Annotated in this window: 421 protein-coding genes, 1 tRNA gene, 2 pseudogenes and 1 riboswitch (2 of these 425 running past the window's edge); of the genes and pseudogenes, 216 read left to right on the forward strand and 208 right to left on the reverse strand. The window is 69.8% G+C overall.

What is annotated here, in order from left to right; translation table 11 throughout:
• From BWI15_RS17600 to BWI15_RS17620, 8 genes are all read right to left on the reverse strand, one after another.
• Positions 1 to 27, reverse strand: partial view of a glycosyltransferase gene (locus tag BWI15_RS17600; protein WP_168197331.1) — the 5' portion only. Its footprint begins 1,077 nt before the window's first position; only the first 27 of its 1,104 coding nucleotides appear in the window; it begins with the start codon at positions 25 to 27; its stop codon lies off the left edge, out of view.
• 463 nt (positions 28 to 490) lie between these two features.
• A complete protein-coding gene (locus BWI15_RS40730; RefSeq protein ID WP_441327614.1) occupies positions 491 to 1,600 on the reverse strand; it encodes a DUF6895 family protein in 1,110 nt (369 codons plus the stop codon).
• Positions 1,591 to 2,397 carry a cupin-like domain-containing protein gene (locus BWI15_RS17605; protein ID WP_237771322.1) on the reverse strand — a complete coding sequence of 269 codons (807 nt, stop codon included), beginning with the start codon at positions 2,395 to 2,397 and terminating at the stop codon, positions 1,591 to 1,593. Before BWI15_RS17605 ends, BWI15_RS40730 begins: the two co-directional genes overlap by 10 nt.
• Positions 2,397 to 3,602 (reverse strand): asparagine synthase-related protein, encoded by a 1,206-nt coding sequence (locus BWI15_RS17610; protein ID WP_077015482.1) that lies wholly within the window; start codon positions 3,600 to 3,602, stop codon positions 2,397 to 2,399. Before BWI15_RS17610 ends, BWI15_RS17605 begins: the two co-directional genes overlap by 1 nt.
• A gap of 413 nt (positions 3,603 to 4,015) precedes the next feature.
• Positions 4,016 to 4,819, reverse strand: a complete 804-nt coding sequence (locus BWI15_RS38410) for a lasso peptide biosynthesis B2 protein (RefSeq protein WP_083750836.1) — start codon at positions 4,817 to 4,819, stop codon at positions 4,016 to 4,018.
• Between the two features lie 221 nt (positions 4,820 to 5,040).
• On the reverse strand, positions 5,041 to 5,229 hold the full coding sequence (locus BWI15_RS38860) for a PqqD family protein (protein WP_143465658.1): 189 nt from the start codon (positions 5,227 to 5,229) through the stop codon (positions 5,041 to 5,043).
• A 137-nt stretch (positions 5,230 to 5,366) separates the two neighbouring features.
• Entirely contained in the window at positions 5,367 to 5,537 is a 171-nt protein-coding gene (locus BWI15_RS39435; protein WP_168197332.1) for a hypothetical protein, read from the reverse strand.
• Between the two features lie 293 nt (positions 5,538 to 5,830).
• On the reverse strand, positions 5,831 to 7,480 hold the full coding sequence (locus BWI15_RS17620) for an ATP-binding cassette domain-containing protein (RefSeq protein WP_143465660.1): 1,650 nt from the start codon (positions 7,478 to 7,480) through the stop codon (positions 5,831 to 5,833).
• A gap of 742 nt (positions 7,481 to 8,222) precedes the next feature.
• On the opposite strand from BWI15_RS17620, the gene BWI15_RS17625 reads away from it, so the two are divergent.
• The 6 genes and pseudogenes from BWI15_RS17625 (at position 8,223) to BWI15_RS17645 (ending at position 14,477) form a co-directional block, all read left to right on the forward strand.
• Complete coding sequence (locus BWI15_RS17625; RefSeq protein WP_077015484.1) at positions 8,223 to 8,975, forward strand: hypothetical protein; 753 nt, start codon at positions 8,223 to 8,225, stop codon at positions 8,973 to 8,975.
• 186 nt (positions 8,976 to 9,161) lie between these two features.
• Positions 9,162 to 9,686, forward strand: a pseudogene (locus tag BWI15_RS40125) (MFS transporter); the annotation flags it as partial.
• Positions 9,687 to 9,913: 227 nt separating this feature from the next.
• On the forward strand, positions 9,914 to 10,594 hold the full coding sequence (locus tag BWI15_RS40130) for an MFS transporter (protein WP_237771323.1): 681 nt from the start codon (positions 9,914 to 9,916) through the stop codon (positions 10,592 to 10,594).
• 24 nt (positions 10,595 to 10,618) lie between these two features.
• On the forward strand, positions 10,619 to 11,533 hold the full coding sequence (locus BWI15_RS17635) for a CehA/McbA family metallohydrolase (protein ID WP_237771324.1): 915 nt from the start codon (positions 10,619 to 10,621) through the stop codon (positions 11,531 to 11,533).
• A gap of 43 nt (positions 11,534 to 11,576) precedes the next feature.
• On the forward strand, positions 11,577 to 12,143 hold the full coding sequence (locus BWI15_RS39720; protein ID WP_193432169.1) for a hypothetical protein: 567 nt from the start codon (positions 11,577 to 11,579) through the stop codon (positions 12,141 to 12,143).
• Between the two features lie 39 nt (positions 12,144 to 12,182).
• On the forward strand, positions 12,183 to 14,477 hold the full coding sequence (locus tag BWI15_RS17645) for a hypothetical protein (protein WP_143465662.1): 2,295 nt from the start codon (positions 12,183 to 12,185) through the stop codon (positions 14,475 to 14,477).
• 26 nt (positions 14,478 to 14,503) lie between these two features.
• On the opposite strand, the gene BWI15_RS17650 is transcribed toward BWI15_RS17645, so the two are convergent.
• Complete coding sequence (locus tag BWI15_RS17650; protein ID WP_077015486.1) at positions 14,504 to 15,109, reverse strand: vitamin K epoxide reductase family protein; 606 nt, start codon at positions 15,107 to 15,109, stop codon at positions 14,504 to 14,506.
• Positions 15,110 to 15,241: 132 nt separating this feature from the next.
• On the opposite strand from BWI15_RS17650, the gene pheS reads away from it, so the two are divergent.
• The 6 genes from pheS (at position 15,242) to BWI15_RS17680 (ending at position 29,800) form a co-directional block, all read left to right on the forward strand.
• Entirely contained in the window at positions 15,242 to 16,348 is a 1,107-nt protein-coding gene (gene pheS / locus BWI15_RS17655) for a phenylalanine--tRNA ligase subunit alpha (RefSeq protein ID WP_077015487.1), read from the forward strand.
• Positions 16,348 to 18,873 carry a phenylalanine--tRNA ligase subunit beta gene (gene pheT, locus BWI15_RS17660; protein ID WP_077015488.1) on the forward strand — a complete coding sequence of 842 codons (2,526 nt, stop codon included), beginning with the start codon at positions 16,348 to 16,350 and terminating at the stop codon, positions 18,871 to 18,873. Before pheS ends, pheT begins: the two co-directional genes overlap by 1 nt.
• A gap of 23 nt (positions 18,874 to 18,896) precedes the next feature.
• A complete protein-coding gene (locus BWI15_RS17665) occupies positions 18,897 to 20,417 on the forward strand; it encodes a gamma-glutamyltransferase (protein WP_237771325.1) in 1,521 nt (506 codons plus the stop codon).
• Between the two features lie 123 nt (positions 20,418 to 20,540).
• Complete coding sequence (locus tag BWI15_RS17670) at positions 20,541 to 21,527, forward strand: glycosyltransferase family 2 protein (RefSeq protein WP_237771326.1); 987 nt, start codon at positions 20,541 to 20,543, stop codon at positions 21,525 to 21,527.
• A 50-nt stretch (positions 21,528 to 21,577) separates the two neighbouring features.
• A complete protein-coding gene (locus BWI15_RS17675) occupies positions 21,578 to 23,839 on the forward strand; it encodes a hypothetical protein (protein WP_077015490.1) in 2,262 nt (753 codons plus the stop codon).
• 105 nt (positions 23,840 to 23,944) lie between these two features.
• On the forward strand, positions 23,945 to 29,800 hold the full coding sequence (locus BWI15_RS17680; RefSeq protein WP_237771327.1) for an Ig-like domain-containing protein: 5,856 nt from the start codon (positions 23,945 to 23,947) through the stop codon (positions 29,798 to 29,800).
• A gap of 45 nt (positions 29,801 to 29,845) precedes the next feature.
• Here BWI15_RS17680 and BWI15_RS17685 read toward each other — a convergent pair whose 3' ends face one another.
• On the reverse strand, positions 29,846 to 30,370 hold the full coding sequence (locus BWI15_RS17685) for a GNAT family N-acetyltransferase (RefSeq protein WP_077015491.1): 525 nt from the start codon (positions 30,368 to 30,370) through the stop codon (positions 29,846 to 29,848).
• A gap of 85 nt (positions 30,371 to 30,455) precedes the next feature.
• On the opposite strand from BWI15_RS17685, the gene BWI15_RS17690 reads away from it, so the two are divergent.
• Positions 30,456 to 31,331 carry an alpha/beta fold hydrolase gene (locus BWI15_RS17690; protein WP_077015492.1) on the forward strand — a complete coding sequence of 292 codons (876 nt, stop codon included), beginning with the start codon at positions 30,456 to 30,458 and terminating at the stop codon, positions 31,329 to 31,331.
• Here the strand turns inward: BWI15_RS17690 and BWI15_RS17695 are convergent.
• Positions 31,297 to 32,190, reverse strand: a complete 894-nt coding sequence (locus BWI15_RS17695) for an RNA polymerase sigma-70 factor (RefSeq protein ID WP_077015493.1) — start codon at positions 32,188 to 32,190, stop codon at positions 31,297 to 31,299. The genes BWI15_RS17690 and BWI15_RS17695 overlap by 35 nt on opposite strands.
• The gene (locus tag BWI15_RS17700; RefSeq protein ID WP_077015494.1) at positions 32,187 to 32,738 is read right to left on the reverse strand and encodes a carboxymuconolactone decarboxylase family protein; all 552 of its coding nucleotides are present in this window, start codon (positions 32,736 to 32,738) and stop codon (positions 32,187 to 32,189) included. The genes BWI15_RS17695 and BWI15_RS17700 overlap by 4 nt, the downstream gene beginning before the upstream one ends.
• A gap of 146 nt (positions 32,739 to 32,884) precedes the next feature.
• Between BWI15_RS17700 and argC the strand changes: the two genes are divergently transcribed.
• From argC to BWI15_RS17740, 8 genes are all read left to right on the forward strand, one after another.
• The gene (gene argC, locus BWI15_RS17705; protein WP_077015495.1) at positions 32,885 to 33,916 is read left to right on the forward strand and encodes an N-acetyl-gamma-glutamyl-phosphate reductase; all 1,032 of its coding nucleotides are present in this window, start codon (positions 32,885 to 32,887) and stop codon (positions 33,914 to 33,916) included.
• The gene (gene argJ / locus BWI15_RS17710) at positions 33,913 to 35,127 is read left to right on the forward strand and encodes a bifunctional glutamate N-acetyltransferase/amino-acid acetyltransferase ArgJ (protein ID WP_077015496.1); all 1,215 of its coding nucleotides are present in this window, start codon (positions 33,913 to 33,915) and stop codon (positions 35,125 to 35,127) included. The genes argC and argJ overlap by 4 nt, the downstream gene beginning before the upstream one ends.
• Complete coding sequence (argB, locus tag BWI15_RS17715) at positions 35,124 to 36,032, forward strand: acetylglutamate kinase (RefSeq protein ID WP_077015497.1); 909 nt, start codon at positions 35,124 to 35,126, stop codon at positions 36,030 to 36,032. Before argJ ends, argB begins: the two co-directional genes overlap by 4 nt.
• On the forward strand, positions 36,029 to 37,258 hold the full coding sequence (locus BWI15_RS17720; RefSeq protein WP_077015498.1) for an acetylornithine transaminase: 1,230 nt from the start codon (positions 36,029 to 36,031) through the stop codon (positions 37,256 to 37,258). The genes argB and BWI15_RS17720 overlap by 4 nt, the downstream gene beginning before the upstream one ends.
• Positions 37,255 to 38,187, forward strand: coding sequence for an ornithine carbamoyltransferase (gene argF, locus BWI15_RS17725; RefSeq protein ID WP_077015499.1), 933 nt, complete (start codon positions 37,255 to 37,257; stop codon positions 38,185 to 38,187). The genes BWI15_RS17720 and argF overlap by 4 nt, the downstream gene beginning before the upstream one ends.
• On the forward strand, positions 38,184 to 38,735 hold the full coding sequence (locus BWI15_RS17730; protein ID WP_077015500.1) for an arginine repressor: 552 nt from the start codon (positions 38,184 to 38,186) through the stop codon (positions 38,733 to 38,735). Before argF ends, BWI15_RS17730 begins: the two co-directional genes overlap by 4 nt.
• A gap of 76 nt (positions 38,736 to 38,811) precedes the next feature.
• Positions 38,812 to 40,227 carry an argininosuccinate lyase gene (gene argH / locus BWI15_RS17735; protein ID WP_077015501.1) on the forward strand — a complete coding sequence of 472 codons (1,416 nt, stop codon included), beginning with the start codon at positions 38,812 to 38,814 and terminating at the stop codon, positions 40,225 to 40,227.
• A 25-nt stretch (positions 40,228 to 40,252) separates the two neighbouring features.
• Positions 40,253 to 40,921, forward strand: a complete 669-nt coding sequence (locus tag BWI15_RS17740) for a DNA-3-methyladenine glycosylase (protein WP_077015502.1) — start codon at positions 40,253 to 40,255, stop codon at positions 40,919 to 40,921.
• Between the two features lie 54 nt (positions 40,922 to 40,975).
• On the opposite strand, the gene BWI15_RS17745 is transcribed toward BWI15_RS17740, so the two are convergent.
• The 8 genes from BWI15_RS17745 to BWI15_RS17780 form a co-directional block, all read right to left on the reverse strand.
• Entirely contained in the window at positions 40,976 to 41,755 is a 780-nt protein-coding gene (locus BWI15_RS17745) for a peptidylprolyl isomerase (RefSeq protein WP_077015503.1), read from the reverse strand.
• A 28-nt stretch (positions 41,756 to 41,783) separates the two neighbouring features.
• A complete protein-coding gene (locus BWI15_RS17750; RefSeq protein WP_237771328.1) occupies positions 41,784 to 45,164 on the reverse strand; it encodes a GH92 family glycosyl hydrolase in 3,381 nt (1,126 codons plus the stop codon).
• A 304-nt stretch (positions 45,165 to 45,468) separates the two neighbouring features.
• Positions 45,469 to 46,554 (reverse strand): GNAT family N-acetyltransferase, encoded by a 1,086-nt coding sequence (locus BWI15_RS17755; RefSeq protein ID WP_237771329.1) that lies wholly within the window; start codon positions 46,552 to 46,554, stop codon positions 45,469 to 45,471.
• Positions 46,555 to 46,650: 96 nt separating this feature from the next.
• Entirely contained in the window at positions 46,651 to 47,796 is a 1,146-nt protein-coding gene (locus BWI15_RS17760; RefSeq protein WP_077015504.1) for an Mrp/NBP35 family ATP-binding protein, read from the reverse strand.
• Between the two features lie 94 nt (positions 47,797 to 47,890).
• The gene (locus BWI15_RS17765) at positions 47,891 to 48,520 is read right to left on the reverse strand and encodes a DUF1003 domain-containing protein (RefSeq protein ID WP_083750839.1); all 630 of its coding nucleotides are present in this window, start codon (positions 48,518 to 48,520) and stop codon (positions 47,891 to 47,893) included.
• On the reverse strand, positions 48,510 to 49,772 hold the full coding sequence (locus BWI15_RS17770; protein ID WP_077015505.1) for a magnesium transporter MgtE N-terminal domain-containing protein: 1,263 nt from the start codon (positions 49,770 to 49,772) through the stop codon (positions 48,510 to 48,512). The genes BWI15_RS17765 and BWI15_RS17770 overlap by 11 nt, the downstream gene beginning before the upstream one ends.
• Before the next feature lie 125 nt (positions 49,773 to 49,897).
• Positions 49,898 to 50,812 carry a hypothetical protein gene (locus BWI15_RS17775; RefSeq protein ID WP_077015506.1) on the reverse strand — a complete coding sequence of 305 codons (915 nt, stop codon included), beginning with the start codon at positions 50,810 to 50,812 and terminating at the stop codon, positions 49,898 to 49,900.
• Positions 50,809 to 51,330 carry a SigE family RNA polymerase sigma factor gene (locus BWI15_RS17780; RefSeq protein WP_077015507.1) on the reverse strand — a complete coding sequence of 174 codons (522 nt, stop codon included), beginning with the start codon at positions 51,328 to 51,330 and terminating at the stop codon, positions 50,809 to 50,811. Before BWI15_RS17780 ends, BWI15_RS17775 begins: the two co-directional genes overlap by 4 nt.
• Positions 51,331 to 51,477: 147 nt before the next feature.
• Here BWI15_RS17780 and BWI15_RS17785 point away from each other — a divergent pair, with 147 nt between their 5' ends.
• Complete coding sequence (locus BWI15_RS17785; protein ID WP_077015508.1) at positions 51,478 to 52,446, forward strand: helix-turn-helix domain-containing protein; 969 nt, start codon at positions 51,478 to 51,480, stop codon at positions 52,444 to 52,446.
• A 57-nt stretch (positions 52,447 to 52,503) separates the two neighbouring features.
• Here the strand turns inward: BWI15_RS17785 and BWI15_RS17790 are convergent, their stop codons facing one another.
• The gene (locus BWI15_RS17790; protein ID WP_083750840.1) at positions 52,504 to 53,022 is read right to left on the reverse strand and encodes a hypothetical protein; all 519 of its coding nucleotides are present in this window, start codon (positions 53,020 to 53,022) and stop codon (positions 52,504 to 52,506) included.
• Positions 53,023 to 53,165: 143 nt separating this feature from the next.
• Here BWI15_RS17790 and BWI15_RS17795 point away from each other — a divergent pair, with 143 nt between their 5' ends.
• Positions 53,166 to 54,140: an HpcH/HpaI aldolase/citrate lyase family protein gene (locus BWI15_RS17795; RefSeq protein WP_077015509.1), complete on the forward strand. Its 975-nt coding sequence runs from the start codon at positions 53,166 to 53,168 to the stop codon at positions 54,138 to 54,140.
• A 65-nt stretch (positions 54,141 to 54,205) separates the two neighbouring features.
• Here BWI15_RS17795 and BWI15_RS17800 read toward each other — a convergent pair whose 3' ends face one another.
• On the reverse strand, positions 54,206 to 54,877 hold the full coding sequence (locus tag BWI15_RS17800) for a peptidylprolyl isomerase (protein ID WP_143465664.1): 672 nt from the start codon (positions 54,875 to 54,877) through the stop codon (positions 54,206 to 54,208).
• A 157-nt stretch (positions 54,878 to 55,034) separates the two neighbouring features.
• Between BWI15_RS17800 and BWI15_RS17805 the strand changes: the two genes are divergently transcribed.
• Complete coding sequence (locus BWI15_RS17805) at positions 55,035 to 56,552, forward strand: serine/threonine-protein kinase (protein WP_237771330.1); 1,518 nt, start codon at positions 55,035 to 55,037, stop codon at positions 56,550 to 56,552.
• Positions 56,553 to 56,723: 171 nt separating this feature from the next.
• Positions 56,724 to 57,914: an acyl-CoA dehydrogenase family protein gene (locus tag BWI15_RS17810; protein WP_077015511.1), complete on the forward strand. Its 1,191-nt coding sequence runs from the start codon at positions 56,724 to 56,726 to the stop codon at positions 57,912 to 57,914.
• Positions 57,915 to 57,943: 29 nt separating this feature from the next.
• Here BWI15_RS17810 and BWI15_RS17815 read toward each other — a convergent pair whose 3' ends face one another.
• Positions 57,944 to 58,927, reverse strand: coding sequence for an ArsR/SmtB family transcription factor (locus tag BWI15_RS17815; protein WP_077016059.1), 984 nt, complete (start codon positions 58,925 to 58,927; stop codon positions 57,944 to 57,946).
• A gap of 116 nt (positions 58,928 to 59,043) precedes the next feature.
• Entirely contained in the window at positions 59,044 to 60,048 is a 1,005-nt protein-coding gene (locus BWI15_RS17820) for an ArsR/SmtB family transcription factor (protein WP_077015512.1), read from the reverse strand.
• A 248-nt stretch (positions 60,049 to 60,296) separates the two neighbouring features.
• On the opposite strand from BWI15_RS17820, the gene BWI15_RS17825 reads away from it, so the two are divergent.
• The gene (locus BWI15_RS17825; RefSeq protein ID WP_143465666.1) at positions 60,297 to 60,746 is read left to right on the forward strand and encodes a GrpB family protein; all 450 of its coding nucleotides are present in this window, start codon (positions 60,297 to 60,299) and stop codon (positions 60,744 to 60,746) included.
• A gap of 4 nt (positions 60,747 to 60,750) precedes the next feature.
• On the opposite strand, the gene BWI15_RS17830 is transcribed toward BWI15_RS17825, so the two are convergent.
• Positions 60,751 to 61,863, reverse strand: coding sequence for a magnesium and cobalt transport protein CorA (locus tag BWI15_RS17830; protein ID WP_077015513.1), 1,113 nt, complete (start codon positions 61,861 to 61,863; stop codon positions 60,751 to 60,753).
• 98 nt (positions 61,864 to 61,961) lie between these two features.
• Between BWI15_RS17830 and BWI15_RS17835 the strand changes: the two genes are divergently transcribed.
• Positions 61,962 to 62,477: a general stress protein gene (locus BWI15_RS17835; RefSeq protein WP_077015514.1), complete on the forward strand. Its 516-nt coding sequence runs from the start codon at positions 61,962 to 61,964 to the stop codon at positions 62,475 to 62,477.
• On the opposite strand, the gene BWI15_RS17840 is transcribed toward BWI15_RS17835, so the two are convergent.
• Positions 62,446 to 65,421, reverse strand: coding sequence for an AfsR/SARP family transcriptional regulator (locus BWI15_RS17840; protein WP_077015515.1), 2,976 nt, complete (start codon positions 65,419 to 65,421; stop codon positions 62,446 to 62,448). The two genes, BWI15_RS17835 and BWI15_RS17840, sit on opposite strands and share 32 nt — an antisense overlap.
• Positions 65,378 to 66,418 (reverse strand): ArsR/SmtB family transcription factor, encoded by a 1,041-nt coding sequence (locus BWI15_RS17845; RefSeq protein ID WP_077015516.1) that lies wholly within the window; start codon positions 66,416 to 66,418, stop codon positions 65,378 to 65,380. The genes BWI15_RS17840 and BWI15_RS17845 overlap by 44 nt, the downstream gene beginning before the upstream one ends.
• Before the next feature lie 187 nt (positions 66,419 to 66,605).
• Here BWI15_RS17845 and BWI15_RS17850 point away from each other — a divergent pair, with 187 nt between their 5' ends.
• Positions 66,606 to 67,109, forward strand: a complete 504-nt coding sequence (locus tag BWI15_RS17850; RefSeq protein ID WP_077015517.1) for a MaoC family dehydratase — start codon at positions 66,606 to 66,608, stop codon at positions 67,107 to 67,109.
• 1 nt (position 67,110) lies between these two features.
• On the opposite strand, the gene BWI15_RS17855 is transcribed toward BWI15_RS17850, so the two are convergent.
• From BWI15_RS17855 to BWI15_RS17880, 6 genes are all read right to left on the reverse strand, one after another.
• Positions 67,111 to 68,925, reverse strand: coding sequence for a GH39 family glycosyl hydrolase (locus tag BWI15_RS17855; protein WP_077015518.1), 1,815 nt, complete (start codon positions 68,923 to 68,925; stop codon positions 67,111 to 67,113).
• Positions 68,926 to 68,953: 28 nt separating this feature from the next.
• Positions 68,954 to 70,480, reverse strand: a complete 1,527-nt coding sequence (locus tag BWI15_RS17860) for a glucoamylase family protein (protein ID WP_237771331.1) — start codon at positions 70,478 to 70,480, stop codon at positions 68,954 to 68,956.
• Between the two features lie 69 nt (positions 70,481 to 70,549).
• The gene (locus tag BWI15_RS17865; RefSeq protein ID WP_077015519.1) at positions 70,550 to 71,362 is read right to left on the reverse strand and encodes a carbohydrate ABC transporter permease; all 813 of its coding nucleotides are present in this window, start codon (positions 71,360 to 71,362) and stop codon (positions 70,550 to 70,552) included.
• The gene (locus tag BWI15_RS17870; protein WP_077015520.1) at positions 71,362 to 72,240 is read right to left on the reverse strand and encodes a carbohydrate ABC transporter permease; all 879 of its coding nucleotides are present in this window, start codon (positions 72,238 to 72,240) and stop codon (positions 71,362 to 71,364) included. Before BWI15_RS17870 ends, BWI15_RS17865 begins: the two co-directional genes overlap by 1 nt.
• Before the next feature lie 5 nt (positions 72,241 to 72,245).
• Positions 72,246 to 73,538, reverse strand: a complete 1,293-nt coding sequence (locus tag BWI15_RS17875) for a sugar ABC transporter substrate-binding protein (RefSeq protein WP_077015521.1) — start codon at positions 73,536 to 73,538, stop codon at positions 72,246 to 72,248.
• Positions 73,535 to 74,656 carry a LacI family DNA-binding transcriptional regulator gene (locus tag BWI15_RS17880; RefSeq protein WP_077015522.1) on the reverse strand — a complete coding sequence of 374 codons (1,122 nt, stop codon included), beginning with the start codon at positions 74,654 to 74,656 and terminating at the stop codon, positions 73,535 to 73,537. Before BWI15_RS17880 ends, BWI15_RS17875 begins: the two co-directional genes overlap by 4 nt.
• 115 nt (positions 74,657 to 74,771) lie before the next feature.
• Here BWI15_RS17880 and BWI15_RS17885 point away from each other — a divergent pair, with 115 nt between their 5' ends.
• Positions 74,772 to 75,359 (forward strand): histidine phosphatase family protein, encoded by a 588-nt coding sequence (locus BWI15_RS17885; RefSeq protein ID WP_083750841.1) that lies wholly within the window; start codon positions 74,772 to 74,774, stop codon positions 75,357 to 75,359.
• Here BWI15_RS17885 and BWI15_RS17890 read toward each other — a convergent pair.
• On the reverse strand, positions 75,289 to 76,104 hold the full coding sequence (locus BWI15_RS17890) for a GNAT family N-acetyltransferase (protein WP_083750842.1): 816 nt from the start codon (positions 76,102 to 76,104) through the stop codon (positions 75,289 to 75,291). The genes BWI15_RS17885 and BWI15_RS17890 overlap by 71 nt on opposite strands.
• A 95-nt stretch (positions 76,105 to 76,199) precedes the next feature.
• Here BWI15_RS17890 and BWI15_RS17895 point away from each other — a divergent pair, with 95 nt between their 5' ends.
• Genes BWI15_RS17895 through BWI15_RS17910 form a run of 4 tightly spaced genes read left to right on the forward strand, consistent with a single transcriptional unit; the run spans position 76,200 to position 80,814 of the window.
• Entirely contained in the window at positions 76,200 to 76,547 is a 348-nt protein-coding gene (locus BWI15_RS17895) for an STAS domain-containing protein (RefSeq protein WP_077015523.1), read from the forward strand.
• Positions 76,544 to 79,006 carry an ATP-binding SpoIIE family protein phosphatase gene (locus tag BWI15_RS17900; protein ID WP_077015524.1) on the forward strand — a complete coding sequence of 821 codons (2,463 nt, stop codon included), beginning with the start codon at positions 76,544 to 76,546 and terminating at the stop codon, positions 79,004 to 79,006. Before BWI15_RS17895 ends, BWI15_RS17900 begins: the two co-directional genes overlap by 4 nt.
• A 9-nt stretch (positions 79,007 to 79,015) precedes the next feature.
• Complete coding sequence (locus BWI15_RS17905) at positions 79,016 to 79,852, forward strand: MEDS domain-containing protein (RefSeq protein ID WP_077015525.1); 837 nt, start codon at positions 79,016 to 79,018, stop codon at positions 79,850 to 79,852.
• Positions 79,849 to 80,814 carry a sensor histidine kinase gene (locus BWI15_RS17910; protein ID WP_077015526.1) on the forward strand — a complete coding sequence of 322 codons (966 nt, stop codon included), beginning with the start codon at positions 79,849 to 79,851 and terminating at the stop codon, positions 80,812 to 80,814. Before BWI15_RS17905 ends, BWI15_RS17910 begins: the two co-directional genes overlap by 4 nt.
• Before the next feature lie 138 nt (positions 80,815 to 80,952).
• Here the strand turns inward: BWI15_RS17910 and BWI15_RS17915 are convergent, their stop codons facing one another.
• Complete coding sequence (locus BWI15_RS17915; RefSeq protein WP_077015527.1) at positions 80,953 to 81,357, reverse strand: NUDIX hydrolase; 405 nt, start codon at positions 81,355 to 81,357, stop codon at positions 80,953 to 80,955.
• Positions 81,358 to 81,438: 81 nt separating this feature from the next.
• Here BWI15_RS17915 and BWI15_RS17920 point away from each other — a divergent pair, with 81 nt between their 5' ends.
• The 6 genes from BWI15_RS17920 to BWI15_RS17945 all read left to right on the forward strand — a co-directional run bounded on the left by BWI15_RS17920 (position 81,439) and on the right by BWI15_RS17945 (position 86,633).
• Entirely contained in the window at positions 81,439 to 82,320 is an 882-nt protein-coding gene (locus BWI15_RS17920) for a PHP domain-containing protein (protein WP_077015528.1), read from the forward strand.
• A complete protein-coding gene (locus BWI15_RS17925) occupies positions 82,317 to 82,934 on the forward strand; it encodes a MarC family protein (RefSeq protein WP_077015529.1) in 618 nt (205 codons plus the stop codon). Before BWI15_RS17920 ends, BWI15_RS17925 begins: the two co-directional genes overlap by 4 nt.
• Before the next feature lie 97 nt (positions 82,935 to 83,031).
• A complete protein-coding gene (locus BWI15_RS17930; RefSeq protein ID WP_077016063.1) occupies positions 83,032 to 83,874 on the forward strand; it encodes an alpha/beta fold hydrolase in 843 nt (280 codons plus the stop codon).
• A gap of 193 nt (positions 83,875 to 84,067) precedes the next feature.
• Complete coding sequence (locus BWI15_RS17935) at positions 84,068 to 84,859, forward strand: ABC transporter permease (RefSeq protein WP_077015530.1); 792 nt, start codon at positions 84,068 to 84,070, stop codon at positions 84,857 to 84,859.
• Positions 84,852 to 85,679, forward strand: a complete 828-nt coding sequence (locus BWI15_RS17940) for an ABC transporter permease (protein ID WP_237771332.1) — start codon at positions 84,852 to 84,854, stop codon at positions 85,677 to 85,679. Before BWI15_RS17935 ends, BWI15_RS17940 begins: the two co-directional genes overlap by 8 nt.
• Positions 85,680 to 85,685: 6 nt before the next feature.
• Complete coding sequence (locus BWI15_RS17945; RefSeq protein WP_077015531.1) at positions 85,686 to 86,633, forward strand: ABC transporter ATP-binding protein; 948 nt, start codon at positions 85,686 to 85,688, stop codon at positions 86,631 to 86,633.
• 3 nt (positions 86,634 to 86,636) lie between these two features.
• On the opposite strand, the gene BWI15_RS17950 is transcribed toward BWI15_RS17945, so the two are convergent.
• Positions 86,637 to 86,954 carry a hypothetical protein gene (locus BWI15_RS17950; protein ID WP_077015532.1) on the reverse strand — a complete coding sequence of 106 codons (318 nt, stop codon included), beginning with the start codon at positions 86,952 to 86,954 and terminating at the stop codon, positions 86,637 to 86,639.
• Positions 86,951 to 87,397 carry a hypothetical protein gene (locus BWI15_RS17955; RefSeq protein WP_143465672.1) on the reverse strand — a complete coding sequence of 149 codons (447 nt, stop codon included), beginning with the start codon at positions 87,395 to 87,397 and terminating at the stop codon, positions 86,951 to 86,953. The genes BWI15_RS17950 and BWI15_RS17955 overlap by 4 nt, the downstream gene beginning before the upstream one ends.
• A 556-nt stretch (positions 87,398 to 87,953) precedes the next feature.
• On the opposite strand from BWI15_RS17955, the gene BWI15_RS17965 reads away from it, so the two are divergent.
• Entirely contained in the window at positions 87,954 to 88,469 is a 516-nt protein-coding gene (locus BWI15_RS17965; protein ID WP_237771333.1) for an RNA polymerase sigma factor, read from the forward strand.
• Positions 88,466 to 89,497 carry a hypothetical protein gene (locus BWI15_RS17970; protein ID WP_077015535.1) on the forward strand — a complete coding sequence of 344 codons (1,032 nt, stop codon included), beginning with the start codon at positions 88,466 to 88,468 and terminating at the stop codon, positions 89,495 to 89,497. Before BWI15_RS17965 ends, BWI15_RS17970 begins: the two co-directional genes overlap by 4 nt.
• Positions 89,498 to 89,542: 45 nt before the next feature.
• Here the strand turns inward: BWI15_RS17970 and BWI15_RS17975 are convergent, their stop codons facing one another.
• From BWI15_RS17975 to BWI15_RS17985, 3 genes are all read right to left on the reverse strand, one after another.
• Positions 89,543 to 90,508 carry an acetoacetate decarboxylase family protein gene (locus tag BWI15_RS17975; protein ID WP_083750844.1) on the reverse strand — a complete coding sequence of 322 codons (966 nt, stop codon included), beginning with the start codon at positions 90,506 to 90,508 and terminating at the stop codon, positions 89,543 to 89,545.
• A 102-nt stretch (positions 90,509 to 90,610) separates the two neighbouring features.
• The gene (locus BWI15_RS17980) at positions 90,611 to 91,468 is read right to left on the reverse strand and encodes an alpha/beta fold hydrolase (protein WP_077015536.1); all 858 of its coding nucleotides are present in this window, start codon (positions 91,466 to 91,468) and stop codon (positions 90,611 to 90,613) included.
• Positions 91,465 to 92,979, reverse strand: a complete 1,515-nt coding sequence (locus BWI15_RS17985; protein ID WP_077016067.1) for an MFS transporter — start codon at positions 92,977 to 92,979, stop codon at positions 91,465 to 91,467. Before BWI15_RS17985 ends, BWI15_RS17980 begins: the two co-directional genes overlap by 4 nt.
• An 86-nt stretch (positions 92,980 to 93,065) precedes the next feature.
• On the opposite strand from BWI15_RS17985, the gene BWI15_RS17990 reads away from it, so the two are divergent.
• Positions 93,066 to 93,815, forward strand: coding sequence for a ParA family protein (locus BWI15_RS17990; RefSeq protein WP_077015537.1), 750 nt, complete (start codon positions 93,066 to 93,068; stop codon positions 93,813 to 93,815).
• Positions 93,816 to 93,818: 3 nt separating this feature from the next.
• Here BWI15_RS17990 and BWI15_RS17995 read toward each other — a convergent pair whose 3' ends face one another.
• Positions 93,819 to 94,733 (reverse strand): DUF4349 domain-containing protein, encoded by a 915-nt coding sequence (locus tag BWI15_RS17995; protein ID WP_077015538.1) that lies wholly within the window; start codon positions 94,731 to 94,733, stop codon positions 93,819 to 93,821.
• 139 nt (positions 94,734 to 94,872) lie between these two features.
• A complete protein-coding gene (locus BWI15_RS18000; RefSeq protein ID WP_083750905.1) occupies positions 94,873 to 97,122 on the reverse strand; it encodes a DEAD/DEAH box helicase in 2,250 nt (749 codons plus the stop codon).
• 333 nt (positions 97,123 to 97,455) lie between these two features.
• Here BWI15_RS18000 and BWI15_RS18005 point away from each other — a divergent pair, with 333 nt between their 5' ends.
• On the forward strand, positions 97,456 to 98,139 hold the full coding sequence (locus BWI15_RS18005) for a ferritin-like fold-containing protein (protein WP_237771334.1): 684 nt from the start codon (positions 97,456 to 97,458) through the stop codon (positions 98,137 to 98,139).
• A gap of 130 nt (positions 98,140 to 98,269) precedes the next feature.
• On the opposite strand, the gene BWI15_RS18010 is transcribed toward BWI15_RS18005, so the two are convergent.
• The 5 genes from BWI15_RS18010 to ligD (BWI15_RS18030) form a co-directional block, all read right to left on the reverse strand.
• Positions 98,270 to 98,542 (reverse strand): hypothetical protein, encoded by a 273-nt coding sequence (locus tag BWI15_RS18010; protein WP_077015541.1) that lies wholly within the window; start codon positions 98,540 to 98,542, stop codon positions 98,270 to 98,272.
• Between the two features lie 145 nt (positions 98,543 to 98,687).
• Entirely contained in the window at positions 98,688 to 98,915 is a 228-nt protein-coding gene (locus BWI15_RS18015; protein WP_077015542.1) for a DUF3107 domain-containing protein, read from the reverse strand.
• A 179-nt stretch (positions 98,916 to 99,094) separates the two neighbouring features.
• Positions 99,095 to 99,724: a TetR/AcrR family transcriptional regulator gene (locus BWI15_RS18020; RefSeq protein WP_077015543.1), complete on the reverse strand. Its 630-nt coding sequence runs from the start codon at positions 99,722 to 99,724 to the stop codon at positions 99,095 to 99,097.
• 67 nt (positions 99,725 to 99,791) lie between these two features.
• Complete coding sequence (locus BWI15_RS18025; RefSeq protein WP_077015544.1) at positions 99,792 to 99,980, reverse strand: hypothetical protein; 189 nt, start codon at positions 99,978 to 99,980, stop codon at positions 99,792 to 99,794.
• A gap of 39 nt (positions 99,981 to 100,019) precedes the next feature.
• Positions 100,020 to 100,946, reverse strand: a complete 927-nt coding sequence (gene ligD / locus BWI15_RS18030; RefSeq protein ID WP_077015545.1) for a non-homologous end-joining DNA ligase — start codon at positions 100,944 to 100,946, stop codon at positions 100,020 to 100,022.
• Between the two features lie 42 nt (positions 100,947 to 100,988).
• On the opposite strand from ligD (BWI15_RS18030), the gene BWI15_RS18035 reads away from it, so the two are divergent.
• The 4 genes from BWI15_RS18035 to moeZ all read left to right on the forward strand — a co-directional run bounded on the left by BWI15_RS18035 (position 100,989) and on the right by moeZ (position 109,095).
• Positions 100,989 to 101,918, forward strand: a complete 930-nt coding sequence (locus tag BWI15_RS18035) for an alpha/beta fold hydrolase (RefSeq protein WP_077015546.1) — start codon at positions 100,989 to 100,991, stop codon at positions 101,916 to 101,918.
• An 89-nt stretch (positions 101,919 to 102,007) separates the two neighbouring features.
• A complete protein-coding gene (locus BWI15_RS18040; protein WP_077015547.1) occupies positions 102,008 to 104,770 on the forward strand; it encodes a hypothetical protein in 2,763 nt (920 codons plus the stop codon).
• Between the two features lie 157 nt (positions 104,771 to 104,927).
• Entirely contained in the window at positions 104,928 to 107,645 is a 2,718-nt protein-coding gene (locus BWI15_RS18045) for a Calx-beta domain-containing protein (RefSeq protein WP_077016068.1), read from the forward strand.
• A 259-nt stretch (positions 107,646 to 107,904) separates the two neighbouring features.
• Positions 107,905 to 109,095, forward strand: coding sequence for an adenylyltransferase/sulfurtransferase MoeZ (gene moeZ / locus BWI15_RS18050; protein WP_077015548.1), 1,191 nt, complete (start codon positions 107,905 to 107,907; stop codon positions 109,093 to 109,095).
• Positions 109,096 to 109,183: 88 nt separating this feature from the next.
• Here moeZ and BWI15_RS18055 read toward each other — a convergent pair whose 3' ends face one another.
• Entirely contained in the window at positions 109,184 to 109,984 is an 801-nt protein-coding gene (locus BWI15_RS18055) for a maleylpyruvate isomerase family mycothiol-dependent enzyme (RefSeq protein WP_077015549.1), read from the reverse strand.
• Between the two features lie 2 nt (positions 109,985 to 109,986).
• Positions 109,987 to 110,622, reverse strand: coding sequence for a TetR/AcrR family transcriptional regulator (locus BWI15_RS18060; protein ID WP_077015550.1), 636 nt, complete (start codon positions 110,620 to 110,622; stop codon positions 109,987 to 109,989).
• A gap of 85 nt (positions 110,623 to 110,707) precedes the next feature.
• Here BWI15_RS18060 and BWI15_RS18065 point away from each other — a divergent pair, with 85 nt between their 5' ends.
• A complete protein-coding gene (locus BWI15_RS18065; RefSeq protein ID WP_077015551.1) occupies positions 110,708 to 110,974 on the forward strand; it encodes a DUF2277 domain-containing protein in 267 nt (88 codons plus the stop codon).
• A gap of 5 nt (positions 110,975 to 110,979) precedes the next feature.
• On the opposite strand, the gene BWI15_RS18070 is transcribed toward BWI15_RS18065, so the two are convergent.
• Positions 110,980 to 111,654 (reverse strand): TetR/AcrR family transcriptional regulator, encoded by a 675-nt coding sequence (locus tag BWI15_RS18070; RefSeq protein WP_077015552.1) that lies wholly within the window; start codon positions 111,652 to 111,654, stop codon positions 110,980 to 110,982.
• Positions 111,655 to 111,729: 75 nt separating this feature from the next.
• Here BWI15_RS18070 and atpE point away from each other — a divergent pair, with 75 nt between their 5' ends.
• The 3 genes from atpE to BWI15_RS18085 all read left to right on the forward strand — a co-directional run bounded on the left by atpE (position 111,730) and on the right by BWI15_RS18085 (position 113,284).
• Positions 111,730 to 111,954, forward strand: coding sequence for an ATP synthase F0 subunit C (gene atpE, locus BWI15_RS18075; RefSeq protein ID WP_077015553.1), 225 nt, complete (start codon positions 111,730 to 111,732; stop codon positions 111,952 to 111,954).
• 72 nt (positions 111,955 to 112,026) lie between these two features.
• Entirely contained in the window at positions 112,027 to 112,866 is an 840-nt protein-coding gene (locus tag BWI15_RS18080) for a TIGR03560 family F420-dependent LLM class oxidoreductase (RefSeq protein ID WP_077015554.1), read from the forward strand.
• Positions 112,867 to 112,987: 121 nt separating this feature from the next.
• Positions 112,988 to 113,284, forward strand: a complete 297-nt coding sequence (locus BWI15_RS18085; RefSeq protein WP_077015555.1) for an MGMT family protein — start codon at positions 112,988 to 112,990, stop codon at positions 113,282 to 113,284.
• Between the two features lie 9 nt (positions 113,285 to 113,293).
• Here BWI15_RS18085 and BWI15_RS18090 read toward each other — a convergent pair whose 3' ends face one another.
• A complete protein-coding gene (locus BWI15_RS18090; RefSeq protein ID WP_077015556.1) occupies positions 113,294 to 113,815 on the reverse strand; it encodes an ester cyclase in 522 nt (173 codons plus the stop codon).
• A 56-nt stretch (positions 113,816 to 113,871) separates the two neighbouring features.
• Between BWI15_RS18090 and BWI15_RS18095 the strand changes: the two genes are divergently transcribed.
• The 3 genes from BWI15_RS18095 to BWI15_RS18105 all read left to right on the forward strand — a co-directional run bounded on the left by BWI15_RS18095 (position 113,872) and on the right by BWI15_RS18105 (position 121,330).
• Positions 113,872 to 114,510, forward strand: a complete 639-nt coding sequence (locus tag BWI15_RS18095) for a TetR/AcrR family transcriptional regulator (RefSeq protein ID WP_077015557.1) — start codon at positions 113,872 to 113,874, stop codon at positions 114,508 to 114,510.
• 138 nt (positions 114,511 to 114,648) lie between these two features.
• Positions 114,649 to 117,819: an ATP-dependent helicase gene (locus BWI15_RS18100; RefSeq protein ID WP_269087180.1), complete on the forward strand. Its 3,171-nt coding sequence runs from the start codon at positions 114,649 to 114,651 to the stop codon at positions 117,817 to 117,819.
• A gap of 271 nt (positions 117,820 to 118,090) precedes the next feature.
• Positions 118,091 to 121,330 carry an ATP-dependent DNA helicase gene (locus BWI15_RS18105; protein ID WP_077015558.1) on the forward strand — a complete coding sequence of 1,080 codons (3,240 nt, stop codon included), beginning with the start codon at positions 118,091 to 118,093 and terminating at the stop codon, positions 121,328 to 121,330.
• Here BWI15_RS18105 and BWI15_RS18110 read toward each other — a convergent pair.
• The 3 genes from BWI15_RS18110 to BWI15_RS18120 all read right to left on the reverse strand — a co-directional run bounded on the left by BWI15_RS18110 (position 121,320) and on the right by BWI15_RS18120 (position 123,210).
• Positions 121,320 to 121,877, reverse strand: a complete 558-nt coding sequence (locus tag BWI15_RS18110) for a Uma2 family endonuclease (RefSeq protein WP_077015559.1) — start codon at positions 121,875 to 121,877, stop codon at positions 121,320 to 121,322. The two genes, BWI15_RS18105 and BWI15_RS18110, sit on opposite strands and share 11 nt — an antisense overlap.
• A 96-nt stretch (positions 121,878 to 121,973) precedes the next feature.
• Positions 121,974 to 122,537, reverse strand: coding sequence for a Uma2 family endonuclease (locus BWI15_RS18115; RefSeq protein ID WP_077015560.1), 564 nt, complete (start codon positions 122,535 to 122,537; stop codon positions 121,974 to 121,976).
• Positions 122,538 to 122,646: 109 nt separating this feature from the next.
• Entirely contained in the window at positions 122,647 to 123,210 is a 564-nt protein-coding gene (locus tag BWI15_RS18120; protein ID WP_237771336.1) for a Uma2 family endonuclease, read from the reverse strand.
• Between the two features lie 56 nt (positions 123,211 to 123,266).
• Here BWI15_RS18120 and BWI15_RS18125 point away from each other — a divergent pair, with 56 nt between their 5' ends.
• Positions 123,267 to 123,950 carry a GOLPH3/VPS74 family protein gene (locus BWI15_RS18125; RefSeq protein WP_077015562.1) on the forward strand — a complete coding sequence of 228 codons (684 nt, stop codon included), beginning with the start codon at positions 123,267 to 123,269 and terminating at the stop codon, positions 123,948 to 123,950.
• Positions 123,951 to 123,994: 44 nt separating this feature from the next.
• Positions 123,995 to 124,543 (forward strand): hypothetical protein, encoded by a 549-nt coding sequence (locus BWI15_RS18130; RefSeq protein ID WP_237771337.1) that lies wholly within the window; start codon positions 123,995 to 123,997, stop codon positions 124,541 to 124,543.
• Here the strand turns inward: BWI15_RS18130 and BWI15_RS18135 are convergent, their stop codons facing one another.
• Positions 124,544 to 125,071, reverse strand: coding sequence for a hypothetical protein (locus BWI15_RS18135; protein WP_077015563.1), 528 nt, complete (start codon positions 125,069 to 125,071; stop codon positions 124,544 to 124,546).
• A 20-nt stretch (positions 125,072 to 125,091) separates the two neighbouring features.
• Positions 125,092 to 125,805, reverse strand: coding sequence for a purine-nucleoside phosphorylase (deoD, locus tag BWI15_RS18140; RefSeq protein ID WP_077015564.1), 714 nt, complete (start codon positions 125,803 to 125,805; stop codon positions 125,092 to 125,094).
• Between the two features lie 43 nt (positions 125,806 to 125,848).
• Between deoD and nudC the strand changes: the two genes are divergently transcribed.
• A complete protein-coding gene (gene nudC / locus BWI15_RS18145) occupies positions 125,849 to 126,772 on the forward strand; it encodes an NAD(+) diphosphatase (protein ID WP_077015565.1) in 924 nt (307 codons plus the stop codon).
• 164 nt (positions 126,773 to 126,936) lie between these two features.
• Here the strand turns inward: nudC and BWI15_RS18150 are convergent, their stop codons facing one another.
• On the reverse strand, positions 126,937 to 127,176 hold the full coding sequence (locus BWI15_RS18150) for a mycoredoxin (protein WP_077015566.1): 240 nt from the start codon (positions 127,174 to 127,176) through the stop codon (positions 126,937 to 126,939).
• Positions 127,177 to 127,278: 102 nt separating this feature from the next.
• Here BWI15_RS18150 and BWI15_RS18155 point away from each other — a divergent pair, with 102 nt between their 5' ends.
• The 3 genes from BWI15_RS18155 (at position 127,279) to BWI15_RS18170 (ending at position 130,613) form a co-directional block, all read left to right on the forward strand.
• Positions 127,279 to 129,399: an ATP-dependent DNA helicase UvrD2 gene (locus BWI15_RS18155; RefSeq protein ID WP_083750847.1), complete on the forward strand. Its 2,121-nt coding sequence runs from the start codon at positions 127,279 to 127,281 to the stop codon at positions 129,397 to 129,399.
• Positions 129,400 to 130,078: 679 nt separating this feature from the next.
• Entirely contained in the window at positions 130,079 to 130,366 is a 288-nt protein-coding gene (locus BWI15_RS18165) for a WhiB family transcriptional regulator (RefSeq protein WP_077015568.1), read from the forward strand.
• Positions 130,367 to 130,472: 106 nt separating this feature from the next.
• On the forward strand, positions 130,473 to 130,613 hold the full coding sequence (locus BWI15_RS18170) for a hypothetical protein (protein WP_237771338.1): 141 nt from the start codon (positions 130,473 to 130,475) through the stop codon (positions 130,611 to 130,613).
• 312 nt (positions 130,614 to 130,925) lie between these two features.
• Here the strand turns inward: BWI15_RS18170 and BWI15_RS18175 are convergent, their stop codons facing one another.
• The 3 genes from BWI15_RS18175 to BWI15_RS39440 all read right to left on the reverse strand — a co-directional run bounded on the left by BWI15_RS18175 (position 130,926) and on the right by BWI15_RS39440 (position 133,871).
• On the reverse strand, positions 130,926 to 131,453 hold the full coding sequence (locus BWI15_RS18175; protein ID WP_077015570.1) for an NUDIX hydrolase: 528 nt from the start codon (positions 131,451 to 131,453) through the stop codon (positions 130,926 to 130,928).
• Positions 131,454 to 132,119: 666 nt separating this feature from the next.
• On the reverse strand, positions 132,120 to 133,430 hold the full coding sequence (locus tag BWI15_RS18180) for an ABC1 kinase family protein (protein WP_077015571.1): 1,311 nt from the start codon (positions 133,428 to 133,430) through the stop codon (positions 132,120 to 132,122).
• Between the two features lie 282 nt (positions 133,431 to 133,712).
• Complete coding sequence (locus BWI15_RS39440) at positions 133,713 to 133,871, reverse strand: DUF5679 domain-containing protein (RefSeq protein WP_012922897.1); 159 nt, start codon at positions 133,869 to 133,871, stop codon at positions 133,713 to 133,715.
• Positions 133,872 to 134,382: 511 nt separating this feature from the next.
• Between BWI15_RS39440 and BWI15_RS18185 the strand changes: the two genes are divergently transcribed.
• Together BWI15_RS18185 and BWI15_RS18190 are read left to right on the forward strand one after the other, a co-directional pair.
• Positions 134,383 to 134,919, forward strand: coding sequence for a M48 family metallopeptidase (locus tag BWI15_RS18185; protein WP_077015572.1), 537 nt, complete (start codon positions 134,383 to 134,385; stop codon positions 134,917 to 134,919).
• Positions 134,920 to 135,133: 214 nt separating this feature from the next.
• On the forward strand, positions 135,134 to 137,353 hold the full coding sequence (locus BWI15_RS18190; RefSeq protein ID WP_077015573.1) for an MMPL family transporter: 2,220 nt from the start codon (positions 135,134 to 135,136) through the stop codon (positions 137,351 to 137,353).
• Between the two features lie 78 nt (positions 137,354 to 137,431).
• On the opposite strand, the gene BWI15_RS18195 is transcribed toward BWI15_RS18190, so the two are convergent.
• A complete protein-coding gene (locus BWI15_RS18195) occupies positions 137,432 to 137,950 on the reverse strand; it encodes a CGNR zinc finger domain-containing protein (RefSeq protein WP_237771339.1) in 519 nt (172 codons plus the stop codon).
• Between the two features lie 130 nt (positions 137,951 to 138,080).
• Between BWI15_RS18195 and BWI15_RS18200 the strand changes: the two genes are divergently transcribed.
• Positions 138,081 to 139,256 carry an MFS transporter gene (locus BWI15_RS18200; protein WP_077016072.1) on the forward strand — a complete coding sequence of 392 codons (1,176 nt, stop codon included), beginning with the start codon at positions 138,081 to 138,083 and terminating at the stop codon, positions 139,254 to 139,256.
• On the opposite strand, the gene BWI15_RS18205 is transcribed toward BWI15_RS18200, so the two are convergent.
• Positions 139,225 to 141,486, reverse strand: a complete 2,262-nt coding sequence (locus BWI15_RS18205) for an FdhF/YdeP family oxidoreductase (RefSeq protein ID WP_077015575.1) — start codon at positions 141,484 to 141,486, stop codon at positions 139,225 to 139,227. The two genes, BWI15_RS18200 and BWI15_RS18205, sit on opposite strands and share 32 nt — an antisense overlap.
• Positions 141,487 to 141,652: 166 nt before the next feature.
• Between BWI15_RS18205 and BWI15_RS18210 the strand changes: the two genes are divergently transcribed.
• From BWI15_RS18210 to BWI15_RS18235, 6 genes are all read left to right on the forward strand, one after another.
• The gene (locus tag BWI15_RS18210; RefSeq protein ID WP_077015576.1) at positions 141,653 to 143,917 is read left to right on the forward strand and encodes a rhamnogalacturonan lyase; all 2,265 of its coding nucleotides are present in this window, start codon (positions 141,653 to 141,655) and stop codon (positions 143,915 to 143,917) included.
• 33 nt (positions 143,918 to 143,950) lie between these two features.
• On the forward strand, positions 143,951 to 144,145 hold the full coding sequence (locus BWI15_RS18215) for a hypothetical protein (protein WP_077015577.1): 195 nt from the start codon (positions 143,951 to 143,953) through the stop codon (positions 144,143 to 144,145).
• Between the two features lie 80 nt (positions 144,146 to 144,225).
• On the forward strand, positions 144,226 to 144,963 hold the full coding sequence (locus BWI15_RS18220; RefSeq protein ID WP_077015578.1) for an SDR family NAD(P)-dependent oxidoreductase: 738 nt from the start codon (positions 144,226 to 144,228) through the stop codon (positions 144,961 to 144,963).
• Between the two features lie 10 nt (positions 144,964 to 144,973).
• The gene (locus BWI15_RS18225) at positions 144,974 to 146,278 is read left to right on the forward strand and encodes an MFS transporter (RefSeq protein ID WP_077015579.1); all 1,305 of its coding nucleotides are present in this window, start codon (positions 144,974 to 144,976) and stop codon (positions 146,276 to 146,278) included.
• Between the two features lie 13 nt (positions 146,279 to 146,291).
• Positions 146,292 to 147,968: a helix-turn-helix domain-containing protein gene (locus BWI15_RS18230; protein WP_083750849.1), complete on the forward strand. Its 1,677-nt coding sequence runs from the start codon at positions 146,292 to 146,294 to the stop codon at positions 147,966 to 147,968.
• A gap of 38 nt (positions 147,969 to 148,006) precedes the next feature.
• On the forward strand, positions 148,007 to 148,621 hold the full coding sequence (locus BWI15_RS18235) for a DUF2064 domain-containing protein (RefSeq protein ID WP_202817675.1): 615 nt from the start codon (positions 148,007 to 148,009) through the stop codon (positions 148,619 to 148,621).
• Between the two features lie 222 nt (positions 148,622 to 148,843).
• On the opposite strand, the gene BWI15_RS18240 is transcribed toward BWI15_RS18235, so the two are convergent.
• Together BWI15_RS18240 and BWI15_RS18245 are read right to left on the reverse strand one after the other, a co-directional pair.
• A complete protein-coding gene (locus BWI15_RS18240; RefSeq protein WP_077015580.1) occupies positions 148,844 to 149,374 on the reverse strand; it encodes an NUDIX hydrolase in 531 nt (176 codons plus the stop codon).
• Complete coding sequence (locus BWI15_RS18245; RefSeq protein ID WP_237771340.1) at positions 149,371 to 150,702, reverse strand: zinc-dependent metalloprotease; 1,332 nt, start codon at positions 150,700 to 150,702, stop codon at positions 149,371 to 149,373. The genes BWI15_RS18240 and BWI15_RS18245 overlap by 4 nt, the downstream gene beginning before the upstream one ends.
• Positions 150,703 to 150,847: 145 nt before the next feature.
• Between BWI15_RS18245 and BWI15_RS18250 the strand changes: the two genes are divergently transcribed.
• From BWI15_RS18250 to BWI15_RS18275, 6 genes are all read left to right on the forward strand, one after another.
• Entirely contained in the window at positions 150,848 to 151,273 is a 426-nt protein-coding gene (locus BWI15_RS18250) for a molybdenum cofactor biosynthesis protein MoaE (RefSeq protein ID WP_077015581.1), read from the forward strand.
• 37 nt (positions 151,274 to 151,310) lie between these two features.
• A complete protein-coding gene (locus tag BWI15_RS18255; protein ID WP_077015582.1) occupies positions 151,311 to 151,565 on the forward strand; it encodes a hypothetical protein in 255 nt (84 codons plus the stop codon).
• Entirely contained in the window at positions 151,562 to 152,599 is a 1,038-nt protein-coding gene (locus BWI15_RS18260) for a YlbL family protein (protein WP_077015583.1), read from the forward strand. Before BWI15_RS18255 ends, BWI15_RS18260 begins: the two co-directional genes overlap by 4 nt.
• On the forward strand, positions 152,587 to 153,261 hold the full coding sequence (locus BWI15_RS18265) for a PPA1309 family protein (protein ID WP_077015584.1): 675 nt from the start codon (positions 152,587 to 152,589) through the stop codon (positions 153,259 to 153,261). The genes BWI15_RS18260 and BWI15_RS18265 overlap by 13 nt, the downstream gene beginning before the upstream one ends.
• Positions 153,258 to 156,224, forward strand: a complete 2,967-nt coding sequence (locus BWI15_RS18270) for a UPF0182 family membrane protein (protein WP_077015585.1) — start codon at positions 153,258 to 153,260, stop codon at positions 156,222 to 156,224. Before BWI15_RS18265 ends, BWI15_RS18270 begins: the two co-directional genes overlap by 4 nt.
• 129 nt (positions 156,225 to 156,353) lie before the next feature.
• On the forward strand, positions 156,354 to 156,818 hold the full coding sequence (locus tag BWI15_RS18275; protein WP_077015586.1) for a hypothetical protein: 465 nt from the start codon (positions 156,354 to 156,356) through the stop codon (positions 156,816 to 156,818).
• On the opposite strand, the gene BWI15_RS18280 is transcribed toward BWI15_RS18275, so the two are convergent.
• A complete protein-coding gene (locus BWI15_RS18280) occupies positions 156,815 to 157,777 on the reverse strand; it encodes a GNAT family N-acetyltransferase (protein ID WP_168197335.1) in 963 nt (320 codons plus the stop codon). The two genes, BWI15_RS18275 and BWI15_RS18280, sit on opposite strands and share 4 nt — an antisense overlap.
• Before the next feature lie 104 nt (positions 157,778 to 157,881).
• Between BWI15_RS18280 and BWI15_RS18285 the strand changes: the two genes are divergently transcribed.
• Positions 157,882 to 157,955: transfer RNA gene (locus BWI15_RS18285), tRNA-Met, on the forward strand.
• A gap of 62 nt (positions 157,956 to 158,017) precedes the next feature.
• Positions 158,018 to 158,533: a DUF402 domain-containing protein gene (locus BWI15_RS18290; protein ID WP_077015587.1), complete on the forward strand. Its 516-nt coding sequence runs from the start codon at positions 158,018 to 158,020 to the stop codon at positions 158,531 to 158,533.
• Between the two features lie 18 nt (positions 158,534 to 158,551).
• Here BWI15_RS18290 and BWI15_RS18295 read toward each other — a convergent pair whose 3' ends face one another.
• Positions 158,552 to 159,340 (reverse strand): endonuclease/exonuclease/phosphatase family protein, encoded by a 789-nt coding sequence (locus BWI15_RS18295; RefSeq protein ID WP_237771341.1) that lies wholly within the window; start codon positions 159,338 to 159,340, stop codon positions 158,552 to 158,554.
• A 111-nt stretch (positions 159,341 to 159,451) separates the two neighbouring features.
• On the opposite strand from BWI15_RS18295, the gene BWI15_RS39445 reads away from it, so the two are divergent.
• From BWI15_RS39445 to BWI15_RS39450, 3 genes are all read left to right on the forward strand, one after another.
• Positions 159,452 to 159,625, forward strand: coding sequence for a hypothetical protein (locus BWI15_RS39445; protein ID WP_168197336.1), 174 nt, complete (start codon positions 159,452 to 159,454; stop codon positions 159,623 to 159,625).
• A gap of 322 nt (positions 159,626 to 159,947) precedes the next feature.
• Positions 159,948 to 160,148 (forward strand): NAD(P)-binding domain-containing protein, encoded by a 201-nt coding sequence (locus BWI15_RS40735; RefSeq protein WP_077015589.1) that lies wholly within the window; start codon positions 159,948 to 159,950, stop codon positions 160,146 to 160,148.
• An 11-nt stretch (positions 160,149 to 160,159) separates the two neighbouring features.
• The gene (locus BWI15_RS39450; RefSeq protein WP_168197337.1) at positions 160,160 to 160,303 is read left to right on the forward strand and encodes a hypothetical protein; all 144 of its coding nucleotides are present in this window, start codon (positions 160,160 to 160,162) and stop codon (positions 160,301 to 160,303) included.
• Here BWI15_RS39450 and BWI15_RS18305 read toward each other — a convergent pair.
• Entirely contained in the window at positions 160,272 to 160,760 is a 489-nt protein-coding gene (locus BWI15_RS18305; RefSeq protein WP_077015590.1) for an AAA family ATPase, read from the reverse strand. The genes BWI15_RS39450 and BWI15_RS18305 overlap by 32 nt on opposite strands.
• Before the next feature lie 69 nt (positions 160,761 to 160,829).
• Here BWI15_RS18305 and BWI15_RS18310 point away from each other — a divergent pair, with 69 nt between their 5' ends.
• Positions 160,830 to 161,243 (forward strand): SgcJ/EcaC family oxidoreductase, encoded by a 414-nt coding sequence (locus BWI15_RS18310; protein ID WP_077015591.1) that lies wholly within the window; start codon positions 160,830 to 160,832, stop codon positions 161,241 to 161,243.
• 149 nt (positions 161,244 to 161,392) lie between these two features.
• Entirely contained in the window at positions 161,393 to 161,851 is a 459-nt protein-coding gene (locus BWI15_RS40135) for an excalibur calcium-binding domain-containing protein (RefSeq protein ID WP_077015592.1), read from the forward strand.
• Between the two features lie 33 nt (positions 161,852 to 161,884).
• Here the strand turns inward: BWI15_RS40135 and BWI15_RS18320 are convergent, their stop codons facing one another.
• Positions 161,885 to 162,211, reverse strand: a complete 327-nt coding sequence (locus BWI15_RS18320) for a putative quinol monooxygenase (RefSeq protein ID WP_077015593.1) — start codon at positions 162,209 to 162,211, stop codon at positions 161,885 to 161,887.
• 23 nt (positions 162,212 to 162,234) lie between these two features.
• Positions 162,235 to 163,125 (reverse strand): MurR/RpiR family transcriptional regulator, encoded by an 891-nt coding sequence (locus BWI15_RS18325; protein WP_077015594.1) that lies wholly within the window; start codon positions 163,123 to 163,125, stop codon positions 162,235 to 162,237.
• A gap of 93 nt (positions 163,126 to 163,218) precedes the next feature.
• On the opposite strand from BWI15_RS18325, the gene BWI15_RS18330 reads away from it, so the two are divergent.
• From BWI15_RS18330 to BWI15_RS18360, 7 genes are read left to right on the forward strand one after another with little or no spacing between them, the layout of a single operon-like run.
• A complete protein-coding gene (locus tag BWI15_RS18330) occupies positions 163,219 to 164,340 on the forward strand; it encodes a C45 family autoproteolytic acyltransferase/hydolase (protein ID WP_077015595.1) in 1,122 nt (373 codons plus the stop codon).
• Positions 164,341 to 164,348: 8 nt separating this feature from the next.
• Positions 164,349 to 165,983, forward strand: a complete 1,635-nt coding sequence (locus BWI15_RS18335; RefSeq protein WP_083750850.1) for an ABC transporter substrate-binding protein — start codon at positions 164,349 to 164,351, stop codon at positions 165,981 to 165,983.
• A 3-nt stretch (positions 165,984 to 165,986) separates the two neighbouring features.
• Positions 165,987 to 166,931: an ABC transporter permease gene (locus tag BWI15_RS18340; RefSeq protein ID WP_077015596.1), complete on the forward strand. Its 945-nt coding sequence runs from the start codon at positions 165,987 to 165,989 to the stop codon at positions 166,929 to 166,931.
• The gene (locus tag BWI15_RS18345) at positions 166,928 to 167,782 is read left to right on the forward strand and encodes an ABC transporter permease (protein ID WP_077015597.1); all 855 of its coding nucleotides are present in this window, start codon (positions 166,928 to 166,930) and stop codon (positions 167,780 to 167,782) included. Before BWI15_RS18340 ends, BWI15_RS18345 begins: the two co-directional genes overlap by 4 nt.
• Positions 167,779 to 168,591 carry an ABC transporter ATP-binding protein gene (locus tag BWI15_RS18350; protein ID WP_202817676.1) on the forward strand — a complete coding sequence of 271 codons (813 nt, stop codon included), beginning with the start codon at positions 167,779 to 167,781 and terminating at the stop codon, positions 168,589 to 168,591. The genes BWI15_RS18345 and BWI15_RS18350 overlap by 4 nt, the downstream gene beginning before the upstream one ends.
• Positions 168,588 to 169,427: an ABC transporter ATP-binding protein gene (locus BWI15_RS18355; protein ID WP_077015599.1), complete on the forward strand. Its 840-nt coding sequence runs from the start codon at positions 168,588 to 168,590 to the stop codon at positions 169,425 to 169,427. The genes BWI15_RS18350 and BWI15_RS18355 overlap by 4 nt, the downstream gene beginning before the upstream one ends.
• On the forward strand, positions 169,424 to 170,260 hold the full coding sequence (locus BWI15_RS18360) for a hydrolase (RefSeq protein ID WP_077015600.1): 837 nt from the start codon (positions 169,424 to 169,426) through the stop codon (positions 170,258 to 170,260). The genes BWI15_RS18355 and BWI15_RS18360 overlap by 4 nt, the downstream gene beginning before the upstream one ends.
• Before the next feature lie 37 nt (positions 170,261 to 170,297).
• Here BWI15_RS18360 and BWI15_RS18365 read toward each other — a convergent pair whose 3' ends face one another.
• From BWI15_RS18365 to BWI15_RS18375, 3 genes are all read right to left on the reverse strand, one after another.
• Positions 170,298 to 170,492, reverse strand: coding sequence for a hypothetical protein (locus tag BWI15_RS18365; RefSeq protein ID WP_077015601.1), 195 nt, complete (start codon positions 170,490 to 170,492; stop codon positions 170,298 to 170,300).
• A 288-nt stretch (positions 170,493 to 170,780) separates the two neighbouring features.
• A complete protein-coding gene (locus tag BWI15_RS18370; protein WP_077015602.1) occupies positions 170,781 to 171,554 on the reverse strand; it encodes an ABC transporter permease in 774 nt (257 codons plus the stop codon).
• Positions 171,551 to 172,462, reverse strand: coding sequence for an ATP-binding cassette domain-containing protein (locus tag BWI15_RS18375; protein ID WP_077015603.1), 912 nt, complete (start codon positions 172,460 to 172,462; stop codon positions 171,551 to 171,553). The genes BWI15_RS18370 and BWI15_RS18375 overlap by 4 nt, the downstream gene beginning before the upstream one ends.
• Before the next feature lie 75 nt (positions 172,463 to 172,537).
• Between BWI15_RS18375 and BWI15_RS18380 the strand changes: the two genes are divergently transcribed.
• Positions 172,538 to 173,278: a TetR/AcrR family transcriptional regulator gene (locus BWI15_RS18380; RefSeq protein WP_237771342.1), complete on the forward strand. Its 741-nt coding sequence runs from the start codon at positions 172,538 to 172,540 to the stop codon at positions 173,276 to 173,278.
• Here BWI15_RS18380 and BWI15_RS18385 read toward each other — a convergent pair.
• The 9 genes from BWI15_RS18385 to BWI15_RS18420 all read right to left on the reverse strand — a co-directional run bounded on the left by BWI15_RS18385 (position 173,275) and on the right by BWI15_RS18420 (position 180,611).
• Positions 173,275 to 173,904 (reverse strand): nucleoside/nucleotide kinase family protein, encoded by a 630-nt coding sequence (locus BWI15_RS18385; RefSeq protein ID WP_077015605.1) that lies wholly within the window; start codon positions 173,902 to 173,904, stop codon positions 173,275 to 173,277. The two genes, BWI15_RS18380 and BWI15_RS18385, sit on opposite strands and share 4 nt — an antisense overlap.
• 26 nt (positions 173,905 to 173,930) lie before the next feature.
• The gene (locus BWI15_RS18390; protein ID WP_077015606.1) at positions 173,931 to 174,689 is read right to left on the reverse strand and encodes an urease accessory protein UreD; all 759 of its coding nucleotides are present in this window, start codon (positions 174,687 to 174,689) and stop codon (positions 173,931 to 173,933) included.
• Positions 174,673 to 175,470 carry an urease accessory protein UreG gene (gene ureG, locus BWI15_RS18395; protein WP_237771343.1) on the reverse strand — a complete coding sequence of 266 codons (798 nt, stop codon included), beginning with the start codon at positions 175,468 to 175,470 and terminating at the stop codon, positions 174,673 to 174,675. Before ureG ends, BWI15_RS18390 begins: the two co-directional genes overlap by 17 nt.
• The gene (locus BWI15_RS18400) at positions 175,463 to 176,137 is read right to left on the reverse strand and encodes an urease accessory protein UreF (RefSeq protein ID WP_077015607.1); all 675 of its coding nucleotides are present in this window, start codon (positions 176,135 to 176,137) and stop codon (positions 175,463 to 175,465) included. Before BWI15_RS18400 ends, ureG begins: the two co-directional genes overlap by 8 nt.
• Positions 176,137 to 177,843 carry an urease subunit alpha gene (locus BWI15_RS18405; RefSeq protein WP_077015608.1) on the reverse strand — a complete coding sequence of 569 codons (1,707 nt, stop codon included), beginning with the start codon at positions 177,841 to 177,843 and terminating at the stop codon, positions 176,137 to 176,139. The genes BWI15_RS18400 and BWI15_RS18405 overlap by 1 nt, the downstream gene beginning before the upstream one ends.
• A complete protein-coding gene (gene ureB / locus BWI15_RS39830) occupies positions 177,836 to 178,171 on the reverse strand; it encodes an urease subunit beta (protein ID WP_202817677.1) in 336 nt (111 codons plus the stop codon). The genes BWI15_RS18405 and ureB overlap by 8 nt, the downstream gene beginning before the upstream one ends.
• Positions 178,172 to 178,183: 12 nt before the next feature.
• Positions 178,184 to 178,486, reverse strand: coding sequence for an urease subunit gamma (locus tag BWI15_RS39835; protein ID WP_202817678.1), 303 nt, complete (start codon positions 178,484 to 178,486; stop codon positions 178,184 to 178,186).
• Complete coding sequence (locus BWI15_RS18415) at positions 178,483 to 180,132, reverse strand: purine-cytosine permease family protein (protein ID WP_077015609.1); 1,650 nt, start codon at positions 180,130 to 180,132, stop codon at positions 178,483 to 178,485. Before BWI15_RS18415 ends, BWI15_RS39835 begins: the two co-directional genes overlap by 4 nt.
• A 98-nt stretch (positions 180,133 to 180,230) precedes the next feature.
• Positions 180,231 to 180,611 carry a MarR family winged helix-turn-helix transcriptional regulator gene (locus tag BWI15_RS18420; protein ID WP_077015610.1) on the reverse strand — a complete coding sequence of 127 codons (381 nt, stop codon included), beginning with the start codon at positions 180,609 to 180,611 and terminating at the stop codon, positions 180,231 to 180,233.
• An 88-nt stretch (positions 180,612 to 180,699) separates the two neighbouring features.
• On the opposite strand from BWI15_RS18420, the gene BWI15_RS18425 reads away from it, so the two are divergent.
• Entirely contained in the window at positions 180,700 to 181,770 is a 1,071-nt protein-coding gene (locus tag BWI15_RS18425) for a substrate-binding domain-containing protein (protein WP_077015611.1), read from the forward strand.
• 179 nt (positions 181,771 to 181,949) lie between these two features.
• A complete protein-coding gene (locus tag BWI15_RS18430; RefSeq protein ID WP_237771344.1) occupies positions 181,950 to 183,053 on the forward strand; it encodes a lipid II:glycine glycyltransferase FemX in 1,104 nt (367 codons plus the stop codon).
• On the opposite strand, the pseudogene BWI15_RS18435 reads toward BWI15_RS18430, so the two are convergent.
• Positions 183,038 to 184,402: pseudogene (locus BWI15_RS18435) on the reverse strand (FAD-dependent monooxygenase); the annotation flags it as partial. The gene BWI15_RS18430 and the pseudogene BWI15_RS18435 overlap by 16 nt on opposite strands.
• Before the next feature lie 117 nt (positions 184,403 to 184,519).
• Here BWI15_RS18435 and BWI15_RS18440 point away from each other — a divergent pair.
• Positions 184,520 to 185,122, forward strand: coding sequence for a TetR/AcrR family transcriptional regulator (locus BWI15_RS18440; protein WP_077016076.1), 603 nt, complete (start codon positions 184,520 to 184,522; stop codon positions 185,120 to 185,122).
• Between the two features lie 67 nt (positions 185,123 to 185,189).
• Here the strand turns inward: BWI15_RS18440 and ligD (BWI15_RS18445) are convergent, their stop codons facing one another.
• From ligD (BWI15_RS18445) to BWI15_RS18455, 3 genes are read right to left on the reverse strand one after another with little or no spacing between them, the layout of a single operon-like run.
• On the reverse strand, positions 185,190 to 186,269 hold the full coding sequence (ligD, locus tag BWI15_RS18445; protein WP_237771345.1) for a non-homologous end-joining DNA ligase: 1,080 nt from the start codon (positions 186,267 to 186,269) through the stop codon (positions 185,190 to 185,192).
• A gap of 36 nt (positions 186,270 to 186,305) precedes the next feature.
• On the reverse strand, positions 186,306 to 187,415 hold the full coding sequence (locus tag BWI15_RS18450) for a branched-chain amino acid aminotransferase (protein ID WP_077015614.1): 1,110 nt from the start codon (positions 187,413 to 187,415) through the stop codon (positions 186,306 to 186,308).
• A 37-nt stretch (positions 187,416 to 187,452) separates the two neighbouring features.
• Positions 187,453 to 188,817 (reverse strand): helix-turn-helix domain-containing protein, encoded by a 1,365-nt coding sequence (locus BWI15_RS18455; RefSeq protein WP_077015615.1) that lies wholly within the window; start codon positions 188,815 to 188,817, stop codon positions 187,453 to 187,455.
• A 694-nt stretch (positions 188,818 to 189,511) separates the two neighbouring features.
• Here BWI15_RS18455 and BWI15_RS38420 point away from each other — a divergent pair.
• Together BWI15_RS38420 and BWI15_RS18470 are read left to right on the forward strand one after the other, a co-directional pair.
• Positions 189,512 to 191,584, forward strand: coding sequence for an MFS transporter (locus tag BWI15_RS38420; protein ID WP_143465679.1), 2,073 nt, complete (start codon positions 189,512 to 189,514; stop codon positions 191,582 to 191,584).
• 1 nt (position 191,585) lies between these two features.
• Positions 191,586 to 192,065, forward strand: coding sequence for a winged helix-turn-helix transcriptional regulator (locus BWI15_RS18470; RefSeq protein WP_077015617.1), 480 nt, complete (start codon positions 191,586 to 191,588; stop codon positions 192,063 to 192,065).
• Positions 192,066 to 192,120: 55 nt separating this feature from the next.
• On the opposite strand, the gene BWI15_RS18475 is transcribed toward BWI15_RS18470, so the two are convergent.
• Positions 192,121 to 195,132 (reverse strand): S8 family peptidase, encoded by a 3,012-nt coding sequence (locus tag BWI15_RS18475; protein ID WP_202817679.1) that lies wholly within the window; start codon positions 195,130 to 195,132, stop codon positions 192,121 to 192,123.
• 209 nt (positions 195,133 to 195,341) lie between these two features.
• On the opposite strand from BWI15_RS18475, the gene BWI15_RS18480 reads away from it, so the two are divergent.
• From BWI15_RS18480 to BWI15_RS18490, 3 genes are all read left to right on the forward strand, one after another.
• On the forward strand, positions 195,342 to 197,111 hold the full coding sequence (locus BWI15_RS18480) for a chitinase (RefSeq protein ID WP_077015618.1): 1,770 nt from the start codon (positions 195,342 to 195,344) through the stop codon (positions 197,109 to 197,111).
• Between the two features lie 68 nt (positions 197,112 to 197,179).
• Positions 197,180 to 198,841, forward strand: coding sequence for an FAD-dependent oxidoreductase (locus BWI15_RS18485; RefSeq protein WP_077015619.1), 1,662 nt, complete (start codon positions 197,180 to 197,182; stop codon positions 198,839 to 198,841).
• Positions 198,842 to 198,857: 16 nt separating this feature from the next.
• Positions 198,858 to 200,330: an ATP-binding protein gene (locus BWI15_RS18490; RefSeq protein ID WP_077015620.1), complete on the forward strand. Its 1,473-nt coding sequence runs from the start codon at positions 198,858 to 198,860 to the stop codon at positions 200,328 to 200,330.
• Between the two features lie 163 nt (positions 200,331 to 200,493).
• Here BWI15_RS18490 and BWI15_RS18495 read toward each other — a convergent pair whose 3' ends face one another.
• Positions 200,494 to 201,240, reverse strand: a complete 747-nt coding sequence (locus BWI15_RS18495; protein ID WP_077015621.1) for an SDR family NAD(P)-dependent oxidoreductase — start codon at positions 201,238 to 201,240, stop codon at positions 200,494 to 200,496.
• A 96-nt stretch (positions 201,241 to 201,336) separates the two neighbouring features.
• Between BWI15_RS18495 and BWI15_RS18500 the strand changes: the two genes are divergently transcribed.
• Entirely contained in the window at positions 201,337 to 201,954 is a 618-nt protein-coding gene (locus BWI15_RS18500) for a TetR/AcrR family transcriptional regulator (protein WP_202817680.1), read from the forward strand.
• A 76-nt stretch (positions 201,955 to 202,030) separates the two neighbouring features.
• Here the strand turns inward: BWI15_RS18500 and BWI15_RS18505 are convergent, their stop codons facing one another.
• Together BWI15_RS18505 and BWI15_RS18510 are read right to left on the reverse strand one after the other, a co-directional pair.
• Positions 202,031 to 202,993, reverse strand: coding sequence for a sugar kinase (locus tag BWI15_RS18505; protein ID WP_077015623.1), 963 nt, complete (start codon positions 202,991 to 202,993; stop codon positions 202,031 to 202,033).
• The gene (locus BWI15_RS18510; RefSeq protein ID WP_237771346.1) at positions 202,986 to 203,621 is read right to left on the reverse strand and encodes a bifunctional 4-hydroxy-2-oxoglutarate aldolase/2-dehydro-3-deoxy-phosphogluconate aldolase; all 636 of its coding nucleotides are present in this window, start codon (positions 203,619 to 203,621) and stop codon (positions 202,986 to 202,988) included. The genes BWI15_RS18505 and BWI15_RS18510 overlap by 8 nt, the downstream gene beginning before the upstream one ends.
• 121 nt (positions 203,622 to 203,742) lie before the next feature.
• Here BWI15_RS18510 and BWI15_RS18515 point away from each other — a divergent pair, with 121 nt between their 5' ends.
• Positions 203,743 to 205,635 carry a sialidase family protein gene (locus BWI15_RS18515; RefSeq protein WP_083750853.1) on the forward strand — a complete coding sequence of 631 codons (1,893 nt, stop codon included), beginning with the start codon at positions 203,743 to 203,745 and terminating at the stop codon, positions 205,633 to 205,635.
• A 2-nt stretch (positions 205,636 to 205,637) separates the two neighbouring features.
• On the opposite strand, the gene BWI15_RS18520 is transcribed toward BWI15_RS18515, so the two are convergent.
• From BWI15_RS18520 to BWI15_RS18535, 4 genes are all read right to left on the reverse strand, one after another.
• Positions 205,638 to 206,447 (reverse strand): hypothetical protein, encoded by an 810-nt coding sequence (locus tag BWI15_RS18520; protein WP_077015625.1) that lies wholly within the window; start codon positions 206,445 to 206,447, stop codon positions 205,638 to 205,640.
• Positions 206,441 to 207,586, reverse strand: a complete 1,146-nt coding sequence (gene dgoD / locus BWI15_RS18525) for a galactonate dehydratase (RefSeq protein ID WP_077015626.1) — start codon at positions 207,584 to 207,586, stop codon at positions 206,441 to 206,443. The genes BWI15_RS18520 and dgoD overlap by 7 nt, the downstream gene beginning before the upstream one ends.
• Complete coding sequence (locus tag BWI15_RS18530; protein ID WP_237771347.1) at positions 207,583 to 208,320, reverse strand: FadR/GntR family transcriptional regulator; 738 nt, start codon at positions 208,318 to 208,320, stop codon at positions 207,583 to 207,585. The genes dgoD and BWI15_RS18530 overlap by 4 nt, the downstream gene beginning before the upstream one ends.
• 106 nt (positions 208,321 to 208,426) lie before the next feature.
• A complete protein-coding gene (locus BWI15_RS18535) occupies positions 208,427 to 209,137 on the reverse strand; it encodes an SDR family NAD(P)-dependent oxidoreductase (protein ID WP_077015628.1) in 711 nt (236 codons plus the stop codon).
• Between the two features lie 162 nt (positions 209,138 to 209,299).
• Between BWI15_RS18535 and BWI15_RS18540 the strand changes: the two genes are divergently transcribed.
• The 9 genes from BWI15_RS18540 to BWI15_RS18580 all read left to right on the forward strand — a co-directional run bounded on the left by BWI15_RS18540 (position 209,300) and on the right by BWI15_RS18580 (position 219,537).
• Positions 209,300 to 210,577 (forward strand): ABC transporter substrate-binding protein, encoded by a 1,278-nt coding sequence (locus BWI15_RS18540; RefSeq protein ID WP_077015629.1) that lies wholly within the window; start codon positions 209,300 to 209,302, stop codon positions 210,575 to 210,577.
• Positions 210,574 to 211,491 carry a carbohydrate ABC transporter permease gene (locus BWI15_RS18545; RefSeq protein ID WP_077015630.1) on the forward strand — a complete coding sequence of 306 codons (918 nt, stop codon included), beginning with the start codon at positions 210,574 to 210,576 and terminating at the stop codon, positions 211,489 to 211,491. Before BWI15_RS18540 ends, BWI15_RS18545 begins: the two co-directional genes overlap by 4 nt.
• On the forward strand, positions 211,488 to 212,312 hold the full coding sequence (locus BWI15_RS18550; protein ID WP_077015631.1) for a carbohydrate ABC transporter permease: 825 nt from the start codon (positions 211,488 to 211,490) through the stop codon (positions 212,310 to 212,312). Before BWI15_RS18545 ends, BWI15_RS18550 begins: the two co-directional genes overlap by 4 nt.
• Positions 212,309 to 214,327 carry an alpha-galactosidase gene (locus BWI15_RS18555; RefSeq protein WP_077015632.1) on the forward strand — a complete coding sequence of 673 codons (2,019 nt, stop codon included), beginning with the start codon at positions 212,309 to 212,311 and terminating at the stop codon, positions 214,325 to 214,327. Before BWI15_RS18550 ends, BWI15_RS18555 begins: the two co-directional genes overlap by 4 nt.
• 36 nt (positions 214,328 to 214,363) lie before the next feature.
• A complete protein-coding gene (locus BWI15_RS18560) occupies positions 214,364 to 216,433 on the forward strand; it encodes an NPCBM/NEW2 domain-containing protein (protein WP_077015633.1) in 2,070 nt (689 codons plus the stop codon).
• Positions 216,434 to 216,697: 264 nt separating this feature from the next.
• Complete coding sequence (locus tag BWI15_RS18565; protein ID WP_143465683.1) at positions 216,698 to 216,952, forward strand: hypothetical protein; 255 nt, start codon at positions 216,698 to 216,700, stop codon at positions 216,950 to 216,952.
• A complete protein-coding gene (locus tag BWI15_RS18570; RefSeq protein ID WP_077015635.1) occupies positions 216,942 to 217,322 on the forward strand; it encodes a hypothetical protein in 381 nt (126 codons plus the stop codon). Before BWI15_RS18565 ends, BWI15_RS18570 begins: the two co-directional genes overlap by 11 nt.
• Positions 217,323 to 217,443: 121 nt before the next feature.
• Positions 217,444 to 219,201 (forward strand): bifunctional metallophosphatase/5'-nucleotidase, encoded by a 1,758-nt coding sequence (locus BWI15_RS18575; protein WP_077015636.1) that lies wholly within the window; start codon positions 217,444 to 217,446, stop codon positions 219,199 to 219,201.
• 42 nt (positions 219,202 to 219,243) lie between these two features.
• The gene (locus BWI15_RS18580; RefSeq protein ID WP_143465685.1) at positions 219,244 to 219,537 is read left to right on the forward strand and encodes a hypothetical protein; all 294 of its coding nucleotides are present in this window, start codon (positions 219,244 to 219,246) and stop codon (positions 219,535 to 219,537) included.
• Between the two features lie 269 nt (positions 219,538 to 219,806).
• Here BWI15_RS18580 and BWI15_RS18585 read toward each other — a convergent pair whose 3' ends face one another.
• From BWI15_RS18585 to BWI15_RS18615, 7 genes are all read right to left on the reverse strand, one after another.
• The gene (locus tag BWI15_RS18585) at positions 219,807 to 221,213 is read right to left on the reverse strand and encodes a GH1 family beta-glucosidase (RefSeq protein ID WP_077015638.1); all 1,407 of its coding nucleotides are present in this window, start codon (positions 221,211 to 221,213) and stop codon (positions 219,807 to 219,809) included.
• 75 nt (positions 221,214 to 221,288) lie between these two features.
• Complete coding sequence (locus tag BWI15_RS18590; protein ID WP_077015639.1) at positions 221,289 to 222,293, reverse strand: ABC transporter ATP-binding protein; 1,005 nt, start codon at positions 222,291 to 222,293, stop codon at positions 221,289 to 221,291.
• Complete coding sequence (locus BWI15_RS18595; RefSeq protein WP_083750854.1) at positions 222,290 to 223,333, reverse strand: ABC transporter permease; 1,044 nt, start codon at positions 223,331 to 223,333, stop codon at positions 222,290 to 222,292. Before BWI15_RS18595 ends, BWI15_RS18590 begins: the two co-directional genes overlap by 4 nt.
• Before the next feature lie 3 nt (positions 223,334 to 223,336).
• Complete coding sequence (locus BWI15_RS18600) at positions 223,337 to 224,317, reverse strand: ABC transporter permease (protein WP_077015640.1); 981 nt, start codon at positions 224,315 to 224,317, stop codon at positions 223,337 to 223,339.
• On the reverse strand, positions 224,314 to 225,378 hold the full coding sequence (locus BWI15_RS18605) for an ABC transporter ATP-binding protein (protein ID WP_077015641.1): 1,065 nt from the start codon (positions 225,376 to 225,378) through the stop codon (positions 224,314 to 224,316). Before BWI15_RS18605 ends, BWI15_RS18600 begins: the two co-directional genes overlap by 4 nt.
• Positions 225,379 to 225,456: 78 nt before the next feature.
• Complete coding sequence (locus BWI15_RS18610; RefSeq protein ID WP_077015642.1) at positions 225,457 to 227,133, reverse strand: ABC transporter substrate-binding protein; 1,677 nt, start codon at positions 227,131 to 227,133, stop codon at positions 225,457 to 225,459.
• Between the two features lie 183 nt (positions 227,134 to 227,316).
• Positions 227,317 to 228,327: a LacI family DNA-binding transcriptional regulator gene (locus tag BWI15_RS18615; RefSeq protein WP_077015643.1), complete on the reverse strand. Its 1,011-nt coding sequence runs from the start codon at positions 228,325 to 228,327 to the stop codon at positions 227,317 to 227,319.
• Positions 228,328 to 228,656: 329 nt separating this feature from the next.
• Between BWI15_RS18615 and BWI15_RS18620 the strand changes: the two genes are divergently transcribed.
• Complete coding sequence (locus BWI15_RS18620) at positions 228,657 to 229,838, forward strand: ROK family transcriptional regulator (protein WP_237771348.1); 1,182 nt, start codon at positions 228,657 to 228,659, stop codon at positions 229,836 to 229,838.
• 214 nt (positions 229,839 to 230,052) lie between these two features.
• A complete protein-coding gene (locus BWI15_RS18625) occupies positions 230,053 to 231,393 on the forward strand; it encodes a GH1 family beta-glucosidase (RefSeq protein WP_077015645.1) in 1,341 nt (446 codons plus the stop codon).
• Positions 231,394 to 231,660: 267 nt separating this feature from the next.
• Here BWI15_RS18625 and BWI15_RS18630 read toward each other — a convergent pair whose 3' ends face one another.
• Positions 231,661 to 232,953, reverse strand: coding sequence for a glycoside hydrolase family 16 protein (locus BWI15_RS18630; protein WP_083750855.1), 1,293 nt, complete (start codon positions 232,951 to 232,953; stop codon positions 231,661 to 231,663).
• 285 nt (positions 232,954 to 233,238) lie between these two features.
• Between BWI15_RS18630 and BWI15_RS18635 the strand changes: the two genes are divergently transcribed.
• From BWI15_RS18635 to BWI15_RS18645, 3 genes are all read left to right on the forward strand, one after another.
• Complete coding sequence (locus tag BWI15_RS18635) at positions 233,239 to 235,137, forward strand: ricin-type beta-trefoil lectin domain protein (protein WP_143465687.1); 1,899 nt, start codon at positions 233,239 to 233,241, stop codon at positions 235,135 to 235,137.
• Positions 235,138 to 235,259: 122 nt separating this feature from the next.
• Positions 235,260 to 236,078 (forward strand): MerR family transcriptional regulator, encoded by an 819-nt coding sequence (locus BWI15_RS18640; RefSeq protein WP_077015647.1) that lies wholly within the window; start codon positions 235,260 to 235,262, stop codon positions 236,076 to 236,078.
• Between the two features lie 3 nt (positions 236,079 to 236,081).
• Positions 236,082 to 236,435, forward strand: a complete 354-nt coding sequence (locus BWI15_RS18645; RefSeq protein WP_077015648.1) for a VOC family protein — start codon at positions 236,082 to 236,084, stop codon at positions 236,433 to 236,435.
• A gap of 33 nt (positions 236,436 to 236,468) precedes the next feature.
• Here BWI15_RS18645 and BWI15_RS18650 read toward each other — a convergent pair whose 3' ends face one another.
• The 3 genes from BWI15_RS18650 to BWI15_RS40610 all read right to left on the reverse strand — a co-directional run bounded on the left by BWI15_RS18650 (position 236,469) and on the right by BWI15_RS40610 (position 238,651).
• Entirely contained in the window at positions 236,469 to 236,774 is a 306-nt protein-coding gene (locus BWI15_RS18650) for an ArsR/SmtB family transcription factor (protein ID WP_077015649.1), read from the reverse strand.
• A gap of 314 nt (positions 236,775 to 237,088) precedes the next feature.
• The gene (locus BWI15_RS18655) at positions 237,089 to 238,021 is read right to left on the reverse strand and encodes a phosphotransferase family protein (protein WP_077015650.1); all 933 of its coding nucleotides are present in this window, start codon (positions 238,019 to 238,021) and stop codon (positions 237,089 to 237,091) included.
• 45 nt (positions 238,022 to 238,066) lie between these two features.
• On the reverse strand, positions 238,067 to 238,651 hold the full coding sequence (locus tag BWI15_RS40610) for a TetR/AcrR family transcriptional regulator (RefSeq protein ID WP_077015651.1): 585 nt from the start codon (positions 238,649 to 238,651) through the stop codon (positions 238,067 to 238,069).
• Positions 238,652 to 238,699: 48 nt separating this feature from the next.
• Here BWI15_RS40610 and BWI15_RS18665 point away from each other — a divergent pair, with 48 nt between their 5' ends.
• The gene (locus tag BWI15_RS18665) at positions 238,700 to 239,473 is read left to right on the forward strand and encodes an SDR family NAD(P)-dependent oxidoreductase (protein ID WP_077015652.1); all 774 of its coding nucleotides are present in this window, start codon (positions 238,700 to 238,702) and stop codon (positions 239,471 to 239,473) included.
• Here the strand turns inward: BWI15_RS18665 and BWI15_RS18670 are convergent.
• Positions 239,470 to 240,129 (reverse strand): response regulator, encoded by a 660-nt coding sequence (locus tag BWI15_RS18670; RefSeq protein WP_077015653.1) that lies wholly within the window; start codon positions 240,127 to 240,129, stop codon positions 239,470 to 239,472. The genes BWI15_RS18665 and BWI15_RS18670 overlap by 4 nt on opposite strands.
• Positions 240,120 to 241,349 (reverse strand): sensor histidine kinase, encoded by a 1,230-nt coding sequence (locus tag BWI15_RS18675; RefSeq protein ID WP_077015654.1) that lies wholly within the window; start codon positions 241,347 to 241,349, stop codon positions 240,120 to 240,122. Before BWI15_RS18675 ends, BWI15_RS18670 begins: the two co-directional genes overlap by 10 nt.
• 132 nt (positions 241,350 to 241,481) lie before the next feature.
• On the opposite strand from BWI15_RS18675, the gene BWI15_RS18680 reads away from it, so the two are divergent.
• Positions 241,482 to 242,159, forward strand: coding sequence for a DedA family protein (locus tag BWI15_RS18680; RefSeq protein WP_077015655.1), 678 nt, complete (start codon positions 241,482 to 241,484; stop codon positions 242,157 to 242,159).
• Between the two features lie 58 nt (positions 242,160 to 242,217).
• The gene (locus BWI15_RS18685; protein WP_077015656.1) at positions 242,218 to 242,832 is read left to right on the forward strand and encodes an NADPH-dependent FMN reductase; all 615 of its coding nucleotides are present in this window, start codon (positions 242,218 to 242,220) and stop codon (positions 242,830 to 242,832) included.
• A 27-nt stretch (positions 242,833 to 242,859) separates the two neighbouring features.
• On the opposite strand, the gene BWI15_RS18690 is transcribed toward BWI15_RS18685, so the two are convergent.
• From BWI15_RS18690 to BWI15_RS18745, 12 genes are all read right to left on the reverse strand, one after another.
• Positions 242,860 to 243,399 (reverse strand): VOC family protein, encoded by a 540-nt coding sequence (locus BWI15_RS18690; protein ID WP_077015657.1) that lies wholly within the window; start codon positions 243,397 to 243,399, stop codon positions 242,860 to 242,862.
• Positions 243,400 to 243,478: 79 nt separating this feature from the next.
• Positions 243,479 to 245,989, reverse strand: a complete 2,511-nt coding sequence (locus BWI15_RS18695) for an FtsX-like permease family protein (protein WP_077015658.1) — start codon at positions 245,987 to 245,989, stop codon at positions 243,479 to 243,481.
• Positions 245,986 to 246,774 carry an ABC transporter ATP-binding protein gene (locus BWI15_RS18700; RefSeq protein ID WP_077015659.1) on the reverse strand — a complete coding sequence of 263 codons (789 nt, stop codon included), beginning with the start codon at positions 246,772 to 246,774 and terminating at the stop codon, positions 245,986 to 245,988. Before BWI15_RS18700 ends, BWI15_RS18695 begins: the two co-directional genes overlap by 4 nt.
• Before the next feature lie 70 nt (positions 246,775 to 246,844).
• Positions 246,845 to 247,939 carry a condensation domain-containing protein gene (locus tag BWI15_RS18705; protein ID WP_077015660.1) on the reverse strand — a complete coding sequence of 365 codons (1,095 nt, stop codon included), beginning with the start codon at positions 247,937 to 247,939 and terminating at the stop codon, positions 246,845 to 246,847.
• On the reverse strand, positions 247,936 to 248,973 hold the full coding sequence (locus tag BWI15_RS18710; protein WP_077015661.1) for a hypothetical protein: 1,038 nt from the start codon (positions 248,971 to 248,973) through the stop codon (positions 247,936 to 247,938). The genes BWI15_RS18705 and BWI15_RS18710 overlap by 4 nt, the downstream gene beginning before the upstream one ends.
• Positions 248,970 to 249,875, reverse strand: a complete 906-nt coding sequence (locus BWI15_RS18715) for a phosphotransferase family protein (protein ID WP_143465689.1) — start codon at positions 249,873 to 249,875, stop codon at positions 248,970 to 248,972. The genes BWI15_RS18710 and BWI15_RS18715 overlap by 4 nt, the downstream gene beginning before the upstream one ends.
• Positions 249,872 to 250,834: a Gfo/Idh/MocA family protein gene (locus tag BWI15_RS18720; protein ID WP_077015662.1), complete on the reverse strand. Its 963-nt coding sequence runs from the start codon at positions 250,832 to 250,834 to the stop codon at positions 249,872 to 249,874. Before BWI15_RS18720 ends, BWI15_RS18715 begins: the two co-directional genes overlap by 4 nt.
• Positions 250,824 to 252,008, reverse strand: coding sequence for a hypothetical protein (locus tag BWI15_RS18725; RefSeq protein WP_077015663.1), 1,185 nt, complete (start codon positions 252,006 to 252,008; stop codon positions 250,824 to 250,826). Before BWI15_RS18725 ends, BWI15_RS18720 begins: the two co-directional genes overlap by 11 nt.
• Positions 252,005 to 252,268 carry an acyl carrier protein gene (locus BWI15_RS18730; RefSeq protein ID WP_077015664.1) on the reverse strand — a complete coding sequence of 88 codons (264 nt, stop codon included), beginning with the start codon at positions 252,266 to 252,268 and terminating at the stop codon, positions 252,005 to 252,007. Before BWI15_RS18730 ends, BWI15_RS18725 begins: the two co-directional genes overlap by 4 nt.
• Before the next feature lie 2 nt (positions 252,269 to 252,270).
• Positions 252,271 to 253,446, reverse strand: a complete 1,176-nt coding sequence (locus BWI15_RS18735) for a radical SAM protein (protein WP_077015665.1) — start codon at positions 253,444 to 253,446, stop codon at positions 252,271 to 252,273.
• Positions 253,446 to 254,660, reverse strand: a complete 1,215-nt coding sequence (locus BWI15_RS18740; RefSeq protein WP_077015666.1) for an MFS transporter — start codon at positions 254,658 to 254,660, stop codon at positions 253,446 to 253,448. Before BWI15_RS18740 ends, BWI15_RS18735 begins: the two co-directional genes overlap by 1 nt.
• A gap of 192 nt (positions 254,661 to 254,852) precedes the next feature.
• The gene (locus BWI15_RS18745; RefSeq protein ID WP_077015667.1) at positions 254,853 to 255,467 is read right to left on the reverse strand and encodes a TetR/AcrR family transcriptional regulator; all 615 of its coding nucleotides are present in this window, start codon (positions 255,465 to 255,467) and stop codon (positions 254,853 to 254,855) included.
• Positions 255,468 to 255,568: 101 nt separating this feature from the next.
• On the opposite strand from BWI15_RS18745, the gene BWI15_RS18750 reads away from it, so the two are divergent.
• From BWI15_RS18750 to BWI15_RS18765, 4 genes are all read left to right on the forward strand, one after another.
• Positions 255,569 to 256,576 (forward strand): hypothetical protein, encoded by a 1,008-nt coding sequence (locus tag BWI15_RS18750; protein ID WP_077015668.1) that lies wholly within the window; start codon positions 255,569 to 255,571, stop codon positions 256,574 to 256,576.
• 186 nt (positions 256,577 to 256,762) lie between these two features.
• Entirely contained in the window at positions 256,763 to 258,157 is a 1,395-nt protein-coding gene (locus BWI15_RS18755) for an extracellular solute-binding protein (RefSeq protein WP_077016083.1), read from the forward strand.
• 43 nt (positions 258,158 to 258,200) lie between these two features.
• Entirely contained in the window at positions 258,201 to 259,142 is a 942-nt protein-coding gene (locus BWI15_RS18760; RefSeq protein ID WP_193432170.1) for a carbohydrate ABC transporter permease, read from the forward strand.
• Positions 259,139 to 259,966, forward strand: coding sequence for a carbohydrate ABC transporter permease (locus tag BWI15_RS18765; RefSeq protein WP_077015669.1), 828 nt, complete (start codon positions 259,139 to 259,141; stop codon positions 259,964 to 259,966). The genes BWI15_RS18760 and BWI15_RS18765 overlap by 4 nt, the downstream gene beginning before the upstream one ends.
• Here BWI15_RS18765 and BWI15_RS18770 read toward each other — a convergent pair.
• Positions 259,956 to 260,927 carry an ArsR/SmtB family transcription factor gene (locus tag BWI15_RS18770; RefSeq protein WP_077015670.1) on the reverse strand — a complete coding sequence of 324 codons (972 nt, stop codon included), beginning with the start codon at positions 260,925 to 260,927 and terminating at the stop codon, positions 259,956 to 259,958. The genes BWI15_RS18765 and BWI15_RS18770 overlap by 11 nt on opposite strands.
• Before the next feature lie 71 nt (positions 260,928 to 260,998).
• On the opposite strand from BWI15_RS18770, the gene BWI15_RS18775 reads away from it, so the two are divergent.
• From BWI15_RS18775 to BWI15_RS18795, 5 genes are all read left to right on the forward strand, one after another.
• Positions 260,999 to 261,958 carry a superoxide dismutase gene (locus BWI15_RS18775; protein WP_077015671.1) on the forward strand — a complete coding sequence of 320 codons (960 nt, stop codon included), beginning with the start codon at positions 260,999 to 261,001 and terminating at the stop codon, positions 261,956 to 261,958.
• A 78-nt stretch (positions 261,959 to 262,036) separates the two neighbouring features.
• Positions 262,037 to 263,329, forward strand: coding sequence for a M16 family metallopeptidase (locus tag BWI15_RS18780; RefSeq protein WP_077015672.1), 1,293 nt, complete (start codon positions 262,037 to 262,039; stop codon positions 263,327 to 263,329).
• Positions 263,326 to 264,672 carry a M16 family metallopeptidase gene (locus BWI15_RS18785; RefSeq protein WP_077015673.1) on the forward strand — a complete coding sequence of 449 codons (1,347 nt, stop codon included), beginning with the start codon at positions 263,326 to 263,328 and terminating at the stop codon, positions 264,670 to 264,672. The genes BWI15_RS18780 and BWI15_RS18785 overlap by 4 nt, the downstream gene beginning before the upstream one ends.
• Before the next feature lie 52 nt (positions 264,673 to 264,724).
• Positions 264,725 to 265,126, forward strand: coding sequence for a hypothetical protein (locus BWI15_RS18790; RefSeq protein WP_077015674.1), 402 nt, complete (start codon positions 264,725 to 264,727; stop codon positions 265,124 to 265,126).
• 136 nt (positions 265,127 to 265,262) lie between these two features.
• The gene (locus BWI15_RS18795) at positions 265,263 to 266,954 is read left to right on the forward strand and encodes a S8 family peptidase (RefSeq protein ID WP_077015675.1); all 1,692 of its coding nucleotides are present in this window, start codon (positions 265,263 to 265,265) and stop codon (positions 266,952 to 266,954) included.
• Between the two features lie 66 nt (positions 266,955 to 267,020).
• On the opposite strand, the gene BWI15_RS18800 is transcribed toward BWI15_RS18795, so the two are convergent.
• Entirely contained in the window at positions 267,021 to 267,446 is a 426-nt protein-coding gene (locus BWI15_RS18800; RefSeq protein WP_077015676.1) for a CBS domain-containing protein, read from the reverse strand.
• Positions 267,447 to 267,591: 145 nt separating this feature from the next.
• On the opposite strand from BWI15_RS18800, the gene BWI15_RS18805 reads away from it, so the two are divergent.
• A complete protein-coding gene (locus BWI15_RS18805) occupies positions 267,592 to 268,812 on the forward strand; it encodes an MFS transporter (protein ID WP_077015677.1) in 1,221 nt (406 codons plus the stop codon).
• A 41-nt stretch (positions 268,813 to 268,853) separates the two neighbouring features.
• Here BWI15_RS18805 and BWI15_RS18810 read toward each other — a convergent pair whose 3' ends face one another.
• The 5 genes from BWI15_RS18810 to BWI15_RS18830 are packed head-to-tail and all read right to left on the reverse strand — an operon-like array spanning position 268,854 to position 274,474.
• The gene (locus tag BWI15_RS18810) at positions 268,854 to 269,966 is read right to left on the reverse strand and encodes a Gfo/Idh/MocA family protein (protein ID WP_077015678.1); all 1,113 of its coding nucleotides are present in this window, start codon (positions 269,964 to 269,966) and stop codon (positions 268,854 to 268,856) included.
• The gene (locus BWI15_RS18815; protein ID WP_077015679.1) at positions 269,963 to 271,015 is read right to left on the reverse strand and encodes a Gfo/Idh/MocA family protein; all 1,053 of its coding nucleotides are present in this window, start codon (positions 271,013 to 271,015) and stop codon (positions 269,963 to 269,965) included. Before BWI15_RS18815 ends, BWI15_RS18810 begins: the two co-directional genes overlap by 4 nt.
• A 16-nt stretch (positions 271,016 to 271,031) precedes the next feature.
• Positions 271,032 to 272,660 carry an extracellular solute-binding protein gene (locus BWI15_RS18820; RefSeq protein ID WP_077015680.1) on the reverse strand — a complete coding sequence of 543 codons (1,629 nt, stop codon included), beginning with the start codon at positions 272,658 to 272,660 and terminating at the stop codon, positions 271,032 to 271,034.
• Positions 272,661 to 272,678: 18 nt separating this feature from the next.
• Entirely contained in the window at positions 272,679 to 273,605 is a 927-nt protein-coding gene (locus tag BWI15_RS18825; protein WP_083750857.1) for a carbohydrate ABC transporter permease, read from the reverse strand.
• The gene (locus BWI15_RS18830; protein ID WP_237771349.1) at positions 273,602 to 274,474 is read right to left on the reverse strand and encodes an ABC transporter permease; all 873 of its coding nucleotides are present in this window, start codon (positions 274,472 to 274,474) and stop codon (positions 273,602 to 273,604) included. The genes BWI15_RS18825 and BWI15_RS18830 overlap by 4 nt, the downstream gene beginning before the upstream one ends.
• Before the next feature lie 424 nt (positions 274,475 to 274,898).
• Between BWI15_RS18830 and BWI15_RS18835 the strand changes: the two genes are divergently transcribed.
• On the forward strand, positions 274,899 to 275,873 hold the full coding sequence (locus BWI15_RS18835; RefSeq protein WP_202817695.1) for a LacI family DNA-binding transcriptional regulator: 975 nt from the start codon (positions 274,899 to 274,901) through the stop codon (positions 275,871 to 275,873).
• Positions 275,874 to 275,903: 30 nt separating this feature from the next.
• Here BWI15_RS18835 and hisN read toward each other — a convergent pair whose 3' ends face one another.
• The gene (gene hisN, locus BWI15_RS18840; RefSeq protein WP_077015683.1) at positions 275,904 to 276,683 is read right to left on the reverse strand and encodes a histidinol-phosphatase; all 780 of its coding nucleotides are present in this window, start codon (positions 276,681 to 276,683) and stop codon (positions 275,904 to 275,906) included.
• A gap of 24 nt (positions 276,684 to 276,707) precedes the next feature.
• A complete protein-coding gene (locus tag BWI15_RS18845; protein ID WP_077015684.1) occupies positions 276,708 to 277,922 on the reverse strand; it encodes an erythromycin esterase family protein in 1,215 nt (404 codons plus the stop codon).
• 647 nt (positions 277,923 to 278,569) lie between these two features.
• Between BWI15_RS18845 and BWI15_RS18850 the strand changes: the two genes are divergently transcribed.
• Positions 278,570 to 279,064, forward strand: a complete 495-nt coding sequence (locus BWI15_RS18850) for a DUF2231 domain-containing protein (protein WP_077015685.1) — start codon at positions 278,570 to 278,572, stop codon at positions 279,062 to 279,064.
• Between the two features lie 46 nt (positions 279,065 to 279,110).
• Here the strand turns inward: BWI15_RS18850 and rsgA are convergent, their stop codons facing one another.
• The 10 genes from rsgA to BWI15_RS18900 form a co-directional block, all read right to left on the reverse strand.
• Positions 279,111 to 280,100: a ribosome small subunit-dependent GTPase A gene (rsgA, locus tag BWI15_RS18855; protein ID WP_077015686.1), complete on the reverse strand. Its 990-nt coding sequence runs from the start codon at positions 280,098 to 280,100 to the stop codon at positions 279,111 to 279,113.
• Complete coding sequence (aroA, locus tag BWI15_RS18860) at positions 280,100 to 281,371, reverse strand: 3-phosphoshikimate 1-carboxyvinyltransferase (protein WP_077015687.1); 1,272 nt, start codon at positions 281,369 to 281,371, stop codon at positions 280,100 to 280,102. The genes rsgA and aroA overlap by 1 nt, the downstream gene beginning before the upstream one ends.
• A gap of 136 nt (positions 281,372 to 281,507) precedes the next feature.
• Positions 281,508 to 282,098 carry a DoxX family protein gene (locus BWI15_RS18865; RefSeq protein ID WP_077015688.1) on the reverse strand — a complete coding sequence of 197 codons (591 nt, stop codon included), beginning with the start codon at positions 282,096 to 282,098 and terminating at the stop codon, positions 281,508 to 281,510.
• 77 nt (positions 282,099 to 282,175) lie between these two features.
• The gene (locus BWI15_RS18870; protein ID WP_077015689.1) at positions 282,176 to 282,901 is read right to left on the reverse strand and encodes a DsbA family oxidoreductase; all 726 of its coding nucleotides are present in this window, start codon (positions 282,899 to 282,901) and stop codon (positions 282,176 to 282,178) included.
• A gap of 99 nt (positions 282,902 to 283,000) precedes the next feature.
• A complete protein-coding gene (locus BWI15_RS18875) occupies positions 283,001 to 283,804 on the reverse strand; it encodes an alpha/beta fold hydrolase (RefSeq protein WP_077015690.1) in 804 nt (267 codons plus the stop codon).
• Positions 283,801 to 284,511 (reverse strand): alpha/beta fold hydrolase, encoded by a 711-nt coding sequence (locus BWI15_RS18880; RefSeq protein WP_237771350.1) that lies wholly within the window; start codon positions 284,509 to 284,511, stop codon positions 283,801 to 283,803. Before BWI15_RS18880 ends, BWI15_RS18875 begins: the two co-directional genes overlap by 4 nt.
• Before the next feature lie 136 nt (positions 284,512 to 284,647).
• On the reverse strand, positions 284,648 to 287,392 hold the full coding sequence (locus BWI15_RS18885; RefSeq protein ID WP_077015692.1) for an ATP-binding protein: 2,745 nt from the start codon (positions 287,390 to 287,392) through the stop codon (positions 284,648 to 284,650).
• 15 nt (positions 287,393 to 287,407) lie between these two features.
• On the reverse strand, positions 287,408 to 288,664 hold the full coding sequence (locus tag BWI15_RS18890; RefSeq protein ID WP_077015693.1) for an ArgE/DapE family deacylase: 1,257 nt from the start codon (positions 288,662 to 288,664) through the stop codon (positions 287,408 to 287,410).
• Between the two features lie 56 nt (positions 288,665 to 288,720).
• Entirely contained in the window at positions 288,721 to 290,010 is a 1,290-nt protein-coding gene (gene aspS, locus BWI15_RS18895) for an aspartate--tRNA(Asn) ligase (RefSeq protein WP_077015694.1), read from the reverse strand.
• Positions 290,011 to 290,292: 282 nt separating this feature from the next.
• Complete coding sequence (locus tag BWI15_RS18900) at positions 290,293 to 292,596, reverse strand: sigma-70 family RNA polymerase sigma factor (RefSeq protein WP_077015695.1); 2,304 nt, start codon at positions 292,594 to 292,596, stop codon at positions 290,293 to 290,295.
• A gap of 233 nt (positions 292,597 to 292,829) precedes the next feature.
• On the opposite strand from BWI15_RS18900, the gene BWI15_RS18905 reads away from it, so the two are divergent.
• From BWI15_RS18905 to rsrA, 5 genes are all read left to right on the forward strand, one after another.
• Positions 292,830 to 293,801, forward strand: coding sequence for a hypothetical protein (locus BWI15_RS18905; RefSeq protein WP_237771351.1), 972 nt, complete (start codon positions 292,830 to 292,832; stop codon positions 293,799 to 293,801).
• Between the two features lie 141 nt (positions 293,802 to 293,942).
• Positions 293,943 to 294,752: an SOS response-associated peptidase gene (locus tag BWI15_RS18910; RefSeq protein WP_077015696.1), complete on the forward strand. Its 810-nt coding sequence runs from the start codon at positions 293,943 to 293,945 to the stop codon at positions 294,750 to 294,752.
• Between the two features lie 118 nt (positions 294,753 to 294,870).
• A complete protein-coding gene (locus BWI15_RS18915) occupies positions 294,871 to 295,503 on the forward strand; it encodes an alpha/beta hydrolase family protein (protein WP_077015697.1) in 633 nt (210 codons plus the stop codon).
• A gap of 110 nt (positions 295,504 to 295,613) precedes the next feature.
• Positions 295,614 to 296,231: a sigma-70 family RNA polymerase sigma factor gene (locus tag BWI15_RS18920; protein WP_077015698.1), complete on the forward strand. Its 618-nt coding sequence runs from the start codon at positions 295,614 to 295,616 to the stop codon at positions 296,229 to 296,231.
• Positions 296,228 to 296,500, forward strand: coding sequence for a mycothiol system anti-sigma-R factor (rsrA, locus tag BWI15_RS18925; protein WP_077015699.1), 273 nt, complete (start codon positions 296,228 to 296,230; stop codon positions 296,498 to 296,500). The genes BWI15_RS18920 and rsrA overlap by 4 nt, the downstream gene beginning before the upstream one ends.
• A gap of 46 nt (positions 296,501 to 296,546) precedes the next feature.
• Here rsrA and BWI15_RS18930 read toward each other — a convergent pair whose 3' ends face one another.
• The 3 genes from BWI15_RS18930 to BWI15_RS40740 all read right to left on the reverse strand — a co-directional run bounded on the left by BWI15_RS18930 (position 296,547) and on the right by BWI15_RS40740 (position 301,716).
• Positions 296,547 to 298,952 (reverse strand): helix-turn-helix domain-containing protein, encoded by a 2,406-nt coding sequence (locus tag BWI15_RS18930; protein ID WP_077015700.1) that lies wholly within the window; start codon positions 298,950 to 298,952, stop codon positions 296,547 to 296,549.
• On the reverse strand, positions 298,949 to 301,378 hold the full coding sequence (locus tag BWI15_RS18935; RefSeq protein WP_077015701.1) for a tetratricopeptide repeat protein: 2,430 nt from the start codon (positions 301,376 to 301,378) through the stop codon (positions 298,949 to 298,951). Before BWI15_RS18935 ends, BWI15_RS18930 begins: the two co-directional genes overlap by 4 nt.
• 263 nt (positions 301,379 to 301,641) lie before the next feature.
• Positions 301,642 to 301,716, reverse strand: coding sequence for a 50S ribosomal protein bL37 (locus BWI15_RS40740; protein ID WP_369759046.1), 75 nt, complete (start codon positions 301,714 to 301,716; stop codon positions 301,642 to 301,644).
• A 338-nt stretch (positions 301,717 to 302,054) separates the two neighbouring features.
• Between BWI15_RS40740 and BWI15_RS18940 the strand changes: the two genes are divergently transcribed.
• Positions 302,055 to 303,335, forward strand: coding sequence for an HD-GYP domain-containing protein (locus tag BWI15_RS18940; RefSeq protein WP_237771352.1), 1,281 nt, complete (start codon positions 302,055 to 302,057; stop codon positions 303,333 to 303,335).
• A complete protein-coding gene (locus BWI15_RS18945) occupies positions 303,332 to 304,615 on the forward strand; it encodes an HD-GYP domain-containing protein (protein ID WP_168197340.1) in 1,284 nt (427 codons plus the stop codon). Before BWI15_RS18940 ends, BWI15_RS18945 begins: the two co-directional genes overlap by 4 nt.
• Positions 304,616 to 304,626: 11 nt before the next feature.
• On the opposite strand, the gene BWI15_RS18950 is transcribed toward BWI15_RS18945, so the two are convergent.
• The 3 genes from BWI15_RS18950 to BWI15_RS18960 all read right to left on the reverse strand — a co-directional run bounded on the left by BWI15_RS18950 (position 304,627) and on the right by BWI15_RS18960 (position 307,237).
• Positions 304,627 to 305,187, reverse strand: a complete 561-nt coding sequence (locus BWI15_RS18950) for a DUF5317 family protein (RefSeq protein ID WP_237771353.1) — start codon at positions 305,185 to 305,187, stop codon at positions 304,627 to 304,629.
• A 131-nt stretch (positions 305,188 to 305,318) separates the two neighbouring features.
• Complete coding sequence (gene mctP / locus BWI15_RS18955; protein WP_077015703.1) at positions 305,319 to 306,977, reverse strand: monocarboxylate uptake permease MctP; 1,659 nt, start codon at positions 306,975 to 306,977, stop codon at positions 305,319 to 305,321.
• Positions 306,974 to 307,237 (reverse strand): DUF3311 domain-containing protein, encoded by a 264-nt coding sequence (locus BWI15_RS18960; protein ID WP_077015704.1) that lies wholly within the window; start codon positions 307,235 to 307,237, stop codon positions 306,974 to 306,976. The genes mctP and BWI15_RS18960 overlap by 4 nt, the downstream gene beginning before the upstream one ends.
• A gap of 85 nt (positions 307,238 to 307,322) precedes the next feature.
• On the opposite strand from BWI15_RS18960, the gene BWI15_RS18965 reads away from it, so the two are divergent.
• Positions 307,323 to 308,387, forward strand: a complete 1,065-nt coding sequence (locus BWI15_RS18965) for an endonuclease/exonuclease/phosphatase family protein (RefSeq protein WP_077015705.1) — start codon at positions 307,323 to 307,325, stop codon at positions 308,385 to 308,387.
• Here BWI15_RS18965 and BWI15_RS18970 read toward each other — a convergent pair.
• Positions 308,384 to 309,292 carry a DUF2785 domain-containing protein gene (locus BWI15_RS18970; protein ID WP_077015706.1) on the reverse strand — a complete coding sequence of 303 codons (909 nt, stop codon included), beginning with the start codon at positions 309,290 to 309,292 and terminating at the stop codon, positions 308,384 to 308,386. The two genes, BWI15_RS18965 and BWI15_RS18970, sit on opposite strands and share 4 nt — an antisense overlap.
• A gap of 97 nt (positions 309,293 to 309,389) precedes the next feature.
• Here BWI15_RS18970 and BWI15_RS18975 point away from each other — a divergent pair, with 97 nt between their 5' ends.
• The gene (locus BWI15_RS18975; RefSeq protein WP_077015707.1) at positions 309,390 to 310,865 is read left to right on the forward strand and encodes a sensor histidine kinase; all 1,476 of its coding nucleotides are present in this window, start codon (positions 309,390 to 309,392) and stop codon (positions 310,863 to 310,865) included.
• A gap of 271 nt (positions 310,866 to 311,136) precedes the next feature.
• On the opposite strand, the gene BWI15_RS18980 is transcribed toward BWI15_RS18975, so the two are convergent.
• A complete protein-coding gene (locus BWI15_RS18980) occupies positions 311,137 to 311,388 on the reverse strand; it encodes a WhiB family transcriptional regulator (RefSeq protein ID WP_012922773.1) in 252 nt (83 codons plus the stop codon).
• Positions 311,389 to 311,887: 499 nt separating this feature from the next.
• On the opposite strand from BWI15_RS18980, the gene BWI15_RS18985 reads away from it, so the two are divergent.
• Entirely contained in the window at positions 311,888 to 312,298 is a 411-nt protein-coding gene (locus BWI15_RS18985; protein ID WP_143465695.1) for a hypothetical protein, read from the forward strand.
• Positions 312,299 to 312,304: 6 nt separating this feature from the next.
• On the opposite strand, the gene BWI15_RS18990 is transcribed toward BWI15_RS18985, so the two are convergent.
• Positions 312,305 to 313,099: an RNA polymerase sigma factor SigF gene (locus BWI15_RS18990; RefSeq protein ID WP_083750859.1), complete on the reverse strand. Its 795-nt coding sequence runs from the start codon at positions 313,097 to 313,099 to the stop codon at positions 312,305 to 312,307.
• Positions 313,096 to 313,488 carry an anti-sigma regulatory factor gene (locus BWI15_RS38425; protein WP_083750860.1) on the reverse strand — a complete coding sequence of 131 codons (393 nt, stop codon included), beginning with the start codon at positions 313,486 to 313,488 and terminating at the stop codon, positions 313,096 to 313,098. Before BWI15_RS38425 ends, BWI15_RS18990 begins: the two co-directional genes overlap by 4 nt.
• A 217-nt stretch (positions 313,489 to 313,705) precedes the next feature.
• Here BWI15_RS38425 and BWI15_RS18995 point away from each other — a divergent pair, with 217 nt between their 5' ends.
• Both BWI15_RS18995 and BWI15_RS19000 read left to right on the forward strand, forming a co-directional pair.
• Positions 313,706 to 315,133 (forward strand): Gfo/Idh/MocA family protein, encoded by a 1,428-nt coding sequence (locus BWI15_RS18995; RefSeq protein ID WP_077015710.1) that lies wholly within the window; start codon positions 313,706 to 313,708, stop codon positions 315,131 to 315,133.
• Between the two features lie 14 nt (positions 315,134 to 315,147).
• The gene (locus tag BWI15_RS19000; RefSeq protein WP_077015711.1) at positions 315,148 to 316,095 is read left to right on the forward strand and encodes an NEW3 domain-containing protein; all 948 of its coding nucleotides are present in this window, start codon (positions 315,148 to 315,150) and stop codon (positions 316,093 to 316,095) included.
• Positions 316,096 to 316,153: 58 nt separating this feature from the next.
• Here BWI15_RS19000 and BWI15_RS19005 read toward each other — a convergent pair whose 3' ends face one another.
• The 3 genes from BWI15_RS19005 to BWI15_RS19015 are packed head-to-tail and all read right to left on the reverse strand — an operon-like array spanning position 316,154 to position 318,605.
• The gene (locus tag BWI15_RS19005; protein WP_077015712.1) at positions 316,154 to 316,936 is read right to left on the reverse strand and encodes an amino acid ABC transporter ATP-binding protein; all 783 of its coding nucleotides are present in this window, start codon (positions 316,934 to 316,936) and stop codon (positions 316,154 to 316,156) included.
• Entirely contained in the window at positions 316,936 to 317,757 is an 822-nt protein-coding gene (locus BWI15_RS19010) for an amino acid ABC transporter permease (RefSeq protein WP_193432171.1), read from the reverse strand. Before BWI15_RS19010 ends, BWI15_RS19005 begins: the two co-directional genes overlap by 1 nt.
• A complete protein-coding gene (locus BWI15_RS19015) occupies positions 317,754 to 318,605 on the reverse strand; it encodes an ABC transporter substrate-binding protein (protein WP_077015713.1) in 852 nt (283 codons plus the stop codon). Before BWI15_RS19015 ends, BWI15_RS19010 begins: the two co-directional genes overlap by 4 nt.
• Before the next feature lie 301 nt (positions 318,606 to 318,906).
• Here BWI15_RS19015 and BWI15_RS19020 point away from each other — a divergent pair, with 301 nt between their 5' ends.
• The 8 genes from BWI15_RS19020 to BWI15_RS19055 all read left to right on the forward strand — a co-directional run bounded on the left by BWI15_RS19020 (position 318,907) and on the right by BWI15_RS19055 (position 326,737).
• On the forward strand, positions 318,907 to 320,106 hold the full coding sequence (locus BWI15_RS19020) for an NAD(P)-dependent malic enzyme (protein ID WP_077015714.1): 1,200 nt from the start codon (positions 318,907 to 318,909) through the stop codon (positions 320,104 to 320,106).
• Between the two features lie 288 nt (positions 320,107 to 320,394).
• Positions 320,395 to 320,988 carry a DUF1349 domain-containing protein gene (locus BWI15_RS19025; RefSeq protein WP_077015715.1) on the forward strand — a complete coding sequence of 198 codons (594 nt, stop codon included), beginning with the start codon at positions 320,395 to 320,397 and terminating at the stop codon, positions 320,986 to 320,988.
• 52 nt (positions 320,989 to 321,040) lie between these two features.
• Positions 321,041 to 322,009, forward strand: coding sequence for a zinc-binding dehydrogenase (locus BWI15_RS19030; RefSeq protein ID WP_077015716.1), 969 nt, complete (start codon positions 321,041 to 321,043; stop codon positions 322,007 to 322,009).
• The gene (locus tag BWI15_RS40150) at positions 322,010 to 322,525 is read left to right on the forward strand and encodes a GNAT family N-acetyltransferase (RefSeq protein WP_077015717.1); all 516 of its coding nucleotides are present in this window, start codon (positions 322,010 to 322,012) and stop codon (positions 322,523 to 322,525) included. It begins immediately after the preceding gene.
• A 63-nt stretch (positions 322,526 to 322,588) separates the two neighbouring features.
• On the forward strand, positions 322,589 to 323,464 hold the full coding sequence (locus BWI15_RS19040; RefSeq protein ID WP_077015718.1) for an AurF N-oxygenase family protein: 876 nt from the start codon (positions 322,589 to 322,591) through the stop codon (positions 323,462 to 323,464).
• A 1-nt stretch (position 323,465) separates the two neighbouring features.
• Positions 323,466 to 324,695: an FAD-dependent oxidoreductase gene (locus BWI15_RS19045; RefSeq protein WP_077015719.1), complete on the forward strand. Its 1,230-nt coding sequence runs from the start codon at positions 323,466 to 323,468 to the stop codon at positions 324,693 to 324,695.
• Positions 324,696 to 324,755: 60 nt separating this feature from the next.
• A complete protein-coding gene (locus tag BWI15_RS19050) occupies positions 324,756 to 326,297 on the forward strand; it encodes a carboxylesterase/lipase family protein (protein ID WP_077015720.1) in 1,542 nt (513 codons plus the stop codon).
• Between the two features lie 140 nt (positions 326,298 to 326,437).
• Complete coding sequence (locus BWI15_RS19055; protein WP_077015721.1) at positions 326,438 to 326,737, forward strand: WhiB family transcriptional regulator; 300 nt, start codon at positions 326,438 to 326,440, stop codon at positions 326,735 to 326,737.
• A 54-nt stretch (positions 326,738 to 326,791) separates the two neighbouring features.
• Here the strand turns inward: BWI15_RS19055 and BWI15_RS19060 are convergent, their stop codons facing one another.
• A complete protein-coding gene (locus BWI15_RS19060) occupies positions 326,792 to 328,024 on the reverse strand; it encodes a sodium:proton exchanger (protein WP_077015722.1) in 1,233 nt (410 codons plus the stop codon).
• Between the two features lie 114 nt (positions 328,025 to 328,138).
• Here BWI15_RS19060 and BWI15_RS19065 point away from each other — a divergent pair, with 114 nt between their 5' ends.
• Positions 328,139 to 328,492: an ArsR/SmtB family transcription factor gene (locus BWI15_RS19065; RefSeq protein WP_077015723.1), complete on the forward strand. Its 354-nt coding sequence runs from the start codon at positions 328,139 to 328,141 to the stop codon at positions 328,490 to 328,492.
• A 123-nt stretch (positions 328,493 to 328,615) separates the two neighbouring features.
• Entirely contained in the window at positions 328,616 to 329,908 is a 1,293-nt protein-coding gene (locus BWI15_RS19070; protein WP_083750862.1) for a multidrug effflux MFS transporter, read from the forward strand.
• A gap of 13 nt (positions 329,909 to 329,921) precedes the next feature.
• Here BWI15_RS19070 and BWI15_RS19075 read toward each other — a convergent pair whose 3' ends face one another.
• The 3 genes from BWI15_RS19075 to BWI15_RS19080 are packed head-to-tail and all read right to left on the reverse strand — an operon-like array spanning position 329,922 to position 334,714.
• Positions 329,922 to 330,641, reverse strand: coding sequence for an AAA family ATPase (locus BWI15_RS19075; protein WP_077015724.1), 720 nt, complete (start codon positions 330,639 to 330,641; stop codon positions 329,922 to 329,924).
• A gap of 25 nt (positions 330,642 to 330,666) precedes the next feature.
• On the reverse strand, positions 330,667 to 330,843 hold the full coding sequence (locus BWI15_RS39455) for a DUF6104 family protein (protein ID WP_168197341.1): 177 nt from the start codon (positions 330,841 to 330,843) through the stop codon (positions 330,667 to 330,669).
• A 1-nt stretch (position 330,844) separates the two neighbouring features.
• A complete protein-coding gene (locus BWI15_RS19080; protein ID WP_077015725.1) occupies positions 330,845 to 334,714 on the reverse strand; it encodes a multifunctional oxoglutarate decarboxylase/oxoglutarate dehydrogenase thiamine pyrophosphate-binding subunit/dihydrolipoyllysine-residue succinyltransferase subunit in 3,870 nt (1,289 codons plus the stop codon).
• Between the two features lie 512 nt (positions 334,715 to 335,226).
• Here BWI15_RS19080 and BWI15_RS19085 point away from each other — a divergent pair.
• Both BWI15_RS19085 and BWI15_RS19090 read left to right on the forward strand, forming a co-directional pair.
• Positions 335,227 to 335,898 (forward strand): FadR/GntR family transcriptional regulator, encoded by a 672-nt coding sequence (locus BWI15_RS19085; RefSeq protein ID WP_077015726.1) that lies wholly within the window; start codon positions 335,227 to 335,229, stop codon positions 335,896 to 335,898.
• Between the two features lie 201 nt (positions 335,899 to 336,099).
• Entirely contained in the window at positions 336,100 to 337,680 is a 1,581-nt protein-coding gene (locus BWI15_RS19090; protein WP_077016090.1) for an ABC-F family ATP-binding cassette domain-containing protein, read from the forward strand.
• A gap of 206 nt (positions 337,681 to 337,886) precedes the next feature.
• Here BWI15_RS19090 and BWI15_RS19095 read toward each other — a convergent pair whose 3' ends face one another.
• From BWI15_RS19095 to BWI15_RS19130, 8 genes are all read right to left on the reverse strand, one after another.
• On the reverse strand, positions 337,887 to 338,639 hold the full coding sequence (locus BWI15_RS19095) for a phosphocholine cytidylyltransferase family protein (RefSeq protein ID WP_077015727.1): 753 nt from the start codon (positions 338,637 to 338,639) through the stop codon (positions 337,887 to 337,889).
• Positions 338,636 to 339,748, reverse strand: coding sequence for a CDP-glycerol glycerophosphotransferase family protein (locus BWI15_RS19100; protein WP_077015728.1), 1,113 nt, complete (start codon positions 339,746 to 339,748; stop codon positions 338,636 to 338,638). The genes BWI15_RS19095 and BWI15_RS19100 overlap by 4 nt, the downstream gene beginning before the upstream one ends.
• Complete coding sequence (locus BWI15_RS19105) at positions 339,745 to 340,407, reverse strand: HAD family hydrolase (RefSeq protein ID WP_237771354.1); 663 nt, start codon at positions 340,405 to 340,407, stop codon at positions 339,745 to 339,747. Before BWI15_RS19105 ends, BWI15_RS19100 begins: the two co-directional genes overlap by 4 nt.
• Positions 340,408 to 340,535: 128 nt before the next feature.
• Positions 340,536 to 341,963, reverse strand: a complete 1,428-nt coding sequence (locus BWI15_RS19110) for a mannitol dehydrogenase family protein (RefSeq protein WP_077015729.1) — start codon at positions 341,961 to 341,963, stop codon at positions 340,536 to 340,538.
• A gap of 116 nt (positions 341,964 to 342,079) precedes the next feature.
• Positions 342,080 to 342,382: a hypothetical protein gene (locus tag BWI15_RS19115; protein ID WP_077015730.1), complete on the reverse strand. Its 303-nt coding sequence runs from the start codon at positions 342,380 to 342,382 to the stop codon at positions 342,080 to 342,082.
• Positions 342,383 to 342,437: 55 nt separating this feature from the next.
• Entirely contained in the window at positions 342,438 to 343,133 is a 696-nt protein-coding gene (locus tag BWI15_RS19120; protein ID WP_077015731.1) for an 8-oxoguanine DNA glycosylase OGG fold protein, read from the reverse strand.
• A 51-nt stretch (positions 343,134 to 343,184) separates the two neighbouring features.
• Positions 343,185 to 343,574, reverse strand: a complete 390-nt coding sequence (locus BWI15_RS19125) for a PPOX class F420-dependent oxidoreductase (RefSeq protein ID WP_077015732.1) — start codon at positions 343,572 to 343,574, stop codon at positions 343,185 to 343,187.
• Between the two features lie 57 nt (positions 343,575 to 343,631).
• Complete coding sequence (locus BWI15_RS19130; RefSeq protein WP_077015733.1) at positions 343,632 to 344,489, reverse strand: phosphotransferase family protein; 858 nt, start codon at positions 344,487 to 344,489, stop codon at positions 343,632 to 343,634.
• 97 nt (positions 344,490 to 344,586) lie between these two features.
• Here BWI15_RS19130 and BWI15_RS19135 point away from each other — a divergent pair, with 97 nt between their 5' ends.
• Complete coding sequence (locus BWI15_RS19135; protein ID WP_077015734.1) at positions 344,587 to 345,807, forward strand: neutral zinc metallopeptidase; 1,221 nt, start codon at positions 344,587 to 344,589, stop codon at positions 345,805 to 345,807.
• Positions 345,808 to 345,810: 3 nt separating this feature from the next.
• Here BWI15_RS19135 and BWI15_RS19140 read toward each other — a convergent pair whose 3' ends face one another.
• The 3 genes from BWI15_RS19140 to BWI15_RS19150 are packed head-to-tail and all read right to left on the reverse strand — an operon-like array spanning position 345,811 to position 348,890.
• A complete protein-coding gene (locus tag BWI15_RS19140; protein ID WP_077015735.1) occupies positions 345,811 to 346,773 on the reverse strand; it encodes an aldo/keto reductase in 963 nt (320 codons plus the stop codon).
• 51 nt (positions 346,774 to 346,824) lie between these two features.
• The gene (locus BWI15_RS19145) at positions 346,825 to 347,577 is read right to left on the reverse strand and encodes an SDR family NAD(P)-dependent oxidoreductase (protein ID WP_077015736.1); all 753 of its coding nucleotides are present in this window, start codon (positions 347,575 to 347,577) and stop codon (positions 346,825 to 346,827) included.
• A complete protein-coding gene (locus BWI15_RS19150; protein ID WP_077015737.1) occupies positions 347,574 to 348,890 on the reverse strand; it encodes an L-fuconate dehydratase in 1,317 nt (438 codons plus the stop codon). The genes BWI15_RS19145 and BWI15_RS19150 overlap by 4 nt, the downstream gene beginning before the upstream one ends.
• A gap of 139 nt (positions 348,891 to 349,029) precedes the next feature.
• Between BWI15_RS19150 and folP the strand changes: the two genes are divergently transcribed.
• The 3 genes from folP to BWI15_RS19165 are packed head-to-tail and all read left to right on the forward strand — an operon-like array spanning position 349,030 to position 351,339.
• The gene (gene folP / locus BWI15_RS19155) at positions 349,030 to 349,905 is read left to right on the forward strand and encodes a dihydropteroate synthase (protein WP_202817698.1); all 876 of its coding nucleotides are present in this window, start codon (positions 349,030 to 349,032) and stop codon (positions 349,903 to 349,905) included.
• Complete coding sequence (locus BWI15_RS19160) at positions 349,905 to 350,660, forward strand: pyrimidine reductase family protein (protein WP_077015738.1); 756 nt, start codon at positions 349,905 to 349,907, stop codon at positions 350,658 to 350,660. Before folP ends, BWI15_RS19160 begins: the two co-directional genes overlap by 1 nt.
• Position 350,661: 1 nt before the next feature.
• The gene (locus BWI15_RS19165; RefSeq protein WP_077015739.1) at positions 350,662 to 351,339 is read left to right on the forward strand and encodes a class III extradiol dioxygenase subunit B-like domain-containing protein; all 678 of its coding nucleotides are present in this window, start codon (positions 350,662 to 350,664) and stop codon (positions 351,337 to 351,339) included.
• Here BWI15_RS19165 and BWI15_RS19170 read toward each other — a convergent pair.
• The gene (locus tag BWI15_RS19170; protein WP_077015740.1) at positions 351,315 to 352,013 is read right to left on the reverse strand and encodes a hypothetical protein; all 699 of its coding nucleotides are present in this window, start codon (positions 352,011 to 352,013) and stop codon (positions 351,315 to 351,317) included. The two genes, BWI15_RS19165 and BWI15_RS19170, sit on opposite strands and share 25 nt — an antisense overlap.
• Positions 352,014 to 352,023: 10 nt before the next feature.
• The gene (locus tag BWI15_RS19175; protein ID WP_077015741.1) at positions 352,024 to 352,992 is read right to left on the reverse strand and encodes an ABC transporter substrate-binding protein; all 969 of its coding nucleotides are present in this window, start codon (positions 352,990 to 352,992) and stop codon (positions 352,024 to 352,026) included.
• 89 nt (positions 352,993 to 353,081) lie between these two features.
• Between BWI15_RS19175 and BWI15_RS19180 the strand changes: the two genes are divergently transcribed.
• The 10 genes from BWI15_RS19180 (at position 353,082) to egtD (ending at position 362,654) form a co-directional block, all read left to right on the forward strand.
• Positions 353,082 to 354,080 carry a FecCD family ABC transporter permease gene (locus BWI15_RS19180; protein WP_077015742.1) on the forward strand — a complete coding sequence of 333 codons (999 nt, stop codon included), beginning with the start codon at positions 353,082 to 353,084 and terminating at the stop codon, positions 354,078 to 354,080.
• A complete protein-coding gene (locus BWI15_RS19185) occupies positions 354,077 to 355,129 on the forward strand; it encodes a FecCD family ABC transporter permease (protein ID WP_077015743.1) in 1,053 nt (350 codons plus the stop codon). Before BWI15_RS19180 ends, BWI15_RS19185 begins: the two co-directional genes overlap by 4 nt.
• A 3-nt stretch (positions 355,130 to 355,132) precedes the next feature.
• Positions 355,133 to 355,909, forward strand: a complete 777-nt coding sequence (locus BWI15_RS19190; protein ID WP_077015744.1) for an ABC transporter ATP-binding protein — start codon at positions 355,133 to 355,135, stop codon at positions 355,907 to 355,909.
• Complete coding sequence (locus tag BWI15_RS19195; RefSeq protein WP_077015745.1) at positions 355,906 to 356,574, forward strand: (2Fe-2S)-binding protein; 669 nt, start codon at positions 355,906 to 355,908, stop codon at positions 356,572 to 356,574. The genes BWI15_RS19190 and BWI15_RS19195 overlap by 4 nt, the downstream gene beginning before the upstream one ends.
• A 25-nt stretch (positions 356,575 to 356,599) precedes the next feature.
• Positions 356,600 to 357,223, forward strand: coding sequence for a TetR/AcrR family transcriptional regulator (locus BWI15_RS19200; RefSeq protein ID WP_077015746.1), 624 nt, complete (start codon positions 356,600 to 356,602; stop codon positions 357,221 to 357,223).
• Between the two features lie 81 nt (positions 357,224 to 357,304).
• A complete protein-coding gene (locus BWI15_RS19205; protein WP_077015747.1) occupies positions 357,305 to 358,237 on the forward strand; it encodes a TIGR03619 family F420-dependent LLM class oxidoreductase in 933 nt (310 codons plus the stop codon).
• A gap of 145 nt (positions 358,238 to 358,382) precedes the next feature.
• Positions 358,383 to 359,609 carry a glutamate-cysteine ligase family protein gene (locus BWI15_RS19210; protein ID WP_077015748.1) on the forward strand — a complete coding sequence of 409 codons (1,227 nt, stop codon included), beginning with the start codon at positions 358,383 to 358,385 and terminating at the stop codon, positions 359,607 to 359,609.
• Positions 359,606 to 360,940, forward strand: a complete 1,335-nt coding sequence (gene egtB / locus BWI15_RS19215) for an ergothioneine biosynthesis protein EgtB (protein ID WP_143465699.1) — start codon at positions 359,606 to 359,608, stop codon at positions 360,938 to 360,940. Before BWI15_RS19210 ends, egtB begins: the two co-directional genes overlap by 4 nt.
• Positions 360,940 to 361,692: an ergothioneine biosynthesis protein EgtC gene (gene egtC / locus BWI15_RS19220; protein WP_077015749.1), complete on the forward strand. Its 753-nt coding sequence runs from the start codon at positions 360,940 to 360,942 to the stop codon at positions 361,690 to 361,692. Before egtB ends, egtC begins: the two co-directional genes overlap by 1 nt.
• The gene (gene egtD / locus BWI15_RS19225; protein ID WP_083750866.1) at positions 361,689 to 362,654 is read left to right on the forward strand and encodes an L-histidine N(alpha)-methyltransferase; all 966 of its coding nucleotides are present in this window, start codon (positions 361,689 to 361,691) and stop codon (positions 362,652 to 362,654) included. Before egtC ends, egtD begins: the two co-directional genes overlap by 4 nt.
• Before the next feature lie 54 nt (positions 362,655 to 362,708).
• On the opposite strand, the gene BWI15_RS19230 is transcribed toward egtD, so the two are convergent.
• Genes BWI15_RS19230 through BWI15_RS19240 form a run of 3 tightly spaced genes read right to left on the reverse strand, consistent with a single transcriptional unit; the run spans position 362,709 to position 365,899 of the window.
• The gene (locus BWI15_RS19230) at positions 362,709 to 364,007 is read right to left on the reverse strand and encodes an ABC transporter substrate-binding protein (protein WP_077015750.1); all 1,299 of its coding nucleotides are present in this window, start codon (positions 364,005 to 364,007) and stop codon (positions 362,709 to 362,711) included.
• Positions 364,008 to 364,014: 7 nt separating this feature from the next.
• Positions 364,015 to 364,914 (reverse strand): carbohydrate ABC transporter permease, encoded by a 900-nt coding sequence (locus tag BWI15_RS19235; protein WP_077015751.1) that lies wholly within the window; start codon positions 364,912 to 364,914, stop codon positions 364,015 to 364,017.
• 4 nt (positions 364,915 to 364,918) lie between these two features.
• Positions 364,919 to 365,899 carry a carbohydrate ABC transporter permease gene (locus BWI15_RS19240; RefSeq protein WP_237771355.1) on the reverse strand — a complete coding sequence of 327 codons (981 nt, stop codon included), beginning with the start codon at positions 365,897 to 365,899 and terminating at the stop codon, positions 364,919 to 364,921.
• A 121-nt stretch (positions 365,900 to 366,020) separates the two neighbouring features.
• Between BWI15_RS19240 and BWI15_RS19245 the strand changes: the two genes are divergently transcribed.
• Positions 366,021 to 367,043, forward strand: a complete 1,023-nt coding sequence (locus BWI15_RS19245; protein ID WP_237771356.1) for a LacI family DNA-binding transcriptional regulator — start codon at positions 366,021 to 366,023, stop codon at positions 367,041 to 367,043.
• A 137-nt stretch (positions 367,044 to 367,180) separates the two neighbouring features.
• Here the strand turns inward: BWI15_RS19245 and BWI15_RS19250 are convergent, their stop codons facing one another.
• Positions 367,181 to 367,876 carry a CHAP domain-containing protein gene (locus BWI15_RS19250; protein ID WP_077015752.1) on the reverse strand — a complete coding sequence of 232 codons (696 nt, stop codon included), beginning with the start codon at positions 367,874 to 367,876 and terminating at the stop codon, positions 367,181 to 367,183.
• A 100-nt stretch (positions 367,877 to 367,976) separates the two neighbouring features.
• Between BWI15_RS19250 and BWI15_RS19255 the strand changes: the two genes are divergently transcribed.
• Both BWI15_RS19255 and BWI15_RS19260 read left to right on the forward strand, forming a co-directional pair.
• The gene (locus tag BWI15_RS19255; protein ID WP_077015753.1) at positions 367,977 to 368,660 is read left to right on the forward strand and encodes an NBR1-Ig-like domain-containing protein; all 684 of its coding nucleotides are present in this window, start codon (positions 367,977 to 367,979) and stop codon (positions 368,658 to 368,660) included.
• Positions 368,661 to 368,763: 103 nt separating this feature from the next.
• Positions 368,764 to 370,629, forward strand: coding sequence for an alpha/beta fold hydrolase (locus BWI15_RS19260; RefSeq protein ID WP_077015754.1), 1,866 nt, complete (start codon positions 368,764 to 368,766; stop codon positions 370,627 to 370,629).
• Positions 370,630 to 370,686: 57 nt separating this feature from the next.
• On the opposite strand, the gene BWI15_RS19265 is transcribed toward BWI15_RS19260, so the two are convergent.
• Complete coding sequence (locus BWI15_RS19265) at positions 370,687 to 371,184, reverse strand: GbsR/MarR family transcriptional regulator (RefSeq protein ID WP_077015755.1); 498 nt, start codon at positions 371,182 to 371,184, stop codon at positions 370,687 to 370,689.
• 97 nt (positions 371,185 to 371,281) lie between these two features.
• On the opposite strand from BWI15_RS19265, the gene BWI15_RS19270 reads away from it, so the two are divergent.
• From BWI15_RS19270 to cobM, 5 genes are all read left to right on the forward strand, one after another.
• Entirely contained in the window at positions 371,282 to 372,196 is a 915-nt protein-coding gene (locus BWI15_RS19270) for an ABC transporter ATP-binding protein (protein WP_077015756.1), read from the forward strand.
• Positions 372,193 to 373,785, forward strand: a complete 1,593-nt coding sequence (locus BWI15_RS19275) for an ABC transporter permease (protein WP_077015757.1) — start codon at positions 372,193 to 372,195, stop codon at positions 373,783 to 373,785. The genes BWI15_RS19270 and BWI15_RS19275 overlap by 4 nt, the downstream gene beginning before the upstream one ends.
• Before the next feature lie 119 nt (positions 373,786 to 373,904).
• Positions 373,905 to 374,306 (forward strand): TIGR03618 family F420-dependent PPOX class oxidoreductase, encoded by a 402-nt coding sequence (locus BWI15_RS19280; RefSeq protein ID WP_077015758.1) that lies wholly within the window; start codon positions 373,905 to 373,907, stop codon positions 374,304 to 374,306.
• The gene (cbiE, locus tag BWI15_RS19285; protein ID WP_077015759.1) at positions 374,299 to 375,501 is read left to right on the forward strand and encodes a precorrin-6y C5,15-methyltransferase (decarboxylating) subunit CbiE; all 1,203 of its coding nucleotides are present in this window, start codon (positions 374,299 to 374,301) and stop codon (positions 375,499 to 375,501) included. Before BWI15_RS19280 ends, cbiE begins: the two co-directional genes overlap by 8 nt.
• Complete coding sequence (gene cobM / locus BWI15_RS19290; protein WP_077015760.1) at positions 375,498 to 376,238, forward strand: precorrin-4 C(11)-methyltransferase; 741 nt, start codon at positions 375,498 to 375,500, stop codon at positions 376,236 to 376,238. Before cbiE ends, cobM begins: the two co-directional genes overlap by 4 nt.
• On the opposite strand, the gene BWI15_RS19295 is transcribed toward cobM, so the two are convergent.
• The gene (locus BWI15_RS19295) at positions 376,235 to 376,897 is read right to left on the reverse strand and encodes a hypothetical protein (protein WP_077015761.1); all 663 of its coding nucleotides are present in this window, start codon (positions 376,895 to 376,897) and stop codon (positions 376,235 to 376,237) included. The two genes, cobM and BWI15_RS19295, sit on opposite strands and share 4 nt — an antisense overlap.
• Before the next feature lie 152 nt (positions 376,898 to 377,049).
• Here BWI15_RS19295 and BWI15_RS19300 point away from each other — a divergent pair, with 152 nt between their 5' ends.
• The 6 genes from BWI15_RS19300 to BWI15_RS19325 all read left to right on the forward strand — a co-directional run bounded on the left by BWI15_RS19300 (position 377,050) and on the right by BWI15_RS19325 (position 383,522).
• A complete protein-coding gene (locus BWI15_RS19300) occupies positions 377,050 to 378,273 on the forward strand; it encodes a HupE/UreJ family protein (RefSeq protein ID WP_077015762.1) in 1,224 nt (407 codons plus the stop codon).
• Positions 378,274 to 378,385: 112 nt separating this feature from the next.
• Positions 378,386 to 379,927 (forward strand): purple acid phosphatase family protein, encoded by a 1,542-nt coding sequence (locus BWI15_RS19305; protein ID WP_083750868.1) that lies wholly within the window; start codon positions 378,386 to 378,388, stop codon positions 379,925 to 379,927.
• Positions 379,928 to 380,029: 102 nt separating this feature from the next.
• Positions 380,030 to 380,980 (forward strand): DUF916 domain-containing protein, encoded by a 951-nt coding sequence (locus BWI15_RS19310; protein WP_077015763.1) that lies wholly within the window; start codon positions 380,030 to 380,032, stop codon positions 380,978 to 380,980.
• Entirely contained in the window at positions 380,977 to 381,705 is a 729-nt protein-coding gene (locus BWI15_RS19315) for a cobalt-precorrin-6A reductase (protein WP_077015764.1), read from the forward strand. Before BWI15_RS19310 ends, BWI15_RS19315 begins: the two co-directional genes overlap by 4 nt.
• A 13-nt stretch (positions 381,706 to 381,718) precedes the next feature.
• Positions 381,719 to 382,378, forward strand: coding sequence for a ribulose-phosphate 3-epimerase (rpe, locus tag BWI15_RS19320; RefSeq protein WP_077015765.1), 660 nt, complete (start codon positions 381,719 to 381,721; stop codon positions 382,376 to 382,378).
• Positions 382,379 to 382,769: 391 nt separating this feature from the next.
• Complete coding sequence (locus BWI15_RS19325) at positions 382,770 to 383,522, forward strand: HAD-IIA family hydrolase (protein ID WP_077016098.1); 753 nt, start codon at positions 382,770 to 382,772, stop codon at positions 383,520 to 383,522.
• Here the strand turns inward: BWI15_RS19325 and BWI15_RS19330 are convergent.
• The 6 genes from BWI15_RS19330 to abc-f all read right to left on the reverse strand — a co-directional run bounded on the left by BWI15_RS19330 (position 383,519) and on the right by abc-f (position 390,479).
• Positions 383,519 to 384,295: a polysaccharide deacetylase family protein gene (locus tag BWI15_RS19330; RefSeq protein WP_083750870.1), complete on the reverse strand. Its 777-nt coding sequence runs from the start codon at positions 384,293 to 384,295 to the stop codon at positions 383,519 to 383,521. The genes BWI15_RS19325 and BWI15_RS19330 overlap by 4 nt on opposite strands.
• 162 nt (positions 384,296 to 384,457) lie before the next feature.
• Positions 384,458 to 385,201, reverse strand: a complete 744-nt coding sequence (locus tag BWI15_RS19335; protein ID WP_077015766.1) for an amino acid ABC transporter ATP-binding protein — start codon at positions 385,199 to 385,201, stop codon at positions 384,458 to 384,460.
• Complete coding sequence (locus BWI15_RS19340) at positions 385,185 to 385,934, reverse strand: amino acid ABC transporter permease (protein WP_077015767.1); 750 nt, start codon at positions 385,932 to 385,934, stop codon at positions 385,185 to 385,187. The genes BWI15_RS19335 and BWI15_RS19340 overlap by 17 nt, the downstream gene beginning before the upstream one ends.
• Positions 385,934 to 386,806: a substrate-binding periplasmic protein gene (locus BWI15_RS19345; protein ID WP_077015768.1), complete on the reverse strand. Its 873-nt coding sequence runs from the start codon at positions 386,804 to 386,806 to the stop codon at positions 385,934 to 385,936. The genes BWI15_RS19340 and BWI15_RS19345 overlap by 1 nt, the downstream gene beginning before the upstream one ends.
• A gap of 326 nt (positions 386,807 to 387,132) precedes the next feature.
• Positions 387,133 to 388,755: an ABC-F family ATP-binding cassette domain-containing protein gene (locus tag BWI15_RS19355; protein WP_077015770.1), complete on the reverse strand. Its 1,623-nt coding sequence runs from the start codon at positions 388,753 to 388,755 to the stop codon at positions 387,133 to 387,135.
• A 92-nt stretch (positions 388,756 to 388,847) separates the two neighbouring features.
• Positions 388,848 to 390,479, reverse strand: a complete 1,632-nt coding sequence (gene abc-f / locus BWI15_RS19360; RefSeq protein ID WP_077015771.1) for a ribosomal protection-like ABC-F family protein — start codon at positions 390,477 to 390,479, stop codon at positions 388,848 to 388,850.
• Between the two features lie 401 nt (positions 390,480 to 390,880).
• Positions 390,881 to 391,014, forward strand: a riboswitch (FMN riboswitch).
• Between the two features lie 177 nt (positions 391,015 to 391,191).
• Here abc-f and ribD point away from each other — a divergent pair.
• The 5 genes from ribD to ribH are packed head-to-tail and all read left to right on the forward strand — an operon-like array spanning position 391,192 to position 395,212.
• Complete coding sequence (gene ribD, locus BWI15_RS19365; RefSeq protein WP_193432172.1) at positions 391,192 to 392,220, forward strand: bifunctional diaminohydroxyphosphoribosylaminopyrimidine deaminase/5-amino-6-(5-phosphoribosylamino)uracil reductase RibD; 1,029 nt, start codon at positions 391,192 to 391,194, stop codon at positions 392,218 to 392,220.
• On the forward strand, positions 392,221 to 392,841 hold the full coding sequence (locus BWI15_RS19370) for a riboflavin synthase (RefSeq protein ID WP_077015772.1): 621 nt from the start codon (positions 392,221 to 392,223) through the stop codon (positions 392,839 to 392,841).
• The gene (gene pnuC, locus BWI15_RS19375; protein WP_077015773.1) at positions 392,838 to 393,509 is read left to right on the forward strand and encodes a nicotinamide riboside transporter PnuC; all 672 of its coding nucleotides are present in this window, start codon (positions 392,838 to 392,840) and stop codon (positions 393,507 to 393,509) included. The genes BWI15_RS19370 and pnuC overlap by 4 nt, the downstream gene beginning before the upstream one ends.
• The gene (locus BWI15_RS19380; RefSeq protein ID WP_077015774.1) at positions 393,509 to 394,741 is read left to right on the forward strand and encodes a bifunctional 3,4-dihydroxy-2-butanone-4-phosphate synthase/GTP cyclohydrolase II; all 1,233 of its coding nucleotides are present in this window, start codon (positions 393,509 to 393,511) and stop codon (positions 394,739 to 394,741) included. Before pnuC ends, BWI15_RS19380 begins: the two co-directional genes overlap by 1 nt.
• Entirely contained in the window at positions 394,742 to 395,212 is a 471-nt protein-coding gene (gene ribH, locus BWI15_RS19385) for a 6,7-dimethyl-8-ribityllumazine synthase (protein WP_077015775.1), read from the forward strand.
• 48 nt (positions 395,213 to 395,260) lie between these two features.
• Here the strand turns inward: ribH and BWI15_RS19390 are convergent, their stop codons facing one another.
• Positions 395,261 to 395,857 (reverse strand): TetR/AcrR family transcriptional regulator, encoded by a 597-nt coding sequence (locus BWI15_RS19390; RefSeq protein ID WP_077015776.1) that lies wholly within the window; start codon positions 395,855 to 395,857, stop codon positions 395,261 to 395,263.
• 69 nt (positions 395,858 to 395,926) lie between these two features.
• Here BWI15_RS19390 and BWI15_RS19395 point away from each other — a divergent pair, with 69 nt between their 5' ends.
• The 3 genes from BWI15_RS19395 (at position 395,927) to BWI15_RS19405 (ending at position 398,698) form a co-directional block, all read left to right on the forward strand.
• The gene (locus BWI15_RS19395; RefSeq protein ID WP_077015777.1) at positions 395,927 to 396,637 is read left to right on the forward strand and encodes a type 1 glutamine amidotransferase domain-containing protein; all 711 of its coding nucleotides are present in this window, start codon (positions 395,927 to 395,929) and stop codon (positions 396,635 to 396,637) included.
• Between the two features lie 83 nt (positions 396,638 to 396,720).
• Positions 396,721 to 397,740 (forward strand): NAD(P)H-dependent flavin oxidoreductase, encoded by a 1,020-nt coding sequence (locus tag BWI15_RS19400; RefSeq protein WP_077015778.1) that lies wholly within the window; start codon positions 396,721 to 396,723, stop codon positions 397,738 to 397,740.
• 13 nt (positions 397,741 to 397,753) lie between these two features.
• Complete coding sequence (locus tag BWI15_RS19405; protein WP_077015779.1) at positions 397,754 to 398,698, forward strand: pyridoxal-phosphate dependent enzyme; 945 nt, start codon at positions 397,754 to 397,756, stop codon at positions 398,696 to 398,698.
• Here BWI15_RS19405 and BWI15_RS39725 read toward each other — a convergent pair.
• Positions 398,681 to 399,643, reverse strand: a complete 963-nt coding sequence (locus tag BWI15_RS39725; RefSeq protein WP_193432173.1) for a hypothetical protein — start codon at positions 399,641 to 399,643, stop codon at positions 398,681 to 398,683. The genes BWI15_RS19405 and BWI15_RS39725 overlap by 18 nt on opposite strands.
• Positions 399,644 to 399,685: 42 nt before the next feature.
• Positions 399,686 to 400,195, reverse strand: coding sequence for a hypothetical protein (locus BWI15_RS19415; RefSeq protein ID WP_077015780.1), 510 nt, complete (start codon positions 400,193 to 400,195; stop codon positions 399,686 to 399,688).
• A 99-nt stretch (positions 400,196 to 400,294) separates the two neighbouring features.
• On the opposite strand from BWI15_RS19415, the gene BWI15_RS19420 reads away from it, so the two are divergent.
• Positions 400,295 to 401,266, forward strand: coding sequence for a helix-turn-helix transcriptional regulator (locus tag BWI15_RS19420; protein ID WP_077015781.1), 972 nt, complete (start codon positions 400,295 to 400,297; stop codon positions 401,264 to 401,266).
• Here BWI15_RS19420 and BWI15_RS19425 read toward each other — a convergent pair.
• Positions 401,220 to 402,227 (reverse strand): P1 family peptidase, encoded by a 1,008-nt coding sequence (locus BWI15_RS19425; protein WP_083750871.1) that lies wholly within the window; start codon positions 402,225 to 402,227, stop codon positions 401,220 to 401,222. The genes BWI15_RS19420 and BWI15_RS19425 overlap by 47 nt on opposite strands.
• A gap of 19 nt (positions 402,228 to 402,246) precedes the next feature.
• On the opposite strand from BWI15_RS19425, the gene BWI15_RS19430 reads away from it, so the two are divergent.
• Complete coding sequence (locus BWI15_RS19430) at positions 402,247 to 402,957, forward strand: MBL fold metallo-hydrolase (protein WP_077015782.1); 711 nt, start codon at positions 402,247 to 402,249, stop codon at positions 402,955 to 402,957.
• Here BWI15_RS19430 and BWI15_RS19435 read toward each other — a convergent pair.
• On the reverse strand, positions 402,930 to 403,544 hold the full coding sequence (locus BWI15_RS19435) for a hypothetical protein (protein WP_077015783.1): 615 nt from the start codon (positions 403,542 to 403,544) through the stop codon (positions 402,930 to 402,932). The two genes, BWI15_RS19430 and BWI15_RS19435, sit on opposite strands and share 28 nt — an antisense overlap.
• A gap of 55 nt (positions 403,545 to 403,599) precedes the next feature.
• Between BWI15_RS19435 and BWI15_RS19440 the strand changes: the two genes are divergently transcribed.
• Positions 403,600 to 404,037: a cupin domain-containing protein gene (locus BWI15_RS19440; RefSeq protein ID WP_077015784.1), complete on the forward strand. Its 438-nt coding sequence runs from the start codon at positions 403,600 to 403,602 to the stop codon at positions 404,035 to 404,037.
• Positions 404,038 to 404,041: 4 nt separating this feature from the next.
• Here BWI15_RS19440 and BWI15_RS19445 read toward each other — a convergent pair whose 3' ends face one another.
• Positions 404,042 to 404,872 carry an LLM class F420-dependent oxidoreductase gene (locus BWI15_RS19445; RefSeq protein WP_077015785.1) on the reverse strand — a complete coding sequence of 277 codons (831 nt, stop codon included), beginning with the start codon at positions 404,870 to 404,872 and terminating at the stop codon, positions 404,042 to 404,044.
• 164 nt (positions 404,873 to 405,036) lie between these two features.
• On the opposite strand from BWI15_RS19445, the gene BWI15_RS19450 reads away from it, so the two are divergent.
• Complete coding sequence (locus BWI15_RS19450) at positions 405,037 to 405,612, forward strand: dihydrofolate reductase family protein (protein WP_077015786.1); 576 nt, start codon at positions 405,037 to 405,039, stop codon at positions 405,610 to 405,612.
• Here the strand turns inward: BWI15_RS19450 and BWI15_RS19455 are convergent.
• On the reverse strand, positions 405,596 to 406,465 hold the full coding sequence (locus BWI15_RS19455) for an alpha/beta fold hydrolase (RefSeq protein WP_077016103.1): 870 nt from the start codon (positions 406,463 to 406,465) through the stop codon (positions 405,596 to 405,598). The two genes, BWI15_RS19450 and BWI15_RS19455, sit on opposite strands and share 17 nt — an antisense overlap.
• A 354-nt stretch (positions 406,466 to 406,819) precedes the next feature.
• Here BWI15_RS19455 and ald point away from each other — a divergent pair, with 354 nt between their 5' ends.
• The 8 genes from ald to BWI15_RS19495 all read left to right on the forward strand — a co-directional run bounded on the left by ald (position 406,820) and on the right by BWI15_RS19495 (position 414,621).
• The gene (gene ald, locus BWI15_RS19460; RefSeq protein ID WP_077015787.1) at positions 406,820 to 407,935 is read left to right on the forward strand and encodes an alanine dehydrogenase; all 1,116 of its coding nucleotides are present in this window, start codon (positions 406,820 to 406,822) and stop codon (positions 407,933 to 407,935) included.
• Positions 407,936 to 407,962: 27 nt separating this feature from the next.
• Positions 407,963 to 408,898 carry a site-specific tyrosine recombinase XerD gene (gene xerD / locus BWI15_RS19465; protein ID WP_077015788.1) on the forward strand — a complete coding sequence of 312 codons (936 nt, stop codon included), beginning with the start codon at positions 407,963 to 407,965 and terminating at the stop codon, positions 408,896 to 408,898.
• Positions 408,899 to 408,900: 2 nt separating this feature from the next.
• A complete protein-coding gene (locus BWI15_RS19470) occupies positions 408,901 to 409,791 on the forward strand; it encodes a serine hydrolase domain-containing protein (RefSeq protein ID WP_077015789.1) in 891 nt (296 codons plus the stop codon).
• Positions 409,792 to 410,007: 216 nt separating this feature from the next.
• Positions 410,008 to 411,075 carry a ParA family protein gene (locus tag BWI15_RS19475; protein WP_237771357.1) on the forward strand — a complete coding sequence of 356 codons (1,068 nt, stop codon included), beginning with the start codon at positions 410,008 to 410,010 and terminating at the stop codon, positions 411,073 to 411,075.
• Complete coding sequence (locus BWI15_RS19480; RefSeq protein WP_425553185.1) at positions 411,072 to 411,443, forward strand: hypothetical protein; 372 nt, start codon at positions 411,072 to 411,074, stop codon at positions 411,441 to 411,443. Before BWI15_RS19475 ends, BWI15_RS19480 begins: the two co-directional genes overlap by 4 nt.
• 7 nt (positions 411,444 to 411,450) lie before the next feature.
• Positions 411,451 to 412,434 (forward strand): segregation and condensation protein A, encoded by a 984-nt coding sequence (locus BWI15_RS19485; RefSeq protein WP_077015791.1) that lies wholly within the window; start codon positions 411,451 to 411,453, stop codon positions 412,432 to 412,434.
• Positions 412,431 to 413,894, forward strand: a complete 1,464-nt coding sequence (scpB, locus tag BWI15_RS40615; RefSeq protein ID WP_330359534.1) for an SMC-Scp complex subunit ScpB — start codon at positions 412,431 to 412,433, stop codon at positions 413,892 to 413,894. Before BWI15_RS19485 ends, scpB begins: the two co-directional genes overlap by 4 nt.
• Complete coding sequence (locus BWI15_RS19495) at positions 413,887 to 414,621, forward strand: pseudouridine synthase (RefSeq protein ID WP_077015792.1); 735 nt, start codon at positions 413,887 to 413,889, stop codon at positions 414,619 to 414,621. The genes scpB and BWI15_RS19495 overlap by 8 nt, the downstream gene beginning before the upstream one ends.
• Before the next feature lie 25 nt (positions 414,622 to 414,646).
• Here BWI15_RS19495 and BWI15_RS19500 read toward each other — a convergent pair whose 3' ends face one another.
• Positions 414,647 to 415,795 carry an alpha/beta hydrolase family protein gene (locus tag BWI15_RS19500; protein ID WP_077016105.1) on the reverse strand — a complete coding sequence of 383 codons (1,149 nt, stop codon included), beginning with the start codon at positions 415,793 to 415,795 and terminating at the stop codon, positions 414,647 to 414,649.
• A 185-nt stretch (positions 415,796 to 415,980) separates the two neighbouring features.
• Between BWI15_RS19500 and pafA the strand changes: the two genes are divergently transcribed.
• Positions 415,981 to 417,342 (forward strand): Pup--protein ligase, encoded by a 1,362-nt coding sequence (pafA, locus tag BWI15_RS19505; RefSeq protein WP_077015793.1) that lies wholly within the window; start codon positions 415,981 to 415,983, stop codon positions 417,340 to 417,342.
• Between the two features lie 65 nt (positions 417,343 to 417,407).
• On the opposite strand, the gene BWI15_RS19510 is transcribed toward pafA, so the two are convergent.
• The 6 genes from BWI15_RS19510 to BWI15_RS19535 all read right to left on the reverse strand — a co-directional run bounded on the left by BWI15_RS19510 (position 417,408) and on the right by BWI15_RS19535 (position 423,506).
• Positions 417,408 to 417,617 carry a hypothetical protein gene (locus BWI15_RS19510; protein ID WP_143465703.1) on the reverse strand — a complete coding sequence of 70 codons (210 nt, stop codon included), beginning with the start codon at positions 417,615 to 417,617 and terminating at the stop codon, positions 417,408 to 417,410.
• Positions 417,618 to 417,626: 9 nt separating this feature from the next.
• Entirely contained in the window at positions 417,627 to 418,643 is a 1,017-nt protein-coding gene (locus BWI15_RS19515) for an ABC transporter ATP-binding protein (RefSeq protein ID WP_077015795.1), read from the reverse strand.
• Entirely contained in the window at positions 418,640 to 419,653 is a 1,014-nt protein-coding gene (locus BWI15_RS19520; protein WP_168197342.1) for an ABC transporter ATP-binding protein, read from the reverse strand. The genes BWI15_RS19515 and BWI15_RS19520 overlap by 4 nt, the downstream gene beginning before the upstream one ends.
• A gap of 14 nt (positions 419,654 to 419,667) precedes the next feature.
• Positions 419,668 to 420,519: an ABC transporter permease gene (locus tag BWI15_RS19525; RefSeq protein ID WP_077015796.1), complete on the reverse strand. Its 852-nt coding sequence runs from the start codon at positions 420,517 to 420,519 to the stop codon at positions 419,668 to 419,670.
• On the reverse strand, positions 420,516 to 421,583 hold the full coding sequence (locus tag BWI15_RS19530) for an ABC transporter permease (RefSeq protein WP_077015797.1): 1,068 nt from the start codon (positions 421,581 to 421,583) through the stop codon (positions 420,516 to 420,518). The genes BWI15_RS19525 and BWI15_RS19530 overlap by 4 nt, the downstream gene beginning before the upstream one ends.
• 72 nt (positions 421,584 to 421,655) lie before the next feature.
• Positions 421,656 to 423,506 carry an ABC transporter substrate-binding protein gene (locus BWI15_RS19535; RefSeq protein WP_168197343.1) on the reverse strand — a complete coding sequence of 617 codons (1,851 nt, stop codon included), beginning with the start codon at positions 423,504 to 423,506 and terminating at the stop codon, positions 421,656 to 421,658.
• 380 nt (positions 423,507 to 423,886) lie between these two features.
• Between BWI15_RS19535 and BWI15_RS19540 the strand changes: the two genes are divergently transcribed.
• Positions 423,887 to 424,840 carry an FKBP-type peptidyl-prolyl cis-trans isomerase gene (locus BWI15_RS19540; protein WP_077016107.1) on the forward strand — a complete coding sequence of 318 codons (954 nt, stop codon included), beginning with the start codon at positions 423,887 to 423,889 and terminating at the stop codon, positions 424,838 to 424,840.
• 53 nt (positions 424,841 to 424,893) lie between these two features.
• Here BWI15_RS19540 and BWI15_RS19545 read toward each other — a convergent pair whose 3' ends face one another.
• Entirely contained in the window at positions 424,894 to 425,352 is a 459-nt protein-coding gene (locus BWI15_RS19545) for a hypothetical protein (protein ID WP_077015799.1), read from the reverse strand.
• Between the two features lie 31 nt (positions 425,353 to 425,383).
• Positions 425,384 to 426,484 carry a DUF3866 family protein gene (locus tag BWI15_RS19550; RefSeq protein WP_077015800.1) on the reverse strand — a complete coding sequence of 367 codons (1,101 nt, stop codon included), beginning with the start codon at positions 426,482 to 426,484 and terminating at the stop codon, positions 425,384 to 425,386.
• Between the two features lie 100 nt (positions 426,485 to 426,584).
• On the opposite strand from BWI15_RS19550, the gene BWI15_RS19555 reads away from it, so the two are divergent.
• Both BWI15_RS19555 and BWI15_RS19560 read left to right on the forward strand, forming a co-directional pair.
• Positions 426,585 to 427,544, forward strand: coding sequence for a helix-turn-helix transcriptional regulator (locus BWI15_RS19555; RefSeq protein ID WP_077015801.1), 960 nt, complete (start codon positions 426,585 to 426,587; stop codon positions 427,542 to 427,544).
• The gene (locus BWI15_RS19560) at positions 427,541 to 428,518 is read left to right on the forward strand and encodes a helix-turn-helix transcriptional regulator (RefSeq protein WP_077015802.1); all 978 of its coding nucleotides are present in this window, start codon (positions 427,541 to 427,543) and stop codon (positions 428,516 to 428,518) included. Before BWI15_RS19555 ends, BWI15_RS19560 begins: the two co-directional genes overlap by 4 nt.
• Positions 428,519 to 428,524: 6 nt before the next feature.
• Here the strand turns inward: BWI15_RS19560 and BWI15_RS19565 are convergent, their stop codons facing one another.
• The 3 genes from BWI15_RS19565 to BWI15_RS19575 form a co-directional block, all read right to left on the reverse strand.
• Positions 428,525 to 428,953: a VOC family protein gene (locus BWI15_RS19565; RefSeq protein ID WP_077015803.1), complete on the reverse strand. Its 429-nt coding sequence runs from the start codon at positions 428,951 to 428,953 to the stop codon at positions 428,525 to 428,527.
• Positions 428,954 to 429,029: 76 nt separating this feature from the next.
• The gene (locus BWI15_RS19570) at positions 429,030 to 430,337 is read right to left on the reverse strand and encodes an RNA polymerase subunit sigma-70 (RefSeq protein WP_077015804.1); all 1,308 of its coding nucleotides are present in this window, start codon (positions 430,335 to 430,337) and stop codon (positions 429,030 to 429,032) included.
• A 7-nt stretch (positions 430,338 to 430,344) separates the two neighbouring features.
• Positions 430,345 to 431,535 carry a winged helix DNA-binding domain-containing protein gene (locus BWI15_RS19575; RefSeq protein ID WP_077015805.1) on the reverse strand — a complete coding sequence of 397 codons (1,191 nt, stop codon included), beginning with the start codon at positions 431,533 to 431,535 and terminating at the stop codon, positions 430,345 to 430,347.
• A gap of 140 nt (positions 431,536 to 431,675) precedes the next feature.
• Between BWI15_RS19575 and BWI15_RS19580 the strand changes: the two genes are divergently transcribed.
• The 4 genes from BWI15_RS19580 to BWI15_RS19595 all read left to right on the forward strand — a co-directional run bounded on the left by BWI15_RS19580 (position 431,676) and on the right by BWI15_RS19595 (position 433,951).
• Complete coding sequence (locus BWI15_RS19580) at positions 431,676 to 431,858, forward strand: hypothetical protein (protein ID WP_077015806.1); 183 nt, start codon at positions 431,676 to 431,678, stop codon at positions 431,856 to 431,858.
• A gap of 59 nt (positions 431,859 to 431,917) precedes the next feature.
• The gene (locus BWI15_RS19585) at positions 431,918 to 432,241 is read left to right on the forward strand and encodes a twin-arginine translocase TatA/TatE family subunit (RefSeq protein WP_077015807.1); all 324 of its coding nucleotides are present in this window, start codon (positions 431,918 to 431,920) and stop codon (positions 432,239 to 432,241) included.
• Positions 432,242 to 432,317: 76 nt separating this feature from the next.
• Positions 432,318 to 433,079: a twin-arginine translocase subunit TatC gene (gene tatC / locus BWI15_RS19590; protein WP_077015808.1), complete on the forward strand. Its 762-nt coding sequence runs from the start codon at positions 432,318 to 432,320 to the stop codon at positions 433,077 to 433,079.
• The gene (locus BWI15_RS19595; protein WP_077015809.1) at positions 433,076 to 433,951 is read left to right on the forward strand and encodes a diacylglycerol/lipid kinase family protein; all 876 of its coding nucleotides are present in this window, start codon (positions 433,076 to 433,078) and stop codon (positions 433,949 to 433,951) included. The genes tatC and BWI15_RS19595 overlap by 4 nt, the downstream gene beginning before the upstream one ends.
• A 45-nt stretch (positions 433,952 to 433,996) precedes the next feature.
• On the opposite strand, the gene BWI15_RS19600 is transcribed toward BWI15_RS19595, so the two are convergent.
• Together BWI15_RS19600 and BWI15_RS19605 are read right to left on the reverse strand one after the other, a co-directional pair.
• Entirely contained in the window at positions 433,997 to 434,311 is a 315-nt protein-coding gene (locus tag BWI15_RS19600; RefSeq protein WP_077015810.1) for a DUF1905 domain-containing protein, read from the reverse strand.
• 37 nt (positions 434,312 to 434,348) lie between these two features.
• Complete coding sequence (locus tag BWI15_RS19605; RefSeq protein ID WP_202817683.1) at positions 434,349 to 436,547, reverse strand: MMPL family transporter; 2,199 nt, start codon at positions 436,545 to 436,547, stop codon at positions 434,349 to 434,351.
• Between the two features lie 174 nt (positions 436,548 to 436,721).
• On the opposite strand from BWI15_RS19605, the gene BWI15_RS19610 reads away from it, so the two are divergent.
• The 3 genes from BWI15_RS19610 to BWI15_RS19620 all read left to right on the forward strand — a co-directional run bounded on the left by BWI15_RS19610 (position 436,722) and on the right by BWI15_RS19620 (position 441,518).
• Entirely contained in the window at positions 436,722 to 437,864 is a 1,143-nt protein-coding gene (locus BWI15_RS19610) for a sensor histidine kinase (protein WP_077015811.1), read from the forward strand.
• The gene (locus tag BWI15_RS19615; protein ID WP_077015812.1) at positions 437,861 to 438,517 is read left to right on the forward strand and encodes a response regulator; all 657 of its coding nucleotides are present in this window, start codon (positions 437,861 to 437,863) and stop codon (positions 438,515 to 438,517) included. Before BWI15_RS19610 ends, BWI15_RS19615 begins: the two co-directional genes overlap by 4 nt.
• 139 nt (positions 438,518 to 438,656) lie before the next feature.
• On the forward strand, positions 438,657 to 441,518 hold the full coding sequence (locus BWI15_RS19620) for a DEAD/DEAH box helicase (protein WP_077015813.1): 2,862 nt from the start codon (positions 438,657 to 438,659) through the stop codon (positions 441,516 to 441,518).
• Positions 441,519 to 441,551: 33 nt separating this feature from the next.
• Here BWI15_RS19620 and BWI15_RS19625 read toward each other — a convergent pair whose 3' ends face one another.
• Positions 441,552 to 442,841, reverse strand: coding sequence for a glycoside hydrolase domain-containing protein (locus BWI15_RS19625; RefSeq protein ID WP_077015814.1), 1,290 nt, complete (start codon positions 442,839 to 442,841; stop codon positions 441,552 to 441,554).
• Between the two features lie 182 nt (positions 442,842 to 443,023).
• On the opposite strand from BWI15_RS19625, the gene BWI15_RS19630 reads away from it, so the two are divergent.
• Genes BWI15_RS19630 through BWI15_RS19640 form a run of 3 tightly spaced genes read left to right on the forward strand, consistent with a single transcriptional unit; the run spans position 443,024 to position 445,821 of the window.
• On the forward strand, positions 443,024 to 443,497 hold the full coding sequence (locus BWI15_RS19630; RefSeq protein WP_077015815.1) for a GyrI-like domain-containing protein: 474 nt from the start codon (positions 443,024 to 443,026) through the stop codon (positions 443,495 to 443,497).
• A complete protein-coding gene (locus BWI15_RS19635) occupies positions 443,498 to 444,553 on the forward strand; it encodes an ArsR/SmtB family transcription factor (protein WP_077015816.1) in 1,056 nt (351 codons plus the stop codon). It abuts the gene before it with no gap.
• A gap of 53 nt (positions 444,554 to 444,606) precedes the next feature.
• Complete coding sequence (locus BWI15_RS19640; RefSeq protein ID WP_077015817.1) at positions 444,607 to 445,821, forward strand: MFS transporter; 1,215 nt, start codon at positions 444,607 to 444,609, stop codon at positions 445,819 to 445,821.
• Here the strand turns inward: BWI15_RS19640 and BWI15_RS19645 are convergent.
• On the reverse strand, positions 445,805 to 446,926 hold the full coding sequence (locus BWI15_RS19645) for an FAD-dependent oxidoreductase (RefSeq protein WP_077015818.1): 1,122 nt from the start codon (positions 446,924 to 446,926) through the stop codon (positions 445,805 to 445,807). The genes BWI15_RS19640 and BWI15_RS19645 overlap by 17 nt on opposite strands.
• Between BWI15_RS19645 and BWI15_RS19650 the strand changes: the two genes are divergently transcribed.
• Positions 446,925 to 447,809, forward strand: a complete 885-nt coding sequence (locus BWI15_RS19650) for a LysR family transcriptional regulator (protein WP_077015819.1) — start codon at positions 446,925 to 446,927, stop codon at positions 447,807 to 447,809. The two genes, BWI15_RS19645 and BWI15_RS19650, sit on opposite strands and share 2 nt — an antisense overlap.
• Positions 447,810 to 447,817: 8 nt before the next feature.
• Here BWI15_RS19650 and BWI15_RS19655 read toward each other — a convergent pair whose 3' ends face one another.
• From BWI15_RS19655 to BWI15_RS19680, 6 genes are all read right to left on the reverse strand, one after another.
• The gene (locus BWI15_RS19655) at positions 447,818 to 448,306 is read right to left on the reverse strand and encodes a 2,4'-dihydroxyacetophenone dioxygenase family protein (RefSeq protein ID WP_077015820.1); all 489 of its coding nucleotides are present in this window, start codon (positions 448,304 to 448,306) and stop codon (positions 447,818 to 447,820) included.
• A 12-nt stretch (positions 448,307 to 448,318) separates the two neighbouring features.
• Positions 448,319 to 449,023: an SDR family NAD(P)-dependent oxidoreductase gene (locus BWI15_RS19660; protein ID WP_077015821.1), complete on the reverse strand. Its 705-nt coding sequence runs from the start codon at positions 449,021 to 449,023 to the stop codon at positions 448,319 to 448,321.
• 304 nt (positions 449,024 to 449,327) lie between these two features.
• Entirely contained in the window at positions 449,328 to 450,008 is a 681-nt protein-coding gene (locus BWI15_RS19665) for a hypothetical protein (RefSeq protein ID WP_077015822.1), read from the reverse strand.
• Between the two features lie 125 nt (positions 450,009 to 450,133).
• On the reverse strand, positions 450,134 to 450,823 hold the full coding sequence (locus BWI15_RS19670; protein WP_143465705.1) for a hypothetical protein: 690 nt from the start codon (positions 450,821 to 450,823) through the stop codon (positions 450,134 to 450,136).
• Between the two features lie 76 nt (positions 450,824 to 450,899).
• Positions 450,900 to 452,408 (reverse strand): precorrin-2 C(20)-methyltransferase, encoded by a 1,509-nt coding sequence (locus BWI15_RS19675; RefSeq protein ID WP_077015823.1) that lies wholly within the window; start codon positions 452,406 to 452,408, stop codon positions 450,900 to 450,902.
• Positions 452,405 to 452,622, reverse strand: partial view of a precorrin-8X methylmutase gene (locus BWI15_RS19680; RefSeq protein ID WP_077015824.1) — the 3' end only. 415 nt of this gene lie beyond the right edge of the window; only the last 218 of its 633 coding nucleotides appear in the window; the start codon falls outside the window, past its right edge; it ends in the stop codon at positions 452,405 to 452,407. The genes BWI15_RS19675 and BWI15_RS19680 overlap by 4 nt, the downstream gene beginning before the upstream one ends.

Below are 452,622 nucleotides of genomic sequence, written 5' to 3' on the forward strand. Positions count from 1 at the left end.
CGCGTCCCCAGGCGAGGCCAGCGCCAAGGTCGCGAGATTTCCTCCCTGGTCTGGATATGAGAGACTATGCGCAATTCCGATCGTCGGAAACGCAGCACCCGACCATCGCCGGACCATGCCACCATTCCAAGTTGTATGTCGCCCAGCCTCTAGCCAGGCAACTCGCAGCCCGTCCAGGGTGTAAAGGTGACTAATGTCAATCGGCTCAATACCGCGCAGTCCGGATGGCCAGCTGCGTGCGTCGGCGCATACGCAAGCAACTCGCTCGACCCGACTGCTTGCGGCAAGCTCAGAAAGCACGTGCCTCGCTAGGCGTATTCGCCCATTGATTCCGCGCCCCGCGTTCTCATTGTCGCCAAAAAGGTACAAGGGAAGATCCGCGAGGCTCGTCAGAATAGTAACGCCCATACCTGAACTCGCACCGGCAGTCACAAGACCTCCATCCTCAGCCACATTCGACGCGGCAAGTCACAGCCTCGTCGGCTGGCAATCAATCCATCGTCCAGCAGTCATCCGCGTGCCCGATGGGTCGACCCACGTCCAACAGCCATCTTGCACCCAAAACGCGACTCCGGTCGAGATCCCCCAAAAATGTAAGGACTGCAAACCCGACTTCGTCCACCGGTCGATAGCCCGCGCAACAGTGCACGCTGTCTCCCGCCGGCTGGCCAAGCCAATTCGACCTACCCTCATTTCGGAACGCGAAGGTCGTCAGCATGCCAATCAGGAATGTAGTGTGGTAGTCGGGTTCCCAGCCACCTTCCGGCCACGCCCATCGCCGCCTCCTGACTCGATCCGTAACCGAGCCCGTTCTGAGCAATTGTTGGACGCAAAATGTCAAGCAGATATCGGCCTGCTCGAGCCACGGAAGCGCGTAGCATGCAATTACTAGTAGGATCTCAACCGTGAGGTCAAGGTCGGCACGAACGAAGCTCGATGCAAGCCACACATAAAGTAGCCGCGAGACATCCTCGCCGAGCGGCGAAAGATCCAATGCTGATCCCACTCCAAAGTCAGCCGCGTAAAGCATTATGTGCGTCAATGAGAACATATGGCTGCGGTGGAGAATCGATGTCGGGATTGAAAGAAGTTCAAGCAAGGAAGCATGCCGCAATCGCCGCATCTCCTGCTGCAGATGTATCCGGTTCCGATCATTCGCGGTCATGTGAATGGCTGCCCAGAGGCGCTCAGCGTTATCCCAGGCGCTGCCGCCTGGGACACGCACTGCTACCGCCAACCAATTCCGCATAGATTCAACGGCACGATCAGGAACCGGTCGTTGCAGTATCGTTGCCAGAACGACCCCAATGGCCCCTGGCTCACGTCCACAACTCCAAGCATCATTGTTCAGACGTTCGACTAACGCCGAACTAGCTAATCCGCCGGCAGAGGCGTTACGCACGAATGTCATGCGGCCATCGTTTGGCCACTTCCCCTGTGTCAAGCGACATAACAGGAGAGCTTCCGCACATACCTTTGTGTGGTCAGCACCCAGTTTGGTGCCTTCGAACAGCGCCGCACGGACAATCCGGGACGATATATTTGCGACCGCGTCCCGGACTTCGGCTCCGAGTTCAACGTCAAGTCGACCTAGCCGCATAGCAGGCACTCGAGTTCAGCGAGCCAGTCATCGGATGCAGCACGAACATGCTTCCCAGCCTGGCCAGAGCAATACTCCTGTACGGTTTCGATGAGGAAAGATGCGACGTTGGCGCGTTCGTTTGGAAGGATGAACCCGTTAAGCTCGGACTTCGGGTCATCGGACTGGCTGAGCCAGAATGCGAGCCGATAAACCATTTCCGGGGCGACGCGGTCCAGTCGGGCCTTGTACCAAAAATTTACCGAGATCGAATCTGTGACCGCAGTTACGTCGTGACCCATAAACGGATCCATGTGCAGAACATCGCCAGGATGCAGAACTATCTCTGCGGCGTCGACTCCTCCAGACCCCACATCAAGCCGCCCCTTCCTCCAGTCTGGTGAGCTAGCATCCGCCAATTGCATGTCCGTCTTAGCTGGATCTACGAGAATGAACCGCTTTTCACCCGCCACCTGGACATAATAGTTATCCTTAGTATCGAAATGAAGAGGTGCGTGATTCCCCGATGGCCCGTACCATAAATTGATTTCTAACAGATCTGCCGGGGACGGCGCGCCCAGGGGAAGCGAAAGATCACCCAATAGGCGCGGGGCACCGAACAGTATGGACGTTTGGAAGACGTATGAGTACGGAGCCAGCTCCCCGTGCAACACTTCGCGGGCAGCTAGGTTGCGATCATCTCCGCCGACCCGCACAGGTATCTCACGCGACCCTAACGTTTCCGCAAGATATGCGGATGACCAAAGGCCAATCGCACCCCAGGAGAGTGCCGCACCCCGTACAACTTCGAAACCCATCACGAAACTCGCATTCTGTCCACTCGTTCGAGCCAGTAATCCGCCCCCAGGAGCCGCAATATGCCCGTCGGATGGGCTGATCGGAAACCGGCCACGCTGCTTCCGTAACGCCGGAGTAATTTCGCATCGACCACGCCGCGGTCCGCTAGAGTCGATCGGCGAAACCGGCTCCGAATCTCATCGCCAAACATTTCGAGGTATGCATCGGCCAGTTGCTTGTAGCCGACACGATCCCCTTCGTGGCAAGTTGTAGGAAAGTAATCTTTAAGGAGCCGGCGCCACTCATACTTGCCGACGACTGTTGCTCCAATGATGACCTGTCGGCGATCGGCGGGTAGATTCCATATGCTCGCCCAGATCCTTGGATGTCTGAGGGGATCGTGAAGTTCCAGACTGCCTACCATCAAGTCATGCTGCCAAAACTCCAAGTGAACCGAATCTAGTTCGGTTCGCAGGTGTCTTTCGGCAAGGCTGTAGGCGTACATTCCTCCCAACCTTGGCACGGCCACTCGACGCGTGCATTTCCTATCGATTGAGCCAACTACCTCGCTTTCGGACCGTCCCACTAGGCGGCTGGCGATACGAAACCCGTCGGCAATTCCACGGAGTCGCGACAATTGGCTGAGATTCCGCTGGGTGCCCAACCAGGCCAGGACGGTGGGTAAGTCCCCGCGCAAAGTCGCCCGTAATGCAGCGTAGAAGGGATCCTGATGAGAACCATTCCAAAGAGTGTCGCCGAATGAACCCATGCACAGGGCCGTCGATCCCAGCTCGACCGCCACTTTCGCCGCCTGCCTTACTCCAGGAGCACTGAGAAAGTTGTTCGGAGCCTGCACAGCTGTTCCAAATACTTCACTCGGCTCGATGTCGCCGAGATGCACTGGAATGGTATGAAAGGGCAGGTTGAGCCGTCGCGCGATTTCTACAGCCCGTGCCATTTCGGACTTCAGCAGCGGCGCTGTCGACGTGAAGTCCATATACAAGAGATGTGTTTCGACGCCGGCTTTAGCTAACGCCCAGGCAATCGCACTCGAGTCAAGGCCGCCACTGAATAGTACTGAAACATTCTGGTGTCCATGTACGTCTTCGAGAACACCTTCATATAGGGCATCTAGCGACGAGTCAGTGTACTCGTCGGTTGACGAGCCCGTTATCGCTTTGCGTGCGGGGCGATACGCCACCTTTGCCCGATCAAACTCCCACATGTCTCCCGGCGCAAGTCTCAAGCCGTCGTTGTAGAGACCGCCCCCCACTGGTAGGTACTGGTCCGCCAAATAGCATTTAAGGGCGAGTGCATTAACGCCGGATCGTCGGACAGTCCGGGCACTGTGAGACACAGAGAATTCGGACGTCTGTCGGTCAGTGATATATATCGGAATGTTTGACGCGCTTCCCCTCTGGATGACGGCTCGACCGCGCGCCTCGTCCACGACCATGTAGGTGCCGAAGGGCGAACAGTCGACTTCGCCACTTAGCAAGCTCCGTGCCACGGACTCCAGCGGCGCGCTGTGGTTTCCGGCGGCGCCTATCAGTAATCCAGAAGTTAGCCCCTGCAGCTGAATGGAACTTGCAAGCTTGGGCAGAATGTGCGTCTCTTCGGCGTGAACTCCGCTGAATGTCATCCCACAACCGATTGGATTGGCACGATTGTTGCAACCTCACTGTAAAGAGACGAGAAGTCGGCGCCTTCGTTGACTGGAAAACCATCAAGCTGTGCCCAAGCGTGCAGGGGCGTGGCTGCACCTAGATTGGTCTTCTCGTGTCCGATGAAAACCGTCGCGTCATGTCCAAGGCTTCGCAATGCCGTAGCGACGGCAACGGACTCTTGAAGGCAATTCATCGGCCCACAGAGCAGACGAAGCATGAACCGCACTTTCGTCGAATCGTCGATGCCACACGACGGAATACTCTGATGTCTTGCGTCGCAGTCCTTGGCTTCGGTCGGCCATGTGATATGGGATATATCTGACAAGCGTCCGCCGCGAACTAGATGGTTGCCTGTGCGCTTTCCGACCTTGAGGGCGCGAATATACTCACGAGTTCTATGCGCATAAATGCGTTCACATTCTATACCCGTGAAGGCGAGGCCGTGTTGCCGGGCCGGGCTCAAGCGCCACAACCGACCCTTCTTTGCCACAGAGGACGCTATGGTCGGCTTGCGTTTCTCAACTGTCTTCGCGTCAGTTTCATTGCTGGATTCCCAGTCCGTCAACACCCGTCGCTTACACAGGGCTTTCAGAAGGTGGCTGTCATCGCGAGAGTGCGATCCAACCAAGATTGCACCCCACGCCAATGTTGCGGTTGGGGACAGAACAACCACCATCAGCGTTTCCGGATTGATTAAAGAAATGCGCCCGGAGGAGCGAAATTCAAGAACCGACAACTGCGCACCATCAACGTTTATCTGCCGTTTCTCAACCATGCTGCACGCTCGACCTCCGTCTCGGCAGTTGACCCTATTGAGGAGGCTGAGAGGCGGACGACTCGTGTCCGCCTCTCAGCCTGAGACGATGTCTCACCGGATCTTCATGAATATGCGGCGATAGCATGCGTCGTATCTCGCCGCACAAGAGGCAATACCCCAAGACGGTGATGACCGCAGGTCCTACACGATCTGATCGCGCCCTTGGACGTGTACGCCGACTACACTGGTTCGTCGAAATCGATCCAGCCGTTAGTACGCATTTTCTTGAATACGCGCGTTAGCTGATTCGAGGCTTCGTCATCTGGGATCTTGAGATCCCTTGAATACTTTGCAACGGCGGCATCGAGGCTTCCTTCATCGAAGGCGATCCAAGCGGCAACCGCTGCTGGGTTCAAGCGTGCTGTCACACAATGGACCGTGTCACTAAGCAGACCGACCCCAGTTACTTCATCGGTTATGACGACCACACCCGCTTGCTTCTTGATAGCCTTCGGGCCCGCTAGCCTCTCCTCTGTCTGCATGGCAGTCTGACGCCGAGAAGCCGTCAGCAGCTGAGGCGGGCGCCGTTGAAGCCGTCTGCGGCCATGCCTCCACCAGACAGAGTCAATTCCTCGAGCGAGCCAAAGAGTTCGAAGTCGGCCTCCTCGGTGGTACTGAGGGCCGGCTGCATGGAAGCCGCTGCCAGGTCGGAACTGTTGTCGCGTGATTTGTCCATTGTTTAAACTCCTTTGTGTACGACGGAGATCATTTCCCCAGTCGACAAATTGGTTTATGGTTCAAAACTATCGAATCGGTTTCTCGATTGTCAACTACTCGTACGCTTATCGGTTCGGCATTTTCCGGTTGAACACTTTGAGGACCCGACAGACCTATGCGAGGTGCGGATTGAAGCCGCAGAGGTTTGGCAGGCATCGTCCTGCCTGAGCAAGTCCCGGCGGTGAGACCTCGGTCCGACATCCCGATGCAGACCCAGCGCAGATTTCCCCTAGCAGCCCGCCATCTGCCGTCTTACTGATCCGAAAATAGTTCGCGGAAACGTCCTTCCCTCGTCACAAGGTCTTCGTAAGTGCCGCACTGAACAATCCTTGCGTTGTCGATCACGTAGATCCGGTCCATACCTCGTAGGGTCCACGCGCGATGGGAGACGACGATGGTGATGCGATCACGGCGCGATTGAAGGAGTTCCTGGAAGATGTCTCGTTCCGCTTCGGCGTCGACAGCCGATGTCGGCTCGTCGAGGATCCATACGCCCGCCCCACGGACAGCGATTCTAGCCAAGGCGATCCGTTGCCATTGGCCTCCCGACAGGCCAATGCCGCCGAACTGTTCGCCGATCTGCGTGTCCAGTCCTTCATCAAGGTTCCGGACGAATTTATCCATACGTGCCACCGCGAGGGCACGCCAGATGTCTTCCTCTGTCACCTCGACCCCATCTGGTGTGCCGAGGGTGACCGCGTCTCGGATCGAAAGTTCGTAGCGGCCGAACTCTTGGGTCATCAATCCGAAGTGGGCCAGTCGCGCAGACAAAGCCAGATCGCTGGCCAGCCGTCCATCGAGGAGGACTTCGCCACCGGCGGTCGCGACTATGCCGAGAAGGGCGCGGACGAGGGTGGTTTTTCCCGCTCCGTTGGCACCCACTAAGGCGATTGCCTCGCCGCGGCGAACAGCAATGGTGGCCGATTCTAGTGAAGGCGCTTTTGCCCCAGGATATCGAACCGATACGTTACGCGCCTCCAGTGATTCGACTCGACCAACGATCGCTGCGTCGACAGGCCTGTCTGCTGAAGAAGTCACTCGCCGGAATATCTTTACCCTCGGCGTAGCCGAGAGAACTTCCCCGATGGCGAATCCCGCACCCCGTGTTGCTTCAATCCCTGCCAGCACTCCTAGCACGCCTGCAGCAATCCCCGCACCACCGGCGCCGCTGAAGACAATCATCGACAATGCGATACCCAGGAGCGCTGCACCCACGACTCCGCCGCCAAGAAAGCCGTGGATCAACTGCGCCAACAGCCGATCCAGAAGTTGATCAGCGCGGCGCTGACTCTGGGTAATCTGCCGAGCCAGGCGCCCGCCAGATCCGAATGTCGCGATCTCAGTGCCGGAACGCTGCTGGGCTAACTGCTCGATCAGGTACGTCGTGCGCCTCAAGTGGCCACCAACCGCACCGAATGCTTTCGTCTGGCGGGTCTGAGCCCATGAAAATAGGACCACGCTTGGCAGTAACGACAGCACGATCACGATCGCGGCACGGGGCGCGATGAACCATACAGACACGAAAAGGGCCACAAAAGTTACCAAAGAAGCGAGCGAGCTAATGACTGACCATGGAAGTCGTCCTAGGTCCTGTAAGGAATCGCGTCCTACTTGCACGTCAGCGCTCACCGAGCTGTCGGCCATGTCCTCTGGAGACATCCGCGCCAGGCTGTGGACGAGACTATCTTGAAGCGTCCGTTGCAACCGAATGCCGGCACGCTGCCGAGTGAACATATCCACAGTGGCAAGCACCTGCCCTGTGCCCACCAACAGGATCAACAGCACCAACGGAACTGCGGCGGTTGAGAATGTTTCGGCGTCGCGGATTAACCATGCGACTGCCTGCACTTGCGCCGCTGGTGTCAGCGCCAATACTAGGGCCGATAGAACCGCCAGCGCCAATGCGACGGGTGTGCGTCGCGCTGCCTCACTTAGTCCCCAACGCGCCGACTGTGCAGCCTCCGGTAGTCCGGCTAGGACGTCTAGGATGGCACGAGCTGCCCGACCTCGAAGCTTTGAAGACTCGACTGACTCCAACTCTTTCACTAGAGTCACTTAACGTAGCTCCTATTCGTTACGACCACCCGTGAAAGAGAAGGGTGGACGAAATCCTGTGGCAGCCCCACATGAATTCATACGGAAGTAGCCGCCGGAAGCATGTTTGTTGCACCACAACAGATGAATTTGATCGGGCAGATACTAGAAGACCGTTAGTACGCACATGCGACGGCTCAACGTGGCTCTTGCGACTAGTCGGATGGATCAGCTCAGCTATATCCGCAATGGCAATCATTGCCCACTGTCGGAATTGTCTCACAAAATTTTAACTTAGCTAATTAACCTGTCAAGGGGTGCGCCTAGATACACGACCCCACCCACATCCGCACAGGCGGATCGCCCAACTCTTCTCCCGAGCTCGGGCGACAGTACTCAGCGTATCCAGACGACTACTGAACATCAAGGGCGCAGGCGCGGAGCTTGGCTGGCACCACCAGCGACCTCGACACCTACATCAACCTGCACGCTACGAGGGAACCGACTGTGCCGACTCGACTGACCACCCGCGCCAAGATCCACTTCTGCGGCGCCGCTGGCAAAGGCATCGCGCCAGCCGCATCGCTCGCGCTCCAAGCCCGTATACCAGGTGACCGGCGACGACCTCGTCGACAACCACCGCACCAAGCTGCTCCGCAACCACGGCGCCACGACGGTGGCCGGAAACAACCAGATCCCGGACAAGACCGGCGCCGTCGTGGCCTCCACCACCGTCGAGCTCCTCAGGCCGGCCGACTCCACCACGGGCCCGACAGGGCCACTGAATGAGCCGATCCGCCTGCAACGGCTGAAGCTCCTGCAGCACGTGTTCGAACGCTTCGGCAAAGACCAGATCGCGATCATCGGATCGGTTGGAAGATCCAGTGCACCGCGGCCACCACCGCAGTGTTCGCCACCATGGCGCCGTCGTGGTACCTCGGCGCCAACGTCGACGACACGCTGTGCGGCGCACGGCTCGGTTCCGGGCCTTGCAACCACCGAAGCCTGCGAGTATCAGAACGCCTACTTGGCGCTCTCGCCGAAGCTTGCCATGATTTTCAACATCAGCCCCAACCGCGAAGACCACTTCTGGCCCGGTACCGAAGGATTCGCCGTCTCGCTACGAACTTCCGACGAGTCCTCCGAGAGCCTCGATCACATCGTCATCAATGCCGGCGCCGCGGCGCAACTGGCAAACAACACCGGCGGCACGACGATCTCGAAACGCTGTGGCCCGATCTCCACCCGAGTCATCGGCTCGCTGGGCCGAGCCTACTGGCAGTTCAGCGTCGAGCACGCGACCCCGGAGATCACACGCTTCGCGCTGTCCCACACAGGCACGCCGCGACCACGGCCGCGATGACGGTGGTCGCGGCCCGATGCGCCGGGATGAGCGACAGCGACATCCGTGTCGGCCTTGCCGCAGCCCGACTGCCGCAGCGGCGAATGACCAGGGTGCACTCCGAGCCCGGAGGGTACATCGTTCGAGTCGAGCCAGGCCGGGCACCCGCGGCGCTGGTGGATCCTGCTGATTCTGTGCCTGAGCGTGATGGTGCTGGTGGTCGACAACACCGTGCTCAACCTGGCCATCCCGTCGTTGATGCGCGACCTGTCCGCCACCCCGGCCGACGTGCAGTGGATCATCGACGCCTACATCCTGGCGTTCGCCGGTCTGCTGCTGACCGCCGGAAGTCTGTCCGACCGGTTCGGCCGGCGACGGATGCTCCTGATCGGGCTGGTGCTGTTCGGCCTGGCGTCGCTGCTGGCCACGCTGGCGACCACGCCCTGGCAGTTGATCGCCTGCCGCGGGCTGATGGGCGTCGGCGGCTCGCTGCTGATGCCGAGCACGTTGTCGTTGCTGTTCACCGTGTTCCCGCCCGAGGAGCAGCGCAAGGCGATGGCCGCATGGTCGACCGTCGCGATGGTCGGCGTGGTCGCCGGTCCGACGATCGGCGGCGTCCTGCTCGAGCACTTCTGGTGGGGCTCGATCTTCCTGATCAACGTGCCGATCGCCGTGGCCGCGATCATCGGGTCGATCGCGCTGATCCCGGAGTCCCGGGGACCGGCTCGGGCCGTCGACCCGGCCGGCGCGCTGTTCTCGATCGTCGGGATGGGCGCGGTGATCTGGGCGATCATCTCGATCCCGGCCGACGGTCTCGGTTCGGGACGCGTGCTCGGCGGACTGGCCGTCGGTGTCGCCGGTCTGGTCGCCTTCGCGTGGTGGGAGCGGCGTACGCCGCACCCGATGGCCCGCTGGCCCTGTTCAAGGATCGCAACTTCAGCGGGACGAGCCTGTCGATCGTGCTGCTGTCGTTCACCGCGGGTGGACTCCTGCTCGCGCTCACGCAGTACCTGCAGTTCGTGCTGGCCTACAGCCCGCTCAAGGCCGGCCTCGCCCTCATCCCGTACGCCGCGTCCGCGATGCTCTTCAACGGGATCGGCGCGACGCTGGGCAAGAAGCTCGCCGACCGCACGCTGATCGCGACCGGGCTGGTGGTGATCGCGGGCGGGTTCGGCATCCTGACCCAGGTCACGACGGACTCCGGGTACGGGTTGCTGATCGCCGGGCTGATGGTGATGGGCATCGGTGGCGGTCTGGCCGGTCCGGCGGCGTACACGCTGTTGATGCAGTCGGTCCCGGCCGAGCACCGCGGGGTCGGCTCGGCGATGAACGACACCGTGCAGCAGACCGGCGCCGCGCTGTCGGTCGCCGTACTGGGCAGTGTGCTGGCGGCGGCGTACTCGGCCGCGCTGCCCGACTCGGTGCCCGAAGCCGGCCGCGAGTCGATCGCCGAGACGCTCGCCCTCGGACCTCAGTTCGCGGCGGTCGCGCGGGAGTCGTTCACCGACGCGATGTCGATCGCGATGACCACCGGCCTGATCGGCGCGGCAGGCGGTGCGCTGGTGGCGGTCTTCGTCCTCCCACGCCGCTCCGCCGGTGCCGAGCCGGAGGTGAGTCTGGAGACCGAGCGAGCCGGTTGACCCTCGACCGGCGAGAATGGCGCGGTGGACGACACGTTGCCCTTCGGGCTGGAAGGCCGATTCTGGCGGGGCAACTTGCACACCCACTCGGACCAGTCCGACGGAGCGTTGTCCCCGGCGAAGACCGTGCAGTGCTACCGGGACGCGGGCTACGACTTCCTGGTCGTCACCGACCACTTCAGGGCCGAGTACGGCTTCCCGGTCACCGACACCAGGTCACTGCGGTCGGACGGGTTCACCACCCTGGTGGGCGCCGAACTCCACGCGCCGCGGACGGAAGCAGGACCGTCGTGGCACATCGTCGCGGTGGGACTGCCGCTGGACTTCGGCCCGGTCCCTGACGAGACCGGGCCGGAGTTGGCGCGGCGGGCACGCCGGGCGGGCGCGTTCATCGGGCTGGCCCACCCGTCGGCCTCGCTGCTCACGGCCGCCGACGCCGAGAGTATGGACGCGGCCCACTCCGTCGAGGTCTACAACGCGCTCGCCGATCGGGAGAACCGTGGCGACAGCTGGCACCTGACCGACGTACTGCTGAATCGCGGTCACCGGCTGACCGCCTTCGCCGCCGATGACGCACATCTGCAACCCCAGGACCCCCCGCCCTGCGCGGCCTGGGTCCAGGTCCGCTCGGAGGCGCTCGAGCCGGACGCTCTGCTCGCCGCGCTCAAGGCCGGCCACTTCTACTCCAGCACCGGCCCCGAGCTGTACGACGTCAGCGTCGACGACGCGGTGGTCACCGTCCGATGCTCGCCCGCCGTCAAGGTGCTGCTCACCGGCGGAGTCCCCGGCGCCCAAGTCGCCCAGGGCGGCGACCTGACCGAGTGTTCGCTGCCCCTGGACATGTTCCGCGGCCGGTACTGCCGGGTCACGGTCGAGGACGCCACCGGCGGGCGCGCCTGGACCAACCCGATCCACCTGCCCCGGGAACCCGCCGCCTAGTCTCGACGTCAACTTCCTGCTGATCCGACGAAAGGACCCCCGCATGCTCTGGCCCGCTCTGCGCGCTCTGTCCCACGGCGACCTGTCCGCCGAGCAGCTGGCCACGCTGCGTGAGTCGTTCGGTTTGGTGGACGGTCCGCGGACGGAGGGCCCCGGAGCGGCGCAGAGCCTGGCGCACCGCACCCTGACCGACGACGCCGGTGCACCGCTCGTCCTCGACCTGGCCCGCACCGGCGAGTCCGGCTGGGTGCTCACCCTGTTCGGCACCGGTCAGCAGGTTTCCCCAGCCACCATCGAGGCTCACCGGGCCGCGTTCCGGGACGCCATCGCGCGCGCCGGGCTTTCGCTGGTCGAGATCACCCCGGCCGCGACCGCCGACGAGGTCCTGGTCGCGTCGGCAGAGCCGGCCGGTACGCCGGAGTCCGCGATCGGCGCCCACTGGAGTCTGCCCGACGACCTCGACCTGGTCTGGTCGCACCTCGGCCTGCGCGCGGATGCGCCGCGGGAGGTGAAGAAGGTCAAGCTGCGCGAGCTGATGCTGACTCCTGCCTGGCGCTCGGCGCCGTCGCCGCTGCAAGGCCAGGCCGAGGAGTACCTCGATGCCGACTGAGTCACGCCGGGCATCGACCGCTGCCACCTGGGGGAATCGTTGAGCGAACCGTCGAGCGACCGCAACACCACGCCATTGCCACCGCCGGGGTCGGCCGAGCGGGCCGAACGGCAGCAGCTCGGCGAAGCGCTGCTCACCGACGACGGCCGGGTCACCGAGACTCCGCAGGCCAAGACGCTCGCGATCGGGGCGCTGGCCGCGCGGATGCGGGCCTCCACCCCCGAGCTGGTGCTGGCCTCGATGGGACTTGCCGTCGGCAACGACATGGCCGGCCGGCTGGGCGACCGCGACTACGTGCTGCTCCCACACAACGAGCGGTATCCGTCCATGGGTGCCGACGTCCTGCACGCCGACGAGCTCCGCTCCGCGCAGTACCAGGAGGCGGCGCACCGGGCTGTCCGGATGGACACCGACCAGGCCGAGACGCTGGTCCGGATGATCGCGGTCAGCGAGCTGATGGGCGCCTGGTCGTACGGCTCCAACAACAACGTGCGGGTGCTGGCCCTGCAGGAGACCGCGCGGGACGAGTTCGGCCTGCGCGGCGTCCTGGACTGGCAGCTGGATCCCCGCACCCGGTCCGCGGTCGACCTCGAGCTCGACTACAACCGGGACGCACTGGGTGACTTCCTGCGCACGCAGTACGCGATGACGCAGGAGGTTCTCGCCGCCCGCGGCGTCGCCGAGGTGATCTCGTACCGGGCGCTGAGCTGGCCGGAGGGTTCGGACCGGCCGTCGTGGGCCGTCGAGGACACGGTCGGCAGCACGATCGAGGTTCCGCAGCGGCCGTTGGCGAGCTGGTCGGCCGATCGCCGGGTCGTGGCCGACTGGCTGGAGGAGCGCCGGGGGCACGGCGTGATCCTCGCGGCGCGGCACTCCGCGCAGGACGTCTTCTCGCTGCCGACGACCGGGATGGGGTTCCTGGGGCAGAAGGAGTGGGTGACGCTGCCGGGCGATCACCGGGCCACCGTGGACGGGGTCGTCTCCCACCTCGGGGCCGGCCAGCGGGAACAGTCCGCGGCCGCCGCGGTGATGCTCGGCCGCCCGGCGATCCCGGGAGTCGTCGCCGAGCCGGCCCGGATGCCTGGCGCCGCGGAGCACGTCCGGACCCCGGCCGCTGCGGAGTCGGCATCGGCCGCCGTGGAGGCGACACCGGCCGCCGCGGAGGCGACGCCGGCCGCAGCGGAGGCGACACCGGCCGCCATGGGGCCGGCGCCGGGTGCCACCGACGAGGGCCGCACTCCGGGCGCCTCGGCACCGGCTGCGGACGAGCGTTTCCAGCCGGCGGTGCTGGTGCCGAACGGCCCGGCACACGAGCTGGACCGCCGGATCGGGCGCATCCTCGACGGCGCCGAGGAGCCGCCGGCGTGGTGGTTGCGGGACGACTCCGGCTACTCGATCGCCCGGCGTGATCTGGAGTTCCTGCAGATCGATCCCCAGCAGGTCCGATGGATGCTCACCGGCGAGTCCCCGATGGGCCTGACCCCGGAGCTCTACCAGCAGTTCGGCGCGCAGATGCTGGAGGCTCTGGAGCGGGACGGCGTCGACGCCTCCCAGGTCGACCTGCGGTTGAAGGGCACCGGCGCCGGGTTCTTCTCCGGCCTGCACAAGACCCTGCCGCGGGAAGCGGAACTGGCGGACCGGCCGCAGGCTGTGCAGCGCCTGCGCGAGTGGTTCGGCAACGACCAGAACCGGCCGCTGCGCCGCCCGTACGACTCGATGTACCGGCTCGGTCTGGACTCCGAGCCGAGCGACTTCGACCTCGACATCAACAGCACGGCGGCGGTCCGGGCCGCGCGGGAGCACTGGCGCGCGCATCACAACGACCGCTACCCGGGCGACTTCATGGGCGGCCACGGCTACCTCGACAAGGACACCGTGCACGGCGCGCTGCCCGCGCTGTCGGGCTGGGCGAAGCGGTGGGAGGACAAACTCGGCCGGCCGATGTCGCTCGGCGTCTTCGAGTCCACCGGCCCGTTCAACGCCCAGGTGCTCGGCCGTGAGCTGTCGTCGCACTTCAAGGACAGCGACTGGATCATCCATCGTCCGCAGGACCCGATGGCCTGGCGCACGCCTCGCTCCCGGGTGATCGAGCGGCCGGCCGGGGCCGGCGCCGGCGTTGCGCCGGCACCGGTCGCAGGACAGGCCGCTGGACAGGCCTCGGGACAGGCCGCGGCGCCGGCCGCGGGACAGGCCGGGCCCGGTCTGTCGATCACAGCCGGACAGCCTGCACCCGGGACACGCGGTCCAGGTCAAGGACGCGGGACGGCGGCCGCGCAGCCCGAGCACCTCCGGCGCGGCGGGACGCCCGGTCGCGGCAGTGGTCGCGGCCGCTGACGGGTCCGCTGCCGCCGCGGCAGCGGTCAGCCGTTACCGAGCCAGAAGCGGGTCAGGATGATGCCGAGCACGAACAGGGCCCAGGCACCGATCACAACCGTGTGATAGCCGGTGAGTGAGCGGACCCAGCGGGTCCGGCGGAAGTTGTACAGCGTGACGTACCAGAACATCGGGATCGTCACCGCCCACACCACCATGCAGTACGGGCAGAGCGCACCGATCGTGTAGATGCTCTGGTAGATCAGCCAGTGGATCAGTACGGCGGCCGCCGTGACACCGACCTGCAGGCCGAGCCAGATCCAGCGCGGGAGCCTGACGCCGGCGAGCAGCACGACGCCGAGCGTGGTGACGATCGCGAAGCCGCCGATGCCGAGCAGCGGGTTCGGGAAGCCGAAGATCGCGGCCTGCGGGGTGACCATCACCGAGCCGCACGACAGCACCGAGTTGATGCTGCAGCTGGGCGTGTAGTTCGGGTCGGTGAGCAGGTGGAACCGCTCGACGGTCAGCACGAAAGCGGCCAGGAAGCCGATCGCACCGCCCACGGCCAGCAGCCACCGCAGTCCGGCGGCCGGCTGCTCGTCGAGGGCCGGGCCGGTCTGCGTGGCCGGGGTGGAGAGGTCCGCGTTCGTCATACCTGCTGCTTTCGATCGGCTCGGGAACTGCTCCGATTGTGCCCGCTGTGGACGACCGATTCACGCTCCGGCGGCGCGGGTTCCTAGACTGCGAGTTGCAGTTCCTGAGAATCAGCAACCCGAGAGTGAGCCATGTCCGGTCCCAACAAGAACTACGACCCCGTCGAGGTGACTCCGTTGCACGCCGACGAGGTCGAACGGACGCGGGACGAGGCCCTCGACGCCTTCCGGACCGCGGCCGACCTGAGCGCGTTGCAGGAGGCCAAGCTGGCCCACCTCGGTGAGCGGTCGCCGATCGCGTTGGCCAACCGCGAGATCGGCGCGCTGCCGCCGCAGGCCCGCAAGGAGGCCGGCCAGCGGATCGGCTCGGCCCGCAAGGCCATCAACGAGGCGTACGCCGCCCGCCTGGCGGTGCTCGAGGCCGAGCACGAGGAGCGGATGCTGGCCACCGAGCAGGTCGACGTGACGCTGCCGTCGAGCCTGCTGCCCGGCGCGCGGCACCCGCTGTCGCTGATCTCCGAGCAGATCGCCGACGTCTTCACCGCGCTCGGCTGGGACGTCGCCGAAGGCCCCGAGGTCGAGGCCGAGTGGCTGAACTTCGACGCGCTGAACTTCCAGCCCGACCACCCGGCGCGGCAGATGCAGGACACCTTCTTCGTCGAGCCGGCCGGCTCCGGGACGGTCCTGCGCACCCACACCTCGCCGGTGCAGGCCCGTTCGATGCTGACCCGCACACCGCCGATCTACGTGATCTGCCCGGGCCGCGTGTTCCGCACCGACGAGCTCGACGCGACGCACACGCCGGTCTTCTACCAGGTCGAGGGACTCGTCGTCGATGAGGGCATCACGCTCGCGCACCTGAAGGGCACGCTGGACCACTTCGTGGTGTCGATGTTCGGCGAGGGTCTGGAGGCCCGGCTGCGGCCGAACTTCTTCCCGTTCACCGAGCCGTCGGCCGAGGTCGACCTCAAGTGCTTCGTCTGCCGCGGCGCCTCGGTCGGCAACCCGGACCGCCCGTGCCGCACCTGCGGCAGCGAGGGCTGGATCGAGTGGGGCGGCTGCGGCGTGGTCAACCCGCGGGTCCTGCAGGCGTGCGGCATCGACCCCGAGCGGTACTCGGGGTTCGCGTTCGGAATGGGCCTGGAGCGGACGCTGATGTTCCGCAACGGGGTGGAGGACATGCGGGACATGGTCGAGGGTGACGTGCGGTTCAGCCGCCAGTTCGGGATGGAGATCTGATGCGGGTCCCACTGTCGTGGCTTCGCGAGTACGTCGAACTGCCGGACGGCGTGACCGGCCGCCAGGTCGCGGAGAAGCTGATCCGGGCCGGGCTCGAGGTGGAGACCGTCGTCGAGTCCGACCTGACCGGCCCGCTGGTGGTCGGCAAGGTGCTGAGCTACGAGCCGGAGCCGCAGAAGAACGGCAAGACCATTCGCTGGTGCTCGCTCGACATCGGCAAGGACGAGCCGCAGTGGGTGGTCTGCGGCGCGAGCAACTTCGAGGTCGGTGACCTGGTCGTGGTCGTGCTGCCCGGTGCGGTGCTGCCGGGCGGGTTCGCGATCTCGGCCCGCAAGACCTACGGCCACGTCTCGGCCGGGATGATCTGCTCCAGCTCCGAGCTCGGGCTGGGCGACGACGGCTCGGGCGGCATCGTCGTCCTGCAGCCGGGCGAGGCGACGCCGGGCGACGACGCGATCGAGCTGCTCGGGCTGCGCGACGACGTCCTGGACATCGCGGTCACGCCCGACCGGGGGTACTGCCTGTCGATCCGCGGGGTCGCCCGCGAGACGGCCACGGCGTACGGGGTGCCGCTGAAGGACCCGGCCGGGCTGTCGTTGACCGGTTCGGGTGACGGTGGCTACCCGGTGCGGGTGGACGACGCGGCCGCGTGCAGCGTGTTCGTCACCCGGACGGTGACCGGGATCGACCCGAAGGCGCTGTCGCCGCGCTGGTTGCAGCAGCGGCTGGTCGCGGCGGGCATGCGGCCGATCTCGATCGGCGTCGACGTCACCAACTACGTGATGCTCGAGCTGGGGCAGCCGATCCACGGCTACGACAAGGCCCGGCTGAGCGGCGACATCGTGGTCCGGCGGGCGACGGCCGGCGAGAAGCTGGTGACGCTGGACGACCAGACCCGCGAGCTGGACCCCGAGGACCTGCTGATCACCGACGACTCCGGCCCGATCGGCATCGCCGGCGTGATGGGTGGCGCGTCGACGGAGATCTCGGACGCGACCACCGACGTGGTGATCGAGGCCGCGCACTTCGACCCGATCGTGGTCGCGCGCGCGTCGCGCCGCCACAAGCTGTCGTCCGAGGCGTCCCGCCGGTTCGAGCGCGAGGTCGACCCGGCGCTGCCGCGCCAGGCCGCGCAGCGCGTCGCCGACCTGCTGTCCGAGCTCGCCGGCGGCACGATCCTGCCGGACGAGACCGTTATCGACACTCACCCGGCGGCGCCGTCGGTGACCTTCCGCGCGGACCACGCGGCCCGGGTCGCGGGCGCGGAGATCACGATCGAGGAGAGCACCCGCCACCTGGAGTCGGTCGGTTGCCACGTCGCCCCCGCCGCGGCGGACGCCACCGCGGCTCCGTTCGCTGTCGGTGCGAACGACTCCGACGCCGACCTGGTGACAGTGACTCCGCCGTCCTGGCGGCCCGACCTGCGGGACCCCAACGACTTCGCCGAGGAAGTGATCCGGCTGTTCGGGTTCGACAACGTGCCGTCGGTGCTGCCGCCGGCTCCGGGCGGGCAGGGTCTGACGGTCTCGCAGCGCCGCCGCCGGCGGATCGCGACCGCGCTGGTCGGCGCGGGACTGACCGAGGTGGTGTCCTACCCGTTCGTCGGCGAGGCCGACTTCGACGCGATGGGCCTGCCGGCCGACGACTCCCGCCGTACGACGGTCAAGTTGGTCAACCCGTTGTCCGACGAGGAGCCGTCGATGCAGACGACGCTCCTGCCGACCCTGCTGCGGACCGCCGAGCGCAACGTCGGCCGTGGGTCGACCGACCTGGCCATCTTCCAGACCGGCCTGGTCTTCGTCCCGCGCCCGGACGCGAAGCCGGCGCCGTTGCCGACCGTGGCCCAGCGCCCGACCGACGACGAGCTCAAGGCCCTGTACGACGCACTGCCGGACCAGCCGCTGCACATCGGCGTCGTGCTCACCGGCTCGCGCACTCCCGCCGGCTGGTGGGGCAAGGGCCAGCCGGTCAGCTGGGCGGACGCCGTCCAGGTCGCGCGCGCGATCGCGTCGTCGGTCGGCGTCGAGCCGACCCTGCGCAACGTCGAGCGCGCCCCTTGGCACCCGGGCCGCTGCGCGGAGCTCACCGCCGGTGGCACGGTCATCGGGCACGCCGGCGAGCTGCACCCGAAGGTGTGTCAGGCGTTCGGTCTCCCGGCCCGCTCGAGCGCGGTCGAGCTGAACCTCGACGCCCTGATCGCGGCCGGTCCGGCCTCGATCACCGCGCACCCGTTCTCGTCGTACCCGGTGGCCAAGGAGGACGTGGCGCTGATCGTCGCGTCCGACGTCCCGGCGGCCGAGGTCGAGGCGGCGCTGTCCGAGGGGGCGGGCGAGCTGCTGGAGTCGATCCGGCTGTTCGACGTCTACACCGGCGAGCAGATCGGTGACGGCAAGAAGTCGCTCGCCTTCGCGCTGCGCTTCCGGGCCCCGGACCGCACGCTCAAGGAGAACGAGGTCGCCGAGACGCGCCAGGCGGCCGTCCAGGTCGCCGTCGATCGCTTCGGCGCCGTCCAGCGCGTCGGCTGATGGCGTCGCACCCTCGGGTGGCGGTGGCGGCTCCCAATCGGGCCGCCGCCGACGCCGGGGTCCGGTTGGCGGCCGAGGGCGGCAACGCGGTGGACGCCGCGATCGCCGCCACGCTGGTCACGATGGTGAACGAGATCGGCGTCGTCTCACCGGCCTCCGGCGGGTTCGTCACCCTGCAGGTGGCCGGTGGTGAGCCGGTCACGATCGACGGCTGGGTGGAGATGCCGGGCCGCGGTCTGCCCGGCGAGCGGTTCGGCCGCGGGGTCTGGGACGTGACCACCGACTACGGCGGCGGGACGACGACCACCGTCGGCCACGGCTCGGTCGCCACCCCCGGCGGCCTGAAGGCCCTCGACCTCGCGCACCGCCGCTCCGGCCAGGCGCCCTGGCGCGAGGTCGTGAAGCCCGCGATCGAGGTCGCCCGGCAGGGGTTCACGCTGAGCCGCACCTCCGGGTACTACCTCGGCTTCACCCACGAGATCATCTTCGGCTGGCACCAGCCGAGCCACGGCGTCGTGCACGACGACGAGGGCCAGGTGATCAAGGCCGGCACCACCGTGGTGATCCCCGAGCTGGCCGAGGCCCTCGAGCTGATCGCCGAGGCCGGCGCCGAGACGATGTACACCGGCGAGCTGGCCGAGCTGCTCGTCCGCGACATGGCCGAGAACGACGGCATCCTGACCGCGGAGGACCTGGCGGCGTACGAGGCCGTCGTGCGTCCCGCGCTGGTCGTGAAGCAGAACGGCTGGAGCTTGGCGACCAACCCGCCACCGGCCGTCGGCGGCGTCGCCGTCGCCGCGATGCTCGCGCTGCTGGACGGCGTACCGTCGCAAGGCGGGTGGAATCCGGCCGAGCTCGAGCGCCTGGTCGAGGTCCAGCACGCCGTCTTCGGCCGACGGCTGGCCGAGCTCGACGAGGAGGACGTCCGCCGGTTGGCCGGGCAGCAGCTGCTCGACCTCGCCTCGGCCGGGGATCTGCGCGCGCTCACCTCACCCAGTACGGCGACGGTCTCGGTGGTCGACGACGAGGGCGACGCCTGCGCCATCACGGTCTCGTCGGGCTACGGCTCCGGCGTGATGACTCCGGGCACCGGCATCTGGCTGAACAACGCGCTCGGCGAGCAGGAACTGCTGCACGGCGGCCCGCACAGCCTGGCACCCGGCACCCGCCTCACCTCCAACATGGCGCCCAGCGTTGCCCGCCGCGACAGCGACGGCGCGGTGCTGGCGATCAGCTCGCCCGGCTCCGACCGGATCCCGACCGCGATCGCCCAGACCTACGCGCTCTACGCCCACGGCGGGCTGTCGCTCGAGGAAGCCGTCGAGTTTCCCCGGCTGCACGTCCGGGTCCGTGCGGACGTCGTGGTCGACTACGAGGACGACCTCGAGGTGACCGGCGCGACGACCAGTCTGCCGCTTCGCCCGATGCCGCCGCACTCGATGTACTTCGGCGGCGTCGCGGCCGCGTTCTGGGAGCCGGAGACCGGTCTGCAGGCGGTCGGTGACCCCCGGCGGACCGGCGCGGTGGCGGTCTCGCAGTCGTGATGCGGCGCCCGCGCAACGACGGGTGTAACGGATCACCGGCAAGTAGCTGCCAATTCAGCGGCGAAAGCATCTTTTTCGCGGTTTCGGGCGTTCTTACTTGATGTGGATGCAGATCAGCTGGGGGTGGGTGCGATCGAGCAGGTTCCCGACCTGACCGTCGTCGTGCCGATGTACGACGAGCAAGAGGTGCTGCCGATCTTCTTCGAGCGGATGCGCCCGGTGCTGGACGGTCTCGGCGTCAGCTACGAGCTGCTGGTCGTCGACGACGGCAGCCGGGACGCGACGGCGTCGATGCTGCTCGCCGCCGCGACCGACTGGCCGCAGCTGCGGCTGGTCCGGCTGCTGCGCAACTCCGGGCACCAGGCCGCCATCTCGGCCGGGTTCCGCCGGGCCCGCGGCAACTACCTGGTCACCATCGACGCGGACCTGCAGGACCCGCCCGAGGTGATCGCGGAGCTGCTCGCGACCGCGCGCGATTCCGACGTCGACGTCGTGTACGGCGTCCGCTCGGACCGGTCCAGCGACACCTGGGCCAAGCGCACCACCGCGCGGATGTACTACCGGTTGATGTGCCGCCTGGTCGGCAAGGACATCCCGTTCGACGCCGCCGACTTCCGGCTGGTCTCGCGCCGCGTGGTCGACGCGGTGAACGCGCTGCCCGAGGACGGCCGGGTGTTCCGGCTGGTGATTCCCTGGCTGGGCTTCCCGAGCGCGGAGGTGAAGTACGTCCGGGCCGAGCGCGCCGCGGGCGTGACGAAGTACAACCTGCGCAAGATGCTCCGGCTCGCGTTCGACAGCGTCACCGCGTTCTCCGCGGCGCCGTTGCGGCTGGCCACCTGGCTCGGCCTGTTCGGCGGGTTGTTGTCGGTGGTGTTCGTGATCGGCGCGCTGGTGATCAAGCTGACCGGCCAGTCCATCCCCGGCTGGACGTCGACCGTTCTGGCGGTGGCGGTGATCGGTGCGATCCAGCTGCTCTGCCTGGGCCTGCTGGGTGAGTACGTCGCCCGCTTGTTCCAGTCGAGTCAGAAGAGGCCGCAGTTCCTCGTCGGCTACGACAGCCTCGACGACACCGGGCACCAGGTCCTCGAACGGGGGACCGTCCGCACTTGACGCTCGTCGACCTTCCGCCCACCGGTCGATCGGAAACCTCCACCCGGCCGATGACCCGGCTCCTACCGTGGTTGCTCCCGCTGGCCGTCGCACTCGCCGGACTGCTCTTCGTGGACGTCCCGGTCACGGCGATCCTCCGGTACGCCGTGTATTTCGCCGCAGGCGTCGCGCTGCCCGGCGTACTGCTGCTGCGTGCGCTCTGGCGTAGTACGGGCAACTGGGCCGAAGACATCGGTCTCGGCACGGTTGTCGGCTTCACCTGTCAGCTGCTCGGCTGGGCCCTGTTCACTCTGGCCGGCTGGCAGCAGGCGCTCGTGGTCTGGCCCCTGCTGGTGTTGGCAGTGTTCGCCGCCGCACCGCGACTACGCAGGCACTGGCGGATCACGGACCCCAATCCACTGCCGCTGACCTGGACCTGGGGTCTCGCCGGAGCCGCGGCAGTCATGCTCGGCGGAGCGACCTTCGGCGTCTACGCCTACCACCCGATGCCCCCGGCCGGTACGGCGTACTACCCGGACCTGCTGTTCCACCTGTCGATGGTCAACGAGCTGACCCGGTCCGTGCCGCCGCAGTTGCCGCAGGTCGCCGGGCTTCCGCTCGACTATCACTGGTTCGCCAACGCGGACATGGCCGGCGCGGTCGACATCACCCGCCTGTCGCCGATCCTCGTGCTGTACCGGCTCTGGCTGCTGCCGCTGCTGGTAGCGGGTCTGCTGGTCTTCGCCACCTTCGCCCGGACGGTCAGCCGCGCCTGGTGGACCGGCGTCCTGGTCGCGGTCGCCGTCGCCGCGCCGCAGTTCGCCCTGTGGGTCGACAACGGGGTGGACCTGGCGCCGCCGTTCAGTCTGATCAGCCCGTCGCAGACGTTCGGCATGCTGGCCGGTACGGCGGCAGCGGTCTTCCTGGTGGAGCTGCTGTTCCGCGGCCGGCAGCCGAAGGGGTTGTGGGTGCTCGCGGTGACCGTGGCGGTGGTCGGCGGCGGGTCCAAGCCGACGATCCTGCCGATCCTGGTCGGTGCCGTCGGCCTCTCCGCACTGTTCGTCCTGATCCGGGATCGCAAGCTGCCCGCCCGCTTCATCGCTGCCGGGCTTCTGCTGGTCGCCTCGGCCGTCGGCACGCTGCTCACGGTTGCCGGAAGCACCAGCGGCTCCGGCCTGCAGGTGCTCGCCGTGGTCAAGCTCCAGGGCGGCTACCAAGCGGCGACGCAGGACGCCACTCCAGCCGGCGGTGGCGGACTGATCCTTCCCGCCCTGACGTCCGGCCGCTTCCTGTCCGTCATCGGTGCGCTGGTCGTGTTCGCTCTGCTGCTGGTCGCCCAGTCGGTCGCACTGGCTGGGTACGGCCTGATGGGACGGCGCGAGCTCAGGCGGGACCCGCTCGGCTGGTTCCTGCTCGGCGGACTCGTCGCAGGGTGGGCCGGGTTCCTCCTGGTCGACCACCCGTCGGCCAGCGAGTCGTATTTCGTTCGCAGCGTCGTACCGTTCAGCCTGGCCGCGATCGCGTGGATGACCGCGCTCTGGTTCAAGCAGGTCGCGGACCGGCGGCGCGCGGCCGTCATTGTCGGAGTGCTGGCCGGCGGAATCGGACTGGTCTACGCGGCAGCGCTGACGGTGGCCAAGTCGGAGCCGATCGGCGATCAGCTCGACCGGGTCGTGCTGGTGGCCCGTCCACTGGTCGCAGCGCTGGCAGTCACCGTCGTACTGGTCCTGCTCTGGCCGTTCGCGACCAAGCGCTGGGCCCAACTGGCCGGGCTCGGTGGAGTGGTTGCGCTGGCGACCATCCTCGCGGTTCCGGCCGCGACAACCTTCGCGCTCGGCGTCCGTGCGACGCAGAGCCACCAGTCCACGTCGTTCACCTCGCCGCACTGGCGGGTCCATCCCGACGAAGCGGCCGCCGCACTCTGGCTGGCCCGGAACTCACAGCCGGACGATGTTGTCGCGAGCAACACGTACTGCCGCCCGGCCGGTCCACAGCGTCCGGGATGCGACGCGCGTGGGTACATCGTCAGCGGTATCGCGGGCCGCCGGACGGTGATCGAGGGCTGGGCCTACACCCAGCAGGCGATGAGCCGGCAAGGCGTCAACGGCGTGCGCTACACGAACCAGCCGTCGCCCTGGCCCGACCGCGTCGCCCTCACCGACCAAGCGATCGGCGCTCCCACGCCGGAGGTCCTGCGCCACCTGCGTGACCGGTACTCCGTCCGCTGGCTGTACGCCGATGCCTACGACGGCCCGGTCTCGCCGGAGCTTGCCCGGCTCGCGCACCTGAGACACCGCGAGCAGCACGTCCGTATCTATGAACTGACGCGCTGATTTCCGCGTAACATCTCCTCCGCGTGGAGCGTTAGCTCTACGCTGGCCCGTTCGCCCCGGTGCCGACGCGATGCAGGACATGCGTTTTCCGGGGAGGGGGCGGCAGTGGGCAGGATCTCGGGTCGGGCGCGTCCGGTGCTCGCCGCCGCGCTGACGTTCGCGGTGCTGCTCGCGGTGACCCCCGCGGCCGGCTACCAGGTGCCCTCGGCACCCTTCACCCAAACCAGTACGGCGACTGCCACGATGCCCGGCTCCGGTCTGACCCAGACGATCGACGCGAGCGGCCGGATCGAGTTGCTCGACGCAACGACTGCGGGGGACCGCGGCCTGACCACGGGCACGTACCAGCCGGCCGTCGGCGCGACCACGCCGGCGCAGGACGTGCTGGTCAACACCGGAGACTGCGCGGCGGTCGGCACCTGCGACCAGCGCGGCACGCTGACGATCTCGTTCTCCCAGCCGGTGCGCGACCCGGTCCTGCACTTGGCCGGCATCGGCGGCGCGTCCACCCAGACCGTCAACGGCCAACCGCGCGCGCAGTCCGAGCTGCACGCCGCGCTCCGGCTCCGAACGGCCGGCCTCAGTCTGCGCAAGCTGGGCCAGGGCAACAACCTGGCCGTCACCAGCGACACGATCACCGCCGCGAACCACGACGCCGGACCGAACTGCGCCACCAAGGACACCGGCGCCGGACCGGACTCGACCGCCACCGCGGCCTGCGGCTCGGTCCAGGTGAACGGCGTCGTCACAGCGGTCAGCTTCGATCTGACCGCCGTGTTCACCAAACACCCGAAGCTGCCGGCCTTCAACACCAAGACCTCCGCCGACGTGTTCTCGCTCGTCGCCTCGGTCGGCGAGGACTTCGGCGACGCCGCTGCGTCGTACGGCGCGGCGTGGTCGGTGCTCAGCGACCTGCGCCTCGGCGCCGAGGCGACGCAGGACAACGCGACCGTCGCCAACGCGACGAACGGTCCGGCCGCCGCCGACCAGGCCGACGACGGGGTCACGTTCGGCCCGCTGCTCACCAGCGCCACGTCGTACTCGGCGCCGGTGGCGCTGACCGGCGCGTCGAAGCCGGGGCAGGTCTGCGGCTGGATCGACTTCGACCGGGACGGCACCTTCGAAGCCGCCGAGCGGGCCTGTTCGACCTTCGCGGCCGGTCAGGGCCAGACCACGCTGAGCTGGGCCAAGTTCGCCCGGGCCGCGTCGGCCGGTCCGACCACCGCGCGGATCCGTGCCGGGTACACGGCGGCCCAGGTCGAGAAGCCGACCGGCGCGACCGACTCCGGCGAGGTCGAGGACCATCCGCTCACGATCGCGCCGCCGCCTCCACCGATCGCGGTGAACGACACCGCCGGTACGCCGTACGACACCGGCGTGACGACCGATGTCCTCGGCAACGACAAGCCGGGGGACCCGAGCACGCCGCTGCGGCCGAGCTCGCTGTGCCTGCTCGACGCGGCGGCCTGCCGGCAGATGGTGATCGTGGTGGGCCAGGGCAAGTACGTCGCCACGCCGGAGGGCCGGATCGACTTCGACCCGGTGCCGGGCTTCGTCGGTGTCGCCAAGCCGGTCGCATACCGGGTTGCCGACAGCAACGGTGCGACGGCGCGCGCGACGCTGACGGTGACGGTCGCGCTGCCGGCCAAGCCGGTCGCCGCGCCCGACACCGCGACCACCGCGCAGAACGTCAGTCTCGGGCTGACCCCGCTGGCCAACGACAAGGCCGCGCCCGGCGTCAGCCTCGACCCGAAGTCGATCCAGCTGCGCGATCCGGCCGGAGGCAACGTCAAGCGGGACCTGGCGGTCGGCGCGTTCAAGAAGAAGGTCGTCGTTCCGGGCGAAGGCAGCTACACGGTCAAGCCGGACGGCGGTGTCGACTTCGTGCCGCTGGCGCGCTTCACCGGCGTCGCGACCACGATCGGCTACCGGGTCGCCGACAGCACCGGCCAGCTGACCGAGTCGACGCTGGTCGTCACGGTCACCCCGGTGGTCCCGAAGGCGCTGGGTGACTCGGTGAGCACGCCCTTCGACACCAACGCCGTGGTCTCGGTGCTCGACAACGACGTGCCGGGTTCACCCGACGCGCCGCTCGACCCGGCGTCGCTCCTGCTCGTCGACCCGGCGAGTGGCAAGCTGGTGACCAAGGTGGTCGTCGCCCGGCAGGGCGAGTTCCAGGTTGCCGAGGGCAAGATCGTGTTCGCGCCCGCCCACGGGTTCCAGGGCGTCACGACCCCGCTCGGTTATCAGGTGCTCGACAAGAACGGCACACCGTCGCGCGCCCAGCTCGTGGTCAGCGTCGACGCCCCGGGCCCGCCGGTCGCGAACCCGGACACCCTCACCACGCTGCAGGGCACTCCGGCGTACTCGTCGGTGCTGGACAACGACAAGCCCGGACCGACCGGTTCCGAGTTGGTGGCCGGCAGTGTGCGGCTGGTGCCCGCCGAGCGGGGCGAGCCGGGGAACTCGCTGGAGGTCCCGGGACAGGGCAAGTACTCGACGCGGCCGGACGGGCGGATTCTGTTCGAGCCGGTGCCGAAGTTCCACGGCAAGGCGACCCCGGTGAAGTACCAGGTGGCCGACGGCAACGGAGCGATCGGCACGGCCACGCTGAGCGCCGAGGTGACCCGGGTCCAGCCCGACGCGACCGACGACACCGCGAGTACGGCGTACGACACGAACGTGACAGTTCGGGTGCTGTCCAACGACTCGGCGGGTGATCCGACGCTGCCGCTGGTGCCGACCAGCCTGGAGCTGATCGACCCGGTCGGCGAGGTCGCGCGTCAGGTGGTCGTGGTCGACGGTCAGGCGACGTTCGCGGTGCGGCCGGACGGCACGGTCGACGTCGATCCGCTGCCGTCGTTCACCGGCGTGGTGACGCCGCTGGCCTACACGGTCTCCGACGTGAACGGTACGCCGGCCAGCGCGAAGCTCACCGTGACGATCGCGAAGCCGTCGCCGCCGGTCGCGAAACCCGACACCGTCCGGACCCTCCAGGACGTGACGGTGCGCGTCGACGCCCTTGCCAACGACACCGCCGGCCGGGACACCGGGCTCGATCCGGTCAGCCTGGTGCTGATCGACCCCGCGGACGGTTCGCTGAAGAAGATCGTCACGGTGCCCGGGCAGGGCCGGTGGCACGTCGACCCGGACGGGACCGTGGTGTTCGACCCGATCCCGGCGTTCACGGGCCCGGTGACGGGGCTGACGTACCGGGTCTCGGACTGGTTCGACCAGGCGACGCGCTCCACGATCGCGGTGTCGGTGGCGCCGGTGACACCGGTCGCGATGGACGACAACACGACCACGCCGTACGACACGGTGGTGCGCGTGCGGGTCCTCGGCAACGACAAGGCGGGTGACCCGACCGCGCCGCTGATGCCGGGCACGCTGCGGCTCGAGGATCCGGCCGACGGGGTGTTCAAGCCGTCGGTGTCGGTCAAGGGACAAGGAGCTTTCACCGCCCGCGACGGGCTGGTCGTCTTCGACCCGGCGCCGGGGTTCAGTGGCTCGGCGCCGGAGCTGACCTACCAGGTGGCCGACGACAACGGGACGTTCGCGACCGCGGTCGTGCGGATCACCGTCGGGGCGCCGCCGGTGGCGCGGCCGGATCTTGCCTCGACGATGCAGGACGTGACGGTGACCGTGGACGTGCTCGGCAACGACAGCCCGGGCACGAAGGCAAAGCTGGACCCGGCATCCGTCGTACTGCGGGACGCTGCGGCGCGAGCGGGCTTCGCCCGGACGGTGACGGTGGCCGGGCAGGGCACGTACGCGGTGCAGGACAGCGGGGCCGTGGTGTTCGACCCGCTGCCGTCGTTCCGGGGCAAGGGGCGGCCGATCACCTATCGCGTTGCCGACAGCAACAAGTCGGTCGCGACCGCGACGCTGGTGCTGACCGTGAGGCCGATCGATCCGTTCACCGTCGACGACGCGGCCATCACGCCGCACAATCGCGCGATCACCGTCGACGTCGTGGCCAACGACAAACCTGGCGACCCGAGTGCGCCGCTGGTGCCGGCCAGCCTGCTGGTGCAGGATCCCGCCGACGGTGCCTACCGCGCGACGGTGACGCAGCCCGGGGAGGGCACGTACGTCGCGGACAAGTCCGGACGGATCACCTTCACCCCGGTCAAGAACTACCAAGGTGTGACGACGCCCGCGACGTACCGGATCACCGACGACAACGGGACGGCCGCCGAAGGGCTGCTGTTCCTGACCGTCGGCAAGGGGCCGGAGGCCCAGCCGGACAACGTGACCACCAAGCAGAACGGCGCGGTGACCTTCGACCCGCTCGCGAACGACCAGCCCGGAACGGCGGCGCAGCTGGAGAAGGCCTCGGTCCGGATCTTCGGCACCGCGCCGGTCCGGACCTGGGACCTGAAGGCGAAGATCGCGGGCCAGGGCAGCTTCGAGGTCGACGCGACGACCGGCAAGATCACCTTCACGCCGGTGGCGGCGTTCCGGGGGACGAGCTCGATCGCCTACCAGGTGACGGACACGAGTGGGAACAAGGCGGCCGCGACCGTCACCGTGACCGTGACGCGCATCGACCCGGCGCCGGTCGACGACACCGCGACGACGCCGTTCGACACCGCGATCACGGTGCCGGTGCTCGGCAACGACAAGCCCGGGGACTCGACCGCGCCGCTGGTTCCCGCGTCGGTCCGGGTGGTCGATCCGACGACCGGTGACCCGGTGTCCTCGCTCCGGGTCGCCGGGCAGGGCGTGTGGACCGCGCAGCCCGACGGGGGAGTGCGACTGATGCCGGAGAGCGGTTCGACCGGCTCGGTCACCCCGCTGACGTACCAGGTGAGCGACCGGAACGGCAGCACCGGTACGGCGACGCTGACGGTGACCGTCGAGGCCAGACCGGTCGCGTCGCCCGACCGGGCCGAGACCAAGCAGCACCAGCCGATCACCGTCGATCCGCTGGCCAACGACAAGCCCGGGCCCGGGGCGAAGCTCGATCCGGCGACGCTGCTGCTGGTTGAGCCGGACGGTGACCTGGTCAGCCGGGTGACGGTTCCCGGCCAGGGCACGCTGATGGTTGCCGAAGGCAAGATCTCGTTCAGCCCGGTGGTGAGCTTCACCGGCACCACCCGGCCGGCGCCGTACGAGGTGAAGGACAGCAACCGCAACGCGGCCCGCTCGGCCGTTTCGGTGACGGTGCTCCCGGTCCGGCCGGTCGCGACCGACGACACGGCGCGGACGGCGTACGGGAAGCCGGTGGTGGCCCCGGTGCTCGACAACGACAAGGCCGGTGATCCGTCGGCGGCGCTGAATCCGGCGTCGGTCGCGGTCCGGGATCCGGCCGACGGCAAGGACAAGAAGACGGTGACGATCCCGGGAGAGGGCACGTTCACGGTCGCGGCGGCCGGGACGATCGGGTTCGCGCCGGTCAGCGGGTTCAGCGGGACGACGCGCGCGGTCGGCTACCGGGTGACGGACGCGAACGGTACGTCGGACACCGCGCAGCTGGAGATCACGGTGGCGGCCCCGGCGGGCGCGCAGGCGGCTCAGGACGACGGAACCGCGAGCTCGGGCAATCCGGCGGTCGTCAACCCCCTGCTGAACGATGCGGCGACCGAAGGGGCGTCGTGGGTGCGATCGAGCGTCTGCCTGGTCACCGGCACGGCCACGTGCGCGTCGCGGATCGTCGTACCGGGGGTCGGGGTGTGGACGGTCGGCAGCGACGGGACGATCCGCCTGGTGCCCGAGCGCACCTTCGACGGCATCGCCAAGGCGGCGTACCGGGTCACCGACACCGGCGGCAGGACGGTGGACTCCCAGGTGAAGGTTGTCATCGGCGCCGATCCGCCCACGTCCCCTGAGCCACCGTCCGGCCGGGCTCCCGCCGCAGCGCTCCCGGACACCGGCGGCCCGTCCGTCTTCCTCCTCACCCTCGGCGGACTGCTCGCAGCCCTCGGCGTGACCCTGCTCCGCCGACGCCGCCCCTGAACGAGCCAGGCCGGGTCCCGCTGAGGAGCGGGACCCGGCCTCGCTTCACGACGTCAGGTCGGTGACCAGCATGATCTCGTCGCGGTAGTCGTCGGCGGCGACGCGGACCGCGCGGGGGTGCCGGCCGACGATGCGATAGCCGAGCTTGCCGTAGAAGGTGTCCAGGTTGCCGCCGTCGCGGATGGTGAGCATGAGCTGCTCCAGGCCGAGTTGTTCGGCCGACGAGCGCAGGCCGTTCATCAGCAGGCGGCCGGCGCCGTTGCCCTGGTACTTGGGGTGCACCATCACGCGCAGCACCGTCCGCCAGTGAGAGCTCAACTGGCCGCTGTTGGCGACGAGCAGGCCCATGCCGACGTACCGGTCGCCGTTGTGCAGTACGCCGAGCAGGTCCTGGCCGGCCGCGACCCGCTCCAGCGCGCGGTCCAGCGTTTCGGCGACCAGGTCAACCGGCGCCGGCGCGGTGAACCCGACGCTGCCACCGGCGTCGGTCGCCGCGACCCAGGTGTCCAGCAGATCCGCGCGCAGGCCTGGCTCGGAGACCGCGTCCGGTTCGATCACGACGTACTCCACGGTGGTCCCTTTCTGCGACTCGGTTGCAGGAAGGAGTCTAAATCAGCCTCCTGGGTACCAGATCGCAAACCCGGAAGGAGCACTGATGCCAAGCGTTCTGCACCGCACCGTCGACCTCGACGGAGTCGAGATCTTCTACCGCGAGACCGGCCCGTCCGACGCGCCCGTCCTGCTGCTGCCGCACGGGTATCCGTCCTCGTCGTTCCAGTTCCGGGGACTGATGCCCGCGCTCGGCGATCAGTGGCGGGTGCTCGCGCCGGACTTCCCGGGCTTCGGCTACAGCACCGCCCCAGACGACTTCGAGTACACCTTCGCCAACTACGCGACGCTGCTGCAGCGGTTCCTGGACGCGCTGGGAGTCGGCCGGTTCGTGCTCTACCTGTTCGACTACGGCTCACAGGTCGGCTTCCAGTTGGCGCTGCGGGACCCGGCTCGCATCGCCGGTCTGATCATCCAGAACGGCGACGCGTACGAGGAGACACTCGGCCCCAAGTACGCCGCGCTGAAGGAGTACTGGGCCGATCCGACCGACGAGCGACGGGCTCCGCTGGCCGAGGCGATCAGCTTCGAGGGGTTCCGCGAAGAGGTGCTCGGCGAGGTGCCGCCGCACACGGCCGAGCGGATCAGTCCCGATCTGTGGCAGCTCTCCTGGCCGTTGCTGCGGGATCGCCGCGACATCATGTCCGGCTTCTTCCTGGAGATCCGGGAGAGCGTGCGGCAGTACCCGGCATACCACGCCTATCTGCGCGAGTGGCAGCCGCCGACGCTGATCCTGTGGGGTCCGCAGGACGGGTACATGCCGGCCGAGGCCGCTCGCGCGTATCTGGCCGACGTACCGAAGGCTGAGCTGCACCTGTTCGAGGACGGCGGGCACTGGTTGCTGGAGAGTCACCTGGACGAGGTGGTGCCGCTGGTGCGCGACTTCCTCAGCAGAGTTGGTTTCGCCGCGGCACCCCGGTGAGCTTGTCGGGGTTGCGGACGACGTACAGGTGGCTGATCAGGCCGTCGTCGCCGACCGCCAGGAAACCGGCGGTGTCGACCTCGTCGCCGTCGTAGGCGATGTAGGCGATCTCGCCGTTGAGCTCGGTCGTGCTGAACTCCATCCGGGCGGTCTCCTCGGAGGTGATCACCGCGATCAGCCAGCGCGCGACCTTGTCGGCGCCGTACATCGGCCGGAGCGCGGCCCTGCGCTTGCCGCCGCCGTCGCTGACCAGTTCCACGTCGGGCGCGAGCATCGCGACCACCTGCTGGTAGTCGCCCGACGCGGACGCCGCCATGAACCGGTTGGTGAGCTCGAGGTGCCGTGCTTTGTCGACCCGATGCCGCGGCTGCCGGGCGTGCACGTGTTCGCGAGCCCGGTGCGCGAGCTGCCGTACGGCGGCCTCGGACCGGCCCAGCGTGTCGGCGATCTCGCTGAACGGCAGGTCGAACACCTCCCGCAGCACGAACGCGGCCCGCTCCAGCGGTGACAGCGTCTCCAGCACGACCAGCATCGCCATCGACACCGAGTCGGCGACCTCGGCGACGGCGGCGGGATCCTGCTCGCCCGGCGTCGCCGCGATCGGCTCCGGCAGCCACGGGCCGACGTACTGCTCCCGCCGGGACTTCTGCTGACGGAGCCGGTTCAGCGCGAGCCGGGTGGTGATGCGGATCAGGTACGCGCGGACGTCGCGGACGTCGCTCCGGTCCGCGGACGACCAGCGCAGCCAGGTCTCCTGGACCACGTCCTCCGCGTCGGCCACACTGCCGACCACCCGGTACGCCGCGCCGACCAGGACCGCGCGGTGCTCGGCGAACTCCGCCGCCAGCTCGTCGCTCACGCCGGCCTCAGCTCGCAGGTCTCCTTGAACCCCTGACTGGTCAGCCCGAGCGCGGCGTTGGTCCGCGAGCGGTAGTTCTCCAGCGAGATCTGCGCGGTGAGTTCGACCAGCTCCTCCTCGGACAGGTCCCGCCGCAACCGCTCGACCTGCTCGTCGGTCACTGTCGGCGGAGTCGCCGTCGCCGCTGCCGCGTAGCCCATCACCGCGCGCTCCAGATCCGTGTAGACGTCGCTGTCCCGCCACTGTGGCACAGCGCGCAGCTTGACCGGGTCGACCCCGCGGTGGTGGTGCTCCCAGAACCCGAAGTCCATGCACCAGCTGCACCCGATCTCCGTACTGGCGACCATCCCGGCCAGGGCGCGCAGCGTGGGATCCAGCCGGTTCCACCGAGCCGCGGTGCCTTCCATCAGCAGCATGGTGCGCAGCACACCCTTGTTGTGCAGCGCCACCTTGCCGGGAGACAGCACCTCGCCGTACTTGCGCCGGCTGTACCACTCCATCGCCCGCACGAACGCCGTTCTGCGGTGCTGCAAGCTGATCCGAGCCATCGCCGCGCCTCCTTCGTCAGTGGGTGTCGCCCTCACGGACACGCGCGGGCGCCCCGGTGTGACATGACGTGGATCACCGATCCTGCGTACGCTCGAAGCAGGCAACAGGGTTGGATATTCATTCGTTGTCTGACATACTCATTCACATGACGCTGAGGGTCGCGGTCGCAGGGGCCAGTGGATATGCCGGGGGAGAGCTGCTCCGGCTGCTCTCGACGCACCCGGAGGTGGAGATCGGGGCGCTGACCGCCGGCGGCAACGCCGGGTCCACCCTGGGGCAGCACCACCCGCACCTGACGCCGCTGGCCGGCCGGGTGCTCGAGGAAACCTCCGTGGCGACGCTGGCCGGGCACGACGTCGTGTTCCTGGCGCTGCCGCACGGGCAGTCCGCCGAGATCGCCGAGCAGCTCGGCGACGACGTGACCGTGATCGACTGCGGCGCGGACTTCCGGCTGGTCGACTCCGAGGCCTGGGTGGAGTTCTACGGCGGCAAGCACGCCGGCCACTGGCCGTACGGTCTTCCCGAGCTGCCCGGGCAGCGGGACAAGCTCCGCGGCGCCAACCGGGTCGCCGTGCCGGGCTGCTATCCGACCGTGTCCACGCTCGCCCTGCTGCCCGCCGTTCAGGCCGGTCTCGTCGACAGCGCCCAGCTGGTGGTGGTCGCTGTCAGCGGGACGTCCGGCGCCGGCAAGGCCCCCAAGCCGAACTTGCACGGCGCCGAGGTGATGGGCTCGGCCTCCGCGTACGGCGTGGGCGGCGTCCACCGGCACACCCCGGAGATCGAGCAGAATCTCGCGCCGCACACCGACGGCCCGGTCAGCGTCTCGTTCACGCCGGTGCTCGCGCCGATGGCCCGCGGCATTCTCGCGACCTGCAGCGCGCCGGTGGCCGAGGGCACGACGTACGAGCAGCTCCGCGCGGTGTACGAGCAGGCGTACGGCGACGAGCCGTTCATCCACGTGCTGCCCGAGGGGCAGTGGCCGCAGACGCAGGCCACCCTCGGGGCGAACACCGTGCACCTGCAGCTCGCGCTCGACCAGCGCACCGGCCGCGTCGTCGTCGTGGCCGCTCTCGACAACCTGACCAAGGGCACCGCCGGCGCCGCCGTGCAGTGCATGAACCTGGCCGCCGGTCTCGACGAGACCCTGGCCCTTCCCCTCGTAGGAGTCGCCCCATGACAGCTCTGGGGACCGTCGCCGTCACCCCGCACGCCTCGGTCGATCGGAGCGCCGGGGTCACCGCGCCGGCCGGCTTCCGCGCGGCCGGGGTGACCGCCGGGATCAAGCCCGCCGGCAAGCCCGACCTGACCGTCGTCGTCAACGACGGCCCGGAGTACGCCGCGGCCGGCGTCTTCACCACCAACAAGGTGAAGGCCGCGCCGGTGCTGTGGTCCCAGCAGGTGCTCACCGCGGGCAAGCTGAAGGCCGTCGTGCTCAACTCCGGCGGTGCCAACGCGTGCACCGGCCCGGAGGGTTTCCAGGACACGCACCGCACCGCGGAGGAGCTGGCCTCGATCCTCGGCGTCGGCGCGATCGAGATCGGCGTTTGCTCCACCGGGCTGATCGGCGAGCGGCTCCCGATGGACAAGCTGCTGCCCGGCCTGTCCGCCGCGGTCGGCGCGCTCGGTGCGACCGCGGAGCACAGCCTGGCCGCCGCGACCGCGGTGATGACGACGGACAACGTGCCGAAGCAGGCGGTGCTCACTCACGAGGGCGGCTGGAGCATCGGCGGTTTCGCCAAGGGCGCCGGCATGTGCGCGCCGAACATGGCGACCATGCTCAGCGTGATCACCACCGACGCCGTACTGGACCAGCCGCACCTCGACCACGCGCTGCGCAACGCGGTCGGCAAGACCTTCAACCGGCTCGACGTCGACGGGGGAACGTCGACCAACGACACCGTGCTGCTGCTCAGCTCGGGCGCCTCGGGTGTCACCGTGACGCCGGAGGAGTTCGAGGTGGCGCTGACCGCGCTGGCCGCCGACCTGGTCAAGCAGCTGCAGGCCGACGCCGAGGGTGTCACCAAGCACGTCAGCATCACCGTGCTGAACGCGGCCACCGAGGCCGAGGCGGTCGCCGCCGCCAAGGTGGTTGCCGAGGACAACCTCTGCAAAACCGCCTTCTTCGCCGGCGATCCGAACTGGGGACGGATCGCGATGGCGGTGGGCAACGCGCCGACGGCGTTCGACCCGCAGCTGCTCGACATCACGCTGAACGGGGCCGCGATCTGCGTGGCCGGTGGCAAGGGTGTGGATCGGTCCGAGGCGGATCTGTCCGGGCCGGAGATCGACGTGGTGATCGATCTGCACGCCGGTGACGCGTCCGCGACGGTGCTGACGACCGACCTGTCGCACGCGTACGTCGAAGAGAACTCGGCGTACTCCTCATGACGGTCCAGAAAGTGCCGACCAGTTCGGCCAGCGCGCAGGCGAACGCCGTCGAGAAGGCGGCCGTGCTGACCGAGGCGTTGCCGTGGCTCAAGCAGTTCCACGGCAAGACGATCGTGGTGAAGTACGGCGGCAACGCGATGGTCGACGACGAGCTGAAGCAGGCCTTCGCCTCCGACATCGTGTTCCTGCGGCACTGCGGCGTCCGGGTGGTCGTCGTTCACGGTGGTGGCCCGCAGATCAGCGAGATGCTCGGCCGGCTCGGCATCGACAGCGAGTTCCGCGGCGGGCTGCGGGTGACCACGCCCGAGGCGATGGACGTGGTCGGCATGGTTCTGGTCGGCAAGGTCGGCCGCGAGCTGGTCGGCCTGCTGAACGCGCACGGCCCGTTCGCGGTCGGCATGTCCGGTGAGGACGCCGGGCTGTTCACCGCCGAGCGGCGCGGGCTGATGATCGACGGCGAGGCGGTCGACATCGGCCTGGTCGGCGACGTGGTCGACGTCCGGCCCGAAGCGGTGATCGACCTGATCGACGCCGGCCGGATCCCGGTCGTGTCGACGATTGCCCCGGACGAAGACGGCCAGGCGCACAACGTGAACGCCGACACCGCCGCGTCCGCGCTGGCGGTCGCGCTCGGCGCCGAGAAGCTCGTCGTACTGACCGACGTCGCCGGGCTGTACCGCAACTGGCCGGACAGCGACGACATCATCACCCAGATCGACGCCGCCGAACTGGCCGAGCTGCTGCCGACGCTGGCCTCCGGCATGGTGCCGAAGATGGAGGCGTGCCTGCGCGCTGTCCAATCTGGTGTCTCGCGCGCCACCGTGATCGACGGCCGCGTACCGCACTCGCTGCTGCTCGAGATCTTCACCGACGCCGGAAGTGGAACCCAGGTGATCCCGTCATGACCGAACTGATGCCGCCCGAGCTGAGCGAGCTGTCGACCACCTCCAGCACCGGCGCCGCCTTGACCGAGCGCTACACGCACTCGCTGATGAACACCTTCGGACCGCCGAAGAAGGTTCTGGTCCGTGGCGAGGGCGCTTACCTGTGGGATGCCGACGGCAAGAAATACCTCGACCTGCTCGGCGGCCTCGCGGTCAACTCGCTCGGCCACGCGCACCCGTTCGTGGTGTCCGCGGTCACCAGCCAGCTCACCACGCTCGGCCACGTGTCGAACTTCTTCGCCTCCGCGCCGCAGATCGCGCTGGCCGAGAAGCTGCTCTCGCTCATCGACGCCCCCGGCGGCAAGGTGTTCTTCACCAACTCCGGCACCGAGGCGAACGAAGCGGCGTTCAAGATCACCCGCAAGACCGGCCGGACCAAGATCGTGTCCACCGTCGGCGCCTTCCACGGCCGTTCGATGGGCGCGCTGGCGATCACCTGGAAGCCGGCGTACCGGGAGCTGTTCGCGCCGCTGCCCGGCGACGTCACCTTCGTCCCGTACGGCGACGCCGCGGCGCTCGAGGCCGCGGTCGACGACGAGACGGCCGCGGTGGTGCTCGAGCCGATCCAGGGGGAGAACGGCGTCGTCGTCCCGCCGGCCGGCTACCTGCAGGCCGCGCGGCGGATCACCTCCGAGCACAACGCGCTGCTGTGGATCGACGAGATCCAGACCGGCATCGGCCGGACCGGGGACTGGTTCGCGTTCCAGGCCGAGGGCATCGTGCCGGACCTGGTGACGGTGGCGAAGGGGCTCGGCGCGGGCATCCCGATCGGCGCCTGCCTCGGCTTCGGCGCCGCGGCCGACCTGCTCCAGCCGGGCAACCACGGTACGACGTTCGGCGGCAACCCGGTGGCCTCGATCGCCGGGCTCGCGGTGCTGACGGTGATCGAGCGGGACGGCCTGCTCGCCAACGTCAGTGCCGTCGGCAACCACCTCGCGGCGGCGGTCGAAGCGCTCGACCACCCGCTGATCGCCGGCGTCCGTGGTCGCGGGCTGTTGCTGGCGATCGAGCTGACCCAGCCGGTCTCCGACCAGGTCGCGGCGCTCGCGCTGGAGGCCGGGTTCGTGATCAACAACCCGATTCCCGACGCGTTGCGCCTGGCGCCTCCGTACATTCTGACCAAGGCGGACGTGGACAGCTTCGTGTCCGCGCTGCCCGACCTGCTGAACAAGGTGGAGGTCTCATGACGCATCATTTTTTGCGGGACGACGACCTCAGTCCGGTCGAGCAGGACGAGGTGCTGACGCTCGCGCAGCAGCTGGCCGACGACCGGTTCGGGCACAAGCCGCTGGCCGGGCCGCAGACCGTCGCGGTGATCTTCGACAAGACCTCGACCCGGACCAGGATCTCGTTCGCGGTCGGCATCGCCGATCTCGGCGGGGTGCCGCTGATCATCGACGCGCAGACCTCGCAGCTCGGCCGGGGGGAGCCGATCGCCGACACCGCGCGGGTGCTGGACCGGCAGGTCGCCGCGATCGTCTGGCGGACCTCCGCGCAGACCCGGATCGAGGAAATGGCCGGCGCGTCGAAGGTGCCGGTGGTGAACGCGCTGACCGACGAGTTCCACCCGTGCCAGATCCTCGCCGACCTGCTGACCGTCCGGCAGCACAAGGGCGCGACCGCCGGGCTGAAGCTGACCTACCTCGGCGACGGCGCGAACAACATGGCCCACTCGTACCTGCTCGGCGGCGCGACCGCCGGCATGCACGTGGTGATCGGTTCACCCGCGGAGTACCAGCCGGACGCCGCGATCCTGGCCAAGGCCGTCGAGATCGCCGCGAGCACGGGCGGTTCGGTCGCCTGGACCGCGGACGCCACCGAGGCGATCGCCGGCGCGGACGTCGTTGCCACCGACACCTGGGTCTCGATGGGTCAGGAAGCCGAGGCGGAGCTGCGCGAAGCGCCCTTCGTCCCGTACGCGGTCACCGAGCAGCTGCTGACGAAGGCGAAGGCCGACGCGATCGTGCTGCACTGCCTGCCGGCCTACCGGGGCAAGGAGATCGACGCCGCCGTGCTCGACGGCCCGCAGTCCGTCGTCTGGGACGAGGCCGAGAACCGCCTGCACGCCCAGAAGGCCTTGCTTTCCTGGCTGCTGGCCCGAAACTTCTCCTCATGACCACGAACCCGAACGGCCCGGACCGGCAGGAGACCCGCACGCTGATCGCGCCGACCACCAAGACGGCCCGGCAGCAACGGATCGTGGAGCTGCTCGGCCGCCAGCCGGTGCGCTCGCAGACCGAGCTCGCCGAGTTGCTGGCCGGCGCGGGGCTCGGAGTCGGCCAGGCGACGCTGTCGCGCGACCTGGTGGAGATCGGCGCGGTGAAGGTTCGCGACGCGATCGGCCAGCTCGTGTACGCCGTACCGGGGGAGGGCGGGGACCGTAGCCCGCGCGCCGGTGAGGCCGCGGCGTTCGAGGCGCGGCTGGCTCGCGTCGCGTCCGAGCTGCTCGTCTCGGCCGAGGGCAGCGCCAACCTGGTCATCCTGCGAACGCCGCCCGGCGCCGCGCAGTACTTCGCCTCCGCGATCGATCACGTGGGCCTGGACGACGTGCTCGGGACGATCGCGGGTGACGACACCGTGATGGTTGTCTCGCGCAACCCGACCGGTGGCGAGGCCCTGGCGGCCCGCTTCCTCAATCTGGCCGCCCGGACCGAGAAGGATTAGAACTGAAGCTGTTGCTATCAGCAACTGATCGGCACCCGGACCTGGTGGGTGTCTTGGCTAGTGAGAGGATCGTCGGATGAGTACGGGAGAGAGCGCAGCCCTGTGGGGCGGCCGGTTCGCCGGCGGACCTGCCGACGCGCTGGCGGCGCTGAGCAAGTCGACCCACTTCGACTGGCGGCTGGCGCCGTACGACATCGCCGGGTCGAAGGCGCACGCCAAGGTGCTGCACCGCGCCGAGCTGCTCACCGACGACGACCTCGCCGCGATGCTGCGCGGCCTCGACGAACTGCTCGCCGACGTACTGTCCGGCGACTTCGTCCCCGCTGAGGACGACGAGGACGTGCACACGGCGCTGGAGCGCGGGCTGCTGGAGCGGCTCGGCACCGAGCTCGGCGGCCGGCTGCGGGCGGGCCGGTCCCGCAACGACCAGGTCGCCACCTTGTTCCGCAGCTACCTGCGCGAGCACGGCCGGATCATCGCGCGCCTCGTGCTCGACCAGGTCACCACGCTGGCCGACCAGGCCGAGAAGCACCTGGGCGTCACGATGCCCGGCCGGACCCATCTCCAGCACGCCCAGCCGGTCCTGCTGTCGCACCATCTGCTGGCGCACGCCTGGCCGCTGATCCGCGACCTCGAGCGGCTCGCCGAGTGGGACGCCCGCGTCGCCGCCGATTCGCCGTACGGCGCGGGGGCGCTGGCCGGTTCGTCGCTCGGGCTCGACCCGCGGTTCGTCGCGACCGAGCTCGGCTTCACCGACTCCTCGCCGAACTCGATCGACGGCACGTCGGCGCGGGACTTCGTCGCCGAGTTCGCGTTCGTCACCGCGCAAATCGGCGTCGACCTGTCCCGGCAGGCCGAGGAGGTGATCCTCTGGGCGACCAAGGAGTTCGGCTTCGTCCGGCTGGACGACGCGTTCTCGACCGGGTCGAGCATCATGCCGCAAAAGAAGAACCCGGACATCGCCGAGCTGGCCCGCGGCAAGTCCGGCCGTCTGATCGGCAACCTGACCGGCCTGCTCGCCACGCTCAAGGCGCAACCGCTGGCCTACAACCGGGACCTGCAGGAGGACAAGGAGCCGGTCTTCGACTCCGTCGACACCCTCGAGGTGCTGCTGCCGGCGTTCACCGGCATGATCCGCACGCTCGTGTTCGACACCGCCCGACTCGAAGAGCTCGCCCCGCAGGGCTTCTCGCTGGCCACCGACATCGCCGAGTGGCTGGTCCGCCAGAAGGTCCCCTTCCGCGTCGCCCACGAGTTGGCCGGCGCCTGCGTCCAGGAGTGCGAGAAGCGCGGCATCGAGCTGTGGGACCTCACCGACGAGGATCTCGCCGCGATCTCGCCGCACCTCACCGCGGAGGTCCGCACGGTGCTGACCGTCGAGGGCTCGGTGTCGTCCCGCAACGCCCGCGGCGGCACCGCGAAGGACCGCGTCACCGAGCAGCTCGCCGAACTCCGCACCCGAGCCGCCCAGCACGCCGAACGCCTCGCCTGACCAGTCGGCCAGTAGGGTCGCACGTATGCCTGTACGTCGTACCCTGCTGGCCGGTCCGGTGCTCGAGGTCGCTCCCCGGCTCCTCGGCATGACCCTGCGCCGCACCACCGACGAAGGCACCGTCGCCGTCCGCATCACCGAGGTCGAGGCGTACGACGGTCCGAACGACCCGGGGTCGCATGCCTATCGGGGCGAAACGGCGCGCAACGCGGTCATGTTCGGCCCGCCGGGTTTTCTGTACGTGTACTTCACCTACGGCATGCACTACTGCATGAACGTCAGCGCGGGTCCCGACGGGCAACCGTCGGCGGTCCTGTTCCGCGCCGGCGAGGTGATCGACGGGGTGGAACTCGCGCGCAAGCGCCGCGGCGCGCCTGAGCCGGTCACCGAGAAGTTCAACTCCGTCCTGCCCACCAAACGCAGAGCCACCGCCAGGAACCCCGACTGGGACCTCGCCCGCGGCCCGGCCCGGCTGTGTGTTGCCCTGGGCATCGACCGCGAAGCCAACGGCACCGACCTGCTGTCGACCAAGTCGGACATCCAGCTACTCCCCGGCCCCGGCTTCGAGGGCGAGCCATCCACCGGCCCGCGCGTAGGCCTTCGCGAAGCCGCCGACAACCCTTGGCGCTTCTGGACCCCCGGTGACCCGACCGTCTCGCCGTACCGGCCCCACGTGCCCAAGCGCCGAGCCTGACAACCCGCCCCCGCACGGTGAACCGTGCAGAGGCGGGTTCTGCCCGCGGATACTTCAGAAGCCCAGGCGCTGGGCGATCAAAATGTCGGTCTTGCGGACGGGCGCGCCGTCGACGGGTGCCGGGTTCTCCGCGGTCGGCACGATGCCGGCGGCGGCGATCTTGTCGAGGGTTTTCAGGCCGAGTCGGTCGATGGTGCCGAAGATGGTGTAGTTCGGGCGGAGGCGGGAGTCTTCGAAGGTGAGGAAGAACTGGCTGCCGTTGGTGTTCGGGCCGGCGTTGGCCATCGCGAGGGTGCCGCGGGCGTAGACCTTGCTGGCGCCGGTCGGGTCGGTGGGCCAGTCGGGCAGGCCGACCGGGAGTTCGTCCTTGTAGGAGTAGCCGGGGCCGCGTTCGCCGGTGCCGGTCGGGTCGCCGCACTGCAGGACCCGGAGCGTCGGGTAGAGCGTGAGCCGGTGGCAGGTGGTGAAGTTGTAGAAGCGGCTCTTCGCCAGGTGCAGGAAGCTCTGCACCGTGCACGGTGCCTTGGCGCGGTCGAGGGTGAGCAGCATCGGGCCCTGGTTGGTGGCCAGGATGACCCGGACCACGCCCTTGGACGGCGTCGGTGTCGGGTCCGGCGGCAGGGACACCGGGCGCGGCGACGGGTCGTCGGGCGTCGCGGTGTACTTGCACGGCCCGGTGGTGGTCTGAGCATCCGCGGGCTGCGCGGACACGAGCCGGTCCGGCTGCGTCTCGGCCGGTGCAGGACCCGGTACGGCGGCCAGCGCCGTACCGGTGGTGGTGAGCAGACCGGCGACGCTCAGGGCGGCGCAGGCGATAACGCTGGTGGCTCTCATCGAGGGTTCTCCTCCAGGGCGGTCGGGATCATCCGGTGGCCAGCGTGAAGATCCGCAGGTCGCGGTTCTTCGGCAGCGTCACGCTAACCGGAACCCGGCCCGCGGCGACAGGGATCGGCGCGGTCGCGAAAATGTGCGTGGCCACGTTGTCCCGTCCACCACCCGACTCGTTCCGGTACGGCGTGGCCGCGACCACCAGGTTCCCGAAGTGCACGGTGTCGCCCCCGCCGCCGAGCGTCCAGTCGCTGAACGACAGGTCGATCTCGCTGGTCGTCCCGTCGGCGAACCGCAGCGTCGCCTTGCCTTCCTGGTTCCCGTTCACCGCACTGCCGACGAACGAGAGCTTCGAAGTCCCAGCCGGCAGCGACAGGTCGAGCACCTGCCCGTCAGCCGGTACGTTGTCCGGCTCACCGACCGGCACGCCGGGCCAGACGAACGTGAGTCCCTCCCTGGTCACCGTCCCACCAGGGGTGAGCCCAGCGGCGGCCAGCGCCTGCCGCGAGTAGCTGACGCCACCTCCGTCGAAGTCCGCCTCGGTGTGGTCACCGGCGTCGTCCGACGCCGCCACGCCCTCGCGCAGAACGGAGAACGAGTTCGGCAGCCCGACCACCACGGTGAACCCGAGCCGCGGCAGCGCAGTCCCGTCAGCGGCCTTCAGCGCCACCGTGACGGGGTAGCGCCCGTCCGGCGTACCCGGGGCCGCCGTGATGCGCACCGCAGCGCCGCCGGACTGGTCCACCGTGAACGAGCCACTCGCCGGTGACGCGGTGAGCCCGGCCGGTGTGGTCACGGTGTACGACACGCTGGTCGCCGTACCGCTGAGCCGGTGCGCCTTGATCGTCACCGGATCCGAGGTCGTGCCCGGCGCGACGACGACCCGCCCGATGTCGGTCGAGGTCTGGAACGGGATCTCGCCGGTCCGCCACGACGGCGGCGCGTCCTTCGCCGACGCCCCCCACGCCTTGTCGGCCGTCCTACCGACCGTGAAGTCGAGCGTGCCGCCGCGCTGCACGAACGACGCGGGAAGCCAGGGCTTGGACGACGTACGCCCGTCCACGCGCAAGCTCTGCACGTACTTCGTCCCCAGCTCGGCGCCCGGCGCGTTGATCCGGATCGTGCGCCCCTTGTCCCGGTGGATCACTGCGCGCGGGAACAGCGGAGCCGCGACCTGCAGCTCGGCCCGGCTCGGCACCTCCGGGTAGAGGCCCAGCGCGGTCCACACGTACCAGGACGACATCGCGCCCAGGTCGTCGTTGCCGGGAATGCCGCCGGTCGTGGTGTTCCACAGCTGGGTCATCGCCTGCCGCAGCGTCTCCTGCGCTTTCCACGGCTGACCGCTGTAGTTGTAGATCCAGGGCGTGTTGATCGACGGCTCGTTGTCCATCTCGGCGTGCAGGTCACCGGACTTGGTCAGTGCCCAGTTCCCGTCGGCGTCCTTGAAGAACGCGTCCAGCCGCTGGTTCACGACGTCCCGCCCGCCCATCGCGTCGAACAGCCCGGCCCGGTTGTGCGGGATCATCCAGGTGTACTGCGCACTGCTGCCCTCGGCGAACCCGTCCTGCGTGCTCGGCGTGAAGGCCGGCCAGGCGCCGTTCTCGTCGCGGTTCTGGATGTAGCCGCCGTTCTCGGGGTTGAAGACGTTCTGCCAGTACTGGGAACGCTTCACGAACGTGTCGGCGGTCTTCCGGTCGCCGACCGCGGAGGCCAGCTGGGCCAGCGCGAAGTCCGCGGTGACGTCCTCCAGGGTCTCGACCGCGCCACCCCAGGCGTTGGACTTGGTCGGCACGTAACCGAGCGCCAGGTACTTGTCGAGCGACGGCCGCTGCCCGATCGACATCACCGGCTTGCCCGCCGAGCTCAGGTCCTTCGCCGTCGGCACGGTCGCCGCCTTCACCAGCGACTTCAGCGCCGTCCGTACGTCGAAGTTGGTGCCGCCGAACGCGTGGATCCCGGCCAGCGCGGGCGCCGACGGGTCGCCGGTCATCACCGCCGTACTGCCGGAGGCGTGCGTCCAGCGGTCCCAAATGCCGTCGTTCTGCTGGGCCTGGTGGAGCAGGGACTGCGCGATGTCACCGGCGCGCTGCGGTTCCAGCAGCGCGAGCAGCTGCACCTGCGAGCGGTAGACGTCCCAGCCGGAGAAAGTCGCGTACTGGTTCTTCTGACCGCGGCTGAGCTGGTGCGGCTTCTGGTCGAAGCCCCAGTACTGCCCGTTGACGTCGTTGAAGACGTTCGGGTGCAGCAGGGCGTGGTAGAGCGCGGTGTAGAAGGTCGTGCGGTCCGCTGTCGTGCCACCGGTGATCTCGATCCGGTTCAGCTGGTCACGCCAAGCGTGCTTGGCCCGCGCGGCCGTGGTGGCCAGCGAGGTGCCGCGCGGGTTCTCCTTGGCCAGGTTGGCCGCCGCGTTGGCCTTGCTCACGTAGGAGATGCCGATGCGCATGTTGACCGTGCTGCTGTCGAAGCCGAGGTACGCGCCGGAGCCCTTGCCCGCAGGCATCCAGCCGTCGGTCCCGTACGTCGTACCGCCGGTGGCCGAGGTGCTGCCCGGGCTGACGGTCGCGTCCTTCCAGGTGCCGTGGTTGGCGAACGGCTGGTCGAACTGGGCGACGAAGTGCAGCGTGTAGTAGCTGCGCTGACCGACCGAGGCCAGGTAGCCGCAGAAGTTGCCGCTGGTCACCGAGCCGGTCACGGTGCGCTTGGCCGGGTCGATGGTGACCTCGGCGTCGCTGGAGCCGACCTCGGAGTTCGCCGTCCGGAACAGCAGCGACTTGGCCTTGTCGGCCGGGAACGTGAACGTCGCGGCGCCGGTCCGGGTGGTCGCGGCGAGCTCCGCGGTCGCACCGGAGTCCAGGCCGACCTTGTAGTAGCCGGGCTTGGCGACCTCGTTGGCGTGCGAGAACGTGCTGGCGTAGACCTCGTCCTTGGCGTCGGTCTGCGGGGACGTGGTCACCGCACCGGCGTACGGGAAGATCGGGATGTCGCCGGAGCCGCCCGCGCAGCCGGTGCCGGACATGTGGGTCACGCTGAAGCCGCGGATCCGGTTGGCGTCGTACAGGTAGCCGCCGGGGGCAGCGGTCCGGTACTGGTTGCCGCGGCTGGTTTCCGGGCTGAACGAGAACATCCCGAACGGCATCACCGCGCCGGGGAAGACGTCGCCGAGGTTGGACGTGCCGATCAGCGGGTCGACGTGCTCCGTCGGGTCCGACGAGCTGCTGGTGATCCGGCTGTGCCCGACCGCCTCCTGCGCTCTCAGCCCGGGTGGTGCCGTGCTCGGTGGGGCGGTGGTCGGCCGGCCGTCGTACTGGGGAGACGGGCTCGGTGCAGCGGTGGCCAGCGTCGTGGAGACCAGTGCGGTGATCAGTGAGCCGGTCAGGACGGCAGCGGTACGACGGCGAGCGAGAAGGTTCTTCACGGGCGGTCCTTCGACGTCGGGACAGCACCGTGAACCCCACGCGGCCACACCCCGGCCGGCGAACGCCGCCCAGGGCGGCGGACGGCGTGCGCTCGACGGGGTGCAGCTGCGATGAGGGAAGCGGTGTTGTCAGGGGCGGTGTGACATCGTTGTCAGCAAGAAATACCTGACTGTCACACCCCACGTCAAGGTTTTCGGCACGTTCCGCAACCGATCAACCGCGTTCCGCAACTCCGGATCAGGTCACCGGCGGGAGGTTCGGACCGGTCGTGCCGTCCGGCGGACCTTCGCCCACCGGTTGAGCTCAGCTCCGCGCGTCGGTGCCGAGCAGGTCGTAGATCACTTGGTCGTCCGCCACATGGCTGCCGAGCGCGAAGGCCTCCCGTTCGGTGCCGACGTGCACGAAGCCACCGCGCTCGGCGACGCGCCGGGCCGCGGTGTTCGTCGCCGCCGTGCGGATCACCAGCTTGTGCCCGCCGTGTCCGCCGTCGTCCGGTCGGCCGAAGAACCAGTCGGCCGCTCGCCGGACCGCCTCGGCCATCAGCCCGCGCCCTTGCGCTTCGGGATGCGCCCAGTACCCGAGCTCGCCGAACCGGCCCGCCAGCTTGTCCAGGCCGAACAGGGTCAAGTTGCCCAGGGCAAGATCGGTCCCGCGATCGGCGACGCACCAGTTGATCCGCTGCCCGGCCGCGGCCTGCTCAGCCATGTCGTGCAGCCAGAACCGCGCGTGCTCGGGCGTGAACGGCTGCGGGACGAACGGCAGGAAGTGCGCGGTCGCGGCGTTCGTCCGCGCGGTGGTGATCCGCTCGATCTCGTCGTCCTGCCAGCTCCGCAATCGAATCCGCGCGGACTCCAGCACCGGGATCTCGAACCAGGGGTGGCGAGGACGGCGCTCGTCGTCAGGAGTGATCCAGCCGGTCCACTCGTCCGCGCCGTCGGCGGACGGCAGCGTCGGGCCGAGGTGGAACCCGGTCGCCCACGCGAGGCGGCGGGACGGCCAGTTGCCGACCGGCGTCCACCAGTGCACGAGGTGAAAGCCGCAGGTGCCGAAGGCGAAGTCGAGGGCCAGCCGGACCGCGCGAGAGGCGACACCCGCGCCGCGGGCCCAGCGGGACAGGCCGAAGTGGATCGAGGCGCTGCCGCGCTCGTCCGGAGCGAGGCCGACCGAACCGGCGTACCGGCCTTCGTACTCGACCACGAAGACCAACCGGGACCGGTCGGCCCAGGCGTCGGCGATGCCGTACGTGATCCACCGGGTCACGTCGTCGGGCCCGAAGCTGCCAGGCTCCTCGGTGGCGCGTTCGATCGCGCCGGCAAGATCGGAGGGCCGGGGCGCGCGCAGTACGACGATCCCGTCGGTCAGGACAGGGGTCTCAGCAGGAATCGGCACGGCGTCGAGTCAACACCCTGCCCGGTCAGGAAGCTTGCTTCCTCTCCCACTCAACCGCCCCGGCGGAGCCGGGGCGGTCCATCGAGCAGGACCGGGTCAGCGGCCGACGGGCGACAGGCCGAGCTGCCGGCCCAGCAGGCCGCGGGGACGGCCGCCAAGGCGTTCGGCGATGTCGATGATGACCTTCGACGCAGGCGTGTCGGCGTCGGCGATCGCGAGCGGGGTTCCGTGGTCGCCGCCGCTGCGGAGGCGCTCGTCCAGCGGGATCTCGCCGAGCAGGGGGATCGGGTAGCCCAGGCGGGCCGACAGGGTGTCGGAGACGCGCTGGCCGCCGCCGGTGCCGAAGATCTCGATCCGGTGCTCGGGGCCACAGTGCGGGCAGGGCAGGAAGGACATGTTCTCGATCACGCCGGCCACCCGCTGGTGGACCATCTGCGCCATCGTGCCGGCCCGCTCGGCCACCTCGGCGGCGGCCTCCTGCGGGGTGGTCACGACGATCACCTCGGCGGTGGTCAGCCGCTGGCCGACCGAGATCGCGATGTCACCGGTGCCCGGCGGCAGGTCGAGCAGCAGCACGTCCAGGTCGCCCCAGTAGACGTCGGCCAGCATCTGCACCAGTGCGCGGTCCAGGATCGGGCCGCGCCAGGCGACCACCTGGTCGCGCTTGGGCTTCAGCATGCCGATCGAGATCACCTTCACGCCGTGCGCGGGCACCGGCATGATCATGTCGTCGACCGCGGTCGGCCGCTCGTCGGCGACGCCCAGCATGGCCGGCACCGAGTGACCGTAGATGTCGGCGTCCAGGACGCCGACCGACAGGCCCTTGGCGGCCATCGCGACCGCCAGGTTGACCGTCACCGAGGACTTGCCGACGCCGCCCTTGCCGGAGGCGATCGCGAACACCTTGGTCAGCGAGTCCGGCCGGGAGAACGGGATCTCCTTCTCCGCCACGCCGCCCCGCAACTGGGTCTGCAACGCGGCGCGCTGCTCGGCCGACATCACCCCGAGCTCGATCTCGACGCCGGTGACGCCGTCCAGCGCGCTCACCGCGGCGGTCGTGTCCCGCCGCAGCGTGTCCTTCATCGGGCAGCCGGCCACGGTCAGCAGGATCTTCACCGCGACCACGCCGTCGGTCCGCACCACCACCGACTCGACCATGCCCAGATCGGTGATCGGTTTTTTGATCTCGGGGTCCATCACGGACCCGAGCGCAGCGGTCACCTGGTCAGCAGTGGGAGCCATGTCTACAGGCTACGTGCTCACGCACAGGCACCCCACCACGGTCCACTGTGACGTAGCTCCGGCAAGGCACACCTAACCAAAGGCCCCGGCGGGCTCAGACCCGGTCGTCCTCGCGGTCCTTGTCCAGCTCGGCCAGCAGCGAGCGCAGTTCCGAGCGCAGGAAGTCGCGGGTGGCGACCTCGCCGACCGACATCCGCAGCGACGCCATCTCCCGGGCCAGGAACTCCATGTCGGCCCGCGAGCGCGCGTCGACGTCGCGGTCGCGTTCGTACTGGACCCGGTCGCGGGCCTCCTGCCGGTTCTGCGCGAGCAGGATCAGCGGCGCCGCGTACGAGGCCTGCAGACTGAGCGCGAGGGTGAGGAAGATGAACGGGTACTGGTCCCAGCGCAGGTGTTCGGGCGCGAAGATGTTCCACAGCACCCAGAACACGATCGTCGCGGTCATGTAGACCAGGAACTGCCCGGTGCCGAGGAACCGCGCGATCCGCTCCGACAGCCGCCCGAACGCGTCCGCGTCGTACGCGCGCCGCCGGACCAGCGTCCGGCGCAGCTCGCGCGGGACGTCCAGCCGGTCGGCGGCCGGGCGGGTCAGCCGGCGTTCGTCGGAGCGGCGCTCGTCCGGCCGGTTGCCGCGACGTTCCTCCGAGCGGGAACCGCGGCGCTCGGCGGACTGGGATCCGCGCCGGTCGTCCGGCCGGTTGTTGCGGCGGTTGTCACCGGGCATGCGGGTCCCCCTCCTGCGGCGCGGATCCACGCCAGTCGTCGGGCAGCAGATGGTCCAGTACGTCGTCCACGGTGACCGCACCGAGCAGCCGGCCCTCGTCGTCGAGCACCGGAGCGGCGACCAGGTTGTACGTCGCGAGGTACTTGCTCACCGCCTGCAGCCCGTCGTCGGGACGCAACCCGTCCAGATCCGTGTCCAGTACGCCGGACACCAGCGCGGACGGCGGCTCGCGCAGCAGCCGCTGGATGTGGCCGATCCCGATGAACCGGCCGGTCGGGGTCTCCAGCGGCGGGCGGCAGACGTAGATCATCGCGGCCAGCGCCGGACTCAGCTCGGCGTTGCGGACGTGCGCGAGCGCGTCGGCCACGGTCGCGTCGGCGGGCAGGATCACCGGCTCGGACGTCATCAGTCCACCGGCCGTGCGTTCCTCGTACGTCAGCAGGCGCCGGACGTCCTCGGCCTCGTCGGGCTCCATCAGCGTGAGCAGCCGCTCGGCGGTGTCGGTCGGCAGCTCGGCGATCAGGTCGGCGGCGTCGTCGGGGGACATCTCCTCCAGCACGTCGGCGGCGCGCTCGGTGTCCAGGCCGGCCAGGATCTCCACCTGGTCGTCCTCGGGCAGTTCTTCCAGGACGTCGGCCAGCCGTTCGTCGTTCAGGGCGGACGCGATCTCCTTGCGCCGTTTCGGCGACAGCTCGTGCAGTACGCCGGCCAGGTCGGCCGGTTTCATCGTGTCGAACGCGGCCAGCATGTGCGTCGCGCCCTGCCCGTGCTCGGTCTGCGCGAACCCGCTGACGTCGGCCCAGTCCAGCACGTGCGACTGCCCCCGGCGCCGGAACCGCTTGGCTCCCTCGGTCACCGCGACCTTCGACAGCATCCAGTCCCGGGTCCGCCACTGCTCCATCGCCAGGTCGAACACCACCGCGGAGGCGCCGGTCTCGCGGATCGTCACGGTCCGGTCCAGCAGTTCGCCGAGCACCAGCACCTCGGTCGCCCGCTGCTCGAAACGGCGCATGTTCAGCAGCCCGGTGGTGATCACGTGGCCGACGTCGATCGAGGTCACCCGGGTCATCGGCAGGAAGATCCGCCGCCGGGTGAACACCTCGACCACCAGTCCGAGCACCCGCGGCGGCTGGGTGTCCTGCCGCAGCGTCACCACGACGTCGCGCACCTTGCCGACCTGGTCCCCGTTCGGGTCGTACACGGGCAACCCGGCCAGCCGGGCCACGTACACACGTGCCGGTGATCCGCTCATGCTCGAAGGCTAACCGCCCGAGGCGGTCGCGCCCCCACAGCATCGCTGTCGCCGACCTGTGTCGACGCCTCCGTACGACGTCCCGCCCGCCCGGCAGAGCCGGGCGGGCGGGAGTAGGGGGAGACTCAGCCGGCGGTCTCCAGCGACGGGTCGGTGACTGTGGCGATCAGTTCGGCAAGGGTGACGCTGGGCTCCGCCACCGGGTTCTGCGTCGCGGGCTCGGCTCCGCCGAAGGTGCCGGGGTCCGACCGCCGGCCGTCACCTTCGACCGTGGCGATCGCCAGTTGCCCGTCCGGGCGCACGTAGCTCGCCCAGTACGCCTGCTTGCCCCGCGTACCGACCCGCACCTGTTTGCCGTCGGCCGTGGTCGTCACCCAGCAGGCGGTGAAGGTCGAGCGGTCGTCGGTCAAGCCGCAGGTGTCCGCCCGCGGGTGCGGGATCCCCCCGTCGTTCGGCTGCTCGTGCACGGCCTTCGGTATCACCGTGATCTCGACCCACCCGACTCCACCGGCCTCGCTCCAGTCCGATCGTGCGCCGGCCGACCCGGGGTGTCCGCACGGACCCGTTTTCGTCGGAGTGACCCCGCTCGTTTCGCGTCCGACCAGATGACGGCGGTCCGGGTCGGCGTACGAGGCGAAGACGTCGAGGTGGTTCGACTCCATCGTGTTGGAGGGAGCGCCGCCGGGTGCGGTGAAAGCCTGGCCCCTCGAAGAGCAGGTGTACGACGGCCCACCCGGCGTCGGCTGGATCACGTAACTGCCGTCCGAACGGATCTCGACCTTCCCACCGGGTCCGTACCGCTCCACCTGCACCTGACCAGCCACCCCGGCTGGGTCCGTCGAACCACCCCAGTGGGCGGTCGCCAGGCTTCCTCCGGTGGCAACCAGGGCCACGGCGAAGGCACTTCCGGCTCCGACCGTGGCACGGCGACGCCGCAACCGGCGGCGGCCGCGGGCGAGGTCCCCGGCCGGATCGACGGTCAGGTCCTCCGTCCACGCGGTACTGCGGGCCAGCTGCTCGTGCAGGTCGTTCTCGTTCATGAGGCGTCCTCCATCAGTGCTGCGAGTCGGGAGTCGGCCAACTGACCTCTGAGGTTCTGCAGGGCCTTCGACGACTGGCTCTTCACCGTGCCGACGGTGATCTGCAGGTCCGCGGCGGTCTCCTCGACCGACAGGCCCAGCCAGAAGCGCAGGACGATGACCCGCCGCTGGCCGGCTGCCAGCGTGCTCAGCGCGGTCATCAGCTCGTCGCGGTCCTCCAGACCGAGGCCCTCGTCCACCGGCTGTTCCGGGACGTCCCCGGCCGCCTGCTCGCGCCGCCAGGGCCGCCGGCTGGCGTCGATCCCGGCGTTGACCAGGATCCGCCGGACGTACGCGTCCGCGCCGTCCGAGCGCCGGATCCGCGGCCAGGCGACGTACAGCTTGGCGAGCGCGGTCTGGACCAGGTCCTCGGCCAGGTGGCGGTCCCCGCAGAGCAGGTAGGCGGTGCCGACCAGTCGCGACCGGCGGGCCGCGACGTACTCGGAGAACTCCTGGTCGCGCCGTTGACTGCCGAGCATCTGTTCGTCCCGTCGTCGCCGGATCAGTTGACGATCACAGATACGGGATCCGGTCCGAACAGGTTGCCTCAGCGGCGGGGGCAGCCGGATTTTCCTAGACTGCCTCCGACCGTTGCAACGTTGTCATCGGTGGTGGAGGGGGCGGGCATGCTGAGATCGACTGGGCTGGGGGCCGAGAACGAGACGGTGTACCTGACGCTGGTTCGGCAGGGGCCGGCGACGTTGGTGGAGCTGGCCGACCGGGCCGGGCTGCCGGAGCCCGACGTACTGCGAGCCGTCGACGCGCTGCAGCGGGAAGGATTCGTGCACCGTACGCCGCCCCCGCGCGAGCTGGTGGTCCCGGTGCTGCCGGACCTGGCGGTGGAGCAGCTGGTACGGCGCCAGGAGGAGGAGCTCGAGCGGGTCCGCGAGGCGGCGTACCGGCTGACGGCGGCTGCGTACAACCAGGCGAGCGACCGGCGGACCGAGGAGCTGATCGAGATCGTGTCTGGGCAGACCGCGGTCGGGCTGGCGTTCGACCGGGTGCAGCGGACGGCTCGGCAGGAGATGCGCGAACTGGTCGCGCCGCCGTACGCCGCGTCTGCCGAGGTGAACCGGACTCAGCTGGACCGGCAGGCCGAGGGCGTCACCTACCGGGTCGTGTACGACAGCTCCGCGCTGAGCGACGAGGTTCTGTCGGCCAGTGCGGTCAGCCATGTCCGGGCCGGTGAACAGGCCAGGATCGTGGACGCGCTACCGACGAAGCTGGCAGTCGCCGACCGGGAGCTGGCTCTGCTCCCACTGGACTGGGCGACTCCCGCACGGGACGCGGCGTTGCTGGTCCACCCGTGCAGCCTGCTCGACGCGCTCGTCGCGCTCTTCGAGACGGTGTGGGCACGGGCCAGTCCGCTGGTGGTGACCGCCGAGGAGTCGCTGTCGGCGGAAGGCACGATGTCGGCCGACGACCGGTACCTGCTGTCGCTGCTGGTCGCCGGTCTGACCGACGAGGCCGCGGGGGTCCGGCTCGGGATCAGCCGCCGGACGGTTGCCCGCCGGGTCCAGCTGCTGATGGAGCGGACCAACTCCCGGTCCCGGCTCCAGCTGGGCTGGCACGCGCGCGACCGCGGCTGGCTCTGAGGCTTGTCCGCTCCCAGCGCGACCGGTCGCCGCCGGGTCCGGTGTGGTGCGGGAACCTCAGCTCAGCTTGGGGCGGCGGCTCGACCGGCGGTGCAGTGTGATCGGGCGCTTGCCTCGGGTCGTCGCGGGGGTCTCCGGCGGCGTCACGGCGGGATGGGCGTCGTCGTACGCCGTGGTGACCGCGCCGGTCGGCTCGAGGACGAGCACGTCGGTCTGGGTCTGCCAGCGGTCGAGCTGGTTGCCCAGTCCCGCGGCGTTGAGGCGCTCGGTGCGGAGGACCAGCGCAGCAGCGGTCCACTCGTCCGTGCCCGGCTCCAGCCGTCGTACGGAGGCGGTCCAGGAGGCCAGCCGGCTCGTCGCGGGCTTGGCCGGTACGACGACCTCGACCGCGTCGGCCCCGGCCAGCCCGGGCAGCGGCTGCTCGGCGCTGCCGTCGCGATCCGCCAGGACGACGTACGAGCCGTCGACCGTGGCGAACCAGGCCGGCGCCGGCCGGCGTCCGTCCCAGGACAGCCACACCAGTCCGGCCTTTTTCATCACCGCGGCGATCTCGGCCGTGATCTCGTCGGTCGTCACGGACCAAGACTGACACAGCCACCGGCCCGGTGAATCGGGCCACATCGCGCCTCGACGTGAGCCGGGTCACCGGAGGGCTCGGCGTTTCGCCGTACGCTGCCGTGAACTGGTGGGTAACCAGCTTCCGAGGAAGGGGTACGGCGATGGGTGACGAGACGGCCACCAAGGCGCTGCGGTCCAGGCGGTCCTGCCTGGCGACACCGGGGTCGAACCCGCGGTTCCTGGCCAAGGCGAAGGGGCTGGACGCCGACCAGGTGTTTCTCGACCTGGAGGACTCGGTCGCGCCGATCGCCAAGGTGGACGCCCGCAAGAACATCGTCGCCGCGCTGAACGAGGGCGGCTGGGGCTCGAAGGTCCGCGTGGTCCGGGTGAACGACTGGACCACCGAATGGACCTACGCCGACGTGATCGAGGTCGTCGGCGGCGCCGGTGCGAATCTCGACTGCATCATGCTGCCGAAGGTGCAGACCGCCGAGCAGGTGGTCGCGCTGGACCTGCTGCTCACCCAGCTGGAGAAGGTGCACGGCTACGAGCCGGGGCGGATCGGGATCGAGGCGCAGATCGAGAACGCGCTCGGCCTGACCAACGTGAACGCGATCGCGACCGCCTCACCGCGGGTGGAGACGATCATCTTCGGCCCGGCCGACTTCATGGCCTCGATCAACATGAAGTCGCTGGTGGTCGGTGAGCAGCCGCCCGGCTACGACGTCGGCGACGCCTACCACTACATCCTGATGCAGATCCTGATGGCGGCCCGCGCGCACGGCAAGCAGGCGATCGACGGCCCGTACCTGCAGATCAAGGACGTCGAGGGTTTCCGCCGCGTGGCCGGCCGCTCGGCCGCGCTCGGCTTCGACGGCAAGTGGGTGCTGCACCCGGACCAGATCGCCGCCGCCAACGAGGTCTACTCGCCGCGGCAGGACGACTACGACCACGCCGAGAACATTCTCGACGCCTACGACCACTTCACCTCCGCGGCCGGTGGCGCCCGCGGCGCGGTGATGCTCGGCGACGAGATGATCGACGAGGCCTCCCGCAAGATGGCCCTGGTCATCTCCGCCAAGGGCCGCGCCGCCGGCATGACCCGCACCGACGTCTGGCAGCCCCCGGCCGACTGACCACCCCCACGTTGCGTCCGAAGAACCCGAGGCTGTAGCGCTCGGTTCTTCGGACGCAGCGGGTTTCAGCCGAGGGTGACGACCTTCAGGATGCGGACCGGGTGGGTCGGCGGGCCGTCCAGGTCGGGGTCGGCGATGCCGGCCGCGACGATCCGGTCGAAGGTGGACATGCCGAACACGACCCGGCCGAGCACGGTGTAGTTCGGCGCGATGTTGGCGAACGAGTGCACGACGAAGAACTCCGAGCCGTTGGTGCCCGGCCCTTGGTTGCCGTAGGCAACGGTGCCGCGCGGGTAGGTCTCGGCGCCGGTGACCTCGTCGGGGAACTTGTAGCCCGGGCCGCCCTCCTCCTGGCGGTAGATGTCGCCGCACTGCAGCACGCCGAGGCGGGCCGAGTTGGTCAGCCGGAAGCACTGGGTGGCGTCGTAGAAGCGGCTCTTCACCAGGTGCACGAAGTTGTGGACGCCGCAGGGCGCGTTCGCCCGGTCCATCCGGACCACGAACGGGCCGTAGTTGGTGACGAAGTAGACGTCGACGGTGCCCTTGGCCTTCGCGGTCGCCTTCGGCACGGTCACCGGCTTGGCCGCCGGGTTCTCCGGGGTCGGGGTGAACTCGCACTTCACGGTCGGCTTGCCGTGACCGGCCGGGCTCAGCGGGGCGGCCGACGCGGTCGTGGTCGTCAGGGTCGCGGCGAGCAAGGTCGTCGCGATCAGAGCAGGCAGAGTTGATCGCTTCATGCGATCAACCTAGTACGTGGCGTGGCGATCGGCACCGGCTGCGAGCACAGGAGCAGGTAAAGACCGTCCGCCCAGCAGTACGACGGCTCGCTCTGCGGCGCGCAGACACCTAAGGTGGACCGGCGATCCGGCCCGAAGACTGTTGTGGGGTGTTGGAGTGAACGGCGAGGTACTCGCGGGGCGATACCGGCTGCTGAGCCTGCTCGGGCGCGGTGGTGCCGGTGAGGTCTGGCGGGGTGAGGACACGGTGCTGGCGCGCCCGGTGGCGATCAAGCTGCTGCGCGCGCTCGACGGTGACCCGATGGACGCCGTCCAGCGGTTCCGCATCGAGGCCCAGGCCGCCGCCCGGCTGCAGCACCCCCACGTCGTCGCGACGTACGACGTGGGCGCGGCCGACGACCAGGTGTTCCTGGTGATGGAGCTGGTGACCGGGACGGACCTGGCTCAGCTGATGCGCGCCAAGGGTCTGCCGGCGACGAAGCTGGTCGCCGACATCGCCGTGCAGGGTGCCCGCGCGCTGGACGCCGCGCACGGCGCCGGAATCATCCACCGGGACGTGAAGCCCGCCAACCTGCTGCTGGCGGCCGACGGCACGCTGAAGATCACCGACTTCGGCCTGGCTCACACCGGTGGGCTCAACGGCGCCACCGGTCAGGTCCTGCTCGGCACGGCGGCGTACATCTCGCCGGAGCAGATCACCGGCGGCCAGGCGACGCCCGCCAGCGACTGGTACTCGCTGGGCTGCGTCCTGTACGAGCTGCTCGAGGGCGTCCCGCCGTACGTCGCCGACTCCGTCGAAGGCGTGCTGCGCCAGCACCTGGAAGCCCCCATCCCACCGGTACGGCGTACTGACGACGTGCCCGGCCTGGCCGAGCTGGTCCAGCGGATGCTGTCCAAGGACCCCGCCCAGCGCCCGTCGTCGTCCGCAGCCGTGCTGGCTCAGCTCAACGGGCCTACGCCGGCTCAGCCGGTCAGCAACGCGACCCAGGTTCTGCCGCTCGCTGCCACGCCAGTCGTTCCCCTGCACGAGGAGCTGCTCGGCCAGCCCGTCGACGACGAGCCGGAGAAGCAGACGGCGAGTCACGCCGCACCCCGGCGGCGGCCGCCGTTCGTGAAGGCGCTGGCTGGAGCCGGTGTCGTGGTGGCCGGTGTGGTCGCGGCGATCCTCCTGCGGGAAGGGGTGTCGCAGGAACCGCCGGCGGTGGCGGGCGGCACGCCGACGGTGGCGCCGACCGTGGTGACGAAGACGACCGCGAAGCCCAGGCCGACGCACACTCCGACTCCGGCGCCGACGCCGAAGCCGAAGGAAACGCCGACCCCGAAGAAGACGCCCAAGAAGACCCCGCCGAAGCAGGTGGAGTCCCGGACGGCGAACCAGCTCAGGACGTTGGCCCAGTTGCTCCGGCAGGGACAGCAGCGGGACGGGAGCAAGGCGGTGCGCGAGGCCGCCAAGGACCTGGACGAGGCGGCCAAGGCGCTCGGCGAGGGCAAGGAAGGCCAAGCCTCGGACAGGTACCGCAGTGCGCTGCGCCGGCTCGGCACGGCCCAACGGACCGACCAGTGGCGGCCGACCCCGCAGCAGTTCGTCCTGATCGCTGCCCTGAGCCGCGACCTCGGCCGGCCGAGCTACGGCGACGGCGACGGCGACAACGAGGACCGCGACTCCGACGAGTAGCCCGTCCGTCGTACCAGTGGGTGCACTGGGCGTGAGCCACCTGACGACGTTCTGGTGGCCGGTGTCACAGCGGGTGTCAGGCTGGGCCGGGATGCTGGGAGGCCTGATACTCGCGAGTAAGCGATCTCGACGCCACGTCACCACACTGGGTACGACACTGGGAGCCGCCGGATGAGCAGGTTGCAGCAGACCGAGGGACTGACCGACGTCCAGGAGGAGATCCTCAAGACGGTCCGGGCCTTCGTCGAGGCGGAGATCCTGCCGGTCGCCACCGAGCTGGAGCACAAGGACGAGTACCCGACACAGATCGTCGAGGGGCTCAAGGAGCTCGGCCTGTTCGGCCTGATGATCCCCGAGGAGTACGGCGGTCTGGGCGAGTCGCTGCTCACCTACGCGCTCTGCGTCGAGGAGATCGCCCGCGGCTGGATGAGCGTGTCCGGCATCATCAACACGCACTTCATCGTCGCGTACCTGCTGCTGCAGCACGGCACCGACGAGCAGAAGCAGAAGTACCTGCCGCGGATGGCCACCGGCGACGTGCGCGGCGCGTTCTCGATGTCCGAGCCCGGCTGCGGTTCCGATGTCGCGGCGATCAAGACCAAGGCCGTGCGGGACGGCGACAGCTACACGATCAACGGCCAGAAGATGTGGCTGACCAACGGTGGCTCGGCGAACCTGGTCGCGGTGCTGGTGAAGACCGACGAAGGCGCCGACTCGGTCTACAAGAACATGACCACGTTCCTGGTCGAGAAGGAGCCGGGCTTCGGCGAGGTCGACCAGGGCCTGACCGTGCCGGGCAAGATCGAGAAGATGGGCTACAAGGGGGTCGACACCACCGAGCTGATCTTCGACGGCTACCGCATCGACGCCGGCCAGATCCTCGGTGGCGTGGCGGGCAAGGGTTTCTACCAGATGATGGACGGCGTCGAGGTCGGCCGGGTGAACGTGGCCGCCCGCGGCTGCGGGGTGGCCCGGCGCGCGTTCGAGCTCGGCATCTCCTACGCCCAGCAGCGGGAGACCTTCGGCAAGAAGATCGCCGAGCACCAGGCGGTGCTGTTCCGGCTGGCCGACATGGCGGTCAAGGTCGAGGCCGCGCACGAGCTGATGGTCAAGGCGGCCCGCAAGAAGGACGCCGGGTCACGCAACGACTTCGAGGCCGGCGTCGCGAAGTACCTGGCCAGCGAGTACTGCTCGCAGGTCGTGGAGGACTCCTTCCGGATCCACGGCGGCTACGGCTTCTCCAAGGAGTACGAGATCGAGCGGCTGTACCGGGAGGCGCCGATGCTGCTGATCGGTGAGGGCACCGCCGACATCCAGCGGATGATCATCGGCCGGCGCCTGCTCGAGGACTACAAGCTCTGACCACCCGCACGCCGCGGGTCCCGGCAGGGTCATCCGGTCGGGCCCCCGGAGCCGTCGAGCATCATCCGGCCGAGCACGGTCAGGTCGTGGCGGACGGCCTGCCCGGCCCGGCGGGTGGTGATCAGCCCGGCTTCGCGCAGGATGCCCGCCTGCCGGCTGGCTCCCGCCAGCGAGATGTCGCAGCGCTGGGCGAGCTCGGTCGTGGTGCAGCCGTCAGCGATCACCTCCAACGCGGAGGCGCGAGTGGTGCCGAGCAGAGCGGCCAGCGGGCGTGACCTCTGTTCGGCAGTCCCGCGGTGGAGTGCGCCGGGACCGTGCTTGACCGGGTAGACCAGGACCGGCGGCAGATGGGGATCGCGCAGCTTGGTCGGCTTGCGCCAGCAGAAGACCGATGGCTGCAGGCGGAGGCCGCGGCCGTCCAGATGGAGGTCTGTGTCGGGCAGCCCCTCGACCGTGAGCACGGGGGACTCCCAGCGCACCGCCGGGTGAATGCGGCCGAGCAGCTGCTCCACGCCGGCGCCGGACAGGTGGCTGACCTTCTGCTGGTGGTCCGCGCGGACCATCGTCCGCATCGACTCCCAGTACGGCGCGACGGCGTACTGGTGGTAGGTGTGCATGGCCTGTCCGAGGCTCTTGACCACCTCACGGCGACCGCTGACCAGTTCGCGCGTCCAGCTGGGTGCAGGCCGGCGTACGGCGAGCAGCTCGAGCTCGCGCTGGAACCGGGTGCGCGAGGTCGCCAGGACTTGTTCGACACCGCCGCCGAAGCCGCCGGTGTGCTGTGCCGGGGTCAGGAAGTCGGGCGAGTACCCGCGCGGCGGAGCCAGGTGCAGTAGCCAGGAGGACGATCGGGGCAGCTGCCGCCGGGTGCGCTCACGCCAGTGGCCGTACTGAGGCGTGCCGTCCTGGACCTGCAGCTGGTGGAGGCTCAGCAACACCTCCCAGAGAGGGTCCGGCTCCTCCGCGAGCGTGGTCCGGGCGAGGTCCTGACCGGTGAAATGAATCCGCAGCACGACAGGTACTCCTTTCTCCACCTCCATCGTGCAAGCAGCGCCCTGTCATCTCGCTGTCACCGGCCTCGCTGCGCACACTCCGTGCACGATCGGGCAGTACCAGCAGAAAGCGTCGATCACTCGGGCTCGCGCGAACCACCGGAGCCGTAACCGGAGAGCAGCCAGATGCCCAGCTGGGTGACCTCGTGCCGGACCGAGGCGCCGACCCGGCGGGTGGTGATCAGTCCGGCCTCGCGCAGCACGGTGGCCTGGTGGCTGGCTGCCGCGGGGGAGATGTTGCAGCGCTTGGCGAGCTCGGTCGTCGTACAGCCCTCGACCGCTGCCTCCAGCGCCGACGCGCGAGTGGAGCCGAGCAGGGAGCTGAGCGCGTCGGACGGCTTGGCCGCGTCCGGCGACGACTGCCGCAGGATGCCCGGCGCGTGCTGGATCGGGTAGACCAAGATCGGCTTCAGCTCCGGGTCACGCAGCTTGGTCGGCACCTGCCAGCAGAACGCGGACGGCTGCAGCTCGATGCCGCGGCCGTCCAGGTAGAGGTCACGGTCGTGCATGTCGAGCACCTGCAGGACCGGCGCCACCCAGCGGACCCGCGGGTGCAGCGACGACAGCAGGCGGTCCACACCGTGCCGGGCGAGGGCCTCGCCCCGGTGCGCCTGGTCGGCGGTCACGTGCGTACCGATCGACTTCCAGTACGGCGCGATGGCGGCGTCGTGGTAGGTCCGGATCGCGTGGCCGAGCTTGCGCATCGCCGTACGGTCGCCCTGGGCCAGCTCCCGCGTCCACGGCGAGACCGGGCGGTACTTGCTGAGCAGGTCCAGCTGGGAGCGGATCTGCTGGCGTGGGGTCGACAGAGCGAGCTCCAGCGCGCTGTCGAAGTCGGACGGGCAGTCGGCGGGGGTCAGGAAGTCGGGGGAGTAGCCGCGCGGTGGGGTCAGTTCCAGCAGCAGGCGCATCTGGTCCGGAGCGACCTTGGCCCGCACGTGGCGGCGCCAGTCGTCGAACACCAGCCGCCCGTCCGAGTGCTGCAGCATATGCAGGCTGAGCAGGACCTCCCACAGCGGCGCGGGCTTCGTCGAGAGCGTCACCCGGGCGAGGTCGCGCGGGGTGAAGTGGATGCGGAGCACGAGCCCTCCCGGCGCTGATCGTCGCGACATCCCCGATGCCGCCGGTAGCAGACCGTGCCGGACCGCTGACCGAACGCGATGCCCGCATTGAAGCAGTCGCCGTCGAGCCCGCACAACCACTGGCCTTCCGGTACGCCGGACCACTCGCGGCCATGGCACGAGGTTGCCAACTCACCAGCTGTGCGGGCAGTTGGGTGAAAAGATGACCGGCGCTGGCGATCGGCCCGAGCGCCTGCTTGGCTGGCCTGATGATCTGGTCGGACGAGATCACCACCCGGGCCGCGGAGATCCACGCGCGGACCGAGCGCACGCTGCGCGCTGCCGGCGTACCGGGCGAGCTGGAGTGGACGGGCGCGTCGAGCGTGCCCGGCACGCTGACCAAGGGCGACGTCGATCTGCATCTGCGGGTCCCGGCGGAGCTGTTCGGAGCCACTGTCGAGCAGCTGAAAGGTCTGCTCCCGGTCGCTGTCCCGTCCGCCTGGGCGCCGACGCTGGCGGTGTTCGACGTACCGGACCAGGAGTTGCCGACCGGTCTCGCGGTGACGCCGGCCGGATCCGAGCACGACCGGCGCTTCACGCTCGCCTGGCAGCGGATCGCGGCCGAGCCGGAGCTGCACCGCCGTTACAACGAGCTCAAGCGCGAGCCCGGCCACGAGGACCGCAAGTCCGGCTTCTTCTCCGAGCTGACCGGCACCTGAGGGACTACAGCCAGCGGTTGCGCTTGAAGAGCCGGTAGAGCACCGTGCAGGCGATCAGCATGCCGCCGAGCACGACGTAGTAGCCGTACTGCGTGGTCAGGATCGGCATGTTCTCGAAGTTCATCCCGTAGATGCCCGCGATCAGCGTCGGCACCGCGATGATCGCGACCCAGGCGGAGATCCGCCGCATGTCCTCGTTCTCCGAGACCTGCACCTGGGCCAGCCCGGCCTGCAGGATCGAGCTGAGCAGCTCGTCGAACGAGAGCACCTGCTCCTTGACCCGCAGCAGGTGGTCGTCGACGTCGCGGAAGTAGTTGCGGGTCTCGTCGCTGATCAGCGGGTGCCGCAGGGTGGCCAGCGCGCGCATCGGCCCGGCCAGCGGCGCCACTGCCCGTTTCAGCTCCAGCACCTCGCGCTTGAGCTGGTAGACCCGGTCGATGTTGCGCCAGCCGCGGGGGCTGAACATCTCGGCCTCGATCACGTCGATGTCGGCCTGGACCGCGGCGGCCACCGCCAGGTAGCTGTCGACCACGTGGTCGGTGATCGCGTGCAGCACCGCGCCCGGGCCGGCCGCCAGCCGCTTCGGGTCCTGCTCCAGGGTCTGCCGCAGCCCGGCCAGCTCGCCGTGGTCCCCGTGCCGCACGCTGATCACGAAGCCGGGCCCGCAGAACACCATCACCTCACCGGACTCGACCACCTCGCTGGTGGAGGTCAGGTCGTCGTGCGGCACGTACCGCACGGTCTTCAGTACGGCGAACAGCGTGTCGCCGTACCGCTCCAGCTTCGGCCGCTGGTGCGCCTCGGTCGCGTCCTCCAGCGCCAGCGCGTGCAGATCGAACTGCTGGCCGACCACGGACAGCTGGTGCTCGGTGGGCTGGAACAGGCCGATCCACACGTAGCCCTCGCCCCGCCGGGCCCGTTGCAGCGCGTCGACGTAGTCGCCGTGGCCGGTGTCGCGCCGGCCGCCGCGATAGTAGGCCCAGTCGACCAGTGCGCCGTCCAGCTTGCCGCTGCCGACCAGATCGAACGCCCGTGCGGCGGCGGTGACCGCCGGACGGCGGGCGAACGCCCGTCCGACGCGCCGTGACGCGCCCAAGTCCCACCTTCGTCCGGTCATCGACGCGAGGCTATCAACGCACCCCGGTGTGGCTGCCGCGCTGTCCTTACCACGCGTCGGCAATGATGGGATGGAAGCAACAGCGGAGAGGAACGACGATGACCACCCAGCGCATGCCCTCGATGGACCCCCGGCCGACGGGGCTGACGATCGGCACGTACGACACCTACCTGCAGGCGCAGCGCGCAGTCGACTACCTCTCGGACGAGAAGTTCCCGGTGGAGCACACCACGATCGTCGGCAACAACCTGCGGCAGGTGGAGAAGATCACCGGGCGGCTGACCTGGGCCCGGGCGCTGACCGCCGGTCTGGCCAGCGGCGCGTGGTTCGGCCTGTTCGTCGGCGTGCTGCTCGGCCTGTTCACCACCGACGGCGGCTGGCTGGCCGCTCTGGTCACCGGTGTGGTGCTCGGCGCCCTGTTCGGGATGGCGTTCGGTGCGATCGGCTACGCCCAGCTCGGCGGCCGCCGCGACTTCACCTCGCGCACCGCGGTCGTCGCGACGACGTACGACGTGCTCTGCGACTTCAAGTACGCCGAAGAGGCCCGCAACCACCTGGCCAAGCTCGCGCTCAAGGGCGAGGTCAGCCCCCGGCTGCCGGAGCAGTCCAGCTAGGCAGGTAGCCCGTCTCCTCCTGGAGCGCGGCTGCTTCGGCAGCGTGGCCGGCGGCCGGTTCCAGGACGGCGAGTAGCAGCAAAGCACGGCAGGCGAGGATGCGGTGCCCGAGCCGGCGCGCAGCCAGCAGAGCCTGCCGGGCCAGGTCGGCCGCGCGCTCGCCCTGCCCCTGGCCGAGATCCGCTTCGGCCAGGCCGAGCACCGATTCGGCGACGGTGGCTCGGTGCCCGTTGCTTCGAGCGATCCCACCGGCGGCCTGGTGGAACCGGACCGCGTCGTTCCAGCGACCGCGGCGCCGGTAGATCGTGCCCAGCGCGTTCAGCGACGCCGCTTCGTGCCACGGCTGGCCATTGCCGCGGCTGCGGGTCAGGGCCTGCCGGGCCCAGCTCTCCGCCTCTTCCAGATATCCGAGATCCGCGTACAGCAACGCGGCCTCGTACTGCAGCGGCAGCGCGTCGTCGACGGAGTGCGCGGCCTCTGCCAGGTCCCGCTCGGCCTCGTGCAGCTCGCCCAGCAGGCGAAGTGCGACACCGCGGTTGAACAGCGAGATCGTGCGGCCGCGTTCGTCGGGTGCCGTCGCGACGGCTTCCTCCGCGGCCGCCAGGGCGGCGTCCAGGTCGCCCAGGTTGCACTCGACGTTGCTCAGGCTGTTCAGCGCGTTCACCAGTGCGGCTGGCTGGTCGTACTCGCGGAGTGCGTCGACACCTCGCCGCAGCAGTTCGGCGGCCCGCTCCGACTCGCCCTGGTCGTCGTGCGCCATGCCCAGGTTGCAGAGCAGAGCCGCGTAGCCGAGACCGAAGCCGGCTTGGTGATAGAGCTCAGCGGCTTGCTCGCCGGAGGCGATCGCCGCGGCGTTGTCCCCGTTGATGAACTGCAGAGCTCCCAGGCTGTGCAGCATCGCTCCCTGACCGCCGAGGTCGCTCGTCGCGCGGGCTGCCGCGAGCCCGGCCATGACTGCTGTCCGCCAGGAGTCCACTCGGTGCTGGAGCGTCAGGTACTGCCGCAGTACGTCGGCCAGCCGCCACGCTGTCTCGTACGGCCCACGCTCGGCCGCTCGCCTGATCACCGCGACGAGGTTGGCCTCTTCGTCCTCCAGCCAGTGTTCCGAGGCCGGAGGGGAGCCGCCGAGCGGCGGAGTCAGTCGCACCGACGGCATGTACGCGTGCTGTGTTGCCGCGTCGGCCGTGCGCAGGTACCACTCGCAGAGCCTGGCCCACGCGTCCGCGGCATCGTCCGCGACGGCCGCCCGCTGCTCGGCGTACAGGCGGAGGAGGTCGTGCATGCGGTAGCGGTCCTGCTGGCGGATCAGGAGGTTCTCGGTGACCAGTGTGTCGAGCAGCCGGCCCGCTACGACCGGCGTCGTACCGAGCAGCGCGGCGGCGGCCTCGGAGGTCACGTCAGGCCCAGGAACGACGCCCAGCAAGGCGAAAAGCCGCTGCGAGTCAGGAGTCAGAGCGACGTACGAACGGTGGAAGGCGACCTCTACCGCGGCGTCGGGCTCACCTGCCAGCGACAGCGCGAACAACCTGTCCCCGCCGCGCAGCTGTTCGGCGTAGGAGGCGATGGACTCCTCGCGCCGCCCGGCCAGATGGCTGGCCGCGATGCGCAACGCCAGGGGCAGGTGGCCGCACAGCCTGGCCAGCTCGGCGGCAGCCGCGGGCTCTCGGTCCACCCGCGCAGCGCCGATCACGGCCCGTAGCAGGTCAACGGCCTCGTCCTCCTCCAGGACGGCGACCGTCGTACCGAGTGCGCTGTCCAGCACACTCAACCCCGCAAGGTCGTTCCGGCTCGTCACCAGTACGGCGCTGTCTCGCGACCCCGGCAGCAACGGCCGGACCTGCTGCGAGTCCTTCGCATCGTCCAGCAGGATCAGGACGCGTCGACCGGCCAGCAGCGACCGCAACCGAGCCGAGAGCGTGTCCACATCGCCGGTCAGGACTTCGGCACCGGCCAGCTCCAGCAGACCGCGCAGCACCTCGCAGGGACTCTTCCCCGAGTCCCCGGCTCCCTCCAGCCGCACGAACCACTGCCCGTCCGGGTACTCGTCCTGCATCCGATGCGCCACCCGTACGGCGAGAGCCGTCTTCCCCGCACCGGGTGGTCCGCTGATCGTCACCACCGGAACGCCGGTCGGACTGGTCAGCCGGTCCACGATCGCGTCCGCCTCGTCGTACCGGCCGACGAAGTCGCCGATGTCGATCGGCAGTTGCCGGTGCACCTGCCATTCCGGCCCGCGCGCCTCTTCGCCCGACAGCACGAGCTGGTGCAGCCGCCGGACCTCCTCGCCCGGGTCGACTCCCAGCTCCTCGCGGAGCAGCTCGGCAAGCTCCTGGTACGCCGCGAGCGCGTCAGCCTGCCGGGAAGACCTGTGCAGCGCCAGCATCAGCTGGGCCCAGAACCGCTCCCGCAGCGGGTACTGCTTCGTCAGCGCGGTCAGATCGACGATCAACTCGTTGTGCTCACCCTGCTCGAGTCGAGCGTCGACCAGCTGCTCGGTGACCCGTAGCCACTGCTCGACCAGGACCGCTCGCTGGTCGACGACGACCGGGTGGTCCAGGGCGCCGGTCAGCGGCTCGCCGTTCCAGAGCCGGAGTGCCTCGGTCAGACTGTCGACGGTTCCGGCGGCTGCGAGCTGCCGGAACCGGTCCAGGTCGAGCTGGCCGGGCTGCAGGCGGAGCCGGTAGCCCCCTGCGACGGTCTCCAGATGGGTCGACGGGCCGAGCAGACCGCGCAACCGGAACACGGCGGTGTGCAGCGCGCGTTGCGGCTGCGCCGGTGGTTCACCACCCCACAACCAGTGGACCAGCTCGGAGGCGGTCACGGTCTGGTTGGCGTTGGCGAGCAACGCCGCCAGCAGCGTCCGCAGCCGCGGCGCCCCGATCCGGATCTCCCGCCCCTCTTCAAGGACCGCGATGGGACCCAGAAGGCGATAGGCGGTCGTCATGCGGGTCAGTGTCCCCTGACCAGGGGTCGAGCCCGTTCAGCAGCGCTCGGCCGAGACCGGTCACCTGATGCCGCACCGACTTGCCGTGCCGCCGCGACTCGATCAGCCCCGCATCACGCAGTACGGCGGTCTGGTGGCTGGCGGTGGCCAGGGTGATCTTGCAGGCCCTGGCCAGCTCGGTCGTCGTACAGCCGTCGACCGTCAGGGCCAGCACGTTCGCCCGCGTCCGGCCGAGCAGCGCGGCCAGGCTCTGCTCGGAGTCGCTCGGCGTCCGGTCCAGCTGCAGGCCGGCCGCGTTCCGGATCGGGTAGACCAGTACCGGCGGCAGGTCGTGGTCGCCCAGTTTCGTCGGGGCCCGCCAGCAGAAGTACGACGGCTGCAACCGGATCCCGCGACCGTCCAGCCGGACCTCCTCGTCCGGGAACTTCGGGATCTCCAGCACCTGGTTCCGCCAGCGCACACCGGGATGCAGCTCGGCCAGCACGGCCGCGACGCCACCTGTCGACATCCGCTCCAGCCGGTGCCGCTGGTCCGCCCGCACAGCGCCCCGCAGCGACGACCAGTACGGCGCGAGCGCGGACCGGTGGTACACCCGGACGGCATGCCCGAGGCGGTGCAGCGACTCCGGCCGGGCCTCGGACAGCTCCCGGACCCAGCTCGAGGCGGTCCGCCGGGTCGACAGCCTGGACAGGTCCTGCCGGACCCGGTGTCGCGGAGTCGACAGCAGCTGCTCCAGCGCGACCTCGAACCCGCCGGTGGAGTCGGACGGCGTGAGGAAGTCGGGGGAGTAGCCGACCGGAGGCGCCAGCGCGGCCAGCGGGCCGATCGTCTCGCGCGGGAGTCGCCGCCGCATCCGTTGCCGCCAGGCGCCGTACGGGACCGGACCGTCCTCGACCTGCAGCATGTGCAGGCTGAGCAGGACCTCCCAGAGCTCGTCCGGCTCGGCCGCAAGGCTGGTCCGGGCCAGGTCGTCGGCGGTGAAGTGGATGCGCAGCATGGTGTCCTTCCCCCAGAAGTCCAGTGGCACCTGCCAGGGAATCAGCTGCCGCTCACCGATCGCTTACGTCTGATGAGACGAACGCCACTCGCGCGTTGAGCGGGCGTGAGAGCAAGGCCACTGGGCGTGGGGGCTGCGCGGCTGCGCGGCGACCGGGCAGCATGGGCCGGAACCGGAAGGAGCACGGATGCAGTTCGGGCGCAGCTACGAGGAGTTCGAGGTCGGCGCGGTCTACAAGCACTGGCCCGGCAAGACGGTCACCGAGTACGACGACCACCTGTTCTGCCTGCTGACGATGAACCACCATCCGCTGCACCTGGACAGCCACTACGCCGAAGAGACCACCCAGTTCGGCAAGAACGTTGTAGTCGGCAACTACATCTACTCGATCCTGCTCGGCATGTCGGTGCCCGACGTCAGCGGCAAGGCGATCGCGAACCTGGAGATCGAGTCGCTGCGCCATGTCGCCCCGACTTTCCACGGCGACACGATCTACGGCGAGACCGTCGTCCTGGACAAGTGGGAGTCCAAGTCCAAGGACGACCGCGGCGTCGTGTACGTCGAGACCAAGGGCTACAAGCAGGACGGCACGGTGGTCTGCCTGTTCAAGCGCAAGGTGATGGTCCCGAAGAACTCCTACCTGCAGGCGCGGGGCGGCGAACAACCGGGCCGCCCCACGCCACTGAGTTGAGTCACCGCATCCGCGGTCTCCATTCCAGCAGTACGGCGGAAGGCATCGGCAAGGTCACCGTGACGCCGGGTCCTTCGGGCTGGACGGAGATGCTCTGCAGCGCGCTCCTGGCGGCCAGCTCCGGCCACTGCTGATCGGTCGGCCAGGCACCGATCCCGAGGTCCGCCGCGGCCGTGGCGATGTCTCCGCTGCCGGGGGCCAGGACAGTGGCCGTGACCTCCCACTCGGTGTCGATGCCGGCGACCTCTACGGTGACCGTGCGGGTGAGGGCGGGTTCGCCGGAAGCCTTCGTCTGGTCCAGGGTCAGGTTCCACACCAGTACGGCGACCCGGTCGCGGTCGCGGGACGCCCAGGCCTCCACGAGGCTCCCGCCACCGTCGCCGGCGAAGGCGACCGGCAGCTGGACCGGACCGAGCCGACTCAGCAGCGACATCGCGTGGAAGCGCGGCTTCGGCAGCCCACCGACCGTCTGCAGGCCGAATCCGCCGTGCAGCAAGCGCGGCGGCCGCCCGAGCTCCTCGAAGTGGTCCGACGCCACCCAGTACGCCAGCGCGTCCACCCGCCCGGCGGCCGACTTCATGCCGCGCAGCAGGAACACCCCGGAGAACACCGAGTCGTTGATCGGGTTGAAGTGGGTCGGCGTGACCCCCCACTCCGTCCACAGGATCCGCGCCTCGCCGAACCCGTGCCGCTCCAGCGAGGCCCGGACGTCGAGCGGCGGGCTCCCGTAGGTGTGCGTCGACACGAAGTCCACCGGCGACCCGTTGCGCGCGGCGTGCGCGAGCAGGTCGTCGACCCAGCCGGCCGCGGCCGACGAGGGACCACCGACCGCCAGACGCGGGTCGACCGACTTCACCGCGGCCGCCGACACGTCGTACAGGCGCATCCACTCGGCCTTGGTGCCGGACCAGAACACCTCGAGGTTCGCCTCGTTCCAGACCTCGAAGTCCCAGGTGAGCACCTCGTCCAGCCCGTACCGGTCGATCAGGTGCTGCACCAGGGCACGGACCAGCTCACCCCAGCGCTCGTACGAGTGCGGCGGGGAGATGATCGCGCCGTACTCGAAGACGGTCTTCGACGGATCCGACGCCAGGTCGCGCGGCATGAACCCGAGCTCGACGACCGGCCGCAGCCCGAGACCGAGCAGCTTGTCGTAGATCGCGTCCACCACGGTGAAGTCGTGGACCGGCTCTCCGTCGACCTCGGTGTAGACACGGGTGTCGTCGTGGAAGATCGCGTGCGCCCGCACGGTCCGGACGCCGATCTCGTCGTGCATCCGGCGCAGCGCCTGCTCCAGCTCCGGCCCGATCTCCCGGCCACCGCTCAGGTCCTTGCACAGCAACTGACTGAGCCGCTCGCTACCCACCATCGGCACCCACGGGCGTGGCAGCTCGACGCCCTCGGCGTGAGCGTCCACCTCCACCCGCACGACCGGTGCCGAGCCGTCTGGCAGCAGCGGCACGGCCCCGACGACGTCGCTGGCCCGGCCGGCCACCGTCACCTCCGGCACGCTCGCCACGGCGTACCGGTACGGCGTACCGGGCGTGCAGGTGGTGTCGACGTACGGCGGCGCCGGCACCGACAGCACGTCCCCGCTGTGGTGGTCGACCGGCTCCAGCGGCCCGTCCTCCGGTCCGCGCAGGATCAGGTACCCGACCGCGCCGGGCACCGGCGACCAGTCGATCGTCACCTGGCCGACGCCACCGACCGCGGTCACCTCCTTGGGCGGGTCCAGGTCCGGGAACGCGAACTCCCGGTCCTCGTCGCTGCGGATCGCGATCCGGGCGTCCCAGTCGGCCTTGGCGTCACTGTGCATACTCGTCGAATCTCCCGTGGTGGTTGTGTCAGTCGAGCCCGGCGGTGAACCGCTCCATCGCGATCAGCGGCTTCACCCGGCGCTCGACGGCGCCGCGGCTGAAGTTGCGCCGGATCACGTCGTGGCCGAACACGTTGCCGATCGCCCCCATCACCATTGCCTGGTCCAGCGACAGGTAGCGCTTGGCGATCAGCCCGGACTTCACCGCGACCGAGTCGTAGAACCCGCCGCCGGCGTAGGCCTTCAACCTCGACTCGATCTTCGCCAGGTTGTCGATCGCGTGCCGCGGCGCGTACTGCATCGCCAGGAACGCCGCGTGCGGAGTGACCACGCCGTCGCCGTACGTCGGGTTCGGATTGGTGCCCTCGCGGCAGCCCTCGAAGCCGGCGTCGTAGTTGGTCGCCTCGAGGTCCGAAGGGTAGCCGCCGGGGTCCATGCCGATCGCGTCCACGCCGTACACGCTGTAGCCGCCCTTGGGGTTGCTGGCCGGTGAGAAGCCCCAGTACCCGTACTTCGCCTCGTCCATCCCGTGCTCGATGTGCGCCCGCACGGTCAGCGGGTGGTTGATCGCCCAGCTCTTCGTCGCCCAGCGTCCCTCGGGCACGAACAGGTCCGGCATCAGCGACTCGAACATGTCGCCGCCCCACGACGGCACCAGCCGCATCCCGCGGTAGGAGTAGCTGCCCTCGAAGACGTCGATGCCCAGATACGTCCGGTGCACCCCCTTCGGGCGCTGCTCGACCCACGACCAGTCGCACGAGTCGGGGAAGGTCCGGTACGTCGCGAAGTACTGTTCCGGCGGCACCTGACCGAGCGCGATCCCGATGTACGGCGCGATCCGGGCCTCGGTGTTGCAGGTGTCGTAGTGGAACTTGCGGTAGTACACGTCCGGGCCGATGCCGGCGTGGTTGCCCTTGTCGGTCTCCTCGTCCGGCGGCGGCGTCTCGAAGAAGCCGCCGCGCATCAGCCCGGCGCCGACGCCGGGCCGCGCGTCCGGGTTGTAGTAGTAGGCGAAGTTCATCTTGCCGAGCAGGGCGTCGGCCAGTCTGCGGACCCGCGGTTCGGCGTTGCGCACCACCATCAGCGCGGCCGCGAACCAGCCGTTGTCCACGCTGGACACGAACGGCGTGATCGCCTTGGTCCCGTCCGGGTCGACGCGCAGCACCTCACCGGTCGACTCGTCGTACCAGTTGAAGTACATGCCACTCGGCTCGTGGTGGTCGACCCGCGTCATCGTGGTGAGGGTCTGGGTGAGCCGGCGCAGCGACTCCTGCGGGGAGATGATGCCCAGCTCGCGGGCGACCACCGTGCTCCACAGGTAGCCGCCGATGTTGGTCGGCGAGGTGTACCGGCTGCGCACCGGATCGGTGACCGAGGCCCCGATGTTGTCGGCGGGCAGTCCGGTCCTCTCGTCGGTCATCGCGACCAGACTGCGCCAGGTGTCACGGGCCCAGCGGCCGACCAGAGCTTTGTCCTGCCGGTTCGGCTTCCAGCCGCCCTTCAGCTGATCGGCTGGTGAAGGTGTTGTCCCGTACGCGGGAAGGGCTGTGCCCACGAGAGCTGCTGTTCCGGTCGCTGCCAACAATGTTCGGCGACTGATGGTGGCGGTCATCATGTGTCTCCTCTACTTGAGTCCGGTGATCGCGATACCTCGGGTGACGTGCCGCTGGAACACCACGAACATCACCAGCACCGGTACGACGACCACGACCGCGCCGGCCATCAGCAGGCCGTAGTTCTGCGCGTTCTGTCCGGTCGAGTACAGCGCCAGAGCGACGGGAAGGGTGTACTTGTCCTCGGTCTGGGCGATCACCAGCGGCCAGAGAAAGTTGTTCCAGGAGCCGAGGAAGGTGAGGATGCCGAGCGTGGCCAGCGCGGGCCGGGTCAGTGGCAGCATGATCCGGGCGAAGATGCCCAGCTCGCTGGTGCCGTCCACCCGGCCGGCGTCCATCAGGTCGTCCGGCAGTCCGGAGAAGAACTGCCGCATCAGGAAGACGCCGAACGGCGAGACCAGGAACGGCAGGATCAGGCCGGGGTAGCTGTTGGCCAGCCCGGCGTTGGTGACGAACACGAACAGCGGCACGAAGGTGACCATGCCGGGCACCATCAGCGTCGCCAGCACCAGCACGAACAGCGCGTTGCGGCCCCGGAACCGCAGCTTGGCCAGCGCGTAACCGATCATCGAGCAGAACACCAGGTTGCCCGCGGTCACCACCAGCGCGACCACTGTCGAGTTGAAGAAGTAGCGCGGGAAGTTCGCCTTGCCGAACAGGTCGTCGTAGTTCTGCGTGGTGGGTGCCTCGGGCAACCAGGTCGGCGGCACCCGGAGCAGTTCACCCTGGGTCTTGAAGCTGCCCAGCAGCATCCAGACGAACGGCGCGGCGACCGCGACCAGCCCGAGCACGGCGATCAGGTAGATCCACCAGGTACGGCGCATCACTTCTCCCTCAGCAGCCGGAACTGGATGAAGGTGATCACGGCGATCACCACGAACAGCAGGTAGGCCATCGACGTGGCCAGGCCGTAGTTGCCGAAGCCGAACTGCTGGTAGGTGTACATCGACACCGAGATGGTCGAGTTCAGCGGCCCGCCCTGGGTCATCACGAACGGCTCCTCGAAGAACTGCAGGTAGCCGATCCCGGTGGTCACGCTGGTGAACAGCACGGTCGGCCGCAGCAACGGCAGGATCAGGTACCGGAACCGTTGCCACGGGCCCGCACCGTCGATCTGGCCGGCCTCCTCGACGGTCTGCGGGATGCCCTGCAGGCCGGCCAGGAAGATGATCATCGCCGACCCGAAGTTGCGCCAGACCGCCATCGCGATCAGCGACGGCATCGCCCAGGTCTTCGAGGCCAGCCAGTTCGGCCCGTCGACGCCGAACCAGCCGAGCACGGTGTTCAGCAGCCCGGCCTCCGGGGCCAGCACGAACCGCCAGATCACCGCGATCGCGACGATCGAGGTCACCACCGGCAGGTAGTAGCCCACCTTGAACAAGCCCTGGAACCGCTTGACGCCCCGGTCCAGCAGCACCGCGGCCGCCAGCGCGACGACCAGCGTCAGCGGCACCCCGATCAGCACGAAGTACGCCGTGTTGAAGGCGGCCTTGCGGAAGGTCTCGTCGGACAGCGCCTTCAGGTAGTTGTCCAGCCCGACGCCGTTCACCGCGAACGGCGTGCGCAGGTCGCGCTGCTTGATGTCGGTGAAGCTCATCCCGAACGAGCCCAGCACCGGCCCGGCCGTGAAGGCCAGGAACAGCACCACGAACGGCAGGACGAGGATCCACGCGGCGGTCGTCTCGCGCCTGTGAGATCGCATCGCGATCAGCTACCGGTGCCGATCGACGAAGCCTTGGTCTGGATCGCCTTCGCGGTCTCGGCGGGGGACTGACCGGCCTTGGCCATCTTCTCGACCTCGGTGTCGAACGCGGCCGCCACCTGCTCCCAGGTCACGACGGACGGCGGCGCCTTCGCGGTCTCCAGTTGCTTGCCGAACACCGGCAGCAGCGGGTCGCCGGCGATGCTCGGGTCCTGCCAGGCGGCCTGCACGGCGGGCAGGTCGGTGGACAGCTTGAACCAGGTCGCCTGCGTCTTGGCGTCGGACAGCCACTTGACCAGCTTCCAGGCGCTGTCCTTGTTCTTGCTCGCCTTGAACACGACGAAGTTGCTGCCGCCGACGAACGACGTGGAGGTCTTGTTCTTCGGCAGCTCGAACACGCCGATGTTCGACTTGATCTTCTCGCCGCCGAGCTTGGCGATCGACCCGGCCATCCACGGCCCGGAGATGAACATCGGTACCTGGCCGCTGACGAACTGCGCTTCGGTCTGGTTCGGCGGCAGGTCGGTGCCGGCCAGCTTCTCGGTGAAGAAGGACTGGTAGTACTTCAGTCCTTCCTGCATCTCCGGGGTGTCGAAGGTGAACTCCTTCTCGTCGTCGGTGGTGATGTTCGCACCGGCCGACCAGGCGAACGGCATCACCGTCTGCCAGGAGCCCTGACCACCGGGCTGCAGGTTGATGCCGTACTTCGCGCCGGCCTTGTCCTGCATCGCCTTGGCCATCGCCTTCAGGCCGTCCCAGTCGGTCGGCGGCGTGGTGATGCCTGCCTTGGCGGCCAGGTCCTTGCGGTAGTAGACGACCCGCGTCTCGACGTACCAGGGCACGCCGTAGCTGACGTCCTTCACCTTGGTGGTGTCCAGCGCGCCGGGGTAGAAGCTGCCGGTGTCGATCCCGGCCGGCGTCGGGTCGAGCGCGTCCAGATCGGCGAACTCGCCCATCCAGGTGGTGCCGACCATCGCGGCGTCCGGCAGCGACTGCGCCGTGATCGCGGTGGTGAACTTGTTGTGCGCGGCGTCCCAGGGGATCGGCGTCACCGTCACCTTGGTGCCGGGATTGGCGGCCTCGAACTCCTTGGTCAGCTTGGGCAGGTTCTCGCCCTCGGTGCCCATCGCCCAGACGGTCAGGTTCCCGGTGGCCGGGTCGCTGCCGATGCTGGTGGTCGCCTGCGGTGCGGCCTCGGGGGTGTCCTCGGACCGGCCGCAGCCGGACAGGGCCAGTGCCGCGGCGGTGAGTACGGCGCCGCCGGTCACCAGCCGGCTGCGGGTGCTCTGGGTGATCATGCTCGTCTCCTCAGTCGGTTACTGCTGTCCGTGCCGTCCCCCGGGTGCGTGCCGCAACTCGCGCGCAGCACGAGCTCTGTGGGTAGTACGTCGTTGCGCGCGCGGGTGCGTTCCCCGGTCACGCGTTCGTGCAGTCGTGACGCGGCCAGCCGGCCGAGCTCGGCCATCGGCTGCCGCACGGTCGTCAGCCCCGGGGACACGTACCGCGCGGCCATCACGTCGTCCCACCCCGTCACCACGACCTCGGCCGGTACGCCGACGCCGCCGTCCCGCAGCGTCTGGACGACCGCGAGCGCCAACTCGTCGTTGGCGCAGACCAGTCCGTCGGGCATTCGCCCGCTCTCGCGCCGGGGCCCGCTCCCGCTGCCGGTAGCCGTCCGGGCCTTCGTCCCCGTGCCGCCTGAAGTTGCTGCGAGCAACTTCGTTGCCAGGCCGGCGCCGGCTGCTTCGGTCAGTGGCACGCGCTCGGGCTCCGGGACCTCCAGCTCGCGGGCTCGCAGCGCCTTCGCGAAGCCCGCGTAGCGCTCGGACACGTCGTACGAGCTGGCCGGATCGCCGACGAACAGCAGGTCCTGCCGCCCGTGGTCGAGCAGCCGGGTGGTCAGCCGCTCGGCGCTCGCCGCGCTTTCGGTCCGGACCGAGTCGCAGCCGGTCACCGGCGGGTGCGCGACCAGGACCACCGGCACCTTGGCGCGGCGCAGGTCCTGGATCGCGTCCAGCCCGAGCGCGTTGCCGTGGACAACGATTCCGTCCACCCGGCCGGCCAGGTCGCGCACGGTCCGTTGGGGCTCAGGATTTCCGTGTGTGACGGTCAGGATCACGCTCTGCCCGTGCTCGCCGGCCCATCGCTCGTATCCCATCAGCAGGTCGCCGTAGAACGGGCCGGCCAGATCGGGCAGGACGAGACCGTGCGCCTCGTGACGTTGCACCGCGAGGCTCCGGGCAGCTCGCAGCGGTACGTAGTTCAGTTCCTGCGCGGCCTGGTCCACGCGGGCTCTCGCCTTCGCCGACACCGGTCCGGTGCCTTGCAGGACGCGCGAAACCGTGGCGATCGACAACTGCGCGTGCGCGGCGACGTCGTAGATCGTCGGCGGCCTGCCGGTCGGGCCGGACGGCATCGCGAGCCTCCTTCGGCGAAAGTGGAAGCGCTTACAGTTTTCGACCCTGCCCTGTGACGGGGCGGTTGGTCAAGGGTTCGCGGCCGCTGGATTCGTGGTCTGAGACGATGGATCGGTGACCATACACGCAGAGTCAGCGGAGCGGAAGGACCAGCTCTGGCTGGTCCGGCACGGCGAGACCGAGTGGAGCAAGTCGGGCCGGCACACGTCCACGACCGACCTGCCGCTGACCGCGGAGGGTGAGCGGATCGCCGGCGAACTGCGCGAGCGGTTGGCCGGCCACGACTTCGACCTGGTGCTGACCAGCCCACGGCAACGCGCCCGGCGGACGGCGGAACTGGCGGGCTTCGCGAACGCCGAGGTCGACGACGACCTGGTCGAATGGGACTACGGCGACTACGAAGGCATCACCACCGCGCAGATCCGCGAGACCGTGCCGGGCTGGACGGTCTGGGCGAATCCCGTACCCAACGGCGAGACGCCCGAACAGGTCGCCGCCCGCCTCGACCGGGTGAACGCCCGGATCGCCGCCGTCGACGGCGACGTGCTGGTCTTCGGTCACTCCCACGCCCTGCGCGCGCTGACCGCCCGCTGGCTCGAGCTCGACGTCACCGAGGGCCGCCACTTCGTCCTCAACACCGCCACGGTCTCGGTCCTCGGCTGGGACCGCGGCTCACCGGCCGTTCATCAGTGGAACGCGTAGAGCGCGATCTCGCCCACCCACGAAACCCGATCCGCCGGTAGACCGACTGCCCGGCCGCTGAGGACTCCAGGACGGCGTACTGCGCGACGTCGGCCGCCGCGCGTACGGCGTACCGGGTGATCGCGGCGCCGATGCCTTGCCGTCGGGCCTCGGGCACGGTCATCACGAAGTAGATTCCGGCGACTCCCGGGGTCAGGAAGACGGTTGCCGTGCCCACCGGTTCGCCGTCGAGCCGGGCGAGGTAGTGCCGCCAGGGGTCGTCGAAGCCTTCCTGCCGGTAGATCCCGCCGACCCACTCGGCCTCGATGACGCCTTCGCCGAATCCGCGGCCGAGCGTGTCCACCCAGACGGCCAGGTCCTGTTCGGTGTGGACCCTGGTGATCTCCAGGCCGTTCGGCGGTTGGCCGGTGACCTGGGCGATCTCGACCGCCATCGCCGGCTCCCGGCCCTCGTCGGTGAACCCTGCCGCCAGCAACCGTTCGCCCAGATCGCCCGGCCGCATCGACGGTCCGACGTGCCACGTGCCGGGCACGCCGTGGGCCTTCATCAGCTCGGCGGACTCGGCGATCACCGCGTCGGCATCGCCGGTGGTCAGGTCCGCGGCGACCACCGCGTTGTGGTAGTCGATCGGTGACCCGCCGATGGTCCAGCGTGCCTTCGCATCGTCGCGGTGTGCTCCTCCGCCCCTGCTGCCCATCCGGAGCAGCAGTTCGGCGGTGTTGTCCTCGATCGCCTGGATCGTCATCGGTCCATTGTCAGGTTGCCGGTGTCAGATTGCCGGGCGAGGTTGTGGGTATCGTGTCCCGGCTGATGGCGGACAGGGCAGGCAGGAAGGTCACGATGGACGAGTTGCTGTCGGTCGATGTCGACGACCGCGGAACGGATGTGGTCGCGAAGGTGTCCGGTGAGCTGGACTTCGGGACGGCACCGCAGTTCCTCCAGGCAGTGGAGTCGCTGGTGGTCACCGGCCGGTCACTGGTGCTCGACCTGTCCGAGCTGACGTTCTGCGACTCCAGTGCGTTGAGCGCGCTGGTTCGCCTGCACAAGCGTGCCAAGGCGGTGGGCGCCGAGTTCGCGCTGGCCCGGCTGCGCCCGCAAGTGGAGGCGGCGATCACCGTGACCATGCTGCACCGGCTGCTGGTGATCCATCAGGAGGTCCCGGCCGCCGGGAAGTCCTCGCAGCCATGATCACCGACGTCCCGGCCCCGCGGCGACCACGCGGCGGCTACGACTTCGGGCTGTTCGGACTGTCGGACATGGTCCGGCTGGCCGCCGAGCTGCGGACCACGGCCGAGTCCGCGGAAGGGTTCGTCCCGGCCGCCACCGCGGTCGTCCGCCAGTTGCGGGACGGATTCGTGGACGGCGACGGGGAATCGGTGCTGGAGCTCGTGCGACTGTTCTCGACCCGGAGGTTCGCCGACCTCGGCGACGAATTGCGGCGGATCGTGCTGGAACAGGTGCAGGGCCCCGCTGCCGCGGATCTGCGGTGCTTGACGCTGGAGGCCACCGTCGGGCGGGAGCCGGGGCTGAACGACCCGGCCCTGTCGCGGCGGCATCGCCTGATCCCGCTGGCCTCGACCGCGACGGTCGCCGCGGCGCCGATGGTTTCCGCCCTCGTGTCGGGGCTCGGTCTGCAGGCGGCCGACGTGGTGGCCGGCGCGGTCGGCAGCGGCCGGTTCGACGTGTTCCATGTTGCCGAGGCGGCGGGCAGCCGGCACGTTCCGGACCAGGAGTTCGTCCGCCGGCACGGCATTCGTTCGGTCCTCGCCTTCGGCGGCGCGCTGCCCGACGGCGAGATGTTCTGTGTGGTGATGTTCGCCCGCGTCGTCATCCCGGCCGAGGTCGCGGACCTGTTCCGGGCCGTCGCCGTCAGTGTCCGGGCCGGATTGCTGGCGCATTCCCATGTCGGTTCGGGCCGGGTAGGGCTGGAGGCGCAGCGGGCGGCGCTGCGCGAGCATCTGCAGGTGCTGGAGGAGTCCTCCCGGTCCCAGGCGGCCGAGCTGGAGGAGGCAGTACGGCGGCTGCGGGCCGAGGCCGACCTGGTGGACACGCTGCAGGTGGTCGGCCGGCGCCTGACCGCGCAGCTCGACCTCGACGCACTGGTCCAGGACGCCACCGACGCCGCGACGCAGGCCACGGAGGCCGAGTTCGGCGCGTTCTTCTACAACCTGATCGACCAGTACGGCGAGTCGTACACGCTCTACACCCTGTCCGGCGTACCGCGCGAGGCGTTCGACCGGTTCCCCATGCCGCGCAAGACCGCGGTGTTCGCCGCCACCTTCGACGGCCGGGGCGTGATGCGGTCCGACGACATCACCCGCGACCCGCGCTACGGCCGGAACGCGCCGCACTTCGGCATGCCCGCCGGGCACCTGCCGGTCCGCAGCTACCTGGCGGTGCCGGTGATCTCTCCGTCGTCCCAGCAGGTGCTCGGCGGATTCTTCTTCGGCCACTCCGAACCCGGCCGGTTCACCGCCCGGCACCAGCAGTTGGCCGAAGGGATCGCCGGCTACGCGGCGATCGCGCTGGACAACGCGCGGTTGTTCTCCGCCCAGCAGCGGATGGCGACCGAGCTGGCCAGGAGCATGCTGCCCACCGTCCCGCAGATCGCGCACCTGGAGATCGCCTCCCGGTACCTGCCGGCCGCGACCGGCTCGGAGGTCGGTGGGGACTGGTTCGACGTGATCGAACTGCCGGCCGGACGCACGGCGTTCGTGATCGGCGACGTCGTCGGCCGTGGGGTCACCGCCGCGTCGGTGATGGGCCAGATCCGGATGGCGGTCCGCTCGTACGCGCTGCTCGACCTGCCACCCGCCGACCTGCTGCGGCACGTGTCGCACCTGGCCGAGCACACCGTGAAGACCACCTTCGTCACGTGCCTGTACGCCGTGCACGACCCGGTCGACCAGACGCTGACGTTCGCGAACGCCGGCCACCTGCCGGCGGTGCTGACGCCACCCGGCGGCCACTCCCAGCTGATCGGGGAGGGGCTCGGGATGCCGCTCGGTGTCGGCGACACCTTTCTGCAGCAGCAGGCCGAGTTCCCGCCGGGGGCGCGGCTGACGCTGACCACGGACGGCCTGGTGGAGAGCCGCCGACGTACCGTCGCCGCGGGCTTGCGGGACCTGATCGGCGAGCTGGACCAACTGTCCGGCGACGAGGACCTGCGGACCGCGTGCGACCGGATGATCGACCGGCTGACCGACAACGAGCACGACGACGACGTGGCGCTGCTGCACGTGCACCACCTCGACGGGTACCGCCGGACCGCGTCGCTGCCGCTGACCGCGGATCCCGCCGTCGGCGCCCGCGCACGGACGTTCGTCCGTGAGCAGCTGACCCGGTGGGAGCTGACCGAGGTCGTCGAGCCGGCACTCACCGTGGCCGTCGAACTGGTCAGCAACGCCGTACGGCACAGCGGCCGCCCCGTCGCGCTCCGGCTGCACCACGACGGCGCCCGGCTGACGATCGACGTCGCCGATCACGACGTCGCGACGCCCCGGATGTCCGAGCCCGGCGTCGAGGAGGAGCGGCATCGTGGCCTGTATCTGGTCAACGCCTACGCGGCGCGGTGGGGGACCCGCAGCACACCGGACGGCAAGGTGGTCTGGGCAGAGATCGACACGCCGTCGTCCCGGCCTGGGTAGACTCGCCGCATGCGACGGTCAGGGCTGGTTGGTCACGTGCGTGGGCTGGGTGCTCACGACCACGTGTGCTGGCAGTACGACACGCCCGAGGACTTCCGCGCCCGGGCCCACGAGTTCCTGGTTGACGGTCTCGCCGAGGGGTACCGCGTCTGGTACACCGCTCCGGGCGATGTCCGGACGCTGACCGAGGAGCTGCGTGAGGTCGACGGGATGGATCAGGCCCTACGGTCCGGCGCTGCCCAGGTGGCGTCGCTGGACGCCACGTACGCGGTAGGCGCCGTGGTGCGGCCGCAGGATCAGGTGGCGTCGTACGCGGTGGCGACCGACCAGGCGCTGGCCGACGGCTTCGCCGGGCTCCGGGTGGCGGCGGAGGCCACCCAACTGGTGCTGACCGGGGAGCAGCTGGATTCGTTCACTCGCTACGAGCACCTGATCGACCGCTACATGACCGAGCGCCCGTTCTCCGCTCTCTGCGGCTACGACCGGACCCGGCTCGGCGACGCGGCGATCGCACAGCTGGCCTGTCTGCATCCCAGCACCAACGCGGCCGTCGACTTCCGGCTGTACGCCGCTCCCGGGGCGGTGCCCGCACTGGCCGGCGAGCTCGATCTGTTCAGCGACGACTTGTTCGCCCTCGCGCTGGAGCGGGCGCATCTGGAGGCCGTCGGCGGCCAGGTGGTCCTCGACGGCACCCGACTGACTTTCGTCGACCATGCCGGGCTGGTCCGCCTGTCCCGGCACGCTGCCGACCTCGGCGTCGACGTCGTACTGCGGACGTCGTGGCCCGGAGCTCCGCGGTTGGCGGAGCTGCTCGGGCTGCCCGGCGTTCGTGTGGAGGCTGCATGACGACCAGTGCCACCGAAACATCGACCGGATTCGTCCATCCGGCGCTGTTCTACCGCTCCGACCGCGATTACCTGGACGGTTTGATCCCGTTCATCACCGAGGGACTGGCGCTGGGCCAGCCCGTGGCCGTCGCGGTGCCGGCCGCGAAACTGCGGCTGCTGCGGCATGCGCTGGGCGCGGCGGCGGACGACGTGACGCTGATCGACATGGAGCAGGCCGGACGCAACCCCGGGCGGATCATCCCCACGGTGCTGCGCCGGTTCGCCGACGACCACGCCGACACCCACGTCCGGATCGTGGGCGAGCCGATCTGGGCCGGCCGCAGCGAGCTGGAGTACCCGGCCTGCGCCCAGCACGAGGCGCTGATCAACCTGGCGTTCGCCGGCCGCGACGTGACCATCGTGTGTCCCTACGACCTGTCCGCGCTGGACCAGCGGGCGGTGGACGACGCGCTGCTCACCCACCCGGTGGTCTGGGAGGGGACGCGGAGCTACGAGAGCGACAGGTACGCGCCAGAAGCGATCGTCAGCCGGTACAACGAGCCGCTGGACGACCTGTCCGGCGCCGCGGACGCCGCCGTTCTGCCGATCAGCAGCTCCGTCCGGTCACGAGACGCCCGGAAGTTCGCCGGTGAGCACGCGGAACGGCTCGGACTGGGTGCGGACCGGATCGCCGACCTGCAGCTGATCGCCACGGAGCTGGTGGCGAACAGCATCCGGCACACCGACGGCGACGGGGAACTGCGGATCTGGCGGGACGGGAACCAACTGGTCTGCGAGGTCCGCGACAGCGGGCGGCTGACCGATCCACTGGTAGGCAAGATCCCGGCCGAGCCCGGACAGCTGAACGGTCGTGGCCTGCTGCTGGTCAACCAGCTGGCCGACCTCGTCCGGACCCACACGACCGACCACGGCACGGCCGTCTACGCGTTCGTCGCCCTGGACACGGCTCCGCGCAACTGAGTCGTCGCTCGGACGCCCGACTGGGTTCGGCGAGGTTTTGCCGGTTGTCGCTCGGACGCCCCGCTGGTTCCGGCGGCGTTGCCGCTAGCAACTTCACCGGCCGGTGGACGCACGTCGGTCTGCTGATGCCGCGCGGCCTCAGCCAGGGAGGGCGTTCCACTGGGCGAGGGTGGAAGCGAGCAGGGTGGCGGTCGGCAGGTTCTCGAACTCGTCGCGGCTGACGAACCGGGCGTCGTCGGCGTCGTCCCCGGCGCGCAGCGTGCCGCCGACCGGTTCGGCCTCGTAGTCGCGGATCACGTACAGCCGCCGCCCGGGCGCCTCCCGTTCGACCTCGCCGACCAGGTCGCCGACCCGCACCTGGAGACCGGTTTCCTCCTCGACCTCGCGGGCCACGGCGGTCGGGTCGTCCTCGCCGGGCTCGACCCGGCCACCCGGCAACGACCACAGCCCGCGACCGGGTTCGTTGGCCCGCTGGACCAGCAGCAGGCGGCGCTGGTCGTCGTACACAAGGGCTCCGACACAGTCGACCCGGTCACGCTCCATGTGGATAACAGTAAGGACCAGGGCGCGGTCCGGATAGCATCTCTGTCGAGACTTTGTCCAGAGAAGGGATCCCGATCGCTCGTGCGCATCGACCTGCACACCCATTCGAACCGCTCGGACGGCACCGACCCGGTCGACGTCCTGATCGCGCACGCGAAGCGGGACGGCCTGGACGTGATCGCGCTCACCGATCACGACACGGCCGACGGCTGGGCCGAGGGCCGGCGCGCCGCCGAGGAGCTCGGCATCGGGTTCGTCCCCGGCATCGAGATCTCCTGCAAGCTGCACGGCATCGCCGTCCATCTGCTCGGCTACCTGCCCGACCCGTCGTACCAGCCGCTGGCCGAGGAGCTGCGGATCGTGCGCGACGGCCGGACCGACCGGATCCCCTCGATCGTCGCCCGGCTCAACGGCATGGGCGTCGAGCTCACCGTCGACGACGTGCTCGCCCAGGCGACCGGTACGCCGTCGGTCGGCCGGCCGCACGTCGCCGACGCGCTGGTTGCCAACGGCACCGTCGCGGACCGTGGCGAGGCGTTCGACCGGTTCCTGGCCGACGGCCGGCCGGGCCACGTGTCGCACTACGCGATCGAGCCGGGCCGCGCGATCGACCTGGTCCGCGCCGCCGGCGGCGTCCCGGTGATCGCGCACCCGTGGGGCCGCTCCAGCCACAAGGTCGTCACCGCGGAGACGATCGCCCGCCTGGTCGCCGACCACGGGCTGGCCGGGATCGAGGTCGACCACCAGGACCACTCGCCGCAGTCGCGGGAGACGCTGCGCGGGATCGCCCAGGATCTGGGCATCATCTGGACCGGTTCGAGCGACCACCACGGCCTGGGCAAGATCAACCACGAGCTCGGCGTGAACGGCACCGATCCCGAGCAGTTCCAGCGGCTGCTCGAGGTCGCCAAGGTCAACGCCGCGGCCAGTGGGGCGGACGCGCCAGAGGTCTACCTGCCGTGAACTCCGTGATCAACTTCGGCCTGCTCAGCGAGGTCTTCGTCACGCTGTTCGTGATCATGGACCCGCCCGGCACGGTGCCGGTGTTCATCTCGCTGACCGCCGGCCAGTCCCGCGCGGTCCGCAAGAAGGCCGCCTGGCAGGCCGTGCTGGTCGCCTTCGGCGTGATCGTCGTGTTCGCCGCGTTCGGCCAGCAGATCCTGCACAACCTCGGCATCACCCTGCCCGCCCTCCAGGCCGCCGGCGGTCTGCTGCTGCTCCTGATCGCGCTGCAGCTGCTGACCGACACCGCCGAGGACCCGGTCCAGACCAAAAACGCCAACATCGCCTTCGTCCCGCTCGGCACCCCACTGCTGGCCGGCCCCGGCGCGATCGTCGCCACCATGGTCTTCGTCCAGCGCGCCGACGGCTCGCTGCCCGAGGTCGTCGCGATCTCGGTCGGCATCGTGCTGATCCACCTGGTGATGTGGCTGACCCTGCGCTTCTCCGGCCTGATCATGCGCATCCTCGGCGAGAACGGCGTCCTGCTCGTCACCCGCATCGCCGGCCTGCTGCTCAGCGCCATCGCCGTGCAACTCGTCGCCGACGCGGTCGCGGACTTCATCAAGGCCGGCTGACTCCAGGCCGGGCTGACCGGCGCCGTGCCAGCGCCGTGTGCGTGCCGTGCCAGCGGGGTGGCGGAGGCTGGGGTCACCGAACCACAGAGGGGTGACCATGACCACGAAAACCGTGAACAAGCTGGCTGTGCCGGGCGCGACGTTGCACTACGAGGTCACCGGGAGCGGACCGGTGCTGCTGCTGATCGCGGGCGGTCTCACCGACGGGGGCGTCTTCGACCTGGTGGTCGGGCAGTTGGCGGCCGACTACACCGTGGTCACCTACGACCCGCGCGGCAACTCCCGGAGCCCGTACGACGGGCGGCCGGCTGACGAGCGGGTCGACCGGTCGGCCGAGGACGCGCTGGCCTTGATCGACGCGGTGGGCGGCGGCGAAGCGGCGTACGTGTTCGGCAGCTCGTCGGGTGCGATCACCGGGCTGGAGCTGATCACCCGGCACCCCGAGCGGGTGCGGATGCTGGTCGCGCACGAGCCGCCGGCGGTCGGCGTACTGCCGGATGCCGCGACCGCGCACGCGTTCTTCGAGGACGTGCACGCCACGTACGCCGAGGACGGTGCGATGGTCGCGCTGCGCCTGTTCGCCGGCGGGCTGGGCCTGGACGAGGACGACCGGCCGGCGCCGGAGGATCTGCGGCCGGAGTACCGGCAGGCCGTGGAGCGGATGCTGGCGAACGCGGACGTCTTCTTCGCGCACAAGCTGCTGCCGTTCACCCGCTACCGTCCGGACCTGGCCGCGCTCCGCGAGGTCGCCGCCAAGATCGTGCCCGCGGCCGGCGCCGACTCCGCCGAACACCTGCCCGCCCGCCCGATCGCCGCCATCGCCGACGAGATCGGCTGGCCGGTCGTCACGTTTCCCGGCGGCCACACCGGCTACGCGACCCATCCGGTCGCCTTCGCGACGCTGCTCAGCCGGCTGCTCGAGTCGGATCTGACCGGCTGATCCCCGGTCGCCGCAATTGCAGTTGACGCGTCGCGGCGGCCCGGCGTACCGTCACTTCCCTTCCGTTGACAACGGCATGCTTCGACGTGCCATCACAGTGGTGTCCGAACCCCCGGGTCCTTCTGGATCCGGGGCAGTTCAGCGTGCCGCTGTGCCCCGGACACCACCTTCACAACAGTGTCAGGAGGTTGCCGTGGGCGTCTACTGGGCGATCGCGGTCCGGTCGTTCCGCCGGTTCTCGACGTACCGGATCGCCACCTTGTCGGGCGCGTTCACCAACACGGTGTTCGGCTTCATCTTCTGCGGCGTGTACCTGACGCTGTGGGACCAGCGCCCCAACCTCGGCGGGTACGACGTGACCGACGCGCTCACGTTCGTCTGGCTGCAGCAGGGACTGCTGACGCCGATCGGGATCTTCGGCGCGAGCACCACCGTCGAGCTCGGCGAGCGGATCCGCACCGGCGCGATCGCCGTCGACCTGTACCGGCCCACCCACCTGATGCTGTGGTGGTTGTCGGTGGACGCCGGCCGGGCGGCGTTCGAGCTGCTCGCGCGCGGCGGCGTACCGCTGCTGGTCGGCTCGCTGGTCTTCGACCTGCGCTTCCCGTCGTCCGCGCTGCAGGGGCTCGCGGTCGGGATCGCGCTGATGTTCGGGATCCTGGTCAGCTTCGGCATCCGCTATCTGGTCGCGTTGTCCGGGTTCTGGATCACCGACTCGCGGGGGCTGGAGGGCCTGGCGATGGTGCTGTCGCTGTTCTTCTCCGGCACGATCCTGCCGCTGGTGGTGTTCCCGGGCTGGTTCGGGGAGTTCGCGCGGGCGACGCCGTGGGCGGCGACGATGCAGGTGCCGATCGACGTCTGGCTCGGGCAGGACCTGCCCGCGCGGGCGCTCACGTTCCAGCTCGGCTGGATCGTCGTCCTGCTGCTGCTCGGGCGGTTCGCGACCGTGCTGGCGACCCGGAAGGTGGTGATCCAGGGTGGCTGACCTGTCGTTGCGCAGGGCAATGGCCTGGCCGGGGCAGTACTGGATGCTGGTGCTGATGTGGATCCGGTCCTCGCTGGCCTACCCGGCGTCGTTCGTGTTCCTGCTGATCGGCTCGGCGCTGGTCACGGTGACCGACTTCGTCGCGGTGCTGCTGATGTTCAGCCACATCGAGAGCTTCGGCGGCTTCGATCTGGGCCAGATGGCGCTGCTGTACGGGACCGCCTCGATGACGCTCGGCATCGCCGACCTGGTCACCGGTTCGATCGAACGCGTCGGGCAACGGATCCGTACCGGCGACCTGGACGTCTGGCTGGTCCGCCCGGTCCCGGCGTTCGTCCAGGCGGTCGCGGACAACTTCGCGTTGCGCCGGCTCGGCCGGCCGCTGCAGGCCGGGCTGATCCTCGGGCTGGGAATCGGTGCCGTCGACATCGACTGGACCGTCGGCAAAGTGTTGTTCCTGACCTTGTCGCTGGTCAGCGGCGCGGTGATCTTCGCCGCGATCTTCGTGCTCGGCGGGGCGTTCCAGTTCGTGTCGATCGACTCCGCCGAAGTGGCCAACTCGTTCACGTACGGCGGGCAGCAGCTCACCCAGTACCCGCTGTCGATCTTCGGCCAGGACATCGTGCGCGCCGTCACGTTCGTCGTACCGCTGGCCTTCGTGAACTACTACCCGGTGCTCTACGTGCTGGGCAAACCGGCCCCGCTGGGCCTGCCGTCCTGGATCGGCCTGCTGGCCCCGGCCGTCGCGGTCGTGATGACCGCGATCGCGTCGCTGGCCTGGCGAGGCGGTCTCCGTCGCTACCGCAGTACCGGGAGTTGATTCCTCGTGCCCGTCATCGAGTTGGACCAGGTGTCCCGCGCGTTCACCGTCTCCACCCGCACCGGCCTGCGCCGCACCCGCCGCGAGGTCCGCGCGGTCGACGCCCTGTCGTTCACCGTCGAGCCCGGCGAGGTGATGGGCTACATCGGCCCGAACGGCGCCGGCAAGTCCACCACGATCAAGATGCTCACCGGCATCCTGGTCCCCACCAGCGGCACCATCCGGGTCGCCGGCGTCGACCCGTCCCGCCACCGCACCCGGCTGGCCAAACGCATCGGCGTCGTCTTCGGCCAACGCACCACGCTGTGGTGGGACCTGCCGCTGAAGGACTCCTTCGCCGTACTTCAGAAAATGTACGGCGTCCCCCGCGACCGCCACCGCGAAAACCTCGCGACGTTCGTCGAACTCCTGGACCTCGGCGACCTGCTCGACGTCCCCGTCCGCCAGCTCTCCCTGGGCCAACGCATGCGCGGCGACATCGCCGCCGCCCTCCTGCACGACCCCGAGATCGTCTACCTCGACGAACCCACCATCGGCCTCGACATCGTCAGCAAGGCCCGCCTCCGCTCGTTCCTCGCCCAACTCAACCAGGACCGCGGCACCACCGTCATCCTCACCACCCACGACCTCGACGACATCGAAGCCCTCTGCTCCCGCGTCATGGTCATCGACCACGGCCACCAGGTCTACGACGGCACCCTCACCGGCCTGCGCGCGTCCCAGTCCGCGCCCCGCACGCTGGTCGTCGACCTGGCCACCCCACACCCGCCGATCACCGTCCAAGGCGCCACCGTCACCCGCACCGACGGCCCACGCCAGTGGCTGTCCTTCCCACCCACCACCTCAGCCGCCCCACTGGTCGCGGAGATCGCCGCCAGCTACCCGTTGGTCGACCTGTCGGTCCAGGAGCCGCCGATCGAATCCATCATCACCAAGCTGTACGCCGGCGGCTGAGCGCTAGCCGAGATCCGCGGCCAGGGAGGCGAAGACGACGTCGGGGTCCATCGGCGAGGGATCGTCGAGCCATTCCTGGACGGTCTCCGGATCGGCCTCGGCATCGAACAGGCCGAGACCGCCGGCGATCAGGCGCTGGGCCTCGGGGATACCGATGGCCTCGTACTCCTGCTGCTGCAGGTAGAAGTAATCCTCCCGCGCGGACGGGTTGCGGTGGAACTTGCCGGTGTTGGCGACGTACGTCCACACGTCGTCGTCGATGACCGCAGCCACCAGGAGTGGTACGCCGGTCCTGGTCTTGATCGTGAACAGCCGTGTCATCGCCCGATCCCGTCCCGTCCGTCGTTGTCGCGACGCCGGTGCGGTGGCTGCGGCCGGCGGTCCTGCTTCCGCGAAGCTTCGCCCTCGACAGAACGGGGCGATTTCTCGGGCCTCCTACCGTAGCGTCTGAGCTCGACCGGTACGCCGCCCAGGTCTTTCAGGGTGTCGATTCCGGCGGGCTGGATCATCGGCTCCGAATGCCTGATGCATTCGTCCATGGCGGCGTTCTGTTCGGACCTCGAACGGGTCTCGTCACGGAAAATCTCGTACGGCTCGGTCGTCGTCTCCTTGACCGCGATCGACTGTCGTGAATGGACTTGGATCTCGATCACCTGCCCGTGCCCGCGGAGGAAGAAGTGCAGTCCCTTGTAGCGGCTTCCCGGGTGGTAGGAGTGGTGGGCCGACTCCATCGACCAGCCGCGCGCGGTCATCTTGTCCACCACCCGGCGAGCGGCCCGCACGACTTGGTCGGGGTGGTCGACGCCGACGGTGTACCTGAGCACGTCCTCGGGCGGTGGGGACGACGGACCGAAGCGTTTGAGCTTTGCAAGCTTGCGGGGCCAGGGACTGCGGCGACTTCATCCGGTTCTTCAAGTGGTACGCGAACGCGTCGTCGTCGATCGCGCTGGTGACGTCGGCCGTGATGCGCGGCTCGACCTCGGCAGCGCGGGCCAAGAAGGCGAGGGCCCTGGTGGTCGCCGTGGCGCCGTACTTCGCGGTGATCTCCTGCCGGGTCGGCAGGTCTCCCCAGTCGAGTGGCTGGTCGCGGCTGAGGTGGGCGTGCAGTTCCGCCGGTTCTGGTAGGCGGTCGTCCCCCATCGTGATCCCCCAGTGGTCGTGGTCCTTCGACCGTAGTTATTCGCGGCGGGGCTGTGGGGTGGGATTTCACATCTGTGGATAACCCCGCCCACCCGCGCCGTGTGACCTGCCGGGAACGACGTCGTTGCTGTTCTGGAGGGTGAGACCCAACCGTGTGGGGGTGGAGAGGGTAGACAGGGTGTGGCTGCGACGGTGATCGAGCGGGGTGGGGTGGTGGTCCCTCCGGAGGACGGGGCCGGGTTCGTGGCGTGGGTGCGGCCGCATCTGCCGGCGATGGCTCGGGTGGCGGCTCGGTTGGCGGTGGGGGCGGATCGGGACGACATCGTGCAGGAGGCGCTGGCGCGGGCCTGGATGAAGCGCCGGCAGTACGACGCGGCGCGGGGATCCGCGTCGGCGTGGTTGCTGGCGATCACGGCTGATCAGGCGCGGAAGGCGGCTCGGCGGGTTCGGCCGGTGGCTGAGCTGGCGGAGGGGGACGTGGTCGAGGCGCGTGGCGACGTCGAGGGCCGGGTGGACGTGGTGCAGGCGATGGAGGCGCTGTCGGCGCGGCAGCGGCTGGCGGTGGACTGTTTCTACTTCGCCGATCTGTCGGTGGCCGACACGGCGGCGGTGATGGGGTGCTCCGAGGGCACCGTGAAGTCAACTCTTTCCGATGCGCGGGCTCGCCTGCGGTCCTTGCTGGAGGTCAGCGAATGACACCGACCGACGAGATCGACGAGCTGCTGCGGCAGGCGGGTTCTCGGTGGCGGGCCGGGCAGCCCTCGGCGCCGGAGCCGGACCTGGAGCGGATCACACGCAACAGCAAGCCGCGGCGGTGGGTGGTCCCGGCGCTGGCGGCCGCGAGCGTGGCGACGATCGCCACGGCGGCCCTGATCTGGCTGCCGCGCGGCGACGAGCCGGTGGTTGCCCCTAGCAACGACAAGGCGCATCCCCTGGCGGTGCGGGACGGCGACCGGGTCGAGGTGAGCGGTCAGGTGGTCGCGGCGCCCGGCGTACCGGTTCGGTACTGCGTGCCGTTGCCGACGACCGCGCAGCTCGACCCCGGCGAGAAGCCGCCGGCCTGCGCACCCGGTGGAGCAGTCGAGCTGACCGGCGTCGACCTGAACCGCCTGGTCGACCTGAGGGTGATCCAGGGCGTGACGTCGGGCGAGGCCCATCTGGTCGGCACGTGGAAGGCCGGGACGATCTTGGTCGAGCAGCAAGGGCCGCCGGCTCAGGTGCAGCCCGAGGAACCGGCGCCGGGCGTGCCGTGTGCGCCTCCGGCCGGAGGCTGGAAGCCCGGGGATGCGAGTCAGTCGATCACTCCCGCGGTCGAGCAGTTCGTGAAGGCGCGGACCAGCCAGTTGCAGAACCCGTGGATCGGCTGGCCCGAGGGCTTCCCGACCGAGACGAAGCCGGGAGCCCCGCCGAACAAGCCGAGCGTGCTGGTGATCGGCGTCGCGCACGGAGACGTCGCCGCGGTACGCCGGGCGCTGGACCCGCTGGTCGCCGGCAACCTCTGCGTGACGCAGGTGAAGGTGAGCCATGCGGAGGCGGCCAAGCAGCAGAAGGCCGTCGAGGCGCTGCCGGCCGCGGAGTACGGGATCACGTCAGTCGGTCTCGGTGCGGGCGACCGGCCGGTACGGGTCGAGTTGCGGGTGCTGGACGAGAAGACCACGGCCGCGCTGCAGCCGATCGGACTCGACACGCTCGACCTCAAGCCGTACATCCGGCCGGTTCCCTAGACGAACGAGCCCTCCGGCCCAAGCGCGGGCCGGAGGGCGACTGGATCAGCTGCTCGCATCCGGCCCGGTCAGGATCTTCAGATCGCGCACCGAGTACGACAGGCTTCCCCGGAAGCCGATCCCCTGACGGATGATCTTCAGGTCGGCCAGTTCCTCGCCGGGCGCCGGGAGGAAGCTGAGGTCGCTGGTTCCGGACCACGCGTTGGCGACGGTCGGGTTCTCCAGGATCGACTGGGTCAGCTCGTGCACCGCCGGGTTGTCGAAGTCGCCGGCGGTGAGTCGCGGGAAGTGGCGCAGGTTGACGATCGGCCGGCCCAGCGCCGGGATCGTGCCGGTCGGCTTCTCCAGCGTGACCCGGGCCTCGGCGAGGCGGCGGCCGGCCGACGACATCGCGGCGGCGAAGGTCCCGCCCGGGCCGACCACCGGCGCCGCGTTGCTGGCGACCGGGAACGCCCGGGTCTGCTTGATCACGCCGAGCTTCTTCGGGAAACCCTGGAACCAGCCGCGCGCCAGCGCCGCGTCGTTGTCGACGAAGATGTACGGGCACCACGCCACCGGCGCGCCTTTGAACTGCGCGTCGAGCAGGACCAGGAACTCCGAGTACAGACTGCGGTCCGGGTCCAGGTACTGCTGCTGGTCGCCGGAGAACTGCCAGTCGATGAACAGCGCGTAGCCGTGGCCGGCTGTCGCCGGGTCCGGCGTCAGCCCGGCCGGCAGTGCCGCCGCGGCCGCATCGGCGGACGTCCAGAACTCGGCGCCGATCAGGTCGCCGACGTAGTGCCAGGGCGGGGCGCCGACGATGTTGGCCGTGCCGCGGGCGCTCAGCGGCAGGCTGTAGCCCTTGAGCTCACCAGGCGGCAGCGTGGTGTCGGTGGTGGAAGCGAAGGCGGAAGTGCCGACCGCGGAGGCGGGCGAGGTCAGAGTGGACGCGGCGACCGTGGCCGCGAGTCCACCACCGAGCAGGCTACGGCGGTTGACCGCGCCCGTACGGTCTGTGCTTTCGGTTGTCATGCGCGCAACGCTAGGCAGCGCGGATAGACATCCGATCGCCACCGGATCGTCAGATCGATGCCTTCGGCAACGATCAGGCCAACGACCGGGGCGGGCGCCCGGTCAGCGGTCGTGGAAGAAGTCGACCAGGATCCGCGCGGTCGCGGCCGGCTGGTCGATCGCGGGGGAGTGGCCGGCGTCGGCGATCACCTGCGGCTTGACGCCGAGGATGTCGGCCATCCGGTCCTGCACCGCCAGCGGCCAGCCGTCATCGCTCTCGCCGTACGCGACCTGGACCCGGACACCGGACTCGGCCAGCTGCTCGGTCCGGTCCTCGGCGTCGATCAGCCGCTTGGTGATCTCGGCCAGGCCGGCCGGCACGTTGCCGGTGAAGCGCTTGCGCAGGAACGCCGCGATCTCGGTCGCCGGCGCGACGTACCGCGGGTCCTTGCTGTCGTGCTCGAGCTTCAGGTCGTAGACCTGCTCGATCGGCAGGTTGTCCAGGCCGAAGGCCAGCATCTGCAGCCCCTGCACCTTCGCCTCATCGCTGAAGCCGCCCGGACCCGAGCAGAGCAGCGTGACGGTGGAGAACACCGACGGGTCGGCCAGCACCGCCTCCCGCGCGACCAGCCCGCCGAACGAGTGCCCGACCAGCTGGCTGTAACCGCCCAGGGCCTTGCTCATCGCGACCACGTCGAGCGCGAGCTCCGCCAGCGTGTACGCCGACGGGTCGGCCGGGCCGGGCGTCTCGAACTGGCCGCGCTGGTCGACCGCGACCGCCCGCCAGCCGAAGCGCGCCAGGTGATCGACCAGCGGGGTGAAGTCCTCCTTGCTGCCCGTCCAGCCAGGGACGAGCAGCACCGTGCCGAGCGGCGTACCGACGTCCGGCACAGCCTGCAAGGTGGCGAAGCTGCCTCGGTCGGTGTCGAGGGTGACGGGGCGGACCCCGTCGGGCAGGGTCAGGGTGCGCGGCGTACTCACGACTCCACGGTATCCCGCTGCCTGGTTCGCAACAGGGTGGCGGTCGCCACAGCCAGCACCACGATGATGCCCAGGCTGACCAGCGCCGCGAGCTGTACGCCGTCCGTGTACGCCGCTCTGGTGAGTTCCAGGACCTCTCGGGCCAGCGGCTGCGGCAGGTGCTCGGCGACGGCGACGGCACTGCCCAGCGTGTCGCGCGCCTCGCTTGAGACCCCTGCGGGAAGGGTCTGCTCGGTCACTTGGCCGCGGTAGACCGCCGTGACCAGACTGCCGGACACAGCCACGCCCAGCGCCATGCCGAACTCGGTACCGGTCTCACCCATGCCGGAGGCAACTCCGGCGCGCTCGGGCGGAGCACTGCCGACCACCAGGTCGTAGGTGAGAGCCAGCACGACCTGGATGCCCAGACTGGCGATCGTCAGGCCCGCGACCACCGCTGCCCGGCCGGACAACGCCATCAGGGCCAGGCCGGGTACGGCGATCAGGAAGCCCAGGGTCATCGCCGTACCGGCCGGCAGACGTCGTACGACGAACGGCGCACCCAGGGTGCCGACGATGCCCGCCACGGCGACCGGCAGCATCCACAGACCCGACTCCAGCGGCGACAGGCCGAGCACGAGCTGGAAGTACTGGACCGCGAGGAACTGCATGGCCGCCAGGACGTACAGGCCGAACGTCTGCGCACCCAGCGACACACTGAAGGCGGTCCGGTGGAACAGCCGCAGGTCCAGCAGGGGTTCGGTGAGCGTCAGCTGGCGCCGTACGAAGGCGTAGCCGGTCGCCAGCCCAGCAGCCAGTACGGCGAGCGTCGTGAGGTGCAGGCCGTCCTTGGCGGTCTCCTTCAGCGCGTAGACCACCGCGACGATCGCGCTCATCGACAGCGCGACGCTGGCCAGGTCGATCCGGCCGGAGCCGGGGTTGCGGAACTCGGGCAGCAGCGGGCGAGCCACGGCCAGCAGAAGCAGCAGCGGCGGTACGCCGATCAGGAACACCGAGCCCCAGTGGAACCGCTCCAGCAGGACGCCGCCGACCAGCGGACCGGCGATCCCGCCGAGCATGAAGTTCGTCATCCAGATCGCGATCGCCAGCTGCCGCTGCCGCGGGTCGCGGAACATGTTGCTGATCAGCGACAGCGTCGACGGCATCAGGGTCGCGCCGGCCAGCCCGAGCAGGGCCCGAGCGGCGATCAGCAGCTCGGCGCTGGTCGCGAACGCCGCCAGCAGCGAGGCGCCCGCGAACCCGGCCGCACCGATCATCAGCAGCCGCCGGCGGCCGATCCGGTCGCCGACCGTGCCCATCGTGATCAGCAGCCCGGCCACCACGAAGCCGTAGACGTCGATGATCCACAGCAGTTGCGAGCTGCTCGGACCGAGATCCGCGCTCAGCATCGGCGCGGCCAGGTGCAGCACGGTCATGTCCAGGCCGAGCAGGATGGTCGGCAGGGCCAGGACGGCGAGTCCCAGCCACTCGCGGCGGGTCGCTCGTGTTGTCGTCTCCAGGGTCGTCGTCATGCCGAACATCCTGAAACTTCAACAATGCTTTAAGTCAACGGGTGCCCCGACAGGCGGCCCGTTCCACCGTGCGGCACAATGGCCGGGTGCCGCGGACGCTGGCAGTCGCCAATCAGAAAGGCGGGGTGGCCAAGACGACCACCGTCGCCTCGCTCGGTGCTGCCCTGACCGAGCTCGGGCAGCGCGTGCTGCTGGTCGATCTGGACCCGCAGGCCTGTCTGACCTTCTCGCTCGGCGTCGATCCGGAGGACGTCGACATCTCGTTGCACCACGTCCTGCTCGGCGCGGCGAAGGTGCGCGACGTTGTGATCGCGCTCGACGAAGGGCCGGACCTCGTGCCCGCCACGATCGAGCTGGCGACGGCCGAAGTGCGGTTGTCCCGCGACAGCAGCGCGGAGCAGGCGTTGCGCACGGCGCTGCGGCCGCTGGCGTCGTCGTACGACTGGATCCTGATCGATTGCCCGCCCACCCTCGGCCTGCTCACCGTCAACGGGCTGTCGGCCGCGTCCGAGGTGCTGATTCCCTTGCAGTGCGAGACGCTCGCGCACCGCGGGGTCGGCCAACTGCTCGACACGATCCACGACGTCCGGCAGCTGACGAACCCCGGCCTCGAGATCCTCGGCGTTCTGCCGACCCTGTACGACGGCCGGACGACACACGCGCGCACGGTGCTGGAGACGATCGCCGGGACCTACGAGCTGACGGTGCTGCAGCCGGCGATCCCGAAGTCGATCCGCTTCGCCGAGGCGCCGGCGATCGGCCGGACCATCCTGACCACCGCGCCGGCGACACCCGGCGCGGCGGCGTACCGCGAACTGGCGAAGTCGCTGCTCTGAGGTTCAGGACGGGTCGGGCGCCGACGGCGCGGCGATCGGCGTACGGCGCAGGCGGTGCCGGAACCGCCACAGCGGGACGGCGATCAACGCCAGCGCGACCAGGAACGGCAGCAGCGCGCCGAGCACGGTCGCGAGCGCGACGAACGTCGCGGTGAAGGCGTTCCAGCCACCCGCGAGCCCGGCGAGGAAACCCTTGTCGTCCTTGGCCTCGACCGGCGCCTTGCCCGGCTCGACGATGACCAGGCTCAGCGTGGCCAGTTCGGTCTGCCCGGACAGCGCCTTCTGCTTGGCCAGCAGGGCTTCCAGGTCGGCCTCGCGCCGGGTCAGCTCGGACTCCACCGAGACGATCTCGGCGATCGTGGTCGCCTTCGCCAGCAGGGCGCGCATCCGTTCCAGGCTGGCGCGCTGGGAGGCGATCCGGCTGTCCACGTCGACGACCTGCTCGGTGACGTCAGTGGACTCCTGGTGGATCGCGGTTCGCTTGCCGAGCGCGGAGAGGCGTTCGATCGCGGTCTCGTACGCCGCGGTCGGCACCTTCAGCACGAGGTTCGCGCGGGTGATCCGGCCGTCGCTGCGGCTGCCGGTGTCCTCGGAGGCGACCTGTCCGCGCAGGCCGGTGACGACCGAAATCGCGGCCTGGCGCTGCTTGTCGATGTCCTCGTGCTCGATCGTCAGCGAACCGGTCTTGACGATCGCCCTGGTCAGCGCGGGCTGCGCCGGAGCGCCACCCTTGTCCTTCGGCGCGGCCTGGCCGGTCGATCCTGCCGTGTCGCCCTTCGGCTGGGCGTCACCGAGCTGCGGCGCCGCGGCGTCCCCAGCCGACGAGGCCGATTCGTTGCCACTGCCACTGCAGCCGGACAGCACCACGGCCGCCAGGACGACCCCTGCCGCCATGGCCGTGATTCGCGTCTTCGCCATCGCCCACACCTTTCCCCTCGACGATCTGTCCACCTAGGACGGCCGAGCGGGGGTCCGGCGTTGCGGCGTCCGGTCACGGTCCGGCAACAGAAAACCCCGCCCAGCCTGGTGGCTGGACGGGGTCGCTGTTCGTTCGGTGTTACTCCGGTGCGGTGAAGGTCGGCGTGGTGGCGGCCTTCTTACGGGTCCGCTTGACCGGCTTCTCCTCGGCCGCTTCCGCCGGTACGTCGGCAGCCGGCGTGGCGGCCGTCTTCCGGGTCCGCTTGGCCGCGGCCTTCTTCGCCACCGGAGCGTCCTCGACGGCCGGGGCCTCGTCGGCGGCCGGCTTCGCGGCAGCCTTCTTCCGCGTCCGCTTCGGCTTCTCCTCGGCCGGCGCCTCAGCCGCTACCGGAGCAGCTTCGGCCGCGGCAGCGGCCTTCCGCGTCCGGGTGCGCTTCGGCTTCTCCTCGACGGGCGCGTCGACGGCCACCTCGGCAGGAGCTTCGGCCGAAGCCGCCGCCTTGCGAGTCCGCGTCCGCCGAGCCGGAGCCGCCTCGGCCGGTACGTCGGCCTGCTGGGCCTCGGCAGCGACCTCGGCGGTGGCAGCGGCCTTGCGAGTCCGCGTCCGCTTGGGCTTCTCGGCGACTGCTTCGGCAACCTCCGTCGGAGCAGCTTCGACCGGCGCGGCAACAGCCTCCGCAGGCGCAGCCTCGACCGGCGCGGCAGCAGCCTTGCGGGTGCGGGTCCGCCGGGCGGGCTTCTCCGCGGGTGCTTCCGCCTCTACTGCAGCGGCTTCGACTGGTGCAGCCTCGACCGGTGCGGCCTCGACCGCGGCCTCAGCCGACTCAGCGCGTCGGCGCGTACGCGTCCGGCGCGGCTTCTCCTCCACCGGGGTGGCAGTCGCGGTCACCTCGGCGACGGCAGACTCCGCAGCAGGCTCCGCGACAGCAGCCTCCGGGGTGGTCGACTGCGGAGAGAGCGACTCAGTGCTCTCGGCGCGGTCGGCGCCACGGCGGCGACGGGTGCGCTGGCGGGGCTTGCGCTCCGACGGCGTGTGCTCGGCGGCCTCGGTCGACGTCTCCGGGGTCGGCGGGACCAGCGTCTTCGCGGTGACGTCTTCGTCGGTCTTCTGCTCGACGCCCTCGACGCCCTCGACGGTCCGGCCGTTGCGGGTCCGGCGGCGGTTGCGGTTCCGCTTGCGGCCCGGGCGCTCGCCCGACGCCGGCGCGGAACCCGACTCGCCCTCGCTGCGCCGCGGCGGGCGGTCGCGCTCGGGCTTGTCCTGGGCCGGCTTGATCCGGCCCTTGGCGCCGGTCGGGATGCCGAGGTCGTGGTAGAGCTCCGGCGAGGTGGAGTAGATCTCCTGCGGTTCGTCGTACGGCAGGTCGAGCGCCTTGTTGATCGTCTTCCAGCGGACCAGGTCCGGCCAGTCCACGAAGGTCACCGCGATGCCGCTGGCCCCGGCGCGGCCGGTCCGGCCGATCCGGTGGATGTAGGCCTTCTCGTCCTCGGGGCAGGTGTTGTTGATGACGTGCGTGACGCCCTCGACGTCGATGCCGCGGGCCGCGACGTCGGTGCAGATCAGTACGTCGACCTTGTCACCGCGGAACCGGGTCAGCGCCCGCTCGCGGGCCTGCTGGTTCAGGTCGCCGTGGATCGCGGCGGCCTTGAAGCCGCGGTCGATCAGGTCGTCGGTGAGCCGGCCCGCCTCGCGCTTGGTCCGGCAGAAGATCATCACCCGGCCGCGGTCGTCGGCCTGCAGGATCCGGGCCACCACCTCGGGCTTGTCCAGATCGTGCGCCCGGTAGACGAACTGGGCCGTGGTCGGCACCATCTGGGTGTCCTCGTGCGACTCCGCGCGGATGTTCAGCGGGTGCCGCATGTGGGTGCGCGCCAGGCCGATCACGGCCGACGGCATCGTTGCCGAGAACAACATTGTCTGGCGCAGTTCGGGCGTCTTGCGCAGGATCCGCTCGACGTCGGGCAGGAAGCCCAGGTCGAGCATCTCGTCGGCCTCGTCCAGCACCAGCACCTTGATGTGCGACAGGTCGAGCACGCCGCGGTTGGCCAGGTCGAGCAGCCGGCCCGGCGTACCGACGACGACGTCGACGCCGCTCTTCAGCATGTCCAGTTGCGGCTCGTACGCGACCCCGCCGTAGATGGTCAGGATCCGCACCGAACGCACGGTGGACGCGGTGGTCAGGTCCTTGGCGACCTGGATCGTCAGCTCACGGGTCGGCGTCACGACCAGGGCCTGCGGCTTGCCGGGCGCGGCCAGCTCCTCGTAGTCCGGTTCGCCGGGGGAGATGGTGCGCTGCAGCAGCGGGATGCCGAACCCGAGGGTCTTGCCGGTCCCGGTCCGGGCCTGACCGATCAGGTCGGTGCCCATCAGTGCGACGGGGAGCGTCATCTCCTGGATCGGAAACGGCTCCACGATGCCGACGCGGTCGAGCGCGTCACAGATCTCGGGCAGAACCCCGAGCTCTCGGAAGGTGGTCAGGCTGATCGCCTCTCACATGCTTGTACGGACAGAATGCACAGGGCCGGCGCCAGGGTTGGAGTGTCGTGACGACACTCGGTGCCCTTCATCGTGAGGCGCGGGACACTGTGCAAGCGGCTCGCACCAGCTGCCCATCTGGGCGCGTCACCGGCGAAACACCGTCCAGTGTAACCGTAAATGGCGTCAGAGCCGCCCAGCCCGGTTTTCCCCGGCGGGTACCGGTGGGCCGATATGGTGCGGACCATGACCGAAACGACGGCCTTCGACGATCCCGCCTACCGGGCTGCGGCGGTGGATCTACTGGGTGTGCTGGCCTACGGCGAGCTGACCGCCTTCGAGCGCATCGCCGAGGACGCCAAGCTCGCGCCGACCCTCGACGACAAGGCGCAACTGGCCCAGCTCGCGACCACCGAGTTCGGCCACTTCGTGCAGTTGCGCGACCGGCTGGTCGCGCTCGGCGTCGACCCGATGGAGGCGATGCAGCCGTTCGTCACCCCGCTGGAGGCGTTCCACGACCACACCGCGCCGTCGGACTGGCTGGAGGGCCTGGTCAAGGCGTACGTCGGGGACGGCCTGGCCAACGACTTCTACCGCGAGATCGCGTCGTTCGTGGACGGGGAGACGCGGGCGCTGGTGCTCGAGGTGTTCGCCGACTCCGGCCAGGCCGAGTTCGTGGTGGACCGGGTCCGGGCCGCGATCGCGGAGGACCCGAAGCTCGGCGGCCGGCTCGCGCTCTGGGGCCGCCGGCTGGTCGGCGAGGCGCTCAGCCAGGCGCAGCGGATCGCCGCGGACCGCGACTCGCTGGCCGCACTGCTGGCCGGCTCGGTCGACCGCCCCGGCCTCGACCTGGCCGCGATCGGCCGGATGTTCACCCGCCTCACCGAGGCCCACACCGCCCGCATGACCGCCCTCGGCCTGCAGCCGTAACCCCCCGGCGCATCGCGTCCGAAGAACCCGAGGTTGTAGCGCTCGGTTCTTCGGACGCCGGGGTTCAGGGGCCGCACGGGAACCGGCCGCCACCTGGAAGGTGACGGCCGGTTCTGGTGGTGCGGGGGGGTCAGACCGATCGCGTCCTGGAGCGACCGGTGACAGTGGCGGCGATGACCACCAGGATCGCGGCGACGGCGATGCTGATGATCCAGCGGAGCCAGTCGATGCCCCTGGTGGCGTCGACACCGAGTGCGGCGGAGACGTAGTACCCGATCAGGACGCCGCCGATCCCGCACAGCACGGTCAGCCACAGCGGGATGTTGTCCCTGTCGCCCGGGGCGACGAACTTGCCGAGCAGGCCGATGATGATGCCGGCAATGATTACACCGATGATTTCCATAACGCCTGGCTCCTCCTGGTGACGACCGCATTGACGCGGCGTGACGAGTGTCTCGTCACACCCGAACGGTTGCCGCCGGACGACATGCGTAAACGTGTCTCAGTGAGCCATGGCCTGATTGCGATTTGATGAACGCGGCGATGCCTCAGACCGCGCCGAAGCCGACCTTGCGGATCGCCGTCTCGCCGATCTCGACGTAGGCCAGCCGGTCGGCCGGGACGATCACCCGACGGCCCTTCTCGTCGGTCAGCGTCAGCAGACCGGTCTCACCGGTCAGAGCCTCGGACACCGCCGACTGGACCTCCTCCGGGGTCTGCTCGCTTTCCAGCACCAACTCACGATTGGCGTGCTGCACGCCGATCTTGACCTCCACGGAACCCTCCCGGGCACGTTCCGACCGGCGGCTCTCGCCGGTACCTCGTCGAGCCTATCCGCTGGCGGCGGGCGGCTCTCACCAGTCCGCCGAGAGCAGAACCGGCCGGTCGCCGAAAGCACGACCGGCCGGTCCGCCTGAAGCGGAACCGGCCGGTCGCCACGGGCAGTGCGCCCGGGTCAGCTCTCGGTGCGGGGAAAGCCGCGGATGCCGCGCCAGGCCAGGCTGGCGACCAGGTCGGCGGCCTGCTGCTGGGCCAGCGTCGGGTTGTCGGAGGCCAGCCAGTAGCGGGCGCTGACCTGCGCCATCCCGACCAGGCTGACCGCGAGCACCATCGACTGCTCCTTGTTCAGCCCGGCGTCCGCGCTGATCACCTCCGAGCAGGCCTCCGCGCAGGCCTGGGTGACCCGGTCGACCCGCTCGCGTACCGCGGGCTCGTTGGTCAGGTCGGACTCGAACACCAGCCGGAACGCGCCCTGGGCGTTGGCGACGTAGTCGTAGAAGGCGTGGATCGTCGCGGCGACCCGCTGCTTGTTGTCCTCGGTCGAGCGCAGCGCCTCGCGCACCGACGCGACGATCGCCTCGCAGGAGCTGTCCAGCAGCGCCAGGTACAGCTCGAGCTTGCCGGGGAAGTGCTGGTACAGGACCGGCTTGGAGACGCCGGCGCGGTCGGCGATGTCGTCCATCGCGGCGGCGTGGTAGCCGTTGGCGACGAAGACCTCCTGGGCCGCCTCGAGCAGCTGCGCTCGGCGAGCCAGCCGGGGCAGGCGGCTGCCGCGTTTCGGTGCGGTCTCCGGTGTCGTCGACACTTCGGCTCCTTACGGTCATGCGGCACCGGACGACGTCGGCCCCCGGTGTATACCGTCCGAATCCTACCTAGCGGTAGTCGTCCTCGCCGCCGTCCCCGACCGATCGGCGCTGTTCGTCGACGTCGGCCGGGTCGGCCTCGGGCGGCACGGAGCCGGCCGGTTCCTCCTCGGCGTCCAGACCAGCGGGCGACTGGTATTGCTCCAGTACGTCGGCCTCCGGAGCCTCGGTGGGCAGATCGACCTCGGGCTCGGACATCGGTTCCTCCTTAGGTTGAGTTCTTGCGGATCCGTACGGTCAGCTCGGCAGTGGCTTCGGGTCGTCGTACAGGCCCTCGAGCACGTCGCCGTACTCCTCGACGCGAGCCAGCACCTCGTGCGGCAGGAAGGTCAGCTCGGCCTGGTCCGTGGCCGCGGCGACCTCGTCCCAGTCGATCGGGGTGGAGACCCGCGGTTCCTCGGCCCCGCGCAGCGAGTACGGCGCGAGCGTGGTCTTGGCGCTGGCGTTCTGGCTCCAGTCGATGAACACCTTGCCGGGCCGCAGCGCCTTCGTCATGTTCGCGGTCACGTTCTCCGGCAGCGCCTCGGCCAGCTGCTCCGCGAGCTGCTTGGCGAACGCACTGGTCGCCCGGGACGACGCCGGCTCGATCGGTACGTACAAGTGCATGCCCTTGTTTCCGGACGTTTTCGGCCACCCCTCCAGCCCGTAGTGGCCGAGCAGCTCGCGCAGGGCGAGTGCCACGTCGCAGCACTCCACGATGCTCACACCCGGCCCCGGGTCCAGGTCGAACACGACCAGATCGGCTTGCGGGTCCTTGCCGTCGTCGGACAGCCCGATCCGCCACTGCGGGACGTGCAGTTCCAGCGCGGCCAGGTTCGCCAGCCACACGATCGTCTGCACGTCGTCGGCGATCACGAAGTCCGCCTCGTCCCGGCCGGTCGAGCTGCCGGGCGTCGGCAGGGTCACGGTGCGCACCCAGTCCGGCGTACCGCGCGGTGCGTTCTTCTCGAAGAAGTACGACGCTCCGGTGCCGTCCGGCCAGCGCTTGCGGGTCAGTGGCCGGTCCGACAGGTGCGGAAGCAGCAGCGGGGCGATCTGGTGGTAGTACTCGATCACCTCCGCCTTGGTGAAACCTGTCTGCGGGTACAGCACTTTGCCGAGGTTGGTGAGCTTCATCGTCTGCCCGTCGACCTCGGTGGTCAGTTGCGTCGGTGCGGCCGCCATGGCTCCCAGTGTCCAGCCTCGCGAGGGTTCTAACATGGCAAGATGGACAGTTACGCGGGAGTAACTGGCGCTTCGGTGCCGTTGGGGACGCAGGAATGGCCGGCCCGCACCGTGCCGGTCGCCGGGGTGGACGTCGTGGTCCGGGACACGCCCGGGAGTTCTCCGGACCTGCCGCCGGCCGTGTTCGTGCACGGCCTCGGCGGCTCCTCGCTGAACTGGACGACGCTCGGGCACCTGCTGAGCGACAGCGTCCGCGGCATCGCCCCCGACCTGCCCGGCTTCGGCCGTACGCCGCCGGCCGCGCGCGGCGGGATCAACGACCAGGCCGACGTCGTCGCGCAGCTGTGGGACGCCGAGTTCGGCGACGAGCCGGTCCACCTGTTCGGCAACTCGATGGGCGGCGCGATCGCGGTGCGGCTGGCGGCCGGCCGGCCGGAGCGAGTGGCGTCGCTGACGCTGATCTCCCCGGCGCTGCCGCATCCGCGGGCGTCGGCGATCGCGCTGTGGTTCGCCGCGCTGTCCACCCCGCGGCTGGGCCCGCTGGTGCTGGAGCGGAGCAAGCGGCTGCCGTTCGAGCGGCGGCTGCAGGCGGCGTACGCGATGATCTTCGGCGAGCCGGACCGGCTGCCGCCCGAGGTGCGGCGGGCGTACGAGGAGGAGCTGCGGGCGCGCGACGAGCAGCCCTGGGGTCCGCAGGCCACGCTGGACGGAGCCCGCAGCCTCCTGTTGTCGTACCTGGCTCCGCCGAGCCGCTCGCTGTGGCTGGACACCGCGAAGGTCACCTGCCCGGTCCTGCTCGTGTACGGCGGCCGTGACCGGCTGGTCAACGCGGGGATCCGCACCAAGGCGCAACAGGCTTTCCCGGACGCGCGGCTGCTCTACCTGCCGCGCACAGGGCACGTGGCCCAGATGGAGAACCCGCAGGAGGTCGAGCGAGCCTTCCGGCAGCTTTGCAGGTCCGTGCAAAGGTGACGCCGCCGTGCAACGTTTTGCCCCCGCCGGCGTCTCAGTAGGGGAGGGGCCCCGAATACCCGGGGCACACGTCGGCCGAGGGGGCAGTTGTGCGGTTGTACGCGAGGCTGGGGGTGGTGCCGGCGCTCGCGCTGGCCCTGCTGATCCCGGCAGGTCAGAGTCAGGCAGGACCCACCGGGGCGACCACTCAGCAGGTGGAGCCGTCCGAGAACAAGGACTGGTCCATCCAGCCGGTCCCCACCGGCTACCGGATCACCCTCCGGCTCAGCACCCCGGCGCCGATGCGGGCCGCGCTGCCGATGCTGGCTGTCGACGGGCGCGTGATCGGTGTCGCGCAGGAGTCGGCGGACCGGCGTACGTTGACCGTCGTCACGCAGGACAGGTCGGTCAGCACTGGTACGCGGGTGACGCTGGTTTGGTCGACCGAGGTCAACCGGGGGAAGCCGGGACGGTCAGCTGTCGACTCGGCCCTGGTCAAGGAATGGCTGGAGCGTCCGGCAGGCCCGGCGACCTCCGTGGACCCCGGTGCCGTCGGCCGGTACGGCGTGGGTCTGTCCGAGTACAACCTCGGCGACGAGGCGGTCAACCTGCCGGACCTGGGTCACAAGGCCGAGCTGCGCGGCCGGGTCTACACCCCTGTCGGTGCGACCGGGCCCAGACCGCTCGTGGTGTTCCTGCACGGTCGGCACGCGGTCTGCTACGGCGGCGCCGGGCAGTTCCCGCCCGGTGGCAAGCCATGGCCGTGCGCGGCCGATCAGAAGCCGATCCCCAGCTTCCGGGGCTACGACAGTCCCGCCTGGGCTCTGGCGAGCCACGGCTACCAGGTGGTGTCGATCAGCGCCAACGCCGTCAACGCCTGGGACAACAACACCTACGACGGCGGTGCGATGGCCCGCGCCCAGCTGATCCTGGCTCACCTCGACCTGTGGAAGCAGTGGTCGACGACCGGCGGCGGTCCGTACGGCAGCCAGTACGTCGGCAAGGTCGACCTCGGCAACGTCGGCCTGATGGGTCACTCCCGCGGTGGTGAGGGCGTCGTCCGGGCCGCACTGCTCAACACGCACCTCGGCGGCAAGTACGGCGTCCGCGCGGTGCTGCCGCTCGCACCGGTCGACTTCTCCCGTCCGACGCTGCCCGGCGTGGCGATGAGCGTGCTGCTGCCGTACTGCGACGGTGACGTGGCCGACCTGCAGGGCCAGAAGTTCTACGACGACACCCGGTACGCCGTGACGCCGGACCAGGCGCGCCGGTCGACGGTGCTGATGCTGGGCACGAACCACAACTTCTTCAACCGCGAGTGGACGCCCGGTCAGTCGGTCGCGCCGTCGTTCGACGACACCTGGGACGACGGCTCGGCGCAGAACCCGTGCTCGTTCAAGAGCGGGCTGCGACTGACCGCTGTGCAGCAGCAGGCCGCCGGGCGGGCGTACATCGCCGGGTTCTTCCGGCTGGAGATGGGCCGCGAGCAGGCGCTGCTCCCGCTGTTCGACGGCTCGAACACCCGGGCCGCATCGGCCGGCAAGGCCGTCGTACGGGTGGTGTCGCAGGCGCCGGCGGCTCAGCGCCGGGACGTGAACCGGCTCGACCAGACACTGCCGGCAGGCGCTGTCACGGGAGCCGCCAAGGCCGAGGTGTGCGCCGGTCTGCCGAACTCGATCCCGCAGGAGGGGGCGTCGGCTCCCTGCTGGAAGTCCGCTGACGGTTGGCGGATGCCGCACTGGGTTCCGTCAGCGGTTGCGAGGACCGCTCCGACCGCCGCGGTCACGCGGCTGCGCTGGACCGGCACCACCGGCTCGGTGCGCTTCGACCTGCCCGCCGGACGGAGAGACGTGAGCAAGTACGACGCGCTGACGTTCCGCGCGTCGCCGGAGCCGACCGGGCCGGCCAAGCCTGACCTGTCGTTGCGGGTCACCGACGGGCGAGGCCAGTTCGTCAACGTGCCGGTGTCGGCGATCAGCGACGCTTTGCTCCGCCTGCCCGGCCAGGACGAGTACGGGCTGCCGAAGACGCTGTTGCGGACGGTCCGGCTTCCGCTGTGGTGGCTGGGCAAGCTCGACCGCAAGGACATCCGCTCGGTGGAGCTCCGCACGGACCGGGCGACTGCGGGAGCGGTCTACCTGTCCGACCTGGCCTTCTCCGCCGGCGGGCTGGGTACGCCGACTCCCCTCGACGTGCCGAGTGTGTCGGTGTCGGACGCCAGGACGACCGAAGGCAACACCGGGACCGCCTCGCTGGACTACTGGGTCTCGCTGTCGCGGCCGTCCGCCGTACCGGTGACGGTGTGGGCCGAGACCAGCACCGGGGACGTTTTCCAGGCGAACGACGGCGACGTGAACCGGCGGCTGGTGTTCGCGCCGGGGCAGACGAAGCAGAAGGTCAGTGTGGTGGTCAAGGCGAACACGGTGGACGACTACGACCTGCAGAGCACGCTGCAGCTGTCCGTGCCGACGCAGTCGATCGTCGGGGACGCCCAGGCCGACGGAGTCGTGGTGGACGACGATCCGGAGCCGGTACTGACGATCGGCAACGGGGTCGGCTTCGAGGCGTCGAGAAAGATCCGGTTCCCGGTCCGGCTGTCCGCGCCGACCGGCAAGTACGTCGAGTTCGACGCGCTGCTGGTCAGCGGGACGGCCAAGCTCGGCAGCGACCTGCAGGGCTACGCCCCGGGAATTCACCGCGCGTACGGCCACGTGACGCCGGGCCAGGTGGTCGGCTGGATCCAGGTCGACCTGCTCGACGACAAGGCCGCGGAGCCGGCCGAGTCCTTCACGCTACGGGTCGACAAGGTCGAGGGAGTGGAGTTCACCGGGCCGGTGGTGCGGTCCGGGCTGATCGTCGACGACGACCGGTGACGAGATCCAGCACAGATCGCTCGCTGCCGCGTCAGACTCCGGCATGACGTGGCGTCGAACCGTGGTTTGATCTTCGTCGCAATCCGTTGACCAGGACAACCACAGGGCGGTTCCGGGGGTCTGACGGACGACCTTGTTCGTCGACGAAGGGAAGCTCGTGCGGTTGATCGGCAGGACCACACTGTCGCTGGGGACGGTCGCACTACTGGGGGTGGGGTTGGTGCCGGCGGCGTCGGCCGCACCAACTCCGCCACCACCACAAGCAGTTGCCAGTAGCAACGGTTGGCGCATCGATCCGGTCGCCGGTGGCTATCGGATCACCCTGCGGCTGGACGATCCGGTCCCGCTGCGGGACGCGCTCCCGATGCTTTCGGTCGACGGTCGAACCGTCGGCGTCGCCCGGGAGTCGGCCGACCGGCGCAGCGTCTGGCTGGTCAGCAAGGACCCCGCCGTCCTGCGCGCCCGGGACGTCCGGCTGGTCTGGTCGGGCGATCCCACCGGTGACGCCAAGCGCTCCAAGGCCGCCGCCGGGCCGACCGACGCCGACTGGTTGAAGGCGAAGATGGGACCGACGCTCGCCGACGATCCCGGAGCCAAGGGCAAGTACCAGGTCGAGACCGCGGAGTACGACCTCGGCGACGAGGCCGTCTACCTGCCGGGCCTCAAGCAGAAGTCCGAGCTGCGCGGCAAGGTCTACTCGCCGCGCGGTGCGACCGGCCCGCGTCCGCTCGTCGTCTTCCTGCACGGCCGGCACCAGGTCTGCTACGGCGGCAACGAGAACGGTCCGTTCCCCGACAAGCCGTGGCCCTGCACCGGTGAGTGGAAGCCGATCCCGAGCTTCCGCGGGTACGACGGCCCGGCCGAGGCGCTGGCCAGTCACGGCTACCAGGTCGTCTCGATCAGCGCGAACGCCGTCAACGCCTGGGACGCCGACGCCTACGACGCCGGTGCGCAGGCCCGCGCCGAGCTGGTGCTCGACCACCTCGACCTGTGGAAGAAGTGGTCCACGGCCGGCGGTGCGCCGTTCGGGACCAAGTTCATCGGCAAGGTCGACCTGCGCAACGTCGGCCTGATGGGCCACTCGCGCGGCGGTGAGGGGGTGGCACGCGCCGCCGTGCTCAACGCCGATCGCGGCGGCAGGTACGGGATCCGCGCGGTCCTCCCGCTCGCCCCGACCGACTTCGCCCGGGCGACCGTGCCCGGCGTCGCGATGAGTGTCGTCCTGCCGTACTGCGACGGCGACGTTTCCGACCTGCAGGGCCAGAAGTTCTACGACGACACCCGGTACTCCGTCACCGGCGACAACGCGCCGCGCTCCACCGTCACGGTGCTCGGTGCCAACCACAACTTCTTCAACACCGAGTGGACGCCGGGACAGTCGGTCGCGCCGTCCAACGACGACTGGTGGGAGGAGGGCGCCGAGTCGCCCTGCGGGCCCAAGTACGCGGGCCGGCTGAGCGCCAAGGAGCAGCAGGCCGTCGGTACGGCGTACGTGGCGGGCTTCTTCCGGCTGCAGCTCGGCCACGAGAAGCAGCTGCTGCCGTTGCTCGACGGCTCCAACGCACGAGCCGCTTCAGCCGGCCGTGCCGTCGTACGGGTTGTGGCGCAGGCTCCTGCGGTCGATCGGCGTGACCTGTCCAAGCTGGACGAGCCGCTGCCGGCCGGAGCGGTCTCCGGCAAGGCCAAGGCGACGGTCTGCTCGTCGGACTGCGTGCAGACCGAGGACCAGAGTCAGCTGCCGCACTGGGTCAGCTCGTGGTTCGCGGACAAGACACCGACGCTTCCGGTCACCAAGCTGAGCTGGACCGGGAAGGACGGCGTACTGCGGGTACCTGTCGCCGCCGGCCAGCGTGACGTACGCCGGTACGCCGCTCTGACGTTCCGTGCGGCGCCGGACGCGGCCGGAGCACCTCGCACCGACCTCAGCGTCCGGGTGGTCGACGGGCACGGCCGGGCGGCGTCGGTGCCGGCCTCCACGCTCGGCGACGCGCTGGTGCGGATGCCCGGCTCGGGCAACGGCGTACCGAAGCACCTGCTCCGGACCGTGCGCGTACCGATCGCGTCGCTGAAGGGGATCGACCTGCGCGACGTACGGGCGGTGGAACTGCGCACCGACCGCGTGGCGAGTGGCTCGGTGCTGCTGAGCGACCTGTCGTTCTCCCGGCCCGGCATCGGGACGTCGGCTCCGGCGGTGCTGCTGCCGAAGCTGTCCGCGTCGAGCGTGAAGGTGAAGGAGGGCGACACCGGAACGCGGCACGCCGACTTCACCGTGTCGCTGTCGCGGCCGAGCATCCGCCCCGTCAGCGTGTACGCCGAGACCAACGGCGACCTCGGCACGGTCGTCGGCGCAGTCGCCCGGAAGGTGGTCTTCAAGCCCGGCCAGACCCGGCAGACGATCAACGTCCCGATCACGGCGAACACCCGCGACAGCGCGGACCTGCACTTCAGTCTGGTGCTGTCTGCTCCGCACGACGGTCTGCTCGACGAGCCCTTCGGGCACGGGCTGGTGATCGACGACGACCCGACCCCGACGCTCACGATCGGCGCGGCGACGGCCAGGGAAGGCTCGAAGGTGCTGGAGTTCCCGCTGACGCTGTCGGCGGCCAGCGACCAGTACGTCTCGGTCCAGGGTGAGCTGAAGGACGGCACCGCCGTCCTGGGCAAGGACTTCAAGACCTTCGACGAGGAGCCGCCGGCCCGCTCGTTCTACGGCTACATCGAGCCCGGGAAGACCAAGGGCGCGATCCAGGTCCGGCTGGTCGACGACAAGGTCAAGGAAGCCGGCGAGACCTTCACCGCGTACGTCACCGAGGCGATGGGTGCGAACGTCAAGATCCCAGTGAGCGTCACCGGGACGATCACTGACAACGACTGACACCGGAGTCGGACCGGATCGGACCGAGGGCGGCACTGCCGATCGGCAGTGCCGCCCGCTCCGTCTCACTGGTGATGCCGGCCTTCGCCGAGCAGCTGTGGAGTCTGCCTGGTCGCGCTGGGATCGGCCGCCGCGGTGAGACGGATGTCCCGGGATCTGGACTCCTGACCGGCCGCTTGGACCGGTGCGGGAACATGGAGGAGGGAAGGACGGTTGAACCCGGAATCCCCCCGATATTCCCGCTGACGAGGAGCGCCACGTGTCACTGCCCCCGCTGGTCGAACCGGCCGACGAGCTGACCATCGACGAGGTCCGCCGGTACTCGCGGCACCTGATCATCCCCGAGGTCGGAATGGCCGGGCAGAAGCGGCTGAAGAACGCCAAGGTGCTGGTGATCGGCGCCGGCGGTCTGGGCAGCCCCGCGCTGCTCTACCTGGCCGCGGCGGGCGTCGGCACGCTCGGCATCGTCGAGTTCGACACCGTCGACGAGTCCAACCTGCAGCGCCAGATCATCCACGGCCAGTCCGACGTCGGCAAGTCCAAGGCGCAGTCGGCCAAGGAGTCGATCCTCGAGGCCAACCCGTACACGAACGTCGTCCTGCACGAGACCCGGCTGGACAACGACAACGTGTTCGAGATCTTCGAGCAGTACGACCTGATCGTCGACGGCACCGACAACTTCGCCACCCGGTACCTGGTCAACGACGCCGCGGTGCTGCTCGGCAAGCCGTACGTCTGGGGCTCGATCTACCGTTTCGACGGCCAGGTCAGCGTGTTCTGGGCCGAGCACGGTCCGTGCTACCGCTGCCTCTACCCCGAGCCGCCGCCGCCCGGCATGGTCCCGTCCTGCGCCGAGGGCGGCGTGCTCGGGGTGCTGTGCGCGTCGGTCGGCGCCGCGCAGGTGACCGAGGCGATCAAGCTGCTCACCGGCATCGGCGACCCGTCACTGGGCCGGCTGAACATCTACGAGGCGCTCGACCTGAACTGGCGCGCCCTGAAGGTCCGCAAGGACCCGAACTGCGCGATCTGCGGCGAGAACCCGACCGTCACCGAGCTGATCGACTACGAGAGCTTCTGCGGCGCGATCACCGAGGAGGCGGCCGACGCCGCCGTCGGCGCGACCATCTCGGTGAAGCAGCTGAGCGAGTGGATCAAGCTCAAGGACAACGGCGAGAAGGACTTCGTCCTGGTCGACGTCCGCGAGCCCAACGAGTACGAGATCAACAAGATCCCCGGCTCGGTGCTGATCCCGAAGGACCAGTTCCTGACCGGTGTCGCGCTGGAGAAGCTCCCGCAGGACAAGCAGCTGGTCTTCCACTGCAAGTCCGGCGTGCGCTCCGCCGAGGTCCTCGCCATCGCCAAGGGCGCCGGCTTCTCCGACGCCGTGCACGTGGGCGGCGGCGTGGTCGCGTGGGTCGACCAGATCGATCCTTCGCAGCCGTCGTACTGACGTACTGCCCGGGCCCCCGTCGTACCTCGGTACGGCGGGGGCTTGTGCGTGCCGGGCCCGACGATGGAGTTCGGTCCGGTGCCAACGATCAGAACGGCATGCGGCAGGTCGCCACGGCGTCGGCGCCCGAGGGGTCGCCGGTGATCAACTCCACCACCGGCTTGTCGTCGCGGCCGGACACGGTCCGCATGTAGCTGACGGCGTCCGTGCGTACCGTGGCGACCGGATCGCCGATTCCCAGCTGGTAGACCCCGCCGCCCTGTCCGCTGAGCTCGACGATCACCGCGGGGCGCGAACCCCAGAACGGGCCGTCCATCAGGTCGCGGATCACCTGCGCGATCAGTTCCTCGGCGTACGGGCCGGCGTCGAACGGGCGGTCGAGGGCCTGGCAGACGTCGTCGCGGTGCATCCACAGGTCCCGGGCGAGCAGGATGTCCTGGACATAGCCGAGATCGATCGACTCGAAGCCGGGGATGCCCTCGATCGACATCGTCATCCGGCGCAGCAACGCCGGGTTGCGCGAGATCGTCCGGGTCGCCTTCGTCCACAGGCGGTCGAAGCGTTCGCGCAGGACGTCGGGCGGCGTACCGCGGTGCTCGTCGGCCTGGACCATCATGTGCGCGTCGAGCCGGACCACGCCGGGGTAGACGCGCCTGGCCTTGCGGTAGCGGCGCGGGAACGACCACGGCCGGATCACGTCCTCGGCCTGGCCGCACAGATGCCCGACGACGTCGGCCACGTCCCACGCGTCGCAGACGGTACGCCGCTGCCAGTCGTCGCCGGTGAGCGTTGGCATCAGGTCTCGCCAAGCGGCGATCTCGGCGTCACGGTGCTCCCGGCAGCGCGGCCGGTCGGCCCGCGCGATCTCCTGTGCGCGAACGGCAATCATGGTTACCCCCTGGGTGGTGCGAAGCGTTGGTGGAACATCTCCAGGACGACGGGCAGCAGCCGGGTGAACCGGCCTTGCTCGAACGTCGCGTCCGGCTCGTTGGCCAGTTGCTGGGACAGCACGCCGGCCATCATCGAGGTGTAGAGCGCCACGCCGTCCTCGGTCGCGGCGTCGGGATGCAGCCGACCCGCGTCGACGGCCGCGCGGAGGTGGTCGCGCAGTTCCTGCATGACCTCCAGCGCCGGCGCGAAGGCCTCCGGGCTCGGCTCGAAACCCGGAACTGTCCGCCAGAACAGCAGTTGCGAGTACACCGGGTTGGCCATCGCCCAGCGGCTGACAGCGGTGAGGTAGATCAGATCCAGTTCCAGCAGGTCGTCGGTGTCAGCGGTCCGCTCGGCCTCGCGGCGGGCGGCGAGGAACTGCTCGGCCCCGCGCCGGAACAGCGCGTCGTAGATCGCCATCTTCGACGCGAAGTACTGGTACAGCGAGGGCGGCTGCATGCCGACCTCCCGCGCCACCGCGGACAGGCTCAGCGCGGCGACCCCCTCGGCCTCCATCAACCGCAGCGCCGCGTCGAGGATCTCGTCGATCGTCTGCCGGCGGCGGCGGGCCCTGCGGTCCAGGGAGGCTGTGCTCATGGTCTGAGGGAAACCTAAGACCATTAGGGAAGTCAAGAGCTCGTAGGTCTTCTGTACTGTCCCCGCGGCCGCGTACCGTCGGGGCATGTGCCGAAACATCACTGTGCTGAGAGGCCTGGAGCCGTCCGCGACCTCCGAGGAGATCTACGCGGCGGCGCTCCAGTACGTCCGTAAGGTGACCGGGGTCGGCTCGCTGAGCGCGACCACCCGGGAGCCGATCGAGCGCGCCGCGACGGAGATCGCCCGGATCACCGAGGCGCTGCTGGAGGAGATGCCGGCCCGCCGGGTCCCGCCGCAGACCGTGCCACCGCTGCGCCGGCCCGAGGTCAGGGCGCGCCTCGGCCTCGACTGACCTCTTTACTGACGCGGTCGCAGCAACGCGAGGGCGGCCAGGATCTCCTTGCCCTCGGGCGTCCGGTCCGGATCGAGCAGGGCCTGCAGGGCCAGCCCGTCGATCAGCGCCAGTGCCAGTGAGCCGACGCGGTGGGCGACGTCTGGATCGAGGTCGTCCACCTCCTCACCCAGGACCGCCGCGGCCATCTGCCGGCGGTACTGCTCGTACACCGCCGCCAGGCGCTCTTTGACCTCCGGGGAGTGCGGCGCCCGGGCGAACGCCTCGATGCTCGCCGTCGTGCGCCGCGGATCGGCGCGGAAGACCTCGGCCAGTACGTCGAGCAGATTCGCCAGGCGCTCGCTCGGATCCTGGCCGGCCAACTGATCGGCTGCGACGCGTTCGCGGTCCGCCGCCGGGCCTTGCGCCGCCGTACCCCGTGCTGCCGCACCTTGCGCCGCCGTACCGGCGTCCCGCCCTGCCGGGCCTGGGCTGATCAGGCCGCCGAGGCCCTCGTCCTCGTGACCGAAGGAATCGAGCATCGCCTCGGTCAGCAGGCCTTCCTTCGAGCCGAAGTGGTACCCGATCGAGGCCAGGTTCGTGCCGGACTCGTTCACCAGGTCCCGCGCGGTGATGTCGCCGTAGCCCTTCTCGGCGATCAGGCGCTTCGCCGTCGCCAGCAACTTCTCCCGGTTTCCCACCCTGGGCAGTCTACGACCGCCGGTAGACGATCGTCGTATACGCTTGTCATAGACAAACGTATACGGAGGTTCGAGATGCTCGTACAGGAAGTCACCGGCAACGTCGCCGTCCTGGGCTACGGTCTGGCCGCGATCGGTTCGGCGATCGGCGTCGGGATGATGTTCAGCGCCGTGATCAACGGGACCGCCCGGCAGCCCGAGGCGCGGGAGACGTTGCAGTCGATCGCCTGGATCGGCTTCGGCGTGGTCGAGGTGCTGGCGGTGATCGGCATCGCGCTGGCGTTCGTGTTCCGGGTCTGATCCACCTGCGCCGAGTCGGTGGGCGGTGTAGGTTGCCTGGTGGTGGCAAGCCCTTACCAGTGGAGGCGTGCGATGCGGTTCGCGATCAAGACCCGGCCCGAACACACCACGTGGCAGCAGATGCGCGACGTCTGGATCGCCGCGGACGAGTTCGAGATCTTCGAGTCCGCCTGGCACTGGGACCACTTCTACCCGCTCACCGGCGACATGGCCGGGCCGAATCTCGAGGCCTGGACGACGCTGGCCGCGCTGGCCCAGGCGACCAGCCGGATCCGGGTCGGCTGCCAGGTCACCGGGATGATCTACCGGCACCCCGCCGTCCTGGCGAACATGGCCGCGACCACCGACATCATCTCCGGCGGCCGGCTCGAGCTCGGCGTCGGCGCCGGCTGGAACGAGATGGAGACCGCGGCGTACGGCATCGAGCTGCCGCCGTTGAAGGAGCGCTTCGACCGCTTCGACGAGGGTGTCGAGGCGATGATCGCGCTGCTCACGCAGAAGGTCGCCAACTACGACGGCCGCTACGTCAAGCTCACCGACGCATACTGCGAACCGAAGGCGGTGCAGACCCCGCATCCGCCGATCACGATCGGCGGCAAGGGTCCGAAGCGGACGCTGCGCGCGGTGGCCCGCTGGGCGCAGCAGTGGAACGTGATCGTGCAGAGCCCGCAGGAGTGGACGCCGCTCAAGCAGGTCCTGGTCGACCACTGCGACAAGCTCGGCCGCGACGTCAACGAGATCACCTGCTCGGTCAACGTCCGGATGGACCCGGACAAGCCGCTCGACGACGCCGTCGCCCTGGCCGCGGCGTACGGCGAGGCCGGCGTCGACCTGGTGATCATGAACCTGCCGCTCGATGCTTCGCCGTCGGTGCTCGAACCGCTCGCGAAGGCACTCGCGCCGCTCGCCTGAACGCCCACCACTCACCAAGCCCCGGTTGTGCCCGGTTTTCAGGCGGCAGCAGGCGTGGATTGGCCCGCGTCGGGTTGCTTGGTGAGTGGTGCAGGTCCGCCCGGGCGCTAGCGTTGGCGCCGTGGACCGGGAGGAGTACGTCGAGGCAGTGCTGCAGGCCGTCGAGTCGATCCCGCCGGGGCGCGTCGCGACGTACGGGGACATCGCCGCGTACGTCGGTCAGGGCGGCCCGCGACAGGTCGGCGCGATCATGCGCGAGTACGGCGGCGGCGTGCCGTGGTGGCGGGTGATCCGGGCCAGCGGCGTGCCCGCCGACGAGGTCGTCGACGATCAGCTCCAGTTGCTGCGCGGCGACGGTGTCCGCGTCACCAACGGCAAGGTTGACCTGCGCACGGTCCGGTGGCAGCCGAACGACTGACCGGCCTGGTCAGGCGGCGCGGCGGGCCTTCGACTTCGCGCGGGCCATCTTGAACAGGTAGAGCGGGGTTGGCGGGACCCATCCGAGCTGACTCGCCTGGCCGAGGTCGTCGCGGTTGGCCCAGTGCTCGATCACCTTCCCGTCCTCGATCCGCAGCCAGTGCGACTGGGTGATCGCGAACGTCCGCCCGGTCGGCGGAAACACCGTGTCGACCGACCCGTCCTCGGCGTGCACCACGAACGGCGCGACGTGCCGTCCGCTCATGGTCGTCCGCACCGCCACCAAGTTGCTTTCAGCAACCACTTCGTGGACCTGGTAGCTCAGCTCGGCGAACGCGGACCGCAGCCACTTGGCCGTCGCCCAGAAGCCGTCCGGACCGGACGTCCGGGCGGCAGGCGGCTCGGCCTTGTCCTCCCGGTTGACGGCCGCCGGATGCACCACCTCGTCGAAGGTCGCGCGGTCCCCGTCGGCCATCATCAGGATGCTCCGGACCGCGAGGGCCCGCGGATCGCTCGCCACGGTGCTGTTCATGTCCCCTCCAAATTAGATACAGTTTGACTGTCCCCAAAATCAGAGTGGAACCGGCGATGGCAGAAGTCAAGAGACCGTACGACGCGTCCGGCCGGCGCGAGCAGGCGGCGGCCCGGCGCCGGGCCGTGGTGGTCGCGGCGCAGGAGTTGTTCGCGCGGGACGGGTTCCGCGCCACGACGATCGCCGCGGTGGCCCGGACGGCCGGGGTCTCGGCGGAGAGTGTGTACAAGGGATTCGGCACCAAGGCCGCGCTGGCCAAGGCGGTGTTCGACCGGGTGATCGCGGGCGACGACGAGCCGGTCCCGGTGGCGTTACGACCTGACGCGAAGGCGATCCAGGCCGAGCCCGACATCCGGGTCAAGCTCGCCCTGTACGCCGAGGCGGCGGCCGCGCGCCAGGTCCGGTCCGCCGGCGTACAGATCCTGATCCGCGATGGCCGGCACGTCGACGAGTCGCTCGAGGAGGTTTGGCAGAGCCTGCTCACCGAGCGCCTCACCGGGATGACGATGCTCGCCGAGCATTTGCATTCGACCGGCCGGTTGCGCGCGGATCTCGACGTCGACGAGGTGCGCGACCTGCTGTGGACCTGCATCTCCGTCGAGCTCTACGAGCTGCTCGTGCTCAACCGTGGCTGGACCGTCGATCGCTACACGACCTGGCTCACGCGGACCCTCGTCTCGGCACTGTGCGACTGATCGCGGCTGTCCGCTGAGCGACCGTCGTCGCCGTCGGCGGGGTGGGTTTCGTGGTTTGTCGGTGGCGTCTGATGGGATGTGTTCGTGGTCAGCAGAACAGGGTCCCGGTATCGGCTGGTGAAGCCGGAAGGGCGCGTCGTGGGGCCTGCTCCCGCGCCGGTTCTGGATGTTGATCAGCAAGCCGTGGTGGATCATCCGGGCGGGCCGTTGCTCGTGCTGGCCGGGCCGGGCACGGGCAAGACGACGACGCTGGTCGAGGCCGTCGTCGACCGGGTCGCCAACCGTGGTTTGAATCCTGACCAGGTGCTCGTGCTGACCTTCGGGCGCAAGGCCGCGACCGAGTTGCGGGACCGGATCACCGGGCGGCTGGGCAAGACGACGCGGGTGATGCCGTCGATGACCTTCCACTCGTTCTGTTACGCGTTGCTGCGCAGGTTCACGCCGGCCGACGCGTTCGACGTCCCGCTGCGGCTGCCGTCCGGGCCCGAGCAGTCGTTGCGGTTGAGCGAGGTGCTCGGCGGGAGCCGCGAGGTCGGCGTGGTGCACTGGCCGAGCAGTCTGCATCCGGCGCTGAAGACGCGCGGGTTCGCCGACGAGGTGCAGGCGGTGATCGGCAAGGCGCGGCAGCTCGGGCTCGACCCGGAGGACCTGTCCGCGATCGGCCAGTCGGCGAGCCGGCCGGAGTGGGTGGCGGTCGGCGACTTCTTCGAGGAGTACCTGCAGATCCTCGACCACGAGCAGGTGCTGGACTACTCCGAGCTGATCCACCGCGCGGTGATCCTGGCCCAGCAGCCGCAGGTCCGGGCGAAGCTGCGGGAGGAGTTCAAGGTCGTTTTCGTCGACGAGTACCAGGACACCGATCCCGGTCAGATCAAGCTGTTGCAGGCGATCGCCGGCGACGGCCGCGACCTGGTCGTGGTCGGCGACCCGGACCAGTCGATCTACACCTTTCGCGGCGCCGACGTGCGCGGACTGCTGCGCTTCACCGAGGAGTTCCCGAAACTCACCGGTGAGCCGGCCGACCAGATCGCGCTGGCCACCACCCGCCGTTTCGGTACGACGCTGCTGCGCGTCTCGCGCAACGTCGTGAACCGCCTCGGCGTACCGGGCACGCTCGACCGCGACACGTTCGACCGGTTCCGCAATCCCGACGCGAGCGGCTGTGTCTTCGGTCCGGGCAAGGTCGAGGCGAATCTCTACTCCACCAGTGGCGCGGAGCTGGAGCACATCGCCGACATCCTGCGCAGGGCGCATGTCCAGGACGGCGTCGGCTGGCACGAGATGGCGGTGCTGGTCCGATCGGGCAGCATCTCGATCCCGCCGTTGCGGCGCGCGCTGGCGGCCGCGGGCATCCCGGTCGACGTGGCTGGTGACGAGTTGCCGCTGTCGCGCGAGCCCGCCGTACGGCCGATGCTGCTGGCGTTGCGGGCCGTCGCGGATCCGTCGACCCTGACCGTGGACGTCGTGCGGGCGCTGGCGTTGTCGCCGCTGGGCGCGATGGACGCCGGGCAGTTGCGGCGGCTCGCGCGCGTGCTGCGCAAGCGGGACCGGGAGGCCGCGGGCGGTCAACGGCTGCCGCGGTCGTCGGACGAGTTGCTGCGCGAGGCGCTGCTGGATCCGCTGATGCTGGACGAGCAGGCCTCGCCGGCCGAGGCGCGGTTCGTCGCCCTCGGCGAGAGGTTGCTCAAGGCAAGGAACATCGTGATCGCCGGCGCCGCGCCCGACGAGGTGATGTGGTCGCTGTGGTCGGAGTCGCCGTGGCTGCGCCGGCTGCGCGGCCAGGCGAACAGCGGCGGCGAAGTCGCGCGCGCGGCGAACCGGGATCTCGACTCGCTGTGTGCGCTGTTCGACGCGGCCGGACGGGCCGAGGAGCAGGTCGGGTTCAAGGGCGTCTCGGCGTTCCTCAGCGAGCTGGAAAACCTCGACATCGCCGCCGACAACCGGTACGACGCGACGTACCGGGAGGCGGGTGTGCAGTTGATGACCGCGCACCGGTCGAAGGGGTTGCAGTGGCGGCTCGTTGTGGTCGCGAGCGTCCAGGAAGGGCAGTGGCCCGACCTGCGGCGGCGCGGATCGCTGCTGGAGCCGGACCGGCTCGGCCCTGACGGGTTGGTCGAGCCGCTGTCGGCCGGGGCGATCCTGGCCGAGGAACGGCGGTTGTTCTACGTCGCGATCACCCGGGCGCGCGAGCGGCTGATCGTCACGGCGGTGCAGGCGCCGGAGGCCGACGGCGAGCAGCCGTCGCGGTTGCTGGCCGAGATGGACATTCCTTTGAAGCTGGTCGCCGGGCGGCCGCGGCGTCCTTTGTCGTTGTCGGGGCTGGTCGCGGACCTGCGCTGTGTGCTGGCGGATCCGGCGTCGTCGCCGGCGTTGAAGCGAGTCGCGGCGGATCGGCTCGCCGTACTGGCTGACGCTGTCGACGAGCGTGGGTACGCGTTGGTGCCGACGGCTGATCCGGAGCGTTGGTGGGGTGTGCGCGAGCGGACGAAGTCGGAGCGGCCGATCGCGGTCGAGGACCAGCCGGTGCCGTTGTCGGGCAGCGCGCTGTCGACGATCGTGGACTGCCCGCTGCGCTGGTTCCTGCAGCGGCGAGCGGGCGGGGAGACGCCGAGTACGTCGGCGATCGGGTTCGGCATGGTGCTGCACACGCTGGCCGACGCGGTCGCGACCGGCACACTGCCGCCGGACGCCGACGAGCTCAACGGCTGGCTCGACAAGGTGTGGACGCAGCTGGAGTTCGAGTCGTCCTGGATCTCGGACCGGGAGCGGGTCGAGGCCGAGCAGGCGTTGCGGCGCTTCGTCGCGTGGCACCAGGGCCGCCCGGACCGCAAGCTGATCGGCAGCGAGGTCGACTTCAGCGTCCTGCTGCCGGACGAGGACAAGCCGGGCGTAGAGGTCAAGGGCCGGATGGACCGGATCGAGCAGGACGGCGACGGCAAGATCCGCGTGATCGACCTGAAGACCGGCCGCACGGTGCCGACCAAGCCGGCGCTCGAGCGGCACGTGCAGCTGGCGATCTACCAACGCGCCATCGCTTCGCGGCAGCTCAAGCTGCTCGGCGAGGACGCGGAGAGCGGCGGTGCCGAGCTGGTCCAACTGCGGCACGACGACATCGGCCTGCCGAAGGTCCAGGCGCAGGCACCCCTGGAGCCCGACGACGACGGCCGCACCTGGCTCGACGAGGCAGTCGAGAACGCCGAGGCGATGGTGCGCAGCGAGGAGTTCACCGCCAAACGCAACGACGGCTGCAGCCGCTGCGACGTCCGAGGCCTGTGCCCGATCCAGCCGGAAGGACGGGAGATCGTCTGATGTGCGCTCCTGTCGTGTCCGTCTGCTCCGGCTTGCTCGCTGCCGTTCCCGCGCGTCCCGCTGCCGCGCGTCTTGCTCCTCCGCGTCCTGCTTCCGCGCGTCTTGCTGCTCCGCGTCCTGCTTCCGCGCGTCTTGCTCCCGTGCGCGGGAGGACGGCTGGCAACTGGTCCGCGCGTGCTTGGGCGGCTCGCCGTGGACCCGCTTGCTCGCCCCGGGGCGCCCTCGAGCGGTTCGTCCTGACCTTGGTCCGCCCCCGCCTGGAGAATTGCTGATGGCCGCGAAGCTCGAGAGCACCGCCGATCTGGTCGACCTGCTCGGGATTCCGTTCAGTGACCAGCAGTTGGAGGCGATCACCGCGCCGCTGGCACCGGGCGTGATCGTCGCCGGCGCCGGTTCGGGCAAGACGACCGCGATGGCGGCGCGAGTGGTCTGGCTGATCTGCACCGGGCAGGTAAAGCCGGAGGAGGTGCTCGGGTTGACCTTCACCAAGAAGGCGGCCAACGAGCTCGACGTGCGGATTCGCGAGGACCTGACCAAGGCCGGCGTGCTCGGATCGACGCTGCCGCCGGACCAGCATCCGATTCTCGCCGCGCACCTGCGCCGGAACGTGCCGAACTGGGAGCCCGAGGAGCCGGGCGAGCCGGTCGTCTCGACGTACCACGCGTTCGCCGGCACGCTGATCGCCGAACACGGGCTGCGGCTCGGGCTCGAGCCCGACGTCCGGGTGCTCGCCGACGCGACCAGGTACCAGCTCGCCGGCCGCGTCGTACGCCGGTCCGCCGGGCCGATCCGGCACGCGTCGCACCACGTCCCGACACTGGTGAACAGCCTGCTCGCGCTCGACGGCGAGCTCGCCGACCACCTGCTGCGCGCCGACGACATCCGCGACCACGACGAGGCGGTCCGGCAGGAGGTCGCCGCGGCGCGCAAGCAGACCGTCGAGGTGAAGAAGCTCGCCGAGACCGCGCTGAAGCGGAGCGAGATCCTGCAACTGGTCGAGGAGTACCAGGCGTACAAGGTCGAGCGGGGCGTCGTCGACTTCGCCGACCAGATGGCGCTCGGCGCCCGGCTGGCCGAGGAGTGCCCGGAGGTGCCGGCGATCGAGCGCGGGCGCTACAAGGTCGTGCTACTCGACGAGTACCAGGACACGTCGGTGTCGCAGCGGCGGATGCTGACCGCGCTGTTCGCGGGCGCGGATCCGTCGTCCGGTCGCGGGCACCCGGTCACCGCCGTGGGTGACCCGTGCCAGGCGATCTACGGCTGGCGGGGCGCCTCGGTCGCGAACCTGGACGAGTTCCCCGAGCACTTCCGCAACGCAGACGGTACGCCGGCCCGCCGATACGTGCTGAGCGTCAACCGGCGCTGCGGGAGCCGCATCCTCGCCGCGGCCAACCAGCACGCGACCGAGCTCTACCAGCAGCACCCCGGCGTCATCCCACTGGAAGCGCCGGAGGGAGCGCCGGAGGGCGCGATCACCGTCGGGCTCTTCGAGACCCGTTCGCAGGAGATCGAGTGGATCGCCGACTCGATCGTCGCCGCGCACAAGCTGCCGAACCGCCGGTGGAAGGACATCGGCATCCTGATGCGCACCAACGTCGACCTGTCCGCGGTGCATGAGGCGCTGATCGCGCGCAAGGTACCGGTCGAGGTCGTCGGCCTGGGTGGTCTGCTGGCGTTGCCGGAGGTCGTCGACGTCGTCGCGACCCTGCAGGCGGTCAACGACCTCACCGCCAACGCCGCGATGCTGCGGATCTTGACCGGACCGCGGTACCGGATCGGCCACCGTGACCTGGCCCTGCTGGCGAACCGATCCCGTGCCTTGGCCGACGGCGGTGAGCGGCCAGCCGCCGACGACCTGGTCGCCGCACTGGACGCGGCCGTCGCCGGGATGGACTCGACCGAGGTGATCTCGCTCGCAGAAGCCGTCGACGATCCGGGCCCGGCCGGCTGGGGATACTCGCCCGAGGCGCTCGAGCGGTTCCAGGAGTTGTCGGCCGAGCTGCGGGAGCTGCGCGCGCACGCGGGCGAGCCGCTGCTCGACCTGGTGCGCCGGGTGATCAGCACGATCGGGCTGGACGTCGAGCTGACCGCGACGCCGGACCACGTCGACTCCGGCCGGCGCGACCACCTCGCCGCCTTTTTGGATGCCGTCGGCAACTTCGTCTCGACCGAGTCGGACGGATCGCTGGACGGACTGCTGGCCTACCTGGCGGCCGAGGAGGAGTACGCCGCGGGCCTCGATCTCGCCGTACCGAGCGAGGCGGACTCGGTGAAGCTGCTCACCACGCACCGGTCGAAGGGCCTGGAGTGGCCGGTGGTGTTCGTGCCGACGCTGGTGAACAAGGTGTTCCCGTCCGACCGTGGCCGGGACAAGTGGACCACCAACGCCAAGGTCCTGCCCTGGCCGCTGCGCGGTGACGCCGACACGCTGCCCGACTTCCACGACCTGTCGAACGCCGGGCTCAAGGCGTTCGCCGACGAGTGCAAGCAGGTGAACGCGCTGGAGGAGCGCCGCCTCGGGTACGTCGCGTTCACCCGGGCGAAGGAGGTGCTGATCGCGACCGGGCACTGGTGGGGCCCGACGCAGAAGCGCCCGCGCGGCCCCTCGGCGTACCTGGAGATGCTGAAGCAGCACGCCGGCGAGCGGGTGGTCGCTTGGGCCGAGCAGCCCGACCTGAACGAGGAGAACCCGGAGCTCGCCGAGCAGACGCAGGCGGCGTGGCCCGCGCCGTACGACCTGCCGGCGTACGAGCGTCGGTTGGAGGGCGCGGCGCTGGTGCAGCGGGCGCGCGCGGAGGGGCCGTCGGCCGACGCGGAGGAGTCGTTGTTCCTGGACGAGCAGGCCACGGTGGCGCGCTGGGACTCCGAGCTCGAGCGGCTGCTCAGCGAGGCGCGGGAGAGCCGGAGCCGCAAGGCGTACGACGTGGAGCTGCCGCGCACGTTGTCGGCGACCCAGGTGATGCGGCTCGCCAAGGACCCGGACGGCCTGGCCTCCGAGCTGGCCCGCCCGATGCCGCGCAAGCCGAACCGGGCGGCCCGCTTCGGGACGCGTTTCCACGCCTGGGTGGAGAGCTACTTCGGTCAGCAGTTCCTGATCGACCCCGACGACCTGCCCGGCGCCGCCGACGAGGGGATCGTGGACGACACCGACCTGACCGAGCTGATGGACGCGTTCCGCACCGGCCCGTACGGCGAGCGCGCGCCGTACGAGATCGAGGCGCCGTTCGCGCTGTCGATCGGCGGGCGGGTGGTGCGCGGGCGGATCGACGCGGTGTACCAGGTCGTCCGTCCTGACGGTTCGCGCGGCTACGACGTGATCGACTGGAAGACCAGCCGCTCCGAAACCGCCGACCCGCTGCAGCTCGCGATCTACCGGGTTGCCTGGGCCGAGCTCGTCGGCCTCCCGCTGCACCAGGTCGGCGCCGCGTTCTACTACGTGCGCACCGGCGACGTCATCCGCCCCGACAACCTGCCCACCCGCGAGGCGCTGATCGAGCTGCTCAACGAGTGACGAGCTTGCCCGGCACCACCTCCACGGGGAACGGGCGCACGGCCCGGAAGCTGTCGCTGCCGCTGACCACCGCCGTCTCCACATACTTGCCCTCGGCAAGCTCCAGGACGGTCAGCGTCCGAGCTTCCGGGTCGAGGATCCAGTACGCCGGCACTCCCGCGCGCTCGTACAGCACGCGCTTCAGCACCAGGTCGGTCGTCCGCGTCACGTCCGACGTCACCTCGACCACCAGTTGCACGGGCCCGGTGACCGGCCCACGGGGGAGCGCGCCGGCGTGGCAGACCAGGACGTCGGGTTGCAGCAGAGTCCGTTCACCCAGTTGATACTCGACCGGCCCGACCATCACCTGGAACTGCGCCGGGCTGTCCCGGCGCAGGAGAAAGCCGGTCTCCAGTACCACCGCTTGCTGCGCTGTCCCGCCGCGTGGCGACGCCATCAACACGCCGTCGACCAGTTCGCACCTCAGATGTCCCGGTAGCTTCCCCAGTTCAGCTACCGAAAAGCTGTCACCTGCAGGTACCCATCCACACCCCGAAGCGTCGCTCATGCGTTCACGTTCGCCGGGGGTGAAGCTCCGGGGGAGGGCAGCCTGTCATCTGCCCTCGCCTGCCCCGGCGACCAGCGCGGCGCCGGCCCAAGTGTGTCAGGCGCCGTTGACCGGCCGCACCAGGTCGCTTGGAATTACCGGCACGACGAACGGCAGCTCCGCCCTGAAGACGTCGTTGCCCTTCACAACGGCTCGCTCGGCGTAGGCGCCGTCGACCAGTTCGAGCACGGTCAACGCTTCCGCCTCGGGATCGAACATCCAGTACGAGGTGACGCCCGCGTCCTCGTACAAGGCGCGCTTGAGCAGTAGGTCGGTCATTCGGGTGCTCGGAGAAAGCACCTCGACGGCCAGCAGGAGCGGGCAGAACTCGACGCCTCGATCGCCAACGTCCTCGGAACGGCAAACCAGGACGTCGGGCTGCAGGGACCGCTGCTTGTTCGGCCGGAAGTCGAACGGTGCGATGAAGACCTCCAGTTGCCCCGGGCACGCGGCTCGCAGCACAAAGGCCAGCTGGAGAACGGCCCGTTGGTGATTCGCGAGTGGTGCCGGAGTCACGAGCAGTTGACCGTCGACCAGCTCGTAGCGCATCCCATCGTCGGGAAGGTCATCGAGGTCCGCCAGCGTGAACTCGCCCGGCTCGAGTGTCTGCACGTTTCCCATGGTGCCTCCTTCGTGGTCACGCGACCAGCATGGGGCAGCCGAACGGTGCGCCACGCCGGATGAGCCGATCTGCCCCGGTTCGCCCCACGATCTGCCCCGGGGTGCCCCGTCAAGTCAGTAGTTCCATGGGGAAGAGGTCGAGCGGAAACGGCAGATCGACATGGTGATACTCCTCGGCTTGGACGACGGCTTGGCAGGTGTAGTGGCGGTGCTGGAGCTCCAGAACGGTGAGCTCCTCCCGGTCGGGATCCAGCAACCAGTACGAAGGAACGGCAAACCCCTCGTACAGCGCGCGTTTGTGGACCACATCGGTGACGCGAGTCGAAGGCGACAGGACCTCGACCGCAAGCAGCAGCCGAGGGGTGAAGATCGGACCGGCGTCGTCGCGATGGCAAACGAGCACGTCCGGACGAAACGTGTGATGCGGAGTCGGGCGGAAATCCAAGGAGTCGACGGCGACCCGGAATCCGGGTGGGCAGGCAAGCTTGAGTTTGATCAGGAGGGCGGTGACAGCGGCGTGGTGGGACGGTGGTTGAGGGCCGGTGACCTGCAGCCGGCCGTCGACGATCTCGTAGCGATCGCCGGGGTGGGTGCTCTGCGGGGATCTCACCTCTTCAGGTTGCCCGAAAACCGGAATCCGGCGTGGACGTTGTCCACAGGCAGGCTGACCCACCGCGTACGCCGTGCGGCGGATGCCGCGGGACGTACCGGCGTTCTAGGTTGACAGACATGTTGATCGCAGAGGACCTGCTGTTGCTGCTGTACGACGACGAGAGTGGCAAGCCGCTCGCCGGTTCGCCCGGGTTGGACTACGCGCTGGCCGGAGCCGTCGTGGTCGAGTTGACCCTGCTCGGCAAGGTCGACATCTCCGGTGAGGGCGAGGACGTGAAGCCGGGCCGGCTGAAGGTGCTCGACGCCTCGCCGACGGGTGATCCGCTGCTCGACGAGCGGCTGGCGATGCTGGCCGACAAGGCCGGCAAGAAGCCCAAGGACGTGATGGGCAAGCTCTCCAAGAAGCTGCGCGACCCGCTGCTGCGGCGGCTGGCCGAGCGCGGCATCCTGGAGGAGTCGGAGGGCAAGGTGCTCGGGCTGTTCCCCGTCACCCGCTGGCCCGCCAAGGACGCGCAGCACGAGGGCGACGTCCGCGCCGCGCTGGAGAACGTGCTGAAGCTCGGCACCCGTCCCGACGAGCGGACCGGAGCCCTGATCGCCCTGCTCAGCGCCCTCGACGTCGTTCCCAAGGTCGTCACCGACGCGGTCGACCGCAAGGCCCTCAAGCGCCGCGCGAAGGAGATCGCCGAGTCCGACTGGGCCGCGGCCGCCGTACGCCGGGCCGTGCAGGACATGCAGGCCGCGGTCACCGCCAGCATCGTCGTCGCGTCCACCGCGGGAGCGACGTCCGGCGGCTCCTGACGTACGGCACCGCACTGAACCGGCCGCGGGTTCGCCTGCCGGGCGTGAGCACGGTGAAGCGGGTTCGGTCGGAGCCCGGCGGGCTGGTGGATCTGGAGTTCACCGCGGACGGCTGGACCTCGCGGCAGATCCAGGGGTCCCGACCTGACCTGTCGGTGTGGTGCGTGATCTGGATGATCGTGGCGCTCCTGCTGGCCTTCCTGGCGAACCAGGCGGGGCTCGACCTGGCCAGGAAGATCCTGCTGATCGTCGCCGGAGTGCTGCTGGCGGTAGCGGTGCTGCTGGTCGCGGCGGAGTTCGTCGCCACCGTGATCGGTGCCGCCTGGATGACCAGCAGCGCGCTGACTCGCGGCGGCCGCCGGAAGCTGCGGGCCGAGGCCATGGGGATCGTCGACGATCTGCTGGAGGTCAGCAAAGGGCCGGAGATGATCGCAGCCGCCCGCGTCCGATCGGCCCACGTACGGCGTGAGGCGCGGGGCACCGCCGTCGAGCTGATGCTCGACGACGGCACCACCCGTCGCTACCTGCGCCGCCGCCCGGGCCTCGCCGAAGCGTTCACCCAGCTGCTCGGCGACCGAGTCAGATCGGCCTGATCACTCGGCAACGCAGTCGGTCTTGCACAGGCGGTCCATCAGGCTCAGGTGGGCACCTGGTTCCTCGGTGTCCACCTCGACCGACAGCTCGACCTGCCAGTCGCCTTCGGTGACCTGGGCCGTGGTCTTCCCGGCCTGCTGGCCGAACCACTCGGAGATCCGCTGGGCCGGTGCCACGTGCGCGATCTCGAGTGCCTGCGGGAGGACCTTGGCGATGTCCGCCGTGGCCTTCTCCGCGGCGCCGAGCGAGTGCAGGGACACCACCGGCGGGCGCTTGTGGTCGCCGGTGAGCACCCACACCGCCACCGGACCCGTCGTACAGATCGCGTAGTCGCCGTCGCGACCGCAGGTGTAGCCCGCGGCGGTCAGGCCTGCCACGACCTGGGACGCGGGGATGTCGGCCGGAGCCGACGAAGTCGTACTCGACCGGTCGGCCGCGGACTGCGCGGTCGACGGAGCCGGAGCCTCACCGGACGGGTTGTCGTCGCTGGAGCAGGCCGTGGTACCGATGAGCAGGGCAGTGCTCACCAAGGTGACGGCGTACCGGTTCAGACCGGCACCTCGACGGCCGCGTCGAGCGCGATCGTGATCATCTCCGAGAAGGTGGTCTGGCGCTCCTCGGCCGACGTCTCCTCCTTGGTGATCAGGTGGTCCGACACCGTCATGATGCCGAGCGCGCGCCGGCCGAACTTGGCGGCCAGCGTGTACAGCGCCGAGGCCTCCATCTCGATGCCCAGGACGCCGTACTCCGCGGTCCGCGAGACCAGGTCGGGCCGGTCGTTGTAGAACAGGTCGCCGGAGAACACCTGGCCGACGTGCACGTTCAGCCCGGCCGCCGCGGCGGCGTCGGCGGCCGCGCGCAGCAGCTGGTAGTCGGCGGTCGGCGCGTAGTCGATGCCGTGGAAGCGCAGCCGGTTCATCTGCGAGTCGGTGCTGGCCGACATCGCGACGATCACGTCGCGGATCTTCACCTTCTCGGTCAGCGCCCCGCAGGTGCCGACCCGGATCAGGGTCTGGACGTCGTACTCGGCGAACAACTCGTTGGCGTAGATCGAGGCCGACGGCTGACCCATTCCGGAGCCCTGGACGGAGACGCGCTCGCCCTTGTAGGTGCCGGTGAAGCCGAACATGTTCCGGACCGCGTTGTACTGGATCACGTCCGACAGGTAGGTCTCGGCGATCCACTGGGCCCGCAGCGGGTCGCCGGGGAACAGGACGCGCGGCGCGATCTGCCCCTTCTCGGCGGCGATGTGAATACTCATGCCGGGATGCTCTCACGGTTGCCGGTCGGGATAGTTTGAAGCCGTGGCATATTCGATCGTTCCCGGTTCGCTCGCGCTGTCCCGTTCCGTGCTCGACCGCGCTGCTGACCGCAGGCGGGACGAGGAGTGGCTGGCCAAGGCGTGGGCCGCGCCGGACACGCAGGTCGCGCTGCTGATCGGCGACCAGTTGGCCGTCGACGAGTCCCGGACGGCGTTGCGCTTCGTGGTCCCGGAGGAGGCCCCGGACGGGTTGCGGGTGTTCCTCGGGATCGACCGCGAGGCCGGCGCCGGTCGGACGGCCGAGGGACGCGCTGTGTTCGGCGTGATCAGCCCCGGCGATCCCGACCCGTCGTACGGCGGACTGCGTGAGCTCGGCGGCGTGCTGAACGACCGCGAGGCCGGCATCGCGGTGAACCTGGTCGGCCTGGCCAACTGGCACGCGATCAACACGCATTGCTCGAACTGCGGCACCCACACCGTGGTGGTCGACGCCGGGCACGTCCGCGACTGCCCCAACTGCGGGATGCACCACTTCCCGCGCAGCGACCCGGCGATCATCGTGCTGGTCACCGACGACCAGGACCGCGCCCTGCTCGGCCGCAACGAGAACTGGCCCGAGGGGCGCTACTCGACGCTGGCCGGGTTCGTCGAGCCGGGCGAGTCGCTGGAGGCCGCCGTACGGCGTGAGGTGCTGGAGGAGACCGGCGTGGTGGTCGGCCCCGAGGTCGAGTACGCCGGGTCGCAGCCCTGGCCGATGCCGCAGAGCCTGATGCTCGGCTTCTACGCCAAGGCGACCGGCTTCGCGATCGAGGTGGACGACGACGAGATCGTCGACGCCCGCTGGTTCAGCCGCGAGGACCTGGCGGCGCAGATCGCCAGCTCCGCCGTCGCGCTGCCCGGCAACATCTCCATCTCCCGCCGCCTGATCGAAGGCTGGTACGGCGAGGAGCTCCCGGGCAGCTGGTGAGTGGAAGGACCGCGGCGAGTCGGCCCGCCGCGGTCGGCGCAGCCGGCCGCGAGGTCTCCCGGCGCGCTTGCCCTGAAATCCCCCGTAGTAACCCCAACCCCCACCAACAGCACGACGCGGCGCCCGCCCCCAGGGGCGCGGCGCCGCGTACGTCGTACTGCTGGTCAGGCCGCGAGCTTCTCCGCGACCTGCGCGAGGCTCGGGTTGGTCATCGAGGTGCCGTCGGGGAAGACCACCGTCGGCACCGTCTGGTTGCCGTTGTTGATCTTCTCGACCACCTCGGCCGCGCCCGGGGTCTGCTCGATGTCGACCTCGGTGAACTCGATGCCGGCCCGCTTCAGCTGGCCCTTCAGGCGGTGGCAGTAACCGCACCAAGGTGTCGAGTACATCGTGAATGCCGCCATCGTGGCTCGCTCCGTCTCTGCTCGGGGCCGGCTTGTCCGTCGGCCCGTCTAGGGTTGACCCGTCCTATCGAAGAACCACACCGTCAGGGGTCCTGTTCCCGCATGTCTCAGCGCGTGAGTGACATCACACGAGCCGTCGCGAGCCGCTCGGCCGACGAGCTGCTCGAGGCCCTCGACCCCGAGCAGCGGGCCGTGGCCACCGCCCTGCACGGGCCGGTCGTGGTGATGGCCGGCGCCGGCACGGGCAAGACCCGCGCGATCACCCACCGCATCGCGTACGGCGTGCGCACCGGCACCTACGACCCGGTCCGGGTGCTCGCCGTCACCTTCACCCAGCGTGCCGCCGGCGAGATGCGCGGCCGGCTCGGCCAGCTCGGTGCGGAGGGCGTCCAGGCCCGCACGTTCCACTCGGCCGCGCTGCGGCAGGCCCGGTTCTTCTGGCCGAAGGTCTACGGCTCGGAGCTGCCGCCGATCGCCGACCGCAAGTTCCCGCTGCTCACCGAGGCGGCCGGCCGGTGCCGGGTCCGCGTCGACACCCCCGCGCTGCGCGACCTGGCCGGTGAGGTCGAGTGGGCCAAGGTCAGCAACGTCCGTCCCGACGACTACGCCCGGATCGCGCCGCAGTCCGGGCGCGCGCTGGCCTCGTTCGACCCGGCGACGATCGCGCGCGTCTTCGCGGCGTACGAGGACGTGAAGCTGGAGCGCGGCCGGATCGACCTGGAGGACGTGCTGCTCTGCGCGGTCGCCCTGCTGGCCGAGGACGAGCGGGTGGCGGCCGAGATCCGCCGGCAGTACCGGACCTTCGTCGTCGACGAGTACCAGGACGTCAGCCCGGTCCAGCAGACTCTGCTCGACCTGTGGCTCGGTGGCCGCGACGACGTGTGTGTGGTGGGCGACCCGGCGCAGACCATCTACTCGTGGGCCGGCGCCGACCCGGAAAACCTGGTCCGCTTCGCCTCCAAGCATCCCAACGCCACTGTGATCAAGCTGGTCCGCGACTACCGCTCGACCCCGCAGATCGTCGACGTGGCGAACAAGATTCTCGACGCCGCCGGACCGGCCGGACTGCCCGGCCGGGTCACACTGCGCTCGCAGCTCGAGCCGGGCCCCGCGCCGACGTACCGGGAGTACTCCGACGAGGTGGCCGAGGCGGACGCCGTCGCGCGAGCCGTCCAGCGGCTCAAGGACGAGGGCACGGCGTTGCGCGACATCGCGGTGCTGTTCCGGACCAACGCCCAGTCGGAGAACTTCGAGCAGGCGCTGGCCGAGCGCAAGATCCCCGCCGTACTGAAGGGGGCCGAGCGGTTCTTCGAGCGGCCCGAGATCCGGCAGGCGGCGATGCTGCTGCGCGGCCAGGTGAAGGCGGGCGATCCGGGCGACGACCTGCAGGAGACGGTCCGCGGCGTCCTGGCGGGCGCCGGCTGGAATCCGGAGCAGCCGACCGGCAAGGGCGCTGTTCGGGATCGGTGGGAGTCGCTGAGCGCGCTGGTGACGATGACGGCGGACTTCGCCGCGGCGCATCCCGAGGCCGGCCTGGTCGAGCTGATGGCCGAGCTCGACCGGCGGGCCGCGATCCAGCACGCGCCGCTGGCCGAGGGCGTCACGCTGGCGACGCTGCACACGGCCAAAGGCCTGGAGTGGGAGTGCGTGTTCATCGTCGGCGCCCACGAGGGCACGCTGCCGATCAGCTACGCCCAAACTCCGGTGCAGGTCGAGGAGGAGCGGCGGCTGTTCTATGTCGGGGTGACGCGGGCCAAGCGGCAACTGTTCATCAGTTGGTCGACTTCGCGTTCGCCGGGCGGGCGCGGTCAGCGTGGGCCGACCCGATTCCTCGACCCGATCGGCGTCCGGGGCTCGTCCCGCCCGGCCCAGGAGTGGCAGCCGTCGGGACGGACCGGCCGCGAGCGCACGGACAAGCCGATCCCGAAGTGCCGGGTCTGCGGCCGCGGTCTGCTCGACGCCGGCGCCCGCAAGCTCGGCCGGTGCGAGGACTGCCCGTCGACGATGGACCAGGAGCTGTACGACGCGCTGCTGGAGTGGCGGGCCGAGCGGGCCGCGGAGGAGAGCGTGCCGGCGTTCGTGATCTTCACCGACGCGACGCTGACCGCGATCGCCGAGGCCCGGCCGACCGACGAGCGCGAGCTGCTGCGGATCCCGGGCATCGGCCGCACCAAGCTGACCAAGTACGGCGAACCGGTGATCGTGATCTGCACTCGCCGGTAATTGAGCAAGAAACCTGTTGCCTGCTTGGGCATTCGGGCCGCACTCTGGTCAAGAGGCTTCTGCGAACAGCAGACGGTCTGGCAGTTAGATGACAGAGGCAACGAATCCGCAGCGTGCCGGCCGAGCGCCGGAGCGTGCCGCAACCGCGAGATCCCGCCGTCGCGACGGCAACTTCCGGCCAATGTCGGAAACTGCCAATAAATAGTTTGCGGGCCTCGCGCGCCTCGGCGTACTGTTCTTTCTGCGGTCACCGGTGTGACCGAAAACTTCAAACTACAGCGATCGAGCTTGCCGCCCGTTCGCGACAACGAGAGGAGGTGCCTGGGAAATGATGACGAACATGACGATGAAGCCGAAGTTCGCCGGCGCTGCGCTGCCGTGCGCCCTGATCCCGGGCGCCGTCTCGCGTCTGCACGTCGAGACCGTTGTCCTCACGGCCACTGCTGCTGCCCCGATCCAGGGCGGAGCTGTCGGCGATGTGAAGCGTGGCGGTTCGGGTTCTCGATCTTGGAGTCCACCGGTCTGACTCTCGAAGTCAGCCGGCACCTCCGAGGCCGCGGAACCCACCTAGGGTCCCGCGGCCCTTTTGTTTGTCAGCCCACAGTTTGCCGGCCACCAAACCGGGTGGTCGGTTCGGACGACAAGAGATCAGTAAGACAGTCACTAGGAGGTGACCGGAATGAGCGTGAGCTTCCTCGACGCATTCACCGAGGTGGCCGCGTCACAGGACCTGCCCTGTCGGTCCTACGCGCCCGAGCTTTTCTTCGCAGAGTCCCCGTCGGACGTCGAGTACGCGAAGTCTCTCTGCACGACCTGCCCGTTGCAGGCCGAATGCCTGGCCGGAGCGCTGGAGCGCGCCGAGCCCTGGGGGGTGTGGGGAGGCCAGCTGTTCGTCCAGGGAGTGGTCGTGCCGCGCAAGCGTCCCCGTGGACGTCCCCGCAAGAGCGACACCGTGACCGCTGCCTGATCCGCCCATCCGAATCGAGACTCGAACCATGAACCCGAACCGCACTCACAGGAGCACTCAAATGAACTTACTTCAAGAAGATCTCGCACGAGCTCACTGTCGATCCTTGCTGATCGACGCCGAGCAGAACCGGCGCTTCCGCCTGGCGACGCAGTTCGCCCGGGCGCAGAAGCAGGCCGAGCGGGCCACCCGTCGCGCGGAGAGGGCCAGCGCAAAAGCGCGCCTCACCCTCGCCCGGCTGGTCTGACCAGCACCTCCAGTACAACCGGCTGACGCGGCCGGAGCCGATCTCCAGCACGCCGCGTCAGCCCGACCAGCAGCTTTCCGCGGTCTCGGGGCAGGGGCCCGGACCAGCGAAGCTGCGGCCCGAGGGGCGGCCTCCATCGAGAGGCCGCCCCTCGGCGCGTTCGGTGCCGAGCAGGAGACCTTCCATCACCGTCGGGGTCGCGGCGAGCCGCCTGAGCGCGCCGGCCCACGGGACCAGGCCGAAGGTTCGCCTGGCAGCACCAGGCGAACCTGCGGATCGTGCTGATGACCCAGCCGGAGTCCTGACCCCCGGTCAGAGCCCTTCGAGCAATGCCTGCTGCAGACCGACCAGGCTGATTCCGCTGACGATCTCCCGCCGGCGGATCAGCCCCGGTACGTCGGCCAGCGGGATCCACTCGATCCGGTCCGACTCGTTCAGCTCGGTCGGCTCGCCGATCCGCACCGCGGACGTCGCCCGAAAGACGTGGTGCATCGAGTCCATGATCCCGGCCGCGGGTTCGGAGTACACAAGCTCGTGCAGCTCACCCGGTCGCCAGCCGGTCTCCTCCTCGACCTCCCGCGCCGCCGCCTCGGCCGGCGACTCGCCGGGTTCGATCAGGCCCATCGGCAGCTCCCAGGCCCACCGGTCGGTCAGAAACCGGTGCCGCCACATCAGCAGGACCCGGCCGGCCTCGTCGGTCACGACCGCCGCCGCGACATGCTTCAGCCGCACCGCGTGATAGTCGATCCGCTGCCCGTCAGGCTGCTCGACTTCGAGCCTGCGCACGCTGAGCCACGGGTTCCCCCAGGCCTCGGTCTCCGCATGGATGTGCCACCGCATGTCCTAGTCGTACTCGATCCGGAGCTCCGTGTCACCGCACGCTCCCGGCGCTTCGTGCTGCGGTAGGTCGACCTTGGCGTTCGTGCTTCACTGTCCGCCGCGGTACCGGCGGCGCTCGCCGTGCGCATCGACCCCACTGCCCGCCGCTGAGCCCCACTCTGTGCACCGGCCAATCACTCCAGACCTCGAAGTTCGGCTGAGTGGTGCACGAGGACGCGGCCGGTGTGGCTGGGCGGTGCACGAGGACGCCGCGGTGGGTTGGGCGTGTGCAGAATGGTCCGCATGACCAACCCGACCTGCGCTGTGCGGGACGCCGGCGCCGACTGAGGACCTGCCGCTGACCTGGGTCACCTCGGTCGAGAACGAGCGCAAGCTCGTCTTCTGCGACCGCTGTGCCCGGGAGAACGTCCGCAGCATCGAGGGGAAACTCGACAGCGCCTGGTGGTGAGCAGCCCCGGCCCTTCAATCAGCCGACGCCGCCCCCCGACCCCGTCGTACCACCACCCTGACACCCGCGAGCAACGGCCAGCCAGCAACTGCGGTCACCGCGACTGGTCCGCGCTCAAGGTGGACGGCGCTGCGGAGGGCGGTGTCGCCGAGCCCTGCGAGGCGCCGGCTGGGTCCGTCCTGGCGGAGTCGAGACCTGCTTGAGGGTCGGCCGGTGACTTAGTCGGTGAACCCCGGCAGGAACTCCTCCAGCACCTCGCGGAACGGCGCCTCGGCCTCCAGTTGGGACAGCACCGCGATCCCGCCGATCCACACCCGGTGGATCAGCAGGTACGACGGGGGCAGGTTGAGCCGCAGCGCCAGGGAGGCGTTGGGGGAGCGGAAGTCGCCGGTCCGGTTCGCCTGCTCGCGCATCCAGGCGCGGCTGAACTGGAACGTCTCGGCCCGCGCCGGCTCCGCGAACGGCGCCAGGTAGTCCATCAGCTGCTGCGGGTCGATCTCCATCCGCGGCTTGACGAACCCCTCGGCCCGCAGCCCCGCCAGCACCTCATCGCCGTTGCCCTCCAGGGAGATGCGCAGCAGCCGCCCGATGGCCGGCGGCAGGCCGTCGGGAAGGCGCGCGCACAGCCCGAAGTCGACCACCCCGAGCCGCCCGTCCTCGAGCACACGGAAGTTGCCGGGGTGCGGGTCGGAGTGCAGCAACCCGGCCAGCCGCGGCCCGCTGAACATGAACCGGACGTACTTGAGCCCGAGCTCGTCGCGCTCGGTCTTGGTCCCGTTGGCGATCACGCCGGACAGCGGCTTGCCCTCGATCCACTCCGACACGATCACGGTGGGGGAGTGCTTCACCACCCGCGGTACGACGAACTCCGGGTGTCCCTTGAACGCGTCGGCGTACTGCTGCTGGGCCTGGGCCTCGCGGTCGTAGTCGAGCTCCTCGCCGATCCGCTCCTGCAGCTCGGCGATCAGCGGCTTGATGTCCAGGCCGGGGACCAGCGTGCCGAAGGTCCGGCCGAACCGGCCGAGCTGGCGCAGGTCGGCCCGCAGCGCCTCGGCGGCGCCTGGGTACTGCAGCTTCACGGCGACCTCGCGGCCGTCCTTGAGCACTCCGCGGTGCACCTGCCCGATCGACGCGGCGGCGGCCGGCTTGTCGTCGAACTCGGAGAACCGGCTGCGCCAGCGCTTGCCCAGCTCGTCGGACAGGATCTTGTCGACGGTCGCGGCCGGCATCGGCGGGGCGGAGTCCTGCAGCTTGGTCAGCGTGGCCCGGTACGGCGCCGCGAGCTCCTCGGGCATCGCGGACTCCATCAGGCTCAGCATCTGCCCGAACTTCATCGCGCCGCCCTTGAGCTCACCCAGGACGGAGAACAGCTGCTCGGCCGTCCGGCGCTGGAACTCGGCCATCACCGCGTCGGCCGGCGCACCACCGATCCGCTTGCCGAGCCCGACCGTCGCGCGCCCGGCGGCACCGAGCGGCAGGCTGGCCAGCTTCGCGGTGCGGCTGAGCGCCTTGCGGGGGAGGTCGGACACGCTCCCATTCTGTCGGTCGACGCAAACGAGGGGGTGGCCGGGGCCCCGGCGCGTCCCGGAATTCTCCCGCCGGTCCGGGGCCGGCGCACCAGCGGCGTCCCGAGGCGGGTGCCGCCCTGGCAGACCGGCCGCGTCTCGAGCGTCCCCTGGCGGCGCCGGCGGCGTCCGCAGGGACTCCGGGGCGGCGTCCCGGGGACTCCCGCCCCGGCGTACCGGGGGCGGGAACGACGGAGGGGCGGTGACCCGGCCGAAGCCGGGTCGCCGCCCCTACGACTTGGTGCGTCAGGCCTTGCCGAGGATCCGGTTCAGGTTCGTACCGCACTCGGGGCACTTGGCCTTGGCCATGCGCGTGCCCTTGTCGTTGACCTTGACCTCGCCGTCGGCGGTGCGCTTGGCCTTGCACTTGACGCAGTAGAACTCGCCGCTCCAGGTCTCTGCCATGAGGGCCCTCTCCTTGCTCTGAATACCAGCCGGGGCATGCAGCCCCAGGCCGTCGTGGATGCTAACGGCAGACCGTCCTGCCGTAGGCCGTTCGGCCCAGTCGGGAATCACCCTACGGCAGGCTGAGCGTGGCTCAAGCGCACCTCCCGGCCCGCGCGCCGCGTGGAAACCCCTTTCCGAGATTCCGCCCGGCACGGAACAGGCTCCCGGAACTCCGCCCGCGGAACCACCCGGCTTCCCCTCCGAGTGGCCCCGGAAGCGATCCGGGAGCCTGTTGGACCCGACGCTAGAAGCCGGGCGTCCCGCTGGCAAGGCCGCGTTGTCCACCCCTGTGGATAACTCTGTGGGCAACCTGTGGGGCGCGCCGACGACCGCTGTGGACGGGCGGGGGAACAGGGTGTGAACAACACCTGTCCACGGATCCGCGAAAACCCTTCTGACCTGCGAAAACGTCTGTGCACAGGATGTGGACGCAAGAAAGTCGCCGGATTCGGGCGCTACGGTTTGCCTCATGGCCGACTCTCCACCGCGCCCGATCCCGCCGTACGTCGACATCCGGCGCAGCAAGCGGCGTAAGCGGACCGTGAGCGCCTACCGCGACGGCGAACGGGTGGTCGTGCTGATGCCCGACCGGCTGTCCGCGGCGGAGGAGGCGCGCTGGGTCGAGACCATGCTCCAGCGGCTCGATCGGCAGCGCAGCCGGTCCCGCGTGTCGGACGAAAAATTGTTGGCCAGAGCACACGATCTCGCGTGTCGCCACCTCCCGGAGGTGCCCGAACCTGCGTCGGTCCGCTGGGTTTCGAACCAAAACAGACGGTGGGGCTCCTGCACTCCGGCGGACCGATCGATCCGTTTGTCCACCCGGCTGCAGTCGATGCCGGCCTGGGTCGTCGACTACGTCCTGGTCCACGAGCTCGCCCATCTGATCGAGCCGTCGCACAACGCCGCGTTCTGGGAGCTGGTCCACCGCTTCCCCAAGGCCGAGCGCGCCGAGGGCTTCCTCGAGGGCGTTTCCGCCGCCGCGAACCTCTCGCTCGACGAGTTCTGAGCACCTTCCCGTACGACGTACGGAAAGGTCGGCGCACGGGGTCGGGTGTGGTTTTCCCCAGGGGTGGGGTGGGGCCTACCCCAGGGTGAACTCGGTGGTCTCCTGCATGGTGGCGACCCCCTGCCGACCGCCAGGCTGATGGGCATCGGCAGCGGTGGCGGAGGGGCCCCGCTGGCAGTGGTGCGCCAGGGGCGCAGAGGGGCAGGGAAGCCAGATGACTGGCCAGACAACAAGCCGGGCCGACCGCAGATCGAGGGGACCGCTGACGGTCCGCGCGGCGCGCTGGAGCGCCACGCACCCGTGGCGGGCGATCGCGCTGTGGGTCGCGGTGGTGGTCGCGTGCTTCGCGCTCGGCAGCATGACCGGGACGAAGGAGTCGACCAACGAGGGCGACATCGGCGAAGTGACCCGGGCCGACGACATCGTGAAGTCCGGCAACTTCGACGACCCCGACGTCGAGAGCGTGCTGATCACGCCGACGTCGGGCAGCCTGAACCAGGCCGAGGCCAACCAGGTGGCCAAGGTCGTGACGGAGCGGATGCGCGCCCTCGGTGGGGTCGCGGACGTCGCCCAGCCGATCCTCGCGCCGAACAAGGACGCCCTGATCGTCCGGGTCGAGCTGAAGGACGGCGACGACGAGAACCGGGTCCAGCCGCTGCTGGACACGACCGCCAAGGTCCAGCAGGAGTACCCGGGACTCAGGGTCGAGCAGGTCGGCGGCGAGTCGATCGGCAAGGCGCTGAACGAGACGCTCGGCGAGGACTTCAAGCGGGCCGAGATGTTCAGCCTGCCGATCACGCTGGCGATCCTGCTGGTCGCCTTCGGAGCGCTGATCGCGGCCGCCGTACCGCTGTTGCTCGCGCTGTCCGCGGTCGCCGCCGCGATCGGGCTCGCCGCGGCCGCCTCCCAGTTCGTCCCGGCGGTCGACGCGGTGAACAGCGTGATCCTGCTGATCGGCATGGCGGTGGGCGTCGACTACTCGCTGTTCTACCTGCGCCGCGAGCGCGAGGAACGCGCCAAGGGCCGCGGCCACGTCGACGCGGTCGAGATCGCCGCGGCCACCTCGGGGCACGCCGTCGTGGTGTCCGGTACGGCGGTGATCATCTCGATGGCCGGGCTGTTCCTGGCCCAGGACGCGGTCTTCTCGTCCTTCGCGGTGGGCTCGATCCTGGTCGTCGCGGTCGCCGTCGCGGGTTCGCTGACCGTGCTGCCGGCCGTGCTGGCCAAGCTCGGCCGCTGGGTGGACCGCCCGCGCATTCCGCTGCTGTGGCGCCTCACGGCCCGGACGTCGGCGCCGCGGTTCTGGCCGGCCGTCCTGAAGCCGGCGCTCAAGCACCCTGTCGCGACGCTGATGGTCTCCGTCGTCGCGCTGCTCGCGGTCGCCTCCCCGGCGCTCGGCATGACGCTGAAGTTCCCCGGCACCGAGGACCTGCCGCGCGACACCGCGGTGATGCAGGCCTACGACCGCCTGACCGCGGCGTTCCCCAGCACGGGCACCAGCCACGAGGTCGCCATCAAGGCGCCGGCCGACCAGCAGCCCGCCGTCCAGGCTGCGCTCACCGAGCTGGCCAAGCGGACCCAGGGCGACTCGCTGTACGCCGAGGACGGGCTGGAGAAGCCGCGGGTGTCGAAGGACGGCACGGTCACCGTCGTCGAGGTCGCCACGCCGTACGAGGGTGGCAGTGAGCAGGCGCGTGACTCGCTGGCCAAGCTGCGCAACGAGCTGATCCCGCAGACGGTCGGCAAGGTGCCGGGCGTCGAGCACGCGGTCGGCGGGTTCGTCGCCGCGGACGTCGACTACGCGGCGCACACCCGGTCGAAGCTGCCGCTGGTGATCGGGTTCGTGCTGCTGCTGACGATGGTCGTGATGATCGTGACGTTCCGGTCGGTGGTGGTCGCGGTGACCGCGATCCTGCTGAACCTGCTCAGCGCCGGCGCGGCGTACGGGGTGGTCACGGCGGTGTTCCAGAACACCTGGGCCGAGGGGCTGCTGGACTTCCGGTCGAACGGCGCGGTGGTGTCGTGGTTGCCGCTGTTCCTGTTCGTGGTGCTGTTCGGGTTGTCGATGGACTACCACGTGTTCGTGGTGAGCCGGATCCGCGAAGCGGTGCTGCGCGGAGTGCCGACCAAGCAGGCGGTGGCCGAGGGCATCACCGGCTCGGCGGGCGTGGTGACGAGCGCGGCGGCGGTGATGATCGGGGTGTTCGCGGTCTTCGCGACGTTGAGCACGCTGGACATGAAGCAGCTGGGTGTCGGCCTGGCCGTCGCGATCCTGATCGACGCGACGATCATCCGCGCGGTGGTCCTGCCGAGCGTGATGACGCTGCTGGGTGACGCGAACTGGTGGGCCCCGAAGTGGATGCGGCGCACGCCGGCGAAGCACGCGGTCACCCAGGCGCCGGAGGAGGAGCGTGAGCTGACCCCGGTCGGCTGACCCTGAGGAGAAAGTCCGAGCAGGCACTGTCCCCACGGGCCACGTGGGGACAGTGCCTTGTCACGTGGGGGATAGGTCTCACTCAGCGGGGGACTGACGGGCCCGGTGCGCGGCCGCCTTGACCCGGCTCTGGCACTGCGGTGAGCAGAACCGCCGCTGACCGTTGCGCGAGACGTCGACGAACACCCGGTCGCACAGCGGCGCCGCACAGACGCCCAGCCGGCCCGCCAGATCACTGCCCACCGCGAGCGCCAAGCCCGCCGCACACCCCGCGGCCCAGCCATTGACGAGCCCGTCGTCCGGCCCGTGGAAGTGCAGGCTCCAGCCCTGGTCCCGGCGGTCCAGCTGCGGCCGGGCGTTGGTGTCGAGCAGCAACGCGTTGATCTCCTCGGCCGCCCGGTCGAGATCCCCGGAGTGAGCCGCCTCGAAGACGATTCGCATCCGTCCCGCGAGTACCGCGAGCCGCCGCGCGTCGGCCGCTCGGACCGACGGCCGCGGGTAGCCGATCGCCGCCAGCGCGTCCATGACGGCCTCGGCCTCGTCCGCGGGCCCGTCGTACGGGATGCCGCCGGAGTGGCCGGGTGTCAGCCGGTTCACGTACTCGACGGAGGCCGCCAGTACGTTCCGGGTATGACTATCAAAAGATACTTGACCAGTCACGGCACTCCTCCGTAGGGTCGAACTCGCGTGACCGACCATACCCGTTTAGACAGTCATGGAGTCGGCGATGAGCACAACAAGTACCGTGGCCGGCCCATGGCGCGGACTGTCCCCGGCGGTCTGGATCCTGGTCGCCGCCCGCGCGGTCAACCGGATCGGGGCGTTCACGCTGCCGTTCCTCGGCGTCGTGCTCACCGTCGAGTTCGGCGCGTCACTCGGCCAGACCGGCCTGATCCTGGCCGTCTTCGGCGCGTCCACGATTCCGTCCCGCCTGCTCGGCGGTTATCTGGCCGATCGCCTCGGTCGCCGGCGTACGATCGTGCTCGGCCTGACCGGCTGCGCCACCGCGCAGACCTGGATCGCGCTGAGCTCGACGCTGTGGTCCGCGGTGTTCGCGACTGTCTTGCTCGGCCTGGCGTTCGAGATCTACGAACCACCCAGCCAGGCGACGATCGCCGACGTCACCGAGCCCGCCGACCGCCCAGCGGCGTACGGGCTGCTCGGCGCGGCGATGGCGGCGGCCGGCGTACTGGCTGGGCTGCTTGCGGCCGCGGTCAGCAACTGGGACCTGCGCTGGCTGTTCGCCGCGGACGCCATTACCTGCCTGGCCTGTGCCGTCCTCGTGGCGCTCGCGCTTCCTCCCGACGTACGGCGTGAGCGGGCGGAGGTGACCCGGGTCGCCGTGTGGCGAGACCGCCGGCTGCTCCTGTTGCTCCTCAGCGGCACGGTCTTCGCCACCCTCTACATGCAGGTGATCATCGGTCTCCCGCTCACCCTGCTCGAGCACGGCCTGCCGGAGTCCGGGACCGGCTTCATCCTGGCGGTGTCGGCAGTCACCCTGATCCTCGCCCAGCGCCTGCTGCGCCTGTCGCAGCTCGACGACTTCCGGTCGATCGCCATCGGCTACGGCCTGCTCGCAGCCGGTCTGGTCGTCACCGCGTTCGCCCACAGCCTGGGCGTGTTCCTGCTCGCCACGGTGCTGTGGAGCCTGGGCGATCTGTTCCTGCTGACGCGCTACCTCACCCAGGCGTCCGGCCTGGCTCCCGACCACGGCCGCGGCCGCTACCTGGCGGTCTTCGGCCTGAGCTGGGGCATCGCGACGACCATCGCGCCGCTGACGGTGACCCAGCTCCTGGAGTCCTTCGGCGCCGAAGGACTGTGGCTGACCAGCGCCGCGGTGGCCGCGGCGCTGGCCCTGCTGCAGCCGTGGTTCAGGAAGCGACTGGTTCCAGCCGGACCGTGAGGCCCTTGGCGACCGGGGTGTTGCTGCCCTTGGCGACGTCGTCGGCCGCCATCAGGACATTGGTCTCCGGGTAGTACGCCGCGACGCAGCCGCGCGCGGTCGGGTACGACACCAGCCGGAAGCGCGACGCCCTCCGCTCGACACCGGCGAACTCGCTGACGATGTCGACGTACTGGCCGTCGGTCAGACCGAGGTCGGCCAGGTCGGCGGGGTTCACGAAAACCACCTCGCGGGTCCCGTGGACGCCGCGGTAGCGGTCCTCGAGGCCGTAGATCGTGGTGTTGAACTGGTCGTGGCTGCGCATCGTCTGCAGCAGCAGGCGACCGGGCTCGGTCGGCAGCCAGGTCAGGTCGTTGGCGCTGAACTGCGCCCGCGCGTCGGAGGTGTGGAACTCGCGGTGGTCCCGGGCGGCGTGCGCGAGCAGGAAGCCGCCCTCGTTCGCCCGGAGCCGGTCCTCGAAGTTCTCGTAGCCGTCGCAGACCCGGCCGATCCGCTGCCGGATCAGGCTGTAGTCCTTGGCGAAGTCGGCCCACGGGATCTGCCCGATGTCCGGCACCAGCAGCTCGGCGAGTGCGCAGATGATGCCGACCTCGGACATCAGGTCGGGGCTCGGCGGCACCAAGTTCCCGGTGGAGAGGTGGACCGCGCCCTGGGAGTCCTCCACCGTCACCGACTGCGGGCCGAGCACGGTCCGGTCGTGATCGGTCCGGCCCAGCGTCGGCAGGATCAGCGCCTCCTTGCCGGTGACCGTGTGCGAACGGTTGAGCTTGGTCGACACGTGCACGGTCAGGTCGCACGCGCGTAGTCCGCGGTGCACGACGTCGGTGTCCGGGGTGGCCATCGCGAAGTTGCCGCCCATCGCGAAGAACACCCGTACGTCGTTGTCGCGCAGCCGCTGCACGGTCCGGGCCGCGTCGACACCGTGCTCGCGCGGCGAGGTGAACGCGAACTCCGCGTCCAGCTTGTCGTGGAACTTCGCCGGCATCTGCTCCCAGATGCCCATGCTGCGGTCACCCTGCACGTTGGAGTGGCCGCGCACCGGGCACGGTCCGGCGCCGGGCTTGCCGATGTTGCCCTGCAGCAGCAGCACGTTGACGATCTCGGTGATCGTGGCGACCGCCTCGCGGTGCTGGGTCAGGCCCATCGCCCAGCAGATCACCGTGGCCTTCGACTTCAGGAACCGCTGGGTGAACTCCTCGATCTCGGCCCGGGTCAGGCCGGTGGCCAGCTCGACGGCCGGCCAGTCGAGCTCCGCGTTGTGCTTGGCGTACAGGTCGTACCCGCTGGTGTGCCGCTCGATGAAGTCCTTGTCCAGCACGGTTCCCGGCGCCGCCGCCTCCGCCTCCAGCAGAAGGTGGCCGACGGCAAGGAACAACGCCTGGTCGCCACCGATCCGGATCTGCAGGTGCTGGTCGGCCAGCGTGGTGCCCTTGCCGACCCAGCCGGACGGGCGCTGCGGGTTCTTGAAGTTCATCAGGCCGGGCTCGGGCAGCGGGTTCACCGAGACGATGTCGGCGCCGTGCTTCTTGGCGATCTCCAGGTGGCTGAGCATCCGGGGCGCGTTGGTGCCCGGGTTCTGGCCGACCACGACGATCAGCTCGGCCTCCTCGAGCATCTCCAGCGTGACCGCGCCCTTGCCGCTGCCGATCACGCGGGTCAGCGCCGTACCGGAGGACTCGTGGCACATGTTCGAGCAGTCGGGGAGGTTGTTCGTCCCGTACGCGCGGACCAAGAGCTGGTAGAGGAAGGCGGCCTCGTTGCTGGTCCGGCCCGAGGTGTAGAAGACGGCGTCGTTCGGGTCGTCCAGAGCACGCAGGTGCCGGGCGACGACGTGCAGGGCCTCGTCCCAGCCGACCGGCTCGTAGTGGTCGGCGCCGGCCCGCAGCAGCATCGGCTCGGTGATCCGGCCGAGCTTGCCCAGCTCGAACTCCGAGATCCGGTTCAGGTCGTCGATCGAGTGCTCGGCGAAGAAGGCCCGCGGGATCCGCTTGCGGGTCGCCTCCCAGGCCACCGCCTTGGCGCCGTTCTCGCAGAACTCCGCCGCGTGCTTGCGTTTGTGGTCGGGGTCCGGCCAGGCGCAGGACGGGCAGTCGAACCCACCGTCCTGGTTCATCTTCAGGAATACCTTGCCGGTCCGCGCCGGGCCCATCTCGCGGAACCCGAACTTGAACGACGAGAGCACGGCCGGAACGCCGGCCGCCTTCTTCTTCGGCTGTTCGATGTCGACCATGGTTCAACCATAAATCTCTTCGATGAGAACGACTGCCGGTGATAGCCGTCGCTGCGGTTGCGGTCGGATGACGGCCGATAGCGGACAGATCTCTCGACAGCTTGTCGCCAGGCTGTCTAGCGTGCGATGGAAAGCGTTTGCCGCCCACGTCTCCGAGGAACCGCGCATGCTTTCTACCGTCCGATGGCGATCAGCCGCCGTCCTCCTGACCACCCTGACGCTGGCCGTCCCAGCGACCCAGGCCACCGGTGCCCCGTCCGAGCCGAGTCATTCCCGGCCGCAGCTGGAGAAGCTCGACCGCGGACTGGTCGCCACGACCACCAGCGAGGGGGTCTTCCTCAGCTGGCGGCTGCTCGGCCCGGAGGCGACCGGCCACTCCGCCCATGGACTGACCGGCACCGACTTCGCCGTCTACCGCGACGGCCGGCGGATCGCCACCGTCACCGACAGCACCAACTACGTCGACCCCAGCGGTACCCAGACCAGCAGGTACCGGGTCGTCTCACTCGTCAACGGCCGGGAGCGGGACCGCAGCGCCACCGTCACGCCCTGGACCAGCGGCTACCTTGACCTGCCGCTGCGCAAGCCGGCCGACGGCGTCACCCCGGCCGGCGAGACCTACACCTACGCCGCCAACGACCTGAGCGTCGGCGACGTGGACGGCGACGGCCAGTACGAGTACGTCGTGATCTGGAACCCGTCGAACGCCAAGGACGTGTCGCAGGTCGGCTACACCGGCAACGTGTACGTCGACACCTACGAGACCGACGGCACGCTGCTGCACCGGCTAGACCTGGGCGTGAACATCCGGGCCGGCGCCCACTACACCCAGTTCCTCGTCTACGACTTCGACGGCGACGGCCGGTCGGAGACGATGCTCAAGACAGCACCTGGCACCAAGGTCATCACCTACGACCGGTCCGGCGCGGTGAAGTCGCAGCGGTACATCACCATGCCCGCGGCGGATCGCCGAGCGGGCTACAGCCACCAGGACGACTACCGGGTCAGCAAGGCCGGCTACTACGACCATCTGGTCGACCTGTTCCTCCAGTGGCACGAGCAGCCGGAGGTGAAGAGTGGACAGTGGCCGGCGACGTTGGAGGCGGCCTTCGGCATTCCCAACCAGTACAGCTATCCGCTGTCGCGTGCTGACGCCAGTGCGCTCGTCGACCACTTCATAAACGTCTACGCCCCGGCCCGCAGCGCCAGAAATCAGCTGCGCGCCTTCGAGGGCTTCATCCTGAGCGGACCGGAGTACCTGACGGTCTTCCGCGGCTCCGACGGCAAGGAACTCCAGACCGTCCGCTACGAGCCGGGCCGGACCGACGACGGGCTTCGCTGGGGTGACTATGCGATGTCCCGGATCGAGCCGGGCAACCGGGTCGACCGCTTCCTGGCCGGAGTGGCCTACCTGGACGGCAAGCACCCGTCGGCCGTCTTCGCCCGCGGTTACTACACCCGGACGACGCTGACGACGTACGGGTGGAACGGGCACCGGATCACCAAGGGCTGGGCGATCGACAGCGGCTGGACGCCGATGACCAATCCGTTCAACGACAGTCCGCACGGCCGCGACGGCACCGATCCGACGTACGGGTCGATCACCACACAGGGGTTCCACTCGCTCAGTGCGTCCGACGTGGACGACGACGGCCGGCAGGAAATCGTCTACGGCTCGGCGACCATCGACGACGACGGCAGCGTGCTCTACAGCTCGAAGGACGTGCTGCCGCCGGGCAGTGCGAACCCCGGTGCGCTCGCCCGGCTCGGGCACGGCGATGCGATGCACGTGACCGACATCGACCCGCAGCGGCCGGGCAAGGAGATCTTCACCGTGCACGAGGGGGCTACCTCCGCGCCGTACGGGTATGCGCTGCGGGACGCTCGGACCGGCGAGGTGCTGTACGGCGAGTACTCCGGTCGCGACACCGGCCGCGGCATGGTCGGCGACATCCTGCCCGAGCACCCGGGGCTGGAGACCTGGGCAACGCGCCTCCGGACGGCGGACGGCGACGCGCTCGGCACTGCGATTCCCGGCACGAACCAGAGCATCCGCTGGGCCGCCGACATGACCACGCAGATCGTCGACGGCGCCGGCACCGTCACTCCGACCGTCAAGGACTGGCGGCGCGGCACTCTGCTCACCGCCACCGGCACGCTGACCAACAACGGCACCAAGGGCAACCCGGCGCTGGTCGCGGACATCTTCGGCGACTGGCGCGAGGAGCTCCTGCTCCGTACGGCGGACAGCAGCGCCATCCGGATTTACCTGAGCACCGAGCGCACGGACCGCAAGCTCTACACGCTGATGCACGACCCGCAGTACCGCGTCGAGGTGGCGCGGCAGCAGACGGCGTACAACCAGCCGTCGTACACCGGTTTCTCGCTCGCGTCCGACCTGGACTGGTCACGGGTGCCGCTGGTGCGGTGAGTGCGGGGGTGCGGCAGTGGGTACTGCCTGGCGATGAACAGCACGCCGATGGACCCACTGCCGGACCCCACCCGCGCAGGGCAGGACGAGTCGGTGAACGCGCCGCACCCCGACCCCGACCCGCCGAAGCGTGAGCGCTCGGCGTACGTCTGGCTGGCGGTCATCGCCGTCGTGGTGGTCGCGATGGTCGACCTGTTCCTTGCCTACGCGGTGATCGTCGCCAAGTAGCCGCACGGCACATTCCTCGCCGTCCAGTTGTGTGCGGCGAGCCCATGGTTGAGTGCTGGCCGGATTCCTAGAGTCTCGCCATGACCACACCACGTCGTGCCCTCGTCACCGGCGCAGCCTCCGGGATCGGCGCCGCCTGCGCCCACCGGCTCGTCGCCGAGGGGTTTCACGTCGTCGCGGTCGACTACGACGCCGACGGACTGGCGGCGGTGGCCGGCGACGGCATCGAGGCCGTGCAGGCCGATCTGTCCGACCTGGACCGGCTGGCCGACCTGCCGACCGACGTCGACGTGCTGGTGAACAACGCCGGCGTCCAGCTGGTCGCTCCGGTCGAGCAGTTCCCTCCGGAGCGGTTCGGCTACATCCTGCGGCTCATGCTCGAGTCGCCGTTCCGGCTGATCCGCCAGACGCTGCCGCACATGTACGGCCGGGGCTGGGGCCGGGTGGTCAACATCAGCTCGGTGCACGGCCTGCGCGCCAGCCCGTTCAAGGCGGCGTACGTCGCGGCCAAACACGGCCTCGAAGGCCTCAGCAAGGTCGTCGCGCTTGAAGGCGCCCCGCACGGCGTCACCAGCAACTGCGTGAACCCGGCGTACGTCCGGACTCCGTTGGTCACCGCCCAGCTCGCCGACCAGGCCGCCGTGCACGGCCTGACCGAGGCGGAGGTGCTGGACAAGATCCTGCTCGAACCGGTCGCGGTCAAGCGGCTGATCGAGCCGGCCGAGGTCGCCGAGCTGGTCGCCCTGCTCTGCGGTCCGGCCTCGGCCTCACTCACGGGGAGCTCGTTCGTCCTCGACGGCGGCTGGACCGCCCATTAAGGAGCCCTGCATGTCCACGTCCACAGAACCGGTCCGGAAGCGGACCCCGATCGCCCGGGTGGTCGGTGCCAGCCTGGTCGGCACCACCGTCGAGTGGTACGACTTCTTCTTGTACGGCGTCGCCGCGTCGGTCGTGTTCGGCGACCTGTTCTTCCCCAAGGGCGAGGAGCTGACCGGCACCCTGCTCAGCTTCGCCACCTTCGCGGTCGGCTTCTTCGCCCGGCCGATCGGCGGCGTGGTCTTCGGTCACTTCGGCGACCGGATCGGACGCAAGAACCTCCTGGTGCTGTCCTTGCTGATGATGGGTCTGGCCACCTTCGCGATCGGCCTGCTGCCGACGTACGCGCAGGTCGGTGCGCTGGCCCCGATCCTGCTCACCGTGCTGCGACTGATCCAGGGCTTCGCGCTCGGCGGCGAGTGGGGTGGCGCGGTGCTGATCGTGTCCGAGCACGGCGATCCGGCCCGGCGCGGCTTCTGGGCGTCGTGGCCGCAGGCGGGCGCGCCCGCCGGGCAGCTGCTCGCGAACGGCGTACTGGCGGGGCTCGCGGCCTTCCAGAGCGACGCGGCGTTCGACTCGTGGGGCTGGCGGATCCCGTTCCTGCTGTCGGCCGTCCTGGTGTTCGTCGGGCTGTGGGTGCGGCTGCGGATCGAGGAGTCGCCGCTGTTCCAGCAGGCCCGCGCGAAGCAGGAGCCGACCGAGCGGATCCCGTTCGTCGAGGTGATCACCAAGTACCCGCGGGAGATCCTGACCGCGATGGGCGCCCGGATGGCCGAGAACGTCAGCTACTACATCTTCACGATCGTGATCGCGACGTACGCCAAGGAGCACCTGGGCCTGGGCAAGTCGTTCGCGCTGAACGCCGTGCTGATCGCGGCGGCGATCCATTTCTGCGCGATCCCGCTGTGGGGCGCGCTGTCGGACCGGGTCGGCCGCAAGCCGGTGTACCTGTTCGGCGCGGCCGGGGTCGGGATCTGGGCGTTCGTGTTCATCGCCTTCGTGGACACCAAGAACTTCGCCCTGGCCACACTGGCGGTCACCGTCGGCCTGATCCTGCACGGCGCGATGTACGGGCCGCAGGCAGCGTTCTTCACCGAGTTGTTCGGCACCAGGGTTCGGTACTCCGGGGTCTCGGTCGGCTACCAGCTGGCCTCGATCGTCGCCGGCGGGCTGGCGCCGTTCATCGCGGTCGCGCTGCTCAAGGCGTACGACTCGGGCTACGCGATCTCGATCTACGTGGCAGTGTGTTCGGTGATCTCGCTGATCGCGGTCACCAGCTACGGCGAGACCAGCAAGCGGGACCTCGCACAAGTCTGAGGAAGGGGTGGGCATGGACGCCGGCCGAAAGCGTGAAGCCGAGCTCACCGCTTTGGTGGACATCGCTCTCGAGCTGGCGTCGGCCCGCGATCCGGGGCGGGTGCTGAACACGATCGTGCACCGCGCCCGCACCTTGATCGGCACCGACGTCGCCTATCTCACCCTGTACGACGCGGAGCAGGGTGACACCTACATGCGGGCCACCGACGGCTCGGTCTCGGCGGCGTTCCAGCAGCTCCGGCTGCCGCTGGGCGCGGGCCTCGGCGGTCTGGTCGCCAAGACCCACAAGCCCTACTGGACCACCGACTACCCGAGCGACCACCGGTTCCGGCACACCAGTCCGATCGACAACGCGGTCGGCGAGGAAGGCCTGGTGGCGATCCTCGGTACGCCGCTGATCGTGGACGGCGCGTTCGTGGGGGTGCTGTTCGCCTCGAACCGCACCGCGCGGCCGTTCAGCCCGACCGAGGTGTCGCTGCTCGGCTCGTTGGCCGCGTTGGCGGCGGTGACCATCGTGCAGGTCCGGGCGGCGGCCGAGACCGCGGCGGCCTTGGAGCAGCTGTCGGAGGCTCATGCCGGCGTCGAGCACGCGGCGGCCGCGCACGACCGCTTCGCCGAGATCGTCCTGTCCGGCGGGGACGTCGACGCGATCGCCGCGGCGCTGGCCGAGCTGCTGGGGGTCTGGGTCCTGCTGTTCGATGCACTGGGCAACGAGCTTGCCGCGGCCGGTGAGGTCGACCGCGACCTGGCGGGCAAGGCGGCTGCGGCGTCGGACTCGGGGCGGCTGGTCCGCGCCGGAGACTGCTGGATGGTCGCCGCCACGGCGAAGGGTGAGCGGCTCGGTGCGCTGGTGATCGGGGGAGTGACCGAGCTGTCCGCTGCCGACCAGCGGATCGTGGAGCGGGCTGCCGTCGTCACCGCCTTGGTGCTGCTGTTCCGTCGCCAGGCCGCCGAACAGTCGCAGCGGGCCCAGGCCGACATCCTGTCCGACGCCCTGAGCGGCAACGCCGATCCGCGCGCACTGGCTGACCGGATCCGGCTGCTCGACTCCACCCGTCGCCTGCCGGCGCAGCTGGTCGTGGTGGTGTGCAGGGGCGACCACACCGGCGTACTGGCTCGGCTGTCGGCTCCGCTGCAGGAGCGCCTCGTTCTGGTCGGCCCGTACGCCGGTGACCTCGTGATGCTCCTCGCCCTGCCGGACCCTGTCGCTGCCGCTCGCGCACTGAACGAAGTGGCGCGCCGGTGCGGTCTGGCGATCGGAGTCACCGGCCCGGCGCGCTGGGGCGAGCCGCTGGTCGAAGCACATCAGCAGGCGACCCGGCTGGTGACGACGATGCTCCGGCTCGGCAGATCGGGTCAGGCAGTCGCACCGGACGACCTCGGAGTCGCCGGACTGGTCGGTGCTCCGGAAGTGGACGTCAAGGCGCACGTCGCGCACGTACTCGGGCCCGTCACCGACTACGACTCCCAGCGAGGCACCGACCTGGTTGGCACCCTCGACGCCTACTTCGCCGCCGGGCAGAGCCCGACCCGAGCCGCCACCGCCCTGCACATCCACCCCAACACCGTGCAACAGCGCCTCGACCGGGTCTCCGCCCTGCTCGGCCCCGGCTGGCAGCACCCCGACAAGGCCCTCGACATCCAGGTCGCCCTCCGGCTGCTCCGTGCCCTGCACGACCCACTGACCTGACGCCGAGCCCGCCGCGAGTGATGTGGTGAGGTGTCCGCATGACGATTGATCGGCGAGTGGTCGTGCTGGTGGTTCCGGCGGCCGGCACCTGGGCACCGCCTGGCCGGGAACCCGACGCCTGGCGACTGGCGCTGGCCGAGGACACCTACGAGGTCCTGGCCGCGCTGGACGTCGTGGAGGTCGCCGTCGCGGTGGCCGGTGGAGACGATGACGCCGTCGCCGAGGTCGCCGCACTCACCTGGCCCGGGACACCGGTGTACGCCGTGGACGCCGAGCGGCCGGTACTCGACGCGGTCGCCAAGGCCGGAGCGGCTGCGGCGGTGGTGGCCGTCAGTCACGACGTACCGGATCTGCCTGGGCTGCTGATCGGCAAGCTGTTCAGGGCGCTGTCGTCGGCGGACATCGCGGTGACGCCGGCGGAGGACGGCACGCTCGCCGCGATCGGAGTCCGGCTGCCCGTCGCGCCCTGGGTCGCCGAAGCCGAGCCGACCTTCGACACGCCACTCACCACGCTCGAGGACCTCAAGCCCCGCCGCCACGCCGTCGCCCTGGGGCCCGGCTGGCACCGGCTCCGCTCGAACGCCGACCTGGCCCGGCTCGATCCCGGCCTCGAAGGCTGGGACGCCACCCGCGCGCTGCTGCGCGGAAGATAATTCACTTTTCCGGAACCTGACCCATCACCTTCTTGCCGCTGGCTCGTTTGTCCAGGCAGCGGGGACATGGGGGTGTCCGCCAGGGCTGTTCGCCGCGACTGGCCAGTCCGTCGGTGCCGTTCAGGGGCGGTGTGACCGACGGTGGTCAGGGAAGGGGGGAGCGACGGACCCCGGACAGACGTGTGCGGGCCGGATCACAGGGACCGGCCCGCACACCCGCCGTCAGCCGAGTCGCCGGACCAGTGCGGCGACCGTCGCGTCCAGATCCGCCGGCAGCGCGTCGACGCCGAACCACGCCAGGTCGTGCGACTCCTCGCTCACCACGTAGTCCGTGCCCGCGGTCGCCGTCACCAGGAACTGCACGTCCAGGTGGTAGGCGTCCTTGCAGCCGCCGGCCTCGAGCAAGTGCCGGGACAGCTGCAGCGGCTCGGGATCGATCTTCAGCTCCGCCAGGCCTGACTCCTCGGTCGCCTCCCGGAGCGCGGCACCGGCGAGCGTGGTGTCACCCGGCTCGCAGTGTCCGCCGAGCTGCAGCCAGGTGCCGACCAGCCGGTGCAGAGTGAGCAGCACCCGCTCCCGGCCCGCGTCGACGACCAGCGCCGAGGCGGTGATGTGCTCCGGCCGGCTGCTGCGCCACATGCCGTCCGGGTGGTCGGCGAGGTGGCGCAGGTAGTGCTCCCGGAGCGCGGCCTGTTCCGCGTCCGGGGGAGTCCAGCCCGTCAGTACGGCGGTGGCGTCGGCGTGCAGCGTCACTTCTCCCCGTCGCCGTCCGTGCCCGCGTCCTTGCCCGTGTCTTTGCCGTCGGCATCCTTCGGCGCGTCGCCGTCGGTCTGGTCCAGGAAGTCCGAGATGTCCAGGTCGGACATCTCGCCGGAGTGCCGGGCGAAGCCGATCGGGTCGTCCAGGTCCGCCGTACCGGGCAGGAGGTCCGGGTGCGACCAGAGCTCGTCCCGGCCGTCAGCACCCCGCGCGTCGCGGACGGCGGCCCACAGGTTCGCCGCGTCGCGCAGCCGGCGCGGCCGCAGCTGCAGACCGACCAGCGTCGCGAAGGTCTGCTCGGCCGGACCACCCGCCGCGCGCCGGCGACGTACGGTCTCGGCCAGCTGGACGGCCGCGGGCATTCGGTCCTTGGTGGCTTCCCGGACCACGTCGTCGACCCAGCCCTCGACCAGCGCGAGCGCGGTCTCCAGCCGGACCAGCGCGGCCTTCTGCTGCTCGGAGTCCTCCGGCTCGAACAGCCCACCGGCCAGCGCGGACTGCAGGGCCTCCGGGTTCTGCATGTCGACCTCGGACATCGCGGACTCGATCTTGCCGGTGTCCACCTGGATGCCGGCCGCGTAGTCGGCGACGTGCGAGAACAGGTGCTGCCGCAGCCACGGCGCACCGGCGAACAGCCGCTGGTGGGCGCACTCGCGCAGGGCCAGGTAGAGCCGGACGTCCTCGTCGGTCACCCCGAGACCCTCGGCGAACTTGGCCACGTTGTCCGGCAGCAGAACGGCCTGCCCGGTCGGGCCGAGCGGCAGACCGATGTCGGACGAGCTGACGACCTCACCGGCCAGCTCACCCAGCGCCTGGCCCACCTGCGCGCCGAAGACGGAGCCGCCGAGCTGGCGGAGCATGCCCGCCATCGGACCGGCCAGCTGCTGCGCCTCGGGCGGCAACGCCGTCCCCATCGCGCCGGCGACGTGCTCGGCCACCGGGTCGACCACGGTCTGCCAGGTGGGCAGGGTGTTCTCCACCCACTCCGCACGGCTCCAGGCCGCGGACGTGGTGGACGCCTCGGGCAGCGTGGTCGCCTGGTCCAGCCAGTGCTCGGCCAGCCGGACGGCGTCGGCCACGCGGTCGTTGTCGGTCGGCGTGACCGAGCGGTCGCCGTTCGCGGCGACGGTCTTGCGGGCGATGTCCTTGGCCAGGTCCCAGTTCACCGGCTTGCCGTCGGTCGAGCCGCTGAGCAGCTGCTGGACCTGGGCGAAGATCGCGTTCAGGTCAGGGGTGCCGCCCTGGCCGGCCGCACCGGAGAACTGCTGGAACATGGCCTCGAACGGAGTTCCCTTGAACGGGTTGTCCGGTTCGTCGCTCATCGGGTTGGCCTTCCTGTGCAGACGGGGCGTACAACTCCAACGTACCGGTGGCGGGCTACCGTTCCTCCACAGGCGAACGGTTTGGGCCGTCCGCGGGGCGCGGATGCTGGAATACTGTGCGCACATCCCGGAGGCGAGGAAGGTCATGAGCGACGCGATCAGGCTGCTGGACATCCGCGAGACGGCGCTGTCCAGCGACGAGGTGCTGGCCGCGGTCGCCGACCCGTCGGCCGGCGGTACGGCGCTGTTCATCGGCACGGTGCGCAACCACGACGACGCGCGCCCGGTCGATCAGCTGACCTACGAAGCCCACCCGGAGGCGCTGGCCCACCTGCGCAAGGTGGCCGAGCGGGTCTGCGAGGGCGCGGACGTCACCGCGCTCGCGGCGGTGCACCGGACCGGTCCGCTGGAGATCGGGGACGCCGCCGTGATCGTCGCCGTGGCCGCCGCGCACCGCGACGCCGCCTTCGTGGCCTGCCGCCGGCTGATCGACGACCTCAAGGCCGAGGTTCCGATTTGGAAACACCAGCACTTCACCGATGGTGCGAGCGAGTGGGTCGGCGCCTGCTGACCCGTACGCTGGGGCGTATGACTGCGAAGGTGACCGGATGAGGGTCCTGGCCTGGCTGGCCTTCCCCCTGGCCGCGACCGTCCTGGCGATGGGCTGGGCGGCCTGGCGCGGCCGGACGCGCGGCCCCCGGCGTACCGGTGCGGCCTTCGCCTCGGTCGAGGACTTCCGCCGCTTCACCGACGCCCTCGCCGCGCCCGGCCCGCGGTCCACGCCCGCCGCGCGCACGGGGCTGCGCGGTCTGGTCCACAAGTTCAGGATGATCAAGGTCAAAACCGTGGGGCAGGGTTCGTGACACGTCGTACCGCCACGCTGGTCACCGCGATCATCGTGCTCGTCTTCTCGCTCGGACTGGTCACCGTGTTCCCGGTGCCGTTCGTCTCGTTCAGCCCGGGCCCGGTGAAGGACACCCTCGGCAGCGCGAACGGCAAGCCCGTGATCGGCATCACCGGCCACGAGACCTTCCCGACCTCCGGCCAGCTGGACCTGACCACGGTCTCGGTCACCTCGCCGGACCGCGACCTGACCCTGCCGCAGGCGATGCGCAACTGGCTCGACCCGCACCACGACCTGTTCCCGCGCGACGTCATCTACCCGCCCGAGCAGAGCGCGGACGAGGTCGAGCAGCAGAACACCGCCGAGATGACCGGCTCGCAGGACAGCGCGATCGCCGCCGCCCTGCAGGCCGCCAAGGTGCCGTACCACCCGAAGGTCGCCTCGGTGGCCAAGGACAGCCCCGCCGACGGCAAGCTCAAGCCGGGTGACGTGGTGCTGAAGGTCGACGGCGTCGTCGCGGCCCAGGTGCCGCAGGTCGGCGAGCTGGTCCGCAAGAACAAGGTCGGCGAGAACGTCAGCTTCCTGATCCGCCGCGGCGGCGCCGAGCAGACCGTCGTGGTCAAGGCCGCGGCCACTCCGGGCGAGCCGGCCCGGCCGATGGTCGGCATCACGATCGGCGTCGACTCGCCGGTCAAGGTGAGCGTCAACCTCGGCCAGGACATCGGCGGCCCGAGCGCCGGAACGGCGTTCGCGCTGGCGATCTACGACAAGCTCACGCCGGGCCCGCTGCTCGGCGGCAAGCACGTGGCCGGGACCGGCACGATCGACGCGCTCGGCCAGGTCGGCGCGATCGGCGGCATCCAGCAGAAGATCGCCGGCGCCAAGGACGACGGCGCCACGGTCTTCCTGGTCCCCGCCCCCAACTGCGAGGCCGCTCTGCACGCCGGCGTGGACGGCATCCAGTTGGTGAAGATCAGCACCCTGAACGACGCGATCGGCGCCCTGAAGGCCCTGGCCGCCGGAACTGGAGACGTCCCCGCATGCACGCGATAGACAACCTGCCCGCCGACGCGCTCAGCCGGGCGGTGGTGGAGATCGAGAAGCACGTCAGCAGCGCGGGCTGGGATCAGCCCGCGCAGCTGTTCGCGCTGGTCCCGACCGAGGAGCTGCTGGCCGCCGAGCCGCAGCTGGCGGCCGAGCTCGGCGCCGACGACGCGGCCCAGCCGCTGACGCCGGTGGCCCAGGGCGAGCTGCCCGGTGGCGCCGACGACAGCAACCTGGCCGACGTACTGGGGCAGATCGAGTGGCCCGAGGGCGTGTCCGGCTGTGCGCTGGCGCTCGAGCGCATCGTGCTGCCGCCCTCGGTCGAGTCGGGCCTGTCCGACGCGGAATCGGACGCCGAGCTGGCCCGGATGGCGGGCAGTGACCCGCGCCGTCACGAGGTGCGGATGGTCGCGGCCGTGCTCCGGGACGGAGGCCGCTTCGGCGCCGTCCGCTTGCGCTCCCACGACGAGGACAGTGCCGTGCTGACCGGTGCCGACTTGGTCCCCACGCTGTGCGAAGTACTGTCATTGACATTCGAGCCCTCGACCGGTGCCCCACCGGCCGAGGGTGATCGAGCCGACGGCTTGGACAGCGACGGTCCGATCGACGGAACCTCGGCCGGCCACGTCCGGGGTGTCCGCCAAAGTACGGACGAGGAGAAGCAAGCATGAGCGACGGCGTCTACGACCTGCCGGAGGAGCCGCGCCGAGCGCGGCGAGCCCCCGGTCAACGCCCCAAGGCGTTGCTGCCCACGATCGCCACGCTGATCGTCCTGCTGATCTTGTTCAGTGTCTTCACCGACGTCTGGACCTCACGGCTGTGGTACCGCTCGGTCGACCTGGGCTCGGTCTTCAGCACCGTGCTCGGCACCCGGGTGATGCTGTTCGTGGTGGTCGGCCTGCTGATGGCCGCGGCCGTGGTGGCGAACGTGATCGTCGCCTACCGGACCAGGCCGCGGGTCGCGCTCGCCCCGTCGCCGAGCCCCGGCTTCGAGCGGTACGGCGAACTGCTGCAGTCGCGCGGCAAGATCGCCGTCGGCGTGCTCGGCACGCTGATGCTGATCTTCGGCGGCTCCGCGGCGTCGGGGGAGTGGAAGGTCTTCCTGGCCTGGCGCAACCGCACGCCGTTCGGGGTGACCGACAAGCACTTCAACAAGGACATCGCGTTTTTCGTGTTCGACTACCCGTGGCTGCGGGTGCTGCTCGGCTTCGGCTACTCGATCGTCCTGCTCTCGCTGGTCGCCGCGATCATCACCCACTACCTGTACGGCGGCTTCCGGCCGTCGGCGAAGGGGCAGAAGGCCTCCGGCGCCGCGCAGGTGCAGTTCTCGGTGCTGCTCGGTCTGCTGGTCCTGCTCAAGGCGTTCAGCTACTGGCTCGACCGGTACGGGCTGACCACGTCCGACAGCCGGCTGTTCACCGGTATCTCCTACACCGGTGACAACGCGGTGCTGCCGAGCAAGGAGATCCTGGCCGTCATCGCGGTGCTGTGTGCCGGATTGTTCTTCGCGAACGTGGTCCGCCGGACCTGGCTGCTGCCGGGCGTCGGGACCGTCGTGCTGATTCTGTCCGCCGTACTGCTCGGTGCGCTGTGGCCGGCCGCGCTGCAGCAGCTCCGGGTCCGGCCGAGCGAGCCGGTCCGCGAGGCGGCGTACATCACCAAGAACATCGAAGCCACCCGGCAGGCGTACGGCCTGGAGAACGCCAAGGTCGACAACTACGCGGCCAAGACGACCAACGCCACGCCGGAGGAGCTGCGCAACGACGCCGACGTGCTCCCGGGCATCCGGCTGATCGACCCGAGCGTGGTCGGGCCGACGTTCGAGCAGCTGCAGCAGGTCCGTGGTTTCTACTCGTTCCCGACCGACCTGGACGTCGACCGGTACAAGATCGGCAACGAGGTCCGCGACACCGTGATCGCGGTCCGCGAGGTGCAGGTCGACCGGTTGCCGGCCGGCCAGCGCAACTGGAACAACGACCACACCGTCTACACCCACGGCTACGGCGTCGTCGCCGCGAACGGCAACCAGCGCGCCGCCGACGGTACGCCGGTGTTCTCCTCCAAGGACCTGCCGCCGACCGGTGACCTCGGCGAGTACGAGCCGCGCATCTACTTCGGTGAGCAGTCCCCGGACTACTCGATCGTCGGCGCGCCCAAGGGTGCTCCCGCGGTCGAGCTGGACACGCCGGAGGGCAAGAACGGCGGCGACCCGACGCTGAACACCTACGAGGGCAAGGGCGGCGTCGAGATCGGGTCGTTCTTCAACCAGTTGCTCTACGCCACCAAGTTCCGCGACGCGAACCTGCTGCTGTCCCAGCGGGTCAACTCGGAGTCGAAGATCCTGTACGACCGCAACCCGCGCGAGCGGGTCGAGAAGGCCGCGCCGTGGCTGACGCCGGACGGCGACCCGTACCCGGCCGTCGTCGACGGCCAGGTGGTCTGGATCGTCGACGGTTACACCACCTCGGCGAACTACCCGTACTCGCAGAAGGTCGCGCTCGACGACAGCACCCGCGACACGACCACCGGGCGCGGCGCGATCGCGACGCAGCCGAGCGAGGAGATCAACTACATCCGCAACTCGGTCAAGGCGGTCGTGAACGCCTACGACGGCTCGGTCGAGCTGTACGCCTGGGACGAGAAGGACCCGGTGCTGAAGACCTGGATGAAGGCGTTCCCGGGCACGGTGAAGGCGCGCTCGGAGATCTCGCCGGCGCTGATGTCGCACCTGCGCTACCCCGAGGACATCTTCAAGGTCCAGCGCGACCTGCTGGCCAAGTACCACGTCACCGACGCCGGCACCTGGTACCAGAACAGCGACCTGTGGCGCGTCCCGGCCGACCCGACCGCGTCGGGCACGGCCGACTCGCCGGCGCAGAACCAGCCGCCGTTCTACCTGTCGCTGCGGATGCCCGGGCAGGACTCGCCGAAGTTCTCGCTCACCTCGGTGTACGTGCCGAACGCGGAACGGGAGAACCTGACCGCCTTCATGGCCGTCGACGCGGAGGCGTCGTCACCGGACTACGGGCAGTTCAGGATCCTGCGACTCCCCGGCAACGTGCAGATCCCGGGTCCTGGGCAGGTGTACAACAAGTTCCAGACCGACGACGGGATCAGACAGGCGCTGCTGCCGATCAACCAGCCGAGCAGCGGCGCGCGGGCCCAGTTCGGCAACCTGCTGACGCTGCCGCTGGGTGGCGGTCTGCTCTACGTCCAGCCGGTGTACTCGGTGCGGACTTCTGGTCCGGGTAGCTATCCGGTCCTGCGGTACGTGCTGGTGTCCTTCGGTGACCGGGTCGCCTTCGGATCGACGTTGTCGGAAGCGCTGACGAAGGTGTTCAACACCTCCGTGAACACTCCGGACGATCCGAATCCGGATCCGGACCCGAACCAGCCGAAGCCGCCGCCGGCGAACCAAACGATCAAGCAGGCGCTGGCGGACGCGAACAAGGCGTTCACCGACGCCGAGGCGGCGCTGCGCCGTGGCGACCTGAACGGGTATCAGGTCAACGTCAAGAAGGCGCAGGCAGCGGTGGCGCGAGCGGTCGCGGCCGGGGCTCAGTTGCCGGCCCCGACCCCGACGCCGACACCCACTCCGACACCGACAAGCCCACCGACCTCACCCACCGGCTGAGCCTGGCGAACGGCGGTCTTCCCTTCTGGGGAGGCCGCCGTTTCGCTTTCTCCACAGGCTTTGAAGTGGTGCTCTGTGGGCGGGACTTTCGCGGCACCTTCTCTGGCAACAGACCTTTGGAGGCGCCCCATGTTCCGTATCGTTCTGATCACCCTGCTGGCCGGCCTGTTCGCGCTCCCCGCACAGGCCAGAGAGGCGTGCACCTTGGACGGCTTCACCATCAACCACCTGCCGGAAGGACTCGGCACCCCGAGCGACTTCGAGTACGAGTGGGAGGACGTCACCTTCCACAGCCGGGTCTGGGAGACCACAGCCGACGACGCCACGACGGTCGACCTCACCCTGAAGACCCTCCGCGGCGACCGTATCGCCGACGTGGAGTCCCTGCGCGACTTCCTCACCGAGTACCACGAGAAGGACCCCGCGACCTGGGACCTCACCCCGACCCGGCTCGGCAGTTACGGCGGCTACGTCACCGACGGTCAGGCCTTCTACTTCGTCTCGCCAGGCGTCGCCGCCGAACTCACCATCGACCGCTCCCGCTATCCCCAGGAAGCCCTACTGGCCACCGCGGAGGGTTTCCATCCCGCCTAGTAGCCGATTAGCCGGTGCAGCCGCTGGAACGTCGGCACGAACCCCAACCGCGGCCAGGTCCGTGACGACAGCAGATTCGTCACCCGCCAGTCCGTCACCACCGAGTCGTAGCCGGCGTCCGCACACCACTTCAGCACGGTCTCACCCAGCACCCGCCCGGCCCCATGCCCCCGATCCTCCGGAAACACCGCCGCGAACCCGAGGAACCCGGCGTTGTCCGGCCGAGCCACGCCCTGATGCGTACTCGACTTCTCCAGTGAGCACCCGATCGCCGACCCGACCACCCGACCGTTGACCTCGGCAACAAACGTTGCGAACTCCGGATCGTCGACCGACTCCTCCCAGTCCGCCACCGCTTCCTCGAGCGAAGGGACCTCACCCGCCGAGAACACCGGCGCCAACCCCTGATGCCGGGGCAGCACCAGATCCAGCTCGGCCAGCACCTGGACGTCCCGCCGCTCGGCCCGCCGTACGGTCACACCGGCCGGCACCCTCACCTCTGCTTCGAACGGGCCGCGCAGCGCATGCGCGTGCTGAGCCCCGAACCCCAACCGAAAGAAGGCGTCGATCAGCCCCGCGTCGTCCGGCACCACCACGTACTGAGCCGTCCTGCTCTCGTCCACCCATCGAGCAGCAGCCAATCCGTACAGGTCGCGCACCACTTCAGCATCCCGAGCCGCCACCCCCGCCGCCTCGACCCAGACGTTCGGCCCCCACAGCTTGCCCTTGGGTGCCCCCAGCAAATACCCGACAACCTCCCCGTCCCGCACAGCCACCGCCCCCGAGGCACCTTCCGCCTCCCACGCCTCGGCCACCGCCACCCGCGCGAGCTCCACGTCCTCGAAGTCGCCCCGCAACAACGGGTGCCTCCGCCGATGCGCCACGTGACGCTCCACCAGCAACCGAGCAGCCCCGTCCAGATCACCCGCGCCGAACGCCCGAACCCCCACCTCACCCATGGCTCGCACCGTACTCCCGACCCCTCCCATCACACACCCGATTTCCCTCCCCACCCCCGATTTGGTTCTACCCCCATCCATCCCCTAAACTAAAGACACAACGACGCGGGGTGGAGCAGCTCGGTAGCTCGCTGGGCTCATAACCCAGAGGTCGCAGGTTCAAATCCTGCCCCCGCTACGGAAGAAGGCCCGGACCACTAGGTCCGGGCCTTCGCTTTGCTCTGGGGGAGCCAGCTCGCCATGAAGCTCGAGCACATCCAGGTCCTGCACCGCACCGGCCAGTGGTGCCCCGGCGTGCGGACCACTGCCAACGTCGTGGCCTACGACGTACCGATCCTTCCCCAGTGGCAGGCGCCCGGCCGCCCCACCACGGATCGTTGCTTCGTCCTCCCCGACGAGGGCGTCCAGCTCACCAAACCCAACACCTTCACCGGCGCCTATGAAGGCGGCTGGTACATCGACCTGGTGGACGTCGAAGAACCGACCCCGAGCAGTGTGGTCATCCACGACCGCGACGTGGACATCCTGATTCCGCCGTCATCCCTTCGCTACGACATCCTGGACCTCGACGAGTTCGCCGTGGCCCTGGAGTCGGGCACGCTTGACCTGCCGACCGCGGCCCGAGTCCTCCGCGACACCCAGCGCTTCATCGACCGGCATCTACGCATCCCGGGCCAAGCACCGGTGACCGGTTGGCCCGACTTCCCGCCGGCGTCCATTCAGCCGTTGATCGAGCTCCCACCCTTCGCCGCATAGTTCGGGTGTGCTGCCGGGTCAGGTGACCACGATCGCGCGGAGGCCGACATGGTCGGACAGGTACGTCGGTCCGCCGGGCAGGTCTACCTTGTCGGTGAAGATTTGCTCGGCTGAGGTCGGCTCGAGCCCACGCAGCAACATGAAGTCGATGCAGTGAGCCGTCTTGCCAGCCTCCAGGTACTCGCTGTGAAACGTCGGCGGGCAATGTCCCGCGAACGCGTCGACGAGTCCGGTCCTTCGGCAGAAGGCTTCGAACGGCGAGCTTTCCCGCGCGACGTTGAAGTCGCCGCACATGATGATCGGGTCATCGAGCTTCTGAATCATTCGGGCCAGCGACTCCAGCTGTCCTTGATGCACCGGAGTGAATCGGCTGTCGTCCGACCAGTCGCCGTCGTAGTTGGCGAGTAGGTGAGTGTTGGCCAACCAGACCCCGGGCCGATCGAGTCGAGTCAGCAACATGCCTTTGAAGGGCGCTGCAGCTCGCGACCATCGGGGCGCCTCTAGACCCGCACCAATCGGAAGCCGGTGGTAGCCGCGCGCCGCGACAGACCCGCGTACGAAGGTCACCAGCCCTCCTGCCGGCCCGAGCAGCGACGGCCGGTAGTTGACCTCGCCGTACGACGGCATCGCGGTTTTCAGCAGGTGCAGATGGTAGTAGCTGTGGACCTCCTGCACGTTGACGATGTCGACATCCGACGCCTCGAACGCCGCCCCGATCGCGCCGTACCGGCCGGCCAGCTGGGACCGTCGTACGGGTGTGCCGCGGGTGTTCAACGTCGCGATCACCAGTCGCTCACGAGTCCGCACTGCCACCGTCCTTCCCGTCCGCGACAGCCTAGGGGCGTTGGCCCTTGTGCGCCCGACGGCAGGGGAGTTAGATGAGCGCCTTCCGCCTGCTGTATCCGATAAGGAGCACGAATGTTCGCGATCATCGCCGCAGTCATCTTTGGGCTGGCACTCATCCTCGACTGGGCCAACGCCAGCGTCAGCGACGCGTTCACCCCGCAGACCCTGCTGATGGCCGGCCTGCTCTGCCTCGCCCTCCACCTGGCGGGCGTGGGATCCGCGACGAAGTGGGGCCGTCGCCGCTGAGATCGTCGGACGCGCCGGCTGCTGGGGGAGTGGTTGGCGCGTCAGGTCTGGGCGAAGGCGAGCAGGATCGTCTCTGACCGATGCAAGAGCGGTATGGCAGGCATGCTGGAGAGTCGTTGGTGCCCGCTGAGAAGCCTGTCTACGTTGGGTTTATGGACACCAACAGCAAGGTGGCGTTCCTCGCGATGGGAGCGATGGGGGCGCCGGGTGCGGGCGGTGGTGGGGAAGATCGCCGGGGAGTTGGAGGCTGAGCGGTACTGGTCGACGTGTCGTCGATCGGGCCGGAGGCCGTGCGGGAGGTCGCGGGGTTTTGCCGGACGGCGTGACGTTAATCGATGCGCCGGTGATGGGAAGTGTCGACAAAGCGGCTCGCGGTGAGCTGACCTTGTTCGTGGGTGGGGACGCCGATGCGGTGATGCCGTTGCTCGAGACCTTTGGGACGGTACGGCGTACCGGCGCGCTCGGATCAGGGGCGGCGTTGGGCGGGCTGCGGCCGAAGGTGCGTACTACCAGGTCAAGCTAGCCGCGAAGGATGTGGCGCTGGCTGCGGGTGCTGCCGAGTTGCTGATTGCTCGCGCGGTGCACGAGCGGCTGACGGCGTACCCGGACGCGGCCGGCGAGGACATCGGTCAGATCGTCAAGCACTTCAGAGCATCGGCGTCGGATCGCCCGGTCTGACCCGTACGGCGTACTCGTCGGGAGCCGGTGGTTCGAAGGTCGCGAGGTGCTCTTCCAGTACGGCGTCCGAGACGTCGCGCCGGTGCTGGTTCGTCTGGTTGGCCGCTCGGCGCCGGCGGATCGTGGCGTGGTCGACGTCCAGGTAGACGAGACGAAACCCGGCACCGAGGTTGGCCGCGAGAGCCCGCCAGCCGTCCCGGAGAAAGCGGAGCGAGCTGGTGTCGTCGAGGATCACGCTCGTCCCGGAGGCGAGGTGTTCGCGGACCTCGTTGGTGGCGATGGCGTGAGTGGCCTTCCATTGCTCGACCGGGATGCCGTCGCCGCCCCACAGGCCGCGGCGTTCGTTGATCTCGTCGAGGCTGACGATCCGCGCGTCGAGTTGGCGGGCCAGGTCGGCGGCCAGCGTGCTCTTGCCGGAGTACGCCGTGCCGCAGAGCACGACCAGTCGAGGGCTCATCAGGAGATTCAACCTGATCGCGAGATCGTGGTTGACCTCAAGAAGGCTTCAACTCCGAGGATCGTTGCCATGGACATCACCGGAACGATCCCCAGCCAGAACGACGTCGACCAGATCCTTGAACTCGTCACGACGGTCGACCGTGCCCAGCGAACCGAGGACGCCGACGCCTTCCTCAGCCTGTTCCGCGCCGACGCCGTGTGGGTGACCGGGCACGGCAAACGCCTGTACGGACGGGATTTGATCGCCGAGTTCACCCGGCGGGTGCTGCCCGGCGCGACGGCCGAGACTTACGCGACGTACGAGGCGGACCATCTACTGTTCGTCCGGCCGGACATCGCCGTGCTCAACGTCAACCAGACCTATCTCCAGCGCGGCGACGACAAGGTGCTCGACCGGGGGAGCCCGGTCTACTTCCTCGCCAAGGAAGACGGGGTCTGGCGGATCGCGGCGGCGCAGAACACGGTGGTTGTCCCTGAGTAACGAAACCGACAAGGTTTCCCGGTCGGGGCCGGCGAACTGTCGCGGACAGTGACGATCGGGTGGTAGGCATGGCGCGCCTGGCCGGTTCCGGCCGGGCGACAACTACCGCCATCGGGGGGCCGAGGGCGGATTTCTTGGGGGGATCATCGATGGACCGTGGCCGCGCCGTGCTCGCACTCGGCACTGGACTCGTTCTCGTATTCGCCGGCGCCTGCGCCGCGCCCGCAACCGAGCCGGCCGCCGCGCCGGTCTCGATCACCACCGCGACATCTCCGGCGACCACCGCAACCCCAGCGCCGACGAAGACGCCGACGGCGAAGCCGACGAAGCCCGCCGGTCTGCTCTCCGTCCCGCCCGCCACCAAGCCGAAACTGCCGCCCGTCACCAAGAGGCCCACCGTCAAACCGCCGACCAAGAAGCCCACGGTCAAGAAGCCGACGGTCAAGCCGACCACCCGCCGTACGACGACCAAGCCGCCTGTGGTCGATGTCTTCTACGCCAACTGCACCGAGGTCCGAGCCGCCGGCGCCGCGCCGATCCATAGTGGCGAGCCCGGCTACTCGAGGAAACTCGACCGAGACGGCGACGGTGTCGCCTGCGAGAACTGATGCCCGCCGCTCAGGTGCGGCAGTTTCGCTGAGTCAGCGCTTGACCGCCAGCTCGCCGAGTTCCGACCAGTCGTTCTGGTCGAGCTTGAAGTTGACGATCTTCGGGGTTTCCACCAAGTGCGGCGGCAGCGTCTGCTGCGCCGTCTTGAAGTGGGACGACGTGACGTGCGCCGAAGCGGCGTCGTCGTCGGCGAAGGCCTCCACCAAGACGTACTCCGTGGGGTCGTCGACCGACCTCGACCAGTCGAACCACAGGCAGCCGGGTTCGGCCCGGGTGGCGGTGGTGAAGTCGTGGGTGATGTTGGGCCAGTTGTCGGCGTCGGCGGGCTGGACGCGGAACTTCGCGGTGATGAAGATCATGGGCGCGATGGTACCGACGGAGGTCAGAACCCCAATTGCTGCCGGATCGTCGCGAGGGTGTGCGCGGACTCGACGGTGTGCTCCGTGTCCGCAGCGGCGACAGCCTGGGCGAGCGCGTCCGTGACGACGATCGACGTGAGGACCTCGGCGGTCATGCCGGTGACGGTGTTCGGGACGTGCATGGCGACGGTGACGTCGCCGGCCAGGCGTTCGGCGACGTTCTGCTCGCTGAGCAGGATGATGTCCGCCCCGACCGCGCGGGCGCGGGCGATCACCGACTCGGCGTCGAGGATCAGCCGGCCCGGAGCGATCACCACGACGACGTCGCCGCGCTGGATCGCGAGCAGGTCGTCGGCCAGCCGGAAGCCCGCCGTGGTGATGGCGCGGGCGGGGCGGCCGAGGCGGCGCAGTTTCAGCGTGAGGTGCTCGGCGGCGACGTAGTTCGCGCCGAACCCGTACGTCACGATCTCGCGGGCGTCGAGCAGCAGGCGGACCGCTTCGGCGTACGCGTCCAGCGGGAAGCCCTCGTTGAGGAACTCGATCCGCTCGATCGCCTCGGTGATCACCTTGTCCCAGACGTGCTTGGGGTCACCGCCGGTCGACGTGATCCGGTCCCGCAGCCGTTGTTCACGCTGTGCGGCGCCGAAGGGCGAGGCGACCCGGTCCTTCAGATCGGCCAGGCCTTTGTAGCCGAGCGCCTGCAAGGTCCGGATCACGGTCGCGTTGCTGGTCCGGCTCTCCACGCCCAGGTCGGCCGCGGACAGGTACAGCAGCCGCTCGGGTGAGATCTCGGACAGGGATCGGCAGACCGCGTGGGCGGCGGGGGTGAACTCGTCCCAGTGCTCCCGGATCCGGGCGCGCAGGTCGGCGATCGCGGGATTCTTCGCCGTAACCCCTGTTACCTCATCGGTCATCTGTGTATCATCCGATCCATCGAGCCTGTAACAAACGTTCAAAAGACGGCTGCTTGTAATGCATGTTAAGTCCCCACGAGGAGTTCCGTCCTGATGAGGATCATCGAGGTGTCGAGTCCGTCGGCCTATGATCGCGGACAGCAGTACGGTCGCGCAGCCGCCGACCTGATCGCGGCGTCGATCGCGTACTACCAGGCCGCCTTCGAGTTGCAGACCGGCCGGACCTGGACCGAGATCCAGGCCCTGTCGGCCCCGTGGGAGCGACTGGTCGCCTCCGAGTTCCCCGAACTGTACGAGGAGATGCGCGGCATCGCCGCCGGAGCCGGCGTACCGGTTCGCGAGATCGTCGTGCTGAACTGCCGCGGCGAGATCGTGTACGACGCGGCGGCGTACCGCACACCCACGACCGCGCCGGACAGCCGGCCCGACGAGGTGCCCGACGGCTGCACCTCGTTCTCGATCACCGGCCGGGGCGCAGCCGACGGGCACGTCTACTCCGGCCAGAACTGGGACTGGCGGCACGCGGTCCGGGACACCGTCGTCGTGCTCAAGGTGATCCAGCCGCCCAAGCCGACCGTCATCATCCAGACCGAGGCCGGGCAGATCGGCCGGCACGGCGCCAGCAGCAACGGCTTCGCGCTCAACGCGAACGGCCTCGGCGGCCGCTTCGACGACACCGTCGGCATCCCGCAGACGGTGATCCGGCGGCTGGTGCTCGACTCGGTCACGATCTCCGACGCGCTCAAGGTCCTGGTGAGGACTCGCGCTCACATCGCGAGCAACGCCCTGCTGACCGATCGATCCGGTTTCAGCATCGACCTGGAGACCACGCCGGGCGCCCACGGCTGGGAGTACCCGGTCGACGGGTTGATTGTCCATGGCAACCACTACCAGGCGTTCGTGCCGCCGCAGCTGGCGGCACAGCACCGCCCGATGTCGCCGGACTCCCTGCTCCGCGTCCCGCGGGCCCGGCAGGGACTCGAAGCGGCGGCCACGACCACCGACGTACCCAAGACGGTCCGCAGCGCGATGTCGGACCACGTCGGGCACCCCGACTCGCTGTGTGCCCATCCCGACGACCGGCTCGGCGAGTTGAGCCAATGGTCGACCGTGCTGTCCAGCCTGGTCGATCTCACCACCGGCGACTACCGCGTCGCGGCAGGGACGCCGTGCGAGCACGACTACGAGCTCGTGCCCTTCAATCTTTACGACTAGGAGCACCCATGTCCGCCTCTTCGAAGAGGTTCACCGCCGGTACGGCGCTCGCCGCCGCCGGTTTGCTGGTCGCCGCCGGTTGCGGCGGCGCGAGCAACTCCGCGCAGTCACCCGCGCTCGACCAGGTCAAGCTGGTCGACAGCACGCCGGCCGCGGCCGGTCAGCTCGACAACGCCGTCTGGTTCATGGCGAAGGAGCCGCGCTCCCTCGACCTGGACAACGACGCGGCCAACTCCCAAAGCGACCTGATCCTGGCCAACGTCTGCGACCGCCTGCTCCAGCTCCAGCCCGACCTGACCCTCGAGCCGGGGCTTGCCGAGAAGTACGAGTGGAAGGACAAAACCAGCCTGGTCTTCACGATCCGGCAGGGCGTCACGTTCCACGACGGCTCGCCGATGACCGCGGACGACGTGCTGTGGAGCCTGAACCGGCACCGCGCCGACGGCGCCGCCGAGTCCGACGAATACGTGAACGTGACCGGCGTCAGCAAGACCGGGCCGAACGAGATCACGGTCAAGTTCAAGCAGCCCGACGCGGTGTTCGTCGAGGCGATCGCCGGGGACGCCGGGGTCGTGCTGAGCCGCAAGGGCGTCGAGGCGCAGGGCAAGCAGTACGGCACGCCCGCCGGCAAGGACGCCTGCACCGGTCCGCTGATGCTGCAGGAGTGGCAGTCCGGCAAGCAGATCACGCTGGTCAAGGCGCCGGGCTACTGGAACCAGGACAAGCAGTCCAAGACCGACCGGATCACGTTCAAGTGGGGCAGCGACGACGTCATCGTCAACTCCCTCAAGACCGGTGAGGCGACCGGTGCGTACCTGGAGAACCTGTCCTCGGCGACCCAGCTCGCCACCGGCAGCACCACGACCGTCAGCCAGGGCCCGGACACCCGGGTCTGGAACCTGATGATCACCGACCGCGGCGGCCTGAAGGACGTCCGGCTGCGCAAGGCGCTGGCGATGGCGATCGACCGCGAGGGCGTTGCGAAGGCGGCCCTGTCGGGCTTGGGGCAGGCCTGGAAGGAGCCGGTCGGCTCCGGCGCGTGGGGCTACGAGAAGGCCAAGTTCCAGGCGGCGTACGACGCGATGACCGGGCTGCCGGCCAAGCCCGAGCAGGCCGATCTGGACGCGGCCAAGAAGCTGGTGCAGGAGGTCGGCCAGACCCAGCCGCTGATCATCGCCAGCGACGGTACGCCGGTCCGCAACGTGATCGCGAACGCGTTCGTCGACGCCGCCCAGAAGATCGGGCTGCAGGCAACGATCACGCAGATTCCGTCCCAGCAGTACGACCCGTACGACGAGACCGTGCGCAAGAGCGTCGACATCCTGACCGACGACTACTTCATCTCCAAGAACGATCCGGTCGGCTTCTACAAGAACGGCGCCAGCACCTCGACCGTGCAGTGGCTGCTCAACGACCCGGCCTACGACGAGCTGGTGGACAAAGGCCGGGCCGCCCTGGACGACGCCGAGCGCGCGGGTATCGCGATCGAGCTGGCCAAGCGCTGGGCCGACGCGATGCCGTGGATCCCGGTGGTGCAGAGCCCGAGCACGGTGGCGCTGTCGTCGAAGGCGACCGGCGTACCGGCCAGCGGGTGCTACCGCTACTACCCGTGGGCCGCGGACCTCGGGACCAAGGGGGCCTGAGTCATGGTCGCACTGCGGCGCCTCGGCGCGATGGTGCTCACGCTGGTGATCAGCTCGTTCGTGATCTTCGCCGGGATGTACGCCGCCCCCGGTGACCCGGTCGCGTTCCTGATCGGCAACCCGGAGAACATGACACCGGAGCGGATCGCCGCGGTGCGGGCCGAGTACCACCTGGACCAGCCGTTCCTGAGCCAGTACCTGATCTGGGCCAAGGACCTGCTGCACGGCGACGCCGGGTCGTCGTTCGTCTACCAGCAGTCGGTGACGGACCTGCTCGGCAGCCGGTTGCCGGTGACGTTGTCCCTGGTCGCGTACGCCGGGGTGCTGTTCGTCGTGATCGGCGTGCTGCTCGGGGTGGTGTCCGCGCTGCGCAAGGGCACGGCGGTCGACGCGCTGATCACCGGCGTCACCACGTTCGCCACCTCGATCCCGAACTTCGTCGTCGCGGTGGTGCTGATCTCGGTGTTCGCGGTGAAGCTGCGCTGGTTCTCGGTGTCGGGTCCGGGCGAGGGGTTCCTCGGCCGGATCCACCACCTGACCCTGCCGGCGATCGCGCTCGCGCTCGGTGCGATCGCGGTGGTCAGCCGGGTCACCCGGCAGACGATGGTCGAGCAGCAGAGTCTCGACCACGTCGAGGCGGCCCGCAGTTACGGTCTCACGTCCCGCAAGACCGTCGTACGGCACGTGCTCAGGAACTCCTTAGGCCCGATCGTGACGATGTGCGGGCTGATCCTGGCCGGCATGCTGGCCGGCACGGTCGTGGTCGAGGGGGTGTTCGGGCTGAACGGCATCGGCAGCCTGCTGGTGGAGGCGATCAACACTCACGACTTCCCGGTGGTGCAGGCGATCCTGCTCTACATGGTGATCGCCTACATGGTGGTCACCGTGCTCGTCGACCTGATCTATCCGTTGCTCGATGCAAGGGTCTCGGCCAGGAGTGGATCATGACCGTCGATCTCACCGCACCCGTGGTGACCGCGACGTCCACGCGCCGCCGTCAGGAGTGGCCGTTCTACCTCAGCGCGGCGGTGATCGTGCTGGCCGTGATCGCGGCGGTGCTCGCGCCGCTGGTCGCGCCGTACTCGCCGTCCCAGACGGACTTCGCCGCGCTGTGGCAGCCGCCGAGCGCGACGCACTGGCTCGGCACCGACCAGCTGGGTCGCGACATCCTGTCGCGCGTCATCCACGGTGCGCGGCCGAGTCTGCTCGGCGCGATCGCACTGCTCGCGGTCGCCACCGTGCTCGGCGTGCTGATCGGCATCACCGCTGCCTGGAAGGGTGGCTGGGTCGACACCGCGCTGAGCCGGATCACCGACGTGATGTTCGCGTTCCCGGGACTGCTGTTCGTCGTCCTGGTGATCGCGGTGTTCGACCGCGGCCAGGTGACCTCGGTGCTCGGGATGGCGCTGGCCTACGCGCCGGCGATAGCGAAGTTCACCCGGTCGATCGCGCTGGAGGAAATGGCCCGCCCGTACGTCGACGCGTACCGGCTGCAAGGAGTCGGCGGAGCCGTGCTGTGCGGCAAGTACCTGCTGCCCAACCTGTTGCCCACGCTGGTCGGCTACCTGGTCGTGCTGTTCGGCGAGGGCCTGATGAGTCTGGCGTCGCTGAACTTCCTCGGCTTCGGCTCCCAGCCGCCGAGCTCGGAGTGGGGCCTGATGGTGCAGGAGGGCCGGACCGGTGTCATCCAGGGCATCGTCGGCCCGGCGCTGATCCCCGGTCTGACGATCGCGATCGTGGTGGTCGCGACCAACGTCGTCGGGGTCCGGCTGTCCGACAAGCTGGCGGTGAGGAAATGAGTGTGCTGCTCGAGATCGAGGACCTGACGCTGCGCGTGCCGGCAGTGGAGATCCTGCGGGGCATCTCGCTGCAGGTCGCCACCGGCGAGACCGTCGGCCTGGTCGGCGAGTCCGGGTCGGGCAAGTCGAGCACGGCGCGGGCGGCGTTGCGGCTGTTCCCGGACGAGGCCCAGGCCGGTGGCCGGATCAGCGTCGGGGGAGTGGACGTGCTGTCCGCCGGCGACGCGGCCGTGCAGCGGATTCGCGCACACGACGCCGCGATGATCTTCCAGGCACCCCGTACGGCGCTCAACCCGGTCCGCCGGATCGGCGACTCGGCCACCGAGCGGCTGGTCCAGGTTCACGGGCTGGACCGGAAGGCCGCGCGGGCCAAGCTGCTCACGCTGTTCGAGCACGTCGGCCTGCGTGATCCCGAGAGCCTGCTCCGGAAGTACCCGCACCAACTGTCGGGCGGCATGCTGCAGCGGGTCGTGATCGCGGCCGCGCTCAGCATCGACCCGAAGCTCCTGCTCGCCGACGAGGCGACCAGTGCGCTCGACGTGACCACCCAGGCCGAGGTGCTGGCCCTGCTCAAGCGGTTGCGTGGTGAGCGGGACCTCGGCGTCCTGTTCATCACTCACGATCTGCACCTGGCGGCGGCGTACTGTGACCGGGTCTACGTGATGCGGGAGGGGCTGATCGTGGATCACCAGCCCGGGGCGACGATCTTCGAGAACCCGGGCAACGAGTACACCCGGCAGTTGGCGGACGCCGTACCGACGCTGCCCGCGCAGGACTCGACCGAGACCGGCAAGGTGGGATCCCGATGAGTGTTCTGGCGGTCGACAAGCTCGGCAAGACGTTCCCCGGTCGGCGCGGTCAGCAGCCGGTGGTCGCGGCCCGCGACATCAGCTTCCTGGTCGAGGCGGGCGGATCGCTCGGGGTCGTCGGCGAGTCCGGCTCCGGCAAGACCACGGTGGCCCGGATGCTGGTCGGCCTGACCAGCCCGGACCAGGGCAAGGTGATGGTCGAAGGACGAGAGACCAGCAAGCCCGAGCGCGGCAGGGCGGCCCGGTTGCGCCGGGCCCGGGAGATCCAGATGGTGTTCCAGGATCCCTACACCTCGCTCGACCGCCGGCTCAGCGTGGAGTCCTGTCTGCGCGACGTGCTGAACCGGCACCGGCCGGAGCTGGCCAAGGCGCAGGCGGCGGCCGAGATCGGCAACCTGCTCGATCAGGTCGGCCTGGCGAGCAAGCTGACGGCGTCCCGGCCGCACGAGCTCAGTGGTGGCCAGAGGCAACGAGTCGCGATCGCGCGAGCGCTTGCCGTCCGGCCCAGGGTGCTCGTGCTGGACGAGGCGGTGTCCGCGCTGGACGTCTCGGTCCAGGCCAAGATCCTGACGCTGCTGAACGAGCTGCGCGCGGCGCTCGGCATCGCTCTGGTCTTCGTCAGCCACGACCTGGCCGTGGTCGGTGAGGTCACCGACCGCATCCTGGTGATGTACCGCGGCGACGACGTCGAGCAGAACGCCACCGCCGAGCTGCTCCGCCGTCCCCGTCACCCCTACACCCAGATGCTGCTCTCCTCCGCCCCCGGACCCGGCTGGCAGCCGGAACGCGTGGCCGAGCTGCGGGCGGCGTTCGCTCTCACCGAAGGACGTTCATGACCGACACCCAGCAGCAGCCCGCCCCGACCGCGGCGTTCTACCAGCGCGGGTCGATCCCGATCTACGCCTCGCAGGTCGACCCTCGGCTGCACTACCTGCTGTACGTGCCCCACCAGTTGCAGGACGACGACAACGCGCCGCTGCTGGTGGTCCAGCACGGCACCGCGCGGACCGCGGCCAAGTACCGCGACCACCTGAAGCCGTTCGCCGACGAGCACGGCGTGGTGATCCTGACCCCGATCTTCCCGGCCGGGCTGATCGATCCGAACGACCTGCACAACTTCAAGTTCATCGAGTACCGGGGCATCCGGTTCGACCACATGCTGCTGTCGATCGTCGACGAGGTGGCCGAGCGGTTCCCGGTCGCGGCGGACAAGTTCTACCTGCACGGGTTCTCCGGCGGCGGGCAGTTCACGCACCGGTTCCTGTACCTGCACCCGGACCGGCTGGCGGCGGCCTCGATCGGCGCGCCCGGCCGGATCACCCAGCTGGACGACTCGCTGCCGTGGTGGCTGGGCACCCAGGGCTTCGAGGAGAAGTTCGGTCAGCGGATCGACTTCGAGGCGCTGCGCCGGGTCCCGATCCAGATGGTGGTCGGTTCCGAGGACGTCGAGACCTGGGAGATCAACAACCCCGGCGAGTCCAACTGGATGGACGGCGTCGAGCTGACCGGCAGCACCCGGATCGAGCGGCTCCGCACCCTGGAGCGCAACTTCCGGTCCCACGGCCTGGACGTCACCTTCGACATGGTCGAGGGTGCGGCACACTCCGGCAGCCTGATGCTGCCGACGGTGACCAAGTGGATGGCCTCGCTGATCGACACCGGCGACTGATCCGTCGTCCCGGAGTGCACCCGGCCGCCGGACTCCGTCACGCGGCGGCGCGGGTCCGGTTCTTCTCGGCCCACACGGCGCGGCGCAGCTTGGCCTTGTCCGGGTAGCCGGCGGTCCGGCCGACCATGTAGACGTCGTGGCTGCGCATGTTCACCATCGCCGCGACGTACCAGACCGGGTTCCCCTCGGCCAGCATGGTGATGATCATCCGGCTGGCGTTGTTCTCGTTCATGCTGACCCTCTCCTTTGTCTGTTCTGGCTCTTACTGGTACGTCGGACCACAAGTGCCGGAATCGACATTGCCGGGCCAAGAATTTTCCGCTGGTGGTCATCACGTCAGGCCGTGACCGTTGGGCGCATGGATCGACCGCTTACCGAACGAATTTCGAGAATCGCCGTACTCGCTTCGGGCTGACCCGTCGGAGGGGATAGATTCGAGGTCCCCCCACGTGTGGAGGTCCCACTCCCCCCGGGACCCGCACGGGCGAATGCCCCGATCCAAGGTCGGGGCATTCGTTTGTCAGTTGCTGGTGCGGCGGCGGTAGAGCAGCGACGCGAAGATCACCGAGAAGATCAGCAGTCCGCTGCACCAGGCCAGCGCGATCCAGCCGGAGCTGCCCAGCGGCGTACCGGTCAGGAAGCTGCGCACGGTCTCGATCACCGGCGTGATCGGCTGGTGTTCGCTGATCGGGCGCAGCCAGCGCGGCATCGTCTCGGGCTGGACGAAGGCGCTGCTCAGGTACGGCAGGAACAGCATGAAGAAGCTCAGCGTGCTGGCCGACTCGACCGTCTTCGCGATCACGCCGAGTCCGGCGGCCAGCCAGGACAGCGCGACCACGTAGAGCGCCAGCAGCCCGATCGCGCCGAACCACTCGGCCGCGGAGGCGTTCGGCCGGAAGCCCATCGCCAGTGACGCGAGCAGCACGATCGCGGTGGACACGGCGTTGCGGACGACGCTGGCGGTGACGTGCCCGGTGAGCACCGCGAAGCTGCGGACCGGCAGCGACCGGAGCCGGTCGATCATGCCCTTGGTCATGTCGTCGGCGACCGCCATCGCGGTGTTCGACGCGCCGTACCCGGTGGTCAGCAGCAGGATGCCGGGCACGACGTAGTTGATGTAGCGGGTGCCGGTCTCGATCGCGCCGCCGAAGACGAAGACGAACAACGTCATCATCAGCACCGGCAGCAGGACCGACACGAACAGTGTGTCGACGTTGCGCCGGGTCAGCCGGACGCTGCGGTCGATCATCGTCGCGGTGTCGCTCACCGCGGCCGCGAAGCCTTCGTGGCTCATGCTGTCTCCTTGGCGGTCAAAGTGAGGAACACGTCGTCGAGGGTCGGCCGGTGCGACGAGACCCGGGCCGGGTGCAGCCCCTGCGCGCGCAGCTCGTCGAGCACCGAGTGCAGATGCGCGGCCGTCCCGTCCGACGGCAGATTCACCAGTACGCCGTCCGCCAGGCCGCCCACCACATCGACGGACTTGAGCGCGTCGACGGCGTCGGTGAAGTGCAGCTCGATCCGTTCGCCGCCGATCCGGCTCTTCAGCGCGTCGGCGGTCCCGGACGCGGTGATCCGGCCGCGGTCGAGCAGCACGATCCGGTCGGCCAGGCGGTCGGCCTCCTCGAGGTACTGGGTGGTGAGCAGGATCGTCGTCCCGTCGCGGACCAGCTCGCCGATCGCCTCCCACATGGTCAGCCGGCTGGCCGGGTCGAGCCCCGTGGTCGGCTCGTCGAGGAAGATCACCCGCGGCCGGCCGATCAGGCTCATCGCCAGGTCGAGGCGCCGGCGCATGCCGCCGGAGTAGGTCTTCACCCGCCGGTCCATCGCGCCGGCGAGGCCGAAGCGTTCGAGCAGTTCGCCGGCGCGCTGCCGGGCCGGTCCGCGGCCCAGGTGCATCAGCCGGCCGACCATCACCAGGTTCTCCCGGCCGGTCTGGTTGTCGTCGACCGCGGCGTACTGGCCGGTCAGGCTGATCACGCCGCGGACCTTGTTCGCCGCGCGCACGACGTCGTACCCGGCGATCGTGGCGTGCCCCGCGGTCGGGCGGGTCAGCGTGGTCAGGATCCGCACGGTGGTGGTCTTGCCCGCGCCGTTGGGACCGAGCAGCGCGATCACCTCGCCCTCGCGCACGCTCAGGTCGACACCGGACAGCACCTCGGTGCCGCCGTAGCTCTTGGTCAGGCCGGTGGCCTCGACGATCATGGACATCTCCTTACTGCGTATCGAGTACGCTAAATAGCGTAGCATCTACGCAGTAGTCGTTTCTAGACTGAGGTGGTGGAGATCAACGAGCTGCCGGCCGACGTCGCGCTGCTGTGGGGCCTGCGGGACGGATCGCGCCGAGGACCGAAGCCGTCGCTAACCGTCGAGGACATCACCCGGGCGGCGATCGAGCTCGCGGACGCCGAGGGGTTGGCGGCGGTGTCGATGGCGCGGGTGGCCGAGCGGCTGGGCAACTCCACGATGGCGCTCTACCGGCACGTGAAGAGCAAGGACGAGCTGCTGACACTGATGTCGGACGCCGCTCTGGAGCAGCCCGCACCGATGCCGGACGACGTGGACTGGCGGACCGGCCTCACCTTTTGGGCCGACAACGTACTGACCGTCCTGCGCCAGCACCGCTGGTACGCCCAGCTCCCGATCTCAGGACCGCCGGCCGGGCCGAAAAACCTCGCGTGGTTCGACGCGGCTCTCGGCGCGCTGGCCGGCACCGGCCTGAGCGAGGAGGGCAAGGTCGGCGTGGTGATGGGCCTGATGACCTACGTGCACGGCCAGATCCGCCTGTCGATCGACCTGGGCGAGGGTTTCGCGGAGAACCCCGACGCCTTCAAGCAGTACGGAGAGGTGCTGGCGAAGGTCGTCGACCGGCAGCAGTTGCCGGCGTTGGCGCGGGTGCTCGACGCTGGGGTGTTCGCGACGGAGATCGCTTTCGACGACGCCGACGACCAGGACTTCGACTTCGGCCTGCAGCTCTTCCTGGACGGCGTCGCGGGCCTGATCGAACGGACCTGCTCCTAGGTCAGATGCAAAATCGCGTCGGCGGCCGGCCTGGTCGAGGCGATCAGCCGGGCGTTGCGCTCGTCGGAACCGTAGGTGCGCTCGTGGGCTTCCTCCGGTGAGCGACCGAAGCGGCGGTGGCGCGCTTCGAGACGGGCGTGCCGGACGTCCTCGGGCAGGTCGATGTACCAGACCTCGTCGAGCAGGCGCCGACCCGTTGCCCAGGGCTCCTGGTCCAGGAGCAGGTAGTTGCCCTCGGTCACCACCAGGTCGACCTCCGGGCCGACGCCGATGGTCGCGGCGATCGAGTCCTCCAGCTCCCGGTCGAAGCGCGGCGCCCAGACGGTCCCGTCGCGGTCCGTCAGCCGCCGCAGCAGTGCGACGAACCCACCGGCGTCGAACGTGTGCGGCGCGCCCTTCACATCGGCCAGCCCCAGAGCTTCCAGCGCCGACTGCGCCAGGTGATACCCGTCCATCGGCACGAGCGCGACCCGGTGACCTTCCGCGACCAACTCGTCGACCAGGCGTTCGGCGTACGTCGACTTGCCGGCGGCGGGCGCACCCGTGATCCCCAGGAGTGCCCGCTCCGGCCGCTTGGCCAGCTCAGCGGCACGTTCACGGGCGGCAACCGGGTCGAGTGAGCGCATTCCCAGATCCTAGGGGCGGACGTCCATCACTCAGCAACCTTTGCGCAACAGGTCGCATCACGCTCACTTTCATGTCGTCTCGCGCTCCAGCTTGTGGTTGATGAGTGCTGCAGATCCGTCCAGAGGTCTCCGAGGTCGCTCGTGTGCTGTTCGGTGACCAGGCGGCGGGCGATCGAGCCGGTCCCTTCGAGCTGGAGGGTCTGTGGTGCGTCCGGGAGCCGGTGACCGAGGGCGGTGAGGCTGTCGAGGCATCGAGCGCCGCCGAGGATCGCCCAACCGGAGCGGTGCCCGGGCGAGAGGTCGAGATCCTCGGCCAGCAGTTCGTCAGCGCCGAGAGTGGATCGGGTTCGGGTCCGGAGCCGACCACCGGCTTCCCCGTACCGGCCGAGGACGAGCGACTCCCGGATCAGCGCCCGGCAGCCGTCGTCCAGGGTGAGCGCGGTGGACCGTTGCACGTCAGCGCCTTCGGCAACCACGAAGGGTTCGCCGTGCCAGCTCAGCTCGGCGCCGCCGGTGAGCGTGACATCCACGTCCCAGCGAGCCGACCCGCCGCGCATCGCATAGGCGACGGTTCCCGCGGTCTCCACGATGTCCAACCGGAGGCGGCCCTGGGCGACGACCTCGATCCGGACGTCGTCACCGGCGAGCAGCAACGCGCCGGCCGCGACCAGAGCGACCCGTACCGTGCCGTCCGGCGCCGGCAACCGTCGAGGGGACAGGTCGCCGGTCCGCAGGACGCACCGGTCGCGCACGCGGTCAGCCGCAACCTCAATGCGAGTGAGCATGCGCACCGACGTCCGCAGCCGTCCCTGTTCCCGCCTCCACGTTCGCGTCGGCGCTCTCGCCGCAGTGGGCCGGGGTGGCGTGAGCGTGGGTGATGATCGCCCCGTCCTCCCCGACGTGGGAGTGCGGAGCCATCGGGCCGGGATCGACCGGGGTGTGCGAGCCGCTGCGGACCGTCGCCGTCATGTCCAGCACCCACCGTTTGAGTGCTGCCACCGACGCGCGGTCGGTCCGCGACAGCGCCAGGACGGGCTTGCCGTCGCGGGCGGCCTCGGCGTCGGCGACCATGCGCGGGACGTCGACCCCGACGTACGGCGCGAGGTCGGTCTTGTTCACCACCAGCAGGTCGGCGCGGGCGATCCCCGGGCCTCCCTTGCGCGCGACGTCGCCGCCGCCGGCCACGTCGAGCACGAAGATCTGCGCGTCGACCAGTGCGGGCGAGAAGGTCGCGGTCAGGTTGTCGCCGCCGGACTCGACCAGGACGACGTCGAGTGGCGCGAAATCGCGTTCCAAGTCCTCGACGGCGATCAGGTTCGGTGTGACGTCGTCGCGAATCGCGGTGTGTGGGCAGGCGCCGGTCTCGACCGCGCGGATCCGTTCGGCGTCGAGCACGCCGGCCGAGCGCAGCAGTTTGGCGTCCTCGTCGGTGTAGATGTCGTTGGTGATCACGCCGAGGCGCAGCTCGGCTGCCAGTTCGCGGCACACGGTGGCGATCAGCGAGCTCTTGCCCGTGCCGACCGGCCCCGCGACCCCGAGCCGGAACGACCTGCTGGATTCAGGCATGGAACAACCTCATTCTCTCGATGGAGTGCTGTTGCGCGAACACGTCGACCAGCGGAGCGCCGTACGCCGGTACGTCGCCCGGCCGGGTCAGCCCGAAGACATCGGCGACCAGGTCCTCGATGTCGGGATGCAGCGCGGTCAACCAGCCGGCCGCCTCTGCCGGGTCGACCGGCAGCAGCTTGAGCGAGGCGGCAACGACCGTTTGCGCGTCGTCGTAGCCGACCAGCCGCGCGGTCTGTTCGGCCGACAGGCCGGTCACCGCGGCGACCACTCCGACGACGACAGGACGAGCGATCTCGGTGTCGGACGGGAGAAAGTCCGTCACGCGGGGCCAGACTCGGGTCGCCAGTCTCGAGTAGGCCCGGCCTTGCCGCCGGGATGCGGCGCGCAACGCCTGACTCGGCACCCGAGCGGCCCAGGCGGCTTCGACGGGCCCGATCTCCTGCCCACCAGAGGCAAGCTGACGAGCGACCACCGCGATGCCGGCCTCCACCCGAGTCACGGTGCGCAGGCGGTCGCGCGCGTACTGCACCACCTCCTGCAGTTTGTTGCCCTTGGCCCCCAGTCTGGCGCGGACCGCGGCCTCGAGGCCCGCCGACTGGGTGTGGCCGCCGGTCGGCAGGCGGGCGTCGGCCAGCGTCATCAGAACCAGCTCGGTCGTCGCCATCAAAACATCGAGTACAGCTGGGTCAGCGGCAGGCGGTCGGCCGGGGCGGGTTCGATCAGGTCGCCGTCGACGGTGATCGCGAACGTCTCCGGGTCGATCTCGATGCTCGGCAACGCGTCGTTGTTCCGCATCTGTGCCTTGCCGACGTCACGGGTCGGACCGACCGCGACCAGCTCCCGGCGCAGCTCGAGCCGATCGGCCAGCCCCTCGTCGAGCGCGGCCGGAGCGACGAACGAGTACGACGTACGGGCACCGACAGCGTCGCCGAAAGCGGGCCGCATCAGCACCGGCTGCGGGGTCGGGATCGAGGCGTTCGGATCACCGAGCGCGGCCCAGGCGATCGTGCCACCCTTGATCACCAACGCCGGCCGGACGCCGAAGAACGCCGGATCCCACAGCGTCAGGTCGGCCAGCTTGCCTGCCTCCACCGACCCCACCAGGTAGTCGATTCCGTGCGCGACCGCCGGGTTGATCGTGTACTTGGCGACGTACCGGCGGACCCGGTCGTTGTCGGCCGGAGCTCCGTTCAGGTCGAGGTGACCACGGCGGGCCTTCATCACGTGAGCGACCTGCCAGGTGCGGGTGATCACCTCGCCGATCCGGCCCATCGCCTGCGCGTCGGACGAGGTGATCGACAGCGCGCCGAGGTCGTGCAGGACGTCCTCGGCGGCGATCGTGGTGGCCCGGATCCGGGACTCGGCGAAGGCGAGGTCCTCGGGCACCTCGGGATTGAGGTGGTGGCAGACCATCAGCATGTCCAGGTGCTCGGCAACGGTGTTGACCGTGTGAGGAAGCGTCGGGTTGGTCGAGCCGGGGATGACGTGCGGGTGCGCGGCGATCGAGAGGATGTCGGGCGCGTGCCCACCGCCGGCGCCTTCGACATGGAAGGCGTGGATCGAGCGGCCGCCGATCGCCGCGAGCGTGGACTCCACGAAGCCCGCTTCGTTCAGCGAGTCCGCGTGCAGCGCGACCTGCAGCCCCCAGTCGTCGGCGGCCCGCAGCGCGGCGTCGATCGCGGCCGGCGTCGAGCCCCAGTCCTCGTGCACCTTGTAACCGGCGGCGCCGCCCAGCGCCTGCTCGGCGAGCCCTTCCGCGCTCACGGTGTTGCCCTTGCCGAGCAGCAGCACGTTGAGCGGGAAGTCGTCGAGGGCACGGTGCAGCTGCTGCAGGTGCCAGCTGCCGGGGGTGACGGTGGTCGCCTTCGAACCCTCGCTCGGCCCGGTGCCCCCACCGACGATCGTGGTGATGCCCGCGGCGCTCGCCTCGTGCAGCTGTGAGGGTGACAGCAAGTGCACGTGCGAGTCGATGCCGCCGGCAGTGAGGATCCGTCCCTCGCCCGCGATCACGTCGGTCGACGGCCCGATCCGTAGGTCCGGGTGCACGCCGTCCGCGATGTCCGGGTTGCCTGCCTTGCCGAGAGCAACGATCCTGCCGTCCCGGATCCCGACGTCTGCGCGGACGATGCCCCACCAGTCGATCACGAGCACATTGGTGATCACCGTGTCCGGTGCTCCTTCGGCCCGGGTCGTCGTACCCTGCGCCATCGACTCCCGGATCGACTTGCCGCCGCCGAAAACGACCTCCTCCCCACCCACGGTCAGGTCCTGCTCGACCTCCACCCACAGATCGGTGTCCGCCAGGCGGACCTGGTCGCCGACCGTCGGCCCGTACAAGGCGGCGTACGCGGCGCGCGAGATCTCAACCATCGCTGGGCGCCTTGATCTGCAGGCCCGGTACGACGCGGCGGCCGCGCAGGGCGACCGCGGCGACCTCGCGGGAAGCGCCGGGTTCGAAGCGCTGGGAGGTGCCGGCGGGGATGTCGAGGCGGAACCCGGCGGCGGCGCGGCGGTCGAAGGCGAGAGCGGAGTTGGCGTCGGGCAGATGGAGGTGCGACCCCAGCTGGACGGGACGGTCGCCGGTGTTGACGATCACCAGCCGCAGCCGTTCGTCGGGTGCGCGATCCGCGTTGAGCTCGATGGTTCCCGGGCGGGTCCGTACGGCGCCCGGGGCACTGCTCGATGGAGTAGCCGGCACGGTTCTCCTGCCTCAGATGATGGGGTTGTGGACAGTGACGAGCTTGCGGCCGTCGGGAAACGTGGCTTCGACCTGGACGTCGTGCAGGAGCTCGGCGACGCCGGGCACGACGTCGTCGCGGGTCAGTACGGTGCGGCCGGACTCCATCAGGTCGGCGACCAAGGCCCCTTCGCGGGCTCGTTCGATGACCCAGGTGCTGAGCAGGGCCACGGCTTCGGGGTGGTTGAGCGGGACTCCGCGAGACAGCCGGTCGCGCGCGACCATGCCGGCGACGGACAGCAGCAGCTTCTCGACCTCGCTGGGAGTGAAGTTCATGGCTGTGCCGGCAGGACGTGGTCGGCGACCTTGTCGGTGCTCAGGCACAGCGAGCAGACGTGGGCGTCATGGGTCACGCAGGCGGTCATGTCGGGACGCTCGTAGTCCTGCCGGCACACGTGACAGGTCAGCACGGCGCCCGACGGGTTGCCGTGCTCGTCCAGCATCGGAAGGTCGATGCCGTCGTCGGTACGGCGCAGGTAGTACTTGCCACGGGTGGCCACCGCCAGCACCGGCGGCAAGATGAGCGCCAAGCCGATCGCGACCAGCGGAGAGTACGGCTTGATCGCGTCGCCGAGCCCGCCGAAGAAGACCAGGATGGAGACGCCGGCCGCGACCGCCATCGAGACGAAGCCGACCGGGTTGACGGCGTACAGCATGCCCCGGCGGAACTCCGGTTGCAGCGGCGACAGCTTCAGCAGGTACTTGTTGAAGACGATGTCGGAGGCAACGACCACGATCCAGGCGATGCCGCAGTTGGCGTAGAAGCCGAGGATGGTGTTGAGGAAGTCGAACATGTTCGCCTCCATCAGCACCAGCGCGATCAGCAGGTTGAGGCCGAGGAAGACCAGCCGGCCGGGGTAGTGCCGGGTTAGCCGGGTGTAGGAGTTGGTCCAGGCCAGCGAACCGGAGTACGCGTTGGTGACGTTGATCTTGATCTGGCTGATCACCACCAGCACAACCGCCAGCGCCATCGCGAGCCAGCCGGGCAGGAAGCCGTTGTAGATCTCCAGGAACTGGTGCACCGGCTCGTTCGCGACCGCGGCGCCGTCGGCGACGTTGGCGATCAGGTACACCGCGAGGAACAGCCCGATCGCCTGCTTCAACGCACCGAAGATCACCCAGCCGGGCCCGGCGAGCAGCACCGCCGACCACCAGCGCCGGGCGTTGTCCGGCGTCTTCGGCGGCATGAACCGCAGGTAGTCGATCTGCTCGGCGATCTGCGCGATCAGCGACAGACACACGCCGGCGGCCAGCAGCATCGAGCCGACGTCGGTCGCGCCCTGGCCGTTCTCGCCCTGGTAGTCGAAGAACGACGACACCGACTCGGGGTGGGAGACGACCAGGTAGCCGAACGGCAGCACCATCAGGACCAGCCACAACGGGGTCGTCCACACCTGCAGGGTCGACAGCACCTTCATCCCGTAGATCACCAGCGGGAAGATCACCAGCGTGGAGACGGCGTACCCGAGCCAGAGCGGCACGTTCAGCCCGAGCTCGAGGCCCTGGGCCATGATCGACCCCTCGAGGGCGAAGAAGATGAAGGTGAACGACGCGAAGATCACGTTGGTCACCACCGACCCGTAGTACCCGAAACCGCTGCCGCGGGTGATCAGGTCCAGGTCGATGTTGTACCGCGCCGCGTAGTAGGCCAGCGGCAGCCCGGTCGCGAAGATCACCACCGCGAAGATCGCGATGCCCCACAACGCGTTGGTGGTGCCGTAGGAGATGCCGATGTTCGCACCGATCGCGAAGTCGGCCAGGTAGGCGATGCCGCCGAGCGCGGAGACCCCGACGACGCCGGTCGACCACTTGCGGTAGCTACGCGGCGCGAACCGCAGGGTGTAGTCCTCGAGCGTCTCGCGGGTCGCCGTACTGGCGGCCGGTGGGGGTGTGCGCTGGTCGAGCGAGGGTTCAACGGTCATCACGAACTCCTGGCGGCACCTTCAGGCGGGTGGTGCAGTCGATGCACCCGAATGGAAGGAACCTAGGAACCGTCTGTTACCGCGGTGTTGCCGAGCCGCTACGTTCTTGTATTTCCATCTGGAAGTAATTCGGCGAGGTCCAGAGCGCGCTCGACCCGGTGCTCGGCGGCCCGCAGCCGGTCGGCCACGGTGGTGCCGACCGGTGACAGCGCGGTGACGATCCGCCGCTTGTCGCCGGGGTGGATCCGGCGCAGCACCAGGCCCCGCTCGACCAGTTTGTCCACGTGGCGGGTGAGGCTTGCCGCCGGCAGGACGGCGGTCTCGGCGAGCGTCGTCATCGGCAGGCCCGGCTCCTCGTGCAGCGCGGACATCACCCGCCACTGCTCGATCGTCAGCTCGAATTCGTCCAGCTCCGGCAGCAGTCCAAGCTCGATCCGGCGCTCGGCCTGCTTGAGCAGGATGAGCAGGCTGGCCGACATGGTCCTCCCCGGATCTGCGCCGTCTCACGTTGCGGCGAATATAGCTCAGCGCTCGGAGAACCGGCGCTCGTTGGCCACACTGGTCGGCATGCCAGGGACCCCGGAGGTGATCTCGATCGCCTTCGTCGTGCCCCGCCAGGGGCCGACCGGTATCTACGGACCGTCCTGCCTGGCCTGCGGCCAGCTCGCCGTCGAGGAGCTCAACGCGCGCCGCGGCATCGCCGGCCGCCAGGTCGAACTCGTGCACGTGGACGCCGGTCGCCCGCCCGAGGTGGTCGCCGAGGAAGTCGGCCGTCTGGTTGACACCGGCCGGGTCGACGCGGTCGCCGGCTGGCACATCTCCGCCGTCCGCGTCGCGCTCACCCGGCGGATCGGCGGTCGCGTCGTCTACGCCTTCGCCGCCATGCACGAAGGCCACGACGACACCCCCGGCGTCTTCATGCTGGGCGAACGCCCGGTCAACCAGCTGCTGCCGGCCGCCCACTGGCTGCGCGACCACCACGGCGTACGGCGATGGGTGGTGGTCGGCAACGACTACGTCTATCCGCGGGTGACTGCCGGGGTGGCCGCCTCGGCCCTACGGGGTTCGGGATCCGAGGTCGTCGGTACGTCGTACGTCCCGCTGGGCACGTCGGACTTCGGCGACGTGCTGCCCGCGCTCGAACGCGGTAGCGCCGAGGGCGTGATCATGCTGCTGATGGGCCAGGACGCGGTGCACTTCAGTCGGCAGTTCGCCCGCGCCGGGCTGAGCGAGCGGCTGGTCCGGCTGAGTCCGGCGGTCGAGGAGAACACGCTGCTCGGCGCCGGAGCCGGCGCGAACCACGGCGTGTACGCCGCGGCGGCGTACTTCGACGGGATGGCGACGGTCGAGAGCGGCGAGTTCGCGCGGGCGTACTACGCGCGGTTCGGGGCCTGGGCCCCGGCGCTGAACGCAGTCGGGGAATCCTGCTACGAGGCGATCCAGTTCCTCGCCCGGCTCGGCGAGGTGGCCGGGTCGGTCGCGATCGAGGATGTGGCGGCGATGGGCAGCGGGCAGTTCTACAGCAGTCCGCGCGGGCTGCTCCGCCTCGACGGCAACCTGCTCGACCAAGACGTGTACCTGGCGGCCGCGGACGGCCTGGAGTTCCGGGTCCAGGACCGGATCGCCCGCAGCACGTGAGTGTTCGCAGCACCTGAGATGTGACACTCCGCTCGGTTCGTGGCGTCGGAAAGACAACGGCAGATCCCGTTGGACGTTTGTCGTGACGTCGTTGTCCACAAGGGATGCCGATCACGTCGACCCGGAGGTGCCCTGTGCTCGCCACGACTCTGAGTCCCATTCGACGAACCCGGCTGACAGTGGGAGCTGTCGACTCGGTGACGTACCTGGCCGCCGGCGACCTGTACGGCGGCCGCAGCTTCCTGCAGAACCCGTCGTGGGCGCAGGTGAAGCCCGACTGGCGACCCGAGCTGCTCGCCTGGCGCGACGCGGACGGCGCGATCGTCGGGACGGCGCTCGTGCTCTACCGCGGTGCCCCCGGTCTTCGCCGGTACTTCGCTTACCTGCCGGAAGGCCCGGACATCGACTGGGCCGAGCCCTCGCTGGACCGCTGGCTCGGCCCGCTGATCGAGCATCTCGCCGCGGCGGGAGCGTTCGCCGTACGGATCGGGCCGCCGCCGGCGTTGCGGCGGTGGCAGGCGTCGACGCTGAAGGCGGCCGCGGGGCCGTCGCTGCGGATCGGCGACGTGCTGCCGGATCTGGTCGAGCCGGTCGGGTCGTCGGTGAGTGATCGGCTGCGGTCGTTGGGATGGTCGCGGTGCGGCGAGGACGGCGCCGGTGGCGATGCTCAACCACGGTTCGTCTTCCAGGTCCCGCTGCGCTCGCTGGACGAACTGCTCACCGGGATGAACAGCGAGTGGCAGCGCAACCTCAAGAAATCCGTGCGATCCGGGATCGAGACCCGGATCGGGTCCGAGGGTGATTTGTCGACGTTTTACCGGCTGCTGCAGGTGACCGAGCAGCGCAACGGGTTCCGGCTCGGGCGGTCGCTGAGCTACTACCAGCGGCAGTACCGGGCGCTGAACGCCGAAGCGCCCGGGCGGATGCGGCTCTACCTGGCGTCGTACGAGGGTGAGGTGCTGGCCGCTCACACGATGAACGTGGTCGGGCGACGGGTCTGGTACCAGACGGGCGCGTCGGCCAGCCATCGGCGCGACGTCCGGCCGAGTCATGCGTTGCAGTGGCGGATGATGCAGGACGCGTTCAAGCACGGCGCCGCGTACTACGACATGCGGGGTGTGTCGGACTGTCTCGATCCGGAGCGGCGGGAGTTCGGGTTGCTGCGATGGAAGCTCGGCACCGGCGGCGAGGTGGTCGAGACGCTGGGGGAGTGGGAACTGACTCTCCCCGGCGTCGTCAACCAGACCCTGCACCGTGCGATGCGGCGCTACCGGGCCCGCTGAACCCGGCCGAGATAACCGTCGGGGCGGACCAGCAGCTCGTCGCCTTCGCGCGCGTCGTAGTAGGTGAACGCTTCCGGGGACGCGTAGGCCTTGCCGGTCGGATCCGCCCGTACGACGTCGACCGCGTGCGGGTGGTCGGACGGTTCGGTCGGGCCGAACCTGAGCAGCGTCTCGTGCGGACCGCGGTACAGGTCGAAGAGCCGAATCTTGTTGCCTTTGGCATCGACGAGCGGTGAGTCCGGAGCACGGTCGCCGGTGGTCAGGACGGCCGGATCCGCCGGGTCGCGGTAGGTGATGTCGAGCTGCTGGGTGTCGCGGCCGCGCTCGTGGGCGCGTTCGTCGCCGTCCTGGTACTTCTTCAGCAGGCTGGTGCTGATCCCGAGCACGCGTTCGGCGTTGGTCCGGCGCTCGGCCTGGTAGCTCGCCAGCACCTCCTCGTTGCCGCTGGCAAGTTTCCAGCCGAGGTTGTAGGCGTCCTGGACGCCGGTGTTGAGACCCTGGCCACCGGTCGGCGGATGCACGTGGGCCGCGTCGCCGGCCAGAAACACCCGGCCCTCACGGAACCGCTCGGCGAGCCGGATGTTGGGCCGCCAGATCGTCGACCAGGTCAGGTCGCGCAGCTTCGCGACGCCCGGCCCGGCGAACCGGTCGACCAGTTCCTGCAGGGTCTCCAGGGTCGGCTCGAGCTGGTCGTCGTCGAGCCGCGTGGCGAACTGGAACTGGTCGCCGCCGGACAGCGGCGTCAGCATGATCGCGTTTGTCGGATCGTCGCCGCGCGAGAACCAGTAGCCGTGGTCGTGGTCGAGCCCGTCGGCGGCGACGTCGCCGAGCAGCATCCGGATCGACTCGTCGGTGCTGCCCTCGAAAGCGATGCCGAGGGTCTTGCGGACCGTGCTGCGGCCGCCGTCCGCCCCGACCAGATAGTCGGCGGTGACCGTCTCGCCGGTGGACAGCGTCGCGCTGACCTCGTCGGCGTCCTGGGTGAAGGTCTCCAGGGCAGTGCCGAGCTCGACCCGTACGCCGTACTCGGCGAGCTTGGCGCGCAGGATCGCCTCCAGCCGGGACTGACCGAGCATCCGCGCGTTCGGGTACGGCGCGTCCGGCGTCGGGTCGACGATCGGCGCCATTCGGCGTTCCTGGACGAACCGGCCGTCGATCACGACCCGGATCGCCGGCGGCTCGATGCCCTGGGCGAGGACCTCGTCGAGCACGCCGAGGTCCTCGAACACCTCCATCGTCCGCGGCTGCAGCCCGTCGCCGCGGGACCCCTCGAAGTACGTCGTGGCCTGGTCGATCACCCGGACCGCGATGCCGCGCCGGGCCAGGTCGATACCGAGCGTCAGGCCGGTCGGCCGGCTCCCGCGATGAGCACGTTCATGGTCTTCTCCTAGTTACTGAATTCTGATTCACTGAATCTTGATTCAGTGTGGACGCCGCTAAGGTTCGCTGTCAAGGAGGTGGCCGGTGTGCTGACCGGGAGTCGTAAGGAGAAGGCGGCCGGAACCGAGGCCGCGCTGAAACAGGCCGCGCGCGAGGTGTTCGCCGAGCGCGGCTACCTGAACACCAAGATCACCGACATCACCGCGGCGGCCGGGCGGGCGACCGGCTCGTTCTACAACCACTTCGCCGGCAAGGGGGAGCTGCTCGAGGCGTTGCTGACCGACCTGCTCGCGGCGGCCGATGATGCGGTGATCGAGGACGAGACCCACTCGGCCGACTTCAGCGACCGGGCCTCGATCCGGTGGCACGTGGCATCGTTCTGGCGGTTCTACCAGGCGCACCTGCCGGAGATGGTCGCGCTGAAGCAGGCGGCGATGGTCGATCCGGCGCTGGGCCGGCGGCTGCAGCAGATCCAGGCCGCCGACCGGGCGCACCTGGCCGAGCATTTCGCGCACCTACCGAACCCTCCGGCCGACCCGACCGTCCACGTCTCGGCGATGAACGCGCTGCTGGAGGGCTTCGCCTACGAGTGGCTGGTGGTGAACCCCGCCGACGGCCGCACGATTGCGGACGACGAGGCGATCGACCTGCTCACCGACCTGCTCCACCACGGGTTCGCGGGGAGCTGATCGTCGACTCCGGCCTACGGCGGTACGGGCGAAGGGGCCGGTCGAGGGTCCGGGCCGGGCGGCCCGCCTACTCCTCTGGGGGCGGCGGTTCTTCCGCGCCTTCGCGTTCGTCGCGGTCGGCCCACTCGAGCAGCGTGTCGAGCGTGTAGGGGTTGTCGTCGATCGTCTCGTGCAGGTCGCCGAGCTCGGCGAAGCGGGCCGGGACGGTGGCGATGGTGAACTCGCGCGGCTCGACGTCGTCGATCTCGTCCCAGCGGATCGGCGTCGACACCGTGCCCTCGGGGTTGCCGCGCACCGAGTAGGCGGCGGCGATCGTGTGGTCGCGGGCGTTCTGGTTGAAGTCGACGAAGAGTTTGGCCGGGTCGCGGTCCTTGCGCCACCAGGTGGTGGTGACGTCGTCGGGCGCGCGCCGCTCCACTTCCCGGGCGAACGCCAGCGCGGCGCGGCGTACGTCGGTGAAGCCGTGCTCGGGCTTGATCCGGACGTAGATGTGGATCCCGGAGCCGCCGGAGGTCTTCGGGTAGCCGTCGGCGCCGAGCTCGTCGAGGACCTCGTGCGCGACGTGCGCGACCCGGCGGACCCGGTCGAACGGGCAGTCCGGCATCGGGTCGAGATCGATCCGCCACTCGTCCGGCTTCTCGGTGTCGGCGCGCCGGCTGTTCCACGGGTGGAACTCGACCGTCGACATCTGCACCGCCCAGGCCACGTGCGCGACCTCGGTGACGCACAGCTCGTCGGCAGTGCGGTTGTAGCGCGGGAACTTCACCTGGACGGTCTCCATCCACGGCGGCGCGCCGTGCGGCAGCCGCTTCTGGTGCACCTTCTCGCCCGCGACGCCGTCGGGGAACCGGTGCAGCATGCACGGCCGCTCCCGCAGTGCCCGGACGATGCCGTCGCCGACCGACAGGTAGTACTTCACCAGGTCGAGCTTGGTCTCCCCGCGGGCCGGGAAGTAGAGCCGGTCCGGGTTGGAGATCCGGACCGTGCGCTCACCGACCTCGAGCTCGATCGCCGGGCTCTTGCTCTTGGCGGCCTTCTTCGCCGCAGGCTTCTTCCCTGTAGCCGCGGTCTTCTTCGCCGCAGGCTTCTTCCCCGCAGCCGCAGTCTTCTTCGCCGCACCCTTGGACCCCGCTGACGATTCCGCCATACCGCCAACCTAACCGCCCGAGGGGACATCCAGCACTCAGACCAGCCGGGTGAGCCAGTCGTGTGTGTCGGGAATCCGGCCGTATTGCAGGTCGAGCAGGGTCTTGCGCAGCGTCGCGGTGACCGGGCCTACGCCGTGGTCGACCGAGTGGTCGCCGATCACGACCTCGCCGTCGGGCCAGGCGAGCCGGCCGATGGGGGTGATGACGGCCGCCGTACCGGAGGCGAAGACCTCGGTGATCTGGCCGGAGCGGACGCCGTCGCGCCATTCGTCGGCCGAGACGCGCCGCTCCTCGACCTGGTGGCCGAGGTCGCGGGCCAGGTCGAGCACCGAGGTCCGCGTGACGCCCTCGAGGATCGAGCCGGACAGCTCGGGCGTGACGATCGTGCCGTCGGCGTGCACGAAGAACAGGTTCATGCTGCCGATCTCCTCCAGCCAGCGGCGCTCGACCGCGTCGACGAAGGCGACCTGGTCGCAGCCGTTCGCCACCGCCTCGGCGAGGGCGGCCAGGCTGGCGGCGTAGTTGCCACCGCACTTGGCGGCGCCGGTGCCGCCCGGGGTGGCGCGGATCGACGACGTGGTCAGCCAGATCGACACCGGCTTCGGGCCGGTCTCGAAGTACGCGCCGGCCGGCGACGCGATCACCCCGAACAGCACCTCGGTGGCCGGGCGGACGCTGAGCGCCGCCTCGGTGGCGATCATGTACGGCCGCAGGTACAGGCTGCTCTCACCGGAACCGGTCGCCGGCACCCAGGCCTCGTCGACGGTCAGCAGTGCTCGCAGCGCGGCGATGAAGTCCTGCTCCTCGACCTGGGGGAGCGCGAGTCGCTGCGCGCTTCGGCGGAAGCGGGCCGCGTTGAGCTCCGGGCGGAACGACCAGACCGAGCCGTCCTCGTGCCGGTAGGCCTTCAGCCCTTCGAAGATCTCTTGCGCATAGTGCAGGACGGCGGCCGCCGGGCTCACCTTGAGCGGCGCGAAGCCGGTCACCTTCTGGTCGAACCAGCCGCGCTCGGCCGACCAGGAGGCAACGACCATGTGGTCGGTGAACGCCTGGCCGAAGCCGGGCTTGTCCAGCACGGCCGTCCGAGCCGCCGCGCTCGCCGGATCGCTGCGCAGCTCCAGCTGGAAGTCCCACGCGTCTGTCATCGCCACTCCATGGTCTGCCGTCGTCACGCTCGGCACGCTACCCCTGCTCTTCGCCCGGACTCGACCCGCTGCCCACACTGCGGCCAGCGAAGGGACGCCGCCGCAGCAGTTCGCGGTAGTCACGCACTGCGGGTCTGGTCAGCTCCTTGCCCTGTACGGCGGCCAGCACCCGGCCGCCCGAGTCGTACAGACCTGGGCTGTGCCACTGGTCCTCCAGCTCGACCAGAGTGCGCATCGCCATCGCCAGACCGGTCGACACGTCGCCGTCCAGGACCAGGCACTCCGCCAGCAGCAGGCGAAGCTCGGCGCCCTCCCGCCTCCGCTCGGCCGGGCACAACCCGAGCGCGCGATCCAGCGCCACGTACGCCGGGGCGGTGTCGCCCAGCACCGTGTGTACGAAGCTCGCCACGCTCGCCGACTCGTACGATGCCCAGCCGAAGACCGAAGGCGGGCTCTCCTCCGCAGGCGGCAGCAACCGCACCGCCTGCCGAGCCTCCTCAGGTCTACCGAGTACGGCGAGCAGCCGCGCCTGAGCCACCAGGGCGCGAGCCCGGTCGTGCGGCTGCTCCGCCAACGTGAGCGCTTCGATACCGGCCTGCAGCAGGTCGGCTGCCCTGGTTGAGGCTGCTCGGTCGCCAACGGACTCCGCCGTCCAGCTGATCACCTGCCAACTCCTGGCCTGACTGGCGATCCACTGCGTGGCGGAACTGTCAGCAGTCGCCCGGGCCGTCCGCCACCACCGCTCGGCGGCTCGGGACCGGCCCACTGTCGACAGCGTCAGTGCTATCAGCACGGCGAACTCGGCCGCCGGTACCACTAGCTCGGCCGCCGGTCCGGGCGTCCGGTGCAAGAGGTCGAGGTCAGCGGTCAGGTCGGGCAGCAGCTCGGCCGCTGGCGTGACACCGAAGTCACGCGCGTACGCCGCGGTCGCGGCACTCCACTCGGCCCTCGCCGCCGACTGGCCGAACGACCCGGCCACCCGGTGCCGCACAGCCTCCAGCAGGTCCGCGCCCGACGAGGCGAAGCCGTCGACGGGCGTCGCGCGGAGGTCGACGGGCGTCGCGCCGAGGCGGGCGGACGCGGCTGCGCCGAACTCCCCGCCGGAGTCGCCGGACGGTGCGCCCAGGCCGCCGGAGGTCGTGTCCAGGTGCGCTCCGGCGCCGGGCTCGGGTGCTGGACGGTGCAACCGGTCGAAGGCCTGGGTCAGGGTGCCGGTGGTGCCGAGCTCGCGGTCGCAGAGGCGGGCCAGGTGGGCGGAGCCCGGGCGGCGGCCTCGCTCGACCTGGGACAGGTAGCTGTGGTCGTAGCCGACCCGGGTTGCGAGCTGGCGCAGACTCAGGGCGGCTGCCTGGCGGCACCTCCTCAGCTGGACGCCGAACGGTTCCAGTGCTGCCTCAGCCACAGGTCCTCCCCCCCCACTGCTCACGCCCGGTGGTTGCGGTGCGTGTCTGGAACGCTACAAGGGCCTACCGACAGAAAGTGGGGCAGTGGCTCCCACGCAGCCCCAACGAGTGGCTGGTGGCTGTGGGCTGTTTGGAGAGCCCACAGATCACACCTGGTAGGGCAAGTGACCGGTGGTGAAGCTTGCTGGTGTGGACCGACAGGGGATGACGCAGCAGGGGCCGCCGCGCGCCTTCTGGCTGGTGCGGTCCGACGGTGGTGGCGCGGTGGCGGAAGGGGTGCTGTGGGCGGATGGGGTGGTGGCCGTGCGGTGGTGTGGGCAGGGGACCGCTGTCTCGGTGTGGTCGGGCGGACTGGACGCGTTGCTCGCCGGGCACGGCCGGGACGGCAGTACCGAGGTGCGGTGGAGCGAGGGACGGGCGACACAACGGGCCCGCGACGAGCCAACGGAGCGGCGTACGGGCGAGGCAGCGGAGCGGCGTACGGACGAGCCGGCGGAGCGACCGGCGGAGCGACCGGTTGGGCGGCCGGGCCCGTACCTGCCCGCTCCCGGCGCGGACGGGCGCTGCGTGCGGTGCGTGCAATGGTGGCCCTGCCTGCAGTGCGGGTTGTGACGAGACGCCGCTGCCGGGCGGCGGGGCCGCGGTTTACTCTGAGCTGTTCGATCGATCGTGCACGATATCGGGAGTGTGGCGGTGCAGGGAGAAGTGGAGGGGCCGGCGCAGCCGGCGACCAGCGCCGATCCGCTCGACGAGCTCGACACCCAGCTGGCTCGGCTGCGCAGCGTGGCCGACGAGCTGCGGGGCGCCCGGGGCAAGCCGGTGCTCAGCGGCAACCAGGTGGAGCTCATCGAGGACGGGCCGACCCTGCTGCGGGCCTACGAGCAGCTGCAGGAGAACGCGACCCGTGAGGTCCGGGTGCTGGACCGCCCGCCGTACGTGACGCCGCCGTCGACGCAGCAGGCGCTGGAGCTGGAGCGGCTGCACGCGGGGGTGACCTATCGGGCGATCTACGGCACCGAGGTGTTCGAGAGCGAGGACATCATGGGGGTCCTGCCCGAGCTACAGACCGCAGGGGAACGCAGCCGCGTGCTCGCGCAGGTGCCGCTGAAGATGGCGGTGGGCGACGACGACACCGCGCTGATCGGGCTGACCAAGCGGTCGCCGTCGGAGCAGCATCGGCTGATCCGGTCGTCGGGGCTGCTGGACGGACTGATCGCGACGTTCGAGATGCTCTGGGCGCTGGCGGTCCCGATGCCGGCGCTGCCGTTCGACGGTGACTTCGCCGGTCTGCGGCCGCACGACCGTGACGTGCTCCTGCTGCTGGCCGGCGGCGCGACCGACGACATGATCAGCCGCCGGCTCCGGATCAGCCCCCGGACGACGCAGCGCCGGGTTCGCGCGCTGATGGAGTCGCTCGGCGCCCAGACCGGTTCCAGGCCGGCGTTCAGGCAGCCCGCCGCCGCTGGCTCTGAGCAGCGTGACGGAGATCACCCGACCAGCTGGATAGCATTTCGCTACTCAGGTGTTCAGATCAGCATGAGCACTCTTCAACTTCCGGTCGCCATCGCGCGCCACAGGAAAACCCGGGCCCTGAGTCGCCGGGCCAGCTTCTGGACGGCAGCCGCCGTTGCGGCGGTCAGTCTGTGGACCAGCGCGGCGCCGACCACGACGTACCCGCTCTACGCCTCCACGTGGATGCTGTCGCCGACCGCCACCACCGCGATCTTCGCGGTCTACCCGGTGGTCCTGGTGGCCTTCCTCCTCGTCTTCGGTCAGGTCTCCGACTACATCGGCCGCCGTGCCACGATGCTGTACGGCGTCGGCGCCATGCTGCTCGGAGTCCTGCTCTTCGCCGTCGCCCCCTCGGTCGGCTGGGTGTACGCCGGCCGCGCGCTGATGGGCGCCGGTGTCGGTCTCGCCCTGACGGCGGCCACCGCGGCAGCGGTCGAGTTCAGCGCCGAAGGCCGGGCCTCCCGCGCCTCCTCGGTCGTCACCGCGTCGACCGCGGCCGGTCTGGCCCTGGCCACGATCGTCGGCGGCGGCCTGGTCCAGTACGCCCCGCTCCCGCTGCACCTGGACTTCTGGGTGCTGCTCGGCGTGCTCGTCGTCGTGCTCGGCTTCGTCTGGCGGCTACCCCCGCACACCAGGGACGAGAGCCGCGGCAAGTGGCGCCCGCGTCCGATCGTCGTACCGAAAGGCATCCGGGTCCTGTACGCCGGCGCCGCCGCGGCCGTGACCACGGCGTACGCGTTCGGTTCGGTGTTCTTGGCGCTGGGAGCCGAGATCGCCCAGCAGCTGATCGGCACCTCGAACATCTTCACCATCGGCCTGATCCTGTCGATCACCTCGGTGATGATCGGCGTGACCGCGATCCTCGCCCGCCGCTTCCCGCCCCGCCAGCTGGTGCTGGTCGGTGCCGTCATCACGCTGGTCGGCCTGGCCCTGCTCGAGTACTCGGCCCAGGCGCACTCCCTGCCGGTCTTCCTCGTCACCACCGGGCTGAGCGGTGTGGCGTACGGTCTGCTGTTCTCCGGAGGCCTCGGCCTGATCAACGCGCACGCCCCGGCTCACCACCGAGGCGGGACGGTTGCCGCGGTCTACCTGGTCGCCTATGTCCTGCAGGGCGCCATCGCGCTGACGCTGGGTATCGTGGCGACGGCCTCGGGCCTGAGCACGGCGCTGCTGCTCGGCACGATCCTGATCGGTTCCCTGGGGCTGCTCGTGCTCACGGTCGTGGGCGTCGCCCCGGCGTTGCACAGGAGTTGAGATGACGCAGACGAAGGCCACCACCGAGCCGCACTGCTCGATCGCCCGAACGGTGAACATCGTCGGCGACCGCTGGGCCTTCCTGATCCTGCGCGAAGCGCATGTCGGCGCCACCAGGTTCGCCGAGTTCCGCGACGTGCTCGGCATCGCGCCGAACATCCTGACCAGTCGCCTGGCCACGTTGGTCGACGCGGGCATCCTGGAAAAGCGCGAGTACCGGGACGCCGGGGAGCGCGCCAGGTCGTCGTACCACCTGACGCAGGCCGGCCAGGACCTGAAGATCGTGCTGGCCGCGTTGCAGCAGTGGGGTGACGAGCACGTCCCGCCGGCCGAAGGGCCGACCGTGCGCCGGCGCGACACCCGGACCGGTGAACTCATCTCGGTCGGTTTCGTCGACAAGTCCGGCGCCGCCGTACCGGAGGACGAGGTCGTGTTCGAGCCGGTGCCGGGCGGCCGGGCTGATCGCAGCACCTGGCGGTGAAAACAGTGGCGGGCCGGTCGAACAGACCCGGCCCGCCACTGCTGCGTTCAGGTGATCAGTTGACGGTCACGACCGTGCCCACCCCGTTCGGGTACTCGATGTACCCGGTGGAGCGCCGGTCGGTCGGGACACCGGCCCACGACGCCGTCACGGGGAACGGCTTGGCGGCCACAGGCGCCTGACCCGGCGTGACACTGAGCGCCCGGCCCGAGTCGGCCGTCACCACGTTGGTCTGGATGCCGTACTCCGTGGTGGAGGCGCCGGGCGGGTTGCTGAGGGTGATGGTCAGCACGCCCCAGACACCCGGCGTCGGTGCTGCCACCGAGGCGCTGGCCTGGCTGGAGCCGTTGCCCTGGAAGGACAGCAGTTGCATCTCGCCGTTGACCACCTTGTAGAGCACCATCCAGATACTGGCGTTCGGGTCGGTGGCCTTGACGTTCCACTGGATCGCCTTGGTGCTCGCCGTGGCGGTCACCGGGTAGTTCGGCAGCTCCGCGTCCGGCGTACCGGCGGCGACGGCACCCCGCACGGACGGTGCCGACACCATGCCGTAGCCCAGCAGCGGTGAGCCGGCCGTGCCCGACGTGGCCTCGAAGGACACGCTGCCGGACGCACCGGAGCCGGACACCTCGGTGGGAGCCAGTGTGGAGGTCGGTACGACGACGATCGGGCTGCGGACCGAGGCGTTCGCGCCCTGCCAGGTCAGCCAGCCGCTGGTGGTCTGGTTGGAGGTGGCGGTGTCCTGGGTCAGCTTCACCGTGAAGGTCTTGGTCTGGCCGGCCTCGCTGAAGGTCAGGATGGACGGCGAGACGACGGCCTTCATGCCCGGCACCGAAACGGTCGCGCGGTACAGGCCCGGCGTGACGGCTGTGACCCGGCGGGTGATGGTCTGCGTGCCGACCAGCTGGCCGACGGCGATCGACGGGGCGTTGTAGTCGCTGGGGTCGATCGAGGGAGCGCCGGTACCGGTGGAGATGCCGCTGCCCTCCAGGTAGCCGAGCCAGTCCGCGTCACCGGAGTCGTAGACCAGGCCCGGGTCCAGCATCTTCGACGGCTGCACCTCACCGGCGCCCCGGGCGAACGGATTCGGGTCGAGCTTGCCGTCAGGTCCCAGGACGTCGCTGGTGGTGGTCATCAGCGCCGACTTGACCGCCATCGGCGACCAGTCCGGGTGCTTGCCCAGGTAGAGCGCGGCCAGGCCGGCGACGTGCGGCGCGGCCATCGACGTACCGGAGTAGAAGGCGTAGCTCTGACCGCCGTTGGTGGGCGGCGCGACCGCGGCGAGCACGTTGACACCGGGTGCTGCCAGGTCGGGCTTCAGCAAATTGCCGTTGCTCGACAACGACGGGCCGCGCGAGGAGAACTCGGCCATCTGCGGGTACGGCGTGCTGACGCCGCTGGTGTTGCCCGGCACGAGCTGCGCGGTGGCCGTGTCCGTGGCGGCGTACGCCTTGACGGTCAGCGAGTCCGGAGCGTCCAGGTGCACGGTCGGGACGGTGTGGGAGTCGCCCAGCGCGTCCTGGTGGAACAGGTTGAGCAGGACCATGCCGATGCCGCCGGCCCGCTTCACCTCGGCCGACTTGTCGACCCGGGCACCGACGCCGCGCTCGCAGACGACGATCTTGCCGGCGGTCTTGGCCGGGTCGAGCGTGTTCGGCAGGCAGTTCAGCGCGTCGTAGTCGGTGACGCCCTCGAGCTTGGCGCGGGGACCGTTGAGCAGGCCGACCGTGGCGCTCTGTCGGCCCAGCGTGGTGCTGACCCCGGCGAACTTCTGGCCGTTGCCCAGTGCAACAGTTGCGGCGTACGGCGCGACCGTGCTGGCGCCGACGGTGGTGACCCACGGGGAGGTGTTGTCCAGCGTCGAGGCGTCCGGGCCGGAGTTGCCGCCGGCGGCGGAGACGAAGATCCCGGCCGACGCGGCGGACAGGAAGGCCAGCTGGACCGGGTCGGTGTGGCTGGACTCGAAGATCGAGCCGACCGAGTAGTTGATCACGTCGACGCCGTCGGCGACGGCCTGCTCGATCGCGGCCAGGATGTCGGAGGTCGCGCCGCCGGAGTTGACGCCGTCCTTGCCTTCCCACAGGGCCTTGTAGACGGCGATCTTGGCGGCCGGGGCGACGCCGGAGGCGGTGCCGAAGTTGATGCCGCCCTCGGCCACGTCGACGCCGTACCTGCCGGCCGCCGTGGTCGCGGTGTGAGTGCCGTGACCGTTGCCGTCGCGCGGCGACACGTAGTCCTCGCGGCCCTCCGGCGGCACCATGCCCAGCCAGGCGTCACCGAAGTACCGGGCGCTGATCAGCTTGGTGTTGCACAGGTCGGCGGTGAAGTCCTCGCCGGTGGCGCACTGTCCGGTGAAGGTGTTGCCGTCGGCCTTGTGCATGATCGTGGTCGTGCCCGAGCGGTAGGGCCGGTACGGGTCGCCGGGCGTCGCCTTGGTGCCGAGCTTCGGTCCGGACAGTGAGGCGCTTTCCGGCCAGATCCCGGTGTCGACGATGCCGACCACGACGCCCTGGCCGGCGTCCGCCTGGCCACCGAGCTTCTTCCACACACCCTGACTGCCGGACAGCTTGAGGAAGTCGGCGGGCTTCTTGTCGTCCAGGGCCTGCCGGAGCTGGTCCGGGACCACCGACACCACACCTGCGGTCGTGCTGAGCTGCGCGGCCTGCTGGCCGGTCAGGTCGGCGACGAACGCGTTGAGCGCGGTCGAGTAGTTTCGGGTGACCTTCGCACCGACCTTGGCGGCGACCTGCTGGTGCCGGCCGGTCAGGTAATTGCGGTAGCGCTGCCCGTCGGTGCTGCCGGTGTCCACCTTGCGGCCCTTGGCCGGCTTGGTGGCCTTCAGCCCGGCCACACCGCCCTGGTACGTCGCCAGCGGCTTCTCGGCCAGCGTGACGACGTACTTGCCCGGGACGAACGCGGGCAGCTTCGCCACGAGTCCGGAGGTGGGTGGCGAGCCGGGCGGCGGCTCGGGGATCGCCGCGTTGCCGGCGGGTGCCGCGAAAGCGGTCAGGCTCAGGACGGCGGCCGCTGTGAGGGCGGTCCGTCGACGCAGGGACAGGTGGTTCACTCAAGGCCTCCAAGGGTGCGGCTTGGTCGGCGAAGAGCTTCCCAACTCGGTGGTGGGAACACACGGTTTTGGCCTCATCTAGCCAGTGACGGGAAACTGCCAGCGACGCGTCGGCTTCCGGACAGCGTCGGTAAGCCGACACCTCGGTGCCTTGACCCGGAGTTTCGAAACCTCTCTACTGAATGGACCCGCCCCCTGGAGGTCCGTTCATGCGTTCACGGTTGCTGGCCGCGCTACTGCTCGTCGTCACCGGATTGGTGACCGTCGCCTCTCCGGCTCAGGCGGCGAACCTGCTGATCAATCCCGGCTTCGAGAGCGGCTCGCTGAGCGGCTGGACCTGCTCCGGCGGCTCGGTGGTCTCCAGTCCGGTCCGGACCGGCAGCCACGCGCTCAACGGAGCAGTGACCAGCTCGGACCTCGCCCGGTGCAGCCAGACCGTTGCGGTCCAGCCCAGTACGGCGTACACGCTGTCGGCCTGGGTCCGTGGGTCCTACGTCTACCTGGGCGTGACCGGCGGCGCTTCTACCTGGACGCCGTCGGCGAGCAGCTACACGCAGCTGACCGTCTCCTTCACCACGTCCGCGTCGCAGACCTCGGCGCAGATCTACCTGCACGGCTGGTACGGCCAGCCGGCGTACCAGGCGGACGACGTGAACCTGGACGGTCCTGGTGGCAACCCGCCGACGCAGGGAGCGCCGAGTGTCCCCGGCGCTCCCTCGGTGACCGGCACGACCAACAGCTCGATCGGGTTGAGCTGGGGAGCTTCCACCGGCACGGTGACGGGCTACCGGGTCTACGAGGGCTCCAGCGTCGTGAAGACCGTCACCGGCACCAGTACGACGGTCGACGGCCTCGGCGCGTGCACGAGTCACAGCTATTCGGTTGCCGCGTACAACAGCAACGGCGAGTCGGCCAAGTCGCCGGTGACCTCGGCAACTACGTCCGGCTGCACCAGTACGGGGCTGCCCAAGCACGCGCTGATCGGCTACCTGCACGCCAGCTTCGCCAACGGCTCCGGCTACGTCCGAATGGCCGACGTACCGGCGGCGTGGAACATCATCAACCTGTCCTTCGGCGAGCCGACCTCGGTGACGTCGGGCGACATCCGGTTCAACCGCTGCCCGGTCGCGGAGTGCCCGAACGTCGAGAGCGACGCCGAGTTCCTGGCCGCGATCAAGGCCAAGCAGGCGGCCGGCAAGAAGGTGCTGATCTCGATCGGCGGCGCCAACGGCCAGGTCCAGCTCACCAGTACGGCGGCCCGCGACGCCTTCGTCAGCTCGGTCAGCGCGATCATCGACCGCTGGGGTTTGGACGGCCTGGACATCGACTTCGAAGGCCACTCGCTGTATCTCAACCCCGGCGACACCGACTTCCGCAACCCGACCACCCCGGTGATCGTGAACCTGATCTCGGCTCTGAAGACGCTCAAGGCCAAGTACGGCGCGGGCTTCGTGCTGACGATGGCGCCGGAGACCTTCTTCGTCCAGGTCGGCTACCAGCACTACGGCGGCTCGAGCGGCGGCGACAACCGGACCGGCTCGTACCTCCCGGTCATCCACGCGTTGCGCGACGCGCTCACCGTCCTGCACGTCCAGGACTACAACTCCGGCCCGGTGATGGGCCTCGACAACCAGTACCACACGATGGGCGGCGCCGACTTCCACATCGCGATGACCGACATGATCAAGGCCGGCTTCCCGGTCGCGAACACCGGCCACACCTTCCCCGGTCTACGCCAGGACCAGATCGCCTTCGGCCTCCCCGCCGCCGTCAGCGCCGGCAACGGCTACACCGCCCCCGCAGCCGTCCACCAAGCCCTCGACTGCCTCGTCAAAGGCCAGAACTGCGGCGGCTACACCCTGCGCGGCGGCGCCAGCCCGTCGTTCCGCGGCCTGATGACCTGGTCGATCAACTGGGACCGCTACTACAACTGGGAGTTCCAGAACAGCCACGCGCCGTACCTCGCGGCCCTCCCGTGATCGGGGCGCCCGGTCAGCCTGTGGAGGAATCGCTCCCGTAGTTGGCCGGGCGCTGGTATGAAAGAGCCATGACAGCGTCGACTTCCCGCCCGGTGATCATCACCGTGGACGACGATCCGGGGGTGTCCCGGTCGATTGCCCGCGATCTTCGCCGCCGGTACGGCGAGCAGCACCGGATCGTCCGGGCCGAGACCGGTCCGCAGGCGCTGGACGCGTTGCGCGAGCTCAAGCTGCGCGGTGAGCCGGTCGCGCTGCTGCTGGCCGACTACCGGATGCCGCAGATGACCGGGATCGAGTTCCTGGAGCAGGCGATGGACCTGTTCCCGCTCGCCCGCCGGGTGCTGCTGACGGCGTACGCCGACACCGACGCCGCGATCCAGGCGATCAACGTGGTCGACCTCGACCACTACCTGCTCAAGCCGTGGAACCCGCCGGAGGAGAAGCTCTACCCGGTCGTCGACTCGATGCTGGAGCTGTGGCGGTCGACCCCGGAGCCGTCCACCGACGAGACCCGGGTGATCGGCCATCGCTGGTCCGCGCCGTCGTTCGCGGCGCGCGACTTCCTAGCCCGCAACGCCGTGCCCTACCGCTGGTACGGCGTGGACGACGACGAGAGCAAGCGGCTGCTCGAAGCCGCCGGTGTCGACGGCTCCACGCTGCCGGTCGTGATCACCCCGGACGGCACGGTCATGGTCGCGCCGAGCGAGGCCGACCTGGCCGCGAAGGTCGGGCTGTCCACCGCGCCGGCGGAGAACTTCTACGACCTGGTCGTGGTCGGCGGCGGGCCCGCGGGGCTCGGCGCGGCCGTGTACGGCGCGAGCGAGGGCCTGCGGACCGTGCTGGTCGAGCAGTTGGCCACCGGTGGTCAGGCCGGCCAGTCCAGCCGGATCGAGAACTACCTCGGCTTCCCCGACGGCGTGTCCGGGGCCCAGCTGACCGACCGGGCCCGGCGGCAGGCGCAGCGGTTCGGCGCCGAACTGCTGACCGCCCGCCAGGTGGTCGGGCTCGACACGCTCGGCTCCGCCCGGCGGCTGAAGTTCTCCGACGGCAGCGAGATCTCAGCCCACTCGGTGATCCTGGCGACCGGCGTCTCGTACCGGACTCTGCAGGCGCCGGGCGTCGACGAGCTGTGCGGCCGCGGCATCTACTACGGCTCGGCGACCACCGAGGGCCCGAGCTGTGCCGGCCAGGAGGTCTACATCATCGGCGGGGCGAACTCCGCCGGTCAGGCCGCGGTCTACTTCAGCAACCATGCCAAGCGCGTGCATATGCTGGTGAGAGGTCCGTCGCTCGAGGCGACCATGTCGTCGTACCTGATCAACCAGATCGACGCCATCGACAACATCGAGGTGCACACCTGTACGCAGGTGGTGTCCTGCAAGGGGTCGGAGCACCTGGAGCGGCTGACCCTGCAGAACAGCACGACCGGCGAGACGCGGGAGGTGGACACGGAGTGGATGTTCGTGTTCATCGGCGCCGCACCCCGGACCGACTGGCTGCCGGGCGACCTGCTGCGCGACGACCGCGGCTTCGTGCTGACCGGTCCGGACCTGCGCGGCAAGCCACCGGGCTGGGCGCTGGAGCGGGAGCCGTACCACTTGGAGACGTCGATGCCGGGCGTCTTCGCGGCGGGCGACGTCCGGGCCGAGTCGGTCAAGCGGGTCGCCTCGGCGGTCGGCGACGGAGCCATGGCCGTGACCCTGGTGCACCGATACCTGGAGATGTTGTGAACGAGGAGACCGGCCGATGAGCGCCGCCGAGACCGTGACGAGCGAGCCGCGGCGGATCAGTATCGACGAACTGCGCACGCTGTTCCTGTTCGAGAGCCTGACCGACGAGCAGCTGGGCTGGCTGGCCCGTGAGGGCACCGTCGAGTCGTACGAGGACGGCGTCGTCTTCACCGAGGGCGACGAGGCGGCCTGCTGCTACATCCTGCTGACCGGTGGGCTGCGGATGTGCAAGCTGTCGCACGGCGAAGAGGTGGAGATCAACCGCAGCACTCAGCGTGGCGTGTACGCCGGTGCGGTGACCGCTTTCCTCGGCGCCGACGAGCGCAAGGCCTACAACGCGACCATGCGGGTGCTCGAGCCGTCGACGTTCTTCGTGATCACCGCGGAGACGATGGCCACGATGATGAACCAGTGGTTCCCGATGGCGGTGCACCTGATCGACGGGTTCGTCCAGGGCATGCGGCGGACCAACGAGACGATGGGCGAGCGCGAGCGGCTGCTGGCCCTCGGCTCGCTGTCGGCCGGGCTGACCCACGAACTCAACAACCCGGCCGCGGCCGCCGTCCGGGCGTCGGCGACGCTGCGGCAGCGGGTCGCCGGGATGCGTTCCAAGCTCGCGATGCTTGCCGACGGCACCCTTGACGCGACCAAGCTGCACCAGATCGTCGAGCTGCAGGAGTCCGCGGTCGAGCGGCTGGCCAAGACCGTCGGCAAGGAGGTCTCGCCGCTGGAACTGTCCGACGCCGAGGACACCTTGTCGGACTGGCTCGACGACCACGGCGTCCAGGCCAGTTGGGACGTCGCGCCGGTGCTGGCCGCGGCCGGCCTGGACGTGCCGTGGATGGAGGACGTGCTGACCGCCGTCGGACCGGCGTACCTGGAAGGCGCGGTGCGCTGGTTGATGTACACGATCGACACCGAGTCGCTGATGAACGAGATCGACGACTCGGTGACCCGGATCTCGACGCTGGTCGGCGCCGCGAAGCAGTACTCGCAGATCGACCGGGCGCCGTTCCAGGTGGTCGACCTGCGCGAGCTGATCAAGTCGACGCTGGTGATGATGTCGGGCAAGCTGCAGGGCATCGAGGTGGTCAAGGACTTCGATCCCGACCTGCCCGCGATCCCGGCGTACGCCGCGGAGCTGAACCAGGTCTGGACCAACATCATCGACAACGCGGTCAGCGCGATGAACGGCTCCGGCACGCTGACCCTGCGCACCCGCCGCGACGGCGCGTACGCCGTGGTCGAGATCGGCGACACCGGCCCCGGCATCCCGCCGGAGATCCGCCGCCGGATCTTCGAGCCGTTCTTCACCACCAAGCCGATCGGTGAAGGCACCGGCCTCGGCCTGGACATTTCCTGGCGCATCGTGGTCAAGAAGCACCACGGCGACCTGCGCGTCGAGTCCGAGCCGGGCAACACGGTCTTCAAGATCGTCCTGCCGCTCGACCCGCAGCAGGAGATCGAGGCGCAGGCCGCGCTGATCTGACCGCGGGCGCCGGTACGCCGTACTGGCGCCCGCGGCTCAGCCGCCGAGGTCGGCGAGCACGCCGAAGTGGTCGCTGCCGTGCATGCCGTCGACCGGCTGGGCGAGCAGGCGGCGGCGGCCATGACAATCGTCCTCGCCGGACCACGCACCCGGCGGCGGTGAATCAGGCGACCTGGTCGGTGGGGCGGATGAGCAGTTCGTTGACGGCGACATGGTCGGGCTGCGTGACGGCGTACAGGACGGCCTGCGCGATGTCTTCGGGGGCGAGGGTGCGGACCGAGGCGTAGAGCTGGGCGGCCATCGCCTGCATCGTCGGGTCGGTGACGTGAGTGGCGAGTTCGGTGTCGACCATTCCGGGTTCGATCAGCACAACGCGGACGCCTTGGGTGGTGACCTCCTGGCGCAGGGCCTCGGCGAAGGCGTTGATGCCGAACTTGGTGGCGGAATAGGCGGCGCCGCCGGCGGAAGACAAGCGGCCCGCGGTCGAGGACGTCTGGACGAGCGTGCCCTTGCTTTCCAGCAGGTACGGCAGCGTGGCGTGCGCGACGTACATGCTGCCGAGCAGATTGGTGTTCACCATGCGCGTCCACTCCGCGGTGTCAGCGGCCTGGACCGGGCCGACGAGCATCACGCCGGCGTTGCTGACCACCACGTCGAGGCGGCCGAAGTGCTCGACGGTGGTGGCGACGGCGTCCCGGACGGACTGCTCGTCCGCGACGTCGAGCTTCACCGGCAGGATCTCGCCCGCGGCTGTCTCGGCGACGCGAGAAGCGAGTTCGGCGAGTCGATCGGTACGCCGTGCGCCCGCCGCGACGCGAGCTCCGGCGTTCGCCAGCGCGACGGCGACCGCGGCGCCGATGCCGGACGAGGCTCCGGTGACGAGCGCGACCTTGCCTTCCAGTGACTGCATGGGAATTCCTCTCTGAGTACTAACCTGACCGGGTGGTCCGTTTTCCACCGTAGCACTCAACCGGACCGGGTGGTCAACTTAGGTATGCTGGCGGCTGTGAACGCGACCGAAGGAACCGACCGGCCCCTGCGGGCGGACGCTGTCCGGAGCCGTGCGCTGCTGCTGTCGGCGGCGCGGGCGGTGTTCGCCGAGCGTGGGACCGAGGCCTCGGTGGCGGATGTCGCCCAGGCCGCGGGGCTCGGCAAGGGCACCGTGTTCCGGCACTTCGCGAGCAAGGACGACCTGGTCGCGGCGATCGTCGACGAGATGCTCGACGACCTGATCGTGACCACGGAGAAGCTGCTGACCGCCAACGATCCCGCGGCGGCGCTGCGCGAGTTCATGACCGCGGGGATCGATCTGCAGGTCCACAACCAGGCGTTCTGCGACGTCGCCGCGGGTGCGTCGGTACGGCGTCACCCGCTCGTGCGGGGCAAGATCGAGCGGCTCGAGTCAGCGGTCGAGGCGCTGGTCGATCGCGCGCGCCGCGCGGGCGTCGTACGGGACGACGTCACCGGGCAGGACCTGATGCTGCTGATGACCGGCGTCTACCAGACGGCAGCGCCGATGCTGCCGGAGTCCCCGGACCTTTGGCGGCGGTATCTGGCGCTGACCCTGGATGGCCTGCAGCCCCAAGCGGCGCGACCCCTGCCGACGCCGGCACCGCGCCCTTGAAGACCTCGTCGGGACCTCGGACAACCTCTGACCTGTCCGAGGTCTCCAGGAGTTGTCCGAGGGTTTCGCCGGACGGTCAGCGCAACGCGGTGCCGTGGGCGTGGCTGATGAGCGTGAGGTCGTCGCGGGTCGGCAGGGACTCCCAGTCGCCGTACGCGCCGACGCAGAAGGCTCCTGACGTCGCGGCGCGGGTGAGGCGGGCTTCGGGGGAGAGGTCGTCGAGAGTGGCGGAGAGGTAGCCGGAGACGAAGGCGTCGCCGGCGCCGATGCTGTCGACGACGGTGACCTGGAGGGCCGGCTGGTGGAGGCTGCCGGCGCTGGAGTGCGACCAGGCGCCCTTGCCGCCGGCGGTGACGACGACTTCCTCGACGCCGCCGTCGAGCAGCGCGGCGACCGGATCGGTGGCGTCGGTGAGCAGGTCGAGCTCGTCCTCGGAGGCGAAGACCGTCCGCACCTGAGGGAGAAGTTGCCGCAGGCAATCAGCTGCGGCGGATCGGGACCAGAGGCGGCCGCGGTAGTTGACGTCCAGCGACACCCGTACGCCGATCCCGGCGGCGGCTTCGGCGGCCGCGATGGTCGCATCGCGGGCGGTATCGGACACGGCGGGCGTGATGCCGGTGAGATGCAGCAGCTTCGGGATCGCGGTCGTGATCGCGGCCGTGCACTCGGCAGGCGTCAGCGTGGACCCCGCCGAACCGCGCCGATGGTAGCTGACCCGCGTGATGTCGTGCGCCGGCTGGTCGAACGCGATGAACCCGGTGAAGTCGGTGTCGGAGAATCGCATGTACGACGTGTCGACGCCTTCGGCGCGCAGGGTCCGCTGGATCAACCGGCCCGGCTCGTCGTTGCCGACAGCACCGATCCAGGCGGCCTGGTGACCCAGCCGGGCGAGCCCGATCGCGACGTTGCTCTCCGAGCCGGCGACGGACAGGTGTGCCTCACCGCCGAGGCGCAGCGCGGCCTTCGTCCGGATCGAGACCATCGCCTCGCCGAGCGTCAACACCTCCAGTCCGCCGGCCCCCGGCTGGTTCTCAGGCATCGGCGACCGCCTGGAGGAACTCCTTCGCGCGCCCGGCCAGGGCTTCCAACGAGCCGCCGGTGCCGGCGTCGCCGAGCAGCGGGGAGCCGACGCCCACGGCGAGCGCACCCGCGGCCAGGTACTCGGGAGTGACAGCCGCATCGACGCCGCCCACCGCGATCAGCGGGGCGTTCGGTAATGGCCCGCGGAGCTCGCGGAAGTAGCCCGGGCCATAGACCTTGGCCGGGAAGATCTTCACCGCCAGCGCCCCCAGGTCGAGGGCAGCGACGACCTCCGTCGGGGTCAGAGCGCCACACAGCAACGGCAGGCCGAGTTCCACGCTGCGGTGGGCGCCGGGGGTGATCCCGGGGGTGACGGTGAAGGCCGCACGGGCGGCGGCGACCTCGTCGGCCTGCTCGGGGGTGATGACAGTTCCGGCGCCGATCAGCACCGGCGGGTCGAATTCGGACCGCGCCTTGGCGATCGCCTCGGCGGCGCCGGGCGTGGTCAGCGAGACCTCGAGCGCGGTGATCCCGGCGCCGACCAGCGTCCGGATGCACGCGAGGGCACGGTCCGGTCCGTCCGCGCGAATGATCGCGAGCACCTTGCGACGGCTCAGTTCGGTCAGCAGGTCCATGACTTCCTCCACGCTCGAACGCTAGTCGATCCGGTCCAGGGTCTTGCAGTTGTCAGATAACTGGAGAAAAGTTACCTGCGTTGGCACCCGCCCCGTTGTTCACTTTCCGTTTGCTTCCGGAAGGCAGGACCTCATGCCCAGATCCCTCCGCCTGCTCACCATCGTGCTGCTGCTTGCGGCGGCCGCGATCCTCCAGCCGCCAACCGCGCCACAGGCCTCGGCGAACCGGCAGTTCGTGCCCGACCCGACGGCCGCGACGGGTCAACAGGCCGCGACCAATCAACAGGCCGCGACCGATCAACCGGCCGCGATCACGCAGACCGTGCTCTTCGACAAAGGCGGAGCCGGCTACGGCTGCTACCGGATCCCCGCCATCGTCCGGACCAAGGCCGGCACGCTGCTCGCCTTCGCCGAAGCCCGGCGTACCTGGTGCGGCGACTCCCAGGAGATCGACCTGGTGATGCGCCGGTCCACCGACAACGGCCGGACCTGGTCGCCGCAGAGGATCGTCCTGTCCGGCACCGACACCGACCCGAACGCCGTCGCGACCCGCGGCAACCCGACACCGATCGTCGACCACGAGACCGGCCGGATCGTGCTGCTCACGACGATGGACCCGGGCACCGGGACCGATCGCCCGCGGACGCCGTACGTGCAGTTCAGCGACGACGACGGGCTGACGTTCAGCAAGGCGCGCAGCATCGGCGGGCAGATCGACGACCCGGCCTGGGGCTGGTACGCGACCGGACCGGTGCACGGGATCCAGCTCACCCGCGGCGCGCACAAGGGACGATTGGTGGCCGGGACGAACTACGACGTCGGCGGCCGGCACGCCGGGCAGCTCGTCTACAGCGACGACCACGGCGAGACCTGGCACAAGGGCGCGACCGATCTGCGGTCCGACGGGTTGATCCCGCAGGAGATCAGCGTGGTCGAGAGGGTTGACGGCAGCATCTATGCCGGTGCCCGCAACAACGGCGGCAGCGCGGGCAACAACCGGGCTTTTGCTGTCAGCAACGACGGCGGGCAGACCTACGTCGCGCCGTACGCGCGGATCCCCGAGCTGACCACCCCGACCGTCCAGGGGTCGCTCGTCCGGTTGCGGGCGACCGATCAGGGCGCCAAGTACAACCGCATCCTCTTCGCCGCCCCGGCCGACCCGGAACGGCGGCGCTACCTGACGATCCGGTCCACCTTCGACGAGGGGAAGACCTGGCAGACCGTTGCCCAGGGCACTCGAATCACCAGCGACTGGTCCGGGTACTCCGACCTGACCGTGCTCGGCACCGGAGAGATCGGCCTGCTGTACGAGGGTGGCGCGGTGGATGCCCGCGACCAGATCCGGTTCGCGCGGTTCACCGAGTCCGAAATCGGTCACCCGGACGGCGCGACCGGCCCGACGACGCCGGACGTGTCCGGGCTCGGCAATCACAGCTATCTGCGCGGCGGCACGACCGGCGTCGCGGGCAAGTTCGGTCAGGCCCGCGACCTCGACGGCATCGACGACGCGATCCAGCTCCCGTACGCCGAGTCGCTGGCGCTCGGCGCCGGCGACTTCACCGTGATGAGCTGGATCAGGTACGGCGCGAGCACGGCACCGCAGGCGATCTTCTGGGGCTACGGGATGAACGAGTTCTCCCAGTTCTGGCTGCGCGCGGAGCCGGCCGATCAACGCATCCGCGGCCTGATCACCACCAACGGCAGCACCGCGGCGGTCGCCTCCACCAAGGCGTACAACGACAATGCCTGGCACCACGTCGCCCTGCAGCGCAAGGCCGGAACGCTGTCCCTGTGGGTCGACGGCACGCAGGTGGCCTCGACCGCCGCGCCGACCGGATCGATCAGCCCCGCTCGCCCGTTCAGGATGTACGTCGGCCAGCGGCTCGACGGACTGCACCACTTCGACGGCGCGCTCGACGAGGTCCGCGTCTACCGGCGTGCGCTCACGGCCGCCGAACTCACCAGCATCCGCACGACCAACTCCACCGCCGTACCGAACGCCGTACTCGACCTGCCGCTCGGCTGACATCAGGCCGGCCTGGCGGACACGACCAGCCGCCAGGTCAGCCGTCCGCCGTCCGGCACGACCGCCGCGTCACCCGGTCCGGCCTCGGCCAGATCGAACACCCGGCCGAGCATCGGTTCCACGCCCAGACTCCGGTACGGCGCTCCCGCGGGGAAGCCCTCCAGGTTCCGCCAGACGGCCGTCGACACTGGTTGCCCAGGGCAACTCAGCTCGAAGGTCAGCGCCATCCCACGATCGCGCACCGTCGCCGACGGGCAGTCCACGAGCACGGCACCGACCGCGGTCCCGTCCGAAGGGCCGTAGGTGCTGAGCGTCGAGGACCAGTCGCCCTCGACCCAAGGACCCTCGTCCGGGTAGAGACGGCAAGCGGTCTTGTCCGGAACGTCGACGGAAGCACCGACCGCGCAGTCGAGCAGCGCATGCGCCGCCCACACGAACTGGTAGCCCGGGGGAGCGGTCAGCTCGTAGTCGGCCCAGACCGCACCGGTGTCGGCGCGCGGGACAGCCAATGGTGCGGCGTCCGGGCGAGTGCCGCCGTTCATCCGTCGTCGCAGCACTACGTCGTCCCAGCGCACCGCGTCCCACTCGCCGTCGTCCGTCCACACCTGATTCCACAGACCGCCGTGATCAGGAGTCCCTCGGACCGTCGGAAAGCACTCGTCGAGTCCGCCGGCGTCGGTGAACACCGCGCGCCCGGTCCGCGGCCCCGAGACGAGCCCGGGCCCGGCCCACAGCCACTCGGCCCCGCCCAGGTGCAAGGACGTCCACCGCCCACCGTCGCGGAGGTCGACGCCGACCGTCGCGCTCACCATTCCGCGAACGAACCGTCGTCATGTGTCCAGGACGGGTTGCGCCACGCATGCCCCTTCTGATCAGCAGCCCGTACGGCGGCCTCGTCGACCGTGATGCCGAGCCCGGGCAGGGGATTCCACTCCGCGTGCCCGTCGACCCACGTGAACGGCGCCGGATCCACGACGTACGCCGTGAGGTCGCTCGCGACGTTGTAGTGGATCCCGCGGCTCTGCTCCTGGATCAGGAAGTTCGGCGTCGCGAACGAGACCTGCAACGAAGCGGCGAGGGAGATCGGTCCGAGCGGGCAGTGCGGCGCGAACAGCGCGCCGTGCGTCTCGGCCAGTGACGCGATCCGCCGCAGCTCGGAGATGCCGCCCGCGTGCGACACGTCCGGCTGGACCACGGCGACCCCGGCGTCCAGGGGCGGCAGGAACTCCGCGCGGCTGTAGAGCCGTTCTCCCAAAGCGATCGGCACGGTCGTGCCGTCCACGATCGACGGCAGGTGACGAAGGTGCTCCGGCAGCACCGGCTCCTCGACGAAGAGCGGATGCTGGTCCTCGACCGCCCGCAGAATCCGGCGCGCGCCCGCGACTCCGACGCGGCCGTGCAGGTCGATCGCGACGTCCCGCTCGTCTCCGAGCGCCGATCGCGCCGCGGCCAGCCGGTCGACGATCGCGGCGATCTCCGCCCGGGACGGCGACGGCTGGATCCGCCCGCTGGCGTTCATCTTCACGGCCGTCATCCCGGCCGCGACCTGCTCGGCCACCTGGTCCGCGATCTCGGCCGGCTCGTCGCCGCCGACCCACGCGTACACCCGTGCCCGGTCGCGGACCCGGCCGCCGAGCAGCGACGACACCGGAGCGTCGTACACCTTGCCGGCGATGTCCCACAACGCGTGGTCGAGTCCGGCGACGGCGCTGCTCAGCACCGGGCCGCCGCGGTAGAACCCGCCCTTGCTGAGGATCTGCCAGTGCCGCTCGATCTGCAGCGGGTCCTGGCCGATCAGGTACTCCGACAGGACCTCGATCGCCGTCCGCACCACCTCGGCGCGGCCCTCGACCACCGGCTCACCCCAGCCGACGACCCCGTCGCTGGTCTCGACCCGGCAGAACAGCCACCGGGGTGGGACCAGGAACGTCTCGATCCGCTCGATCTTCACCGGCGGCTCCGCGTCTTCGACGTCCGTACGCCGGTACTGCGCACGTCCGACAGGTCCTCGGCCGCCTTGGCCAGCAGCTCCCGCATCGCCAGCTCGGCGCCCTCGGGATCACCGGCCCGCACCGCCTCGACCACCCGCTGGTGACTGGGCACCGGATCGTCGGACGGTTTCGCCTTGTGCACCAGCCGATCGCGGCCGGCCAGACCGGTCTCCATGATGACCTCCATCTTGGTCAGCAGCTCGTTGCCGGTCGCGGCCAGCAAGGCCTTGTGGAACGCGAGGTCGGCCTGGACCGCGGCCAGGTCGTCGGTCGCCGAGGCCATCGCGGCCAGCGCCGTGTCGAGCGCGGCCAGGTCTGACTCCTCGGCCCGGATCGCGGCCAGCCGGGCAGCGGCCGGTTCGACGATGCCGCGTACCTCGTGCAGCTCCTCGAGCAGCTCGGGCCGGACGTCGTCGTCGAAGTGCCAGCGGATCATGTCCGCGTCCAGCAGGTTCCAGTCCGAGCGCGGGCGGACGAACGTGCCGCGCTTCTGCCGCGCGTCGACCAGTCCCTTGGCGGTCAGCACCTTCAGCGCCTCCCGGACGGCGGTCAGGCTGACGCCGAGATCGGCCTGCAGGTCGGGCACGTTGATCGTCGCGCCTTCGGGGATCTGTCCCGACAGGATGCGCTGTGCCATCACCTCGACGATCTGCCCGTGCAGACCTCGCGACGTCCCTCGTCGAATCCCCGTCACGTCGCTCTCCCCATCACTGTGCTGCTCGTCGCCGTCCGGTCCGCCATCCAGCGTGCCGCGGTCCTGTCCCGTGTTCTTGTACCCGCGCAGATCCCGCTCACCGCTGTCACGCCGAGTCCTTGACCGCGGACCAGCCGCCGTCGACCGCCAGCGTCGCCGCGGTCACGAACGATGCCTGCTCCGACAGCAGGAAGGCGACCACGGCCGCGACCTCGTCGGGCCGGCCGAGCCGTCCGACGGCGGTCGCCCGCGCGCTCTGTTCCTTGCCCTCGGCACTGACCCGGTCCCAGGCCGCGGTGTCGACCGGGCCCGGAAGCACGGTGTTCACCCGGATCGAGCCGCCGTACTCGACCGCCAGCTGGCGGCCGAGCGAGACCAGGGCGCCTTTGGTCGCGGCGTACGCCGGGTGGCCGGGGATGCCGGCGACCGCGTGCACCGACGACACCAGCACCACCGATCCGCGGGCGGCCGCGAGGTCGTCGTACAGGGTCCTGAAGGCGAGGAACGCGGCGGTGAGGTTGACGTCGAGCTGTCGCTGCCAGGAGGCCGGGGTGAGTTGGTGGGCCGGCTGAACGTCGACGGTGTACGCGTTGCTGACCAGGCCGCCGATCGGGCCGAGCTCGTCGCGTCCGCGGGACAGCACCTCGGCCCAGGTGTCGGGGGAGGAGACGTCGCCCAGGACGGCGATGGCGCGACCCGGGATCTCCTTGCAGGGCTGGATGTCCACCTGGACGACGGCGTCGCCGTCGGCGAGCAGCCGCTCGGTGCACGCCGCACCGATCCCGGTGGCGGCACCGGTCACCACGATCACGCGCACGCAGCTGTCCCTTCCCACGATGACGAGTCCTCAGTTGATCGTGAGCACCGGGTCACGTCAAGCGATTTGCTCGTAATTTACGAATTAATATTGACACTCCGAAGCTCTCGGCCGCAAGATCGTCCGCAACACCAACGGACCACTCATGGCACTGGAGCAGTGATGGCACCTGATCGGCGCACGTTCCTCAAAGGCCTCGGAGCACTCGGGGCCGCGGCCCTGGTTCCCGGGTGCGCCACCTCGACCACGAGCAGCGGTGGCGGTGGCGGCTCGGCCACCGGCGAGATCGCGCTGCAGTCGAACCTGTCGGCGGAGCAGGCCAAGGCCGCGATGGAGAAGCTGGTCGAGGCCTACAACAAGACCGGCGGCGGCACGGTGAAGCTGAACACGGTCGCCTCGGAGATCTTCCGCACCCAGCTGCCGACGTACCTGACCTCGGCCAACCCACCGGACGTCTACACCTGGTACGCCGGCTCGGTGGCGAACTCCTACGCCGAGAAGGACCTGCTGCTCGACGTCACCAGTGTCTGGGACTCGATGGGCAACTACCCCAAGTCGATGCAGACGCTGTCGACCAGCGCGGCCGGGGCGAAGATCTTCGTCCCGACCAGCTACTACTGGTGGGGCATGTTCTACCGCAAGTCGAACTTCGCCAAGTGGGGCGTCACCCCGCCGAAGACCTGGGCCGAGTTCGTCCAGGTGTGCGAGAAGATCCAGGCCCAGGGCATCCCGCCGATCGGCATCGGTCTGGGCGACACCCCGTGGGTCGCGTCGGCCTGGTTCGACTACCTGAACATCCGGATCAACGGCGCGCCGTTCCACCGCGACCTGCTGGCCGGCAAGGGCGACTTCACCGACCCGAAGGTGAAGGCGGTCTTCACCAAGTGGCGCGAGGTGCTGCCGTACTTCGACCCGAAGGGCAAGTCGTTCCCGTTCCAGGAGGCGACCTCGGCGCTGCTCGGCGGCAAGACCGGGATGTTCCTGATCGGCACGTTCTTCGCCGACAGCGCCCCGAAGGACGCGCTCGACGACATCGACTTCTTCCAGTTCCCGATCATCGATCCGAAGGTGCCGGTCGCCGAGGAGGCGCCGACCGACGGCTACTTCGCCAGCAAGAAGGCGAAGGATCCCGAAGCGGTCAAGAAGTTCCTCACCTACCTGGCCACGCCCGAGGCGCAGGAGCTGTACGTGCAGAACTCCTCCGGTACGGCGATCCCGGCCAACCCCGACGGCAAGGCCGCGGACACCCCGCTGGTCGCCAAGGGCAAGGCGATGGTGAACAGCGCGGCTGAGCTGACCCAGTTCTTCAACCGTGACTCCAGCGACGCGCTGCAGCCCACCGCCGACGCGGCGCTGACCAAGTTCCTGGACAAGCCGGACCAGATCGACCAGATCCTCGAGGACTGGCAGGCCGCAGCGAGCAAGGTCTTCCAGGCGTGACTGCTTCAGCCATCGAGGTGAAGACGCGCGCGGGATCGGCCAAGCGCCGGTCCCCGCGGGTCTCGCCGCTGATCCTCGCCTTCGTCTTCGTGCCGTTCGCGGTCGAGGCGGTCTGGGTGTTCTGGCCCGCCCTGCAGGGCTTCTGGCTGTCACTGACGAACTGGGACGGCCTGTCCGCCCCGACGTTCGTCGGCTTCGGCAACTTCGGGGACATGGTGTCGGACCCGATCTTCCGGACCGCGCTGAAGAACACCGCGATCTGGCTGGTGCTCTTCGGCGGGCTGAGTGTGGCCGGCGGCTTCGGCATGGCGCTGCTGCTGCAGAAGGAACGCCGCGGCGTCGGCATCTACCGCGCCGCCCTGTTCACGCCGGTCGTCTTCTCGCTGGTTGTCACCGCGCTGATCTGGCGCGTGTTCTACCAGCCCGACGGCCTGGTCGACTCGGTCCTGCGCGGCGTCGGTCTGGGCGACCTCGTGCGCCCGTGGCTGGCCGACCCCGACACGGCCCTGTACGCCGTGATCGTGCCCGCGCTGTGGCGGCAGATCGGCTACGTGATGGTGCTCTACCTGGCCGGCCTCAAGGCCGTCGACCCGGCGCTGTACGAAGCCGCCCGGATGGACGGCGCGTCGGCCTTGCAGCGCACCCGGTACGTGACGATTCCGCAGCTCAAGGGCGTGAACTCGGTCGTGCTGTCGGTGATCGTGATCGACTCGCTGCGGTCGTTCGACATCGTCTGGTCGATGACCAAGGGCGGCCCGTACCACTCCTCGGAGCTGCTCAGCACCTACATGTACTCGACCGCGTTCCAGTCCACCCAGCTCGGCTACGCCTCCGCGATCGCCGTGGTGATCTTCCTGCTCGCGCTCGCCGTCATTCTCGGCTACCTGATCCGTGCCTTCCGGGAGGAGACATGAGCAATCGCCTGAAGACCGGCGGCTACCACCTGGCGATGGGACTGGTCTCGTTCCTGTGGGTCGCGCCGATCCTGTGGGTGGTGGTGATCTCGTTCCGCAGCTTCGACGACGTCGCGGCCAACGGGCTGGGTTCGCTGCCGCACTCGTTCACGTTCTCGACCTACGTGCAGGCCTGGCAGGACGCCGACGAGTTCCGGGCCCTGGTCAACAGTCTGCTGGTGACGATCCCGGCCGTGCTGCTGAGTCTCGGGCTGGCCTCGATCGCGGCGTACGGGCTGGCGCGGTACAACATCCCGTTCCGGCGGACGGTGCTGTTGCTGATGCTGATGGGCAACCTGCTGCCGCCGCAGATCCTGCTGATCCCGATCTCGCGGTTCGTCGAGCTGATCGGCTACTACGACACGTTGATCGCGCTGATCGCCGTGCACGTCGGATTCGGGTTGGGCTTCTACACCTTCGTGCTGCACGGGTTCATGCGTGATCTGCCGAAGGAGATCCAGGAGGCCGCGACGATCGACGGCGCGGGCCCGGGCAAGATCTTCGCGAGCGTGATCCTGCCGCTGACCCGGCCGGCGCTGGCCGCGCTCGGCGCGCTGTCGTTCACCTGGATCTTCAACGACCTGCTCTGGTCGATCACGGTGATCCGCTCCGGCGACAAGATGCCGGTGACGCCCGCGCTGCTCGGGTTGCAGGGCCTGTTCGTGTCCTCGTGGAACGTGATCGCGGCCGGCACGGTGATCGCGGCGGTGCCGACGGTCGCGGTGTTCCTCAAGTTCCAGAAGCACTTCGTCGGTGGGCTGGCGATCGGAGCGGTCAAGTGAAGCGCTGGACGCTACGTGGCGCCAGTACGGCGTACGTGGTCGGCGTGCCGGAGCACGGTCAGTGGGCCTCGCTCGTTGCCTGGGGCCCGCAGGCCGTTGCCGACGGCCCGTCGCTGACCGAACCGGTCGGCACCGAGCACTTCCTGCCGCGGGCCGACGTGGAGCCGCTCGAGTACGCCGTACGGGGTGTTCGGTACACGAGTCCGACCGAGCTGGTCGTGAGCGGGCCGGACGGAAGCGACGAGTGCCGACCGGTTTTCGTCGGTGCGGTCCAGGACGAGGACCGGCTCGAGCTCACGTTCGCGGACGCCCTGCGGTCGGTACGCGTGGTGCTGCACTATCGGATGCCGGCTGATCTTGATGTGGTCGAGCGGTGGGTTGCCGTGCACAACGACGGCCTTGACGAGTTGACGCTGCACGAGCACGACTCGGCAGGATTCGTCATCCCGACGTCCCACGGTGCGGTGATCCGGTCGCTGTGGGGTGAATGGAACAGCGAGTTCCAGCAGGAGTCGATCACTCTGCGGCGCGGGCGGTTCACCGTCGACAGCCGGCAGGGCATCACCGGCCACTCGTACTCACCCTTCCTGTCCGCAGCCGACGCCGCAGCTCCGGACGGCACCACGTACGGCGTCCAGCTGGCGTGGTCCGGAGACTGGCGCCTGAGCGCGGACGTCGACACCACCGGGCAGACCCGGATCCAAGCAGGCCGGGCTCCGTCCAGCTTCGGCCTCTCCCTCCGTCCAGGGGCGTCCTGGGTCTCCCCGGTGGCCGTCGGCGGCTGCAGCACCGCCGGGCCGGACGGGCTCGCGCGGGTCTTCCACGCCTATCAACGCTCGTTCGCGCGGGAGCTGCCGCGGCGGGTGCTCTACAACTCGTGGTTCGCGACGGAGTTCGACATTCGGGCCGAGCACCAGCTGGAGCTGGCGCAGCGAGCCGCGTCGGTCGGGGCCGAGCTGTTCGTGGTCGACGACGGTTGGTTCACCGGCCGGGTCGACGACAAGTCCGGGCTGGGGGACTGGGAAGTCGATCCGGCCGCCTTCCCCGCCGGGCTCGACGCGTTCATCGCCGACCTGGGTGAGCTCGGCCTGGACTTCGGGCTGTGGGTCGAGCCCGAGGCGATCAGTCCGTCGTCCGAGCTGGCGGCCGAGCATCCCGAGTGGGTACTGCGGACGCCGGGACGCGAGCCGGTGCAGATCCGGAACCAGTGGCTGCTCGATCTCAGCCGCGACGACGTCGCCGAGTGGATCTGGTCGTCGTTGGACCGGCTGCTCACGGCGTACGACATCACCTATCTGAAGTGGGACGCGAACCGGGCTCGGCTCGACGCGGGCGACCGGCGGCGTGACCTCGACGGCCTGGCGGTCGGCAATCTCTACACGATTCTCGACCGGCTGCGCGAGCAGCATCCGCGGGTGTTCGTCGAGGGCTGCGCGGGCGGTGGCGCGCGCGTCGACCTCGGCATGGCGGCGCGGGTCGACACGCTCTGGCCGAGCGACAACACCGCGCCGCTGGACCGGCTGAAGATCCAGCGCGGCTTCCTGACCGGCTACTCGCCGCACCTGATGAGTTCGTGGGTGACCGATGCCGAAGGCACCCACGACGGCCGGGAGCGATCACTCGACTTCCGCTTCCACGTCGCGATGGCCGGTGGGCTCGGAATCGGGGCGGACCTGTCGCGGTGGACCGACGAGCAGTTGGCCGTTGCCCGGCGCCACGTTCTGCAGTATCGCGAGATCCGTGAGGTGATTGCTCACGGCACCGTGCACTGGCTTGACGGGGGAGTCCAGTACGTCGGTGCGGATCGCTCGGTCGTGTTCCTGTGGAACACCGGCGACGGCAACGTCCGCGGCACCCTGCCGACCCGGCCACGCCGGGTTCCGCTCGTGGGTCTCGACCCACACCAGAACTACCGGGTGGGCGAAGAAGTCCTCCCGGGGAGCTACCTGCTGGAAGTCGGCGTCAGCCCCGGCGACGCCGGCTCGCACTGCCTGGTCGTCGACCCCGTCGGCTGACCCGCCCGTCACATCCACGGCAGCAAAGGAAACAGCGTGAAACGACTTTCCGCCTTGCTCGGCGGTCTCCTGACGGCGGCCCTGGTGTCCGCGTCACTGGTGACCGCAACCGTTCCGGCCGCGGCAGCGCCCGCGGCCCCGGTGCTCAGCCCGACGCCGTACCAGGGCTGGAACACCTACTTCGGTCTCGGTGGCGACTTCACCGAGGACACCATCAAATCCGTCGCCGACACTCTCGTCAGCCGAGGCCTGGCCAAGGCCGGCTACGACATCGTCTGGCTCGACGGCGGCTGGCAGGCCGACCAGTCCCGCAGTCCCGAGGGCGACCTGGTGGCCAACCCGGCCAAGTTCCCCAGCGGCCTCAGGTCGCTGGTCGACTACATCCACGGCAAGGGCCTGAAGGCCGGCATCTACACCGACGCCGGTCCGTTCATCCCGGGCAAGTGCGGCCTCGGCAGCGGCGGCGGGTACTACCAGCGCGACGCCGACCAGTTCGCGGCCTGGGGCTTCGACGCGGTCAAGGTCGACTTCCTGTGCGGGATCGCCGCCGATCTCGACCCGAAGACGGCGTTCACCGAGTTCGCCAAGGCGCTGCGCAACAACGCGAGCAAGCGCCCGATCATCTTCAACCTCTGCAACCCGGTCACCTCGCCGGACTGGGGCGACTACCCCGAGTCGCAGCAGTCGATCAACTCCTGGACCTACGCGCCGGAGATCGCGCAGTCGTGGCGGACCTACACCGATGTCGGCTTCGTGTTCGACATCAAGTACAAGGACGTCCTGCGCAACTACGACGCGAACGCGCGGCATCCCGAGGTCGTCCGGCCGGGGGCGTTCAACGATCCCGACTACCTCGCGCCGGAGCTGGGCATGTCCGACGAGGAGTTCCGCACCCAGATGACGCTGTGGGCCGTGGCCGCCGCGCCGCTGGTCATCGGCAGCGACGTCCGCAAGCTGAGCAACACCTCGATCGCGACCCTGACCGACCCCGACGTCCTCGCGATCAACCAGGACCCCGCAGTCGTGCAAGCCGTCCGGGTCGGCCCTGCCGGGACGACAGAGACGTGGGTCAAGCGTCTCGCCGACGGCAGCCGCGCGGTGGTCCTGCTGAACCGCGGCGACAGCGCGAAGACGCTCACCACCACAGCGCGTGAGGTCGGGCTGAGCGGCGGCCGCTTCACGCTGAAGAACGCCTGGAGCAACAAGGTCACCGAGAGCGCCGGCACGATCAGCGCCGCCGTGCCCGCGCACGGGACGGCGCTGTTCCGGGTCTCGCCGGCCACTGGTCTGCCGGGTGTCCCGCACGTCACCGCGGGGATTCCGGCGGTGACGAGGGTCGGTAGGGCTGCCCAGCCCGAGGGTGTTGCGCCGGTTGTTGCCGGTGGAGACGAGCTTCGGGTCGAGGTTGCTGTTCGCAACGACGGGTTGCTGCCGGTGCTGAAGCCGGCCGTGACACTTGCCGGTGGCACCGGCTGGACGGTCAAGCCGTTGACGAAGGCCCCGACCTTGCTCGCGCCGGGTCAGCAGACGACCTTCGCCTTCACGGTGAAGCTGCCGGCCGGCGCCCCGACGGGCAACGCGACGCTGACCGGGCGTACGTCGTACGAGGCGATCGGGTACGGCGTGCAGCAGCAGACCACCGTGTCGCCGGTCGTGGTCGCGCCGGAGCCGCCGACCGGCAGCGCGGCGCTGTCGCACCACCCGTGGATCACCGCGACCAGCGGCTGGATGTCGCCGACCGTCGACGAGGCCGTCGGTGGCGGATCGCCGATCAGCCTGACCGGCCAGACGTACCCGACGGGCATCGGCGTCGCGTCGCCGTCGCTGGTCCGGTACTACGTCGGGCAGCAGTGCAGCCGCCTGACCGCGACCGTCGGGATCGACGACGCGGTCCGGAACGTCGGTCCTGACGGCGGCACCTCGACCTTCCAGGTCGTTGGCGACGGCAAGGTTCTGTACGACAGCGGAGTCGTCGACCGGGACAACCCGAAGCAGGTCGACGTCGACCTGACCGGCGTCCGGGTGCTCGACCTGGTGGTCGGTGACGCCGGCGACGGCGGCTACAACGACCGCGCCGACTGGGCGGCTCCGACCGCCACCTGCTGATCCGTCCGCGAAGGGGCAGACCGAGGCTGGTCTGCCCCTTCGTTGTGTTTGTGAGGGTGGTGGCCGGTGACTTCGCGGGAACACCGGCCACCACTGGGTCCATTTGATCAGAGTTTCAACTCATGGTGAATGGTGGGGAGGGTTATTCCCCACGCCGCCCCTCCGCTCGCCGGCGCTCGCTCCGGTGGCTGGGTTTTGCCGGCGAATGAGCTGTATATGCTTCTCAGCCCCGAGCGTTGTGAAGGGGCAAGGGGGGCAACCAGGGTGACCGCGCAAGACAGCCGTCGCAGGCGCGTTGATGCGTGGGTGGACGAACACAAGCCGCAGATTCTGTGGGTGATCAGGACGCCCGGAATAGCGATGGGAGTCTGGTTTCTCGTCAGCTCCGACGGCCGGATCGTTCCTTGGCGAGCAGCCATCGTGCTCCTCATCATCGCGTGGCTGGTGGCTGCGGAACTGAAGAACTACCTCCGCCGCCGGGCGCGCCGCCGAAGGGAGCAGGAGACCAGTGGCAGCTGAGCTGGTGAACTTTCTGTCGAGCCGCACGATCGACTCGATCCGGTACAGATTCCTGACGAACAAGCTGCACGGTGACGAGATCCTCGCCTCCGACGGGACGGTGTTCACCGAGCAGAGCGACGAGTGGCTGGACCCGGCAGACGTCGAGCGGCTGCTGCAAGAGCACCCGTACCTTCCGATGCTGCTGGCAGCCGACGGCTTGCGCGAGTTCACCAGCTCGCCGCTCAAGTCCTGGCGCACCACCGTGGAGCCCCACTACATCACCCCCGAAGGACTGCCGCCGGGCGAAGACGGTCTCTGTTTGATGGGCTTCCGGTGGGCGGACTCGAAGGGCGAGCCCTTGCTGCTCTTTCTCCTGGAGTGCTACTGATCCCGCCTCGGCAGATTCCTGCGGAGTTTGCTGACGCGCCGTCAGGTAGTGACATTGTGTTCGATCTCAGGCAGTCTCCTGTTGCTGGTAAGTGCTTGCCCCCGCCCAACAGGAGACACTTATGCGCATCTTTCGCCCGTTGGCGACTCTGCTGACCGCCGCCCTGGCCGGTACGGCGCTCACTCCGCCCGCGGACGCGGTGACCACCTCCGTGCCCGTCCAGCTGGTCTCGATCACCGACTTCCACGGCTACCTGCGACCGCCCTCCCCGGCGGACGGCGGCACGATCGCCGGCCCGGACGGGAAGGCGATCACCGTCGGCGGAGCGGCGTACCTCGCGACGCATCTGCGGCGAATCCGTTCCGGGCACGCGAACTCGATCTTCTTCACCGACGGGGACAACTTCTCCGGCTGGCCGTTCGAGGTCGACGCGCATGCGGACGAGCCGACCGTCGAGGTGCTCAACGCGCTCGGGGTGGAGTTCTCGTCGGTGGGCAACCACGAGCTCGATGTGTCGAAAAGCTTCCTGGTGGATCACATGCAGAAGGGCAAGTGCTTCGGCACGGTCGGGGTCGACAGCTGCTTCACGGACTCGACCGGGCGGCGGTTCCGCGGCGCCGACTTCGAGTTCCAGTCCGCGAACATCGTCGACGCGAAGGGCCGGACGATCGTCGCGCCGTACACGATTCGGTGGGTGCGCGACCACGGGCGCGCGTACCCGGTCGGGTTCATCGGCATGACGGTGCCGGACACCCCGGTGGGCTCCACGTCGTACCAGCCGGAACTGCGGGCGCTGGACCCGGTCGCGGCAACCGACGCCGCTGCGGCCGAGCTGAGCCGGCGCGGGGTGAAGGCGATCGTGCTGAACCTGCACGACGGCGGGACCGACGCCTCCGCGACGTACGACAACTGCGTGAACCCGAGCGGTCCCGCGATCGACCTCGCCCGCCGGGTGAGTCCGTCGATCGACGCGATCGTGACCGGTCACTGGCACGCCGCGTTCAACTGCATGCTGCCGGACCCGGCCGGGAATCCGCGGCCGGTTGTCGAGGCCGCGAACCACGGGCGGCTGATCAACGAGATCAACCTGCGCCTGGACCGGCGGACCGGTGAGGTGCTGCGGTCCGCGACGACCTCGGTGAACCACGCGGTCACGCGGGACGTCGCGCCCGACCCGAAGATCCAGAGGATCGTCGACTACTGGACTGCCGCAGGGGAACGCAAGTATGCCGAACCGCTCGCACAGGTGACAGGCGACTTCACGCGCGCCGCCAACTCCGCCGGTGAAAGCACCTTCGCCGATCTGATTGCCGACGTGCACCTGTGGACCGCGCGGCAGGACGGTCACGCCGACCTCGGGCTCGTCGCGGCCAAGCCGGCCGTCGGAAGCACGGCCCTTCGCGGCGACCTACTGGTTGCTGCTAGCAACAAGCCGGGGGACGCTCCCGGCCGGGTCATGCTCGGCGAGTCCTGGGACGCGTACGGCTATGGCAACCCGGTGCTCACAGTCAGCCTGACGGGTGCGCAACTGGACGCCGTACTGGAACAGCAGTGGCAGACGCAGGCGGACGGCTCGGTGAAGTTCGCACCGCTCGCGGTCTCGGGGAACGTCCGCTACACCTACGACGCCCGCCGCCCGGTCGGCGATCGAGTCGCCCCGGCGGACGTCACCATCAACGGTGCGGCGCTCGACCCCAGCCGGACGTACCGGGTCGCCGCCCTCGCGTACACCGTCATCGGCGCGGACGGCTATCCCGCCTTCAGGTCCGCAACCGATGCCGTCCGCAACAACACCGACCACGAAACCTTCGTCGACTACCTGCGGGCCCACCAGACCCTGACCCCTGCACCGCTGACCCGCGGCACGTCCCGAGGATAGCCCGCTCGCGTACCGGCGGACAAGGACGACCAGAATGGGGCGGTGACCAACCGACCGCGCCACCAACGGCGCCCTCCGACGTGGATGCGGATGGGCGCCGGCCTGGCCTTCGTCCTCTTCGCGTGGGACTCGTTGAACCTGCGGGATCCGGTCGACCTGATCGTCAACACGGTGATGGCAGCTCTTCTGTTGACGGCGGTGGTGGCCCCGCGAAGTCTGTACGACGGACGAGCCGACCGCTGGCTACGAGCTCATCGCGTCCTCCGCGCCGGACTGATCGTGCTTGGGGGCGCGGCCTGGGTGCTCGTCTTGCTCTCAGCACTCGAGATCATCTGAAGTCCACGCTGCGTCACGAGTGCCGTCGATAGTCGAAGCAGTGACCTACTCGGCGGGATGAACCGGAGCGAACACTTCCGGAGGCTGCGGGGCGCCGGCTCCAGGCGGGAGCTGTCGGCGGACTCGGTGCTTGATCGGTGGTGGAGATCGGCCGGCGCTGCGAGACCTCAGCGGACGGTCAGCTCTGGGCGGCCCGCAAGGCCCTTCCCGCAGCTGAGGGCGCCAGGAGCCCGCGTCCACCGCCAGAGGACGCGGGCTCCGCCACAAACTCAGCGCGCCCGATGCTGCTCGGCCAGCTCCTTGAGATACAGCGCCGACTGCTTCGGAATCCGCGCCTGGGTCTCGTAGTCCACCCGCACGATCCCGAAGCGCTTCTCGTACCCGTAGGCCCACTCGAAGTTGTCGAGCAACGACCACGCCAAGTAGCCCCGGATGTCAGCACCCTGCTCGATCGCCGTCGCGACGGCTGCCAGATGCGAGGTGAAGTACGCCGTACGCCCCTCGTCGGCGACAAACCCCGAATCATCGGGGACGTCGTCGAAGGCGGCGCCGTTCTCGGTGATCACCATCGGCAGTCCCGGGTAGTCCTGGCTGATCCGCACCAGCAGATCCGTGAAGCCCTCCGGCACGATCTCCCAGTCCATCGCGGTGCGCGGCCGGTCCAGCGGCAGGGTGCGGCTGATCGGCAGGCCGGCAGCGTCGACCGTGCTGCCGTCCTCGGCGAAGCCGGTGAACTTCTGGCTGAAGTAGTAGTTGATGCCCAGGACATCGATCGGCGCCGAGATCGTGGCCAGATCACCGTCCTCGACCGGCAGCGAGATGCCCTGCTGAGCGAGGTCGGCGATCACGTCGGCGGGGTAGCGGCCGTGCACGAGCGGATCCAGGTACAGCCGCGCACCCATCCCGTCGGCCCGGCGAGCAGCTTCGAGGTCAGGCTCCAAGTCCGAGGCCGGGTACGCCGTGGCGGCGTTCAGCGTGATGCCGATGTCGAGCTTGCGCGGAGCCGCTTCCCGCATCCGCTCGGTGGCCAGGCCGTGGCCGAGCAGCAGGTGGTGGACTGCGGCGACGGCGGCCGGGTAGTCCTGCTTACCGGGAGCGTGCGCGCCGTACGCGTACCCGAGCATCGCCGAACACCAAGGCTCGTTCAGCGTCGTCCAGGTGTCGACCCGGTCGCTCAGCGCGTCGAACACCAGCATCGAGTAATCCGCGAACCGGTACGCCGTGTCGCGCACCGGCCAGCCGCCGGCGTCCTCCAGCTCCTGCGGCAGGTCCCAGTGGTACAGCGTCACCCACGGGTCGATGCCCTGGGCAAGCAGCTCGTCGACCAGTCGGTCGTAGAACGCGATCCCGGCCGGGTTGACCCCGCCGGTGCCGTGCGGCTGGACCCGCGTCCAGGACACCGAGAACCGGTAGGTGTCCAGGCCCAGGTCCTTGATCAAAGCAACGTCCGACGGCATCCGGGTGTAGTGCTCGCAGGCGACGTCACCGTTGTCGCCGTTGTGCACCGCGCCCGGGACCCGGCAGAAGGTGTCCCAGATCGACGGGGTCCGGCCGTCGACGTCGACCGCGCCTTCGATCTGGTACGCCGAGGTGGCGACACCCCAGCGGAAACCGGCCGGCAGCCGCGCGATCAGATCCGCCTCGGAGGTGGTGGTGGGGGCAGCAGATGTGTTCATGGTGGACGTGCGGCGTCCCGCGCCCAGCCGGTGGGCGGGCGCGGTAGGCCGTACTGACTCCCTTCGGGGAAGAAGTTAGGCGACAGGAACGCGACCGGGCAGCCAGCAGGCCACCGAGCGGCTCGGGTCGTTCCTGGCCTCCGGGACGCCGAGGACGGGGATCTCCGTCGAGCAGCGGTCGAACGCGTGCGGGCAGCGCGGGTGGAACGCGCAGCCGGTGGGCATACCGCGCAGGTCGGGCGGCGAACCCGGGATTCCGCTCAGCTCCCGGCGCGGGCCGCGCAGCGCCGGGAAGGACTTCAGCAGTCCTTCGCTGTACGGGTGCAGGGAGTCCTTGTACAGATCGGCCGACTTCGCCTCCTCGACGATCCGGCCGCCGTACATGATCGCGATCCGGTCGGAGAACTCGACCAGCAGCGACAGGTCGTGGGTGATGAACAGCACCGAGAATCCGAGCCGCTCACGCAGCTCGACCAGCTGGGCCAGGATCTGGCGCTGCATGACCACGTCGAGCGCGGTGGTCGGCTCGTCCATGATCACGATCTGCGGCTCGAGCACGAGCGCCATGCCGATCATCACCCGCTGCCGCATACCGCCGGACAGCTGGTGCGGATAGGCGTCCATCCGGTCGGCCGAGATGCCGACCAGCTTGAGCATCTCCTTGGCCCGGGCGACCCGCGCCTCCTGGCTGAGCTGCGGCTCGTGCGCGCGGATCACGTCGAGCATCTGGGTCGAGACCTTGTGCACCGGGTTGAGCGAGTTCATCGCGCCCTGGAACACGATCGACGTCTCGGCCCAGCGGAACTTGCGCAACTCGGCCGGGGACAGCGCCATCACGTCGTACGGCTGATCGCCGGGCGGGTGGTAGACCACCGAGCCGCCGCTGATCACGCCGGGCGGCGGGAGCAGCCGCGTCACGCCGTACGCGAGGGTGGACTTGCCGGACCCGCTCTCGCCGGCCAGGCCGAGCACCTCGCCGCGGTGCAGGGTCAGCGTCACGTCGCGGACCGCACGGACGGCCTGGTCGCCGAGACCGTAGTCCACGTTGAAGTTCTTGATCTCCAGGACGGGGGCCTTCATGAGACCGTTCCCTTCGCCTCGTCGACGTGGACCACCGGCGTGACCGGGGCACTCTTGCCAGTGGTGTTCAGCACCGGGGTGAACCCGACCTTCATCCGGACCGTGCGGCCGTCCTTGGTCTTCACCCGGGTGTGGCCGCTGTTGCGCAGCCGGGGGCTGACGAACTCGTCGATGCCGAAGTTGATCAGCGACAACGCGGTGCCCAAAACGGCGATCGCCAGGCCGGCCGGCACAAACCACCACCACGCGCCCTGCGCGAGCGCCTGCTGGCTCTGCGCCCAGAACAGGATCGTGCCCCAGTTCCACTCCGAGATCGTCGAGATGCCGATGAAGGCCAGGGTGATCTCCGACATCACCGCGAAGATCACCGTGCCGACGAAACCGGACGCGATGATCGCGGTCAGGTTCGGCAGGATCTCCACGGTGATGATGCGCCAGGTGCTCTCACCGGTCGCCCGGGCGGCCTCGACGTAGTCGCGCCGGCGCAACGAGAGCGTCTGCGCCCGGAGTACTCGAGCTCCCCAGGCCCACGAGGTCAGACCGATGACCAAGGCAACCATCAGGTCACCCGCGCCGGGAATCGTGGAGGCGACGATGATGATCAGCGGCAGCGCCGGGATCACCAGGAAGACGTTGGACAGCGCGGACAGACCCTCGTCGGCCGCGCCGCCGAGAAAGCCCGAGCTGACGCCGATCAGCACCGACAGCGCGGTCGCGACGATGCCGGCCAGCAGGCCGACGAACATCACGCCGCGGGTGCCGACCAGGATCTGGGAAAAGATGTCCTGACCCAGATGGGTGGTGCCGAACCAGTGCTGGCCCGACGGCGGCTGCAGCAGGTCGGCGCTGCGCGCGGACGGGTCGTACGGCGCGATCCACGGCCCGATGATCGCGATCAGGCAGAAGAACGCGAGCACGACCAGGCCGGTGGCCGCCTTCCCGTTCGCGACGAACCGGAGCCGCTGACGCTTGGCCGGCACGGCCTCGACTTCGGGTCCCTCCGGGGTGACCGCGGTGATGGTGCTGGCAGGTGCGGACATCGGTCAGCCCTCCTTGCGGGTGCGCGGGTCGAGCAGCAGGTACGCGATGTCGGCGATCAGGTTGGCGACCAGCACCGAGATCGTGATCACCAGGAAGACGCCCTGCATCAGCGGGTAGTCCTTCGCGCCGACGGCCTGGAACAGGTTGTAACCGATGCCGGGGTAGGAGAACACGATCTCCACCAGCAGCGTGCCGCCGACGATGAAGCCGAGCGACAGCGCGAAGCCGGACACGTTCGGCAGCAGCGCGTTACGGGCGGCGTAGCTGAGCATCACCCGGCGCTCGGACAGGCCCTTGGCGTGCGCGACCGTGATGTAGTCCTCCGACGCGACGGTGACCATCATGTTGCGCATGCTGAGGATCCAGCCGCTGACCGAGGAGATCAGGATGGTGATGGCCGGCAGCAGGCTGTGCTGGATCGCGCTGCCGATGAACTCGCCGTTCCACGACGGCACCAGACCCGGCTCGTAACCACCGGACGACGGGAAGAAGCTGCCCGAGCCGGCCAGCAGCGTGATCGCGATCAGGCCGAGCCAGAAGTACGGGATCGAGGACAGGAACGTGGTCACCGGGAGCAGGCCGTCCAGCCAGGACCCGCGCCGCCAGCCGGCCAGTACGCCGAGGCCGGTGCCGATCACGAAGCTGACGAACGTGGTGATGCCGACCAGCGCGATCGTCCACGGCAGGCTCTGGCCGAGGATGTCGGAGACCGGGGTCGGGAAGAACGTGAACGACAGCCCGAGGTCGCCGCGGAACACCTGACCCCAGTAGTCGACGTACTGGCTCCACAGGCTCGCGTTCTTGTCCAGGCCGAACAGCACGTACAGCGAGTTGATCGCCTCGGTGCTCATCTGGCCCTGGAACTTGTTGATCAGCGAGGTGACCGGGTCGCCGGGGATCATCCGCGGGATGAAGAAGTTGATCGTGATCGCCGCCCAGGCGGTGAACAGGTAGAAGGCGATCCGTTGCAGCAGGAACTTCACTTCGCCGCTCCTTCCTCGTAGAGCCAGCAGGCCGCCCAGTGCGCCTGGCCGCTGTCGACCACCGGCAGCTCGAACCGGGGCGGCAGGTCGGTGGAGCACTTCGGCATCGCGTACACGCAGCGCGGGTGGAACCGGCACCCGGTCGGCGGCGCGATCAGGCTCGGCGGCTCACCTCCGGCTTCGTCCTCGGGCGCGTCCTTGGCGTCACCGACCCGGTCCAGCCGGTCGGGGTCCGGAGCGCTCTCGATCAGCAGCCGGGTGTAGGGGTGGGCCGGGTGCTGGGTGACGGTCTCGGAGTCGCCGCCCTCCACCATCCGGCCGGCGTACATCACCAGGGTCTCGTCGGCGAAGTACCGGGCCGACGCGATGTCGTGGGTGATGTAGAGGATGGCCAGGTTGAGGCGAACCTTGAGGTCCCGCAGCAGGTTCAGTACGCCGAGCCGGATGGACACGTCGAGCATCGAGACCGGTTCGTCGGCCAGCAGCACCTCGGGATTGGCGCCGAGCGCGCGGGCGATCGACACCCGCTGGCGCTGGCCGCCGGACAGCTCGTGCGGGAACTTGTCCAGGTAGCGCTCCGGCGGGGTCAGCTGGACCCGGAGCAGCAGGTCCTTCAGGTTCTGCTCGAGTTCGGCGCTGCCGTTGCCCGCGCGGCCGTGGATCTTCAGCGCGCGGGTCAGGTGGTAGCGCACGGTGTGCACCGGGTTCAGCGAGGCGAACGGGTCCTGGAAGATCATCTGCACGCGGCGGCAGTAGGCGCGGAACGCGCGGCCGCCGTTCACGGTGATCGACTCGCCGTGCAGCCGGATGTCGCCGTCGGTGCGCTTGTACAGCTGCGCCATCAACCGGGCGACGGTGGACTTGCCGGAGCCGGACTCGCCGACCAGGGCGGTGACCCGCCCGCGGCGCAGTGTCAGGTGGACGTCGTCCACCGCGTGCACGGCGTACCGGCCGCGGGTGAACACGTCGCGCAGGCCCCGGCGTACGGGGAAGTGTTTGGTGAGGTTCTCTGCCTCGAGGACCACGTCGTCGGTGGTCGGTGCTGCTTCGGTCGCCGTCATCACTGACTCCTCGCTGGATCGGCACGCCGGACCGCGGCCGGGAGCTCCAGGTGGAGAGCTCCCGGCCGCGGTGGGTTGTCAGGCCCCTGCGGGCTTCAGGGCCAGGACGATCTGCAGCGCGGTCTGCTGCGTCGGCTGCGACGGCCCGTACGGGTTGGACTCGTCGGGCCAGCCGACCCAGTTCTTCGTGCTGTACAGGGCGCCGATGTTCGAGGCGCCGGTCGGGATGATCGGCATCTGGTCGACCATGATCTTCTGCAGCGTGTTCAGCGCCGCCGTGCGGGCCGCGTCGTCGGCCGCGTTGGCGTAGGCGTCCAGCGCCTTGGTCGCCTCCGGGTTGTTGTAACGGCCGTAGTTGCCGCTGACGCCACCCTTGCCGATCGGCTTGAGGATCTTGCCGTCCATGATGTTCTGGTAGATGTCGTACGGCGTGGCGCCACCGTTGGTCCAGTGCATGCCGGCCTCGAAGTTGCCCTCGTCGAACGCCTTGAACCAGGCGTCCTGGTTGGCCTTGTCGACGGTCGCCTTGATCCCGATCTGGGACAGGTTGTCCTTGATGATCTCCAGGCTGGTGATGTAGTCGGACCAGCCGGCCGGGTCGGTCAGCGTGATCGTGACCGGCTTGCCGGTCGGGTCCTTCAGCGTGTCGCCCTCGAGCTTGAAGCCGGCCGCGGCCAGCTCGGCCTTGGCGCCCTCGACGTCCACGACGTGCTTCTTGTCCTTGAACTCCGGCGCGATGAACGACTCACCCGCGGGCGTCGGGATGCCGGTGACGGACTCGATCTTGGGGTAGAAGTAGCCGGCCTCGGCCTGGGTGAAGATGTCGTCGCGGTTGATCACCTTGTCCATCGCGCGACGCAGCGCCGGGTTGTCGAACGGCTTCTTGGTGGTGTTGATCCACAGACCGTGGATGCCCAGCGTGCCCGGCGCCCAGACCTTGTGGTTCTTCTCGTCCTTGGCCTGGAAGACCGTCTTCACGTTCGGGACGAAGACGAAGCTCCACTCCGAGGCGCCGTTGGCCAGCGCGGTGGTCTGCGCGTTGTTGTCGTTGTACGACGTGTAGCGCAGTTCCTTGACCTTCGGCAGCTCCTGCCAGTACTCGCTGCGGACCTCCAGCGTGGTGGTCTGCGGCGTGAACGACTTCAGCTTGTACGGGCCGGTGCCGATCGGCTCCTTGACGGTGTCCTGGCTCGGGTCCTTGAACGTGGACCACTGGTGCTTGGGCACCACGAAGACGCCGAGGATCTTGTTCTGGTTGACGAACTGCGACCGGGTGAAGGTCAGGTCGACCTTGTTGCCGGACTGGGTGATCGTGCCGTACGGGATCGCGTCCTGGTTCAGGCCCTCGTTGCCCTTGCGGAGCTCGAAGGAGTAGGCCACGTCCTCGGCGGTCATCGGCTTGCCGTCGGACCACTTGACCCCGTCGCGGATGGTGAACGACAGCTTCTTGAAGTTGTCGGACCAGGTGTGCGCGGTGGCCAGCCACGGCTTGCCCGGCTCCTGCGGCTTGAGCGGGTTCACCATCACCAGCGGCTCGTAGATCATCCACCGGTAGCCGAGCGAGGCGCCCGAGGACGAACCGAGGAACGGGTTGTGGTTCTCGGTCTGCGGGCCGTTCGGCATGCCCACGTTGAGCACCGTGGAGGTGCCGGCGGTACTCGCGTTCGAGTTGCTGGTGTCCCCGTTACTGCAGGCAGCCAGTGCTGCCGCGAGCAGGCCCGCGAGGGCCAGCGCGACTGAGCGTCGTGCTCGCATCGTTCCTCCTGTGTTCGTCCAACTGCTGGCGGATGACGGTCGAATGACTGTCGGGGTGGTGCGTTTGGGGTCGCATCGTGCCGTGAAAGCGCTCTCATGGAAAGAGCGGACGGCCTAACGGATCGGTATCGGCGCTGGGGTGACCGGTGGCGAGGCAGGGGCAGCTACCTCGCCACCGGACGGTTACGAGGGGCGGGCGGGGGCGGTCGAACTGCGCACGATCAGCGTCGTGGGCAGCACCTGGGGAACGTCCGGCAGCGGCTTGCCGCCGAAGTAGTCCATCAGCATCCGGGCCGCGGTCTGCCCCATCTGGCGCATCGGCTGGTGCACCGTGGTCAGCGGTGGTTCGGTGTGCTGGGCGTAGGGGATGTCGTCGAAACCGACCACCGACACGTCGTTCGGCACGTTGCGGCCGGTCTCCCGGACGGCCTGGATGGCGCCGCCGGCGGACAGGTCGTTGTGCGCGAAGATCGCGTCGAACTTGGTGCCGGCCTCGAGTGCCTGCTGGACGCCGCGGCGTCCACTTTCGTGGGTGAAGTCGCCTTCGAAAACGAGCCGTGGGTCCAGCTCGAGGCCGGCCGCCGCGTAGGTGTCGCGGAAACCGTCCAGGCGTTCCTGGGTACAGCCGAACCAGTCCACGCCGGTGATCACCAGCGGGCGGCGGCGGCCGAGCTCCAGCAGGTGCCGGGCGGCGGCCTCACCTCCGGCCCGGTTGGTGGTGGCGACGGACGGGAACATCGGTTGCTTGGCCCGGTCGTCGATCAGGACGACGGGCAGGCCACGCGAGTGCAACTGCTCGATGTAGGACAGCGTGCCTTCGGGCTCGATCACCAGCAGGCCGTCGAAGGACTGCGCCGAGACCTGCGAGGCGAACTGCTGCATCGACTCCTCACCGCGGTTGCAGGTGAACAGCAGCAGGCCGTAGCCCTCGGTCTCGACCACGTCGACGGCACCCTGGAGCACCTCGCCCATCCAGGGCCAGGTGAGCGAGGGCACCAGCATGCCGACGATCCGGGTCCGGCCGCGGGCCAGGCCGACGGCCCGGGCGCTCGGCACGTACCCGAGTTCGGCGATCACCTGGCGGACCCGCTCGGCGGTGCGCAGGTCCAGTTCGCCCTTGCCGTTCAGAACCCGCGAGACCGTCGTCTTGCTGACTCCGGCACGAGCCGCCACATCGGCGATCGTGATCGACATTCACAGCTCCCCTCGGGCGGTCGGGGTGGTGCGGGGCGGATGTTGCCGCTTCGTGAACGCCGTGTTCGGAACCGGTTTCGGAAGCGGTTCCGTAGAGTGAAGCGGAGTGGGCCAGGTCACGTCAATCACGACGCGATAACGAAACAGGGCTAAGTTCACGATTAGTAAGAAGTCCGCCGCGCGGTTTTGCTCAAGCCTTCCGGCCCGGCGCTGCGGCATGATGGACTTCTGGGGAGATCGATGTCAGGGGCCGCCGTGGTGGCCCGGCAGCGCGTTGCAGAGGGCGGGTCGAGAACACCATGGACGGACGCCGGACGACTGTGCGCGACATGCGGCGGTCCAACCGGTCGGTGATCCTGACCAGCATCTATCGGCAGGGTCCACTGAGTCGCTACGAGCTCGGCCGCGAGACGTCGCTGAGCGCGGCCAGCGTGAGCAACCTGGTCGGCGAACTGCTGGACGAAGGCATCGTCGAGGAGGCCGGCTCGGTCGAGTCCGACGGCGGCCGGCCGCGGGTGCTGCTGCGGGTCGCGCCGGCCTTCGGATACGTCGTCGGCGCCGAAGTCGGGGAGACCCGGGTGCGGGTCGAGTTGTTCGACCTGGCGATGTCGGTGTTGGCCACCGTTGTCTACCCGATCGAGACGCCGAAACCGGCGCCCGAACTGGTCGTCAAGTACGTGCTGGAAGGGCTCGACACGGTGATCGCGCAGGCCGGCGTACCGGCTGATCGGGTGCTTGGACTGGGTGTGGCCGTCGCTGGTGTGGTCGAAGGTCCGGCGGACGCGGTCGTCCATGCGCAGACGCTCGGCTGGGACGGCGTACCGCTCGGCGCGATGCTCGCGGCCGGCACGGACATCCCGATCCAGGTCGACAACGGTGCGAACACGCTTGGTCAGGCGGAGATGTGGTTCGGCGCCGGGCGGGGTGCGACGGATGCTGTCGTCGCATTGGTCGGCTCTGGAGTCGGTGCCGCGTTGGTCACCGGCGGGACGAGCTACCGCGGAACCCGCAGCAGCGCGGGAGAGTGGGGCCACACCACGATCGTGTACGGCGGCCGGCAGTGCCGGTGTGGGGCCGAAGGATGCCTCGAGGCGTACGTCGGCGCTGAGGGTGTGCTGGATCGGTATCGCCTGGCGGGTGGGCCCGCCGCTCGGTCCGACGACGAGGAGGCCGAGTTCGTCGGGTTGCTCGCGGCGGTGGATTCGTCGGAGGTCGCGGCCAAGGTCGTCGAGGACACGATCGGGTATCTGGGCGCGGGCTTTGCCAACCTGGTGAACCTCTTCAACCCTGAGCGCATCGTTCTTGGTGGTTGGTCGGGGCTTCTGCTGGGCGAGCGCTATCTTCCGCAGTTGCGCGAGGCGGTCGGCAAGCATGCGCTGCACCGGCCGTACGCCCAGGTGACCATCGAGCTGTGCGAACTCGGCCGGGACGCAGTTGCCCTGGGAGCCGCCACGCTTCCGGTGCTGCGCATTCTCCGCGAGGGCGGAACGCCCCGCAGACTCGCGGGCTAGCTGCGCTCCGGCGCCCTCGCGCGTTCGCTCGCGCCTTCCCCGCGCTCCCCGCGCTTCCGTGCTTCCGCGCCTCCCGCGCTCCGCTCTCCCGCTCCCCGCCCGCCGCGCCCGCGCAGCGGGCGCGGCGGGTTGAACACGAGACACTCCTATCTCGGGTTCAGGACTTCAACTATGCTTTGAAAAAACCACCTTCCACCACCCTCTGGGGGCACCGATGGTCGAGCTCTCCCCGCTCCGGCAGGACTTCGTCTGGGGTACCGCCACCTCGGCGTACCAGATCGAAGGCGCGGTCGACGCCGACGGCCGGCTGCCGTCGATCTGGGACACGTTCTGCCGCGTGCCCGGCGCGATCGACAACGGTGACACCGGGGACGTGGCCTGCGACTCCTACCACCGCTGGCCCGACGACCTCGCGCTGATCAAGCAGCTCGGCGTCGACGCGTACCGGTTCTCGATCGCCTGGCCGCGGGTGATCCCGACCGGCTCCGGCGCGGTCAACGCGGCCGGCCTGGACTACTACGACCGGGTCGTCGACGATTTGCTTGCTTCGGGCATCAAGCCGTTCGTCACCTTGTACCACTGGGATCTGCCGCAGGCGCTGCAGGAGCTCGGCGGCTGGGACAACCGCGACACGGCGTACCGGTTCGCCGAGTACGCCGCGGTGGTCGGCGCGAAGCTCGGCGACCGGGTCCGCGACTGGGTGACGCTGAACGAGCCGCTGTGCTCGGCCTGGATCGGCCACTGGGAAGGCCGGATGGCGCCCGGCATCACCGACCCGGCGATCGCCGTGCGCGCGTCGTACAACCTGCTGCTCGCGCACGGGCTCGGCGTCCAGGCGCTGCGCGAGACGTGCCCGGAGTCGCCATCGGTCGGCCTGGTCGTGAACCTGAGCGGCTGCGAGCCGGCCAGTCAGAGCGCCGAGGACATCCGCGCGTCGCGGATCGCCGACGGGCACATCAACCGCTGGTGGCTCGACCCGGTCTCCGGCCGCGGCTTCCCGGCCGACATGGTCGAGACGTACGGCGTGGAGCTGCCCGAGCAGCCCGGCGACCTCGAGGTGATCGCCGCCCCGACCGACTTCATCGGCCTGAACTACTACTTCCGCCAGATCATCAAGGCCGACGACTCCGTGCCCGTGCTCGGCTTCAGCCAGGTCCCCGGCCCGAACCCCGAGCACACCATGCTCGACTGGGAGGTCCACCCGGCCGGTCTGGAGGAGCTGATCCTCCGCCTGACCAAGGAGTACGGCGCGGAGAAGATCTACATCACCGAGAACGGTTCCGCCTGGGTCGATCAGCCCGACGCCGAGTTCAACGTCGACGACACCGACCGCACGGCGTACCTGGAAGGCCACCTCGCCGCCTGCGTGCGAGCCGTCGAACAAGGCGCTCCGCTCGCCGGCTACTTCGCCTGGTCGCTGATGGACAACTTCGAATGGGCCTACGGCTACGCGCCGCGCTTCGGCCTCGCGTACGTCGACTACCCGACTGGCACTCGCGTGATGAAGACCAGCGGCAAGCGCTACGCGGACCTGATCAAGACCCACCGCAGCTGAGTTGCTTCCTGCACGCCCGATGGGCCGCCCTCTCCTCCGCTGTGGCGGTCGAGGTGGGCGGCTCGTTGTGCGGGTGTGGAGTTGGTGCCGATCAAGATGGGACACCTGATCTCGTCCGGGGATCATGCGGTGGGCGGGCGCCGCGGGTGCCTCGGTGTGAACGTCGGCGGTCAACGCAGGCGTGAGTCCCGGCTCTCCACCCGCCAGAACGACGAAGGGCCAGGCCGCGACCGGCCTGGCCCTTCGTCCGTCACGTCCTCAGGGGCGTCAGACGTTCCACTTCTGGTTGGCGCCGCCGGTGCAGGTCCAGATCTGCGTCGGGGTGGCGTTGGCGGAATTGTTGCCGGTGACATCGAGGCACTTGTTGGCCCGCGGATTCACCAGATCCCTGGCTCCGGTGTACGTCCACTGTTGGGCCGCGTTGCCGTTGCAGGTGGCGATTTGGACCCGGGTGCCGTCGGCGGTTCCGGCGTTCGCGACGTCCAGGCACTTGCCCAGGGCACGGATCGTGCCGTCGCCCGGCCGCGTCCACTTCTGCGCGTCGGTGCCGTTGCAGTCGTAGAGCTGGACGGTGGTGCCGTCGGCGGGGTTGGCGCCGGCGACGTCCAGGCACTTGCCGGCCAGGCCGGTGATCTGGCTGCCGGTGCCGCCGCCGCTGGTCAGGCTGGAGACCCGGACCCAGTCGACGGTCATCGTCTGCGGCATCACCGTGCTGGCGTCGGGGTAGCCCGGCCAGTAGCCGCCGACCGCGACGTTCATGATCATGAAGAACGGGTGGTCGAACACCCACGGGTCGCCACCGAGGTCGGCCGGGGTCTTGCGGGCGAACTGGATGCCGTCGACGTACCAGGTGACGACGTTCGGCTCCCAGTCGACGGTGAAGGTGTGGAAGCCGTCGGCGAACTGCTGCCCGTTCGGCAGCGTGTAGCGCGAGCTGATCGCCTCGCCGGCCGAGTAGCCCGGGCCGTGCAGCGTGCCGTAGGAGTTGCTCGGCTCCTTGCCGATGTTCTCCATGATGTCGATCTCGCCGTTGCCCGGCCAGCCGTTGTTGCCGGTGCCAAGCATCCAGAACGCCGGCCACAGGCCCTGCGTCCGGGGCAGCTTCATTCGCGCCTCGAACCGGCCGTAGGTGCGGGTGAAGGTCGATGCGGTGAGCAACCGTGCCGACGTGTACTCGCAGGGGCCGTAGTGGCACTGGAATCCGCCGCTCTCACGGCGGGCGGTGATCACCAGGTTGCCGTTGCCGTCGTGGGCGGAGTTGCGGGTGCTGTTGGTGTAGTACTGCCGCTCGTTGTTGCCCCAGCCGGAGCCGCCGATGTCGTAGCGCCACTTGCTCTGGTCCGGCGGGGTGCCGGCAGCGGCGTTGAACTCGTCGGACCAGACCACGGGCCCGACGGCGGCCGCGGCGTACGCCGAGGTGGCGGCGGACGCGGCCCGCGGCGCGGTGGCCTCGGACGGCGTGATCGCGGTGGCGGGGGCCTGGAGCAGGGCGGTGCCGAGCAGCGCGGCGCCTGCGGAGAGCAGGGCGGCGGCCCGGAACCGGGAACGCGGGAACCTCATGCGTGCCTCATTTCTCGCTCGGCCGGAGGGGCGTCCGGCCGCTGGGGGCGGGGGGCGGGACGTGAACGAGACAGGGAGTCGCTTTGGGGAGGAAGCGTGCCGTGAGAACGCTTTCACGTCAAGACCAGGCATAAATCTAAGTCGTGAAAAAAGTCGCCGCGTGGCATTGACTGAACCGCACACCGATGGTTACCTCGTGATGACCACCAGTTGCGGCGCGGGCAGACGCCGGACCCGGGGTTCGTCCACCCTGTGAAAGCCCTTGAGCAAAAGGGAGATTCCGCCATGCCCAGGACCCTTCGTCGTGACCGCCCCGGACGACGACGCCTGCTTCCCGCCCTGGCGGGGTTCGCGGCCCTCTCGGTGGTCGCCACCGGTCTGAGTCTCGGTAACCCGCAGCCCGCCCACGCCGCCGGTGAGCAGGTCAACGTCTGGCTGACCACCACGAACGACGCCGGCGGCCGGAACGTGACCCGCGGCCTGCAGCAGCAGACGCCGGTCAACTTCGGCCCGGCCGGCGGCACCGCCAACCAGACCATCACGGTCAACGAGAACACGACGTACCAGACCTTCGAGGGTGGTGGCGCGTCGTTCACCGACAGCGCCGCGTGGCTGCTGAACAGCAGCAACACGATCTCGGCCACCACCCGCAACCAGGTGATGAAGGACCTGTTCGACCCGGTCAACGGGATCGGCCTGGCCTTCACGCGCAACCCGATGGGCGCCTCGGACCTGGCCCGGTTCAACTACTCCTACGACGACACCTGCTGCGACCTGAACGACTTCAGCATCAACCACGACCTGGCCGACGTCGTCCCGCTGACCAAGCAGGCCAAGCAGCTCAACCCGGCGCTGAAGGTCAAGGGTGCGCCGTGGAGCGCGCCGGCCTGGATGAAGGACAACAACAAGTTCACCAACCGCGGCTGGCTGAAGTGGGAGTACTACCCGATGTACGCCCAGTACTTCGTCAAGTACGTCCAGCAGAACGAGGCCGCCGGCAACCACATCGACTACGTGTCGGTGCAGAACGAGCCGACCTGCTGCGGCACCGACGACACCGGCTACGCGTCGATGAACTGGAACGGCGCGGGCCTGCTGGAGTTCACCAAGAACCACCTGCTGCCGGCGTTCCGGGCGGCCGGGATCACCACGAAGGTGATGATCCTGGACTACAACTGGGGCAACTACAACGACCTCGGCTCGGTCCCGCTGGCCGACGCCGCGCTGCGCAACGACCCGCTGTTCGGTGGCATCGCCTGGCACGGCTATGGCGGTGACGTGAACCTGCAGACCACCGTGCACAACCAGTACCCGGCCGTGAACCACTACATGACCGAGCACTCCGGCGGCACCTGGATCCCGAACCAGCAGGTCGAGGACATGAACAACCTGATCGACTACACCCGTAACTGGAGCAAGTCCTGGGTGAAGTGGAGCCTCGCGCTGGACCAGAACATGCTTCCGTACGTCGGTGCCGGGTGCAACGTGTGCACGGGCCTGGTGACCGTGCAGCGCGGCGGTCCGCGCGCCGGACAGGTGGACAAGACGGTCGAGTACTACACGATGGGCCACCTGACGAAGTTCGTGAAGCCGGGCGCCGCGCGGATCGAGTCGAACGCCAACAGCTCGGTCAAGAACGTGGCATGGAAGAACCCGGACGGCTCGAAAGCGCTGATCGCGTTCAACACCACCGGCAGCTCGCAGTCGGTACGGGTCAACTGGGGCTCGCAGTCCTTCGTCTACACCTTGCCGACGAAGACCTCGGCGACCTTCACGTGGTCGGGGACGCAGAGCGGTGGTGGTGGAACCGGTGGTCAGATCACCGGGCTCGGCGGCAAGTGCGTCGACGTCGCCGGGGCGAACTCGGCCGACGGAACGACCGTTCAGCTCTACGACTGCAACGGCAGCTCGGCTCAGCAGTGGACCCGCCCCGGAGACGGTACGGTGCGCGCGCTCGGCAAGTGCCTGGATGTCGCCAGCGCTGGTACGGCGGATGGGACGCGGGTGCAGCTCTATACCTGCAATGGATCCGCCGCCCAGCAATGGACGTACACCGCGGCCAGGGATCTGGTGAATCCGCAGGCCAACAAGTGCCTCGACGTCACCGGCAACACGTCCGCGAACGCCACGCCGTTGCAGATCTGGTCCTGCACCGGCGCCGCCAACCAGAAGTGGAACGCCTGACCCCCTGAACGCCCGGGGCTGCACGGAGCCCCGGCCAGAACGACCGCGCCCGCGCCCCCGGGTCGCGGTCGTTCTGCGTCGGGTTTGACCCTCCGGTCACCGGAGGGTGCAGAGTTCTGACCATGACGGCTTCGGTGACCATCGGCGAGTTCTCCCGGCTCACTCATCTGAGCGTGAAGACGCTGCACCACTACCACGACATCAACCTGCTGGCGCCCGCGCTCGTCGACCCCAGCTCGGGCTACCGCCGGTACGAGATCACGCAGGTGCCGACCGCCCAGCTGATCCGCCGGCTGCGCGAACTCCGGATGCCGTTGGCGCAGGTCCGCGAGGTGATCGAAGCCCCCGACGTCTCGTCGCGCGACCAGGCTCTGCGCCTTCATCTCGACCAGATGGAACGCGAGCTGATCCACACCCAGCAGGTCGTCACGTCCCTGCGCTCGATGCTCACGCTCGCGCCCACCGAACTCCCGGTCGAGTACCGCTTCGTCCCCGCGTTCCGCGCGTACGCCGTCCGCGATCGGGTCAGTCGTGACGACATCAACGCCTGGTGCGGGACCGCCTTCGCCCGACTCGGCGGCCTGGCCGGCCGATACGGGATCACAGCCGTGGCCGGCGCGACGTACAGCGACGAGTTCTTCGCCGACGACGCCGGCGAGGTGACCGCCTTCCTGCCCGTCGATCTCGGCCAGCCGGCCGACGACACCGTCGAGCTGCTCGACTTCCCGGCCGGCTTCTTCGCCGTCGCGTTGCACCACGGGCCGTTCGAGGATCTCGACCGCACCTACGGCGCCCTCGGCAGCCATGTCGCCGAGTTCTGCGAGATCGCCTCCGGGCCGGTCCGCGAGCTGTACGTCGTCGGCCCGGGCGACACCACCGATCCGAACACTCTCCAGACCGAGATCTGCTGGCCGATCCAGCAGATCCCCACGAAAGGCTGAACGATGTCCGTCACCCTCGAGCAGATCGCCGTCGACTGCGCCGACGCCCTGGCCCTGGCCACCTTCTGGGCGCAGGTGCTGGAGACCGAAGTCGATGCCGGAGGCAACCAGTACGCCGCGACCGTCAACAAGGCCGGCGGTGGGCCGGCGATGATGTTCCTCAAGGTCCCCGAGCAGCCGTCGGAGGTCAAGAACAGCTTTCACCTCGACCTGTCCAGCTCCAACTGGGCCGCCGAGGTCGACCGGCTGGTCGCGCTCGGCGCCAAGCGGCAGGGCGAGTTCTCCGAGTACGGCGTGCACTGGATCACGCTGACCGACCCCGAGGGCAACGTCTTCGACCTCGCCGAGGCGCACTGATCCCGCCCCCGGATCGGGGAGGCGGCGACCGGCTCAGTCCATCCGGTCGAGATGCGCCTCGAGCGCGTCCAGCCGGCCGCGCCAGAGGTCGCGATACGGCTCCAGCCAGGCGTCGATCTCGGCCAGCGGCGCCGGCCGGAGGCGGTACCACCGGCGCTGCGCGTCCTGCCGGACCTCCACCAGCCCGGCGTCCCGCAGGACCTTCAGGTGCTTCGACACCGCGGGCTGACTCAGGTCGAGCGCGTCCACCAGCTCGCCCACCGGCCGTTCGCCGTCCCGCAACAGGTCGAGGATCTCCCGCCGCCGCGGTTCCGCGAGCACCTCGAACGTAGTTGCCATATGAGGAATATAACCCGGCCGCGCTGGTCGCGCTCGCGAACCGGACGCCTGAACCGCCGACCAGGTCGACCTGCACCACCGACCAACCGGCCCGCGGAGCGCCCACTCACGCGGGGACGCATCGGCCCAGAGGGCTGCCGATGAGGTTGGTCGGTGGTGCAGGTCGGCTCTGCCGTCGGGTCGCGTACGTGCAGCACTCATCAACTACGTGCGGAGCGCGGGATCGGATCGGCCGCACGCCTGGGCGAGCGGGCGGTGACGGCTTGGTGAGTGCTGCACGTCCGCCATGGTGTTCAAGGCCCGCACCGCTCAACTTAAGTGAGCAGGGCGACGTATCGACGGTCGTTCAACAGGTTGGCGGTGAGCGGTACGCCGGAGTCGCGGCCGAACGGGTCGGCGTCGTGGGCGTTGCCGATCAGTAGGGCGTGGACGGCGCGGTAGACGAGGAGCTCGTCTGTCGAATATCCCAAGCGGGCAGCGAGGGCGGCGTCGAAGTCGGCCTCGATGCTGCGGGTGTCCGGTGACCAGAGCGCGTAGAGTGCCGCCGCGCTCGCGCCGTCGAAGGCCGGATCGCCGGCCATGCTCAGCAGGCCGAAGTCGAGCACGCTGACCGGCCGGAGCTGCTCGTCGACGAGGATGTTGCCGGCGGTGACGTCGCCGTGCACGAGCCGGTGACCGTTCTCGGGCTCGATCTGCCGAAGAAGCTGCTGCAGGCAATCGAACTTGGTCTCGAACTTGTCGACGACCTGGTCCAGCTGGTCGCCGTACGTCGCGACCCGGCGCGCGAGCAGGCCGGAGAGTGCGTCCGTCCAGGACTGCTCGGCGCGGCGGAACGGCTCGGTTTCGTCGAGCACGGTCATAGCAAAGAGCGCGGGTGACGCCTGAACGGTCGCGAGCTCGGCGAGTACATCGATCACGCAGTCGCGGGCGGCGGGCCAGGTGGGGGTGTCGAAGGCGGGAGCCACTTCGTGCAGTGGCCGGCCCGGCAATTCTGCCTCGATGGTGACCAGCCAGCGCGAGCCTTCGTGGATCTCGAGGATCTCCGGGGTGTGGAAGGGAAGCCGTAGGCCGGCGTACAGGGTCTGGAGGCGTTCGAGTTCGGTGCGGGGTGAGTGGAACCAGACCTTTGCGACCCGGTGATCGCTGAGGCGGAAGACGGCGCCCTGCATGCCGATCGCGAGTAGTTCGGGGTCCTCGTGGCCGAGGGTGCGGACGTGCTCGGGAATGGCGTCGTTGGTGTACTGCACGCGCCTGACCCTAAGTGGACACGGCTCGTCGTGCGCAGTGGGTTTTCAGGTGAAGTCGGCCGGGAAGGTCGCGGCCAGGGCTTCTCGGATGAGAGTGGGGAGATCCTGCCGGCCGTCGGAGCGGGCCCAGTGGACCAGGGCGATGTGGGTGGCGCCGAGGCAGGCGCCGGAGATGGCGCGGGTGTGGAACTCCTGGTCGGGGTCCGGGTCGTCGCCGCAGAGAGCGGTGACGATCGCGTCCTGGGTGGCGTACTGGTTGTCGAGGTGCCGGGCGCGGAGTGCTGGGACGTCGACCATGAGTTGGAGGCGCGCGAGCAGCAGGGCTCGGTGGTCGGGGGCGGTGGCAGCGGTTGCGGTTTCGATCAGCGCCTGGCCGATCCGGCGTGCGAGGGGATCGTCGGCAGGGCTGTTCATGAGGGCGTCGAGACTGACCGGCGCGTACTCGTCCCAGATGACCAGGTCCTCCTTGGTGGGGAAGTGCCGGTACACGGTCATCGCGGAGACGCCGGCCGCTTCGGCGATCGCGTTCATCGTGGTCGCGTCGTAGCCGTTGCGCTGGAACAACCGGATCGCTTGGCGCTGCAGCGTCTGCCGGGTCTCGATCTTGCGGCGTTCGCGAAGGCTTGACATGTGGTAGACAGTATCAAAGTGTTAGTAACTACCACCTAAGGGGTTGTGATGAACAAGAAGATCGCGCTGGTGACCGGGGCGTCGCGGGGAATCGGGCGAGCGGTGGCGGAGCGACTGGCGGCCGACGGGCTGCAGGTCGTCGTGCACTACAACGGCCACGAGGCGGACGCGAAGGAGACGGTGGCTCGGATCGAGCGAAGCGGCGGTACGGCGGTCGCCGTGCAGGCCGAGCTCGGTGATGAGCAGGGAGTGCGGAAGCTGGTCGATGCTGTGCGGGAGTACGCCGGGCGGCTCGACGTGCTGGTGAACAACGCGGCGGCACTACCGGCGGGGCCGATGGCGACGGATACGCCGGAGCAGTTCGACCGGTTGTTCGCGGTGAACGTGAGGGCGCCGTACTTCCTCGTCCAGCAGTTGTTGCCGTTGATGGGGGAGGGCGGGCGAATCGTGAACGTGACGTCGGTGGCGACCCGGATGGCCAATCCCACGCAGACCTCGTTCGCGATGGCGAAAGGTGCGCTCGAGGTGATGACGCGGACGCTCGCACAGGAGCTCGGTGGTCGGGGCATCACCGTCAACGCCGTCGCGCCCGGCGCCACTCGGACCGAGGTGAACGCTGAGGCCTTCACCGGTCTGGAGCAATTCATCACCGGCCTTACTGCGCTCGGCCGGCTCGGCACCGCGGAGGATGTCGCCGAGGTGATCGCCTGGCTCGCCTCCGATCAGGCGCGGTGGGTCACCGGTCAGGTCGTCGACGCGAGTGGTGGGCTGCACCTGGGGCCCGCGGTCAGCGCGGAGGCGACGCCGGCCACCGTCAACTAGTTGGTCAGGTAGGTCGCGATGGCGAGGCTGCGGCGGTTGTAGCCGGGGTCATCGGGCAGGCTGAGTTTGTCGAAGATCGACCAGACGTGCTTCTCGACGGCGCTCTGGGAGATGTACAGCTTCTCGGCGATGCCGCGGTTGTTGTGGCCCTCGGCCATCTTGGCGAGCACGTCGTGCTCGCGCGGGGTGAGTTTGCTGAGCGGGTCGGTGTGGGTGGTGCGGGCGAGTAGTTGGCGTACCACGTCGGGGTCGAAGGCGACACCACCGGCGCCGACTCGCTCGAGCGCTTCGAGGAACTCCTCGACGCGCATCACCCGGTCCTTGAGCAGGTAGCCGAAACCTTCCTGACCGGAGGTGATCAGCTGGGTGGCGTACGACTTCTCGACGTACTGCGACAGCACCAGGACGCCGACCGTCGGCCACTCGGTGCGGATGGTCAGCGCGGCGCGCAGGCCTTCGTCGGTGTGCGTCGGCGGCATCCGGACGTCGACCACGACGACGTCCGGCGCGGAACCGGCGTCGGCGGCGGCGCGCACGGCGGCCACCAGTGCGTCGCCGTCGCCGACCGCGGCCGGGACCTCGTGGCCCTCCTCCTCGAGCAGCAGGACCAGGCCCGTGCGGAGCAGGGTGGCGTCTTCGGCGAGCATCACTCGCATGGCAGCTCCGCTCGGATCGTGGTGGGCCCGCCGGGCGGGCTGTCGATGGTGAACGTCCCGTCGTAGGCGGCGACCCGGCCGGCCAGGCCGGTCAGGCCTCGACCGGACGGATCGGCGCCGCCGCGCCCGTCGTCGGTCACGGTGACGACGACCGAGGCCGGTTCGCTCGCCGGCGTGACACCCACGGCCACAGCGGGGACTGCCGCCTGGACGCTGATCCTGATCCGCTGCGCGCGCGAGTGTTTGGTGGCGTTGGTGAGGGCTTCGGAAATGACGAAGTAGACGGCGGTTTCTACCGCGGCCGGTGGACGCGTGGGCAGGTCGTAGGTCAACGTGACCGGGATGCTCGAGCGCTCGGCCAGCACGGCGACGACGTCGCGCAGCCCGAGTTGGTCGAGCACGGTGGGATAGACGCGCCAGGCGACGTCGCGCAGGTCGGCCAAGGCCTGCTCGGACTCCTCGTGGGCCTGACGGACCAGATCGGCGGCGCGGCCGGGGTCGCGCGAACGGCGGGCCCGGCTGAGCAGCAGGCCCAGCGCGACCAGGCGTTGCTGGACGCCGTCGTGCAGGTCACGCTCGATCCGGCGGCGTTCGTCGTTCACCACCTGGACCACCTCGGCGCGGCTCAGGGTCAGCTCGGAGACCCGGCGGGCCAGCACGTCCTCGGCCGACGGGGTCAGATGGCGCCGGGCGAGCGCGACGTCGAGCTGGCTGACGCCGGCGATGCCCATCACGTTCAGGTAGAGCAGGACCAGGCCGGGCAGCGCGGCGACGGCGATCGTCTCGGTGCTGACCGCGCCGCCGTCCTCCTCGATGAAGCCCCAGGTGCCGCCGAAGATCCAGGCCGACAGCATCGAGCCGGCGACCACCAGCCCGAAGACGAGCAGCAGCAGGACCAGGCCGCCCAGAAAGCCGACCGGCCAGCGGCGGGCGAGGTAGCTGAACGCTTGGCGGTCGCCGTACGGGCCGAGGTCGTGCACGGCGTGGAAGCGGGCCAGCCGGCGCTGCTCCAGGGTCGCGAGTTGCCGCGCGCAACGATGCGTCCAGCCGATCACCGCCCGGCGTGAGCGCGGCACGGCCACCATCGGGATCAGGCCGAGCGCGACCACCAGCAGGAATCCGACCTCGACCAGCACCAGCACGGCGCCGAGCGTGACGCCGGCCAGAGTGAGCAGGCTGCGCCCGATCAGCGTGCTGGAGCGTGCGTCGATGACCTGCATGCAGCCAAGGCTAGTGGGCACAGGAGCAGGGGAGACTGTGGATTTCCACAGTTCTGTACTGTGGAAACGCCGAGCAATTACGACGGTCGACCACAGGGCGCGAAGGGTGTTCGCGGACCTAGCGTCGACGCCATGAACTCGACGAGCCAGGTGATGATGACCGCGCTGCAAGCACTGCAGGAGCCGACCGGTGGGGTGGCCGGGTGGGCCATCGACATGATGGAGAAGCTGGGTGCCCCGGGCGCCGGCCTCGCGGTCGCGCTGGAGAATCTGTTCCCCCCGCTGCCCAGTGAGGTGATCCTGCCGCTGGCGGGGTTCGCCGCCAACCGCGGTGACCTCGGACTGGTCAGCGCGATCCTGTTCACGACGCTCGGCTCGGTCGTCGGCGCCCTCGCGCTGTACGGCGTCGGCGCCGTGCTCGGCCGCGACCGGACCAGGGCGCTGGCCGGCGCGCTCCCGCTGATGAAGGTCGAGGACGTCGACAAGGCCGAGCAGTGGTTCGCCAAGCACGGGCCGAAGGCGGTGCTGATCGGGCGGATGGTGCCGCTGGTGCGCAGCCTGATCTCGGTGCCGGCCGGGGTGGAGCGGATGTCGGTGCCGTTGTTCCTCGCACTGACCGCGGTCGGCAGCCTGGTGTGGAACTCCGCGCTGATCATCGCGGGCTACCTGCTCGGCGAGCAGTGGCACGTGGTCGAGTCGTCGGTCGGCGTCTTCCAGTACGTCGTGATCGCCGCCGCGCTGGCCGCGGTGACCTGGTTCGTGGTTGTCAAGGTGAAGGCGAAACGTTCGAACTCTGAGAAAGTCAACTAGTCAGCTCGACTTTGGGTACGCTCGAGACCTCACTGCCGAACCGCTGGAGAGGTCCCCGATGCCCTCAGTTGCTGTCGAACCACGCGTCGTTCCCGATCCGCCGGTCTGGCCGCAGTCGGTGGTCACGGTGGTCGGCAACCCGCGCGCCGGGTCCCGGACAGCGGCCGCGGCCGCGTCGGTCGCCGAGCTGCTCAGTTCCGAGCTCGGTACGCCGTACCGGTTGGACGAGCTGGTCGACCTGGTGACCTTCGCGCCGGCGATCTTCCAGGGGGACGCGGCCGTCGGGGCCGAGCGGGCAGCGCTGGAGAGTGCGATCGATCTGGTGTCGTCGGCGTCGCTGGTGGTGATCGCGACGCCGGTCTACAAGGGCAGCTACACGGGGTTGCTGAAGAGCTTTCTCGACGTGCTGCGGCCGGGGGCTCTGGCGGGGGCCGTGGTCGTGCCGGTGACGGTGTCGGCGGCGCCTTCGCACAAGTTGCTCGCCGATCAGCATCTGCGGCCGGTGCTCGCGGAATTGGGGGCGAGCGTGCCGGTGCCCGGGGTGATCCTCGAGGAGCGTGATCTCGAGGATCTTCAAGTGGTGCTGTCGCCGTGGCTGCGGCAGAACGCGGGCATCGTCCAGGCGACCACCATCGCCTTGCAACCGGTCGCGGAACCGACGCCGGCGCAGTAGTCGCCCCGGGCTCAGCCGCCGGCGGCCCTACAACCAGTCGACGCGCGATGACAAAACCGGCCGGGACGAGCGTCCGGTCTCCCGGCCCGTCAGTTCCGCGTCCAGGGTCTCCTGCGCGACCCGCATCGCCTCGGCGTACTGCGGGTCGGCCATACGGACGCCGACCTCCTCGGCGGGCACGTCCTCGATGTGGGTGAGCACCCACCAGATGTTGCCCCACGGATCGCGCAGACGTCCGCCGCGGTCGCCCCACGCGGCGGTGGACAGTTCGGTGACCACCCGGGCGCCGGACTCGATGGCCCGGGCAAAAGCCTTGTCGACGTCCGCGACGAAGATCCGCAGTAGTGACGGCATCACCGGCCAGTCCGGCCGCCGGTCGAAGGCCAGCAGGACGGTGTCGCCGACGCGGATCTCCGCGTGGCCGATCAGGCCGTCCTCGGTCGCGACCCGGCCGAGTTCCTCGCCGTCGAAGACCGCGGTGACGAAGTCGAGCAGGGCGCCGGTGTCGTCGGTGACGACCCAGGGAGCGAGGGTGGTGTAGCCGGCGGGAGTGATGCTGTCGGTCATCGTGGGTCCTGACGCGCGAGGAGGAGAGCCTTGTCGAGCCAGACTCTCCTCCTGGAAGCGGCCAGGTTCTGGCCTTTACTCAGTCCGGTCGCGACGTCGTCTCGGCCGGGTTCGTGCGCAGTACGCCGGTGGCCGGGACGAGGGTGGACAGGTAGGTGAGTGCCGAGGCCGCGCCGATGATCACCAGGTAGACGTACCAAGGACCGTGCGGCACCGCCGAGCCCGAGACCTTGGCGCTGAAGGGGATCAACGTGGCCGCGGCGACTGCCGAGCCGAGCAGGATTCCGCTGGTGGCGACCAAGGTGCTCTCGGTCGTCAGCATGCGCAGCACCTGCCCACGGGTCGAGCCGGTCAGCCTCTGCAACGCGAATTCGCGCCGCCGGCGGATCGTCGCCGAGGCCAGCGTGTTGACGACCGAGACCGCGGTGTAGCCGATCAGCAGACCGACCAGCAGATAGTTCACCCACGCCTGCGTCTGCGCGTCGGCGCGGTTGCCCTCGATCAGCGCCTCCCGCCCCGTCACCTGTACGCCGGGGTGCGTGGCGGCCAGCTCGGCCAGCGCCGGGGCCGGATTCGCGCCGGGGGAGTAACGGACGAGGATCTGCGGTGCCAGCCGCGCGGTGGTGTGCTGGGCGAGCAGCTCAGCCGGCAGGACGAGGCTTTCGTACCCGCGCTCCGCCGCGAAGGTCGCGACCACCCGCAGCTCGACGGGCGTGCCGTCGCCGAGCGTCAGCTTGACCGTCGAGCCGAGGCCCTGGCCGGTCTTCTCGACCATCCGGTCCGGCACGGCGATCGTCGTACCGGTGAGACCTTCGAGCGAACCCGAGGTCACCCGCACCGGAGCCGGACCGTCGGTGCCTTGGGCGCTGACTCCGAGCAGGGGTGCGCCGTCCTCGGAGAAGGGTGCCTTCCGTGGTTCGTCGACCGAGCCGAGACTGGTCACGTACGACGAGGCGCCGGCCACGCCGGGGACCTTGCGGACCTCGTCGACGAGTGGAGCCGGAAGACCGGCGTTCGCGCGGGAGACGAGCACCGCGTCGGCCCTGAGGTCCTTGGTGAAGGCCTGGTCGGAGGCGTGCACCGAGGTGGTCTGCATGTAGAGGTTGGCGGTGGAGATCCCGACCGCGAGCATCACCGGCATCACTGCGGCGGACATCGCCACCGAGCGCGCCGACACATTGACGATCGCGAGGCGGCCGTTGACCTTGCTGACGGCGTACAGGGGCCAGCGGATCAGGGCGAGGGTGAGCTTGGTCCAGAACGGGCCGAGCAGTGCGATGCCGATCGCCCAGCACAGGATCGACGGGCCCGCGGTGGCGGCGGCCAGCGGGCCGGTCATCACGGCGGCGGTGACGATCATCAGGGCAATCGCGCCGCCCAGGAAGAGCACGCCGAGCACCAGACGGGTCCAGGTGAACCACTTGCGCTGCAAGCCGGACTCGGTGAGCGCCTCGACCGGCTTGATCCGGGCCGACTTGCGAGCCGCGATCAGGCCGGCGCCGACAGCGGCCAGTACGGCGGCACCCGCGCCGGCGGCGAACGGGATCCAGCCCTGGCGGTACTCGACGTACGGCGAGGCGACGCCGTGCTCGGCGAGCTGCTCGAACAGGAACCGCCCGAGCAGGAGACCGGGGACCAATCCGGCCAGCACGGCCGGGATGGAGACGAGCAGCGATTCGCCGAGGATCATCCGGCGGACCTGGCCGGGAGTGGTGCCGATGCTGCGGAGCAGGGCGAACTCACGTTCGCGGTGCTGAGCGGACAGAGCAAGGGTCGAGGCGACGACGAACATCATCGTCATCGTCGCGATCCCGCCGAACGACCCCGCGACGGCGATCAGCGCCTCCCGGAACTGCGCGGCGTCGGGGTGTTCGGCCAGACCGCGGTCGGAGCCGGTGTGCACGGTGAGGTCGCCGAGATCCTTCACCGAGTCCTTCACCGCGCCCAGATCGGTGCCGGGGGCAACAAGTACGGCCAGAGCGGTGAACGAGCCCTCGGCACCGGCGAGCCGGGTGGCTTCGGGCGCCGAGAAGAAGGTGTGGCCGGCCGGACCGTCCGCGATCCCGCGGACGGTGTAGGTACTGGGCTCGCCGTTGGTGAGCAGGCTGACCTGCGAGCCGACGCCGAGGTTGCCGGCTCGAGCGGTGGAGCTGTCGAGCACCACATCAGTGGGAGCTCGCGGCGCAGCGCCGGACACCAGCTTGTACGGCGCAAGCCGCGCCGAGCTCCACCCGTGCCCCTTGGCCTGAAGGAAGTCGCCGTCGAGGCTGAGCGGGGTGGGGAAGGTGAGATCCCCGACGACCTCGGTGACGCCGTCGACGGCCCGGATCTTCGCGGCGGTTTCGGCGGGGACGTGGGTCTGCTCGGTGAGCGGAGTGGCTTCGTCGCGACCGGCGCGCAGGTGTGAGTCGGGGCCGGTGACGATCAGGTCGGCGGCAGCCATGCGGGTGGCTTCGACGTTGGAGCGGATGCCGGTTTCCATCAGGCCACCGCAGGCGAGCACGATCGCGGTGCCGAACACGACGGCGACGAACGTGGCGACGAACCCGCCCTTGCGGAAGCGCAGGGTGCGGAGGGCGAGCTTCATCATCGCGCGACCGCCAGATCCGGCGTACGGCCGCGGGCTCCGAGGTGGGTCAGCCGCTCGGCGACCTGCTCGGCGGTGGGGGCAGCCAGGCTGCCGGCCAGCTTGCCGTCGGCCAGGAAGACCACCTGGTCGGCCCACGAGGCGGCGACCGGATCGTGGGTGACCATGACCACCGTCTGCCCTTGGCTGCGGACCGGTTCGCGCAGCAGGTCGAGCACGTCGGCCGCGGTCTGCGTGTCCAGCGCACCGGTCGGCTCGTCGGCGAAGATCACCGCGGGCCGGGCGACCAGGGCACGGGCAATGGCGACTCGCTGCTGCTGGCCGCCGGACAGTTCGCCCGGACGGTGCTTGTGCCGGTCAGCCAGGCCCACCCGCTCTAGCACCTCGGCGACCGCCGCTCGGTTGGCCCGGCGTCCGTCGAGCTCCTGCGGCAGCGTGACGTTCTGCCAGACGGTCAGCGCCGGCAGCAGGTTGAAGGACTGGAAGACGAAGCCGATCCGCTCCCGGCGCAGCTCGGTCAGCTGCCGCTCCTTGAGGCCGGCCAGCGGCTGGTCGTCGATGAACACCGAGCCGGACGTCGGCCGGTCGAGCCCGGCGGCGCAGTGCAGGAACGTGCTCTTGCCGGACCCGGACGGCCCCATCACCGCGGTGAACGTGCCGCGGGCGAAGCCGATGCTGATCCCGTCGAGCGCGACCACGGCACCGCCGCCCTTGCCGTAGACCCGGCGGACGTCGTTCAGCATGACGGAGTTCGAGGTTTTTCGGATGGCTGCCTGCTTGCGCTTCATGCTGAGAACGCTACGAAGATCCAGCCGCCCGCCCCAGGGAGCTGGGCAGCCGGTCTGGGTGGTGCTAGCCCTACCCCAGCAGGTAGGCCCGGACGCCACTCGCCACGGCCGTCACCAGCGGCTCGCTCCAGTCCGAGCCGTCCCCACTGAAGTGCCCGGCCAGTACGCCGTCCGCCGTCGGCCGCACCCGGATCGCCAGCGCGTCCGCGAGCCCGGTGTCCTTCGGCCCGGCCGCCCCGACCACTTCGCCCCGGATCGGCCCGAAGTCGTAGCCTCCCGGCCACTGCTGCGGCACGTACTCGAAGAACGGCGTCCGTGGCGGCACCTCGAGTTCCAGGACCGGGTAGCGCGCGTAGCGGCTGCAGCCGACGACGGCGTCCCGCATGGCCGGTACGTCGGCCGCCAGCGAGCCGGTCGAGCATGGGACGGCCAGCACCGACGGCACGATGCAGGGGCCGAGCACCCGCTGCCAATCCGGCCGGTCGCGCTTGCTGAAGAGCGTGTTGAACACGAGCGTGTCTCCTGCCGTCGGCTCCATCGCCGAAGCCAGTGCGGCCAGCAACGTCACCAGGGCAGTGCTGCGGTGCGAGCGGGTCAGTTGCTCGACCTGCGCGGCCTCTGCGGCTGAGAGCAGCTCGCTCCGGTAGGCGAACGGAGAGCCCTGAGTGCGGGAGGGCTGCGGGCAGATCTTCGCGTCGGTGACTCGGCTCCGCCACCAGGTGCTGGCCGCATCGGCGTTCCGGCTCATTTGCTCGGCTTCGTCGAGGAGGTAGTCGGCGTACTGGGGAGCGGGTGGGAGGTCCTCGCCGGAGTACAGGGCGGCCAGCTCGGTCAGCGCGAGCCACAGGCTGACCGGGTCGGAGACCATGTGGTGGAGGTGCAGGGTCAGTCGGTCGCCGGAGAGCTGCAGCCGAATGGGAGCAGCCAGCGGCACCGGGACGTGCAGGGCGGCTTCCCGTACGAGCTCGAGTTCAGCAACACCAGAGTCTGTACGGAGTATGTCGTGTCGTCGCTGCAGGGTGTCGAAGGCTGCAGCCAGTCGCCCAGCGTCCAGCTCGCCGTCCAGCGCGAGCATCGCGTTCATGGTGAACCAGGGCCCGAGAGCGAAGCCAGGTCGCCGCGCGTCGAGCTCCAACGCGAAGGTTTGCCAGAGCGAGGTCGTCACAGCAGCTCCTTCGAGTAGTCCGGCACGTCCGCGGCGAGCAGAGCGGTGTGCAGTTCCTCCAGCACCTCCACGGCGAAGTCCTTGCGCTGCCAGTCCTCGAACGAGATGCCGTAGCCCAGCGAGATCCACAGGTCCGCGTTGCGTCGCTCGTGGGCGCCGAACGGCTCCAACAGAACGAGCGGCGTTGCCGACCACAACGAATCCAGAAGGGTCCCGCCGCCAGGTTTGCTGACCGACGCCAGCGCCTGGCGACACAGGTCGAACGACCCGTGGTGACCGGTCCGCTGCACGAACCCCTGGCCCGCCGGGCCGAACGGCGGGTAGCCGTCGTCGAGCCATGGATGCCAGTCGGGGTCGATCATGAAGTAGCGCACGCCACTGGTCGACAGGTCACCTTGCTCGTAGGCGATGACGTCCAGCTCGAAGCCGACGGACAGCAGCTCACCGGCGCGCTCCCGGTACGTGCCCATGCCCCAGCCACCGCCGTGCACCAGCAGCCGCCGGTCGCGCTCGGCCCACGGCACCGGGGCGTCGCGGGTGACCGGGATGCTGCAGGGCACGCCGCCGCCATCGGCATCGGCGAGCCACACATGCCGTAGAGGCAGTGAGGTCGCACCGGCCTTGTCGAACGACGGTGAGCGCACCGAGTCCACATGGCATACGTCCACCGCCACCGGGCCGTGCTTTGCGACGTACTGCTCCAGCAGAGTGAGCCAGAAGCCGCTGAGGACGACGAAGCGGGTGATGCCGCGCCGCTGCCAGTCCGCGAAGAGCTGGTCGACCGCGGCGGGGTCCACCGAGACTGCTGCGTTGCGGGCCAGCTTCTGGCCGGCGAGCGCGACGCGGAAGTCGCGGTGGAAGGCCTGCTTCGACCGGGCGGTCGTCTCCAGGGTCTGCGGTGGCATCAGCCGCTCCAGCACCGACACGTACGCCGTACCGCCCTGCTCGCGGATCCGGTCGGCCAGCAGCAGCCCCGGCACGTGGACGCCGAGCGCAACGCCGGACGTCAGGATCTCCACGACAGCGCCTGTCACTGCGCCGCTCCCAGCGCAGCCAGCTCCTTGGCCAAGTGGCGCTGGACCAGCTTTACCGTAGCCTCGTGCTCCGGGCCTGCGTAGCCGCGCGGCGTGCCCTCGACCAGCATGATCAGGTACAGGTAGACCCGGTAGAGCGACAGCCGCTCGCGGTCGATGTCGGCGCCGTACCCGGCCAGCAACTCGTCGTCCACCGTGCTGAACAGTGTCAGCGAGACGAACTCCGCGACCGGATCGCCCCAGAACGCGCGCTCCCCGTCGATCAGCCCGCTGATCCGCCCGCCGTCGACCAGGATGTTGCCGTCCCACAGGTCGAAGTGGATCAGCCGCGGCGTCCGCACCGTGTTCAGCAGCTCGAACCGGTCGAGCACCAGGTGCCGCGAGACCCCCTCCGGCAGCTCCACCCCGAAGCGCTCGGCGTCGGCCAGCACGTCGTCCAGCATGCGCAGGAAGGCGGTCGCCCACGTGGACAGCAAGCCACGCTGCGGATACCCGAACCCGTCCGCGCCGACCACCTCGTGCAGACTGCGCACGATCGCGCCCAGCTCCCGCCGGTACGACCAACGCTCGGCCGGAACGCTCTGCAGCAACGTCGTCCCCGGCAGCGCGGTCATCAGCAGCAGCTCGGCATCGGCGTACACGACCTCCGGCACCGGCGCCTTGCCGCGCGCGGCCTGGTAGAACTCGGTCTCGGTCCGGATCAGCGCCTGCTCGTAGGCCAGCCCGGGGGAGGACGGGTCCGGCGCGAGCTTGAGCACCAACTGCCGTTCACCGACCGCCAAGCGGTAAACGGTGTTGTAGGTGCCCTCGGTCAGCTCCTCGTGGTCGAGCAACTCCCGCCGCGCGATCCCGGCGCGCTCCAGCAGGGCCTCGATCGCCGCGCGGTCCAGCTGTCGTTTCACCGGTTCTCCCTTTGGGACAAGGCGTCCCGATAGATCGCTTCCATCAGCTCGATTCGCGGCACGGCGTGCGCCAGGTCCTCGCCGGCGTCGTCGACGATCCGGGCGAGCTGATGCTCGTAGTACGCGGTGGCTGGGAAGCCGATCCCCTCACGCTCGCCGTCGGCCGTGGTGACGACGAGGTTCAACGGTACGGCGCCGAGCACCGGGCGGAGGAAGTTGCGCAGCTTCACAGTCGCCCGGTCGAAGGTGAACACGTGCTCGGCGACATGGTCCGGACCGACCGCGCAGGTCAGCGTCGCCTTCGAACCCGAGGCCCAGTGCAACGACGCCTCGAAGTCGCGGTCCACGCCGTTCGGGCCGTCGAAGGCCGAGAATCCCTGGTACGCCGTGGGATCGAGCCCGATCGTTGCCTGCAGCGCCTGGAGCCAGTAGCTCGCGCAGTCGTGGAAGATGCCGCCACCCAGCTCGGGACGGTCGCGGTATCCGCCCGGCGCGGGAACGGCGAAGGTCATCCGCGTTTGCACGGACCGCAGTACGCCGTACCGGCTGTCGGCGACGAAGGAGCGGACGGTTTCCTGCCACGGGTGGCCGGCGGTGGCGACCGCCTCGAAGACGCGGGTGTGTTCGGCGGCGAAGCAGAGCTCCTCGGCCTCGGCCGCGGTCAGGCAGAGCGGCTTCTCGACGATCACGTCCTTGCCGGCGACCGCGGCGCGGACCGCCCAGCGGTGGTGCGCGGAGTTGTGCAGGGAGATGTAGACGGCGTCGATCGCCGGGTCGGCGAGCAGGGCCGCGTAGCTGTCGTAGACCAGCGGAATGTCGTGACGGCTCGCGAACTCCTTGGCGCGCACCGGGTCGCTCGCCGCGACCGCCCGCACCTCCACTCCGGTCTTGGCGGCCGGGCCGAGCATCGTCCGGACGGCGATCCCGGTGGCCCCGATCAGGCCGATCTCAAGCGGCATCGGATCTCCCTCGCGGTGTCAGGCCGGCCGCGGTGACCGCAGCCAGCAGGCGGTGCTGCCACTGGGCGAGCTCACCGGCGCGGCAGAAGATCGCGACGTACACCCGGCCGCCGGGCGCGGTCAGGTGACTGCCGTTGAGCACGAGCGCTCCGGGGCGATCCCCGCTGGACAAGCAGCCGTTCAGAGCGTGCAGGACGTCGCGAATGCCCTTGCCCGGCGAGAGATTCAGTTCGAGCTGCCACAGGTGAGCGGTGAGGTCGTCGGCCCGCCGGTCGAGTTGCAGGGCGAGCAGGCCGAGCGACTGACGAGCGTTGATCTCCAGCACCGGTACGACTGAGCCGTCGTCGAGCAGCATCGCGTCGATCCCGACCGGACCCCAGTAGCCGGCGGTGCTGATCGCGGCCACCACCTCGGCCAGCGACTCGGCGTACCAGCCCTGGTCGATCAGCGCGGCGGGCGCGGGGCTGGAGCCGAAGTGCCGGAAGCCCTTGTTGGTCAGCTGCTGCAGGCCGAGGAACTCCCACGAGCCGTCCCGCCGCACGTGCAGGTGACCGGAGAAGTCGTGCGCCTTCGGATACTTCTGCTGCACCAGCAGCTCGATCCGTTGCCCGGTTTGCTTGCGCAGCACCCGCTCGATCGCTCGCAGTACGCCGGGAGTGGTGACCTCGAGCAGTGCCCGGCCGGAGACGCCGTACGGGTCCTTGATCAGGGTACGGAAATCGAGATCGGTGACCGCGGCAACCAGTTCGTCGACCGAGCGGACCACTCGGCCCGCGCCCGGAAGCCCGAGCTGCGTGACGAGCTCGTTGGACCAGGTTTTCGAGTTGACTTTGGCAACGACCTCGGGTGAAGGCAGGCCGGCGAGTGGGGCGAGAACCGCGTAGGGCTCCAGCGGACCGTCGGCCAGCAAGGGGTCGTCGAGCAAGTGGCGCTCGATCGGGCCCGAGCCGGCGTCGTCGATCGACTTGTGGTCGAAGGAGACCCCGTAGCCGGCGAGGATCTCCGGATCCATCGGGCGCCGGGTGATCAGGACGTCGCCCGGCGCGCAGAACCCGGCCAGCAGCTCGTCCATCGTGTCGACGGCGGGATCACCGCCGCCGACCGACGGCAGCACGGCCAGGTCGTCCGGTCGCCACCACGACTCCGCGTCGAACGTACCGAACCGGACGGTCATCCGGCCTGGCCGGCCAGTCGGGCGACGAAGGTGCTGAACTGACGGACCGAGCGCAGGTCGTCGAGCTGCAGTTGCGGGTAGTCCAGCTCGAGGTCGAACTCGTCCTCGATCGCGAGCAGGAACGTGATCGTCTGCAGGGAGTCCAGTCCGTACTGCTCGACCAGATCGGCCTCGGAGCCGATCTCGTCCGCGGTGGTTCCGTTGTCCAGAACCTTGGCCAGCACGACCTTGACGCGGTCCTCGATCACAGTGGTGGACATGCTCAGACTCCGTTCAGGTAAAGGAGGATGCACTTCGAGCAGACCGGCATCATGCCGTTCTCGGACATGATCCGGCGGACCTCACGAAACGACTGGCTCTGCCAGAGCTCGCCGACCGGCTGGTCGTACAGGTTGCCGACCACGAACTCGGGGAAGAACTTGCACGAGCTGACCGCGCCGTCGGCGTGCACCTCCATCCGGTTCGACACCGCGAGACACTTGCTGCGGTGCTGGGCCGGCCGGGAGGTGCCGAGGATGAAGTCGGTGACCTCGTCGTCCTCCAGTTGCGGCTGGTAGCGCAGCCGGACGTTCCAGGGCCGGGAGGCGAGCCGGGCCATCGAGTCGCGCAGCGTCGGCAGCTCCTCCTCGGGCAGCTGGTAGGTGTAGCTGTGCCAGGTCGGCTTCTTGGTGTCCGTGCTGGGGTTCAGCCAGGAGAACGTCTTCTCGTACAGGCGGTCCATCGACTCGGCGACCTCGGGGCTGATGTACCAGGGGAACTGGAAGTAGACCGTGTTCACGCCGAGTTCCTCGGCCCACTCCATGAACTCGTACATCTTGTGCACGGTGACATGGCTGACCATGCACGACAGCGACAGCTCGCCGTCCCACGTGCCCGCGCGTTTGAGGTCCAGCATCAGCTGGATGTTGTCCATCGTGCGCTTGAAGGTGCCGCGGCCGCGCAGTGCCTCGTGGTCCTCACCCAGACCGTCCAGACTGACCAGCAGGTTGAGGTTCTCGCCGATCCGCAGCAGGTCGTCCAGTTTGCGCTTGAACAGCAGGCCGTTGGTGCACATGTTCACCGTCCGCGGGTACTTCTCCAGCAGCGCGGCGACCTGGTCGAACCTGGTGTGCATCAGCGGCTCGCCGCCCCACAGGAACAGCTTCGAGCGCACCGGCGCCGTCGTCCGCAGGACGTCCTCGACCACCGAGAGGTCGAGCTCGGTCTTCTGCTTGACGGCGCTGAAGTCGCGGAAGAAGCCCTGTTCGTTCCACTGGTAGCAGTGCGTGCAGCGCAGGTTGCAGCGGTAGGTGAGCTGCAGGCTGACCTCCTGCGGCAGCGGAGCGGCGTACGTCGGGTCGGCGAGCAGGTTGCGCCGGGCCTTGGAGCGGATCGACACGGTGTGCTTGATGTCCGCGAATTCCTTGGTGTTCAGCGTGCGGGTGGTGGTGGGACGCATCAGACCTCCTGGTGGGTGGCTGTGGCGACGAGCAGTGCACTGGCTCCGGCGATCACCCCTCCCGTCGCGAGGACGAGGACCAGACCGGTCGCGGCACCGAGCTGTGCGCTCAGTACGCCGCCGGTCAGGCCTCCGGTGATCGCGCCGAGCGGCACGGTGGACGAGGTGAGCGTGCGGGCGGTCGCGTGCACGGTGCTCTGCAGACCGGCCGGGGTGATCTGCTGGCGGACGCTGGTGGTGACGACGTTCCACACCGGCAGCCAGACCGAGGCGCAGATCCGGATCACCACCAGTGCGAGCGCGGGAGCGCTCAGCAGGCAGAGCGGAACGGCCAACCAGCACACGGCTTCCAGTCCGGTGAGGACCAGCGTCCGCCGTACGCCGATGGTCGCGGCCAGCTTGTTGGCGACAACAGCGCCGAGCAGACCGCCGACCGAGCCGGCCGCGATCAGCAGGCCACCGGCGAGGCTCGACAGGCCGAGCACGCGGTACGCGAACAGCAGCAGGACGGCGTCGACCATGCCCGAGCCGAAGCTGCGGATCGCGGCCGCGCAGACCAGGCGGCGCAGCAGGTGATGCTGCCAGACGAAGGCGAAGCCGGTGCGGATCCGGTGGGGGAGTGGTTCGCGCATCGGCTCGGGGCGCGGCTCGACGGTGGTGATGCGGGTGCGGCCGAAAGCCGAAGCCAGGAAGGGGATCGCGCAGAGCAGCAGACCGGCGTACGGGGTGATGGTGCGGAGGAGGAGGCCACCGAGTGCGGGGCCGACGAGCTTGGACAGACTGTCGGAGCTCTGGAGCTTGGCGTTCGCACCGACCAGGTCGCGTGGTTCGACGAGTGCGGGCAGGTACGACTGGCCGGCGATGTCGACGAAGACCATCGCGGCGCCCGCGACGGCGACCACGAGACACAGTTGAGGGACGCTGACCCAGCCGGCCAGTGCGGCGAGCGGGACGCTGGCGAACGCGGCGAAGCGCAGCAGTTCGCCGCCGATCATCACCCGCCGGCGAGGAACGTGGGCCAGCGCGGCCCCGGCGACCAGACCGAGCGTGGGATAGGCGAACCAGCCGAGCGCGGACAGCACGCCGACCTGGGCCTCGCTCGCATCGAGCGTGAGGATCGCGATCGTGGGAACGGTGAACCCGGTCAGCCGGTCCCCGACGAAGCTCGCGGTCTGGCTGCCCCAGTACCAGGACACGTCGGTCCGCGATCGCACCGCCCGAGTAGTTGCACCCACCCTCGACTCCCCAGTGTCGTCGGTGACCCTCTGCTCTTGCCGCGACCCCCTAAGTTCAAGGCTTGAAATAAGACCTCGGACAACTTAACCGGGTCGGTCGCCGGACTCAAGGCCCTGAGTCACCAAATCGTCGCTGAGGGTGGCGAAGTGGAGTTTGGGGTCCTCTGAGGACTACGGGCGCCGGGGAGCGGCCGAGCCGAGCAGTGCGTTCAGGCCGGCGGTGTAGGACTCGGGTGTGACGTCGCCGAGCAGCAGGCGCTGGAGGATGAAACCGGGCAGCATCCCGAACAGCACCTGGGCGACGTGCTCGGGATCGACGTCGCTCGGCAGGGTGCCGTCGAGCTGGGCGCGGCGGGCGACGGCGGTGTAGTGCGTGCGCAGGATCGTGTACTTCTCCCTCGCGACGGCGGCGATGGTCGGGTTGTGCACCGACTCGGCCCAGGCTTGCAGGCCGACCCGCGTGACGTCGCCGCCGGAGCGCTCGGCGGTCTTCACCACGTGGTCGAGCACCACCCGCATCGCCTCGGCGGGGGACAGTGGGTCCTCGGTGGACAGGATGCCCTCGAAGAGCTCGTCGACCGCGCTCAGCGCCTGGTCGGCGATCGCCGCGATGATCTCGTCCTTGCTCCGGAAGTAGCCGTAGACCGCGCCCGCCGACAGCCCGGACTCCCGGATCACGTCGGCCATCGTCGTCTTGTGGAAGCCGTTCTCCGCGACGCAGTGCAGGGCCGCCTGGACGATCTGCTCGCGGCGGGCGAGCCGGTGCTCGGCAGTGACCTTGGGCATACCGCGAACCTAAAACGAATGTCCGTTCTTGACAACTCGACCAATCTGCGAGCACGCTCGGAGCTAATAAAGAACGGTCATTCGTTTTGAGGAGTGTGCCCATGTCCGCCACATCTGCCACCGTCGGCCCTCGGCGTCCTCCGGTGGTCGCCGTCGTCACCCTGCTCACCGCCGTGCTCACGGTGCTGCTGATCGCGTTCGCCTGGCCGGCCGCACGGTCGGAACCTCGTGACGTCCCGCTGGCGGTCGCCGGTCCGCAGGCCGCGGTCGGTCAGGTCAGCGCCGCGCTGGAGCAGGCGATGCCCGGCGGGTTCGCGATCGAGCCCGTCGCGGACCGGGCGGCCGCCGTCCAGGCGATCGAGGACCGGGATGTGTACGGCGCGATCGTGCTCGACCAGGCCGCGCCCGAGGTACTCACCGCGTCGGCCGCGGGTCCGGTCGTCTCGCAGCTGCTGACGCAGGTGGCCGGCCGGCTGGCTGCGCAGAACCCTGCCGCTGCGCCGAAGGTGACCGACGTCGTTCCGTTGCCCGCCGAGGATCCGCGCGGCGCGGGCCTGGCGGCCGGTGCGTTGCCGCTGGTTCTGGGCGGGATTCTCGCGGCCGCGGCGCTGACGAACTTCGCGAAGGCGGGCGCGACCCGGGTCTTCGGCGCGATCGGGTTCGCCGTGGCGGGCTCGCTCGCACTGGCCGCGGTGCTGCAGTTCTGGCTGGGCTCCTTGGAAGGCAGTTACTGGGCCAACGCCGCGGTGATCGCGACGTCGATCGCGGCGATCAGTGTGACCCTGCTGGGACTGGAGTGGCTGATCGGTACGGCGGGGCTCGGGCTGGGCGCCGCGGTGATGATGCTGCTCGGCAACCCCCTGTCGGGGCTGACCAGCGCGCCGGAGATGCTGCCGAGCGGCTGGGGAGCACTCGGGCAGTTCCTCCCGCCGGGCGCAGCCGGTACGGCGTTGCGCTCGGTCAGCTTCTTCGACGGAGCCGGCGCGGGGCAGCCGTTGCTGGTCCTCGGAGGCTGGCTGGTCCTCGGCCTGGTGCTGTGCGGACTCGGCGCGGCGCGCGGCCGGCGCGTCGTACAGGCTCGTCAGCCGGGGTCGCCCGTTACCGTCTGATCGACGGCGAAGCGGTGACCGGATCGTTACGACCCGGTCACCGCTGACGTCGCTCCAGACGCGGACAACGTTGTCTGTCAACCATTGACTTCACCGGTCTCAGCCTCCTACGGTCGCGGAAAGCCCACGGGGTTTGAGCGGTGGTACCGGGATGACAACGATTGCCCGAAGGTGGACGTGATGGTCATGAGGAAACGTTTCAAGTCGGCGGGTGTTCTCGCCGTGGGCGCACTCTTGCTGGGGGTCTCGGCCTGCAGTCAGGGATCGACCACCAAGACGCCGGAAGCGGGCGCTGCCAGCTCCGGCCCGGCGAACATCAAGATCGCCTACCAGCAGTGGGGCCCGGGCACGGTGATGAAGAACTTCCTCGCCGGCGCGAAGGCCGAGTACGAGGCGGCCAACCCGGGCTCGAAGGTCGAGATCGTGCCGATCGTGGCCAGCGAGAACGACTACTACACCAAGCTGCAGCTGATGATGCGCTCGCCGAACACGGCGCCGGACATCGTCTACGAGGACACCTTCCTGATCAACTCCGACATCACCGCGGGCTACCTGCGGCCGCTGGACGACTACATCAAGGACTGGCCGGACTGGAACCAGTTCGAGGAGACCGCCAAGGGCGCGGCCAAGGCGCAGGACGGCAAGACGTACGGCATCCCGGACGGCACCGACACCCGGGCGCTGTGGTTCAACAAGGAGATCTTCGCCAAGGCCGGCCTGCCCGCCGACTGGCAGCCGAAGAACTGGGACGACGTGCTGACCGCCGCCCGCACCATCAAGCAGAAGGTGCCCGGCGTCATCCCGCTGAACGTGTACTCCGGCAAGCCGATGGGTGAGGCCTCGGCCATGCAGGGCCTGGAGATGCTGCTCTACGGCACCAAGGACACCCTCTACAACTTCGACCAGCAGAAGTGGGTCGTCGGCAGCCAGGGCTTCAAGGACTCGCTGAACTTCATCAAGACGATCTTCGACGAGGGCATCGCGCCCCAGCCGAAGCAGTCGCTGGACCCGAACTGGGGCAACAAGGTCGGTAGCGACCTGCTGCCCAACGGCAAGCTGGCGATCGCGCTGGACGGCTCGTGGCTCTACAACAACTGGCAGAAGACCGGCGCCAAGCCGTGGCCGCAGTGGACCGAGGTGCTCGGCCAGGCCGCGATGCCGACCCAGGACGGCAGCGGCAAGGGCAAGGTCAGCCTGTCCGGCGGCTGGACCTGGGCGATCCCGGCCAAGTCGAAGAACCCCGACGCCGCGTGGAACTTCATCAAGACCCTGCAGACGCAGAAGAACGCGACCAAGTACGCCACCGACGGCGCGCAGATCGCGGTCCGCAAGGACGTCGCGGCCGACGAGGGCTACAAGACCTCGGCCAAGTCCACGCAGTTCTTCACCGACCTGGTGGCGGTGACCGTATACCGGCCGGCGCTGCCGGAGTACCCGAAGGTCTCCAACGAGATCATCACCGCGATGGAAGCGGTGATGACCAAGCAGTCGTCGCCGGAGGAAGCCGCGAAGAACTACGACGAGGCGGTCGAGTCCATCGTCGGCAAGGACAAGACGACCAACCAGAGTCAAGGCCAGTAAGCGGATCCCGTCCCCTGACGGGCTTTGACGAAGGGACTGCTCTGTGACGACGACTGTCGCACCCGCCGCGTCCGCGCCTGCTCCGTCCGGTCACCAGACCGGGCGGGGCGGGCCCCCGCGCGGCGCCAAGCTGCTCAAGATGATGCCGCTGGCACCGGCCATCGGGCTGATGCTGGTCTTCCTGGCCGGCCCGATCATCTACTGCATCTACGCCGCGTTCACGAACATGGCGCTGACCGGGACCGGGGCCAGCGAGGTCCAGTTCGTCGGCCTGGACAACTTCCGCAAGGCCTTCGGCAGCAGCGCGTTCACCAACTCGATCTGGCTGACGCTGGTGTTCACGCTGATCTCCGCGATCATCGGGCAGAACACCCTCGGCCTCGGCCTCGCGCTGCTGATGAAGCGGTCCACCAAGCTGGTCCGCAACTTCGTCGGCACCGCGGTGATCGGCGCGTGGGTGCTGCCGGAGGTGGTCGCGGCGTACCTGCTCAGCGCGTTCTTCAACGACGAGGGCACGCTGAACGTGATCCTGCACAAGGTCGGGCTGCCCGGCCAGGACTGGTTGTACGCGGCCCCGATCATCGCGGTCTCGATCGCGAACATCTGGCGCGGTACGGCGTTCTCGATGCTGGTCTACTCGGCGGCGCTCAGTGAGGTGCCCAAGGAGATCGAGGAGTCGGCCGAGATGGACGGCGCGGCCGGTCTGCGCCGGCTGATCTTCGTCACGCTGCCGATGATCAGCCGCGCGATCATGACCAACCTGATGCTGATCACGCTGCAGACGCTGAGCGTGTTCGGCCTGATCTACGCGATGACCCGCGGCGGGCCCGGCACCAAGAGCCAGACGCTGCCGCTGTACATGTACGAGCAGGCGTTCAGCTTCTCCCAGATCGGCTACGGCACAGCGATCGCGCTGGTGATGCTGGCGATCGGGGCGGTCTTCTCGCTGATCTACCTGCGTGGTTTGAATACGGAGGCCGCATGATCGCCAGAGACCGCGTCAGCAAGCTCACCTCGAACCTGGTGCTGCTGGCGATCGGTGTGCTGTTCGTGCTGCCGCTGCTGTGGGTGTTGTTCGCCTCGATCAACCGGACCGCCGGGCTGACGGTCGAGTTCCCGACCAATCCGACGCTCGGCAACTTCAAGGCGGTGCTGAACACCGACACGACGTACCGGCCGGTGCTGAACGGCATCGTGCTGTGCGGCGGCGCGGCGCTGCTCACGATGATCTGCGCGGTGCTCGCGGCCTATCCGCTGTCGCGGTTCAAGTCGCGTTTCAACCGGCCGTTCCTGCTGACCGTGCTGTTCTGCACCGGGCTGCCGATCACCGCGGTGATGGTCCCGGTCTACGGGCTGTTCGTGCAGCTCAACCTGGTCGACACCCTCGGCGGCACGATCATGTTCATGGCCACCAGCTCGCTGCCCTTCGCGATCTGGCTGACCAAGACGTTCATGGACGGCGTACCGATCTCGCTGGAAGAGGCGGCCTGGGTCGACGGCGCCGGCAACATGCAGGCCCTGCGCCGCATCGTCCTGCCGCTGATGTGGCCGGGCATCGCGGTCGTGCTGATCTTCACCTTCATCGGCATGTGGGGAAACTTCTTTGTCCCCTTCATGCTGCTGCTCTCCCCGGAACGCCTGCCGGCCTCGGTGAGCATCTTCACCTTCTTCGGCCAGTACGGCGAACCGAACTACGGCCAGCTGGCGGCGTACTCGCTGATCTACACGTTCCCCGTGTTGCTGCTCTACCTGCTGCTCAGCCGCAAGCTCGGCGGCGCGTTCGCCCTGGGCGGCGCGATCAAGGGCTGACCCCGCGACGATTGGTGTGCAGCAGCGACCGGCCCAGCGGAGTCAGCGTATGACGGACCGCCGGGCCGGTCCGGTGAGTGGTGATCAGCCCTGCCGACCGCAGGACCGCGGTGTGCTGGCTGGCCGAGGCCGGTGAGATGCCGACCTGGTCAGCCAGTCCCGTGGTGTTCGGCGTACTGGCGACCGCGTGCAGTACGGCGGCGCGGGTGCGGCCGAGGAGGTCGGCGAGCGGTTTGATGCTGCTCAGGTCGTGTGACGGTTTGCCGATCGGGTAGACGATCACTACCGGTTCGTCGCCGACGTCGACGAACGTCGGCACCGGCTGCAAGTACGACGGGACCAGCGTGACCCCACGGCCGTTCGGGGTCAGGTCGATGTCGCTGCCTCCCGGGCACTCGTACGACAACGTCGACGACCTCCAGTGCAGGAGCGGGCTGAGCGTCGACAGCACCCGGTCGATGCCCTGGTCGACGATCAGGGATCCGCGGGCGACCCGATCGGCGTACACGGCCGCGGTGATCTCCGACCAGTACGGCGCCACAGCCAGCTCGTGAAACGCGAGCGCGGCGGCGCGCAGCCGGCGCCGGGCCTGATCGGATCCCGTGGCCAACTCGGCCGTCCGCCCCGGCAGCTGACCCGCCTCGATGCGGGGCACCAGCTCAGCGCGCAGTGTCTCCGTGGGTGTCTCGATCACCCGGTCGAGAGCGCTCGCGAAGTCGCTGCTGTTGACGATCGGGGTCAGGAAGTCCGGAGCCCAGCGCGGCACCCCGCACAGGTCCAGGTAGGGCAGCATCACCGGCCGGAGCCCAGCCCGGGTCTGCGCGTTCCAGGAGGCCAGGTACGCCGGTTGGTGCGGTTGGTTCAACCGCCGACCGGCGGAGCACAGCTCCTGCATCGCGGACGGCATCCGGACCACGACCGTACGACTGAGGTCGCGGGCGGTCAGATGCAGGGTCAGCACCCCACGACTGTGCCATTCAGGCTGGGTCAAAAGGTGTCGACGGACGCCGCGGACCGGCCGAACCTCGCGTCATGATCAAACTTCTCGCGGCCGTGACCGCCCTCCTGACCGTGGCGCAACCCGCGGTCGCCACGCACCACAGCCTGCCCACCACCTACATCGTCTCCCGTGACTCCGGCGTGCTGCCCGAGGGCATCGCCGTGACGCGGGACGGCACGATCTACGTCACCAGTTACGGGACCGGAGCCGTCTATCGCGGCACGGTCCGCGATCCCGAGCTGAAGCCCTTCCTGCCGGCCGGCTCCGACGGCCGGGCTCGCGCGACCGGTGTTCACGTCGACGACCGTGGCCGCGTGTTCGTGGCCGGCTTCGACACCGGTGCGCTGTTCGTCTACTCGGCGGGCGGCGACCTGCTGGCCAAGCGCGCCACTCCAGTCACCGGAACAGCGCTCAACGACCTGGTCATCACCAAGGACGCCGTGTACGTCACCGACTCCCGGACCGGCGTCCTGTGGCGCTCGTCGCTCGCCGGAGGACGGGTCGGCCCGCTGACCCGATGGCTCGGCCCGGAGGATTTCCCTGTCGTACCGGGTTTCCTGAACGGCATCGCGGCCACGCCGGACGGTCGCATCGCACTGGTGGCCGACGGCGGAACCGGCAGTGGTGAACCAGGCGACGACCACCTCTTCCGGATCGACCTCCAGCGCCGGACGGCCACCGAAATGACCGTCAGCGGCGGGCAACTCGGTGTCTCCGACGGGTTGCTGCTCGAGGGCAACCGCCTGTACGGCGTCGTGGACCTGCCCGCGGACGCGACCGGAACCAACCCGTCGGCCGTCAACCTCGCCGTTCTCGACCGTGGCCTGACCGCGGCGTACGTGGTCCGGCAGTCCGGCTCGGTGCCGCGCGCGCAGACGCCGACGACGATCGCGCGGGACCCGGCCGGCCGGTTGCTCTGGGTCAACAGTCAGCTCGGCAATCCCTCGCCCACGGCGCCGTTCACGGTGACGGTGGTGCCCGGACTGCGGTGATCGCGGGGGCCGCCGACGGCGCTCCGCTGTCGGCGAACGGCCCGTCGGGTGGCAGTGACGAGCGGGTAGGTTGGCGGCATGCCGCTGACGTATCCGCTCGTTGAGCAGACTCTGGACAACGGGTTGCGCGTGGTCGTGAGCATCGACCGCGCCGTGCCCATCGTCGCCGTGAACCTCTGGTACGACGTGGGCTCGCGGCACGAGCCGCCGGGTCTGACCGGGTTCGCCCACCTGTTCGAGCACCTGATGTTCCAGGGCTCGCGCAACGTGAAGTCCGGCGAGCACTTCGCCCTGCTGGAGAGCGCGGGCGCGAGCCTGAACGCCTCGACCTTCTTCGACCGGACCAACTACTTCGAGTCCCTGCCCAGCGGTGGGCTCGACCTCGCGCTGTGGCTCGAGGCCGACCGGATGGGCTACCTGCTCGACGCGGTCAACCAGGAGAACCTGGACAACCAGCGCGACGTGGTCAAGGAGGAGAAGCGGCAGAGCTACGACAACCGGCCGTACGGCGACTCCTACGAGCGGCTGGTCCGGCTCGCCTTCCCGCAGAACCACCCGTACGCGCACATGACGATCGGGTCGATGGAGGACCTGGACGCCGCCTCGGTCGAGGACGTGCACGCGTTCTTCCGCAAGTACTACGGCCCGAACAACGCCGTCCTGTCGATCGTCGGTGACGTCGACGAGGAAGAGGCGTTCCAGGCGGCCAAGCGGTACTTCGGTCACCTGCCCGCGATCCCGCAGCCGCCGCCGGCGCCCGACGGCACGATCGGGCCGTTGCAGGGTGTGGCCCGCGACGACGTCGTCGAGGACGTGCCGTCGGACCTGGTCACGATGATGTTCCGGCTGCCCGTCGACGGCACGCCGGAGCTGGACGCCGCGGCGCTGGCGCTCGATGTTCTGGCGGCCGGCCAGAGCGGCCGGCTGAACCGGCGGCTGGTCCGCGACGAGCAGATCGCGCAGTCGGTGTCCGGTGGCGCGCTGCCGCTGATCGGCGGGGTCTCGTTCGGCACGCTGACCGGGATCGCGTCGGACGGCGTCGATCTGCAGAAGGTCGAGGACGCGCTGCTCGAAGAGGTGGAGAAGCTCGCCGCCGACGGGATCACCGAGGACGAGCTGGCCACCGTGCAGGCCCAGGCCGAGCGGGACTGGCTGGAGCAGCTGGCGAGCTGCGCCGGCCGGGCGGACGAGATCTCCCACCACACGCTGCTGTTCGGCGACCCGAACCGGATCAACACCCGGATCGACCAGCTCCGCGCGGTCACCGTCGAGCAGGTGCAGCAAGCCGCGACGCAGTGGATCAGAGCCGAGGGCCGGGTCCAGGTGACCTACCGGAAGAACACCGACGCAACCGAAAGTGGGAACGCATGAGTAGCGGGGCTCTGACCACGCCGCCGGTCGTCGCGCCGCCGCGGCCGTGGACCTTCCCGGCCTCGACCACCACCAGCACCCGCGCCGGTACGCCGGTGCACGTGTTCGACCGGCCGGGCCAGTACGTCGCGACCGTGCGGGTCACGATCGCGCTGCCGCTGTTCGCCGAGCCGCGGGAGCTCGAGGGTGTCGCGACGATCATGTCCCGCACGCTCGACGAGGGCACCGAGCTGCACTCGGCCAACGAGTTCGCCGCGGCGCTCGAGCGGCACGGCGCGGCGTACGGGGTCGATGTCAGCTCCGACGCGCTGCACGTGGAGATCTCGGTGCCGGTCTCGCAGCTGGCTCCGGCGGTCAAGCTGCTCGCGGAGGCGGTCACCCGGCCCGCGTTCAACGCTGCCGACGTGGGTCGGCACGTGACGATCCGGCTCGGCGAGATCAACCAGGAGCGGGCCAACGCGGGCTACCGCGCCCGGGAGACCTTCGCCGCGCACCTGTTCGACCCGAGCACGCGCCGCTCCCGCCCCACCGCCGGTACGCCGGACACGATCCGCCGGCTGACCAACGCCGAGGTCGCGCGGTTCTACCGCGACAACGTCGGTCCGGCCCGGGCGCAGATCCTGTTCGCCGGCGACGCGACCGGCGTGGACGTGGCCGGTATCGTCGACGACGCGTTCGGCGACTGGACCGCGCAGGCGGGTCCCGCGCTGGAGACCCCCGAGCCGCTGTACGTCGTGGGCGATCGCATCGTGCTGGTGGACCGGCCGGGCTCGGTCCAGAGCCAGCTGCTGATCGGCTGTCCCGGACCGGACCGCCGCGAGGACATCTGGGGCGCGGCCGCGGTCGCGAACCACGTGGTCGGCGGCACGATCACGTCGCGCGTCGACACCGTGCTGCGCGAGGAGAAGGGCTACACCTACGGCACCCGGTCCAGCTTCACCGCGGCGCGCAAGGGTGGCACGTTCAGCCTCGGCGGCGCGGTCCGGACCGAGGTGACCGGGGCCGCGATCACCGACGCGCTGCGCATCCTGCGGGAGGCCCGTGACGGGCTGACCGACAAGGAGGTCGGCGAGTCGAAGGACAACCTGATCCGGACCGCGCCGCTGCGCTACGAGCAGGCCGACTCGATCGCCCAGCAGGTCGGCAGCAACATCGCCGCCGGCGTACCGCTGGACTTCGCCGACACCTACCTGGCCCAGATCGCCGCGACGACCGCCGAGTCCGCCACCGAGGCCTACCGGCGCTACGTGGGAACCAACGGGCTGCTGGTGATCGTCGTAGGGGAGGCCAAGGAAGTTCGCGACCAGCTCACGGGGCTGGGCGACGTGACGGAACTGAGCTGACGGACTGACATCCTCTGCTCAGGCCCTACCGGCCCTGAGCAGAGGAGCAGTCATGTCGTTCGGTGAGCGACCGCAGGACCAGCCGCGGAACCAGTCGCAGTACCCGCAGTACGGGCGGCCCGATCAAGGGCGGCCGGGGTACGGCAACTACCCGCTCCAGCCGGGCTGTCCCGATCAGCCCGCGTACGGCGTACTGCGGGACAACTCCAACGCGACCGTGGCGCTGGTGCTCGGCCTGCTGCCGCTGATCACCGGGCTGCTGATCCTCTCGCCGATCGCCTGGTGGAAGGCGAACCAGGCACTGGCCGAGATCGACGCGGCGCCCGGCGTCTACAACAATCGCGGCATGGCCGTCGGCGGCCAGATCGCCGGCATCATCGGAACCGTTCTGCTGATCCTGGTCGTCGTCGGCGTGGCCGCGATGCTGCTGCTGTTCGGAGTCTTCCTGGACTGAGCCTCCAGCAGTTGACCGCGCCACCACGGCGGTCATTCGTTTGATTGGAAAACTGACAACGTCCGCCCCCTCCCATCGCGCGCACGGCTGACTTACGTTGTGCGCGTCACACTCACTCCTGGGAGGGGATCCGCTCGTGAGAGACGTCCGCAGATCGTTGTACGCGGCATCGGGTGCGTTCGCACTCGTCGCGGCCGGCCTGGCCGTGCCGGCCGTGGCCGGGGCGCAGGCCGCCGGTGGCAGCACGGAGTACCTGGTGCTGATCGAGCAAGGGGCCGACCGCGCCGAGGCCCTGGCCGCCGTGAAGGCCGCCGGTGGCGAAGTGGTCAAGGAGAACAAGAACCTGGGCACGATCACCGTGCGGGCCGCCTCGTCCGGCTTCTCCACCCGGGTCTCGGCGTCGGGCGCGGTCGAGGGTGCCGCCCGGAGCCGGCCGATCGGGCAGTTGCCGCGGACCAAGCCGCGGACGATCGAGCAGGAGAACCGGGGCGCGGCCGCGAAGCAGTCGAAGGCGGCGAAGAAGAGCGCCAAGGGCATGGATCCGCTCGACGCCAAGCTGTGGGGCCTGAGGATGGTCCGCTCCGACCTGGCCCGCACCGTCCAGCCCGGCCGCAAGCAGGTCAAGGTCGGCATCCTGGACTCCGGGATCGACGCCCGCAACCCCGACATCGCGCCGAACTTCGACTGGAAGCTGTCCCGCAACTTCGCCACCGACGTGCCCGAGTACGACGGCGCGTGCGAGTTCCGCGGCTGCGTCGACCCGGTCGGCTGGGACGACAGCGGCCACGGCACCCACGTGGCCGGCACGATCGGTGCCGCGGTCAACGGTCTCGGGGTCTCCGGGGTCGCGCCGAAGGTGACGCTGGTCCAGATCCGCGGCGGCCAGGACAGCGGTCTGGTCTTCCTCAACCCGGTGCTCGACGCGCTCACCTACGCCGGTGACGTCGGCCTGGACGTGGTCAACATGTCGTTCTACGTCGACCCGTGGCTGTACAACTGCATCAACAACCCGGCCGACAGCCCGGAGGCCCAGCTCGAGCAGCGGACCACGATCCGGGCGATGACGCGCGCACTCAACTACGCGCACCACCGCGACGTCACGCTGGTCGGCTCGCTCGGCAACAACCACGAGGACCTCGGCAAGCCGCGGCCGGACACCAGCAGCCCGGACTTCGGCGACGTCCCGCCGTACACGCGGCCGATCGACAACGCGACCTGTTTCGACCTGCCGGTCGAGGGGCCGCACGTGATCGGCGTGTCGGCGCTCGGTCCGTCGGGCAACAAGGCCGACTACTCCAATTACGGCGTGGAGCAGACCGAGGTGTCGGCGCCGGGTGGCTGGTTCCGCGACTACTTCGGCACGCCGCAGCACCGGGTCAACGAGAACCTGATCCTGTCGACGTACCCGGTGAACACGTTGCAGGTCGACGGCCTGGTCGATGCCAACGGCAACATCACGCCGGACGGCGTCACGGCCGGCGTGGAGAAGCAGTGCCCGCCCGGTGTCACCGACTACACCAAGTGCGGCTACTACAACTGGTTGCAGGGCACGTCGATGGCGTCGCCGCACGCGAGCGGTGTCGCCGCGCTGATCGTCAGCGAGTACGGCCGCGGTGGCAAGGGCGGCTTCAGCTACTCGCCGGACAAGGTCCGCAAGATCCTGCTCGGTACGGCGCAGGAGCGGGCCTGCCCGAACCCGCCGCTGGTGACCTACATCAACGAGGGCCGGACGCCGGAATGGAACGCGCTGTGCGAGGGGACCCGCAGCTTCAACGGGTTCTACGGTCACGGCATCGTGGACGCGTGGGCGGCGGTGACCAGGTACTGACGCTGTGGTGAGCAAGGGCCCGGCCGCGGCGGTTGCCGCGACCGGGCCCTTGGCCGTGAGTGGGGGTCAGCCGGCGATGTAGTTGGACAGCTGTTCCTTCTCGAACTCGAGTTCGCCGATGCGGGACTTGACCACGTCGCCGATGCTGACGATGCCGGTCAGCCGGTCGTCGACGACGACCGGGACGTGCCGGATCCGCTGGTCGGTCATCAGCCGCATCAGGTTGTCGATCAGGTCGTCCGGGCCGCAGGTGTGCACCGGCGACGTCATGATCGCGCTGACCCGGACCTGGCCGGCCTCGGGTGTCGCGTTGAGCAGCCGGACCACGTCGCGTTCGGACACGATGCCGGCCACGCTGGAGCCGTCCGGGCTGACCACGAGCGCGCCGACGTTGTGCTCGGCGAGCAGCGCTAGCAGCTCGGTGACGGTGGCTTCGGGGGAGATGGTGACGACTTGGTTGCCCTTGCCGCGCAAAACGTCGTTGATCTTCACGGAGCCTCCTGCTGGATCGAGAGCCCAAGACCCCACGGTAGCGTCAACCGGCCGCCAGCGGCAGATCTGGCAGAATGCGGATGGTGACCACCGCCCGTCCCGCCCGCCGGAACCGAGGTCCGTTCTCGTCACCTTCGGTGATCGGGTGAGCTGGCGGCACGACCTCGCGGTGCTGCGGCACCGGGACGTCAGGATCTTCGTCTCGGCCCGGTTCGTCGCGCTGCTCGGCTCCTCGATCGCCCCGATCGCGCTGGTCTTCGCGGTCCTGGACGTGTCGGACTCGGCCAGTGCCGTCGGCCTGGTCCTCGCGGCCCGCAGCATCCCGAACGTCGTACTGCTGCTGATCGGCGGCGTGATCTCCGACCGGCTGCCCCGCAACGTCGTGCTGATCGTCGCCAGCACGCTCAGCGCCCTGACCCAGGCGCTGGCCGCGGTCCTGGTGCTGTCCGGTCACGCGCAGATCTGGCAGCTGGTGGTGATCGAGGCGATCAACGGCGCGGCCGCGGCGTTCCTGATGCCCGCGATGGCCGGGGTCCTGCCCGCGCTGGTCGACCCCGTCGAGCTTCCGCAGGCCAACGCCGTGTCCGGGTTCGCCCGGTCCGCCGCGCTGGTCGGTGGCGGCGCGGTGGCCGGGGTGATCGTCGGCTTCACCAGTCCCGGCGTCGGGCTGGCCGTCGACGCGGCGACGTTCCTGCTGGCGGTCGTCCTGCTCGCCCGGCTGACGCTGCCGCCGGTCGAACGCTCGCGGACGTCGATCGTGCGCGACCTGCGCGACGGCTGGACCGAGTTCGCGTCCCGGCAGTGGGTGTGGAGCGTGGTCGCGGCGTTCAGCGTGCTGAACCTGGTCTTCACCGCCGCCTACTCGACGCTCGGTCCGGTGATCGCCGACGACACCTTCGGCCGGGCCGGCTGGGGCGCGGTCAGCGCCTGCTTCGGCGCCGGTTTGATTGCCGGCGGCATCCTGATGATCCGTTACCCACCGCGCTACCCGGTCCGGGTCGGCATGATCGGCATGCTGTCGGCGCTGCCGGTCTTCGTGGCGCTGGCGCTGTGGCCGACCACGATCACGGTCGCCGTAGCGGCCTTCGTCGTCGGCCTCGGGTTCGAGATCTTCGGCATCGGCTGGGAGACCGCGCTCGGCCAGCACATCCCGCTCGACAAGCTGTCCCGCGTCGCGTCGTACGACATGCTGGGCTCGTTCGTCACCGGACCGCTCGGGCAGTTGCTGGTCGGTTCCGTCGTCGCGGCGACCAGCGCCAAGGCCGTTGAGCTGTACGGCGCCGGGATCTACCTGGTCGTCGTGGTGCTCACGTTGATGGTGCCGGCGGTCTGGCGCCTGCAGCGCTACACGACCGACGACCGGTAGAGCGTTGTCCCGCCCGGGACGGGCCCGGGCGGGACTCCGGGTCAGGGAGTGAACGCCTCGCTGAGCTCGGTCTGCGGAAGACCTCCGTTGAGGGCTCGGTAGAACGGGTGATCGGGAGTCAGGTCAGCGCGGTGCACCGACCGGCCGGTGAGGGCCGAGGCGTAGAGCGCGGTGACGAACTCCATCGTCGGCCGGGTGGCGGCCAGGGTGGTGTCGTGCTTCTGCCCGGTCAGCAGGTCGTCGACCAGGCGGCCCAGCTGGGCTTCGTGGTTGCTCGGCATGTCCTCGCCGGCCGACGCGGTCCACGGGTCGCCCTGCTCCGGTGCGGGGGAGTACGTCCAGTCGGCGTCGGAGTAGCCGTACAGGTGGTTGACCTCCAGCGTGCCTTCGGTCGTGTCGATCCGGATCCTGCTCAGCTCCCGGGGCGACAGCAGGCTGTTGATCACCGTCGCCACGGCGTTGCTCTCGAAGATCACCGACGCCGTCGACACGTCCTCGAACTCGACCGGACGGTCCAGCCGGACGGCGGTGGCGTTGATCGTGCGCCACGGCCCGAGCAGGTGCAGCAGCAGGTCGATCTGATGGATGCCGTGGCCGAGCGTCGGACCGCCGCCTTCGCCGACCCACGTGCCGCGCCACTCCGGCGCGAAGTAGCCCCGGGGCCGGAACCACAACGTCTCGCAGACCGCGACCTGCGGCGTACCGAGTGCGCCGCTGCCGAGCAGGTCGGCCGCCCGGACCGCTCCGGATCCGTGCCGGTGCTGGAAAACCACGTACACCGAGCCTGCGCTGGTTCGCTCGGCCGCCGCGACCGCGTCCATCTCGGCCAGGCTCAGCACGGGAGGCTTCTCCAGCAGGACGGACTTCCCGGCCGCCAGGACCTCGATCGCGATCGCGGCGTGGCTGCCCGGCGGTGTGGTCACCGAGACCAGGTCCGGGGCCTCCGCGGCCAGGAGCTCCGTCACGCTCGGGTAGACCCGCGTGCCGTGCTTCTCGGCGAAGGTCTGAGCCTTCTCCGCGACGGTGTCGACGACCCCGACGAGCTCGGTCCGGCCGGTGCTCGCGTAGCTCTCCGCGTGCCGGTGACTGATGCCACCGGCACCGACCACCGCCACCTTCAGGAGGTTGCCCGGCGCAACCTGTTCGGCCGTCATCGGGCCGCCCCGCGGACGGCGGCGTTCTGCTGGGCGGTCAGCGCCAGGCGCATGGTCTCGAAGGTGTGCTCCTGCGGTGCCGCCGTCGTGGTCCGCTCCCGTACGTCGTGCACCAGGTCCGGGTAGTAGGTCAGCTCGACGTCGGAGCAGTCGATGTACTCGGTGCGTTCGTGGTTGACCAGGAACAGGTGGTCGCCGCCGTCGCGGCCGGCGATGTCGACGTACTTGCGCATCTCGATGTAGCCGTCGGTGCCGAGGATCATCAACCGGCCGTCACCCCACGTGCCCAGGCCCTCGGGGGTGTACCAGTCGACCCGGATGTAACCCTGGGCGTTCTCGCTGCGCAGCATGAGGTCACCGAAGTCCTGCAGGCCGGGTTTGTCGGGGTTCGCGAAGTTGCCGACCGTGCTGGCCACCACCTCCGCGGTCCGCGACCCGGTGAACCAGAGGAACTGGTCGATCTGGTGGGAGGCGATGTCGACCAGGATCCCGCCGTACCGGGCCTTGTCGTAGAACCAGTCCGGCCGGCCGCTGCCACCGCCGAGGTGGCCGCGGTCGCCGATCCGGTGCGGGCCGAGGCCGAGCGTCTGGACCACGGTGCCGATCTTCCCGGCGCGGACCAGCTCGCCGGCCTTCTGCACGCACCGCACCTCGAACCGCTCCGAGAACGTCACCGACCAGAACCGGCCGGTCTCGGCCACTGCCTTCTCGATCGCCTCCAACTGCTCGAAGCTGACGCAACCGGGCTTGTCGGCGACCACGTCCTTGCCGGCGCGCAGGGCCGCGACGGCGATCGGTCCGCGCCGGTCCGGCACCGCGGCGGTCACGATCAGGTCGATCCCGTCCCGGGCGATCAGTTCGTCGGGGCTGTCGACCACGGGGACGTCGGGGTAGCGCTCGCGGACCTGCGCCGCGATCGCGGCCGACGGGTCGTCGGTCGCCATCGCGACGAACTCCGCGCCGGCCTTGATCAGGCCGGCGATCTGACCGAACGCGTGCGCGTGGTCGAGACCGACGGCGGCGAACCTGACGGGCTGAGTGGAGGTCAAAGGGGTTCCTTTCGAATCAGCGTGATGCTTCGAGGGCCTGGGCGAACTCTTCGGCGATCTGGTCGCCGCCACCGCTCTTCCACTTCTTGACCGCGCCGGCCCAGGCGGAAACCGGTTGGCGGCCCTGGATGATGTCGTTGGTCAACTGGGTCATCGTCTCGGTGAGCTGCGGCCCCTTGCGGACGTTGGTCTCGGAGTACAGGCCGGCGACCGGGTCGGCGATCGCGTCGGGACACAGCTGCTTCATGGCGTTGAACTCCGCCGCACTGTTGCCCTCCTTCTCCGGCAGGAAGATCGTCCACGGGCTGTCGGCCTGGTACATCAGCCCGAGCTGGGTCTCGCTGAAGCCCTTGGGGGTGAGAACAGGATTGCCGTTGACGACCCGGTGGTGGACACCGGGGAGGCCGAACTTGCGGAACAGGTACTCCTGGGTGCCGAACGGCGCCGCGAGGAAGTTCAGGTACGCCAGCAGCGTCTCGACCCGGGCCTCGGCCTTCTTGCTGATCGCCGTGAACCCGATGGCGGGCGCCCCGAGCCAGATCCGGCCCTGCCCGGAGCCGTCGTGCTTGGGCGGCGGAATGATGCCGATCCGGGTCTGCGGGTCGACCGTGGTCTGCAGGTAGCTCGGCCAGGCGCTGAAGGTGTCGACGGCCAGCGCGCTCGTGCCGTTGCCGAACCGCACCTTGAGGTCCTGGTTCTGGCCGCTGAACGCGTCGGGGTGGACGTAGCCGGAGCTCCACAGCTTGCGCAGCAGCTCGAAGGCCTGCTCGTGGGCCTCGTGCTCGAAGTAGCTGACCACGGCCGTGCCGTTCTCGCTCCAGTTGTTCGGCATGTCGAACATATTGCGGACGAACGCCGTCGGCGCGGCCGCCAGCGCGAAGCGGTTCCGGCGCCGGTCGGTCAACGCCTTGCACAGCTCGACGAACTCGTCGGCGTTCTTGACCTGGGCGCTGAGTCCTCGCTGCTCCAGCAGGTCCGCGCGGCAGTAGAGCGCCTGCGAACTGATCGCTCCGCGCGAGATCGGGACGCCGTAGACCTTGTTGCCGAAGATGCACGCGTTCCAGGCGGTCTCGGGCAGGTTCGCCAGGAACGGGTACTTCTTGATCTTGTCCCCGGCCAGGTGCGGGGTCAGGTCGGTGGCTTTGGCCTGCAGCAGCTGCGGGACCTGGGGGACGGCACCGACGAGGAAGATGTCGGCGAGCTGGTCGCCCGCGACCGTGGTGGCGAACTTCTGGGTGTAGTCCACCGACGGCGTCAGGCTGACCGAGACCGGCGATCCGACCCGATTGTTGAGCTCCTGCCAGAACAGGTTCTGCTCGACCTTCGGCGGGATCGGCGTGTTGGTGTAGGTGAGGACGTTGATGGGTTTGCCGTCGCCCGGCGGTGCCTCCACGGCGCGGACCGGGTTGGCCGGGTAGCGCAGGAACGCGTTCGGGATGTTGTACTCGGCACCCGCGAGGTCCGGCTCGACCCCGGTGTAGCGCAGGTACGCCGGCCGGACGTCCGAGCTCGCGCCGCTGGTGTCCGCGCCGCTGGTGCCGCCTCGGCCTTCGTTCGAGCAGCCGGCGGCGCCGGCCAGACCGAACGCTCCCAGCCCGGCCAGCAGCGTGCGCCGGGTGACCAGCCGTGAATCAGGTGTGCTCATGGTGAAACCCCTTTCGTGTCAGCCCTTCACGGCGCCGGTCAGCACGCCCTTGGCGAAATGCCGCTGGACGAACGGGTAGACGCACAGGATCGGAACGATCGAAATCATCAGAATCGCCATCTGGATGGAGGTCTGGGGCGGCAGTGCCTCGCTGCCGCCGCCCAGATCCTGGGCGCCGATCTCGACGCCGTTCACGACGTAGGTCCGCAGGACCAGCTGCAGCGGCCACTTGCTGCTGTCGCTGAGGTAGAGCAGCGCGCCGAAGAAGCTGTTCCAGTAGCCGACGGCGTAGAACAGGCCGACCACCGCGACGACCGCCTTGGACAGCGGCAGGCCGATGTACCAGAACAGCTTCCACTCCGACGCGCCGTCGATCCGGGCCGAGTCGAGCACCTCGCCGGGCAGGCCGACGAAGTACGCCCGGACCACGATGACGTTGAACGCGCTCACCGACACCGGGAGGATGACCGCCCACAGGCTGTTCAGCAGCCCGAACTGCTGGATCACCAGGTAGCTCGGGATCAGTCCGGGATTGAACAGCAGGCTGACCAGGACGAGCAGCAGCAGAGGTTTGTTGCCCACGGTGCCGCGCCGGCTCAGCGCCCAGCCCAGCGTGCAGGTGAGCAGCAGGGCGATCGTCGTTCCGACGACGGTGATGAACCCGCTCACCAGGATCGACTGGGTCACCGTGCCGCCGGACAGGATCGACTTGTACGCCGACAGGTCGATCCCGTCGGTCGGCAGCAGTACGAAACCACCGGCCCGGATGACTTCCTCGGGGCTCGCCAGGCTGGTCGAGATCACGCCGACGAACGGGAACACGACCGCGCCGCAGATCACGGTGAGGAACACGGCCTTGAGAACGCGTTCGGTGCGTCCGGGCATCGGCATACCGCCCACCAGGACCGGTTGCCGCTTGCCGAGACGATGATTGGGTGCGCTCATCCTCGGTACACCCCTTCCTCACCGAGCCGGTGGGCCAGCTTGTTGGCGGCCAGGACCAGGGCCAGCGCCACGACGCTCTTGACCAGGCCGACGGCGGCCGCGGCACCCCAGTCGCCGCCGATGATCCCGTTGTTGTAGACGTAGGTGTCGAGCACTTCGCTCGTGCCGATCCCGACGGCCGGCTGCTGCAGGATGATCTGCTCGAAGCCGACGGTCAGCGAGTCGCCGAGCTTGAGGATCAGCAGCAGGATGATGATCGGTTTCAGGCCCGGCAGCGTGACGTGCCAGGTCTGCCGCCACCGCCCGGCGCCGTCGGCGGCGGACGCCTCGTACAGCGACCGGTCGATCTGCGACAGCACGGCCAGGAACAGGATCGTGGCCCAGCCGGTGTCCTTCCACATCACCTGCGAGGTGAGCAGCGCCCGGAACGCCTCGGCGTTGCCGATCACGTGGATCGGGTCGTACCCGTGCGAGCGCAGCCAGTTGTTGATCATCCCGGTGCCGCCCAGCACCTGCTGGAAGACCGCGACCACGATCACCCACGACATGAAGTGCGGCAGGTAGATGATGGTCTGGACGATCTGCCGGATCCGGTTCGACAGCAGGCTGTGCAGGACCAGCGCGACCACGATCGGGGCGGGGAACACGATGACGGTCTGGATCGCGGTCAGGATCAGCGTGTTCTTCACGGCGTTGAGGAACTCGGGGTCGCCGTTGAAGACGATCGAGAAGTTCTCGAAGCCGCTCCACAGGCTCTGGTTGACTCCCAGGTAGGGCTGGTAGTCCTGGAACGCGATGACGTTGCCCCACAGCGGGTAGTACTGGAAAGCACAGACGACCAGCATTCCGGGAATGGCCAGCAAGAGCACCGGATAATCCCGCCGTAAACGCAGGAGGAGCGAAATTTTTCGTTCGCCGGCGGTCGGCTCGAAACGGGGGCGGTCGCGAGTGGTGTCACTTGGCGCAGGGGCGAGGTCGGCATCAGTCATAGGCACTCCTCGAGTGGGCCTAAAAAAGTGATCGATCCACTTTTGAGGCGATAGCTAACCGCACGGGTCAGGGGGTGTCAACCCTTCGGACATCGCTGGAACGACGGCGGGATGGTCACTCTTCGTGCCCGTGTGCCGATTGAATCGTGTCGAGGACAGCGGTTTCCGGCTTGGTGTTTCCGTTGTGGGCGGCGCTGTGCCGGCCGGTATCGGCTAACCTGTGAGGTCTCGCCCAGTGGACGGTTGGGCGCGAGGAGGAAATGTGGCAGAGGCAGGTTCGAAACGACCGGCGACCATTCATGAAGTGGCGCGGCTGGCCGGAGTTTCGCACACCACGGTGTCCCGCTATTTGCAGGACGAAAACAGCCTGAAACCAAAGACCCGGATCAAAGTGGAATTCGCGGTGAAAACGCTCGACTACCGGCCGAATTTGGTCGCTCGGTCGATGCGGACGCGGCGGACGAACCGGCTGGCCATTGTCCTTGCCGCAGGCCCCCATTTTCCCGGGCCGTTGCTCGCGGCGGCTTCTGAGACAGCCCACAGGGCCGGTTACCAGGTCGAGGTCGTCAGCGTCGAGGGCGGGCCGCGGGCGCGGTCGGCCCGGATCGACGACCTGGCCCGGTCCGGCCAGGTCGACGGCATTCTGGCCATTTCCTCGATCGACCTGAAAAGCCGGCGATCGCGGCAGGTACCGGTGGTCGAGAACGAGTCGCTCGACGAGAAGCTGCACGTCCTGAACGAGCTCGCCGATGCCACCGAGGTCCGCGAGATCATCGAGTACCTCAGCTCGCTGGGACACCGCACTTTTCTGCACGTGGCCGGCGCGCAGAACTACGCCTCGGGCCGCAAGCGCAAGAGCGTTTACCTGGAGACGATCGAACGCCTCGGCCTGCGATCGGTCGGCGCGATCGACGGTGACTGGTCGGCGCAGTCCGGGTACGACGCGATCACCAGCCTGCCGGACGACTGCGGGGTCACCGCCGTCGTCGCGGCCAACGACGTCGTCGCGATGGGCGTGATCCGCGGCGCGCGGGCGCGCGGCTGGGAGGTGCCGGACGACCTGAGTGTGTTCGGCTGGGACGACGAGGAGATCTGCCGGTTCACGACGCCGTCACTGTCGACGGTGGCGGTCGACCGGGCCGCGCAGGGGCGCGATGCGGTGCACCGGCTGCTCGCGGCGATCCGTGGTGAGCCGGCTCCGGAGCCGAGCAAGCGCACGCTGAACCGGGTGATCATCCGCGAGTCGACCGCGCCGCCGAAGGGCGTCGTACCGCAGTGATGCCGGCGGGTCGGGTCCTTGGTGGGGAAGTCAGGACAGGCGGGCGAGCACCTCGTCGTGCAGGCGGCCGTTGGTGGCCACGGCGTTCGGGCCGTTCGGGCCGGGGGCGCCGTCGACCGAGGTGAACTTGCCGCCCGCCTCGTCGACGATGATCGACAGCGCGGCCATGTCGTACAGGTTGAGCTCCGGCTCGGCGGCGATGTCGACCGCGCCCTCGGCGACGAGCATGTAGGACCAGAAGTCGCCGTACGCGCGGGTCCGCCAGGCGGAGTCCATCAGGTCGGCCCACTGGTCGCGCTTGCCGAGCTTGTCCCAGCCCTTGAGCGAGGAGTACGACAGGGACGCGTCCTCGATCTGGCTGACGTCACTGACCCGGCAGGGCTGGGCCGACATCAGCGCGCGACCGGTCCACGCGCCGTCGCCGTACGACGCCCACCAGCGGCGGCCGAGCGCCGGGGCGGACACGACGCCGACGACGACCTGGTCCTCGATCATCAGGCTGATCAGCGTCGCCCAGACCGGTACGCCGCGGATGTAGTTCTTGGTGCCGTCGATCGGGTCGACCACCCAGCGCCGCACACCCCAGCCGGTGGTGCCCTCCTCCTCGCCGACGAACGCGTCCCGCGGCCGGGCCCGGCTCAGCGTCTTGCGCATCACGTCCTCGACCCGCCGATCGGCGTCGCTCACCGGCGTCAGGTCGGGCTTGGTGGCGACGTGCAGGTCGAGCGCCTTGTACCGGTCCATCGTGGTCGAGTCCGCGTCGTCGGCCAGAATGTGCGCGAGCCGCAGGTCGTCGGTGTGCGAAGGCATGCCGGAAGGCTACCCGCGCGGGGCTCATCCCGTCCGCTGGGTCCGGCGTACGTCGGAGTCCTTGACGAACACCAGGCCGTCGAGGCTGCTCAGGTGCGCGGGGTCGAGCGGGCCGTAGCCGTACCAGGGGGACACGCGAGGCGTCACGTCACCGATGACGGCGGCCAGGCGGCGCGGCTCGACGACGTACTGGTCCTGCGGTACGGCGTACAGGATTCCTTCGAGGGTGTCCGCGGGCGGGGCGTCGACGCCATGGTGGGCGATGGTGCCGAGCGCGGTGGCGAGGAACGCGTAGTCCTGGCCGAGGCGGGTGCTGACGATCGCGCCGGCGCTCCACCACTGCGCCGGTACGCCGCCCATGCGGATGGTGCTCTTGTCCCGCTGCAGATGGGAGTTGTGGGCGGCCGCCAGCGTGGGTCCGCGCTCGGCGAGAGCGAGCAGGTTGGCGGCCATCATCGAGTCGCGGACCGCGAGCAGCCAGGCCATGCGGCTGGGGGAGGTGTCGGCCATCCAGTGGTGGTAGCGCAACAGGCCGGTGGTGGTCCGCGCGTACAGGCGTGCTTGGTTCCACTCGTCTTCGGTGGATGTCGCTCGGAGTTGCGGTTCCTGCGCCTCGAGCAGCGCCACGAGGTCGTCGGCGATCAGGCGGAGTTCCTTGGCATCGGGGGTGCGGCCGATCGACTGCGAGGGATCCATCATTGCGGCGGGGTTGGTCCAGCGGTCGTCGGCGCCGAGGAGGTGATCGAGCGTCTCGCCGCTGCAGGGGAGTAGGTCGGTGTTGATGCCGGCGCTGAGGTAGGTGTGCAGTGTGGTGATCGCCTCGCGCGGGCTGGCGGCGTGGGTGATCTCCAGTGGTCCGTCGAAGCCGGCGAACCGTACTTGCTCGTGCGCGGGTCGGCCGTCGTTGTAGGCCCGCATCCATTGCACCAGCTCGCGGTTGCCCGCAAGCGCACCCCACTCGTGGCTGAACCCGCGCTGCATCACGTCGTCCAGCGAACCCATGCCGGAGGCAACGTAGTCGTTCACGGTCCGGCCCATCAGGCAGTCGCTCTCGATGGCGATCGTTCGGTAGCCGTGCTGCTCGACGAAGTCTTGGAAGAGGTTGTTGCGCAGGTCGAGCAGGGTGGTCTCGCCGTGGGTGGGTTCGCCGAGGGTGAGCAGGCGGGGGGTGGTGGGGAGGAGGCCGAGGATGGTGGCGGAGTTGACGACCTGGGCGAGTTCTTCGATGGGGGAGGTCATGTCTTCAACGGTATCGTTGAACCACTTCGTGGAAACTTTTGTTCAGGTCTGCGCTTGCTGTGCTCCAGAGTTCAAACCGAGTCGAGAATTGCCAGGCGATTTCACGATGCTCGCCCGCCGTTGACCTCGACGAGGCGCAGACCAGCGACGACCCTTCGACGCTCTCGAGTCGGAAGGCTCCGCCGGTTGTCGCCGTAAGCAGCCCCTCGGAGTCCGGCCGGGCAGCGCGCTTCTCGGCGCGCCAGCGAGGCTCGGTGGTTACCGGATTGCCTCGCTTGAGCCCACCCGGCTCCGGTCCGTCCGAGAGCGCCGTCACCACGTCGGCCCGTACGGCGATCAGTGCGACGCGAGGCCCGAGACGCTCGACGGCCCTCGCAGCAGGCACCGTAGTGAGCGGTAGCGAGCGGAGGAGCCCGCGCTGGGCCGCCGCCTCCACCAGCCGCGGCCCGCTGTCGCAGGAAGCGGGCGGCAGCACGCGCACTCGTGAGAGGGGTGGGTGGGAGCCGGCACCGTGCGAGCGGTAGCGAGCGGAGGCGCCCGCGTGGGGTTCTTCCGCACCTTCACCCCCTACTCTCTGGATTGAACCATTTGAGGTGGTTGAACGTGCAGTTAGTGTCAGAGCACCTCGGCCGACCACTGGAGGCGTCATGTTCGAGCGCTTCGGAGATCTTCCTCTGCACGTACTGGTGATTCACGCCGCGGTGGTGTTGCTGCCCGTGGCGGCGTTGCTGGCGATCGCGTTCGCGGTGGTGCCGCGGTGGCGGTGGCTGTTGCGGTGGCCGGCGCTGCTGCTCGGGCTCGCCGCGCTGGTGATCGCGTACGTCGCCAAGGAGAGTGGCGAGGCATTCCTGGCGGCGATCCCGGAGCTGGAGCCGGCGGTGAAGTTGCACCAGGAGCGCGGCGACCTGCTGTTCTGGTATGTGCTCGTGTTCACCGTGCTGGTGGTTGCGGCGTTCCTGCTGCTGGCCGGTCCGTCGGCGCTCGCCAGCGGGAAGGGTGCGAAGGCAACCAAGAGCCGCCCGCTGGAGCTGGTGATCAGCGCGGCGATCGTCGTGGTGGGTGTGCTGGTGATCTTCCAGACCATCCGCACCGGCGACGCCGGCGCGAAGGCGGTCTGGGACGGGCAACTGCCGCCGAAGTAGGAGCTGTTGGTCGGCGTTCGACAGTAAAGGGGCGGGTGTCTCCTCGTCAGGCGGGGTCGGCGCGGCCTTCGCGGCTGGCCAGCAGACGCCGGAACGACGCGACGCGTTCGACATCGACGCGGCCCTCGGTGACGGCCTCGTCCAGGGCGCAGTTCGGGTCGGACTCCGAGTGGCCGCAGCCGCGCGCACAGTCGACGGTCTCGGCGGCCAGGTCGGGGAAGGCGTTGATCAGCTGGTCGGGCTGGACGTGCGCCAGACCGAAGGAGCGGATGCCGGGAGTGTCCACGATCCAGCCGCCACCGGGCAGCCGGAGCAGCAACGCGCTCGTCGATGTGTGACGGCCCCGCCCGGTGTTGTCGTTGACGACGCCGATGGCCCGGTTGGTCCCGGGGACGAGCGCGTTGACCAGCGTCGATTTGCCGACGCCGGAGTGCCCGACCATCACGCTGGTCCGGTCGCGCAACTGCTCGAACAGCGCGCTCAGATCGCCGTCCCGCTGGGTCGCCACCGACTCCACCCCGAGCGGCCGGTACGTCGACAGCAGCGGTCCCGGGTCGGCCAGATCGGTTTTGGTCAGGCAGAGCAGCGGCCGCATCCCCGCGTCGTACGCCGCGACGAGGAAGCGGTCGATCAGCCTGGTCCGGGGCTCGGGGTTCGCGACCGAGACGACGATGACCAGCTGGTCCGCGTTCGCCACCAAGGGACGCTCGACCGGATCGTCGTCGTCGGCCGAGCGGCGCAGCAACGTCGTCCGGGGCAGCACTTCGACGATCCGGGCCAGCGTGCCCTCGGCGCCACTGGCGTCGCCGTCCAGCTTGACCCGGTCGCCGACAATGACTCCCTTGCGGCCGAGCTGGCGGGCCTTCATCGCGGTGACGACCCGGTCGCCCTCGCCGACCCAGGTGGTGTAGCGGCCGCGGTCACGGGTGATGACGAACGCGGTCACCGCCTCGTCGTACGTCGGGCGGTCCTTGGTCCGCGGCCGGGTCCGGCGCTTGGGCCGGTCGTACTTGGCCTCCTCGTCGTACCGCGACATCAGCCGACCAAGGTGGACCACAGCTCGGGGAACTCCGGCAGGGTCTTCGCCGTCGTCGCGATGTTCTCGATCTCGATGCCGTCGACGGCCAGCCCGAGCACGGCGGCGGCGTGCGCCATCCGGTGATCGTGGTAGGTGCCGAACACGCCGCCGTGCAAGGGCTTCGGCCGGAACTCCAGCCCGTCGGCGGTCTGCGAGACGTCGCCCCCGAGCGCGTTGAACTCGGTCTCCAGCGCGGCCAGCCGGTCGGTCTCGTGGTTGCGCAGATGCGCGATGCCACGGAAGTACGACGGCCCGTCAGCCAGTACGGCGATCGCCGCCAGCACCGGCGACAGCTCTCCGACCTCGCTCAGGTCCAGGTCGACGGCGGAGATCCGGCCGGTCCCGCGCACGGTCAGCTCGCCGTCGGCCAGCGAGACCTCGGCCCCGAAGCGCGTCAGCAACTCCGGCAGTTGCCCGCCCGGCTGGGTCGTTGCCGTCGGCCACCCGGTGACGGTGACCGAGCCGCCGGTGACGACGGCCGCCGCCAGGAAGGGGGCGGCGTTCGACAGGTCGGGCTCGATCGCGGTGTCGAGCGCGCGAATCGGGCCGGGGGCAACGATCCAGCGGTTCGGCTCGCTGTCGTCGACCTGGACGCCGCGCTCACGCAGCATCGCGACCGACATGTCGAGGTGCGGCTGGGAGGGCACCGGCTTGCCGTCGTGGCGCAGATCGACACCCTCGTCGTACCGGGCGCCGGCCAGCAGCAGCGCGGAGACGAACTGGCTCGAACCGGACGCGTCGAGCGTGACCTCGCCGCCGCGGACCGCGCCGGACCCGTTCACGGCGTACGGCATCCGGCCGGTGCCGTGGTCGTCGATCTCGACGCCGAGCGTGCGCAGCGCGCCGAGGATGACGTTCATCGGGCGCTCACGCGCGTACGGGTCGCCGTCGAAGGAGACGACGCCGTCGGCCAGCGCGGCGACCGGTGGGACGAAGCGCATCACCGTGCCGGCCAGGCCGCAGTCGACGTCGGCCGGGCCCTTCAGCGAGCCGGGGGTGACGGTGACCAGGCCGTTGTGCTCGGTGATGCCGACACCGAGCGAGACCAGGGCGGCCCGCATCAGCGCCGTGTCGCGGGCGGCGAGCAGGCCGGAGAGGGTGGAGGGCCCGTCCGCGAGCGCGGCGAGGATCAGCGCACGATTGCTGATCGACTTCGATCCCGGCACGGTGACCCGGCCGTGAACAGCCCCGGCCGGACGCGGTGCCGGCCAGCCCTCTGTCGTCCCCATTGCACTCCTTCAGCTCGTTCGATGTCGCCCACGAGCCTAGGGCATGTCCGCCGGACGGTGCGGCGCTCTGTCCACAGGCCACCGCGCGCAACGCAGAACCGGCACCCGGAGGATCCGGGTGCCGGTTCTGAACGACTCAGCCGAAGGGGAGCTCGGCCTTCGCGGTGCGGGCGACGAGCTTGGCCTCGCGGCGGGCCGATTTGGCCAGCTGCTTGGTCTCGCGCTTGGCGAGCTTCGCGCCGCGCTTGGTCTCCCGCTTGGCGGCCTTCGCGCCGTGCGACGCGCGCCAGACCAGGCCCGGCTGCCCCTCGGTGTCGACCGCGGCGAGCAGCAGGCCGCCGAGCAGACCGAGGTTCTTCATGAACTGGACCCGCTGGACCTGCTTGGCCTGCTTGTCGGTCTCCTGCCAGAACGGGTGACCCGCCACCGTGGTCGGCACCAGCGACGCGGCCAGTACGGCGGCCCCGAGGCGACGGCCCTTGCCGGTGGCCAGCGCGAGACCGCCGATCACCTGGGCGGCGCCGTTCAGGCGGATCAAGTTCACCGTCGTGTCAGGGATTCGGTCGCCGACCTGTGCCGGTGCGACCCGCTTCGCCAACGGCACCAGGCGGTCGGTGACCGGCTGCGCCTTCGGTACCAGCGGCTCCGGGTTGCGCACCTGGTTGGCGCCTTGCACCACGAAGAGAACGGACAGCAACGGCCTGGCCAGTGCGCGCACGACAGTCATGGCTCCTTCTTACATCGTCCGGCAAAGCGATCTGGGCATCAGGTACCCGCGAGTCTCCAGGTCAACCCCGTCCGGACTCAGATCGGGCAGCCGTCCGGACCGCAGGCTGCGGCGTCGGTGCCGTCGGCGGAGCCGATCAGCGTGACGGGCGCACGGTCGGCGGCCGCGCGGCGGATCGCCTCCTGGAACACCTCGGCGGGCTGGGCGCCGCTGACGCCGTACTTGTTGTCGATGACGAAGAACGGGACGCCGTTCGCGCCGTACGCGAGGGCCTGCGCCTGGTCGGCGGCGACTTCTTCCGCGTACGCCGTACCGGCGAGCACGGCCTGGACCTGCTCGGCCGGGAGGCCGACCTCGATGGCGAGCTCGGTCAGCGTGGCGTGGTCGCCGACCGGGAGGCCGTCGGTGAAGTAGGCCTTGAGCAGGCGTTCCTTGAGGCGTTCCTGGGTGTCGGCGGGGACTTCGCGCTGCTCGCCCAGGTCGCGGGCGAGGTGGAGCAGGCGGTGGGCGTCGACGGTGTTGGCCGACTTGGCGACGTCGAAGTTGAACTCGAGCCCCTCCTCGGCGGCGATGCCGGTGACGTGCTCGTTGGCCTGCAGGCCGAAGGCACGGTCGCGGCCGAACTTCTCGCCGAGGCGGGTGGCGAGGTCGCGGTCGTCGTCGTTCGTCGCGCTGGGGTCGAGCTGGAAGCTGTGGTAGACCACCTCGGCCCGCTCGCCGGTGGCCGCCAGAGCGCCCTCGAGACGGCGCTTGCCGATGTAGCACCAGGGACAGACGACGTCGGACCAGACATCAATACGCATGACAACGTGCAACCGCCGGCCCTCACCCACGTATTCCCGCTGCCCAACGACCACCGCCGGGGCGGCCCTCGTGGGCCGTCCCGGCGGTTGGGTGGTGGTTCAGCGGGCCGCGCGTTCGATCACCTGGGTGACCTTCTCCGGGTGGGAGACCGCGATCAGGTGCGGGCCGTCGAGTTCCACGGTGGTGGCGTGGGCTCGCTGGGCCATGTAGCGCTCGGCGGCCGGGGGGATGGCGTGGTCGCCGGTGGCGACGACGGCGTACTTCGGCAGGCCGGCCGGAGCCGTCTTGGCGATCGGTTCGCCGAAGACCGCTGCGGCGACCGGGCGCTGGGACGCACCGAGGACGGCGGCCTCGGAGCGCGGCAGGCCCAGGGCGAACACCTGGCGGAAGGACTCCGGCTTCATCACCAGGTCGGCACCGCCGGGGTAGGTGATGGTGTTCGTGGTGTCCGGTCCGATCTGGCTGCCGGGGTACTTGCTGTTCAGTCCGCCCAGGGTCTCCCCGGCCTGCGGGATGAAGGCGGCGACGTAAACCAGCGACTTGACCCCGGCCGTCCCGGCGAGCTGGCTGACCAGCGCGCCGCCGTACGAGTGACCGACGAGCACCTTCGGGCCCGGGATCCCGGACAGTACGCCGGACAGGTACGCCGTGTCGCCCGCGATGCTGCGCAGCGGGACCGCCGGTACGACGACCTTGTAGCCGTCGCGCTGGAGGCGCTGGGTGACGCCGTTCCAGCTGGAGCCGTCGGCGAAGGCTCCGTGCAGCAGGACGACGGTGGGCTTCGGGGAGTTGTGGTGGGCAACCTCGGACGGCTCGGCGGCGGCGGTGGTGACACCGGCGGTCAGCAGGGCGGCGGAGGCGACTCCGGCGACGGTGGTGAGGAAGCGGCGACGGGTGGTCATCGGGCCGCACCTGCCTCGACCGCGCTCGCGACGAACTCGGCGACGGCCAGCGGCTGCGAGACCGCGACCGCGTGCGAGGCGTCCACCTCGGTGGTCTTCGAGCCGGCGCGCTCGGCCATCGCGCGCTGCGCCTCGACCGGGATCGCGTTGTCGGCGGTCGCGACCAGGTAGTAGCTCGGCAGCCGCTTCCAGCTGGCCGCACCGGACTTCTCCTCGAACGCGGCGGCCGCGATCGGCCGCTGCGAGCGGGCCATCACCCGGCTCTGCCCGGCCGGGACGTCGGCGGCGAAGATCTCCGGGAACTTGTCCTCGACGATGCTCAGGTAGGTGTCGTCACCGAACTGGTGCGGCGCCAGCGACGTACCGAGCTCGTTGGCCGGGAAGCGGCCGAGCAGCTCCAGGAGGCCCTCGCCCTCGTCCAGCGCGAACGCGGTCACGTAGACCAGCGCGGTCACGTTGTCGGCGTCGTTCGCGGCCGAGGTGATCACCGCACCGCCGTAGGAGTGGCCGACCAGCACGACCGGGCCGTCGATCTCCCGGGCCAGCGCCGCCACCTTGCGGCCGTCGGCGGCCGCTCCGGTCAGGTCGTTCGGTACGGCGATCGCGGTGATGCCGCGGTTCTCCAGCTCGGCGATCACGCCGGCCCAGCTGCCGCCGTCGGCGAACGCTCCGTGCACCAGCAGGGCGGTGGGCTTCTTCTCGCTCATTGTCATGTCCTCGATCTCGTTCGCGGTTTCCCTTGTGCCCCTAGACAACCGCGAACCGGCGCTTCGCCGTATCGACCGAAAACGGGAACTTGGCGCCCCGGCGACCGGGCTCAGCAGAGCCCGGTGCACCCAAAACTCATGCGTTCGGGGGAGAGGCGAACCGCTGCAGCACCAGCCGGGTGAGCTGGACTCGGGAGTTGACGCCGAGCTTGCTGAAGACGTTGCGCAGGTGGGTGCCGACCGTGCTGGCCGACAGCACCAGCTCCTCGGCCGCCGACCGGTTGGTGTGGCCGTCGGCGACGAGCAGCGCGACCTTGCGCTCCATCGGCGTCAGCGCCTCCCACCCGGACTCCGGCCGCGTCGGTACGGCGGCCCAGCGGCGCCGGCGTACTCCTGCGGCCTGCAGCGCTGCCTGGACCGGTACGGCGAGCGCGGTCGCGCCCAGCTCGGTGTACGAGTCGAGAGCGCGTTCCAGCGCGGCGACACCGGTACGCCGGTCGCCGTGCTCGAGCTCGACCCGGCCGTGCAGCTCCTCGGCTTCCGCGAGCAGCAGCTGGCGTCCGGTGGAACGCAGCTGGTCGACAGCGTCGGCCAGGGCAGTCAGGTCCCGCTCGTTGGCGGCAGCAACGAGCTGCGCGGCTCCGGTGGTGGCAGCGGTCGGTGTGGTCGCCGCGTGCTCGGCCAGCAGCTTGGCCACGGCGTGAGCGGTGCCGGAGGCGGTGTCCTGGGTACGCGTCGCTGCGTGGACCAGGAGCTCCAGACGGTTCGGGTAGTCCAGTGAGGCGGTCAGGAGCCGGTGAGCTGCAGTCGCGTCGCCGTCGGCCATCGCCAGCAGGGCTCGGACGGGCTCGTCGGGAGCAGTGCGGGCCGCGGAGAGGTCTCCTCGCAGCAGGGCGACCAGCGCGAGGACCTGTCGGGCGGCCGGCTCGGTCGATGGGTCGTGGAGTTCGGCGGACCAGCGGAGGCTCGCGTGGGCGGCTTCGACGGCGGCTGACAGGTTGCCGACAGCAAGCTCCAGCTGGGCCCGGAGGACCGCGAGCTGCGGCGCCAGCCACGAGTCGCCGACGCCGAGGCCTTCCTTGACCCGCTGGAGGACAGCAGCCGGCTCACCGGCCTGAGCGCGGCAGAGCAGCTCGGCCAGCTCGACCCGAACTGCGGGCGGTGTGCCCAGCGCGTGGCCGCCGGCGGTCCGCTCGCCCGCCAACTCGTCGACCGCTGAGCCGTCGCCGACCAAGCCGCCTACCGCCGAGCCGCCTACCGCCGAGCCGCCTGAGGCGCTCCCGCCCCGCCGGCTCCGCGCCGCGGCGTACGCATCCCGTGCCGCCACGAACCGGCCCTCGGCCGCGGCCCGCTCAGCCCGAGCGATCTCCAGCACCGCACTCGCCACCAGATCATCGGTCGCAAACGGCTTCTCGGCGCCGGCCACGACCCGGTACGCCGCCAGCCGCTCGGCCAGGTGCCGCGGCGCTCCGTCGACCACCAGCCGACTGGCGTCCAGCAGGCCGAGCGCCCACTCCTGCGGCGCCAGCAAGAGCCTGATCCGCGCGGCCAGCTCCGCAGAGACCGGCCCTTGGTAGAGCGGAGTCCCACCGAGCAGGTCTTCGGCGAAGGCCCGCGCGGCGTCGTACTGGCGGGTGATCAGCAGGATGTCGATCACGTCCGCACCGACCTCGCCCCGGATCGGGTGGTCGACCGGCGTCAGCTCGAACGTCTCCTGGATCACCGACAGCGCCGTGATCGACATGGTGGTGAGCAGGTCGCGCGCAGCCGTGCGCAGCGTGCTGATGGCGGCCAGGTCGCCGACCGCCGCCGTGGCCAGAATGTGCGGAGCCGCCGCCGACGCGCCCTGCTCCGACCGGAGCAGCTGGTCCGCGATCGCCGAGTGCAGCGCCCGCTGAGCCGACGGCGGCACATCAGCCAGTACGGCGGCCCGCAGCAGCTCGTGCCGGAAGGTCAGGCGGGCCCCGCTGTCGGCCAGCAACCCGGCGCGGATCGCCTCGTCCAGCGGCTCAGCCAGCCGTGCGACGCCCTCGCTCATCAGCACAGCGACGTCTTCCAGCCGGAACTCGCTGCCGAACACCGCCGCCGTCCGCAGCAACGCGCGGCACAGCTCCGTCGTACCGGCTGTGCGTCGGCGGACGCCTTCGATCAGGCCATCGGGTAGTGGGCCCTCGGCAAGAGGTTTATCGGCGACGTAGAGGCCGGCCACTATCTGCTCCACCAGGAACGGGACGCCCTGGGCGCCACCGAGTCGTACGGACAGTGCGGGGTCGACCGCATGGTTCAGCCGGTCCGCTGCGATCTGCAGGACGGCTTCTGTGTCGAGCGGTGCGAGCTGAACGGCGTGCACCGGCAGCTGATCACGCACGGCGTCCACCAGCTGGTCTGCCACTCCACCCGGCGTCGGCCGAGTCGCCAGCAACCACATGAGCCGAGCATCGGCCAGCCGACTGATCGCCACCCGCAGCACGAACCCGGTGAGCGGGTCTGACCACTGCGCGTCGTCCAGCACGACCAGCGTGGCCGCACCGACCAGGCGCTGACGCATCAGGTCGGCCAGCCGCTCAGCGAGCCACAGCGGCTGGGTGTTGAGCGCAGCCAGCTCCAGGAAGTGCTCTGTGCCGATCAGCGGGTCCTTACCCGCCCGGAGCGCCGGAGCGAGTGAGGCCAGCGGACTGATGTTGTCAGTCTGGTGCGCGGCCGCCGTGGCGACCAGGAAACCGTGTCTTTCAGCCTGCTCCATCGCCGCGTGCAGCAGCGCCGACTTGCCGATGCCCGGCTCACCAGTGACGACGGTCAGCGACGCAGTGCCCTGATCCGCTGCGCGCAGGGCTTCGAGCAGCCGGCCCAGCTCGGCCGAACGCCCACGCAGCGGTTCCATGGGCACTTTGTACCACTACGCGCAGCGGCGCACTGCCAGCAGCGCATACACCCGGGCGCAGTGCAGAACCTCAGCCAGAGCAACGTGCTCGTCGGTCGCATGGGCGTACCGGACGTCACCCGGCCCGTACTGCAGCGTCGGTACGCCGGAAGCCGCGTACTGCCGCAGGTCCGACCCGTACGGCCCGCCTCTGACCTCCGGCGCAGCACCGCCCGCGTCCACGACGGCCCGCAGCGTCTCGTCGAGCAGAGGATCGCCCTCCGGCAGCAGCCCCGACGCGAACACCCCACCCGGCCAGGTCACCTTCACCGGGTGGTCCCGCAGCCAGTCGTCCTTCTCGCACGCCGCCGCGACGGCCTGCTCGAAGGCAGCCCGCGCGTCCTCGACCGGTTCACCCAGCTGTACGCCGTACCGGCCCTCGGCGATCAGCAGATCGGGCACCGTGCTCGCCCAGTCGCCGGACCGGACCGTGCCGATCGACAGCGGGTTGGCCAGGTCGAGGTGGTCGAGCAGTGGGTGCGGAGCGCGGTTCCGCTCGGCCTCCAGCTCGCGCAGCGCGGCGTGCACCGGCTCGAACTTCTCGATCGCGCTGACCCCGCGGGTCCGGGTCGAGCCGTGGGTGGCCAGACCGGCGATCTCCAGCCGGAAGGTGAGCGAGCCGGAGTTCGCCGGGATCACCGTGCCGGCGGTCGGCTCGGCGATCAGGCAGGCCGCGCCGAGGTGACCGCGGCGCAGGGTCGCAAAGGCGCCCAGCCCGCCGTCCTCCTCGCCGACCACGGTGTGCACCGCCAGCGGCCTCCGCAGCTCGATGCCTGCGGCAACGATCGCCGCCGTCGCGCCGAGGATCGCGGCGATGCCCGCCTTCATGTCGCAGGTGCCGCGGCCCCACATGAGCCCGTCGCTGACCCGCGCCGAGAACGGATCGCCGTCCGGCCAAAGACTCAGATCACCCGGCGGTACGACGTCCACGTGCCCGTTGAGCACCAGCCCCGGCGTACCGTCGCCGCCGAGCGTGCCGACGCAGCCCCAGGCCTCGGTGCGCGGCACCTCCATCCCCGGAAAGGCCGGGTCGGCGGTCACCTCGGCGAGATCCACCTGCCAGTGGTCGACCGCCAGGCCGAGACCACCCAGGCGTCCGGCGACCCATTCCTGGGCCACGTTCTCCTCGGGGGTCCCGTCCACGCTCGGGATCCGCACCAGCTCCCGCAGCTCCTCGACGATCGCCGAGTCGTCGATCGCCGCCAGCACCGCCCGCTCCACGTCAGCACTCATGGCGCACATCATGCACCGAATCAGTGGAGCGGGCCGTGCCGAGGGCAAGCCCTGGGTCAGGGAGTCAGACGGTGCAGGTCCCTGGGGAACAGCGTGACCTCGCGGACGTTCTCCGCGCCGGTGAGGCGGGCCACGAAGCGCTCCAGCCCGATGGCGAAACCGCCGTGCGGCGGCATGCCGTGCTGGAACGCCTGCAGGTAGGAGCTGTACGCCGGTGCGTCGGCCGACTCACCTCTGGCCTGCAGCGCCGCCACGTAGTCGCTGTAGCGGTGCAGGCGCTGGCCTCCGGTGACCAGCTCGACCCCACGGAACAGCAGGTCGAACGAGTTGGACCACCGCGGGTCGGACGGCTGCGGATGCGTGTAGAAGGGCCGCTTGACCATCGGATAGCCCTCGACCGCGACGAAGTCGCTGCCGTGCTCGCGCAGAGCCCACTCGCCGATCGCCCGCTCGTCGGCCGGCGACAGGTCCGGCTCGGCGGGGTCCGCCCCGGCCAGCTTGAGCGCGTCCACGAAGTGCAGCACCGGTACGTCGACCGGAATCTCCGGCAGCTCCACGCCGAGCCGCTCCAGCGCCGTACCGGCTCTGGACCCGACCGCCGCCAGCATCCCGGCCAGGACGTCGCGCAGGACGGCCAGTACGTCGCGGTGGTCGCCGATGAAGCCGAACTCCGCGTCCAGCGAGACGTACTCGGCCAGGTGCCGGACGGTGTCGTGCGGCTCGGCCCGGAACACCGGACCGACCTCGTAGACCCGCTCGAAGACGCCGACCATCGTCTGCTTGTAGAACTGCGGTGACTGGGCCAGGTACGCCGGACCGCCGAAGTAGTCGAGCGCGAACACGTTCGCTCCCGACTCGGTCGCCGTACCGACGATCTTCGGCGTCTGGATCTCGGTGAAGTCCAGACCGTCCAGCGTGCTGCGGAACCCGTGCAGCGCGGCCGCGGCGACCTCCCAGCCGGCGCGGACCGCGGGATGCCGCAGAGCGACCGGTGCGTTGTCCAGCACGACCGGCAGACCGGCTCCGACCGTGGGCCGCCACAGCTCGATCGGCGGCGTCCTGGCCGGTTCGGTCAGCGGGACGATCACCGGGTCGACCAGCTCGGCCCCACCGGGCGCCTGCGGGTTGGCGGCGACCGTACCGGTCACCTGGACGACGGTCTCCTCACCGAGTCCGTCCAGCTGGGCCTGGGTCTCCGGCGCCTTGACGACGACCTGGCTCAGGCCGGACCGGTCCCGCAGGACCAGGAAGCTGACCGCGGCCAGCCGTCGTCTTCGGTGCACCCAGCCGGCCACCGTGACGGTCTGGCCCACTGCTGAGGGGATCTCGTGGTTGAGAATGCGCATCGCTGTTTCACCTCCGTCGGATTACTCGAACCCCGGAGGTGTGGGCGAAGGGGAACTCGCGGTGCCACCACACCTTCACCGGTCTGGTCAGACCCAGCCCGGCCTCTTGCTGTCGCATTCGCTCAGGAGTGTCTTCACGACCGGCCTGTGCGTCGCCTTCCCAGCTACCGGCGACTCTCTGGACCACAGGTGAACGGCGCTACTCGGTTCCGTCAGCGCGAACAGGTCCCAGCCTAGAGCGCGGCACCGGCCGGGCCAAACCGATTTGCCCGGCCGGACCCGCTACCGCTTGCCGTGCTTGGTCGGCGGGATCCGCGCGCTGTCGGTGTCGTACCGGCCCGGCGTGACCGCCTTCACGGTGATCTCGTTCTTGACCCCGGAGCCCGGCCAGGCGGCCCACTCCGTGTTCAGCGCCTTCGTGTAGCGGTCGGTCGAGCAGGTGGCCCGCCGGACGTCGGTCGAGCGCGAGCAGGTCCAGCCCTTGTCGAAGTACGACACCAGCGAGAGGTTCTTGCCCCAGGAGATCTCCAGTGTGACCGGACCGGTCGTGCCGCTCAGGTCGAGGAAGCGGTTGTAGACGAACGGGTTCGGATCCTCGTGCGGGTCCGGGGTGAGGATGCGCAGCAGCGACTCGTCCAGCCGGACCGGTGCCAGCGTCTCGGAGTCGGTGTCGTGCAACAGACCGGCCGTCGCGGTCACCGTGTACGTCCGGGCCGCCGCCGATCCACCGTCCGGTACGGCGAAGGTGGCGGGCAGCGGAGCCGGCTTGGTCGGCGTGATCGCCGTACAGGTCCGGGTGGCCGGGGTGCACTTCCAGCCGGCCGGGGCGGCCGCGATCGGCCAGGCCAGCTCGGCGCCGTAGGAGATCTTCAGCGTGACGCCGGTCCGGTCGGTGCCGGGGGCGACGGTGATCGTGCGGAAGTAGCGGTCCAGGTCGGTCTTGCCGACGGCCAGCTTCAGCAGACTCTCGTCGAGCCGCGGGGGAGCGGTGAGCGTCGCGGAGTCGTCGTCGTAGAGGCGGCCGGACTTGCCGGAGACGGTGAACGTGCGGTCGGCCACCGAGCCGCCGGTGGGCTCGGCGAAGATCATCGGCAGGGTCGGCGGGGCCGCCGGATCGGTGGCCGTGCATCTGCCGCTCTTGCCGTCGGGGGCCGTGGTGCAGCTCCAGCCGGCCGGGTTGCCGCTCAGCGGCCACTTCAGCGCGTTGCCGAACTTGATGCCGATGACAACCGGGTTGGTGTTGTTCGCCGGGACCTTGATGGTGACCGTGGCGCGCAGATCGGCGTCCCGTGCGGTGGCGCTGCGAGCGAACGGGCCGCCCGCGGCCGGGCTGCCTCCACCGACCGGAGGGCTGCCGCCGCCGGTGGGCAGGCTGATGGTCAGCAGGCCCTCGTCCAGGATCGGAGTGGTCGGCAGCGGCGGTGTCGGCTGCGGCGGTGTCGGCGGACTGGTCGGCGCGCTCGTCGGGGCGCTGGTGGGCGCCGTGGTCGGCTGCGGCTCACTGGGCTGCGTTGTGGGCTGCGTCGGCTCTGGCTGGGTTGGCTCCGGCTGCGTCGGCTGGGTCGCCGGCGGCTTCTGCGTGGGCGGCTTCTGCGTCGGCGGCACGGGCGGCGGCTGCGGCGGCTGCGTCGGCTGGACCGACGGCTGGTCGATGGCGGCCGGCGGCGTCTCGTTGCCGGTCAGCGCGAGCGCGGCCATCACCGCGGCGACCGCGACCACGACGACCGCTCCGGCGCCGACCGCCGTCCGGGTGCTGTTCTCGGTGGCCTTCTTCCAGCCGGTGACGAAGAAGCCGACCAGACCGACCTTCGCGCCCGACGCGGCGGCCAGGTAGCCCAGGCCGGCCGTGCCCAGCAGGGCCGGAGCCAGCAGTGCCGGCAGTGCGCTGTTGACCTCGACCAGCTCGAGGTAGACCGCGGTGCACTTGGCACAGTCGTCCATGTGCTCACGGACGTTGCGGTTCTCCCGCTTGGTGAGGCCGCCGCGCACGTAGGCGCCCAGGCGCTCGGTGGTCCAGCGGCAGCGGTCCCCGGCGACGTCGGCCAGGTGCTGCTGCAGGTACGCCTGCCGCAGACCCTCGCGGGCCCGGTAGGCCAGCGCGGAGACGCCGTTGGCGGTCAGCCCGAGCAGGGGAGCGATGGCGGCGGGCTTCTCGCCCTCGACCTCGGTGTGCCACAGCACGGCCTGCCAGCGCTCCGGCAGCGAGGCGAAGGCCTTGGCCGCCGCGCCGCTCTCGAAGCCGGTCACCGTCGGGTCGTCGAAGCCCTGCGGCTCCCGCTCGTACGCCGCGATGTCGTCGGTCGAGGTGACCTTGCGGCCGGCCCGGATCCGGTCGACGTGGACCCGGCGCACGGTGGTCAGCAGGTACGCCCGGAACGAGACGTCCGGGCCACCGCCGTTGCGCAGCGCGTCCAGCACCTTCGCGAAGGCGTCGCCGGCCAGGTCGTCGGCGTCGTTCGGCGGGACCAGCTGACGGGCCATCCGCTCGGCGGCCTGGTGGTGCCGCGCGAACAGTTCGCCGTACGCCTCGAGGTCGCCCGAACGCACGCGCGCGATCAGCTCCGCGTCGCTCGGCACTTCCTCCATCGAGGCTCCCCCTGCTGTCATGGCTCCGTCACCGTCAGTCACATAGTTGCCGAGGACAAGACTCCCAGATGGGACGCCCCGGCGCACCTTTCCTGACGACTGCGGCCGGTCCGAGGTTACGAGAAAAAAACTTCGAAATCTGCGTCATGAATCCGTCACGGCGCTGTCTCTCCTGCAGAACGACGCTTCCGGCCACCGGTCGGGAGGCTGAAAGGGCTGCGTTGAGGAGGGTCATGTCGCTGTACGCGGACATCCGCCGGCGGTTCGACTCGCTGCGCGGCCCGAACCTGGCGGGGTCGCTCGCCCGGGACCGGCCGGAAGCGTCGTCTGCAGAGCAACCGTGCGGAAGGAGGGAGCCGCACGGCACACCGAGGGAAGGTCTGACGATTCTCCGCCTACTGCGCGGCACCCGGCACGGCACCTCGGCGCACGGGAGCCAAGGCCACGATGCTTCGCATCGAGACCTCATCTCCCGCACGCCGAGCCACCGCGCCGGGCACCTGCTCGCTACGGCGCAGAATCGTCAGACCTTCCCTGGCTTCGACCGGAGTGCCTACCTCGCGATCGCCGAGGCGCTCCACGACGGGGCCGACGTCGTGCCTGCGAGTGACGAGGTCGGTCGCCAACTGGCGGCCGACGGAGTCTCGCTGCTCGAGGCACTTGATGGGCTGAGTGCGCTGTACCGCTCGATCGCCGGGGGCGAGCCGGCTTTCGCCGCGGTACGCGCACTCAGTTCCAGCTGGGCCGAGGCGTCACTCATCTACCTGCACTCACTGAGTTGCGAGGACCCGCTGACCGGGCTGTCCAGCCTGGCGCACCTGCGGTCCCGCCTCGGCGAGATCTACCGAGAGGCCGATCTGCGTGGAACTTCCGTACCGGCGACGCACGCACTGGTGGTGGTCGAGCCGCTCGGCCCGCCCGGCATCACGCCGTTCGACCGCGAACTGCGGCTCATCGACGTCGCGGAGTGCCTGCGCATCGTCTTCGCCGGCGGTGACGTACTGGGCCGCGTCGGCTCACACCGCGCGGCGGCGCTCGTCGATCGCGAGCCGAACCTGCCGGAGCAGGTCGCGACGGTCGGAGCCCTGATCACCCAGTGGCGGCTGGACACCGACGAGCCGCAGCTGGCCCGGATCTGGATCGAGGGCCTGCCGGCCACCGACGCCATGGCCGTGCGGCTGCTGGACGAGCTGACCCGGCGCTAGGACCTGCGCCCGGACGCCAACAGGGGGACGCCCGGGCGCATCGAGCAGGCGGTGGATCGCCTATCACGGGGTAGGCGATCCACCGCCGCTGTACGTACGGCGTACCGCAATCTGTCGGTGCCGCTGGCTAGTCTGGTTCCCATGTGTGGGCGCTACGCGAGCAGCCGGGATCCTGCTGATCTGGTGGTCGAGTTCGAGATCGCCGCGGGCAACGTGAAGGAGTCCGTGCAGGAGCTGCCGGACAACTACAACGTCGCCCCGACCGACCCGGTGATCGCCGTGGTCGAGCGGAAGAACCGCGAGCAGCCCGACCAGGTGGTGCGCAAGCTGACCACGGTCAAGTGGGGACTCGTGCCGTCCTGGGCCAAGGACCCCTCGATCGGCAGCCGGCTGATCAACGCCCGGATGGAGACCGTCGCGGAGAAGCCGGCCTTCAAGAAGGCGTTCGCGACCCGGCGCTGCCTGCTGCCGGCCGACGGCTACTACGAGTGGTACGAGACCGAGCAGAAGAAGAACGGCAAGCCGGTCAAGCAGCCGTACTTCATCCGCCCGACCGACGGCGGCGTCCTGGCGATGGCGGGGCTGTACGAGATCTGGCGCGACAAGTCCGTCGCCGACGCCGACTCCGACGCGGCCTGGCTGTGGACCTGCACGGTGCTCACCACCTCGGCCACCGACGACCTCGGCCGGATCCACGACCGGATGCCGCTGCTGGTCGAGCGTGACCGGTACGACGCCTGGCTCGACCCGCTGTCGTCCGACCCCGACGAGCTGCTCGAGCTGCTGGTCCCGGCTGCGCCGGGCCGGCTCGAGGCGTACGCGGTCTCGAAGGCGGTCAGCTCGGTGAAGAACAACGGTCCGCACCTGGTCGAGCCACTGCCGCCGGACGGTGACGACCCGGCCGATCGCCCCGGCCCGCCGACCGCGGTGCAGGACGATCCGCTGTTCTGAACCCACAAGTCACAGGGTTGACCGTCGAAATGGGGAGAGGTGGGGGACGGGTTGCCGGCTGTGGGCGCGCCGGGTGCGGACGGCGTGGGACGGGCCGCCGCAATGACAGGATGGGCCCGTGACCGACGAACGGATTGTGGCGACACCGCACGGTGAGGCGCGGATCGTCGCGCACCGGGCCCGGCGGCCGGTGGCGACGCTGGCCCTCGGTCACGGCGCGGGCGGTGGCATCGAGTCCGGCGACCTGGCCGCGCTGGCGGCCCGGCTGCCGAAGCAGGACATCAACGTGTTCCTGATCGAGCAGCCCTGGCGCCGGGCCGGCCGGAAGCTCGCGCCGGCGCCGAAGATCCTGGACGAGTCCTGGATCGCGATCATCGGCCAGCTGCGGATCCGCACCCCGCTGGTCCTGGGCGGCCGGTCCGCGGGGGCGCGGGTGGCCTGCCGGACGGCGACCGGGCTGGGGGCTTCCGGCGTACTGGCGCTGTCGTTCCCGCTGCACCCGCCGGGCAAGCCGGACAAGTCGCGGGTCGACGAGCTCCAGGCGGCCGGGCTGCCGACGCTGGTCGTGCAGGGGGAGAAGGACCCGTTCGGTACGCCGGAGGAGTTCCCACCGCTGACCGAGATGGCCGTCGTACCGGACGCCGACCACGGCTTCAAGGTGCCGAAACGGGCCGAGCTCACCCAGCAGGAGTCCTACGAGCTCCTGGTCGAAGCCGTCTTCGAATGGGTGTCGCGAGAAGTCTCGGGCTAGTCCGCCACGCCGGGAATGAGGGCGCCGGCAGGCGTGTTGTGACGGGCATGACGGTAACGAGCCTGGACAGAGCGCCGAGTTCTGGGGTCGCCCCGGTATTCTCGATCACGATGCCGACATCGACGACCACCGAGACTCCCGAGCAGCGGACCGAGCGCTTCGAGCGCGAGGCGCTGCCTTTCCTCGACCAGATGTACGCCGCGGCGATGCGGATGACGCGTAATCCGTCCGACGCCGAGGACCTGGTCCAGGACACCTTCGCGAAGGCGTACAGCTCGTTCCACCAGTTCACGCCCGGGACCAACCTGAAGGCGTGGCTGTACCGGATCCTGACCAACACCTTCATCAACGGTTACCGCAAGCGACAGCGTCAGCCCACGCAGTCGCCGACCGAGGAGATCGAGGACTGGCAGCTCACCGCCGCCGAGTCGCACACTCCCGGTGGTCTGAAGTCGGCCGAGGCGGTCGCCCTGGAGCATCTGCCCGACTCCGACGTGAAGTCGGCCCTGCAGACGATCCCGGAGGACTTCCGCCTGGCGGTCTACCTGGCCGACGTCGAGGGCTTTGCCTACAAGGAGATCGCGGAGATCATGGGTACGCCGGTCGGTACCGTGATGTCCCGGTTGCACCGCGGCCGGCGCCAGCTACGCGAGCTGCTGGCCGACTACGCCCGCGACCGCGGCCTGATCCCCGCGGCAGACAGCGCGAAGACCGAGGAGGAGTCGTGAGCTGCGGCGAGCACCACGACGTCGACTGCAGCGAGATCCTGCAGCGTGTGTACGTCTTCATCGACAACGAACTCGAAGACGCCACCAGCGACGAGATCCGCCACCACCTGGAAGAGTGCGCCCCCTGCCTCGACCAGTACGACCTCGAGCGCTGCATCAAGAAACTCGTCCACCGCTCCTGCGGCGACGAACAGGCCCCCGACGCGCTCCGCGCCAAGATCCTCACCCGCCTGACCGAGGCCCGCGTGGAGACCGCCAGCCCGGACTGACCCGGCCTGCCTGACGACCGCGACACCCTGGGTGCCGCGGTCGTTCTCATTCGGTCGGGTCGAGAATCTCCCGGAGTTCCTCGGCAGCTCGGCTGATCTGGTGAGCCTCGAAAATCTCCAGCGCCCGCCGGCGCAGGGTGCGGGCCTCCTCTGGTGCGCCGACCGCGTCCTTGATGGTCGCCAGCGTGCCGAGAACGGTTCCCGTACGGAACGTGTCGTGATACTTGCCGGCCAGCTCCAGCGCCTCCTGAGCATGGAGTTCGGCCGCTGCGGGCCGGCCCTGCGCCAGCTCCACCGTGCTGAGGTGTCCCAGCGTTTCGGCCAGGCCGCTGAGATCGTCGAGTCGCCTGAAGTGCTGCGAGGCAACGGTGAGGTGGGCGAGAGCCTCCCCGAACTGGCCCTGCTCCAGGCAGCACACGCCGGCGACCCGTCGGCGCCGGGCGAGTGATCGGACGTTGCCGTCGGCTTCAGCGAGTTCGAAGCTCTCCTGGAAGGCCCGACGGGCGTCGGCCGTTCGGCCGATGCGCTGGTAGAGCGCTCCGAGTGCCAGGCAGTTCGCGCCGACGCCGCCTGAATCGCCGATCTGCCGGCTCAACGCCAGCCCTCGCTCACCCCAGCTGACCGACTCGTCGAGGCGATCGAGCCGCTCGTGGATGTGGCTGAGCGTGGAGCAGCAGCGGGCCATCCCGACGACATCGCCGGCCCGCTCGAAAAGCTCGAAGCTCCGCAGCACCCGCGCCCGGCCGGTGGCGGCGTCACCCTCTTCGACGTCAGGGATGGCACGGTCGTGCTCGAGCCAGCCGGCCGTCGAGGGGTCCTGGTCCGGGTTGGCCGCGGCGATGCCGAGGTCGTAGACCAACCGCATCTTGCTCCAGGAGGCGCGCGCTTCGAGATAACCGAACAGCCCGAGCGCCAGCGAGGGACCGAAGCGCTGCTGCCCACCGGCGACCGCCGCCGCACGACGGTACAGACCCAGCATCGAGTCAAACTCGCTGTCGATCCAGCCGAGAGCCGCCGAGAGGTCTTCGAAGGACGGGACCTCGTTCTCGTCCAGCTGTTCGGTGGGGTGACGTGTGCTCCACGGATGGGTGATGCGGTGCACCCGCCACGCCGCAGCGACGTAGAGCTTCAGTCCACGCTCGATGGCGGCGTCGCGTTCGGCCTGGCGGTGCGGTGCTGCCAGCCGTTCCCCGGCATAAGTCCTGAGCAAGTCGTGCAGGCGATAGCTGCGAGGTCCGATGGAGTCGAGCAAATGCAGATCGACGAGGCGTTCCAGCAGCGCCTCGGTGTCGGCCCCGGTCCGGTCGAGGAATCGGGCGACCAGCGGAACAGAGATCTCCGAGCCCTCGGCGAGACTCAGCAGGTCGAAGGCCCTGACCGCCTCCTGGTCGAGGCGGCTTGGGCCGGCCAGCAACTCGTTGATCGATCCGGCGAAGCTCGCCCGTACGCCGGACTGTTCGACCCCCAACTCGTCCAGGCGCCGGTGCTCGTCGGTCAGCTGATCGACGACGTCCTGCAAGTGCCACGTCGGTCGTGCCGCCAATCGGGCCCCGACCAGCCGGAGTGCCAGGGGAAGACCACCGGTCAGGCGAGAGATGTCGCGCGCGGCTTGCTCCTCCGTGGCGAGACGCCGATGGCCGACCATGACGGAGAGCAAGGACAAGGCGTCGTCCTGCGCCATGGCGGACAATCTGATGATTTTGTTGCCGGGCAACGCCGCCAGGAACCGCCGGCTGGTGATGATCGAGGCGCAGTTCGGGTCGCCGGGAATGAGCGGCATCACCTGGCCGATCGTGGTCGCGTCGTCGAGCAGGATCAGCATCCGCCGACCGGCGATTGCTGACCGGTACATCGCGGCCAGCTCGTCGACATCACTGGGAATCGCTCTGGGTGGCACGCCCAGCGACCTCAGGAGCTGACCGAGCGCCGCCGCCGAGCCGAGCGCGCCACCCGGGACGTACCCCCGCAGCTTCACGTACAGCTGGCCGTCCGGGAACTGCTCAGCCGTCAGGTGGCCGGCGTAAACCGCAAGCGCGGTTTTGCCGACTCCGCCCATGCCGGTGACGGTGACAACCGCGCTCGCCTTGCCTCCACCCCGCAGCGCCGCCACGACTTGATCCAGCTCCACCTTCCGGGCCGTGAAGTCGGCGACGGCCGGTGGAAGCTGGCGGGGGACGAGGGAAACCGTGGCCGCGGCATCGTCAGGAGATTCGGCCCGTGGTCTCTGCGTGCGGCCCCTGGCGGCCTGGGCCATCTCGCGGGCGGCTTCGGGGCTCAGCTCCAGCGCGGCTGTCAGTGCCTCGACAGTCGACTGACGTGGGCGGGTCCGGATTCCCCTCTCCAGAAGACCGATGGCCTGCTCGCTCAGTCCGGCTCGCAGGGCCAGCTCCGCTTGGGTCAGACCGGCCGCCGAGCGATGCTCGCGGAGCCGGTCTGCGAACGTGGCACTCATCCGGCGCCGGAGGACATCGGGTTGGCTGCCAGGAGTTCGAGGGCGATGGCCTCGCTGGTGGCGGCTTGGGTGTGCAGCAACCTCGCGGCATCCTGCCAGTGGGTGCGGGCGGTGGCGAGGTCGCCCTTGGCGTGGGTGATGCGGCCGAGCTGGATCAGGACTTCGCCTTCGCGCTGCGGGTTGGACTCGGCGCGGGCGAGTTCGAGACCGATCTGCGCGTGGCCCAGCGCGGTGGCGTAATCGCCCGCGTTGATCTCGACCGCGGCAAGGGTGCAGTAGCTCTCGGAGGCGCCGTTCTTCTCGGAGATTCCGTCGTAGGTCTCGATGCTCTTCAGCAGGAACTCGATGGCCACGTCGCGGCGTCCCGCCTTGGCGTAGGCCTGACCCGCGATTTGGTACCGCTTGGCGGTGGAGCGGACGTTGCCGGTCGCGTTGGCGAGTGCGAGCGCCCGGTTGAAGGAGCGGTCGGCCCGGACAGCGTCACCGCGGCGCAGATAGAGGTTGCCGAGGGCGAGGTAGCTGATGCCGGCGATCGTGTCGTCACCCAGTGTCTGGCTGAGCGCGAGCGCCTCCTCGGCTAGTTCGACGGCCTCGTCCAGCTGGCCCAGCTGCTCCAGAACCCGGCTCAGGGAGGTACAACATCGAGCCTGGCCGGCCACGTCCCCGACAGAGCGGAACAACGTCCGGCTGTGCCGTAAGTGCCGCAGCGCGGGCTGCAGGCGCCCTCGCTCGGCGTCGGGAACGGCGAGGTCGTGCTCCAGCCAGGCGGCGAGGTGCTGGAAGCCGAGTTCGTCCGCGATCTCGCGGCCGATCAGATTGGCGGCTCTCATCTCGGTCCACCGGCCGCGTGGCTCGTGGTACCCGAAAAGGGCCAGAGCTAGCTCGGGCAGCAGTGGCCTCAGGGCCGGCGTACGGCGTGCCTGCTGCACGGCTTCGGCGAGGTTGGAGCGCTCGGTGTCGAGCCATCGCAGCGCTTCGGCGCCGGTGCTGAAGGCCGGTGCGTCGCGCAGGCTGTCGCCGGCCAGGGCGAGCCGATGGCTCTGGGCGTGGGTCAGCTGATGACAGCGCCAGGCAGCACCGGTGTAGAAGGTCAGCACCCGGGACAACGCAGCGGTGCGGACTCCCTCGGACAGCACCTGATCGGCGCGTTCGCGCGCGTAGGCGCGGATCAGGTCGTGGAGGCGGTAGCGGCCGGGCGCCAGCGAGATCAGCAGGTTCAGGTCGACCAGCCGCTCCAGCATCTGCTCGGCGTCCTGCGCGGACACGTCGAGCAGACGGGCGGTGGCCGGGACGAACAGGTCGCTGCCGTTGGGCAGGCCCAACAGGTCGAGGGCAGCGGCTGCTCGCCGGTCGAGCGGCTGGTCACCGGCGGCCAGGAACTCGACCGACGCCGCGATACTGGCCCGTACGCCGGAGTCGCCCGTGCCCAGTTGGTCGAGACGGCGCTGCCCGTCCAGGAGTTGGTTCGTCACGTGCTCGATCGGCCAGCCCGGCCGCGCTGCGAGCCGAGCGCCGATCAGTCGTACGGCCAGCGGCAGGCGGCCGGTGAGCCGGGCGATCGTCCTCGCGGCCGGCGCTTCAGCGGCCACGCGGGCGTCCCCGGCGATCTTGCCGAGCAGCGTGATCGAGTCGGCCTCGGACAGTGGCGCCAAGTTGACTTGCAGGAATCCGGGCAGGGCGGTGAGCCCCCGTCGGCTCGTGACGATCACTGCGGCCCCGGGTGTCCCCGGCACCAACGATCTGACCTGCGCGGCACCGGTCGCGTTGTCGAGCAGGATCAGCACCCGCAACCCTGCCAGCCGCGAGCGGAACAAGGCGGCCGCTTCGTCCACCCCGTCCGGGATCGAGTGACCGTCGACCCCGAGTGAGCGCAGCAGTTGCGCCAAGGCGTCGGCCGGACGGATCGATTCGCCCGGGCCGTAGCCGCGAAGGTCGAGGTAGAGATGGCCGTCCGGATAGTGCTCGGCGGTGAGGTGGGCCGCGTGGACGGCCAGGGAAGTCTTGCCGACTCCGCCCATGCCGGTGACCGCCGCCGTCCGGACTGTGCCCGCGAACTTGTCGCTGGTGAGAACAGTCACCAAGTCGTCAAGCTCGGCAGCCCGGCCGGTGAAGTCGGACAGAGTCGGCGGGAGCTGACGTGGTGCGCTGTCCTTGCCGGTGGGCGCCGCGTCGGCCGCGAAAGATCGAGAGCGCGGGCGGGGCACTCCTCGGGCGGCGTCGGTGAGCCGCTGCTCGGCGTCGAAGTCGAGCCCGAGCGCTTCGGCCAGCGCTTGGACGGTGCTGGGTCGCGGCCGCCGGCGCGTGCCGCGCTCGAGCAGGCTGACGGCCTGCTCGCTCAGACCGGCCTTCTCGGCGAGCGCGCCCTGGGTCAGTCCGGCTGCGGTGCGGAGCTCGCGGAGCAGCTCCCCGAGCGTCACGGGTTCCACCTCGAGTCACCTCCCCATTCACTCGTCCTGGTCGCGGTATACACGCGACAAGAGCTAACTGTAGGAGTGATGGCGATCGTTCGTCGGCGCTTGTCCACAGGCGCGTTGCGCGATTAAGCGAATGTTTGAATATTAGCTGCGAGTAGCCGGGAGTTGACCGTCCGAAGCAAGACCTGTGTGGTAAGTGGTCTTGCCGATACATGTGACCAAATTGCAAAGGACCCCGGCGAAGCCGAGGTCCTTGCTCTGCGTAGCCGCCTGACTCAGGCGTTCGGGCGCTTGCCGTGGTTCGCGCCCTTCTTTTTGCGTGCACGGCGCTTGCGGCCGGTCTTACCCATCAAAAGCCTCCTCGGAACAACTGCAAAGAGTCACAGTCTCTCATATCACGGCCCAGCTTGCGGACCGTGCAGCGAGTTGGTCGCTGGCTTACAGTGTTTCGGCGCACGTCGAATGAGCAAAATTCAGAGAGTCAGCGTTGCGCTGTCGATGCCCCTGGCCCGATTCGTCGGGTTTTCGATACTACGCCGCTGGTCGGAGGTGACTTATCATGACGAGCGACAGCTGGGACTGGTGAAGTCTGCCGTAGCGGAAGACCAGAGGTGACGGCCTAGTGAGAGCTTCGATGCTCCGCCCTGCGGTCGCCGTCATCGCCGCAGCCGCCTCGGTGGTTCTGGTCATGTCATTCACGCGGATCACCATCGATCTTCGCGTTGCAACCCTCGCCTTGCTGATGCTTCTGGGTGGAGCGTTGCGGTTCAGGGTCCTCCCCAACCATCCGGCAGCACTGGACTCCGTCGCATTGGTGGCGGTGTTCGTGATCGCCGGACCCTGGTACGCGGTGGCTGTTGCGGTGTTCGGTTACCTGCCGCAGCTCAGGCAGCCGTCACCTGCCGTCAAACGAATCTTCAACCCGTCGTACCGCGTCCTCGCGGCTGGCGGAGGAGGACTTGCCTACGCCGCGGTCGGGGGACCGGTGGGCGAGGAAGTCTTCCATCACGTACCGATGGCGTTCACCGCGGCGCTGGCCGGCACCATCGGTCATCAGCTGACCAATGCCGCCCTGGTCAGCATCATCTTGTGGCTCGAGGGTCAGGTCCGGGTCGGAGACTTCCTCCGGTCGGTCATCGCCCCGACCTTCCTGCCGATGCTCGGCTACAGCGCGCTCGGAGTCCTGCTGGCCGTGATGTGGATCGGTGGACTCGGATTGTCTGCGTGCTTGCTGGTCGTGGTCCCGCTGATCGTCGTCCGGTGGGCGTTGTCGCAGTACCAGGCCGAGCGAGCGGCACAGGCCGCCACTCTGCGCGCGTTCATCCAGGTGATCGAGACCAAGGACCTCTACACCAGAGGACACTCGGAGCGGGTCAGTACCGGAGTCGGGATGCTCGGCCGGCACCTGCGCCTGCCGGAGGCCCGGCAGAACGCGCTCGAGCACGCCGGCCTCCTGCACGACGTGGGCAAGGTCGGAGTGCCGACCAGCATCATCCGCAAGCCGGGAAAGCTGGACGACGCGGAGATGGACACGATTCGCCTGCATCCTGCCCGGGGAGTCGAGTTGATCGGGAACATCCCGTTCCTCGAGGAAGTGAAATCCGCCGTCCTGCACCACCACGAGAAGTACGACGGCACCGGGTACCCGGCGGGGCTCAGTGGGACCAACATCCCGTACTTCGCGCGGATCATCGGCATCGTGGACGCCTTCGACTGCTTGACCTCGACCCGGTCCTACCGGCCGGCGCGGGGCATCGAGGAGACGCTGGCGATCCTGGAGCAGGACCGCTACTCACACTTCGATCCACAGTTGGTCGATGCCTTCGTCACCGTCATCAGGACGCACGGCTGGACCGCGGCGGCCGCCGAACAGCCGCAGCCGGACGCGACCGTAGAGGCCACCATCGACCACGACGACCTCAGTCTCGGCAGCAGCGGCGGAGCCGCCGGATCGGCGGCCGGACCGTGATCCTGGCGGGAGAGACCGACGGCCTGGAGTCACGCAAGCTGAGCAGTGGAGTGGTGATCGTCGTCGCCTGCGGCACGATCGGCCTGATCGCGCTCTTCATCACCGCACGACGGGGATTGACCGAGTGGCCGTTCGCGCTGGCTTTCGGACTGCTTGTGGCGGTTGGAGAGATGGTGCAGTTCCGGGTCGACCGGAGCCGCAACAGGGCACCGATCGCCACCAGTGCGGCCCTCGGATACATGATGTTGCGCGGGCCCGCACTGCAGGTGCCGCCTGACCTCGCCCAGATCGTCGCGGTCACCGGGATCGCCACCTTGCTCGGAATTCTGCCCCGAGCGGTGGCAGGCCTCGGCTGGGACCTGGTGATCTCCAGCCGGCGGGTGCTGTCGGTGGCCTGCGCCGCTGCCGTGTTCACCCTGATCACACCGGACAGCCTGTCGTGGAACGGGTCCTGGACCCATGCCCTGCCGCTGGCAAGCACGATGCTGCTCGCCGTGCTGTCCGCCGGGATCGTCGACGCCGTGGTGGGCGCCGGTCAGACCACGGAACGCTACAACCGGCCGTTCCCGGCCGCGCTGCGCGACGAACTCGTCGTGATGGGGCGGATCGGGATGGCGATGGCGATCAGTGGAGTACTGCTCGCAGCGGGGACGTCGCTGCTGGGCCTGTGGGCTCCACCGCTGGTGATCGTGCCGCTGCTGCTGACCCAGTTCGCGTTCCGGCGGTTCGCTGCCGCGCAGCGGACGTACCGGGCGACGGTGCGGTCGATGGCGCGGAGTACGGAGATCGCGGGGTTCAGCAGTCCCGGGCAGAACGCGCGGACGGCGAGTCTCGCGGTGGCGCTCGGCAATGACCTCGGCCTGCGGCCGGATCGGATGGAGGCCTTGGAGTACGCCGCGTTGCTGTCGGGCGTCGGGCAGCTGGCGCTGGCCGATCCGAGTCCCGGTGGTGCTTCTTTGCTGCGGAACCGGGAGGAGCGGCAGCGGGCCGCCGAGATCGGGGCCTCGGTGATCGAGCGGTCCGGAGTGCTCGATCATGTGGCCGAGATCGTTCGGCATTCCAACGATCCCTATCGGCACGGGCGGGCGAACAACTCGCAGATTCCGGTGGAGAGCGGGATCGTGAACGTCGCGCTCGCTTACGAGCAGTTGGTGGGCGAGGGCACGGGGCAGAGCCCGGACAAGGCGATGGAGTCGATCGGGCTGGGGATCGGGGCGGAGTACGACCCGGTGGTGGTGGAGTCGCTGCGGCGCGTGGTCGGGCGCGGGTTTCGGTTCTAGGAATCAGCCGGTCAGGAGCGGTGTCCCAGCTCTGCCCAGGTCGGTGCTGACTCGGCCGGGATGCGCCCCGTACCGCCGAGGCCGGCGTACAGGAGGAGGCCGGCGCCGGCGGCGATCAGGACGTCGCCAGGGCTGACGGCCTGGCCGAGCCAGGGCAGGGCGACGGGGACGACGTCGCCGAGCCATGGGAGCAGGGTGTGCGGCCCGGAGAGCTCGTGGCGTGGGTCGTCGACGAAGCTGTCGAGGCCGGCGCGGGACAGCGCGGTGCGGGAGACCGGCATCGCGCCGTTCAGGGCGACGACGAAGGCGTTGGCGGTGAAGCCGAGGGCCAGGAGGGCGACGCCGGGGCGGCGGAGGTTCTGGCGCAGGAAGACCGCGATGCAGACCGCCGAGCCGATCAGGCCGACCGGGTGGGCGATGCCGCCGGTGACCGAGCCGAGCAGCTGACCGGTGGCGGCGGCCGCGAGCCAGTGCAGGCCGGACAGAGTGTTGTCGGCGAGGGAGACGAAGCGGCCGCCGGTGAGCAACGCCGCTCCGGCGGCCAGCACCATCACGAGGAGGACCAGCAGCACGTTCGCGATTCTGCCCCGCCGGTTGCCCGAATCCGGGCACCGCCGTGCTTCCGAGCGTGTCGAAACGACCGCACAGCGTGACGGACGGCCTCCCTCGAGGGGAGACCGCCCGTCGTCAGAGCCCCGCCAGGTCAGGGTTTCGCGGCCGCCGGGCCGGTCCCGCCCTCGTCCAGCAGCTCGTCCAGGTCCTTCACGCCCGGGTCCCCGGCGTCGGCCAGGTAGTCGGTCTTGTGCGTGAAGTCCTTGCCCTCGGCGACCTTCAGCGCCCGCAGGATCAAGGTCAGCACGACCACCACGATCAGGTTGATCCCGAACGCCGTCAGCCCGATGTAGACCTGCGTGTCGGTGAACGGCACGTTCGCCAGCGAGCCGCCGAAGTGCTTGCCGGTCGCCGGGTTCACCACGTTGTACGCCGTGATCGTGCCCCAGACCATGCCGACCGCCCAGCCGGCCAGCAGCGCCCAGTGGTGGAACCACCGGGTGAACAGGCCGACCACGATCGCCGGGAAGGTCTGCAGGATCCAGATGCCACCGAGCAGCTGCAGGTTCAGCGAGATCGTCTTGTCCATGCCGAGCACGAAGACCAGCGCACCGAACTTCACCAGCAGCGACGCGAGCTTGGAGACCTTCGCCTCCTGGGCCGGCGTCGCGTCCCGCTTCAGGAAGTCGCGGTAGATGTTGCGGGTGAACAGGTTCGCCGCCGCGATCGACATGATCGCCGCCGGCACCAGCGCGCCGACCGCGATCGCCGCGAACGCGATGCCCGCGAACCAGGCCGGGAACTCCTGGTCGAACAGCCGCGGGATGGCCAGCTGCGGGTTGGCCAGGCCGTCCAGGCCCTTGATGTCGACGTTCGCCTTGATCGCCATGAAGCCGAGCAGCGCGAGCAGCCCGAGCAGCAGCGAGTACGCCGGCAGGATCGCCGCGTTGCGCCGGACCACGTTGCGGTTCTTGGTCGACAGCACGGCGGTCACCGAGTGCGGGTACATGAACAGCGCCAGCGCCGATCCCAGCGCCAGCGTCCAGTACGCCGAGTAGCCGGCCTCACCCGGGATGAACGAGCCGACCGGTTTGCCGGTGGTCGGCGAGGTGGACTCCATCTTGGTCTTCGCGGCGTCGAAGATGCTGTCCCAGCCGCCGAGCTGGCCCGGCAGGTAGAGGATCGCGGCACCGATCACCAGGTAGATCAGGCCGTCCTTGACGAACGCGATCATCGCCGGCGCGCGCAGACCGGAGGAGTAGGTGTAGGCCGCGAGCACGGCGAACGCGATCAGCAGCGGCAGGTCCTTGGCCAGCAGGTTGTCGCCGCCGAGTCCCATCGTCTCGAAGACGGCCTGCATGCCGACCAGCTGCAGCGCGATGTAGGGCATCGTCGCGAGGATGCCGGTGACCGCCACCGCGAGCGACAGCGCGCGGCTGCCGTAGCGGCCGCCGACGAAGTCGGCCGGCGTCACGTAGCCGTTGCGGTGCGAGACCGACCACAACCGGGACATGAACACGAAGATGATCGGGTAAACCACGATCGTGTAGGGCACCGCGAAGAAGCCGCTGATGGCGCCGGTCGCGTACATCGCGGCGGGCACCGCGACGAACGTGTACGCCGTGTAGAGGTCGCCGCCGAGCAGGAACCAGGTGATGAAGGTGCCGAAGCCCCGCCCGCCCAGACCCCACTCGTCGAGGCTGTCCAGCTCACCGGTCCTGCGCCAGCGCGCCGCCATGAACCCCATCACGGTCACCGCGACGAAGATCAGCACGACGATGGTCAGCTGGACCCACTCGACGTTCTTCACCGGTCACCCTCCTTGTCGGCGCTCAGCCCTTCGGCGGCGCGGCGTTTGCGTTCCTCGTGGATCACCAGCCGGTAGGAGATGCTGACCGCGATCGCGGACAGGAACACCCACAGGAACTGGTACCAGTAGAAGAACGGGAATCCCCACAGCCGGGGTTCGTCTCTGGCGTAGGTGGAGACCAGGAGAGGCACCACGACTGAAGCCGCCAGCAGAACGCCGGCGATCCAGAACGCGGGTCTCACCGCGGACAGCTTGGACACAGCAACCTCCTCGGGGACACGGGCGGGCGCAACGGAGAACGCTACCGGTCGGTGCCGGACAGCGACTAGACATAGGGGGAGATCGATGGACAACGAGACCGCCTGGCGGGTACGCAGCGTCGTGCTGTCCACGCTCTTCGTCCTGGTGGTTGCCGTGCCGCTCTATCCCGAGCTGTTCGGGCTGGACGAGGTGACGCCGCTGCCGCAGCTGGTCGCGTTCCGGCCGCAGCTGCTGGCGCTCGTGCTGGTGCTTGCCCTGCTGATGCTGCTGCGACGCAGCTGGCGGCTGGCGTCGGCCCTCGTCGTCGGGCTGGTGCTGACCGGAGCGGCGCTGACCGCGCCGCGGGCGATCTCCGACCCGCACCCGCCCGAGCCCGGCTCGCGCGCGCTGATCGTGATGGTCGCGAACGTGCTCGGCGGTGGTGCCGACCCCGAGCAGGTGGCGAAGCTGATCCGGACCCAGCGGCCCGACCTGGTGTCGTTGCCCGAGGCCCAGGTCGACGTCCGGGAGCGGATCGAGCAGGAGCTGCGCGGCCTTGGTTACAACGGGTACACGGTGCAGGCGAACTCCGCGCCGGAGAGCGCGACCAGCGTGCTGGTGTCGGCCACGCTCGGCAAGGTCCAGTTCACCGCGGACACCCTCGACCCCGGCCGGGTGAGCGCCGGCCTGCCCAGTCCGGAGCCGCAGACCGGCAAGCCCGAGCCGGGCCAGGCCGGTGTGATCCAGCAGACGACCACCCGGTTCGGGCACATCGTGGTGACCGGTGGAACGCTCGGAGATCTGCGGCTGATCGCCTACCACGGCTATCCGCCGCTGCCGTCCGAGATGGCCGCCTGGAAGCAGGACCTCGTCGTACTGCGCAAGTGGTGCGCGTCCGAGGTACCGACGATCGTGGCCGGTGACTTCAACGCGACCACCGACCACGCGGACTTCCGGGACGCGCTCGGGCGGAACTGCCGCAGCGTCGGGCCCGCCGTGGGGGAGGGCCTGCAGGGGACGTGGCCGGCGAACCGGCCGGCGTTCGTCCGGACGCAGATCGACCACGTCGTCGCCGGCGTCGGAGTCGAACCGAGCCGGTTCAAGACCTACGAGCTCGACGGCACCGACCACCGCGCGGTGATCGCGGCGGTCGCCGTCCGGAAGTCTTAGCTGGGTGCCGGTGCCGGGCGGTAGATGTACGGCTGGGAGGCGCGGACGGCCTCGGTGACCATCAGCAGCAGGTCGGCGCGGGACTCGATCGGGCGGCCGAACAGGTCGTCGTCGCCGGGGATCGGGAAGCCCTTCACGCCGATCGCGAGCTGACTGAGCAACACGTGCAGTACGCCGCGGGCGTTGAACACGTTGGGCGTCGGCCACTCCGGCAGCGTCTCGTGCATCATCGGCTGCTGCGCGGCGGTCGCGGCGATCGGCTTCAGCCAGCGTTCGAGCTCGTCGCTGCTCAGCATGTTGCGGTGCAGGATCGTCATCACCGCGTGCGCGACCCGGTCGTGCTCCTCGTGCACCCAGCGGTACGGGGTGTCCTTGACGATGCGGTCGGCCAGTACGTCGAGCAGCGCGCGCAGCACGCCCGCGTCGCAGTGCCGGGACCGCGCCAGCGCGCCGATCGCGTCGGCGCCGTGGGCGACCGCGTGCGCCCAGCCGCAGTCGGCGACGTACCCGCGCAGGTCGCGCTCGCGCAGCAACCAGGTGGCCAGCCGGTCACCCCAGCGCATCACCACCTCGTCGTGCACCAGGAACTCGGCGTTGTCGCGGTGGATCACCTCGGCCAGCGTCAGCGCGGTGAAGGAGCGCCGGAAGACCGTGTCGGTGCCGTCCTCGCCCAGGCCGTAGTTCAGGCCGGCGCACAGCCCGTCACCGAAGCCGGGCAGCAGGTCGTCGTACACGCCGCGCTCGAGCCAGGTCGCCAGCGTCGGATACGCCAGGGCGTCGCGGATCTGCGGGTTGGTACTGGCCAGGCCACGGACGAGCTCCTCGGTGAGGTCGGTCAGCGCACGGTCGTGCGGGACCGCATAGTCCGCGGCCATCACGTCCTGCCAGTACGACGTCGACTCCACCGAGACATCCTTTCACTCGACTCCGGCTCCGGCACAGATCAATCAACACCCATCGGCGGAATCTGTCGAGCCGAGCAGTAAGGCTAGGCTCGACAGCGTGCCCTCGCTGAGTGACGTGGCCCGCAACCACACGACCCTGGACCAGGCCGATCTGGACCGGCTGCAACTGCTGGTGTCCGACTGGCAGATGCTGGCCGACCTGTCCTTTGCCGACCTGGTGCTCTGGCTGCCCGACACCGAGGGCCTGGGCTTCTGGGCCGGTGCGCAGATGCGGCCGACCACCGGGCCCACGGCGTACCTGGACGACATCGTCGGCAGCTTCATCCCGCGCGAGCGGCGGCCGCTGCTGGACCAGGCCTACGACGGCGGCCGGATCTGCCGCGAGGGCGACCCGGAGTGGCGCGACGACGTGCCGGTGCGGGTCGAGACGATCCCGGTCCGGCGCGGCGACCGGGTGATCGCGGTGATCGCGCGCAACACCAACCTGCTCGGCGTCCGGACGCCGTCCCGGCTGGAGATCGCCTACCTGCAGAGCGCGACCGACCTGGCCCGGATGATCACCGACGGCATCTTCCCGTACGGCGGGGAGCGGCTGCTGTCCACCACGCCCCGGGTCGGGGACGGGTGCATCCGGGTCGATCGGCACGGAATGGTGACGTTCGCGAGCCCGAATGCGTTGTCCGCGTACCGGCGGATGGGACTGGTCACCGATCTGGTCGGCAGCCGGCTCAAGGACGTCACCGGCGAGCTGCTGCACTCCGGGCACAAGGTGGACGACGTGCTGGCGTCGGTGCTGACCGGGCGGGCCGCCAAGGAGCTCGAGATCGAGAACGCCGACGCGACGCTGTTCCTGCGGGCGATCCCGTTGCGGGCCGGGGGCGAGCACGTGGGCGCGCTGATCCTGCTCCGGGACGTGACGGAGCTGCGCAGCCGGGAGCGGGAGCTGGTCACCAAGGAGGCGACCATCCGGGAGATTCATCATCGCGTCAAGAACAACTTGCAGACCGTCGCCGCGTTACTGCGGATGCAGGGCCGGCGGATCACCGTGCCCGAAGGCCAGGCCGCGCTGGCCGAGGCGGTCCGCCGGGTCGGGTCGATCGCGATCGTGCACGAGACGCTGTCGGAGTCGTTCGACGAGCACGTCGACTTCGACGACGTCGCGGACCGGGTCGCGGCGATGGTGGCCGACGTGTCGACCGTCGCCACGTCGGTGCGGATCCGGCGGTCGGGCAGCTTCGGCGTCCTGGACTCCGAAGTCGCGACGCCGCTGGCGATGGTGCTGACCGAGCTGATGCAGAACTCCGTCGAGCATGCCTTCGGAGCCCGCACCGGCGAGGACGCCAGCGGAACCATCGAGCTGGAGGCCCATCGTGCGGTCGGCCGGCTGCGCGTGGTCATCTCCGACGACGGCCGCGGCCTGCCGGAGGGCTTCGACTCCGAAACCTCCGGCAACCTCGGACTGTCGATCGTCCGCACGCTCGTGCTCGGCGAGCTCGACGGCACGCTGGACTTCCAGCCCCGCACCACGGGGCCGGGGACGACCGTCACGCTCGACATCCCGGTCAAGGACTGACCGCTCCGCACCCGAAGATCCTCACGTCGGTGGCGCCGTGATCGCGGCCGCGCAACCGCACGACCACGCGGACGAAAACCCCGCCGTTGGTCGCCAAGGCCTGGGCCCTGGATCGTGACGTCGGAGCAACCGTGGGTGACAGCTAACTGTTGGTGGTCACCCATAGTTCCTCGGACGCCACGGTGGGGGCCGTCGGCAACCTGGTGGGGCGCAGAACGCCTGGAAATCAAAAGGCCCCGCGGATCCCGCGGGGCCCCATCGTGTTGCTGCGTCAGGCGGTGCGGATGCGGGCCCGGGCGTTCCGGCGCTTCAGCGCACGGCGCTCGTCCTCACTCAAGCCGCCCCAGACACCGTGGTCCTGGCCGGCTTCCAGTGCCCAGGCAAGGCACTGCTCACGCACGTCGCAACGACGGCACACCTGCTTGGCCTCCTCGATCTGCATGATCGCGGGCCCGGTGTTGCCGATGGGGAAGAACAGTTCCGGGTCCTCATCGAGGCAAACGGCCCGGTGGCGCCAATCCATGGCGAATCCCATCTCTCTCGGTAGTCGAATTACGCTGAAGATCGGTCTGTGCCCGATCCGCGTGGCCTTAATCGCACGGGGGTGGTGCGAGCGTTGTGAACGTTTTCACGAACGACTCCATGTTCCCAATGTCGCGCTGGCGATACAAGGGTTATGGACTTGTCGATCCGATCACAACGCTTCCTTAACACTCCGAACCGGTGCACAGCGGATCATCACGTCCGCTATCCGAACGTGAGGTTCTGGCTGCGAGCACCCGTTCACTGCAAGTAACCGATCCAACCGCCTCGGGGTTACGCAAAACCTCGAATCCCTGTGGGGAAAGGCTCTCCGACCCTCGGAGCACCCGGGGCAGGGGTGGGCCCGGGCACGCCGTTGCCCTGCGACGCACTGCTCCTCACAGCAGTCCGCCGGGGCGTGAAGCTGCCACGCGCCGGACGTTCCGCCGTACTGGCAGCCAAGCCAGTCCAGCCGAACCTCCGCCGCGTAAGCTGACGCAGTGCCGACCGATTCCTCCGTAGTCGTACCGCGTCCGCTCAAGTTAGCCGCGGCGGTGGTCGCTGCGGAAGGCCTCGTGGTCGTCGTTCTCGGATTTGCCGAAGCGTTTACGATCGACCGGACCCGGCTGGTGCTGGGCCTGACCACGACCCTGTTCCTGCTCGCGTACGGCGCAGGCCTGCTGCTGGTGGCCCGCGGACTGTCCCGGGCCTCGAGCTGGAGCCGTGGCCCGGCGGTGTTCACCCAGCTGATCCAGGTGCTGATGGCCTACAGCTTCTGGGGTGGGTCGACCAAGGCCGTCTCGGTCGTGCTGGCGATCGCCGCAATCGGCGTACTGGTGGCGATCTTCCAGAAGGCGTCGACCGAGGTGCTGCGCGACGACCCGAGCCGCGACCAGCCGCCGGTCCTGTAAAGCCCGCTACTCCTTCAGCAGGCCCGCCCGCAGCTCGGTCAGGGTCCGGGCCAGCAGCCGGGAGACATGCATCTGCGAGATGCCGATCTCCTCGGCGATCTGCGACTGCGTCATGCCCCGGAAGAACCGCAGCGTCAGGATCCGCTTCTCCCGGGTGTCCAGCTGGGCCAGCAGTGGCTTGAGGGACTCCCGGTACTCGACGCTCTCCAACGCCTCGTCCTCGCCGCCGAGCCCGTCCAGCACGGTCGTCGCGTCGGCCTCGTTCTGGTCGGGGGCGTCCAGCGACAGCGTGTTGTACGCATTCGCGGACTCCAGCCCCTCGATCACCAGGTCAGGGGCCAGATCCAGCCGGGTCGACAGCTCGGCGACCGTCGGCGCCCGGCCGAGCTCCTGGGTCAGCTCGGCCGTCGCCGCCGTCAGCGACAGTCGCAGCTCCTGCAGCCGGCGCGGGACGCGGATCGCCCAGCCCTTGTCGCGGAAGTACCGCTTGATCTCGCCGAGGATCGTCGGCGTCGCGTACGTCGAGAACTCCACGCCGCGCTCGAGGTCGAACCGGTCGATCGCCTTGATCAGCCCGATCGTGGCGACCTGGACCAGGTCGTCGTACGGCTCGCCCCGGTTGCGGAACCGGCGGGCCAGGTGCTCGACCAGCGGCATGTGCAGCCCGACCAGCCCGTCGCGGGCCAGCGTGTGGGCCGGGTCGCCGGCCGGGGCCGAGCCCATCGCGGCGAAGAGTTCGGCGGTCCGGGTACGCAAGTCGGTGGGTTCCTGGGGTTCGCCCAGGGATCGCTCGTCGGTCACGCCTTCTCCGCGGCGGTGGCGGTCGCCGTCACGGTGATGGTCAGGCGGCCGTTCAGGATCTCCGCGGCGGCCGACTCGACCAGCGCGGTCAGCACGGTCCACCCGAACGAGTCGGTGTCCGGCATCCAGCCGGCCGGTACGGCGGCCGAGGTCCGTACGGTCAGCTGCGGCGGGTCGACGGCGAAAACGCACTCCAGCACGCCGTCGGTCGCCTGGGGCAGCAGCAGCGAGCAGGCCTCGTCGACGGCGATCCGCAGGTCGTCGATCGCGTCGACGGTGAAGTCGTTGCGGGCCGCGAGGTTGCCGACCACCGAGCGCGGTACGGCGATGTAGGCGCTGTCCGCGGGAATGCTGAGGCGAACCTCGGCGGCTGTTCCGGTGCTGCTCACGTGCTGCCTCCCTGGCGGCCTGATCGGCTGGGCGGTCGGCCCACCGCGTACATCTTCCCCGCTCGGAGCCGGCAATGCACAACGGCTCCGGATCGATCTGACCTGCGCCGAGATATTGCGCGTAGATGTCGAGCGTGCTGGGATACCGCACAATATCGCGCACTTCTGCGGATCGGTCCCGTCCGGTCCCTCGCCCGCCCGACGACAGGAGTACACCGTGAGTCCCACCAGTTCGCGCCGGACCGTGCTCGGCGCCGGAGTCGCCGGCGTCCTGGCCGCCGCCGGAGCCGCCGGCCAGGCCCACGCCGGTTCCACCACCGAATCCACGACCGGCACCGTGCCGGCCCGCCGTCCCGGCCAGCGCTCGATGGTCGACGTCCCGTTCCAGCAGTACGGCACCGTCCGGATCGGCCTGATCGGCCTCGGCAACCGGGGCGCCGGCATGCTGTCCGGCTGGGCCGCCGTGCCCGGCGCGGTGGTCACCGCCGTCTGTGACATCCGGGCCGACCGGGCCAAGGCGGCCGCCGACAAGCTCGTGCAGCTCGGCAAACCCCGCCCGACCGAGTACGGCGGCTCCGCCACGGCGTACCAGAAACTGGTGCGCAGCGGGGACGTCGACCTCGTCTACATCGCCACCCCCTGGGAGTTCCACTACGAGCAGGGCAAGGCCGCGCTGCTCGGCGGCAAGCACGTCGGCGTCGAGCTGCCGATCGCCACCGAGCTCGCGCAGCTGTGGGACCTGGTCGACACCTCCGAGCGGACCCGCCGCCACCTGTGGCTGATGGAGAACTGCAGCTACGGCCGCAACGAGCTGGCGATGCTCAAGATGGCGCACGAAGGCCTGTTCGGCGAGATCACCAACGGCCACGGCGGCTACCTGCACGACCTGCGGGAGCTGCTGTTCAGCGACACCTACTACACCGACGCGTGGCGCCGGAAGTGGCACACTCGCAGTACGGCGAGCTTCTACGCGATGCACGGGCTCGCGCCGATCGCGGCGGCGATGGACATCAACCGCGGCGACCGGATGACCACACTGCGGGCGACCGCGACGGCTCCGCGCGGACTGGCCGACTACCGCGAGCGCAACATCCCGCGCACGCACTCGTCCTGGAACGAGACCTACATCAACGGCGACCTGGTCACTTGCTTGATCGAGACCTCGAAGGGCCGGGTGATCCGGGCCGAGCACGACGTCAGCTCGCCGCGCCCGTACAGCCGGATCAACAGCCTGGCCGGCAGCCGGGGCATCTTCGAGGACTACGTCCCGGTCGGCACCACCGGCGGCCGGGTCTACCTCGAGCCCGACCACGGCGGTCACAGCTGGCAGGACTTCGCGCCGTACCGGCAGGAGTTCGACCACTGGCTGTGGAAGAAGATCGGCGACGACGCGGCGAACAACGGCGGCCACGGTGGCATGGACTACGTGCTGCAGTGGCGGATCGTGCAGCAGATGCGCGCCGGGCTGGTGCCCGACATCGACGTGTACGACTCGGCCGTCTGGTGCTCACCGGTGCCGCTGAGTGTCGAGTCGCTGAAGCGCGAGGGCCGGCCGGTCGAGGTACCGGACTTCACCCGCGGTCGCTGGTCGGAGCTGCGGCTCGGGCTGGACTCCCGCGAGACCGACATGCCTCCGGTCGGCTGAGCGGGGGAGGGACGATGCTGAAACTCCTCGCGAAGGTGTGTGCGGTCGCCGTACTGGCGGCCGGGCTGACTGCGGCGCCGGCGGCTGCCGCCGGTGAGGTCGAGGTCGGGATCTCGCAAGTCGATTTGGCCGGGCCGGTGATCTCGACGGTCAAGGTGACGGTGAAGAACAACAGTGCCCAGCGGCTGTCGAAGCTCGCGGTCTCGTTCCGCGGGCCGGTCGGGTGGACCGTCTCGCCCGAGGTCCGGACGGTGAAGGAGGCCGTGAAGCCGGGTGGGTCGGCGGTGGTCGACTTCCAGATCCGGGTGCCCGAGCCGCGGCCTGGCTTCACGATCCGGACCTTCACCGCGACCGCCACGTACGCCGGTGGGCAGGCGGTCGGAACCAGCTCCCAGCGCTCCGGTACGCCGCTGCCGAACCTGGCGGCGGCCTTCAACAACGTCGGCGTGACCGACGAGTCGAATCCGGCGCCCGGCGACTTCGACGGTGACGGCAACAGCTTCTCCGCGCAGCGACTGGCGGCCGCCGGGGTGACACCCGGCGCGACGGTCACCGCGCTGGGCGCGACGCTGACGTGGCCGAACGTCCAGCCCGGCACCAAGGACAACGCGGCGGGCGGCGGCCAGACCATCGAGTTCACGGGCCAAGGGCAACGACTCGTCCTGCTCGGCTCCGGTTCGAGCCTGTCCGCGGTCGGCACCGTGACGATCTGGTACGCCGACGGCACGTCGTCCACCGGCTCGGTCGGCTTCCCGAACTGGTCCTTCCAGGACGCCGGCACCCACGGCGCGACACTGGCGATCAGCACCCCCGGCCGCAACACCCCGGCGGGCTACGCGAACGCGGAGTACCAGTACCGGGTCTTCGCCAACTCGGTCCCGCTCGACCCGGCCAAGAAGGTCGAACTCGTCACGCTGCCGTCCACCGGCAGCCTGCACGTCTTCGCTCTCGCGACCGCCTGACAAACGGCGAACGGCCGGTTCCCCTGGCAGGGGAACCGGCCGTCCGGCGTACGAGGGGTCAGGTCGGTTCGACGTGCGTCGGGTTGAGCACCCGGCGCAGGAAGTCCTGGGTCCGCGGCTGCTGCGGGTTGCCGATCACCTCGGCCGGCGATCCCTGTTCGACGATCACGCCGCCGTCCATGAACACGACCCGGTCGGCCACCTCACGGGCGAAGGCCATCTCGTGGGTGACGACGAGCATCGTCATCCCGTCCAGGGCGAGCTTGCGCATCACCGTCAGGACGTCGCCGACCAATTCCGGGTCGAGCGCCGACGTCGGCTCGTCGAACAGCATCAGCGCCGGGTCCATCGACAGCGCCCGCGCGATCGCGACCCGCTGCTGCTGCCCACCGGACAGTTGGGCCGGGTACGCCGTGACCTTGTCGTCCAGACCGACCCGGGACAGGTTCGCCCGGGCGATCTGCTCGGCCTCGGACGCCCTGCGCTTGTGCACCGTCGTCTGGGCGACCGTGCAGTTCGCCAGCACCGACAGGTGCGGGAACAGGTTGAACTGCTGGAACACCATGCCGATCTGCTGCCGGGCCGCGTCCAGGTGGCAGTCGGGGTCGGTGAGGTCCTCACCGCGGACGATCACCTGGCCCTCCTGCGGCATCTCCAGCAGGTTGACGCAGCGCAGCAGCGTCGACTTGCCGGAACCGGACGGCCCGATCACGCAGACGACCTCGCCCTGGTCGACGGTGAAGTCGATACCACGCAGGACGTGGTTGCTGCCGAACGACTTGTGCAGGTTCTTGATCTGCACCACCGGGGACGAGGTGGGCAAGGAATCTTGAACGGTCATCAGCGCGTCCTCGCAGCCTTCGACTCGAGCCGGCGGACCACTATGCCCAGCGGCAGGGTGATCAGCAGGTAGCAGAACCCGGCCGTGACCAGCGGGGTCAGGTTGGCGTAGGTGTTGGCCAGTTCCCGGCCGAACCCGGTCAGCTCGTACGCCGTCGCGCTGGTGCCGATGATGAAGACCAGCGAGGAGTCCTTCACCAGCAGGATCAGGTCGTTGGTCAGCGGCGGCAGCACGATCCTGAACGCTTGCGGCAGCACGATCTTGCGGGTCGCCAGCCCCGGCGGCATGCCGAGCGAGCGGGCTGCCTCGAGCTGGCCCTTCGGCACCGCCTGGATGCCGGCCCGGATCACCTCGGCCATGTACGCCGCGGCGACGATGCCGAGCGCCAGCCAGACCACGCCGTACGGGTCCCAGGGGATCGTCATGCCCTCGAAGGCCAGCGGCAGCAGGCTGAACGCGATGAACACCACGATGGCCGGCAGGCCACGGAAGAACTCGATGTAGGCCGTCGCCACCCACCGGTACGGGCCGACGCTGCTCAACCGCATCAGGGCCAGCAGCGTGCCGCCGATCAGGCCGATCACGAACGCGCCGGCGGTGTACTCCAGCGTCTTCACCAGCGCTGACAGCAGGCCGTCACGGAAGGCGGCCTCGATGAACTTGGGCTCGAAGAACACCTTGCCGATCTGGCCCCAGTCCGCGCTGATCGCCGCGAAGACGACCAGCAGGACCAGGATCGCGTACTGGATCAGCCGGGAACGCCGAGCCCGCTGGCGCGGGCTCAGTCCCCGGCGTTCAACGGTGTCGTGGGGCGCGCTCACTTCTTCGGCTCAACTCCGAACCACTTCTTGTAGATCTCGTTGTACTTGCCGTCGGTCTTGGCCTGGGCCAGCAGCGTGTTGAACTTCTCCACCAGCTTCGGTCCGCTGCCGTCCTTCAGCGCGGCGAAGCCGTACTGCTCGCCGGTGTCGAACTCGGTCACCACCGCGGTGTCCGGGTTGGCCTTGACGAAGTCGTAGAGCACGCCGTTGTCGTTGATGGCGGCATCGACCCGGCCGGACTTGAGGTTGTTGCCCTGCAGCGCGAGGTCGCTGAACGTGAGCACCTCGAACCCGTGCACCTTGGACTCCTTGTCGGCGAAGTCCTTACCGGTGGTGTCGGCCTGGACACCGACCTTCTTGCCCTTCAGGTCGGCCAGCGACTTGTACGGCGAGTCCTTCTTCACCAGCAGCACCTGCGTCGCGTCCATGTAGGGCGCGGTGATGCTGATCGCGGCCTGACGCTCCGGGGTGATGGTCATCGCGCCCATGCCCATGTCGCACTTCTTGGCCTTGAACGCGGCGCCCGAGGTGACCTGGGCCCACTCGATGTTCACCACTTCCTGCTCCAGACCGAGGTCGTTGGCGACCAGGTCGAGCAGGTCGACGTCGAAACCGACGACGTCGGTGCCCTCCTTGAACTGGAACGGCTTGTAGGGCAGGTGGGTGCAGACGGTGAGCTTGCCGGGCTTGACCAGGGTGATCCCGGCGGCCGCGGCCTTGTCCTCACTTCCACCGCTGCCACCGCTGCCCGAGTCGTCGCTGCCGCAGGCGGACAGGGCGAGCGCGAGCGCGGCGACCGTTGCGGTGACGGCCGCGACGCGGCTCTTGCGGAGGATGGAGATGTTCATCGCGAGTACTCCTCGACACTGGTTGTAGTCGTCCTGCCGGACGTTACCGGTCAGGATTCCCGCATCCTGACACAGCAGGCAGCGTCGTGTCGGCCGGTAACCGGCGCCGAGACTCGATCGTCACCGGGATGACGCCGTGTGGGGGGCCTCACAGATGAGACCAGTGCTGCCTGTGGTTTACTCGTAGCGACGGGTGACCCCCTGGCACCGGCGACGTTCGACGCACCCTCATCGAACCGCCACCTCACACACGTACCGCACACGCCTGCCCGCTCCACGCCGGGCTGATGAAGGGTCTCCGATGGTTGCCGAAGCTTTTCCGTCCGACGTCTCCACCGACTCCTACGCCGGTGACCCGGTCTTCGAGCTGCACCGCGGCGGCAAGATCGAGGTGACGTCCTCGATCCAGGTCCGCGACGCCGACGACCTGTCGATGGCCTACACCCCCGGCGTGGCCCGGGTCTGTACGGCGATCGCCGAGGACCCGTCGCTGGTCCGCACCTACACCTGGAAGTCGAACGTGGTCGCCGTCGTCACCGACGGGACCGCCGTCCTGGGCCTGGGCGACATCGGCCCGGCCGCCGCGCTGCCGGTGATGGAGGGCAAGGCGCTGCTGTTCAAGGAGTTCGGCGGCGTCGACTCGGTGCCGATCGCGCTGGCTTGCACCGACGTGGACGAGTTCGTCGAGACCGTGGTCCGGATGGCGCCGACGTTCGGCGGGATCAACCTGGAGGACATCTCCGCGCCGCGCTGCTTCGAGATCGAGCGCCGGCTGAAGGAACGCCTCGACATCCCGGTCTTCCACGACGACCAGCACGGTACGGCGGTCGTCGTACTGGCTGCTCTGCGGAACGCGCTGCGGGTGACGGGCAAGTCGATCTCGGACATCCGCGTGGTGATCTCGGGCGCCGGCGCGGCCGGGGTCGCGTGCGCGCGGATCCTGCTGCAGGCCGGCGTCGGAGACCTCGCGGTCGTCGACAGCAAGGGCGTGCTGCACGAGGACCGCTCCGACCTCACCCCGGTGAAGCTCTCGCTGGCTCGCGACACCAACACCGCGCAGCTGTCCGGCCGCCTGGTCGACGCCCTCGACGGGGCCGACGTCTTCCTGGGCGTCTCCGGCGGCACGGTGCCCGAGGAAGCGATCGCCCGGATGGCGCCCGGCGCGATGATCTTCGCGCTGGCCAACCCGAACCCGGAGGTGCACCCGGATCTGGCGCACCGGCACGCCGCGGTGGTCGCGACCGGCCGCTCCGACTTCCCGAACCAGATCAACAACGTGCTCGCGTTCCCCGGCATCTTCCGCGGTGCCTTCGACGCGAACGCGAGCCGGATCACCGAGGGCATGAAGCTGGCCGCGGCCGAGGCGCTGGCCGACCTCATCCCGGCGGACGAGCTGCGGGCGGACTACATCATCCCGTCGCCGTTCGACGAGCGCGTCGCTCCGGCCGTTGCCGCCGCGGTCGCCGAGGCCGCCCGCCGCGACGGAGTCGCCCGCGCCTGAGAGGTGGACGGCGGGGCCCGGCCATAGGCGGCCCGGCTCCGGCCAAGGCCACGGCCCGGCCGAGTTCCCGGCCTACGGCCCGGCCGAGTTCCCGGCCTACGGCCCGGGTCAAGCCCATGGCTCCGGCAGAGCTCCCGGCCCCGGCGGAGCTCGCAGCCCCGGCCAAGCCCTCGCCCCGGCCCCGGCCAAGGCCTTGGTCCGATGCTGGGGGCCTCCGCCTTTCCCCTCCTCCAACCCGCTCGTCCTCCGCCGCAGGCGGAGGACGAGCGGGTGTTCTAGGGTTGCCGGGTGGAGAACCGGCGTGCGATCGAGTGGTCCGAAGCGGCGTGGCTGAATCCGCCCGAGGCGGTACATGCCGACGGCAACGATCTGGTGGTGACCGCGCGGAAGGGCAGCGACTTCTGGCGGACGACGAGCTACGGGTTCGTGCACGACGACGGGCACGCGCTGCTGACCGACTTCCCGCCGGAGACCGCGATCGAGGTCGGTTTCGTCGCGGCGTTCGACGAGCTGTACGACCAGGCGGGCGTCCTGGTCCGCGTCGACGCGGAGAACTGGATCAAGGCCGGCGTGGAGTTCACCGACGGCGTGCCGCAGCTGGGCGCCGTGGTGACCCGCGGACTGTCCGACTGGTCGATGGCACCCGTCCCGGAGTGGGCCGGTCGCGAGGTGACGATCCGGGTCAGCCGCTCCGGTGACGCGGTGACCGTGCGCGCACGGGTCGACGACGAGCCTTGGCGCATGGTCCGGCTCGCCCCGCTGTCGCCGGACGCCGAGGCAGCGGCGGGCGCGATGTGCTGCGCGCCGACCCGCTCCGGGCTCAACGTGCGCTTCACGTCGTTCGCGGCGACCGACGCGGACGCCGGGCTGCACGCGGACTGAACCGGTGACGTTGGTAACTGACTGGGTGCGGACCACCGCCTAGGGTGGGCGCATGCTTGCTGCCTATGCTGCCGAGTTCAACGCCGACGACCCGGTGTCCGCGCTCGAGGTTGGGGAGCGGCCGGAGCCCGAGGCGCCGGACGGGTGGGTGACGATCGACGTCAAGGCGTCGGCGCTGAACCACCACGACCTGTGGTCGCTGAAGGGCGTCGGGCTGGCCGAGCAGAGTCTGCCGATGATCCTGGGCTGCGACGCCGCGGGCATCGACCCGGACGGCAACGAGGTCGTGGTGCACGCGGTGATCTCGGACCCGGCGTGGAAGGGTGACGAGACGCTCGACCCGAAGCGGTCGTTGCTGAGCGAGCGGTACCAGGGCACGCTGGCGGAGAAGGTCGTCGTGCCCGCGCGCAACGTCGTACCGAAGCCGGCGGGCTTGAGCTTCGAGCAGGCGGCGTGTCTGCCGACGGCCTGGCTGACGGCGTACCGGATGCTGTTCACGCAGTCGGGGCTGAAGCCGGGGGACACCGTGCTCGTGCAGGGCGCCGGCGGTGGAGTGGCGACCTCGCTGATCACGCTCGCGCGGGCGGCCGGGATCCGGGTCTGGGCCACCAGCCGGGACGACGCCAAGCGGACGAAGGCGCTGGAGATCGGTGCGCACGACGTGTTCGAGTCCGGCGCGCGGCTGCCGGAGCGGGTCGACGCGGTGATGGAGACCGTCGGCCAGGCGACCTGGTCGCACTCGCTGAAGTCGCTCAAGCAGGGCGGCACGCTGGTGATCTCCGGCGCGACCTCCGGCCAGGCGCCGAAGTCGGCCGAGCTGAACCGGATCTTCTTCCTGCAGCTGCGGATCCAGGGCTCGACGATGGGCACGCGGCAGGAGCTGGCCGAGCTGGTGCAGTTCATGGCGAACGCCGGGATCTCGCCGCACATCGACACGACGATGCCGCTGGCCGACGCTCGTACCGGCTTCGCCAAGATGAACGACGGCGACGTCTTCGGCAAGATCGTTTTCACCGTCTAGATGGAACCGGTGATCCGGCGCGCCACGGCCGCCGACGCCGAGGCCGGTGCATGGTGTCACCTGCTGTGCTGGCAGGAGGCGTACGCCGAGTTGCTGGATCCTGAGCGGCTGCGGGAGAAGACGGACTCCGCCGGGATCGGCCGCCGGACCGAGCGGTGGGCCGGTGCGATCGAGGCCGGAGTGGTGCGCTGGCTCGCGATCAACCCGGCGCCGGACGCCCCGATGCAGGACCGACTGATCGGCTTCTCGTCACCAGGGCCTGCCCGCGACGACGATGCTCCGACGCCGCTCGAGCTGTACGCCGTCTACACCCGGCGAGCGTGGTGGGGGACCGGCCTGGGGCAGCGGCTGCTGGACGTCGCGATCGGCCGGGCGGCCGCCAGCCTGTGGGTGCTGGAGGGCAACGAGCGGGCGATGGCCTTCTACCGCCGCAACGGCTTCACCGCGGACGGAGCCCGGGCCGACGAGGAGTTCTTCGGCGTCCCCGAGATCCGGATGGTCCGGCCGGCGCAGTAGACCTTGCGACTTGATACATCTCCTATGTTACATTGAGGATGTATCGATGCCGGGAGGTGCTTCATGCACGACACGGACGACACCGCACGACGCCTGCTCGCCTCGGCGGCGCAGCTGTCCCGGGATCCGGAGACCGAGATCGACTGGGACGCCCCGGTCGGCGACGACTACGGCTTGAGCCCGGAGTGGAGCTCGCTCTACGGCACGCCGTACTGGGACGAGCTGAGCGAGTCGCAGCGCCGCGAGCTGACCCGGCACGAGGCCGCGTCGGTGGCCTCGACCGGGATCTGGTTCGAGCTGATCCTGCAGCAGATGATCCTGCGCGACGTGTACGACGTCAGCCCGGCCACGCCCGAGTTCCAGTGGGCGCTGACCGAGATCGCCGACGAGTGCCGGCACTCGATCATGTTCGCCAAGGCCTCGGGCCGGCTGGTCGACGCGCGCTACCGGCCGGGGCTGCTCGCTCGTGAGCTCGGTCGCGGTTTCAAGACCGTCGCCACCGGCGCCACGGCGTACGCCGCGATCCTGGTCGCGGAGGAGGTGCTCGACGTGATGCAGCGCGACTGGATGCGCGACCGCCGGGTCGCGCCGCTGGTCCGCACGGTCAACCACATCCACGTGGTCGAGGAGTCCCGGCACATGGTGTTCGCGCGCGAGGAGACCCGCGCCCGGCTGGTCGACGCGGGCCGGACGCACCGCTGGACGAGCGCGCTGGTGATCGCGCTGGCCGCGGACATGATCGTCGGCAGCATGGTCAGCCCGGAGGTCTACCGGAACGCGGGCCTCGATGTCGAGAAAGCTGTCCGCCTGGCCCGGCGCAACGAACACCATCGCTCGCTGCTGCGGTCGAGCTGCGCCAACCTGATGGACTTCCTCGGCGAGGTCGGGCTGCTGACTCCGGCGGCCCGGCGGGTCTACCGGCGGACCGGGTTGCTCTGAGATGAGCTACGTGATCAGCGGGGACTGCTGCTCGGACGCGAGCTGCGTCGCGGTCTGCCCGATGAACTGCATCCACCCCTCACCGGGGGAGCCGGGGTTCGGTACGACGGACGGGCTGTTCATCGATCCGCGCACGTGCATCGACTGCGGTGCCTGCGCCGACATCTGCCCGGTGGACGCGGCCAAGCCGGCCGACCGTGCGTCGGCCGTCGACGTGCAGCTGAACACGGCGTACTACGCGGAGCGTCCGGTGCTGGACGGGCTCGACCTGGACAGCTGGGAGCCGCCCAGCTTCAACCGCTGGTCGGACGGGCCGCGGCGGGTCGCGGTGGTCGGAGCGGGGCCGGCCGGGATGTACGCGACGCGGGAGTTGCTGCAGCGGAGCACCGCCGAGGTGACCTTGTTCGACCGGCTCCCGGTCGTCGGCGGTTTGGCGCGCTACGGGGTCGCGCCGGATCACCCGGTCACGAAGCAGATCGTGCGGACCTTCGAGCGGATCGCCGCCCACCCGCGGGTGCGCTGGCGTCCCGGCACCGAGGTGAGCGTCGCCGAGCTCGAGGGCCGGTACGACGCGGTGGTGCACGCGTCCGGCTCGTTCGAGAGTCGCCGGCTGGGGATCCCCGGCGAGGAGACGGCGCTGACCGCAGCCGAGGTGGTTGCCTGGTACAACGACCGTCCGGGGGCCCGCCCGGTCGAGCTGCGCGGTCCGCGGGTCATTGTCGTCGGCAACGGAAACGTCGCGCTGGACCTGGCCCGGCTGATGACCGCGGACGAGCGGCGGCTGATCGGGGTCGGTGTACCGCCGGAGGTGCGCGAGGCCCTGGCCGGTGTCACCGAGGTGGTCCTCCTCGGCCGCCGGGGCCCGGACGCCGCCGCCTACACCGCTTCCGCCTTTCGGGAGGTCGAGCACAGCAAGGACATCGTCTTCCGCCACCACATCACGCCTGCCGCCTGGGATCACCGCGGTCTGACCACGACCGACGGCGAGACGATCGCGGCGGACACCCTGATCACCGCGATCGGCTTCACCGGCCGTCCGATCCCCGGGCTGCCGTTCGACCCGGTCCGCGGCGTGGTGCCGAACGTCGGCGGCGCGGTCGTCGGCCGTCCCGGACACTTCGTCACCGGCTGGATCAAGCGCGGCGCCCGCGGCGGAATCGGCGTCAACAAAGCCTGCGCCCAGGAGACCGTCCGCACGTTGCTGACCGCCGACGTACCCCAGCCGGCGTAACGGCGAATACCGCTCCTGGCCGATGCCCTGCCGGTCAGGCGATTGCCACCATCGGCAGGCATGAAGCCATTCCACTCAGCAGCAGCAACTCTTGTCGCCCTTGTCCTGCTCGGTACGGTTCAGCCGGCCACGGCTGCCACCGGTCCCGTGCGGATCGACACCGGACAGCTCCAGGGCCGGACGACGGCCACCGGCGTCCGCGTCTTCGAAGGCATCCCGTACGCCGCCCCGCCGGTCGGTCCACTCCGCTGGTCGGCACCGCGCCCGGCCGAACCTTGGACCGGCGTCCGCGATGCCACCGTCCCCGGCCCGATATGCCCACAGGCGTCCGGCCCGACGGTGTCCGGCAGTGAGGACTGCCTGACCCTCAACGTCTGGGCACCCGCCCGGGCAACCAACGCCCCGGTCCTGCTGTTCCTGCACGGCGGCGGCTTCACCGGGGGAGCGGGCTCGCGCTACGACCCCTCGGAGTTGGTGGCCCGGGGCAACATCGTGGTCACCGCGAACTACCGCCTGGGCGCCCTCGGCTTCCTGCGCCATCGCTCGATGCGCGACCCCGCGGCGGGCAACTTCGGCCTCGCCGACCAGCAGCAGGCGCTGCGCTGGTTCAAGCGCAACGCTCGCGCGTTCGGAGGCGATCCCCACCGCGTCACGGTCTGGGGCGAGTCCGCCGGAGCCTTCAGCGTCTGCGCGCACCTGGTCTCACCGTCGGCCCGCGGACTCTTCGCGCGGGCGATCGTGCAGAGCGCGCCCTGCCTCAACGACTTCCTCCCGGCCCGCGCAGCCGAACACCGCGCGACGACGACCGCCGCAGCACTCGGCTGTGCCGATCCCCGCACCGCCTTGGCCTGCCTGCGGGCCAAGCCGTTCCAGGAACTCACCGGCCTCGGCCAGAGCGAGGCCCTGGCACGTCGTACGACCGATCGCTCCTGGCTACCCACTGCCGGCACGGCCTTGATCCCGCTGCAGCCGAGGATCGCGCACCGGCTCGGCGCCGCGGCCGACGTACCGGTTCTGCAGGGTGGCACCAAGGACGAGATGCGCTCCTTCGTCGGCGGCCGGTACGACGAGCAAGGCCGGCCCGTGACCGCCGCGCAGTACCCACAGCTCGTCAGCGACCTGTACGGCGACAAGGCCGCGAAGGTGCTCGCCGAGTATCCAGCGGCCGATCATCCGAGCCCGAGCCTCGCCCTCGCCCAGGTCCTGACCGATGAGGGACTCCTGCTCGGCGCCTGCTCGCAACTGACGGCCAACGACGTGATGGCCCGCCGGGCGCGGATCTACACCTACGAGTTCGCCGAGCCGCGGACGCCGGAGCCCGGCACATTCCCGTACGGCGCGCACCACGGCGTCGACGTCCAGTACTTCCTCGGCAGCACGGAGCCGCCCGGTCCGTGGACGCCCCCGCCGCTGACGCCGGCGCAGAAGCAGTTGGCCGGCCGGCTCCTGGACCAGTGGTCGGCCTTCGCCCGGGCCGGTGATCCCGGCTGGGCGCCGTACCGGCGGGACGTCGTCCGCTCGATCAGCGTGGCCTCGACCGGCCCGGTGGATCTGCGCGCCACGCACCGCTGCGACTTCTGGGAATCGGTGTCACGGCACTGATGTGACAGCTCTCCGGCGCGACGTTTCATGCCTGAAACATGGGCGTCGCACCGGGGCAACGACTCGGGCGCAAGCTGATCGTGGCGCGGGAAACCCCCGCGCCTTCGATCCGCCCGATCGAACGAGGAGCAGGAGGGCCCATGAGGCCGACCTTGACGGTGATCGCCGACCCCGCCGACCGCTGGATGACGAAGGCCGCGTGTGTCGGCATGTCGCCGGCCTACGACGAGACCGCGACCCAGTGGGAGCAGCGCAAGGCGCAGGCGGTCTGCCTGACCGCGTGCCCGGTCCTGGAGGACTGCCGCGCGTGGGCCCGGCGGACCAAGTTCACCGGCACGGCCGCGGGGGAGAAGTTCCTCGACGGTCGCCGCCGCGGCCGCCCCGGCCCGTCCGAACGCCGCCGCCCCGCGGTCGCCGTCGAGGAGCAGCAGGCCAGCTGATCGCACACCGAAGGGCCCGCGGATTCCGCGGGCCCTTTGTCGGTTGCCGGCAGGTCAGACGCCGACCAGCTCGTCGCTGCGCTCCGCCACGACCTTCTTCGTCCGCCGGAACGGATCGGTCAGCGTCGGCAGGATCTCGCGGCGGTGGTGCACGAACACCCCGATCGCCAGTACGGCGTACACGGCGCAGAGCGCGTAGCGGCCGGTCTGTCCCGGGATGGCGAACTGGATCGCGAACAGTCCCAGAAGAGTCCACGCAGCCCAGCGCGGGAAGCGCAGAGTCAGCAGGATCGCGATGCCCAGCATGGTCTGGGTCGCGGTCAGCAGGAACTCCTCGACCTGCCGCCCGTCCAGGTGCAGCGCGGCCGATCCACCGCCGATGCCGTACGCGATCGGCAGGCTGCCGATCAGCAGGGTCCACTGGTTCACCTTCGCGGAGATCAGCAGGCCGAGCGCCGCTGCGCCCTTGCCGCGCCAGGCGAACAGCAGCGCCACGATGAACTCCGGCGCCTCGGAAGCCAGCGGCGCCAGCCACTGGACCAGCAGGAACTGGTCGATGCCGAGCGCGTGACCGCCCTGCACCAGCGAGTCGGCGAACGGCTCGGCCGAGGCCAGGATCACACCGGCCGCCAGGGCGAACATGGCAATGACCGTGATCCGGCGCTGTGCCTTCGGCAGGGCGCCGATCCGCGCGGCCGGGCCGACCAGGTCGGGCTCGTCGCCGTGCTCGCTGGCCGCTGCGCGCCACAAGTAGTAGGCGAAGAAGGCCAGCAGCGCGATGCCGAGCAGCAGGTGGATCTGGCCGGTCAGCGGGATGACGAAGGCGACCACACCGGCGATCAGCAGGAAGCCGAGCTCGCGCTTGTAGCCGGAGTCGAGCACCAGCGCCTTGACCGAGCGCCCGCTGCGCTTGCCGGCGACGTACAGGCTGAGCAGGACGACGCTGGACCAGCCGAGGCCGAGCAGGAGGCGGTTGGAGCCGGTCATGTTGGCGGCGGCGTACTGGACGTACTCCGGGTTGCTGCCGGCGGTGTGGGCGAAGTAGAGGTCCACCGCGTACTCCGGCAGGACGGCGATGACGGCGAGCAGGGCGATCGCGAGCCCGCCGGAGATGTCCATCTCGGCGGCCTCGGCGGCCCAGGCGAGCACGAACGACGCGGCGACGACGCCGAGGCCGAACACGACGATGCCGAGCGGGGCGGACAGATGCGTGCCGGTGAGCCGCAGGGCGACCGCGGGGATCGCCACTGCCAGACACAGCAGCACGGGGCGGAGGGCTCTTGCCATGCCTCCAGGCTGCCACCATTTCGATACTTTCGCAATTGCGAAAGTATGAGACCGTGCTCACCTCCGGCCTGCCGCCTCCCCAGGACCCGGTCGACCGGTCACAATGACCGCGAGATGACGACCTTCCCCGAACCGACGAAGGCCCAGCTGGAATCCGCCGCCGGCACCTTCGCGATGCTGTCCGCACCGGTGCGGCTGCATCTGGTCTCGCTGGCGGCCCAGGGCGAGTACGACGTGGGCACGCTGGCCGACCGCGTCGGAGTGAGCATCGCGACGGCCAGCCAGCACCTCGGCAAGCTCCGGCTGGCCGGCATCATCACCGCCCGGCGGGAGGGACGCCGCCACATCTACACCGTCGACGACCCGCACGTGCTCAACCTGGTCGACCAGATCTTCGAGCACATCGCCCCCGACGGTTCGCTGGCGCCGGACCCGCCGCTGCGCCAACGCCCACCCCACGCGGAGTAGCTCCTCGGTGGTCCGCAGGGTGGACCGTGGGGGTGGGCCGGGAATAGGAGGCCGGGGCGGGCGGTTGCCGACATCTGGCGACAGCGACGTCGCGCCCTGCCCGTACGCGATCACAAGGAACTCATGGCGATCTCCGATCCCCCGACGACGCCCGTTGCCACGACGACGCCGGCCACCGACGTGCCGATTCGCCCGATCGGCCGGATCCGGCTGGTGCTGACTCTCGGCTTCATCGTCGCGCTCGGCCCGCTCACCATCGACTTGTACCTGCCGGCGCTGCCATCCATCACCACCGACCTCGCCGCCTCCGAGACAGCGATCCAGTTCACCCTGACCGGCACCTTCGCCGGCCTCGCTCTCGGCCAGCTGCTGGTGGGTCCGCTCTCCGACACCATCGGCCGGCGACGGCCGTTGATCGCCGGAGCGGGGCTGCATGTGCTGGCCTCCGTGCTCTGCGCGGTCTCTCCGAACGTCGAGATGCTGTCGGTCTTCCGGGTCTTGCAGGGGGTCGGTGCCGCTGCGGGGTCCGTGGTCGCGCTGGCGATCGTCCGTGACCTGTACGTCGGACGCGCGGCCGCGACGTTGCTGTCGAGGCTGATGCTCGTCATCGGCGTCGCGCCGGTGTTCGCGCCCACCGTCGGTGGCGCCCTGCTGGTGGCGCTGCCGTGGCAGGGCCTGTTCGTGGTACTGGCCGCGCTCGGTGTCCTGCTGATGGTTCTGGTGGCGCTGACGCTTCCGGAGACCTTGCCGCCTTCCGCCCGCCGCCCGTTCGGGCCGGCGCAGCTCGCTCGCACGGCCGGACAGCTGGTCCGCGATCGGGTCTTCGTCGGACTCACTCTCGTCGCGGGCCTGGCGATGACCGGCGTGTTCGGGTACGTCGCGGGAGCGTCGTTCGTGTTCCAGGAACAGTTCGGCGTGAGCAGCCAGACCTTCGGACTGCTGTTCGGGGTGGGCGGGCTGCTGCTGATCGCGGCGACCCAGCTCAACCCGGTGCTGCTGAAGCGATGGGAGCCTGAGCAGGTGCTCACCGCCGGCGCGGTCCTCGCCGCACTGGCAGGGGTCGCGCTGCTGCTGACCGCGACCCTGAGCCTGGGCGGCCTGGTCGGCATCCTCGTCCCGGTCTGGGCGGCGCTGTTCGCCGCCAGCCTGGCCCTTCCGAACGCGCCGGCGCTGGCGCTGTCACGCCACGGCGAGGCGGCGGGCACCGCGGCGGCCCTGCTGGGTGCTGTCCAGTTCGGTATCGGCGCGGTCGCCGCACCGCTGGTCGGCGCCCTCGGCACTGACGCGGTCGCGATGGCCGTGGTGATGTCCGTCGGTTTGGCCCTGTCCCTGGTCACCCTGCTCGTCGTGGTCAGGCCCTGGCAGCGGGAGTTCCAGCCGGAGGCGGCGGACCAACCGGTCGTGCTCGTTCACTGAGCAGCCGGACGACCTAGACGATGTGCCGCAGGTACTGCTCGGGGTGCCGCAGATAGGCGCGCCAGTTCTGGACGAGTTCCAGGTCCTCCCACGCCGTACGGCGGATGCCCCAGTCGCCGACCTCGAGGATCGTCGCGCCCGGCAGGGCAGCGATGACGGGGGAGTGGGTCGCGCAGAGCACCTGTGACTTGTTGTCGGCGAGCTGCTTCAGGACGCCGACCACCGCGAGACTGGACGAGAACGACAGCGCCGACTCGGGCTCGTCCAGGCAGTAGAAGCCGCGCCGGGTGAACCTGTCGCCGATCAGCGACAGGAAGCTCTCGCCGTAGCTCATCCGGTGGAAGGGGAGGTCGCCGTGGTTGCTCGGGTTGTCCTCCAGGTAGGAGTAGAAGCCGTGCATGGTCTCGGCGCGCAGGAAGAACCCGGCCCGCGCCGCGCCCGCACCCCGGGTCAGCTGGATCTCGTCCGACAGTGGTGACTCGGTGACGCGCGTGCTGAGCCGGGCACCCGTCGACCCGCCCTCGGGCGACATGCCGAACGCGACCGCGACGGCTTCGACCAGCGTCGACTTGCCGGCGCCGTTCTCGCCGACCAGGAACGTGACGCCCGGCCCGAGATCCAGCCCGTCCGTCAGCAGCTGCCGCACAGCGGGAATCGTGTGCGGCCAGACCCCGGACGGCGAAATGCCCTCCGCCGCGGCGACCCGTCGTACGGGATGGTCGGCGAAGGGCATTCGCTCACACTACAAACGAACCGGATCAATCGTCCTCGTCGTCGAGCCGCGCCAGCCAGGTGGCGAACCGCTCGATCGGCGTCTCGAACTCGGGGTTCAGGTCGACGAACTCACGCAGCCGCTCGGCCAGCCAGGCCAGCGAGACGTCTTCCTCGCCTCGCCGGCCCTCGAGCTCCTCGATCCCTCGATCGGTGAAGTACACGTCAGCTGAACGCCTGCTTCAGCAGCGTCTGCTGCTCGGCCTGGTGCGCGCCCATCGAGCCCACCGACGTCGCCGACATGGCCGGCCGGGACACCCGGTAGAACGGCTTGCCGCCCAGGTGCTCGGTCAGGTTCAGCGCCATGAACGGCCACGGGCCCTGGTTGGCCGGCTCGTCCTGCACCCAGCGGATCTCGGTCGCGTTCGGGTACTTGGCCAGCTCCGCCTTGATCTCCTCGGCCGGCAGCGGGTACAGCTGCTCGACCCGGATCACCGCGGTGCTGATCTTGTCGGTCTCGGTCTTCTTCCGCTCCGCGAACAGGTCGTACGCGATCCGGCCGGACGACAGGATGACCCGCTCGACGGTCGCCGCGGTGGCCTCGGCCTCGGCGTCGCCGAGCACCGGCCGGAACGCGCCGCTGGTCAGGTCCTCCGGCTGCGACACCGCTTCCTTGCGCCGCAGCAGCTGCTTCGGCGTGAAGACGATCAGCGGGTTGTGCTCCTCGCCGAGGGTGTGGCGGCGCAGCAGGTGGAAGTACGACGCCGGCGTGGACGGCTGGGCCACCGTCATCGCGTTCTCCGCGCACAGCGCCATGAACCGCTCGATCCGGGCCGAGGAGTGGTCCGGGCCCTGGCCCTCGTAACCGTGCGGCAGCAGCAGCACGACACCCGACTTCTGGCCCCACTTCGCCTCACCGGCCGAGATGTACTCGTCGATGATCGACTGGGCGCCGTTCACGAAGTCACCGAACTGCGCCTCCCACAGGGTCAGCGCCTCCGGCCGGGCCACCGAGTAGCCGTACTCGAAGCCGAGCGCGGCGTACTCGCTGAGCAGCGAGTCGTAGACGTAGAAGTTCGCCTGGTTGTCGTCCAGGTGCTGCAGCGGGACGTAGTCCTGACCGTTGACCCGGTCGATGATCGCGGCGAACCGCTGCACGAACGTGCCGCGGCGGCTGTCCTGACCGGCCAGCCGGACCGGGCGCCCGGCCAGCAGCAGCGAGCCGAAGGCGGTGATCTCCGCGCTGGCCCAGTCCACCGGGCCCTGCGTGATCGCGGCGGCCCGGCGCTGCAGCTGCGGCATCACCTTCGGGTGCGCGGTGAAGCCCTCCGGCAGCGTGGTGTACGCGTCGGCGATCTTCTTCAGCACCTCGGGCGTGGTCGCGGTGGCGTCCGGGCCCTCCGGCTTGTCCGGGTAGACCGGGACGGTCACGTACGGCGCCGGGGTGTCCGGCTGGCTCTTCGCCTCGCGGACCTCGGTGAACACGCGCTCCAGCCGCTGCTGGAAGTCGCGCATCGCCTGCTCGGCCTCCTCGACGGTGATGTCGCCACGGCCGATCAGCGCCTCGGTGTAGAGCTTGCGCACCGACCGCTTCTGCTCGATCAGGTCGTACATCAGCGGCTGGGTGAACGACGGGTCGTCGCCCTCGTTGTGGCCGCGGCGGCGGTAGCAGACCAGGTCGATCACGACGTCCTTGTTGAACGCCTGGCGGTACTCGAAGGCCAGGTCGGCGACCCGGACGCAGGCCTCGGGGTCGTCGCCGTTCACGTGGAAGATCGGCGCCTGGACCATCCGGGCCACGTCGGTGCAGTACATCGACGAGCGCGACGAGGCCGGCGAGGTGGTGAAACCGACCTGGTTGTTGACGATCACGTGGATCGTGCCGCCGGTGCGGTAGCCGCGCAGCTGGGACAGGTTCAGCGTCTCGGCCACGACGCCCTGACCCGCGAAGGCCGCGTCACCGTGCACCAGGACCGGCAGCACCGGGAACGTCGGGCCCTGGTCGAGGATGTCCTGCTTGGCCCGGACGATGCCCTCGAGCACCGGGTCGACGGTCTCCAGGTGCGACGGGTTGGCCGCCACCGACACCTTGATCTTGTCGCCGAACTCGGAGACGAACTCGCCCTCGGCGCCCAGGTGGTACTTGACGTCACCGGAGCCCTGGACCGTGCGCGGGTCGATGTTGCCGTCGAACTCGCGGAAGATCTGGCCGTAGGACTTGCCGACGATGTTGGCCAGCACGTTCAGCCGGCCGCGGTGCGCCATACCGATCACGACCTCGTCCAGGCCGGCGCCGGCGGCCTCCTCGCAGAGCTCGTCGAGCAGCGGGATGGTGGTCTCGCCACCCTCCAGCGAGAACCGCTTCTGGCCGACGTACTTGGTCTGCAGGAAGGTCTCGAACGCCTCGGCCTCGTTCAGCTTGGCCAGGATCCGCAGCTGCTCCTCGCGCGGCGGCTTGGTGTGCGGCCGCTCGATCCGCTCCTGCAGCCACTTGCGCTGCTCGGGGTCCTGGATGTGCATGTACTCGATACCGGTGGTGCGGCAGTACGAGTCGCGCAGGATGCCGAGGATCTCCCGCAGCTTCATGAACTTGCGGTCGGTCGCGGCGCCGAACGATCCGGTGGCGAACTCGCGGTCCAGGTCCCACAGGGTCAGCCCGTGGGTGGCGACGTCGAGGTCGGGGTGGCTGCGCTGCTTGTACTCCAGCGGGTCGGTGTCGGCCATGATGTGACCGCGCACCCGGTAGGCGTGAATCAGCTCCAGGATCCGGGCCTGCTTGCTGATGTCCTCCTCGTGGCTGTGCGGGAGGTCGGCGGCCCAGCGGATCGGCTCGTACGGGATCCGCAGGCTCTGGAAGATCTCGTCGTAGAAGCCCTCGGCGCCGAGCAGCAGCTGGTGCAGGCGGCGCAGGAACTCACCCGACTGCGCGCCCTGGATGATCCGGTGGTCGTAGGTCGAGGTCAGCGTCATCACCTTGCTGACCGCGAGCTTGGCCATCGTCTCTTCGGCCGCACCCTGGTACTCGGTCGGGTACTCCATCGCGCCGACGCCGATGATGCAGCCCTGGCCGCTCATCAGCCGCGGCACCGAGTGCTGGGTGCCGATCGTGCCCGGGTTGGTCAGGCTGATCGTGGTGCCCTGGAAGTCCGGCAGCGCGAGCTTGTTGTCCCGGGCCCGGCGCACGATGTCCTCGTAAGCCATCCAGAACTCGGCGAACGTCATCGTCTCAGTCGCCTTGATCGACGGCACCAGCAGTTGGCGGGTGCCGTCCGGCTTCTGCATGTCGATGGCCAGGCCGAGGTTGATGTGCTCGGGCTGGACCAGCGTCGGCTTGCCGTCGGTCTCGTCGTACGACGCGTTCATCTCCGGCAGCGTCTTGAGCGCCTTGACCAGCGCCCAGCCGACCAGGTGGGTGAACGAGATCTTGCCGCCCCGCGCGCGCTTGAGGTGGTTGTTGATCACGATCCGGTTGTCGATCAGCAGCTTGACCGGCACCTGGCGGACGCTGGTCGCGGTGGGGACCCCGAGGCTGGTCTCCATGTTCTGCGCCGTCCGGGCGGGTGCGCCGCGCAGGATCTTCCGCTCCGCGTCCGTGCTGGTCGCGGGGGCGGGCTTGGGCTGCGCGCTGGGCGGTTGGTTCACCGTTCCTCCGGTCGGGGCGCCGCTCGTGGCGGGCGCGGTCTGCTGCTGAGCTGCTGGTGCCGGCTTGGTTTCGGCGGGCTTGGGCTGGGCGGCCTCGGGCCGGCTCTGCGTCGCCGTCGACACCGTGGCGGCGGTCGTGGCGGGAGCGGGAGCCGTCGCGGCGGCCTGCGCGGCCGGCTCGCTGGAGGCGGGGGCGGTCGCCGCCGTACCGCGGCTCGCGGCCTCCGGCGTCTTGTTGTCCGACACCGCATCGGGACGGGGAGCGTCGGCAGGCTTCACCTGCTGCGCGTCACCCGGACTGTCCCCCTGGAAGCTGCCGTTCTCGAAATAGGCCGACCACGCGGGATCTACCGACTTGGGATCCTGGCGGTACTTCTCGTACATCTCGTCGACCAGCCATTCGTTCGCTCCGAAGGCTGCAAGGGGATTGGTGTCTGATGGCTCGGTGGCCACTTGGCAGTTCGCCTCTTCCGATTTGCGGGTCCGGTACCACTGTGCTGACTACGGGAGTGATGGGGGTGCTCCCGAGCCAAGGCTAATAGCACCGGCAACACATCTACAGCCCGGGACCACCGGACCAGTGTGTCGAGTGGTTCCGCCGCCGCGCGTTGGCCGATCGGCCCCTGGAACACCTGCGTTTCGGGTGTTTCAGCGTTGTTGCCCCCGGCTCGGCTCTTGACAGCCGCCGGACGGGTCCGCTGGACTGCGGGACTCGTTGCAGAGGTGGGGTTCCGGCCCTGTTCGGGGGCCGTTCCGAAGTGCTCGCTACGCCTGAGTGCCCACTGTATGCAGCGGTGCGTTCGCGGGGCGTGATCACCGAGCGTGGTCGAAAGTGTGGCGAAGCTCACGCAAAGGATCAGTCCAGTTCTGCCCGATTGGCTCTCCAGCGGACTCACGAACTCATCACTCGGGTGTCGTCGGGCCGATCTCGCCGCGCCGGGCCGGACCGGCGGCATACTGATCCGATGGCGTTGACGGATGAGGCGATCGTCAAGATCAAGGAGATGATCACCTCCGGCGAGCTGGGGCCGGGCGACCGGCTGCCGAAGGAGGCGGACCTGGCGGCCCGGCTCGGGCTGTCGCGCAACTCGCTGCGCGAAGCGGTGAAGGCGCTGACGCTGGTGAACGTGCTCGACGTCCGGCACGGCGACGGCACGTACGTGACCAGCCTGAGCTCCGCGCATCTGCTCGACGCGCTCAGCTTCATGGTCGACCTGCACCGCGACGACTCGGTCCTGCAGTTCTTCGAGGTACGCCGGCTGCTCGAGCCCGGCGTCGCGGCCCTCGCGGCGGTCCGGATCTCGCCCGAGCAGCTCGCCAACCTCCGGCTGCTGACCAGCGACCTGTCGCCGAAGGCCGACGTCGACGAGCTGGTCAGTAACGACCTGCGCTTCCACCGCGGCATCGCCGAAGCGACCGGCAACGCCGTCGTCTGCTCGCTGCTCGACGGGGTCTCCGGCGCCACCCAGCGCGCCCGGATCTGGCGCGGCGTGACCCAGGCCGGTGCCGTCGAGCGGACGCTGGCCGAGCACACCGCGATCCTCGACGCCCTCGAGCAACGCGACGCCGAGGCCGCTCGCGCCTGGATGACCGCTCACATCGCCGGCGTCGAGTCCTGGCTCCGCAAGGCGCCGTAACCGCCGGCTTGCCCGGCCGCCGTGCTGCTACGGACGGTGCCGGTTATTTCGTTGCCCTGGCTGTCGCGGGCTGGCTAACCTTGACAGTGTCTTGTCGCCGATGTCAGGGGTGCGGGTTGTCGAACTGAGGTCTCTCTTCAGCAGCGGTTGATCGCCACCGGTCGGTGCGCGGTCTCGTTCGAGATCTCGGAGTACACCCTGATGACTGCCTCTTTGACGTGCAACGACCTCTTTTTCGCCTGGCCCGACGGTGACGTCCTGTTCGACGGGCTCTCCTTCGCCGCGGGCCCGGCCCGATCGGGACTGGTCGGCCGCAACGGCACCGGCAAGTCGACGCTGCTCCGGCTGATCGCCGGCCGGCTGACCCCGCAGCGTGGCTCGATCCGGGTCAGCGGCGAGCTCGGCTACCTGCCGCAGGACCTGACCCTCGACACCTCGCTGCGCGTCGACGCGGCGCTCGGCATCGCGGCGGTCCGGCAGGCGATCGCCGCGATCGAGTCGGGCGACGCCTCCGAGCGGAACTTCGCCGTGATCGGCGACGACTGGGACGTCGAGGAGCGGGCCGAGGCGCTGCTCGGCAAGCTCGGGCTCGGCGCGATCGAGCTGGACCGGTCCGTCGGCGAACTGTCCGGCGGCGAGACGATCCTGCTCGGCCTGGCCACCGAACTGCTCCGGCGTCCCGACGTCCTGCTGCTCGACGAACCGACCAACAACCTGGACCTGCGCGCCCGGCGCCAGCTGTACGACGCGGTCGACACGTTCCGGGGCGCGCTGCTGGTCGTCAGCCACGACCGGGAGCTGCTCGACCGGGTCGACCAGATCGGCGAGCTGCGCAAGGGCGATCTCACCTGGTACGGCGGCAACCTGACGGCGTACGAGGAGGCGGTCGCGATCGAGCAGGAGGCGGCCGAGCGGATGATGCGCTCGGCCGAGTCCGACGTCCGGCGGCAGAAGCGTGAGCTGATCGAGGCGCGGACCAAGATCGACCGCCGGCAAGCCGGTGGGCGGCGCGCCTTCGAGTCCGGCAGCATCCCGAAGATGGCCGCCGGCGCGCTGAAGCGCTCGTCCCAGGTCTCGGCGGGCAAGCACCTCGGCATGCACAGCGAACGGCTGGAAGCTGCCCAGGACGCGCTGGCCGAGGCGGAGGAGAAGGTGCACGACGACGACCACATCCGGGTGGATCTTCCGGCCACCGCCATTCCCAACGGCCGGGTCGCGCTGCGCCTGCGGCAGCTGGAACTGCGCACCGGCCTGAGCGCGAACCTGGAGATCCGTGGCCCCGAACGTATCGCTTTGACCGGACCGAACGGCGCCGGCAAGTCGACGTTGCTGCACGCGATCGCCGACCAGTCGTTGCCTTTGGTCCCCTATCGGTTGTTGCCCCAGCGCCTCGATCTTCTCCAGGACGAACTCTCGATCGCCGACAACCTCGCCGAGCTGGCTCCCGGCACGGACAACAACGACCGCAGGGCCCGCCTGGCCCGCTTCCTGTTCCGCGGCCGGGCTGCCGATCAGCCTGTCCGCACTCTGTCCGGCGGCGAACGCTTCCGGGCCACCCTGGCCGCCCTCCTGCTCGCCGAGCCCCCGCCGCAACTGCTGATGCTCGACGAGCCGACCAACAACCTCGACCTGGCCAGCATCGCCCAGCTCCGCGACGCGCTCGCGTCGTACGAGGGGGCGTTGCTGATCGCGAGCCACGACCTGCCGTTCCTGCGGGAGATCGGCATCACTCGGTGGCTGGCGATCGACGACAACGAACTCACCGAGATCGGACCCCGCTGAGATGCGCAGAGCAGGCCGCCTCCGCTGCCTCCCCGCAGCCTTCCCTCCGGCCGTTCAAGCCCCTGAGTCAGTCCGCGCGGATCCCCAGCACACCCGCCGGACCCCGTGGCCCAGAGTTCCGCGCCGAGGCCCGGACCCCCGGTACACCCACCGAGGACCCCGCTGAGGCACTCAGGAACGGGGATCGATCCGGAGGCCGATCCGCTTCAGGCCGACAGCTCGGAAGTCCTGGCCGGGTCAGCGACGCAGCGCAGATTCGCCCGCGCCAGGTCCTCCTCGAAGTCGACCTCGACCGCCGCGTACGCCGAGATGTCCAGCGGGCGGACCCGCAGCCCCCGCTGGGCGATGGCGGTCTCGATGCCGCGTTCGAAGTAGTCGGAGTCGTCGCAGCGGGCCAGGTGGTCGATCAGCGTCGGCTTGTCCCAGGCGGAGACGTAGTTGATGCCGATCGCCTCGCCCAGTCCACCCGTCACGGTCTTGGACAGTTCCTGGATGTAGCCATGACCGTCGACGGTGTACTTGACCTCTTCGTCGGCGACCGACGCGGTGTCCACGCAGACGAAGCTCTGGTCCGCACGGATCGCCGGCGCCAGGTGGTCGAGGATCGCCGGGTCGAAGACGACGTCACCGTTGAGCCACAGCACGCCGCCCGGTCCGGAGGCGCGCAATGCCCGCCAGAGGCTCTTGGAGGTGTTGGTGCTGGCGTAGTGCGGGTTCTGTACGAAGCCGGCTTGCGGTGCGGCGAGCATCAGCTGGCCGGCGTTGTAGCCAACCACCAACGTGACGGCGTGGTCGTCGCCGAAGGAGCTCTGCAGCGCGTCGAGTTGGTGACGCAGGATCGTGCGCCCGTCCCGCAGCACGGTGAGCGGTTTGGGCAGGCTGCGGCCCAAGCGCGTTCCCAGGCCGGCGGCCAGAACGACCACCTGCACCGTGCTTCGGGCGTCGTGCGTGCTGGTCATGCGGGCCTCCTCGTTGCGGATACGGTTCCGGGCTCTCGGACGAGGTCCGGCAGGATGCGGTCGATCACGCGCTCGGTGGAGTGACCGTCCTCCAGGTGGCAGAACGTCTGCCGGAACGCCGCGTAGGCGTCCCGGTGCTCGGCAACGACCTGATCGAGGTCGAGCAGCGCGTCGACGACCTCCGCGCTGGTGCGCAGCAGCGGACCCGGCGCGGACGCTGCGAGGTCGAAGTAGAAGCCGCGCAGGTGGTCGCGGTAGTTCTCCAGGTCGTAGGTGAAGTGCAGGATCGGCCGGCCGGTCACGGCGAAGTCGAACATCGTCGAGGAGTAGTCGGTGACCAGCACGTCGGCGGCGGTGTACAGGTCCCGGACGTCGGGGAAGTCCGAGACGTCCCGCACCGGCGCGCCCTCGGGGAGGACCAGTCGGTCGGCGACCAGGTTGTGCACCCTCAGCAGCAGCACGTGGTTCGGGCCGAGCCGGCGCGCGAAGTCCTCGAGATCGAGCTGCAGCGTGAAGTCCGGCTGCTCCGCGGAGAACACCTGGTCGTCGCGCCAGGTCGGCGCGTAGAGCACCGCGGTCACGTCGTCGGCGATCTCCAACCGGCCGCGGATGTCAGCCCGGACCTCGGCCTTGTGAGGTGAGCTGAGCAGGTCGTTGCGCGGGTAGCCGGTCTCATGGATCTCACCGGACAGGCCGAAGGCGTTGCGTAGCCGCTCGGTGCTCGGGTGGTTCGGCGACAGCAGATGGTCCCAGCGCGCGACGTCCTGGTCGAGATACTCCAGTCGGCCCTCCGGTGCCCACAGCACGTCGTGGTGGATCCGTTTCAGCGGCGTCCCGTGCCAGGTCTGCAGGTACACGGTTTCGGGCCGCTTGTTCCAGTCGAGCGGTACGTGGTCGTTCGAGATCAGCACGTCGGCCGCCTCCAGCGCCTCGACGCACTCGCTGGTTCCGAACGGGACGGTCCGTACGCCGGCCGGAAAGCCGTGCCGATGCGTCGGCGCGGCGAGCCAGAGATGCTCATGGCCGGGCGCCCGGACGGACAGCTCCTCGAACAGGGCTCGCGGGTTGTCGCAGAACCTGCCGCTGAACGCGGTGTAGACGATCTTCATCGGGCGGACACCTCTGTCGGCCGGGCGGCGAGAGCGGGAAGCAGCAGGGCGGCGAGTTCGTCCCACGACGACACCACCCGCAGGACACCGGCGTCGTACAGCGCCTCGGCGCGTTGTCGTCGTTCGTTCCGCGGGACGAAGACGACGTTGCCGATCGTCGGGCAGCCGGCGGCGATCGCGGACTGGGCTCCGGGGACGGAATCCTCGACGGCCAGACCGGCGGCCGGGGGGATGCCCAGCCGGTCGCAGGCGTGCAGGTAGATCGCGGGATCGGGCTTGCTGGTGGGGACGGCGAGTGAGTCCTCGGCCGAGAAGACCAGCTCGGTTCGGATCAGCTCGTTCAGGCCGGTGGCGGCCAGGCAGGCATGCAGTCTGACCAGCGCGCTGGAGCTGACCGCGGCCAGTACCAGGTGCTCGCCCAGCGCGGTCAGCGCGTCGACGACGGCTCGGTCCGGGACGAGAGTTCGCTGCAGATGGGCAGTCACCACCCGCTTCTCCTCCTCCACCCAGGCGTCGAGATCGGTGATCTCGTCGATGCCGTGCCGGGCAGCGAGGGCACGTGCGGTCCTGCGGAACGTCATGCCAGTCGTGGTCCGGCGCAGCTCCTCGGCGGTCGGCACGTCGTACACGCCGAGGCTGGTGAGCAACTGGCTGGTCACCGTCGCGGACGCTGCGAAGGCAGGTTCCTCCGACGGGAAAAGGTTGCCGTCGGCATCACAGAGCAAGGCTTGGAGCGTGTCCGTCACGGCTGTCGGGAGGGTGTCCGGCTGGGGGAGGGAGTGTTCGGTCAAAGGTAGGTCCTCATCGTCGGAGCCAGGCCTCGGTGGTCGAGGCTGCAGGTCATGGATTCGATCGTGCGGACGTCGTCGTCGTGGTGAACGGCCAGATCGGCGAAGACGTCGGTCAAGGTCAGGACGGCGGCCGGCCCGTCGGCAGCCAGCCTCCTGAGCTCGGCCAGCCGGACGTCCTCGACCTCGATCGGCTCGTTGCGCAGGCCCACGCCGCGCAGATACCGCAGCCAGGCCGCCACCGCGAGCAGCAGCAGGTCGCGGCGTTGCCCGGCGGCCTGGGCGGCGCGCAGGGAAGGCAGCAGGTAGGCGGGCATCTTGGTGGAGCCGCGCCGGCACAGCCGCGCCAGACCGTCCCCGACGGCGGGGTTGGTGAAGCGCTCCAGCAGCGTCCGGCGGTACTCGGACAGGTCCATGCCAGGCACGTCCTGCGGCAGCAGCGGCGCGATCTCGTCGGCGAGCAGCTTCCCGACGTATGCCGCGATGACGGGGTCCCCCATCGCCTCGTCCGTCCGCCGGTAACCGGCCAGCGACCCGAGGTAGCCCAGCGCGCAGTGAGCGCCGTTCAGCATCCTGGTCTTGATCAGCTTGTACGGCGTCACGTCGTCGACGTACCGGACGCCGACCCGATCCAGCGGCGGACGGTCGGGGCCGAAGCGGTCCTCGATCACCCACTGGCTGAACGGCTCGGTGATCACCGGCCAGCCGTCGTCCACCTGGAACTCCTGCTCGATCCACCGCCGATCGCCGGCACTGGTCACCGGCGTGATCCGGTCGACCATGCTCTCCGGGAAGGCCACCGACCGTTCGATCCAGGCGGCCAGCTTCGGACTCCGGTCGCGGGCCGCGGCGAGGACCGCGCAACGCGCCGCAGCGCCGTTGTCCGGAAGGTTGTCGCAGGACAGCACGGTGAACGGGGCGATCCCGCGCTGCCGCCGTTGCTCCAGCGCTGCAGTGATCACAGCGAAGACGGACGGGCGGCCGGCCGTGCCGTCGGCCGCGTACCCGTCACCGGTGATCGTCAGGGTGACCAGGCGAATCCCCGGATCGACGAGACGCGCCAGGACGGCGGCGCGATCTTCGGCGAGCAGCAGGTACTCGACCAGCACACCGACCACGCGTGCGGTGCTCGCGGTCGACCCGCGCTGGACGACCGTGAACAGGTTGTCCTGACCACTGAGCACCTGGCCCATCCGGGGGCTGCTGATCCCCACGCCGATCACGCCCCAGTCGTCGACCCCGAGGTTCGCGAGTTCGTCGAAGTAGGTCAGCTGGTGGGCACGGTGGAAACCGCCGACGCCGAAGTGCACGACCGCGGGCGCCAGCGCCGTACGGTCGTAGGCCGGGACGTCGAGCCGGTGCGCGGAGCTGCTCAGCAGCGACGAGGTCAGCGGACTGAGGGTGGACGCGGTCAGGGGAAGGGCCATGGGTTCCTTGGCTGCCGGAGGTGGCCGAACCCTGCTTCCCAACGTCCGGACGGATCAAGTACCCCAGAACCCACCGCTGCAAACAGGGGTTTCGGACCGGATGCGGTGCGCGACGTTCAGGGGCGGGGATTGATCCGGCGCCACCGCGGACCCAGGTCCGACGCGCGCTTACCCGCGACGGCAGCACAACGCGGGCACTGCCGCCGGACCTCGTCCGCCGCGCCGCCGGTCTCCGCGAACGTGTCCTCCCAGGCCACGTTCGCGAACCGGCGAAGCCGCGCCCGATGCAGCGGCAGCCCGCACACGGTCTGGTTCAGCCCCTGCTCCCAGGCATGCACCTCACCACCGGGCAGACGAGCCCCGTCCTCGTCGATCCACTCACTCGACGCCGCCACGGCGTACCGTCTGCGCGCTGCCATCCGCCGCCTCCCTCCGCAAACCCTGCGAGCCTGCGGTACCCGGTTCGACGGCTTGCTATCCGGCTAGCGCCCTGCCGTTGTGGGCGAAGAGAATCCACTCCAGCCGCTTGGCGTCCACGTCGTGTCCGCGGTCCTGCAACTGCCCCGCCCACTCGTGCATCGCCTGCACGTACGCCCGGTACCGCCGGCTCCGCCGACGACCGCCGGCCAGCTCGATGGTGCTCCGGTTCAGTGTCTTGTTGAGGGTCGCGAACACGCGGTCGTCGAGGATCAGCGGCTGCCACTTACGGTCCCGTGACCAACCGGCGAAGGCGAACCACTTGGTGAAGAACGACCTGCCGACGCCGGACAGCGACCAGGCGCCGTACGCGGCCTCCAGCGCGCCGTCGTCGACGGAGACCGCGTCCCGCAGGGTCTGTGCCGACGACTCGAGCATGGCGTGCGCGGCGACCGGGTCGGCGAGCGCGCGCTGGGTGTTCCTCATCGGCCGGCCCGACGTGCCGCCACCCCACGCCATCACCAGCACGAAGGCGGACAGGACTTCCTCCTGGTCGCTCAACCGCACATCCGCGACGACTTTCAAGTCATCGCGGGTCACGGCAGGCTGGAGCCGACTGGTGTAACTCGGATGGTCGGGCCACTTGCGTGCCCACGTGGTCGGGTGGATCTCCACCGGCTTCTGCTTGCAGTCGGCGTACTCCGTCACCAGTTGCTCGAGGTCGGGTGGCAGCCGCAGATCGGGGGTTCGCATGCGGCTGGAACCTACTGGTCGAGGCCCGCGCTGGGAACGGCTCGGCCGCCTTTAGACCCGGCGGCTCGAGCGTGGGCCGTCGAGGCCCCAGGAGACGAGCTTGGTCGGGGTGATGGTGATGATCTCGTGGGAGAAGTACGGCAGCGGGGGTTCGTGGTCGGTCAGTGCCGCCGCCGTGCCGCGGATCTCGAGACCTCGGGCCACCCATGGCTCGATCGAGGCGAGGTCGTCGACCACCAACGACACCGTGCTGCCGCGCTGGACGTTGCGGAACTTCTTCGACGCCCCGAGTGCGTGCCCGCCGATCGTCACGGTCCCGGCGGTGGCGTCGACGAAGAAGCCCACCGGATTGTTCTCTACCTGGCCGGCCGGTGAGACAGTCGCGAGACGCCCGATCCGCTGGCCGGCGAGGTAGTCGAGTTCTGCCTGGGTGAAGACCATGCCGACAGTCTGCAACCCTGCCCCTGGGGGCAAGCCAAATCCGTCAGCCGGTGAGCCTCAGTCCGGCCGGTCCGTCCGGGCGAACACCCGGTCCAGGCCGGCCAGCGACTTCTCGGCGTACGGCGTCCGGTCGGTCTGCAGGCCGTAGTGCAGGTCCTCGAGCAGTGAGCAGCGGGCGTAGAACCAGGCGCGGTCGCGCAGGTCGTCGCCGCCGGGGCACCGGGCGAGCGCCGCGTCCAGCGCCGCCGGGCCCAGGTCGCGAAGGATCAGTCCGAAGTCGCGCGCCGGATCGCAGGCGGCGGCGTCGGACCAGTCGATGACGCCGGTGAGCTTGCCGGTGCCGGGAGCAACGAGGACGTGCTCGATGCCGAGGTCGTTGTGCGAGAACACCAGCCGGCCGGCCGGTTCCGGCAGGGGAGCGGCGAGAAAGGACTCCACGCTCCGCCGCTGGTCGGTCTTCAACGTCCCGGCGAGGTCCGCGTACTGCTCGGACGCCTCCTCGCGCCACTCGGTCAACGGTGCGTCGTCGACCTCGACCAAATCGGTTCGTCGCTCGAGACCAGACGCGTGCAGGGCGGCGAGCAAGTCGCCGAGTTCGGCGCCCACGGCAACGGCGTACGGCGCGCGCTCGGCGAGCGGGACGTCGATCAGCGGAGTCCCCGGCACCTTCCGGTACGCCAGGCAGTTGTGCTCGGCGAGCACGAAGACCGGCTCGGGAACCGGTAGCGGGCTCACCCGACCGACCTCCGTCAGCAGCGCGGCCTCCCGCAGCACCGTGCCCGGCTCCTGCGCGATCCGCACGACCAGCTCGCCGTTGACCTCGTACGCGACGTTGTCCAGCCCCGCGCCGAGCCGTTCGGCACTGCGCACGGCGAAGCCCGGCAAGCCGATGCCGACCAACTGTTCGATGTCCACGAAACCGACCGTAGCGGGTGCGGAACTGGACCCTTCCGTTTCTAGGCTGTACGCCGACCGGTTGCACGAGCCGGCGTAGCCCGTCGAGGAGCCGAGTTTGTCCGACCAGCAGTGGGGGCCTCCCGGCCAGTACCCGCCTCCCCAGGGTCCGCCGCCGGGTCAGTATCCGCAGCAGTACTACAACGCCCCGCAGCCCGGTCCCCAGTACAACGCGCCCGCGCCCGGCTACAACGCACCACCGCCCGGCTACTACGCCCCACCACCCAGCCAGTACGCCGCACCGCCCTACGGCCCCGGACAGCAAGGATTCGGCTGGGGACCACTCCCGCCGCAGCCGGCCAAGAAGCGCGGACCGGCCCTGGTGCTGCTCGCCGTGGTCGGCGGTCTCGTCGTCCTGGCCGCTGTCGTCCTCGGAGTCGGCTTCGCGGCCGGTGGTGACGAATCGACGACCACACCGCCGGTGGCGCAGCCCAGCACCGAGCCGACCTTCGTCGACACACCCACGGCATCCGTGCCGACGGCAACCACCGCGCCGCCGGCGACCCGTCCCGCGACGACGCGGCCGCCGACCACCAGGCCGACGCAGAAGCCCGCGCCGGTGCTGACTCCCTGGCAGATCGCTTCCGCGAACAAGCTCTACCGCGTCGGAACGCAGCCGTCGGTCGGATGCCGGGAGTCCAGGGCCGGGCTCGGCAACCAGGCCAACTCCACGGCGTACTACCGCTCGCTCAAGGCTTGCATGGACCGCGCGTGGCGCCGGCAGGTGACCGCGGCGGGGCATCGGTTCCGCTCGCCGGGGCTGCTGACGATCGCCACCAACGGCACCTCGCCCTGCGGAACCGCGCTGGACGCGCTGGCCTTCTACTGCCCGATGAACCACACGATGTACATGAAGGCCGATCTGGACATCAAGTACTGGCGGCAGTCGCAGACGTTCAGTCGCGCGGTCGCGTCCCACGCCGCGGCCCACGAGTACGGGCACGCCCTGCAGGAGATGACCGGGATCCTGCGTGCGTCACGACGGCTCAGCTACAACGCTCCCACGCAGGCGGCCGCCCTCGAGATGGCCCGGCGCAAGGAGCTGCAGGCGTCCTGTTTCGGAAACCTCTTCCTCGGCGCCAACAAGAACAGCTACGGGATCCGCGGCGCGCTGCGCACCCAGTGGCTGTACGTCGTCAACAACACCGGCGACCGGGCCGGGAGCCCCCGTGACCACGGAAGCACCCGCAACCACGGTTTCTGGTCGCGCCGGGCCTTCGACCGTCCCAACCTGGCCGTGTGCAACACCTTCACGGCTCCGTCGTCCCAGGTCAGCTGAACATCAGGCTGTCGGCGCGTCCTCGCGCAGCAACCCGGCGGACTTGAGATCGGACCAGAACGCCGCCGGGACCTCGACGCGGAACAGCGCGGCGTTCGCGTGGACCTCGGCGGCGGAGCGGCACCCGACCGCGATGCCGGCGACGGCGGGGTGGAACAGCGGAAAGGCGAGCGCGGCCGACGGAAGCATGATCCCGTGGGACTCGCAGACGTCGGCGAGCCGGTTGGCCTTCTCGATCAGCGGCTGGGCCGCCGGGGCGTAGTTGAAGGTCGCGTCGGACGACGGGCGCGGCTGGGCCATCAGGCCGGAGTTGAAGACGCCGACGGCGATCACCTGGGTGTCGTTCTCGACGCAGGCGGGCAGTACGTCGTCCAGGCCGTCCGGGTCGATCAGTGTGTAACGCCCGGCCAGCATGATCACGTCGATGTCGACCTCGCGGACGAACCGGGTGAGCATCGCGGTCTGGTTCATGCCCGAGCCGATCGCGCCGATCACGCCCTGGTCGCGCAGTTCGATCAGCGTCGGGAAGGCGGTGGCGACGGCCTCTTCGTAGTGGTCGTCGGGGTCGTGTACGAACACGATGTCGAGCCGGTCGGTGCCGATCCGGCGCAGGGAGTCCTCGATGCTGCGCAGGACGCCGTCGCGGCTGAAGTCCCAGCGGCGGCGGCGCTTCGACGTCACCGCGAAGCCCTCGTCGTCGGGCGCCTCGGTGTCGGCCTCGTAGATGATCCGCCCGACCTTGCTGGACAGCGTGTACTCCGACCGCGGCTTGCCGGCCAGCCCAGCGCCAAGACGTTCCTCGGCCAGCCCGAGCCCGTAGTGCGGCGCTGTGTCGAAGAACCGCCAGCCCTCCTCCCAGGCCGCCTCGACGGTCGCAACTGCGTCGGCGTCGGTGATCGGCGTGAACAGGCCGGCCAGCGGAGCGCCGCCCAGCCCGATCCGCAGGTCCGTGGGGAAGATCTTCACGACGGTTTCACCTTTCCGACGAAGGACGAAGCGAACAAGACAGTACGCCGGTCAGCTCCGGGCCGCAGGGAGACGGAGATTCTGCATGCCGCCGTCAACCGCGAGCGCCGTACCGGTGGTGGAGCCGGACAGCGGGCTGGCCAGGTAGACGATGGCGTTGGCGACCTCGTCCGCCGACACCAGCCGGCCCATCGGCTGGCGGGCCTCGAGTGCCGCGCGCTCGGCCTCCGGGTCGGCCGCCGCGTCCAGCAGCCGCCCGACCCACGGCGTGTCCGCCGTACCGGGGTTCACGCAGTTGACCCGCACGCCTTCGCGCACGTGGTCGGCGGCCATCGCCATCGTCAGGGCCAGTACGGCGCCCTTGCTCGCGCTGTAGACCGCCCGGTTCGGCAGGCCGGCCGTCGCGGCGATCGAGCAGGTGTTGACGATCGCCGCCGCCGAGGACCGCCGCAGGTACGGCAGGACCGCGCGCGTGACCCGGGCGATCCCGACCACGTTCACGTCCAGGACCCGGTGCCACTCCTCGTCGTCGTTGACCGTGACGTTGCCCTGGGCCCCGATTCCGGCGTTGTTCACCAGCACGTCGATTCCGCCGAGCCGCAACGCCGCGGCCGCGACCGCGTCCCGCACGGACCGGTCGTCGGTGACGTCGGCCGCGATGCCGGTCAGCGGCGCGGGCACGTCCGGCTTCAGGTCGAACACGACCACCTCGGCACCGCGCGCGGCCAGCTGCTGGGCGGCGGCCAGGCCGATGCCCGACGCGCCACCGGTCACCACGGCCTTCAGGCCGGCGAAATCCGTCACTTCGACTGCTCCTTCGAATCGGTCCAGACCTTGCCCTGCGGGAAGCGGAAGTCGCGCAGTGTGTCCGCGGACATCTCCGCCCCGAATCCCGGCCGCACCGGCGCGACGTAGTGTCCCGCCTCGATCACCACCGGGTCGAGAAAGTGCTCGTGCAGGTGGTCGACGTACTCGATCACCCGCTGGTCCGTACTACCACTGACCGCGACCAGGTCGAACATCGACAGGTGCTGGACCAGCTCGCACAGCCCGACCCCACCGGCGTGCGGGCACACCGGTACGCCGAACTTCGCGGCCAGCAGCAGAATCGCGACGTTCTCGTTCACCCCGGCGACCCGCGCGGAGTCGATCTGCACGAACTCCAGCGCGCCGGCCTGCAGCAGCTGCTTGAACACCACCCGGTTCTGCACGTGCTCGCCGGTGGCGACCCGGATCGGCGCGATCCCACGCGCGATCGCGGCGTGCCCGAGGATGTCGTCCGGGCTGGTCGGCTCCTCGACCCACCACACGTCGTACGGTGCCAGCGCCTTGACCCAGGTGATCGCGTCGGCGACGTCCCAGCGCTGGTTGGCGTCGATCGCGATCCGGATGTCCGGGCCGACCGCCTCCCGGGCCAGCCGCATCCGGCGGACGTCGTCGTCGAGGTCCGCCCCGACCTTCAGCTTGATCTGGGTGAACCCGTCGGCGACCGCCTCGCGGCACAGCCGGACCAGCTTCTCGTCGTCGTAGCCGAGCCAGCCGGATGTCGTCGTGTACGCCGGGTAGCCCCGCTCGCGCAGCTGCTGCTCGCGCTCGGCGCGGCCCGGTTCGGCCTTGCGCAGGATTTCCAGCGCCTCGTCGCGGGTCAGCGCGTCGGTCAGGTAGCGGAAGTCGACCAGGTCGACGATCTGCTCCGGCGTCAGGTCCGCGAGCAGCTTCCACAGCGGTACGCCGGCCCGTTTGGCGGCCAGGTCCCAGACGGCGTTGACGACCGCGCCGATCGCCATGTGCATGACGCCCTTCTCCGGGCCCAGCCAGCGCAGCTGCGAGTCGTGCACGAGCGACTTCCAGAAGCCGCCGAGGTCGGCCAGCGTCGCGTCGACGTCCAGCCCGACGACGTGGTCGCGCAGCGCCTCGATCGCGGCGGTCTGCACGTCGTTGCCGCGGCCGATGGTGAACGCGAAACCGTGGCCCTCCAGGCCGTCGCCGGCGTCGGTGCGCACGATCAGGTACGCCGCGGAGTAGTCCGGATCGGTGTTCATCGCGTCGGAGCCGTCCAGGTCCCGCGAGGTGGGGAAGCGGACGTCGTACGTCTCGAACTCGGTGAAGCGCGGCATGGAGGACCCGTTCTTGGTGCGGAGGCGGAGCGCAGTGATGCTGCTGGTCGGAGATCCTATAGGATATGTGGCTCAGTCGTCACGGGTTGACCGCGCCCGCTGGGGCCGAACGGCTAGAGTCGGCGTCGTGGCGGACGAGCTGACCGGGCAAGGCGTGCTGCGGCTGGGCAGGCGCGAGTTCGGACCGGGGGAGTTCGCGCTGATGGCGATCGTGAACCGGACGCCGGACTCCTTCTACGACCGGGGCGCGACCTACGCCACCGACAAGGCCTACGACGCGATCGCGCGGGCGGTCGAGCACGGCGCCGACCTGGTCGACATCGGCGGGGTCAAGGCCGGGTACGGCGAACCGGTCAGCGAGGCCGAGGAGCTGCGCCGGACCGTCGACTTCGTCGCGGGGATCCGGGCCCGGCATCCCGACCTGGTGATCAGCGTCGACACCTATCGCAGCGGCGTAGCGCGCCAGGTCGGCGCGGCCGGCGCCGACCTGATCAACGACACGTGGGCCGGTGCTGACCCGGAGATGGCAGCCGCCGCGGCCGAGACCGGAGCGGGGCTGGTCTGCAGTCACGTCGGCGGACTCACGCCGCGCACCGACCCGCACCGGATGGCGTACGACGACGTGGTCGCCGACGTGATCCGGACGACGACCGCGCTGGCCGAGAAGGCGGTCGCCGCCGGCGTACGGCAAGACGCGATCGTGATCGACCCGACCCACGACTTCGGCAAGAACACGCTGCAGTCGCTCGAGCTGACCCGCCGGCTGGACGAGCTGGTCGCGACCGGCTGGCCGGTCCTGGTCGCGGTGTCGAACAAGGACTTCATCGGCGAGACGCTGGACCTGCCGCCGGGGCAGCGCGGGAACGGTACGTTGGCCGCGCTGAGCGTGTCGGCCTGGTTGGGGGCCCGGGTGTTCCGGGTGCACGACGTACCGGCCGCTCGTCAGGCGCTCGACCTGATCGCCGTACTGCGCGGCTCGGCGCAGCCCGCCGGAACCCGAAGGAGCCTGGCCTGATGCAGCGTCCGATCCTGGCGTTGTCCGACCTCACCGAGGCGGAGGTGATCGCGGCGTACCAGGTCGAGGACCGGTCGGTGCCGCACCTGCGCAGCAACTTCGTCACCAGCCTGGACGGCGCGATGGAGATCGAGGGCAAGTCCAAGGCGCTGTCCGGGCCTTCCGACCAGGAGATCTTCGGCAAGCTGCGGATGCTCAGCGACGTCGTCCTGGTCGGCGCGGGCACGGTCCGGATCGAGGGCTACCGGCCGCTGCGGCTCACCGCCGCGCGCCGGGCCTGGCGGATCGAGCACGGCCTGGCGGAGAACCCGACGCTCGCGATCGTGTCGTCGCGGCTCGACCTGGACCCGAAGGCGCCGTTCCTGGCCGAGGCGCCGGTGCGGCCGATCGTTTTCACCCATCCCGCCTCGCCGGCCGCGGCGCGCGAAGCCCTCGAGGCGGTCGCCGACGTGGTGGTGTGCGGCCGGGCGGGCGTCGACCTGCACGCGGTGGTCGGCACGCTGGTCGAGCGCGGGTTGCCGCAGGTCCTGACCGAGGGCGGGCCGCATCTGCAGGGCGCGCTGACCGAGGCCGACCTGATCGACGAGATGTGCCTGTCGCTCGCGCCGATCCTGGCCGGACCTGGTTCCGGCCGGATCACCGCGGGCCCGACGGCGACGGCCACGAGGTCGTACGTGTTGCGCTCGGCCCTGGCCGGCGACGACGGGTTCCTCTTCTTCCGGTACCTGCGCACGGACAGAGTCGGAGAGGCCTGAGATGTCCGTCGTCGCTGCTGCCGTCTGCCCGCACCCGCCGGTGCTCGTCCCCGAGGTCGCTACCGGTGCCGCTCCCGAGCTGGACGACCTCCGCGCCGCCTGCCTCACCGCGATCGACCGCTTGGCCGACGCGGACCGGCTGGTGGTCGTCGGATCGGGATCTTCCCGCGGCCAGTACGACGCGTCGGCGGGCGGAGGCTTCGCGCCGTACGGCGCTCCGGGGGTCCGCTTCGGTACCGGCGATCCCGTGCTGCCGTTGTCGCTGGCGATCGGCGGCTGGCTGCTGGAGCAGACCAAGGCGGCCGGTCTTCCGCGCGTCTATCTGTCGGTCGCGCCCGACGAGGCTCCGGCCGACTGCCTGGCGCTCGGCCAAGAGATTGCCCATGGCAACGATCGGATCGCTTTGCTGGTGATGGGCGACGGGTCGGCCCGTCGCAGCGAACACTCGCCGGTCCACCTGCACCCGCGGTCCGAGATCTTCGACAACACCGTCGCCTCTGCCCTGGCCGTTGCGGACGCCACCACTCTGGCAGCGCTCGACCCGGACCTCGCGACCGAGCTGCACGCCGCCGGCCGCGCGCCCTGGCAGGTGCTGGCAGCCACCAGCGACCTGACCGGCGAGCTGCTCTACCACGCGGCGCCGTACGGGGTCGGCTACTTCGTCGCCACCTGGACCTGACCCGCGCCGGACTCCGCAGGGGCTGGCTGTTCTACCGGGACCGGCGCCCAGCGCGGTTGCGTGGCGGCGAGGTCGTCGTGGCCGCCGATGTGGAGTTGTTCGGCCAGTTCGATCCGGGCGGCACGAACGGCGGCGACTGCCTCGTCGGCGGTGGGGTAGGGGCCCGACCAGTTGCAGACCGCGTCGCCGGCGTACCAGTCGCCGGTGCTGGACCGGCGGACGTGGGAGGTGGCGAGGCGGTCCGCGGGGAAGGCGTCGCCGCGGTCGGCGGCGAGCTGGACCACCGCGTCGACCGCGACGACCTCGGCGGTGAGGTCGAGCTTCGGCTGGAGCCGGACGGCGTCGGTCAGCACGAACTCGTAGCCGGCCGGGGCCAGCGCGCTGAGCCAGGCGAAGGCTTCCTCGGCGCTCTGGCGCAGCAGCTCGGAGTTCTCCGGGTCGGCGAGCGTGTGCACGCCGACCAGCCGGGTGTGGGTCGGGCGGAGCTCGTTCTGCCACAGGCGGACCTGGAGCTCCGCGCGCCCGTCGAGCCGGCGGCCGAGGATCCGGGCCAGCCCGACGACGTCGAAGTTCAGCTCGTCAGGAGTCCGTCGCCGGCCGGGCTCGAGCGGCGCCCCGGCCGCCGTACCGGACGTCGTCCAGGGCCCCACATGCCACCGCTCGAGCTTGGTCACCCGACCGACCCTAGCTCTTGGCCGGCGCCGGTACCTCGAAGGTCTTGGCCAGGTCGTTGAGGATCACCCAGGCGCCCTGCAGGCCGACGGCGGTCATCCAGGTCATGTCCGGGACCTCGTGCACCTTCGGGGCCAGCGGCTTCCACAGCGGGTTGGCCTTGAACTGCTCCGCGGTCTTCGCGCTCAGCCCCTTGTCGTCGGCGTAGGTGGCCACGAAGATCGCGTCCGCGTCGGCGTCCTTGATCCGCTCGGCGCTGATCTCGGCGGCGAAGTCGTTCACGTCCTGCGACTTCGGCCGGCGCAGCCCGGCGTCGGTCAGCACGATGCCGGAGAAGCTCGCCTTCTGGTACAGCCGGGTCGGCCCGTCGACGAACCGGACCACCGAGATGGTCGGGTTGTTCGCCTTGGCGTTGATCGCGTCGCCGACGCTCTTGGCCGCGTTCTGGTACGCCGTGAGCTCGGTCTCGGCGAGTTCCTCCTGGCCGAGCGCCTTGCCGGCCAGCCGGATGTTGTCCTTCCAGGTCGGCCCGGTGGTCTCCGACATCACCGTCGGCGCGATCGCGGACAGCTGCTCGTAGAGCTTCTCGTGCCGCACCTTGGCCGAGATGATCAGGTCCGGGTCGAGCGCGGCGATCTTCTCCAGGTTCGGCTCGGCCAGCGTGCCGACCGACTGCGAGTCCTTGCCGTACGTCGTCCGGTCCTCGCCCAGGTACTCGGGCAGCTCACCGTTGATCGTCCGGTAGTCGGTGTAGCCGACGACCGGGGTGTCCAGGATCAGCGCCGCGTCGACGAAGCTGGCGTCGAGCGCGACCACCCGCTTGGGCTTGGTGGGGATCTCGGTCTTGCCCATCGCGTGGTCGACGGTCCGCGGGAAGCCCGCCCCGGCGTCGCTCGTCGTGCCCGCGTTGTCCTCACCGGACGACCCGCACCCGGTCAGCGCGAGCGCCACCACCGTCACCACAGCACCCAGTCGGCGCATCCTCACAGCCACTCCCCACATCGTCGGCACAGTCGAGCGGAACCCTACCCGACCCAGGTAAGGCTGTCCTCACCTAAGATCGGTCCACCATGGTGAGGGTTCGGATGTCGCGGCCGCTGGCGCTGCTGTTGTTGCTGGTGCTCGTCGTCCTCGTTTTCGGCGCGAGTCTGGCGCTGGGTTCGCGCTGGCTGGGTGCCGACGCGGTGGTGAAGGCGCTGTTCGAGCCGTCCGGGTCGGACGCGGACGTGATCGTCCGCGACCTGCGTTTTCCGCGCACGGTGGTCGCCGTGCTGATCGGCTCGTGCCTCGGGGTCGCCGGTGCCCTGATGCAGGGGCACACCCGCAACGCGCTCGCCGAGCCGGGCATCTTCGGCGTGAGCTCCGGGGCGGCACTGGCCGTCGTCCTGGGGCTTCAGCTCGGTGTGGTCGAGTCGATCCGGTCGACGGTCTGGTTCGCACTGGTCGGTGCCTTGATCGCGACCTTCGGAGTCCAGCGGCTCGCGACGCGGGGGAGTGGGGCGACTCCGGTGGGCCTGGCGCTGACCGGCGCCGCGGTGGCCGCTCTGCTCGGTGCCTTCACCTCGGCGATCGTCCTGCTCGACGCGGACACGCTGGACTCGTACAGGTTCTGGGCGGTCGGTTCGGTCGCCGGGCGCGGGCTGGACGTCGCGCTGCAGGTGCTGCCGTTCGCCGTGGTCGGTCTGGTCCTGGCGGTGATCAATGCACGTGACCTCGACCTGCTGGCGCTGGGTGACGACGTGGCGGCCGGGCTCGGCCTGTCGATCCGGCGAGCGCGCTTCGTCGGGCTGCTCGCGATCGGTCTGCTGACCGCCGCCGGTGTCGCCGCCTGCGGACCGATCGGCTTTCTCGGCCTCCTGGCAGGTCACGTCGCCCGCAGGGTCTTCGGCGGTCGCAACATCTGGCTGATCCCCGCGGCCGGTCTCACCGGTGCGGCTGCGCTGATCCTCGCCGACCTGGTGGGCCGACTGGTCGGCGGAGCCGGTGAAGTGCAGGCGGGCGTCGTACTGGGTCTGGTGGGGGCGCCGCTGTTCGTCCTGGTCGTCCGGCGCCGGGCGGTGGCTCTGTGAGCACCGCGACGGCCACCACGCTCAAGCCGCGCACGGTAGTCCTGGCCGCGGCCTTCGCCGCGCTGGCTGTCGCCGCCGCGCTGATCTCCCTGAGCGTCGGTACGACGCGACTCCCGCTGGCCGACGTCGTCGAGGTCCTGCTCGGAGGTGGCCGGCGCGCGACGCGGCTGGTCGTCCTGGAACTGCGCATGCCTCGCGTGGCGACCGGTCTGCTCGTCGGAATCGCGTTCGCCGTGTCCGGCGCGCTGCTGCAGACCCTGTCCCGCAACGCCCTGGCCAGCCCGGACATCGTCGGCGTCAATTCGGGCGCTTCGGCCGCAGCCGTCGCAGTGATCGTCCTGGCCGGTACTGGTGGCGGCAACATCTCCGGTGCCGCGGCCAAGGTCGGTGTCCCGCTCGCAGCCGTGCTGGGCGGTCTGCTGGCCACCACGATCGTGGGGATGCTCTCCATCCAGCGTGGTGTCGTCGACGCCGGCCGCGTGGTCCTGATCGGGGTCGGCGTCGCAGCGGCCGCCAACTCCCTGGTGGCGTGGCTGCTGGTGATCGGTGATGTCACCGACGCCGGCCGGGCCGCTGCCTGGCTCGCGGGCTCGCTCAACGCGAGGACCTGGAGCGACGCGGTTCCAGTGGGCCTCGCGGTCCTGGTGCTGCTGCCGATCGCCCTCACCTTCAACCGCAGCCTGGAAGCGCTCGTGCTCGGCGACGACGTGGCGTCGTCGCTCGGCGTGCGGGTCTCCCGGGTGCGGATCACGCTGCTGGTGGTCGCGACCGTGCTGGCCGCGATGGCGACCGCCGGTGCCGGTCCGATCGCGTTCGTGGCGCTGGTCGCGCCGCAGATCGCCCAGCGCCTGGCCCGGACGGATCGGCCGCCGTTGATGACCACGGCGATGCTCGGCGCGCTGTTCGTCACGCTGGCCGACCTGATCGCGCGCAACGGTCTCGAACTCCTGCAGGTCGGGCCGTACGAGCTGCCGGTCGGCGTGGTCACCGCCGCCGTCGGAGCGCCGTACCTGATCCAGCTCATCGGCCGTCAGCAGAAGGGGCGCTGAACCGTGTACGTCGAGAACATCACCTTGGGGTACGCCGCCGACGAGCCGGTCGTGTCCGGGCTCAGCCTGGAGGTCCCGGCGGGCCGGATGACCGCGGTGGTCGGGCCGAACGGCTCCGGCAAGTCCACCCTGCTGCGGGGGATGAGCAGGCTGCTCAAACCGAGCGGCGGCCGTGTCCTGCTCGACGGCAAGGACATCCATCAGTTGCCGGCGCGTGAGCTGGCCCGCCAGCTCGGCGTACTGCCGCAGGGGCCGGTGACGCCGGAGGGGATCACCGCGGCCGAGCTGGTGTCGCGGGGCCGGCATCCGCACCGCGGCATGTTCGCCCGGCTCACTCCGGAGGACCAGCAGGCGATCGACGACGCGCTGGACGCGGTGGAGCTCGCCGAGCTGCGGGACCGTCCGGTCGACCAGCTGTCCGGCGGCCAGCGGCAGCGGGTGTGGATCGCCATGGTCCTCGCCCAGGGCACGCCGCACCTCCTGCTCGACGAGCCGACCACCTACCTCGACCTGGCCCACGCGGTCGACGTGATGAACGTCGTGCACGCGGCGGCGCACAGCTCCGGCCGGACGGTGATCACCGTGCTGCACGACCTGACCCTGGCCGCCCAGTACGCCGACCACCTGGTGGTGATGGGGGATGGCAGGATCGCCGCGCAAGGCCGGCCGGTCGACATCCTCGACGAGAAGCTGCTGGCCGACGTGTTCGGCCTGCGCGCGACCGTGGTCGAGGTCGGCGGCGCGCCGGTCGTCGTCCCCGACCGTACGCTGGCGGTATGACCTACACCGCGAGCCGCCTCGCGGGCCTGCTCGACGGGGAGCTGGCGTGGTTGTCTGTCCGGGCCACGGACCGGGTGCCCGGACCGGAGTGGATCCACTGCGGCACACTCCTCAAGGACCAGCTGGCCGGCGCCGACCCGACCTACGGGTGGCGCAAGGTACTGCAGGACCAGTACGCGCTGGAGTACGGGATCCAGCCGCCGGTGCAGGTGGCCGCGATGTTCGTGCTGATGTGGTACGTGTCGGTGCCGTCGATCGTGGCCGGTCTGTCCACCGCGCTGACCGGAGTCTCGCCGGACGTGTCACCGGACGCCCTGGCGTTCCGGCGCCATCCGACGGCCCACTACCCGGTGGAGATCGCGCTGCTCTCACCGAAGGTCGTCACGACCGTCGAGGCGGCACAGCAGGTCGAGAGCCACACCAGGGCGTTCACCGACAGCTACCGGCCCGGTGTGAAGCTCAGCTCGCGCCAGCGGATCGGTGCGATCACCGACGAGCTCCGGGCAGCAGTGAAGACGCCCGAAGAGGCTCTGTACGCCGTAGAAGCGGCGCAGGCGTTCAAGCTCGACCTGAACCAGAAACTGCGCACCTCCTGCTGCTTCGTCTACGCGCTGCCCAACACCAATCCCTGCAGCACCTGCCCGAGAGTTGCGACCAAGGCCTGACGCGGGTGGGAGTAGCCTGCGGTCCGTGTCACCCGACAAACCGCTGACGGCCCGCCAGGCGGCCGCGGAACAGACGCGGCAGAAGCTGCTCGCCGCCGCGGTGGCGGAGTTCTCGCAGCGCCCGTACAGCGAGGTGACCGTCGGCGGCATCGCCAAGGCCGCAGGCGTTGCGCACGGCCTGGTCTCGCACCACTTCCAGGGCAAGCAGGGCGCGTACGCCGCCGCGGTGGACGCGGTCTACCAGCAGATCCGCGCCGCGGAGGACGGTCCGGTGGCAGTGGCTGTCCGCGACCAGGTGCGGCAACGCTTCCGCGCGTTCCTCAGTTTCGTCGCCGAGCATCCGGACACGGCGCTGAACCTGGTCCTGGCCGCCGGGCGCGACCAGGCCTTCGTCACCCAGCGGGAGTACGGACTGCGCATGCTGGCCGGGCTGCTCGGGCTCGACCGCGACCACCCGGCCGTCGCCGCTGTGCTCGGATCGTTCGCGGACGCCACCGAGGGGTTGACCGCCTCGTGGCTGCGGCAGGGCCGGCCGTTCACGGTCGACGCGATGGTCGAGGCGTTCTGCGCGCTGCTGGCCGGAGCGATTCGCGCTGCGCGCGAGCTGGACGCGTCGCTCGACGTGACCGAGGCGCTCGAGCAGCTCTGAGCCGCGGTTTGTCCAAGCCCGGTTTCGGCGTACGCTTTTCGTTGACTGTCAATCAATGACTAGTGGTCAACAGGAGACTCGATGAAGCTCGGCGTGATGCTGCCGCAGAACTGGAAGTTCGATCCGCGTACCGACCTGACCCGCGCCGCCCGCGAGGCCGAGCAGACCGGGTACGACAGCGTCTGGGTGTCCGAACGGCTGCTCTACCCTCAGGACCAGACCGGGATCCACCGGCTGACCGAGTACGGCGACGGCGCCTGGCCGGACGTGTATCGCAAGGTGCTGGACCCGATCGTCGCCATGACGCTGGCCGCGGCGGTGACGACCCGGGTCACGCTCGGCAGCGCGGTCATGCTGCCGCCGCTGCACGTGCCGTACCGGCTGGCGAACTCGCTGGCGGGGATCGGCGCGGCCAGCGGTGGCCGGGTGGTGGCCGGGCTGGGAACGGGCTGGTCGGTCGACGAGTTCGCCGCGGCGGCGCCGCGGCCGATGGCGGAGCGGGGAGCCGCGCTGGACGAATTCCTCGACGTGGCCGAGGCGGTCTGGGGACCTGATCCGGCGTCGTTCGAGAACGAGCGCTACACGCTGTGGCCCGCCGAAACCGGGCCGAAGCCGGCCGCCAAGATCCCGGTCTACCTCGGTGGCTGGGGTCCGAAGGCGCTCGACCGGGTCGCCCGGCGCGCGGACGGCTGGTTGCCGGTGATGGTGCCGCCGGCCCAGGTCGGCGCGACGATGACCGAGCTGCGGGCGAAGGCCGAGCAGTACGGTCGCGACCCGGAGTCGGTGCGGGCCACCGCGATCATCGCGCTCGGCGGCGAGTTCGTCCGGGTCGACTCGGCCGAGCGGGCGCCGTACCAGGGCAGCGTCGAGCAGATCATGGAGGACGTCGCCGCGCTCGCCGCGGTCGGAGTCGACGAGGCGGTCTTCACGCTGCACACGATCGCGGGGGACATCGAGCACTACAGCGAACTGCTCGGGCAGTTCCACTCCGCGTTCCGGGCCGCGGCGATCTGACCAGAACTGGCCGCCGGGCGAAAACTGTCGGTGCCACCAGGCACGCTGGACGGCATGAATTTCTTCCCGCAGACCTGCTCGGCGTCAGCCAGACGTAACGCGATATCGGTTGTCCGGTGCGGTGGCCGGAGCTAGGTTCGCAGACGTGACGGAGCCAGGTTCGACCCCGGCGACGACTCCGATCGGCTCCCGGGCCGAGGCGGAGGGTTACGTCGCGATGGTGTGTTTCAAGCACGGCCCTCCTCGGCTGCACGGTGTCGAGCTGGAGTGGACGGTGCACCATGCGGACGATCCGCACCGGCCGCTCGACGCCGGACAACTGAGCAAGGCCCTGGGCGTGCACGCGCCCGCCACCCTGGTCCCGGGCAGCACGCAGCTGCCGCTCGGCCGGGGTGCACTGGTCACGGTGGAGCCGGGTGGCCAGGTGGAGATCTCCGGCCCCGCCTCGGCCTCCGTGCCGAGGCTGATCGAGGACACCGCCGCCGATGCGGCGGAACTCACCGCCCTGCTGGCCGCCGCGGACCTCGTGCCCGGCGACCACGGCCTGGACGCCTTCCGTCCTCCGCGCCGCATCCTGACCGTCCCGCGCTACGCCGCGATGGAGCACGCCTTCCAGCAACTCGGGCCCCACGGCCCCAGGATGATGTGCAGCACGGCAGGACTCCAGGTCTGTCTCGACGCCGGCGAAGCCGATCAGACCGCTCTGCGATGGCGTGCGCTGCACGACGTCGGCCCGGCCCTGGTCGGCCTGTTCGCCAACTCCCGGCACCGGACCGGCGCGGACACCGGCTGGGCCTCGGCCCGCACCGAGGCCACCTTCGGCACCTGCGCGCCGTTCACGGAGCCACCGCCGTACGACGGGGATCCGGCCGCGGCCTGGGCCCGGACGGCGATGGAGGCGCCGGTGCTCTGCCTTCGCCGCGGCGACTCGTGGCAGGCGCCACCCGGTCTCACCTTCGGTGCCTGGGCCGAGGGCGCCCTGCCCGGCGACAGACCGACGTACGACGACCTCGACTATCACCTGTCCACCCTGTTTCCACCGGTCCGGCCACGGGGATACCTGGAGGTCCGCTACCTGGACGCCCAGCAGGGGGACGGCTGGATCGCGCCGACGCTGCTGCTGATCGCGCTGATGTCGGATCCGGCCGTCACCGACCAGGCGTTGGCGGCCGCCGCTCCGGCGGCCGGCCGCTGGTTCCCGGCGGCGCGGGACGGGCTGGACGACAAGCTCGTGCTCGAAGCCGCGCGCGAGCTGGTCACGCTGGGGACCAGCGTGCTGGACCGGACCGGCGTACCCCGAGAACTCACAGAGCAGGTCGCAACCCGGCTGCACTGCATCGTCGACGACACCCACAGAAGGCGAGCATCATGACCCACCAATTGTCCGACCTGACCGCGGAGGGACTCCGGTCCTTCGTCGCCGGACAGCTCGAGCGTTCCCGGGCCCGGACCGTCCAGCTGACCGACGCGGTCGACACCGACGACCTGGTCCGCCAGCACTCCCGGCTGATGTCCCCGCTGGTCTGGGACTACGCCCACATCGGCAACCAGGAAGAGCTCTGGCTGGTCCGCGACGTCGGCGGCCGCGAGCCGGTCCGGCAGGACATCGACGAGCTGTACGACGCGTTCATGCACGCCCGGGCCGACCGGCCGTCGCTGCCGCTGCTCGGGCCGGCCGAGACCCGGTCGTACGTGGTGGAGGTGCGGGACAAGGTGCTCGACGTGCTCGACCACGTGAAGTTCGACGGTGGACGCGAGCTGGTCGACAACGGGTTCGCCTTCGGGATGATCGTGCAGCACGAGCAGCAGCACGACGAGACGATGCTCGCGACGCACCAGCTGCGGACGGGGGTCCCGGTGCTGGACGCGCCCGCTCCACCGGCCGGGCGGCGCCTGGCCACGGCTGAGGTGTTCGTGCCGGGCGGGGTCTTCGAGATGGGGACGTCGGTCGAGCCGTGGGCGCTGGACAACGAGCGGCCCGCGCACGCGGTGCGCGTGGCGCCGTACGTGATCGACACGGCGCCGGTCAGCAACGGGGACTACCTGAAGTTCGTGCTCGGCGGGGGTTACGAGGACGAGCGATGGTGGTCGGCGGTGGGCTGGGCGCACGTGCAGAAGGCGTCGCTGGTCGCGCCGCGCTTCTGGGAAGTTGCCGACGGCAACTGGATGCGGACCCGCTTCGGGCGCCGCGAGCCACTGCCGCTGGACGAGCCGGTGATGCACGTCTGCTTCTACGAGGCCGAGGCGTACGCGAAGTGGGCGGGCAAGCGGCTGCCGACCGAACAGGAGTGGGAGTTCGCCGCGCGCTTCGACCCGGCGACCGGGCGGACCCGGCGGTTCCCGTGGGGCGACGAGACCCCCGGCCCACAGCACGCCAACCTCGGCCAGCGCCACCTCGGCCCGGCGCCGGTCGGTGCGTATCCGGCGGGCGCCTCACCGCTCGGCGTCGAGCAGCTGATCGGCGACGTCTGGGAGTGGACGTCGAGCGACTTCACGCCGTACCCGGGCTTCCGGGCCTTCCCGTACGACGAGTACTCGCTGGTGTTCTTCGGCCCCGACTACAAGATCCTGCGCGGCGGCTCCTTCGGCACCGACGAGGTCGTCGCCCGCAGCACGTTCCGCAACTGGGACTACCCGATCCGCCGCCAGATCTTCGCCGGCTTCCGCTGCGCCCGCGATCCGCGCCCCGAGGAGCGCGTCTAGTGTGCCGCCACCTGGCGTACCTGGGGCCGCCGGTCTCGCTGGCGTTGCTGCTCCTCGATCCGCCGCACTCGCTCTACCGGCAGAGCTGGGCACCGGCGGACATGCGAGGCGGCGGCTCAGTCAACGCCGACGGCTTCGGCATCGGCTGGTACGCCGAGGGCGAGCCGGTGCGGTACCGGCGCAGTGTGCCGATCTGGGCTGACGAGAACTTGCCCGGGCTCGCGCGCTCGATCCAGTCCGGCGTGGTGCTCGCCGCCGTCCGCAACGGGACCGTCGGAATGCCCTTGATGGAATCCGCCGCAGCGCCGTTCCAGCACGGGCGGTGGTTCTTCAGCCACAACGGGCGGATCAACGGCTGGCCGGCCTCGGTGGCGAAGTTGGCCGAGACGCTGCCCGTCACCGACCTGATGACGATGGACGCGCCGGTCGACTCCGCGTTGCTCTGGGCCCTGATCGTCAGAAAACTCGACGACGGCGTCCCCGCGGCGGAAGCGGTGGCCGACGTCGTACGGGAAGTGGCGGCCGCCGCACCGGACTCCCGGCTGAACGTGTTGCTGACCGACGGCGAGCAGTTGGTGGCGACCACGTGGACGCATTCGCTGTGGATGCGCCGGACCGGCGACTCCCTGACCGTCAGCTCCGAGCCTTGGGCCCCCGACGACCCCGACTGGCACGAAGTTCCCGACCACACCCTGCTCACCGCGACCCGGTTCTCCTGCGCCACCACCCCTTTGATGGAAGGACGACAGTGACCCTGATCGACGTTCATCTGACCCCGGACTACACCTCCCGCGCCCTCAAGGAGGACGTCCGGGCCGGACTGACCGCGGACCCGAAATGGCTGGCGCCGAAGTGGTTCTACGACGCCCGCGGCAGTGAACTCTTCGAACAGATCACCCGCCTGCCCGAGTACTACCCGACCCGCGCCGAGCGCGAGATCCTGCAGGCCCGCGCCGCCGAGATCGCCCAGCTGACCGGCGCGCACACGCTGGTCGAGCTCGGCTCCGGTTCCTCGGAGAAGACCCGGCTGTTGCTCGACGGGCTGCGCGACCACGGCACGCTCACCACGTTCGTCCCGCTCGACGTGTCCGAGACCGCGCTGCGCGAGGCGGCCGCGGCGATCAACGCCGACTACCCGCGGCTGACCGTGCACGGCGTGGTCGGCGACTTCACCGCCCACCTCGACAAGCTGCCCGGTGAGGCGCCCCGCGTGGTCGCGTTCCTCGGCGGCACGATCGGCAACCTGCTGCCGATCGAGCGCGAGACCTTCTACAGCTCGGTCCGCGAGGTGCTCGAGCCAGGCGAGTGGCTGCTGCTCGGCACCGACCTGGTGAAGAACCCGGCCACCCTGGTCGCGGCGTACGACGACAGCGCGGGCGTGACGGCGGAGTTCAACCGCAACGTGCTGCGGGTGCTCAACCGCCAGCTCGGCGCGGACTTCGACGTCGAGGCGTTCAGCCACGTCGCCGTCTGGGACGCCGAGAACGAGTGGATCGAGATGCACCTGCGCGCCGACCGCGCGATGCGCGTGCTGATCCCGGAGCTCGGCCTCGAGGTCGACTTCGCCGAGGGCGAGGAGCTGAGCACCGAGATCTCCGCCAAGTTCCACCGCTACGGGGTCGAGGCCGAACTCGGCAAAGCCGGCTTCACCCCCGGCGCCTGGTGGACCGACTCCGAAGACCGCTTCGCCCTGTCGCTCTGGCAGGCGGTCTGAGCAACGTCCGAAGAACCCGAGGCAATAACCTCGGGTTCTTCGGACGCCACGAACTCAGCCGCCCGACTTGATCAGGCCGTTGATCTTCTCGACGTAGGTCTGCAGTTCGGTGACCGGCTTCTTGCCCTGCAGGACCGGGAGGTAGTGCGCCGTGGTGAGGTCGGCGACCTGCGCGGCCCACTGGGTGGTGAACCGCACCCCGACCGTCTTCTCCGTCGCGAGGTCCGCCTTCACCGTGTCGACGACCGTGGTCTGACCGGCCTTGGTGAGCGCGGCGAAGTAGCTTTCCTGCGCCGGCGTGTACGCCGGGGGCGCGACCGGCGACGCGGGCAGGACGGCGTCCCAGACCTTCGTGTTCAGGTACTCCAGCACCTTGTACGTCGCGTCCTCGTTCGCCGTGTACTGCGGCGTGCAGATGCCGACCGAGTCGTACAGCGTGGTCGGGGTGTCCACCTGCGGGAATGGCGCGAAGCCGTACTTCACCTTCGGCTTGTCGGTCTGGAACCCGGCCGCCAGCCACTGCCCGCCGAACATCATCGGCACCTTGCCCGCCGAGAACAGCGCCTGCACGTTCGACGCGTCGTAGCCGGGCGGTGCGACCGCTCCGGACTTGATCGCGTCGACCAGCTTGGTCACGCCCTCGACGTACTTCGCATCCGCCTCGGCCTTCGTCGGGTGGTTCACGTTGTCGGTGAACGGCGCGCCGCCGGCCGACACCGAGTACAGGCTCATCGTGAACGGCGCGTCGGGCGACGTCAGCTGGTCGGCGACCAGGCCGTACTTCGCGCCGCCCTTGTTCGCCAGCGTGCCGGCCGCGGCGTACATCTCGTCCCAGGTCCAGCCGGCCTTCGGTTCGGGCAGTCCGGCCGCCTTGAACGCGTCGGCGTTGTACCAGACGCCGTACGTGTTCATCAGCGACGGCAGCCCGCCCATCTGGCCGTCGGCGGTCTTCCAGTTCTCCATCGCCGAACCGACGAACTTGTCGGCCTTGAAGTCGCCGTCGCCGCCGGTGATCCGCTGCGACCAGTCGACCAGCAGCCCTTGCGAGGTGTACTGCTGCTCGGTGTCGTTGCCGCACCAGAACAGGTCGGGCAGTTTCTTGGCCTGGGTCAGCGAGGCGAGCTTGTCGCCGTACCCGCCGCTGGGGGTGTCGATCCGCTGGACCTTCACGTTCGGGTCCTGGAACCCGGCCAGCGCCTTGTCGATCGCGGCGTTGGTCTCGGCCGACTCCCACGTCATCACGGTGACGGTGACCGGTCCGTCGGCGCCGCCGCCGGAGTCGGAGCCGCTGCACGCGGTCGCCGTGAGCAGACCGGCGCAGGCCAAGGTGGTGCCGATGATTCTCGTCTTCACGGTGTCCTCACTTCTGGGTGGTGCTGCCGAGCGAGCCGAGGCCCTGGATGAAGTAGCGCTGCGCCGCGAAGAACAGGATCAGCGGCGGCAGCATGTAGAGCAGGTTGGTGGCCATGTAGTAGCTCCAGTCCGGCGTCTGCCCGGCGAACGGAGAGATGAACGACGCCATCCCGACCGACAGCGGCCACTTGTCGGCGGAGTACAGGTAGACCAGGGGATTGAGGAAGTCGTTCCACGACGCCTGGAAGGCCAGGATCGCCATCGTGATCCAGGCCGGCCTGGTCAGCGGGAGCATCACCTGGGTGAAGATCCGGAAGTGTCCGGCGCCGTCGATCTTGGCCGCCTCGTCGATCGAGTACGGGATGGCCAGGAAGTACTGCCGGGCCAGGAAGATGAACAGTGGGTTCCCGCCGAAGAAGGCCGGCACGATCAGCGGCAGCCAGGTGTCGTACCAGCCGATGCTCTTGTACAGCTGGAACAACGGGATCAGCCCGACCACACCGGGCAGCAGCATGCTGCCGACGAACAGGTAGAACCAGACCTTGCGGCCGGGGAAGCGCAGCCGGGCCAGCGCGTAGCCGGCCATCATCGCGGTCAGCACGCCACCGAGCACGCTGAGCGCGGTGATCACCGAGGAGTTCAGCAGCAGCCGGCCGAAGTTGATCGCCTGCGGGCCCTCGATGAAGTTGCTCCAGTTGAACTCCCGCGGCAGCAACCTGGGCGGGACCTCGAAGACGGCCGTCCGGCTCTTCAGGCCGATGGTGATCATCCACAGCAGCGGGACCACCATCACCGAGCTGATGAACAACGCGGTGACGTACCAGGACGCGGTGCCCAGCGGGCGCCGTCGCTTCGCCGGTCCGGACGCGGCGGTGCTGGGGGCCAGCGCCGGGGCGACGGTCTGCACGGGGTCAGTCGGGAGTGTTGTCACTGTAGGTCCAAAGCGAGGAGAACTTCGCGGTCAGGGCGATGACGGCGATGATGATCACGAACAGCACCCAGACCTGGGCCGAGGCGTACCCGAGTTGCGGGACCCGGCCGAGGTTGGAGAAGCCGTTGTTGTAGATCGACAGCATCAGCACGTTGGTGCTGAAGCCCGGACCGCCGTTGGTCAGGATCTTCGGCTGGTTGAACGTCTGCAGCGCGGCCGTGGTCTGCAGGATCACCTGCAGCAACATGATCGGGCTGATCATCGGCAGCGTGATCCGCGAGAACGTCGACCAGGGCCCGGCGCCGTCCACCCGGGCCGCCTCGTACAGCTCGGTCGGCACCGCCTGCAACGCGGCCAGGAAGATGATCATCGTGCCGCCGACGCCCCACAGCATCACGATCACGATCGACGGCATCGCCATCGTCGGACTGGCCAGCCACGAACTGGTCGGCAGGTGCAGCTTGTCCAGGATCGTGTTCAGCAGGCCGACCTGCGGGTTCAGGATGAACTTCCACAACGTGATCGTCGCGACGGCCGGCAGCACCACCGGCAGGTACGCCAGCGTGCGCACCACCCGGACGCCGGCGAACCGCTGGTTGCAGAACATCGCCAGCGCGAGTCCGAGGGCCAGCGACAGCGGGACGTACAGCACCACCAGGTAGCCGGTGGCCCGCAGCGACGGCCAGAACGCGGGATCGACGGTGAACAGCCGGCGGAAGTTGCCCAGGCCAACGAACACCGGATCGGTCAGCCCGTTGTCCCTGGTCAGCGCCAGCGCGAAGGACCGGATCAGCGGGTAGGCCACGAACACCGTGAAGCCGATGATCGCCGGCGCGATGAACAGGTACGCCGCGCGGACGTCGGATCCGGCGTTGCGGCTCAGCCCGGACGCGGTCGCCGGCCGGCGACCGCGCACCCGCGCGCCGTCGGCCACCGGGGCCCCGCCGGTCACCCGGGCCATCGGCCCGTCCCGTCCCGGCCCGGGCGGTACGAGGGACGAATCATCCTGCCTCCTGGATGGTAACGTTTCCAAGGCTTACTGTCGGGTGACGATGCCGTGTCGTGAGAGGGAAGTCAACCCCGTGTCCGAAACGTTTCCACGCAAAGCCGACGCCAAGCCGCCGACGATGATCGACGTTGCCCAGCGGGCCGGTGTCGGCCTGGGCACCGTCTCCCGGGTGGTGAACGGCGGGGCCGGAGTGCGCGAGGAGACCGCCGACCGGGTCCGGGCCGCGATCGACGAACTGGGTTTCCAGCGCAACGAGGTGGCCCGGGCGCTGCGGCCGGGCAAGAAGTCGTCGAGCCTCGCGCTGGTGCTGGGCGACCTGACCAACCCGTTTTTCGCCACGATCGCGAAAGCCTCGCTGGAGGTGGCCGGGCAGTCCGGGTTCGCGGTCGTGCTGGGCAGCGTGGACGAGGACCCGGAGGGGGAGAAGCGGGCGATCCAGGAGCTGATCGGGCGCCAGGTCGCCGGGCTGATGATCGTGCCGGACCAGAGCGACCACTCGTTCCTGACCGCGGCCGGCGTGCCGGTGGTCTTCGTCGACCGACCCGCGCACGGCATCGACGCCGACATCGTGATGGTCGACAACGAGGGCGGCGCCAAGCTCGCCGTCGATCACCTGCTCGGCCAGGGGCACCGGCGGATCGCGATCCTGCTGGCGCCGTCGTACTACACGACCGGACGACGATTGCGGGGTTATCGCCGGGCGCACCGCGAGGCCGGCGTACCGGTGGACGAGTCACTGGTCGTCCAGCTCCCTGAAGGCACCGCCGAAGCGGCCGAGAAGGCGACTCGCGAGCTGATGGACCGGGCCGATCCGCCCACCGCCCTGTTCGCCTCCACCAACTTCGTCACCGAAGGCGTCCTGCGCGGACTCGGCGACTCCACGCAGCCCGCGGTCGTCGGCTTCGACGACTTCCGGATGGCCGACATGCTGCCCACCCCCGTCACCGTCGTCGCCTCCGACATCGGCGAGCTGGGCCGCACCGCCGCCCGCCTTCTGCTCGCCCGCGCCGCCGGCACCGAAACCCGCCCGCCGCAACGCATCGTGCTGCCCTCCGTCCTGATCCAACGAGGCTCGGGCGAGCGACCGCCGGCCTGACGGGCGGACGTGCAGCACTCACCAACTCGCTTCGGAACGGCGTGTCGCTCAGGACACGCCGTCGCCGTCGGGGTTGGTGAGTGGTGCAGGTTCAGCGCCCGGTCGGAGGGGCGGGTGCGACCGGGCGCCCGAGGGGATCAGAAGTTCGGCCAGGCCCAGCCGAGGTAGTTGGAGAAGTACGGCAGCTTGGCCAGCCCGATCTTGCCGCCGACGCTGGTGGCCCAGAAGTACCCGTCGCCGCGGGCGACGCCGACGTGGCCGTAGGGGGCGGCGAGGTCCCAGAAGACCAGAGCGCCCTTGGGTGGGTTGAGGTCGCCGCGATGGGCGACGCCGCGGGCGACGGCGTCGTTCCAGTCGGCCTTGGCGGAGGGCCAGATGCCGGTCTTGCCGTAGGAGTTCTCGGCCGCCATCTCGCAGTACCCCTGGTACGCGGTAGAGCCGTTGCGGGCGGCGTACCAGGCGATCGCCTTGTCGGCGCGCGGGTTGGTCGTGCAGAGCGGGGCGACCAGGCCGGTGCTGCCGGTGTTCACGTAGGCGTCGGAGATGAAGCCCTTGCCGGGGATGTGGTCCCAGATCAGGCTGCGGCCGTACTTGCCGGTGACGGGCTCGCCGTAGAGCTGGCAGTCGATCTGGACCGTGCCGTTGGGCTGGGTGCCGACCGCGCCGAAGCTGGTGGCGTTGCCGGACCGGATCGTGACGCCGGCCCCGCTGTCGGTGACGACGGTGCCGGTCGCCGCGTGGGCGGGCAGGGGGCCGGCACCGAGCAACGCGGCCCCGCCGAGCAGGGTGATCGCGGTGAGCCGGGCGGTGATGCGTAGGAGGGCGGTACGCATGGTTGCTCCTTTTCGTTGCGGAGTGGCGCACTGGTACTGACTCACAGAGAATCAGAGCGTTACGGTGTTGTCGCAGTGGGCAACGATCGGAGAGTGCACGGTGAGGCCAGCCCAGGTTCGCTCGCTGATCGGCAGCCGGATGCGCGAGCTGCGCGAGGCGGCCGGGATACCGCTGACCCGCGCGGCCAGCCTGTCCGGCTGGGACAAGGGCCATCTGTCCCGGGTCGAGCGCGGTCACACCAGACCCAGCCGGGAACTCATCGAGTGGTACGACGAGTCCTTCGGCGCCGGCCGAGCGCTGGTCAACCAGCTGGTCGAGCTGGACGCCGCCGTCCGGGCCGGCAAGGACGTCTCGCAGCGGGATTTGCGCCGCCAGGTCCAGCCGATGCTGCTCGGCGGATCGGTTCCGGTCGACCACCATCCCGACGACCGTGCCGAGTTGGTTGGCGAGAGCGTCCCGGACGGCACCCGGATCGCCAGGGACCAGCAGTTCGAGAAGACCTGGGAGCTGCGCAACAGCGGTGAACGCCCGTGGCACGATCGCTGGCTGACCCGCCAGGGCGCCGCCGCGACGCCGGGCTGGATGCGTTCGCCTCGATCCGCGCGCATCCCGGACGCCGTACCGGGGCAGGTGGTGACGGTCCGGATGACCCTGCAGGCCCCGTCGCAGGTCGGCGCTTCCACGGCGTACTTCAAGGTCACCGACGACGCGGGCCGCCTGTACTACCCGGGCCTCGAGTCGCCGCCGATCTACTGCACGATCTTCACCGTTCACGAGTTGTGAGGCGCGGGTTTGCCCTTGAGTGAGCGCCTGCACCTGGTGTGGAGGCGGCAGGGGACTTAGGTTGCCCTCAATCCTGTCCGCCTGGAAACACGGGAGCCTGAGCGTGAGCAAACCCCGGAAGATCGCGGTGGCTGCACTGACAGCCGCGGCGCTGGTCGTACCGCTGCTGACCGCCACCACCGCGACAGCGGCGGCGCCGAAGCCGACGGACCCGCCGACGCCGTCCATCCCGCAGAAGTACCTCGACCAGCCGATCCAGTGGTCGGTCTGTTCGTTCGATGCCCAGATCAAGCGGCTGTACCCGCAGGCGCCGACCACCAACTGCGCCAAGGTCAAGGTGCCGATGGACTGGGCCAACCCCGACGCGCACCCCGACATCGAGGTCGCGATCTCGTACAGCAAGGCGACCGGTACGTCGAAGGGCCTGATGGCCTCGAACCCCGGCGGTCCGGGCGGCGCCGGCCTGAACCTGTCCGCGGCGCTGGCCACCGAGAAGCCGCAGCTGTTCAGCGACTTCGACCTGGTCGGCTTCGACCCGCGCGGCTTCGGCCAGTCCACGCCGCTGCAGTGCATCACCACCGCCGAGGCGCTGAACGCCCTGCCGGTCACCCCGGACTACAAGGAGCGCACGAAGCTCACCCACCAGGTCGAGGTGGCCGAGGCGAAGCTGCAGGCCGACGCCTGCGCGGCCACGGAGTACGGGCAGTTCGTCAGCAGCCAGCAGACCGTGTACGACATGGAGTTCATCCGGGCGCTGCTCAAGGCCCGCCAGCTGAACTTCATCGGCTATAGCTACGGCACCTGGCTCGGTGGCTGGTACGCCGACACCTACCCGTCGAAGGTCGGCCGGTTCGTGCTCGACTCGAACATGGACTGGACCCACACCCAGTGGCAGAACGTGAACTTCGACCCGTTCTCCGGCCAGCGCCGCCGCGACACCCAGCTGTTCCCGTGGATCGCCCGGCACGCCGACCAGATCAGCGGACTCGGCAAGACGCCGGCGCAGGTGCTGGCGAAGTACAACGGGATCCGCGCGTCGCTCGTCACGCTGGTCAAGGCCGGCGAGAGCTCGGTCCGCGGTGACGGCCTGGACGGCAACATCTACAGCGCGATCTACGGCAACGTCCGGTTCATCCGCGCCACGATGGACATCCTGGTGCACGACGAGTACGTCAAGGACCCGTCGGACTCCGGCGAGATCGAGGTCCAGCACGTCGACCGCGCGTGGGCCCGGCTGTCGCCGGAGCTGCAGGCGTTCGACACCCTCGCCGCGATCAGGGCCCGGTACGGCGTGACCGCCGCGGCCGCGGCGACGCTGGCGGCGGCCCAGGTCGACACCGCCAAGTCGGTGCTCGCCGACGCCCGGGAGACCGCGGCCAAGGCGACGTCGGGTGACCAGCCGGTGAACCTCGGCGCGATCGGCACCACGGTGCGCTGCAACGACACCGCCTGGAACTCCGACCCGAACTTCTACCTGCGCGAAGCCGACCGGATGGCCAGGAAGTACAGCTTCTTCGGCTACATGAACGGCGTCCCGATGTGCGCGTTCTGGAAGTACGCCCCGCAGGACCGCAACCTGGACCTGAAGGGGTCGCCGCGGATGCTGATGGTCCAGGGCGAGCTCGACCCGGCCACGGCGTACGAGGGTGCGTTGCGCACGCACAACGACACCAAGCAGTTCACCCGGTTCGTCGCGATCGACGACGAGGGCCAGCACGGCCAGTACGTCGGTTCGGCGTCGTCGTGCGCCGAGGCGATCGGTGACAAGTTCGTGTTCGGCGGCGAGCTGCCGGGCAAGGATCAGGTCTGCGGCACCAGCCCGCTGCCGGCCGAGCTGTCGGTCTACCCGGTCGACGGTCCGGTCGACGGCAACGCGGTGCGGCTGCCGAAGTCGAAGGCGAACTCCGGCAAGACGAGCCCGATGCTGCAGCAGGTGCTCGACACGGTGGCGGCCGGCGCGCTGCGCTAGTCGTCGTCAGCGGTAGAACCGAGGCCCCGGTGGATTCCACCGGGGCCTCGGTCGTGTTCAGTGCGAAGCGTCGTAGTCCGCGTCCATCCGCGCCTTGTACTTGACCCAGCGCTCGCTCAGCCCTTCGACCTCCTCCTGGATGAACGCCAGGAAGCCGAGCGTCGAGCTGACCCTTCGGTGCGCCTCGCTGCCCGGCTCGAGCTCGTTGATCAACAGGCCGAGCACGTCCTCCCAGCGCGGCAGGAACCGGTCCTGGCGCATCATCGATTCGTACCAGAAGTTGTCCTGGACGACGTACACGTCGCGCCGGCTGCCGGGCTCGCGTTCCCGGGTGGCCAGCCGCATCTGCAGCAGGTAGCGAACCGCGCCGGACACCGCCGCGGGACTGGCCTGCAACTGCTCGCACAGCTCGGCGGAGGTCAGCCGTCCCTTCTCGCTGGCCAGGATGGCGGCGAAGGCCCGGGCCGACATCCGCGGCCAGCCGGTCTCGGCCAGCAGGTTGCCGAAGCCCTCGGCGTACCGCTGGACCGCCTCGTCGTCTCGTTGTGCGCTCACCGGCCCATCATCTCCCCTCGGTGCGCCGGAAACCTGCGATGTGAGAGACACGTTAGAAAGATTCACAAAATTCTGAATGAAGTGTAGCTTCTGAAACATGACATCAGCCATCGTGGTCTCCGGACTGCACAAGTCCTACGGCGTGACGCACGCCCTCGACGGTCTCGACCTGGAGGTCGCGACCGGAGAGGTGCACGGCTTCCTCGGCCCGAACGGAGCCGGGAAGTCCACCACCATCCGGGTCCTGCTCGGCCTGCTCCGCGGTGACTCCGGCGACGTTTCGCTGCTCGGTGGCGATCCCTGGCACGACGCGGCCCAGCTGCACCGGCGACTCGCCTACGTCCCGGGCGACGTCAACCTGTGGCCGAACCTGACCGGCGGCGAGGTGATCGACCTGCTCGGCCGGCTGCGTGGCGGGCTCGACCCGAAGAAGCGCGACGAGCTGTTGCGCCGCTTCGACCTGGACCCGACCAAGAAGGGCCGGACCTACTCCAAGGGCAACCGGCAGAAGGTCGCGCTGGTCGCCGCGCTGGCCTCCGACGTCGAGCTGCTGATCCTGGACGAGCCGACTTCCGGCCTGGACCCGCTGATGGAGGAGGTGTTCCGCCAGTGCATCGAGGAGGAGCGCCACCGGGACCGGACCGTGCTGCTGTCCAGCCACATCCTGTCCGAGGTCGAGGCACTCTGCGACCGGATCAGCATCATCCGCAAGGGCAAGGTGGTCGAGACGGGCACCCTGGCCGATCTGCGGCACCTGACCCGCACATCGGTCCAGGCCGAGCTGGCCTCGTCGCCGAACGGGCTCGCGAAGCTGCCCGGCGTACACGGTCTCGAGGTCGAGGGCCACCGGGTCCGCTGCGAGGTCGACACCGCGCAGCTGGACGGCCTGATGAAGCAGCTCGCCGCGAGCGGCATCAAGAACCTGGTCGCGCAGCCGCCGACGCTGGAGGAGCTGTTCCTGCGGCACTACGAGGACGACACCGCCGAGCCCGCTCTGGTGGACGCGCGATGAACGACTTCGTCGGTACGTCGACCCTGGTCCGGCTGGCGCTGCGCCGCGACCGGGTGCTGATTCCGTTGTGGGTCGTGGTGTTCGTGCTGATGGCTGCCGGCTCGGCGCAGGCGTCGATCGACCTCTACCCGGACGAGAAGTCGCGGATCGAAGCGGCGACGACCACGAACTCCTCGCCCGCGCTGGTGTCCTTGTACGGCCGGATCTTCGATCCCTCGTCGCTCGGCGAGCTGTCGCTGTTCAAGCTGACCGCGTTCGGTGCGTTGCTGGTCGCGCTGCTGGCGTCGATGCTGGTCGTCCGCCACACCCGCGCCGAGGAGGAGTCCGGCCGGCTCGAACTGCTCAGCGCCGGAGTCCTCGGCCGGTACGCCGCTCTGACGGCCGGACTGCTCGTCTCGGGCCTGACCGTCGTACTGATCGGGCTGCTGACCGCCGTGAGCCTGATCGGCGTCGGACTCCCGGTGGCCGGATCGTTCGCCTTCGGACTGGTCTGGACCTCGGCCGGTCTTGCCTTCGCCGGCGTCGGCGGGCTGACCGCCCAGCTGACCGAGGGCGCGCGGGCCGCGAACGGCCTGACCGCCATCGTGCTCGGTGTCTCCTACGTGCTCCGCGCGATCGGCGACTCCTCGGACGGTACGGCCTGGGTGTCTTGGCTGTCGCCGATCGGCTGGTCCCAGCAGATCCGCGCGTACGCCGGTGACCGGGTCGTCGTGGCCCTCGCGCCGCTGGCGTTGCTCGTGGTGCTGGTCGCGGCGGCGTACGCGTTGCTGCGGCGCCGGGACATCGGTGCCGGTCTGGTCCGCCCGCGACCGGGTCCCGCGACGGCCGCCGCCTCGCTGCGGTCGCCGCTCGCCCTGGCCTGGCGGCTGCACCGGGGCTCCCTGTACGGCTGGGGTTTCGCGTTCCTGCTGCTCGGACTGGTGGTCGGCAACATCGCCAGCAACGTGGACGGCTTCGCGGGATCGGAGAGCGCCAAGGAGTTGATCCAGAAGCTCGGCGGCGTCGACGGCATCACCGACGCGTTCCTGTCCACGGAGATGGGCGTGCTCGGCCTGCTCGCCTCGGCCTTCGGCATTCAGGCCGCGCTCCGGCTGCGCTCCGAGGAGACCGCGCTTCGCGCCGAGCCGCTGCTCGCCACTGGCGTCACCCGCAGCCGCTGGCTGTCCAGCCACGTGCTGATGGCTCTGCTCGGCACCACTCTGCTGATTGTGGTCGGCGGCCTCGGGGCCGGCATCTCCAGTGGCGCGGAACTCGGCAACACGGGCCGCCAGGTCCCGCGCCTGCTGGCCGCCGCAGCCGTCCAACTCCCGGCCATCTGGCTGGTCACCGCGCTTGTCGTGCTGCTGTTCGGTGTGGCGCCGAAGCTGGTCACCGCCGGGTGGTTCCTGTTCGGTGCCTTCCTGCTGATCGGCCAGTTCGGCTCGATCTTCGACCTGCCGCAGTCGGTGATGAACCTCAGCCCCTACGGTCACACGCCCCGCCTCCCCGGCGGCGACTTCAGCGCCACGCCTGTCGTCTGGCTGACCGTCATCGCCGCCGCCCTGATCGTCGCCGGCTACACCACGTTCCGCCGCCGCGACATCGGCTGACCGACGCCCACCACCGATCAACCTCGCCCGCGGGGGCCGCTGCGCGGCGGTTCGCGCGGGCGCCCGGCGAGTCACCGCCCGTTGATCGGTGGTGGAGGTCGGCTGTCTACGATCAGGGGGTGCCGGAACCTTTGCAGCAGAAGTCGCCCGAGTTCGTCGAGTTCTGGACCGAGCGGCATCTGTGTGTGTTGAGCACCGTGCGCAAGGACGGGACGGTGCACGCGGTGCCGGTCGGCGTGACCGTGGACTTCGAGGCCGGGATCGCTCGGGTGATCTGCAGCGGGGGATCGCACAAGGCTCGGTTGATCCGGGCGGCCGGGGCCGACGGCGCGGCGGTCGCGGTGTCTCAGGTGGACGGCCGGCGCTGGTCGACGCTGGAAGGCCGCGCGGTGGTGAGCGACGACCCCGCCAAGGTCGCCGACGCCGAACGCCGGTACGCCGCGCGCTACAAGCAGCCCCGGGTGAACCCCGAGCGCGTGGTCGTCGAGATCACCGTGACCAAGGTGCTCGGGAATGCGTGAACAGAAGCTGACCGTCGTCGGCGTCGGTGCGGACGGGTGGGACGGGCTCTCGCCGGTCGCGCGCCAGGCGGTCGAGGATGCCGAAGTGGTGATGGGCAGCGCCCGGCAGTTGGAACTCGTGCCGGTGACGGCCGCGGAGAAAATCGCCTGGCCGTCGCCGCTGTCGGAGTCGCTGCCCGGACTACTGGCGACACACGGGGCCCGGAAGATCTGCGTCCTGGCGAGCGGTGACCCGACCTTCCACGGCATCGGTACGACACTCACGCGGCTGCTCGGTGCCGACGCGGTGCACGTGATCCCGCACCCGTCGAGTGTTTCGCTGGCCTGCGCGCGACTCGGGTGGCCGCAGGACCAGGTCGAGGTGATCAGTCTGGTCGGGCATCCGCTCGAGCTGGTCCATCCGCACGTCCAGCCGGGCCGGCGGCTCGTCGTACTGAGTTGGGGATCGCACACTCCGGGAGAAGTCGCCAAGCTGCTCACCGAGCGCGGGTACGGCGGCTCGGAGTTCACGGTGCTGGAGCAGCTCGGCTCGCCCGACGAAACCGTCCGGACCACGTCCGCCCGCGACTGGGACCACCAGGTCAACGCGCTCAACGTCATCGGGATCGTCTGCCAACCGGACGCCGGTGCGCCGTTGCTGCCGACGAGCCCCGGTCTGCCCGACGACGCGTACGAGAGCGACGGCCAGCTGACCAAGCGGGAAGTCCGCGCCATCACTTTGTCGCGGCTCGCCCCGGTCCCCGGTCAGTTGCTGTGGGACGTCGGCGGCGGCGCGGGCAGCATCGCCATCGAGTGGACCCGGCACCATCCGAGCTGCCGGGCGGTCGCGATCGAGCGCGATCCGGACCGGGCCAAGAGACTCGACCGCAACGCAGCCGCCCTCGGGGTGGTCGTCCGGACCGTCGTCGGCGCGGCCCCGCAAGCACTGGCCGACCTCGATACGCCGGACGCGATCTTCATCGGCGGCGGCGGCACGAAGCCCGGCGTGATCGAGACCTGCTGGGACGCCCTCGCGCCCGGCGGCCGCCTGGTGATGAACGGCGTCACGCTGGAGACCGAGACCTTGATCGCCCGCTGGTACGCCGAACTCGGTGGCGACCTGGTCCGCCTGTCGGTGCAGCGCGCCTCGCCCGTCGGCGGCATGACCGGCTGGCGCCCAGCGATGCCCGTGACGATCTGGAGCGTGACCAAGTGACCGTCCACTTCATCGGTGCCGGGCCCGGCGCGGCCGACCTGATCACCGTGCGCGGCCGCGACCTGATCGCGAACTCACCCGTCTGCCTGTACGCCGGTGCGCTGGTCCCGGTCGAACTGCTCGACCACTGCCCGCCTGCCGCTCGCAAGGTCGACACGGCCAATCTCGACCTCGACCAGATCGTCGCCGAACTGGCCGCCGCGCACGAGCAGGGCCTCGACGTCGCGCGGCTGCACTCCGGCGACCCGTCGGTCTTCTCCGCGATGGCCGAGCAGATGCGGCGGCTCGACGCGCTCGGCATCCCGTACGACGTGACGCCCGGCGTACCGGCGTACGCGGCGGCCGCGGCGAGTCTCGGCCGCGAACTGACCGTGCCGGAGGTCGGCCAGACGGTGATCCTGACCCGCGTCGGCGGCCGGGCGACGGCGATGCCGCCGGGGGAGGACCTGGCCACGCTCGGCGCGAGCCGCGGCACGATGGTGCTGCACCTGGCCGTTCAGCAGATCGAGCGACTCGTCGAGGAGCTGATCCCGAACTACGGCGAGGACTGCCCGGTCGCGGTCGTCGCGCGCGCCAGCCGTCCGGACGAGCTGGTCCTGCGCGGGACGCTGGCCGGTATCGCCGAGCAGGTCCACGCGGCCGGCGTACGGCGGACGGCGGTGGTGATCGTCGGGCGAACACTTGCCGCCGACAACTTTCCCGACAGTCACCTGTACTCGACGACGCGGGCCCGCTAGCCGATCCAGACGACGATGCCGGTCAGCCCGTGCAGGACGCTGGCGACCCCGGCGCGGATCGCCGCGCCGGCGCGTTCGGGCGTGAACGACGCGGGGTCGTAGGTCGACGACATCCCGAGCCCTTCGCCGCGGTACGCCGCGCCGGTCCAGTCCGCGGCGGTGACGTTGTGCGTGGGCTCGGCCAGTTCGGCGCCGACCACCAGGAACTGCTGGTCGAGATGGTTCGCGGTGACCAGTGCGAGCGGATCGATCAGACTGTTGCCCGCAGCCACGATCAGGTCGGGCCTCAGCCCCAGCGCGTCGGTGATCCGGTCGATCCGGTGCGCGGGATCGTCGGCCGTGATCGTCTTCAGGTCGACCTTCTCGGCCTTCGCCCAGGACGTCACCGCGTCGGTCAGCGTCTTGGTCTGGGCGTCGCCACCGGCTGACAGCAGCACGACCCGGTAGCCCTTCGACGGATGCACGCCGTCCCACGATCCGGGCTTCGGCGTGACCGTGGCCTCCGGCGTCGGCGGCGCCTTCGGGTCCACGAAGCCGTTGCCCAGAGCACCGACCGGGCTGGGCGCGACCCGCGGACCGGCCCAGTCGTCGTTCGCCCCACACCCCGTGAGGGCGACGGTGAGAGCGAGCACGATCGTCGCGGCGAGACGCGGACGCAAGAGATCCTCCGAGGCGGAGACGGGAGTTGGTCGGCACCCTTCCTACCCCATCGGCGGGCGTCGTCCGGGCCCGGTCGCGAGATGTTCGGCCGCGGTCCGCCGGTCGTTCATCCGCGCGGGGCAGCGTGCGGCCGACCAGGAAAGAAGGCCCCATGCCCACCCGCAACCGTCCGTCCGCCCTCGCTCGCGCAGCGTACGCCGCGATCCTGCTCGCCGTCCTGGGCCTCGCCCTCGGTGCCGCTCCCGCCGCGGCCCACGGCTTCAGCTCGACCGTGTACGCCGACCTGACCGCGCCCGAGCGTGGACACGTCCGGGCCGAACTCGGCCTCGAGTACGACCTGCTGGTGGTCTCCACCGCAGACGCCGAGAAGGACGACGCGCTGTTCCGCGAGGGCACCGCCGCCTTCGACGCCCGCGACACCGCTCGCCAGGCCACCGCGCTGACCGGCCACACCCGATCGGTCGTCGGCTACGTGAGCAAGCGATTCGCCGTCACGGCGCAAGGCCAGGCCTGCAAGCCGAGCCAAGCCGGCGGTTACACGATGACCGAGCGCGACGGCGTCCCGTACGCGCTGCTCGTGCTCGACTACGCCTGTCCGGAGCCGGCCGAGGCGCACGAGATCCGCAGCACGCTCTTCGGCGACGACGAGGGCTATGTGCGCGACACGAAGACGATCCTCACCTATGACCTCGACCTGAAGTCGGGTAGTGCGGCACTCGACACGCAGCGGCCGGCGTTCTCGACCCAGCAGTCCTGGACCGAGCGGTTCTGGGACTTCTTCCGGCTCGGCGCCGAGCACCTGCTGACCGGCCTCGACCACATCCTCTTCCTGCTCGCGCTGATCGCGGGATCGCGGCGGCTGCGCGAGATCGTGCTGGCGGCGACGTCGTTCACGGTGGCCCACTCGGTCACGTTCGTGCTCGCCGCGCTCGGGCTGGTGAAGGTGCCCGCGTCGTTCGTCGAGCCGGTGATCGCGCTGTCGATCGCGGTCGTCGCGGGCTGGCATCTGTGGCGGCTGCGGCAGCGCGGGCTGCATGCCGGCGAGCTGGACACGATCCGCAACCGGCACTTCAGCCTTGATCGGGCGGGCTGGATCCGGCTCGGTGTCGTGTTCTGCTTCGGGCTCGTGCACGGGCTGGGGTTCGCCAGTGCGCTGGGCATCGACGCGGCCTGGTCCTGGCAGTTGCTGTGGTCGCTGCTGGTCTTCAACGTCGGCCTCGAAGCGGTCCAGCTGTCGCTGATCGGGCTGGTCTTCCCGGTGCTCGCGCTGCTGCGACGCCGAAGGCCGACCACCGCGCTGTGGGTGACCGGCGCGCTGTCGGCGGGGGTGGCCGTGGCGGGCCTGGTGTGGTTCGTCCAGCGGGTCACAAATTGATTGAGTCCGAATATATTTGGCGGCGGGGAAACGGATGTTCACCGCTGGTCCATCCGTCGCGAGGAAGTTGGCGCAGCAACTACTTCTCGGACCTGAAACGGACGGAACCTCGATGAAGTTCAATCAGTGGAAGCAGGTCCGCCTGCGCGGAGCTGCTGGACGCCGCCTGGCGCTGGCCGCGGTGGCGGTGGTGGGGGTTTCCACAGCGTTCGGTGGTGGTCTCGCGACCGCCGCCCCCAGCAAGCCCGCCGACGGTGAGGCGGTCGCGGTCTCGCGCATCGTGCTCGGCGTCGGCGCCAAGGAGAACCAGCGGGTGCTCAGCTGGTACTCCTCGACCAACGCCGGCCAGCTGGTCCAGGTCGTGCCGGCCTCGAAACTGGTCAAGGGCCAGTTCCCGAAGAACGTGACCTCGTTCCCGGCCACCGTCACGGCCAACGCCGTCAACGGCGGGTTCAACGCGCACGCGACGATCGACGGCCTCAAGCAGCGGCAGAAGTACGCCTACCGGGTCGGCAACGCCGGGCACTGGTCGCCGACGTACACCTTCCAGACCCAGGACTTCAAGGGCGATTTCAGCTTCCTGTTCTTCGGTGACCCGCAGATCGGCTCGTCCGGCGACACCGCCAAGGACGGCGCCGGCTGGGCCGACACCCTGAACGTCGCGCTGACCGCGAACCCGAAGGCCGAGCTGCTGGTTTCCGGTGGCGACCAGGTCGAGAGCGCGAACGTCGAGAGCCAGTGGGACGCGTTCCTCGGCTCCGACAAGCTGCGCCAGTACCCGTGGGCCGCGACGATCGGCAACCACGACGTCGGCGGCAAGGCCTACGAGCAGCACTTCTGGACGCCGAACACCGACCGCTCCACGCCGTACTACAACGGCGACCAGGCGGTCCGCTCCGGCGGTGACTACTGGTACCTGTACAAGGACGTGCTGTTCATCGACCTGAACAGCAACGCCTACGCCAACGGCTCGGACGCCGCGCACATCGGCTACGTGACCAACGTCGTCAACACCTACGGCGCCAAGGCGAAGTACACCGTGCTGGTCTACCACCACTCGATCTACTCGCCGGCCAGCCACGCGAACGACGGCGACAACCAGCTGCGCCGCCAGGACTTCCCGACCGCCTTCTCCCAGCTCGGCGTCGACCTGGTCCTGCAGGGGCACGACCACAGCTACTCGCGCAGCTACCAGATCAAGAACGGCAAGAAGGCCAATCCGGCCGAGCAGCCGGGCGCGACCCAGGTCACCCAGGGCCCCGGCGGCGTCGTCTACGTGACGGCCAACTCCGCCTCGGGCTCGAAGTACTACGACCTGACCAAGCCCGACGTCACCAAGGACCCGAACTACGGTCCGGACCCGCTGAACCCGAAGAACCACTGGGCCAACTCGGTGGAGAACCAGGAGCACGTCCGGACCTACGTCCGGGTGCAGGTCAAGGACGACAAGCTGGTCGTCGAGAACCTGCGCAGCGGCACCTGCGCGGCGCCGAACGCGGCCGTCGAGCTCGGGCAGGAGTCGTGGTGCGGACCGGACAGCGGCGCCACCCCGGCCGCGCCGGTCGGCTCGGTCGTCGACAAGGTTGCCATCCACACCTACAAGGGTGGCAAGGGCAACAACAAGGTTGCCGCTGACACCAACTGGCTCCGCTGAGACCTGAGAGAACGCGGTCGGCTCGCTTCGGTGCGCTGACCAACCTCTGGTGGGGCGGGCGGGGGCCCGCTCCACTTTCCGACCTTTTCGAGGATCACATCCATGCGCCCGACCCGTCTCCTGGCCGCCGCCGTACTGGCCGCCACCAGCCTGTACGCCGTACCGGCCGCCGCCGCTCCCGCCGACGATGCTCCGTGGAGCGTGGAACCGGCCGACAACGCCTTCGGTCCGGACCGGCAGAACTACACCTACACGGTCGCACCGGGTGACACGGTGGACGACGGGTTGCTCGTCGTCAACCGGGGGACCACACCGCTCGAGCTCGCCGTGTACGCCGCCGACGGCTTCACCACGGACTCCGGCCAGCTCGATCTGCGCCGCAAGGACGCGAAGGCCACGAGCGTGGGGGCTTGGGTTCATCCGGGGCTTGCTTCCTTGCGGATCCTGCCGGGCAAGTCCGCCTCGGTGCCGTTCAAGGTGACTGTTCCGGCCGACGCGGCGCCTGGGGATCACATCGGTGGCATCGTCACCTCGGTCGAGCAGACCGACCCGGCCTCGAAGCAGCCGGTGGAGCGACGGATGGGCGTCCGGATCAAGCTGCGGGTCGGTGGGGAGCTCAAGCCTCAGCTGACGGTGAGCGACGTCCACGTGCATCCTTCGCTGGTCGGCGGTGACGCGACGGTCACCTACACCGTGCACAACACCGGCAACGCGACCGTGTCGGCGCGGCAGAAGGCGTCGCTGGCCGGTCCGTTCGGTCAGTTGCGGGCCGAATCGGGCGAGGTCGCGGACTCGCCGTCGTTGCTGCCGGGGGACTCGTGGAAGGCGAGCGTTCCGGTCCGCGATGTTGCTGCCGTGGTGCCGTTGAGTGCGGAGGTGACCGTTGTGCCGCTGCTGACGGACGCCGCTGGTTCGACCGCGCCGCTTGCCGCAGTCTCCGGGGAAGCGCATGGACGGCTCCTTCCCCTGATCGTCCTGGTGGTTCTGCTCGTGCTGGTCGGCGGTGCGGTCGTCGTCCGTCGGAGGGGCCGGCGCGAGATAGTGGGTGGGTGAAGGTCCTACTGCTCGGCGGAACCGGCGAAGCCCGGCGCCTCGCTGACCTCCTGGTAGCCCAGGACATCGACGTCGTGTCCTCGCTGGCCGGTCGTACGACGGACGCCAGGCTTCCGGCCGGTCAGGTTCGTCAGGGCGGGTTCGGCGGGGTGGATGGTCTGGTCGCCTGGCTGCGGGACGAGCAGGTCGATGCGCTGGTCGATGCGACTCATCCGTTCGCGGCCACGATGACCGAGCACGCGGCCGAAGCGGCCCGGCGTACGGGGGTGGCGTTGCTGGTACTTCGCCGCCCTGGCTGGGACGGCGGCCACGGGAGTGCGTGGCATTGGGTGGAGTCCGCCGATGCGGCTGCTCGGCTCCTCCCGCAGGTCGGTTCGCGGGTGTTCCTCACCATCGGCCGGCAAGGTCTCGACGCCTTCGCCGGGACCGGGCTGTGGACACTCGCCCGCTGCGTCGACCCGCCGGAGCCCGAACCCGACTGGTGCACCGTGATCCTCGCCCGCGGACCCTTCGCGGTGGAGGACGAGGTGCGGTTGCTGCGCGAGCACCGGATCGACGTCCTGGTGACCAAGGACAGCGGAGGCGAGATGACGTCGGCGAAGCTCGAGGCCGCGCGGCAACTCGGCGTACCGGTGATCGTGATCGGCCGGCCACCGCTGCCGTCCGGTGTGGACGCGGTCGAGTCGGTGGACCAGGTCGTCGAGTGGCTGCGGCGCCGTCGGTAGAATCCGAGGCCTTATGGGAATCCAGATCGCACCCAGCATCCTGTCCGCGGACTTCGCCAAACTGGCCGACGAAGCGGCGGCGGTCTCGAACGCCGACTGGCTGCACGTCGACGTGATGGACAACCACTTCGTCCCGAACCTGACGCTCGGCATGCCGGTCGTCGAGTCGCTCGCCAAGGCCGCGAGCCAGCCGCTCGACTGCCACCTGATGATCGAGGACCCCGACCGCTGGGCCCCCGGCTACGTCGAGGCCGGCGCGAGCAGCGTCACCTTCCACGCCGAGGCCTGCCGCGCCCCGATCCGCACCGCCCGCGAGATCCGCGCCAAGGGCGCCCGCGCCTCGATGGCCCTCAAACCGGCCACTCCGATCGAGCCGTACGAGGACCTGCTGCCCGAGCTCGACATGATCCTGATCATGACCGTCGAACCGGGCTTCGGCGGCCAGAAGTTCCTCGACGTCTGCGTCCCCAAGATCCGCCGCACCCGAGCGCTGCTCGACAAACACGGCCTCGACCTGTGGATCCAGATCGACGGCGGCGTCTCGGCCGACACCATCGAACAGTGCGCCGAAGCGGGCGCCGACGTGTTCGTCGCGGGTTCTGCTGTTTATGCAGCGGACGACCCGAACGCGATGGTCGAAAAGCTTCGCACGCTGGCGCAGAACGCCGGCTAACCGGGTTTCTGTACGCCGAGACCGCCCGGCGACGCGAGTTCGCGCGAAGCAGACACCTCCGGCTGAACGGTTGGCAGAGGAGGATGCACTCGCCGGCCGACGCCCACCACCGACCAACCCCCGCAGACCGGCCATGCGCCGCGGCAGTGGAGCGTGCCTTCCCGCAGACGAACATGCTTGGTCAGTGGTGGCCTCAGCCACCGCGGACGTTGTCGGCCGCATCGCAGGCGGCGGTCGGGCAGCGCCAACTCTTCCTGACGCGACATCCCTGCGCGGGGAGCGTGGTGGAGGGCCGACCGGCGAGTGGCTTCTGGGAGGATCAGGGAGCAACCCCGAGCGCGAGGAGTGCGGTGTGAGTGAGCACAAGCCGGTGGAGAGCTGGCTGACGGACATGGACGGCGTGCTGGTGCACGAAGAGCGGGCGATCCCCGGCGCCGCCGAGTTCATCGCGACGTTGCAGACGTCCGGGCGCAAATTCCTCGTGCTGACGAACAACTCGATCTACACCCCGCGCGACCTCCGGGCGCGGTTGCTCGCGGGCGGCATCGACGTACCGGAGCGCGCGATCTGGACCAGCGCGCTCGCGACCGCGCAGTTTCTCGACGACCAGCGGCCCGGCGGTACGGCGTACGTGATCGGCGAGGCGGGGCTGACGACCGCGTTGCACGAGGTCGGGTACGTGCTGACCGACCGGGACCCGGACTACGTCGTGCTGGGGGAGACCCGGACCTACTCGTTCGAGGCGATCACGAAGGCGATCCGGCTGATCTCGGGCGGCGCGCGGTTCCTCGCCACGAACCCGGATCCGACCGGCCCGTCGGCCGAGGGGCCGTTGCCGGCCACCGGGTCGGTCGCCGCGCTGATCACCCGCGCGACCGGCGTCGCGCCGTACTTCGTCGGCAAGCCGAATCCGCTGATGATGCGCAGCGCGCTGAACCGGATCGAGGCGCACTCCGAGACCTCGGTGATGATCGGCGACCGGATGGACACCGACATCATCAGCGGGCTGGAAGCCGGCCTGCGCAGCGTGCTGGTGCTGACCGGCTCGACCGGCGAGCACGAGGTCGACCGGTTCCCCTTCCGGCCGACCCGCATCGTCGAGTCGATCGCCGACGTCGTCCCGCTGGTCACCGCGCTCGCCTAGGGCGGATCGCAGGCCGCCGTCCGGAAGCCGAAGCCGCTCGCCGTCAGCGTCTTGAGGATCTTCGGCAGCGCCGCGATCGTCTGGGCCCGATCCCCGCCGCCGTCGTGGAACAGGATGACCGAGCCGTTGCGCACGGTCGCGGGCACGCGGCGCTCGATCGCCGCGACCCCCGGGCGGGTCCAGTCGCGTGAGTCGATGTCCCACAGCACGACCTGTTTGCCGAGTGCGGCCGCGCGCCGGTCGACGAGACCGTTACGGGCCCCGTACGGCGGTCGCAGGCACCCTGGCGCGAGACCGGTGCGCGCCTGGATCTGCGCGTCGGTGTTCTTCACCTGGCGCTCGAACGCGGACCACGACAGCTTGCTCAGGTTGGCGTGCGACCAGGTGTGGTTCTGCACGCTGTGCCCGCGCTCGTGCAGCCTCCGCGCGAGCTCCGGATGTCGCTTCACCTCGGCGCCGACCACGAAAAACGTCGCCTTGGCGCCGTACCGGTCGAGGATGTCGAGGATCTGCGGCGTGTACCGCGGATCCGGGCCGTCGTCGAAGGTGAGTACGACGTACTTCGCCGGCAGTGCAGGCGCCGGTGGTGGTGCGGCAGCGGCCTGTCCGGCCGGCTCGTGGGACCTGCCGACGGCGGCAGTGCCGAGCCCTACGACCAGCGCGACGACCAGCGCCGCGAGCGCGACGGCGGTCGACGAGTTGCGTCCGGGCGGGCGTGGGCCGGACAGATCGAGTGACGGTGGGCGGCGATCGGGCGGATGACGCAGGACCATGTGTCCCCCCGGGACGTTGGTGACCTCACCCGCCCACGATCAGCCGGATCCCGGCGAAGGCCAGGACCCACGCCGCTTCCGCGTCAACTACCCGGATAGCGGACGGCGTCGGAGCACCCGCGACACGACTGCTGCGACCGCGGCGTCTCCGCCGCGCTCGCGTCAGAGCACCTGCGACAGGAACTGCCGCAGCCGCGGCGACTCGGCCGCGGTGAACAGCTTGTCCGGCGGACCGGCCTCGACCACCACACCGTGATCCATGAACGCGACCTGGTCGGCGACCTGCCGGGCGAAGCCCATCTCGTGCGTGACGACCACCATCGTCATGCCGGCGTCGGCCAGGTCGGCCATCAATCCGAGCACGCCCTTGACCAGCTCGGGGTCCAGCGCCGACGTCGCCTCGTCGAACAGCATCACCTCGGGCTTCATCGCCAGCGCCCGGGCGATCGCGACCCGTTGCTGCTGGCCACCGGAAAGGTTGCCGGGTCGCGCCGACGCCTTCTCCTTCAGCCCGACCAGCTCCAGCTGCTCCAGCGCTGCCTCGGCCGCACCCTCCTTGGTCAGCTTCTTGAGCTTGCGCAGCGGGAGCGTGATGTTGTCCAGCACGGACTTGTGCGGGAACAGGTTGAAGTGCTGGAACACCATCCCGATCCGCCGCCGCAGCTCGTCCGGGTTGCTCTTCAGCACCGACTCGCCGCCGAGCTTGATGTCGCCGGCCGCGGGCTCCAGCAACCGGTTGGTCGCCCGCAGCAACGTCGACTTGCCCGATCCCGACGGCCCGATCACACAGGCGGTCGAGCCGGCCGGTACGGCGAGATCGACGCCGCGCAGCACCTTGTTCTTCCCGAACGCGAGTTCGATCCCGGTCAGCTCCAGGCTGGCCGCGGACTCAACGATGGTCGGCATGAACGAGCTCCTCGACCTCGAGATCAGCGGGACGGCCCTCGCGCAGCCGCTTGTCGAACCAGTTCACCAGATGCGTCAGCGGCACCGTGATGATCAGGTAGAAGATGCCCGCGAGCAGCAGTGGCGACAGGTTGCCGTTCGTCGCCGCGGCGTCCTGCCCGATCCGGAACAGCTCCCGCTGACTGGCCAGCAGCCCGAGGAAGTAGACCAGGCTGGATTCCTTGATCAGCGCGATGAACTGGTTGACCAGCGCCGGCAGCACCCGTCGTACGCCTTGCGGTATGACGACCAGGCGCATCCCCATGCTGTAGCCGAAGCCCAGCGCGCGGGCCGCTTCGAGCTGGCCCTTCTCCACGCTCTGGATGCCGGAGCGGAAGATCTCGCCGATGTAGGCGGCGGCGATCAGCGACAGCGCGAGGATGCCCAGCGGGTAGGGGTTCGGACCCCACCAGTGCCGGGTGATCGGCGACAGGCCCTGACCGATCAGCAGGATGGTCAGGATCGCCGGCAGGCCGCGGAAGATGTCGGTGTAGACCTTCGCGGGCCAGCGCAGCCAGCGCCGCCGCGACAACCCCATCACCGCCACGATCATGCCGAGCACGGTGCCCAGCACGACCGAGGCGGCGGCGAGGATGAGTGTGTTGACCAGTCCCACCTTGAGCATCTCGGGCAGGACGGCCTTCATCGACTCCCAGTCGAGAAAGGTGTCGTTGAGGGTGGACCAGATGTCCATCAGCCGGCGGCGGGGGCGCCGCTGGCCTTGGGCGCGGTGAACTTCACGGTGCCGCTACCGGGCTTGAAGTTCGCCGGTACGGCGCGGCCGGGGTAGTACTGCTCGACCAACTTGGTCCAGGTGCCGTCGGCGATGACCTCGTCGAGCGCCTTGTTCACGGCCTCGCGCAGCTTGTCGTTGCTCTTGGCGACGGCGAAGGCCATCGGCGCGTCGCTCAGCTCCTTGGCGGCCAGGATCACCGTGCCGCCGCCCTGCTCCTTGGCCATCTTCTCGCCGATCTCGGCCGGTGAGACCCAGGCGTCCGCCGTACCGGCCTTGAGCTGGCCGAGCGCGGCGTTGTAGTTCGGGACGCGGACCGGGTTCAGCTGCTTCTCGGTGGCGTAGTCGTCCTGGACGGTGCCCTGGACGACGACCACGCGCTTGCCGGCCAGCTGGTCGAACGAGGTGATGCCGGAGGTCTTGGTGGTGTTCAGCCCGAGGTAGCCGAAGTCGTACCCGTTGCTGAACGCAACGGTCTTCTTACGGGCCTCGGTGACCGTGATCGACGAGCTGCCGAGGTCGTACTGCCCGCCGTTGACCTGCGAGAGCAGGGCGGAGAAGTCGGTTCCGACGAACTCGGGCTTCAGGTTCAGCTTCGCCGCGACCGCGGTGATCAGGTCGTTGTCGAAGCCGGTGAACTTGCCGTCCTTGACGTACACGTTCGGCGGCGCGTCGGTGAGCGTGCCGATCCGCAGCGTGCCCGGCTGGAGCAGGCCCAGGTCGGGGCCCGAGGCATCCGTGGTGTCGTCGCTGCCGCAGGCCGCGAGCCCGACGGCCAGGGTGACGGCCGTGGCGAGAGCGGCGAGGCGGCGGAAGGCGCTGGTGGCGCGCACAGGTGTCTCCTTAGCAACAGGTGTGATTCTGGAACGGTGGGGATGACCCACCGAACGACGCTAACGCCGCCGGCGTTGGCGGCATTCCGTCGGGACACCGGATGAGACGGCTCCGGAATGTCTACTCCGGCTGTGATATATCAGCCGGTACGACGTTCGAAGTGTGCCACAGCGTCATCGGTTCGTCCCGCACCGTAAACGCGCAGCAGCTCGGCCAGTCCGGGCGCGTCGGCCTGGGCCGTGGTCGCCCAGCCACGTACTGCTGCTTGCGCAGGTCCCACGCGCGCCAGACCGAGCCCATGCCGCCGGTGCCGATCAGGCTCGGATCAACCGAGGTCGAGGGTGCGGGCGGGCCAGTGGGTGCGGAGGTGGCGGTCATGGGTGGCGAGGACCACGGCGCCGAGGGTGGAGTTGAGGGCGTCCTCGAGTTCGTCGGCGAGGGTGGGAGAGAGGTGGTTGGTGGGCTCGTCGAGCAGCAGGAGTTCGGGAGGGGCGGCGATCACCAGGGCCAGGGCGAGGCGGCGGCGTTGGCCGACGGAGAGGGTGCCGACGGGCCGGCTCAGCTGGTACGGCGGGAGCAGGCCGAGGGAGTCGAGCGGGACTGTCTCGGCGAGATTGTTGCCTAGGGCACGTGAATAGATCTGCTGGGGCGTCTGGCTGGGATCCGCGAAGGTGGTGTCCTGGGCGAGCAGGGCGACGGTCAGGCCGGGGCGGCGGTGGAGGGTGCCGCGGAAGGGGAGGTGACCGGCCAGGACGGACAGGAGAGTGGATTTGCCCGCGCCGTTCGGGCCGGTGATCAGGAGGTGGTCGCCGGGAGCGAGTTCCAGGTGATCGAGGGTGAGGCGGTGTGGGACCTCGAGCTGGTCGGCGCAGATGAGCGGTTCGGCGGAGGAATCGGATGCCGCGAGCACGTCGGGATCAGCGTGCCGCTGGGTCGTGAGGGCGCGGGGCCGAAAGCGCAGAGGCTCGTGCGGTGGTGCGATCTGGGTGCGGGTGAGGGTCTCCAGCCGTCGGGCCGCCGCGCGGGTACGACGGGCGATCTGGTTCTGGACCCGACCGGCGGTGTGGCCCTGGCCCATCTTCTCGTTGTCGCGCGGGATCCGGCCGGGCGCGACCTGGTACGCCGTGACCTCGGCGGCCTCGCGGAGCGCGGCCAGCTCGGCCTGCTCTTCGGCGTACTGGCGTTGACGGCGCTCGCGGGCGGCGCGGCGGGCGGCCTGGTAGTCGGCGTAGTTGCCGCGGTACCGGGTCGGGCCTTCGAGGTCGAACAGGTCGGTGCAAACGGCGTCGAGCAGGGCGCGGTCGTGGGCGGCGATCAGGACGACGCCGGGGAGGGCGCGGAGCTGGTCTTCGAGGAAGGCGATCGCGGAGTCGTCGAGATGGTTGGTCGGTTCGTCGAGCAGGAGGGCGGTCGGGCGGCGGATCAGCAGGGCGGCGAGGGCGAGCCGGGCGCGCTGGCCGCCGGAGAGCGAACCTAGGACCCGCGATCGGGGGACGTCGCCGAGACCTAGGCCGGCGAGGACCAGGTCGGCCCGGCGGTCCGCATCCCAGGATCCGTGGTCCTCGGCTTGCGCGAGGCGATCGCCGTACGCCGTCAGCAGGTCGGCCGAATCGGGATCGTCGGCGAGGGCCTGGGCGAGACGGTCGAGCTCGGCGAGGTCGGAGTGGGCGTCGTGCAGGGCTTGTTCGAGTACGTCGGTGAGCGTGACGGTGGGGTCGAAGGGGAGTTCCTGGGGGAGGTAGCCGAGGTCGGGTGGGCGGGTGGCGTGACCGCCGTCCGGGTCGTCGGCGCCGGCGAGGATCCGGAGCAGGGTGGACTTGCCGGCGCCGTTCTCGCCGATCAGGCCGATGCGCTGACCGGGCGCGGCGGTGAGGGAGACGCCGTCGAGTACCCGGCGGGCGCCGAGGATGCGGACGATGTCGTCGGCAACAAGAGCGGAAAGGGGCATAGGGCAACCAGTTCGAGGGAGAGTGCCCCCGCGTCCCCGGCGTGCGCGGGGGGACACGGAGGTGAGGGCAAATGTGCGAGGACCGGCCTGATTCAGCTGGTCGCCGCAGGCGGAGTGGACTCCATCAACTGCCCCTCACGCAGCGCAAGCCACCGCGTGATCCCGATCTCCGCGAGGAACCGCTCGTCGTGGCTGACCACAACAAACGCACCCTCGTACGCGTTCAGCGCCGCTTCGAGTTGCTCCACGCTGACCAGGTCAAGGTTGTTGGTCGGCTCGTCCAGCAGCAGCAGCTGCGGCGCCGGTTCCGCGTACAGGACGCACGCGAGCGTCGCCCGCAAACGTTCACCACCCGACAGCACACCAACCGGCAGATGAATCCGCTGACCGCGAAACAGAAAGCGGGCCAGCAGATTCATCCGCTGTGCCTCAGCCATCGTCGGCGCGAAGTCCGCAAGGTTCTGCGCGACCGTGCGGTCCAGGTCGAGCAGATCGAGGCGCTGGGACAGATACGCGATCCGCCCATCGGCGCGTTTCACCGAACCGCCGTCCAGATCGCCCTGGACCCAGCGGAGCAGCGTCGACTTGCCGGCGCCGTTCGGGCCGGTGAGGGCGATTCGCTCCGGCCCGCGGATGTTCAGCGCGGCGCCCTCGCCCGTGAACAGGTCGCGCTCGCCGAAGCGCACCGTCAGTCCGCTGCCCTCGAAGACCGTCCGGCCGGCGGGCACGTTGGTCCCGGGCAGTTCCAGTGCGAGTCGCGGTTCGTCGCGGCGGGCGCGGCCGGCCTCGTCGAGCTTGGCCTTGGCGTCGTTGAGCCGGTTCGCGTGGGTGGCGTTGGCCTTCGCGGCCGAGACCTCGGCGGACCGCTTCATGTTGCCGGCCATGATCCGCGCCAGCCCGGCGTCCTTGAGATTGCGCTGCGCGTTGCTCGCCCGCCGCTGGGCCCGCTCACGCGCCAGTTGCATCTCGCGCTTCTCCCGCTTGAGGTCCTGCTCGGCGGAGCGGATGTTCTTCTCCGCGACCTCCCGCTCGGCCTCGACCGCTTCCTCGTACGCCGTGAAGTTGCCGCCGTAGTACCGGACCTCGCCCCGCTCCAGCGCGGCGATCCGGTCCATCCGGTCGAGCAGGGCGCGGTCGTGACTGACCAGGACCAGGCAGCCGTTCCAGCTCTCCAGTACGGCGTACAGCTTGTGCCGCGCGTCGAGGTCGAGGTTGTTGGTGGGCTCGTCGAGCAGCAGGACGTCGGGCTGCTTCAGCAGTTGCGCGGCCAGTCCGAGCGAGATGACCTGCCCGCCGCTGAAGGTGTTGAGCCGTCGGTCGAGATCGGCGTCGAGCCCGAGCCGGTCGAGTTGCGCGCGGGTGCGCTCCTCGATGTCCCAGTCGTTGCCGACGGCAGTGAAGTGCCGCTCGTCGACGTCGCCGGACTCGATCGCGTTCAGCGCGTCGATGACCGGCTTGACGCCGAGCACCTCCGCGACGGTCAGGTCGCCGACCAGCGGCAGGCTCTGCGGCAGATAGCCGAGCACGCCGTCGACGGAGATGTTGCCGCCGGTCGGCTTCAGTTCGCCGGCGATCAGCTTGAGCAGCGTGGACTTGCCGGCGCCGTTGGGCGCGACCAGGCCGGTCCGCCCTGGACCGGCGGTGAAGGCCAGGTCGGTGAAGACCGGGGTGTCGTCGGGCCAGGCGAACGACAGGGAGGAACAGACGATGGACGCATCGGACATGCGGAAGACCTCGAAGAATGAAGCGCCGCCGGCGGCCGGCGGCAGCGGACAGTGGTCAGGAAACGCCGATCAGGCCACGGCAGCGGTGCGTGCGCACCGGCCTATGGCCTGTCACCTCGGGACTCACCCCGAGATGTCGTCGTCGACTCCTGCCACGTTCGCGGTCTCCTCGAAGAATTCTGGTGACTCAAAGCCACGATAACAGCCGGCCGGTGATCGGCCGAAGCGATTTCACCGACCTCCACCACCCACCAACCGGCCCGCGGGCGGTCGACGGCCGCTCCCTCGAGCGGGCCCCTCGGCCCTGGCGCCGGGTTGGTCGGTGGTGGAGGTCCGAGTGGCGGAAGCAACATCGGCGGGACTGGAGCGGCGTCGTACACTTCCAGTACGAGTGAACCCACTCGCGTGCTCCGGGGTCGGTGTAATTCCGAGCCGGCGGTGACAGTCCGCGACCCGGTCGACGCAGTTCGTCGGCCGGTTGACCTGGTGGAATTCCGGGACCGACGGTGAAAGTCCGGATGGGAGGCGCACGCGATCGGCGTGCGCTCCGGCGTCCGGACACGACGCGGCCCAGTGGGTCGCGTGAGGTGACCCTCGAGGTCACGGATGGTCGCCCGCGGTTGCACCGCGGGTGATCGCGAGTCCCGGGCGACGGTTCGTGTGCCGGTTGTCATGGCCCCGGAAGCGCGTCCGTGACAACGAGGGATCGTCTGTGAACAACGCTTCGCCGATCGACGTCGCCTGGATGCGGCGTGCGATCGAGCTGGCCGCGCGCGGGATCGGCAGCACGCACCCCAATCCCGTCGTCGGCTGTGTGATCACCGGCCGGGACGGGCATCCCGTCGGTGAGGGGTACCACGAAGTCGCCGGTGGGCCGCATGCCGAGGTGAACGCGTTGCGGATGGCCGGCGAGCGCGCCCGCGGCGGTACGGCGTACGTGACGCTGGAGCCGTGCAACCACACCGGCCGGACCGGTCCGTGCGCCGACGCGCTGATCGAGGCCGGCGTGAGTCGTGTCGTGTACGCCGTCCCGGACCCGAACGCGCAGGCCGCCGGAGGCGGCGAGAAGCTGCGCACCAAGGACATCCAGGTCGAGCAGGGCGTGCTCCAGGACGAGGCCGAGCAGGTCAACTACGTCTGGCTGCACAGCGTCCGGACCGGTCGGCCGTTCGTGACCTGGAAGTTCGCCACCACGCTCGACGGCCGTAGCGCCGCGCCGGACCGGTCGAGCAAGTGGATCACCGGTACGGCGGCGCGCGCGGACGTGCACCGCAAGCGCGCCGAGTGCGACGCGATCGCGGTCGGCACCCAGACGGTGCTGGTCGACGACCCCGAGCTGACCGTGCGCGACGCGAACGACCAACCGGTTGGTCGCCAGCCGCTGCGGGTCGTGGTCGGCGACCGCCCGATCCCGGCGACCGCGCGAGTCCGCAACGACCGCGCCGAGACGCTGCTGCTGCCCACCCACGACCCCGCCGAGGTGCTCCGGCAGCTCGACGACCACCAGATCCGCCACCTGTGGCTGGAGGGCGGGCCGACGCTGGCCGCCGCTTTCCTGCGGGCCGGACTGGTCGACCAGATCGTCGCGTACGTCGCGCCGGCGCTGCTCGGCTCCGGCTTCTCCGCGGTCGGCGACCTGGGCGCGGAATCTATCGACCACCTCCGGCGGTTCCACCTTGCGGACGTCACTCGTCTCGGCGACGACGTCCGGCTCACCCTGACTCCCCTGGGAGGGAAGTAGATGTTCACCGGAATCGTCGAGGAGCTCGGCACCGTCGAGTCGCTCGATCTGCTGGAGGGCGACGCCGCCCGGCTCACCATCCGTGGCCCGAAGGTCACCCAGGATGCCGCGCACGGCGACTCGATCTCGGTCAACGGCTGCTGCCTGACCGTCGTCGGTACCGGTGACGGCACGTTCACCGCCGATGTGATGCGGGAGACGCTGCAGCGCACCAGTCTCGGCGGCGCCACCAAGGGCGCCACGGTCAACCTCGAGCGGGCCGTCACCGCGCACGCCCGGCTGGGCGGCCACATCGTCCAGGGCCACGTCGACGGTGTCGGCACGATCGCGAGCCGCGAGCCGGCCGAGCACTGGGAGGTCGTCCGGGTGGCGGCCGGCCCGGAGATCCTCAAGTACGTCGCCGAGAAGGGCTCGATCGCCGTCGACGGCGTCTCGCTGACCGTCACCGACGTCGACGACGCGACCGGCACGTTCGGGATCAGCCTGATCCCGACCACGCTGGAACTCACCGTGCTGGGGCGCAACAAGGTCGGCGACACCGTCAACCTCGAGGTGGACGTGATCGCCAAGTACGTCGAGCGGCTGCTCACCGCCCAGAGTGTTGCTGGAGGCAACGAATGATCGACTGGCTGCTGCACGAGCAGGTCACGATCGCCGGTTCGCCGGTGCTGGTCCGCGAGATCGTCGGCAACGTCTTCGGCCTGGCCAGCGCGCTGTTCGGGATGCGCCGGCTGGTCTCGGCGTGGCCGATCGGCATCGTCGGCAACGTGCTGCTGTTCACCGTGTTCGTCGGCGGGCTGTTCGACACCCCGCAGGACAAGGACCTGTGGGGCCAGGCCGGCCGCCAGGTCTTCTTCGCGCTGGTCAGCCTCTACGGCTGGTACCGCTGGTACCAGACCCGTCACGGCGGCGCCAAGACCGGCGTCCAGCCGCGCTGGGCCTCGGCCCGGGAGCGGCTGGAGATGCTCGGCGCGGCCGTCGCGCTCTACGCGATCGCGTACTTCGTGCTCCGCGAGCTCGGTTCGTGGGGTCCGCAGTGGGACGCGTGGATCCTGACCGGGTCGATCCTGGCGACGTACGGGATGGCGCGCGGGTTCGTCGAGTTCTGGCTGGTCTGGATCGCGGTGGACGTGGTCGGCGTCCCGTTGCTGGTGCAGGCCAAGTTCTACCCGTCCGCGGCGATGTACGTCGTGTACGGACTGTTCTGCGTGGTCGGATTCGTCGCCTGGTGGCGGATCAACAAGCGGGAGACCGTCGCGGTCACCCCCGAGCCGGTGGTGGTGGGTTGATGGGCGAGGTGCTGAAGCTCGACACGATCGAGCACGCGATCGACGAGATCCGGGCCGGCCGCGCGGTGATCGTGGTCGACGACGAGGACCGGGAGAACGAAGGTGATCTGGTCTTCGCCGCCTCCAAGGCGACTCCGGAGCTGCTGGCGTTCCTGATCCGGTACAGCTCGGGCGTGGTCTGCGTGCCGATGGAGGCCGCCGAGCTGGACCGGCTCGGGATCCCGCTGATGACGCCGCACAACCGGGAGCGGCTGCGTACGGCGTACACGATCTCGGTCGACGCCCGCGACAAGATCAGCACCGGGATCTCCGCGGCCGACCGGGCCCGGACGATCCGGGTGCTGGCCGACTCGGCCTCGGAGTCGTTCGACCTGGTCCAGCCCGGCCATGTGTTCCCGCTGCGGGCGCGCGAGGGCGGCGTCCTGGTGCGGCCCGGGCACACCGAGGCGTCGATCGACCTGGCCCGGATGGCCGGGCTGCGGCCGGCCGCGGTGATCTCCGAGCTGGTCAACGACGACGGCACGATGAAGCGGGGCGCGGAACTGCGCGCGTTCGCCGACGAGCACGGCCTGGTGCTGGTCTCGATCGCGGACCTGATCGCCTACCGGCGCCGGACCGAGAGCCAGATCGAGCGGGTCGCCACCACCACCCTGCCCACCCGGTACGGCGACTTCGTTGCCCACGGCTACCGGAACACCGTCGACGGCTCGGAGCAGCTCGCGCTGGTCCGCGGCGAGATCGGCGACGGGCCGACGCTGGTCCGGCTGCACTCGGAGTGCCTGACCGGCGACGTGTTCGGCTCGCTGCGCTGCGACTGCGGTCCGCAGCTGGACGAGGCGATGCGGCAGGTGGCGGCCGAAGGCGGTGTGGTGGTCTACCTGCGCGGTCACGAGGGCCGCGGGATCGGACTGCTGCACAAGCTGCAGGCCTACGAGCTGCAGGACGCCGGCCGGGACACCGTCGACGCGAACCTGGACCTCGGGCTGCCGGCCGACGCCCGCGAGTACGGCACCGGCGCGCAGATCCTGGCCGATCTCGGCATCACCTCGGTGAAGCTGCTGACCAACAACCCGGCCAAGATGACCGGCGTCCAGGCGTACGGGATCGACGTGGTCGAGCGGCGCGGGATCTCCATCGACCCCACCGAGCACAACCTGCGGTACCTGCGCACCAAGCGCGACCGGATGGGTCACCACCTGCCCACCGGCACCGACGAGAACGGAGTTCAGTAGATGTCCGGCAGTGGAGCACCCACGATCGAGACCCCCCGCGTCGAAGGGGCCAGGGTCGCGGTGGTCGCCGCGCAGTGGCACCCGAAGGTCACCGACGCGCTGGTCGCCGGCGCGATCCGGGCACTGGACGAGTCCGGCGTCACCGACTACTCGGTGATTCGCGTCCCGGGTTCGTTCGAGCTGCCGGTCACCGCCCTGCATGCCGCGAAGTCCGGGTACGACGCGGTGGTGGCGCTGGGCGTCGTCATCCGCGGTGACACCCCGCACTTCGAGTACGTCTGCCAGGCTGCCACCGACGGCTTGATGCAGGTCGGCATGACCACCGGCGTACCGGTCGGCTTCGGGCTGCTCACCTGCGACAACGACCCGCAGGCGCTGGACCGGGCCGGTCTGCCCGACTCGCGCGAGGACAAGGGCTACGAGTCCACCCAGGCGGCGCTGTCGACGCTGGCCGCCATCCGCGGGCTCTGAACCACCAGGCGAGGCAGCCGGTCCCTTCGGATCGGCTGCCTCGCTTTGCTATTGCTTGACGCCGAGCAGCGCGAGCGTGTGGTTCCACAGCTGGTCGAGCTGTCCCGGGTCGTTCAGCAGCTTGGCGAACAGGACCATGCCTTCGAGCTGCGCGACCAGTGAGCGCGCGGCCTCCCGGGTGTCCGGTACGGCGATGGTGCCGTCGCGCTGCGCCTCGTCGACGACGGCGGTCACCATCGTGATCTGTTGCTCGAAGATCTCCTGCAGGCGGTGCTGGATCGCCTCGTCCTTGGAGCTCAGCTCCAGGGCCAGGTTGCCGAACAGGCAGCCGGTGACCGCGCCGGTGTCCTTCTGCGCGGCGCGCTGGACCTCGGTGGTGGCGTCGAAGAGATCGCGAAGCCGCTCCAGCGGCGGCTTGTCGCTGCCCAGGAGGGCCGCCCACTCGGCATGCTGTCCGGTCCAGTGCTCCTCGATCACCGCCTCGGCGAGCGCCTGCTTGGAGTCGAAGAAGTAGTAGAAGCTGCCCTTCGGCACGCCGGCCGCCGAGCAGATCTCGGCGACGCCGAGCGCGGTGTAACCACGCTGGGCCAGCAGGTCCTGGCCGGCCCGCAGGATCTTCGGTCGCGCATCGCTGGTCCGTCCCATGTTGAAAAGTATACGACCGGTCGTCTAGAGTCGATAGTCGACCGTTCGTCTACTAACTGGAGCAGCATCATGACCAACACTCTGATCGTCCTGACCGGCACCCAGGTCTGGCACCTGAACGACGGCACCGCGCACCCGACCGGCTTCTGGGCCGAGGAGTTCGTCGCCCCGCACCAGGTGTTCACCGAGGCCGGCCACACGATCACCATCGCCACCCCGGGCGGCGTCACCCCGGTCGCCGACGAGCTCAGCCTGGCGCCGGCGATGAACAACAACGACGAGGCCGCGATCGCCGAGCTGCGCGCCTACCTCGACAAGTCGCAGGAAGCGCTCGCCGCCGCCGTCCCGCTGGCCGACATCGACCCGGCCCGGTACGACGTCGTCTTCGTGCCCGGCGGCCACGGCCCGATGGAGGACCTGGCCACCGACCCGGACGTCGCCCGGATCCTCGAGGCCGTGCTGGACGCGCCCGGCAAGATCCTCGCGTCGGTCTGCCACGGGCCGGCCAGCTTCGTGACCGCGACCCGGAACGGCGAGTGGCTGTTCGCCGGGCGCAACCTGACCGCCTTCCTCGACGAGGAGGAGCGCCAGGCGGGCTTCGCCGATCGCGCTCCGTGGCTGCTCGAGTCGCGGCTGGCCCAGCAGGGTGCCGCGTTCAGCGCCGGTCCGGTCTGGCAGCCGCACCTCGTCACCGACGGCAACCTGATCACCGGACAGAACCCGGCGTCGGCCGAGCCCGCCGCGCACGCTGTCCTCGAGCAGCTCGCCGCCACCCGCTGAAACACTGAGGTACTGGTAGAACTCGGCCGAGACGCGCCGCCGCTGCGGCGGCGCGCCGACGCTGCTGGAGGAGGAGACGGATCATGACGAGCCCCTGGACGGCCTCGCGCCTGCCCGTGATCGCCGCGCCGATGGCTGGTGGCGCGACGACTCCCGCGCTGGTGGCGGCGGCTACAGCGGCAGGCGGCTTCGGCTTCCTGGCCGGCGGCTACAAGACCCCCGAGGCGCTGGCGGCCGAGCTTGCCCAGGTGGGAGCCGAGTTCGGCGTGAACCTGTTCGTCCCGGGTTCGTCGACGCTGACCGAGGCCGAGTTCCGCCGGTACGCCGGGGAGCTGGCGGCCGAAGGTTCGTCGTACGGGCTGGATCTCGCGAACGCCGCGATGGTGGCGGACGACGACGACCACTGGCAGGACAAGATCGACCTGCTGCTGGCGAACCCGGTGCCGTTCGTGAGCTTCACGTTCGGGTTGCCGGAGCCTGCGGTCGTGAGTGCCCTGGCCAAGGCCGGTTCGCAGGTGCTCGCGACCGTGACGTCGCCGGTGGAGGCGCGGGCCGCCGCGGAGCTCGGCGTCCACGGTTTGATTGCCCAGGGCACCGAAGCCGGTGGGCACAGCGGGACGCACACGCCGGAGCGGCCCGGGCCGGCGGTGTCGGTCGGTGACCTCGTCCGGCAGGTGGTCGCGGAGACCGAGTTGCCGGTGATCGCCGCGGGCGGGGTGAGCGAGGCCGCGCAGGTGCGGGAGTTGCTGCGCCTCGGGGCCAGCGCGGTCGCGGTCGGGACGGTGTTGCTGCGCACGGACGAGAGCGGTGCGACCGCCGTGCACAAGGATGCCATCGCGAACGCCGGGCCGGACCGGACCGTCATCACGCGGGCGTTCACCGGGCGGCCGGCACGGGGACTGCGCAACGGCTTCATTGAACGTCACGAGGCCGGAGCGCCGCTCGGGTATCCGGCCATCCATCATCTGACCCGGCCGTTGCGGGTCGCCGCGGCGGCGGCCGGCGAGCCGGATCAGGTTCACCTGTGGGCGGGGACCGGCTACCGCCGGGCGCGGACCGGTCCCGCCGCCGACGTCGTCACCGAACTCGCGGCCGAACTGTAGAAAGAGGAAAAGCATGTCTGCGCCGAAAGTTTCCCTCGGCACCTGGCCGACCCCGCTCGAACCGGCGCCGCGCCTCGCGGCCGCCCTCGGCCTGGGGCCGGACGATCTCTGGCTGAAGCGCGACGACCTCGGCGGATTGGGGGCTGGGGGCAACAAGATCCGGAAGCTGGAGTGGACGCTGGGGGCCGCGCTGGCCGACGGCGCCGAGGCCGTCGTGACGACCGGGGCGCCGCAGAGCAATCACGCGCGGCTGACGGCTGCCGCCGCGGCGCGGCTCGGGCTCGACGCCGTACTGGTGTTCCCCGGAGGGCCCGGGGCGTCGCGGTCGGGCAACCTCGCGCTGGACGGGCTGTTCGGGGCGCGCGTGGTCTGGGCCGGCGACCGGGATCGTGCGGAGGTGGCCGATGAAGTCGTGGCGGAGTTGGGGAAGGCGGCGCTGATCCCGTTCGGTGGATCGAGTGCCGTGGGAGCGCAAGGGTACGTGGAGAGCGCGCGCGAGTTGGTTGCTCAGCTCCCCGACTTCACGACCGCGGTCGTTGCCCTGGGCTCCGGCGGGACGATGGCCGGGCTCGTGGCCGAGCTCGGGCCGGACCGGGTGCTCGGCGTCGACACCGGCGCGCTGGCCGATCCGCTCCCGGTCGTCGCGCGGATGGCCGGCGAGGTCGCCGAGACGACGATCGACGCCGACCAACTCCGGGTACGCCGGGAGCAGGTCGGCCCGGGCTACCCCCACTTCACCGAGTCCTCCGCGGCGGCACTGACGCTGGTCGCCCGGACCGAAGGGGTGATCCTCGACCCGATCTACACCGGCCGCGCGATGGCCGGGCTGATCGCGGCGGTCAAGGACGGGACTCTCCGGCCCGGCGACAAGACGGTCTTCATCCACACCGGCGGCCTGCCCGGCTTCTTCGGCAACGCCGATGCGGTTGCGTACGCGGAGTCACAGCTGACCGGCTGATCTGCGGTGCGTCATCTCCCAGTTCGGGATCCAGGTGGCGCCGCCGTCGACGGAGAACGACTGCTGCCAGGTGGCTTCCTGCTCCCCGGGAGTCCAGTGGAACAGCACGTCGATCGGTTGGCCCTCCCAGACGTCCGGGCCCTCGAAGACGCCGAGGCCGTCGGTGAACGAGCCGACGACCGGCGTCTCCAGGACGCCGCGTTGGCTGTTGATCCAGTGGATCGACCAGGTCTTCGTGGTCGGGGAGTAGAGCCGGAACGTCGCGCCGCGGAAGCCCCGCGAGGGAAACCAGCCCTCGTCGACGCTGATCGCGCCGTCGAAGTACGTCGTCGCCTCGAGCCGGGACTCGGCTTCCTCCCAGACGAACGGCTCGCCGAGCATCGGCCGGCGGGCCCGGTTGTGCGTCGTCCAGGAGCCGATCAGGAAGTCGAAATCACCGGTCACCTTGGGCACGTCGAGCGGCGGCGGCTCGGTCTCGCGCCGGGTGAAGTCCATCGTCCAGTTGAGCTCCCAGGTCTCGCCGCCGTCGGTCGAGAACGACTGCTCCCAGTGCGCGGTGGTCTCGGTGACGTCGGACCAGCTGTAGCTGGCCAGGATCGGCCGGCCGTCGTACTCGTCCTCGCCGACCAGCCAGCAGGATCCGTTGTCCCACTTGCCACGGACCGGCGGGAACAGCTCGTACGTCGTGCTGTTCACCCAGTAGATCGTCCATTCCCGGCTCTGCGGGTCGAACAACCGCAGCGACAACCCGTAGTTGCCCTTTGCCGGGAACCGCATCTCGTCGATGCTGATCGCCCCGTCGAACATCGTGCGCGCGCTGCAGGTTCCCGTGTGCTCGATCCACTCGTCGCTGCCGCTCAGCGGCTTCACCAGCTGCCGGTGCACCACGTCGAAGTGCCCGGTGAGGAAGTCGAAGTCGCCGGTTTCTTTCGTCCATTCGGTCATGGGACGAGCTAACCGCTGATACCTGACAGGTCGTGGCAGTGTTTACTCGCTGGTCAGAAGCTCGCGGCGGCGCCGGAGCCGGCGGGGTGCGTGCCACTGATCGATCAAGACTCCGGCCCACGCCAGGGCCGCCAGAATGGACCACCACCTGCCGATGGCGATGTTCACCACGGCGACCGCCAAGTTGAAGCCGAACACGGCGATGACCCACTTGCGGAAGCGCTTTAGCCGGTCGAGGCGCAGGTCGACCAGCTGGAGCGCCGTGGCACGGATGTCGGGGCGGGTGGGTACCGCCCCGCGCCACGTGGCGGTGCGGGCGGCCGCCCAGTCGTCGGCGGGAAGCGCTTCGAGGACCTGCCGCATCTCACCGCGAGGCTTGCGGGAGCCGAGGGCGACGGTGGCACCGACCAGCAGCCCGCTCGCGGCGCCGAAGCCGAGCGCGGCGGGGGTCGTGTCACCGGAGACCTTCGTCACGACGAAGATCGCGATGGCGAACGGGACACCGACCAACAGTCCAACGATCCACGCGGAAGTCCTCAGCAGCCACTGCATCGCGCCATCCTTCCGCAGGTGGGGGCCATTCCCCGGGCGAACGTCGCAGTCGTTGAATACCTGACAGGCAGTGGCAGTGTTTCGGCGTAGGGTCGGGCCATGCGTTCCAGTCGGTTGCTGTCGATCTTGTTGCTGCTGCAGACGCGGCGGCAGCTGACGGCACGCGAATTGGCCGACGAGCTGGAGGTTTCACTGCGGACGATCTACCGCGACGTCGAGGCATTGGCAGCCGCGGGCGTGCCCGTGTACGCGGATCAGGGCCGGGCCGGCGGATACCGGCTCGTCGACGGGTACCGGACGCGGCTGACCGGATTGACCGAGCAGGAGGCCGCCGCGCTGTTCCTGGTGGGCATGCCCGGTCCTGCCGCAGCGCTCGGGCTGACCGCGGAGACGAGTGCGGCGGAGCTGAAGTTGCTGGCCGCGCTGGCGCCGGACCAGCGGGATCGGGCCGGGCGGCTGAAGAACCGGTTCTACCTGGACATGCCGGCCTGGTACTCCGACGCCGAGGACTCGCCGCAGCTCGCACCGGTCGCGGAGGCGGTGCTGCACGACCGCCGGATCAAGGTGCTCTACCGCCGCTGGGAGGCCCCGCGCGAGGTGGAGCGCACCCTCGATCCGTACGGCCTCGTGCTGAAGAACGGCAGCTGGTACGTCGTGGCCTCGGCCTCCGGCGCGGTCCGGACCTACCGGGTCTCCAACATCCTCGACCTGACGGTGACCGGCGAGGAGTTCACCCGCCCGCCCGGGTTCGACCTGGCGACGGTGTGGCGCGAACACCTGGAGGAGTTCGACCAGCGGCGCTTCACCGGTACGGCGGTGGTGCGGGTGTCGGCGCGACTCGTGAACCGGCGCAAGGACGTGTCGTTTCCCGTGCTGGTGAAGGCGATCGAGGCCGCCGAACCGGCCGAGGACGGCACGGTGACGGTGACCGTGCCGATCGAGTCGGTCGGCAACGCCGCGGCGCAGTTCATCCGGTACGGCGACGAGCTCGAGGTGCTCGCGCCCGACGAGGTGCGGGCCGAGATCAGGCGGTTGGCGACGACGGTGGCCGAGCTCTATCCCGCGCCGTGACCCCGGCCGCCCTGACGAGATCGTGCGGTACGGCGTACCGGGTGCGGCCCTGGAAGCCGGTCGTGGTGCGGGCGGCGACGAGCGAGTTGAGCAGGGCTTCCTCGACCGATTCCAGGGTGGCCTGGAAGACCGGGCGCAGTTCCTGGTCGGGCATCGGCGGCTGGTGCGAAGTGGCGAACGCGATCGCGTAGTCGCCGCTGCCGGGCGCGTAGTCCGAGCCGACCCGGCCGAGCGCGAAGATCGCGCGGCGGGCGATCCGGCCGAGCTGGCGGGCGTCGAGGGGCAGGTCGGTGGCGAGCACGATCATGCAGGAGTTGCCGGGCGGATCGGTCTGCCGTGGGGGAGCGGGGATCGGGGTGCCGAGGACCTGGAGGGTGCCGGAGAAGTTGGCCTGGACCAGGGCGCCGATCGTGCCGGTCGGCAGCCGGCGGGACGACGTACCGATGCCGGCTTTGAAGCCGAGAGCGGCGGTTCCGGTGCCGGCGCCGACGCAGCCCTCGGCCGGGAGATCGGCGGTGGCCGAGGTGAGGGCGTCGAGCACGTGCTGCTCGGTGATCGGACGCCGGCGGATGTCGGACAGGTAGCCGTCGTTGGTTTCGCCGACGACGGGGTTGAGGCTGGTCGCCTGCGGGTCGCGGTCGAGCAGGTAGGTGAGCAGGGCGTCGGCGGCGCGGAAGACCGAGAGGGTGCCGGTGAGCACGATCGGGGTCTCCAGCAGGCCGAGCTCGTCGAGCTGGGTGGAGCCGACCAGCTTGCCGTATCCGTTGCCGATGGCAACAGCTGCGGGGAGGCCGGAGGTGACGCCGGCGGGCACGATCGCGGTGACGCCGGTGTGCAGGTCGTTGCCGTTGCCGAGCGTGGTGTGGCCGACGAGGATGCCGGGGATGTCGGTGATCGCGTTCAGCTCACCGGTGGGAAGGGTGCCGGTCACGACGCCCAGGTCACGCGCTCTGGTCTGCATGCCGTCTATCGTCGGTCAGATGCGTGAGGAGAAGTTGCAGCGGGTGGCGGGGCGGGTGTGGGTCTATCCGCATGATCCCGATCCGGACGCGATCGGGGCCGCTGTCGGGGTGATCGCGGACGAGCGGGGCAGCGTGCTGATCGATGCGGGTAACGGCCCGGCGCATGCTCGGGAAGTACGGCGGGCGATCGAGGAAGCCGGGCTGCCTGCGCCGCGGTGGCTGGTTTACACGCATCATCACTGGGACCACACCTGGGGTGCGTCGGTGTGGGACGGGGTCGAGGTGGTGGCTCATGCCTCGGCGACGGGGATTCTGGCGGGTGAGGCCGAGCGGCCGTGGAGTCATCAGTACCTGCGCGACCAGGTGGGGGAGAACCCGAAGCTCGGGCCGAGTTTCCGGGCCCGGGCGCTCGCCGTACCGGACTTCTCCGAGCTGCGGATCGTCTTGCCACACACCACGTTCGAGGACACGCTGAGGCTGCCGACCGGGGTTCAGTTGCGGTACGTCGGCGGCCACCACGCGCCGGACTCGATCGTTGCCGTCGACCCCGAGTCGGACGTCATGCTGCTCGGGGACTGTTACTTCCCGCCGCCGTTCCACCTGCGGACCGAGGCCGACACGACCGACTTCGCGATGGCCCGCCGGTTGCTGCGCGAGCGGCACGCGTACTACGTGGACTCGCACTCCGCGCCCCGGAAGGGTCAGTCGGCAGCGACTCCCAGCGGCTGACCGGAAACCTCGGCCAAGGCGGTCGCGACCGTACGGGCGTTCAGCTGGAACTCGTCGTCCGGGACCGGCGGAAGGATGTCGCCCCAGACCGACAGCAGTGGACCGCGGAGCTGCATCATGCCGACCGGGCGGGCGAAGAACCAGACATGGAAGTGCTCACTGCCGTCGCCGAACCGACTGAAGTGGGTGCGGCCGACGCCGTCGATCCGGCGGACCGCGCCGGCCACGCGCTGAATCATCGGGCCGAGGTCGGCGAGCAGTTCGGCGGACAGGTTGTCGAGCCGGTAGTGCTCGCGCGGCAGCAGCAGCGCGACCATCGGCAGGCCGCTCGGCTCGAGGCCGGCCTTGAGCACCCACCGCTCGTCGCCCCAGATCGCCGAGGAGTCGGGGTCGGCGCAGGTGAGACACGGACTGCCGCCCGGCTCTCCGGCGCGGGGCGGTTCCGGCAGGACCGGCTCGGCCAGCGGGACGACCCGGACGTCGCCGTCGAAGGCGAAGAACGGCCCGCCGAGCAGGGGATCGGGCGACACGCGTTCGCCGTACGGGAGTCGGTGGTGGTAGGCGGTCGGTCGCTGGGGCGAGTCCATGCCCGCACTCTGCCTGCTGGCCGGCCCGGGCGTCACGGGTATTACCGTTTCCGGCATGGCGACCGAAGAGCGGCCCGAGCTGGCCGAGGCGTTGGACCTGGCGCGGCACCCGGAGGGCGGCTGGTTCCGCGAGACCTGGCGCTCGGAGGTGACGTTCGAGCCCGAGGGGTACGACGGCCCGCGGGCGAGCGCGACCGCGATCTACTTCCTGCTCGCGCCGGGCGAGGAGTCGCGCTGGCACAAGGTGCGCTCGGCCGAGATCTGGCTGTGGCACTCCGGTGGGCCGCTGACGCTCGAGCTCGGCGGCACCGGCGACGATCCCGAACTGCGCGAGTCGATCACGCTCGGCCCGGACGTGAAGGCCGGTCAGCAGCCGCAGGCCGTCGTACCGGCCGGGGCCTGGCAGGCCGCGCGACCGGTCGACGACGAAGCGGTGCTGGTGTCGTGTTTCGTGTCGCCCGGCTTCGACTTCGCGGACTTCACGCTGCGCTGAGGTCCTAGAAAAGGACGGTGGCCAAGGCCTCGTAGCCCGGCAGCAGGTCCGGGCCTTCCTTGCCGAGCTGCTGGACGACGACCTGGTCGGCGCCGGCCTCGAGATGGGCCTTCAGCCCGTCGGCGATCTCGACCGCCGTACCGTGCAGGACGAGGGCGTCGACCAGGTCGTCGCTGCCGCCGTTCTCGATGTCCTCGTCGGTGTAGCCGAGGCGCTTGAGGTTGCTCGTGTAGTTGCTCAGCTGGAGATAGCCGGCCAGGTAGTCGCGGGCGATCGAGCGGGCGATGTCCGGATCGGTCTCCAGTACGACCTTCTGCTCAGGCGCGAGCAGCGCGGTGCGGCCGAGTGTCTCGCGCGCCTGACGCGTGTGCTCGGGCGTGGTCAGGTACGGCAGGGCGCCCGCGGTCCGCTCGGCCGACAGCTGCAGCACCCGCGGTCCGAGCGCCGCCAGCGCCCGCCGGTCGACCGGGACCTTCGCCTCGTCCAGCGCGTCCAGGTAGTCGACGATCGTTGCGTAGGGCGACTTGTACGCGCCGTCCCGCTCGCGGTGACCGATCCCGACGCCGAGCAGGAAGCGGCCCGGGTGCTCCTCCTCCAGCCGGTGGTACGACGCCCCGACCGCGGCCGCGTCGTCCCGCCACATGTTGACGATGCTGGTCCCGACCGTCACGGTCTGCGTCGAGGCGAGCAGCACCTCGGCGTCGCGCAGGTCGGCGTCCGGAGAGGCACCGAGCCAGAGCGCGCCGTACCCGAGCTGCTCCAGCCCGGAGGCGAGTTCGGGACCCCATTTCTCCGCCTGGTGCCAAACCCCGAACCGTCCCAGATCGACCGCCACGTCGTGCTCCTCTCGTCAACACTGCAACCCGGTCTTCAGGGCAACTCCGGGCGGAGAGCAGCCATTCCGGCGACAGGTGCAAGTCTTGCTGCTACTCCTGGGTCACTCAACGATGGTTGCGCCGGCAACCATTCGGTGAGCCCGCCCGGTGCTTGGATTCGGGGATGCGCAGACTCACCTATTACGTCGGGGCGTCCGTGGACGGGTTCATCGCGGACCCCGACGGCGGGCTCGGCGCGTTTCCGATCTCGCCGGAAGTGGTCGACCACATCGCGGGCGAGTACCCGGAGACGCTGCCGGGACAGGCCCGCGAGCAGCTCGGACTGAGCGGACCCGGCCGGCACTTCGACACGATCGTCCAGGGGCGCGGCAGCTACGCGCTGGCACTCGACGCGGGTGTCACCAGCCCGTACCCGCACCTCAAGCAGTACGTCGTCTCGTCGACGCTGTCCGACGTCGACCCGGACGTGACGGTGATCCCGTCCGACCCGGTCGGCGCGATCCGCGCTCTGAAGCAGCAAGACGGGGGTGGGATCTACTTGGCCGGCGGAGGCAACCTCGCCGGTCAGCTGCTCGGGGAGATCGACGAGCTGATCGTGAAGATCTACCCGGTCGTGCTCGGCGGCGGCATCCCGCTGTTCGGTACCGGGTTCGCGCCCACGGGGCTCACCGCGAGCGAGCACCAGCTCCTCGGCGACGGGACCGCCGTACTGCGGTACCGGCTCACAGGAACGAGTTGAGCCGGTCGACCAAGGTCTTCGGGGACTCCTCCGGGATGAAGTGGCCGCAGCCGAGGCCTTCGCCTTGGACGGTGGGGGACCAGCGGCTCCAGATCTCGAGCGGATTGCCCCAGCGCGGGAGGCCTCCGGCGTTGCCCCACAGCACCAGGACCGGGCACTCGATCGTGCGGCCGTCAGCGAGGTCCTTCTCGTCGAGCTCGCGGTCGATCGTTGCTCCGGCGCGGTAGTCCTGGCACATCGCGTGCCGGACCGACGGTTTGTCCAGCGCGGCCAGGTAGTCCGCCAGCGCGTCGGGTGCCAGCGCGATCTCGTGCGGTGACAGCGACGGGCTACCTTCGGGGTACAGATAGTCGCCGGTGAGCAGTTCCTCCGGCTCCGGCTCCGGGCGCGCGAGCACGTTCCAGTGCCAGTCGCGCAGCTCGTCCTCCGGCTGATCGGCGGCCGCGGCCCACATGTCCGCGGTCGGAATGATGTCGAGCGTGACCAGCTTCTCCACCCGCTCCGGGTGATCGAGGGCCATCCGGTACCCGACCCGGCCGCCGCGATCGTGGCCGACGACGACGAACCGGTCGTGCCCGAGCCGGTCCATCAGCTCGATCTGGTCCGTGGCCAGCGCGCGCTTGCTGTACGCCGCGACGCTGTCCTCGCGGGCCGGCGAGGATTCGCCGTACCCGCGCAGGTCGGGCACCACGACGGTGTGGGTCTTCGCCAGCTCGGGTGCGACCTGGTGCCAGCAGGCGTGCGTCTGCGGGAAGCCGTGCAGCAGCAGCACCGGCGGCCCGTCACCGCCGACCCGGCAACGAACCGAGGTGTCGGACAGGTCGATCGTCTGGGTCTCGAAACCGGGAAACATGACCGACCGGTTCACCGCGAGCGACGACGGCAAACCTCAGCGTCGCCACCGGGTTTCCGGGCCGGGAACCGGGCGGGCAGAGCTCTCCCGAACCCAGGTGGAGAGAGTGTTAAGAATGCGCTGCCCCGGGGCCGGAAAGCCAACCTCACAGGGCGCCACGACGTCTTCGAAAGAGTGTAACCGTTCCGCAGGGAGCGCTTCCGCGCGTCGTCGCGGGACAAGACCATCCACTGCAGTGGTATGAACCCTGCGGGCTTACACTCGCAGCGACTCGGCACGGACGACCCCTCGACCGCCGGGCCGCGGACACAGCGACGTGGGCCGCATTCCCTGGAGACGGAAGAAGGGCGAGCAGTGAAGGTCGGAGTTCCGAAGGAAGTCAAGAACCACGAGTACCGGGTGGCGATCACACCGTCCGGTGTCCACGAGTTCGTGCGCAACGGGCACGAGGTTCTGATCGAGCAGGGCGCGGGCGCCGGCTCGCTGCTCACCGACGAGGAGTTCGTCGCCGCGGGGGCGCGGATCGTGCCGACCGCCGACGAGGTCTGGGGCGACGCGGAGCTGGTGCTGAAGGTCAAGGAGCCGGTCGCCGAGGAGTACCACCGGATGCGCCGCGACCAGGTGCTGTTCACCTACCTGCACCTGGCCGCGAGCCAGGAGTGCACGGAGGCGCTGATCAACTCCGGCATCACCGGCATCGCCTACGAGACCGTCCAGCTGCCCGACGGGTCGCTGCCGCTGCTGGCGCCGATGAGCGAGGTCGCGGGCCGGCTGGCGCCGCAGGCCGGGGCCTACCACCTGATGCGCAACGGCGGCGGCCGCGGCGTGCTGATGGGCGGCGTCTCCGGTGTGCACGCGGCCCGCGTGGTGGTGATCGGTGCGGGCGTGTCCGGGATGAACGCGGCCGCGATCGCGCTCGGCATGCAGGCCGAGGTGCAGCTGTTCGACCGCAACATCGCCCGGCTGCGCGAGGCCGACAAGATCTACCAGGGGCACCTGCGCACGGTCGCGTCGAACGCGTTCGAGATCGAGCGCGCGGTGCTCGAGGCCGACCTGGTCATCGGCGCGGTGCTGATCCCGGGCGCGAAGGCGCCGAAGCTGGTCAGCAACGAGCTGGTCTCGCGGATGAAGCCCGGCAGCGTGCTGGTCGACATCGCGATCGACCAGGGCGGCTGCTTCGAGGACTCCCGGCCGACGACACACGCCGACCCGGTCTACCGGGTCCACGACTCGTTGTTCTACTGCGTCGCCAACATGCCCGGCGCGGTGCCGAACACCTCGACGTACGCGCTCACCAACGTGACGCTGCCGTACGCCGTGGAGCTGGCCAACCTGGGCTGGCGCGAGGCGATGAAGTCCGACCACAGCCTCGCGCTCGGCCTGAACACGCACGACGGGCATGTCACCTACGGCCCGGTCGCCGAGGCCCACGACCTGGACCAGCTGAAGCTGGACGAGGTCCTGGTCTGACCGGGTGGAGCGGGCAGACTGCTCCGCATGAGTGACATCGGGCGGGCGGTCAGCGCCTACCTCGACCACCTGACGGTCGAGCGCGGGCTGGCCGCCAACACCCTGGCGTCGTACCGGCGGGACCTGCGCCGGTACGACGAGTACCTGGCGGGCGCGGGCATCACCGCGCTCGGGCGGATCTCCGAGGCGGTGGTCGGCGACTTCCTGATGCGGTTGCGGGAGGGCGACGCCGACCATCCGCCACTGACCGCGTCCAGCGCGGGACGCACGGTGGTCGCGGTGCGAGGGTTCCACAAGTTCTGCCTGCGGGAAGGGCTGACGGCGGTCGACCCGGCCGCGGCGGTGAAGCCGCCGGTCCCGCCGCAACGGTTGCCGAAGGCGCTGTCCGTCGACGAGGTGACGAGAATCCTGACCGCGGCGGCCGGCGCGGAGGCGGAGCCCGCCGTGCTCTCGACGCGGGATGCCGCGCTGCTGGAGTTCCTGTACGGGACGGGCGCGCGGATCTCCGAAGCGGTCGGGCTCGACGTCGACGAGGTCGACCTGGAGGCCGGCGAGGTGCTGCTGCGCGGCAAGGGCAGCAAGGAGCGGGTCGTGCCGGTCGGGTCGTATGCGCGGGACGCCTTGGCGGCGTACCAGGTGCGGGGGCGTCCTGATCTGGTCGCGCGGGGTCGGGGGACACCGGCCCTGTTCCTCAACGCGCGAGGTGGGCGGCTCTCGCGGCAGAGCGCGTGGACGGTGCTGCGGCGGGCGACCCAGCGGGCCGGGATCAGCAAGGAGATCTCGCCGCACACGCTGCGGCATTCCTTCGCGACGCACCTGCTCGACGGCGGTGCCGACGTACGAGTCGTGCAGGAGTTGCTGGGCCACGCGTCGGTGACGACCACGCAGGTCTACACGCTGGTCACCGTCGACAAGCTCCGCGAGGTCTACGCGACCAGCCATCCCCGTGCGCTGTCGAGCTGATCATGCGTGAGGTGGTTGCCGCCGCGCGCGAGGTGCTGGCTGGGACGAAGCAGGCGCCGTACGCGCACACGAGTCATCTGCAGGTGCGGGTGCGCGGTGAGGTCGTCGTGGACGAGCACCTGCGGGGCCCGGTGGTGTCCGACGTCTTCTCGGTCACCAAGTCGGTGCTCGCGACCGTACTCGGAGTGATGGCCGCGCGTGGGGTGCTGCCGGATCTCGACAGCTCGGTGGGGGTCGTGCCGCAGAGTTGGCGTCAGCTGCTGACGATGACGCGTGGTGCCGAGGTGCTCGACACCGACGAGGTGGTGGCGCTGCCGGGTGGACAGGTCGCGCACTTCGCGGCGGCTGCTCCAGTGACCGAGCCAGGCAAGGATTTCGCGTACGACGACGGCGCGGCGCACCTGCTGTCGGCGGCCGCTGGGCAAGTGCTGGGGGAGTCGGTCGGGGAGTTCGCCCGGCGTGAGTTGTTCGAGCCGCTCGGGATCGTGGACGCCGACTGGCTCACCGATCCGGACGGCGTGACCTTCGGGCACGCCCATCTGCGGATCAGCGCCGACGGGCTCGGCCGGATCGGGCAGCTCTGGCTCGACCGGGGCGCGCCGCTGCTCGACCCGGCGTACTTCGCGCAGCTGGCCACGCCGTACTCGCGGGGTGGTCCGCCGGAGGGACTGCCGTACGGGTTCCTGACCTGGATCGACGACGGGATGCTGCTGGCCGGGGGATGGGCCGGGCAGCACGTGCTGGTGATCCCGCCGGCCCGGGCCGTCGTGGTGACGACCGGGTTCCCGAACTTCCGGTTCGGTCCGCCGCCGGACGACGACCTGCCGCCCGGCTGGGCGCCGGCGCTCGACCTCGTACGGCGACATCTGGTGCCCGTCCTGCTCGGCCGCTGAGACGTCCGGCGTGCCGAACCGGACCCGATGTGCCACCGCCGCGGACGGTGTGCGATCATCCATGCACGGTCGGTCACCTTTCTCGGGTGATCGGCCTGCTGTGGAATGCCGACCGGAAACCACCCGACCCGGCTGCGGAGTGGCCGCTTGAGAGTGCTTGAATGCACGCTTACAGTCGCTGGGATCGCCCGTATCGGTTGAAAGGTTTGACGAGTCATGAACGAGTCGACATTCCCGGGCACCCAGCACCTGCAGCACCTGCACCTCCGGCCGACGACGGAACCGATGCCGCCGGCCCCAGAACCGACCACGCCGCCGGCCCCGGCCGACGACCAGGGCCAGCGCCCGATCATCCCGAACAACTATGCGGAGATGCCCCGGCCGACGGCCAAGCTCACCGCGGAGGACATCGCACCTGTGAATGACCCGCACGGCCCGCGGAACAAGATCGGGCCGACCGGACGGCCACTTCCCGATCTGCCGGAGGTGTTGCCGCCGACCCGTCGCGGGCCGGCCCAGGTGATCGCCATGTGCAACCAGAAGGGTGGCGTCGGCAAGACCACGACCACCATCAACCTGGGGGCCGCGATCGCCGAGACCGGGCGCAAGGTGCTGCTGATCGACTTCGACCCGCAGGGTTCGGCCTCGATCGGGCTCGGCGTGCAGCCGCACGACCTGGAGCTGTCGGTCTACAACCTGCTGATGCAGCGCGACATCCGTCCCGACGAGGTGATCCAGGCCACCAAGGTGGAGAACCTCGACCTGCTGCCGGCCAACATCGACCTGTCGGCCGCCGAGGTGCAGCTGGTCCAGGAGGTCGCCCGCGAGTACACGCTGTCGCGGGTGCTCGAGCCGATCATCCCGCACTACGACGTGATCCTGATCGACTGCGCGCCGTCGCTGGGCCTGCTCACCGTGAACGCGCTGACCGCGTCGCACGGCATCGTCGTACCGCTGGAGTGCGAGTTCTTCGCGCTGCGAGGCCTGGCGATGCTGACCGACACGATCGGCAAGGTGCAGGACCGGCTCAACCCGAAGCTGGAGATCGTCGGCATTCTCGGCACCATGTTCGACGGGCGCACCACGCACGCCCGGGAAGTGCTCGACCGGGTCGTCCAGGCCTTCGACGAGCGCGTCTTCCACACCGTCATCCGGCGTACGGTGAAGTTCCCCGAGACCACGGTCGTCGGCGAACCGATCACCACCTACGCCCCTTCGTCCCAAGCGGCTACCCAGTACCGCGACCTTGCCAAGGAGGTGCTGGCGCGTTGTCCCGCCGGGTGAGCCTGCCAGGTGCCAGCGAGCTGTTCGGGGGTGCGGCACCGAAACAGACCCGACCCGAGAAGCGCACCGCCACCGACGGACCGGCGCTGTCCGACCGACCGGGATCCACCGGCCGGGCCCGGACCGCCGTCGTCGAGGACCGCAAGTCCAGTGGCCGGATCCGGCACGACACGAAGATCACCGTGTACGTGACGGAGGAAGAGCTGCTCGGACTCGAACAGACCAGACTCGCGCTCCGGGCCGAGCACGGCCTGACCGCCGACCGTGGACGGATCGTCCGCGAGGCGATCGACGTACTGCTGGCCGACTTCGTCGACCACGGTCCCGACTCGGTGCTGGTGCAGCGGCTCCGGGCTGCCGCGGAGTAGGTCCGCCATGGCCGACACCTCGACGGACCTGCCGATCGACCTGCCGGACGCCGAGGCAACGGCCGGTTCCGGCAAGGGCTTCAGCGTCCACCTGGTCAACTTCGAGGGGCCGTTCGACCTGCTGCTGCAGCTGATCAGCAAGCACAAGCTGGACATCACCGAGATCTCGCTGTCGCAGGTCACCGACGAGTTCATCGCGCACATCAAGGCGCTCGGCTCGGAGTGGGACCTGGACCAGACGTCGGAGTTCCTGCTGATCGCCTCGACGCTGCTCGACCTGAAGGCGGCCCGGCTGCTGCCGCAGGGCGACGTCGAGGACGCCGAGGACCTCGCGCTGCTCGAGGCGCGGGACCTGCTGTTCGCGCGGCTGCTGCAGTACCGGGCGTTCAAGCAGATCGCGGCGCTGATCCAGCACCGGATGGCCGAGGAGGGGCGGCGCTTCCCGCGCGCGGTCGGCATGGAGCCCCGGTACGCCGAACTGCTGCCGGAGGTGCTTCTCGGCGTCAGCCCGGCGGAGTTCGCCGCGCTGGCGGCGGCCGCGATGGCGCCGAAGAACAACATTCCCGAGGGCGTCTCGCTGGCGCACCTGCACGCGCCGGCGGTGACCGTGCGCGAGCAGGCGATCATCATCGTCGACCGGTTGCGACGGCAACGCAGTACGACGTTCCGCACGCTGGTGTCGGACTCGCCGGACACGGTCACCACGGTCTGCCGGTTCCTGGCGTTGCTGGAGCTCTTCCGGGAGGCGGCCGTGGCGTTCGAGCAGGTGACGCCGCTGGGTGAGCTGACCATTCGCTGGACCGGCACCGACGAGGGCGAGATCGCCGTCGGTGACGAGTTCGACGAGGTGAAACCGCCGGAGTCCGACGAGGGCGAGGCCCCCGAGGTCACCGACGACCACATCACCGCCTTCCTCGCCGAAGGCGAACCCCTCACCGAGGACGACCCACCCGAACCCGACGAAGCCCCGACCGAGACGGCAGACCAGTGACCGATTCCCAGCACCCCACCGACACGGCCACCGCCGATGCCCTGGAGTCGGTCAGCAGCACCGAAGAGTCGATCGACCAGCACGACGGCGGGGAGCCGACGGAGCTTTCGGACGAGACGCCGACACCGGCTGACGAGGCTGGCGAGTCTGCGCCGGACGGCGAGGCGAGCGAGTCCACATCCCACATTGATGTGGATGCCGACGTGCCGAGCGACGACATCGACGACTCCACCACCGGGGACGTGGCCGAGGAGCTGATGCTCGACCTGGAGGTCGAGCCGCCGGCCGGAGAGGTCGTGCTCGACGACGTCAGCATGCGGCGGGCGCTCGAGGCGATCCTGATGGTGACCGACGAGCCGTTGCCGGCGTTGGTGCTGGCTCGGGCGGTCGGGCGGCCGGTGGGCGACGTCAGCGAGGCGCTGAGCGGGCTGGCGGAGGAGTACACCGAGCAGGGGCGTGGGTTCGACCTGCGGGAGGTCGGCGGCGGCTGGCGGTACTACACGCGGCCGGAGCAGGCGCAGTACGTGGAGAAGTTCGTGCTCGACGGGCAGCAGGCGCGGTTGACGCAGGCGGCGCTGGAGACACTGGCCGTGGTCGCGTACAAGCAGCCGGTGAGTCGCGCCCGGGTGTCGGCGATCCGCGGGGTCAACGTGGACGGCGTGATGCGGACGCTGATCAGCCGTGGGCTCGTGGAGGAAGCCGGCGCCGACACCGAGTCCCAGGCGACGCTCTACCGCACCAGCTCTTACTTTCTGGAGCGGATGGGTATGCAGAGCCTGGACGACCTGCCGGAACTCGCCCCCTACCTCCCGGAGATGGACGACGTGGAAGAAGAGCTCGCCGCCCAGAACACCCCGACCCCCGAGGACCTGCCCACCGACGGTGCCGGTACGCCGGACGGCACGCCCGAAGCCGTCGGTACGCCGGAGCCCGACGAGGCGGTCACGTCCGACGTCGGTGCCGCGGGTATCGACGGCGACCTGAGCATCGGCGACGCCCCGGATCTCGACCTCGAGCACGAGGAGGACGAGCTGGAACCGGCCGAGGAGCTGGAGGCCGGCGGCGACACCGAGCTCGCCCAGGAAGAGGCCGACCCGGCCGAGTTCCCCGAGAGCGGGGACGCCGGCGCCGGTGACTCGGAGGGCACCGACGACGAGCGCGGCGACTCCGTCGACCCGGACGGCGCAGAGCACGGGGTCAGCGACGACGACCCGCTCGGCGACAGCGACAGCGACGACGGCACCGGCGAAGACGACGGCGACGAAGACGATGAAGACGACGACCGCCTGGAGCCCGCGGAGGAGCTGACCGCCGAGTCCGGCGACGACCTCCTGGACCCTGCGGACGAGCCGGCCGACGACTCCCCGGCGGCGGACGGCGTACCGGCCGAGGGCGACGGAACGACGGGCGCCGCGGCCGGCCCGGGCGCCGCGCAGTACCGTGTCGGTAGTGATGACTGAAGAGACCGGGATCCGGTTGCAGAAGGCGCTCGCGCAGGCGGGCGTGGCGAGCCGGCGTAGTGCGGAGCTGCTGATCGAGCAGGGCCGGGTCGAGGTGGACGGCGCGGTCGTCACCGAGTTCGGCACCCGGGTCGACCCCGCGGTGTCGGTGATCCGGGTCGACGGCGAGCGCATTCCGCCGTCCAGCGCGCACGCGTACCTGGTGCTCAACAAACCGCGCGGCGTCGTGACCACGATGGCCGACCCGCAGGGCCGCCCGTGCATCGCCGACTACGTGCAGGACCGCGAGGAGCGGCTGTTCCACATCGGCCGCCTCGACACCGACACCGAGGGACTGCTGCTGCTCACCAACCACGGTGAGTTCGCGCACCGGCTCGCGCACCCGTCGTACGAGGTCTCCAAGACCTACGTCGCCGAGGTCGACGGCAACGTCAAGCCGGTCGTGCTGCGCCGGCTGCTCGACGGTGTCCACCTCGACGACGGCCCGGCCCAGGCCGACACGGTCAAGGTGATGTCGGAGATCAAGGGCCGCACGCTGATCCAGATCACCCTGCACGAGGGCCGCAACCGGATCGTGCGCCGCATGTTCGACGCGGTCGGTCACCCGGTGAAACGGCTCACCCGCACGGCGATCGGCCCGGTCCGCCGCGGCAACCTGCACACCGGCGAACTCCGCGAGCTCGACCCGAAGGAACTCGGGCAACTCCTCGACCTCGTCGACTTGTAGTACCTGGGGCCGAGTTCGCGGTGGCTCAGTGCCCGCGAAGAGCCCGGTCGAAGAAGCTCCGGACCAGCGCCCGTACGGCGGGAACGGCGTGCGGATGGTCACCGACCAGCTTCGTGCGCTCGGCGGAGGTCGTCAGTCCGGCGGCGACCAGCTGGGGAGCGAAGGCCGCGTAGTCGGTGAAGATCCAGTGGTTGGCCCGGCGCAGTTGAGTACGGCGTACCGGGCCGCCGTGGGAGAGCAAGGCTGACCAGGTGCGCTCGAAGCGGGCGTCGTGGAAGCCGTCCGTGCCGGCCAGGAGCACGGGCTTGCGGGTGCCGTGCTCGGCGATCGGGTAGAGGGTTCCGTCGGCCAGGTCGAGGTAGCCCTCGAGGTTGGCGGCGGCCTTGATCCGATGGTCCTCGTGCATTGTCCAGGCCGCGGTGGCGCCGCCGGCGGAGTGGCCGTAGACGCCGACACGGCGGAGGTCGAGGGCGCGGTCGAGACCGCGGGGGAGTGCGGCGTCGGGATGGCGCCCGGCCGCGAGCAGTTCCAGCTGGTCGAGGACGAAGTGCAGGTCGGCGAAGCGAGTCGTCATCATCGTCCGGTTGAGGACCGGATCGGTCTGGACCTCGGGCGTGATCTCGATGACGCGCGGTGGGCGGCCGGGGAAGTCGACCTCGCTGGTCTCGCCGGGGTGGTCGACGGTGACCACGACGTAGCCGTGACTGGCCAGGTCTTCCGCGACGACCGTGCCGATCATGCGCGGGTCGGCGCCGCCGGGGCTGTAGAGCAGGACCGGCCGCCGTACGGCGAGCGCGGGCGCACCGGCGTACGAGTGGGTCGTGGTGGCGGCCCAGTCGACGCCGGCGGCGGGGAGCTCGGGATGCAGGAGTCCGGCATCGAGCCCTTGGAAGACCGCGGCGGCCGCCGGCGTCAGGTGGGGCGCGAGCTGGTAGCCGCGAGTAGTCGAGGCGGGGTAGTAGATCGTGGTCATCAGCTCACGGGTCGGGGCGTTGTTCCACGGATCGGTGCGGTTACGGTCGGTCAGCTGCAGCGTCGTCGTACCGACGCGGTGTGGTCCGGTCGGAGCCGGCAGGCGCAGGACGAGGCCCGATGCGGCGAAGGCGGTGTGCGTCGGCAGGGCCCCCAGGAGGGCGGTCGACGCCGTGGCGGTGATGAAGGTTCGTCTCCTCATGAGCTCGACGCTGGCAGCCGCAACCGACGCGGTCACTACTGTCGGGACGACCTCCACCCGAAGATCCACCGACCGGTGGGCAGGGGGCTCGGCGCCGGGCCGGTTGACATCAAAGGCATAACGCCGGGAAACGCCGCGCCTGGGACAGGGCACGGATGTCGGAACCGGGCCGTAGTGTGGGTGATGTGAACCGGCGAATCTTCGGTCTGGAGAACGAGTACGGCGTCACCTGCACCTTTCGCGGTCAGCGCCGACTGACCCCCGATGAGGTGGCGCGGTACCTGTTTCGGCGCGTCGTGTCCTGGGGGCGGAGCAGCAACGTCTTCCTCCGCAACGGGGCACGCCTCTACCTCGACGTGGGCTCCCACCCGGAGTACGCCACCGGCGAGTGCGACTCGGTCACCGACCTGATCGCGCACGACAAGGCCGGTGAGCGGATCCTCGAGGGACTGCTGGTCGACGCCCAGAAGCGGCTGCACGACGAAGGCATCTTCGGCGACGTCTACCTGTTCAAGAACAACACCGACTCGGCCGGCAACAGCTACGGCTGCCACGAGAACTACCTGGTCAGCCGGCACGGCGACTTCGCGAAGCTCGCCGACGTGCTGATCCCGTTCCTGGTCACCCGGCAGCTGATCTGCGGCGCCGGCAAGGTGCTGCAGACTCCGCGCGGCGCGGTGTACTCGGTGTCGCAGCGCGCCGAGCACATCTGGGAGGGCGTCTCCAGCGCGACCACGCGGTCCCGCCCGATCATCAACACCCGCGACGAGCCGCACGCGGACGCCGAGCGGTTCCGCCGGCTGCACGTGATCGTCGGTGACTCGAACATGTCCGAGACCACGATGCTGCTCAAGGTGGCCAGCACCGACCTGGTGCTGCGGATGATCGAGGCCGGCATCGTGATGCGCGACCTGACGCTGGACAACCCGATCCGCGCGATCCGCGAGATCAGCCACGACATGACCGGCCGCCGCGAGGTCCGGCTGGCCAACGGCCGCGAGGCCAGCGCGCTGGACATCCAGGGCGAGTACCTGTCGAAGGCGCGCGACTTCGTCGACCGCCGCGAGCTCGGTACGCCGGCCGTCGAGCGGGCGCTGTCGCTGTGGGAGCGCACGCTGAAGGCGATCGAGTCCGGCGACCTGTCCGGGATCGAGCGCGAGATCGACTGGGTGATCAAGTACCGGCTGATCGAGCGCTACCGCCAGCAGAACAACCTCGGCCTGGCCAGCCCGCGAGTGGCCCAGCTCGACCTGGCCTACCACGACATCCACCGGCCGCGCGGTCTGTACTACCTGCTCGAGCGCAAGGGCGCGGTCACCCGGGTCGTCGACGACTTGCGGGTCTTCGAGGCCAAGTCTGTCCCGCCGCAGACCACCCGCGCGCGGCTGCGCGGCGAGTTCATCAAGCGGGCGCAGGAGCGGCGACGCGACTTCACCGTTGACTGGGTGCACCTGAAGCTCAACGACCAGGCCCAGCGCACGGTGCTGTGCAAGGACCCGTTCAAGTCCCACGACGAGCGCGTCGAGAAGCTGATCGCGAGCATGTGAACTCCGGCGCCCGGTACGACGAACCCCGGGCGCCGCAGCCGACTCCTCTTACTGAAGGCAGAACGTCAGTCGTCGTCGCGCTTCTTGCCGGCCTGTTCATCGGGCGCGAACTTCAGACCCAGCGCGGCGGTGATGATCAGGGCCAGGCAGGCCACGATGGCGAAATTGTCACCCATCATCCCGTGCGGTGTCTGGATCGCCGGCCGGATCAGGAGGGACATGATCAGCAGACCGATGCCGATCCGCAGCAGCACCCTGGCCGCCATCTTCACCATGGTCACTACCTACGATCGCGTGGGCTGAGGGCTTGCCTCGTCGGCTGTGAGGTGCTTCAGCGGTGGGATCTCGTCGGAGAAGAAGCAGGCGGTCCGGTGACCGGAGCCTATGTCGATGAGCGGCGGAGCCTCCTTGCGGCAGACGTCCCTGACCAGTGGACACCGGTTGGAAAAGACGCATCCCTTCGTCGAGGGATCGCCGGTCAGACGCTCGGAACCGCCGCCCTCCGCGTCCCGCTTCCGCACCAGCACCGGGTCCGGTACGGGGATCGCCTGGAGCAGCATGTGCGTGTACGGGTGGCTGGGGGTTTTGATCAGCTCCTCGACGGGGCCTTCTTCGACGATGTGGCCGTAGAACATGACCGCGATGCGCCCGCCCTGCGCGAAGTACCGGACCACCCCGAAGTCGTGGCTGATGAACACGAACCCGATGCCACGGTCGCGCTGGAACGAGAGCAACAAGTCAAGGATCGCGACTCGCATCGACACGTCGAGCATGCTGGTCACCTCGTCGGCGACGATCAGCTTCGGCTGCAGACTGATGGCCCGGGCGATCGACACCCGCTGCCGCTGGCCACCGGACAGCTGGTGGGGGTAACGCTGCAGGAACACCGGCGTGGCGTCCAGCCCGACCTGCTGCAACAGCTTGATCATCTCCGCCTGGACGGTTCGCCGGTTCGCCAGCTTGTGCCGCAGCATCCCCGGAGCCAACGTACTGCCGATGGTCAGTCCCGGATTCAGTGAACCGTACGGATCCTGATGCACCATCTGGACGCGACGCCGCCAGTCCTTGCGCCGCTTGCCCTTCAGTCCCGCGATATCGCTGCCCTCGAACGAGATGCTTCCGCTACTGGGCTCGTGCAATCCGGCGATCAGCCGGCCCAACGTGGTCTTGCCGCAGCCGGACTCGCCCACCAAGGCCACGATCTCGCCCTCCTGGGTGGACAGATCGACATTGTGCAGGACCGGCCTGCCGGTGCCCGTGTCGTAGGTGTGCGTCACATTCCGCACGTCGAGCAGGCTCATGCCTTCGACACCTCCATCGGTACGACATCGCGATTCACGACGTGGCAGGCCACCAGGTGCCCACCACCATCGCCGAGCAGTGGGGGCTCGGTGTGCCGGCAGAGGTCCTCCGCCAATCGACACCTCGGGGCGAACCGGCAGCCGGCCGGCAGGTCGGCGAGATTCGGCACCGCGCCGCCGATCGGCTGGACGGTGAGGCCGGCGTCCAGCACGCTCGGAATCGCGTTGATCAGCGCCTCGACGTAGGGATGCCGGCGTTCGGCCTTGAAGATCTCCTCGACCGTGCCCGTCTCGACCAGGCGCCCCGCATACATCACGGCGACTCGGGTGGCCACCTCGGCGACGACCGCGAGATCGTGGGTGACGAAGACGATCGTCACCCCGAGGTCGCGATGAAGATCCTTGAGGATGTCGATCACCAGCCGCTGGTTGAGGACATCCAGGGCCGTGGTCGGCTCGTCCAGGATCACCACGGACGGCCGCAGCAACAAGGCGACGGCAATCGCCACGCGCTGCTTCATCCCGCCGGACAGTTGGCTCTCGAACGACTTCCAGATCCGCTTCGGCGGGAGTTGGACCAGCTCGAGAAGGTGCTCGAAGTGCTGGCGGCCCTCCTTCGGATCGGGGAACACCTCAGGATGCGCCTGCAAGATGTGGTCCACCTGCGTGCCGATGGTCACGACCGGGTTGAACGCGTTCATCGCGCCCTGGAAGACCATCGCCAGTTCGGCACCGCGCAAGGCGTTGAGCTCGCGCTTCGACATCGTGACCAGGTCACGTCCCCGGAACCTGACGTTGCCGCCGATGACCCGGCCCGGCGGCGGCACGATCTGCAACATCGAGTACGCCAGGGTGGACTTGCCACAGCCCGACTCGCCGACCAGGGCGTAGATCTCACCGGCGGCGACCGAGAGGGCGACGTTCTCGACGGCGCGCACGGAGCCGGCGCCGTCGCCGAAGGCGACCGTCAGGTCGTCGATCTCGAGCAGGGTCCGGTCGTCGGTGGTCACGCTGTTCACGCTGTTCACTGGACACGCAGCCTTGGATTGAACACGCTGTCGAGCGCTCGGGAAAAGAACACGAACGCGACCTGCAGGATGACGATCGCGGCCATTGGAGAGAACAGATAGAACGCGCTGTCGGTGGTGTACAACGCTCCTTGGGCCATCGCCAGATTGATCATGATGCCCCAGTTGTTGCCGCTGATCGGAGCCACGCCGAGCAGGAACAGTCCCACGGACGCGTAGATGGCCCCGGTGATGGCCAGCAGGAAGTGAATCGCGACGTACGGCCCGACGTTGGGAAGCAGTTGCCGTCCGACCATGTTGCCCAAAGAGACGCCCTGGAGCTTGGCGGCTTCCACGAACTCTCTGCTCCGCAGGCTCATGGCCTGGGACCGGATCGCCCGGGCCAGCCCTGCCCAGGCGGTGATCGACAGGATGAAGGCCAGGACGACCGGGTTGGTGGTGCTGATCACGCTGGCCAGGACAATGATCAGCGGCAGGCCGGGGATGGTCAGGAAGATGTCGGTGATACGCATGATGACCGTGTCGGCCACTCCGCCGACGTACCCCGTCAGCAGTCCGACCGCCACGCCGACGAAGACCGTGATCACCGCGGACAGCACGCCGACGATCATGATCGGCCGGGTGCCCACGATGATCTGGGACAGCACACCCTGACCGAGGGCGTCGGTGCCGAGCGGGTGCTCCAGTGACGGAGGCAGGTAAGCCTGGCTCGCGTCCTGCTCGTTGCCCACCTCGACGAGCATCGGGCCGAAGATCGCCGCCAGGCAGTAGATCAGCACGATCGCGCCCCCGATCAGGGCCCCCTTGTCGTGACGCAGGATCCGCCACAGATCGCTGAGGAATCTCATGCCATCGAACCTCCTGCCGGCAGCACTTCCTGATCGGTGTCGGTGGGCTGGTCGGCCGCGCGGGCGCGGGCGGCCGGATTGGCGATCCGGGGGTCGACCAACGGGTAGAGCAGGTCGACCAGGAGGTTGGTGATGATCACCGAGACGGTGATCAGCAGGAAGCAGCCCATCATCAACGAGTAGTCGCGCTGGCCGACCGACTGGATCATGTAGAACCCGATGCCCGGGTACTGGAAGTAGGTCTCGATGAAGACCGAGCCACCGAACATGAAGCCCACGGACAGGGCCAACTGCGTCACCATCGGCAGCATCGAGTTCCGCCCGACGTAGGACTGGGTGATCCGGCGATCGCTCAGTCCGCGTGCCTCGGCCGCCCGAACGTACTCGGCGCCGAGCACCGAGACCGCGCTGCCCTTCATGCCCAGGGCCCATCCGCCGAAGGACGTGATCACCGATGCGGCAATCGGCAGGACGGCGTGGTAGAGCACGCTGATCACGTACGGGCCGTTCAACCCTGGTGTGACGTCGACTCCGTAGGCGCCACCGGACGGGAACACCTGATAAACACTGGTCAGCACGTAGAGCAGCGCGATCGCCACCAGATAGCTCGGAATGGCGCTCAGAAAGGAGACGACGAAGGTGACGGACTGGGACCACCGGCTGCTCTGAAAGGCGGCCATCATCGCCCCGACCGCGATACCGATGACGAAGCTGATGATCAGCGACACCGCCACCACCATGATCGTCCAGGGCAGGGCCTCGGCGATCACCGCCACCACGGTGGTGCCCGGATTGGTGATCGGGCGGCCGAGGTCGCCACGGACCGCGCCCCAGACGTACTGGACGTACTGCTCCCAGACCGGAGCGTCCGGCGTGACACTGTAGACGGCGTTGATCCGTTGCTGGATCTCAACTTCGCTGAGACCGCCCTGCATCCGCAACTGCGACTCCAGAGCCGCCATCGGGTTGCCCGGCATCAGCCGGATCATGAAGAACGACAACGAAATGACGATGTAGATGATCAGCAACGACATCGCCAGTCGTTTCAAGACGTAGGAAACCATCAGCGCCTTCCGGGGTCGGGGCGGTACCGGTCGACACCGCGTGAAGGTGCCGACCGGACAGTGCAGGACTTACTACTTGGGAGTGATGTAGCCCTGCTGCATCGCCAGCGAGAGGCCGCCGTTCATGTCAGCGCTGATGATGTCCCAGAGTTCACTGGTGTTCTTCTCGCCCACCGGCGGCCAGTTCGTGAACTCCTTGGTGGAGAACGGGAACTGGTAGACCTTGGTCGCGTACCAGATGTAGGGCACCTCTTCGTTGACCAGCTGCGCCCAGTTCCACACCTGCTTGTTCATCTCGTCGCCCGGTTCGACGGTGCGGACCTGCTGGTCGATGGTGCTGGCCACGTCGATCTCACCGAGGCCAGGAACGTTCTTCTGCGGTCCGAATCCGATTCCGCGCTTGCCGGCGTAGTTGCCCTGGCGGGTGAAGTTGTATCCCGGGCCGAGCAGCGAGTTGTACATCCCGAGCGGGTTGCTACCACCGACGAACGCCATGCCGGCCTGGAAGTCGCCGTTGTGCTGATCGGCGTCCTGCTGCGCCCCGGAGGTCGCCTTCACCTCGGACTTGATCCCGAACGCGGTCAGCGCCTTGGCCGCGGAGTTGAACGACGTGACGATGTCGGTGGTCTCGGCGTTGGCCGTGAAGGTGATCGTGAACGGTTTGCCGTCCGGCTTGATCCACTGGTCGCCCTTCTTGGTGAAGCCCTCGCCCTGCAGCAGTGCGGTCGCCTTGGCCGGGTCGACCGGATACTTGTTCAGCTTCTCGAGCTGCTCGGGCTTGAGGTAGATCTCCTCCAGCGACGGTGAGATGCCCGTGTTGACTTCCTTCCAGGTTCCACCGGCCGCCTCGTCGGTGCCATAGGCCGCCTCGCTGATCTGCTGTCGCGGAATCACGTACGCGAGTGCCTGGCGAACCGCTTTGGAGTCGAGCGGCTTCTGATTGCTGTTCAAGACGATGGTGAACCCGAATCCGAGCGGGAGCGCGGTGTTGGATTCGGGTGTCGTCTTCCAGCGGTTGAGGATCGGCGGCGGCATGTACACGTTGGACAGATGCACGTTGCCGCTGAACAACTGCGGATAGACGGTCTGCGTGGATCCGTTCAGATACCGGATGCCGGCGAACTTGATCTTGTCCGCGTCCCAGAACCCGTTCCACTTGACCAGCTTGGCTTCCTTGGTGGTGATGTTCTCCAGCCGGAACGGCCCGTTGCCGATCAGCTTGTCGACCTTCAGCGCGGCCAGTTCCTTGAACGCATCGGCCATCCGCTTGAACTCGGCCAGCTTCGTGGCCTTCGCCGGGTCCTCCTGCAGCGTGCGGAAGTACTTGGTCACGTCCTGCTTCAGCTCGTCGGTGACGAGCCGGCCGTACACGCTGGACGGGTACGGCCGGATCGCGTTCAGGATGTCCAGTTTCGCCAGTGACTCCGGCTGGCCCTTCTTGAGAGTGAAGGCGACCGTCTTGTCGTCCACGATGTCCACGCCGGTGATGTCGTTCCAGAATCCGTCACCGCGGAGTCCGTTCAAGATGGCGGTGTCGTGCAGGTCCTTGCTGGTGACCGGAGTGTCGTCCTGCCACTTCGCGTCGTCACGCAGGTGGACATTGAGCTTGCCGCCCTCGACCGTCCACTTGTCGGCCAGCTGCGGGATGAACTCCGTCAGGCTCGGTGATTTCGCGATCGCCAGCCGCATGGTGACGAAGTCGTTCTGGATGCCGAGCTGATTCACGTTGTACGGGTTGAAGGACCACGTCGTGTTCCAGCTGCAGCACGGGAAGAACGTGAGGAACTTGCTGGAGTCGCCTCCTGCGCCTCCGGCGGCGCCTGTGCCGCCGGAGTTCTTGGCGGAGCTTCCTCCGCCTGCCGTGCCTGCGGTGCAGGCTGCCACCAACATGATCACCAGACAGGCCGAGACCAGGGCAAGCAAGCGCCTCCTGGCGCGACAGATCACTCGCGGCAACATCATCGTCGTTCCTCTCGACCGGGGCGGGTGTCGGGGCCACGATCATGTCGAGGCGGAGAGAGTTAGTAAAGAGGATGGGGGAACTACTTTGTTCGCGAAACGGTCACACTTGTTCGCGAGACGGCCATCTCGATCGGTGGTCGGTGTCCTGACGTCGAGCGTGTGTCAGGCTCACCGGGGCTCCGGCGGACCTCGGGTGGCGGCACCGGGCGACGCTGCGTGACGTGACCGAACGGTGACGCAGGTGGCTGGTCCCGGGCTTGGTCGCGCCCGCTAGGGTGGGCGCGTTCATGGCAGTCCATCAGGCGCGGGGTCCGTGCCGGGATATTTGAGGTGCTTTGTTCGTGCGCAAGCTGCTGAGTGTCGTCGCGGTGATCGCGCTGGGGTCGTCCCTGGCCGCCTGCGGCTCGGAGTCCGACGGGAACGGCGATGGTTTCGGTGCCGCCGGAATCAAGGTCGAGTCGGAGTTCGGCAAGAAGCCGACCGTCACCCACCGCGACGGTGAGCCGGACAAGACGCTGGTCACCGAGGTCCTCAAGGAGGGCGACGGACCGGAGGTCAAGAAGGGTGAGCTGCTCACCGCGAACTACCTCGGCCAGATCTGGCGCGACGGCAAGGTGTTCGACAACTCCTACGACCGGGGCGCGCCGTCGTCGTTCCCGATCGGTGTCGGCGGTGTCATCGCCGGCTGGGACGAGGGTCTGGTCGGCAAGAAGCTGGGCAGCCGCGTGCTGCTGTCGATCCCGTCGGACAAGGGTTACAAGGAGCAGGGCAACCCGGACGCCGGAATCAAGGGTGACGACACACTGATCTTCGTCGTCGACCTGGTCGCCGCGGCCGGCAACGACACCAAGCTCGACGCCGACCCGGTGGCGGCGCCCGCCACCAAGTTCAAGGTCACCGGTGAGCTGAACGCCGAGCCCAAGGTGACCGTTCCGGCCGGCACCAAGCCGCCGGCCAAGCCCGCCAAGCCGGTCGTGATCGCGACGGGCAAGGGCAAGCCGGTCGACAAGTCCAGCACGGTGGTCGCCCGCTACGCGATCTTCGACTACACCGGCAAGAAGCAGGCCAGCACCTGGGACGGGCAGCAGGGCCGTCCCGGCGCGCCGTCCGAGCTGCAGGTCGGCCCCGGCCCGACGGGCCAGACCGGCGCTCTCGACGGCCTGGCCGGCCTCCCGGTCGGCAGCCGCGTGCTCGTCGAGCTGCCCGCGTCGAAGGACGACAAGGGCAAGACGGTCAACGCCTTCGCCGTCATCGACATCCTGAACAACTTCCCGGCAGGCAAGCAGCAGCAGTAGTACGCCGTCTCCGCAAGGGCCGACTCCCACTGGGGGTCGGCCCTTGCGCGTTGTCACCGGTCGCGGCGGAACCACGCGGTGGTGTCGGGATGAAGGGTGAGCGCGCAGGCGGCGACCACCGCGAGGACGTGGATCGTTCGGAGCAGGACTTCGGCCCCGAACAGTGGGGTGAAGGACAGGTCGCCGAGGGAGTGGTTGGTGAGCCAACTGATCGGCTCGGTCAGCAGACTCGCCATGCCGACGGTGCCCAGTAGGAGGGTGAGCAGCCAGCGGGACCAGGGGACGCCGCGGCGGAAGTAGCGGTCGATGACGACGAACAGGGCGCCGTACAGAATTGTGCGCAAGGCGACCTGGGCGACCAGACCGAGCACGGGCGCGCCGTCGTGGATCGCCAGGCTCAGGGCCAGGATCGACTCGGCGACGCCGGCGCCGACAGCCAGGAACCAGGCGCCGGTGGCGGCGCGGGCCGTCAGCGGTGTGGTGGGGGCGACCCGGAGGAGTGTGCGTTCCATACCTCCAGGGTCCGCCGCGGCGGCGTGAAGGTCAGGAGTGCTGGGACCCCGACGCGGGTGGTGGTACGTCCACCAGCCGGGCGGCGTGGCGGCCCGACGCGGCCGCGGCCTCGAAGTACGCGCGGTCGCCGTCCAGGTCCCGGCCCATCGTCGACAGCTTGACCGGCGCGTCCCGCAGGGCGTCGTACAGGCCCTCGATGCCGACCCGGACGACGCGGTGCCGCGCCTTCAACGGTTCGGCCGCGTCGCGGACGGCGTCGCCGAAGTCCCCGGCCAGATCCGGTACGACGACGTCGGCGGGCTGCAGCGCCACCCGCCCGTACGCCGTGAAGTTGTGGTGCGAGATCCCGCGGTGCCGCGGTCGCGGGTCGGCCTCGGAGATGCGCAGGGACGCGACCGCGCGCCCGCCGAGCGTGCCGACCGCGTTCACGGCCTCACCGGACTGGACGCCCGAGAAGCCCCAGCGCGTGCCGGTGCCGAGGTTGCCCGGTCCCTGGGTGATCACGACCAGCTCGGCCGCGAGCACGTGGACCGCCGTGAGCAGCCCGGTGTGGACCGTCACGGCCTCGCGGTCGCCGCCGTACGCCTGGCCGACGGTCACCGTCCCGGCCAGCCAGCCGCTGTCCCGCAGCGACGCGACCGTGCGCGAGAAGGCGAGCGGGAGCGCGCCGCCGTCGGTCATCACGTAGACGACGCGGGTGGTCGGCCGCGTCTCGTAGACGCCGGCGAGCACGGCGGGCAGTGCCGAGTGCAGATCGGCCACGACGACCGGCGTACCGAACAGGTCGTCGGCGTCGCGCAGTACGTCGTGGTCGGGGGAGTCCTGCTCGTCGGCGCCGAGCACCATCGCCTGGAGCGGGGTGTAACGGGCCTTGACCAGGTGGCCGTTCTCCGGCGGGTCGGCCGGCAGCCGGTCGGGGATCGCGACCACGAGCGCGTACCCGCCGGTGCCGAGGCCGCGGTCGAGGGCGCCGACGTTGAGCAGCACGCGATCGCCCTCGGCGGGCTGACCGACGAGGTCTGGATAGGCCAGAGCCTTGACGGTCTGCTGTCCGACGCTCACTTTCAGCTCCTGGGCACCCGTCCAGGCGCGCCCGAGCTCGGTCACCACACCCTCACGCCAACGGATCACACGCAGACCCTAAACCTGTTGCGACGAGTCAACACGCATCTCGAACGTCTGTTCGGCGCGCAGTACGCGTTTCGCCCCCGGAACCCCGTAAGGTGGTCGGGTGTCGGCGCGGAAGAGTGAGCGGCTGCTCAACCTGGTGATCTGCCTGCTGGTGGCGCGCACGTACGTGACCAAGGAGCGGATCCGCGAGGTGGTCGAGGGCTACGCCGGGCAGACCGACGACGCCTTCGAGAAGATGTTCGAGCGCGACAAGGACGAGCTGCGCGATCTCGGCATCCCGATCGAGATGGGCACCATCGACAAGTTCTTCTCCGACGACGTGGGCTACCGGATCCGCCGCGACGTCTTCGAGCTGCCCGAGGTGCACCTGGAGCCGGACGAGGCCGCCGTGCTCGGCGTCGCCGCCCGGGTCTGGCAGCACGCCAGCCTGGCCGAGGCGACCACGTCGGCGGTACTGAAGCTGAAGGCGGCCGGGATCCAGACCGACCAGTCGGCGCTGAGCGCGATCGAGCCGCATGTCGGCGCGTCCGAGCCGGCCTTCGACCCGCTGTGGTCGGCGGTGGTCAGCCGGACGGTGGTCCGGTTCGAGCACCGGCGCAGTGGCGCGTCCGAGCCGACCACGCGGACGCTGGAGCCCTGGGGCATCGTGTCCTGGCACGGCCGCTGGTACGTCGTGGGCCGCGACCGCGACCGCGAGGCGACCCGGATGTTCCGGATGTCGCGGATCGGCGGCAACGTGAAGACCGTCGGCGGCGCAGGCGCGTTCACCGTGCCGGAGGGCACCGACCTGCGCTCGCTGGTCGCCGAGCTGGCGCCGCCGCGGCCGACGTCGGAGGCGAAGGTGCGGGCCCGGACCGGGTCGTGCGTCAGCCTGCGCCGCCGGGCGAACGCGATCGAGCCGTACGAGGACGGCTGGGACCTGCTGCACGTCCCGTACGCCGACTCCGGTGTGCTGGCCGAGGAGATCGCGTCGTACGGGCCCGACGCGGTGGTCGAAGGGCCGGGCGACGTCCTGGACGGCGTACTGCGGCGGCTGCGGACGGTGGCGGGGGTCGGATGAGCAACGCGCGTGACCAGGTCCAGCGGCTGCTCGCGCTGGTGCCCTACCTGCGGGAGAACGACGGCGCCCGGGTCGACGACGTCGCCGCGGACTTCGGGGTGCGGCCGAAGCAGATCATCGCCGACCTCAAGGTGCTCTGGTTCTGCGGCCTGCCGGGCGCGCAGATGGGCGACCTGATCGAGATCGACATCGACGCCGCCGAGGGCGAAGGCGTCATCCACCTGAACAACGCCGACTACCTGGCCCGGCCGCTGCGGCTCGCGGCGGACGAGGCCCTCGCGCTGCTGACCGCGCTGCGCACGCTGCGCGAGGTGACCGCCGGTGGCGACCGTGACGCCGTCGACCGGGCGATCGGCAAGCTGGAGACGGCCGCCGGGGCGGGCGCCGCGGCCAGCGAGGGTGCCGCCGCACACGTCCACGTCGAGCCGGCCGCGCCGGAGATCGCCGAGACGGTCAACCGCGGGCTGGCCGGCAAGCGGCGGCTGCACCTGACGTACGACGTACCGTCGCGTGACGAGACGACCGAGCGGGACGTCGATCCGATGCGGCTGGTGGTCTCCGAGGGCCGCACGTATCTCGAGGCCTGGTGCCGGCTGGCTGAGGACGTGCGGCTGTTCCGCCTGGATCGGATTGCCGGGGTCAAGCTGCTCGATCTGCCCAGCGAGCCGCCGCCGGAGGCGACTCCGCGGGACCTGTCCAACGGGATGTTCCAGCCCTCCGACTGCGACCTGCTCGCCACGGTCTCACTGGCGCCGCCGGCCCGCTGGGTCGCCGAGTACTACCCGACGGAGTCGGTCGAGGAAGGCCCCGACGGCTCGCTGATCATCCAGTTGCGGGTGGCCGACACGGCGTGGCTGCAGCGTCTGGTGCTGCGCCTCGGCGGCTCGGCGACGGTCCTCGAACCAGCTGAGCTGGGCGCCCAGATCGCCGGCACCGCCCGCGAGGCCTTGTCGGCGTACGACGACCAGCTCTGACGCCGGTCAGGCGCCGAAGCGGCCTCGGGCCTCCACCGGGATCAGCGGCTTCTCGGCCCGGACCTTGAGCTGCTGGACGGCCCAGGTGTTGCCGTCGGGGTCGCTGAAGCCGAAGAAGGTGCCGCCGTCGTCGGGAGAGAAGCTGGTGATCTCCGAGCACTCGACACCGCGGCCGACCAGCTCGGCCCGGGCGGCCTCGGCATCGGCGACGCAGAGCTGGAGGCCGCGCAGCGAGCCGGGGGTCATCTCGTTCTGGGACGGCAGGCTGCCGACGACGATCGAGCAGCCGGAGCCGCGGGGCGTGAGCTGGGCGACGTGCATGTGCTCGTTGACCGTGTCGTGATCGAGGTCGAAGCCGACCTGGTCGCGGTAGAAGGCGATCGCCCGGTCGAGGTCGGAAACGGGGACGACCACGACTTCCAGGGTCCAGTCCATCGAAGTGCTCCTAGCGGGAGGGGCGCTGGATGCGCCCGGCACTCAGTACGACGTACCGGCGGCGGAAAGTCATCGCTCACCAGGTCATCGGCAGCCCGAACGCGGCGAACAGGTGCGGCTCGAAGGTGGTGATCTCCGCGATCAGGCCGTCCTCGAACCGCAGTACGTCGAGCAGCTGGGCCCGGTAGACGCTCGTGCCAGGCCGTTGCAGGTACGCCGCGACGGCGAGCTGCCCGTTGGCCTGGACCGGCACGTGCCGCCAGTGCCCGGCGAACATCGGCGACGCCGGGTCCAGGTTCGGCCGGACGAAGCCGAAGAGCGCGTCGCGCGAGGTGAACCAGAACGGGTTCGGCGGCATCGTCAGTACGGCGTCCTGGCGGACCAGCTCCACCATCGCGTCGATGTCGGCCACGGCCGCCGCGTCCATGTACCGCTGCAGCAACGCCCGGTCCTCAGCGCTCGGCTCGCGGGCCGACCAGTCCTCGCGCCGCTGCGGCAGCGCCTCCCGCAGAGCGGCCCGTCCACGCTGTACGGCGCTGTTGGCCGACGCCAGGCTGGAACCGAGCAGTTCGGCGGTCTCCTGCGCCGACCAGCGGGCGACGTCGCGCAGGATCACCGCGGCGCGCTGCCGTGGCGGCAGGTGCTGGATCGCGGTGAGGAACACCAGCTCGAGCGTCTCGCTCGCCACGGCCTGCTCGTCCGGCTCGTGCCCGGGCGCAGGTCGCTCGGGCAGCTGGTCGTCCGGGTACGGCTGGAGCCAGGCGATCCGGGGCGGTGGCGGGCCGTCGCCGGAGTCCAGGCCCGGGATCGGCTCGTACGTCGCCGGCTGCCGGTTGAGCTTGCGCAGGAAGTCGAGGCAGGCGTTGGTGGCGATCTTGTAGAGCCAGGCGCGCGGGTTGTCGATCTCGGCGAGGGTGCCGGCCGAGCGCCAGGCGCGCAGGAAGGTCTCCTGGGTGAGGTCCTCGGCTTCGTCGTACGAGCCGAGCAGGCGGTAGCAGTGCGCGCGCAGCTCGTTGCGGTGCGACTCGATCAGCGCGGTGAAGGCGTCCTCACCGGAATTCGTCACGCCGCCGGGTGTGACGTTTTCCGAAAGCGTCACGCGGTCCGGCGTGACGTTTTCCTCCCGCGCCTGACGAGCCACGCGCCGCAGCTGGGTGATTCTGGTCGACAGCGCCTCGACGTCGGCGTGCAGCGCGGTGGGAGGCGTCGGCCGGAGCCGGCGGGCCCGGTCGGCGATGTCCGAGATCAGCTCCTGGACCGGAAGCCCGGGGGACCGGCGGCGCTCCCGGTAGGCGCGCTGCCGACACGCCGGTGAGCAGTACGACGCCGTCCGCCCCGGCCCGCCGCTGCTCGCGATCGGTTTCCCGCACACCGTGCACGTCATCGCGGCCTCATCCTTGACTGAGGATCCGCTCCAGCGGCGTGCGGAACCGCGGCGTGATCCGCACCCCGGCCAGCCACGACGTCCAGCGGGCGGCATGGTCCTCGATCGCGGCCGCGGTCTCCCGGCCGACGTCCTCGAGCAACTGGTACCGGACCTCACCCGACTCCGGCTGGCCCCACGCGCCGACGATCCGGCCGTCGGCCCAGATCGTCGGGCCGATGTTGCCGGTGGTGTCGAACAGGCGGGCCTTGTGCTCGCCCAGGTACCACCCGCGGTCCTTCCAGCCCATCGGCGTCGGATCCAGCGCGGGCAGGAACGCGACCCAGGGCTCGACCTCCGCCTCGGGCGCCTCGTCACCGGGCAGCACGTAGCCCGGTGTGCCGTCCAGGTCGACCTCGACGGCGTCCACCGCGACCAGCGCCTTGCGGGTCTGGCCGAGCGTCCACCCGGTCCACCACTGCAGATCCGCCGTCGTGCCCGGCCCGAAGGATTGCAGCCACGCCCGCGCGAGCGCCGTCCGGGCGTCGTCGGCGGTGAGATCGCTGCTGAGGCCGCTCGGCAGCCACTTCTGCGCCGGGGACCACTGGTGCTGGCTGCTCAGCCACGTGCCGAGCGGGCGGCCGCGGACGATCCGCCCCTCGGCCGCGAGCTGGAACAGCACCCGGCTGGTGACGTACGGCTGAGCGGCGTACGACTTACCCTCCGCCATCGCCAGCCGGCTGCGCAGCCGCGGCTCGTCCTGGGCGAGCTCCTGCGCGGTCGCCGAGCCCCGCAGGCTGAGCGCGGTGGCCGTCGACTCCTCGACGGCTCGCAGCCACTGCCCGGCCGCGTCGGCGTCGCCGGCGATTCCGGCCTCGACCAGGTGCTTGACCAGCAACTTGCGCTGCTTCACCGCGATGTCGTCGGTGCACGCGGCCTGCACGACCGGAGCGAACGACGTCGGAACGACGAACACCGTGCGCCGCATCCCGAGCATCCGGATCAGCGTGCGGTCGTCGTACAGGGCACGCTCGGTGAGCGCGACGTCACTACCCGGCACGCGGGCGGCGGCCGACAGGTGCACCGTCGCCGGATCGGTCGCGTGCAGCACGACCATCGAGGCCGCCGCCTCGACCGGATCGGCCGCCTGGCAGGAAGTCGCCAGCCGGTGCCGCCGGCCCAGCCTCCTGCGCCGCTCCTCGATCCCGATCCGCACCACGCCGGCCCCCTCGCTCAACGGCGGAACGCGGGACTGCGCCCCGTCCGGACACCAATTCTTACCATCGCGTTCCGACATCGTTGCCCGTAGCGGACACCCGGCGGCGTGGATCGCGCCCCCGGACCGGATAGGCTCCCGCTATGTACTGGTTCCTGCTCTTCCTCGCGGTGGTGGCGGTGTGGCTCGGAGTCCTCGCCCTGCTGGCGAAGAAGCTGTGGGGCCAGACCAAGGCGCTGACGCGTGAGTTGGTCGCCGCCCAGTCCAAGCTCGAGGCGGCGCAGAGCCAGGGGTCAAGACGGACCCGGGAGTCTGCGCGTTCCTGAGCGTAGTATCGGCCCAAGTCTCACGTTGAGCCATCGTTAGTCGTGAAAGGGAGATCCTCATGCCCCCGCTTCTCGGTATGCCCCAGGGCGCAGAGTGGCTCGTCATCCTCGCGATCGTCGTGCTGCTGTTCGGTTCGGCCAAGCTGCCGGCCCTGGTCAAGCAGCTCGGCAAGTCGAAGAAGATCTGGGAGGAAGAAGTCGGCACCGGCCGGAAGAAGGACGCCGAGCTGACCGAGGGCCAGCCTCCGGTGCAGCAGCCGGTCCAGCCCGTCCAGCCGGTTCAGCAGCCCGTGCAGCCGCCGGTTCAGCAGACCCCGCAGCAGAACCAGACGAACGGCCAGGCTCCGGGCGACGGCATGCCGCCGACGCACACCGCCAACTGAGTCACGCGCACCACCTGTGACGATGGTGAGGTTCGGACGGCGCAAGGAACCACGTCCGAAGGACGAAGAGGGTCGGATGACCCTGCGCGAGCACATCGCCGAGCTGCGCAACCGGCTGCTCGTCTCGGTGCTCGCGATCGTGCTGCTGACGATCGTCGGCTATGTCTTCTACGACCAGGCGCTGGACTTCCTGGTCAAGCCGTTCAACACCGGCGTGGCCGACCTGATCGCGAGCAACAACGGCGGCAAGCGGCCCGAGCTCACCTTCAACAACGTGACCTCGCCGTTCACCTTCCAGATCAAGATCTCGCTGGTGTTCGGCCTGATCCTGGCCGCGCCGGTGTGGCTGTACGAGCTGTGGGCGTTCATCGCTCCCGGTCTGCACCGGTCCGAGCGGCGCTGGGCGGTGCTGTTCGCGGCGATCGCGACCCCGCTGTTCGCGGCCGGGCTGGCGGTGGCCTACTGGACGCTGCCGAAGGGCATCGAGATCCTGATCGGCTTCACGCCGGACTTCGCCCAGAACCTGATCACGCTGCCGGAGTACCTGGACTTCGTGCTGCGCACGATGCTGGTGTTCGGGATCGCGTTCCTGCTGCCCCTGGTCGTCGTGCTGCTGAACATCGTCGGGGTGGTTCCGTCCGCCGCGCTGGCCAAGTTCCGCCCGTACATCGTGCTGGCGATCTTCGTCTTCGGCGCGGTCGCGACGCCGTCGGGTGACCCGTTCTCGCTGATGTTCCTGGCGCTGCCGATGTGCGCGTTGTTCTTCGGCGCCGAGATCATCACCCGGATCCTGGACAAGCGGAAAGCCCGCAAGGCCGAAGCCCTCCTGGCCGAATGACCAGCCGGAGAATCGCGCTGGTGGTCAATCCCACCAGCGGTCGCGGCCTGGGCGCGCGGGTGGCTCCGGTGGTCCAGCGGCGGCTGGAGGCCGGCGGGCTGGACGTCGATCGGTACGAGACGACCTGCGCGGAGGACGTCGGCCGGATCTCCGCCGAGGTGGTCGCGTCCGGCGCGGACGGGGTCGCCCTCGTCGGCGGTGACGGCACGCTGCATCTGGGCGCACAGGTGCTGGCCGAGTCGGGCATGCCGTTCGGCGTGATCCCGGCCGGGACCGGCAACGACTTCGCCCGCGGCCTCGGCGTACCGCTGAAGGACCCGGTCGCGGCCGCCGACCTGATCGTGGCCGGCCGGACCCGGGCGGTCGACCTCGCGGTCGCCGAGGGCAGGTTCATCACCACCGTCGTGGCCGGCGGGTTCGACTCCCTGGTGAACAAACGCGCCAACGCGATGACCTGGCCGAAGGGCAACGCCCGCTACACCCTCGCGACGCTGGCCGAGCTGCGCACCTTCACGCCGCTGTCGTACGTCCTGACCGTCGACGGCGAGCGGATCGAGACCGACGCGATGCTGGTCGCGGTCGGCACCGGCCCGACGTACGGCGGGGGACTGCAGATCTGCGCGGGCGCCGAGATCGACGACGGCCGGCTCGACATCACGATCATCAGGCCGGTGTCCCGGCTGACCCTGCTGCAGATGTTCCCGAAGCTGTCCAAGGGCACCCATCTGGGCCATCCGGCGGTGCACACCCTGCGCGGCGCGACCGTCCGGCTGGAGTCGCCGACCGTCACCGCGTACGCCGACGGCGAGATCCTCGGCCCGCTGCCGGTCGACATCGGCATCGCACCCGGCGCGCTCACCGTCTACGGCTGAGCGGGAGGCGTACGGCGACAGCTTCCACATCGACTGAGCTGCTGTTCAGGAGGTCGCGTCGACGACCTCCAGGCGGGCCTCGACCGGGGCGCCGGCCTGGAGGTCTTCGGCGGTGCGGACCGCCTTCTTCACGGGCAGCACGTAGGTCCCGGTCTTGCTGTCCGGGAAGACCGACGTCTGCCAGGTGGTGCTGCCGACCGTGACGGTCACGCGCACCGATCCGAACCCACGGCGGGTCCCGGCCGTGAGGTCGGCGATGTCGTCGCTGGTCTCGGCCGGGACGGAGACGAAGTGCCAACTGCCCTCGCCCGGGTGCTCCCACAGGAGCGCTGAGAACTCGAAGATCCCGATGCCTGCCACAAGCCCGAGCGTAGAGACCTCCGCCGACAGATTCGGCCTACACGAGTGCTCGTTCGGTGTCGGCGGCCGGTGCGCCGGCGGGTTTCACCGTGGGCAGGCCCGCTTGGCCCTCGACGTCGATGACCGGCAGCAGCCGGTCGAGCCAGCGGGGGATCCACCAGTTGGCCTTGCCGAGCAGCTTCATCGTCGCCGGCACCAGGATCATCCGGACGACGGTCGCGTCGATGAAGATCGCGACGGCCAGGCCGAGCCCGAACATCTTGGCCGCCGGATCGCCACTGGCGACGAAGCCGAGGAAGACCGAGATCATGATCAGTGCGGCCGACGTGATCACCCGCCCGGTGGTGGCGATGCCGTGCACGACCGAGCCGTCGTTGTCGCCGGTGGCCAGGTACTGCTCCCGCACCCGGGAGAGCAGGAACACCTCGTAGTCCATCGACAGCCCGAACAGGATCGCGAACATGAACATCGGGATGAACGGCACGATCGGCACGGTCGACTCCAGCCCGATCAGGTCCGCGCCCCAGCCCCACTGGAAGACCATCACCATCACACCGAAGGACGCGCCGATGCTGACCAGATTCATCAGCGCGGCCTTGAGCGGCACGAGAACCGACCGGAACACCAGCGTCAGCAGTAGCACCGACAGCAGGATCACGGTGCCCACGAACAGGGGCAGCCGGTCGTTGACCCTGGCGCCGACATCGGCGAAGCTCGCCGTCTGCCCACCGACGTGAGCCTTCGCCGGACTCCCACGCAGTACGGCGGGAAAGACGTCGGCGCGCAGCCGCTCGACCGTGTCCAGCGTGGCGTCGTCCTGAGGCCCGGTGGTCGGGAACGCGACCAGCGTCGCGAGACCGGCGGCGGCGTTCACCTCGGGAGGCGCGACGGCGGCGATGCCCTGGTCGGCTTTGATCGCGTCGAGCAACGGCTGGACGACGCTCGCGTCCTTCGAGATGTCCACGGCGATCACCAGCGGACCGTTGATACCGGGACCGAATCCCTCGGCCACGAGGTCGTACGCCCGGCGCTCGGTCCGGTTCTGGGGAAGAGCTCCCTCGTCCGGAGTGCCGACCCGAAGCGCGAGGACCGGCGCGGCCAGGGCGAGCAGCGCGATGGTCGCGCCGACGGCGTAGACCACGGCGTGCCGGGACACGTGCCGGGCCCACCGTTGCCAGCCCGCGGTGTGCGCCGTGGCGTCGACGCGTCGTACCCGGAGGCGGTTGATCCAGTGCCCGGCGAGCCCCAGGAACGCCGGCAGCAAGGTGATCGAGGCAATGACCATGATCAGTACGACGACCGAGACGGCGATCCCACCGGCGGTCATGAACGGTACGCCGGCCACGGCCAGGCCGAGGATCGCGATCACCACCGTGCCGCCGGCGAAGACCACGGCCTGCCCGGCGGTGGCGACCGCGCGGCCGACCGACTCCTCGACGGTCAGGCCCTGGGCGAGGTACTCGCGGTGCCGGGTGACCAGGAACAGCGCGTAGTCGATGCCGACGCCGAGGCCGACCATGCTGCCGACCACCGGAGCCCAGCTCGGGACGTCGATCAGGTAGGTGATCAGCGACATCGAGCTGACGCCGAGCGCGAGGCCGAACAGCGCCAGCCCGATCGGCAACCCCATCGCGATCAGCGAGCCGAACGTCACGAGCAGGACCAGGACGGCAGCGACCAGACCGAGCGCCTCGCCGAGGCCCGTCGCGGGTTCCTCGAAGGCGAAGAACAGGTCGCCGCCCAGCTCGATCCGCAGGGTCGAGTCCGCTGCCGCCGCGAACTCTTTGAGATTGTCCAGGTCGGCCGGGGCCAGCTCGTCCTGCACCGGGTACTGCAGGCGAATGACGGCGATCCGGCCGTCGGGCGACACCGCTCCGGCGCCGGCTTCCGCGGCGAGCGGATCGCTCGCTCCCAGCACCTTGGGCAGCTCGGCGGCCGCCGCCCGGACCTCACTCAACCCAGCCCGCGCGGCAGCCGAGTCGCGGAACGTTGTGCCGTCGAGCGGCGTGACGACCACCTGCGCGGTCAGTCCGGCTTGGTCCGACCCGGCGTTCGACAAGAGATCGGTCGCCCGCTGCGAGTCGAGGCCCGGCGCTCCCATCGAGTCCTCGAGCTTCTGGCCGAAGGCGCTGGACGCCGCGATCACGAGCACGGCGACGACCAGCCAGCTCCCGATCACCGTCCAGGGCCGGCGGGCGGCGTACCGGCCCAGGCGGTAGAGGGCAGACGACATCATCGCGATCTCCTTCGGTGAGACTCCGGTACGGCGACGCCGCCGCGGATTCAGCGTCGCGGGATCCGGCGGCGCGCACCTCGGGCGAAGGGCCGCGGTTGCCTCGGCCGCACGGCCGATCGCGGGGCCGTACTTTGGGCCGATCCGCGGCCCGCCCGGGGTGTCTACTGTGAGCCCATGCTGAGAAACGCGGTCCGGTCGCTCTGGGCCGAACCGCGCGCCCCGCACCCACCGCGCCGCGTCTGGCGGGACTGGGTGCTCGTCGGCCTGCTGGTCCCCACGGCGATCGTCGAGGGAGTGCTGCACGATCCGCTGGTCTGGCGACCCGTCGCGACGCTGCTCGGGGTGGTGTTCGCCGTCGCGCTGCTCTGGCGGCGCACGCACCCCTTCGCGGTCGTGGCCGGCACGTTCGGTTCGCTGATCGTGCTGGATCTCGCCATCCTGCTCACCGTTCGTGAGCCGGTCGGGCTGACCACGATGATCTTCGTCGTCCTGCTGCCCTATGCGCTCTGGCGCTGGGGATCCGGCCGGGAGATCGGGATCGGGACGGTGCTCGTTCTGGTCACGTTGGCCCTCGGGCTGACCGTGGACCGGACCGGACTGGTCGATTCGGTGCTCGGCAGCATGTTCCTGCTGTTCCCGGCGACGCTCGGCGCCGCGGTCCGTTACCGCGCCTCGGCGCGGGTCCGTGAGCTGGACCAGGTCCGGTTGCGGGAGCGCGAACAGCTTGCCCGCGAACTGCACGACACGGTCGCGCACCACGTCTCGGCGATCGCCATCCGGGCCCAGGCCGGCCGGGTCGTGGCGGTGGCCGATCCGGGAGCGGCGGTGGATGCTCTGGTGGTGATCGAGGCGGAGGCCTCGCGCACCCTCACCGAGATGCGGATCATGGTCGCCGGCCTGCGCGCGGACGAGGCGGCGGCGCTGGGACCGCAGCCGGGCGTGGCCGACCTCGAGCAGCTGGCCCGGAGTACAGGACCACGGCCTCGGGTGGAGCTCGAACTGTCGGGCGACCTCGACGACCTCGGCCCCTCGGTGGACGCCGCCGTCTACCGGATCGCCCAGGAGTCGATCACGAACGCTGTCCGGCACGCCCGCGACGCGACCCGCATCGACGTCCGGGTGGCCGCCGACGCCGACTGCGTCCGGCTGACCGTCCGGGACGACGGCGAGGCAGGTTCGGCCGGGCCGGTGGGCTATGGCCTGGTCGGCATGACCGAGCGAGCCACGCTGCTCGGCGGCTCGTTCGAGGCGGGTCCCGGCCCGGACAAGGGTTGGACGGTCGAAGCCGTGCTGCCGAAGTCGGGAGCGGCCGGATGAGCATTCGCGTGCTCGTCGCCGACGACCAGGACCTGGTCCGGACCGGGTTGACGATGATCCTCGACGCACAGCCCGGCATCGAGGTGGTCGGCCAGGCCGCCGACGGCCGCGAGGCGGTCGAACTCGCCCGCCGGCTGCGGCCCGACGTGTGCCTGTTCGATATCCGGATGCCTGGCGTGGACGGGATCGCCGCCACGCGCGAACTGGCCGGGCCGCAGGTCGACGACCCGCTCGCGGTCGTGGTGATCACGACGTTCGACCTCGACGAGTACGTGCACGGCGCGCTCAAGGCAGGCGCCCGCGGCTTCCTGCTCAAGGGCGCCGGGCCCGAGCTCCTGGTCCAGGCGATCCACGCGGCCGCGCGGGGTGACGCGCTGATCGCGCCGAACATCACCGCCCGGCTGCTCGCCGCCTTCTCCGACACCCGGCTGGGCCGCCCACCGGCCCAGCCGGTCGAACCCCTGACCGACCGCGAGGAGCAGATCCTGGTCACCGTCGCCCAGGGCCGGACCAACGCCGAGATCGCCGGCGACCTGCACATCAGCCTCAGCACGGTGAAAACGCACCTGGCCAGCATCATGGGCAAACTGGGCGCCCGGAACCGCGTGGAACTGGTCATGTGGGCCTACGAGACGCAGCGCGTGCACCGCTGATCGCTGTCCGTGCCCAGGCGGGTGGGCGGGGTTCTGGGGGTGCGGGCAGCTAGCCTGGGGCCATGGGTGAGCGGAGCGAGGCCATGCAAAAGTACAGTGAGCTGTGCTCACGCACGCCCGCAGCGAAGCGAGGACGTGCGTGAGCACCCCGTCCGAGAAGTACGCCCTTTTCCGCTCGGACCAGGAGCATCCCGCCGTGAAGGAGTTCCGGGGGCTCTACGACTTCGAGCTGGACGAGTTCCAGCTGCGCGCCTGCGCCGCCCTCGAAGACGGCCACCAGGTGCTGGTCGCGGCGCCGACCGGGTCCGGCAAGACGCTGGTCGGCGAGTTCGCCGTGCACCTGGCCCTGCAGCGCGGGCAGAAGTGCTTCTACACCACCCCGATCAAGGCCCTGAGCAACCAGAAGTACGCCGACCTGGTCAGCCGCTACGGCCACGACAAGGTCGGGCTGCTGACCGGTGACAACTCGATCAACTCCGAGGCCCCGATCGTCGTGATGACGACCGAGGTGCTGCGCAACATGCTGTACGCCGGTTCGCACACCCTGCTCGGCCTGTCCTACGTCGTGATGGACGAGGTGCACTACCTGGCCGACCGGTCCCGTGGCGCGGTCTGGGAGGAAGTGATCATCCACCTGCCGGACTCGGTCGCGGTGGTCTCGCTGTCGGCGACGGTGAGCAACGCCGAGGAGTTCGGCGACTGGCTGGAGACCGTGCGCGGCAACACCGTCGTCGTGCTGGAGGAGAAGCGGCCGGTCCCGCTGTTCCAGCACGTGATGGTCGGCAAGCGGCTGCACGACCTGTTCGCGGGCGAGACGCCGACCGCGGGGGCGGCGCAGGCGCAGTTCGGCCCGTCGGCCGGGCGGCCGGCCCGGTCGGGCAACCCGGCGAAGGCCGCGGCCCAGAAGTCGGGCGGGACGCCCGACCTGCGCGACCTGGTCAACCCGCAGCTGGTCCGGATCGCCCGCGACGACAACCGGATCTTCCGCGACGACTCGCGCAAGCCGCGCCGCCGCCGCGACCTGCCGAAGACCCGGCCGAGCAAGTCCCACTTCACGCCGTACCGGTCGGACGTGGTCGAGGAGCTGGACGCGGGCGCGCTGCTGCCGGCGATCTACTTCATCTTCTCCCGCAAGGGCTGCGAGGACGCGATGCTGCAGTGCCTGCGGTCCGGGCTGCGGCTGACCAAGCCGAGCGAGCGCGACGAGATCAAGCGGGTGCTGGCCGAGCGCACCGTCGACCTGCCCGACGAGGATCTTGGCGTGCTCGGCTACCACGACTTCGCCGAGGCGCTCAGCCGTGGCATCGCGGCCCACCACGCGGGCATGCTGGCGGCGTTCAAGGAGGTCGTCGAGGAACTGTTCGCGCGCGGCCTGATCAAGGTCGTGTTCGCCACCGAGACGCTTGCCCTGGGCATCAACATGCCCGCCCGCACGGTGGTGCTGGAGAAGCTCAGCAAGTGGAACGGCGAGGCGCACGTCGACATCACCCCGGGGGAGTACACGCAGCTCACCGGCCGGGCCGGGCGGCGCGGGATCGACGTCGAGGGTCACGCCGTCGTGCTGTGGCAGCCGGGCTTCGACCCGCGCGCTGTCGCAGGTTTGGCGTCGACGCGGACGTATCCGCTGCGCTCGTCGTTCTCCCCGTCGTACAACATGGCGGTGAACCTGGTTCGCCAGGTGGGGCGCAGCCGGGCGCGGGACATGCTCGAGCTGTCGTTCGCGCAGTTCCAGTCCGACCAGGCCGTGGTCGGGCTGGCCCGGCAGGTGCAGCGCAACACCGAGGCGCTCGAGGGCTACAAGGAGTCCATCGACTGCCACCTCGGCGACTTCCTGGAGTACGCCGACCTGCGCCGCCGGATCGGCGAGCGGGAGTCGTCCGGCTCGAAGCGGCGCAAGCTGGACCGCCGGGTCGAGGCGCAGGAGTCGATCGAGAAGCTGCGGATCGGCGACATCATCCGGATCCCGGCCGGCCGCAGCGCGGGCTGGGCGCTGGTGCTCGACCCGGGCATGCGCTCGGAGCGGGAGGGGCCGCGGCCGACCGTGCTGACGCTGGACCGGCAGGTGCGCAAGCTGTCGATGGTCGACTTCCCGACCCCGGTCGAGTCGATCGGGTCGCTGCGGGTGCCGAAGAAGTTCAACGCGCGCAACCCGCAGCAGCGCCGCGAGCTGGCGCAGGTGCTGCGCAACCGCACCGACCTGCACGGCGAGGAGGGCCCGCCGTCGTCGCGCAGCCGCAGCGGCGACGTGATCACCCACGCCGACGACCCGGTGCTGCAGGAGATGCGGGCCGAGCTGCGCGCGCATCCGTGCCACGGCTGCGCCGACCGCGAGGACCACGCCCGCTGGGCCGAGCGCTACTTCCGGCTGGACCGGGAGAACCGCGAGGTCCAGCGCAAGATCGAGCAGCGGACCAACACGATCGCCCGGCAGTTCGACCGGGTCTGCCAGGTGCTCGACGCCCTGCACTACCTGGACGGCGACAAGACCACCGAGGCCGGCGACCGGCTGTCGCGGATCTACACCGAGCTCGACCTGGTCGCGGCCGAGTGCCTGCGGCAGGGCGTGTTCGACGACCTGGACGTGCCGCAGCTCGCGGCCTGCCTGGCGGCGCTGGTCTACGAGTCGCGGTCGAAGGACGAGCCGACGTCGCCGCGGCTGCCGCGCGGTGACGTGCGGATCGCGCTGGAGAAGATGGGCGCGATCTGGCGGGACCTGTCGGCGCTGGAGCGGGACATGCGGGTCGACTTCCTGCGCTCGATGGACCTCGGCTTCTGCTGGGCCGCGTTCCGGTGGGCGTCGGGGGCGTCGCTGAGCGAGGTGCTGTACGAGTCGGATCTCGCGGCCGGTGACTTCGTCCGGTGGGTGAAGCAGCTGATCGACCTCACCGAGCAGGTCGCCGACGCGGCCGGCCCGACGCCGCTGCGGGCGACGGCCCGCGCGGTGACGGAGGAGATCCGGCGCGGCGTGATCTCGTACGCGTCGGTGGTCGACGACGTCTAGGACCGCCTACTGCGCGGAATCGGGAGACAGGCCTCAGCAGCGTCTGATCGGTGCCGTGTAGGTCGTGTTGCTCCCAGTGGCGACGTAGTAGTCGGTGACGTAGCTCCCGTCGGTCAGCCGGTTCCACACCGACGTCGTACCGACCTTGCTGCCCGCGCGCTGGCAGGTGATCCACGCGAGCGAGCCGGTGGGCAAGGTGCCGACCACGCCGTACGACGTACCAGGACCGCTGCGTCGGCTGAGCGACGTGGTGGTCTGGTACGGCAGGGCGCAGCCCGGGATCGGGTAGGAGTAGGTCGTGTTCGACGGGGTGTTGACGTAGTAGTCGGTGACGTAGGCGCCTGAGGTCAGCTTGTTCCAGACGGTGGTCGTGCCGACCTTGGTGCCGTAGGTCTGGCAGACGATCCTGAGCCCGGCACCGGCGCCGTACGTCGCGACGACCGGGTGACTGGTGGACGGTCCGCTGCGCGCGCTCAGGGCGGTCTTGGTGGAGTACGCGAAGCCCACCGAAGCGACCGGCGCGTCGAAACGGTCGCTGTCGATGTTCAGCGTGACCCCGCCGTAGGTCTCGTTGTGATCCCCCCAGTACTGCTTGGCCCGCTGGCCGGAAGCCCAGTAGGCATTGGGAACGGTCGGCCAGTTGAACAGCCCGGTGTTCTTGTCCCACCGGGCGATCCACAGCGCGTCCGGTCGCGCGTACGCCGTGCTGTTGTAGACCTCGGCCAGGTGGCGCGCGCCGCTGTCCTGATGCGCGTAGACCCCCGACAGGTAGCCGTGCCGGTGCAGTTCCTTGGTCCACGCCGACAGGTAACTCAGGACGGCGGCCCGGCAGCTCGCGTTGCCCAGGTCGTAGTGCTCCATGTCGCCGTAGATCGCGCTGCCGCCGACCAGTCCGAGCGCCCGGGCCTTGGTCACCGCGTCGGACGCCGACCCGCGCGCCTGGGCCGCGGCCGTTGCCGTCGACGACGACATCTTCAGCGCTCTGGTCCGGTGCGTGCAGGTCGCCTGCCAGCCCAGGTAGATCGGGATCAATCGCCAACCCTGCTTGGTGACCGCGCTGACCCAGCTCGCGGTGAGCTGGGGTTGCGCGCAGCTCCGGTTCCCGCCGCCGATGTAGATCCCCACCGCCCGGTACGGCGAACTCTTCCACGCCGCCATCTGCGCCACGGTCGGCGCCGTACAGGTGTCGAACGCCCACCCGGTCACCCGCGTCGCGGTGGCCCCCGCGGGGTAGGCCACCCCGGTCGCCGGCTCGGCCTGCGCCGTACCGGCCGTTCCCACCACCAGCGCCCCAGCCGCCGTCCACACTGCGAGCCGCCTCATGACAACCCCTTTCCCACCAGCAGTACACGCCCGAATCGCGCGGACGGCAATGCCGAGTTTCAGCGCATCCCAGCGAGCGATCTCCAGCGTCCGGCGCCGCAGGCCGGGGGTCTCCAGCAGGCCCTGGCCCCGACGGAGTCGTAGCGTGGCAGCAGCAAGCACCTGCTGACCAGGGAGTGGCCATGCCGGAGATCGTCGAGCGAGCAGAGCAGCCGTACGTCGCTGTGCGGGGCACCGTGCAGATGAACGAGATCAGTGCCTTCGCCGAGCGTGGCGGCGAGGTCTTCAGTTGGCTGGCCGCGCGCGGGATCACGCCGGTCGACGCGCTGTTCTTCAAGTACGACGTGGTCGACATGGACAACGGCCTGGTGATCGAGATCGGGGTTCCGGTCGAGGAGCGGCACACCGGGGAAGGCGAGATCGTGACCGGCGTCCTGCCGGCCGGGCGCTATGTCAGCCACACCCACCACGGGCATCCCGACGGTTTGTACCAGGCGACCGGTGATCTGCTGGCCTGGGCCAAGCAGGAAGGTTTGGAGTGGGACGCGGACGGTGACCGCTGGACCGCGCGGCTGGAGGTCTACAAGTCCGACCCGATGGAGGTCCCCGACCTCGACCAGTGGGAGACCGAGCTGCTGTTCCGGCTGCGGGGCTGAGTGCCGACTGTTCTGGCGGGTCTCGGCAAGCTGGATCCTGAGCGGATCCGGCATGTCGCCTCGCCGCTGATCGAGCTCGGCTGTGCGCTGCACGTGCTGGCCGAGCCACGGCATCACGACCGGACCGCCTGGGCCGAAGGCGTTCAGCTGAGCAAGCCGCTGCGCAAGGAGTTGGCCGCCTGGACCTGGACGGTCCGCGCTGTTCGCGCCCGCTTCTTCGCCACCAGTGCCGCGACCGGCCTGCCGACCTGGCAGGACGAACTGGACAGCCTGCGCGCCCGTACGCCGGAAGACCTGGCCGCTGATCTCGTCCGTCCCTTGCGTGGCCGGCCGCTGAGCTCCCGGACCACCGATGCCGACGCCGTACGCCGGTGGGCGCGCAGCCGTGGCCGCGAGGTCGAGGCGTTGGTGGAGTCGCTGCTGACCGACCCGGCCGAGCCGGTCGCGCGGTTCCTGGCACTGCTCGACTCCTGCTGGCATGAGTGGTTCGGCGAGCTCTGGACCGCGTCGTGCGACCAGTTGGCCGCGCGTGGCCGGCAGGACCGGGACCTGGCGGTGCGCGACGGCGTCGCCGCGATGCTGCGATCGCTCGACGGCGCGGTCCACCCGCGCGACGCCGACAGCGTGGTCGTCCAGAAGGTGCAGAACAAGCGGATCGACCTCGCGGCGCGGTCCGTGCTGCTGGTGCCGAGCAACTTCATCGCGCCGCACGTGTTCCTCGGCGAGGTGCCGGGGGAGCCGCTGACGGTGATCTACCCGGCGGCGGCTAAGCGGACCGGCGTACCGGCTGCTCAGGTGGTGCGGACCCGGCTGGAGGCGCTGGCGGCCCCGGACCGTCTGCAGATCTGCCGTGCGGTGGCCAGCGAACCGCGGACCGCCGGAGAGATCGCCGCGCTCTGGGGACTCAACTCGACTCAGGTCACCCGGCATCTACGGGCGCTGACCCGTGCCGGGCTGGTGACGGCCGAGCGGCAGGGGCGGTTCGTCGCGTACCGGCTGGACGAGCAGGTGATGCGTGCCCTCGGCACAGATTTGCTCGACCTCGTGATGCGTTGACGGATTCGGTCAATCCACCGCCGGTCCGACAGCGACCGCGGTTGGCTGACGGCATGACTGCTTCCCTCCCGCCCGAGGTCCGCCGGCTGGTGGTCGCCACGCTCGTCAACACCTTCGGCAACGGCGTGTACGCCGCCGTCGGCGCGCTCTACCTGACCCGGGCCGCCGGCCTCTCGGTCGGCGAGGTCGGCCTCGGCCTCACCATCGCCGGACTGGTCGGCCTCGTCGCCAGTACGCCGCTCGGCATCGTCGCCGACCGCCTCGGACCGAACCGCGCGTACGTCGGCTTCCTGCTGCTGCAGGCCGTCACGATGACCGCGCTCACTCAGATCCGCTCGTTCGGTCTGTTCGTGGCGGTGGTCGGGGTGACCGCGATCGCGGACTCGGGACAGCGCGGCGCGAAGGGTGCGCTGATCGCCGGACTGGTCCCGGCCGACCAGCGGGTCCGGACGCGCGCACTGCTCCGGGTGACCACGAACATCGGGATGGGCGTCGGGATGGCGCTCGCCGGCATCGTGCTGGCGGTCGACCAGCGCGAGGTCTACCTGATCGCGCTGCTGGCCAACGCCGCGACGTACGTGGTGACGGCGGGGCTGGTGCAGTGGGGGATGACCCGGGTGCCGCCGGTGCCCTCGGCGGCCGGACCGTCGGCGCTGACCGCGCTCAAGGATCGTCCGTTCCTGGCGTTCGTCGCGCTCGACGGACTGCTCAGCATGCACAACGCGATGGCCCAGGTCGCGATCCCGCTCTGGGTGGCGACGGCAACAGATGCGCCGACCTGGCTGATCTCGGTGCTGCTGGTGGTCAACGCGGTCTCGGTGATCCTGCTGCAGCTCCGCGTTGCCCGAGGCACCGAACAGTTGGCGGGCGCGGCCCGGGCCGGACGCCGGGCGGGATTTCTGCTGGCGTTGGCCTGTGCGGTGCTGGCCCTCACCGACGTCACGTCGGGTGCTGTCACGATCGGACTACTGGTCGTTGCCGCGCTGGTCCACGTGCTGGGGGAGATGCTGCAGTCCGCGGGCGGCTGGGGAATCAGCTTCGAGCTGGCGCCGCCCGGCGGGCAGGGGCAGTACCAAGGGGCGTACGCGATGGGTACGCAGGTCGGCGATCTGGTCGCTCCGGTCGTGCTCACCGTCGTCGCGGTCAGCTGGGGCTGGCCGGGGTGGTTGCTCACGGCCACGATCTTTCTGGCGGCGGGCGCGTTGATCCCCGTCGCGGTCCGGCGGCACCGGCAGTGGGAGCCCGCGGAAGTCAGTCAGCTGGTGTGAGCACCTTCGGATGCAGCAGGTCACGCAGCTCGCGGGCCGCGGCGAAGCCGGCGCGGTTGCCGCCGATGGTGCTGGCGGACGGGCCGTAGCCGACCAGGTGGATGCGCGGATCGAGCACGGTGTGGGTGCCGTCCATCTTGATGCCGCCGGACGGCTCGCGCAGGTGCAACGGCGCCAGGTGGCCGAGGTCGGCGCGGAATCCGGTCGCCCACAGGATCGCGTCGACCTTCTGCTCGCGCCCGTCGGCCCACACCACGCCGTACGGCGTGATCCGCTCGAACATCGGCAAGCGCGTGTAAACACCCCGCTCGTACGCCGCGCGCTCCTGCTGCCGCAGCTGCAACCCGGTCACACTCACCACGCTCCGCGGCGGCAACCCGGCGCGCACCCGTTCCTCGACCTTCGCGATGATCTTCCGCCCGAGCTCCGGCCCGAACTCCTCGTCGGTGCGCCACACCGGCTCGCGCCGGGTCACCCACGTCGTCGTCGCGACCTCGGAGATCTCGGCCAGCAGCTGGACGGCGGACGCGCCGCCGCCGACGACGAGCACGTGTTGCCCGGTGAACTCCCCGGCGCCGTTGTAGTCGGCGGTGTGCAGCTGCCGTCCCTGGAAGGTCTCGATGCCCGGGTACCACGGGATGAACGGCCGGTTCCAGGTGCCGGTCGCGTTGACGATCGCGTCGGCCGTGTAGGTGTCGTGGTCGGTGGTCAGCACGAACCGCCCGTCCACCTCGCGCACGTTCTCGACGACGACCGGCCGCACGACCGGCAGCTCGAAGCGGGCCTCGTAGTCGGCGTAGTAGCGCGGCACGAACACGTTCGCCCGTTCGGCCCCGATGCTCGGCGGCACCTCCGCTCCGGGCAGGTTGGCGATGCCGTGCACGTCGTTCATGGTGAGCGAGTCCCACCGGTGCTGCCAGGCGCCGCCCGGTGCGTCGTTGCGGTCCAGGACCACCACCTCGTCGTACGGCGTGAAACCCATCCGGACCAGGTGGTACGCCGCCGACAGCCCGGCCTGGCCGGCCCCGATCACCACGACTTGGGTATCCACAACAGGTTCAACGCCACCGGCAGAGCGATGTCTTCCCGGATAACCTCCTGCCATGGACCTGACCACGGCGTACGGCTACCGGCTGGACTGGGTGGTGAGCTTCGTCGCCGTCGCCCGGTACGGCGGGTTCTCAGCGGCTGCGAAGGCCGTGTTCCGCGGGCAGTCGCGGATCAGCGAGCACGTCGCCGAGCTGGAGAAGGCGCTGGGCGTGCAACTGTTCGACCGGACCGCGCATCCGGTCGCATTGACACCGGAGGGACGGGCGCTGCTGCCGGCGGCCGAGGAGATCCTGCACCGGCTCGGCGAGTTGTCGACCGTGCGCGGGCAGGTCCGCTTCGGTACGTACCCGAGCGCGGCCGCCTGGCTGTTCCCGCAGGTCGCCGTCCGGATGCCGGAAGTCCGCCTGCTGCTCGTCGAGGGCCCGAGCATCGAGCTGGAACGCGCGCTCGTCCAGGGTGAGATCGACCTCGCGATCCGCCCGGTTCACCCGCTCGTGGTCTCCGAGTCCCTCGAACACCGCGTCCTGTGGCGCGAGCCGCTCGTCGCCGTGTTCGCGGCCCAGCACCCGTTGGCCACGCAGCCCTCGATCGGCCTCGCGGAGCTCGCCACCCTCCCGCTGATCTCGATCGGTGAGTCCTCCGGCGGCCGCCAGTTCGAGTCGCATCTGGCGTTCGCCTCGGCCGGTCTGAGCCCGGTCAGCGTCTACCGCACGAATCAGCCGCAAACCCTGCTGTCATTGGTCCGCCATGGCCTCGGCACGGGAGTCACCAACGCCCTCGCCGTCACCACGGCAAACCTGGACGGCGTCCGCCTGGTTCCGATTCACGACGCGGGCGTCGAGCGCCAGGTCGCCCTGTTCCTGCACCGCGACCGCCCCCGCACCCCGGCGCTGACCGCCGTGATCGACACCGTCACCGCGATCGACCCGCCGACCTGACGCGGCGGTCAGCGGATGAACTGGTCGACGTAGTCGGCGCCCAGGCCGTTGGCGGCGTAGTGGTCGCGGCAGAGCTGGATCTTGGTGAACGTGTCCTCGTAGCCGGTCTGGTGGCCTTCGGCGTCGACGTAGATCATCGCGCCGGAGATGTTGAAGAACGTGATCATCTCGCCGGTGTCCTCGGGCACGCGCAGGGTGTGGATCTCGCCGGGCGGCTCGTAGACGAAGGAGCCGGTCTCGGCGACCCAGTCGTGTTCGTCGTACTGCCACTTGCCCTTGATCACGTAGCCGAAGACCGCGCTGGGGTGGCGGTGGCGCGAGACGATGCCGGCGCGGGTGACCTTGAGCAGGTTGCACCACTGGCCGGTGATCGTGTTCAGCATCAGCGGACGGAACCACACGTCGGGGGCCTGCGGGACCCACAGACGGTCGTCGTCGGGAACGGCCTGGACGGCGATCTCCAGAGGGACGGCGTCGGAGATGGGGATCTGGCTCATGGGAGTTCTCCTTCAGGCGCTGAGATAGCCGCCGTCGACGGGCAGGACGGCGCCGGTGACGAAGCCCGCGTCGGGACCGGTGAGGAACGCGATCGCGCCGGCCACCTCGGCCGGCGTACCCCAGCGGGCCATCGGGGTGCGGCCGAGGATCCGTTCGGTCGCCGCCGGGTCGGCCTGCAGGGCGGCGGTCAGGTCGGTGGCGATCCAGCCGGGCGCGACGGCGTTCACCCTGATCCCGTCGGCTGCCCAGGCGACCGCGAGCGAGCGGGTCAGCTGCACGATGCCGCCCTTGCTCGCGCTGTACGCCGGGACCAGCGGGCCGCCGAAGAAGCTCAGCATCGAGGCGACGTTGACCACGCAGCCCCCGCGGACGGCGAGCGCGTCGTGCGCGGCCTCGGCAGCACGCATCGCGCCGGTGAGATTGATCGCCAGCACCTCGGCGAACACCTCCGGCCGGTGCTCGTCGCCGCGGCGGATGATCCCGGCGGCGTTGACCAGTACGTCGAGCGCGTCGTACGACGTGACGAGGTCCTCGAGCTCGGTCGGTGAGCGCAGGTCGAGCGCGCGCAACTCCGCCACCTGACGGAGCTCCGCCGGAGCCGCCTGCGGGTTCAGCCCGGCCGCGACCACGCTCGCCCCGTCGCGCGCCAGCCGCAGCGCGGCGGCGGCACCGATCCCGCTGGTGCCGCCGATCACCAAGACACTCCGATCCGGCATGCCCTCGATCCTGTCCGCCGCGACCGGCCGGCACCACCGCTACCCGAACGCCGGATCACCCCGATCCGCCCCGCCGTCCCACCGCTCCGCCCCGCCGTCCCACTGCTCCGCTCCGCCGTCCCACTGCTCCGCGATCGCGTCCGGCGAGCGCAGTTGCTCGCGTCCGAAGAAGCGTGCGCTATCGGCCTCAGTTCTTCGGACGCAACGGGAAAGAGAAAGCGGGGAAGCCGGGGGAGGGCCGGCTTCCCCGCTGCGGGGGGAGGGTGAGAGGCCGGGCGGGGGGAGGACCCGGCGTCTCGATGGATCAGTGGAAACTGTGGTCGATCCGGTGGTGGTAGCGCTGACCGGCCTTGCCGCCGATCACCGCGGCCAGCAGCGTCACGACCAGCACCGCGGCACCGAGGATCAGCCCGCCGCTGGTCAGGTCCGCCTCGGCGATCGGCACGGACGGCAGGTTGACCCGCTCCAGTACGTCGTACTGCGAACCGGCGAGCGCCCCGATCCCGGCGACGATCAGCGTCACCGCGACGCCGATGCCCCAGACGCCGAAGCCCTGGCGCGCGCCGTCGAAGCGCGCGAGCCGGCCGGCGACGTAGCCGCCGTTGTAGTAAGCGATCGCCAGGACCAGGAGCAGCAGCGCGCCGGACACGATGCCCACCGTGCCGGCCTGCTCGTCGAAGATCCCGCGGTCGATGCTGACGGCGTAGTCGACCGCCGCGGCGATCGCGCCGACGATCGCGGTCAGCAGCACGGTCAGGCCGACCGCGATCAGCCAGCCGAAGAAGGCCGAGCCGGCTTTGAACCCGCGGTAGACCGGGTTCACCTCGCCCTCGGTGGACGTCTTCACATTGGCCCGGTGCAGCGGCTTGCGGTCGTCGGCCGGTCCGTTCTCGACGACCGGCTGGGTCGCCGTACGGTCGGCGGTGAAGCGCTGCGCGGGCGGACCGACGCTCGTGTCGGTGTCGTCACGGTAGTGCTGGACCATGGCAGTTCTCCTCACAAGGACAGCCCCGTCTCTCACCACTCGTACCCTCCGTGCGCCCACCCATGCGCTGCGTCCGCACTGCGAGCTCACGCTCTCGCGCAGCGGACCCCGCGGACGCGACCGGCTCAGTCCAGCTCGCGGTCGATCTTGTCGTGGAAGCGCCGGCCGGCCCCGCCGCCGAGGATCGCGCAGACCAGCGTGAGCAGCACGATCGCGCCGGCGGTCGCCAGGGCGCCGTACCGGAGAAGATCCGGATCCAGCGTGCCCACGCGCAGCGGCAGGTCCGAACGGTCGAGGCGGCCGACCGCGTCGTACCAGACGTTCAGTGCGGCGCCGATCCCCGCGACGAACACCCCCACCAGCACCGTGATCAGCCAGACGCCGACGCCCTGCCGCTTCCCGTCGAACCGGGCCAGCCGGCCCGCGACGTAGCCGCCGCAGAAGTAGGCGAGGCTCAGTACGACGGTCACCCCGATCGCCGCGGCCAGTGCGACCTCGGTCGGGCGCCGCCGAGCGTCGGCCGCTGTGAAGTCGAGGACGTAGCCGGCCACGCCACCGAGGCCGGCGACGACCAGGACGAAAAACACCGTCATCGACAAGGCGATCAGCCAGCCGAAGAACGCGGCGCCGGCCTTGAAGCCCCGGTACGCCGGCCGCTCGGTCCCGAACTCCGGCTCGGCTTCCGGCGGGTCCGGAACGAGCCGGACGTTCGTCATCGCCCGGTGCGCCGCGGCCCGCGCCTCCTCGTAGCGCTGCGTGCTCTCGTCGGGTCGCAGGTCGGTCAGTGTGCCGGAGTCTTCGTACGGCTGGACCACAACTGTCTCCTCACAGGGGCGCCTCGTTCCGGGGCCTACCCAAGGAGTGCGTGACTCATTCCTTCGACCGGCAGACTTAACCGGCCCCTTGCGGATAGCGACGCGGAGTGAACACCAGCGACCCGGCCGGACGATCGACCGAGCGGGTCTGTGACGACCCGATCAGCAGCAGGCAGCGCATGTCGACCGTGGCCGGGTCGAGCTCGCCGAGCGTGGTGATCGTGACCGATTCGCTCGCTCCGCCGACGTCGCGGCCGACCACGACCGGCGTACCGGGGTCGCGGTGCTCGAGCAGCAGGTCGCGGGTCGCGGCGACCTGCCAGGTCCGCGACTTGGACGCCGGGTTGTAGATCGCGATCGCCAGGTCCGCCGTCGCGGCGGCGGTCAGGCGGGCGGCGATCACGTCCCACGGCTTGAGCCGGTCCGACAGCGACAGCACGCAGTAGTCGTGGCCGAGTGGAGCACCGGCGCGGCTGGCGACGGCCTGGGCGGCGGTCATGCCGGGCAGGACCCGGACGGCGATGTCGGCGTACTCGGGCTCGGCGGCGACCTCGGTGACCGCGCTGGCCATCGCGAAGACGCCGGGATCGCCGGAGGACACGACCACGACGCGCGATCCCTTGCGGGCCAGGTCGAGCGCGAAGGCGGCGCGCTCGGACTCCACCTTGTTGTCCGAGGGGTGCTTGCGCTGCCGGGCCCGGTCGGGCAGGCGGTCGACGTACGGGCCGTAGCCGATCACGTCGTCGGCGTTGGCCAGAGCGGCGCGAACTTCCGGCGTCATCCACTCGGGGCCGGCCGGTCCGAGGCCGACCACCGTGACGGAACCTTCCTCCAGCGGCCGGCCGGTGACCGGCGTCGCGAAGGTGTTGTTGATCGGGCTCGGCAGCAGGGCCAGCGAGAAGTACGGCACGGAGTCGGGGTCGACATCGGCCAGCGGCAGCGTCCGCTGCGCATCGGTGGTCGCGCGTTCGACGTACCAGGCCTCGTCGGCGCGACCGGCCAGCTCGAACGCCTCGCGCACGTTGCCGAAGGTGCGCCCGAGCTTCATCACCGCGGCCGCGTCGGTCTCCCGCAGCTTCTGCGCGAGGATGTCCGGCGGCAGCGTGCCGGGCAGCACGGTCAGGATCTCGTCGCGTTCGCACAACGGCCGGCCCAGGACGGCGGCGGCCGCGCTGACCGACGTCACACCCGGCACCACCTCGCAGTCGTAGCGGTCGGTCAGCCGCTTGTGCATGTGCATGTAGGAGCCGTAGAAGAGCGGGTCACCCTCGGCCAGTACGACGACGTCCCGGCCGGCGTCGAGGTGCGCGGCCAGCCGCGCGGCGCACTCGGCGTAGAAGTCGTCCATCGCGCCCTGGTAGCCGCCGGGGTGATCGGTCGTCTCGGTGGTCAGCGGGTAGACCAGGTGTTCCTCGAGCTGACCGTCGCGCAGGTACGGCGCCGCGACCGACCGGGCGATGCTCCGGCCGTGCCGCGCACTGTGGAACGCGATCACGTCCGCGGCGCCGATCAGTCGGGCGGCCTTCACGGTCACCAGTTCGGGGTCGCCCGGGCCGAGCCCGACACCCCACAGCCGTCCGGTCACTCTTCCTCACTAGCGATCGCGTTGATGGCGGCGGCGCTGATCGCACTGCCACCCCGGCGCCCACGGACGACCAGGTACTCCAGCCCCAGGTCGTTGGCCGCGAGCGCTTCCTTTGACTCGGCCGCACCGATGAAGCCGACCGGGATGCCCAGGACGGCGGCCGGCTTCGGCGCACCGGCCTCGATCAGCTCGAGCAGCCGGAACAACGCCGTCG

Origin of the sequence: Kribbella sp. ALI-6-A, from assembly GCF_001984195.1 — a bacterium.
Taxonomy (GTDB): Bacteria; Actinomycetota; Actinomycetes; order Propionibacteriales; family Kribbellaceae; genus Kribbella.

Excerpts from the sequence above, each read along its gene's own strand:
- BWI15_RS18215 (WP_077015577.1), top strand. The coding sequence starts at position 143,951 with ATGAACAGCACGCCGATGGACCCACTGCCGGACCCCACCCGCGCAGGG.
- BWI15_RS18335 (WP_083750850.1), top strand. The coding sequence starts at position 164,349 with ATGTCCGCCTCTTCGAAGAGGTTCACCGCCGGTACGGCGCTCGCCGCC.
- BWI15_RS18755 (WP_077016083.1), top strand. The coding sequence starts at position 256,763 with ATGAGGAAACGTTTCAAGTCGGCGGGTGTTCTCGCCGTGGGCGCACTC.
- BWI15_RS19335 (WP_077015766.1), bottom strand. The coding sequence starts at position 385,201 with ATGCCGACCATCGTTGAGTCCGCGGCCAGCCTGGAGCTGACCGGGATC.
- BWI15_RS18505 (WP_077015623.1), bottom strand. The coding sequence starts at position 202,993 with ATGCCTGAGAACCAGCCGGGGGCCGGCGGACTGGAGGTGTTGACGCTC.
- BWI15_RS18150 (WP_077015566.1), bottom strand. The coding sequence starts at position 127,176 with ATGGCGGCATTCACGATGTACTCGACACCTTGGTGCGGTTACTGCCAC.
- BWI15_RS18980 (WP_012922773.1), bottom strand. The coding sequence starts at position 311,388 with ATGGATTGGCGCCACCGGGCCGTTTGCCTCGATGAGGACCCGGAACTG.
- BWI15_RS17970 (WP_077015535.1), top strand. The coding sequence starts at position 88,466 with ATGACACCGACCGACGAGATCGACGAGCTGCTGCGGCAGGCGGGTTCT.
- BWI15_RS19270 (WP_077015756.1), top strand. The coding sequence starts at position 371,282 with ATGACATCAGCCATCGTGGTCTCCGGACTGCACAAGTCCTACGGCGTG.
- BWI15_RS18650 (WP_077015649.1), bottom strand. The coding sequence starts at position 236,774 with ATGGCAACTACGTTCGAGGTGCTCGCGGAACCGCGGCGGCGGGAGATC.
- BWI15_RS19250 (WP_077015752.1), bottom strand. The coding sequence starts at position 367,876 with ATGCGTACCGCCCTCCTACGCATCACCGCCCGGCTCACCGCGATCACC.
- BWI15_RS17890 (WP_083750842.1), bottom strand. The coding sequence starts at position 76,104 with ATGACGATCCAGGCGATCGAGGACAACACCGCCGAACTGCTGCTCCGG.
- BWI15_RS18785 (WP_077015673.1), top strand. The coding sequence starts at position 263,326 with ATGAGTAGCGGGGCTCTGACCACGCCGCCGGTCGTCGCGCCGCCGCGG.
- BWI15_RS19425 (WP_083750871.1), bottom strand. The coding sequence starts at position 402,227 with ATGCAGACCAGAGCGCGTGACCTGGGCGTCGTGACCGGCACCCTTCCC.
- BWI15_RS17950 (WP_077015532.1), bottom strand. The coding sequence starts at position 86,954 with ATGACACGGCTGTTCACGATCAAGACCAGGACCGGCGTACCACTCCTG.
- ureG (WP_237771343.1), bottom strand. The coding sequence starts at position 175,470 with ATGCCTGAATCCAGCAGGTCGTTCCGGCTCGGGGTCGCGGGGCCGGTC.
- deoD (WP_077015564.1), bottom strand. The coding sequence starts at position 125,805 with ATGAGTATTCACATCGCCGCCGAGAAGGGGCAGATCGCGCCGCGCGTC.
- BWI15_RS18595 (WP_083750854.1), bottom strand. The coding sequence starts at position 223,333 with ATGTCCGCACCTGCCAGCACCATCACCGCGGTCACCCCGGAGGGACCC.
- BWI15_RS17785 (WP_077015508.1), top strand. The coding sequence starts at position 51,478 with ATGCTGAGATCGACTGGGCTGGGGGCCGAGAACGAGACGGTGTACCTG.
- BWI15_RS18775 (WP_077015671.1), top strand. The coding sequence starts at position 260,999 with ATGATCAAACTTCTCGCGGCCGTGACCGCCCTCCTGACCGTGGCGCAA.
- BWI15_RS19560 (WP_077015802.1), top strand. The coding sequence starts at position 427,541 with ATGAGCAACGCGCGTGACCAGGTCCAGCGGCTGCTCGCGCTGGTGCCC.
- BWI15_RS40135 (WP_077015592.1), top strand. The coding sequence starts at position 161,393 with ATGGACCGTGGCCGCGCCGTGCTCGCACTCGGCACTGGACTCGTTCTC.
- BWI15_RS18110 (WP_077015559.1), bottom strand. The coding sequence starts at position 121,877 with ATGAGCGACGCTTCGGGGTGTGGATGGGTACCTGCAGGTGACAGCTTT.
- BWI15_RS18360 (WP_077015600.1), top strand. The coding sequence starts at position 169,424 with ATGACCGACACCCAGCAGCAGCCCGCCCCGACCGCGGCGTTCTACCAG.
- BWI15_RS18635 (WP_143465687.1), top strand. The coding sequence starts at position 233,239 with ATGCCCAGGACCCTTCGTCGTGACCGCCCCGGACGACGACGCCTGCTT.
- BWI15_RS18185 (WP_077015572.1), top strand. The coding sequence starts at position 134,383 with ATGGCCGACTCTCCACCGCGCCCGATCCCGCCGTACGTCGACATCCGG.
- BWI15_RS19430 (WP_077015782.1), top strand. The coding sequence starts at position 402,247 with ATGCGTGAGGAGAAGTTGCAGCGGGTGGCGGGGCGGGTGTGGGTCTAT.
- BWI15_RS19060 (WP_077015722.1), bottom strand. The coding sequence starts at position 328,024 with ATGGCAAGAGCCCTCCGCCCCGTGCTGCTGTGTCTGGCAGTGGCGATC.
- BWI15_RS19640 (WP_077015817.1), top strand. The coding sequence starts at position 444,607 with ATGACTGCTTCCCTCCCGCCCGAGGTCCGCCGGCTGGTGGTCGCCACG.
- BWI15_RS18695 (WP_077015658.1), bottom strand. The coding sequence starts at position 245,989 with ATGATGAAGCTCGCCCTCCGCACCCTGCGCTTCCGCAAGGGCGGGTTC.
- BWI15_RS18165 (WP_077015568.1), top strand. The coding sequence starts at position 130,079 with ATGAGCGTGAGCTTCCTCGACGCATTCACCGAGGTGGCCGCGTCACAG.
- BWI15_RS18845 (WP_077015684.1), bottom strand. The coding sequence starts at position 277,922 with ATGACCTCCCCCATCGAAGAACTCGCCCAGGTCGTCAACTCCGCCACC.
- BWI15_RS18520 (WP_077015625.1), bottom strand. The coding sequence starts at position 206,447 with ATGGTGAGCGCGACGGTCGGCGTCGACCTCCGCGACGGTGGGCGGTGG.
- BWI15_RS38410 (WP_083750836.1), bottom strand. The coding sequence starts at position 4,819 with ATGGTTGAGAAACGGCAGATAAACGTTGATGGTGCGCAGTTGTCGGTT.
- argB (WP_077015497.1), top strand. The coding sequence starts at position 35,124 with ATGACGGTCCAGAAAGTGCCGACCAGTTCGGCCAGCGCGCAGGCGAAC.
- BWI15_RS18235 (WP_202817675.1), top strand. The coding sequence starts at position 148,007 with ATGACGATTGATCGGCGAGTGGTCGTGCTGGTGGTTCCGGCGGCCGGC.
- BWI15_RS18065 (WP_077015551.1), top strand. The coding sequence starts at position 110,708 with ATGTGCCGAAACATCACTGTGCTGAGAGGCCTGGAGCCGTCCGCGACC.
- BWI15_RS18540 (WP_077015629.1), top strand. The coding sequence starts at position 209,300 with ATGGCACCTGATCGGCGCACGTTCCTCAAAGGCCTCGGAGCACTCGGG.
- BWI15_RS18690 (WP_077015657.1), bottom strand. The coding sequence starts at position 243,399 with ATGACCGACAGCATCACTCCCGCCGGCTACACCACCCTCGCTCCCTGG.
- BWI15_RS18405 (WP_077015608.1), bottom strand. The coding sequence starts at position 177,843 with ATGGTTGAGATCTCGCGCGCCGCGTACGCCGCCTTGTACGGGCCGACG.
- BWI15_RS18365 (WP_077015601.1), bottom strand. The coding sequence starts at position 170,492 with ATGAACGAGAACAACGCCAGCCGGATGATCATCACCATGCTGGCCGAG.
- BWI15_RS19205 (WP_077015747.1), top strand. The coding sequence starts at position 357,305 with ATGAAGCTCGGCGTGATGCTGCCGCAGAACTGGAAGTTCGATCCGCGT.
- BWI15_RS18810 (WP_077015678.1), bottom strand. The coding sequence starts at position 269,966 with ATGACGGCCGAACAGGTTGCGCCGGGCAACCTCCTGAAGGTGGCGGTG.
- BWI15_RS18420 (WP_077015610.1), bottom strand. The coding sequence starts at position 180,611 with ATGTCGGCCAGCCTGCTCATCCTGCTCAAGCAGGCCGAGCGCCGGATC.
- BWI15_RS18305 (WP_077015590.1), bottom strand. The coding sequence starts at position 160,760 with ATGAGCCCTCGACTGGTCGTGCTCTGCGGCACGGCGTACTCCGGCAAG.
- BWI15_RS19470 (WP_077015789.1), top strand. The coding sequence starts at position 408,901 with ATGCGTGAGGTGGTTGCCGCCGCGCGCGAGGTGCTGGCTGGGACGAAG.
- BWI15_RS18610 (WP_077015642.1), bottom strand. The coding sequence starts at position 227,133 with ATGCGAGCACGACGCTCAGTCGCGCTGGCCCTCGCGGGCCTGCTCGCG.
- hisN (WP_077015683.1), bottom strand. The coding sequence starts at position 276,683 with ATGCCTTCGCACACCGACGACCTGCGGCTCGCGCACATTCTGGCCGAC.
- aroA (WP_077015687.1), bottom strand. The coding sequence starts at position 281,371 with ATGGGGACGACAGAGGGCTGGCCGGCACCGCGTCCGGCCGGGGCTGTT.
- BWI15_RS18675 (WP_077015654.1), bottom strand. The coding sequence starts at position 241,349 with ATGCAGGTCATCGACGCACGCTCCAGCACGCTGATCGGGCGCAGCCTG.
- pheT (WP_077015488.1), top strand. The coding sequence starts at position 16,348 with ATGCGGGTCCCACTGTCGTGGCTTCGCGAGTACGTCGAACTGCCGGAC.
- BWI15_RS17840 (WP_077015515.1), bottom strand. The coding sequence starts at position 65,421 with ATGACGACCGCCTATCGCCTTCTGGGTCCCATCGCGGTCCTTGAAGAG.
- BWI15_RS17720 (WP_077015498.1), top strand. The coding sequence starts at position 36,029 with ATGACCGAACTGATGCCGCCCGAGCTGAGCGAGCTGTCGACCACCTCC.
- BWI15_RS19150 (WP_077015737.1), bottom strand. The coding sequence starts at position 348,890 with ATGCCGCGCTTCACCGAGTTCGAGACGTACGACGTCCGCTTCCCCACC.
- BWI15_RS19125 (WP_077015732.1), bottom strand. The coding sequence starts at position 343,574 with ATGGTCTTCACCCAGGCAGAACTCGACTACCTCGCCGGCCAGCGGATC.
- pheS (WP_077015487.1), top strand. The coding sequence starts at position 15,242 with ATGTCCGGTCCCAACAAGAACTACGACCCCGTCGAGGTGACTCCGTTG.
- BWI15_RS19310 (WP_077015763.1), top strand. The coding sequence starts at position 380,030 with ATGCGCCCGACCCGTCTCCTGGCCGCCGCCGTACTGGCCGCCACCAGC.
- BWI15_RS18090 (WP_077015556.1), bottom strand. The coding sequence starts at position 113,815 with ATGAACAGCACCGTGGCGAGCGATCCGCGGGCCCTCGCGGTCCGGAGC.
- BWI15_RS19595 (WP_077015809.1), top strand. The coding sequence starts at position 433,076 with ATGACCAGCCGGAGAATCGCGCTGGTGGTCAATCCCACCAGCGGTCGC.
- BWI15_RS18230 (WP_083750849.1), top strand. The coding sequence starts at position 146,292 with ATGGACGCCGGCCGAAAGCGTGAAGCCGAGCTCACCGCTTTGGTGGAC.
- BWI15_RS19370 (WP_077015772.1), top strand. The coding sequence starts at position 392,221 with ATGTTCACCGGAATCGTCGAGGAGCTCGGCACCGTCGAGTCGCTCGAT.
- ligD (WP_237771345.1), bottom strand. The coding sequence starts at position 186,269 with ATGGCGGAATCGTCAGCGGGGTCCAAGGGTGCGGCGAAGAAGACTGCG.
- BWI15_RS19650 (WP_077015819.1), top strand. The coding sequence starts at position 446,925 with ATGGACCTGACCACGGCGTACGGCTACCGGCTGGACTGGGTGGTGAGC.
- BWI15_RS19055 (WP_077015721.1), top strand. The coding sequence starts at position 326,438 with ATGAGGCCGACCTTGACGGTGATCGCCGACCCCGCCGACCGCTGGATG.
- BWI15_RS19530 (WP_077015797.1), bottom strand. The coding sequence starts at position 421,583 with ATGGTTTCCTACGTCTTGAAACGACTGGCGATGTCGTTGCTGATCATC.
- BWI15_RS18615 (WP_077015643.1), bottom strand. The coding sequence starts at position 228,327 with ATGTCGATCACGATCGCCGATGTGGCGGCTCGTGCCGGAGTCAGCAAG.
- BWI15_RS18250 (WP_077015581.1), top strand. The coding sequence starts at position 150,848 with ATGAGCGACGCGATCAGGCTGCTGGACATCCGCGAGACGGCGCTGTCC.
- BWI15_RS19660 (WP_077015821.1), bottom strand. The coding sequence starts at position 449,023 with ATGCCGGATCGGAGTGTCTTGGTGATCGGCGGCACCAGCGGGATCGGT.
- BWI15_RS18225 (WP_077015579.1), top strand. The coding sequence starts at position 144,974 with ATGTCCACGTCCACAGAACCGGTCCGGAAGCGGACCCCGATCGCCCGG.
- BWI15_RS18265 (WP_077015584.1), top strand. The coding sequence starts at position 152,587 with ATGCACGCGATAGACAACCTGCCCGCCGACGCGCTCAGCCGGGCGGTG.
- BWI15_RS19275 (WP_077015757.1), top strand. The coding sequence starts at position 372,193 with ATGAACGACTTCGTCGGTACGTCGACCCTGGTCCGGCTGGCGCTGCGC.
- BWI15_RS19020 (WP_077015714.1), top strand. The coding sequence starts at position 318,907 with ATGGTTGCCGAAGCTTTTCCGTCCGACGTCTCCACCGACTCCTACGCC.
- BWI15_RS17865 (WP_077015519.1), bottom strand. The coding sequence starts at position 71,362 with ATGCGCCGTACCTGGTGGATCTACCTGATCGCCGTGCTCGGGCTGGTC.
- BWI15_RS18325 (WP_077015594.1), bottom strand. The coding sequence starts at position 163,125 with ATGACCGATGAGGTAACAGGGGTTACGGCGAAGAATCCCGCGATCGCC.
- BWI15_RS19515 (WP_077015795.1), bottom strand. The coding sequence starts at position 418,643 with ATGAGCCTGCTCGACGTGCGGAATGTGACGCACACCTACGACACGGGC.
- BWI15_RS18310 (WP_077015591.1), top strand. The coding sequence starts at position 160,830 with ATGGACATCACCGGAACGATCCCCAGCCAGAACGACGTCGACCAGATC.
- BWI15_RS17995 (WP_077015538.1), bottom strand. The coding sequence starts at position 94,733 with ATGGCGAAGACGCGAATCACGGCCATGGCGGCAGGGGTCGTCCTGGCG.
- BWI15_RS19045 (WP_077015719.1), top strand. The coding sequence starts at position 323,466 with ATGAGCTACGTGATCAGCGGGGACTGCTGCTCGGACGCGAGCTGCGTC.
- BWI15_RS19050 (WP_077015720.1), top strand. The coding sequence starts at position 324,756 with ATGAAGCCATTCCACTCAGCAGCAGCAACTCTTGTCGCCCTTGTCCTG.
- BWI15_RS19040 (WP_077015718.1), top strand. The coding sequence starts at position 322,589 with ATGCACGACACGGACGACACCGCACGACGCCTGCTCGCCTCGGCGGCG.
- BWI15_RS18765 (WP_077015669.1), top strand. The coding sequence starts at position 259,139 with ATGATCGCCAGAGACCGCGTCAGCAAGCTCACCTCGAACCTGGTGCTG.
- BWI15_RS17810 (WP_077015511.1), top strand. The coding sequence starts at position 56,724 with ATGAGCAGGTTGCAGCAGACCGAGGGACTGACCGACGTCCAGGAGGAG.
- BWI15_RS18125 (WP_077015562.1), top strand. The coding sequence starts at position 123,267 with ATGTTGATCGCAGAGGACCTGCTGTTGCTGCTGTACGACGACGAGAGT.
- BWI15_RS17985 (WP_077016067.1), bottom strand. The coding sequence starts at position 92,979 with ATGACGACGACCCTGGAGACGACAACACGAGCGACCCGCCGCGAGTGG.
- BWI15_RS18875 (WP_077015690.1), bottom strand. The coding sequence starts at position 283,804 with ATGACCACCCGTCGCCGCTTCCTCACCACCGTCGCCGGAGTCGCCTCC.
- BWI15_RS18000 (WP_083750905.1), bottom strand. The coding sequence starts at position 97,122 with ATGACGCTCCCCGTCGCACTGATGGGCACCGACCTGATCGGTCAGGCC.
- BWI15_RS18350 (WP_202817676.1), top strand. The coding sequence starts at position 167,779 with ATGAGTGTGCTGCTCGAGATCGAGGACCTGACGCTGCGCGTGCCGGCA.
- BWI15_RS18495 (WP_077015621.1), bottom strand. The coding sequence starts at position 201,240 with ATGCAGTCACTGGAAGGCAAGGTCGCGCTCGTCACCGGAGCCTCGTCC.
- BWI15_RS18485 (WP_077015619.1), top strand. The coding sequence starts at position 197,180 with ATGACAGCGTCGACTTCCCGCCCGGTGATCATCACCGTGGACGACGAT.
- BWI15_RS19355 (WP_077015770.1), bottom strand. The coding sequence starts at position 388,755 with ATGCCCCTTTCCGCTCTTGTTGCCGACGACATCGTCCGCATCCTCGGC.
- BWI15_RS39725 (WP_193432173.1), bottom strand. The coding sequence starts at position 399,643 with ATGACCGAATGGACGAAAGAAACCGGCGACTTCGACTTCCTCACCGGG.
- BWI15_RS18870 (WP_077015689.1), bottom strand. The coding sequence starts at position 282,901 with ATGCGTATTGATGTCTGGTCCGACGTCGTCTGTCCCTGGTGCTACATC.
- BWI15_RS18415 (WP_077015609.1), bottom strand. The coding sequence starts at position 180,132 with ATGACCGTTGAACCCTCGCTCGACCAGCGCACACCCCCACCGGCCGCC.
- argC (WP_077015495.1), top strand. The coding sequence starts at position 32,885 with ATGACGCTGAGGGTCGCGGTCGCAGGGGCCAGTGGATATGCCGGGGGA.
- BWI15_RS19570 (WP_077015804.1), bottom strand. The coding sequence starts at position 430,337 with ATGACGTGCACGGTGTGCGGGAAACCGATCGCGAGCAGCGGCGGGCCG.
- BWI15_RS18370 (WP_077015602.1), bottom strand. The coding sequence starts at position 171,554 with ATGAGCCACGAAGGCTTCGCGGCCGCGGTGAGCGACACCGCGACGATG.
- BWI15_RS18095 (WP_077015557.1), top strand. The coding sequence starts at position 113,872 with ATGGCAGAAGTCAAGAGACCGTACGACGCGTCCGGCCGGCGCGAGCAG.
- BWI15_RS18255 (WP_077015582.1), top strand. The coding sequence starts at position 151,311 with ATGAGGGTCCTGGCCTGGCTGGCCTTCCCCCTGGCCGCGACCGTCCTG.
- xerD (WP_077015788.1), top strand. The coding sequence starts at position 407,963 with ATGAGTGACATCGGGCGGGCGGTCAGCGCCTACCTCGACCACCTGACG.
- BWI15_RS17700 (WP_077015494.1), bottom strand. The coding sequence starts at position 32,738 with ATGGCTCGGATCAGCTTGCAGCACCGCAGAACGGCGTTCGTGCGGGCG.
- BWI15_RS19655 (WP_077015820.1), bottom strand. The coding sequence starts at position 448,306 with ATGAGCCAGATCCCCATCTCCGACGCCGTCCCTCTGGAGATCGCCGTC.
- BWI15_RS18720 (WP_077015662.1), bottom strand. The coding sequence starts at position 250,834 with ATGCCGCTTGAGATCGGCCTGATCGGGGCCACCGGGATCGCCGTCCGG.
- BWI15_RS18640 (WP_077015647.1), top strand. The coding sequence starts at position 235,260 with ATGACGGCTTCGGTGACCATCGGCGAGTTCTCCCGGCTCACTCATCTG.
- BWI15_RS40610 (WP_077015651.1), bottom strand. The coding sequence starts at position 238,651 with ATGTCAAGCCTTCGCGAACGCCGCAAGATCGAGACCCGGCAGACGCTG.
- BWI15_RS19175 (WP_077015741.1), bottom strand. The coding sequence starts at position 352,992 with ATGCGCCGACTGGGTGCTGTGGTGACGGTGGTGGCGCTCGCGCTGACC.
- BWI15_RS19330 (WP_083750870.1), bottom strand. The coding sequence starts at position 384,295 with ATGGTCCTGCGTCATCCGCCCGATCGCCGCCCACCGTCACTCGATCTG.
- BWI15_RS17775 (WP_077015506.1), bottom strand. The coding sequence starts at position 50,812 with ATGAACGAGAACGACCTGCACGAGCAGCTGGCCCGCAGTACCGCGTGG.
- BWI15_RS18900 (WP_077015695.1), bottom strand. The coding sequence starts at position 292,596 with ATGGAGGAAGTGCCGAGCGACGCGGAGCTGATCGCGCGCGTGCGTTCG.
- BWI15_RS17915 (WP_077015527.1), bottom strand. The coding sequence starts at position 81,357 with ATGGAGCGTGACCGGGTCGACTGTGTCGGAGCCCTTGTGTACGACGAC.
- BWI15_RS18490 (WP_077015620.1), top strand. The coding sequence starts at position 198,858 with ATGAGCGCCGCCGAGACCGTGACGAGCGAGCCGCGGCGGATCAGTATC.
- BWI15_RS18155 (WP_083750847.1), top strand. The coding sequence starts at position 127,279 with ATGTCTCAGCGCGTGAGTGACATCACACGAGCCGTCGCGAGCCGCTCG.
- BWI15_RS17795 (WP_077015509.1), top strand. The coding sequence starts at position 53,166 with ATGGGTGACGAGACGGCCACCAAGGCGCTGCGGTCCAGGCGGTCCTGC.
- BWI15_RS19380 (WP_077015774.1), top strand. The coding sequence starts at position 393,509 with ATGGGCGAGGTGCTGAAGCTCGACACGATCGAGCACGCGATCGACGAG.
- BWI15_RS39435 (WP_168197332.1), bottom strand. The coding sequence starts at position 5,537 with ATGGACAAATCACGCGACAACAGTTCCGACCTGGCAGCGGCTTCCATG.
- BWI15_RS17690 (WP_077015492.1), top strand. The coding sequence starts at position 30,456 with ATGCCAAGCGTTCTGCACCGCACCGTCGACCTCGACGGAGTCGAGATC.
- BWI15_RS17800 (WP_143465664.1), bottom strand. The coding sequence starts at position 54,877 with ATGAAGCGATCAACTCTGCCTGCTCTGATCGCGACGACCTTGCTCGCC.
- BWI15_RS17765 (WP_083750839.1), bottom strand. The coding sequence starts at position 48,520 with ATGCCCGGTGACAACCGCCGCAACAACCGGCCGGACGACCGGCGCGGA.
- BWI15_RS18245 (WP_237771340.1), bottom strand. The coding sequence starts at position 150,702 with ATGAGCGACGAACCGGACAACCCGTTCAAGGGAACTCCGTTCGAGGCC.
- BWI15_RS19300 (WP_077015762.1), top strand. The coding sequence starts at position 377,050 with ATGCCCACCCGCAACCGTCCGTCCGCCCTCGCTCGCGCAGCGTACGCC.
- BWI15_RS18730 (WP_077015664.1), bottom strand. The coding sequence starts at position 252,268 with ATGTCCACCACTGTGATCGAGGACCGCGTCAAGGTCGTGCTGGCCAAG.
- BWI15_RS17855 (WP_077015518.1), bottom strand. The coding sequence starts at position 68,925 with ATGCACAGTGACGCCAAGGCCGACTGGGACGCCCGGATCGCGATCCGC.
- BWI15_RS18330 (WP_077015595.1), top strand. The coding sequence starts at position 163,219 with ATGAGGATCATCGAGGTGTCGAGTCCGTCGGCCTATGATCGCGGACAG.
- BWI15_RS39440 (WP_012922897.1), bottom strand. The coding sequence starts at position 133,871 with ATGGCAGAGACCTGGAGCGGCGAGTTCTACTGCGTCAAGTGCAAGGCC.
- BWI15_RS19000 (WP_077015711.1), top strand. The coding sequence starts at position 315,148 with ATGCTGAAACTCCTCGCGAAGGTGTGTGCGGTCGCCGTACTGGCGGCC.
- BWI15_RS19525 (WP_077015796.1), bottom strand. The coding sequence starts at position 420,519 with ATGAGATTCCTCAGCGATCTGTGGCGGATCCTGCGTCACGACAAGGGG.
- BWI15_RS17930 (WP_077016063.1), top strand. The coding sequence starts at position 83,032 with ATGACCACGAAAACCGTGAACAAGCTGGCTGTGCCGGGCGCGACGTTG.
- BWI15_RS18320 (WP_077015593.1), bottom strand. The coding sequence starts at position 162,211 with ATGATCTTCATCACCGCGAAGTTCCGCGTCCAGCCCGCCGACGCCGAC.
- BWI15_RS18605 (WP_077015641.1), bottom strand. The coding sequence starts at position 225,378 with ATGACGGCGACCGAAGCAGCACCGACCACCGACGACGTGGTCCTCGAG.
- BWI15_RS17780 (WP_077015507.1), bottom strand. The coding sequence starts at position 51,330 with ATGCTCGGCAGTCAACGGCGCGACCAGGAGTTCTCCGAGTACGTCGCG.
- BWI15_RS19070 (WP_083750862.1), top strand. The coding sequence starts at position 328,616 with ATGGCGATCTCCGATCCCCCGACGACGCCCGTTGCCACGACGACGCCG.
- BWI15_RS18865 (WP_077015688.1), bottom strand. The coding sequence starts at position 282,098 with ATGACTGTCGTGCGCGCACTGGCCAGGCCGTTGCTGTCCGTTCTCTTC.
- BWI15_RS18010 (WP_077015541.1), bottom strand. The coding sequence starts at position 98,542 with ATGGAAATCATCGGTGTAATCATTGCCGGCATCATCATCGGCCTGCTC.
- BWI15_RS18290 (WP_077015587.1), top strand. The coding sequence starts at position 158,018 with ATGAAGCTCGAGCACATCCAGGTCCTGCACCGCACCGGCCAGTGGTGC.
- BWI15_RS19405 (WP_077015779.1), top strand. The coding sequence starts at position 397,754 with ATGTCTGCGCCGAAAGTTTCCCTCGGCACCTGGCCGACCCCGCTCGAA.
- BWI15_RS18790 (WP_077015674.1), top strand. The coding sequence starts at position 264,725 with ATGTCGTTCGGTGAGCGACCGCAGGACCAGCCGCGGAACCAGTCGCAG.
- BWI15_RS18905 (WP_237771351.1), top strand. The coding sequence starts at position 292,830 with ATGTCGCTGTACGCGGACATCCGCCGGCGGTTCGACTCGCTGCGCGGC.
- BWI15_RS18620 (WP_237771348.1), top strand. The coding sequence starts at position 228,657 with ATGCGGCGGTCCAACCGGTCGGTGATCCTGACCAGCATCTATCGGCAG.
- BWI15_RS17875 (WP_077015521.1), bottom strand. The coding sequence starts at position 73,538 with ATGATCACCCAGAGCACCCGCAGCCGGCTGGTGACCGGCGGCGCCGTA.
- BWI15_RS18055 (WP_077015549.1), bottom strand. The coding sequence starts at position 109,984 with ATGATTGCCGTTCGCGCACAGGAGATCGCGCGGGCCGACCGGCCGCGC.
- BWI15_RS18390 (WP_077015606.1), bottom strand. The coding sequence starts at position 174,689 with ATGCTCACTCGCATTGAGGTTGCGGCTGACCGCGTGCGCGACCGGTGC.
- BWI15_RS18885 (WP_077015692.1), bottom strand. The coding sequence starts at position 287,392 with ATGGAACCGCTGCGTGGGCGTTCGGCCGAGCTGGGCCGGCTGCTCGAA.
- BWI15_RS19195 (WP_077015745.1), top strand. The coding sequence starts at position 355,906 with ATGACCTACACCGCGAGCCGCCTCGCGGGCCTGCTCGACGGGGAGCTG.
- BWI15_RS17870 (WP_077015520.1), bottom strand. The coding sequence starts at position 72,240 with ATGCGATCTCACAGGCGCGAGACGACCGCCGCGTGGATCCTCGTCCTG.
- BWI15_RS17740 (WP_077015502.1), top strand. The coding sequence starts at position 40,253 with ATGCCTGTACGTCGTACCCTGCTGGCCGGTCCGGTGCTCGAGGTCGCT.
- BWI15_RS17905 (WP_077015525.1), top strand. The coding sequence starts at position 79,016 with ATGCGACGGTCAGGGCTGGTTGGTCACGTGCGTGGGCTGGGTGCTCAC.
- BWI15_RS19485 (WP_077015791.1), top strand. The coding sequence starts at position 411,451 with ATGGCCGACACCTCGACGGACCTGCCGATCGACCTGCCGGACGCCGAG.
- BWI15_RS19095 (WP_077015727.1), bottom strand. The coding sequence starts at position 338,639 with ATGACCAGCACGCACGACGCCCGAAGCACGGTGCAGGTGGTCGTTCTG.
- BWI15_RS19090 (WP_077016090.1), top strand. The coding sequence starts at position 336,100 with ATGACTGCCTCTTTGACGTGCAACGACCTCTTTTTCGCCTGGCCCGAC.
- BWI15_RS17760 (WP_077015504.1), bottom strand. The coding sequence starts at position 47,796 with ATGGCTCCCACTGCTGACCAGGTGACCGCTGCGCTCGGGTCCGTGATG.
- BWI15_RS18270 (WP_077015585.1), top strand. The coding sequence starts at position 153,258 with ATGAGCGACGGCGTCTACGACCTGCCGGAGGAGCCGCGCCGAGCGCGG.
- BWI15_RS19625 (WP_077015814.1), bottom strand. The coding sequence starts at position 442,841 with ATGAGGCGGCTCGCAGTGTGGACGGCGGCTGGGGCGCTGGTGGTGGGA.
- BWI15_RS17975 (WP_083750844.1), bottom strand. The coding sequence starts at position 90,508 with ATGACAACCGAAAGCACAGACCGTACGGGCGCGGTCAACCGCCGTAGC.
- BWI15_RS18470 (WP_077015617.1), top strand. The coding sequence starts at position 191,586 with ATGACGCAGACGAAGGCCACCACCGAGCCGCACTGCTCGATCGCCCGA.
- BWI15_RS19240 (WP_237771355.1), bottom strand. The coding sequence starts at position 365,899 with ATGGCCCGGGTGACCGGCGGGGCCCCGGTGGCCGACGGCGCGCGGGTG.
- BWI15_RS17730 (WP_077015500.1), top strand. The coding sequence starts at position 38,184 with ATGACCACGAACCCGAACGGCCCGGACCGGCAGGAGACCCGCACGCTG.
- BWI15_RS18550 (WP_077015631.1), top strand. The coding sequence starts at position 211,488 with ATGAGCAATCGCCTGAAGACCGGCGGCTACCACCTGGCGATGGGACTG.
- BWI15_RS18345 (WP_077015597.1), top strand. The coding sequence starts at position 166,928 with ATGACCGTCGATCTCACCGCACCCGTGGTGACCGCGACGTCCACGCGC.
- BWI15_RS19305 (WP_083750868.1), top strand. The coding sequence starts at position 378,386 with ATGAAGTTCAATCAGTGGAAGCAGGTCCGCCTGCGCGGAGCTGCTGGA.
- BWI15_RS17895 (WP_077015523.1), top strand. The coding sequence starts at position 76,200 with ATGGACGAGTTGCTGTCGGTCGATGTCGACGACCGCGGAACGGATGTG.
- BWI15_RS19435 (WP_077015783.1), bottom strand. The coding sequence starts at position 403,544 with ATGGACTCGCCCCAGCGACCGACCGCCTACCACCACCGACTCCCGTAC.
- BWI15_RS19100 (WP_077015728.1), bottom strand. The coding sequence starts at position 339,748 with ATGAAGATCGTCTACACCGCGTTCAGCGGCAGGTTCTGCGACAACCCG.
- BWI15_RS19400 (WP_077015778.1), top strand. The coding sequence starts at position 396,721 with ATGACGAGCCCCTGGACGGCCTCGCGCCTGCCCGTGATCGCCGCGCCG.
- BWI15_RS18820 (WP_077015680.1), bottom strand. The coding sequence starts at position 272,660 with ATGAGCACACCTGATTCACGGCTGGTCACCCGGCGCACGCTGCTGGCC.
- egtB (WP_143465699.1), top strand. The coding sequence starts at position 359,606 with ATGACCCACCAATTGTCCGACCTGACCGCGGAGGGACTCCGGTCCTTC.
- BWI15_RS17650 (WP_077015486.1), bottom strand. The coding sequence starts at position 15,109 with ATGACGAACGCGGACCTCTCCACCCCGGCCACGCAGACCGGCCCGGCC.
- BWI15_RS18025 (WP_077015544.1), bottom strand. The coding sequence starts at position 99,980 with ATGTCCGAGCCCGAGGTCGATCTGCCCACCGAGGCTCCGGAGGCCGAC.
- BWI15_RS18575 (WP_077015636.1), top strand. The coding sequence starts at position 217,444 with ATGCGCATCTTTCGCCCGTTGGCGACTCTGCTGACCGCCGCCCTGGCC.
- BWI15_RS18750 (WP_077015668.1), top strand. The coding sequence starts at position 255,569 with ATGTCCGCCACATCTGCCACCGTCGGCCCTCGGCGTCCTCCGGTGGTC.
- ligD (WP_077015545.1), bottom strand. The coding sequence starts at position 100,946 with ATGGCGGCCGCACCGACGCAACTGACCACCGAGGTCGACGGGCAGACG.
- BWI15_RS19075 (WP_077015724.1), bottom strand. The coding sequence starts at position 330,641 with ATGCCCTTCGCCGACCATCCCGTACGACGGGTCGCCGCGGCGGAGGGC.
- BWI15_RS39720 (WP_193432169.1), top strand. The coding sequence starts at position 11,577 with ATGCTCTGGCCCGCTCTGCGCGCTCTGTCCCACGGCGACCTGTCCGCC.
- BWI15_RS18005 (WP_237771334.1), top strand. The coding sequence starts at position 97,456 with ATGACCGAAACGACGGCCTTCGACGATCCCGCCTACCGGGCTGCGGCG.
- BWI15_RS19645 (WP_077015818.1), bottom strand. The coding sequence starts at position 446,926 with ATGGCAGGAGGTTATCCGGGAAGACATCGCTCTGCCGGTGGCGTTGAA.
- BWI15_RS19325 (WP_077016098.1), top strand. The coding sequence starts at position 382,770 with ATGGACGGCGTGCTGGTGCACGAAGAGCGGGCGATCCCCGGCGCCGCC.
- atpE (WP_077015553.1), top strand. The coding sequence starts at position 111,730 with ATGCTCGTACAGGAAGTCACCGGCAACGTCGCCGTCCTGGGCTACGGT.
- BWI15_RS17910 (WP_077015526.1), top strand. The coding sequence starts at position 79,849 with ATGACGACCAGTGCCACCGAAACATCGACCGGATTCGTCCATCCGGCG.
- BWI15_RS18645 (WP_077015648.1), top strand. The coding sequence starts at position 236,082 with ATGTCCGTCACCCTCGAGCAGATCGCCGTCGACTGCGCCGACGCCCTG.
- BWI15_RS18115 (WP_077015560.1), bottom strand. The coding sequence starts at position 122,537 with ATGGGAAACGTGCAGACACTCGAGCCGGGCGAGTTCACGCTGGCGGAC.
- argF (WP_077015499.1), top strand. The coding sequence starts at position 37,255 with ATGACGCATCATTTTTTGCGGGACGACGACCTCAGTCCGGTCGAGCAG.
- BWI15_RS19565 (WP_077015803.1), bottom strand. The coding sequence starts at position 428,953 with ATGGACTGGACCCTGGAAGTCGTGGTCGTCCCCGTTTCCGACCTCGAC.
- BWI15_RS18825 (WP_083750857.1), bottom strand. The coding sequence starts at position 273,605 with ATGAGCGCACCCAATCATCGTCTCGGCAAGCGGCAACCGGTCCTGGTG.
- BWI15_RS19615 (WP_077015812.1), top strand. The coding sequence starts at position 437,861 with ATGAGCATTCGCGTGCTCGTCGCCGACGACCAGGACCTGGTCCGGACC.
- BWI15_RS19580 (WP_077015806.1), top strand. The coding sequence starts at position 431,676 with ATGTACTGGTTCCTGCTCTTCCTCGCGGTGGTGGCGGTGTGGCTCGGA.
- BWI15_RS19610 (WP_077015811.1), top strand. The coding sequence starts at position 436,722 with ATGCTGAGAAACGCGGTCCGGTCGCTCTGGGCCGAACCGCGCGCCCCG.
- BWI15_RS19420 (WP_077015781.1), top strand. The coding sequence starts at position 400,295 with ATGCGTTCCAGTCGGTTGCTGTCGATCTTGTTGCTGCTGCAGACGCGG.
- BWI15_RS19030 (WP_077015716.1), top strand. The coding sequence starts at position 321,041 with ATGCTTGCTGCCTATGCTGCCGAGTTCAACGCCGACGACCCGGTGTCC.
- BWI15_RS18940 (WP_237771352.1), top strand. The coding sequence starts at position 302,055 with ATGTCATTCACGCGGATCACCATCGATCTTCGCGTTGCAACCCTCGCC.
- BWI15_RS19115 (WP_077015730.1), bottom strand. The coding sequence starts at position 342,382 with ATGGCAGCGCGCAGACGGTACGCCGTGGCGGCGTCGAGTGAGTGGATC.
- BWI15_RS18205 (WP_077015575.1), bottom strand. The coding sequence starts at position 141,486 with ATGGTCGACATCGAACAGCCGAAGAAGAAGGCGGCCGGCGTTCCGGCC.
- BWI15_RS18400 (WP_077015607.1), bottom strand. The coding sequence starts at position 176,137 with ATGGCGACGACCGAGCTGGTTCTGATGACGCTGGCCGACGCCCGCCTG.
- BWI15_RS18670 (WP_077015653.1), bottom strand. The coding sequence starts at position 240,129 with ATGCGAGTGATGCTCGCCGAAGACGCCACCCTGCTCCGCACGGGCCTG.
- BWI15_RS18200 (WP_077016072.1), top strand. The coding sequence starts at position 138,081 with ATGAGCACAACAAGTACCGTGGCCGGCCCATGGCGCGGACTGTCCCCG.
- BWI15_RS18745 (WP_077015667.1), bottom strand. The coding sequence starts at position 255,467 with ATGCCCAAGGTCACTGCCGAGCACCGGCTCGCCCGCCGCGAGCAGATC.
- BWI15_RS18780 (WP_077015672.1), top strand. The coding sequence starts at position 262,037 with ATGCCGCTGACGTATCCGCTCGTTGAGCAGACTCTGGACAACGGGTTG.
- BWI15_RS19665 (WP_077015822.1), bottom strand. The coding sequence starts at position 450,008 with ATGGTCCAGCACTACCGTGACGACACCGACACGAGCGTCGGTCCGCCC.
- BWI15_RS19500 (WP_077016105.1), bottom strand. The coding sequence starts at position 415,795 with ATGAGGAGACGAACCTTCATCACCGCCACGGCGTCGACCGCCCTCCTG.
- BWI15_RS18625 (WP_077015645.1), top strand. The coding sequence starts at position 230,053 with ATGGTCGAGCTCTCCCCGCTCCGGCAGGACTTCGTCTGGGGTACCGCC.
- BWI15_RS40730 (WP_441327614.1), bottom strand. The coding sequence starts at position 1,600 with ATGCGGCTAGGTCGACTTGACGTTGAACTCGGAGCCGAAGTCCGGGAC.
- BWI15_RS18725 (WP_077015663.1), bottom strand. The coding sequence starts at position 252,008 with ATGACCGTCCGGTTCGGTACGTTCGACGCGGAGTCGTGGTGGCGACCG.
- BWI15_RS17770 (WP_077015505.1), bottom strand. The coding sequence starts at position 49,772 with ATGAGCGGATCACCGGCACGTGTGTACGTGGCCCGGCTGGCCGGGTTG.
- BWI15_RS19495 (WP_077015792.1), top strand. The coding sequence starts at position 413,887 with ATGACTGAAGAGACCGGGATCCGGTTGCAGAAGGCGCTCGCGCAGGCG.
- BWI15_RS19180 (WP_077015742.1), top strand. The coding sequence starts at position 353,082 with ATGGTGAGGGTTCGGATGTCGCGGCCGCTGGCGCTGCTGTTGTTGCTG.
- BWI15_RS19450 (WP_077015786.1), top strand. The coding sequence starts at position 405,037 with ATGCGCAGACTCACCTATTACGTCGGGGCGTCCGTGGACGGGTTCATC.
- BWI15_RS18190 (WP_077015573.1), top strand. The coding sequence starts at position 135,134 with ATGACTGGCCAGACAACAAGCCGGGCCGACCGCAGATCGAGGGGACCG.
- BWI15_RS17825 (WP_143465666.1), top strand. The coding sequence starts at position 60,297 with ATGATCTGGTCGGACGAGATCACCACCCGGGCCGCGGAGATCCACGCG.
- BWI15_RS18585 (WP_077015638.1), bottom strand. The coding sequence starts at position 221,213 with ATGAACACATCTGCTGCCCCCACCACCACCTCCGAGGCGGATCTGATC.
- BWI15_RS19605 (WP_202817683.1), bottom strand. The coding sequence starts at position 436,547 with ATGATGTCGTCTGCCCTCTACCGCCTGGGCCGGTACGCCGCCCGCCGG.
- BWI15_RS40150 (WP_077015717.1), top strand. The coding sequence starts at position 322,010 with ATGGAACCGGTGATCCGGCGCGCCACGGCCGCCGACGCCGAGGCCGGT.
- BWI15_RS19160 (WP_077015738.1), top strand. The coding sequence starts at position 349,905 with ATGCAGCGTCCGATCCTGGCGTTGTCCGACCTCACCGAGGCGGAGGTG.
- BWI15_RS19440 (WP_077015784.1), top strand. The coding sequence starts at position 403,600 with ATGGCGACCGAAGAGCGGCCCGAGCTGGCCGAGGCGTTGGACCTGGCG.
- BWI15_RS18665 (WP_077015652.1), top strand. The coding sequence starts at position 238,700 with ATGAACAAGAAGATCGCGCTGGTGACCGGGGCGTCGCGGGGAATCGGG.
- BWI15_RS18910 (WP_077015696.1), top strand. The coding sequence starts at position 293,943 with ATGTGTGGGCGCTACGCGAGCAGCCGGGATCCTGCTGATCTGGTGGTC.
- BWI15_RS18080 (WP_077015554.1), top strand. The coding sequence starts at position 112,027 with ATGCGGTTCGCGATCAAGACCCGGCCCGAACACACCACGTGGCAGCAG.
- BWI15_RS18515 (WP_083750853.1), top strand. The coding sequence starts at position 203,743 with ATGCCCAGATCCCTCCGCCTGCTCACCATCGTGCTGCTGCTTGCGGCG.
- BWI15_RS17605 (WP_237771322.1), bottom strand. The coding sequence starts at position 2,397 with ATGGGTTTCGAAGTTGTACGGGGTGCGGCACTCTCCTGGGGTGCGATT.
- cbiE (WP_077015759.1), top strand. The coding sequence starts at position 374,299 with ATGCGTGAACAGAAGCTGACCGTCGTCGGCGTCGGTGCGGACGGGTGG.
- BWI15_RS19545 (WP_077015799.1), bottom strand. The coding sequence starts at position 425,352 with ATGGAACGCACACTCCTCCGGGTCGCCCCCACCACACCGCTGACGGCC.
- BWI15_RS17850 (WP_077015517.1), top strand. The coding sequence starts at position 66,606 with ATGCAGTTCGGGCGCAGCTACGAGGAGTTCGAGGTCGGCGCGGTCTAC.
- BWI15_RS19390 (WP_077015776.1), bottom strand. The coding sequence starts at position 395,857 with ATGGGACGGACCAGCGATGCGCGACCGAAGATCCTGCGGGCCGGCCAG.
- BWI15_RS19015 (WP_077015713.1), bottom strand. The coding sequence starts at position 318,605 with ATGAACATCTCCATCCTCCGCAAGAGCCGCGTCGCGGCCGTCACCGCA.
- BWI15_RS19415 (WP_077015780.1), bottom strand. The coding sequence starts at position 400,195 with ATGCAGTGGCTGCTGAGGACTTCCGCGTGGATCGTTGGACTGTTGGTC.
- BWI15_RS17880 (WP_077015522.1), bottom strand. The coding sequence starts at position 74,656 with ATGCCGTCCGGCCCGACCGGCAGGCCGCCGACGATCTACGACGTCGCC.
- BWI15_RS18425 (WP_077015611.1), top strand. The coding sequence starts at position 180,700 with ATGCCAGGGACCCCGGAGGTGATCTCGATCGCCTTCGTCGTGCCCCGC.
- BWI15_RS18035 (WP_077015546.1), top strand. The coding sequence starts at position 100,989 with ATGGACAGTTACGCGGGAGTAACTGGCGCTTCGGTGCCGTTGGGGACG.
- BWI15_RS18680 (WP_077015655.1), top strand. The coding sequence starts at position 241,482 with ATGAACTCGACGAGCCAGGTGATGATGACCGCGCTGCAAGCACTGCAG.
- BWI15_RS18340 (WP_077015596.1), top strand. The coding sequence starts at position 165,987 with ATGGTCGCACTGCGGCGCCTCGGCGCGATGGTGCTCACGCTGGTGATC.
- BWI15_RS18385 (WP_077015605.1), bottom strand. The coding sequence starts at position 173,904 with ATGCGCTCACTCGACCCGGTTGCCGCCCGTGAACGTGCCGCTGAGCTG.
- BWI15_RS17845 (WP_077015516.1), bottom strand. The coding sequence starts at position 66,418 with ATGCTGCGCATCCACTTCACCGCCGACGACCTGGCCCGGACCAGCCTT.
- BWI15_RS18280 (WP_168197335.1), bottom strand. The coding sequence starts at position 157,777 with ATGGGTGAGGTGGGGGTTCGGGCGTTCGGCGCGGGTGATCTGGACGGG.
- BWI15_RS19455 (WP_077016103.1), bottom strand. The coding sequence starts at position 406,465 with ATGTTTCCCGGTTTCGAGACCCAGACGATCGACCTGTCCGACACCTCG.
- BWI15_RS17675 (WP_077015490.1), top strand. The coding sequence starts at position 21,578 with ATGACCCGGCTCCTACCGTGGTTGCTCCCGCTGGCCGTCGCACTCGCC.
- BWI15_RS19475 (WP_237771357.1), top strand. The coding sequence starts at position 410,008 with ATGAACGAGTCGACATTCCCGGGCACCCAGCACCTGCAGCACCTGCAC.
- BWI15_RS19110 (WP_077015729.1), bottom strand. The coding sequence starts at position 341,963 with ATGGCCCTTCCCCTGACCGCGTCCACCCTCAGTCCGCTGACCTCGTCG.
- BWI15_RS18700 (WP_077015659.1), bottom strand. The coding sequence starts at position 246,774 with ATGAAGCGCAAGCAGGCAGCCATCCGAAAAACCTCGAACTCCGTCATG.
- BWI15_RS18210 (WP_077015576.1), top strand. The coding sequence starts at position 141,653 with ATGCTTTCTACCGTCCGATGGCGATCAGCCGCCGTCCTCCTGACCACC.
- BWI15_RS19165 (WP_077015739.1), top strand. The coding sequence starts at position 350,662 with ATGTCCGTCGTCGCTGCTGCCGTCTGCCCGCACCCGCCGGTGCTCGTC.
- BWI15_RS17745 (WP_077015503.1), bottom strand. The coding sequence starts at position 41,755 with ATGAGAGCCACCAGCGTTATCGCCTGCGCCGCCCTGAGCGTCGCCGGT.
- BWI15_RS17835 (WP_077015514.1), top strand. The coding sequence starts at position 61,962 with ATGACCACCCAGCGCATGCCCTCGATGGACCCCCGGCCGACGGGGCTG.
- BWI15_RS18060 (WP_077015550.1), bottom strand. The coding sequence starts at position 110,622 with ATGAGCACAGCCTCCCTGGACCGCAGGGCCCGCCGCCGCCGGCAGACG.
- BWI15_RS18355 (WP_077015599.1), top strand. The coding sequence starts at position 168,588 with ATGAGTGTTCTGGCGGTCGACAAGCTCGGCAAGACGTTCCCCGGTCGG.
- BWI15_RS18105 (WP_077015558.1), top strand. The coding sequence starts at position 118,091 with ATGGCCGCGAAGCTCGAGAGCACCGCCGATCTGGTCGACCTGCTCGGG.
- BWI15_RS18450 (WP_077015614.1), bottom strand. The coding sequence starts at position 187,415 with ATGACAGACGCGTGGGACTTCCAGCTGGAGCTGCGCAGCGATCCGGCG.
- BWI15_RS18630 (WP_083750855.1), bottom strand. The coding sequence starts at position 232,953 with ATGAGGTTCCCGCGTTCCCGGTTCCGGGCCGCCGCCCTGCTCTCCGCA.
- BWI15_RS19005 (WP_077015712.1), bottom strand. The coding sequence starts at position 316,936 with ATGACCGTTCAAGATTCCTTGCCCACCTCGTCCCCGGTGGTGCAGATC.
- BWI15_RS19510 (WP_143465703.1), bottom strand. The coding sequence starts at position 417,617 with ATGGTGAAGATGGCGGCCAGGGTGCTGCTGCGGATCGGCATCGGTCTG.
- abc-f (WP_077015771.1), bottom strand. The coding sequence starts at position 390,479 with ATGTCCGATGCGTCCATCGTCTGTTCCTCCCTGTCGTTCGCCTGGCCC.
- BWI15_RS18480 (WP_077015618.1), top strand. The coding sequence starts at position 195,342 with ATGCGTTCACGGTTGCTGGCCGCGCTACTGCTCGTCGTCACCGGATTG.
- BWI15_RS18375 (WP_077015603.1), bottom strand. The coding sequence starts at position 172,462 with ATGATCGTCGAGGCCACCGGCCTGACCAAGAGCTACGGCGGCACCGAG.
- BWI15_RS18175 (WP_077015570.1), bottom strand. The coding sequence starts at position 131,453 with ATGCGGTGGCACATCCATGCGGAGACCGAGGCCTGGGGGAACCCGTGG.
- BWI15_RS19065 (WP_077015723.1), top strand. The coding sequence starts at position 328,139 with ATGACGACCTTCCCCGAACCGACGAAGGCCCAGCTGGAATCCGCCGCC.
- argJ (WP_077015496.1), top strand. The coding sequence starts at position 33,913 with ATGACAGCTCTGGGGACCGTCGCCGTCACCCCGCACGCCTCGGTCGAT.
- ribH (WP_077015775.1), top strand. The coding sequence starts at position 394,742 with ATGTCCGGCAGTGGAGCACCCACGATCGAGACCCCCCGCGTCGAAGGG.
- BWI15_RS19120 (WP_077015731.1), bottom strand. The coding sequence starts at position 343,133 with ATGCGAACCCCCGATCTGCGGCTGCCACCCGACCTCGAGCAACTGGTG.
- BWI15_RS19395 (WP_077015777.1), top strand. The coding sequence starts at position 395,927 with ATGACCAACACTCTGATCGTCCTGACCGGCACCCAGGTCTGGCACCTG.
- BWI15_RS18685 (WP_077015656.1), top strand. The coding sequence starts at position 242,218 with ATGCCCTCAGTTGCTGTCGAACCACGCGTCGTTCCCGATCCGCCGGTC.
- BWI15_RS39835 (WP_202817678.1), bottom strand. The coding sequence starts at position 178,486 with ATGAACTTCACTCCCAGCGAGGTCGAGAAGCTGCTGCTGTCCGTCGCC.
- rpe (WP_077015765.1), top strand. The coding sequence starts at position 381,719 with ATGGGAATCCAGATCGCACCCAGCATCCTGTCCGCGGACTTCGCCAAA.
- aspS (WP_077015694.1), bottom strand. The coding sequence starts at position 290,010 with ATGCGCATTCTCAACCACGAGATCCCCTCAGCAGTGGGCCAGACCGTC.
- BWI15_RS17610 (WP_077015482.1), bottom strand. The coding sequence starts at position 3,602 with ATGTGGGAGTTTGATCGGGCAAAGGTGGCGTATCGCCCCGCACGCAAA.
- tatC (WP_077015808.1), top strand. The coding sequence starts at position 432,318 with ATGACCCTGCGCGAGCACATCGCCGAGCTGCGCAACCGGCTGCTCGTC.
- BWI15_RS19585 (WP_077015807.1), top strand. The coding sequence starts at position 431,918 with ATGCCCCCGCTTCTCGGTATGCCCCAGGGCGCAGAGTGGCTCGTCATC.
- BWI15_RS18220 (WP_077015578.1), top strand. The coding sequence starts at position 144,226 with ATGACCACACCACGTCGTGCCCTCGTCACCGGCGCAGCCTCCGGGATC.
- rsgA (WP_077015686.1), bottom strand. The coding sequence starts at position 280,100 with ATGTCGCGGTACGACGAGGAGGCCAAGTACGACCGGCCCAAGCGCCGG.
- BWI15_RS17830 (WP_077015513.1), bottom strand. The coding sequence starts at position 61,863 with ATGACCGGACGAAGGTGGGACTTGGGCGCGTCACGGCGCGTCGGACGG.
- BWI15_RS18930 (WP_077015700.1), bottom strand. The coding sequence starts at position 298,952 with ATGAGTGCCACGTTCGCAGACCGGCTCCGCGAGCATCGCTCGGCGGCC.
- BWI15_RS18275 (WP_077015586.1), top strand. The coding sequence starts at position 156,354 with ATGTTCCGTATCGTTCTGATCACCCTGCTGGCCGGCCTGTTCGCGCTC.
- BWI15_RS17900 (WP_077015524.1), top strand. The coding sequence starts at position 76,544 with ATGATCACCGACGTCCCGGCCCCGCGGCGACCACGCGGCGGCTACGAC.
- BWI15_RS19630 (WP_077015815.1), top strand. The coding sequence starts at position 443,024 with ATGCCGGAGATCGTCGAGCGAGCAGAGCAGCCGTACGTCGCTGTGCGG.
- BWI15_RS18735 (WP_077015665.1), bottom strand. The coding sequence starts at position 253,446 with ATGCGTCCCACCACCACCCGCACGCTGAACACCAAGGAATTCGCGGAC.
- BWI15_RS19340 (WP_077015767.1), bottom strand. The coding sequence starts at position 385,934 with ATGGACATCTGGTCCACCCTCAACGACACCTTTCTCGACTGGGAGTCG.
- BWI15_RS39445 (WP_168197336.1), top strand. The coding sequence starts at position 159,452 with ATGTTCGCGATCATCGCCGCAGTCATCTTTGGGCTGGCACTCATCCTC.
- BWI15_RS18850 (WP_077015685.1), top strand. The coding sequence starts at position 278,570 with ATGTTCGAGCGCTTCGGAGATCTTCCTCTGCACGTACTGGTGATTCAC.
- BWI15_RS18965 (WP_077015705.1), top strand. The coding sequence starts at position 307,323 with ATGGACAACGAGACCGCCTGGCGGGTACGCAGCGTCGTGCTGTCCACG.
- BWI15_RS18880 (WP_237771350.1), bottom strand. The coding sequence starts at position 284,511 with ATGAGCGAGAAGAAGCCCACCGCCCTGCTGGTGCACGGAGCGTTCGCC.
- BWI15_RS18890 (WP_077015693.1), bottom strand. The coding sequence starts at position 288,664 with ATGAGTGCTGACGTGGAGCGGGCGGTGCTGGCGGCGATCGACGACTCG.
- BWI15_RS19085 (WP_077015726.1), top strand. The coding sequence starts at position 335,227 with ATGGCGTTGACGGATGAGGCGATCGTCAAGATCAAGGAGATGATCACC.
- BWI15_RS18920 (WP_077015698.1), top strand. The coding sequence starts at position 295,614 with ATGCCGACATCGACGACCACCGAGACTCCCGAGCAGCGGACCGAGCGC.
- BWI15_RS18590 (WP_077015639.1), bottom strand. The coding sequence starts at position 222,293 with ATGAAGGCCCCCGTCCTGGAGATCAAGAACTTCAACGTGGACTACGGT.
- argH (WP_077015501.1), top strand. The coding sequence starts at position 38,812 with ATGAGTACGGGAGAGAGCGCAGCCCTGTGGGGCGGCCGGTTCGCCGGC.
- pnuC (WP_077015773.1), top strand. The coding sequence starts at position 392,838 with ATGATCGACTGGCTGCTGCACGAGCAGGTCACGATCGCCGGTTCGCCG.